At 57.4% G+C, this 461373-nt stretch carries 359 protein-coding genes, 8 tRNA genes and 3 pseudogenes (1 of these 370 running past the window's edge); 197 read left to right on the top strand and 173 right to left on the bottom strand.

Going from position 1 to position 461373, the window contains the following annotated elements:
• The 9 genes from pdxH to OQH67_RS02430 all read right to left on the bottom strand — a co-directional run.
• A protein-coding gene (gene pdxH, locus OQH67_RS02470) for a pyridoxamine 5'-phosphate oxidase (protein WP_215437496.1) crosses the window boundary here: on the bottom strand, positions 1 to 602 show its 5' portion. Its footprint begins 37 nt before the window's first position; only the first 602 of its 639 coding nucleotides appear in the window; its start codon is at positions 600 to 602; its stop codon lies beyond the left edge, outside the window.
• Positions 603 to 623: 21 nt separating this feature from the next.
• Positions 624 to 1487 carry a carboxylating nicotinate-nucleotide diphosphorylase gene (gene nadC / locus OQH67_RS02465; protein WP_067569727.1) on the bottom strand — a complete coding sequence of 288 codons (864 nt, stop codon included), beginning with the start codon at positions 1485 to 1487 and terminating at the stop codon, positions 624 to 626.
• A gap of 16 nt (positions 1488 to 1503) precedes the next feature.
• On the bottom strand, positions 1504 to 2397 hold the full coding sequence (locus OQH67_RS02460; protein ID WP_067569725.1) for a polyprenyl synthetase family protein: 894 nt from the start codon (positions 2395 to 2397) through the stop codon (positions 1504 to 1506).
• Positions 2398 to 2435: 38 nt separating this feature from the next.
• Positions 2436 to 3446, bottom strand: a complete 1011-nt coding sequence (locus OQH67_RS02455) for an aspartate-semialdehyde dehydrogenase (RefSeq protein WP_215437505.1) — start codon at positions 3444 to 3446, stop codon at positions 2436 to 2438.
• A 153-nt stretch (positions 3447 to 3599) separates the two neighbouring features.
• Positions 3600 to 4289, bottom strand: a complete 690-nt coding sequence (locus OQH67_RS02450; protein ID WP_067569721.1) for a hypothetical protein — start codon at positions 4287 to 4289, stop codon at positions 3600 to 3602.
• 102 nt (positions 4290 to 4391) lie between these two features.
• Positions 4392 to 5771: an L-serine ammonia-lyase gene (locus OQH67_RS02445; protein ID WP_215437507.1), complete on the bottom strand. Its 1380-nt coding sequence runs from the start codon at positions 5769 to 5771 to the stop codon at positions 4392 to 4394.
• Between the two features lie 73 nt (positions 5772 to 5844).
• A complete protein-coding gene (trxB, locus tag OQH67_RS02440; protein ID WP_215437508.1) occupies positions 5845 to 6774 on the bottom strand; it encodes a thioredoxin-disulfide reductase in 930 nt (309 codons plus the stop codon).
• 83 nt (positions 6775 to 6857) lie between these two features.
• Positions 6858 to 7682, bottom strand: coding sequence for an SGNH/GDSL hydrolase family protein (locus OQH67_RS02435; protein WP_215437510.1), 825 nt, complete (start codon positions 7680 to 7682; stop codon positions 6858 to 6860).
• Between the two features lie 39 nt (positions 7683 to 7721).
• A complete protein-coding gene (locus OQH67_RS02430) occupies positions 7722 to 8606 on the bottom strand; it encodes a hypothetical protein (protein WP_215437512.1) in 885 nt (294 codons plus the stop codon).
• 380 nt (positions 8607 to 8986) lie between these two features.
• On the opposite strand from OQH67_RS02430, the gene OQH67_RS02425 reads away from it, so the two are divergent.
• Entirely contained in the window at positions 8987 to 9559 is a 573-nt protein-coding gene (locus tag OQH67_RS02425; RefSeq protein WP_215437514.1) for a GNAT family N-acetyltransferase, read from the top strand.
• Here OQH67_RS02425 and OQH67_RS02420 read toward each other — a convergent pair.
• The 5 genes from OQH67_RS02420 to OQH67_RS02400 form a co-directional block, all read right to left on the bottom strand.
• Complete coding sequence (locus OQH67_RS02420) at positions 9540 to 10376, bottom strand: hypothetical protein (protein ID WP_215437516.1); 837 nt, start codon at positions 10374 to 10376, stop codon at positions 9540 to 9542. The two genes, OQH67_RS02425 and OQH67_RS02420, sit on opposite strands and share 20 nt — an antisense overlap.
• A gap of 105 nt (positions 10377 to 10481) precedes the next feature.
• Positions 10482 to 11153: a TatD family hydrolase gene (locus OQH67_RS02415; RefSeq protein ID WP_215437518.1), complete on the bottom strand. Its 672-nt coding sequence runs from the start codon at positions 11151 to 11153 to the stop codon at positions 10482 to 10484.
• A 4-nt stretch (positions 11154 to 11157) separates the two neighbouring features.
• Positions 11158 to 12888, bottom strand: a complete 1731-nt coding sequence (locus tag OQH67_RS02410) for a cation:proton antiporter (RefSeq protein WP_215711603.1) — start codon at positions 12886 to 12888, stop codon at positions 11158 to 11160.
• A 19-nt stretch (positions 12889 to 12907) separates the two neighbouring features.
• A complete protein-coding gene (gene yaeI / locus OQH67_RS02405) occupies positions 12908 to 13762 on the bottom strand; it encodes a phosphodiesterase YaeI (RefSeq protein ID WP_215437524.1) in 855 nt (284 codons plus the stop codon).
• Positions 13759 to 14868, bottom strand: a complete 1110-nt coding sequence (locus tag OQH67_RS02400; protein ID WP_215437526.1) for an aminopeptidase — start codon at positions 14866 to 14868, stop codon at positions 13759 to 13761. The genes yaeI and OQH67_RS02400 overlap by 4 nt, the downstream gene beginning before the upstream one ends.
• Before the next feature lie 81 nt (positions 14869 to 14949).
• On the opposite strand from OQH67_RS02400, the gene purN reads away from it, so the two are divergent.
• The 7 genes from purN (at position 14950) to OQH67_RS02365 (ending at position 33481) form a co-directional block, all read left to right on the top strand.
• Complete coding sequence (gene purN, locus OQH67_RS02395; protein WP_067569704.1) at positions 14950 to 15537, top strand: phosphoribosylglycinamide formyltransferase; 588 nt, start codon at positions 14950 to 14952, stop codon at positions 15535 to 15537.
• A gap of 123 nt (positions 15538 to 15660) precedes the next feature.
• A complete protein-coding gene (locus OQH67_RS02390) occupies positions 15661 to 16488 on the top strand; it encodes an FKBP-type peptidyl-prolyl cis-trans isomerase N-terminal domain-containing protein (protein ID WP_215437528.1) in 828 nt (275 codons plus the stop codon).
• 555 nt (positions 16489 to 17043) lie between these two features.
• Complete coding sequence (locus tag OQH67_RS02385) at positions 17044 to 25836, top strand: autotransporter-associated beta strand repeat-containing protein (RefSeq protein WP_215719854.1); 8793 nt, start codon at positions 17044 to 17046, stop codon at positions 25834 to 25836.
• A 439-nt stretch (positions 25837 to 26275) separates the two neighbouring features.
• Positions 26276 to 28834, top strand: a complete 2559-nt coding sequence (gyrB, locus tag OQH67_RS02380; protein WP_215437268.1) for a DNA topoisomerase (ATP-hydrolyzing) subunit B — start codon at positions 26276 to 26278, stop codon at positions 28832 to 28834.
• 23 nt (positions 28835 to 28857) lie between these two features.
• Positions 28858 to 31494, top strand: coding sequence for a DNA gyrase subunit A (gene gyrA / locus OQH67_RS02375; protein ID WP_251828269.1), 2637 nt, complete (start codon positions 28858 to 28860; stop codon positions 31492 to 31494).
• A gap of 59 nt (positions 31495 to 31553) precedes the next feature.
• The gene (locus OQH67_RS02370; protein ID WP_215437271.1) at positions 31554 to 32186 is read left to right on the top strand and encodes a lactate utilization protein; all 633 of its coding nucleotides are present in this window, start codon (positions 31554 to 31556) and stop codon (positions 32184 to 32186) included.
• 11 nt (positions 32187 to 32197) lie between these two features.
• Positions 32198 to 33481: a peptidase U32 family protein gene (locus OQH67_RS02365; protein ID WP_215437274.1), complete on the top strand. Its 1284-nt coding sequence runs from the start codon at positions 32198 to 32200 to the stop codon at positions 33479 to 33481.
• Between the two features lie 416 nt (positions 33482 to 33897).
• On the opposite strand, the gene OQH67_RS02360 is transcribed toward OQH67_RS02365, so the two are convergent.
• A complete protein-coding gene (locus OQH67_RS02360; RefSeq protein WP_215437277.1) occupies positions 33898 to 34713 on the bottom strand; it encodes a LamG-like jellyroll fold domain-containing protein in 816 nt (271 codons plus the stop codon).
• A gap of 214 nt (positions 34714 to 34927) precedes the next feature.
• Here OQH67_RS02360 and OQH67_RS02355 point away from each other — a divergent pair, with 214 nt between their 5' ends.
• From OQH67_RS02355 to OQH67_RS02345, 3 genes are read left to right on the top strand one after another with little or no spacing between them, the layout of a single operon-like run.
• Complete coding sequence (locus OQH67_RS02355; protein WP_215437291.1) at positions 34928 to 38473, top strand: SUMF1/EgtB/PvdO family nonheme iron enzyme; 3546 nt, start codon at positions 34928 to 34930, stop codon at positions 38471 to 38473.
• A gap of 24 nt (positions 38474 to 38497) precedes the next feature.
• The gene (locus tag OQH67_RS02350; RefSeq protein ID WP_215458999.1) at positions 38498 to 40345 is read left to right on the top strand and encodes a hypothetical protein; all 1848 of its coding nucleotides are present in this window, start codon (positions 38498 to 38500) and stop codon (positions 40343 to 40345) included.
• 19 nt (positions 40346 to 40364) lie between these two features.
• A complete protein-coding gene (locus OQH67_RS02345; RefSeq protein ID WP_215437297.1) occupies positions 40365 to 41489 on the top strand; it encodes a Rid family hydrolase in 1125 nt (374 codons plus the stop codon).
• Between the two features lie 126 nt (positions 41490 to 41615).
• Here the strand turns inward: OQH67_RS02345 and OQH67_RS02340 are convergent, their stop codons facing one another.
• From OQH67_RS02340 to OQH67_RS02330, 3 genes are all read right to left on the bottom strand, one after another.
• On the bottom strand, positions 41616 to 42407 hold the full coding sequence (locus OQH67_RS02340; protein ID WP_215437299.1) for a hypothetical protein: 792 nt from the start codon (positions 42405 to 42407) through the stop codon (positions 41616 to 41618).
• A gap of 184 nt (positions 42408 to 42591) precedes the next feature.
• Entirely contained in the window at positions 42592 to 42849 is a 258-nt protein-coding gene (locus OQH67_RS02335) for a hypothetical protein (protein ID WP_215437301.1), read from the bottom strand.
• Between the two features lie 86 nt (positions 42850 to 42935).
• Positions 42936 to 43205, bottom strand: a complete 270-nt coding sequence (locus OQH67_RS02330) for a hypothetical protein (protein WP_215437303.1) — start codon at positions 43203 to 43205, stop codon at positions 42936 to 42938.
• A gap of 197 nt (positions 43206 to 43402) precedes the next feature.
• Here OQH67_RS02330 and OQH67_RS02325 point away from each other — a divergent pair, with 197 nt between their 5' ends.
• The 7 genes from OQH67_RS02325 (at position 43403) to OQH67_RS02295 (ending at position 52546) form a co-directional block, all read left to right on the top strand.
• A complete protein-coding gene (locus OQH67_RS02325) occupies positions 43403 to 43786 on the top strand; it encodes a hypothetical protein (protein ID WP_215437306.1) in 384 nt (127 codons plus the stop codon).
• Positions 43787 to 43997: 211 nt separating this feature from the next.
• Entirely contained in the window at positions 43998 to 45332 is a 1335-nt protein-coding gene (locus OQH67_RS02320) for a hypothetical protein (RefSeq protein ID WP_215437309.1), read from the top strand.
• Positions 45333 to 45641: 309 nt separating this feature from the next.
• Entirely contained in the window at positions 45642 to 48110 is a 2469-nt protein-coding gene (locus tag OQH67_RS02315) for a ligand-binding sensor domain-containing protein (RefSeq protein ID WP_215711601.1), read from the top strand.
• Positions 48107 to 49738, top strand: a complete 1632-nt coding sequence (locus tag OQH67_RS02310; RefSeq protein ID WP_215459000.1) for a hypothetical protein — start codon at positions 48107 to 48109, stop codon at positions 49736 to 49738. The genes OQH67_RS02315 and OQH67_RS02310 overlap by 4 nt, the downstream gene beginning before the upstream one ends.
• Positions 49739 to 51154 carry a hypothetical protein gene (locus tag OQH67_RS02305; protein ID WP_215711600.1) on the top strand — a complete coding sequence of 472 codons (1416 nt, stop codon included), beginning with the start codon at positions 49739 to 49741 and terminating at the stop codon, positions 51152 to 51154.
• 82 nt (positions 51155 to 51236) lie between these two features.
• The gene (locus tag OQH67_RS02300) at positions 51237 to 51965 is read left to right on the top strand and encodes a hypothetical protein (protein ID WP_215437318.1); all 729 of its coding nucleotides are present in this window, start codon (positions 51237 to 51239) and stop codon (positions 51963 to 51965) included.
• Positions 51941 to 52546: a hypothetical protein gene (locus OQH67_RS02295; RefSeq protein ID WP_215437321.1), complete on the top strand. Its 606-nt coding sequence runs from the start codon at positions 51941 to 51943 to the stop codon at positions 52544 to 52546. Before OQH67_RS02300 ends, OQH67_RS02295 begins: the two co-directional genes overlap by 25 nt.
• 435 nt (positions 52547 to 52981) lie before the next feature.
• Here the strand turns inward: OQH67_RS02295 and OQH67_RS02290 are convergent, their stop codons facing one another.
• The 6 genes from OQH67_RS02290 to OQH67_RS02265 form a co-directional block, all read right to left on the bottom strand.
• A complete protein-coding gene (locus OQH67_RS02290) occupies positions 52982 to 53659 on the bottom strand; it encodes a phosphate signaling complex PhoU family protein (protein ID WP_215437326.1) in 678 nt (225 codons plus the stop codon).
• 32 nt (positions 53660 to 53691) lie between these two features.
• On the bottom strand, positions 53692 to 54471 hold the full coding sequence (gene pstB, locus OQH67_RS02285; RefSeq protein ID WP_215437329.1) for a phosphate ABC transporter ATP-binding protein PstB: 780 nt from the start codon (positions 54469 to 54471) through the stop codon (positions 53692 to 53694).
• Between the two features lie 39 nt (positions 54472 to 54510).
• A complete protein-coding gene (pstA, locus tag OQH67_RS02280) occupies positions 54511 to 56265 on the bottom strand; it encodes a phosphate ABC transporter permease PstA (protein ID WP_215437337.1) in 1755 nt (584 codons plus the stop codon).
• Positions 56266 to 56300: 35 nt separating this feature from the next.
• Positions 56301 to 58655, bottom strand: a complete 2355-nt coding sequence (locus tag OQH67_RS02275; RefSeq protein ID WP_215437340.1) for an ABC transporter permease subunit — start codon at positions 58653 to 58655, stop codon at positions 56301 to 56303.
• 85 nt (positions 58656 to 58740) lie between these two features.
• Positions 58741 to 59703: a PstS family phosphate ABC transporter substrate-binding protein gene (locus OQH67_RS02270; protein WP_067569828.1), complete on the bottom strand. Its 963-nt coding sequence runs from the start codon at positions 59701 to 59703 to the stop codon at positions 58741 to 58743.
• A gap of 285 nt (positions 59704 to 59988) precedes the next feature.
• On the bottom strand, positions 59989 to 63888 hold the full coding sequence (locus tag OQH67_RS02265; RefSeq protein WP_215711599.1) for a hypothetical protein: 3900 nt from the start codon (positions 63886 to 63888) through the stop codon (positions 59989 to 59991).
• A 261-nt stretch (positions 63889 to 64149) separates the two neighbouring features.
• On the opposite strand from OQH67_RS02265, the gene pstB (OQH67_RS02260) reads away from it, so the two are divergent.
• The 4 genes from pstB (OQH67_RS02260) (at position 64150) to OQH67_RS02245 (ending at position 66818) form a co-directional block, all read left to right on the top strand.
• A complete protein-coding gene (pstB, locus tag OQH67_RS02260; RefSeq protein WP_412127175.1) occupies positions 64150 to 65001 on the top strand; it encodes a phosphate ABC transporter ATP-binding protein PstB in 852 nt (283 codons plus the stop codon).
• A 191-nt stretch (positions 65002 to 65192) separates the two neighbouring features.
• Positions 65193 to 65852, top strand: a complete 660-nt coding sequence (locus OQH67_RS02255) for a phosphate signaling complex PhoU family protein (RefSeq protein WP_067571064.1) — start codon at positions 65193 to 65195, stop codon at positions 65850 to 65852.
• Positions 65853 to 65919: 67 nt separating this feature from the next.
• Positions 65920 to 66516, top strand: coding sequence for a hypothetical protein (locus OQH67_RS02250; protein WP_067571066.1), 597 nt, complete (start codon positions 65920 to 65922; stop codon positions 66514 to 66516).
• Positions 66507 to 66818 (top strand): hypothetical protein, encoded by a 312-nt coding sequence (locus OQH67_RS02245; RefSeq protein WP_067571068.1) that lies wholly within the window; start codon positions 66507 to 66509, stop codon positions 66816 to 66818. Before OQH67_RS02250 ends, OQH67_RS02245 begins: the two co-directional genes overlap by 10 nt.
• 80 nt (positions 66819 to 66898) lie before the next feature.
• Here the strand turns inward: OQH67_RS02245 and OQH67_RS02240 are convergent, their stop codons facing one another.
• The 3 genes from OQH67_RS02240 to OQH67_RS02230 form a co-directional block, all read right to left on the bottom strand.
• Positions 66899 to 67858 carry an aldose epimerase family protein gene (locus OQH67_RS02240; RefSeq protein WP_067571071.1) on the bottom strand — a complete coding sequence of 320 codons (960 nt, stop codon included), beginning with the start codon at positions 67856 to 67858 and terminating at the stop codon, positions 66899 to 66901.
• Positions 67859 to 67891: 33 nt separating this feature from the next.
• On the bottom strand, positions 67892 to 68371 hold the full coding sequence (locus OQH67_RS02235) for an outer membrane lipoprotein (RefSeq protein WP_147549655.1): 480 nt from the start codon (positions 68369 to 68371) through the stop codon (positions 67892 to 67894).
• A gap of 145 nt (positions 68372 to 68516) precedes the next feature.
• The gene (locus OQH67_RS02230; protein WP_215436476.1) at positions 68517 to 68762 is read right to left on the bottom strand and encodes a hypothetical protein; all 246 of its coding nucleotides are present in this window, start codon (positions 68760 to 68762) and stop codon (positions 68517 to 68519) included.
• A 239-nt stretch (positions 68763 to 69001) separates the two neighbouring features.
• On the opposite strand from OQH67_RS02230, the gene OQH67_RS02225 reads away from it, so the two are divergent.
• Entirely contained in the window at positions 69002 to 71521 is a 2520-nt protein-coding gene (locus tag OQH67_RS02225; RefSeq protein ID WP_082770092.1) for a M16 family metallopeptidase, read from the top strand.
• A 188-nt stretch (positions 71522 to 71709) separates the two neighbouring features.
• Here OQH67_RS02225 and OQH67_RS02220 read toward each other — a convergent pair whose 3' ends face one another.
• From OQH67_RS02220 to OQH67_RS02205, 4 genes are all read right to left on the bottom strand, one after another.
• Positions 71710 to 72030, bottom strand: coding sequence for a bactofilin family protein (locus tag OQH67_RS02220; RefSeq protein WP_012420356.1), 321 nt, complete (start codon positions 72028 to 72030; stop codon positions 71710 to 71712).
• Positions 72031 to 72065: 35 nt separating this feature from the next.
• A complete protein-coding gene (gene frr, locus OQH67_RS02215) occupies positions 72066 to 72632 on the bottom strand; it encodes a ribosome recycling factor (protein WP_067571688.1) in 567 nt (188 codons plus the stop codon).
• Positions 72633 to 72688: 56 nt separating this feature from the next.
• Entirely contained in the window at positions 72689 to 73414 is a 726-nt protein-coding gene (pyrH, locus tag OQH67_RS02210) for a UMP kinase (protein ID WP_067571080.1), read from the bottom strand.
• 66 nt (positions 73415 to 73480) lie between these two features.
• On the bottom strand, positions 73481 to 74386 hold the full coding sequence (locus OQH67_RS02205) for a mechanosensitive ion channel family protein (RefSeq protein ID WP_067951967.1): 906 nt from the start codon (positions 74384 to 74386) through the stop codon (positions 73481 to 73483).
• Between the two features lie 245 nt (positions 74387 to 74631).
• Here OQH67_RS02205 and OQH67_RS02200 point away from each other — a divergent pair, with 245 nt between their 5' ends.
• Positions 74632 to 75117, top strand: a complete 486-nt coding sequence (locus OQH67_RS02200; RefSeq protein WP_067571082.1) for a hypothetical protein — start codon at positions 74632 to 74634, stop codon at positions 75115 to 75117.
• 98 nt (positions 75118 to 75215) lie between these two features.
• Here the strand turns inward: OQH67_RS02200 and OQH67_RS02195 are convergent, their stop codons facing one another.
• On the bottom strand, positions 75216 to 75842 hold the full coding sequence (locus OQH67_RS02195; RefSeq protein WP_161981439.1) for a peroxiredoxin: 627 nt from the start codon (positions 75840 to 75842) through the stop codon (positions 75216 to 75218).
• Positions 75843 to 75974: 132 nt separating this feature from the next.
• On the opposite strand from OQH67_RS02195, the gene OQH67_RS02190 reads away from it, so the two are divergent.
• The 5 genes from OQH67_RS02190 to OQH67_RS02170 all read left to right on the top strand — a co-directional run bounded on the left by OQH67_RS02190 (position 75975) and on the right by OQH67_RS02170 (position 82365).
• Entirely contained in the window at positions 75975 to 77684 is a 1710-nt protein-coding gene (locus tag OQH67_RS02190; RefSeq protein WP_067982006.1) for an SLC5/6 family protein, read from the top strand.
• 149 nt (positions 77685 to 77833) lie between these two features.
• Positions 77834 to 79387, top strand: coding sequence for a hypothetical protein (locus tag OQH67_RS02185; protein WP_067571087.1), 1554 nt, complete (start codon positions 77834 to 77836; stop codon positions 79385 to 79387).
• 13 nt (positions 79388 to 79400) lie between these two features.
• On the top strand, positions 79401 to 79625 hold the full coding sequence (locus tag OQH67_RS02180; protein ID WP_067982001.1) for a hypothetical protein: 225 nt from the start codon (positions 79401 to 79403) through the stop codon (positions 79623 to 79625).
• Between the two features lie 495 nt (positions 79626 to 80120).
• Entirely contained in the window at positions 80121 to 80687 is a 567-nt protein-coding gene (locus OQH67_RS02175) for a GNAT family N-acetyltransferase (protein WP_067571089.1), read from the top strand.
• A gap of 952 nt (positions 80688 to 81639) precedes the next feature.
• Positions 81640 to 82365 (top strand): PEP-CTERM sorting domain-containing protein, encoded by a 726-nt coding sequence (locus OQH67_RS02170; protein WP_215436473.1) that lies wholly within the window; start codon positions 81640 to 81642, stop codon positions 82363 to 82365.
• Positions 82366 to 82649: 284 nt separating this feature from the next.
• Here OQH67_RS02170 and OQH67_RS02165 read toward each other — a convergent pair whose 3' ends face one another.
• From OQH67_RS02165 to dinB, 7 genes are all read right to left on the bottom strand, one after another.
• Entirely contained in the window at positions 82650 to 83750 is a 1101-nt protein-coding gene (locus tag OQH67_RS02165; protein ID WP_067571094.1) for a DNA alkylation repair protein, read from the bottom strand.
• Between the two features lie 130 nt (positions 83751 to 83880).
• A complete protein-coding gene (recR, locus tag OQH67_RS02160; RefSeq protein WP_067571096.1) occupies positions 83881 to 84489 on the bottom strand; it encodes a recombination mediator RecR in 609 nt (202 codons plus the stop codon).
• Positions 84482 to 84925 (bottom strand): hypothetical protein, encoded by a 444-nt coding sequence (locus OQH67_RS02155; RefSeq protein ID WP_067571098.1) that lies wholly within the window; start codon positions 84923 to 84925, stop codon positions 84482 to 84484. The genes recR and OQH67_RS02155 overlap by 8 nt, the downstream gene beginning before the upstream one ends.
• A gap of 94 nt (positions 84926 to 85019) precedes the next feature.
• Positions 85020 to 86267, bottom strand: a complete 1248-nt coding sequence (gene fabF / locus OQH67_RS02150) for a beta-ketoacyl-ACP synthase II (RefSeq protein WP_067571100.1) — start codon at positions 86265 to 86267, stop codon at positions 85020 to 85022.
• Between the two features lie 117 nt (positions 86268 to 86384).
• Complete coding sequence (locus OQH67_RS02145; protein WP_067571102.1) at positions 86385 to 87416, bottom strand: DUF459 domain-containing protein; 1032 nt, start codon at positions 87414 to 87416, stop codon at positions 86385 to 86387.
• Between the two features lie 124 nt (positions 87417 to 87540).
• The gene (gene msrB / locus OQH67_RS02140; RefSeq protein ID WP_231863849.1) at positions 87541 to 88056 is read right to left on the bottom strand and encodes a peptide-methionine (R)-S-oxide reductase MsrB; all 516 of its coding nucleotides are present in this window, start codon (positions 88054 to 88056) and stop codon (positions 87541 to 87543) included.
• A gap of 111 nt (positions 88057 to 88167) precedes the next feature.
• Positions 88168 to 89247, bottom strand: a complete 1080-nt coding sequence (gene dinB / locus OQH67_RS02135) for a DNA polymerase IV (protein ID WP_215436465.1) — start codon at positions 89245 to 89247, stop codon at positions 88168 to 88170.
• A gap of 393 nt (positions 89248 to 89640) precedes the next feature.
• On the opposite strand from dinB, the gene OQH67_RS02130 reads away from it, so the two are divergent.
• The gene (locus OQH67_RS02130; protein WP_215436457.1) at positions 89641 to 90960 is read left to right on the top strand and encodes an NTP/NDP exchange transporter; all 1320 of its coding nucleotides are present in this window, start codon (positions 89641 to 89643) and stop codon (positions 90958 to 90960) included.
• A gap of 403 nt (positions 90961 to 91363) precedes the next feature.
• Positions 91364 to 93088 (top strand): tetratricopeptide repeat protein, encoded by a 1725-nt coding sequence (locus tag OQH67_RS02125; RefSeq protein ID WP_215458995.1) that lies wholly within the window; start codon positions 91364 to 91366, stop codon positions 93086 to 93088.
• Positions 93089 to 93205: 117 nt separating this feature from the next.
• On the opposite strand, the gene OQH67_RS02120 is transcribed toward OQH67_RS02125, so the two are convergent.
• Positions 93206 to 94159 (bottom strand): bifunctional helix-turn-helix transcriptional regulator/GNAT family N-acetyltransferase, encoded by a 954-nt coding sequence (locus tag OQH67_RS02120; RefSeq protein WP_215436451.1) that lies wholly within the window; start codon positions 94157 to 94159, stop codon positions 93206 to 93208.
• A 1593-nt stretch (positions 94160 to 95752) separates the two neighbouring features.
• Between OQH67_RS02120 and OQH67_RS02115 the strand changes: the two genes are divergently transcribed.
• Both OQH67_RS02115 and OQH67_RS02110 read left to right on the top strand, forming a co-directional pair.
• The gene (locus OQH67_RS02115; RefSeq protein WP_215436448.1) at positions 95753 to 99472 is read left to right on the top strand and encodes an autotransporter outer membrane beta-barrel domain-containing protein; all 3720 of its coding nucleotides are present in this window, start codon (positions 95753 to 95755) and stop codon (positions 99470 to 99472) included.
• Positions 99430 to 111726, top strand: coding sequence for an autotransporter outer membrane beta-barrel domain-containing protein (locus OQH67_RS02110; protein ID WP_215436444.1), 12297 nt, complete (start codon positions 99430 to 99432; stop codon positions 111724 to 111726). Before OQH67_RS02115 ends, OQH67_RS02110 begins: the two co-directional genes overlap by 43 nt.
• A gap of 127 nt (positions 111727 to 111853) precedes the next feature.
• Here the strand turns inward: OQH67_RS02110 and OQH67_RS02105 are convergent.
• The 5 genes from OQH67_RS02105 to OQH67_RS02085 form a co-directional block, all read right to left on the bottom strand.
• Positions 111854 to 111928: transfer RNA gene (locus OQH67_RS02105), tRNA-Arg, on the bottom strand.
• A gap of 174 nt (positions 111929 to 112102) precedes the next feature.
• Positions 112103 to 113215, bottom strand: a complete 1113-nt coding sequence (locus OQH67_RS02100; RefSeq protein WP_215436441.1) for an ABC transporter permease — start codon at positions 113213 to 113215, stop codon at positions 112103 to 112105.
• 4 nt (positions 113216 to 113219) lie between these two features.
• On the bottom strand, positions 113220 to 114326 hold the full coding sequence (locus tag OQH67_RS02095; protein ID WP_215436435.1) for an ABC transporter permease: 1107 nt from the start codon (positions 114324 to 114326) through the stop codon (positions 113220 to 113222).
• Complete coding sequence (locus tag OQH67_RS02090) at positions 114323 to 116086, bottom strand: ATP-binding cassette domain-containing protein (protein WP_215436432.1); 1764 nt, start codon at positions 116084 to 116086, stop codon at positions 114323 to 114325. Before OQH67_RS02090 ends, OQH67_RS02095 begins: the two co-directional genes overlap by 4 nt.
• Complete coding sequence (locus tag OQH67_RS02085) at positions 116083 to 117123, bottom strand: HlyD family secretion protein (RefSeq protein ID WP_215436429.1); 1041 nt, start codon at positions 117121 to 117123, stop codon at positions 116083 to 116085. Before OQH67_RS02085 ends, OQH67_RS02090 begins: the two co-directional genes overlap by 4 nt.
• A 114-nt stretch (positions 117124 to 117237) precedes the next feature.
• On the opposite strand from OQH67_RS02085, the gene alaS reads away from it, so the two are divergent.
• Together alaS and pssA are read left to right on the top strand one after the other, a co-directional pair.
• Complete coding sequence (gene alaS, locus OQH67_RS02080; RefSeq protein WP_215436426.1) at positions 117238 to 120066, top strand: alanine--tRNA ligase; 2829 nt, start codon at positions 117238 to 117240, stop codon at positions 120064 to 120066.
• A 34-nt stretch (positions 120067 to 120100) separates the two neighbouring features.
• Entirely contained in the window at positions 120101 to 120925 is an 825-nt protein-coding gene (pssA, locus tag OQH67_RS02075) for a CDP-diacylglycerol--serine O-phosphatidyltransferase (RefSeq protein WP_215436425.1), read from the top strand.
• Positions 120926 to 121022: 97 nt separating this feature from the next.
• Here pssA and OQH67_RS02070 read toward each other — a convergent pair whose 3' ends face one another.
• Positions 121023 to 121538 (bottom strand): hypothetical protein, encoded by a 516-nt coding sequence (locus OQH67_RS02070; RefSeq protein WP_067571134.1) that lies wholly within the window; start codon positions 121536 to 121538, stop codon positions 121023 to 121025.
• A 64-nt stretch (positions 121539 to 121602) separates the two neighbouring features.
• On the opposite strand from OQH67_RS02070, the gene folP reads away from it, so the two are divergent.
• The 6 genes from folP to OQH67_RS02040 all read left to right on the top strand — a co-directional run bounded on the left by folP (position 121603) and on the right by OQH67_RS02040 (position 129299).
• Entirely contained in the window at positions 121603 to 122442 is an 840-nt protein-coding gene (gene folP, locus OQH67_RS02065) for a dihydropteroate synthase (RefSeq protein ID WP_215436423.1), read from the top strand.
• Complete coding sequence (locus tag OQH67_RS02060; RefSeq protein WP_215436421.1) at positions 122378 to 125041, top strand: YfhO family protein; 2664 nt, start codon at positions 122378 to 122380, stop codon at positions 125039 to 125041. Before folP ends, OQH67_RS02060 begins: the two co-directional genes overlap by 65 nt.
• Before the next feature lie 110 nt (positions 125042 to 125151).
• Positions 125152 to 125673: a GbsR/MarR family transcriptional regulator gene (locus OQH67_RS02055; RefSeq protein ID WP_215436419.1), complete on the top strand. Its 522-nt coding sequence runs from the start codon at positions 125152 to 125154 to the stop codon at positions 125671 to 125673.
• A gap of 92 nt (positions 125674 to 125765) precedes the next feature.
• Positions 125766 to 126716, top strand: a complete 951-nt coding sequence (locus OQH67_RS02050; protein ID WP_215436415.1) for an SDR family oxidoreductase — start codon at positions 125766 to 125768, stop codon at positions 126714 to 126716.
• A 141-nt stretch (positions 126717 to 126857) separates the two neighbouring features.
• The gene (gene ispG / locus OQH67_RS02045) at positions 126858 to 128630 is read left to right on the top strand and encodes a (E)-4-hydroxy-3-methylbut-2-enyl-diphosphate synthase (protein WP_215436412.1); all 1773 of its coding nucleotides are present in this window, start codon (positions 126858 to 126860) and stop codon (positions 128628 to 128630) included.
• Between the two features lie 18 nt (positions 128631 to 128648).
• Positions 128649 to 129299, top strand: coding sequence for an SDR family NAD(P)-dependent oxidoreductase (locus OQH67_RS02040; RefSeq protein WP_215436409.1), 651 nt, complete (start codon positions 128649 to 128651; stop codon positions 129297 to 129299).
• On the opposite strand, the gene OQH67_RS02035 is transcribed toward OQH67_RS02040, so the two are convergent.
• Positions 129296 to 130633 carry an alpha/beta hydrolase family protein gene (locus tag OQH67_RS02035; protein ID WP_215436406.1) on the bottom strand — a complete coding sequence of 446 codons (1338 nt, stop codon included), beginning with the start codon at positions 130631 to 130633 and terminating at the stop codon, positions 129296 to 129298. The genes OQH67_RS02040 and OQH67_RS02035 overlap by 4 nt on opposite strands.
• Before the next feature lie 416 nt (positions 130634 to 131049).
• On the opposite strand from OQH67_RS02035, the gene OQH67_RS02030 reads away from it, so the two are divergent.
• The 14 genes from OQH67_RS02030 (at position 131050) to OQH67_RS01965 (ending at position 147636) form a co-directional block, all read left to right on the top strand.
• Positions 131050 to 132222 (top strand): beta-ketoacyl synthase N-terminal-like domain-containing protein, encoded by a 1173-nt coding sequence (locus tag OQH67_RS02030; RefSeq protein WP_215436403.1) that lies wholly within the window; start codon positions 131050 to 131052, stop codon positions 132220 to 132222.
• Between the two features lie 24 nt (positions 132223 to 132246).
• Positions 132247 to 133413, top strand: coding sequence for an aminotransferase class I/II-fold pyridoxal phosphate-dependent enzyme (locus OQH67_RS02025; RefSeq protein WP_215436401.1), 1167 nt, complete (start codon positions 132247 to 132249; stop codon positions 133411 to 133413).
• 17 nt (positions 133414 to 133430) lie between these two features.
• Positions 133431 to 133961, top strand: coding sequence for a hypothetical protein (locus tag OQH67_RS02020; RefSeq protein WP_215436399.1), 531 nt, complete (start codon positions 133431 to 133433; stop codon positions 133959 to 133961).
• Between the two features lie 184 nt (positions 133962 to 134145).
• Positions 134146 to 134604: an SUR7/PalI family protein gene (locus OQH67_RS02015; protein ID WP_215436391.1), complete on the top strand. Its 459-nt coding sequence runs from the start codon at positions 134146 to 134148 to the stop codon at positions 134602 to 134604.
• 35 nt (positions 134605 to 134639) lie between these two features.
• Positions 134640 to 135023, top strand: coding sequence for a DUF2752 domain-containing protein (locus tag OQH67_RS02010; protein ID WP_215711598.1), 384 nt, complete (start codon positions 134640 to 134642; stop codon positions 135021 to 135023).
• Positions 135024 to 135335: 312 nt separating this feature from the next.
• Complete coding sequence (locus OQH67_RS02005) at positions 135336 to 135896, top strand: DUF4190 domain-containing protein (protein WP_147549648.1); 561 nt, start codon at positions 135336 to 135338, stop codon at positions 135894 to 135896.
• 543 nt (positions 135897 to 136439) lie between these two features.
• Complete coding sequence (locus tag OQH67_RS02000; RefSeq protein ID WP_215436384.1) at positions 136440 to 137228, top strand: hypothetical protein; 789 nt, start codon at positions 136440 to 136442, stop codon at positions 137226 to 137228.
• Between the two features lie 94 nt (positions 137229 to 137322).
• A complete protein-coding gene (locus tag OQH67_RS01995) occupies positions 137323 to 137487 on the top strand; it encodes a hypothetical protein (protein WP_215436382.1) in 165 nt (54 codons plus the stop codon).
• Positions 137488 to 137529: 42 nt separating this feature from the next.
• Positions 137530 to 138798 carry a hypothetical protein gene (locus tag OQH67_RS01990; RefSeq protein WP_215436380.1) on the top strand — a complete coding sequence of 423 codons (1269 nt, stop codon included), beginning with the start codon at positions 137530 to 137532 and terminating at the stop codon, positions 138796 to 138798.
• Between the two features lie 15 nt (positions 138799 to 138813).
• A complete protein-coding gene (locus OQH67_RS01985; protein WP_215458923.1) occupies positions 138814 to 142896 on the top strand; it encodes an RHS repeat-associated core domain-containing protein in 4083 nt (1360 codons plus the stop codon).
• Entirely contained in the window at positions 142893 to 143894 is a 1002-nt protein-coding gene (locus tag OQH67_RS01980) for a hypothetical protein (RefSeq protein ID WP_215436376.1), read from the top strand. The genes OQH67_RS01985 and OQH67_RS01980 overlap by 4 nt, the downstream gene beginning before the upstream one ends.
• A gap of 1602 nt (positions 143895 to 145496) precedes the next feature.
• Positions 145497 to 146045: a SufE family protein gene (locus OQH67_RS01975; protein WP_215436374.1), complete on the top strand. Its 549-nt coding sequence runs from the start codon at positions 145497 to 145499 to the stop codon at positions 146043 to 146045.
• 45 nt (positions 146046 to 146090) lie between these two features.
• A complete protein-coding gene (locus OQH67_RS01970) occupies positions 146091 to 146840 on the top strand; it encodes a hypothetical protein (RefSeq protein WP_215436370.1) in 750 nt (249 codons plus the stop codon).
• A 37-nt stretch (positions 146841 to 146877) separates the two neighbouring features.
• Positions 146878 to 147636: an alpha-1,2-fucosyltransferase gene (locus OQH67_RS01965; protein WP_215436367.1), complete on the top strand. Its 759-nt coding sequence runs from the start codon at positions 146878 to 146880 to the stop codon at positions 147634 to 147636.
• Positions 147637 to 147886: 250 nt separating this feature from the next.
• Here the strand turns inward: OQH67_RS01965 and aspS are convergent, their stop codons facing one another.
• Positions 147887 to 149680, bottom strand: a complete 1794-nt coding sequence (gene aspS, locus OQH67_RS01960) for an aspartate--tRNA ligase (RefSeq protein WP_215435259.1) — start codon at positions 149678 to 149680, stop codon at positions 147887 to 147889.
• A 33-nt stretch (positions 149681 to 149713) separates the two neighbouring features.
• Positions 149714 to 150988 carry a histidine--tRNA ligase gene (hisS, locus tag OQH67_RS01955; RefSeq protein ID WP_215435260.1) on the bottom strand — a complete coding sequence of 425 codons (1275 nt, stop codon included), beginning with the start codon at positions 150986 to 150988 and terminating at the stop codon, positions 149714 to 149716.
• A gap of 15 nt (positions 150989 to 151003) precedes the next feature.
• Between hisS and OQH67_RS01950 the strand changes: the two genes are divergently transcribed.
• The 6 genes from OQH67_RS01950 to hypE all read left to right on the top strand — a co-directional run bounded on the left by OQH67_RS01950 (position 151004) and on the right by hypE (position 157646).
• The gene (locus OQH67_RS01950) at positions 151004 to 152083 is read left to right on the top strand and encodes a hypothetical protein (protein ID WP_215435261.1); all 1080 of its coding nucleotides are present in this window, start codon (positions 151004 to 151006) and stop codon (positions 152081 to 152083) included.
• A gap of 110 nt (positions 152084 to 152193) precedes the next feature.
• The gene (gene hypB, locus OQH67_RS01945) at positions 152194 to 152934 is read left to right on the top strand and encodes a hydrogenase nickel incorporation protein HypB (RefSeq protein WP_067571186.1); all 741 of its coding nucleotides are present in this window, start codon (positions 152194 to 152196) and stop codon (positions 152932 to 152934) included.
• A complete protein-coding gene (gene hypF / locus OQH67_RS01940) occupies positions 152915 to 155242 on the top strand; it encodes a carbamoyltransferase HypF (RefSeq protein ID WP_215435262.1) in 2328 nt (775 codons plus the stop codon). Before hypB ends, hypF begins: the two co-directional genes overlap by 20 nt.
• 3 nt (positions 155243 to 155245) lie before the next feature.
• Positions 155246 to 155488 carry a HypC/HybG/HupF family hydrogenase formation chaperone gene (locus OQH67_RS01935; RefSeq protein ID WP_067571190.1) on the top strand — a complete coding sequence of 81 codons (243 nt, stop codon included), beginning with the start codon at positions 155246 to 155248 and terminating at the stop codon, positions 155486 to 155488.
• A 28-nt stretch (positions 155489 to 155516) separates the two neighbouring features.
• On the top strand, positions 155517 to 156599 hold the full coding sequence (gene hypD, locus OQH67_RS01930; protein WP_251828161.1) for a hydrogenase formation protein HypD: 1083 nt from the start codon (positions 155517 to 155519) through the stop codon (positions 156597 to 156599).
• Between the two features lie 12 nt (positions 156600 to 156611).
• A complete protein-coding gene (gene hypE / locus OQH67_RS01925; protein WP_215435263.1) occupies positions 156612 to 157646 on the top strand; it encodes a hydrogenase expression/formation protein HypE in 1035 nt (344 codons plus the stop codon).
• 180 nt (positions 157647 to 157826) lie between these two features.
• Here hypE and OQH67_RS01920 read toward each other — a convergent pair whose 3' ends face one another.
• The gene (locus tag OQH67_RS01920) at positions 157827 to 158948 is read right to left on the bottom strand and encodes a tetratricopeptide repeat protein (protein WP_215435264.1); all 1122 of its coding nucleotides are present in this window, start codon (positions 158946 to 158948) and stop codon (positions 157827 to 157829) included.
• A gap of 432 nt (positions 158949 to 159380) precedes the next feature.
• Here OQH67_RS01920 and OQH67_RS01915 point away from each other — a divergent pair, with 432 nt between their 5' ends.
• The 5 genes from OQH67_RS01915 to OQH67_RS01895 all read left to right on the top strand — a co-directional run bounded on the left by OQH67_RS01915 (position 159381) and on the right by OQH67_RS01895 (position 168464).
• Entirely contained in the window at positions 159381 to 161375 is a 1995-nt protein-coding gene (locus OQH67_RS01915) for a glycosyltransferase (protein WP_215435265.1), read from the top strand.
• Between the two features lie 257 nt (positions 161376 to 161632).
• Positions 161633 to 163561, top strand: coding sequence for a molecular chaperone DnaK (gene dnaK, locus OQH67_RS01910; RefSeq protein ID WP_067951974.1), 1929 nt, complete (start codon positions 161633 to 161635; stop codon positions 163559 to 163561).
• A 90-nt stretch (positions 163562 to 163651) separates the two neighbouring features.
• Complete coding sequence (gene groES / locus OQH67_RS01905) at positions 163652 to 163942, top strand: co-chaperone GroES (RefSeq protein ID WP_067571201.1); 291 nt, start codon at positions 163652 to 163654, stop codon at positions 163940 to 163942.
• A 40-nt stretch (positions 163943 to 163982) separates the two neighbouring features.
• Positions 163983 to 165638 carry a chaperonin GroEL gene (gene groL / locus OQH67_RS01900; RefSeq protein WP_265145702.1) on the top strand — a complete coding sequence of 552 codons (1656 nt, stop codon included), beginning with the start codon at positions 163983 to 163985 and terminating at the stop codon, positions 165636 to 165638.
• Positions 165639 to 166232: 594 nt separating this feature from the next.
• A complete protein-coding gene (locus tag OQH67_RS01895; protein WP_215435266.1) occupies positions 166233 to 168464 on the top strand; it encodes an inorganic phosphate transporter in 2232 nt (743 codons plus the stop codon).
• 155 nt (positions 168465 to 168619) lie between these two features.
• On the opposite strand, the gene OQH67_RS01890 is transcribed toward OQH67_RS01895, so the two are convergent.
• Positions 168620 to 168693: transfer RNA gene (locus tag OQH67_RS01890), tRNA-Gly, on the bottom strand.
• 144 nt (positions 168694 to 168837) lie between these two features.
• Between OQH67_RS01890 and OQH67_RS01885 the strand changes: the two genes are divergently transcribed.
• The 10 genes from OQH67_RS01885 (at position 168838) to OQH67_RS01840 (ending at position 179386) form a co-directional block, all read left to right on the top strand.
• A tRNA-Gly gene (locus tag OQH67_RS01885) sits at positions 168838 to 168911 on the top strand.
• Between the two features lie 190 nt (positions 168912 to 169101).
• Positions 169102 to 169620: a hypothetical protein gene (locus tag OQH67_RS01880; protein WP_215435267.1), complete on the top strand. Its 519-nt coding sequence runs from the start codon at positions 169102 to 169104 to the stop codon at positions 169618 to 169620.
• Positions 169621 to 169652: 32 nt separating this feature from the next.
• Positions 169653 to 170861, top strand: a complete 1209-nt coding sequence (locus tag OQH67_RS01875) for an outer membrane beta-barrel protein (RefSeq protein WP_215435268.1) — start codon at positions 169653 to 169655, stop codon at positions 170859 to 170861.
• 91 nt (positions 170862 to 170952) lie between these two features.
• Positions 170953 to 173163, top strand: a complete 2211-nt coding sequence (locus OQH67_RS01870; protein WP_215435269.1) for a polysaccharide biosynthesis tyrosine autokinase — start codon at positions 170953 to 170955, stop codon at positions 173161 to 173163.
• A gap of 11 nt (positions 173164 to 173174) precedes the next feature.
• Entirely contained in the window at positions 173175 to 173780 is a 606-nt protein-coding gene (locus tag OQH67_RS01865) for a polysaccharide biosynthesis/export family protein (RefSeq protein ID WP_215435270.1), read from the top strand.
• A 581-nt stretch (positions 173781 to 174361) separates the two neighbouring features.
• Positions 174362 to 174895, top strand: a complete 534-nt coding sequence (locus OQH67_RS01860) for a MerR family transcriptional regulator (RefSeq protein ID WP_215435271.1) — start codon at positions 174362 to 174364, stop codon at positions 174893 to 174895.
• A gap of 65 nt (positions 174896 to 174960) precedes the next feature.
• Positions 174961 to 175554, top strand: a complete 594-nt coding sequence (gene ruvA, locus OQH67_RS01855; protein WP_215435272.1) for a Holliday junction branch migration protein RuvA — start codon at positions 174961 to 174963, stop codon at positions 175552 to 175554.
• A gap of 223 nt (positions 175555 to 175777) precedes the next feature.
• Positions 175778 to 176806: a type I glyceraldehyde-3-phosphate dehydrogenase gene (gap, locus tag OQH67_RS01850; protein ID WP_067571221.1), complete on the top strand. Its 1029-nt coding sequence runs from the start codon at positions 175778 to 175780 to the stop codon at positions 176804 to 176806.
• Between the two features lie 170 nt (positions 176807 to 176976).
• Positions 176977 to 178194, top strand: coding sequence for a phosphoglycerate kinase (locus tag OQH67_RS01845; RefSeq protein ID WP_215435273.1), 1218 nt, complete (start codon positions 176977 to 176979; stop codon positions 178192 to 178194).
• A 205-nt stretch (positions 178195 to 178399) separates the two neighbouring features.
• Positions 178400 to 179386, top strand: coding sequence for a TraB/GumN family protein (locus OQH67_RS01840; RefSeq protein WP_215435282.1), 987 nt, complete (start codon positions 178400 to 178402; stop codon positions 179384 to 179386).
• Here OQH67_RS01840 and mfd read toward each other — a convergent pair.
• From mfd to OQH67_RS01820, 4 genes are all read right to left on the bottom strand, one after another.
• Positions 179383 to 182559 carry a transcription-repair coupling factor gene (mfd, locus tag OQH67_RS01835; protein WP_215435283.1) on the bottom strand — a complete coding sequence of 1059 codons (3177 nt, stop codon included), beginning with the start codon at positions 182557 to 182559 and terminating at the stop codon, positions 179383 to 179385. The genes OQH67_RS01840 and mfd overlap by 4 nt on opposite strands.
• A gap of 123 nt (positions 182560 to 182682) precedes the next feature.
• Positions 182683 to 183864 (bottom strand): SHD1 domain-containing protein, encoded by a 1182-nt coding sequence (locus tag OQH67_RS01830; protein ID WP_215711597.1) that lies wholly within the window; start codon positions 183862 to 183864, stop codon positions 182683 to 182685.
• A 29-nt stretch (positions 183865 to 183893) separates the two neighbouring features.
• Entirely contained in the window at positions 183894 to 186446 is a 2553-nt protein-coding gene (locus OQH67_RS01825; protein ID WP_215435285.1) for an MFS transporter, read from the bottom strand.
• A gap of 27 nt (positions 186447 to 186473) precedes the next feature.
• Entirely contained in the window at positions 186474 to 187457 is a 984-nt protein-coding gene (locus OQH67_RS01820) for a hypothetical protein (protein WP_484460790.1), read from the bottom strand.
• A 128-nt stretch (positions 187458 to 187585) separates the two neighbouring features.
• Between OQH67_RS01820 and OQH67_RS01815 the strand changes: the two genes are divergently transcribed.
• The 3 genes from OQH67_RS01815 to OQH67_RS01805 all read left to right on the top strand — a co-directional run bounded on the left by OQH67_RS01815 (position 187586) and on the right by OQH67_RS01805 (position 191209).
• Positions 187586 to 188434 carry a hypothetical protein gene (locus OQH67_RS01815; protein WP_215435290.1) on the top strand — a complete coding sequence of 283 codons (849 nt, stop codon included), beginning with the start codon at positions 187586 to 187588 and terminating at the stop codon, positions 188432 to 188434.
• 400 nt (positions 188435 to 188834) lie between these two features.
• Positions 188835 to 190292, top strand: a complete 1458-nt coding sequence (locus OQH67_RS01810; protein ID WP_215435292.1) for an MBOAT family O-acyltransferase — start codon at positions 188835 to 188837, stop codon at positions 190290 to 190292.
• Between the two features lie 14 nt (positions 190293 to 190306).
• Positions 190307 to 191209 (top strand): hypothetical protein, encoded by a 903-nt coding sequence (locus OQH67_RS01805; RefSeq protein WP_215435293.1) that lies wholly within the window; start codon positions 190307 to 190309, stop codon positions 191207 to 191209.
• Here the strand turns inward: OQH67_RS01805 and OQH67_RS01800 are convergent.
• Positions 191186 to 192019, bottom strand: a complete 834-nt coding sequence (locus tag OQH67_RS01800; protein WP_251828162.1) for a histidinol-phosphatase — start codon at positions 192017 to 192019, stop codon at positions 191186 to 191188. The genes OQH67_RS01805 and OQH67_RS01800 overlap by 24 nt on opposite strands.
• A 121-nt stretch (positions 192020 to 192140) precedes the next feature.
• On the opposite strand from OQH67_RS01800, the gene OQH67_RS01795 reads away from it, so the two are divergent.
• Positions 192141 to 193232 (top strand): phosphate acyltransferase, encoded by a 1092-nt coding sequence (locus OQH67_RS01795; protein ID WP_215435294.1) that lies wholly within the window; start codon positions 192141 to 192143, stop codon positions 193230 to 193232.
• Here OQH67_RS01795 and tilS read toward each other — a convergent pair.
• Both tilS and OQH67_RS01785 read right to left on the bottom strand, forming a co-directional pair.
• Entirely contained in the window at positions 193186 to 194193 is a 1008-nt protein-coding gene (tilS, locus tag OQH67_RS01790) for a tRNA lysidine(34) synthetase TilS (protein ID WP_215435296.1), read from the bottom strand. The two genes, OQH67_RS01795 and tilS, sit on opposite strands and share 47 nt — an antisense overlap.
• 105 nt (positions 194194 to 194298) lie before the next feature.
• Positions 194299 to 194574, bottom strand: coding sequence for a type B 50S ribosomal protein L31 (locus tag OQH67_RS01785; RefSeq protein WP_067571247.1), 276 nt, complete (start codon positions 194572 to 194574; stop codon positions 194299 to 194301).
• Positions 194575 to 194722: 148 nt separating this feature from the next.
• Here OQH67_RS01785 and OQH67_RS01780 point away from each other — a divergent pair, with 148 nt between their 5' ends.
• From OQH67_RS01780 to OQH67_RS01765, 4 genes are all read left to right on the top strand, one after another.
• Complete coding sequence (locus OQH67_RS01780) at positions 194723 to 195601, top strand: hypothetical protein (protein WP_215711594.1); 879 nt, start codon at positions 194723 to 194725, stop codon at positions 195599 to 195601.
• A gap of 165 nt (positions 195602 to 195766) precedes the next feature.
• Positions 195767 to 195842 (top strand) — tRNA-Phe (locus tag OQH67_RS01775).
• A gap of 37 nt (positions 195843 to 195879) precedes the next feature.
• Positions 195880 to 195956: transfer RNA gene (locus OQH67_RS01770), tRNA-Pro, on the top strand.
• Positions 195957 to 196492: 536 nt separating this feature from the next.
• Entirely contained in the window at positions 196493 to 197473 is a 981-nt protein-coding gene (locus OQH67_RS01765; RefSeq protein ID WP_215435298.1) for an Amuc_1434 family mucin 2-degrading aspartic protease, read from the top strand.
• Between the two features lie 108 nt (positions 197474 to 197581).
• Here OQH67_RS01765 and OQH67_RS01760 read toward each other — a convergent pair whose 3' ends face one another.
• Entirely contained in the window at positions 197582 to 198904 is a 1323-nt protein-coding gene (locus tag OQH67_RS01760) for a UDP-glucose dehydrogenase family protein (RefSeq protein WP_265145584.1), read from the bottom strand.
• A gap of 185 nt (positions 198905 to 199089) precedes the next feature.
• Here OQH67_RS01760 and OQH67_RS01755 point away from each other — a divergent pair, with 185 nt between their 5' ends.
• The 5 genes from OQH67_RS01755 to OQH67_RS01735 all read left to right on the top strand — a co-directional run bounded on the left by OQH67_RS01755 (position 199090) and on the right by OQH67_RS01735 (position 207711).
• Positions 199090 to 200079 (top strand): malate dehydrogenase, encoded by a 990-nt coding sequence (locus OQH67_RS01755; RefSeq protein WP_067571257.1) that lies wholly within the window; start codon positions 199090 to 199092, stop codon positions 200077 to 200079.
• Positions 200080 to 200228: 149 nt separating this feature from the next.
• Positions 200229 to 202379, top strand: coding sequence for a hypothetical protein (locus OQH67_RS01750; protein WP_215435300.1), 2151 nt, complete (start codon positions 200229 to 200231; stop codon positions 202377 to 202379).
• A 16-nt stretch (positions 202380 to 202395) separates the two neighbouring features.
• Positions 202396 to 204300 carry an NPCBM/NEW2 domain-containing protein gene (locus OQH67_RS01745; protein ID WP_215435303.1) on the top strand — a complete coding sequence of 635 codons (1905 nt, stop codon included), beginning with the start codon at positions 202396 to 202398 and terminating at the stop codon, positions 204298 to 204300.
• A gap of 87 nt (positions 204301 to 204387) precedes the next feature.
• Positions 204388 to 206778, top strand: coding sequence for an LPS-assembly protein LptD (locus tag OQH67_RS01740; RefSeq protein ID WP_215435304.1), 2391 nt, complete (start codon positions 204388 to 204390; stop codon positions 206776 to 206778).
• 285 nt (positions 206779 to 207063) lie between these two features.
• Entirely contained in the window at positions 207064 to 207711 is a 648-nt protein-coding gene (locus tag OQH67_RS01735) for an NAD(P)H-dependent oxidoreductase (protein WP_215435306.1), read from the top strand.
• A gap of 11 nt (positions 207712 to 207722) precedes the next feature.
• Here the strand turns inward: OQH67_RS01735 and OQH67_RS01730 are convergent, their stop codons facing one another.
• On the bottom strand, positions 207723 to 208493 hold the full coding sequence (locus OQH67_RS01730; RefSeq protein WP_215435308.1) for an RluA family pseudouridine synthase: 771 nt from the start codon (positions 208491 to 208493) through the stop codon (positions 207723 to 207725).
• Positions 208494 to 208504: 11 nt separating this feature from the next.
• Complete coding sequence (locus tag OQH67_RS01725) at positions 208505 to 209197, bottom strand: pseudouridine synthase (RefSeq protein WP_215435310.1); 693 nt, start codon at positions 209195 to 209197, stop codon at positions 208505 to 208507.
• Between the two features lie 137 nt (positions 209198 to 209334).
• Here OQH67_RS01725 and OQH67_RS01720 point away from each other — a divergent pair, with 137 nt between their 5' ends.
• From OQH67_RS01720 to OQH67_RS01670, 11 genes are all read left to right on the top strand, one after another.
• Positions 209335 to 210717, top strand: a complete 1383-nt coding sequence (locus OQH67_RS01720; RefSeq protein WP_215435312.1) for a tetratricopeptide repeat protein — start codon at positions 209335 to 209337, stop codon at positions 210715 to 210717.
• Between the two features lie 184 nt (positions 210718 to 210901).
• Positions 210902 to 211759, top strand: a complete 858-nt coding sequence (locus OQH67_RS01715; protein WP_215435314.1) for a hypothetical protein — start codon at positions 210902 to 210904, stop codon at positions 211757 to 211759.
• A gap of 7 nt (positions 211760 to 211766) precedes the next feature.
• A complete protein-coding gene (locus OQH67_RS01710; RefSeq protein ID WP_215435316.1) occupies positions 211767 to 212678 on the top strand; it encodes a hypothetical protein in 912 nt (303 codons plus the stop codon).
• Positions 212679 to 213230: 552 nt separating this feature from the next.
• Positions 213231 to 213680, top strand: a complete 450-nt coding sequence (locus OQH67_RS01705) for a hypothetical protein (protein WP_215435318.1) — start codon at positions 213231 to 213233, stop codon at positions 213678 to 213680.
• Positions 213673 to 214593, top strand: coding sequence for a hypothetical protein (locus OQH67_RS01700; RefSeq protein ID WP_215435320.1), 921 nt, complete (start codon positions 213673 to 213675; stop codon positions 214591 to 214593). Before OQH67_RS01705 ends, OQH67_RS01700 begins: the two co-directional genes overlap by 8 nt.
• Positions 214594 to 215175: 582 nt before the next feature.
• The gene (locus tag OQH67_RS01695; protein WP_215435322.1) at positions 215176 to 215886 is read left to right on the top strand and encodes a hypothetical protein; all 711 of its coding nucleotides are present in this window, start codon (positions 215176 to 215178) and stop codon (positions 215884 to 215886) included.
• A gap of 55 nt (positions 215887 to 215941) precedes the next feature.
• Complete coding sequence (locus tag OQH67_RS01690; RefSeq protein WP_215435323.1) at positions 215942 to 216844, top strand: hypothetical protein; 903 nt, start codon at positions 215942 to 215944, stop codon at positions 216842 to 216844.
• 235 nt (positions 216845 to 217079) lie between these two features.
• Positions 217080 to 217850: a hypothetical protein gene (locus tag OQH67_RS01685; RefSeq protein ID WP_215435325.1), complete on the top strand. Its 771-nt coding sequence runs from the start codon at positions 217080 to 217082 to the stop codon at positions 217848 to 217850.
• A gap of 418 nt (positions 217851 to 218268) precedes the next feature.
• Positions 218269 to 218739, top strand: coding sequence for a hypothetical protein (locus tag OQH67_RS01680; RefSeq protein ID WP_215458865.1), 471 nt, complete (start codon positions 218269 to 218271; stop codon positions 218737 to 218739).
• 109 nt (positions 218740 to 218848) lie between these two features.
• A complete protein-coding gene (locus tag OQH67_RS01675; protein ID WP_215435335.1) occupies positions 218849 to 219688 on the top strand; it encodes a hypothetical protein in 840 nt (279 codons plus the stop codon).
• 1 nt (position 219689) lies between these two features.
• Positions 219690 to 220571 (top strand): hypothetical protein, encoded by an 882-nt coding sequence (locus tag OQH67_RS01670; protein ID WP_215435337.1) that lies wholly within the window; start codon positions 219690 to 219692, stop codon positions 220569 to 220571.
• 496 nt (positions 220572 to 221067) lie between these two features.
• Here OQH67_RS01670 and OQH67_RS01665 read toward each other — a convergent pair whose 3' ends face one another.
• Positions 221068 to 221346, bottom strand: coding sequence for a hypothetical protein (locus OQH67_RS01665; protein ID WP_215458866.1), 279 nt, complete (start codon positions 221344 to 221346; stop codon positions 221068 to 221070).
• A 608-nt stretch (positions 221347 to 221954) separates the two neighbouring features.
• Here OQH67_RS01665 and OQH67_RS01660 point away from each other — a divergent pair.
• The gene (locus OQH67_RS01660) at positions 221955 to 222536 is read left to right on the top strand and encodes a hypothetical protein (protein ID WP_215435339.1); all 582 of its coding nucleotides are present in this window, start codon (positions 221955 to 221957) and stop codon (positions 222534 to 222536) included.
• A 151-nt stretch (positions 222537 to 222687) separates the two neighbouring features.
• Here the strand turns inward: OQH67_RS01660 and OQH67_RS01655 are convergent, their stop codons facing one another.
• The 7 genes and pseudogenes from OQH67_RS01655 to OQH67_RS01630 form a co-directional block, all read right to left on the bottom strand.
• The gene (locus OQH67_RS01655) at positions 222688 to 223410 is read right to left on the bottom strand and encodes an amino acid ABC transporter ATP-binding protein (RefSeq protein WP_215435424.1); all 723 of its coding nucleotides are present in this window, start codon (positions 223408 to 223410) and stop codon (positions 222688 to 222690) included.
• A gap of 25 nt (positions 223411 to 223435) precedes the next feature.
• Positions 223436 to 224119: an amino acid ABC transporter permease gene (locus OQH67_RS13115; RefSeq protein WP_342778974.1), complete on the bottom strand. Its 684-nt coding sequence runs from the start codon at positions 224117 to 224119 to the stop codon at positions 223436 to 223438.
• Positions 224120 to 224203: 84 nt separating this feature from the next.
• Positions 224204 to 224821, bottom strand: a pseudogene (locus OQH67_RS13110) (transporter substrate-binding domain-containing protein); the annotation flags it as partial.
• A gap of 314 nt (positions 224822 to 225135) precedes the next feature.
• Positions 225136 to 225510 carry a fluoride efflux transporter CrcB gene (crcB, locus tag OQH67_RS01645; protein ID WP_215435343.1) on the bottom strand — a complete coding sequence of 125 codons (375 nt, stop codon included), beginning with the start codon at positions 225508 to 225510 and terminating at the stop codon, positions 225136 to 225138.
• A gap of 300 nt (positions 225511 to 225810) precedes the next feature.
• On the bottom strand, positions 225811 to 226722 hold the full coding sequence (locus OQH67_RS01640) for a tail fiber protein (RefSeq protein WP_265145583.1): 912 nt from the start codon (positions 226720 to 226722) through the stop codon (positions 225811 to 225813).
• A gap of 464 nt (positions 226723 to 227186) precedes the next feature.
• Entirely contained in the window at positions 227187 to 228662 is a 1476-nt protein-coding gene (locus tag OQH67_RS01635) for a phage upper tail fiber protein (RefSeq protein WP_215435346.1), read from the bottom strand.
• Positions 228663 to 229130: 468 nt separating this feature from the next.
• Positions 229131 to 229207, bottom strand: a tRNA-Pro gene (locus OQH67_RS01630).
• Between the two features lie 102 nt (positions 229208 to 229309).
• Between OQH67_RS01630 and argC the strand changes: the two genes are divergently transcribed.
• From argC to OQH67_RS01615, 3 genes are read left to right on the top strand one after another with little or no spacing between them, the layout of a single operon-like run.
• Positions 229310 to 230353, top strand: a complete 1044-nt coding sequence (gene argC / locus OQH67_RS01625) for an N-acetyl-gamma-glutamyl-phosphate reductase (protein ID WP_215435347.1) — start codon at positions 229310 to 229312, stop codon at positions 230351 to 230353.
• Between the two features lie 32 nt (positions 230354 to 230385).
• Complete coding sequence (argJ, locus tag OQH67_RS01620; protein ID WP_215435348.1) at positions 230386 to 231639, top strand: bifunctional glutamate N-acetyltransferase/amino-acid acetyltransferase ArgJ; 1254 nt, start codon at positions 230386 to 230388, stop codon at positions 231637 to 231639.
• Between the two features lie 11 nt (positions 231640 to 231650).
• Positions 231651 to 232151, top strand: coding sequence for a YkgJ family cysteine cluster protein (locus OQH67_RS01615; RefSeq protein ID WP_215435349.1), 501 nt, complete (start codon positions 231651 to 231653; stop codon positions 232149 to 232151).
• Between the two features lie 176 nt (positions 232152 to 232327).
• Here the strand turns inward: OQH67_RS01615 and OQH67_RS01610 are convergent, their stop codons facing one another.
• The 5 genes from OQH67_RS01610 to OQH67_RS01590 form a co-directional block, all read right to left on the bottom strand.
• On the bottom strand, positions 232328 to 233470 hold the full coding sequence (locus tag OQH67_RS01610; protein WP_215435350.1) for a tetratricopeptide repeat protein: 1143 nt from the start codon (positions 233468 to 233470) through the stop codon (positions 232328 to 232330).
• A gap of 129 nt (positions 233471 to 233599) precedes the next feature.
• Positions 233600 to 234589 carry a hypothetical protein gene (locus OQH67_RS01605; protein ID WP_215435352.1) on the bottom strand — a complete coding sequence of 330 codons (990 nt, stop codon included), beginning with the start codon at positions 234587 to 234589 and terminating at the stop codon, positions 233600 to 233602.
• Positions 234590 to 234707: 118 nt separating this feature from the next.
• On the bottom strand, positions 234708 to 237209 hold the full coding sequence (locus OQH67_RS01600) for an excinuclease ABC subunit UvrA (protein ID WP_215435357.1): 2502 nt from the start codon (positions 237207 to 237209) through the stop codon (positions 234708 to 234710).
• 1 nt (position 237210) lies between these two features.
• Positions 237211 to 237849, bottom strand: a complete 639-nt coding sequence (locus tag OQH67_RS01595) for a polymer-forming cytoskeletal protein (protein ID WP_215435359.1) — start codon at positions 237847 to 237849, stop codon at positions 237211 to 237213.
• A gap of 72 nt (positions 237850 to 237921) precedes the next feature.
• Positions 237922 to 238506 carry a bactofilin family protein gene (locus tag OQH67_RS01590; protein ID WP_238623766.1) on the bottom strand — a complete coding sequence of 195 codons (585 nt, stop codon included), beginning with the start codon at positions 238504 to 238506 and terminating at the stop codon, positions 237922 to 237924.
• Between the two features lie 205 nt (positions 238507 to 238711).
• On the opposite strand from OQH67_RS01590, the gene OQH67_RS01585 reads away from it, so the two are divergent.
• Positions 238712 to 239725, top strand: coding sequence for a hypothetical protein (locus tag OQH67_RS01585; RefSeq protein ID WP_215458868.1), 1014 nt, complete (start codon positions 238712 to 238714; stop codon positions 239723 to 239725).
• A 58-nt stretch (positions 239726 to 239783) separates the two neighbouring features.
• On the opposite strand, the gene OQH67_RS01580 is transcribed toward OQH67_RS01585, so the two are convergent.
• From OQH67_RS01580 to OQH67_RS01570, 3 genes are all read right to left on the bottom strand, one after another.
• Positions 239784 to 240176, bottom strand: a complete 393-nt coding sequence (locus tag OQH67_RS01580) for a hypothetical protein (RefSeq protein WP_215435363.1) — start codon at positions 240174 to 240176, stop codon at positions 239784 to 239786.
• 95 nt (positions 240177 to 240271) lie between these two features.
• On the bottom strand, positions 240272 to 240754 hold the full coding sequence (locus tag OQH67_RS01575; RefSeq protein ID WP_215435365.1) for a hypothetical protein: 483 nt from the start codon (positions 240752 to 240754) through the stop codon (positions 240272 to 240274).
• Between the two features lie 123 nt (positions 240755 to 240877).
• Positions 240878 to 241336, bottom strand: a complete 459-nt coding sequence (locus OQH67_RS01570) for a hypothetical protein (protein ID WP_215435366.1) — start codon at positions 241334 to 241336, stop codon at positions 240878 to 240880.
• Between the two features lie 138 nt (positions 241337 to 241474).
• On the opposite strand from OQH67_RS01570, the gene hisA reads away from it, so the two are divergent.
• From hisA to OQH67_RS01540, 6 genes are all read left to right on the top strand, one after another.
• Positions 241475 to 242260 (top strand): phosphoribosylformimino-5-aminoimidazole carboxamide ribotide isomerase, encoded by a 786-nt coding sequence (hisA, locus tag OQH67_RS01565; RefSeq protein WP_215435375.1) that lies wholly within the window; start codon positions 241475 to 241477, stop codon positions 242258 to 242260.
• Entirely contained in the window at positions 242257 to 242526 is a 270-nt protein-coding gene (locus OQH67_RS01560) for a DUF167 domain-containing protein (protein WP_215435377.1), read from the top strand. The genes hisA and OQH67_RS01560 overlap by 4 nt, the downstream gene beginning before the upstream one ends.
• Positions 242527 to 242682: 156 nt before the next feature.
• The gene (locus OQH67_RS01555) at positions 242683 to 243237 is read left to right on the top strand and encodes a nucleotide exchange factor GrpE (protein WP_215435379.1); all 555 of its coding nucleotides are present in this window, start codon (positions 242683 to 242685) and stop codon (positions 243235 to 243237) included.
• 23 nt (positions 243238 to 243260) lie between these two features.
• A complete protein-coding gene (gene dnaJ, locus OQH67_RS01550) occupies positions 243261 to 244418 on the top strand; it encodes a molecular chaperone DnaJ (RefSeq protein WP_067571328.1) in 1158 nt (385 codons plus the stop codon).
• A gap of 24 nt (positions 244419 to 244442) precedes the next feature.
• Entirely contained in the window at positions 244443 to 245180 is a 738-nt protein-coding gene (locus tag OQH67_RS01545; RefSeq protein WP_215435381.1) for a 16S rRNA (uracil(1498)-N(3))-methyltransferase, read from the top strand.
• A gap of 22 nt (positions 245181 to 245202) precedes the next feature.
• Positions 245203 to 246195, top strand: coding sequence for an HAD hydrolase-like protein (locus OQH67_RS01540; protein WP_215435383.1), 993 nt, complete (start codon positions 245203 to 245205; stop codon positions 246193 to 246195).
• Positions 246196 to 246452: 257 nt separating this feature from the next.
• On the opposite strand, the gene OQH67_RS01535 is transcribed toward OQH67_RS01540, so the two are convergent.
• From OQH67_RS01535 to OQH67_RS01520, 4 genes are read right to left on the bottom strand one after another with little or no spacing between them, the layout of a single operon-like run.
• Positions 246453 to 247373, bottom strand: a complete 921-nt coding sequence (locus OQH67_RS01535) for a phytoene/squalene synthase family protein (RefSeq protein WP_215435385.1) — start codon at positions 247371 to 247373, stop codon at positions 246453 to 246455.
• A gap of 41 nt (positions 247374 to 247414) precedes the next feature.
• Positions 247415 to 248698 carry a signal peptidase I gene (lepB, locus tag OQH67_RS01530; protein WP_215458869.1) on the bottom strand — a complete coding sequence of 428 codons (1284 nt, stop codon included), beginning with the start codon at positions 248696 to 248698 and terminating at the stop codon, positions 247415 to 247417.
• 55 nt (positions 248699 to 248753) lie between these two features.
• A complete protein-coding gene (locus tag OQH67_RS01525; RefSeq protein ID WP_215435387.1) occupies positions 248754 to 250130 on the bottom strand; it encodes an FAD-binding oxidoreductase in 1377 nt (458 codons plus the stop codon).
• 3 nt (positions 250131 to 250133) lie between these two features.
• The gene (locus OQH67_RS01520) at positions 250134 to 250718 is read right to left on the bottom strand and encodes a DOMON-like domain-containing protein (RefSeq protein ID WP_215435388.1); all 585 of its coding nucleotides are present in this window, start codon (positions 250716 to 250718) and stop codon (positions 250134 to 250136) included.
• Positions 250719 to 250828: 110 nt separating this feature from the next.
• Here OQH67_RS01520 and OQH67_RS01515 point away from each other — a divergent pair, with 110 nt between their 5' ends.
• A complete protein-coding gene (locus OQH67_RS01515; RefSeq protein WP_215435389.1) occupies positions 250829 to 251464 on the top strand; it encodes an alpha/beta hydrolase family protein in 636 nt (211 codons plus the stop codon).
• Between the two features lie 19 nt (positions 251465 to 251483).
• Here OQH67_RS01515 and OQH67_RS01510 read toward each other — a convergent pair whose 3' ends face one another.
• Positions 251484 to 252206 (bottom strand): exosortase-associated EpsI family protein, encoded by a 723-nt coding sequence (locus OQH67_RS01510; protein WP_215435390.1) that lies wholly within the window; start codon positions 252204 to 252206, stop codon positions 251484 to 251486.
• A 16-nt stretch (positions 252207 to 252222) separates the two neighbouring features.
• Positions 252223 to 253173, bottom strand: a complete 951-nt coding sequence (locus OQH67_RS01505; protein ID WP_215435391.1) for an exosortase/archaeosortase family protein — start codon at positions 253171 to 253173, stop codon at positions 252223 to 252225.
• Between the two features lie 82 nt (positions 253174 to 253255).
• On the opposite strand from OQH67_RS01505, the gene OQH67_RS01500 reads away from it, so the two are divergent.
• From OQH67_RS01500 to OQH67_RS01475, 6 genes are all read left to right on the top strand, one after another.
• Positions 253256 to 254185 (top strand): ribose-phosphate diphosphokinase, encoded by a 930-nt coding sequence (locus OQH67_RS01500; protein ID WP_067571348.1) that lies wholly within the window; start codon positions 253256 to 253258, stop codon positions 254183 to 254185.
• Positions 254186 to 254318: 133 nt separating this feature from the next.
• Positions 254319 to 254921 (top strand): 50S ribosomal protein L25, encoded by a 603-nt coding sequence (locus OQH67_RS01495; protein ID WP_215435392.1) that lies wholly within the window; start codon positions 254319 to 254321, stop codon positions 254919 to 254921.
• Positions 254922 to 255055: 134 nt separating this feature from the next.
• Positions 255056 to 256285, top strand: a complete 1230-nt coding sequence (locus OQH67_RS01490) for a hypothetical protein (RefSeq protein ID WP_215435393.1) — start codon at positions 255056 to 255058, stop codon at positions 256283 to 256285.
• A 160-nt stretch (positions 256286 to 256445) separates the two neighbouring features.
• Positions 256446 to 257036, top strand: coding sequence for an imidazoleglycerol-phosphate dehydratase HisB (hisB, locus tag OQH67_RS01485; protein ID WP_215435394.1), 591 nt, complete (start codon positions 256446 to 256448; stop codon positions 257034 to 257036).
• A gap of 3 nt (positions 257037 to 257039) precedes the next feature.
• Positions 257040 to 257648, top strand: a complete 609-nt coding sequence (gene hisH, locus OQH67_RS01480) for an imidazole glycerol phosphate synthase subunit HisH (RefSeq protein ID WP_215435395.1) — start codon at positions 257040 to 257042, stop codon at positions 257646 to 257648.
• 207 nt (positions 257649 to 257855) lie between these two features.
• Complete coding sequence (locus OQH67_RS01475) at positions 257856 to 259403, top strand: serine hydrolase (RefSeq protein WP_215435396.1); 1548 nt, start codon at positions 257856 to 257858, stop codon at positions 259401 to 259403.
• 115 nt (positions 259404 to 259518) lie between these two features.
• Here OQH67_RS01475 and rpsF read toward each other — a convergent pair whose 3' ends face one another.
• Positions 259519 to 259803 (bottom strand): 30S ribosomal protein S6, encoded by a 285-nt coding sequence (rpsF, locus tag OQH67_RS01470; RefSeq protein ID WP_067571358.1) that lies wholly within the window; start codon positions 259801 to 259803, stop codon positions 259519 to 259521.
• Between the two features lie 212 nt (positions 259804 to 260015).
• On the opposite strand from rpsF, the gene OQH67_RS01465 reads away from it, so the two are divergent.
• Together OQH67_RS01465 and OQH67_RS01460 are read left to right on the top strand one after the other, a co-directional pair.
• On the top strand, positions 260016 to 260990 hold the full coding sequence (locus OQH67_RS01465; RefSeq protein WP_215435397.1) for a hypothetical protein: 975 nt from the start codon (positions 260016 to 260018) through the stop codon (positions 260988 to 260990).
• A 32-nt stretch (positions 260991 to 261022) separates the two neighbouring features.
• Positions 261023 to 261988: a hypothetical protein gene (locus tag OQH67_RS01460; RefSeq protein ID WP_215435398.1), complete on the top strand. Its 966-nt coding sequence runs from the start codon at positions 261023 to 261025 to the stop codon at positions 261986 to 261988.
• Here the strand turns inward: OQH67_RS01460 and pdxA are convergent.
• From pdxA to OQH67_RS01445, 3 genes are all read right to left on the bottom strand, one after another.
• Complete coding sequence (pdxA, locus tag OQH67_RS01455) at positions 261985 to 262854, bottom strand: 4-hydroxythreonine-4-phosphate dehydrogenase PdxA (RefSeq protein WP_215435399.1); 870 nt, start codon at positions 262852 to 262854, stop codon at positions 261985 to 261987. The two genes, OQH67_RS01460 and pdxA, sit on opposite strands and share 4 nt — an antisense overlap.
• Positions 262855 to 262877: 23 nt before the next feature.
• Entirely contained in the window at positions 262878 to 263129 is a 252-nt protein-coding gene (locus tag OQH67_RS01450) for a hypothetical protein (protein ID WP_067571367.1), read from the bottom strand.
• 206 nt (positions 263130 to 263335) lie between these two features.
• Entirely contained in the window at positions 263336 to 263854 is a 519-nt protein-coding gene (locus OQH67_RS01445; RefSeq protein WP_215435400.1) for a thioredoxin domain-containing protein, read from the bottom strand.
• Between the two features lie 78 nt (positions 263855 to 263932).
• On the opposite strand from OQH67_RS01445, the gene OQH67_RS01440 reads away from it, so the two are divergent.
• On the top strand, positions 263933 to 264904 hold the full coding sequence (locus tag OQH67_RS01440; protein ID WP_215435401.1) for a D-alanyl-D-alanine carboxypeptidase family protein: 972 nt from the start codon (positions 263933 to 263935) through the stop codon (positions 264902 to 264904).
• Between the two features lie 44 nt (positions 264905 to 264948).
• Positions 264949 to 266028, top strand: coding sequence for a 6-phosphofructokinase (locus OQH67_RS01435; protein WP_067571373.1), 1080 nt, complete (start codon positions 264949 to 264951; stop codon positions 266026 to 266028).
• A gap of 49 nt (positions 266029 to 266077) precedes the next feature.
• On the opposite strand, the gene OQH67_RS01430 is transcribed toward OQH67_RS01435, so the two are convergent.
• The 5 genes from OQH67_RS01430 to OQH67_RS01410 form a co-directional block, all read right to left on the bottom strand.
• On the bottom strand, positions 266078 to 267175 hold the full coding sequence (locus OQH67_RS01430) for a DUF805 domain-containing protein (RefSeq protein ID WP_215435402.1): 1098 nt from the start codon (positions 267173 to 267175) through the stop codon (positions 266078 to 266080).
• A 97-nt stretch (positions 267176 to 267272) separates the two neighbouring features.
• Positions 267273 to 268085, bottom strand: a complete 813-nt coding sequence (gene zupT, locus OQH67_RS01425) for a zinc transporter ZupT (RefSeq protein ID WP_067571377.1) — start codon at positions 268083 to 268085, stop codon at positions 267273 to 267275.
• A gap of 52 nt (positions 268086 to 268137) precedes the next feature.
• A complete protein-coding gene (locus tag OQH67_RS01420; RefSeq protein ID WP_215435403.1) occupies positions 268138 to 269157 on the bottom strand; it encodes a thioredoxin family protein in 1020 nt (339 codons plus the stop codon).
• Positions 269158 to 269172: 15 nt separating this feature from the next.
• Positions 269173 to 270180: a hypothetical protein gene (locus tag OQH67_RS01415; RefSeq protein ID WP_215435404.1), complete on the bottom strand. Its 1008-nt coding sequence runs from the start codon at positions 270178 to 270180 to the stop codon at positions 269173 to 269175.
• Positions 270181 to 270200: 20 nt separating this feature from the next.
• Positions 270201 to 270662 carry a hypothetical protein gene (locus tag OQH67_RS01410; protein WP_067571383.1) on the bottom strand — a complete coding sequence of 154 codons (462 nt, stop codon included), beginning with the start codon at positions 270660 to 270662 and terminating at the stop codon, positions 270201 to 270203.
• 107 nt (positions 270663 to 270769) lie between these two features.
• Here OQH67_RS01410 and OQH67_RS01405 point away from each other — a divergent pair, with 107 nt between their 5' ends.
• From OQH67_RS01405 to gmk, 3 genes are read left to right on the top strand one after another with little or no spacing between them, the layout of a single operon-like run.
• On the top strand, positions 270770 to 272047 hold the full coding sequence (locus tag OQH67_RS01405; RefSeq protein ID WP_215435405.1) for a valine--pyruvate transaminase: 1278 nt from the start codon (positions 270770 to 270772) through the stop codon (positions 272045 to 272047).
• A 21-nt stretch (positions 272048 to 272068) separates the two neighbouring features.
• Positions 272069 to 272944 (top strand): YicC/YloC family endoribonuclease, encoded by an 876-nt coding sequence (locus tag OQH67_RS01400; RefSeq protein WP_215435406.1) that lies wholly within the window; start codon positions 272069 to 272071, stop codon positions 272942 to 272944.
• Positions 272945 to 272949: 5 nt separating this feature from the next.
• Complete coding sequence (gene gmk / locus OQH67_RS01395; protein ID WP_218957808.1) at positions 272950 to 273546, top strand: guanylate kinase; 597 nt, start codon at positions 272950 to 272952, stop codon at positions 273544 to 273546.
• 231 nt (positions 273547 to 273777) lie between these two features.
• Here the strand turns inward: gmk and OQH67_RS01390 are convergent, their stop codons facing one another.
• The gene (locus OQH67_RS01390; RefSeq protein ID WP_215435407.1) at positions 273778 to 275649 is read right to left on the bottom strand and encodes an SLC13 family permease; all 1872 of its coding nucleotides are present in this window, start codon (positions 275647 to 275649) and stop codon (positions 273778 to 273780) included.
• Between the two features lie 131 nt (positions 275650 to 275780).
• On the opposite strand from OQH67_RS01390, the gene gluQRS reads away from it, so the two are divergent.
• A complete protein-coding gene (gene gluQRS, locus OQH67_RS01385) occupies positions 275781 to 276629 on the top strand; it encodes a tRNA glutamyl-Q(34) synthetase GluQRS (RefSeq protein WP_215435408.1) in 849 nt (282 codons plus the stop codon).
• Positions 276630 to 276636: 7 nt separating this feature from the next.
• Here gluQRS and OQH67_RS01380 read toward each other — a convergent pair whose 3' ends face one another.
• The 7 genes from OQH67_RS01380 to OQH67_RS01350 form a co-directional block, all read right to left on the bottom strand.
• Positions 276637 to 277089, bottom strand: coding sequence for a hypothetical protein (locus tag OQH67_RS01380; RefSeq protein ID WP_215435409.1), 453 nt, complete (start codon positions 277087 to 277089; stop codon positions 276637 to 276639).
• 5 nt (positions 277090 to 277094) lie between these two features.
• The gene (locus OQH67_RS01375; protein ID WP_215435410.1) at positions 277095 to 277526 is read right to left on the bottom strand and encodes a hypothetical protein; all 432 of its coding nucleotides are present in this window, start codon (positions 277524 to 277526) and stop codon (positions 277095 to 277097) included.
• A 38-nt stretch (positions 277527 to 277564) separates the two neighbouring features.
• Complete coding sequence (gene menA, locus OQH67_RS01370) at positions 277565 to 278491, bottom strand: 1,4-dihydroxy-2-naphthoate octaprenyltransferase (protein ID WP_215435411.1); 927 nt, start codon at positions 278489 to 278491, stop codon at positions 277565 to 277567.
• Positions 278492 to 278518: 27 nt separating this feature from the next.
• On the bottom strand, positions 278519 to 279226 hold the full coding sequence (locus tag OQH67_RS01365) for a type I 3-dehydroquinate dehydratase (RefSeq protein WP_215435412.1): 708 nt from the start codon (positions 279224 to 279226) through the stop codon (positions 278519 to 278521).
• Positions 279227 to 279412: 186 nt separating this feature from the next.
• Positions 279413 to 280336: a ThuA domain-containing protein gene (locus OQH67_RS01360; protein ID WP_215435413.1), complete on the bottom strand. Its 924-nt coding sequence runs from the start codon at positions 280334 to 280336 to the stop codon at positions 279413 to 279415.
• A 129-nt stretch (positions 280337 to 280465) separates the two neighbouring features.
• Complete coding sequence (locus OQH67_RS01355) at positions 280466 to 281386, bottom strand: phage capsid protein (protein ID WP_215435414.1); 921 nt, start codon at positions 281384 to 281386, stop codon at positions 280466 to 280468.
• A gap of 227 nt (positions 281387 to 281613) precedes the next feature.
• Positions 281614 to 282306: a purine nucleoside phosphorylase YfiH/LACC1 family protein gene (locus tag OQH67_RS01350; protein ID WP_215435415.1), complete on the bottom strand. Its 693-nt coding sequence runs from the start codon at positions 282304 to 282306 to the stop codon at positions 281614 to 281616.
• A gap of 140 nt (positions 282307 to 282446) precedes the next feature.
• Here OQH67_RS01350 and OQH67_RS01345 point away from each other — a divergent pair, with 140 nt between their 5' ends.
• From OQH67_RS01345 to secD, 3 genes are all read left to right on the top strand, one after another.
• On the top strand, positions 282447 to 283175 hold the full coding sequence (locus tag OQH67_RS01345; protein WP_215435416.1) for an outer membrane lipoprotein-sorting protein: 729 nt from the start codon (positions 282447 to 282449) through the stop codon (positions 283173 to 283175).
• Positions 283176 to 283292: 117 nt separating this feature from the next.
• Positions 283293 to 284276 (top strand): polysaccharide deacetylase family protein, encoded by a 984-nt coding sequence (locus OQH67_RS01340; RefSeq protein WP_215435417.1) that lies wholly within the window; start codon positions 283293 to 283295, stop codon positions 284274 to 284276.
• Between the two features lie 193 nt (positions 284277 to 284469).
• On the top strand, positions 284470 to 286902 hold the full coding sequence (gene secD, locus OQH67_RS01335; RefSeq protein ID WP_215435418.1) for a protein translocase subunit SecD: 2433 nt from the start codon (positions 284470 to 284472) through the stop codon (positions 286900 to 286902).
• Positions 286903 to 287196: 294 nt separating this feature from the next.
• Here the strand turns inward: secD and OQH67_RS01330 are convergent, their stop codons facing one another.
• From OQH67_RS01330 to OQH67_RS01320, 3 genes are all read right to left on the bottom strand, one after another.
• Positions 287197 to 288249, bottom strand: a complete 1053-nt coding sequence (locus tag OQH67_RS01330) for an EF-hand domain-containing protein (RefSeq protein ID WP_215435419.1) — start codon at positions 288247 to 288249, stop codon at positions 287197 to 287199.
• Positions 288250 to 288533: 284 nt separating this feature from the next.
• Positions 288534 to 289649 carry a prepilin peptidase gene (locus OQH67_RS01325; RefSeq protein WP_215435420.1) on the bottom strand — a complete coding sequence of 372 codons (1116 nt, stop codon included), beginning with the start codon at positions 289647 to 289649 and terminating at the stop codon, positions 288534 to 288536.
• Positions 289642 to 290766 carry an LOG family protein gene (locus OQH67_RS01320; RefSeq protein WP_215435421.1) on the bottom strand — a complete coding sequence of 375 codons (1125 nt, stop codon included), beginning with the start codon at positions 290764 to 290766 and terminating at the stop codon, positions 289642 to 289644. The genes OQH67_RS01325 and OQH67_RS01320 overlap by 8 nt, the downstream gene beginning before the upstream one ends.
• Positions 290767 to 290978: 212 nt before the next feature.
• Between OQH67_RS01320 and OQH67_RS01315 the strand changes: the two genes are divergently transcribed.
• The 5 genes from OQH67_RS01315 to fabD all read left to right on the top strand — a co-directional run bounded on the left by OQH67_RS01315 (position 290979) and on the right by fabD (position 296098).
• Positions 290979 to 292103, top strand: coding sequence for a DNA-directed RNA polymerase subunit alpha (locus tag OQH67_RS01315; RefSeq protein ID WP_067571418.1), 1125 nt, complete (start codon positions 290979 to 290981; stop codon positions 292101 to 292103).
• A gap of 36 nt (positions 292104 to 292139) precedes the next feature.
• Positions 292140 to 292550 (top strand): 50S ribosomal protein L17, encoded by a 411-nt coding sequence (gene rplQ / locus OQH67_RS01310; RefSeq protein WP_067571420.1) that lies wholly within the window; start codon positions 292140 to 292142, stop codon positions 292548 to 292550.
• Positions 292551 to 292737: 187 nt separating this feature from the next.
• Positions 292738 to 292956 (top strand): hypothetical protein, encoded by a 219-nt coding sequence (locus tag OQH67_RS01305; RefSeq protein WP_265145582.1) that lies wholly within the window; start codon positions 292738 to 292740, stop codon positions 292954 to 292956.
• Between the two features lie 511 nt (positions 292957 to 293467).
• Positions 293468 to 295081 carry a hypothetical protein gene (locus tag OQH67_RS01300; RefSeq protein WP_265145581.1) on the top strand — a complete coding sequence of 538 codons (1614 nt, stop codon included), beginning with the start codon at positions 293468 to 293470 and terminating at the stop codon, positions 295079 to 295081.
• 90 nt (positions 295082 to 295171) lie between these two features.
• The gene (fabD, locus tag OQH67_RS01295) at positions 295172 to 296098 is read left to right on the top strand and encodes an ACP S-malonyltransferase (RefSeq protein ID WP_215437730.1); all 927 of its coding nucleotides are present in this window, start codon (positions 295172 to 295174) and stop codon (positions 296096 to 296098) included.
• A gap of 468 nt (positions 296099 to 296566) precedes the next feature.
• On the opposite strand, the gene OQH67_RS01290 is transcribed toward fabD, so the two are convergent.
• Complete coding sequence (locus tag OQH67_RS01290) at positions 296567 to 296998, bottom strand: DUF4339 domain-containing protein (RefSeq protein ID WP_215437732.1); 432 nt, start codon at positions 296996 to 296998, stop codon at positions 296567 to 296569.
• 137 nt (positions 296999 to 297135) lie between these two features.
• On the opposite strand from OQH67_RS01290, the gene OQH67_RS01285 reads away from it, so the two are divergent.
• Positions 297136 to 297627 carry a hypothetical protein gene (locus OQH67_RS01285; RefSeq protein WP_215437734.1) on the top strand — a complete coding sequence of 164 codons (492 nt, stop codon included), beginning with the start codon at positions 297136 to 297138 and terminating at the stop codon, positions 297625 to 297627.
• A 78-nt stretch (positions 297628 to 297705) separates the two neighbouring features.
• Here the strand turns inward: OQH67_RS01285 and OQH67_RS01280 are convergent, their stop codons facing one another.
• Together OQH67_RS01280 and OQH67_RS01275 are read right to left on the bottom strand one after the other, a co-directional pair.
• Positions 297706 to 298401 (bottom strand): HAD family hydrolase, encoded by a 696-nt coding sequence (locus OQH67_RS01280; RefSeq protein ID WP_215437737.1) that lies wholly within the window; start codon positions 298399 to 298401, stop codon positions 297706 to 297708.
• On the bottom strand, positions 298388 to 299779 hold the full coding sequence (locus OQH67_RS01275; RefSeq protein ID WP_067571430.1) for an LptF/LptG family permease: 1392 nt from the start codon (positions 299777 to 299779) through the stop codon (positions 298388 to 298390). Before OQH67_RS01275 ends, OQH67_RS01280 begins: the two co-directional genes overlap by 14 nt.
• A gap of 277 nt (positions 299780 to 300056) precedes the next feature.
• On the opposite strand from OQH67_RS01275, the gene OQH67_RS01270 reads away from it, so the two are divergent.
• From OQH67_RS01270 to OQH67_RS01250, 5 genes are all read left to right on the top strand, one after another.
• A complete protein-coding gene (locus OQH67_RS01270) occupies positions 300057 to 301169 on the top strand; it encodes an alpha/beta hydrolase family protein (protein ID WP_215437740.1) in 1113 nt (370 codons plus the stop codon).
• A gap of 46 nt (positions 301170 to 301215) precedes the next feature.
• Entirely contained in the window at positions 301216 to 302625 is a 1410-nt protein-coding gene (locus OQH67_RS01265; RefSeq protein WP_215437743.1) for an OmpA family protein, read from the top strand.
• A gap of 10 nt (positions 302626 to 302635) precedes the next feature.
• Positions 302636 to 303535 (top strand): HAD family hydrolase, encoded by a 900-nt coding sequence (locus OQH67_RS01260; protein WP_215711586.1) that lies wholly within the window; start codon positions 302636 to 302638, stop codon positions 303533 to 303535.
• A 116-nt stretch (positions 303536 to 303651) separates the two neighbouring features.
• Positions 303652 to 305592, top strand: coding sequence for a M60 family metallopeptidase (locus OQH67_RS01255; protein ID WP_215437760.1), 1941 nt, complete (start codon positions 303652 to 303654; stop codon positions 305590 to 305592).
• 92 nt (positions 305593 to 305684) lie between these two features.
• A complete protein-coding gene (locus tag OQH67_RS01250; RefSeq protein WP_215437763.1) occupies positions 305685 to 306935 on the top strand; it encodes an MFS transporter in 1251 nt (416 codons plus the stop codon).
• A gap of 21 nt (positions 306936 to 306956) precedes the next feature.
• Here the strand turns inward: OQH67_RS01250 and OQH67_RS01245 are convergent, their stop codons facing one another.
• Positions 306957 to 307319 carry a hypothetical protein gene (locus tag OQH67_RS01245; RefSeq protein ID WP_215458819.1) on the bottom strand — a complete coding sequence of 121 codons (363 nt, stop codon included), beginning with the start codon at positions 307317 to 307319 and terminating at the stop codon, positions 306957 to 306959.
• Between the two features lie 55 nt (positions 307320 to 307374).
• Between OQH67_RS01245 and OQH67_RS01240 the strand changes: the two genes are divergently transcribed.
• A complete protein-coding gene (locus tag OQH67_RS01240; protein ID WP_215458820.1) occupies positions 307375 to 308373 on the top strand; it encodes a WD40 repeat domain-containing protein in 999 nt (332 codons plus the stop codon).
• Here OQH67_RS01240 and OQH67_RS01235 read toward each other — a convergent pair.
• The gene (locus OQH67_RS01235) at positions 308370 to 310007 is read right to left on the bottom strand and encodes a SpoIIE family protein phosphatase (RefSeq protein WP_215437770.1); all 1638 of its coding nucleotides are present in this window, start codon (positions 310005 to 310007) and stop codon (positions 308370 to 308372) included. The two genes, OQH67_RS01240 and OQH67_RS01235, sit on opposite strands and share 4 nt — an antisense overlap.
• Positions 310008 to 310175: 168 nt before the next feature.
• A complete protein-coding gene (locus OQH67_RS01230; protein WP_067571446.1) occupies positions 310176 to 310862 on the bottom strand; it encodes an RNA polymerase sigma factor in 687 nt (228 codons plus the stop codon).
• A 120-nt stretch (positions 310863 to 310982) separates the two neighbouring features.
• On the opposite strand from OQH67_RS01230, the gene OQH67_RS01225 reads away from it, so the two are divergent.
• Both OQH67_RS01225 and OQH67_RS01220 read left to right on the top strand, forming a co-directional pair.
• A complete protein-coding gene (locus OQH67_RS01225; protein ID WP_215437786.1) occupies positions 310983 to 311996 on the top strand; it encodes an endonuclease/exonuclease/phosphatase family protein in 1014 nt (337 codons plus the stop codon).
• Between the two features lie 425 nt (positions 311997 to 312421).
• Positions 312422 to 314569 (top strand): AAA family ATPase, encoded by a 2148-nt coding sequence (locus tag OQH67_RS01220; protein ID WP_215437875.1) that lies wholly within the window; start codon positions 312422 to 312424, stop codon positions 314567 to 314569.
• Here the strand turns inward: OQH67_RS01220 and OQH67_RS01215 are convergent.
• A complete protein-coding gene (locus tag OQH67_RS01215) occupies positions 314555 to 315826 on the bottom strand; it encodes a PLP-dependent aminotransferase family protein (protein WP_215437877.1) in 1272 nt (423 codons plus the stop codon). The two genes, OQH67_RS01220 and OQH67_RS01215, sit on opposite strands and share 15 nt — an antisense overlap.
• 37 nt (positions 315827 to 315863) lie before the next feature.
• Complete coding sequence (locus OQH67_RS01210) at positions 315864 to 316823, bottom strand: tyrosine-type recombinase/integrase (RefSeq protein WP_215437393.1); 960 nt, start codon at positions 316821 to 316823, stop codon at positions 315864 to 315866.
• 727 nt (positions 316824 to 317550) lie between these two features.
• Here OQH67_RS01210 and OQH67_RS01205 point away from each other — a divergent pair.
• The 14 genes from OQH67_RS01205 (at position 317551) to OQH67_RS01140 (ending at position 342289) form a co-directional block, all read left to right on the top strand.
• On the top strand, positions 317551 to 318303 hold the full coding sequence (locus OQH67_RS01205; RefSeq protein WP_306511716.1) for a prepilin-type N-terminal cleavage/methylation domain-containing protein: 753 nt from the start codon (positions 317551 to 317553) through the stop codon (positions 318301 to 318303).
• 20 nt (positions 318304 to 318323) lie between these two features.
• Positions 318324 to 319127 carry a prepilin-type N-terminal cleavage/methylation domain-containing protein gene (locus tag OQH67_RS01200; protein ID WP_130082961.1) on the top strand — a complete coding sequence of 268 codons (804 nt, stop codon included), beginning with the start codon at positions 318324 to 318326 and terminating at the stop codon, positions 319125 to 319127.
• A 27-nt stretch (positions 319128 to 319154) separates the two neighbouring features.
• Complete coding sequence (locus OQH67_RS01195) at positions 319155 to 320225, top strand: PulJ/GspJ family protein (protein ID WP_215437396.1); 1071 nt, start codon at positions 319155 to 319157, stop codon at positions 320223 to 320225.
• Between the two features lie 98 nt (positions 320226 to 320323).
• Positions 320324 to 321061 (top strand): lipoyl protein ligase domain-containing protein, encoded by a 738-nt coding sequence (locus tag OQH67_RS01190; protein ID WP_215437399.1) that lies wholly within the window; start codon positions 320324 to 320326, stop codon positions 321059 to 321061.
• Between the two features lie 24 nt (positions 321062 to 321085).
• On the top strand, positions 321086 to 322072 hold the full coding sequence (locus OQH67_RS01185) for an aldo/keto reductase (RefSeq protein WP_215437402.1): 987 nt from the start codon (positions 321086 to 321088) through the stop codon (positions 322070 to 322072).
• A 414-nt stretch (positions 322073 to 322486) separates the two neighbouring features.
• The gene (locus OQH67_RS01180) at positions 322487 to 324715 is read left to right on the top strand and encodes a sodium-translocating pyrophosphatase (protein WP_149876186.1); all 2229 of its coding nucleotides are present in this window, start codon (positions 322487 to 322489) and stop codon (positions 324713 to 324715) included.
• A 146-nt stretch (positions 324716 to 324861) separates the two neighbouring features.
• Positions 324862 to 325266, top strand: a complete 405-nt coding sequence (locus OQH67_RS01175; protein WP_215437404.1) for a hypothetical protein — start codon at positions 324862 to 324864, stop codon at positions 325264 to 325266.
• 406 nt (positions 325267 to 325672) lie between these two features.
• Complete coding sequence (locus OQH67_RS01170) at positions 325673 to 327079, top strand: anthranilate synthase component I family protein (RefSeq protein ID WP_218957807.1); 1407 nt, start codon at positions 325673 to 325675, stop codon at positions 327077 to 327079.
• Positions 327063 to 328655: an anthranilate phosphoribosyltransferase gene (trpD, locus tag OQH67_RS01165; RefSeq protein WP_215437407.1), complete on the top strand. Its 1593-nt coding sequence runs from the start codon at positions 327063 to 327065 to the stop codon at positions 328653 to 328655. Before OQH67_RS01170 ends, trpD begins: the two co-directional genes overlap by 17 nt.
• A complete protein-coding gene (locus OQH67_RS01160) occupies positions 328645 to 329430 on the top strand; it encodes an indole-3-glycerol phosphate synthase TrpC (protein ID WP_215437410.1) in 786 nt (261 codons plus the stop codon). Before trpD ends, OQH67_RS01160 begins: the two co-directional genes overlap by 11 nt.
• Complete coding sequence (locus OQH67_RS01155; RefSeq protein ID WP_130082953.1) at positions 329427 to 330074, top strand: phosphoribosylanthranilate isomerase; 648 nt, start codon at positions 329427 to 329429, stop codon at positions 330072 to 330074. Before OQH67_RS01160 ends, OQH67_RS01155 begins: the two co-directional genes overlap by 4 nt.
• The gene (trpB, locus tag OQH67_RS01150; protein ID WP_215437412.1) at positions 330071 to 331246 is read left to right on the top strand and encodes a tryptophan synthase subunit beta; all 1176 of its coding nucleotides are present in this window, start codon (positions 330071 to 330073) and stop codon (positions 331244 to 331246) included. The genes OQH67_RS01155 and trpB overlap by 4 nt, the downstream gene beginning before the upstream one ends.
• A gap of 13 nt (positions 331247 to 331259) precedes the next feature.
• Complete coding sequence (trpA, locus tag OQH67_RS01145) at positions 331260 to 332063, top strand: tryptophan synthase subunit alpha (RefSeq protein WP_215437415.1); 804 nt, start codon at positions 331260 to 331262, stop codon at positions 332061 to 332063.
• A 770-nt stretch (positions 332064 to 332833) separates the two neighbouring features.
• Complete coding sequence (locus OQH67_RS01140) at positions 332834 to 342289, top strand: hypothetical protein (RefSeq protein WP_215437417.1); 9456 nt, start codon at positions 332834 to 332836, stop codon at positions 342287 to 342289.
• Between the two features lie 139 nt (positions 342290 to 342428).
• Here the strand turns inward: OQH67_RS01140 and OQH67_RS01135 are convergent, their stop codons facing one another.
• From OQH67_RS01135 to OQH67_RS01120, 4 genes are all read right to left on the bottom strand, one after another.
• Positions 342429 to 342842, bottom strand: a complete 414-nt coding sequence (locus OQH67_RS01135) for an OsmC family protein (RefSeq protein WP_067571486.1) — start codon at positions 342840 to 342842, stop codon at positions 342429 to 342431.
• 405 nt (positions 342843 to 343247) lie between these two features.
• Positions 343248 to 344387, bottom strand: a complete 1140-nt coding sequence (locus OQH67_RS01130; RefSeq protein ID WP_215437425.1) for a homoserine O-acetyltransferase family protein — start codon at positions 344385 to 344387, stop codon at positions 343248 to 343250.
• A gap of 86 nt (positions 344388 to 344473) precedes the next feature.
• A complete protein-coding gene (gene ykgO / locus OQH67_RS01125) occupies positions 344474 to 344638 on the bottom strand; it encodes a type B 50S ribosomal protein L36 (RefSeq protein ID WP_065529996.1) in 165 nt (54 codons plus the stop codon).
• Positions 344639 to 344842: 204 nt separating this feature from the next.
• The gene (locus tag OQH67_RS01120; protein WP_215437428.1) at positions 344843 to 346306 is read right to left on the bottom strand and encodes a hypothetical protein; all 1464 of its coding nucleotides are present in this window, start codon (positions 346304 to 346306) and stop codon (positions 344843 to 344845) included.
• Positions 346307 to 346316: 10 nt separating this feature from the next.
• On the opposite strand from OQH67_RS01120, the gene OQH67_RS01115 reads away from it, so the two are divergent.
• From OQH67_RS01115 to OQH67_RS01105, 3 genes are all read left to right on the top strand, one after another.
• Complete coding sequence (locus OQH67_RS01115) at positions 346317 to 346511, top strand: hypothetical protein (protein WP_215458822.1); 195 nt, start codon at positions 346317 to 346319, stop codon at positions 346509 to 346511.
• Positions 346512 to 347188: 677 nt separating this feature from the next.
• Positions 347189 to 349117, top strand: coding sequence for an LpxL/LpxP family acyltransferase (locus tag OQH67_RS01110; protein WP_215434910.1), 1929 nt, complete (start codon positions 347189 to 347191; stop codon positions 349115 to 349117).
• 75 nt (positions 349118 to 349192) lie between these two features.
• On the top strand, positions 349193 to 349492 hold the full coding sequence (locus OQH67_RS01105) for a hypothetical protein (protein ID WP_215434911.1): 300 nt from the start codon (positions 349193 to 349195) through the stop codon (positions 349490 to 349492).
• A gap of 19 nt (positions 349493 to 349511) precedes the next feature.
• On the opposite strand, the gene pflA is transcribed toward OQH67_RS01105, so the two are convergent.
• The 5 genes and pseudogenes from pflA to OQH67_RS13155 form a co-directional block, all read right to left on the bottom strand.
• The gene (pflA, locus tag OQH67_RS01100; RefSeq protein ID WP_215434912.1) at positions 349512 to 350300 is read right to left on the bottom strand and encodes a pyruvate formate-lyase-activating protein; all 789 of its coding nucleotides are present in this window, start codon (positions 350298 to 350300) and stop codon (positions 349512 to 349514) included.
• Between the two features lie 13 nt (positions 350301 to 350313).
• Positions 350314 to 352581 carry a formate C-acetyltransferase gene (gene pflB / locus OQH67_RS01095; RefSeq protein ID WP_215434913.1) on the bottom strand — a complete coding sequence of 756 codons (2268 nt, stop codon included), beginning with the start codon at positions 352579 to 352581 and terminating at the stop codon, positions 350314 to 350316.
• 160 nt (positions 352582 to 352741) lie between these two features.
• Positions 352742 to 352873, bottom strand: a pseudogene (locus OQH67_RS13160) (hypothetical protein); the annotation flags it as partial.
• Between the two features lie 259 nt (positions 352874 to 353132).
• A complete protein-coding gene (locus OQH67_RS01090) occupies positions 353133 to 353519 on the bottom strand; it encodes a hypothetical protein (RefSeq protein ID WP_215434915.1) in 387 nt (128 codons plus the stop codon).
• Between the two features lie 64 nt (positions 353520 to 353583).
• Positions 353584 to 353856 (bottom strand): annotated as a pseudogene (locus tag OQH67_RS13155) (glycosyl hydrolase 115 family protein); the annotation flags it as partial.
• A gap of 932 nt (positions 353857 to 354788) precedes the next feature.
• Here OQH67_RS13155 and OQH67_RS01085 point away from each other — a divergent pair.
• Both OQH67_RS01085 and OQH67_RS01080 read left to right on the top strand, forming a co-directional pair.
• Positions 354789 to 355568 (top strand): GDSL-type esterase/lipase family protein, encoded by a 780-nt coding sequence (locus OQH67_RS01085; protein ID WP_215434916.1) that lies wholly within the window; start codon positions 354789 to 354791, stop codon positions 355566 to 355568.
• Between the two features lie 97 nt (positions 355569 to 355665).
• A complete protein-coding gene (locus tag OQH67_RS01080; protein ID WP_215434917.1) occupies positions 355666 to 357453 on the top strand; it encodes a sialidase family protein in 1788 nt (595 codons plus the stop codon).
• 209 nt (positions 357454 to 357662) lie between these two features.
• Here the strand turns inward: OQH67_RS01080 and OQH67_RS01075 are convergent, their stop codons facing one another.
• A complete protein-coding gene (locus OQH67_RS01075; protein WP_215434918.1) occupies positions 357663 to 359015 on the bottom strand; it encodes an ankyrin repeat domain-containing protein in 1353 nt (450 codons plus the stop codon).
• A 147-nt stretch (positions 359016 to 359162) separates the two neighbouring features.
• On the opposite strand from OQH67_RS01075, the gene OQH67_RS01070 reads away from it, so the two are divergent.
• The 5 genes from OQH67_RS01070 (at position 359163) to OQH67_RS01050 (ending at position 362634) form a co-directional block, all read left to right on the top strand.
• The gene (locus OQH67_RS01070) at positions 359163 to 359471 is read left to right on the top strand and encodes an RsfS/YbeB/iojap family protein (protein ID WP_215434919.1); all 309 of its coding nucleotides are present in this window, start codon (positions 359163 to 359165) and stop codon (positions 359469 to 359471) included.
• A gap of 123 nt (positions 359472 to 359594) precedes the next feature.
• Positions 359595 to 360395: a Cof-type HAD-IIB family hydrolase gene (locus OQH67_RS01065; protein WP_215434920.1), complete on the top strand. Its 801-nt coding sequence runs from the start codon at positions 359595 to 359597 to the stop codon at positions 360393 to 360395.
• Positions 360396 to 360477: 82 nt separating this feature from the next.
• Positions 360478 to 360666, top strand: a complete 189-nt coding sequence (locus tag OQH67_RS01060) for a hypothetical protein (RefSeq protein ID WP_215434921.1) — start codon at positions 360478 to 360480, stop codon at positions 360664 to 360666.
• A gap of 193 nt (positions 360667 to 360859) precedes the next feature.
• Positions 360860 to 361240, top strand: a complete 381-nt coding sequence (locus tag OQH67_RS01055; RefSeq protein WP_215434922.1) for an NADH-quinone oxidoreductase subunit A — start codon at positions 360860 to 360862, stop codon at positions 361238 to 361240.
• A 233-nt stretch (positions 361241 to 361473) separates the two neighbouring features.
• Positions 361474 to 362634 carry an MFS transporter gene (locus tag OQH67_RS01050; protein ID WP_215434923.1) on the top strand — a complete coding sequence of 387 codons (1161 nt, stop codon included), beginning with the start codon at positions 361474 to 361476 and terminating at the stop codon, positions 362632 to 362634.
• Positions 362635 to 362982: 348 nt separating this feature from the next.
• Here OQH67_RS01050 and OQH67_RS01045 read toward each other — a convergent pair whose 3' ends face one another.
• The 4 genes from OQH67_RS01045 to OQH67_RS01030 form a co-directional block, all read right to left on the bottom strand.
• Positions 362983 to 363297, bottom strand: a complete 315-nt coding sequence (locus tag OQH67_RS01045; RefSeq protein ID WP_215434924.1) for a hypothetical protein — start codon at positions 363295 to 363297, stop codon at positions 362983 to 362985.
• 987 nt (positions 363298 to 364284) lie between these two features.
• Entirely contained in the window at positions 364285 to 364731 is a 447-nt protein-coding gene (locus tag OQH67_RS01040) for a hypothetical protein (RefSeq protein ID WP_215434925.1), read from the bottom strand.
• 558 nt (positions 364732 to 365289) lie between these two features.
• A complete protein-coding gene (locus tag OQH67_RS01035; protein ID WP_215434926.1) occupies positions 365290 to 365583 on the bottom strand; it encodes a hypothetical protein in 294 nt (97 codons plus the stop codon).
• Between the two features lie 393 nt (positions 365584 to 365976).
• A tRNA-Leu gene (locus OQH67_RS01030) sits at positions 365977 to 366061 on the bottom strand.
• Positions 366062 to 366165: 104 nt separating this feature from the next.
• Here OQH67_RS01030 and OQH67_RS01025 point away from each other — a divergent pair.
• Positions 366166 to 366621, top strand: a complete 456-nt coding sequence (locus OQH67_RS01025; RefSeq protein WP_215434927.1) for a hypothetical protein — start codon at positions 366166 to 366168, stop codon at positions 366619 to 366621.
• 31 nt (positions 366622 to 366652) lie between these two features.
• Here OQH67_RS01025 and OQH67_RS01020 read toward each other — a convergent pair whose 3' ends face one another.
• Positions 366653 to 367033, bottom strand: coding sequence for a hypothetical protein (locus tag OQH67_RS01020; RefSeq protein WP_215434928.1), 381 nt, complete (start codon positions 367031 to 367033; stop codon positions 366653 to 366655).
• Between the two features lie 86 nt (positions 367034 to 367119).
• Between OQH67_RS01020 and OQH67_RS01015 the strand changes: the two genes are divergently transcribed.
• The 12 genes from OQH67_RS01015 (at position 367120) to OQH67_RS00960 (ending at position 384305) form a co-directional block, all read left to right on the top strand.
• Positions 367120 to 369252: an excinuclease ABC subunit UvrB gene (locus OQH67_RS01015; RefSeq protein ID WP_215434929.1), complete on the top strand. Its 2133-nt coding sequence runs from the start codon at positions 367120 to 367122 to the stop codon at positions 369250 to 369252.
• A 106-nt stretch (positions 369253 to 369358) separates the two neighbouring features.
• A complete protein-coding gene (locus OQH67_RS01010; protein ID WP_215434930.1) occupies positions 369359 to 370906 on the top strand; it encodes an MGH1-like glycoside hydrolase domain-containing protein in 1548 nt (515 codons plus the stop codon).
• A 99-nt stretch (positions 370907 to 371005) separates the two neighbouring features.
• The gene (gene rpmI, locus OQH67_RS01005; RefSeq protein WP_012420592.1) at positions 371006 to 371215 is read left to right on the top strand and encodes a 50S ribosomal protein L35; all 210 of its coding nucleotides are present in this window, start codon (positions 371006 to 371008) and stop codon (positions 371213 to 371215) included.
• A gap of 151 nt (positions 371216 to 371366) precedes the next feature.
• Positions 371367 to 371750 carry a 50S ribosomal protein L20 gene (gene rplT / locus OQH67_RS01000; protein WP_067571526.1) on the top strand — a complete coding sequence of 128 codons (384 nt, stop codon included), beginning with the start codon at positions 371367 to 371369 and terminating at the stop codon, positions 371748 to 371750.
• Positions 371751 to 372071: 321 nt separating this feature from the next.
• Positions 372072 to 372515, top strand: coding sequence for a hypothetical protein (locus OQH67_RS00995; protein WP_215458823.1), 444 nt, complete (start codon positions 372072 to 372074; stop codon positions 372513 to 372515).
• A gap of 713 nt (positions 372516 to 373228) precedes the next feature.
• Positions 373229 to 374548, top strand: a complete 1320-nt coding sequence (locus OQH67_RS00990) for a hypothetical protein (protein ID WP_215458824.1) — start codon at positions 373229 to 373231, stop codon at positions 374546 to 374548.
• Between the two features lie 159 nt (positions 374549 to 374707).
• Positions 374708 to 376426: a hypothetical protein gene (locus OQH67_RS00985; RefSeq protein WP_215458825.1), complete on the top strand. Its 1719-nt coding sequence runs from the start codon at positions 374708 to 374710 to the stop codon at positions 376424 to 376426.
• Between the two features lie 639 nt (positions 376427 to 377065).
• Positions 377066 to 378274 (top strand): hypothetical protein, encoded by a 1209-nt coding sequence (locus OQH67_RS00980; RefSeq protein WP_215434935.1) that lies wholly within the window; start codon positions 377066 to 377068, stop codon positions 378272 to 378274.
• A gap of 454 nt (positions 378275 to 378728) precedes the next feature.
• Entirely contained in the window at positions 378729 to 380183 is a 1455-nt protein-coding gene (locus OQH67_RS00975) for a hypothetical protein (protein WP_215719845.1), read from the top strand.
• 97 nt (positions 380184 to 380280) lie between these two features.
• Positions 380281 to 381726, top strand: a complete 1446-nt coding sequence (gene rseP / locus OQH67_RS00970; protein ID WP_215434937.1) for an RIP metalloprotease RseP — start codon at positions 380281 to 380283, stop codon at positions 381724 to 381726.
• A 40-nt stretch (positions 381727 to 381766) separates the two neighbouring features.
• The gene (locus OQH67_RS00965; protein ID WP_215434938.1) at positions 381767 to 383200 is read left to right on the top strand and encodes a DUF6056 family protein; all 1434 of its coding nucleotides are present in this window, start codon (positions 381767 to 381769) and stop codon (positions 383198 to 383200) included.
• A 214-nt stretch (positions 383201 to 383414) separates the two neighbouring features.
• Positions 383415 to 384305, top strand: a complete 891-nt coding sequence (locus OQH67_RS00960; RefSeq protein ID WP_215434939.1) for a hypothetical protein — start codon at positions 383415 to 383417, stop codon at positions 384303 to 384305.
• A gap of 63 nt (positions 384306 to 384368) precedes the next feature.
• On the opposite strand, the gene OQH67_RS00955 is transcribed toward OQH67_RS00960, so the two are convergent.
• Together OQH67_RS00955 and OQH67_RS00950 are read right to left on the bottom strand one after the other, a co-directional pair.
• Entirely contained in the window at positions 384369 to 387521 is a 3153-nt protein-coding gene (locus tag OQH67_RS00955) for a UvrD-helicase domain-containing protein (protein ID WP_215434940.1), read from the bottom strand.
• 1 nt (position 387522) lies between these two features.
• Positions 387523 to 390402 carry a PD-(D/E)XK nuclease family protein gene (locus tag OQH67_RS00950; protein WP_215434941.1) on the bottom strand — a complete coding sequence of 960 codons (2880 nt, stop codon included), beginning with the start codon at positions 390400 to 390402 and terminating at the stop codon, positions 387523 to 387525.
• Positions 390403 to 390759: 357 nt separating this feature from the next.
• Between OQH67_RS00950 and OQH67_RS00945 the strand changes: the two genes are divergently transcribed.
• Complete coding sequence (locus OQH67_RS00945) at positions 390760 to 391353, top strand: glycosyltransferase family 25 protein (RefSeq protein WP_215434942.1); 594 nt, start codon at positions 390760 to 390762, stop codon at positions 391351 to 391353.
• 123 nt (positions 391354 to 391476) lie between these two features.
• Here the strand turns inward: OQH67_RS00945 and OQH67_RS00940 are convergent, their stop codons facing one another.
• The 4 genes from OQH67_RS00940 to OQH67_RS00925 all read right to left on the bottom strand — a co-directional run bounded on the left by OQH67_RS00940 (position 391477) and on the right by OQH67_RS00925 (position 402100).
• Entirely contained in the window at positions 391477 to 392391 is a 915-nt protein-coding gene (locus OQH67_RS00940) for a DMT family transporter (RefSeq protein WP_215434943.1), read from the bottom strand.
• A gap of 148 nt (positions 392392 to 392539) precedes the next feature.
• Positions 392540 to 398875: an alpha-2-macroglobulin family protein gene (locus OQH67_RS00935; RefSeq protein WP_215434944.1), complete on the bottom strand. Its 6336-nt coding sequence runs from the start codon at positions 398873 to 398875 to the stop codon at positions 392540 to 392542.
• 315 nt (positions 398876 to 399190) lie between these two features.
• Positions 399191 to 400375 carry an iron-containing alcohol dehydrogenase gene (locus OQH67_RS00930; RefSeq protein WP_215434945.1) on the bottom strand — a complete coding sequence of 395 codons (1185 nt, stop codon included), beginning with the start codon at positions 400373 to 400375 and terminating at the stop codon, positions 399191 to 399193.
• Between the two features lie 51 nt (positions 400376 to 400426).
• Complete coding sequence (locus OQH67_RS00925; RefSeq protein ID WP_215434946.1) at positions 400427 to 402100, bottom strand: hypothetical protein; 1674 nt, start codon at positions 402098 to 402100, stop codon at positions 400427 to 400429.
• A gap of 114 nt (positions 402101 to 402214) precedes the next feature.
• Between OQH67_RS00925 and OQH67_RS00920 the strand changes: the two genes are divergently transcribed.
• From OQH67_RS00920 to OQH67_RS00900, 5 genes are all read left to right on the top strand, one after another.
• A tRNA-Arg gene (locus tag OQH67_RS00920) sits at positions 402215 to 402289 on the top strand.
• A gap of 1462 nt (positions 402290 to 403751) precedes the next feature.
• Positions 403752 to 404018: a hypothetical protein gene (locus OQH67_RS00915; RefSeq protein ID WP_215458826.1), complete on the top strand. Its 267-nt coding sequence runs from the start codon at positions 403752 to 403754 to the stop codon at positions 404016 to 404018.
• Positions 404019 to 404864: 846 nt separating this feature from the next.
• A complete protein-coding gene (locus OQH67_RS00910) occupies positions 404865 to 405362 on the top strand; it encodes a hypothetical protein (RefSeq protein ID WP_215434948.1) in 498 nt (165 codons plus the stop codon).
• Positions 405363 to 405839: 477 nt separating this feature from the next.
• Positions 405840 to 406616, top strand: a complete 777-nt coding sequence (locus OQH67_RS00905; RefSeq protein ID WP_215458827.1) for a hypothetical protein — start codon at positions 405840 to 405842, stop codon at positions 406614 to 406616.
• Between the two features lie 17 nt (positions 406617 to 406633).
• The gene (locus OQH67_RS00900) at positions 406634 to 407557 is read left to right on the top strand and encodes a hypothetical protein (protein ID WP_215434950.1); all 924 of its coding nucleotides are present in this window, start codon (positions 406634 to 406636) and stop codon (positions 407555 to 407557) included.
• A 27-nt stretch (positions 407558 to 407584) separates the two neighbouring features.
• Here the strand turns inward: OQH67_RS00900 and OQH67_RS00895 are convergent, their stop codons facing one another.
• The 3 genes from OQH67_RS00895 to OQH67_RS00885 form a co-directional block, all read right to left on the bottom strand.
• Entirely contained in the window at positions 407585 to 408028 is a 444-nt protein-coding gene (locus OQH67_RS00895; protein ID WP_215434951.1) for a hypothetical protein, read from the bottom strand.
• Between the two features lie 116 nt (positions 408029 to 408144).
• A complete protein-coding gene (locus tag OQH67_RS00890; protein ID WP_215434952.1) occupies positions 408145 to 408666 on the bottom strand; it encodes a hypothetical protein in 522 nt (173 codons plus the stop codon).
• Between the two features lie 80 nt (positions 408667 to 408746).
• The gene (locus tag OQH67_RS00885) at positions 408747 to 409655 is read right to left on the bottom strand and encodes a hypothetical protein (RefSeq protein ID WP_215434953.1); all 909 of its coding nucleotides are present in this window, start codon (positions 409653 to 409655) and stop codon (positions 408747 to 408749) included.
• Between the two features lie 125 nt (positions 409656 to 409780).
• On the opposite strand from OQH67_RS00885, the gene tsaB reads away from it, so the two are divergent.
• The 3 genes from tsaB to OQH67_RS00870 all read left to right on the top strand — a co-directional run bounded on the left by tsaB (position 409781) and on the right by OQH67_RS00870 (position 412387).
• Entirely contained in the window at positions 409781 to 410449 is a 669-nt protein-coding gene (gene tsaB / locus OQH67_RS00880; RefSeq protein WP_215434954.1) for a tRNA (adenosine(37)-N6)-threonylcarbamoyltransferase complex dimerization subunit type 1 TsaB, read from the top strand.
• Between the two features lie 74 nt (positions 410450 to 410523).
• A complete protein-coding gene (locus tag OQH67_RS00875) occupies positions 410524 to 411666 on the top strand; it encodes a citrate/2-methylcitrate synthase (protein ID WP_067571573.1) in 1143 nt (380 codons plus the stop codon).
• 73 nt (positions 411667 to 411739) lie between these two features.
• Positions 411740 to 412387 carry a DUF2238 domain-containing protein gene (locus tag OQH67_RS00870; RefSeq protein ID WP_215434955.1) on the top strand — a complete coding sequence of 216 codons (648 nt, stop codon included), beginning with the start codon at positions 411740 to 411742 and terminating at the stop codon, positions 412385 to 412387.
• 19 nt (positions 412388 to 412406) lie between these two features.
• Here the strand turns inward: OQH67_RS00870 and OQH67_RS00865 are convergent, their stop codons facing one another.
• Complete coding sequence (locus tag OQH67_RS00865) at positions 412407 to 412883, bottom strand: tRNA (cytidine(34)-2'-O)-methyltransferase (RefSeq protein ID WP_215435020.1); 477 nt, start codon at positions 412881 to 412883, stop codon at positions 412407 to 412409.
• 80 nt (positions 412884 to 412963) lie between these two features.
• On the opposite strand from OQH67_RS00865, the gene OQH67_RS00860 reads away from it, so the two are divergent.
• Together OQH67_RS00860 and OQH67_RS00855 are read left to right on the top strand one after the other, a co-directional pair.
• Positions 412964 to 413527: a ribonuclease H-like domain-containing protein gene (locus OQH67_RS00860; RefSeq protein ID WP_215434956.1), complete on the top strand. Its 564-nt coding sequence runs from the start codon at positions 412964 to 412966 to the stop codon at positions 413525 to 413527.
• A gap of 20 nt (positions 413528 to 413547) precedes the next feature.
• Positions 413548 to 413850 carry a hypothetical protein gene (locus OQH67_RS00855; RefSeq protein WP_215434957.1) on the top strand — a complete coding sequence of 101 codons (303 nt, stop codon included), beginning with the start codon at positions 413548 to 413550 and terminating at the stop codon, positions 413848 to 413850.
• A 60-nt stretch (positions 413851 to 413910) separates the two neighbouring features.
• On the opposite strand, the gene smpB is transcribed toward OQH67_RS00855, so the two are convergent.
• From smpB to OQH67_RS00840, 3 genes are all read right to left on the bottom strand, one after another.
• On the bottom strand, positions 413911 to 414369 hold the full coding sequence (smpB, locus tag OQH67_RS00850) for an SsrA-binding protein SmpB (RefSeq protein ID WP_067571582.1): 459 nt from the start codon (positions 414367 to 414369) through the stop codon (positions 413911 to 413913).
• Between the two features lie 93 nt (positions 414370 to 414462).
• Positions 414463 to 414684, bottom strand: coding sequence for a DNA-directed RNA polymerase subunit omega (locus OQH67_RS00845; protein WP_067571584.1), 222 nt, complete (start codon positions 414682 to 414684; stop codon positions 414463 to 414465).
• Between the two features lie 72 nt (positions 414685 to 414756).
• Positions 414757 to 415323, bottom strand: coding sequence for a pseudouridine synthase (locus OQH67_RS00840; protein WP_215434958.1), 567 nt, complete (start codon positions 415321 to 415323; stop codon positions 414757 to 414759).
• A gap of 93 nt (positions 415324 to 415416) precedes the next feature.
• Here OQH67_RS00840 and OQH67_RS00835 point away from each other — a divergent pair, with 93 nt between their 5' ends.
• Entirely contained in the window at positions 415417 to 416199 is a 783-nt protein-coding gene (locus OQH67_RS00835; protein WP_215434959.1) for a hypothetical protein, read from the top strand.
• A gap of 103 nt (positions 416200 to 416302) precedes the next feature.
• A complete protein-coding gene (locus OQH67_RS00830) occupies positions 416303 to 416758 on the top strand; it encodes a nucleoside-diphosphate kinase (protein ID WP_067571588.1) in 456 nt (151 codons plus the stop codon).
• 138 nt (positions 416759 to 416896) lie between these two features.
• On the opposite strand, the gene OQH67_RS00825 is transcribed toward OQH67_RS00830, so the two are convergent.
• The 7 genes from OQH67_RS00825 to dusB all read right to left on the bottom strand — a co-directional run bounded on the left by OQH67_RS00825 (position 416897) and on the right by dusB (position 425380).
• A complete protein-coding gene (locus tag OQH67_RS00825) occupies positions 416897 to 417718 on the bottom strand; it encodes a glycosyltransferase family 2 protein (RefSeq protein ID WP_215434960.1) in 822 nt (273 codons plus the stop codon).
• 24 nt (positions 417719 to 417742) lie between these two features.
• On the bottom strand, positions 417743 to 418672 hold the full coding sequence (locus tag OQH67_RS00820; protein WP_215434961.1) for a glycosyltransferase family 2 protein: 930 nt from the start codon (positions 418670 to 418672) through the stop codon (positions 417743 to 417745).
• A 131-nt stretch (positions 418673 to 418803) separates the two neighbouring features.
• Entirely contained in the window at positions 418804 to 419469 is a 666-nt protein-coding gene (locus tag OQH67_RS00815) for a prepilin-type N-terminal cleavage/methylation domain-containing protein (protein ID WP_215434962.1), read from the bottom strand.
• 20 nt (positions 419470 to 419489) lie between these two features.
• Positions 419490 to 420758 carry a type II secretion system F family protein gene (locus OQH67_RS00810; protein WP_215434963.1) on the bottom strand — a complete coding sequence of 423 codons (1269 nt, stop codon included), beginning with the start codon at positions 420756 to 420758 and terminating at the stop codon, positions 419490 to 419492.
• Positions 420759 to 420824: 66 nt separating this feature from the next.
• Positions 420825 to 422483: a GspE/PulE family protein gene (locus OQH67_RS00805; RefSeq protein ID WP_067571597.1), complete on the bottom strand. Its 1659-nt coding sequence runs from the start codon at positions 422481 to 422483 to the stop codon at positions 420825 to 420827.
• A gap of 28 nt (positions 422484 to 422511) precedes the next feature.
• Positions 422512 to 424158: a GspE/PulE family protein gene (locus OQH67_RS00800; protein ID WP_215434964.1), complete on the bottom strand. Its 1647-nt coding sequence runs from the start codon at positions 424156 to 424158 to the stop codon at positions 422512 to 422514.
• 220 nt (positions 424159 to 424378) lie between these two features.
• Complete coding sequence (dusB, locus tag OQH67_RS00795; protein ID WP_067571601.1) at positions 424379 to 425380, bottom strand: tRNA dihydrouridine synthase DusB; 1002 nt, start codon at positions 425378 to 425380, stop codon at positions 424379 to 424381.
• A gap of 128 nt (positions 425381 to 425508) precedes the next feature.
• Between dusB and OQH67_RS00790 the strand changes: the two genes are divergently transcribed.
• The gene (locus tag OQH67_RS00790) at positions 425509 to 426150 is read left to right on the top strand and encodes an ankyrin repeat domain-containing protein (RefSeq protein WP_265145558.1); all 642 of its coding nucleotides are present in this window, start codon (positions 425509 to 425511) and stop codon (positions 426148 to 426150) included.
• A 130-nt stretch (positions 426151 to 426280) separates the two neighbouring features.
• Here the strand turns inward: OQH67_RS00790 and OQH67_RS00785 are convergent, their stop codons facing one another.
• From OQH67_RS00785 to larC, 11 genes are all read right to left on the bottom strand, one after another.
• A complete protein-coding gene (locus OQH67_RS00785; RefSeq protein WP_067571605.1) occupies positions 426281 to 426796 on the bottom strand; it encodes a YlbF/YmcA family competence regulator in 516 nt (171 codons plus the stop codon).
• A 69-nt stretch (positions 426797 to 426865) separates the two neighbouring features.
• Positions 426866 to 427714 (bottom strand): hypothetical protein, encoded by an 849-nt coding sequence (locus OQH67_RS00780; protein WP_215434966.1) that lies wholly within the window; start codon positions 427712 to 427714, stop codon positions 426866 to 426868.
• 20 nt (positions 427715 to 427734) lie between these two features.
• Positions 427735 to 428718, bottom strand: a complete 984-nt coding sequence (locus OQH67_RS00775; protein WP_215434967.1) for a hypothetical protein — start codon at positions 428716 to 428718, stop codon at positions 427735 to 427737.
• Positions 428719 to 428917: 199 nt separating this feature from the next.
• Positions 428918 to 430084 carry a pyridoxal phosphate-dependent aminotransferase gene (locus OQH67_RS00770; RefSeq protein WP_215434968.1) on the bottom strand — a complete coding sequence of 389 codons (1167 nt, stop codon included), beginning with the start codon at positions 430082 to 430084 and terminating at the stop codon, positions 428918 to 428920.
• Between the two features lie 170 nt (positions 430085 to 430254).
• On the bottom strand, positions 430255 to 431820 hold the full coding sequence (gene murJ, locus OQH67_RS00765; protein WP_215434969.1) for a murein biosynthesis integral membrane protein MurJ: 1566 nt from the start codon (positions 431818 to 431820) through the stop codon (positions 430255 to 430257).
• A 9-nt stretch (positions 431821 to 431829) separates the two neighbouring features.
• A complete protein-coding gene (locus tag OQH67_RS00760) occupies positions 431830 to 432921 on the bottom strand; it encodes an adenylyltransferase/cytidyltransferase family protein (RefSeq protein WP_215434970.1) in 1092 nt (363 codons plus the stop codon).
• 149 nt (positions 432922 to 433070) lie between these two features.
• Complete coding sequence (locus tag OQH67_RS00755) at positions 433071 to 433715, bottom strand: superoxide dismutase (RefSeq protein WP_215434971.1); 645 nt, start codon at positions 433713 to 433715, stop codon at positions 433071 to 433073.
• 218 nt (positions 433716 to 433933) lie between these two features.
• Positions 433934 to 435424, bottom strand: a complete 1491-nt coding sequence (locus tag OQH67_RS00750; RefSeq protein WP_251828141.1) for a glycoside hydrolase family 10-like protein — start codon at positions 435422 to 435424, stop codon at positions 433934 to 433936.
• A gap of 75 nt (positions 435425 to 435499) precedes the next feature.
• Positions 435500 to 436255 (bottom strand): nickel pincer cofactor biosynthesis protein LarB, encoded by a 756-nt coding sequence (larB, locus tag OQH67_RS00745; protein WP_215434973.1) that lies wholly within the window; start codon positions 436253 to 436255, stop codon positions 435500 to 435502.
• Positions 436252 to 437067 carry an ATP-dependent sacrificial sulfur transferase LarE gene (gene larE / locus OQH67_RS00740; RefSeq protein ID WP_215434974.1) on the bottom strand — a complete coding sequence of 272 codons (816 nt, stop codon included), beginning with the start codon at positions 437065 to 437067 and terminating at the stop codon, positions 436252 to 436254. Before larE ends, larB begins: the two co-directional genes overlap by 4 nt.
• On the bottom strand, positions 437039 to 438259 hold the full coding sequence (larC, locus tag OQH67_RS00735; RefSeq protein ID WP_215434975.1) for a nickel pincer cofactor biosynthesis protein LarC: 1221 nt from the start codon (positions 438257 to 438259) through the stop codon (positions 437039 to 437041). Before larC ends, larE begins: the two co-directional genes overlap by 29 nt.
• Positions 438260 to 438460: 201 nt before the next feature.
• On the opposite strand from larC, the gene OQH67_RS00730 reads away from it, so the two are divergent.
• Positions 438461 to 439471 (top strand): polyprenyl synthetase family protein, encoded by a 1011-nt coding sequence (locus tag OQH67_RS00730; RefSeq protein WP_067571620.1) that lies wholly within the window; start codon positions 438461 to 438463, stop codon positions 439469 to 439471.
• A 428-nt stretch (positions 439472 to 439899) separates the two neighbouring features.
• Here OQH67_RS00730 and OQH67_RS00725 read toward each other — a convergent pair whose 3' ends face one another.
• Entirely contained in the window at positions 439900 to 441264 is a 1365-nt protein-coding gene (locus OQH67_RS00725) for a POT-type proton-dependent oligopeptide transporter (protein WP_215434976.1), read from the bottom strand.
• Between the two features lie 155 nt (positions 441265 to 441419).
• Entirely contained in the window at positions 441420 to 443195 is a 1776-nt protein-coding gene (locus OQH67_RS00720; RefSeq protein WP_215434977.1) for a peptidylprolyl isomerase, read from the bottom strand.
• A gap of 317 nt (positions 443196 to 443512) precedes the next feature.
• Between OQH67_RS00720 and sufT the strand changes: the two genes are divergently transcribed.
• Both sufT and OQH67_RS00710 read left to right on the top strand, forming a co-directional pair.
• Positions 443513 to 444058 (top strand): putative Fe-S cluster assembly protein SufT, encoded by a 546-nt coding sequence (gene sufT, locus OQH67_RS00715; RefSeq protein ID WP_215434978.1) that lies wholly within the window; start codon positions 443513 to 443515, stop codon positions 444056 to 444058.
• Positions 444059 to 444062: 4 nt separating this feature from the next.
• Complete coding sequence (locus OQH67_RS00710; RefSeq protein WP_215434979.1) at positions 444063 to 444536, top strand: hypothetical protein; 474 nt, start codon at positions 444063 to 444065, stop codon at positions 444534 to 444536.
• 153 nt (positions 444537 to 444689) lie between these two features.
• Here the strand turns inward: OQH67_RS00710 and OQH67_RS00705 are convergent, their stop codons facing one another.
• The 14 genes from OQH67_RS00705 to OQH67_RS00640 all read right to left on the bottom strand — a co-directional run bounded on the left by OQH67_RS00705 (position 444690) and on the right by OQH67_RS00640 (position 461172).
• On the bottom strand, positions 444690 to 444842 hold the full coding sequence (locus OQH67_RS00705) for a hypothetical protein (protein WP_156469846.1): 153 nt from the start codon (positions 444840 to 444842) through the stop codon (positions 444690 to 444692).
• Positions 444843 to 444844: 2 nt separating this feature from the next.
• Positions 444845 to 445732, bottom strand: coding sequence for a DUF3472 domain-containing protein (locus tag OQH67_RS00700; RefSeq protein ID WP_215434980.1), 888 nt, complete (start codon positions 445730 to 445732; stop codon positions 444845 to 444847).
• A 348-nt stretch (positions 445733 to 446080) separates the two neighbouring features.
• Positions 446081 to 447463, bottom strand: a complete 1383-nt coding sequence (locus tag OQH67_RS00695) for an NADH-quinone oxidoreductase subunit N (protein WP_215434981.1) — start codon at positions 447461 to 447463, stop codon at positions 446081 to 446083.
• A gap of 46 nt (positions 447464 to 447509) precedes the next feature.
• Positions 447510 to 448934, bottom strand: a complete 1425-nt coding sequence (locus tag OQH67_RS00690; RefSeq protein ID WP_067571633.1) for a complex I subunit 4 family protein — start codon at positions 448932 to 448934, stop codon at positions 447510 to 447512.
• A 21-nt stretch (positions 448935 to 448955) separates the two neighbouring features.
• Positions 448956 to 450788 (bottom strand): NADH-quinone oxidoreductase subunit L, encoded by a 1833-nt coding sequence (gene nuoL, locus OQH67_RS00685; protein WP_215434982.1) that lies wholly within the window; start codon positions 450786 to 450788, stop codon positions 448956 to 448958.
• A 24-nt stretch (positions 450789 to 450812) separates the two neighbouring features.
• Positions 450813 to 451130, bottom strand: a complete 318-nt coding sequence (gene nuoK, locus OQH67_RS00680; protein WP_067571636.1) for an NADH-quinone oxidoreductase subunit NuoK — start codon at positions 451128 to 451130, stop codon at positions 450813 to 450815.
• 27 nt (positions 451131 to 451157) lie between these two features.
• Complete coding sequence (locus OQH67_RS00675) at positions 451158 to 452072, bottom strand: NADH-quinone oxidoreductase subunit J family protein (protein ID WP_215434983.1); 915 nt, start codon at positions 452070 to 452072, stop codon at positions 451158 to 451160.
• Positions 452073 to 452108: 36 nt separating this feature from the next.
• Entirely contained in the window at positions 452109 to 452672 is a 564-nt protein-coding gene (locus tag OQH67_RS00670) for a NuoI/complex I 23 kDa subunit family protein (protein ID WP_215434984.1), read from the bottom strand.
• 30 nt (positions 452673 to 452702) lie between these two features.
• Entirely contained in the window at positions 452703 to 453971 is a 1269-nt protein-coding gene (locus tag OQH67_RS00665) for a complex I subunit 1/NuoH family protein (RefSeq protein ID WP_215434985.1), read from the bottom strand.
• A 35-nt stretch (positions 453972 to 454006) separates the two neighbouring features.
• Complete coding sequence (locus OQH67_RS00660) at positions 454007 to 455743, bottom strand: NADH-quinone oxidoreductase subunit G (RefSeq protein ID WP_218957806.1); 1737 nt, start codon at positions 455741 to 455743, stop codon at positions 454007 to 454009.
• 48 nt (positions 455744 to 455791) lie between these two features.
• A complete protein-coding gene (nuoF, locus tag OQH67_RS00655) occupies positions 455792 to 457192 on the bottom strand; it encodes an NADH-quinone oxidoreductase subunit NuoF (RefSeq protein WP_067571645.1) in 1401 nt (466 codons plus the stop codon).
• Between the two features lie 30 nt (positions 457193 to 457222).
• A complete protein-coding gene (locus OQH67_RS00650; protein WP_130083410.1) occupies positions 457223 to 457804 on the bottom strand; it encodes an NADH-quinone oxidoreductase subunit NuoE family protein in 582 nt (193 codons plus the stop codon).
• A 48-nt stretch (positions 457805 to 457852) separates the two neighbouring features.
• A complete protein-coding gene (gene nuoD / locus OQH67_RS00645) occupies positions 457853 to 459097 on the bottom strand; it encodes an NADH dehydrogenase (quinone) subunit D (protein WP_215434986.1) in 1245 nt (414 codons plus the stop codon).
• 653 nt (positions 459098 to 459750) lie between these two features.
• Positions 459751 to 461172, bottom strand: coding sequence for a polysaccharide deacetylase family protein (locus OQH67_RS00640; protein WP_215434987.1), 1422 nt, complete (start codon positions 461170 to 461172; stop codon positions 459751 to 459753).
• Positions 461173 to 461373 lie beyond the last annotated feature (201 nt).

Genomic DNA, 461373 nt, shown 5'->3' with positions numbered 1-461373 from the left:
TCCTGCCGCATGTACATGAAGCGGTCGTGAACGCGGCCGGGGCCGCCCTGCCAGAATTCGAATGCTTCCGGAATGATTCTGAAGCCGCCCCAGAAGGAGGGCAGGGGAATTTCTCCCTTGGAGAATTTGTTTTTCAGTTCCATGAGCTTCATTTCCAGCAGTTTTCTTCCGGAAATGACGGAGCTTTGCTGGGAAACCCATGCTCCCAGCTGTGAATCCTTGGGGCGGGAAAGGAAGTATTTCAGGGATTCCGTGCGGGAAACCTTGACGGCTTTTCCGTAAATGATGACCTGACGTTCCAGCATGACCCAGGGGAGCATCATGCAGACCTGGGGGTTTTCCTCAATATCGCGGGCCTTGTGGCTGCCGTAGTTGGTGAAGAACACGAAACCGGTTTCGTCAAAATACTTGAGCAGCACCGTACGCAGGGAAGGGCGCGCCTGGGCGTTGGCCGTGGCCAGGGAAAAGGCGTTGGGTTCAGGAATGCCCGCTTTCAGAGCCTGGTCAAACCAGGTTTGGAATTGTTCAAAGGGATTGGCCGCCAGATCCTTCCTGTGCAGCTGGCCCTTGAGGTATTCTTCTCTGAAATTGGACAGGTCCATGATATGGGAAAAGTGATGGTTTTATTCCACGCTGAAATCCAGCCCCAGGTCCAGGGACGGAGCGGAGTGGGTGACATAGCCCACGGAGACGAAATCCACGCCGGATTCCGCAATGGCCGCCACCGTGTCCAGGTTGACGCCGCCGCTGGCTTCCAGCAGGGGGGTGGAGCGGTCCCCGCGCAGGGCGACGGCTTTCCTGAGCGTTTCCGGCGTCATGTTGTCCAGTAGAATGTGGTCCACGCCTTCCAGCTTGAGGAAGGATTCCACCTGTTCCAGGGTATCCGCCTCCAGTTGGATTTCCACGCCGGGCTTTTCCGCGCGGAGGGTGTTGATGCACTTTTGGAGATGTTCCGTATTGCCGTCCGTCATCAGGTGGTTGTCCTTCACCATGGCGCGGTCGTAAAGTCCCATGCGGTGGTTGGTGCCCCCGCCGTGGGCCACGGCGGCCTTTTCCAGAAGGCGGTAGCCGGGAGTGGTCTTGCGGGTGTCCAGAATGCGGGCGCTGGTGTGGGAAACGGCCTTTACGTACTTCCGGGTGAGGGAAGCCACGCCGGAAAGGCGCTGGATGAAGTTCAGGGCCGTGCGTTCCGCACCCAGAATGGAGCGGGCGGACCCTTCGATGAGCATGACCACGGCGCCGGGCGCCACGGCCTCCCCGTCGTGCAGGTACACTTCCACCTTCAGACCGGGGTCCACCTTGCGGAATACTTCCGCCGCCACGTTGACACCGGACAGAACGCCCTTCTTGCGGGGCGTCAGGATGGCCCTGGCCGTCAGGTGTTCGGGTACGAAATAGGTGGAAGTCACGTCGCCGGGGCCGAAGTCTTCGGCCAGCGCCATGTCAATTAGCGCGGCGACGTTGTCGGATACGTTTTCTGCGGGCATGAACGGGAAAAGTGGCTTAATATTCGCGGTTGAGCAGGTAATTGGCTATTTCCACCAGGCGCGTGCGGCGTTCTTCCGGGAAGATCATCAGGGCGTCCAGAGCGGCCTGGGTGCGGCACTTGGCTTCGGAACGGGCTCCTTCCAGGCCTATCAGGGCGGGGCAGGTGGATTTCTGGGAATTCACGTCCTTGCCCGCGGTTTTGCCGAGCTTTTCCGTGGAGGCGGTCAGGTCCAGAATGTCGTCGATCACCTGGAAAGCCAGGCCCAGGTTGTAGCCGAAGTCCGTGACGGCTTCCAGCTGGGCTTCCGTGGCATCGGCGGACATGGCGCCGAAGCGGAGGGCGGTGGTCACCAGGGCCGCCGTCTTGCCTTCATATACGGCGCGCACTTCCGGCTCGGAAAGCTTCTTGTGCTCTCCTTCCAGGTCCAGTACCTGGCCGCCGATGAGCATCTTGCTGCCGCCGGTGGCCGCCAGTTCCGCCACGTAGTCCCGGACGGTGTAGCGCTCCGTATCGTCCACCTGGGCGATGACGGCAAAGGCTTCCGTCAGCAGGGCGTCTCCGGCCAGGATGGCGATGCCTTCCCCGAAGGCCTTATGGCTGGTGGGCTTGCCCCGGCGCAGGTCGTCGTTGTCCATGGCGGGCAGGTCGTCGTGAATGAGGGAATACGTGTGCATCATTTCCACCGCGCAGGCGGGGATCAGAGCGTTGACGGCCAGGCCGCCGCAGGCTTCCGCCGCGGCCAGGCAAAGCACGGGGCGCATTCTCTTGCCGCCCGCAAACATGCTGTAGCGCATGGCCTTGTGGATAGTTTCGGGGCTTTCGTCCTCGGCGGGAAGGAGCCTGTCCAGCGCCGCGTCGATCAGGGCGCACTGCTCGGTAATGTAATCTTTCAGCGATTGTTCACACATGGCGTATAAAATGGGTGCGGGGTGGGATTTGTCTTGATTCAGCGGTTGATTAAAAGTTCTGCGATCTGCACGGCATTCAGGGCCGCGCCTTTGCGCACCTGGTCGCCTACAACCCACAGGGTCAAGGCGTTGTCGACGGCCATGTCCCGGCGCATGCGGCCCACATAGCAAGTGTCGCCGTTGGTGCTGTCCAGAGGAGTGGGCCACAGGCCTTCCACGGGATTGTCCATCAGGGCCACGCCAGGCTTGCCTTCGTAGGCCTGGCGGGCCTTTTCCAGGTCCACAGGCTGTTCAAACTGGGCGGTGACGGAGATGGAATGGGAACGATACACGGGAACGCGGACGCAGGTGCAGGTTACCTTGAGTTCCGGCAGGGAAAGGATTTTGCGGCCTTCATTGAGCATTTTCAGCTCTTCCTTGGTATAGCCGCTGTCCGTGAAGGAGTCGATCTGCGGCAACAGATTGAAGGCGATCTGGTGCGGATAAACATTCTTGACCACGGGGTGGCCGTCCACCACGGCGCGCACCTGGGATTCCAGTTCCGTGATGCCGTGCTGGCCGCTGCCGGAAACCGCCTGGTAGCTGGAGGCGATGACGGTTTTCAGCCCGAACTGCTGGTGCAGGGGGAACAAGGCCATCAGCGTGATGATGGTGGTGCAGTTCGGATTGGCGATGATGTTGCGCGGATGGTTGAACGCGGCTTCCGGATTGATTTCCGGTACGACAAGGGGAACGTCCGGGTCCTGGCGGAACGCGGAAGAATTGTCGATAACCACGCAGCCTGCCGCCGCCGCAATGGGGGCGAACTTCAGGGAAATGCCGCCGCCCGCGCTGAACAGGGCGATGTCCACTCCTTCAAAGGATTTCTCCGTCAATTCTTCCACAGTCAGCATTTCCCCGCGGAAAGCTACCTGTTTACCCGCGGAGCGGGCGGAGGCCAGAAGCTTCAGGGAGCCGACGGGAAAATTGCGGGTTTCCAGGCAGGACAGGATCTCGACGCCCACCGCTCCGGTGGCGCCAACGATGGCAACATGGGGTGCTTGGTTCATGATTGTGTCAGAAAATGGCGGAATCCGTTCCGCATGCGGGCTATTGTAAGGGTTTTGGGAAGGGAAAGCAATACGGGATCAGGTGGCAGGAAGCTCCATCCGGAACCGTAAAATTAAAAAATCCTGTTAACTATTAACTGTTAATTATTAACTCTACTTAACCCACTTGCCCGCGCCTTCCGGCAGGCGTCCGTTGGAAACGGGGGCGTAGCGGGTGGACTCCATATTGCCCCAGAGAGGAACGCCTACGAGACGCTTCCACCAGCCGGACATGCTGGCCCCCGTGTAGCAGCCGAAACTGCGACAGTCGGACTGCGGGGAGAAAATATCCCGGCGGATGCGGTTCAAGTCCGTTTCATGAATCCATTCCGTGGAAACGGCCATGATGTTGTTGCCGTAATCCAGCATCCAGGCAAAGCAGTTGGAGTGGCCGAAGTAGTAAAAGGACTCCACCTTGTCTCCTTGGAAGCGGGGGGAGGAATTCAGGGCGCGGATGGCTTGGTCCGCGGTATTCACCCAGACAAGTTTGGTTTTGTATTTGGCGGCCAGGTCGGAAATCCACTTCGTGTAGGGTTTTCCGTCCTCCTTGCCGCGCGTCACATAACCCGGACGGTACACGATCCACGTGATTCTGGCCCCGGGGTCCGCCTGTTGAATCTGGGAGATGCGGACGGTGGACGCCCGGACGAAGTTGGCCCACCAGTTGTCGTGCCTGTCCGGCTGTATTCTCAGTCCTTCCCATTGTTTCAGGGCCGGACCGCCGCACATGACAACGTGGACGGCGCGGGACATTCCCGTACCGCCCAACACCAGCGCCAGGGCAAGAAGAAGGCGTGAAAACATGTCCGCAACCCTACATTCGCTCTTCTTGCCTGTCAACCCGGAGGAACGTTTTTTCAGGGAACAGACACATATGGGTTCCCGTGGGATGATTTCCGCTTCCCTTTAACAATTCACCACATTCACGGCCAGGCCGCCCTGGGCCGTCTCCTTATATTTGGACTGCATGTCCCGTCCCGTGTCCAGCATGGTGCGGATGACCTTGTCCAATGGAACAAAGTGCGCGCCGGTGCCTCCCATGGCGATGCGGGCGGCGTTGATGGCCTTGATGGCCGCAATGGCGTTGCGCTCAATGCAGGGAATCTGAACGAGTCCCGCAATCGGGTCGCAGGTAAGGCCCAGGTTGTGTTCCATGCCTATTTCCGCGGCGTTTTCCACTTGATGAGGCGTGCCGCCCAGGTATTCCGCCAGTGCGGCCGCAGCCATGGAGCAGGCCACGCCCACTTCCCCCTGGCAGCCTACGTCCGCGCCGGAAATGGAGGCGTTTTTCTTGTAAAGGATGGCGATTCCCCCTGCGGTGAGCAGAAAGCGGTGAATGGCGTCCGGATACGGGGAAACACAGAATTTGGTGGCGTAATTGAGCACGGCGGGGACGATGCCCGCCGCCCCGTTGGTGGGAGCGGTGACGATGCGCCCGCCCGCGGCGTTTTCCTCGCTCACGGCAATGGCGTACAGATTGATCCAGTCCATGATGGAAAGGGGGTCTTTCAGGGCCGACTCCCCGTGGACGAGCAGGGACTTGCGCAGCGTCTTGGCGCGGCGCGGCACTTGCAGTACGCCGGGCAGGTTGCCGCGCGCGCTCATGCCGCTGGCGATGGACTGCTTCATCGTCGTCCAGATCAGGTCCAGCCGTTCGCGCACGTCGCTCTCCGGAAGAAGGGCGCATTCATTGGCCATCACGATGGAGGAAAGGGGGCAGTGGCGTTCGTCCGCCATGCGCAGCAATTCCTCCGCGGATTCGTAGGGGAGGGGAAACGGTTCCCGGTCCGGTTCTGCCGGATGCAGCAGTTCCTGCTCGGAGGCGACAAAGCCGCCGCCCGTGGAATAAAACACGGCGTCTTCCACCGGGGCGCCATCTTTGCCGACGGCTGTGAAAAGCATCCCGTTTGGGTGGAGCTTCAGGGGCTGGTAATGGGAAAGGTCCAGGTCGCGGGAGGGGGAAAAGCGGACGGTCTTGTCTTCCGTAACGGACAGGGTTTCCTGCTGGTGCAGGCGCGCTATCATTCCGGGAATATCGCGCGGCACGACGGTCTGGGGTTCTTCCCCCAGCAGGCCCAGCATGATGGCGGTGTCCGTTCCGTGGCCGTGCCCGGTGGCGGCCAGGGAGCCGTAGCATTCGCAGCGGATGCCCTCTATTTCCGGCAGATGGGGGGAGGAGCGCAGTTGTTCCAGAAAGCGGTGCGCCGCCCGCATGGGGCCTACCGTGTGGGAGGAGGAGGGGCCTATCCCGATGCTGAAAAGCTCAAAAATGCTGTAGTGGTGCATGTCCGTTTCTTCCCGTGACGGAGAAGGGCCGGAATTCCCGCGGGAACCCGGCCCTTTCCGGAAGATTATTCCCTTACACGCCCAGCAGGTAGCGTTCCGCCTCAATGGCGGCGGCGCAGCCCATGCCGGCGGAGGAAATGGCCTGGCGGTAGTGGGGGTCCGCCACGTCGCCCGCGGCGAAAAGACCCGGCGTCTTGGTGGTCATGAGGCCGGGTTCCCGGACGATGTAGCCGGACTGGTCCCGGTCCACCAGATCACCCAGGAAAGAGGTGTTCGGAGTGTGGCCGATGGCCATGAACACGCATTTGACGGCCAGTTCCGTTTCCTCCCCGGTGACGAGGTTCTTCAGCATCACGGCTTCCAGTTCTCCCTTGTCGTCCGTCTTGTAGGCCGCGATGGTGGAATTCCAGACCGGGAAAATCTTCTCGTTCGCCAGCGTGCGTTCCGCCATGATTTTGGAGGCCCGGAGGGTATCGCGGCGGTGGATCAGGTAAACCCTGGAGGCGAAGCGGGTCAGGAACGCGGCCTCTTCGCACGCGCTGTCTCCTCCGCCTACCACGCAGACGGGAACGTCCCGGTAAAAGGCGCCGTCGCAGGTGGCGCAGGCCGTCAGCCCGTGGCCTATCAGCCCTTCTTCCCCCGGGATGCCCAGATAGCGGGCGGATGCCCCGGTAGCGACGATGATGCTGCGTGCCTCGTAATTCTGGCCGCTGGTCTTGACGGTGAATAGTCCGGTGGCTTCATCCCTGATGACGCTCTTCACGTCTTCATAGGCAAAGCGGGTACCGAACTTTTCCGCCTGCTGCTGCATCAGGAACATGAGGTCCGGCCCCATGATGCCGTCCGGAAAGCCGGGGAAATTCTCCACTTCCGTGGTGGTTGTCAACTGCCCTCCTATCTGGGAGCCCGTAATCAGGAGGGGGGAGAGATTGGCTCTGGCGGTGTAGATGGCCGCGGTATAGCCCGCGCAGCCCGCGCCGATGATAATGACTTGTTCGCTCATGGTGTGTGCAAGTGTTCGCCATGATGATAGGGACCGGCGGCCCGTTTTGCGAGTAGATTTTGCGCTATGCCGCACCAGGGGATTTATCGGCGGCCTTCCGGCTTTTTCCCGGCGCCGGCCGGTGTGGTAAAAAGCCGTTTGCAGGTCTCCAGGGCAATCGTTTGCAGTGTTTTGGCCTTGGCCTGCGGAATATTGCACAGACGGACCCCTTTCAGCGTCAGTTTGCCCGGCAACCCCACCGGGGACTTGCCGAACAGGGTGCAGTACATCACGCATGCCGTCAGGTAGCTTCCCTGTTCGGAAGGGTGCTGTCCGTCCTCCAGATAAAGCTTGATGTCCGGATGGAGTTTGGCGCAATTCTCCCAGGCGATGCCCACGGGGGCCAGGGCGGCCTTCTCCTGCCGGGCGAGCTTCAGATAAGTATCCCGCAGGGCCTCCTGTTCCCCCTTGTCGGGAGCGTTGGAAGAGCCTTTCCTTCCCCATGTCAGGAACAGTACGGGAATGCCGTTTCCGGACCGGACCAGCGAGCACAGCTTTTTTCCGAACTCCAGGGTCCGTTCCGGCGCAATGACGGGCGTGGCACTCTGATCCTGAAGGACGACGAAATCCCAGGAATTCCCCGTTAATTTCTTTCCGGCTTCTTCATCGTTCCAATGGGAACTGAAGGAAGCCGCCGGAGCCGCATGGATATGCACGTCCGCCTGGAGCCCTCTGATGTCAGCCATGGCCATGACCATGGCGGGCATCCGGTTGAAAAAGGTGTAACTGTTGCCTATGAAAAGGATTCTGGCTCCCTTGCGCGCCGGGGTGCATGCGGGCCACGCTTCTTCAGGAACGGGAAGATTCTGCGCCTGAACGCAGAAGGTACAGCTGATCCACAGTCCGAGGAGGAAGAGAAAGGTTTTCATGAAACTTTTATGTGGTTGAATGCCATACTGGATACAAGGCTAATCCCGTCGTTTTGGCAAGCTTCGGTAAAGGTACTCGGCTTGGGGCACTCTACCCACGGTTCTGTCCAGCAGGGCCGGAATCTCCCTGTCTTCGTACCCGGCCATGTGCAAATATTTTTTCACTTCTACAGCTTTGGCCGGGAAACATTTCATCAGTTCCCTGATGAATCCTGAATCCTGATTTTTAATGATGGATTGGATATCGTAGTTTCTTGAGCTTTGAGCACTTGTTTTGTTGAAAAGATCCGTGGCCTTGTCGGTGGATAATCCGGAAGCGTGGTCGATGATCATGTAGGTACAGATTTGCGTAGCTTCAAAAGCGTAGTCCATCTGGCTGTGGAATTGCTTGAGGACCATGGCCGTGGCGGTTAGGTAAAAGCGAAGTGCTTCTTCCTTGCCCGGAAGTTTGACATTTTTGTCCGTTAGCGCTGCAAACGGAATGCTTCGGGACATGAATTCCTTCACTTTGTGATCAATGTTGTTGTAATTGGCAAGCCATTCGACGTTGCTGCTTTTATTGAGGTCGATGAATGGGGCCGTGGTAATCAGGTGGCACAGAAAAAGCCCGTCAGCCAGTTCTCTGGGAGTAACGTTTTTTTTATGGTAGCGCCTCGCTTCTTTCAGCATTTTGTCGGCGGCCTGATAAAATGGAATGATGTCTCCGTCGTCGAGCAGTTTTTTGAGCTGGAGAAGCTCCGGACTTTGTTTATCCGTATTCCTGATGGCTGCGGGAAGGGATAGTTGGCTGTTTGGAGATGCGGAGCATGGGAGGAGGATGACCGGAGATAGAAAAAAGAGAGGGAAAAGAAGATATACAGTTTTCATGATGCTGAAATTGAGGCAATTATTGCTTTGATTTTGAATTGAAATGTTTTGCTTCATCTGCTGTGCTGCGCGTTACCGTGCAGCCGAACTTGGTAATGGCTACTTTGATGTTCTTTAATCCCTTGGTGGGTGCATGCAAGGAATTGGTATCTGCATTCTTAATTTCTTCCACATGAAGGCATGCATTCATGCAGCACAGAAAAATGGGAAATCGGATGGTAAAGGAAAGGGTATTGCAACAAGATTTAAGGGAACAGGGTCATGTAATATAAATAAATGTATTTTTATATTTAATGTCAAATTTTTATGAAATATGTTGGGAGAAGGGATCAGAGTATGGAAAAAAAGCAGGTTAAATCGGAAAATACGGCGGCATGACTCGGTGATTCGTTTCGGGAGGCTTGCCGGGATTTGCCGGATATGCTTGGATGCAGGGCATGAAGCCTGAAACTTTGACCAAGCGCCGTGTGACGGGAGCGGATGATCCCCTGTTTGTGAAATCTCTGGATATCTACCGGACAAGTTTTCCGCTTCATGAGCAGCGGCGGGTTCAGGATTTTCCGCTGGCGTTTGAAGATCCGGGTTTTTATTACGAAGTGTTTTTGGATGAAGCGGGCCGGGTAGCCGCCATTCTGGTGACCTGGCGGCGGCAGGAATTCGTGTATCTGGAATATTTCGCCGTGAGTGCCTCCCTGCGCGGTCAGGGGGCGGGGCAGAGGATTCTGGAGGAGCTGCGGGACGCCTTTCCGCACAAGGTCATTCTGGAAATTGACCCTCCGGAGGACGAAATTTCACGGCGCCGGCTGGGATTCTACCGGCGGCACGGTTTTGTGCCCAACCCCCAGTTCGACTACATCCATCCGCCTTATACGGCGGAAGGGGAATCATATCCGCTGCTGTTGATGACGCATGAGAAAACGCTGGATCCGGACGTTTACCAAGCCTTCGTCCATTTCCACCATGAATGGGTGGTACGGAGATTCTACGACATCAGCTCCAGGCCAGAGTGACGGTTTCCCGGTCTTCTGGCGCGAGTTTTTGGGCGAGCCGTTCCTTCATGCGGAGCCCGTATTCCGGGATGCTCCAGGAATGAAGCGGCTGGACGGCGGAATTCGTGAATTGCCAGGACGGAACGGGAATGATTACGTCCATCACTTCGCCGGCCCTGCCGGGCATGGCTGCCAGCACGCGGGCCACCGTGGAGGAAAGTTCCGCATGCTCGTCCAGAATGTCCAGCAGCCAGTTGCAGCCCAGTTCAGTCGGAATGGCCTCCGTCCCTTCCAGAAGTTCCGCAAGGCGGTCCGGAGAAAGTTTTTTGGAAATGGATGCCAGATAAGGGGCGAACCGCAGATCCCCCAGACTCATCAGGGCGTCCAGCGCCGGGGACATGCCGGCCTGCCCCGGAAGGGGGGCGGCGCAAATGATATCCGCCAGTCCGGCGATTCCTGGGAAGCGTTCTTCACGTTCCGGAGCCGCAAGCGTATAAATCAGGAAGGCTGCCTGGCGGCGGATGTCCGCCAGTTCGTCCGTCATCGCAAAGGGAAGCAGGGCGCGCCATCCGTCACCCTTGCGCTGGCGGATGAAGGCCGCAAGCTGGAGGGCGCACTTCTTTCTGGCGTCTGGGGCGCAGCAGGACTGGAAGGTGCGGTAAATTTCAATGCCTTCCGCCTGCCTGTTCTTTTCATTGCAGGTGACCAGGCCGTAGGCGATCATGGCCAGGGGCCACTGGTCCGGGCCTATTTCGTCCCTGCGGGAGGGATCCATGACGAGTGCGGCGAGCCGCTTGATTTCCGACAAAGAACTGGTTTGATCCTGAAAAAGGCCCATGCCCGCATGATAGCCTCCGGCGTGGGGCTGCCAAGGAAAAAAGCCGCCGCGCCGCCATGGAGTATGCCAGCGGAACAGTTCGTCCTCCCCGCTTCGTGAAAACCGTTATGGAGGGGAGATTCTTGACAGGTTGTCCGTGACGATTCCGGCCAGTCGGCATTCCTCCATCCGGAGCGCTTGCGCCGCAATCCGGTAAAGGTCCGGCAGGACCTCCGGATGTTCGTCCGATTCCAGCGCCAGACGGTGCAGGGGAACGGATGTAAAAATATCCGCACGTTCCATTTCCCGGGGGCCGATGGACAGCAGCCAGTCCTCGGAAGGCAGATCGGACGCCGGATTCAGCGCTCCGGTCCAGCCGTGCAGGATGGCCTTCAGGCGGGGATATTCCCTCAGCATTTCGGCCAGGGAGCCCCAGGCGCGGCAGCAATGCAGGGCAACAGGGCGGTTCATCCGCGCGGCCATATCCAGATGGCGGCGCAGCGCGTCTTTTTGCATCTTCATGCCCGGAATACCGCGGCGGCATTTGTCCAGGCCGGTTTCCCCCACTCCCGCCTTTGGAAAGCGGGTCAGGAATTCTTCCAGAAGGCGCATGTCCCGGCGCCATGCGGCCGGATCAAGAAACCACGGATGAATGCCGAAAAATGGAGTGACGTTTCCGTCTCGTTCAGCCAGGAGTGCCACTTGCTCCCAGTCCGCCGGAGACGTTCCGCAGACGAAGCGGAGGCCGGTGCCGGAAGCGGCCGGAGCGGGATGGGTATGTGCGTCCGGCAGATTCATGATATCAGTGGGACAGCGGGGCTCCGTTCCCGGTTTCGATAATGTCAAAGCTCAGCTTGGCCAGCCGCACGGCGGCGGCGCCAGTTTCCTCTTCGTCGTGAATGACGTTGACGACTCCGGCGTGATGCAGGGAAGCCACTTCCGAGCGGAATTTGGCGCGGGCAATCACAGTGATGTCCGGATTGGCATTCTTGATCTGCATGTAGGTGGACAGGGCCGGATTAGGGTCCGGGAAAGTGAAGGCGATCAGGCGCGCCGTCCGGATGCTCGCCAGCTCCATGGTGATCTGGTGCTGGATGTCCCCCAGAAAAGCCAGATGGCCGCCGTTGAGCAGGGATTTGACGGTATCCGCGTTCAAGTCGATGATGATGCAGGGAATGCCGTACCGCCCCAGGCTTTCGTGCATTCTTCTGCCCACGGGGCCGTAGCCGCAGATGACGGCGTGGTCCTTGATGCCGGATACGCGCGTAATCAGGTTTTCGACGCTCATGCGTTCATTCTTCATCTTCAGGCCGGGAATGCGCACCAGCAGCGGGGTAAGGCGGCGCGCCGCCTTCATCAGCAGGGGCGTCATGCCCATGGAGACGGCGGCAATGGCGTACACGTTGGCCGTCACCAGGGCGGGAATGGGGGTGATCTCCTGCATGAAAGGAATCAGCACCAGGGAGAATTCCCCCACGTTGGTCAGGGCCGTGGAAGCCATGATGCCCATGCGCCCCGGAATTTTCAGGAAATGCGCCGCTACAAGGCAGGCCACGAATTTGACGGCGAGAACGAAGGTGGCGAAAACGACTACGTTGCCGATGTGTTCCCACAGGTCGTTAATATCGATCAGCAGTCCCGCGGAAACGAAGAAAATGGTGAGGAAAAGGTCCTTGAACGGAAGCACTTCGCTGAGAACCCGGTGGCTGTAATAGGAGCCGCTGACGAAAAGCCCGGCGGTGAACGCTCCCAGCTCTATGCTCAATCCCAGCAGGCTGGCGAGCATGGCGATGCCGGAGCAGATGGCGAACACCATCAGGGTGAACAGCTCCCGGCTTTTTGTGCGGGCCACGGCCAGCATGATGCGTGGAAGCAGATAGCGGCCGATCAGCCATGCGGCGGCCAGGAAGATCACGCCTCTCAGCACGGCGGCTCCTATGTTGAACGCCGTTTCCCAGGAATCGCGGGAGGTTCCGAATATCTGGGGCATGATGGCCACGAGCATGATGGCTGCAATATCCTGGAACAGCGCGATTCCCAGCGCCATCCTGGCTCCGGAAGTGCCGCTCAGCCCGAATTCCTGGAATGATTTCAGGGCTACCGCCGTGGAGGACAGCCCCATGATGGCCCCTACCGTCAGGGAATGGCTGATGTCCATGCCCGTCACGTAATGCAGGCCCAGCCCGAAGACCGCCGTACAGAGGAACATCTGAAGGCCGCCGCCCAGCAGCGCCGTTTTCCGCAGGTGCTTGAGTTCGTCCAGGGAAAATTCCAGTCCCAGCGTGAACATGAGCAGGATGATGCCTACTTCCGAGAGAGCCTGGATGCTGACGTCGGAATTGGGAATGTGGTCCAGAATGCCGCAGTTGGCCAGAATGACGCCGCAGATGAAGTAGCCCGCCATCAGGGACTGCCGGAAATGGGCCAGAACCAGGGCGATCGCGATGATTCCCATGAACACGACGGTCAGCAGCGTGAAAAAGGGTGGGGCGGCATTCGGTTCCGCGGAAGCCAGCACAGAAAGGAACATCATGGGCGGACGGAAAAAGGGCTCAAGGAATGGTGATCAGGTTGACTTCCGGCGGGCAGTTGAAGCGCCCCGGCCCTATGTACCCTATGCCGGGAGTGACAAAAACGGATTTCTCCCCGTAAGGGTAAAACCCGGAAGCCATGGTTTCCCCTTCCACCATCAGCAGGGGTGAGGAAAAGAAGGGGAGCCTGATCTGCCCCCCGTGCGTATGGCCGGAAAGCATCAGGTCCCAGTGGTAGCGGTCCAGCAGTTCCCTACCCTTGGGGTTGTGGCACAGGACGATAGTCGGCATGGGGGAATTCTCCGCCAGGTCTGCTAGAGCCATGCATTTATCGGGAAAGCAGTCCCCCTCCCGCACGTCACCCAGCCCGGCCAGCTTGAATTCGGCATTCCCCAGCCTGGGGACGGTGATGAAGGAAGCGGAATTCCTCAGCAGCGTGAAGCCTCCCTCCTTCAGGATGCGTTCCACATTGCCGGCCAGGGCCATGTCATGGTTGCCCAGGCACGCGTAGGACGGAGCGATGGAGGAAAGCTTCTGGAATTGTCTGATGTAGTCTCCTGCATGGGTGGCCCGCTGGTAATCCGTGTAAAGGTCTCCCAGGAACACGATCATGTCCGGTTTGGCCTGCTCCGCCATGTGCACCGCCTCTTCCAGCATGGGGAGGCCCGTGTGCACGTCCGACAGGACCAGGATGCGCAGGCCGGAAAGGCCGGGCAGGCATCCGGCCGGGGCCTGCGTTTCACGGAATCTCAGAGTGTTGGCCTCCCACTGCATGTAGGAAAGGAGCAGGGACCCCAGAAGAACGGCTGCGGCAGCCAGGTAAAGGAACTTGCGGAGCAGGGAACGTTTTTTGGAGGGAGAGGGAGCGGCAGTCATGAATGAATGGGATTGAGTATAGCCAGTTCCGGGGAAGTGAAAAGTCCGTTATGGCGTACGAGTTCGTTGTCCAGGTAAATGTCTCCGCCTCCGGCCTCTTCCGTCTGGATGCAGACCATGTCCCAGTGGATTCGGGACTGGTTGCCGTTGTCCGCCACATGGTAGGCCTGTCCCGGCGTCAGGTGGAAGGAGCCGGATATCTTTTCGTCAAAAAGAATGTTCCGCATCGGTTTGGTAATGGCCGGATTGACCCCGAAGGCGAATTCCCCCAGCCGGCGCGCGCCGGGGTCCGTGTCCAGAATGGCGTTGAGCTGCGGGGTCTTGTCCCCGGCTTCCGCGTGAACAATCAGGCCGTCTTCCAATGTCAGGCGGATGGAATCGAACGGAATGCCCTGGAACAGGGAGGGAACGTTGAAGGAAATGTGCCCGTTGGCGCTGTCGATGACGGGGGCCGTAAACACTTCCCCGTCCGGCAGGTTGCACTCCCCGGCGCAGGGGATGGCGTTCAGCCCCTTGATGGAAAAGGCAATGTTCGTGCCCGGCCCCGTGATACGGACCTTGTCGGCGGCTTCCATCATCTCCGCCAGCCGTTTCATGGCGGGGCGCAGGGTTCCGTAATCCATCAGGCAGGTGCGGAAATAAAAATCCTCAAACTCTTCCGTACTCATGGCCGCCTGCTGGGCCATGCCTTCCGACGGCCAGCGCAGCCCGCACCAGCGCGTGTGGCGGATGCGTCTTTGGGCCACGGGATTCAGAGCCTTCATGGCTGTGGCCATGTTCTCCTGGGGAACGGAGGAAAATTCAAAGGCGTTTCCGCCTCCACGAATTTCTATATAGGCGTCCATGTCCTCCATTTCCGCCATGCGGTGCCGGGCGATGGCTTCATACTGCTCTTCCACGGCTCCGGAAAGCATTTCCCGGTTCAGCCGCGTCTGGTTCAGGCGCAGAAAGGGAAGGGCTCCTGCGGCGCGTACTTCCCGGATGAGGGCCACTCCCATTTCTTCCGGAATATCCGTTAATTCCAGAAGAACCCGGTCGCCCGGGCGCAGGGCGGTGGAGTATCCCGCGAGCTGGGCGGCCAACTCCTGAAAACGAGTGTCTCTCATGCCTTTATTAGGCGAATATGCCGGGCTTTTTGTCAAGCCGGAGGCTTGCCACGGGCAAAAAACTGTGGTTTCATCCCCCGGATGTCCAGATTGCCCAAATTAGGAATACTCGGCTCCGGATCCGGCTCCAATTGCCAGTCCATTCATGACGCCATCCGGTCCGGCGCCCTCAAGGCGGAAATAGCCGTGGTGATGTCCGACAACCCGGATGCCTACATTCTGGAACGCGCCCGTTCCTGGGGCGTTCCGGCGGAAGTGATCGACTGTGCGGGCTTCAAGACCAAATTCCCGGAGGAATCCCAGGAGGCCGTTGCCGCGCGCCTGAAGGAATACGGCGTGGACTGCGTGTGCCTGGCCGGCTTCATGCGGCTGGTAAAATCCCCCTTGCTGCAGGCGTTCCCTTCCCGCATCGTCAACATCCATCCCTCTCTCCTGCCCGCGTTTCCCGGCTTGCACGCCTGGGAACAGGCCGTCCATGCGGGCGCGGAAGAAAGCGGCTGCACCGTGCATTATGTGGACGGAGGCATGGACACGGGCCCCATCCTCGGGCAGGCCCGCGTGCCCGTATTGCCCGGAGATACGCCGGAAAGCCTGCATGCCCGTATCCAGGTGGAGGAGCACAGGCTTTATCCCGCCATGATTGCCCGCGTGCTGGAAACTCTGGAGTAATGCGGTTGCGGAAGAACACGCTTTTCCGGGACTGATGACAGGATGACTTATTCTCTTGTCTTGTTCTGTGAACGGAATCCGTTAAAAAGGAGTCCTCTTTTCAAGCAAAGGATAAAAACAACCATGAAGATGAACCCTTCCATCGCCCTGTTTGCCGCTTCCGCCCTTCTGGCGGGTGTGGCCGGCGCACAAGACAAGGCTGCTGAAGCTCCGGCGGCCGATCAACCCAAACAAGAGAAAGAAATTACTGTGTCTCCTGAACAGATGAAAAAGGACCTGGGCTATTTCCTGGGCTTCCAAAGCGGCCAGCAGCTTGGCTCCGTTCCCACCCTCACCTTTGACGATCTGGACCAGGAATCCTTCCTGCAGGGTATCAAGGACGGCATGGTTCGCAAGCCCGCCAAGGACCAGGAACAATTGAAGCCTGCTCTGGACGCGTTCCAGAAGCAGATTGACGAACGCATTGCCGCCAAGGCCAAGTCCAATCTGGAAGCCAGCAAGAAATTCATGGAGGAAAACGGCAAGAAGGAAGGCGTGGTAACCACGAAATCCGGCCTCCAGTACAAGGTGGAAAAGAAGGGCGGCGACGAAAAATTTGACGAGAAGAAGTTCAAGAACCCCATGTTCAAGGTGAAGTACAAGGGCACGCTGCTGGACGGTACCGTGTTTGACGACACCAAGGGACAATCTGTGGAACTTCCCCTCCAAGTCATTCCCGGCTTTGCGGAAGCCCTGACCACGATGCCCGTCGGTTCCAAGTGGATTGTTTACATCCCGTCGGAGCTGGCTTATGGTGAAAACACGCCCGGTGCACCGATTGAGCCCAATTCCCCCCTCATCTTTGAACTGGAACTGGATGGCATCTCGGAAGCCCCGGCTCCCCAGGGCGGTCCCATGAGCATTTCTCCCGAACAGCTTCAGGAAATGCTCAAGCAGAACGGAGCTCAATAATAAAAAATATTCCGATTTTTCAGGCCGTTCCTTCGGGGGCGGCCTTTTTTTGTGTCTGCAGCAGATGATTCAAGTATTTCTACTTTCTCCGGATTGTGAATTCCCCTTGTTTTATTTATTATTATAAGTATATCATATTCAATTTTTTATATCATTTAAAAATATTATATGTAATATTTTAAAATGATTTGATTAATTTTCTATATTTCCATGAAGTATTCATGGAGAGTCTTTAAGGAAAATAGTCTTGCCAACGGATTCACAATCCGGTTATTAGTGGGGACAACATTACATTATTGTGATATGAGACTTCATCTTCCTCCCCCTCTGCGTTCCGCTCTTATTGCCTCTTTGGTTTCTTTTGCCGGATTTTCTTCATTTTCTGCACAGGCGGCTACTTCCGCTGATTTTTGGCAGGCGCCTGCCTTTGGCGGGACGGAATTCACATGGACGGGCGGCGGTGATGATAACGCCGTGGGTACGGCAGGCAATTGGGAAGGTGGCGCCGCTCCATCCCGGCCGGGTGATACGGGGCCTCATCTTATTTTCAACGACGTGAACGTAACTGTTACGGGTACTCCCCCCTCCACTTCCGACCAAGGGGGTATTTCCGTGACGGGGAACAGCAATGTAACGGTAGGCATGGGACCCTATGCGGGAAGCATTTTTGTGGGCAGCGGTTCAACCCTTTCCACATCGTTTGGAACACAAATCAAAAATAGTGAGGCTGAGGGCCATGCCAATGTATATGTGGACGGCACGTTGAACCTGACGACGCCGAGCGGCAACCTCAATCTTGACAACGGTCCCGGTGCGGGCAACCATTACTGGCACATCGGCCTCAACGGCCTCGTCAATCTGGCGAATACGTCCACGGTTACCAAAAACGGGAAGACATGGAATGTGGAAGTAGTGGTTGAAAACGGGAAGGAGGATACTTCCTTAACCAATAGAACGCTGAACTCTGAGGCGTTGCTGACCCGCAAATTCATGTCAACGGGGGATAATCTGGAGGGTTTTCTGGATGAACTCCGCATTTGGAAGAAGACCGGAGACGATTCATACGACTCCTTGGCGCAAGTGAATTCCGCCGATCAGTTGGGGGCCGATAATTTTCTGCTTGTTTCCACGGGCAGCGGCTTATACTTGCAGTACAAGGGAACTGGCTATGATGCCGAAACCCTGGTATGGAATTCCGACTCCGGCATATGGAATGATAAGGGAACAGGCTGGTACAAGAAAGGAGACACGCAAAAAACGGACACTTCCTTCCTGAATGGAGACTCCGTAATCTTCACGGCCGCCGAAGGTGTCAAGACAGTGACGTTTTCAGGAAATATTGATGTCAACTCCATGACGTTTGAAGACAATTATACTCTTCTTCCTGGAGAAAACGCTTCTCTCGGTGTTCGTAATACGGTGTTGGGGGATAATGTTTCCGTAGTATGGGGTGATGCCGATCACAGGATTTCCGGATTTCAAAGCCTCGTAGAGGGGGGAGAAGGTGCATCCATGACGTTTTATATGCCGACGGCTACAGGGTCGGCCGGCATGATCAAGCTGGAAGACGGATCTACCCTGAGTGACCTGTACGTTTATGGGGCGCTGGCAATGAATGCCTCCTCCCAAACGGCCGACTGGAAATTTGGAGGAGCCAACTTGCATATGGCTAACGGATCATCCCTTGTTTTTGTGGCGGGGGCGGGTTCTTCCATTGGAGAAGGGCAGGCCGTGATTGCGGAAGGTAATCTGACCCTGAATACCTCCGGCCTTTCCAATGGAAACGTTTATAAATGGAATCTGGTCAGCAGTGAGGCTGTAACATCTTCCAATACGCTGACGATTAATGGTAATGGTACGCCTACATTCGGCGGTGACATTAATTATACCGGGAATATTGTTGTTAGTTCCCCTACCGGGGTAGCCATCAATTTTACAGGGGATATTCAGGCCGGATCATTCAAGGTGGCCCATTATTATGGAGATCTTTACATGGTGGGAAATACTGTGAATGTAGGGTCTCTGTTTGCCGGGGCTGGAGGAGCCTACGACAACAACCTTATGGGCACTATTTCCCTGGAAGACGGCAATGTGACGAATGCGGAGCAGGTGCGTCTGGCTGAACTTGGACATGGCGTTCTCAATGTCAAGCAGGGAGCCGTTCTGAACGTCACGGGTAATAACAACCAGCATGCAACGGCGGCCAGTTTCCTGCTGGGCCATTGGGCATATTCGGGGGACCTTAATCTTTCCGGAGGTACGCTGAATGCACTTCAGGCAAGCATGCATCTCTCCTGGGATGGTACAGGCAATTTCAAGGCTACTTCCGGTACTGCCAATTTGTTTGGAATGGATTTCTGGGCTAGTGGGAATAGTGATTTCAAGGGCAGCTTTACACTGGGGGCTGCAACTACCGGAAGTGCTCGTGTCAACATTTCCTCCGCCATCACCAATGTGGCTGGTTCTGCCAACATCCAACTGGGGGAAGGAACGCTGGGCGCGCTCGGCAACTGGAACATGAGCTATAATACGACGTATGCCCCTGCCTATGTAAGCTTGGTCGGTACGCTCAACGGGACGATCATCGACACTTTGGATGTCAATGACGGAACAACGGCCCGTACCGTCACTTTCCAGAATGGCTTCACTGGCGATGGCAAGCTTGTGAAAGTGGGAGCAGGCACGCTTGTACTCAACGGATCAGCCAAAGTGCCGGTTCCCGCTGAGGGGAATACGGACGCCGTTCCCGGTTTTACTGGAACGGTGGAACTGCGGGAAGGTGATCTGACCGTAAAAGATTCCAGCGTCATCGGGCAGGGAACCCTGCTCATTGGGGGCGGCCTTTCCGTTGCCGTGACTTCCGAGAATGGATATTCCCTGGATGCCGGTTCTACGTTGGGCACGACCAACATTGCGGGAGGTACGGCTACGTTGGGTGCGGCCCTGACATTGAACGGAGGTGTCTTGAGCTTTGATTCCCTGAGCACGGATACGGCTGCTTTGACGGTTAATTCCGTGAGCGGCAATTCGGCTACGGATGTTCAGGTGGCTTTGTTTTCCCTCACTACCAATACGAATTACGCCCTGCTGCATGGCACGGGGCTGGCGGACAAATCCATCTTCACTCTTTCCGGAGCGGCGGCTGAATTGTACAACGGCTCGTTTGACGTGATCGACAATACCTTGTATATTTCCTTTACAGACAAGGAAGGCCTCCTGCGCTGGAAGAGCGGCAACTGGAGCACCTCCGGAACGGATCTTTCCTGGGACCTTGACGGAACTCCATCCGCCTATACGGATGGTCAGACCGTTTATTTCTCCAACGGAGACGGCGTAAACAAAAATGTAACGATTGTCGGCGATGTGGCGCCGGGTAAAATCAATGTTGTGGGAACGGACTTCGTCTTCGCCGGGGATGGTTCCATTACCGGGGAAACGACGCTGAACCTTCTGGATGGTGCGTCCCTGACCCTCAACAATACCAACTCCTACAGCGGAGACACGGTGCTTTATGACGGCAGCAAGCTTACTGTCGTCGGGAATGCCCTGGGCTCCAGTACGGTGTTTTTGCGGGGTAACTCCGTGTTGGAAATAACGACAGGCACCTGGAACGGACTGGGTACGCGCCTTAGCGCCGACTCAACTGGCACGCTGAAACTGTCGGGGAGCGCCTCCGGTACGACGACGGATGTCTTGTCCAAGGTAAGCTATGAGATTGGTGCCGGTACGCGCCTGACCCTTTCTGCGGGTACGTATGGCAATACAATCACGGGCGCCGGGAACCTGTGGTCCGCTTCCGGTACCACGGTGTTGAAGGGGAAAGTTGACATTGGCGGGGAATACAGGTTGATAGGGGTGAGGGACACGGCTTCCAACTGGACGCTGGATTCCAATGCAACCCTGACGGCAGGCAGCTTTATCGGCCGTTATGAATTCAACGGCACGACGACGCTCAACATTAATGAGGGCGCCGTCATGAACATTACCGGCACCTTGCAAGCGGCCCGAGACGGGAAATCCGTCATGAACATTGCCCGGGATGCCATGGTTCTGGCTCAGACCCTGAATCTGGGACAAAATTGGGACGGCAGCGAAAAGGGAGTTACCATTAATTTGAATGGGGGGAGTCTCATGCTCGGCGCCGGTGGCATTGTGGCCACGGGCAATGCAAATACGATCAATCTGAACATGAATTCCGGAACGCTGGGTACGACCGCGGCGGAAGGCTGGTCCGCCGCCCAGAACATGACTCTTGGCGGTGAACTGACGGTTGATACGCGTCAATATGATGCGGCGACCAAATCTTATAACGACCAGCCCGGCACCACGATTACGCTTGGCGGCGTTCTCTCCGGAACGGGCAGCCTTGTCAAAAACGGTTCCGGCACCCTGACCCTGTCCGCGCAGAATACCTACACGGGACGGACGACGGTAAACGGCGGCACGCTGGCATTCACAAACACGAACGCCATGACATTGGGCAGCATCTCCATGGGCGCGGGCGCCAGAATGACCACTGCTTCCAGCCTGACGCTGAACAGCGGCGCCACGCTGACCTTTGACATGACGGGGCTGGTGGCCGGTCAGCCTATCATCAATATTCAGTCCGGCGCGCTGGCTCTGACGGATGCCAATTGCACGCTTACCTTGAACAACTACGGAGACCTGGAAGCTTCCGACTACATCCTCGCCCAATGGACGACCGCCGGAAGCCTGACCAGCGAATCCTTCACGTGGACACCGGACATCCAGAAGGAAGGCTTTGAATACTCCGTGGTGGTGGAAGGCAACCGCCTGGTGCTGAAAGTGAAGGATGTCAGCGGAGACACCGGCTTTGTCTGGAACGGCGGGACGGACCGCAAGTGGCTGAATTCCAGTACTGACGGCTGGACTACCAAGCTGGAAGACGTAACGACGCTGGACGATCAGGAAATCTACTTCACCTCCGCTGAGGCGGGTGAAGTAAAAGTCTCCGGCAATGTGACGCCCAAGAGCGTTATCATCAACAGCGGCACCTACACCTTTGTCAGTGATCCCGACAATGCGGGGGCTATTGCGGATTCCACGGATCCCACGACGCTGACCGTAAATGGCAATTCCAATGTCAGCATGAATCTGGCCAATACCTACACGGGGGGAACCATTCTGAATGGAGGCACCCTGACCATTGGTGCAGTCAACGCGCTGGGGACGGATGGCGCCATTACCTTTAACGGTGGCACGCTGGCCTATGCCGATTCCGCCAATGGAACGGACGTGACGGGTTACGACATTTCCGGCCGCATCGCGATGGGAGACGGAGGTGCCCTGAATGTTTCCGTGATGGGTGCGGGTGATACTGTCACCTGGTCGGGACTGACGGACGGCGTCATGAATACGGCGGCTACCACCTTGACCAAGACGGGCGCCGGTACGCTGGCCCTGGCCTATGCGGATGCGTCCCTGGCTCATCTGACGGTGCAGGAAGGCACGCTTGCCTTCACATCGGGAGCCACGCTGGGCGTCAATCCCAATAACGCCACGATCATCCGCGTGAATGAAGGTGCCACGCTGGCCCTGGCCGGCGGTACGGTCAACCTGCACGCCCAGCTCAATGGCGCGGGCACCATCACGATAGGAACGGCGGACAGCGCCGAACAGGTGAGTGTCACCAATACCGGCAATAACAACTTCACTGGCAGGCTGGAACTGCTCGGCAACGGTGAAAACATGAACACCAACGGCAACCGTGTGGCTTTCGGTACCGGAGGGTCTCTCGGTGCAGGCACGGTCTTCATTGACGGCAAGGGCTTCCATTTCTCAGCGGGAACGACGGCGGCCAACATGGAAATCGGCGCCCGGCACGGCACGGTGCAGGACGGTTCCTCCGGGGGCAGCTACACCTTCTCGGGAGCTATTTCCGGTTCCGGATACTGGGGGCTGGTCCAGAACGTCAAGCTTACCAACATTCTTACCGGTCCGCTCAAGGACTTCCGGGGAACCCTGTCCACAAACGCTACGAATAATAACGGCGGCTACCAGGGCTGGAACTTCGGCAATGGAGGTGCATGCACGACGGGGACCGGAAACGCGATCTTCGGAAACGGCGCTGTTCTGGACGGCAATGCGGGATCCGCGGACACATCTCTGGCCGCGCGTTATACGGTCAATTACAATAATGCGGAGCTGCTCCTCAACGCCACCGTGCAGGGCAATGCCAGCCTGACGCAGGCTGGAACGGGTACGTTGATTCTGGACAAAACCAATACCGCCACGGGTGACCTGGGCATCACGAATGCCGCGGGTATCGTGCAGTTGGGCACGGCTGGCCAGGCGGCCCAATGGTCCGGAACGACGCTCTCCGGTGCTGGTACCCTGAAAATAGTCAACGGAAATCTGACCTCCGCCATGACCCGTGCGGAGGGTTCCACGGCGGGTATCGTCGTGGACTCGGCGGCCGTCATTAACCTGGGTGGAACGAACGGGGACATGCTCACGGGCATCACCCTGGTCTCCGGCGGCAAACTGGCTGGCGTTTCCGGAGACATCACGATTGGAGAGGGCGCCACCGGCACACTGAATCTGACGCTTGGGACAGCCAACGTCGGTGAAGGCGCTGCCGGAACGGCGATGATTGACCAGGGCAACGGTAATTTGATCATCAACGACTCGGCACGCGTGGACCTGGACGTGGACGCGATCGTGGACACGCTCATAGCGCACAAGAATGCAGGAACGGAAAGCTGGCTGACGCTGACGACGGGAACGCTCCAGTGCGATGACCTGGCAAACATCCAGTTCAGTGCGATTCTGTCCAACTACGGTATCCGTGTGAAGGATGCGAACGGAGGAAGCCTGGTGCTGAGCGGTCAGGTCAGCGGACTGTACATGGTGGATGACACCGCTACGTCTGATCCTGATACGGTAACGCACTACGGCACGCTGGGCATGTACTCCGGCGTAGTGATCGGCCAGAACAAGACGCTGACCGTACAGCTCGCCGGAGCGCCTGGCGCCGAAGACGGAAACGGAGCGGTCATCAACAACCTGCTTGGCGGTACGGGAAGCACGCTGAAAGTGGAAAACACGAATGCGGACGGCGGCAACGCCGTCGTGATCCTGAACAATGAGCGCCTGGAAACGGGACTGCCCGCGCCGAACGACTACGCCGGGGCGGACACAATCATGGGCGGCAGCATCGTTGGAGAAAACGGTGTTACCTTCGTGAAGCAGAACACCGGCAACCTGAAGGTCAATGGTTCCTTTGTGACGGATACCCTGCGCGTTGAAGGAGGCACGCTGACGCTTGACGGCACGGGCAATGACTTTGATCATGTAGTGCTTGCGGGAACGGGTGCCGCTTCTTCCATGGTTGTCGGCAAGGATGCCGTGATGGGTGACCTGACGGACGAGGGCGAAGGCGGAACGCTGTCTCTCGGTTCCGGTGCGAATGTAACCATTAATGGTGCAAGTTCCCTTGACCACAGCACGATTGGGGGAAATGGAGCACTCGTTCTCAATGACAAGCTCACGCTTTCCGGCACAGCCGGCCTCCGCGGCGGCAACGTGGTGGAACTGGTGAAAAACGATACCGCTTCCGGTACCCTTGACATAGGCTCCACCACGGGCAATGCCGTCTCCGGCCTTGGCGGGGCGGGAACCCTGAAGGGCAATGGAGGGGATCTTTCCGTCAATAGCGGAGATACCGGTTCCGGCCATGTCTTCAGCGGAACGCTGGAAGGAAAAGGAACGCTCTCCATCACGGGCAAGGCCGGCCAGGTGTTGAACAATGTGGTGACGGCATCCGGCAGCAGTTGGGCTCTGAACAACAGCGGACGCCTGGATATCCGGATGGGCGGCACGGTAGATGACCCGAAGGCCAACACGGCACTCACCCTGAGCAGTCTGACGCTTGGCAGCGGTTCCACGACCAACCTCACGTTCAACACGGACTATGCCGGCCCTATCATCAATGTAACGGGGAACATCAGCATTAGCCAGGGCGCGGACATCGTACTCAGCTCCACGGGCAAAAATGAACTTGTGCTGGGTGCGGACGGGAGCTACACGCTCATGCAGGGCGCGGGAGACATTGACCTCGACGGCAGCGACAAGCTCGCGATCACGCTGGACTCTTCCGCGGCATTCAAGAAATTTGAAAGCGGCGCGTACCTGACCATTGACGGAGGAAATCTGGTCCTGGTGGCCACGGCTTCCAGGGACAACAAATATGCCCGTGTTGCACACTCCTTTAACTCAAGGGCCGGGGCGGAACTGCTCTGGAACCTGCCCGGAGGCATTCCCGGAGACTCCCTGCTCAAGCAGGTGGACGACGCCATCGGTTCTCTGACGGCATCCAATCCGGGAGAGGCGGCACGCGCCATGGCCGCCGTAGCCGGTTCCACGGTCAACGCGCTGGGTACGGCCCAGCGCGACGCCCTGCGAGAACAAATGGGATGGATACGCAACCGCACCAACCAAATGGGCGTCAACCCCGCCTACATCAACGAAGACCTTCCCTACTTCCACATGTGGATGGAAGGCACGGGCTCCTACGCCCAGCTGGACACTAAGGGAGATGAAAGCGGCTACAAGCTCACCACCTGGGGAGGCACCTTCGGGGTGGACGTGGACCTCAGCGACTCCTTCACGATGGGGGCGGCCTTTACGGCCAACTACGGCGACCTGACGGCCAGCGCGGCGGACACGGCCGATGGCCACCTGGACAGCTACTACGCCAACCTCTTCGGGCGCTACCAGAGCAAGAGATGGGCCCACACGCTCATCCTGACGGGCGGGTGGAACGACGCCAAACTCAACCGGACGGTGGACTACGGAGCGGGCAGCTACAGAACGGAAGGCAGCACCAACGGCTGGGGCCTTGGAGCGATGTATGAACTCACCTACGACATCTACCTCAACGAAAACAGGAGCAGCATCCTGCAGCCCCTGTTCAACGCCTCGGTGGTGACCACGCGCATGGACGGCTACCGTGAAATGGGAGCGGGCAACGCGGGTCTGAGCGTGGACAAGCAGGAATGGACGACGGGCACGCTTGCGCTTGGCGGCCGGTGGATGGGTCTTGTAGGCAGCAACCTCTTCGGGAGGGAAGCGCTGGCGGAACTGCGTGTCAACGCGGCCCAGGACCTGGGAGACGACCGTGGAGAAACGGCAGTGGGCTTCCTGGCCAACCCCGGCTACATGCAGCAAGTGCGTGGAGCGAAAGTAGGGAGGACGGCGTTGCAGATAGGAGCGGGTCTGAGCGTGCCGGTAGGGACGCAGGGAACGATCTTTGTCAACGGCAACGCGGACATCCGCAACGGAGCCAGCTCTCTCAACGGAAGCATAGGCTACCGCTACGACTTCTAAAGAAGGTTAAGGTGCCGGAGGAGCGGCGGAAACGCCGCTTCTGCTGGAAAAACAGAGGCCGTTCCGGGTAACCCGGGGCGGCCTTGTTGTTGTTGGTAGGGAGATGGACTCAATGGACTTAGTGGACTTAGTGGACTTAGTGGACTTAGTAGGCAAGAAGTGTTTTTCTCCGTTTGATCCATTCCGTCCATAGTGTCCATTTAGTCCATTTCCCCCTAACTCCCCCAATCAGCATTTTTCCTTCCTCTCTGCAAAAGACGGCCCAAATTGTCTTTTATTACTTTTCCGCTACTGAGAGACTAAAAAAGCCGGAGAGCTTGCTTTAGACCCCTTTTTACGCGATTATGACGGGTTTTTGCAGGGGTACGCCCTACGCGCGCGCACGCGTTTCTTAGATTAGTCTTGCAAAAAATTAAGATCGGCGTAGTATATTTCAGTTATGTCCGAAGATACCAACGAGGTTGTTGAAACCGCCGTTTCCACGACGGCGCAGCATGAATACGGCGCCGCGCAGATTGATAAATTGGAAGGCCTGGAGGCTGTGCGGAAGAGGCCCGGCATGTACATTGGGGACCCTGATGAGCGCGGCTTGCACCATTGTGTATTTGAAGTTCTGGATAACTCCATTGACGAGCACCTGGCCGGCTACTGCAGCAAGATTGACATTGTAATCCACGTGGACGGTTCCATTTCCATTGTGGACAACGGGCGCGGCATTCCGGTGGATATGCACCCCAAATTCGGCATTCCCGCTGTGGAACTGGTGCTGACCAACCTGCATGCGGGAGGCAAGTTCGGCCAGGGGGCCTACAAATATTCCGGCGGTCTCCACGGGGTGGGCGCCAAATGCGTGAATGCCCTGTCGGACTGGTTCAAGGCGGAAGTCCGCCGCGACGGCCAGCGCTACCAAATCAAGTTTGAACGCGGCAAGACGACGGAACCACTGCGCGTGGTGGGCGGCTGCTCCTGTGAAATAACGGGAACCACCATCACCTTCTTCCCGGACGCCACCATTTTCACGGATACTACGGAATTCAAGTTCGACCGCCTGACGACCCGCCTGCGCGAGCTTGCCTTCCTGAACCCCGGGCTGGTCATTGAGCTCATCGACGAACGGGAGGCTCCCGTCCGCCGTGAGTCGTTTTACTACAAGGAAGGCATCGTGGAGTTCGTCCGCCAGCTCGGAATGAACAAGGATGTCATCAATGAAGAGCCTATTGCCATTTCCGGCGTCCGCAAGGTGGAAGTGGAATACGACGGCAAGAGGATGGACGACGATGTTCTGGTGGACGTGGTCTTCCAGTACAACAGCACGTATGAAACCAACATCCTCTGCTTTGCCAACTCCATCTACAACGGCGATGGCGGTACGCATCTTTCCGGCTTCCGGAGCGCCCTCACGCGCGTGATCAACGGCTATGCCAAATCCAACGGGCTGCTGAAGGAAAAAGACCCCTCCCTGAGCGGGGAGGACGTCCGGGAAGGCCTCGTGGCGGTCATCTCCGTCAAGATGCCCAATCCCCGCTTCTCCTCCCAGACGAAGGACAAGCTGGTGAACACGGAAATCGAAGGCGTGGTGAGCAACGTCGTGTACGAAGAGATCAAGACGTACTTCGAGGAAAATCCGGCGATGGCCAAGAAGATCATCGAAAAGAGCATCACGGCCGCCCGCGCGCGGGAAGCCGCCCGCAAGGCCCGTGAAACGGTGCGTAAAAGCGCCCTTTCTATCGGTGGCCTGCCCGGCAAGCTGGCGGACTGCTCCGACCGGGACCCCGCCAAGTGCGAACTCTTCATTGTGGAAGGCGACTCCGCCGGCGGTTCCGCCAAAATGGGCCGCGACCGCCGCACGCAGGCCATCCTGCCTTTGCGCGGCAAGGTGCTCAACGTGGAAAAGGCCCGGCTGGACAAAGCCCTGGGAAGCAAGGAAATCCAGAACATGATCACGGCTATCGGCGCCGGGATCGGGGAAGGGGATGACGAAGCCTCCTTCAAGCTGGACCGCGTGCGCTACCACAAAATCATCATCATGACTGACGCCGACGTGGACGGCGCCCACATCCGGACGCTGCTTCTCACCTTCTTCTGCCGCCACATGCCGCAATTGGTGCGCGCTGGGTATCTCTACATTGCCCAGGCTCCCCTCTACCGCATTATCCGCAAGAAAAAGGAGGAATACGTGCAGGATGACGTCGCCCTGAACCGCAAGCTCATTGAGCTGGCCGTCAACGACGTGACGCTGCGCATGGCGGACGGTTCCCGGACGTTCACTTCTGAGGAACTCTCCACCATCCTGGAAACGCTGGTCAACCTCCAGCGCTACACGGAATCCGTACAGACGCAGGGCGGTTCCTTCGGGGACCTGCTTACTCACCGCGAGCAGCACGGGGAATTCCCCGAATTCCTCGTCAAAATCCGCTGCGGGAATGAAGAAGAAATATGCTACTTCCATGATGTGGAAGCCCTGACGGCTTTCTCCGACGAGAACAGGGACCTTTTCATCTTCGGGATGCCTTCGGAAGAAGAGCTCCTTGCCAATCCCGTTCCGGACCGGGAAGGCCCCAGCCGCCGTTCCATCACGCACGAACTGCATGAGGCCAAAGCCATCACCCGCACGCTGGTGCGGCTGGCGGAACTGGGCATACCGTCCAACATGCTCGTTTCCCTGGACAAGCCCCTGTTTGAACTGGTGGAAGGTGAAGGGGAAAAGGAACGGATCACCCCCCTCTTCTCCGTCATGGACATCCTGGAAACCGTCATCGGCATCGGCAAGCGCGGCGTGGAAATCACGCGATTCAAGGGTCTCGGTGAAATGGATGCCAAGGACCTGTTCAAGACGACGATGGACCCGGAAAAGCGCGAGCTGCTCCGCGTCATCCTGAATGACGACAACGCCGTGAGGGCTGATGAAATGTTCACCATCCTGATGGGGGACGTCGTGGAACCCCGCAAAAACTACATTGTGGACCACGCCCTCAATGTCCGCAACCTTGACATCTAATCCCCATCCTTTTTCTCAGCACCATGGAAAACAATAGAATCAAACCGGTGGACGTAGCCAACGAGCTGTCCACCTCCTTCCTGGACTACTCCATGTCCGTCATCATCTCCCGCGCCCTGCCGGACGTGAGAGACGGCCTCAAGCCTTCCCAGCGGCGCATTCTCTACGCCATGAAGGAACTGAACCTCAGCCCGGGCGGGAAGACCCGCAAATGCTCCAAGATCGTGGGGGACACGATGGGTAACTACCACCCGCACGGAGATGCCGCCATTTACGGCACGCTGGTGAATATGGCGCAGGACTGGTCCATGCGCGACATCCTGGTCATCGGCCAGGGTAACTTCGGTACTCCGGACGGTGACCCGCCCGCCGCCGCCCGATACACGGAAGCTAAGCTCTCCGGCATGGGGGTCGCCCTGATGGCGGACCTGGACAAGGATACGGTGGACTTCGTTCCCACGTACGACAACGAGCATACGGAACCCACCGTCTTCCCTTCCGCCTTCCCCAACCTGCTGGTGAACGGCGGCACCGGGATTGCGGTGGGGATGGCCACCAACATGCCTCCGCACAACCTGGGGGAAGTGGTGGACGGCATCTGCGCCGTAATCGACTCCCCGCACATGACGGTGGATGAACTGCGCCAGTTCATCAAGGGGCCGGACTTCCCCACCGGGGGCGACATTCTGGGCTTCTCCGGCATTGACAACTACTTCCGCACCGGACGCGGTTCCGTGCGCATCCGCGGCAAGATCGACATTGAGCAGACGGATTCCGGCAAGGACCTGCTCATCATCCGGGAAGTTCCCTACGGCGTAAACCGCGCCGCCCTTCAGGAACGCATCGCGGAACTGTACAAGGACAAGATACTGACGGACATCTCCGGCATCCGCGACCTTTCCGACGAAAAAACCTGCATTGAAATCGAGCTCAAGCGGGACGCCCGTCCGCAGGTGGTCATGAACCAGCTCTACAAGCTCACGTCCATGGAGACCTCCTTCTCCGTGAACATGCTGGCGATTCACGACAACCGGCCCAAGACGCTCGCCATGCTGGACGCCATCAACTTCTACATTGAGCACCGGCGCGAGGTGGTCGTGCGCCGCACGCGCTACCTGCTGGGCGACGCCGAGAAGGACGCCGAACGGCTGGAAGCCTTCCTGCTGGCCCTGGGCCACATGGACGACTTCATCCGCATCATCCGCGACTCCAAAAACAGGGAGGAAGCCCGTGAACGCCTCCAGGCATATACCTTCACCACGCAGACGGCGGAAAGCCTCGGCATCCTGATCCGTTCCCAGCCCTCCGTGCAGGAGGACCGCTACATCTTCACGGAACGCCAGGTAAACTCCATCCTGGACCTGCGCCTGTACCAGTTGACGGCCCTGGAAAACGACAAAATCTCCGCGGACTACATGGAGCTCCTCGTCCGGATCAAGGACTATCTGGACATTCTGGCCAACGAATCCCGCGTGCTGGGCATCGTGAAGGACGAGCTGATGACCATCAAGGACAAATATGCCACGCCGCGCGTCACCCGTATCATCCCGTTCGCCGGGGACATGGCCATTGAAGACCTGATCCCGAACGACACGATGATTGTCACCATCACGCACAGCGGCTACATCAAACGCACCAACTCCGCGGAATACCGCGTGCAGGCGCGCGGCGGCAAGGGCGTGAAAGCCGCTACCACGAAGGGGGCGAAAAAGGATACGGAAGCGGACTTCATCGAGCACCTGTTCGCCGCCCAGAACCACGACTACCTGATGTTCTTCACGAACACCGGGCGCGTGTACGTGGACCGTGTGTACGAAATTGACGAAGCCGCCCGCAGCGCACAGGGCCGCAACATCAAAAACCTGCTGGACCTCCAGCCGGAAGAAGCCATTGCCGCCATTCTGCGTCTGGAACGCCGGGTGGATGAAAAGGGCAATGACATCACCTTCGCGGAGGACAGCGGCAACGTCGTCTTCGCCACAAAGGACGGCACGGTCAAAAAAACCAGCCTGAACGACTTTGTCAACTACCGCAAGGCGGGCATCATCGCCATCAACCTGGAAGAAGGCAACAGCCTGGTGAATGCGGAACTGACCACCGGGGAAAACGAAATTGTGCTCGTCACCCACGACGGCATGAGCATCCGCTTCCCGGAAAGCGACCTGCGCACGCAGGGCCGCAACACCATCGGCGTCCGCGGCATCCGTCCCCGTTCCGGGGACTATGTGGTGGCCCTCGCCATCGTGGATCCGCAGAAAACCCTGCTGGTGGCCTCTGAAAACGGGCTCGGCAAGCGCACCTCCTTTGACGAATACCGCACACAGGGCCGCGGCGGTACCGGCATCAAGACCATGAACTGCACGGACAAGACCGGTAAGGTGGTATCCGCCACAGTCGTCTCCGATGAGGATGAACTCATGCTGATGACCACGGCGGGGCAGTCCGTCCGCATCAAGGTGGCGACCGTTCGTGAAACGGGCCGTGCCACTCAGGGCGTGAAGCTGATGACTCTGAATGACGGAGAGGCCATCCAGGACATTTCCATCGTCATTCCGGACGATGATGATGAAGAGATGGAAGGGGCCGAAGCCGGGGAGAATGCCGCCGACTCCGCGGAAGAAGAACCCGCCGCTGAAGCGGAAGCTCCCGGAGAAGAATAAAACTCACAGGAACCCCGCTCCGGAATGCGCCGGAGCGGGGTTCTTCATCCATCCTTTTTATGGAAGAACCTCTTTCCCTGCAAAAATGCGCCGAACGTCTGGAACGGCGCGGATTCAGAAGCTTTGTGGTTTCTGGCCTGAAAGAAGCCGCAGACCTGATGCGCGGCCTGGTGCGGGAACTCAGCCCGGCGTCCGCCTCCTATGGGGATTCCATGACCTTGAAGGCCACAGGAATTCTTGATGAACTGAATGCCAGCCCGGATATTCAATTCTACGACGGTTTCGTTCCGGGCATGGACCGGGAGGAAAAATGGGAAATCCGCCGCCGCGGCATGACGGCGGACCTTTTCCTGACCGGCATCAACGCTGTCAGCATGAAGGGAACCCTGCACTGGGTGGACATGGTGGGTAACCGGGTGGCTCCCGTCGCCTTCGGCCCCCGGAACGTCATCCTGCTGGCGGGCGCCAACAAGCTGGTGGCTACGCCGGAAGAGGCGCGTGAACGCATCCGCCGCATTGCCCCGCTGAACGCAAGGCGCCATGAGGACTTCAAAACTCCCTGCATGTACACGGGAACCTGTGCGGACTGCAACTCTCCGGACCGCCTGTGCAACATCCACATGTCCATCGTTAAATGTTTCCCCAAGGGAAGGATTGCCGTCATCCTGATGGAGGAATCCGGGGGGCTTTGAACCGTTCTGCCATGTCCCCTCAATCCCGGATAGAAATCATGGCTCCGGCGGGTTCGTTCGAATCCCTGGCCGCCGCACTTCAGGGCGGTGCGGACTCCGTGTACTTCGGCATAGGGAAGCTGAACATGCGTTCCCGCGCCACGGCAAACTTTGCGGAGGAAGACCTGCCGGAAATCGTGGCCCGCTGCCATGAGACGGGGGCAAAAGCCTACCTGACGCTGAACATCATCGTGTATGATGAGGAACTGGAGACGGTGCGGAATCTGTGTGCCGCCGCAAAAGCCGCCGGAGTGGACGCCGTCATCGCTTCCGATCTGGCGGTAATCACCCACGCGCATTCCATCGGGCTGGAGGTGCACATGTCCGTTCAGGCGAATGTCTGCAACATGGCTTCTGTCAGGTTTTACGCACAATATGCGGATGTGGTTGTCCTTGCCCGTGAACTGACGCTGGGGCAAATCAGGCGTATCATTGACGGCATCCGGGATGAAGGAATCCGCGGGCCTTCCGGTGATCTTATCCGGGTGGAAATCTTTGCGCACGGCGCCTTGTGCGTGGCCGTGTCCGGCAAATGCCACATGAGCCTGGCAGCCTATAACTCTTCCGCCAACCGCGGAGCCTGTTTCCAGAACTGCCGCCGCGCCTACCGCGTGACGGATGAGGAAACGGGCAACGAACTGGTGATTGACAACAAATACGTGATGTCTCCCCGGGACCTGTGCACCGTCCAGGTTCTGGACCAGATTCTGGACGCCGGAGTCTCCGTCCTGAAGCTGGAAGGCCGGGGCCGTTCCTCCGACTACGTGCGGACGGTGACCTCCGTGTACCGGGAAGCGGCCCGCGCGTGCCTGGAGGGAGCCTTCTCTCCCGCCAGGGCGAATGCGTGGATGGAGCGGCTGGAATCCGTCTTCAACCGGGGATTCTGGAAAGGCGGCTACTATCTGGGCGTAACATGGGGGGAATGGAGCGGCTCTGCGAACAGTCGCGCCGCCCTGCTGAAAATCCACATTGCCAAGGTCGGCAACTTCTACCGGAAAAATGGGGTGGCGGAAATCTGCCTGGAAGCGGGTGCGCTCTCCACAGGACAGACCATTCTCATTGCCGGTCCTACGACGGGAGCTGTCCGGGTGGAGGTAAAGGCCATGCGGAAGGAAACGGAAGAGGGCATGGTTCCCGTGGAATCCGCAGGAAAAGGGGAAACCGTGTACATCGTGGTCCCCGAGCAGGTCCGCCGCCGGGACAAGGTCTATCTGCTCCGTCCCCGGAGGCTGGAAGACGCGGCCGGGAATAATTGACGGATTATCTTTGTTCCCTTTGCAGGTGGCATATATATGATTCACCTTGTTTTTTTGTTTTATTTATGAATCATGTTCCAATGGATTCTGTGACGAGGAATGACTATTTTTAATAATAGATGGTAAAGAATTCCATTCGCCGCATACCCCGTCCGGCAGTGCATTGATCCCGGTAGTAAAACAACTGGAAAAATGGGCGGATGAATTCCGCCCGGCCATGAAAGGAATGTAGGGAATGGAGGATTGAGGAAAAGCTGTTCCTGGGGTCCAAAGCAGGTGTGAATTCCTGTAATCATGGGTGCCCGGTCTGTTCTCTCTTCATGAAGACGGAATGGATGCTGTTCCCGGCTCGGCCACAAAAAACGGATATCCCGGTAACAGGATATCCGTTGTGAAAATAAAGTTCGGAAAGCAATTCACTCCTGCCGCCTTCTGCGGCGGAGCGCCAGAAAAGCCAGTCCCGCCAGTCCAAGGGTGGCGGTAGCCGGTTCCGGGACGCTGAGCGCGGCGATTTGTTCTGGGCTCAGAACGCCCTGATAGAGCTGGACATTGGAAAAATCGGCTGTCTGATTGTTGTTTCCGTTAAGGGGGCGCCCGCCCAGGGAAAAAGTGTCCAGCTTTTCGTTTGTTCTGTTATTAGAAGCCAGCATAGCAGTGGCGATTGCCTGTCCGTTCAGGTACAGGGTCAGGGCGGCGGTGCCCGTCTGGGTAACGCCGTCATTGGCGCCGGCGTCCACGGTGATGATGAAGGTTTGTTCCAAACCCTGAACGACGGTGCCCGGCGTGGAAGTCATTTCACTCAGCAAATAGCCTTCCGGCGCAAATCCCCAGCCGGCGTTGTCGCCTTTAGTGTAGTTGACCTTCAAATTCCAGCTGCTGGATTCCCCCAGACCGAACAGGACGGGCCAGTTGGTAGTGCCTTCCCCGTTCAGGCTAGCTTTGACGACAAAGCTGAAACTATTGTTCAAGGAAAGGGGGGAGGAATTATCCGTAAAGGTCAGGCGGGAACCGCCGGAATTGTAAATGCCGTCCGTAACGGAACCGCCGCCGAAGGACGGCGTGATGCCGGAATAGGAAGCCCCGTTGCTGTCCGTTACCACGATATTGTCCGCGTTCGGTGAGCTGGAAGTCCCGGTAAAGGACATATCCCATATCAATGTCCCTGCAGCCTGGGCCGTGTGCAAGGTGCCAAGCATGGCTGTGCAGGAGAAAAGAAGCAGTGTCTTTTTCATGAATTTAAAATTGAAAATGTGGTTAAACGTGTGAACCCAGGCAAATTCAAAGAGAGGATATGGATATCCCCCGTTATCCGGATTGATAATCCGCGGTATTTGCTTGTTTGCCCTTATTGACCCGGGTTAGAGGCAAAACGGCGTCCGCGGGAGAAATATCATTCCAGGTGAAGGAAAAAGGATGTGCTGTGCGTAGTATGTAAAACTGTGTGCCATGTTTGACTATTATTCCCTTCTCCGCCTTTCCTTCCTGGGCTGTGCCGTAATGTTCTCCAGCGTGCTCCAGGCTGCCGCCTTGCAGCCGTGGCTGCGGGATTTGTCCGGAATTCCTCTTCCAGCATCTGGGAAAGACGGGAATGAGTGGATGAAAAAATTGTGGACCCGGACGGCGGATTATGTAGCGTCTGTTCCCGAGCTGGAAGCCGCCGATGACTGCGGGGATGCCATGGTGATGCTGGCTCCAGTGTTCCGGGCGTGGCCGGATGCGGAAGCGGCGGGGGCAAGACTGGCTGAAATTCTTTCCCTGCCCGTGGAGCAGGCGGGTCCCGTCTCTTCATGGAATGACCTGATGAAGCATGAAGACGCCATTCTGAAGCAAATCCGCTTCATCAGATTGAAAAAGCTGGCTTCCTGTTATGATGCAGGGGCCATCCGCCGTGCCGTCGCCCGCAACCGGGAAAAATATGGAGAACGGTATCCGGATGCCGACAAATTCCTGGAGCGGCTTGATGCCTGGGAAAAAAAGCTGGGGCCTATCCAGCCGTGGATTGAAAAGGCCGGACCGGACCAAGAAGATATCCTGAGGGAACTGGTGGAATTACGCAAAAAGGCTCTGATCGACTCCCTGCCGGAGCAGGATTCCGTTAGGGAATGGGTGGCGGTGCGGCGGTTCAACCCGTCCGGCGGAAGCTCCTTCAACCATGACCGCCCGGCCAACTGGCAGGGCATCAGCAGCATGCCGGGGCCCGGGCGCGTGTACCGCAGCGGCATCATGAAATTCAGCGGCACGTCTTCCTCTTCCCCGGCGGGCCGCCTTTTGGAGGACGACCGCTGGATGGGGCATCTGGAACTGGATTTTTCCGGGGAACGGCTCATGTTTACGGGCAACCGCTTCGGAAAAAAGGAACAGCGGCCCTGGGACGTTTTTGAACTGGACCTGAAAACCGGGAAAAAGGAATCCCTTACCGCCCACATGCCGGCGGACACGGACAGCTACAACTCCTGCTACCTGCCGGACGGCCGCATCATCTTCATTAATACCTCCGGCATGCAGGGCGTGCCCTGCGTCACCGGAGTGGATTACGTGGGGAACATCCACCTTTACGACCGCGAGAAGAAGACGACCCGGCGGCTCACCTTTGACCAGGACAACAACTGGTTCCCCACCATGCTTCCGGACGGCCGCGTGATGTTCCTGCGCTGGGAGTACACGGAAAGCGCCCACTACTTCAGCCGCGTGCTGATGCACATGAACCCCGACGGCAGCGATCAGAAGGAATATTACGGCTCCAACTCCTATTGGCCCAACAGTCTGTTTAACGCCCGCCCCCTTCCCGGCAGGCCGGGTATGTTTGCGGGCATTGTCAGCGGACACCATGGAGTCAAGCGGCTGGGGGAACTGGTCATCTTTGATGTGAACCGGGGGCGCACCGCCACGGAGGGCGCGGTGCAGAAAATTCCCGGATATGGAAAACCCGTGGAAAACGTGACCAGGGACCAGTTGGTGGAGGGATTGAAGACTCCCTATTTTGCAGAACCGTACCCGTTGAGCGCGGAAACCTTCCTGGCCGTCTCCTCCCCTTCCGGCACGGGAGGAGTGACCAACGTGGTCTGGTGCGACGTGTACGACAACATCGTCCCCCTGACGGCTTCCTCCTACTTCATTTATGCCGATCCTACACCCTTGAGGCCGCGGAAAAAGCCCCCCGTGCTGCATGACCGCGTGAAGCCGGACGACAAAACGGCCACGGTATATGTTTCCGACGTGTACCGCGGCCGGGCCATGGAGGGCGTGCCCAGGGGGGAAGCCAGGTCTTTGCGCGTATTCATGTCGGAATACAGCCCGCGGGACACGGGCAGCCATTATGCCATGGGCATGGAAAGCAACTGGGATTTGAAGGTGCTGTACGGAACGGTGCCCGTGAATCCGGACGGGTCCGCCATCTTCACCGCCCCCGCCAACCAGCCTTTGACCCTTCAGGTGCTGGACGGGCAGGGCCGCGCGCTGGCCCTGATGCGGAGCTGGTTCACGGCCATGCCGGGAGAGACTTTAAGCTGCATCGGCTGCCATGAGCACCAGAACGCCGCGCCTCCCGCCAGGCCGGTGATGGCTTCCAGGCAAAAGCCTGCTGACATTGTCCCGTGGTATGGGCCGGCCCGTACGTTTTCCTTCGTCAATGAGGTGCAGCCGGTGCTGGACCGCCATTGCATCCGCTGCCATTCCGCGGAGAACAAAAGCAGGCAGGGGGTGCCGGATTTCATGACTCTGGAGGCCGTCAAGGGTGCTCCGGCGCCGGGTTCCGTGGCTTATTGGAATCTGCATCCGTATGTGCGCCGCAACGGACCGGAAGGAAACTATCTGGGATTGGCTCCCACGGAATTTGCTGTAGATACGTCCGAACTCTACCAGTTGCTCAAAAAAGGGCATCATCATGTGGACATGCCGGAGGAAGACTGGCACCGTCTGGTGACCTGGATGGACATGAACGCCCCCTATCTGGGCGAATGGCTCGGAGAGCGCAATGAAAATCTGCTGAAGCGCCGCTATGACCTGCACAAGATGTTTTCCGGCGTGGAACGGAACTACGTGACCATGAAGGATTCCCGTTTCCGCAGGGATGCCGGGGCGAACGTGTCCCATAGCGGATGCTCCGTTCCTTCGCCCCGCCGGGAAAACATAACCGTTCCGTCCCCTCAGAATGAAACGCTGACGCTGGATTTGGGGAACGGCGTAAACATGGCGTTCCGCCGCATCCCGTCGGGAGAATTCACGATGGGAAGCGAGCTGGAAACTCCCGCGGAAAAGCCCGTTGCCAAAGTGCGGATGGAAAAGCCGTTCTGGATGGGAGAGGCGGAAGTCACCCTGGAACAATACCGCCAATTTGATCCGGAATACCTCAACGGCTGGTACGACATGCACTACAAGGACCAGGTCAGGCCCGGGTACGACATGGATGCCAATCCGCGGTTTCCGGTTATCCGTGTGCCGTGGACGAAGGCCATGGAATTCTGCCGCTGGCTTTCCGCAAAAACAGGTAAAAAGGTAACTCTGCCCACGGAGGCGCAGTGGGAATATGCCGCGCGGGGCGGAGTGGAGACGGACTTCTTTTTCGGCGGCCGCGATTCCGATTTTTCCGCCTATGCCAATCTGGGAGACGTGACGCTGAAGGAACTGGCCGTCTCCGGCGTGGATCCCAAGCCGATCAGGAATCCCAACCGTTTCTGGGACTTCGTGCCCAGGGATGAAAAATTCAATGACGGAACGCTGCACCTGGCTCCCGTGAAAAGCTACAGGCCGAACGGCTACGGACTGTACGACATGATCGGAAATGCCGCGGAATGGACCCGTTCGGAATACAGACCCTATCCGTGGAACGGGAAGGACGGCCGCAACGAGACCCTGGATTCCCGCGTTCCCCGCACGGTGCGCGGCGGCTCCTGGTATGACCGCCCCAGACGGGCCACGTCCTCCTGGCGCTGGGGATATCCCGGCTGGCGTCCCGTGTACAACGTGGGCTTCCGTGTGATTATTGAAGACTGATTGACTGCCATGAAGATGAAACATATGCTTCCTTCTTTTCTTGCCGCAGCCTGCTGCCTGCTGGCCCTTGTCTCATGCAGGCAGGAACCGGACTCCGGGGCCGGTCCCGTGGCTCCGGTGGATGTCAAGGTTTATGGAAAACTGGCAGCCGTTCTGGGGCATGGGAGGAAAAAGCTGGAACTGGTGGATCCCGGTTCCGGGAAAGTGGTGAAAAGCATCCGCCTGTCCGGGAAGCCCAACGGCATGGCAATTGACGGAAATACCGCCTATGTGGCGGAAGGCGGCCCCGGAGGCGTGGTGGAAGTGGTCGCTCTGGACACGGGAACCGTGAAGGGAGCCTTCCCGGCAGGGCATACGCCCATGTCTCCGGTGGTGCGCAATGGTAAATTGTATGTGGCCGCCAGATTCGATTCCAAGATTGTGGAAATGGACGCTTCTTCTGGAAAAGTGCTGAATTCCTGGCCTGCCTCCCGTGAACCGGTGGCCCTGGCCGTCTCCCCGGACGGAAAGAAAATATGGGCGGCCAACCATTTGCCCGCAGGCGCGGCGAACGGGGACTTCACTGCGGCGGCGCTGACCCTGGTTGAGAACGGGAAGGCGGTTCATTTCCCCCTGGCCAACGGAACGCAGGGCGTGCGGGGCATGGCCGTCAGCCCGGACGGCCGCTACCTGGCCGTGGCGCACGTGCTGAGCCGCTACCAGATGCCGACGACGCAGCTGGACCGGGGCTGGATGAACACGAATGCCGTGACCATCATGGACACGGCATGTCCGGACAGGCCGCATCCCGTCCTGCTGGACGATCCGGACGCGGGGGCCGCCAATCCGTGGGGCGTGCTCTTTTCCCCGGACGGAAGCCGCCTGCTCGTCACGCATGCCGGCACGCATGAACTCTCCATTATTGATTTTCCCGCGTTGCTGGCGCGCATGAAGAAGGAGGACCGGGCGGGGAACCCCGTATCCGAAAGGCTGGGATTCCTGCACGACATCCGCACCCGCGTCCGCCTGCCCTTGAACGGTCCCCGCGCCCTGGCTTCCGACGGGGAAAACGTTTATGTAACGGGATATTTCTCTGATACGCTGGCGCAGGTGCCGCTCAAGGCGGACGCCGTCCCCCGGAACATTCCCTTGAACGCGGAATACCGTCCTTCCAGGGAACGGCTGGGTGAACAGTACTTCAACGACGCCTCCCATTGCTTCCAGGGGTGGCAGAGCTGCGCCACCTGCCACCCGGACGCCCGCGTGGACGGCCTGAACTGGGACCTGCTGAACGACGGCATGGGCAATCCGAAAAACACGCGCACCATGTTCCTCTCCCACCGGACAAGTCCCGTGATGAGTCTCGGCGTGCGTGCGTCTGCGGAAGTGGCCGTTACCGCGGGTTTTGTGCACATCCAGTTCATGGAGCCGGACGGAGACCTGGCCGCGTGCGTCAACGAGTACCTGAAAAACATGAAGGAGGTGCCCAGCCCGTTTTTGATGGCCGGCCATCCTTCCCGCCCTCAGACGAAGGAAACCGGGTGCGCCCAGTGCCACGCGCCCGGCGTGGAGCGCGGGTCCCTTACGGAATCCGCGCGCCGGGGCAGGGAAATCTTCAAGACGGCCGGATGCGTTCAATGCCATCCCCATCCGTATTTCACAACCAAGGAGCTGGTGGCCACAGGAACGGCGAAAGGACTGGATGAAGGCAGGAAAATCCTGGTTCCTTCCCTGGTGGAAGTCTGGCGCACCGCCCCCTATCTGCATGATGGCCGCGCGAAAACCCTTCGGGAAGCTGTCACGGTGCACAACCGGGGAGATATCCGCGGAAAAACGAGCAGTCTGAACGACAGGGAACTGGAAGACCTGGTCAACTACGTACAATCCCTTTAAAGGGGGAGAAAGGAAAGGCATGGCTGGAAAACTACGGGAAATATCCGTATGGGATGATGGAACCGGAACAGGGGAACGTTTCTTCTGCATGACTGCGGAACCGGGCGGAAGCTTTGAGGAAGAGTTGCATTCCCTGATGGACAGGTACCGTGAATCGGGTGGAGACGGAGGAGACGAGTTCCTGCTGCGCTTCCATGTCAGCGATCCTGCCCGGCAGTCGGAACTGCTGAGCCGTGTGGTGAAAGGGCGTCGTTCCTATGTTTCCATCGTAGGACAGCCCCCGGCAAACGGTTCCCGCGTGGCGTTGGAGGCATGGCATCTGGGCGGCATGCTGGGAAAAAGCAAGGAGGAAACGGAAGAAGGAACGGTACTGGTGGCGCGGAGGAAGCATTACCGCCTGTTTCTGGCAGGCAGGCGCACGGCTGCCGTGTGCGGCAGCCACGACCAGATGCAGGAGGAATTCCGCTGGCTGGACCGTGTGGCCGCCGCGCAGGGAGGAACTGTCCCGGCTCTGGTTCACCGCACCTGGATTTACTGCCGGGACATTGACAACAACTATCGGGGGCTGGTGGAAGGCCGCAATGAGAGCTTTGACCGTTACGGACTGAGTCCGGAGAACCATTACATCGCCAGCACCGGCATTGAAGGCTGTACGGAAACGCCGGGGCGCCTGCTGCACATGGACAGCCTGGGCATTGCCGGGCTGAAGCAGGGGCAGGTCAGGTACATGGAAGCTCCGGACTACCTTTCTCCCACGCACCTGTACCGGGTGGCTTTTGAACGCGGCGCCCGCATCGTGTACGGCGACCGCTCCCATTACTTCATCTCCGGCACGGCCAGCATTGATGCGGCGGGGAACATCGTTCATCCCGGGAATGTGAAGCGCCAGACCGTGCGCACCCTGGAAAACATGCGTGCGCTGATGGAACGGAGCGGTGGAAGCCTTTCCCACCTGAAGCAGGCCGTCGTGTATTTGCGGGACTGGGCGGACCGGGATGTGGTCGAGTGTGCGCTGATGGATTCTCCGCTGGCGCACGTGCCGCACCTGCTGTTGAAAGCTCCGGTGTGCCGTCCGGGCTGGCTGGTGGAAATAGACGGCATCGCCGTCAATGGAGCGGGAGATTCTTCTTTTGCTCCCTTGTGAACGGCAGCCGTTTCCCGCCCCTGCGGAAATTCGGGGCTGTCCCGTTCTCTTGGAAAAATCGGTTTCCGGCATGCGCGCTGCCGGGCATTCAATCGGATCGTCGGGGGGCTGAATACCCCCACCCTGTCAAGGGCGCATTTTTTTCTTTCTGCCTGCTCCCTTGTACAGGAATTTCGTTTTGGGCTCACGTCCAACGGTACGGTCGATGAGGTCGGGAATCTCCTTGTCGGAATATCCGGCCAGTTTGATATATTTCCTTACCAGGGCCGCATTTCCCGGAAAATATTCTACCAGTAAATTTAAAAATGTTTTTTCCAGGGAATCCGTGCGCATTTTGGCGGCATTGTTGCGCAAATCCTCAGTGTTGATTTTATTGTGAATCAGAATGGATCTGAGATTAGCCTGGTTGATGTCGATTTTCCGGTCATGGTAAAGCAGCCTTTTCTTTTCTTCCTCTTCCTCTTCCTGGAGCTGCCGTTTCTGTTTTTCTCCCAGATCCGGATCATAATTTTGTTTGATGTCGTGAAGAATTTTAGCGGCATAAAGGGCGTACAGACCAGCAATTTTCTCACGCGAGACGGACAGCACGGCAGCAAGCCTGTCTATATCCTGAGTGGCTATATACCGGGCCGCGCTTGTCTTGACGTCGTAATCCAGTGTCTTGTCCTCTCTCCAGGAATCGGGAATTTCCGGAGATGCGTCCATTTGGAAAAGGGGCGCCGCCGCAATGTAATAAAAAGTCCACAAGTCGTTTTGAACTTGCTCCGTGTTTTTGTCCTGAATCCTGCCATTCTCTTTCAATAGTTTTTTTGACCTTTTGTAAAACTCTTCCAGCCTGCCCTGGTCCAAAAGGTCCTTGAGTCCGGAGGCGGTATATTCCGAATGTTTAACAAAATCGGGATAAGGCGGTTTTTCCACGTTTGGATTCAAGACTGCCGGAGCGCCCTGAATGAAAGAAAGGGGCGACAGGCCGCAGAATAAACAGGCAAGGAGGCTTTTCATAAGAATTTGGTCAGGGTTTCCGGTTTTCTCTTTGGAGTATAATATTGCGTTTTGATAGCTGTGCGTTGAACGCCGCGTCCAAATTTGGTGATTTTGATGGTTACTCCTTCTTCATTGGGGGCTGGGCTGACCATGTAAACAGGAAACGCTGGTTTCCATTCATCGTGCCCCTTTTCCCCGGTCTTGGATTTTTGGCGTGGTGGGCGATGACTTTTTGATGGTCATGGGTATCGGTTTCAGGAACAGCGACTGTAAATTCTTTTTCTTTAACCGTATTGTATTCGGTCGTAGCCCAAACGTCCACTTTTCTTCCGTGAATGGAATAAGGATTGATCTTGATTTTGGCAGGGTTACCCATTTCTTTATCCGGCTCTCCCAGATTTTCTCCTTTCAGAATGGTCCATTTGATCTTTTGAGCATTCCCGATGAGGGAATCTTTTCCTGTTAAAAGAAGATCGACAGATTCTCCAATGCCCAGCCTGGTCCGCTTTCTGTCTCCGCTTCACTTTTCGGAACTTCTTTTCCCTCTTCTCTTGCAAGATGAATATCGGCTGATAATTCATCCGTCGCTGAGTCAATTTGAAAGACTCCCGTGTCTTCTTCCTCTGCCTGGATGGGCGGCAGCACAGCTAATCCAATCAGATACACGGTCCATTTGATGAGAAGGAACGAACTGGTCATGGGATGGAAAAGAAGCTCTCTAATAAATTCCATGGAAGAGTTTTTTTCTCCATTGTCCACAAATAATTTTTATAAAATATAGATTAATTTGCAATCTAACAATTATTTGAGGTAATTAAAAAATTGATGATAAATATTATAAATAGCTGTTCCTGCCGGAAGTGGCTGAATAAAAGGAAATGGCCGATTTCGCTTGTTATCTCTCAGAAGGACGACTACCGTATCTTTGCATGACGTACCGCCTCAATACAGACCGCCTGGTACTTTTTTCCGTGCTGTTGTGGGGTCTACTCCCTCCGGGACTTTTTGCATGGGGGAGCAATCCGCCTACTCCCGATAATGTGAGGTGGCTGGACCAGTTCTGTTCCAGTTATGTGGAATTCCTGACCATGGGAGGAATTCTCGGAATCATCATCGGTTTTGTGTGTGCCGTTCTGATCTGGCTGGTGCACCGGCTCACTTGGGCGCGGAGTGTCAAGATAGCCGTCCTGTTCCTGCTGTCCGCCGTGATCCTGATCCTGTACGGCGGCTCCCTGTCCTTTGCGCTGTTTTATTTGCCCCTCGCCCTGATCAACCCTGCCGTGTACTGTTTCAGCGTGAGCAAGGCGGAATGACCGGGAAGAAGGGGCGCATTGGCTGCCCGTATTTTTCGGCATGCCTGCCGCCGGAAGAATAAGGTGGAATTAATTTTAGTTGACAGTCAATGAAATAGATTGTTATTCCGTAAAGGATAACTTGCTATTTCCTATGAACAGGCTCTTTTCCGGCATTGCCGGCAGATTCATTTCCTTTTCTTCATTCCGTCATGGATGGCCATGTGTTGTTATGGCTGCATTGCTGCTCTCGGCAGGCTGGGCGCAGGGGGAAACGTGCATGCAGCTCACGCCGTCGGGCTGGAAGGAGAGGGAAGATAGAAAGGAAGATTACTTGTTGACGGGGCTGAAGGAAAAAATAGGAATCTTGCCATTGCTGAACGGAGGAATATGGAAGCCGGAGGACATCGTTCCTCCGGAAGGGAACGTGGCATGCGGAGACAAATTTCTTCTGCCTGAGTCGAAGGGGGGGCGGGAACGCTGGATATTGATGGACCGGGAAGGGAATGAATGTGCTCATTTGGATGTGTATTTATTTGAGTCGGAAAGGATGGCGAGAAAGGAATTTATTCTTGAGCGTGAATCGTTCTCCCAGCTGGGAGATCTTGTTGTCTGGGGGAAGGATGTGGCCGGAGAACGAGGAACCTGGTGCATGTACCGTTTATCCGGAAAGAGCGTGGATTGCCCCGAGTTTGCTGTGCGGGGAAATCTGGGAATCGATTTCTGGACGGGCGGCCGGGATTTTTCCATTTCCCTGCCGGAAGTGGAACAATTGTTTGATTTGTTTCTGGACAGGAAAAATCATATTGCCGCCGGAGAGGAGCTAAACCGGGCGTTGGAAAAAAAACGGAAAAGGAGGGCGGAATATGATAGAGAAAAGAAGGAACAATACCTCATGGATGAAAAAATAGGTCCGGAGGAACGACGCCGGATGGACCCCTGGTACGGGATGCCTGAATTATGCCGGACGATTGCCGGATTTGGCAGGGAACAGGTCCCCGTGGATTTGCTGAGGCATGAGGAGGTTTTGAGTGAAGAACTTCAAATTCCCAATGTTCATGAGGGCTGCATGCACTTTGCCCTGTTTCACGGAGGGATCGAACATGGACTCTATCTTGGCATGTTTCAAGAGTTGCGCCATGGCGCCCATGCCGTGCTGAATCCTGTCACCCCCTGGGATGATACGCTCACCAGGTCGGATTTTATAGAAATCCTGGTAGCTCACGCGCGCAGCCGGAAGGAGGCGATGGAGCTGTTGCTCAAGATGCGTTTCTACGATCCGTTGGGACGGAAAAGGGATGTACGTGCCGTTGCGGCGGAAACCGATATGGGGAACTCCAAAAAAACGGGACTGGTGGGAGATTTCGATATGTTTGCCGGTTCCGTTTGCGCTCCGGGTGAAAACAGAAGTGGAGCGAAAATAGCGTCTTCCGTATATTTCCTGCGGAGGAATACGGCGGTGATGCTGGTATCCTCTGATCCAAGGTATTCCGTGTTGTCTCTTGCCCGAATTCTGGATGACAGGTTATTGAAATACGAAAAGAGGTTGAAGACGGAGCAGAAGTGACAAGGACTGGAAATACAGATTGACGGATGTTCCGTATTGTCTGCCGTTCTGACGCTGAATCGGAGATTGGCGAAGAGGAAAAAACGGAAACGTGGCTGGCGGTCCTGCCTGGTTGACGGGGCGTTTTTCTCTTAAGGCATCCTTTCCATATATTCTTGTTGTGTTCTTGGAAAAATAACGTAACATATCATTTGATATCATATTTTTTATTTAACGTTGATTTTTTTTGTTATGGATGGCTAATAATTACCGTGCATGGTTTTCTTTTTTAAATTGTTCAGGAATTGTTTTGCTTTGGCTTGCCTGTTGTTGGCGTGGACAAATGGAGGTTTTATCCTGGCTTCCGGGAATGCGGGAAGCGGAAATGCGGCGGCTCCGGCGAACCGGCTTCCTGCCTGTCCCGTCTCCTTCCTGATGGACGCGGTAGCGGATGCACGAGGAAATGTATGGGTGGCGGCGGAGGCTGGGGGCGTCTGGAAGCTGGAAGCCGGAACTTGGCGCGCCATGCATCGGGAGCCGGGATTTCCCCCCACCATGAATTGCTATGCCATTGCCGAGGACTTGCAGGGCCGGATCTGGGTGGGGACGGACAACCAGGGAGTGGCTGTCTGGAACGGCGAGACATGGAAGACTTACGATCAGCTTTCCGGATTATTGGGAGAACGCGTGTTTGCCATCCGGATAAGTCCCGTGACGGGTTTGGTAGCGTTGGCAACCTCCGGCGGTCTGTCCCTATACGATCCTGCCGGAAAAACGTGGAGAGGCATCACCCGGGCGGAAGGATTGCTGGAGGACCAGATTGAGGCGCTGGCCTTTACTCCCGGGGAAGACTTGCACGTGGCCTATCAATGCGGAGGTGTCAGTTCCGCTTCTCGCCGGGACGGCTACGGGAAATGGCGCCATTCCCAGGCCAGATGGTACTGGGACAGGGGGCAGAGGATGAGACAGCCCGCCGAACGCTGCGGAACCTTCCTGCCCTCCAATTTGTGCAACGCCATTGCCGTTCAGGAGGAGCGCGTGGTTTGGATAGGCACCAACGCGGGGCTGGTGAGGGGTATCAACGGAAAATACCTGTTCACGAGGGGAAGGGATTTCCAGGAGAAGAACAAGGGATTGTTCGGCGGAATGCCGAAGGATTACCGTCCTGTGGAATCCATGGTTATTGATCCCGTGCCCGATCTTCTGCCGGAAGACTACGTCACGGCTCTGTTTCCTACCCCGGACGGGATATGGGTGGGGTTCCGGCAGCAGGGCGCGGCATTGGTGGACGCCCGTACCATGAAGATGAAAAAAAGGGCGCTTCATACCCATTCCAACGTGCGCGCCAGATGGGTCCGCGCGTTTGTGGCGCTGCCCGGCGGCAGGCTGTGCGCGGCTACCAATGGCGGGGGCTTGCTACCGGTGGGTGAGAGCGGGGAAAAGCGTCATGCCGGAAAAGCGGTTGCAACCATGGCGAAGGAGCATCCCGTTCCCATGCCGTACGCAGACGGTGAGGAATGCCGTCGGCTGGAGCAATTGTTCCGTCAGCCGGACTCTTCCGCCCCCGCTCCCGTGACGTATTTTCATGAAGACTGGAGCACGCAGGGAGACTGGTGCGAACGTTATGGCATCAATTACGCCATGCTGTGCGCCATGAATGCGCCGATCAATAATGTAACATACAATTTTTCATGGGGATTTAAATTTTCCGTAGGAGGATGGATGGGGCCGCACCGGAAGAAAAATGACGATTTGCGCCACTGGGTGCATTGGGTCAACAAGCCGGACAACAGGAACGTGCTGTTCTGCCCCACCAGCGGCATGCGGACGGAGGCGGAATGGGACGATCACGGAGAAGTTTATTCCTATTCCTTTGACGGGCCGGATGTGTGGGCGCTGGTTCGGGTGCCGGAGGGAAGGCATTTGGTGTCCCTGTATTTTTACAATCCCAACGGCAGGGAGAAGCTGAACGGTCACCGGGATTTCGTGGTGGAAGCCCGGAAAATTCTTCGTTCCTCTGTTCCTCCCAAGATTCTGACCAGAGACATACCGATCAGGGAATTGAAACTTCCGCCGGACTGTATGATTGAGGAATTGGAACGTCAACTGGCGTCCCCCGTGCTGGCTCGGTGCCGGGTGAAGGATTTTTCCGGGAGCGGCGTGTATAAAACGTTCCTGATGAACGGAGGTGGGTGCTACGGTTTTCGTGTGGTCAGAAACAACTCCATGAACACGATTCTAAACGGCGTGTTTCTGACGGGACTGGCTTCTTCGGCACGGAAAAACAGGCTGATGCGGGCAGCTTATGGGCCCGTCCGTCCGCAGCCTCCGTCGGTTGCCCACTTGCCTCTGAAAGATATTCCACGGGAAGCGCTTTCTCTTTGGTCCGCCTGCCAGAGCTGGGACCAGGGAGGGAACAGGTGGATCTACCAGTGGAAACGTTGTGCGTTCCGTGCTTATACGGCGTTATTGCGTTATCCGGACAGACTGGATGATTTAATGTCTGCCTGGCGGTGGCAGTTGGGGTACTGGACTCCGCAGGATCGGGTGCACTCCGCCAAAATGCTGGAAGATACATGGGCCTCCAACCAGGAAGACTTTGTGCCATACCGCTCCAGAAATTGGACGCCGTATAGCCCGAACGTAGTTTCCTTCACCGTTGAAGAATGTGGAAACATGCTCTACACCGGATTGGATTGGAAGGAATTCAGGAATATGGAGCCGGATCACCCCAAGGTATTGGAAGCCAAAAAGGTGATTCGGGAATATATCAGAAACAAGGAAAAACAGAAAAAATGAAGGCATTGGTTTACTGCATAGCATGGTTGATGGTGGCCAGCTGCCATGTTGTGACCGCAGAAGCTTCTTCCGAATTTGTAAATGGAAGCACGATCAAGGTGATGACTGCGGAAAATCGCGCCATGGACGGCAATGAGGAAATGGTAATATTCCGCAAAGGCACCGCAGAGGGAAAGCCGGAAGCTGAAAAGGTTAAATTGAAAATTACCAACGAATTCAAACCTAAACCCCGTGACGAGTACAAGTTGAGCGGACCCATTTACAAATGGGATGGTAAGGAAGGAGCCTTGAGCTATGATGAAAAAGGCAAGGAGGAAATGGAATTTACAACCACGGAAAAATCCTGGGGTAAGGAATTCAAGATCAAGGGTTCCATTGAGTACAAGGACATTCCCCTTGATCCCAAAAACAAGGAAGAACTTGCTAATCAGGAAGGTCCGGCCAAGGCGGATATCAAGGCCGTTTCTCCGGTGGTCAAGGTCAAATCCGTAACGTTCCGGCACGGCAAGGAAAATTCCTCTCTTCCGGTAGCGGAGGATGCCGAAGGAAAGCTGGTTCCTACGCCGGAATATCAGGCGGACGCCGGGGACAAGGAAACCGCCATCCTGTATGCGGCGGAAAGCACGCCGGTAATCCAGGTGTGCTTTGACGTCAAGCCGGCCGGTCTTAAGATGAAAGATGTGGAAATCAAGGGGGAAGTCGGAAAGGGAAAGGAAAGCATCCTGAAGGCGTTGACCATGGAGGAAGCGGACAATCAGAATTTTGATGCTAATAGTAAAATTCCATTCAAGGCTGCCAAGCTGGACAAGAAAGTGGCTTTGGGTGGGGTTTCCCACGAGTTCGAGATCACGTATAAAGATGTGCAGTTGATTAATAAACCAGATTATTCGGTGGAGAAAGCGTACGTGGTGTTAAAAAAACCGGTGGGAAGTTGGACGAAGAAGACTCCTTGGAAAAAGGTATTGCAATTTTTTATTGAGGAATGCAATACGAAAGGCATTGATAAAGATCATGATATCATTTGTAAAGTAAAGTGGAAAGTCGGATCTAATAAGTATAATGAAGTCGGAGTAGTATATGTTAATGTTGGATATAATAAATATGATATTAATCTTTCAAATTTCTTAGAAGATACAAATCAAAAAACAAATTGTTCTGATGTCGCGACTTTAACTGGTTTATGTTCGAATTTTCATGGAATAGATTTGAAAGTTCGTAAATGTATGCCTTTTCTTAATTGGGAATATCATGCTTATAATAAGCTTGGAGATAAAATTTATGATGCAAGATTTCCTCCAGGTGACGGAACGAAGAATGAAGAACAATTTTATAATCAAGTGGGAATTGATGAAAAAAGCAAAGGAGAAAAAGGCCATTATGTTCAATTGAGAGAAGTTGATATAAATAATAATTTTATTGGGGAGGCATTTTTTTGGGAAGTTCCATTCAGTTATATTAAAAAACAAACTCCGGCTTCAGCAATGAAAGTGATCAAAGAAGATATACCAAAATACGAAGGAAGAAGAATTAGGGTTGTAGGTACAAAAATAAGAGATGGAGTGGAGGTTCCGGCTAAAGCTAAATTCCTTCTGGAGGATATAAAGATAGAAAATTTGGAAATTAAATAGATGAAAACTGTTGCGATAATATTTCTTTCAGTTATAGGCGTGTTTGTTACATGTGGGCATGAAGCCTTGATAGAATTAACCCCAGGAGCTAAAAAAGAGACAGTTCCCTCGTTTGGCGAGCAGATTGAATGGCTGCTTGATTACGAATACCATTGGAAGGAACTGGAATCCGTTAGGGAATCATTTCGTTTCAAAACGCCTGAAGGAGCGTCTGTGGAACGGAAAAATATTGTCGCTTTGAAAGAACCTCTGATGCTCAATGGAAAAATAATGATGAGCCGTTTGAATGGGGAAAGCGATCTTTCCTGGAGCTTGATCGATGAAGAAGGCAATGACTGTGGTGGCGTAGCTCTTTTCTGGACTTCTTCCAGGATTCATCTCCAGCGTCTTCTAATCATCCTGGCCGATTTCTGCCCTCCTGATTCCACAGGTTCTCTAAACGGGTTTCATGAAAAATTGGAAGAGAAAGGTTTATGGTGTTTATATCGTTTTGATAGAGAGAAAAAGCTTCAATTTAAATGTTCCATGCAAGGGAATCTCGGGTTGGTTTTCTATTGGAATGAAAATGATGAAAGCAGGAAAAAATTTGATGAAAAAGATGCGCGGGAACTATTCCGTTTGTTGAGAGGCGAAGGTGAATTCAAGTCGCCGGGAGACAGGTTGCAGGTAGCTTTAACCAAGCGGAATCAGAGGTTAAAAAAACTTGCTATTGAGTTAGAAGAAAAACGGAAAGTTCAGCGTAAAGAAAAGGAAGAAAAGGATAAGAAAGAACACGAAGCGAAGGAACTGGAAAAGTGGAAAAAGGATCCCTGTTACCAGATGCCTCCACTTTGTGAGGAGGTGATGGCCTATGATTCTTCCCGGGCTCCCGTGGAACTGTTGAAGCATGACGAGGTGATGAATGGGGAATTGGTGATTCCCAACGCACATGAAGGCGGAATCACGCTGGATATGGTGAAGAAGTGGGGAGGGAGATCATTTCGAGTGGAAGGCGTGGGGCACTTGCGCAATGGCATGCATGCGGTTTTGACGCCCAGCGGTTCTATAGCTAAAACCATGGAGCAGGGGGCCTGTGTAGAAATTCTGGTGGCGCATGCTCGCAGCCGGAAGGAGGCAATGGAACTATTATTGAAACTGCGTTTCTATGATCCGCGGAACACGGAGAGAGACCCGAAGGATGTAGCGGCGTCCACGGTAATAAAGCCGGGGAAGGTGGGGGACTTCGACCTGGGATGCGGTCCCGTGCTGGGGCCGGACGGGGCGTTGGTGAAAGGGAGCGAGCAATCTGCGGTGTATTTCCTGAGAGGGAATACGGCCGTCATGGTTTTGTCCATAGATCCCGGGTATTCTGTACTGGGAATGGCCCGGAAATTGGACGCTGCTCTGCTCTCCTGCATTGGAGCATCAGCCAGTTAGGTATTCTAGTGGAAGTTTTTTAAATGCAAAGAGGATAAAAACTGTGATTCATTGCAGCATTTCTTTTTTCATACATTTGGCCATGATTTTTGCATGTCTCTATTCCTGCCTGGCTTCAGGGGAGGACGTCTTCTGTATTAGTCCGAACGGGGTAGCAGCTGAAAAAATGGAGCTTGATATTTGTGGCGACATGGACGGAGACAAAGGATTTGATGAAAATTTGCCGGTGAAACGGAAAACATGGTCCAAGACGGATATTGTTATTCCTCAAACCAACTTGAAATGTGGGGAATATTTGTTTCTTAGAGGTGGGCAGAAAGATTTTCACTGGTGGAGGTTGATGGACAAGGAAGGGAATATGCTTGGTTATGTGCATATATACTTATTTAAAACGGAACGTGAAGCCAGGAAGATGTTGAAAAATAGGAAGTTGAGTGTAATCTCTTTAAAAGTGAAAGACGTATGGGGCAGGGATGGAACTTGCGGCGTATTTGAGGATATGGAGACATTCCCGGCAATGCTTTTATATGCAATAAGGGGGAATCTGGGAATTGCAATAGGAGGTCCGCGTGAACGGGATGTCTGGGATGTAAAGCTTGCCGAATCAATTTTTGATTTCTTTTTGGATAGGACATCGTGGATTCCCATGGACGAGAAAGATCTGGCGGTAGCTTTGAAAAAAGAAGGGAGAGACAGCTTGAAGTTGAACGGCAGAAGGAAGCGCTATATAGGAAAGAGCAAGAAGCAAGGAAACTGGAAGAGTGGAAAAAAGATCCCTGCTATGAGATGCCTTCCCTTTGTGACAAGGTGATGGCTTATGACAAAACCCTGGCTCCGGTGGAGATGTTGAAGCATGCAGAGGCATTGAGTGAAGAACTGGTGATTCCCAATGTTCACGAAGGCAGAGTTACCCTGGAAATACTGAAGAAATGGGGCGGGAAGTCGTTCCGGGTGGAGGGAGTGGGCCACCTGCGCAATGGCATACATGCGAAGTTGAAGCCCTCCGGGAAATTGGAGGAAACGATGGAACGGGGTTCTTGCGTGGAGATACTGGTGGCGCATGCGCGCAGCCGGAAGGAAGCGATGGAGCTGCTGTTGAGGCTGCGTTTCTATGACCCGAGGAATACGAAGAGAGACCCACGCGATATAGCGGCATCCACGATAATAAAGCCGGGAAAGGTGGGGGATTTCGACCTCGGTTGCGGCTCTGCATTGGGACCGGATGGGGCGCTGGTGAAGAACAGCGGTGAGTCGGCGATGTATTTCCTGCGGGGGAATACGGCCGTCATGGTCTTGTCCACAGATCCCGGGTATTCTGTACTGGGAATGGCCCGGAAACTGGATGCTGCGCTGGAAGGCAAAGGCGCCGCTCCCGTTTCCCAATCCGACTGACCGTTTTTTATTTGTATGACACCATGCCATCATGAACGAAAAAATCGTGGGCCCGCTGTTTGTATTTTGCGGGCACCATATCCGTTTTATGGGCCGCCTTCCGTTGTGTTCGATGCGGAAATTCAGCTTGAAGTTCTTTTCCGGTGATATGCGGAGATGGGAGAAGGCGGTCATCCATCCGTTTTATTCCGTCGCAAGGCGGAAGTTCAGGGTTGAGGTACATGATTTATCAGGGGAGGGGGATGCCGGACCCCGGATTGTTCAGAATAGGGTGCTTTGGTGAAGTGCCAGGTGTCCGGAGAAGGCATGGGAATGCGATTTAATTTCCGTAGGGCCACCCTGCCTGATGATGCCATTGCGGCAGGCGGTTGCTGCTGGGAAAAGCGCGGGATGGCCTTCTGGGGGAATTCGTTTTCCGTTTTCTTTTCCGTGAGGTCATTTATCCCTGCCGTGGCGGATGTCCGTGGCTTCCTTCAGGAAGACGACGGCGGCGGCGATGGTTTTGGCGATGTCTCCGATGCGCTCGATGGAGCGGATGATGAAGAGCAGGTTGACGTTGAGGGATTGTTGTTCCTCTGCCTCCGGAGTGACGAGGCCGCCCAGGGCTTTGCGGTGGGCCTTGTCCAGCTTCTTGTCGCGCAGTCGCACTTCCCGCGCCGTTTCCATGTCCTGCGTTTTCAGGCTTTCCACGGCGTCCCGGAATTCGGAGACGGCCATGTTCAGCAGGGGGAGGACGATGTCCGGGGCAAGGGATTCCTGCCGCTTGATGGAAGCTTTGGCATGCCGGGCGATGTCGGCGACTTCCTCCGCGCATTCGCGGAGCTTGTCCGTACAGCGGGAGAGGGAGAGAACCAGGCGCAGGTCGGAGCCGAGGGGGTGGAACTGGATGAGGACGGCGGAGCAGAGGGAAAGAATCTGGCGCGTTTCTTCATCCAGCAGTTCATCGTCCGCAATGATGCCGTTGGCTCCGTTCATGTCCGCATCCGAGATGACATGTTCCAGTACGGCCATGTGGTCCAGCAGGCTTTCGCAGACGCAGTTGACGCGTGTCTGGATGTTGTTCAGGGCCAGATCGTAGTGGGGGAGGATGTGGTTGCCGGGATGTGGTGTCATGATGGTGGAAGAAGGAGTGATGGTTGCCGGGATCAGCTGAAACGGCCCGTGATGTAGGCTTCCGTTTCCTTTTCCCCGGGATTGGTGAAGATTTGGGACGTTTGCCCGTATTCGACGAGGCGGCCCATGTACATGAAGGCGGTGTTGTCCGCGATGCGGGTGGCCTGCTGCATGTTGTGGGTGACGATGACGATGGTGAGGTCTTTTTTCAGGTCTTCCATCAGGTCTTCGATTTTCAGCGTAGCGATGGGGTCCAGGGCGGCACAGGGTTCGTCCATCAGCAGGATCTGCGGACGGTTGGCAATGGCGCGCGCGATGCACAGGCGCTGTTGCTGGCCGCCGGAAAGGCCGTAGGCGCTTTCATGCAGCTTGTCCTTCACTTCGTCCCACAGGGCGGCTCCTTTCAGGCTGCGCTCCACTGTTTCATCCAGTTCCGCGCGGCTGTTGCGGCCCGCCACGCGGAGGGGGAAGACGATGTTTTCATAAATGCTTTTGGGGAACGGGTTGTATTTCTGGAAGACCATGCCCACCCGCTTGCGCAGGGAGATGACTTCCACGCGCGGGTCGTACAGGCTGGCGCCGTCTATGCGGATGTCCCCTTCATGGCGCACTTCCGGGATCAGGTCGTTCATGCGGTTGATGTTGCGGAGCAGGGTGGATTTCCCGCAGCCGGAGGGGCCGATAAGGGCCGTCACCTTGTTGGATTCAAAGGTCATGCCTATGTTGAAGAGAACCTGCTTGTCTCCGTAATGGAAGCAGAAGTCCTCTACCTCGATGATGGGATCGTCGTCTGCGGCGGATGGTTCAGTCATGGGATGTGGAAATAAGGGGCGGAATGCGGCGTTTCCGCGTCAGAAACTGGACGCCGCGTATTTCTTGCGGAGGCGGTTGCGGATGAGGATGGCCGTGAGGTTCATGACCACCACGAGCAGGATGAGCAGCAGGGTGGTGGCGAAAACCATGGGCTGTGCGGCGTCCGAGTCCGGGGACTGGAAGCCCACGTCGTAGATATGGAAGCCCAGGTGCATGAATTTGCGTTCCAGATGGATGAAGGGCCCTTCTCCGTCAATGGGCAGGGACGGGGCCAGCTTGACCACGCCCGTGACCATCAGGGGGGCCACTTCCCCCGCGCCGCGGGCCATCGCCAGGATCAGCCCGGTCATGACGCCCGGCAGGGCGCTGGGAAGAATGATGCGCTTGATCATCTGCCATTTGGAGGCTCCGCAGGCCAGAGCTGCCTCCCGCAGGCCGCGCGGCACGGCGGAAAGCGCTTCCTCCGTGGACACGATCACGACGGGCAGCGTCATCAGGGCCAGCGTGAGGGAGGCCCACAGGATGCCGGAGGTGCCGAAGGTGGGCGTGTTGTCCACGGCCAGTTTTTTCCAGTAGAAGAGTTCATCAATCGTGCCGCCCAGGTAGTACACGAAAAAGCCCAGGCCGAAGACGCCGAAGACGATGGAGGGCACGCCCGCCAGATTGTTCACGCAAATGCGGACGGCCTGCACCAGAGTCCCTTGTTTGGCGTATTCCCGCAGGTAGGTGGCGCCGATGACGCCCACCGGGGTGACCAGGGCGCTCATGAGCAGGGTCATGATGAAGGTGCCGAAGATGGCGGGGAAAATGCCGCCTTCCGTGTTGGCCTCCCGCGGATCATCCACAATGAAGTGGTACAGGTTGTGGAGGAAGACGCCGCATTTGCCGAAGAAGCCCAGGTCGTTCGGAAGATAGCCGTACACGGCCTTGTCCAGGCTGATCTCCTTCCTTTCCCCGTCTCCCAGGGAATAGACGAGCGTGTCGCGGCCCTGCTGCGCCCGGAGTTTGCTCGCTTCCGCCGTGTATTGTTCGTATTCGGCATTGAGCCGGGCTACTTTTTCATTGAGTTTGGCCAGTTCTTCCACAGGGTGGTCCACATCTCTGACGACGGGATTCTGTTTGAGCGCGGCGGTCCTGGTTCCGTTTTCCTCCCGGATGTCATAGGAGCGTTCAATGGCCTTGATGTCCAGCCGCGCATCCGCCAGCCTGGTGTTGACGGTTCCTATTTTTCCGGTATCTATGGCCTTTATTTCCTCCCTCAGTTCCGTTTCATGGTCCAGCGCGCGGCGGAAGGCTTGCATGAATTCGGGGGATGAGGCCGGAATGGTTTCTCCGGAGGCCAGCTGGAGTTCCAGCGGCTTCACCAGGGCCTTCCCCCCTTCCATGCGTTCCAGGCAGAGAAGCCCCTGGGGCGTGGAGGAGGCGGAGATGTTGTGCACGTCCACATAACGGTAGGATTGCCCGTAGGTTTCCTTGCTGCCGGTGAAGAGCTGGTATTCCCGGATATCCCTCGCCGTGGAGCCGGGCTGCGTGGGGTCCGCCGGAACGTGGCGCGTCTGGTCCTTGGTGATGCTGGCGTACAGGGTGTACGGTTTTTCCCCCTCTGCGGCGGGGGATAGGGTCAGTTCATGGATTGTCTTGGGCCAGAAAGCCTCCATGCCGTTGACAAGGATGATGCCCAGCAGGCCGAAGATCATGATGAGGCCCACAGAGATGCCTATGGAGGTGATCCAGATGTTGGCTTCTCCCAGGGGGCGTCCGGGAGCGGGAGGGAGAGTGAAATCCGGTTTCATGGAAAAGAAAGGATAGAGAGAGAAGGAGGGCAGGGTCAGACGACATTGAAGCGTTTGCGGAGGCGCTGGCGCACGATTTCCGCCAGCGTGTTCAGGATGAACGTCATGGAGAACAGGATGAGGCCGCCGAGGAAAAGGACGCGGTAGTGGGTGGAGTCCTGAGCCGCCTCCGGCAGTTCCGTGGCGATATTGGCGGAGAGGGTGCGCATGCCGTTGAAAATGTTCCAGTCCATGATGGGGGTGTTGCCTGTGGCCATCAGAACGATCATGGTTTCCCCCACGGCGCGCCCCAGCCCGATCATCAGGGCGGAAAAGATGCCTGCGGAGGCTACGGGGAGCACCACCGTCCGGACGATTTGCCAGCGGCTGGCGCCCAGCGCTTCGGACGCGGCGATGAGGGAGGGGGGAACGTTGCTCAGGGCGTCCTCGGAAATGGTGAAGATGACGGGAATCACCGCAAAGCCCATCACGAACCCGACGACGAGGGAGTTGCGCTGTTCATAGGGCATGCCGAATCCGTTGCGCCACAGGTCCGCAAAGCTGGCCGCCTGGAAGTCTCCCGCCCCCCACAGGCTCATGATGCCGCGGGTGAGGCTGATGAAGGGCTGTTCCAGCCAGTAGCCCAGGTATTCCCAGCAGAACCAGGCGCAGAGAAGAATGACGGGCGTCATGACGATATATTCCAGGCCGTTGCTGAATTTGTTCCTCCATGCTGCCGGACGCGTGGTCCAGAACCAGGCGATGAGGGCGGCCAGGGACGGAATGAGGATAACCATGCAGACCAGCGCCGGCACCTTGTCCTCCATTCTGGGAGCCAGGTAAAGCGCTCCGAAGAAGCCCAGCACCACGGATGGCAGGGAGGCCATGATTTCCATCACGGGCTTCACCACCCTTTTGACGGAGGGCGGCATGAAGTGGGCCGTGTAAACGGCTGCCATGACCGCCACGGGTACGGCGAAGACGAGGGCGTACAGAGTGCCTTTCAGCGTGCCGAAGACCAGGGGCATCAGGGAGAGCTTGGATTCATAGTCGTCCGTGCCTCCTACGGATTGCCACAGCCATTTGGGAGAATCATACCCTTCGTACCAGATTTTGCCGACCAGCGCTTTGGAACCGGCTTCCGGATGCCTGTCCTTGATGGAAAAGAAATGGATGCGGCCTTGTCCGTCCGTGGCCAGCATGGAGTTGAATTCCGCGTTGGCCGCCAGTTGAACCGGGGAAAAATCCAGTCGGTCGCTTTCCCAGCGGATGTCCGCCGTGGTGCCGTAGCACAGGCGCACGGCGTGCGGCGAGGAGACGAGGAAGGAGCGGTTGATGCCGGAGGCGGCGTAATGCTGCACGGGGCCGTTCAAGGGGGGAAACTTCTTGGTTTCGCCAAAGAGCCGCAGGGCGGCGCCGTCTGCCTGCGGGTGGGGGTACAGGCTGAAGATTTTCAGGCTCCCCCTGTCGCCGCCCAGCACCAGGGACATGTCCCCGAAGAGCCAGTTGACGGTGGTCATCCTTTCTCCGTCGCCCAGGGGAGAAGGGATGGTCTGGCGCTTTTCCCAGGTTTCCGAGTTTTCGTTGTAGGCGAAGTAAAGCAGCTTGTCCGTATCCGTGGCGACGATGAGGCTGTCTCCCGAGTTGCCTGGGAGCATGGCGACGGGTTTGCCGTCCAGACGGTCCGTCAGGTCATGGAATCCGGAGGGGATAAATTCCCCTTCATGGAGAAGGGAACGGGATTCTTCCAGTGTCATCAGCAGGAGGCGCGGCCCCTGGTCCGTTTCATTGATTGTGGAAAATATTTTGCGTTCTCCCGCGTCTGCATAAGCCACGCCGGATATTCTGCCCGGAACGTCGCCGTTTTCCGTCATGGGGTGGAGTGGGCTGGTTTCCGTTCCGGCCTTGGTGGGGCCGTGGGCGTTCACCTGGCCGTGGATATTGAGACCGGAATGAACGGAAATGACGCCCACCTTGCCGGATTCCGTGGCGATAGGGTAGGCTGACAGGAAGGAATTGTAGGAGTGGGCGCAGACGGTTTCATTGTCCGGCAGGGCCACAGGTACGGGTTTCAGATTGCCGGAGGCCTTGTCCAGAAAGAAAATGTCCTTGCCGTTGCTGTAAACGAAAGGCTGCGTGCCGGAGGGGTCCAGCCCCCACGTTCCCGCGGCCTGGGCGGCGGGAGCGAGGCTCTGCCCTTCCTTCACCTCTGCACCTTGAAAGAGGGGAATGGTAACGGCCAAAAGGAAAAAGAGGATGCCGAAAACGGCAACGATGACGGTAAAACCTCCGCCGATGATGGTCTTGGTCATGATGCGGTCAAACCACAGCGTAGTTTTCGCCACCTGAAAGCGTTCGGGAACGGGTTTGGGCTTTCTGGAAGGGGACGGAGAAGGGGAAGATGGGCTCATGACGGTAGGCGAACGGAGAGAGTGGAGCAGGACCCGGCTCGGCGGCCCGCAGCCCTGCTCCGGCATGCGTTTTCAGGGAGATTGTTTATTCAAGGCTCTTGAGGACATCCGCGCTGACTTTGGCGGGGATGGGATAGTATCCGTCCTTGGTCACGATTTCCTGTCCGTCCTTGGAGACGATGAACTTGATGAACTCCTTGGTCAGGGTGTCCAGGGGCTCGCCGGGCTTCTTGTTGACGTAAATCAGCAGGTAGCGGGAGAGCGGGTATTTGCCGTTGATGCAGTTGTCGTAAGACGGCTGAACCGCTACCTGGCCGCCCTTTTCAGCGATGGAAAGAGTCTTGACGCCGGAGGTGACGTATCCGATGCCGGAGTAGCCGATGCCCTGCACGTCGGAACTGATGCCCTGCACCACGGCGGAGGAACCGGGCTGTTCCTTCACGGAGTTTTTGTAGTCTCCCTTCTTGAGGGCGATTTCCTTTACGAATCCGTTCGTGCCGGAGGCGCTGTTACGGCCATAGATGGAAATAGCCTTTCCTTTCATGGAGGGAACGCCCGCATCGCCCCAGTCGGTAATGTTGGAGCCGCCGCGCTTGAAAGTGGAGGAGAAGATGGAGTCGACCTGCGTCAGGGAAAGGGCTTGAATGGGATTGTTCTTGTTGACGAAGAAAGCCACGGCGTCCAGGGCTACCTTGATTTCCGTTGGCTTGTAGCCATACTTGGCTTCAAAGGCCGCGATTTCTTCCCGCTTCATGGCGCGGCTCATGGGGGCCAGCTGTGCGGTGCCTGCCGTCAGGGCGGGCGGAGCCGTGGAGGAACCTTTTCCTTCAACGCCGATTTTGACGCTGGGGTACTTTTTGCTGAATCCTTCCGCCCAAAGGGTCATCAGGTTGTTCAGTGTATCGGAACCGACGGCGCTCAGGTTGCCGGAAACGCCGCTGATGGGCACATACGGCTTGATGCTGCTGTCAACGGTTACTTGATCTGCTGCCATGCTCAGAGAGTTGAGTACGGCTGCGATTGTCAGGATTTTGGCGACAAATTTCATGGCGTCTTTTCTGTTGTGTTGCGTCTCCCTCCGGGGCGGTGTTCAGTACCGCTGGCGGCGGGCGACGTGGATGTGATATCCTTTCCACCCCCCTGTGAGGAAGTGAATCCTGGTTAAGAAATCGTCACAATCTGCGGTGTTCCCCCGCATACAAAAAACCGCCGACTTCCGCGGGAGGGAAGGCGGCGGCTGTCAATGATTGCCGAATGCTGAAAGGGCAGAGGCCGGTATAAAAGGGGAAGAAAGGAAGCTCCTGGACTGAAAGTTCTTCAAGCCATGTTTAAATCATACTTCTTCAGGGGAGAGCCAGCGGAAGGAAACAATGTTGAACCGGCGGCCAAACGCCTTGTTCACCGCACTCAAATCCGTACCTTCCAGCGCTCCGGTCTTCATGTTCACCTTCGTCGCCGCCGTCTCCGGACTGTTCACCGGGTCCACGTAGTTGATCCCACGCTGCACCACCGCCTCGCACCACGCACGGGAAAGCACCACTCCCTCCCGGCTCGTCACTTCCCCGTAGGCGCGGATTGTAAACGTGTCGTCGCGCGTGGTGAGAATGTTGCCCAGCACCGCAAGCACGTCCGACTGGATCAGGTAGCCGGGTGCCGCCGTAAAGACTGAGCCCTTGGCCGCATCCGCGTTCGGGTAGCCAACCTTGGGCGTGATGACCATGTCCGTGAGTTCGTCAAAGGTCCTGTTGATCGAGCTTTCGTCGATGGCCGCCTGGAGCGCCCCCTTCACCCCCATCTCTCCGCTCTGCAGGCGGCGGTTGATGAAGTCGGACATGTTCAGGAAGGGGCCCCTCTTCTTGACTTCCTTGACCATGTTGTCGGCAAGTGCGCGGATTTGCGTGTCGCTGAGCGTGCGCAGGTCAGACCAGGCCATGGCGTCTCCGTCCGGGATGCCGTTGGTGATGCCAATAGAGCCGTAGTCGTCCACGTGGGACTTGTTGCTGCTGGCTACCCCGAAGCGGGAGAAATTGGCCTGGTTGCTATTCAGCACGGAGGGCCTGCCGTTGGAAGAGTAGAGGAGCTTGCGGTTCTTGAGGCCCATGAGCATGGCCTCCCAGGCTCTCCGGGAGGTGGAGTTGACGTTGAAGCCTCCGGCGATGGGCAGGTACTTGGCGGAGAGCTTGTAGCCCTCGTCGGTTTTGGCCAGTTCGTCGATGACCGCTTCGGCGGGCTTGCCCTGGAGGTCCGGGGAGAGGCGCCTGTTGGCAATGCCTGCGGCCTTGTTGGAGGAAGTGTCCGTGGAGAATGCTTCCTTGAGCACGGACTTGAGGTCCTCTTTGGCGGAGCCGCCGATGCTGCGGGGCCGTGCGGCCAGGGAGGAGGTGAACCAGGAGTCCCAGAGGGCGTCGTTGATCATCAGGCCGTGGTCCCAGAAGTCGCCCAGGGAGGCGTCGCCCATGATTTCATTGTGTGAGAAAACCTTGTCTGGAGGCAGCATTGGGTCGGCAAAGGAGTTTCCGATGCCCACGCCTGGAACGCCTGACTGGTAGGCGAAGCGTTTGGCGATGGCGGCTTTGGAGTCGGTCTTGTACCAACCAGGGGTGAGCCTGAATCCTGCGAATCCGGCGAGGCTGGAAGGCTGCTGGAATGGGAGTTCGGCGGCCACAATCTTGTTGACCTGTTCGGCGCCGGGTCCGCCGAATGGGGAGAGCCGGGTGCCGTCGTTGGAGAGGATGTTGGAGATGGTGATGGGGAAGAAGTCGCTGTTGGCGTTCTTGACTTCAAACTGGTAGGGGCTGTAGGATCGTCCGAGTTCGGATGCGGTGGGCATCTGGCTGCCCCAGAAGAGGGGGCTGGAGTGCTGCCAGGTCTTGGCGCGGTAGTCCTTGCCTTCCGGGTAGGCGCCGATGACGGGAGGCTTGCCCCATTTCACCGATACTCCATAGTACGCTACAAAGGTAGATTCCTGCGTAGGCGTGCCGTATTGGCCTGCCTTTTTTTCTTCCTCACTGCCCTGGTCGTTGTTTTCCCACATTTCCGCCGGGAGTTTGATTTGGTCAATCAGCGGTTTTTCCCAGGCGCCCCAGTTCAGGTTGAGGATGGCTGGCATGGTTTTGGCGAAAATGTCGATTTCCGCGGTGTTTTTCCCGTTTAGAGAGGATGAGCTGTTCATCTTCCCGGGATCCATCAGTCCGGCGCCCATAATGAAAGTGCCCAGGGCTTTGGATGCCCCCTTTTCCCCATATTTGATGGCCAGGACGTGGTCGTCCGGCGTGCCGTTGAGCTGGCTGGTATTTTCCGCGAAGATGATGGAAGCCTTGGCAATACCCTGCTGGTTGTATCCGCTACCGTCCAGCAGTTCGTAGCGAACGCCGTCCGTCAGGTTGACGGCATAGGAACTGACCTGTCCCGCTTCCTGGGACCAGCCTTCCTTGAGAGGGAATCTGTCCGGTTTGAAGTCACCGCTGTTGGGTTTTGTTTTATAGACTTCGTTACCGTTGGCTATATTGGAAACGACCGGCTGGGCGAAAAGGACGATTTCCCCGGCTTTCAGCGTAGATGGGTCGCCCTTGATCGTGGAACCGTCTGAACTGAGTTTGGACGTGGTGCGGAAAGAAGCCCCAAAGTCGGCTACCTGGCGGTTGTTGTAAGATGCGTTTAGATAGGGGATCAAACAGGATTCCCCGTAGCTGGTCAATTGGTTTTCGTCAAGCTGGTTCCATGCGAATTTGACATTATGGGAAAGCAGTAGAGGCATGAAGCGGTGTTCCCCGAAATAGCCTCCCCATACTCCCCCGTCGGCTCCTGTCAGCTTCATGTCCACATTGTACGGGTTCCACCAGACATAAACCGGGATGACGGCGATTCGGAAGTCGATCCATCCTCCCCGGTTAGGGTGCTTGTTGCCGTGTTTGACATAGTTGAGTCCGACAAATGAATAAAACCGCAGGAGGATGGGATGGCGCATGTAGGTGTAGCGATTGTCCATCATTTCCATGTTGGCGGAGGCGTCCGCGGCTACCAGCGTGCTGGGCGTCTGCCCATTCCATTGCAGTGTGGCGGAGGCATCCTGGCCGTCCCTTTTGGTTGAAGAGTCCCACACATTGGCCCACAGGTGGAGCTGGTTCCAGGAGCTTATCGGGCGGTTCTGTTCTGTCGGAGTTCCGTCCTCCGTGGCGTAGGGACGCAGACCGATGTCCGCCGTGTCTCCCCGGAACTCTTCAGGCAGTTTTTCCTGGGACAGCATAATATTCAAGTCCTTCTTCAAGCCACCGAATTTGGAATCCGTCTGGAGGCTGGAAGAAACCAGGGTGATGTCATGGTAAAGCTCTCCCAGGTCTTTCAGGCGGCCGTTTTTGCTGTTGGCAAGAAGCGTGTCACGGGAGATCAGCTTCCTGACTTCCGACATGTCGCCACCGGACCCCGACGGCATCAATGAAGTCATATTGAGGGTGTCCAGATCCGGGCCGGGGGTGTCCCAGGTGGAACGCAGCACGGTCAGCGGGTCGGTGCTTTCCTGGGAAGCATGAGGCATCAGATTGATGCGCGCCTTCTGGTTTTCCGGCGTAATCCACCAGGCAATGTACTTGCGCGTGTTGGCATTCTTTTTCAGCCCCGTATTCTTTGAAGAATCATCCACGCGTACAAGGCGGACATGGATTTCCTTTTTATCCTGGTTCCGGGCCCCCGCCGGGGTTCCTACGGTGCCGGGGCCCAGCAGGCAGACGCTGCGGAAACTGCGGTTGGAAGCAGACTTTTGCCCCAGAAGGTTTTTTCCGGCTTCCAGGGTGCTGAGCCTGCGCAGGTCGGGGTCGGAAATCAGCCAGCGGCGGAACATGGAGCTTCTGCCCGTATCGTAGGTGGAAGCGATGTCCATGCCTGAGGAATTATTCCTGTTGAGCCAGGTGTCCCAGCTGTTCCAGGCGCCCAGAATATAGGGGGAACTTCCTTCGCTGGTGCCGGAAGAAAGAATGCCGGAGTTGGCGGAAACGCGCTGGTCGGGTCCCAGCTCGCACTGGAGCTGTCCCAGGGAAACTTCCAGGGAGAATCTGGCCAGGGACTTGGCCTCAGCAGCGAAGAGCTGTTTCTCAGAGATGCGCACCTGTGATGATGCGATGGTAAGAAGGCCGACGCTCAGGAGGGCCAGGAGCATCATCAAGGTGATGGTGGCAATGAGTGCGAATCCCTTGCTGACGTGTCGGACAGAGCGTTTCGTAGAAGGTTTTGTGTTCATGGATATTGGTGGAAGATTGGAAAATCCTCGGGAAAAAATGCCATGCACGGCTTCTGGCAACTCCCCTGTTTTTACCAGTCTAGGGCTGCCATATAGGGAAACAAGGAATAACCCTATCTCTGTTGAAAAGACCAAATAATTTATTTTTAGTCTGTTGTATTAATTTACTCTGTTGATTGAAAACCAACGGATTCCAAATCCGGTGAACGTTGCGGGAAATGGGCCAAGAAGGCCAGGTTAAGAAATCGTCACAATCCCTGGATGGTCATTGCGGGGGGAATTTGCGATACCATGCGGGCAGCGGTGATGAGCCGCGCCATGGTCAGAGATATGAGCCTACCGCCTGCAATACCCGATCAAACCGCCGTGGAGGTGGATTCCCTGGATTTCTGTTACGGCAGCAAACAGTCGCTTTTTAACGTCAACATATTGATTCCGAAAAACCGTGTCACGGCGTTTATCGGGCCGTCCGGCTGCGGAAAATCCACACTGTTGCGCTGCATCAACCGGATGAATGACCGCATTCCGGAGGCCCGCGTCACGGGGGGGGCCATCCGCATTGACGGGGTGGACGTGACTTCCCCCACCCTGGACCCGATCCGCCTGCGCCGGGAAGTGGGCATGGTTTTCCAGAAGTCCAATCCCTTCCCCATGAGCATTTACGAGAATGTTTCCTACGGCTTGAAGCTGGCGGGAGTAAGGGACAGGGCCGTTCTGGATGAAGCCGTGGAGGAGAGCCTGAGCCATGCCGCCCTGTGGGACGAAGTGAAGGACAGGCTCCACACTTCCGCCAACGGACTTTCCGGCGGCCAGCAGCAGCGCCTCTGCATCGCCCGTTCCATCGCCGTCAAGCCGCGTATTTTACTGATGGATGAACCTTGTTCCGCCCTGGACCCCATCGCCACGGTGCGCGTGGAGGAATTGATGCACCGCCTCAAGGAGAAATTCACCATCGTCGTGGTGACGCACAACATGCAGCAGGCCACCCGCGTTTCCGACCTGACGGGGTTTTTCATGCTGGGAAGGCTGGTGGAGTTTGATTCCACGGAGAAGATTTTTTCCCATCCGTCCATGAAGGAGACGGAAGATTATATTACGGGAAGATTCAGTTAACAATAGAAGACGATTTATGATTCCATCAATATGTTCAGGCAGGGCCGGTTCCCGCCGCTTTTCCGGAGTCTCCTGTTCCGCTCGGCGTTTTGCCGCTTCCGCGAGGAAGACCGGCGGCCTGCGCAGGCTGCATATTTTTTACCATGCCGCCAGGGCGGCTTCCTCCGACAATCGAACCAACATTTCCGACCATGAACCACGACGCCCACACCCTGCGGGAATTTGATGCCGCCCTCACTTCCCTGAACACGTATTTGCTGCAAATGGCTTACAAGGCGCAGAGCGCCCTTGATCTGGCCGTTGCCGGTCTGCTCCAGCAGGACGAGGATCCCGCCAACCAGGCCATTGCCGATGACGAGGAACTGGACGAACTGGAAATGGCCGTGGACCGGGAAGGGATGCATCTCCTGGCGTTTTTCAGCCCGGTGGCATCTGACTTGAGGGTGGTGCTGGCTTCCATCCGCCTGTCCGCCATTTATGAACGCATGGGGGATGAGTCCGTCACCATCGCCAAGAGGGCCAACAAGCTGAATAAAAGGCCCCGCCTCCGGGAAGCCGGATTGGTGGAACCCGTGTACCGGGAGCTGGCCGAACAGTTCAGGGCCGTCAACAAGGCCGTCTCTTCATGGGATGCCCCGGCCCTGGCTTCCCTGGCGCCGGGACTGGCGTCCCTGGCGGAGAAAACCGGGACCTTGACGGAAACATTCGCCCGTCTGCCGGAACATTACCGGGACAATCTCGCCTCCGTGGCGGATTTGATATTCATCGGCCGTTCGCTGGAACGCGTCGCGGAAGGATTGCAGAAAGTGGCTGCGGAAGCTCTTTACGGAGTCGGGCCCCGGCAATCCTGAACGGAGGGACCGCCGGCGTTCGGACAAATGCTTGCCTGTTCCGTGATTTTTATATAAGACATGGAACATGAAAGGACAACAGAAGGATACCTTTTGCAATCTGGCCGGATGGTCCTGGGGGCTCCTGCTGGTGATGGCCGCTTGCGCCCTGCCTGATTTATGGAAGGTTATCCGCGTTTACCGGGGATTGGAAGAGATAGGGTGGGAGAACCTGCTGTGGGCGGCATTCTTCCTGCTGGCAGGCGTTCTTTGCTTTTTCTCCATGCGGCAATTCCAGGTGAAGGTTGGCGAGGACGGGATAACCGTTACCCGCTTTTTACGGCCTCCCCTGTTCATGGATTGGCGCTGCATCAAGAGCGCCTCCTGCGGCAGTATGGGGGCGAACGAATGGCTGGTGTTGAAATCGAATGATAACATGGTGAAGATCGGAAGGGTGGAATTGGGGAAAGGCAGGTATGATTTATTGTGCGGGATGGTGAAGGAAAAATTGCGGCAGGTCCATCAGGAAGCCCTGCGTGAAGACGGGGAGTTTCTGCCTCTGGACAAGCGGAAATTAATGTACAGGAATATCTTGTATATAATTCCCGTTGCTCTTTGGGCAGTTGGATCGGGGGGGGCCGCTCCTCCGGCACGGATGCGCCCGGACGCGAGGATATGGGGCTGATCCTGTACTGCGGCATCCGGCATGAACGGAATGTGGAAAAAGCCCGCGATTATCTGGATGGGGACACCATTGAATTTCTGGAACGGGCATTAAAACATCCGGATCTGGTCAAACCGTATGGCCGCATTCTTTACGGGGATTCCTCCCGTTATCTGGAACGGTATGGCCGGGAAGTCTATCTGGTGGGCTGCCTGAAGGCGGGCGGCCTGCTGAAAGACGTTCCCGGAACGGCTGAAGACTGGCTGAAGAAGGTAGAATTTTACCGCCCGGCCCATGTTATTCTGCGGCGGCTGGAACGCTAACCGCCATGGCTCCCCCCCATGTACGGCAGGTATTATTGTGCACGGTGGGGTGACGGTGGGCCGGATGATGGAATCCGCCTTTACCTGATTGTCCAGGAAATGCTGCGCGTGACGGATTGACCGGGGCGCAGGAGAACACTGGGGAAGTGGGGCACGTTGACGGCATTCGGGAAGCCCTGGGCTTCCAGAGCAATCCCCTGGCGCGCCTTGGGAAGGTATTCTCCCGTGTAAACCTGGAGCCCGGGGGCGTCCGTCGCCACGATCAGGCGGTGGCCTGAAGAGGGATCAAGGAGGATGGCCGCGATCTTGTCGCCTGGTTCGGAATCCAGCACGTAGTTGTGGTCCAGTCCGGCGGCGGTGTCCGGGTGGGCGGCGGAGTTGCGTTCCCCAAGAAGGGCCGCCCTGCGCAGGTCAAAGTCCGTGCCTTCCACGGGCAGGATACGCCCGTCCGGGATGTTGGTTTCATCCACGGGGGTGTAGGCGGAGGCCCGGACTTCCAGCGTCATGGAATTGATGTCGGGCTTTCCGGAAAGGTTCCAGTAGGCGTGGTTGGTGAGGTTGACGATGGTGGCCGCGTCCGAGTACGCTTCCATGCGCAGGTGGAGGGTCTCCTCCATGAGTGTGTAGGTAGCCACCACTTCAAGATTGCCGGGGTAGTTTTCCTCCCCGTCCGGAGAATGGAGCGTCAGCACCAGCGTGTTGCGCGCGGCTTCCTGAACCTGCCATATTTTGCTGTCAAAACCCTGGAGGCCGCCGTGCAGGTGGTTGGGGCCGTTGTTAACAGCTACGGAGTGGGCGTCCCCGTCAATGGAAAACCTGCCTTTGGCGATGCGATTTGCGACCCGGCCGCAAATCGCACCGCAGTAACAGGTGTCTTTCAGCATGTCTTCAAAGCTCTTGGGCCCTACGATCATGTCCATGCCGTCCTTGACGACGGAGATGATGCGCCCCCCGTAGTTGCTGATCCGCACTGTCATCCTGTCGGAGGACAATTCAAAGATTTCAACAGGAGCGCCGCCGGGTAAGGTGCCGAAAATCATGCCGGAGATATGGCTGGATAGCTGAATGGCTTCTTAGTAGGCCAGAACGCGGGAACCGGTGTTGCCGATGATGACGCGAACCTGCTGTCCGACATAGATGGGGTTGTTTTTGCCGACGGGCTGGACGACGGTGTAGTTCCGGGTGCCGTTTCTCGTCTGGTTCAGGCGCACGGTGATGCGCTGGCCGGTCGTGTTGTTCACGGCCTTGTCAATCTGGTTGCCGGCGATGGCTCCAATGATGGCTCCGCCTGCCGCCGTAGCGTACTTGGCGTTGCCGCCGCCGAACATGGCTCCGGTAAGACCGCCCGCCACGGCGCCCACGCCGGTGCCGGCATTGGCGTTATTGGCCTGGATCTTGACGGTTTCCACGCTGGTGACCGTACCGTAATAGGTTTCCTGAACACCGCCGATTTCATTCATGTTGTAAGTGTTCGGGGAGCCGAAGTTGGTGCAGGATGTAACGGAGAGCGCGATGGCTGCGCAGCCGATGGTGAGGATGGAGGTGGCTTTCATGATTTTCTTATAAAATGGGTTGAAGGTTGAAATCAAGTATTTTAATGGTCACCGGGAAGAGTCTGTTCACTCCGTCCGGCGGAGAAAACCCCTGCCGGAAACGTTCCGGCAAGGGTTCATATGCATGGGAGTGGCTTCCGTGGGATCAGGCCTTGGGAGCTTCCGCCTTTTTGGAGCAGTCGCAGGGCTTTTCTCCCTTGCTGCAGGGCTTGTCGCATTTCTGGGCGCACTTGCCGTCCTTGTCGCACGGAGCATCCTTGCTGCATTTCTTGTCGTTGCAGCAGGATTTCTGGGCGGCGGGGGCGGAGGAGTCCGCCGGGGCGGCTTCCTGGGCGTAGCCATTGATGCTGAATGCGAATGCGAAAGCTGCTACAGCGAGTATCTTCTTCATATGGTTTATTTCTTTATGGTTGGTTTATTTAATGAGGACAGCGCGTTAACTGTCGTTCTACGACAGCATAGAGTTGCGGACTTTAAGATTTGTTCAAAAAAAGATGGCTGGAACATGTTTTTTACAGGGTGTTTTTGTATTCATTTGTGCCCGCGCAGGACATAAGAAGTCTGACAGTGCCGGAGTGCGGACAGAGCGGCGGCTTGCACCGTCCTCCGTCTTGAGGCACGGTAAGAGATATGAGTTCAGTTAAGGAACCTGTGATGCACCGTTTTGGGAACGGTTTGACGGTTTTGATCAAGGAGGACAAGTCCCATCCCGTGGTATCTCTTCAATATTGGGTGGGGACGGGCTCCATGAATGAGGGGCATTTGCAGGGCAGCGGGATTTCCCATTTGCTGGAGCATCTGGTATTCAAGGGAACGGAGAATTACTCCGGGCAGGATCTGGCCCGCAAGGTGCAGGAGCGGGGAGGCCATTGGAATGCCTATACGAGCGTCAACCGCACCGTTTTCTATATAGACGGTCCGGCGGAGTCCTGGCAGGTTTTCCTGAATCTGCTGACGGAACTGGTGTTTTCCCCCACCTTCCCGGAAGGAGAGCTGGAGCGGGAGAAGGAAGTGGTGCGCCGGGAAATGGCCATGTACGCGGATGAACCGGATTCCGTGGCTTACCAGCTTTTAATGCAGACGCTGTATCTCAAACACCCCCGCCGTTGGCCCGTACTGGGCCAACCGGCGGTGTTCGATACCCTGACCAGGGAGGACGTGCTGGAGTATCACGCCTCCCGCTATGTTCCCAACAATGTGGTGCTTTCAATCGCCGGGGATGTGGATGCCAGGGAGGTGCTGTCCCACCTGGAACTGCTGGTGGAGGATTTGAAGGCGCGACCTCTGAACCGGGAACCGCTGCCGCACGAGCCCCATCAGTTCGGTTCCCGGACGGTGCGGAAGGAGTTTGCGGTGCCTTATTCCAAATTGAGCCTGGCGTGGCGTCTGCCCTGTTCCGCGCATCCGGATACTCCGGCGCTGTCCGCCCTGGCCAGCATTTTGGGCGGCGGCCGTTCCGCGCGGTTTTATGAGAAATTCCATGACCGGCTGGGGCTGGTGTACAGCATTGAGGTGCATTCCAACCAGTCCGAGTCCGATGAAGGAGCGTTCACCATCACCATGGATGTGGACCGCGCCCAGCGGGACAAGGTGCGGGACCTCGTTCTTCAGGAACTCCGGGACCTGGAACGGGAAGATTTTACGGAAGACCTCAAGAGAGTCTGCAAGCAGACAAGAGTTAGCCGTTTGAGCCGAAAAAGCTCGGCTTCCGGCATGGCCTCGGAAATGGGTGCTGACTGGTTCGGCGCGCGCAACTTGAACTTGTCCTCCGAATGGCAGGAGGCCATTGAACGCGTGACCTCGGAAGACCTGCACCGGGTGTGCGCCGGGTGGCTGTCCTCCCCGAATGTGACGGAAGTCAGCCTGGACCCGCTGGGCAGCAATGCGGAGGAGGTTCCCTCCGGCAGTGAGAAGACGGATACCGTCCTGAGCGAGCTTGTGCTTTCCAACGGATTGAAAGTTGTTGTCCGGGAAGACCACCGGCTGCCGCTGGCGCATGTCTGCCTGGTGTTCAAAGCCGGATGCCCTGCGGAAAATGAACAGAATGCGGGTGTGACGGATTTGATGTCGGAATGCCTGCTTAAGGGGACTTCCACGCGGTCCGCGTCGGACATTGCCCGGTTTCTGGAAGACATCGGCGGTGCGATCAATACCTCTACGGGCAACAATTCCCTGAGCGTGGGCTGCCAGACGCTGGCGGAAGACCTGGATTCCGCCCTGGAACTGATGGCGGACGTCGTGATGAATCCTTCCTTCCCGGAGGACGCCTTCCTGAAGGAAAAGGAAACCTTTGTGGCGGATGCGGAGGAAGACATGGAAGACCCCCTTTCCGTGGCGTTCAGACAGGAGCGGCACGTGGCCTACGGCAACGTTTCCTACGGCAATTCCCCGGCGGGAACGGCGCAGAGCCTTTCCTCCCTGACGGTGGAGGACATCCGGAAGCAGTACGGGCGCATCGTCTGCGCGTCCAATGCCGTGTTGTGCATTTCCGGGGATGTGACGAAGGATGAAGTGCTTCCCCTGCTGGAAAAACATCTGGGCGCCATGAGAAAAGGTAGTCCGCCCGCTCTTGCCCCTACCCCCGCGCTGAAGCCGGGAAGGGAAGTGACCGTGCTGGACAAGCAGCAGGCCGTTCTGGTGGTGGGCGTGCCGGGAGTGGACGTGGTTTCCCCCGACATGGCGATGGCCCTGATATTCCAAGCCTGGTGCGGAGACATGGCGGGCCCTGTGTTCACGAACATCCGGGAAGAAGCGGGCCTGGCCTATTATGCCAGTTCCTCCCTGTTCATCGGCATGGATGCCGGAGGCATCTGCTTTTACCTGGGGACGTCTCCGGAACAGCTGGAGGAAGCCGAAAGGCGTCTGGGGGAAACGCTGTCCATGATCTATGAACAAGGCATGACGGAAGAGGAACTGGAGCGTACGAAGGCTTCTGCCCTCTCCTCCCGCCTGCTGGCCATGCAGTCCAACGGCACGCTGTGCCAGATGCTGGCTCTGGATATCCTGTTCGGGCTGCCTCTGGACGCCTTTGAAAAACAGACCCGGGCCATCAAAAACATGACTGTGGAGCAGGTGAATGGCTTTATCAAAAAGATTCTGGACCCGTCCCAGCCCCGTTCCTGGTCCATCGTGCGTCCGGAGAATCCGTAAATGGACGCCCGGAAGGCTGCGTTTGCCGTAGTTCCGCGGCACCGGTTTCCGGAAACGGAAGCGTTCCTTCTTTTACGGCTGAAGCTTTTCCCGAATGCGGCGGAAGGAAATATCCGCTCCGGTTCCGGCCATGAAAAAAGCCGTCCCTCCTTCCGGGGGAACGGCTTGAAGATGGGGTTTTCCGGGCCTTAACCGATTTCCGTGCGGCCCAGCAGATGGGCGCCTTCTTCCATGGCCAGGCTGCGGGTCTTCATGTCTCCGACGACGCGGGCCTGCTGCTTGAGTTCGCAGCGGTCGGAAGTGACCTTGCCTTCCACGTTGCCGTAGATGCGCACGTCTCCGGCGGTGATGTCGCCCTTGATCTGGGCCGTTTCACCGATGGTGACTTTCCCCTTGTCGGAAATGATTTCGCCTTCAATTTTTCCGTCGATGTGCATGTCGTTCTGGAAACGGATGGTTCCCTTGATTTCGATGCCGGAGGCGAGGAAGTTCGTTACATTGTCTGTCATTGTCGTGAAGTGGTTGGGTGGTGAAGGGTGCTGGCTCAGATGGTCATGATGTCCTTTTCCTTGGCGGCTACCAGATCGTCAATCTCCTTGACGTACTTGTCCGTGAGCTTCTGGATCTGCGTTTCCAGGTCCCGCTGGCCGTCTTCCGTGACGATGTTGTCCGTCTTGAGCTTTTTGGCGGAGTCCATGCCATTCTTGCGGGCGCCGCGCACGCGCACGCGGGCTTCCTCCGCCTGGGATTTGACGAGCTTCACCAGGTCCTTGCGGCGTTCTTCCGTCAAGGCGGGGATGGGCAGGCGGATGGAGCGTCCTTCCACGATCGGATTGAGGTTCAGCTTGCTTTCGTTGATGGCGCGGCCGATGTCGTGGGCCGTGCTGGGGTCGAAGGGCTGGATGAGGATGAGGCGGGGTTCCGGCGTGCTGATGACGGCCAAGCCCTTCAGCTTCATGACGGAGCCGTAGCTGGATACGTGCACGTCCAGGTTTTCCACAAGGCCGGGAGAGGCTTTGCCCGTGCGTACGCCGGAGAATTCCTGCCTGGCGAAGTCCACGGCCTTGAGCATGGCTTCCTCCGTCTCCAATAGTAATGTTTCTGCGTCCATATGATGGTTGATGCTAAGTGTTTTTTTTGTATGGTTGAAAGGTTTTTTCGCCGGGTTCAGCAAATCGTGGTGCCGATAGGCTCCCCGAGCAGGGCGCGGGTGATGTTGCCCGGAGTGTGCATGTCGAATACGATGATGGGCTTTTTGTTGTCCATGCAGAGGGTGAAGGCCGTGGAGTCCATGACCTTGAGCTGGCGTTCCAGGCATTCCTGGTAGGAGATGGAGTCAAAGCGCTTGGCCCCGGAAACTTTCTTGGGGTCCGCATCATACACGCCGTCCACGGAGGTGGCTTTCATCACGACTTCCGCGTTGATCTCGCTGGCGCGCAAGGCGGCCGTGGTGTCCGTGGAGAAGAAGGGGTTGCCCGTGCCGGCGCCGAAGATGACGATTTTGTCGTTGTCCAGGTAGGAGCGGGCTTTCAGGCGGATGAAGGATTCCGCCACGTTTTTCATTTCAATGGCGGACTGGACCACGCAGGGCACTCCGGCGCGTTCCAGGGCGCTTTGCAGGGCCAGGGCGTTCATGACTGTGGCGAGCATGCCCACGTAGTCCGCCGTGGCGCGGTCCATGCCGCGCACGCTGGCCTTGGCGCCGCGCCAGAAGTTGCCGCCGCCCACTACCAGCCCGATCTGGACGCCCGCGCGGTGCGCCTGTGCGATTTCTTCAGCGATGCGGGCGACGATTTCCGGAGAGATATTGTCCATGCTTCCGGGGCTTCGCAGGGCTTCTCCGCTGAGTTTCAGAAGTATTCTTTTAAAAACAGGTGCTGGTGTGTCAGACATAAATGCGGCTTTTACGCAGACAAGATTGAAATTTCACGGGGGAAAAAGAAAGCAAAAAGAACAGCTTTACTGATTTTTCTCTGGCGTGCCGGTGATTTCCACTCTGATGGGGGTTCTGCTCTCCACGCTGCGGGTGGGGAAGGGGAAGGAAATGCCCTCCGCCGCAAAACGGTGCTTGATATCGTGCGCCAGGGTTTTCTGACAGTCCAGGAAGTTGTCCTTCAGGCACCAGGCCCCTACCGTGAAACCCAGGGAAGAGTCCTGAAAACCTGAAAACATGATGAGTGGCGCCGGGTCGTCCAGGCAGAGCTTGTTTTCCTTGACTACTTCTTGAAGGACGCTTACGACGTGCTCAATATCGCAGTTATAATCCACGCCCAAAGTCAAATCGCAGCGGCGCGTGGAAAAACGGGTGATGTTGCTGACCGGATTCTTGATGATCATTTCATTGGGAATGCGCACCATGGTATTGTTCGGCAGCCGGAGCTGGACGGACATGAGGTTGATGGAGTCCACGTTGCCGGTAATTCCGTCCACTTCAATCATGTCTCCCAGGTTGATCTGCTTTTCCCCTACCAGGAAAAGGCCGCTGATGATGTTGGACAGGGAGGTCTGGGAGGCGAAGCCCACGGCCACGCCGATGATGCTGGCCGCACCCAGCAGAGTGAGGATGTCAAACCCCATCAGGGCGAAGGCCTCCACGCCGATGATGATATAACCCGCGTTTTTGACGATTTTCACCGTCAGGCGGGACGCCTGCGGAGACATTTTCATGGAGGTGATTTTGCGGAGCACCTGGCAAAACAGTTTCAAAAGAATCCAGCTGATGACCAGCCAGATGATCACATGCACGATTTTTGCCCCGGCGGACTGCACCATCTCCAGCTTGAGCCAGTCCGGCATGTTCAGAAAGTCCATGGTTTTTGTCCATATGTCTTCCGTGGGGCCTGCTGCCATGAAATCCGCATTCATGCCAAGTGTGTAGCAAAGGCGTTCATGCGGCTCAAGGGGCGTGCGCGTATTCTCCCCGTTTTATGACGGGAACATTTTCCTGGAAAAGATGCGGAAATGTACTTGAAAATAGACAAAAATGCGGGTATGAGCCGTTTCCCTGGTGGAAAATGTGTTGGATCAACATGAATAAAAACTACCTTGTTATTGGATGTGCTGGATTTACTGTTCTTGCCGTTTCGGCTGGCGCCGGACCTTCACGCTCTTTGGAAACCGGACGTGCCGCCGGTTATTATACCCATTCCGGGGACGGCTCCAGAAGCGCCAAGGCCCGGTTTGAACGCTTCAAGGAGCGTCATTCCCCCTCCGGAAGCACGGCTTCCGTTTCCGTGACGGGTGAGGACGGGAAAAAGTACGAGGTGGATATTGAAGACCCCGAAGCGAAGGCCAGGGCCGCGCGCAAGGCCTGGGAGAAAAGGCAGGGGGCCAAGGCCAGAACCTTTGTCAACCAGGCGGAGCAGGATGCGCGCGCCAAGATTTCTTCACGGGAAGTGGAGCAAAAGGCTCTGCTGGGAGCCATGCAGAAACTGAAACTGGCCGTGGAAGCTAAAAAGGTGGACGATATTCTCGCCGGAAAGCTGGTGGAGGTACTGTCCCGGCGGGTGAAACAGGGGACCATGAGCAGGATGCAGGCGGCGGAGGCCATCAAGTATTTGATTGCCAACAACAAGGTAAACGTAACTCTGGAATAGGGGCGACGGCGTTGTCGCGATTCTTCCCGCGTGCGTGGAAAATCAAAAAGGCCGCTCCGCAACATGCGGAACGGCCTTGAAATTGCTTAAAACGCGGTTTACTTGCTGAGGTAGCTGGCCACGCCTTCGTGAGACGGAGTCATGGCGGCTTCACCCTTGTGCCAGCCGAGCGGGCAGACTTCTCCGTACAGCTCGAAGTGCTGGAGGGCGTCCACGACGCGGATGGCTTCTTCAATGGAGCGGCCCAGCGGGAAGTCATTGATGAGCTGGTGGCGGACGATGCCGTCCTTGTCAATCAGGAAAAGGCCGCGGTAGGCGATCATTTCCCCGGAGACTTCGATGTTGCCGTCTTCGTCGATTTCCTCGTTGCCGGCCAAAACGCCGTAGTCGGAGGAAATGGTCTTGTTGATGTCGGCCACGATGGGGTAGCTGACGCCCTGGATGCCGCCCTGTTCGCGGGGGGTGTTCACCCACGCCCAGTGGGAGAATTCGCTGTCCGTGGAGCAGCCGACGACGGCTACGTCACGCTTGTCGAATTCGCCGAGCGCCTCCTGGAACCCGATCAGTTCCGTGGGGCACACGAATGTGAAGTCCTTCGGATAGAAGAAAAGGATCACATATTTTTTACCCTTGAACTGGTCAAGGCTGAAGTCCGGGACGATGGTACCGTTGACGACTGCGTTTGCACTGAAATGAGGTGCTGGTTTTCCGATGAGGAGCATGATATGTTTTTTGGTTTGGTTCTAAAAGAATGATTCCAAAAAACGAGAGGAAGTCAAGTGGCAATGACGTTCCGCAAGTGGCAAAAGGGCCTGTTTTCTCTTGAAAACGAGACTTGTTTTGTCAGTATTGCCTGCATGTCATCCCTGAAGGCGCAGCAGGACCAATGGTCTGGAAAGATAGGAGTGATTCTTGCCGTGGCCGGAAGCGCCGTGGGGCTGGGCAATTTTTTGCGTTTTCCCGGCCTGGCCGCCCAGTACGGCGGCGGGGCGTTCATGGTGGCTTACGGCATGATGCTGGTTCTGGTGGGCGTGCCCGTGGCGTGGGCGGAATGGTCCATCGGGCGCAGAGGCGGCCAGCAGGGCGCCCATTGCGCCCCCGGCGTATTCTGGTACCTGACGAAAGGGTCCAGGCTGTGGAAGTTCCTGGGCGTGCTGGCGGTGCTGGGGCCGTCTTCCGTGGCTTTTTATTATATGGTGGTGGAGGCGTGGTGCTTTGGCTACTTCTGGAAAATGCTGACGCAGCCGGAGCTGTTTGTTACGGCGGAGAGCACGGCGCAGACGTTCTTCAGCTTCACTGGCATGGCCGGAGACGGAAGCGCCCTGTTGTCGGACAACGGAATGCTCTGGATCGTGGGCGGCGTTATTCTGATCAATCTGGGCATTATCTACCGGGGCATCAGCAAGGGGATTGAGATGTTTTCCCGCTGGTTCATGCCCGTGCTGCTTCTGGTCTCCGTGATATTGCTGGTGCGCATCCTCTGCATCGGCACCCCTGATCCGAATTATCCCGACCGCAGCATTGAACAGGGGCTGGGGTATATGTGGAATCCCAGCAAGGTTTTGGTGGAGGAAAAAACGCCGGAAAGCGGGGAGTGGAAAACGGTTTCCATGGTTTCCGCCTCCAGGCCGGGAGCGATGGAGGAGGCCGGACGCCAGGTGGAGATGTCCAACGGAACGCTGAGGCTCACGAAGGTGACGCTTTGGGATGGACTGCGGAATATCGAATTGTGGGTGGCCGCCGCCGGGCAGGTGTTTTTAAGCCTTTCCGTGGGGACGGGGCTGATTCTGACGTATGCCAGCTACGTGCGGAAGAAGGAGGACATCGCCCTCAGCGCCTTGTCGGCCTCCGCCTCCAACGAGGTGTGCGAGGTAGGGCTGGCCGGCATGATGACCGTGCCGGCGGCCGTGGCGTTTCTGGGAGTGGCCGGGGCGGCCGGGCAGGGCACCTTTGCGCTGGGGTTCATGGTTCTTCCCCAGGCTTTTGCCAAGATGGGGTCAAGCGTGGTATTCGGCAGCCTGTTTTTCCTGCTGCTTTCCGTGGCGGCGGTGACCAGCTCCATTTCCATGATGCAGGTGGGGCTGGCGTTTATTGAGGAGTTCATGGGGTTGAAGCGCAAGCTGGCCGTGGTGGTGCAGGGGTTTTTCGCTTCTACGGGAACACTGGTCGTGGCGTGGTTCAGCAAGGACCTGCTGGCGATGGATACGTATGACTTTTTCCTCGGCACCCTCTGCTTTTTCATGAGCGGCATGGTGATGATGATTCTGTTTTCCTGGAAACTGGGGGTAGATTCCGGCCTGAGGGACCTGGAGGACGGTTCCGCCATCCGGATTCCCAGGATTTACCGTTTCATCATGAAGTATGTGACGCCTACCCTGCTGCTGGTTATTTTCCTGGTCTGGCTGGCGGAAAACATCTGGGTGAAGCAGGCGGCGCCCGTAGCCGCCCTGGGACGCGGGGAGCATGGCGCCGTGATCCCGATGGGGTTCCTGGCGGCCTACGTGCTGTTCCTGGTTTTCATCACCATGGCTTCCGGCAGGCACAAGATCTACCATGGTCCCCAGTAGGCGGCGGGGAACGGGCGTGCGGCTTCTGGACGCAGGCGGCCATGTACGGGGAGAAGCTTCCGTTTTATCTGCACGCCGCAAGGGTTTGGGGCTTCTTCCGGGGGAATTCGCAGGCTTGACCGTGCGCGGATTTGCTATAGTCTGATACCATGCCCAGAACGAGGAGGATACGCAGAAAAAAGGCCCGGACCGGAGGACTTTGGAAGAAGTTGCTGCTGTGGGGCGTTCTTGGTGCGGCCGTTCTGGCGGTTGCGGGGGTGACGGGGTCCTATCTGTACGTGAGGTCCTACCTGAAAAGCGACTCTTTCCTGTCCATGCTGCGCCAGTCGGCCATTGACGACATGAATGTGGATGACGCCCGGATCGAACCCCTGGAGTGGGACGGCTCCGGAATACGGTGCGGCGGGGTGACCATGCAGGGGCACGAATTCCTGACCAGCCTCCAGGCCAGGTCCATTGAAACGGAGTTCAGCCGCTGGGACCTGCTGAAACGCGCTTTTGTCATTAATTCCGCCAGTATTGCGGAGCTGAAGCTTCAGTTGTCTCCCGTACCCTTCCGCTTCAAGGAGAAGGAGGACGAACCCAAAAGCTGGGTGGAAGAAAATATTCTGCCGGATACGTTCCGGCTGGAAAAGGGAAGCATCAATTCCTTTTCCGTTTCCTACGGAACTCCGGGCCATCTGTATACCCTGGACGGGACGGGTGTGGAGTGCACGCATGACGCCGGCTCCAGCCAGTACAGGTTTGACTTGCGCGGCGGAAAACTGATGGTTCCCTTCAAGCTTTGTCCGGAATTTTCCCTCATGTCCGGGACGGTGCAGTTCAACCACTCCAGCGGACGGCTGAACATTCCCACCTGCCGCCTGACGACCGGGGCGGGCGGGTACCTGGACATCAAAGGCGACTGGGACAAAATGTCCTCGTCCTGGACTGCCAACGTCGTGATCAACAGCATTCCCGCTTCTTCCATATTGGCTGACGACTGGAAGAAGCACGTCCAGGGAGAAGTGAGCGGCGGAGTGGATTTGCGCGGGGAACAGGGCAGGCTGACTCATGTGGCCGGCCTGGTCCGCCTGCAGAACGGCATGCTGTCCGGGCTGCCCGTTCTGGACAGGCTGGCCCTGTTCTGCGATTCCTCCAGATTCCGCCAATTGGCTCTGCACAAGGCTTCCGCCCAGTTCCGCTATATCAAAGGCGTTTGGCATGTGTCCGATGTAGTGATAGAGAGCGAGAACCTGATGCGGGTGGAAGGCTGGCTGGAAATAGGGGATGACGGCTCTTTGAAGGGGCGTTTTCAGGTTGGCTTGCGGGCCGATGGCATGTGGAATTCCCTTCCGGGATTTTCCGACGTGTTTTCCGCTTCCCGCCAGGGCGGGGGGGGCGGACTCGTCTGGGCGAATGTGAATATTGGCGGCACATGGGACAATCCTTCGGAGGATCTGTCCGCGCGTCTGCTCAAGGCGGCCGGAGAACGTTTGAAGGAAATCGGCATGGAGAAAGTGGCGGAGGCGGCGGACGTAGCCTCGCGCCTGTTTAACAAGGCGGCGGGGAACGGCAGGGACAAGGATGGGAAGAGGGAGGACGGATTCAGGATTCCTGCCGCGGACAAGGTTCCTGTTCCGGTGATGCCCAATCTGCGGGATGCCGTGGAAGAAGGACTCAAGACCGGAAGCGGTTTGATGGACGGCTTGATGAATCTCTAGACGGAGCTTGCTGATGAAACCTTATCCTTTCCATACGGTGCAGACGGTGGCTGTTATTATGGAACGCATTGCCGATACAGCATTCCGCGCCACTCTGCCTAATGGCAAGACGACTGTGGCTTTCGTGGAGAAGAAGAATGCCTCGTTAAGGGATGTTCTCCGACCGGGCGACCGGGTGAACGTAACTATTTGTCCGGCGGATTTTGACCGGGCCCGCGTGGACGGACTCGCGGATTGACGGATTTGCCGGTCAAATTTTCCTGATGCGGAGAACAAACCCCGTCCGGCCCGTACGTACGTTCATCCTTTCCGCACATAGCTATAGATGAAACGCTGAATGAAGTGGGAAGGGAGTGACTCATGCCCTTCGTCGTGATGGCAATAATGATTGCCCATCAGAAAGGATGTGCAGGTGGGAAAAATCCGCAGTCAACACAGATATTTGAATTAGAATAAAAAATAGTAAATATCAGGCGGCGATAAAGTCCTTTTTCCAGTCGGAAAAGCCCGGAAATCAGTATTGCTGCTATATGCAATGCAATCCTGCAAAGAGTAAAAGGACGCCCAAGCGAACAAACAGGGTTATAAGCAGCAGCGGAAAGTAATGAAACGAAATGGGCTGTTTGACATTTCCATGCGCTGATATTAAAATAAGGAAAGTGGGTTATGTGTTTTCTCCTTAGACGGATAAGGCACAGAACGACAAATCGAAAATTGTGAAGGAAGAATATTTATGGTTGTTGTTCGTGATGCGACAATGGAAGATGCGGAGCGTATCTTGGAAATATACGACTACTATGTAAGGAACACGGCAATAACCTTTGAATACGATACGCCGTCCCTTGACGAATTTAAGAGACGGATGAAAAAGACCATGCAACGTTATCCGTATCTGGTCATTTTGAAAGATGGCCGTATTGAAGGATACGCATATGCAGGTGTTTTTATCGGCAGAGCTGCCTATGACTGGTCCTGCGAAATGACAATTTATCTTGACCATAACGCACGGAAATGCGGAATGGGGGGGGCTATTTATGAGGCGTTGGAAAAGGCTCTGCGTGATATGGGTATTCTCAACCTATACGCTTGTATCGGTTCTCCAGAATGTGATGATGAATACTTGACAGCTAACAGTGCCGATTTCCACGCGCATCTGGGTTTTGTAAAAGTTGGAGAGTTTCATCAATGCGGGTATAAATTTGGTCGTTGGTATAACATGATTTGGATGGAAAAGGTTATTGGGGGTCATGAAACGAAACAGTCCCTGATTATCCCCTATCCAGAATTGAAGCAAGGCTGACAAATTCCAGTTTATCAGGATGATTTAAGTATGTCTTATTGGTATGATGCGTTCTTCTTTTTTAGCCGTTCTTAATAATGGCAAGCAGTATTTCGTGGTGTACACGAAACGATTTTGCACTTTTTCACCTCCGCGAAAACCTGTAAAATTTGTTTGTTGAGCCGCTTCCAATCCCCCGGCAAGGTTCGTATCTAGAGGATTTCTCCACGATGTGGAGGTGGGGCTCTCTCCGTTATTCAGAAGGGGGAATGGAGCAGGCGAGGTCGTTTACACAGTGACATAGGTAGCGGGAGACGCTTTTTCACATTCAGTGGGACGATATTCATGGTTTGCTCTCCAATACATGAAGGAAGCCGCTGCCTTGTTCTCCATTCCGGCGACAGGGCGCGGCATGCTGTGCCACCCTGCCGAATGCCCCTTTGTTTTAGCTTTTTGGAAAATAATGTTTCCTTGAGAAGCCGTTCAAGCAAGAGAATGGCTGAACGTGGCGATTTGCGCGAAGAATGGTTGTCGTACCAGAGTGGCCGCAGGAAAAGGGTCGAACTTTTCAGGCAATTGGCGGGAGCGGGCTGCACAGTGGTTAAGACTGGAGAAAATTGATGAATTTGATCGACACTGGGAGAATGCAAACATCCCAAAACACTTAATGGCATTGTTTTTCGTCATTATAATTATGTCTGGTTTGGAACCTATCCACGGATTAGGAATTCGGAGTCAATGGAAAAAGTTGGAAATAGAGTATTTTAACGCTATCCGGCCTGATCGCTCTTGAAGAAAAATAGCTTTTACTTTTTCTTGAACATTTTTATAATCGATTAATATATAATTTTTTATATATTTCTGAATGAAAAAAACACATTCCGAATTCCTAATCCGTTATTCGTAGCGTGTTACCATCCATGGGGAATTGGTGCAAAAAAACACTATTTAACACAGTTAACTATACTTGAAGATGAAGCCTTCCTTATTTTTTGCCACCTCGCTCATCGCGCTTGCAGGCACGGCCCAGGCAGCGATTATCTTTGATTACCAAGCCAATCCCGGAACGACGGCCGCCCTGTACAACCCTTCCGTCAGTGACGGAGTTTCTATCACAGGCCAAACGGTTACCAATGCTTCCGGCGGTGCGCTGGGACAGAAAACGGGTACCAATTATGTTAATTCCTTTTTGAGTCCCAACGTGAATGTGGGGACTGGAGGTACATGGACCCTGACTTTGTCCTTCACCGTAACGGAAGATGTAACCATTGATTCAATAGCTCTGAATCTTTTTACGTTTAACGGTTCCAATCAGATTCAGAACAGCAACCGCAAAGGTGCGTATATGTTTAATTTGAAATTGGGAGATACGGTTCTGGCCAGTTGTGCTGATTCCTCCCTGACTTATGCGGGAACGGGGGATGTCACTCCTTCCGGTGCACAGAAGGCCAGCGTGGAGACGCTGGGGCAACGGGGCGGTTCTTCCGGAGTAAGGGAAGAGTCTTCTCTGGACAAGGCCGTTACCTTGACGGCGGGAGAGACTTATTCCATGGAACTTTCCCTGTCCCGGGGGGCGGAGACCAATGGATATTTTGTCGGGCTGGGGGCCATTGAGTTGAATACTGTTCCCGAACCGGCAACGGCTTCCCTGGGATTGGCTGGACTCGCCGTGTTGCTGCTGAGACGCCGCAAAAGATGATATTTCCCGCAGGGTACTTGTTTCTTCAAGCCGCTCCTGCAAGTAAAGGGAGCGGCTTTTTCATTGTCTGAACAGGTGAATTGGCGGTGATGAAGAGGCAGATGATTTCCAGGCAGCCTTCCGCAAAGCCGCATGGAATAGGCGTTTTCTCATTTAAAAAGGGGATGCGGATGAAAGGTGCATGATGCGGGCAGTGGGGACATCAATCGACTCGGTTCGCACGGGAATATCGTAAAGACCGGGACACCAGGGAAGATGGCTTGGATGTCCTGCTATAAAGCGGGCTATGTGTCAAATACCTCAAAATCCAGTGTTCCACGTTCAGTGCCGTTTACAATAAGCGTAAGCGAATGGGTGCCGGGGTAATGCTTCTGTGTGCTTGCATTCGCAAAGGAATGGGTTTTTGTGTAAGACCTTTTCCCGTTTTCCTTTAAAGAGAGCTCGGATATCTGGAATATCTTACGGTTTCTTTTGCCGTTCGCCTTGACGTAATCAATGCCATATTCCAGCCGTACCCTGGCCGCTTTTTTTGCCTCAATGTTGAAGGAAAAGGCCATTTCCTTCCCAATGGAAGCGGACGCGGCGCCCAGCGCAAAGCCGTCCACATCCACACAACCGGCATCCGCGAATCCAAGGATGTCCAGCACATCCCTGTTGCCCTTTTTAAGAAGTGTCCTGCACCCGTGTTTTACAATCCAGTCCGTATGGCTGTTTTTTCCGTACCAATCCCTTGCAATTTTTGCAACGAGGTCCGGATGTGTTTTGGAAATATCGTTCAGGCTGTTGGCCACGCTTTTACGGACATACGGGGACGGGTCGGCTTTAAGCTGTTCTAAAATACCGAGAACCGGCGACGGGTCTTTTTTGAAGCTGCCCAACACCTGTCCCCACGGCAGTTGAGGGCGGCAGCCCTCGCTGGCAAGCCGCCGGACATGCTCGTTGCCATGCCGGGCCCAGGCGGCCATCTGCCGCATCATGCGTTCTTCATGGTTGATGATAAAGGGCCTTACGGCAAATTCGGAAGACGAGGACGAGGTATACCTTTCCAACGCGGCCATGGACAAATTCCAATGGCGCTCCTCCTGCCCATAGACTTCCACAAAATCCGGGAAGCACATTAACGTAAAGTCATTAAATCCTTCGGGATAACCCGCAACAATCTTGTCGATGACGCCAAGCGCCTGTTCATAATCGTCCGGCAAATATCTTCCCAGATTGATGGTAATTTGCCGCATGCGGGCTTTCAGCTCCAATCCGTCCCAGGTTTCGTCCATGATGCCGTTGACAAAATCGTCAACCTGAAACGGAGGATATACGGTGTTAATACTCAGAGCCAGCGCGCGGAGAGATTCGTCATTGTATCTGTTTTTTAGTAGTTCCGGCATATGCTTCCTCTGGAGATTTGGGGTGCGCGGCTTGGTAGGATATGTTTCAGACGGCAGAAAAAACTCTCCGGCCGGTTTCCTTCAGAGTGTCCGTATTTCCGGAAATACGTGGATTGCCGGAAGGGAGCGGTTAAAGCACGGTTCTGCCTTCCAGCGCTTTCATCAGGGTCAGCGTGTCCGCGTGGCTGAGGCCGGACCCGGCGGGCAGACCCTGGGCGGGGCGGGAGATTTTGCAGTCCAGGGCTTTCAACAAGTGGTGCAGGTAGGTGGCCGTGGCTTCCCCTTCCACATCGGACCCCGTTGCGAGAATGACTTCGCACCCCGGCTGGCCGGCCACCCGTTCCACCAGGGAGCGGATGTTCAGGTCTTCCGGCTCCACGTCGTCCAGCGGCGAGAGTTTGCCCCCCAGGCAATGGTACAATCCGCGGTAGGCGCTGCTGCGTTCAATGGGGATGACGTCCGTGGCCTGTTCCACCACGCAGATGGTCCGGGCGTCCCTTTCCTCGTCCCGGCAGGCTTCGCAGGGGGCTTCCGCCGTGCTGAAAAAGCCGCAGACCGGGCAGGGCGTGACGCTGTCCGCCGCCTGGCCGATGGTCCGGGCGATGGATTCCGCCTCTCCCATGTGCCCCTGGAGCATCCACAGGGCCATGCGTTCCGCGCCGCGCGTGCCGATGCCCGGCAATTGCTTGAGGGCGGCGACCAGTTCAAGCACAGGCAGGGGATAATCCAGATTATTCATGAGATGGAGATGGTTCCTGTTCCCGCTCCGCCGGGAGGGGCCACAGGATGGCCAGCAGGCCCGCAGTTCCGGCGGAAAGCAGGCAGGGCACGAAGTTGAAGAAAACGCCCCAGAGGCCCAGAGCCGGAGTGAAGCAGGCCAGCAGGAGCAGGAAGGCGGCGAGAACGGCCGATTTCCGGAGAAGCCCGCGCATCAGCAGCAGATTGCAGGCCACGGCGAGGGTGAGCAGTATGCACAGCAGGAATCCGGCGCCGGGGGACAGGGCGGGCGCGTCCGGAGGCAGCAAGAACGGAGCCTGGGTCATGGCTTCTCTCAGGGCAAATGCCCAGGAAGGCGTTACCCCCACCGAGTAGAGCACCACGATGAGGACGATCCCCGTTACGGAAAACAGGGCCCAGCGCATGAGCAGAATGTCCTGATGTGTTTTGGCGGCCATGGTTGTAAAAAATGCAGAAGGCGGAAGCGCGATGATTGCGGTGAAACACAAGCATCGGCACTTCCGCCGGGAAGATTCCGGGTTCCGGAAGGAATCAGGCGAATTTCTTCACGATGACGGAAGAGTTGTGGCCGCCGAACCCGAAGGAGTTGCTCAGTGCGGCGTCCACCCTGGCTTCACGCGCCTTGTTGGGCACGCAGTCCAGGTCGCATTCCGGGTCCTGGTTGTCCACGTTGATGGTGGGCGGAATAATGCCGTCCTGCATGGCCATGAGGCAGGCCGCCAGTTCCACGCCGCCTGCGGCGCCGAGAAGGTGCCCGGTCATGGATTTGGTGGAGCTGATCAGCAGGCCATTTTTGGCGTGGTCGCCGAAGACGGCCTTGATGGCCTTCGTTTCGCAGATGTCGCCCAGCGGCGTGGAGGTGCCGTGCGTGTTGATGTAGTCGATGTCTTCCGGCTTCATGCCCGCGTGGTCCAGGGCCATCTGCATGCAACGTGCGGCTCCGCGGCCTTCGGGGTCCGGAGCGGTGAGGTGGTAGGCGTCTGCGGAGATGCCGTAGCCGACGAGTTCCGCATAGATTTTGGCGCCGCGTTTTTGGGCGTGTTCCAGCGTTTCCAGAATGACGACGCCCGCGCCTTCACCCATCACGAAGCCGTCGCGGTCCACATCATACGGGCGGGAAGCGCGCTGGGGTTCGTCGTTGCGTGAGCTGAGGGCCTTCATGTTGCTGAAGCCCGCTACGCCCGTAGGCAGGATGGTGGCTTCCGCCCCGCCGCAGACCATGACGTCCGCATCGCCGAATTTCATGATGCGCCATGCTTCCCCGATGTTGTGGTTGGAGGTGGCGCAGGCCGTAACGATGGACATGTTGGGACCGCCGAAACCGTATTCCATGGAAATGAGGCCGGAGGCGATGTTGCTGATCATGTACGGGATCATGAAGGGGGACACGCGGGCCGGTCCCTTGGAAATAAGAGTGGCGTGCTGGCTTTCCAGCGTGCCCAGGCCGCCGATGCCGCTCCCGACCATGACGCCGATGCGCGTCTTGTCCACGGCTTCCAAATCCATGCCGGAGTCCTTCAGAGCCATTCCGGCCGCACCCATGGCAAAGTGCGTGAAGCGGTCCACGCGGCGGGCGTCCTTCGGAGTCTTGAAGTAGGGGGTGGGGTCGAAATCCTTGACTTCACCGGCGATCTTCGTGGAATAATCGGAGACGTCCATGGATTTGATGGTGTCAATCCCACTGCGTCCGGCCTTCATGGCTTCCCAGGTGCTTGCAAGATCATTGCCCAGGGGGCTGATCACTCCGATGCCGGTGATAACAATTCTGCGGTCGGTCATAATAAGTGTGAGTGGTTGCAAATAATGCTCGAACCAAAGTAAACGACATTCCGGTAAAGGTCAAGCTAATCCCCCTGCGGTCCTGAAGGCCGGAAGCATGGTCTGAAAGAGGTTCTTTCAAGAAGCCTTTTCCGGTCCCGTGCGTGCGGGCTCCTTGTTCTCCCGGAGCATGGAAGCGCCCGTTTTCCGGAGGGCATCCAGGATGAAGTCCACGACGGGGACCGTATTTTTCAGGTTGCGGGAGTGAGGGTCCGCCCCGGGTTCTGGGGCTGTCTTGGTCCAGACATCTTCCGCGATGCGGGGCAGTTCGGCGATGGGGACGCCGGCGGGAATACCGGGACGCTTATGGCCCGTTTCCGACAGCCAGGCCAGTTTGAAGAGGTTGTGCCGTTCCAGGATTTTGTTGAAGGCATCTCCTTCCGCGAAACGGACGTTCGGGGAAAGATTCAGGAAAGAAGCTATTGCGGGCCAGACGGACCGGGCAATCATCAAATGGCCTTCCGGGCCGGGATGGACGCCGTCCGGGGCATACATGAATCGGGGGTTCTTTTCTTTGGCCGCCCTGATTTGGCGGGAAAGTCCGGGACGCATGTCCGCTACCAGCCAGCCTTTCTTTTTCTGCCCGTTCAGCCATTCGGCATAAATGTCCAGAACCGCGTTGTAGCGGGCGGAATCTTTTTCCGGCGTGTCCGCCATGTAAAGGGGTGGCGTCACGGCGATGAACCGGGCTCCGGCGGACTCCGTCTTCGCTTTCAGCCGTTCCATGCCTTGCTGGTAGGCTTGAAAGTTGGCCTCGGAAAAAGGCTGCATCATGCCGTCGTTCATGCCGTAGCAGGCGATGACCAGGGTAGGTTTGTACCGGGAAAGGATGGCGTCCAGCCGGTCGTGGATGCAGGGGCGGGGAAAGGCTCCTGCCGCATGGCCCGGCTCGGAAAGTCCGGAGGCCGTTTCACTGGGGAGGGAAAAGTTGACGATTTCCGCGTTTCTATAGGCGGAATTCCGCCGCAGGCCGGATTCCAGGAGAGCCGGCCAGTAGCCGGCGTAAGGGATGCTGTCCCCCAGAATGGCGATTCTGGGAACTGCCGCCGGCAATGGGGCAGGGAAGAGCGCCAGCAGGACCGGAATGATGCGTATGATGGACATTCCCATGATACGTCATTACGCGGGAGGGAGAATAGATGTTTCAGCGAAACGCCTGCCCGGAAACCGGAATGCGGCAGGAGTACCCTGACGGCACTCCCGGCGTGCGTCCCGGCCGCTCCTTTTCCCGTTCTCAGGACATGTGCCCGGCGATGACCGGTTGCGGCGCGGGCTGGAAATCCAGGGAAAGGGAATTGACGCAATAGCGCATGTTTTTCGGAGTCATCCGTTCGCCGCTGAAGAGGTGCCCCAGGTGGCCGCCGCAGTGGGCGCAGGTGATTTCCGTGCGCTGTCCGGAGTTCTGGCGGATGCTCCGGACGGCGTCCGGCAGGGAGTCGTCAAAGCAGGGCCATCCGCAGCCGGCATCGAATTTGTCTTCTGACCGGAACAGGGGTTCCCCGCATTTGCGGCAGACATAGGTGCCCTGCTCGAAAAAGCTGACGAATCTCCCGGAAAAGGGAGGTTCCGTTCCCTGATGCTCAATGATGCGCTTTTCCGTTTCAGTCAGCGGATGCCGCCTGCGGGAGGGGCCGGGGTCAGGCACGCTCTGGGAGGCGGGAACTCCCCCTTCCACGGCCATGACGCCCGCCACGCCTTCCGCGATCGTCGCCATCCATGATATCCAGTGTTTCCGTTCTTCCGTATTCATACGGGGGTAAGACCGGAGCAGATGCGGTTTCGCTCATTCATGGCACGATATCTTGTGTATAAGGTTCTTTTTTAGGGAAGAAACCAGAAAATATGGGAGTCTGTGGAGGTATTAGTATTCCAAATCCAGCCAAAGCTGTTCCCAGACGCCCGGAGGATGTTCTTCCAAAGGGTTGGAGACGGACAGGCCCAGAAGGCGGAAGGTGCTGTCTCCGGAATCCAGTTCTTCCATCATCGTGCGCGCCAGGGGCAGGATGTCTTCCATGTCCGTCAGGCAGTCCGGAACGGTGATGCTCCGGGATTTCTGGACGAAGTCCGGGAATTTGATTTTCAGGGTCAGGGTATTGCCCCGGAATCCGGAGCGCGCCAGGCGCCCCGCCAGTTCTTCCGCCAGAATGGGGAGGCTGTTTTCCAGGGCCTGGGTCTTGGTGACGTCTTCACGGTAGGTTTGCTCGCAGCCCACGGATTTGCGGATGCGGGATGATTCCACGGGGCGCTCGTCAATGCCGCGGGCGAAGTTGTAGAACAGGATGCCGATTTTTCCAAAGTGGCGGACCAGGAATTCCTGGTCCCGTTCCCTGAGCTGGGCTCCGTTGGTGATGGACAGGGAGTGCATGCGTGCGGCGGTGGCCTGCCCCACGCCCCAGAAGGATTCGATGGGCAGGCGGGCGATGAATTCCGCGGCGCGGGAGGGATGAATGGTGAACAGGCCGTCCGGCTTGCGGTAGTCGGAAGCGATTTTGGCCAGGAATTTGTTGTAGGATACCCCCGCGGAGGCGGTCAAGCGCAGTTCCTGCCGAATTTCCTTTTTGATGCGCCGGGCGATTTCCACGGCCAGCGGGATTCCCGGCTTGTTTTCCGTGACGTCCAGAAAGGCTTCGTCCAGGGAAAGAGGCTCCACCAGGTCCGTGTAGCGGTGGAAAATCTCGTGGATTTGGGCGGAGACGGCTTTATACACGTCCATGCGGTTGCGGGTGAAGATAAGCTTGGGGCAAAGTTTGATCGCCTTCATGGAAGGCATGGCGGATCGGACCCCGAAGCGGCGCGCTTCATAACTGGCTGCCGCCACCACTCCGCGCATTTCCGCACGCCCTACGGCAATGGGCTTGCCGCGGTATTCCGGATGGTCCCGCTGTTCGATGGATGCGTAAAAGGCATCCATGTCCACATGGATGATTTTTCTCTGTTTCATGGGGAATGTCCGTGTTCCGGCCAGGGACGGATGGGTGGACGGAGAAGACGGCCCACGATACCACGGTTTCCCTTTCCAGTCCAGTTGGACGGGGAAAAAGGGGATGTTGCTGGAATTTATGTTTCCAGTGGGAAATGGATGCTTCAAAAGGAGGAATCATGCATGCAACACAGAAGAAAACCAGGAACCGGGAATCCGGGCAAAGGGAGGTGCTGTTCACTATTCCGGAAGGTGCGGTTTTCATCCGTCTTTAAGGGAATGTGCGGATTCCTTTTTTATGGTCGTCCTCCGTCTTCCGGTTTGAACCGGGAATGTCGGTAAACGGAGAAGGAAATTCAGGGGAGCGGATTAATTGGGATTAGGCGTTTGTACGGTATATGGTACATTGCGGGCATGTCCAACTGGAAGAGGGGAAGCCTGGGGCGCCTGCTGCGAAGAGCCTTGAATGTGGATGAGGCCGAGCTGCCTGCCGCTGCCGGAGGCATTCTGCTTTTTTTTCTACTGTTCCTGGCGTATTCCATGCTGCGCCCGGTCCGGGAAATGATGGGCATTGCGGGCGGAGTCCGGAATTTGCAGTGGCTGTTTACGGCTACGTTTGGGGCGTCCCTCCTGTTCCAGATGTTGTTCGGGTGGATTGCCTGCCGCGTGCCGAGAAGGTCCATCCTTCCGTGGACGTACGGATTCTTCATCCTCAATCTGGGAGTATTTGCCGCGCTGATGCTGGCGTGTCCGGACAGTGCCTGGACGGCACGGGCGTTTTACGTGTGGCTGTCCGTTTTCAACCTGCTGGCCGTATCCGTGGCATGGAGCGTGCTGGCGGATGTGATGAGGGGCGGCCAGGTAAAACGCCTGTTCGCGCTGGTGGCCAGCGGCAGCAGCCTGGGAGCCGTGCTGGGGCCTGCCGTGACGGCAACTCTGGCCGGAGCAGTGGAGAGCATGTGGCTATTTGCCGCGGCGGCCGTTCTTCTGGGGCTGGCGGTTCTGGCGGGAATGTATCTGCACCGCTGGCGGGACGGGAATCCGGCCAGCGGAGGGAAAGCAGGCGCGCCTTTTCCGGAGGATTGCCGGGCGCGTCCCCTTGGCGGCAACCCGTTTACCGGGGCTTCCGCCGTGTTCCGTTCCCCCTTTCTGATGGGGATCGGGCTGTTCATCATTCTTCTGGCCAGTACCAACACCTTCCTGTACTTTGAACTGATGCGGGCTGTGGCTTCCGCCTTTCCCGATCCTGTCCGGCAGACCCGGGTGTTCGGAATCATTGATGTCATTGTTCAGGGGAGTACCATGCTGCTGCAGGTGTTTTTTGCCGGGCGCATTGTCCGGAGGTTTGGACTATCCGCACTGCTGGTGGCGGTTCCGGTCCTCATTTCCTTGGGATTTGTCTGGATGGCTTTTTCTCCGGTCTTTGCCGTGGCAGCCGTCGTGACGGTAGCACGGCGCATTGGAGAATACGGCCTGGTGCGGCCTGGACGCGAAATGCTGAATTCCGTGCTGTCTCCGGAGGAAAAGTACAAGGCCAAAAGCTTTATAGATACGGTGCTTTACCGCGGCGGGGACGCCGCGAGCGCATGGCTGAAACGTTCACTTGACGTTCTGGGCGGCCATTCCCCGCTTGCCATGCTGGGCGGGGCCGCTATTTCCGCCCTGTGGGCGGCCACCGGATTTTTTCTGGCCCGCAGGCACCGCGAGATGGCCGGAAGACAGGATGAGGACTGAAGCATTGTTCCGGAAGAGGAAAATGAAAGGGGAAACGGAGGCCGGATATTCGGACGGGGAGGAAAAATGCGGAAGGTATGCTCTTGATTTCTCCTGTTTTTGTGGGTATTGGTACATAACCTGTTCTTTGCGGAATGATTATATGTCTGTCCAGCATATGGTCGAACTCCGTCTTCAGTTAAAAAGCCCGGTAGTTCCTATGATGTCTGGTTGTTTCAATTCATGTTGCAGGCGCGTTTTTGCTTTGGCGTCCGGCGGCCGGAGGCGGCGGTTATCCCGGTTTACCGTCAAGTTTACGGCTGCGTTGATGCTGCTTGTTCCTTCGGTGCCTGCTTCCGGGACGCTTCCCTCCCTTCCTCCCGTTGAAGAGGGGAAGGGACCGTCTTTCTTTCTTTTCCGCAGCATGGCGGATTCCGTCATGGCATCAGCCCGGCAGGGGAATGCCAGGGCACAGTTCCTGACCGGAGTTTGTTATTATACCGGGGAAGGGGTGGGGAAAGATCTGAAAGAAGCGTTTCAATGGTTTTCCCGTGCCGCGCAGCAGGGAGATCCGGAAAGCCAGTTTTATCTTGGGGTGATGCATGAATGCGGAGAAGGTGTGGAACAGGATGCAAAAAAGGCTTTTGAATGGTACCTGCTGGCAGCCGGGCAGGAATATGCGCCGGCCCAGCACAATGTGGGGAATTTCTATTATAAGGGAGTGGGGACGGAGAAGGATTTAAAGAAGGCGGTCAAATGGCTGACTCTGGCGGCTATGCGCGGAATACCCCAGTCGCAGAACCTGCTTGGCCTCTGTTGTACGGAAGGGCTGGGCATGGAACAGGATTTCAAGGAGGCTTCCAGGTGGTATACTTTGTCCGCCCAGCAGGGACTTGCCGATGCCCAGAACAATCTGGGGATTCTTTATGAGCGGGGGCTCGGGGTTCCTCAGGATTTCAAGGAAGCCTTCAAATGGTTTTCCGCCGCTGCCCGTCAGGGATATTTTGCTGCTCAAAATAATCTGGGAACCCTGTATGACCGGGGTCTCGGAGTCCGGCAGGATTGGAAGAAGGCGTTTGAATTATATTCCCTGGCTGCGGCGCAGGGATATGGGATGGCCCAGAGCAACCTCGGAAAGATGTATGAGACGGGAAGAGGAGTTCGGCAGGATTCAAAAAAAGCATTCGATCTGTATTTGTCCGCCGCGCAGCAGGGAGAGGCCGACGGCCAAAACAACGTGGGAGTCATGTATGAGAGAGGAATGGGAATCCCGCAGAATTTGAAAGAAGCGTTCAAGTGGTTTTCCGCCGCCGCCCGGCAGGAAAACGCATGGGCGCAAAACAATCTCGGAGCCATGTATTATTACGGTCGTGGCGTTCCGCAGGATCCAAAGGAGGCGTTCCAATGGTTTTCTCTTTCCGCCGCGCAAGGCAATTCTTCCGCTCAGAAAAATCTGGGACTCCTGTATGAATATGGACAGGGTGCGGAAAAGGATCTGAAAGAAGCGTTCCAATGGTTTTCCCTGGCTGCCGTCCAGGGAGAGAATGATGCCCGGTACCGGTTGGGGCTTTTGTATGAGAATGGCAAGGGTGTTGATAAGGATGTAAAGGAAGCGTGCAAATGGTATGCCCTTGCGGCGGAACAGGGGCATCCCGCGGCTCAAAACAATCTGGGGACCATGTATGAGGCGGGGGACGGGGTGCAGAAGGATTTGAAGGAAGCGTGCAAATGGTACGCCCTTGCGGCGGAACAGGGATATGCCGCGGCTCAAGACAATCTCGGGACCATGTATGAAGGGGGGCAGGGAGTGGAGAAGGATTTGAAAGAGGCCTTCAAATGGTATCTGGCGTCCGCCCGGCAGGGAAATTCAAACGCCCAGTATCATTTGGCGCGGATGTACCTGAAAGGTGCAGGCGTGGAGCAGGATTACCGTGAAGCTGTGAAATGGTACGGGAAAGCGGCGGAACAGAACGTTCCGGCTGCCCAGTTTGGGCTGGGGCTGCTTTACCTGACAGGGAACGGAACTGAGCAGGATGAGGCAAAAGGCAGAAAATGGATTGCCAAGGCGGCGGAACAAGGCCTGGAGGAAGCCCGGGATATGCTCAAACTGCTTGATGACCTGTTTCCGAAACAGAACGGAGAAGATTGATTCTGGCCAGTACAGGCTCAAAAGGGGCTGCTTCATTTCTGTCAAATCCCGGAGGAAGGGAGGAGATTCGCCAAGGGTACATGGATCACGGATAGCCGCAGAAGTTGCGGCAAATGGTCAGTCTATCACCAGTTCCATTTGAATATCGACCCTTTCGTAGGCCGGATGGCTTTTCGGAATTTCCTTGAACCCCAGTTTTCTGTAGAGCCGTATGGCCGGGCGCAGAAGCGTGTTGCTTTCCAGAAAGATTTTTTTGCATCCCAGTTCTTTTGCCTTGCCGATGACGGTCCGGCATAGCAATACACCGATTCCTTTTCCCTGAACCCCGGGACTGACTGCGAGCTTGGCCAGTTCATATTCATGTTCCGGATCGTCTTTTTTGCACAGAGCGCATACGCCGACAGGTTCATCCCTGTACAGGGCAATGAAAATGTGGCCTCCCTTGTCCAGAATGTATTCCTGCGGGTGGTCCAGCGCCTTGTGGTCGGGTTCTTCCATTTCCCAGTAGGCGGTGATCCATTCTTCATTGAGAGCCTTGAAAGCGGATTGGTAGCGGGGCTCATAGGGAATGATGGCGATGTCTTTTCCCTCCCTCTCCTTTTTGGCTTCTTTTACCCGTTCGAATAATGTTTTTTCCGACAGCAGGTCTTCCCATTCTTCAATGGCCCGCCACAGGTCGTTCCTGGCCTGCCGGGCGATTTGTTCCACGGCGGACTCAACGTCGGGATAGCATTCGGCCATGATTCCGGCCATTTTTTTTCCCTTGGAAGACAACGTGACCATGTTTCTTCTTCCGTCCGATTTGTCCCTCGTTTCTTTCACCAGCCCCCTTGCGCCCATTTCTTTTACGATGTTGCTGACGGACGGATGCGAATGTCCTATTTCCCTGGCGATCGCGGTGATGGTCTTCGCTCCGCCGCGGGACAGCACAAAGAAGACGGAAAACCATTTCGGGCGGATGTCCACGCCGTACATGCCGTAAATCAGTTCGGCGTCATTTGTTATCTTGTCCGTCAGCATGCGCAGTCTGCTTCCAATGGCCATTTTGCCCGTCTGGTTGAAAAAATCCATATGCGTTTTTTTGTGTTGTTAAAAACGTAATTGGTTACGCAATTAGTTACGGAATGATCTTATAGATGTCAAAGATTTTTTTATCATGTTGGGAAATACCGTTCATTTCGCCCGTGTTTCCAAGATGGCGGCCCCGGTATTCTTGTCCCATAGCACCCGGCGTTCAGATTTTTCGACGATCGGACCGGAATGCCACGCCAGCTTTTTCAAAGCACGGTCATCCGAAAGAAGAGGAGGGGGAATCAGAAAATGAAAAACCCTTGCGGAAGCAGTGACTCTGCAAAGAAGCAGAAGGTTGAAAGTGGTAGGCCCGGTAGAGTTCAAATCCGCGACCAAAGAATTGTTGTTATTGTTTGCAGTTAATTTTCAATATGTTGTAATTTTCTAGTGCTGGAATAGTACAATTTTCTTCTGACATTGAGGAGGGAAAGGAGCAACAACTCATGCCAACGAACAAGAACATGCCGGAACGCAGAAGCAGAGAAAAAGTATCTGAAATGAGGGGGACGGCGGCATGGTCACAGGTAGTGCCGTTCAAGCCCAGTTTGGGAAAGACTCTTTCCCCGGCAAGGGGGGAAATACCATGCCTGGATACAAGAGAATGGAAAAGTAGGGGATAGCCATGATTTCGTGGCGTGTGTTATGCCAGATCCTGGCAAGAGGGAACAGGCCGTGGCACTGGAAACGTATTGCAGGAGTTTTGCCGGTGGCCATGAACGAATCTCAAGGACAGCGGTGTGACCTTTCATGAATTTGCGGGAAGAGTTTTAAGACGCCGGAGTTGTTGCGGGCGCTGGCGCTTTTCAGGGGAGAGGGGGGGAGGCCGGAGAAAAAGGCTGTTTCTTGTTAGGGATTATATCCCTGCTTGGGTTATTCTGATCTTGAAATAAAGGAGTTAACGGAAATATGCCATGTCCAGTTTTGTTTTTTCCAGATGGCGGAGCAACCAAATTGTAAAAAAGCCCAAAAGTGTATTTGTTTCCGGTTTGCCGCCTTGATTCATTGTCTGACATGGTTCGTTCAAAGAATGTTTCCATCTGAACAAACAGGGTCGGTTTCGGTCAGCACAGATATGGGAATACTGCCATTCATCTGCGTGCATGGTTCCTGGCAGGCTATGTCCGTGCCGGGAGGCTACAGCGTGCATCCGGACCTGGGGTTTCCTCCTTTTTCTTATGCTTCCGGAGGGAAAGGATGGCTTCCTCCGCTTTTCCCGCGAGGACGCGTGTGGTGTCCCACTTTTCCATTAGAGAAAGTTTTTTTTGTCCTGCTGCCGATTTTCCTCCATCGGCTTTTTTCGGTTGTGCTCCTTCCTCCCGGCACAAGGTTTGTTATGTCCGGTAGAACAATTCTGACGTGGAGAAAGGCGCCCCGGCTCTTGTAAATGATAGAATAGCATTTATTCCTGCATCGGCGGATTCTTGAATCCGGTTGCCCGTTCCAGGGCCTTTGACGTGAACGCATGCTGTTCTTCGGAACGTCCCGCATGCGCTCAAATCCGCGTACTGGCATTTGCTCCCGGTGCAGGCCGTTTGCCCCCACTCCTTTTAATAATCCCCTATCCCATTTTTAAACACATACCCCATTCCCCTTATGAAATTGAGATTGCCGCTTTTTCTTGCCTCATTGCTGCTGGCCGCCATGGCCGTAGCTTCCCGTGCCGATGAATTCACCTGGACCTCCACTTCCTCCAGCGCTTCGTGGAGGGAGGCTTCCAACTGGAATCCTGCCGAAGCGCCGGGGCTGAATTACGCCCGGTATGATACCGTTATTTTCAACAATGCGCTTTTGTCCGCCGCTACCACCATCACGCTCAGCGGCAACGTTTACCTGAACCAGCTGATCAGCACGGCGGACGACCAGAAGACGCTGACGCTGACGGGGAGCGGCGCAAGAATTTACTTCGGCAAGGAAAATCCCGGCATGTCCCTGAACGGCAACATGACGCTGAACTTGAATGTCCCCGTTTCCACCGACCAGGATTTCACCATCATCTCCAAACGCTCCAACGTCATTTTCAACGGCACGTACACCAATCTTTACCATAACCTGAACGTGGATGCGGACGCCGGAACCCGCGTGGAATTGCGCGGAGAAGCCTCCTATATCAATACGCTGACCAAGGACGGCATGGGAACCCTGGTGCTGGCCGCGGACAACCGCTATATCCAGCACGTCCATCTCCATGAAGGCGCCCTTCATCTGGGAAGCGACAAGTCCCTGGGCGGGGCCGTACTGGTTCTGGGCAATAACGATCTCCGTAACCAGGTCGTTTCCCTTCAGGCGCTTACGAAAGACCTGGTCCTGACCAACGATTTTTCCTGGCTGAACACCAATTTGAATATCACCGGGCAGCATGCCATTACGCTGGCGCCCCGCAACCAGGTGACCATTGATTTGAACGGCGACAGGAGCATTGATACCGAGCTGAATACCAGCCTCATATTCGGCAGCACCGTAGCCACGGCCGGAACGGGCGGATTCACCAAGTCCGGGTTGGGACGTTTTGAAATTCAGGGGACCAGCCATGCGTTCGGTTCCTTTTCCGTCCGGGACGGCGTCGCGGCCGTTACCGCCAGGGGGGCGGATTATGTGCTGGGCGGTCCTGCGGAGAACGGGGAAGCCCTGCCGCTGGGAACCGGAACCCTTTCCATCATTGGAGAGAATAGCAGGCTGGAACTTTCACCGGATACCGGGCGTGACGTGTATGTCAGGGGAAGAATCAGCCTGGACCGCGGCGGCGTTTTTGAGCTGATGAACCGCGCCTCCGTGCACCTGGAAGAAGGCGCGGAACTGGACGGCGGAACTGACGGAACCACTCCCACCCTGTTCATCCTGCGGGGAGACGTGCATATGGACGGGGGGATTGCCTCCCATCTTCCGAACGTCCAGTTCGGTTCCTCCGCCACCCTGTACGGTTCCGGCCTGCAAGGCTCGTTTGGCGAGCTAACGTTCGGCTTTCAAGAGCTTTCCGGAGACTCCGTCACGCTGGATTCTTCCCTGGGCGGCCTGGTTGCCGCGAAAGCCTCCGTTTCCGACCATTCCACATTGATGCTGGGCGCGGATGGACAGCTGGGGGGAGAACCGTCCCTTTCCCTGGGGAAAACCTCCACACTGGACACGCGGGGATTTTCCGCTTCCTTTTCCGATTTGTCCTGGACTTCCAGCACCGTCTGGGCGGACAGGTCCACCATCGTGCTGAGCAACGGAACGGGTTCGGGCGGCGGCATTCTGCACTTTACCGGCAACAGCCTTTCCGGAGGCGCCGGACACCTGGCGCTGGAAGGCTGGCAGGACGGGCACGACCAGCTTCTTTTCAACCATGACGTCAGCGGGGAATCCTGGTTTTCCCGGGTCCACTTCCTGGGCTACAATGATGAAATGGGGCTTGAGGTTGCCGCGCGGGGAGATGCGTATGAACTGCGCCCCGCCTCCGTGAATACGGGGGGAGTTTATACGTGGACCGGCCAGGCCTACCTGGGCGAAGGCATCAGCAAGTCCACTAATACGAATGCCCTTTTCGGCGGGAACTGGGACGCCAACCGCGCGCCTGCCGGAGCGGGGGCGGAGATGGTGTTTGCCAATCTTGATCCCCATTTGCGGGGCAAGGGAATTAAGTTGAACTCCCCGTCGGGACAATTCGTAGTCGGCAAGATGACCATTGCGGACGACGTGGCCGGATCCTTTTCCCTCAGCGGGAACGACGTTCTGGTTTTTGACAACGGCGGCGCCCAGGCGGAATTGTACATGGGAACTCAAAATAATAACTACAGCATTTCCAACAATATCCTGATCGGGGAAAACGGCCTGAAGTTCATCGGCAAGAACGGCAAAATGCAGCTATTCGGCGCCCTGCAGGGGGACGGAGACCTGGTGATTACAGGGGAATCCGGCATTTTGGAAATCCGGAAGAAGGGTAACACGGAATACCGCGGGAACGTCATTCTGGAGTCCGGAACCCTGATGCTGACCGATAACGGCGTGCTGGGCACCGGTTCCCTGGTCATCAAGGGCGGAGCTCTGGGCCGCAACGGCAATTCCGCGGAACTCCGCAACCGGCTTGTCATCCAGAATGATTTTCGTCTTGCCCAGGGCATGGTAGCGTTCACCGCTTCCGGTAACTCCGTCAAGGATGTGGTCCATCTCGACCGCGTGTTTACCATTTCAGGCGCCGGCAGCCTGTATTTCCGGGAAGGCCGCGACCTTCAGGGCGCAGGAGGACTGGTGCTGGGGCCGCCCACGGGAGGAGTGGTGAGCATTTACAATTTTTCCAGCAACAACAGTTTCAGCGGCGGCTTGACCCTGAACGGCAATACGCTGTACGCGGCGGACGCCACCGGCACGGACGGCGGGGAATTGAATTACATGGTGTTCGGGGAACGTGAGCAGAATGCCAATTACGCCGGCACGGGCGACATCACCTTTGCGGGCAGCGGCAATTTTTACATCCGGGGCGGTGAACAGACGATTGTTGATTTCCGGAACGGCGTCAACATTTCCGGAAACGGCGGCACCCTGTGGCTGCAAGGGAAGTCGCAGGAGGTCCGGCTGACCGACGTCAATTTCGGAGGCTCCGTGACCATCAATTCCTACGGCAGGCAGGTCTTGAAGATAGGGCAGGTTGACTTTCTCAACAGCGGGTCCTCCTCCCTGATCCTGAGCATGGATCGCCATGATTCGGGTTCCGTGGAAGGGGACGTCTCCGTCCGCTCCCTGAACGGCGGCGAAGCCAGTTTGGACGGTCTTTTAAGGTTGATGATCAACGGTACAGGGTACACCTCCACGTTGGAGGAAACGATCAGCCATGTCGCTGTCTCCAATGTAAGGCTTTCCAGCGGACGGCTCGCCCTGACGCGGGACAACCAGATTCAGGGCCTCCGTGCAGGGGAATACGCCACTCTGGATTTGTACGGGGGCTCCATCATCAGCTCCCAGGGAGTCAGCAATACGTTCGGCACGCTGACCATCAACGGCGCCGCGACCATGGAGCTGGGTTCAGGCGGGGAATTGACCTTCAGCAAAGTCAGCAACTGGGGAACTAACGGCGGACTGCCCTACCTGGTCAACATAGAAAACGCCTCCGGCATCTGGAATACGCCGGACAGTCCGGACGTTTCCTCGGAACACATCTGGTTGTTGACGGCAAACGCCCTGACGGCGGACCAGCTCAACCAGGTGGCTTTTACCGGGTACACCCGCGGGGCGGAGCTTTATTACCATGAAGACTTGAAGAAATGGGAATTGCTTCCGAACGGGGACGCCGCTTTTGAATGGACCGGAGGCGGGGGGCGGACAGCCGGTCCTGGTCGCTAACCGCCAACTGGTTCGGGGGCAAGGTGCCGGTCACCCGCGGCAACATCGCCATTTTCCGGGACCAGGATGCGGGCCTGGACCAGAAGACGATTTTGCTGACGGAGGACATCACCCTTTCCCAGATCAATTTTGAAGGCGCCAAATCCACCAGTTTTTGCATTGATTCCTCTTCCGACGGTCAACGGGGGGTGCTGACGTGGGAAGGCCAGGGGGACGCTCCCGCCAAGATTTTCATGGCCGGGGCCATGTCTCCCGACATCCGGGCTGACATGGTCATCTCCCCCGGCGGGCTGCTGGTCAGCCACAGCGCCTACAACCAGACGCTTGTGTTGAGCGGCCGCATCGGCAACGCGGCCGACGGCTCTTCCGGCGCCTTGATTCTGGAGGGAAGCGCTTCCAAGGGGACCTTGAACACCATCAGCCTCCAGGGGGACAACACGTTTACCGGAGGCGTCATCCAGAGGGGCGGAAGGCTGGAGATCACGCATGACCATGCGCTGGGGGCGGGTTCCTATACCGTGGACGGAGAAGGCCGCTTCGGAGGCAAGGATCTCACCGGCTATACCATCCGGACGGTAGGAAACGACCTTCATCTGAAGGCCACGAACGGCGATGACGGCAAGTCCTGGATTCTCACCAGCAGCATCACGTTCAACGATGCCGACGCTTCCGATGTGGACGGCTTCCTGTATGGCCCGCGCCAGACGGTTTCCACCGATGCCGGGGCCACGCTGACTTTCGGGGAGAATTACACGGTTGCGGACGCGGACGGGAACGTCCCCTCCATGCTGGAGTTTAAAACTACGTCCACTACTTCTCTTACGGGCGTTTTCCTGGGACAGAACACTTTTTCCGGAGGCTTGACCGCGACGGGAATCGGGACGATTACGCTCAAGGTAGGTTCCAGCAGCATCCTGAATGATCCGGCCCATCCGGAAGCGGGCATCAAGTCCGGCCCCCTGGGCACGGGAACCATCTTTTTCGGCAACGGGCGGTCCCAGAGCCTGGGCGTTTATTCGCCTGAAACCAATACCGCCGTCCATTACGTCCTTCACAACAATATTGAACTGGGGACCTCGGAGGAGTTGAGATTCATGGGCGGCAAGGGCTCCCTGACGCTGGATTCCGTCAACTCCCTGGATTTCGGCACCACGGACAGGACCCTGTACACGGGGCAGTATTACGCCGGGGGTCAGTACCCCACCATGCTGGTGATCAATTCCCGCGTGGACGCCTCCCAGGCGGCCGTCGCGGTGCGGGGGACCGAGTTCGTCCGCTTCTCCAATCCGGACAACGTGTTCAAGGAATTCAACATCGGAGTAAAGGAATACGATTACAATAACCTGGAGGGGCGCGTATCCGTCGGAGCCGACAACGCGCTGGGAGACCAGGCCATAGGCGTTTACGCGTGGACCAGCGCCACGGCGGCTTCGCAGTCCTACCTTCAGGCTTATTCGGGGGAAACGGGCCGGTCGGTGCGCACGCTGAGCAACCTGTTCCGTTTCCATGCGGGACTTATCTTCTCCTCCCTGGTGGAGGAAGGAGGCATTGCCGGAGCAGAACAGCCGGGAGGAACAGTCACCCTGAACCTGAACGGCACGGGGGCCTCCGACCTGAACGCCGGGCTTTCCTACAACCAGCGGAAATTCACGATCAACAGTACGGAAACCGCCTGGAACAGCAAGATTTACAACAGCGTGATCGTTTCCTTCGCGGAAACGCATGACCTGACCAACGGCGGCATTCTGGCGGACGGCAATTCCACCAATTACAAGGCATGGCTGGCCGGCCAGGGAGGAGAACTGGAACTGTTGGGCACCAAGACTTTTTCCGGTAATACAGATGACGGCCACGGCAGCCGCTTCCTCGGCACGGGCTATGATCCGGACAGCAGCCATTACGCGCTGGTCATCGGCAATTACGGCCTGGTCACTACCACGCTGGGGGACAAGGACATGGTCATCGGCGCCACGGCGGACGACAACCGCGTCACGCCCTTCGGCCAGGGAGAGATTCTGCTGGACGGCCTCAACGGGCTTCTGCTGGTGCGCACGGGCGGCCAGAAGAAGAACGTCTATCTGGAAGACGGCCTTTTTGAAATGGCGCGCGGCACGTTTGAAGTCACCGGCGGCGGCAGCCTCCTGCTGGGCCGCAAGGGAGACGGAACGGCTTTTGACCAGACCCTGGCAGGCAAGGGCGGACAAGCCGGGCAGGGCATGATTTCCGCAAGCGGCGGCAGCCGGATCGTTGTCGACGCCGGAGACAGGAATGTCACGCTCAGGGCCTACATGGGCGGGGACGTCACGCTGCTTTCAGGCACGCTGAACCTGGCCCTGGAAAAGGCGCTGGGGTCCGTGACGGACATGACGTTCAACGGTGGAACGCTGGCCTTGAACAGGATGAGCCAGTCCCTGGGAGCGGGGAGCACCCTGTCTCTGGGCAGTTCCTCCCTGTCCACGCTGGACTTCGGCGGCACGGCCGCCTCCGGCAACGTGGTGATGGAGGCGGGGCGCCTGGGCGCCTGGGATGAAAACGGCACGCTCATCATCAAGGGCTGGAAGGGCAACATCGCCGGCGGCGGGAGAAGCCAGTTCCTGCTGACCGGCTACGGCGCGGCCAGCCCCAAGTACATCGGCAACATTTCCTTTGAAGGATACAGCACCGGGGCCCGGATTGTCTGGGTGGACGGCCATTACGAGATCCTGCCTTACGCCGCCACCTACGTTTGGACGGGCGCCCGGGGCAGCTCCTGGGACGACCAGGGAGACTGGAAGGACGGCCAGGTGCCGAACATCATCAACGCTTCCGTCACGTTCGGCAATGAAGCGCTTGATTCCAGCACCGTCGCCGTGCTGACGGCGGACCGGACCGTGGGCGACCTGAAATTCAGCGGCACGCGGAACCAGCAGTTTGAAATTAGGGGCGCCGCAGGCGGCATCACTCTGGTGCTGGCCCAGACGCCGGAATCCGGATTTGACGCCGGGATTGAAATGACGGGCAATTCAGACGCCCTTATTTCCACGAATGTCCGCCTGGACAGCCATTTGAAGATTTCCAACGAAGAGGGGGCGGACCTGGAGATCAACGGGACCGTTTTCCACGACAGTGATTCCACCTACAGGATCAGCAAGAACGGAGCCGGCGTCCTGACACTGAGCGGCAACAGCACCTTCAGCGGGGGATTCCTCCTGAATGAGGGCACGCTGCGGATCAACCAGGACGAACGCCTGACCAACCAGAGCGTTTCTTCCGGAGCCGTAGGCACGGGCGTTCTGACGCTCCGCGGCGGCGCGCTGGAAGCCTGGCGGCAGGACCGGACGCTCAGCAATGAAATCGCCATGAGCGGAAACGTCGCCATCGAGGGCTCCCATTCGCTTTTGCTGGACCACCGTGGCGGCCATTCCAGCCGCATTGACGGAGACGTGGTGATCACGGTAGCTTCTTCAGCCTCGCTCATCATCGGCGACGGCCATCATTTCTCCTGTGACGGCAATATAACTAAGGGAGGGTTGGGACTCCTGGAATGGCGTAGCACACTGGACAATACGCTGTCCCGGGGAGTCCGCCTGAACAGCGGGACCTTGGTGCTGTCGGCAGACAACAACTACTCCGGGGGAACGGAAATGGCAGGAGGAATACTGGCCATTTCCCGGAATTCCTCCCTGGGTAATGCCGACAGCGCCATTGAGGTCCTGGGGGATTCCACCCTGCGGATTGACCGCAGCCTGACCGGAGTGCTGAACAATTTTTCCCTGTCCGCCGGAACGGCATTGACCGTCCAGACGGCGGACGGCGGTTCTTCCGCCACGGATGCCGTGCTGGCCGGCGTCATGTCCGGAGAGGGCAGGCTGGTCAAGACCGGAGGAGGCTCCCTGATCCTGACCGGACGGAACAGCTTTACCGGAGGGGCGGAAGTGAGAGAAGGCGTTCTGCAGCTGGGCAACGGCGGAACAGGAGCCGGTTTCGCGGCAGGCGCCAGCCTGGCGGAAGGAACGCAGTTCGTGTTCAATCACAGTGACCGCATGGATTATGCCGGAAGCGTCAGCGGGCAGGGAACCCTCGTCAAGCGGGGAACGGGCCGGCTTGTCCTGTCCGGGAGCAGCGCTTTTACGGGAGGGAGCATCCTGGAAGAAGGAACGCTCACCGTGGCCCACGGCCAGGCCCTGGGAGACGGAGCCCTGGCGATGAATGACGGCACTGTTCTGGACTACGGCCAGGGCATTGAGCTGGGGAATGACGTCTCTATCAACGGCAGCGGCCTGCTGAACGTGGATGAAGGAAAGGCGGCCGTCCAGCAGGGAATCATCAGCGGCGGCGATATGGAAAAAACGGGAACAGGCACGCTGGTCCTTACCGGAGAGAATACCTACCGCGGCGCAACTTCCGTCCGGGAAGGGACGCTTCAGGTGGGGGACGGGGGCCGGACCGGCTCCATCCTCTCCATGGCTGATTCCTCCCTTTCCCTCACCGTGGCTTCGGGAGCGGCCCTGGCCTTCAACCGCAGCGACGACATTCATTACCAGGGAACGGCGGCAGGGGAAGGCAGGCTCATCCAGCGGGGCGCCGGAACATTGCTGGTGACTGGCGCGCAGGAGTATACCGGCGGCAGCGTCGTGGAAAACGGCACCCTTAAAATCACCGGAGAGGGGGCGCTGAACGGTTCCGTCCGCATCCACGGAGGCGCCATGTTCTACATCGGCAGCCAGGACGCCCCCTATACTCTGGCGAACGACATCCTGGGAGAAGGCACGCTGGTCATCGACCTTTCGGAAGACCGCCTCCCGGAAGATGGCAGTCCGCTGCAATTCTCCTTCGGCAGCCGTGCCGCAGATCTGGGAAAAGGATTCACCGGAACCGTGGAAATGCGGAGTACGGCCTATGTGGTTGACGAACAAATGGAATGGTTCATGAATGGGGACAGCGTCTCCCATCTGAAGACGGCTGCCGGGAGCGTGGGGTCCCTTCAGGCCGTAGCCCAGGCGGACCCGGCCCTGCGCGCCAGAACGCTGGAGGGGACCGTGAATTTTGCCGGAGGGGAAATGAACTGGACCCTGGATGCGGACAACGAAGCGTCCGCCTGGCTGCAGGCCGGCTCCATCACCCTGACAGGGAATACGGATTTTAACCTGAATCTCAGCGAACATGCCGTTTACGACGGAGGGAGGCTGTCCTTCTTTGACGGACCGGGCACCGTACTGCTTGCCGAAAGCGGAACTGCCGTCAGCGGAGCCGGGTTGTGGACCCTGTCCGGCGTGCGCCTGGGCGGGAAAACCCAGGCGGATCTCCAGGCGGTACGGCAGGGAATCGTGCAGGGCGGCGCGGAAATCGCCCGCGGCGTCACTGCATGGTCGGCGGGAACGGAGGACGGAACGCGCCTGGTGGCCTACCGGGAACTTTCCCGGGTGGAAATTTATGATGGACGCACCCTGTCGGTTGTGCTGGATGCGGACGACTCTTCGCGTGAACTGAGCGTTGCGTTGACGGATTATACCCTGGAATCCCTGCTGGCGGACGGGAATGACCCCGCCGGGGCGGACAGGGCGGGGTCCGGCCATGTCAGTTTCAAGGATGCCGCCGGAGGTCGCGGCATCCTGCTGAGCGGGGCCAACAGCTATACGGGAACGACGACGATCGAGGCCGGAACCAGGCTGGTTCTGGGCGGCGATTCCGCCCTGGGCGGCGCCGGACGCCACACTTCCCTGCTCATCGCGGATTCCGTGAATGCCGTGCTTGACCTGAACGGCCATGCGGCTTACACGGGAGGCGTCAGCATCGGCCACGGGGGCGGCATTTTCCTGGGAACTGCAAACGGCGGGGAAGGCGCTCTGACCATCGGCGCCAATGCGGAGGACGGCACGCCGTCCGTTGCCGGGGGCGGCAGCATCGCCGGGGACGGCGCGCTTGCCGGAGCCGGGACGCTTCATCTGAACCTGGGCACGCTGACCATTTCCGGGGCCAATGACTCCGTGCAGGCGGAGACGGCGGTAGGCCGGGATGCCACCCTCCTGCTGACCCATGCAAATGCCCTGGGCAAGGGGGATTCCGCCGGCGCCATTGCCGTGGAAGGGCTGCTGCAAGTCAATGCGGCCGGAACCCTGGACAACGTGGTGGCCGGGTCCGCTGCCGGAACGTGGGAAAAGCTGGGAACGGGAAGGCTCGTCTCGGAACGTGACCACACGTTCGCGGGAACCGTTTCCGTTGCGGACGGAACGCTGGCGCTGCTGGGCGGCAACCATTTCTTCCGGCAGGTCAACCTGCATGACGGGGCCGTTCTGGAGCTGGGGCAGGACGCCTCCGCCGGGAACGCCCTGATCAACATGGAAGGTCGTTCCGGGACCATCCGCGCGTTGAACGACCTCCAGTGGTCCAACGCCATTTCCCTGGGACGGGAGCGGGGCGTTCTGGACACGAACGGCCGCACCGTTACGGCGGGCGGAACCATCAGCGGCCAGGGACTTCTGGCCGTCACCGGAGGAGGCACGCTGAACATCCGCCGGGAAAATACGTATGCGGGCGGTACCGTGATCACGGGTAGCGGGGCATTGCGCCGCGCTTCCGGTACCAGAGTGGTGCTTGGGGAGGGCGGGGAGCGCGGCCTGGGCGCCGGACTGGTGACCCTGCAGGGCGGAAGCCTGCTGGAACTGGCCTTTTCCGACAAAACCTTTTTCAACCGCCTGGCCGGAACCGCTGCGGAAACGGTCCTGGTCAGCGGCCGCGGGGTAACGCTGGACGCGGACAACAGCGCGTTTGCGGGCACCTGGGAAATTACGGGCGGGGCCCTCGCCGCCGGCACGCTCCGGGACGCGGCTTCTCCGGACCATGTTCTCAACAATCTCGGCACGGGCAGTTCCATTTTCCTGAACGGAGGGGAGCTGACCCTCTCCGGAACGAATGCGGAAGACGCGGACCTGCTGTTTGCCAACAAGCTGTCCGGCAACGGCATTCTTCATGCCGTGCTGGGCACGCAGGACAGCCGGTTCTTCTTTGACGCGGACCGTGCGCCGGCGGCGGGGAATTCCTTTACGGGAACACTGGACATGAAGAACGGGACGTACGTCTTTTCCACGGCGGACGCTTCCGGCCGGGGAGTCCTTCAGCGCGGAACGCTGGAACTTTCCGCCTCCGGTTCGGGCCGGGGTTCCACCGTCATCGACGGTGATTACAGGATAGGCGGGTTGACCATGAACGGAGGCGTTCTGAAGGTGGGCACGGACGCCAAGGGCGCCCCGGCAGGCATGCTGACCGTGGACGACCTGAATGTGGACGGCGGCGGAACGGTCGCCATGCGCATTCCCCAGTCCATCCATATCACGGACGCCAAAGGCACCCTCTTTGACGATAACCACGACGCGGAGGCCTACCAGCATCAAGTGGTGCGGGCCGAAGGCACGGCCTTGCCCGTCCACGGCGCCCAGCTTTCCTTCACCAATGAGGACGGCACCGTCACCGGGAATCCGGGCATCAGGCAATACGTGCAGCTGACCGACTCCGGCAGCCGGGAAGTGGCCGAAGCCGTGTATGACTACATCATGACGGTGAAGACGGACGCCGCCCCGAATTCCGGAGAAAACGGCATCTATCTGGGCTACGGCCTGAGCCGCATCAATTCCTACACGGCCGGCACGCTCTACCAGCTTGCCAACACCGCGGAAAGCAGCAACGTGATGGGCGCCCAGCTCACCAGCACTGCCAGGGGAGAGGAAGCTGGAGCCCCCTCCGTGGGGGGAGGCTTTGAATTCCGCGCCTTTGACGACGGGGAGCACGGCATCGTCATCGCCAACGCCGCCAACAACTACACGGGCAAAACCCTGGTGAGCAGCGGAAAAGTCACCTACGGCGCCGACAACGCCTTCGGCAACACCAGCGAGCTGGAACTGGCCGCCGGAACGAAGGTGGACATGAACGGCAAGACCCAGACCGGAGACAGCCACTTTATCGGCGGCCTGACCATGACCGGAGCCGGGGCGGAACTTCTGATAAACGGGGGGCAGCTGGAAGTGCGCGGCTCCGCCGCCCTCTCCGGCAGTACGGTGGACCTGGGAAATGCTTCCGGCAGGCTCGTTCTCACGGGAGCCGCCGCTCTGGACAATGACGCCCTGATGAATCTTCAAGGCGGCCAGGCCGCGCTGGGCGGAACGGCGGCCGTGGACCACGGCAGCAGCATTCTGCTGGAAGGAGGCGCTCTGACCGTCTCTGGAAAAATGACTGTCGCCAACGGAAGTTTCCTCCACCTGGGCGGAACGGCCGGAGGCTCCCTCACCCTGCTGGGCGGAGGTTCCCTGGAAGGGGGGAATGTGCTGGCGGGCCGGGGAAGCATCACTCTGGGCGGCGACGGAACGACGACGGTTGTCCGCGGAGCCAACGGCCAGTTGAATGCCGCCGTGGACATTCAGGCGGGAAACGCCGCCCGGCTGACGGACTTCAAGGGACTGGGAACAGGCGCGATCCGGCTGGACGGGGAACTGTCCATCACGGGTGCCGCCTCCGGCGACCTGTCCAATACGGTCACCTTCGGTTCCGAGCCCGGCGGCGTCCTGGACCTGGTCAACAGCCGTGGCGCGCAGAGCGGAACGCTGCAAGGGGAAAGCGCGGCCATTCGTCTGACGAATTCGGAATGGACGCTGGCCGGAAACAACTCCCGGCTGGGGGCCGGTTCTTCTTTCACGATTGACGCGTCCTCCCGCCTCACGGCTGCCGGCTCCGGTACGCTGGGACAGGCCGCCGTAAGCATCGGCGGCGTTCTGGAACTGGACGCCTCGGAAGGCACGGAATGGAACCTTTCCAACCGGTTGTCAGACGATGGAACGGACGCCGGGGAACTCGTCAAGAAGGGAGAAGGAATGGTGGTCCTGAATGCGGAAAACAGCCGCACGGGCTCTACTTCCATCGAAGCCGGAGAAATCAGGCTGGAACACGTGCTGGGGCTGGGAACCGGGCACATTGCCGTGGAAACGGCCTCCGGCGTCCTGACACTGGGGGAAAAGGCCACGGGAGAATTCGTCAACCGGATTGCCAACGGCGGAACGGTAAACGTGTCGGGTTCTTCCCTCATTCTTTCCGGCGATATCAGCGGAACCGGCAGGGTGAATGTGCTCTCCGGAGCGGACGTGCTCCTTTCCGGGGACAATTCCGGATTTGACGGGGAAAACGGAGCCTTGTGGAACGTGGAGGCGGGAGCCGCCGTTTCCATCACCCGGGCGGCCAATCTGGGCGAGAGCGCGGACGTGCTGTTGAACGGAGCCCTGACCCTTCGCAGCGCCGTTCCGGCGGAAGGAAACGTTTATGTCTGGCGCAATGCGCTGGCGGGCTCCGGGAACCTGGTGGTCAATCTTTCCTCTGAAGCGGAGGAATTCGCCTTCGGGGAACCTCATGCCTCCGACACGGGCCGGAACTTCACGGGCACCGTCACGCTGGGGACGGCCACGTTCAGGCTGGACGGGCCGGGTAGCGGCAACGTGCGGGCCCTTGCCCAAGCCACGCTGGAACTGGCGGACGGCAGTCACGCCGTCGTGGAGCGGGGGAGCGGTCAAAACGCCCTGGGTGGGCTGACCCTCCGCGGGGGCGAGCTTGACTTCTCCTGCGTTCAGCACACGGGGGCCCATCCGGGGCTATCCGCGGACCACGTTTCCCTGGTGGCCTCCAACGGCACGCTGACGGTGGCGGGCGGAACGGTAAAGGTGAATGCGGGCCTGCTGACCGGCATTGACACGACGGTGGACGCGACGGCCAACCTGCTGACTCATGAAGACCCCTCCATGACCTTTGACCCGGACGGCAGGGAGCTGGCTCCCGTCAAGCTGGTGCAAACCGCCGCGGGACAGGCGCAGGGGGGCACCGCTTCCCTGGAAGTGGTGGACAGCGATTCCGGCGCCGTGATGCCGATGGACGCCACCGAACAGACGGTTTCCCTGCGGCATGGCGACGAAGTCGTCGCGACGGGGCATTACAACTACGGCGTCAGCCTGGGCGCGGAGAGGGACGGCCTGTATGTGGGGTACATCCTGACGCAGGTGGACATCCGGGACGGCAAAACCCTGGTGCTGGACAATGAAGACGCCACCGGCGCGGCGGCGGACCTCTCCGCGCACCTTGCCGGAACCGGCCATTTGACCGTTCACGCGTCCGGAAACATTAACAAGGTGATCTCCCTTTCCCACAGCGGCAATACCTTCACCGGCATCACCACCGTCACGGACGGAACCACGCTGAGGGCGGAGACCGCCACGGACCACATCATCGGGGAAAGCAGGCAGCTTGTTCTGGGCAGCGGATCGACGTTCGACATGAACGGCACCAACCAGAACGTCAACAGCCTCACGGGCGCCGGGCAGGTGCTCTTCAACGGAGAAGGCACCCTCCGGCTCCGCAATGCGGCGGATGCGGACAGCACCTACCGCGGAGATATGCTGGGGGCCGGAACCATGGTGAAAACGGGCGCCGGGGAACTGACCCTCCAGGGCGGCCGCATCCTGCACGAGCAGGGGACTACGGTGGAAGAAGGCGTGCTGACCATGAACGGCGCTTCCGCCCACGCCAACAAGCCGCTCGTCACGATCAAGGGGGATTCCCGCGTCAACATGGACGGCGGCAACATCGGCAGCAGCGGAGACACCCTTTTTGCTGCGGAGGATGCCACTGGAGAACTCCATGTCCGGAATATGGCCGGTTACACGGTGGGCCATGACGGCCAGCGCCTGCTGGACGCCAGGGGCAGCGGCTCCTTGAACGCCGTGTTCAGCAACGTGAAGGACGTGCGGGGCGACGTGCATGCCGCCCCGGAATCCGCGGTGAGCATGCGCCTGGCGGACGGCACCACCCTGACGGGCATGATTGACCCGGCCTCCCTGGCCGTGGACGGCACCAGCACCTGGAACATGACGGCTGATTCCACCCTGACGAACCTGCGGAACAGCGGCGTCATCGACTTCATGGACAGCGGCGCGGACGGCTTCAAGACGCTGACCGTTACCGGAAACATGGACAACGACGGCGACATTCCCGGCTCCTTCCGGATGAACGTCAGCCTGGCCGCCATGAAAACGGACATGATCAAGGTGGGCGGTTCCGTTTCCGGCTCCTACCACATCATCATCAAGCGCGATGCGCTGACCGACCTGACGGACGCCCGGACCTTCTCCCTGAAGCTGGTGGACGTGGACGGAACGAACGCCGGGAACGCGGACGGAGAAACCTCCTTCCACGGGAGCACGGACGTGCGCATGAGAAAGGCGGTGGTCCAGGCAGGGGACGCGGAAGGCAACCACAAGGAAGACTGGTTCCTGGTCTACGACTCTTCCAAGGACCCGTCCGGCGACGTCAACGACACCGGCAAGAGCATCCTGGGCATCTCGGACATCAGCCTGCTCTGGTTCACCCAGACGGATACGCTGACCCGGAGAATGGGTGAATTGCGCATGAACGGTCCCCTGAGCGGCAACTGGGTGGACAACTTCTGGATCCGCAGCTACGGCAGCCGGTACAACGTCGGTTCCGGAGCCACCGGCTCCAGCTACCGCGACTACGTTTACGGTTCCGACATCGGGGTGGACCGGGGCTGGCAGCTGGACCCGCACAACCGCTTGTACACGGGGCTCTTTGCCGGGTACGGCGGCGCGCGCAAGGACTTCCGGGCGCCGGGAGCCAAGGGAGACACGGACAGCTTCTACTTCGGCGGCTACGGCACCTGGATCAACCGGCACGGCTACTACGTGGACCTGGTCATCAAGGCGCAGCACTTTTACCATGACTTCAGGGCCTACGATGAAAGCTTCAACCGCACCAGCGGGGACTACACCCAGTGGGCGGTAGGCTCCTCCGTAGAAGCGGGCAAAATGTTCAAATTCAGGAATGACTGGTTCATTGAACCGCAGCTCCAGCTCAATTACTTCCACGGGGAAGGGGCAGGCTACTGCACCACGGGGGCCAATCCCTTCCAGACGCAACTGGGCGGCACGGATGTCCTGAACTTCCGCTACGGAGTCAACCTGGGTCGCACCTTCAACGTCGGAGAACACGGCATGCTGCAGCCCTACGTGACGGCGGAGGGCATCCACCAGACCAGCAGCGGGGGCCGCGTCAATGCCGGGGACGGCCAATGGCGGCCCAACATGGACGGCTCCGTCTTCCGGTGCGGTGCCGGCGTCATCTGGCAGATGGACGCGCGCAACCAGCTCCACTTCAGCTACGACGCCGCCTTCGGCAAAAAATACACCATGCCCTGGGGAATCAATCTGGGTTACCGTTACCAGTTCTGACGGCCCCGTGTCCCGTTTGCGCCGGCGGGGGCCTTCTTTCAGAAGGGGCCTGCTGCCGGTGGTTGTCAGACAGCCTGTCCCGGCAAAGGAAAATCCATGCAAGTTTTTAACTTGCATGGATTTGTTTTGGTAGGCCCGGTAGGAATCGAACCTACATCGTCGGTACCGGAAACCGATGTCCTATCCATTGAACGACGAGCCCATGTTCCAATCAGAACGAGAGAGATAGAATAGAAAAAACGGGCCGGATGCAAGTATTTTTATGCGGGTGACGGGATTGGGAAAAGGGAGGGTGCCCAGATGAAGGGCTGGCCGTCAGAGTTGCCCGGGGCAAGGGCCATTCAGGGATGGGCGGCGGGAGCAGCCTGGGTTTCCGTCAGGAGATTTTGCGGTGGAAGGAGAAGATGGCGGCCGCGGCGGTTCCGATGGTAACGAGCGTGATGGCCCCGAAGAGGGGCCAGAGGTCCATGAATCCTGCGCCTTCCAGGAAGATGCGCTGGATGAGTTCCAGGCCGTACCGCATGGGGTTGAGCAGGGTGAGGTCCTGGAAGAATTCCGGCATGCTGGAGATGGGCGTGGCGAAGCCGGAGAGCATGACCGTGGGGACGACGAGCAGGAAGGTTCCCACAATGGCCTGCTGCAGGGATTGGGAGAAGGAGGAGATGCACAGGCCGATGGCCGCTCCCGTAATGATGAAGAGAAGAATGGCGCCGGAGAGCAACCAGATGGAGCCCTGGAAGGGGATGCGGAACCAGAACATGGCCACCAGCACGATGAAGAAGGTCTGCATGATGGAGGTGATCACGGTGGATATTCCCTTGCCCAGCAGGATTTCCCGGGGAGTGTAGGGAGCCACCAGGAGCTGGTCGAAGGTGCCTTCCTCCCGTTCCCGGGCGATGGAGAGGGCCCCGGACAGCACGGACCCGATGAGGGCAAGCACGGCGATCAGGCCGGGAACGATGAACCAGCGGGTGATGAGGTTGGGGTTGAACCAGGCGCGGGATTCTATTTCAACCGGGGGGGCGGCTGCGTTTTTGGCGAGGAGTTCCGCCCCGAAGTTGGAGGCGATTTGCTGGGCGTAGCTGAGGGCGATGGCCGCGGTGTTCGTGTTTCGGCCGTCTCCAATGAGCTGGAGCGAGGCGGGCCGCCCCGTTTGCAGATTGCGGGAGAAGTCCGGCGGAATGGTCAGGCCCAGGACGATGTCCCGGCTGTCGATCAGGCTGTCGATGTCTTTTTCCGTGGCCGCCGTGGCCTGCCTCCGGAAGATGCCCGTTCCCTCCAGGTCCGCGATGTATTGGGCGGCCAGTTCTCCTCCGTCCTTGTCCAGCACGGCGTAGGGGACGCGGGTGACGTTCATGGTGGCTGCGTAGCCGAAGATGCAGATTTGGAGGACGGGAGGGATGATGAGGGCCAGCCGGCTTTTTTTGTCCCTGAGCACGGCCAGCAGTTCCTTTTTGATGAGGGAGGTTAACCGGATGAAGAAGTCCATGGCGTTATTCAAGGGATTTGGGGGCTTTCAGGCGCGCGATGCTCATCAGGACCACGGCAAAGACGCCCAGTGTGATGCAGCACGGAATGATGACGGAGGGGATGTCCCCGGCCAGAAACAGGGTCTGGAGCAGGGTGACGTAGTAGCGCGCGGGGATGAGGTAGGTGACGGCCCGGACGGCGGGAGGCATGTTGAGGATGTCGTACAGGAAGCCGGAGAGCATCAGGGCGGGCATGAAGGTGCCCATGATGGCGAACTGGCAGGCCAGGAACTGGTTTTTCGTGGCCGTGGAGATGACCAGCCCCAGACCCAGCGCCACGATGAGGAACAGAGCGGAGACGGCCAGCAGCAGGAGGAGGGAGCCGCGGATGGGGATGTCAAAGACGAAGGCGGCGAAGACCATGGAGATGGCCAGGCTGACCATGCCCAGCAGGAAGTTGGTGGCCGCCTTGGCGGTGAGGATTTCCCCGCTGCCCACGGGCGTGACGAAGAGGCTTTCCAGCGTGCCCCGTTCATATTCCCGCGCCATGACCAGGGAGGTGAGCAGCGCGCCGATCATGGTCATGATGGTGACGATGACCCCGGGCACCAGGTAGTAGTGGCTGTCGTTGGCTTCGTTGAAGCGGGTGCGCGCCTGCACGTCCAGGGCGGAGGCGGTTTGCCCGGCCAGTTCTGCGGCCCAGGAGCCGACGACCGCCTGAAGGTAGCTGCGGATGAGGGTGGCCTGGTTGGCATTGACGCCGTTGACGACGATCTGGATTTTGGTGATGCCGCCGTTGAGGGTGTCCGGGGCGTTGCTTTGCAGGGCGATGAAGGCGTCCACTTCATGGGTGCGCAGCAGTTCTTCCGCCTCATGGGAGGAAAAGACGCGCCGGGTCTGGAAGTATTTGGAGAGGGTGAGCCGCGTTTCCAGGCTGGTGGACTGGCCGGAAGCCGGCACCGCGAGGTACGCGATGCGCACGTTTTTGATGTCCATGCTCATGCCGTAGCCGAAGAGGAGCAGGAGCACGGCGGGAAGGATGACGGCGATCCCCACGTTACCGGGGTCCCGGACTACCTGGTGGAGTTCCTTGACGATGAGGGCGCCGATGCGTTTGAGGGAGGCGATCATGAGTTTTCCCCTCCCTTCTTCATGTATTGTTCCGTGATGGCCAGGAAGGCGTCTTCCAGGGAGGCGGGCGCGCCGTCCTCCCGGGGCGGCGCGTGTTTGCGTATTTCATCCGGGGAGCCTTCCGCCAGCGTGGTGCCGTCCATCATGATGAGCATGTTGTCGCAGAATTCCGCCTCTCCCAGGAAGTGGGTGGTGATGATGATGGTGACGCCTTTTTCCGCCAGCGAGTTGATGCGCAGCCAGAAGTCGCGCCGCGCCAGCGGGTCCGCGCCGGAGGTGGGCTCGTCCAGAAAGAGGATGTCCGGGGAGTGGAGCAGCCCGCACGCCATGCTGAGGCGCTGCTTGTAGCCGCCGGGCAGGTGGGCGGCGGGAGAGTCCATGTAGGGGGTGAGGCGGAATTCCTCTTCCATGGCCTGGATGGCGTCCTTCCGCTCCTTCCCGGCCATGCCGTACGCCCCGGCGAAGAATTCCAGGTTCTGCCGCGTGGTAAGCATGCCGTACATGGAGAATTTCTGGGCTACGTACCCTACTTTCCTCCGTGCCCGGGCCGCGGCTGTCCGCAGGTCCGCCCCGGCTACGTTGAGCGTGCCGCTGGTGGCAGGCAGCAGCCCGCAGAGCATGCGGAAGGTGGTGCTTTTCCCCGCTCCGTTCGGCCCCAGCAGGCCGAAGACCTGCCCTTTCCGGACGGAGAAGCTGACGTGGTTGACGGCGGTGAAATTGCCGAATCGGCGTACGAGGTCCGTGACCCGGATGACGACGTCCCCTTCCGCCGCCTGTTCCGGGAGCGGTTTTCCTTCCGGAACGGGAACGTCTTCGGGCGCCGGGTCCGTTTGTTCCGCCAGCAGGGTCATGAAGCCGTCGGAGAAGTCCGGACTGCCCGGCTGCGGATGGTATTCCTCCAGTTTTTGCCGCGTGGGGTGGTCCGGCGGCAGGATGATGCGGACCGTTCCTCCCTGGGGCGTGGCGTTGATGATGCCGGGCATGGCGGACAGCCTGCTCTGGAACTGGCGGGTGTTGATTTTTTCCGGGGTTTGTACCGTGACGCACATGCCTTCCGCGCGCGCGATGACGTCCGCGGGCGGCGCGTCCACGAGCAACCGCCCCTGATACATGATGAGGGTTCTGTTGCAGTAGGCGGATTCATCCATGTATGAGGTGCTGACGAGTACCCCCACGCCTTCCTCATGGGAGAATTGCCCGAGGATGTTCCACAGTTCCCGGCGGGAGAGGGGGTCCACGCCCACCGTAGGTTCGTCCAGCAGGATGAGGGGCGGGGAGGAGATCAGCGAGCAGCACAGCCCCAGCTTTTGCTTCATGCCGCCGGAGAGTTTGCCCGCCAGGCGTCCGGTGAAGCGTTCCAGGCTGGTCATGGAGAGGAGGCTGCGGAAGCGTTTTTCCCGGTCCTGGCCGGAGACGCCGTGCATGCGGGCGTAAAGCTCCATGTTTTCCCGGACGGTGAGGTCCTCGTACAGGCCGAATTTCTGCGGCATGTAGCCGATGGAGGATTGAATGGCCCGGCTTTTTTTCACGGAGTCCAGATTCAGGACGAAGATGGAGCCCTCATGCGGTTTCATCAGCCCCGTAATCAGGCGGATGAGAGTGGTTTTTCCCGCGCCGTCCGGCCCCAGCAGCCCCACGATTTCCCCGGAGGAGAGGCGGAAGGAGACGGCGTCCACCGCCGCAAAGGGGACGCCTGCCGGGTCCGGAAACATTTTGCGGACGTTCCGGCAGTCGATCAGGAGGCGGGAGTCTGCATTCATGGCCTGGAGTGTTCCGGAGCGGGCCGGCCGCTTTCCTGGTCCAGGGGGATGGTGACCGTGGCCGGGGCTCCCAGGCGCAGCCGGTTGTCCGGATCGTCCACGATGATGCGCACTTCATAGACCAGGGCCGTTCTGAGGTCCGGCGTTTCCACGTTTTTAGGCGTGAATTCCGCAACGGAGGAGATGAATCCCACCGTTCCCTTGAAGTCCGTGCCGGGGAAGCTGTCGTTATGGACGGTGGCGGAGAAGCCGGGCTTGACTTTCCCCAGCTGGGATTCCGTGAGGTACGCTCTCACCCATTTGGTGTGGGTCAGGGAGAGGTTGTAAACGGGTTTCTGGGGGGAGGCCATGTCCCCCTTTTCCAGAATGCGGTTGCGCACCACGGCGTCGCTCGGAGCGTAGAGAACGGCGTCTTTCAGGTTTTGCTCCCTGATAGTTAGGTTGGCCTTGGCCTGGTTGTACTGGGCGAGGGCCTGGGCTATGTCTTCCACGCGGGAGCCGGCCAGCAGCAGTTCCAGCTGTTTCTGCGCTACGTCCAGATTGGCGGAGGCCACCTGCTGGGAGGCTACGGCGTCGTCCGCTTCCTGCCGGGAGATGGATTTGCTTTCCGCCAGCGCCACGAGCCTTTTGCTGCGCAGGGCGGCGTTGTTCAGCGTGGCCTGGGCGGATTCCACATTCGCCCGCGCCTGGGCTATTTCCTCCCGGCGGGGGCCGTTTTTCACGCGCAGGTAGTTCTGGCGGGCGGCTTCCGCCGTCTGGCGCGCCTCATCCGCGGCCTGCTCCAGGCGCACCGTTTCCAGCGTGGCGAGTTTCTGCCCGGCGGTGACGGTGTCTCCTTCGTCCACCAGCACGGAGTCGATCCGCTCGGAGATCAGGAAGGCCAGGTCCACCTGCCGCAGGTCCACGTTGCCGTAGAGCACGGCTTCCTGTTCGGGGCCGGCGGGAACCTCCCGGTAAATGAACCAGGCCGCCGCGCCTGCGGCACACAGCAGGATCAGGATGACCACCAGCTTTTTCATGTCTATGTTTATACGCATGTATAATATTTCTTTGCAAACAAAAACGCAGTCATCATGACGGGGAAGGAATTAGCGGTTTACTAAGGGGGGGAGAACGGGCATAATCCGGCGACTTTTACTTTTCCAATCGATATGATGACCGCCACCGAGATCCGCCAAAGCTTTCTGGACTTTTTCCGCGAGAAACAGCACACGGTCGTGCCTTCTGCCTCTTTGATGCCACAAAGCCCCGGACTGTTGTTCACGAATGCCGGCATGAACCAGTTTGTTCCGTATTTCCTGGGCGTATGGACGCCGCCGTGGAAGCCCGCCCGCGCCACGGACACCCAGAAGTGCATCCGCGCCGGGGGAAAGCACAACGACCTGGAGGATGTGGGCTACGATTCCTACCACCACACGTTTTTCGAGATGCTGGGCAACTGGTCCTTCGGCGATTATTTCAAGAAGGAAGCCATTCACTGGGCCTGGGAGCTGGTCGTGGAACGCTGGGGTTTTCCGGCGGAACGGCTGTATGCCACGGTGTACGCTCCGGACAAGAGCAAGGGAGATCCCGGCGAGTTTGACCAGGAGGCCTGGAATTACTGGGCGGAACTGTTCCGTTCCCATGGGCTGGACCCGGACGTTCACATCGTGCACGGCAACGTGAAGGACAATTTCTGGATGATGGGAGAGACCGGTCCCTGCGGCCCCTGTTCCGAACTGCATGTGGACCTGACGCCGAACGGTGATACGCACGGCAGGTTGGTGAACAAGGATTCCGATTTGTGCATCGAGATTTGGAACTTGGTGTTCATCCAGTACAATGCGGAGAGCGACGGCTCCATGCGCAACCTGCCCGCCTGCCATGTGGATACGGGCATGGGCTTTGAACGCGCCTGCTCCATCATGCAGTGCACGGACGGGTTCAAGGATTTTTCCCGCAAGCCTTCCAATTACGCCACGGACGTGTTCCGCCCCCTGTTTGACAGGCTGGAAGCCCTGAGCGGCCGGAAGTACACGGACGTTTATCCCGCTCCCGGCTCCAAGCTGGTGGCCGCCGGGGACGACGTTCTCCAGGAGGCGATCGCCTTCCGCGTGATTGCCGACCACCTGCGCACCCTGAGTTTTTCCATTGCGGACGGAATTCTGCCGGGCAATAACGGCCGCAATTACGTGCTGCGCCGCATTTTGCGCCGCGCCGTGCGCTATGGACGCCGCCTGGGGTTCTCCCAGCCGTTCCTGGCCCAATTGGTGGATACGCTGATGGCCTCCTTCGGCCAGGTGTTCCCGGAACTGGCTTCCCGCGCCGATACGGTGAAGGAGGTGCTGACCCGTGAAGAGGCCAGCTTCAATGAAACGCTGGACCGCGGCCTGGAATTGTTTGATGCGGAAACGGCTTCCGCCGGGAAGGTGACCGGCGAGTTTGCCTTCAAGCTTTACGATACCTACGGATTCCCGGTGGACCTGACGGCCCTGCTTGCGGAGGAACGCGGGCTGGACATCGACATGGAACGCTTCAACCGCCTGATGGAGGAACAGCGCGACCGGGCCCGCGCGGCACGGAAGAGCGAGGTGGTGCGCGCCCTGGATTTGAAGACGGACGCCGTAACGGATTTCACGGGCTACGATGTGGACGAGTGCGCCGCCACCGTGCTGGAAGTGAGCCGCCAGGGGGACTCCCTGTTTATTATTACGGACAAGACGCCGTTTTACGCGGAGATGGGCGGCCAGGTGTCCGATGCCGGACTGATCGAGATCGGCGGGGACAGCTACCACGTGGCGGCCGTCCAGCAGATCGGCGGAGCGCGCGCCCATGTGGTGGAGTATCAGGAAGGGCTGAACGTGAAGCCCGGGGACCGCGTGCATTTGAGCATTGACGCGGAACGCCGCCGCCGGGTGGAGGCCCACCATACCGCCACCCACCTCCTGCACTGCGCCCTGCACCAGGTGGTGAGCCCGGATGCGGCCCAGCAGGGGTCCTTCGTCTCGGAAGACCGACTGCGCTTTGATTTCAACAGCGGAGCCGTTACGCCGGACCAGCTGCGGAAGATTGAAGAGAAGGTAAACGGCTGGATTGACGCCGGACTGCCGGTGTATTGCACGGAACGCGCCTATGCGGAGGTGAAGGGGAATTCCGCCATCGCCCAGTTTTTTGGAGACAAGTACGGGGATTTGGTGCGCGTCGTCCAGGTGGGCGGCTGCGAGAACGCTTTGGACGGCGTTTCCATGGAGTTCTGCGGGGGTACCCACATCGCGAATACGAAGGATATCGGCCTGTTCAAGATCAAAAGCGAAGGGGCCATCGCCTCCGGCGTGCGCCGCATTGAGGCCATGACAGGGGATGCCGCCCTGGAGATGATCCGCCAGCACGTCGTTGCCAAGAGCCTGGAGATTGCCAAGGCGGTGGAAAAGATCAAGGAGGTGAATTATGCCCTGGAGGACATGGGGATGGAGCAGGTTCCGGTTCCCACGATTGAGGGCAAGCCCGGCCTGTCCGCCATCGGCGCTTCCGACATCCGCACGGTGAATGAATCCCTGGAACGGTTTGACGCCAGCGTGGAACATTTCAAGCAGACGGCCCTGGATGCGGAGAAGAAGCTGAAGAAGGCCCGCGCCGGCCAGTCTGCCGCCAGGGCTGACGCCCTGCTGAACGAATGGCTTTCCGGTGATCCCGCTTCCCTGATTCAGGTGGCGGAAGGGTCGGGAGAGCTTCTCCAGGAACTGCTCAACGGCCTGAAAAAACGCCAGTATGCGGGTGCGGCCTTCCTGCTGTGCGTGGATAGTTCTTCCTTGCTCCTGGGAGCGTATTGTGGCAAAGATGCCATTGCGGACGGCCTGTCCGCCGGGGACCTGGTCCGCGAGGTGTCGTCCCTGGCCGGCGGCAAGGGCGGCGGCCGTGCCGACCAGGCCCGCGGTTCCGCCCCGCAGGATGCAGACCCCCAGACGCTGGCCGCCGCGGCGCGCAAGATTATCAACGGATAGGCCTTGAGGGGCCGCTCCAGTAAAGAAGCCGATCATGGACAAGAAGATTTTTCCGGACGAACCCGAGATTCCCATTTTGCCGAACCTGTTCACGGCAGGGAACCTGGTGTGCGGATTTTTCGCCATTCTGACGATTTTTGAGGGGATCAACCAGGCGGACAGCGACGCCGTGGCGGCCTTTGCCTATTATCAAAATGCCACGTTCCTGATTTTCGCGGCGTGCCTGTTCGACTTGTTTGACGGCCGGATTGCGCGCATGCGCGGGCAGGACGGCCCGTTCGGCAGGGAGTTCGATTCCCTGGCGGACATCGTCTCCTTCGGCATCGCTCCGGCCCTGCTGGTGGCCAAGGCGGTGTTGTTCCAGCTTTCCCCGCCGGAAGTGGGCTGGGGCATCGGCATCCTGTACCTGCTGTGCGCCGCCTTGCGGCTGGCGCGCTTCAACTGCATGGCTTCGGCCCCCCGCAAGGAGGGGCAGAGCAGCGATTTTGTAGGGCTTCCCGTTCCGATGGCGGCCGGAGCCGTGGTTTCCACCATGTACCTGGTGATGTATCTGGCGGGAAGGGCTCCAGACGGGTCCATGGACCTGGGAGCGTTCAAGTACGTGATCGCCCTGGCGATGGCGGGCGTTTCCGTGCTGATGATGAGCCGGGTGATTTATCCCAGCTTCAAGCATATCAACATGCGCACCCGCGGCACGATGTACGCGATCGTGTTCATTGTTCTGACGGTGATCTGCATTTTCAAGTTTCCGTGGGTGATGCCCGCGGTGATTTTCTCCATTTACCTGCTGTACGGGCTTGTCCGCCCCTGGATAGACCGCCGCTGGCGGCGCAGGCTGGAAGCCAATGACGAGGAGTAAAGGCAGGAATTTCCCGTGAAAAGAAAACCGGCCGCGCATCGTGAAGACGGGCGGCCGGAGTGAGGGGGAAATGTTTTCCCGCTGATGGAAATCCGGGTTATCTGTTCCGCGGCTTGAAATCGTCGGCAAAGGGGTCTTTTTCCGGAGCGGAAGGGCCACTGTGGATTTCAAGGTTCTTGTTCTTGACCAGCGTGATGCAGATGGGTTTGCTTCGGTTTCCCTGGGCGTCGTACCTGTACAGGAAGCGGCGGACGAGTTCCTTGGTCTTGGAGTCGAACATGCGTTCTTCCACCAGCTCGGCGTATTGGTTGTAGCCGTAGCTTACGTTGAACAGTTCATTTTTCTTGCCGTCATAGATCAGGCAGGACGTGAGTTGTCCGAATTTCCCGCGGGAATAGTAGGTGACGGAGACAAGGACGTTGTTGACGTTGTAGGTGCGCTTCCGCATGCCCTGGCCGTTGGAGGTTCTTTCAAAATAGCTGCGCGAACCGTCCTCATGCTTGACCAGGCGGGAGGAAGAGGGTTCCCGTATCTTGAATTCGTCCGGCGCGGCCTGAAGGACGGAAGCCGCCAGGGCCAGCGGGACGATGAAAAGCAGGGGCGATGTTTTCATGATGAAAAAAGTGTTTCTGACTTATTAAAGTGATGTATAGTGCCTTTGACAAGAACGTAATTAAATGAATTGGCTCGTAAGGCGACATGAGTTGAACGTAGAGCGCGGCGGCGTGCTGATGGGGATTGTGAATGTTACTCCGGATTCCTTTTCCGACGGAGGCCGTTTTTATGCGCTGGAAGAGGCCCTTGGCCATGCGGAGGAGCTGGAACGGCAGGGCGCCGTTATTCTGGACATAGGGGGCGAGTCCACCCGTCCGGGAGCGGCGGAGGTTTCCGCGGATGAGGAGCTGGCCCGCGTGCTGCCCGTGGTACGGGAGCTCCGGAAGCGGTCGGAGGCCGTGATTTCCGTGGATACGCGCCATGCCGCCGTGGCGGCCGCGGTGCTGGAGGCGGGGGCGGACGTGATCAATGATATTTCCGGCCTGTCGGACCCCGGCATGGCGGAGTTGTGCGCGCAGGCGCGCTGCGGCGTGGTGGTGATGCACATGCAGGGGCGCCCGGAGACGATGCAGGACGCGCCCGCGTACGGGGATGTTCTGGAGGAGGTGCATCGCTATTTTGAGGAACGGTATGATTTTCTGCTGGGAAAGGGGCTTTTGCCGGAACAGGTCTGCTGGGACCCCGGCATCGGCTTCGGCAAGACGCTGAACCATAACCTGACTCTTCTTTCCAATATGGACCAGCTACATGTGGCGGGACGTCCGGTGTTGCTGGGCCTTTCCCGCAAGCGCATGCTGGGCGCCATTCTGGGAGGAACGGATGCGGGGCGTGAGCCGCTGAGTACGGCGGTGATGACGGTATGGGGGCATTTGCACGGCGCGCAAATCCACCGCGTTCATGATGTGGAAGAGAGCTCCCGCGCGCTGCGGCTGGTCCAGGCCGCCGAACCGTTTGTACGCTGAACATTCCATGGTTTCCGCCTCTTCACGTCCGGTATTGACGTCGCTGGCGTCCGCAGGGTTTGCCCTTCTGGCGGCGTGCCTGTTTCTGGCCCTCAGGGGCGTCTGGCCGTTCGGAGGCCATTTTCTGGAGTACATGGACAACGGGCAGATGGTGTATCCGGCCCTGAAGTATTATGCCTCCGCTCTGATGTCCGGAGCGTGTGACGGCTCTTTTTTTTATGATATCAATGCGGGGTGCGGCATCCGGGTGAGCCCCTCCCTGCCTCATCAGCTTTTGGTCCCCTCCTCCTGGATTGCCGTGGCGATGGGGGATTCCTTCCTGCTGAGGGACATGGTCTGGGTGATGCTGGCGGACGTGGTCTGCATTTGCCTGACGGCTTCCTGGTTCCTGAGGCGCGTGTTTCCATCCCTGTCCGTGGGGTGGACCGTGCTTTTGACCGCCGGGTACGCCTTGGGGGGATTTTTCCAGACCAAGTACGGCTTCATGCAGTTTCTGGACCATGCCGCCATGTTTCCGCTGTTTGCGCTGGGGCTGTACCGCCTGGTGAACGGCGGCCGGGGCTGGCTGTATGCCGTGGGGCTGTTCCTGCTGGCTACCTCCCTGTACAGCGCTTTCATGGCCGTGGTGGTCGGGTGGCTGTTTGCGTGGGCCTATACGCTGCCGTTGAAGGGGACGGAAGAGCGGCGCATGATTCTGGCCCGCGTTTTCTGGTACACGGCGGCGGTGACGCTGGTTACCAGTTATTACTGGCTGCCGATGATGGAGATGAGCCGGGATTCCATGAGGTCCCTGTTCATGACGGCTCCCTTGTTTTCCGAGCTGCTGTGGCCGTTTGATCCTCCCAAGTTCCTGGAACGCCTGTATTCCTGCCTGCCGGGGATGGCTCCGGCCGCCCTGGCAGTCCTGTTCCTGGTGCGGAGACGAAGGGAGTCCGCGCCTCCGGACAGGTGCGTGCGCCTGTTTGCCCTTCTTTTGGCGGCTTCCATTCTTCCGGCGTTCGTGGAGCCTTTCCACCGCGCCGCCCATTTGTGGAGCTACGTGGATTTTCCCGTCCGGTTCGGCTTTATTCCCGGACTGGTGGTGGCGGCGTTCTGCGCCTGGATTCTGGCAGGAGATCGGCTGCCCGTGCCGCAGGGCCGGAGATTCGGATGGCCGCTTTGTCTGGGATTGCCCGCCGCGGCGTTTGCCGTTTCCACGGTTGTTCTGCACGTGGCGGAGATGGATGTTGCCGTCCGCCTGCTTCTGCTGCTGTTTTTCCTGTGCGCCTGGTTGATCTGGAAGCATGCGGAAGGCAGGAGGCTGATGGGCGGCATTGCCGCCGTGCTGCTGCTAGGGCTGCCCGTGGGAGCTGCCGCTTTCTGGAAGAAGGGGGATGAGGAAAAGGCCGCCGTGCAGTGCCTGAATGCGGAGTGGCTGGCGCGGCAGATGCACGGGTATCAGGGGCTTTTGCGCGTGAAGGACCGGGACAGGGTGATGGTGGACAATTCCGCCTGCCTGGGGAACATTCCCTCCATCAGCAATTTCCGGCACACGACGAGCATCGCCCATTTCCGTTTTCTGAAGAACCTGGGATACCGGGACGAGTTTACGCGCACTTATGGACAGGGGGGAACCCTGTTTTCCGACCTTTTGCTGGGGCACGGGTTCGTGCTGGCGTCCCGTCCCGTGGAAGGCATGGAAGATGTCCTGTCCCGCGACGGCATGTATTTGTACCGCCTGCCGGGCGCGCAATGGGGGCGGGTGGTGCCTGAAAGCGCCCTGGGACTGGAGCTTGACGACAAGGCTTCCGTTTTCGAGAATCTCAATGTATTGTACGCGCGGCTGTTCCCTTCCGGCAAGAGTCCGCTGTACGTTCCTGCGGAGGCGCGGACGGAAGTATGCGGGAATGCCTACAGCATGAGGATTCCGGAGCGAGACGGGGACGTGTACGGCTTTCCCCTGACGGATACGGATGAATTGAAGGTGGACGGGCGGGAGGTCCCCGTGATGGCGGAAGCGCAGAAGAAGCCCGGCTGGAAAGGGAGGACTTACAACGGAACTCTGGAATTGAAATCCGCCGTAACCGGCGGGGAAACCCTGGTAACCGGGGTGATGCGGCGGCTGGTGGAGTGCCCCATGATCGTGGCCGCCGCACAGCAGGGGGAATGGGATTTGCCCGCATTTCCGGAAGGTTCCTCCCCCCGCAGGATGGAGGAACGGGGGAGAGGCGGCCACGTGGAGGTGGGCCTTGCCGCCGGGGCAGGGGAGGCCCTGATGATTCCGGTGGTATATGACAGGGGATGGAGCGCCGTCCGCAACGGGGTTTCCGTGCCTGTGGAGAAGGTTGGGGAGTTGATGGCGGTGCGTTTGGAACCTGGACGGAACCGGGTGGTGTTTGATTATTTTCCCCCTTTGCTGAAGGAAACATTGGTGGTGTCCGCTGTGGCGGCCCTGTTCCTTTTGCTGTATGCCGGGTGGGCGCGTCGGCATCCGGAAGCGCCGTTGAGAAGGGCCGTGCTGGCTTGCGGTTACCGCCTGTTCCTGTTTTGCTGCGCTTGTCTGATGCTGGCCGTTTATGTCGGGTCCGTCGTTTTGTTCGCCGTGCAGTCCCTGCTGTGACGGTGCAGGCGTGCGGTGGTTTCCGGGAGTTTTTTCCAAAAGGGGAGGTAGGAAAATGAGAAGGGATTTTTTTGTCTTGCGTATTTTCTGAAATTACAGAAAATAGAGTCATGGTTTTGGACGACGTGCAGAGAGCTTTTGTGGAGCAATGGGGGGAGATGGGCGCCAGATGGGGCGTCAGCCGGTCCGTAGCGGCGGTTCATGCGTTTTTGTATTTGAGCGAGGAGGCCCTGAGCGCCGATGATTTGTGCGAGGCTTTGTCCATGGCGCGTTCCAATGTTTCCACAGCGCTGAAAGAGCTGGAAGGATGGGAGCTGGTGTTCCGGGAAAGCAGGATGGGAGACAGGAAGTCCTATTACCGTGTGCAGGCCGATGTGTGGGAGATGGCCAGGGCCATCATGAAGGAGCGCAAGAAGAGGGAGGCCGAGGGCGCCTTGAGAACGGTCGGCGAATGTCTGGAAAAAGCCCGGAAGGCACGGAACGAGTTTCAGGAAGGCAGGCTGGAGGCCATGCAGGAGATATTGCAGTTGGGCTGTTCTTTTGCGGACAAGGCCGCTTCATGCCCGCCTTCCCTGATTAAGAAAGCGCTGAAGATGGGAGGAAAGGTGCTGGACTGGGTAGCCAGGAAGTAAAGGAAGAGCCGCCCGGAGATATGGTTGAAGAAAGAGTGAAAGGCATGATGGTGTTCTGAAGTTTCTGTAATCATGGAAAATAGAGAAATAAAATGAAAACGAATGTGTGTGAATGTCCGGACAGGGTTGCCGTGACCGGCGTCCTGGGGTACAGCGGGCGTTATATGGCCCGGAAGCTTGTGAACCGGGGCGTGGGGATTGTCGGGCTGACCAATTCCGTGGGGAAGCCCAATCCGGATGGATGGCGGCTGTCTCCCCTGTGCTGGGATGATCCCGTCGCCTTGGCGGAGAGCATGAGGGGATGCCGCGCCCTGATCAATACGTACTGGGTGCGGTTTAATTCCCGGTGGTTTTCCCATGCGGAGGCTGTGGAGCATACAAGAGTGTTGTTCGAGGCCGCCGCCAAGGCCGGAGTGGAAAGGATCGTGCATATCAGCATCACCCATCCCGACAGGGACAGCAGCCTGAGCTATTTCCGAGGGAAGGCGGAGTTGGAACGCATGCTGGAAAGTCAGGATATTCCGTATTCCGTCTTGCGTCCGGCCGTCTTGTTCGGCGAACGGCCGGGGGAAGATATCCTGATTAATAATATGGCCTGGGTTCTGAGGAATTTTCCGGTAGTGGGCATTCCGGAGAATGGGGAGTACCGTCTTCAACCGATCCACGTGGAGGATTTGGCGGCTCTGGCCGTCCGGGAGGCGATGGCGGAAGGCGGGGAAAACAGGGTTATTGAGGCGGTAGGGCCGGAGGCCTATACGTTCCGCGGCCTGTTTGCCATGCTGGGGGAAGCGATAGGCGTCAAAAGGCCGGTTTTGTCCGTTCCCCCCTGGTGCGCCTTTGCCGCCGCCAGGGTGATGGGGGCGTTCCATCGCGATGTGATGCTGACAAGGGACGAGATACGTGGATTGATGGAGGACAGGCTGTATGTTGAAGGAGCCGTTCCGGCCGGTTTTTCCCGGCTTTCCTCCTGGGCCCGGAGACATGCGCAGGAGTTGGGGAGGTCTTATGCCTGTGAAATGGCCAGGAGGAGGGTTGAACGGTAGTTTTTTCAGGAAACGGGGCGTGCCGCGCCGGGCGGGACAGGCGCAGGACGTCGCGGTGTCCTGCCCTGCCGCGTGGCGTGAAAAGGCTTTGCGCTTTTGAAGGATGGTTGACAGCGGAGCGTGGCCGGGTAGAGTGGCGTTATGCAGTCTTCCTATTGTCCGAGTCCCTATCGATACACGCGCCGCGTGACCCGCGAGGTCATGGTGGGCAATGTGGGGGTTGGCGGCGCCAATCCCATCCGCGTCCAGTCCATGCTGACGTCCGACACGCGGGATACGGATGCCTGCGTGAAGGAGGCCCTGGAGCTGGCCGCCGCCGGCTGCGAGATTATCCGGCTGACCGCCCAGACGAAGGCGTATGCGGCCAATCTGGAGAATATTTCCCGCGAATTGCGCGCTGCAGGCTGCCATGTGCCGCTGGTGGCGGATATTCATTTCAAGCCGGACGCCGCGATGGAGGCCGCCAAATGGGTGGAGAAGATCCGCATTAATCCCGGCAATTTCATCGACAAGAAGAAGTTCGAGGTGCGCGAGTACACGGATGCCGAGTACCAAGAGGAACTGGACCGTGTGCGGGAGGAGTTTACGCCCCTGGTGCTGTTCTGCAAGGAACATGGCCGCGCCATGCGCATCGGTTCCAACCACGGTTCCCTGTCCGACCGCATTTTGAACCGTTTTGGCGATACGCCGGAGGGAATGGTGGAGAGCGCCATTGAGTTTGCGCAGATTGCCCGCGACCTGGATTACCATTCCCTGGTGTTTTCCATGAAGGCGTCCAGTGTGAAGGTGATGATCGCCGCGTACCGCCTGCTGGTGGAGCGCATGAACGCGCTGGGTCCGGACTGGAATTATCCCATCCATCTGGGGGTGACCGAGGCGGGAGGCGGGGAAGACGGCCGCATCAAGAGTGCGGTGGGCATCGGGTCCCTGCTGATGGACGGTATTGGCGATACCCTGCGCGTGTCCCTGACGGAAGACGCCGTGCGCGAGGTGCCCGTGGCCTACCGGCTTTCCAATCCGTTCCAGCCGTCCGAAAGGCCGGACGATCCCCTCTCCGCGTTTCCGGAGCCGGAGTTGTGTTATGATCCCCTGAAGTTTTCCAAGCGGCAGGGCGGCCTGGCCATGTGCTACGGCATTCGCCTGGGCTGGGAACAGCCCGTGCGCGTGGTGGTTCCCGATGCCGGTTTTTACGCCCTGCAGGATGAGCGCGGCGCCATGGGCGACATGATGCCGGAGCTGGCTCTGGGCCAGTTGGACGCCATTGAAGTGGACCCCCGCAGCAATGCCGACCTGGAGCCGCTGAAAGAGTTGGCGGAGCCGTCCATTGTGACTGTAAAGAACGGGCTGGACATGGAGCCGGTGCACGCGTTCCGTCTTCTGGCTTCCCGCATTGAGGACAGGCATTTGATTTTGCTGAAGGATACGCTGGCGCCCGGTTCCGTTTCCGGAGAAGACGTGCCGCTGGTGGCCGCCCGGAATGTGGGCTCCCTGCTGTGCGACGGGATTGGGGACGCTCTGCTGGTGCAGGGAGAGTCCGATCCGCGGCTGGCTTCCTTCCTGGCCTTTAATATCCTGCAGGCCACCGGGATGCGGTTGACGCGCGCGGATTACGTTTCCTGCCCGTCCTGCGGGCGCACCCTGTACAATATTCAGGAGGCGACGGACCGCATCCGCAAGGCCACGGAACATTTGAAGGGGGTGAGGATTGCCGTGATGGGGTGCATCGTGAACGGGCCGGGAGAGATGGCGGACGCCGACTTCGGGTATGTGGGGGGGGCTCCGAACAAGATCAACCTGTATGTGAAGCATACCCCCGTCAAGTTCAATATTCCCGAGGAAGAGGCGGTGGAGAGGCTGGTGGACCTCATCAAGGAGTACGGACGCTGGGTGGAGCCGAAACGGGAGAGTTTTTAATACGGAAGACCGCACGGCATGGGAAGGGTGTTTATCAGCGGCGGAAAAGGGGGACTGGCCCGCGCCGTGGCGGCGCGTTTTTCCGCCGCCGGATGGGCAGTGGACGCCCCTTCCCGTGCGGAGCTGGACGTGGGGGACTGTTCCGCCGTGGAAGAGTGGTTTGCGGGGCGGCCTGCGTATGATCTGGCGGTGTGCGCCGCCGGAGTGACGAAGGACCGCCCTTTTTTGAAACAGACGGAGGATGAATGGGACGCCGTGATGGGCGTGAATGCCAGGGGGGCCGCCTGGTGCGCCCGCTGCGCTGCGGCCGGCATGCTGCGGGAGGGCAGAGAGGGGCAGGTCGTGATGATCGGTTCCTATGCCGCGTACAGGCCCGCGCCGTCCCAGGCGGCGTATGCCGCTTCCAAGTCAGCTCTGGAAGGCCTTGTCAAGAGTCTGGCCCGGGAGTGGGGGAAGAAGGGAATCCGTGTGAATCTGGTTTTGCCGGGGTTCCTGCTTACGGATATGACGGAGGGATTGCGCGAGAGCGTGAAGGAGGCGGCTTTGTCCCGGCACGTTTTGGGCAGGTTCAATACGCCGGAGCAGACGGCGGCGTTTCTCCTGTTTCTGCAGGAGGTGCTGACGGCCGCCTCCGGGCAGGTTTTTGATCTGGACAGCCGGATTCTTTAGGGGGTGGCCGGGGATTCCGCGGCTGCCGCCGGTTGTTGTGAATCTGCGGGGCGTTCAGCGGTTTGTTCAGCGTCCAGGAGGCTTTTGATCCACGGGATGACGGCGTCTTTTTTGAAGAAGTGGTTGCGCGGATCGACGTTGGCCAGGCGGAAGAATTCGGTCCTGTCCAGTCCGGAGGGGAGGCGTTCCCCCTGCCAGCGTTTGGCGGGGTCCGCAAAGCGCGGCTGGTGCAGGAAGCGGAAGGCGTCTTCCCTGCCCGCCATGCGGTAGGCCTGCGCGATGAGGCCGAAGTCCCGGTCCAGCCCCCCTTCCGTACAGATGACGGGGCGCGGAGCCAGGGAGGCGACGATGTCCGGGAAGTCGAATTGCTGCCAGAAGCCGGGTATCAGGTGGCGGATGGAGTTGGGCGCAGGGCGGGAGCCGTTGGCGGACGGTTTGGTCATGGTTTGCGCCCGTTCCAGCGTACGGCACAGAAAGTCGTTGTACACGAAGGCGTAGATGTCCGGGTTGAGGACTCCCAGAACCATCATGGGTTCCGTGCCCAGGGAGAAGCCGCTGAGGATGATATGGTTTTTTTGTATGAAGGGGAGTTTTTTCACCCAGTTCAGAATGCATTGGTCCGTGTAGGATGTGTAGCCCAGCCAGCTCCAGTCCATTTCCAGCAGGAGGCGCGCCAGGTTGTCGTAGTCGTGGGAGGCGCGTCCGGCCGCACGTTCCGCGTCCCCCTGTTCTCCGGCGCCCGCGTTGTCCACCACGACGGCCACCCAGCCTTCCCGGACATAGTGCCAGGCCATGGCGTTGGGACCCGGCCGGGGAAGGGAGGCGTTTTCCAGTTCCGCGGATGTCTCCGCCGCCAGTTCCTCCTTGGTCTGGTCCGACCCGGGAATGCAGAAGAGGACGGGGGCGGGGCGCTGCGGTGTGGCGGAGTCCGGTACGAGTACCAGAAACGGTACGGCGGCGTTCGGGAAAGGATAGCTTTCCCATTTTTCCACCCTGTATCCCTGCCGTGGAACGGTTTTGACGAGCCTGGGGGGATGTATTTCCTGCAGGGCCGGGAATTTCATCAGCTTTTTCATGGCCTGGCGCACCTGTTCCCGCCATGAAGGGAAGTTTTCAGGGGGCATGCCGGGCTGAAAGGCGCATGCCGGACGCACTTGTTCCAGCATGGTTTGGACAATGCCGCGGGAGGAGGTGTGGCGACGGTCCGCGCGCGACGATTGGAGGGCAGCCCATTCGGAAGGCTGGAAGGCCGCCGGGGAAGGGGAGGCCGTCCATGCCGGCAGGCAGCAGGCGAGAAGAAGAAGGGTGCTGCGGAAGAGTGTTTGCAAGGGCATGGAGAAGAGTTTGCCACGTTTTTCCGGTTTTTCAAGAAGGCGGGGCTGGTCTGTTTTTCATCCGCTGTGAATGGGAAAGCGGCGGAAGCTGATGCTTTCCGTGAAATGTTTCCCGCATTGGGGGAAGAATGCCTTCCTCTCTGTGTTTTCCGTTTTTTGCGGCTGATTATTCTTCCCCTGTCCTGTGGAGGGGAGTCAAGAGAAGTAACGAAGAGGGAGAAGTAAGGCTTTTCAGCCCAAATGATTATGCCGGAAGGGAGGTGTTCCGCAAGAGCAGGTAGATGCCGCCGTAAAGTTTCCGTAGTGTCCATAAGTTCGGCTTTTCGCCTTACTGCAGATATTTATGGGATTGCCTTTTATTCCCGACGTATTCGGGGCTTGTTTCCGGGGTGGCGGCGGGGTACTTTTTCCGGGTCATGATTTCGGAGGGGAACAGCTGTGCGGAACCGCGGGTTTGCGGGCTTGGCCTGGCTTCCGCATTCGGGCTGGGCGCGGAGGCTCATATCAGCGGCGTCCGGCAGGGACTCCAGGTGTTGAAGCCGTTGAAGGAGTTGTGGGGTGCGGGGCATCCCTGGGGTGATGTCCGTAGCGGCTGGATTCCGGAGCGGGGCATGTTGTGCAGCCGCCGGAACGGCCCGGCGTCCCAGTTGGCTCTTCTTCTGGCCCGCCAGGCCGTGGAGGAAGCCGGATGGGGGCCGCACGAGCTGGAGGACGCCGCGCTGGTTGTAGGCAGTTCCCGCGGGAATGCCTCCGGCTGGCTGAGTCCGTGGCCCGGCAGGCGCCCCATGAAGATTCTGGCCGTGCCCAATTCCCTGCACAGCGAATTGGCCTCCTGCGTGAGCATTGAGCTGGGCATTCACGGTCCCTACCATGTGCTGGCAAGCGGCTGCGCCGCCGGGCTGGATGCCGTGGGGATGGCGGGCATGCTGATGCGGCAGGGCGTCGTGAAGCGGGCCCTGGCTGTGGGGCTGGACCTTCCCCTGTGCCGGGAGCTGCTGGGGACGTACTGGGCTTCCGGCATGCTGTCCCGGAATGGCGTGAATGATCCCTACGGTTCCGGTGCGGACGGGATGTGCATTTCCGAGGGAGGGGCGGCCGTGGCTCTGGAGATGTCCGCGGAGCCGGGCATTCATTTGAGGGATTATGTGGTGAATTCCGACGCGTTCAGTCCGCTGGGCATGCCGCCCGACGGGAAGCGCCTTGCGGAGCTGCTTGAAAGGGTTCTGAAGGGATGGGATGGAAGGGTGCCCCTGACCGTGTGTCCCCATGCCAGCGGTACGGCGGGGAATGCCCTGTCCGAACGGAATGCCCTGGAGCTTGTTTTTGGCCGGGACAGCCTGCCGGACCTGAGGATGATGAAGCCGTGGACGGGCCATGCGATCGGCGGCAGCGGCATTCTGGAGTTGGCGCTGATGCTGGCTTTTGTGCGTGAAGGGAGCCTGCCGCCCAATCCCGGCTGGGTGAGCTCCCCGTGCGGAGGGGCCGTCCCGGCGGCGGAAACGGCTCTGGAAGGAGAGCGCCTGCTGGTCAAGTCCGCCGCGTCCATGGGCGGCCATAACGTGGTGCTGAGTTTGTCCGTGAATGCCTGATTGCTGTATCCGATATGCCCGAGTATGAAAATTCCTGAACAGTTTTTATCCGAGTTGAAGTCCGCCGGGCTGCTGCGTTCCCTGCGGAATGTGGAGTGTCTGCCCGGCGGGATGGCCCGCATGGAAGACGGCCGTGAAGTGGTGAATCTGGCCAGCAACGATTATCTGGGGCTGGCGCATCATCCGGCGTTGGTGGAAGCTTTTGCCAGAGGCGCGCGCGACGGGGGGGCTGGCGCGATGGCCTCCCGCCTGGTAACGGGGACGCGCCGGGTCCATTCCGGACTGGAGGAGGCCCTGGCGGAGCTGAAGGGAACGGAGGCCGCCGTGAGTTTTTCCTCCGGTTATGCCACGTCCGTGGGGGTGATCGCCTCCATTGCGGACGGGAATGATACGGTGGTGATGGACAAGCTGTCCCACGCCAGCCTGATTGACGGAGCGCGGCTTTCCGGGGCGCGGCTGGCCACGTTCCTTCATAACGACATGGATTCCCTGCGGAGGAAGCTGGAGCATGCCCGGCGCGTCAACCCTGCCGGGGGGATTCTGGTGGTGACGGAGTCCGTGTTCAGCATGGACGGAGACAGGGCCCCCCTCCGGGAGCTTGTGCGCCTGAAGGATGAGTTCGGTGCCCTGCTGCTGGTGGACGAGGCCCACGGATTCGGCGTACTGGGCGAACATGGCGCCGGGCTGGCGGAAGAGCTGGGGGTTTCCTCCGGAGTGGATTTCCAGATGGGTACGCTGAGCAAGGCGGCCGGACTGAGCGGGGGATATGTGGCCTGTTCCCGGGCGTGGGCTGACGTGATGATCAATTCCGCCCGCTCCCTGATTTATTCCACGGCTCCGCCTCCCGCGCTGGCCGCCGCCGCGCTGGCTGCGGTACGGATTATCAGCGGAGAGGAGGGGAAGGCGTTGCGCCGGCATGTTTCCGCTTTGGCGGAAGCCCTTTCCGCAGCGTTGGGGACGCCGGGAAGGCCCGTTTCTTCCATTTTTCCGGTCGTGATCGGTGAGAACGAGGCGGCCCTTTCCGCAGCGCAGAGACTGCTGGAACAGGGTTTTCTGGCCCCCGCCATACGCTATCCCACCGTGCCGCGCGGAACGGCCCGGCTGCGCATCACGGTGACGGCGGCCCACCAGCCCGAGCAGATAGAAGCGCTGGGGAAAAGACTGGCGGATTTGCCGCGGAGCGCGTATTAAAGTTTTCATTATCCCTTATGAACGTTTTTTCCAGCCGTTCCCTGCATTTGGTGCTGAGCCTGTTTTTTCTTCCCATGGTGGTGGTGTATGCCGTCACCGGCCTGCTTTATCTGGCCGGTACGGATGAGAATTTTACCTCCACCGTGACGGTGCATGAACTGGACGGCACCGACCGTCCTCCGTACGAGGCTTCCCTTCGGGAACTGGAACGGCGGGGAGCCACGCTGCCGGAGGGGAAAGTGCGCCCGTTCAAGGGGAATTACGTGCTGGGTCCGTTGACGAATGACCATGTGCTGTTTATCAGGAAGGGGGACGCGCTCCGCGCGAAGGTGGTGTCTCCGGGCATGTATCCCAAGTTGCTGCTGGTGCATAAGGGGAAGGCCGGATGGTGGTTTGCTTTCCTGGGATGGGGCGCCGCCTTTTCCCTGCTGGCGGCTTATGTGACGGGCATTGCCCTGATGTGGAAAAGCCCCGGCAGGCGCAGATTGATGCTGTTCACCGCCGCACTGGGCGTTGGCGCCGTTGTGGTGGGCTATCTGCTGCTTTGAGCGGTGTCATGGGGACATCCGGTCGGGAAGGCGATACGTTCGCATGGATGTTTTGCGGGTTTTTTTTCAAGTCAGGAGCGCCGGGATGCCAGAGCTTGCATCTTGACAGGAGATGGATATTCCAGTAGGACGGACACAACGATTCCAAGAAGGAATTTCAACAACCCCATATAGGAATAATACGATGATGAACGATCCCGCTTTCCCCCAAAATCCGTCCTGCTGCAGTGGTTCCCCTTCCTGCACGGCCGCCCTGGTCCTCGGCATTATTGCCCTGGTTCTTGCATTGATAGGCTTTTTCCCGTGCCTGGGCTGGGTAGCCCTGATCCCCGCCGGTCTTCTTGCCATTATCGCGTTGATCATGAGCATTGTGGCCGTGAGCAAGGGGTCTCCCAAGGGCGCGCTTGTCGTTTCCATTATTGCCATCGTGCTGACGTTGGCGGCCTGCGGAGCCCAGGTATGGATGTTCAGCTCCGCTTCCGCCTTCGCGGAAGAACACAGGATGGAAATTCAGAAGTGTGTGGATGACGGGGCCAAGGAAATGCCGAAGAGAGGGGAATCCCGCCGGATGCGGCAGGTTCACGCCCCCGCCGCTCCCGCTGCGCCTGCCGCCGAAAGGGAAGAAACGTACGATACTCTTTAAAGGCCGGGAAGGAGGTTTTTCCCCGGATCATTTATATGTTACATGGCGGGGATGTCAGGCATTCCCGCCATGATTTGTTCGGCATGATCAGGAAAGTATGGCTCCCCGTGTGGGCGGGATTGTCCCTTATGCTGCTGATCCCTTCCGTCATGGCTTTGCTGATTAGTCCGGGAGGGATGAATTCCATAGCCGCTGCCGTTGCCGTCCCCCATCAGGAATGTCCCCTGTGCGGCATGACCCGCGGTTATGCAGAAATGGCGAACGGCCATGTACGCGAGGCGTGGGAATGGAACAAGGGAGCCCCGTTCTGGTTCTCCATCGGCCTGCTCAACGGCGGAGCCGCCGTGATTTACGTGTTGTGGGTGTTGATGAAGAGGCGCAGAGGAAAGGATATGGATTCCGGCCTGCGGGAACGGTGAATGGGTGCCATTTCAGGGATTTTCCTTGTTTGCCGGGCTGTGACGTCATGTTCTTTCATTTAATTCCCGTCATGAAGAGAGGGAGTTCATAAGGCAGGAAAATCTGATTTCCAACATTTCTTAAATTTCAATAATTGTTTTTGTTTCCCGGTGTTGCGGTATCATCCGGCGGAGGCGTGCGGGGGACCTGATGTCCCTGGAAGCAACCATGGCGTTTTATGCGTAACGGAAAGGCACCTTGACAGTTTTTGTCCGAATTCTTTACTTTCAAGAACGTTTCCCGAATGGGAAATGCCAATGAAAAAATGAATTATGGACAAGTCAAATGATTCGGACGGAATTCGTCCTGTTCGCGAGCCTGTTTCGCCGATTGCGGCGCTGGTGTTAGGTATTATCGGATTGGTACTCGCCCTTCTCGCCTTTCTTCCGTGTCTGGGTTGGGTGGCAGTTATTCCCGGGCTGCTTTGTGCCATTTTGTCCGTGGTTCTGGGAGTCGTCGCGGTGAGGCGGAATGACAATAGAACCTACTGCATGGCCAAAGGGGCGTTGACTTGCGGATGTATTGCCCTGGTAGTCATCATCGGTGCGGTTATTTACCAGGGAATGATTCTGGCCCCGGTCATGAAGCAGGCGGATGTGCATACGCACGAATTCCAGCGTACTGCCCTTCGTGCCGTGAATGAGGCCAAAAAGGAGATGTGCCCGGATTCTTGTGAAGCGGTGGATCGTGTCGTCTCCGTCGTGATCAAACCGGACGATTCGTCGGAAACCGTGACTGAAACATTTCTGGAGGTGGCTCCGCCTCCGGAACGGGGAGCTACCGCCGAGCTGGAAGGCCCCGGTCCGGAACATTCCAACGAGCAGGATAAGTGATTTTCCGGGAAGAGAGAAGGCGGCCCCTTTTCCCGTTTTTGAGTGCGTCCGTTCCGGATTCCCGGTATTACGGCGCATGGCAGTCGTATATGTTCCGGGGAGCAGGCGGGGTTTGTTCTGCGGCTGTGTCCCCTGAGCGCGAGTGTTTTTTATGAACCATGGAGAAAGGGCTCGCCGAAGGGCTGGCGAATGAATTGAAGTGATGGAGCAGGCAATTCCTGAAATGTTCATTCTGTCCGACGGGGGATGGAGTAGTTGGAGGGAATACTTAAGCAGGGTTGATGATTGAAAACGTGAAGGGCGTTGAGAGGGAGATATGAGAAGATTCCTGCTCGGTTGGGATGCGGATGGAGTAGTCATGCCGCGCCGTGTTCCGGTTTTGTGGGGGGAAGAGCCTGCCACGGAGGGCTCATGCCACTTGATGATTGTTTCAATAGTTTTGGAATCAACGGGCTAGGCCCTGAGGAACAAGGTGCGTTTTCAACAGATGATGGGAGAAATGGAGCCGATGCGAGGCATCATTTCAATTGAACCATCATCCATATGAATCAGTCCATATCAGAATCTGCGCAGGGTATGCCTGCGGAACAGCCGGGAATGACGTTTTTCATTCCCTGTAAAGCGAATAATGCCCCTCTGCTGGTGGAGGCGGTCCAATGCATCCGCTGGAGCACTCCGGAAGCGGGCATTGTCGTTCTGGACGACGAGCGGGCTCCGTGCCCCCAGACCGTGAAGGAAGTACTGCGGCCCCTGTCCGTGGGATGGAAGCTTTTGAAAGAAACGCACACGTCTTCAGACCATGCGGTCTCCATCCTTTCCCTGATGGCCCAGTCCATACGGCATCCGGAGGATGTGCTGGTGCGCACCAAACCGGACAATCTGGTCCTGTGCGCCGATTTCCTGAGGAATTTTGGACGCTCCGGCTCCGGACTCTGCGGTACCTGCCTGCGCTCCGGTTTGCTGAGCAATGAACTGTATGCTTTGAAACCCACGGTTTTGCAAGCCATCCTCCAGCATTTGGAACAGTCTTCCTCCACGATGAAGTGTCCGGAAGGCGCGGTGGTGCTGGGGGCGTTTACCGCCTTGTTCCCGGATGGAGCGCCGCTGCTCGCCAAGGCATGGACGCGCGGCTCCGGAGGGCCCCTGTGGGGACATTACAACTGGATGACTTTCCCGTCTGCGGAATCCCTGGCGGACATGGATGTGGTTTCCATGAGCCGGCGCTACCAGGACAAGGTGGCGCGCTCTGCACGGATTTCCGTCATGAGGTGCCTGCGCCGCACGCTTGGTGTTCCCCGCACTTCCGATAATTCCGAGGCCGCCGCTGAATAACAATAACCGTATTCTCCGGGAATGGGTTCAGGGAAAGGCCCGGCGGCGTTTTTCCACTTTTCCCGGCGGATGCAAACATTCAACGAAAAGCAAGATGAACAAAAACGATAATTACCTGCCAGTTCCGGAACAGTCCGGAGACCTTCAACATTATCCTGCGGCCATGGCCTCTGATGATGATTTTTCCCCCATGCCGTGGCCCAACACCTGGTACCCCGTCAGCCCCGTGGGGCCGGAAACGGAATATCCGTGCCCTTGAGGAGAAGGCGATTCGGGAACGGCCAGTACGGATAACAATAGCGTGGATTTTTCCATTGAATTCGGACGGTTTGCCAAATGGTCCGAATTGAGCGGAGGACGTCTGATGCTGAACTTGAATATGATGGATGCCAGCTTGTGCTGGGGCAGGGCGTTCCAGTACCAGCATGTTTCCCAGCGGCGGTTGGAAGTGGTGGAGGCTCCAAATGTCTCCGGCGGCAGTCCGGAGCCGGACGATGTTTCCCAGGCAGTGGTAAAGACGGAACGAGGTTTTCCCCGTTATTACGACTTTGCCTCGGCAAGTCTCTCCGGGGGTGCAGCCGTGCCGTACGGGAGTTCCGGGCAGTTTAACGACAGGATGCGGCGCGTCACGGTGGATGGCACGGCCTATCTGGAGGAAGTGCTGGGAGACGGGACCATCATCCGGTTCCGTCCCAATTTCCCTTTGTTACAACATATCATCACACCGCTGGGCGTGAAAATTACCGCTGCGGAACTGGCTGAGGAATTACAGGTTGTCTGGTCGGAAAATGACTCAAGGCCTTCTTCCGAAGTTGAATCCTTCAACTCTCTTTCCTGGTACAGCCTAAAACAGGTCTGGAATAAAACGGACGGCCTGCTGGACCTGAGAGACGTCCAGCGCATCAACTGGTATGCTCCGGAGGATGTGACGGGGCGCCGCAACGACGGTATCTACACCGTCCGCAATAACGCCGTTCCCATCAAGACATGGAAGCTTTCCTGGTCTTTCCTGGAAGAGGATACTCTGGTGGCCCGCGGTGTTGATGAAGACCATCCGGAAGTGGCCCAGAGGATGCTGCAGACGTTCCGCATTGAAGAACCGGGCGGCTTCGCCAGCGAGTGGCGTGCCGGGCTTTATCCGGACGACCTTACGCTGATCAAGGGGGAAGGGGATGATGCCATCAGCATTGTGACCCAGTGCCGCCCGGCCCCGGGAAGTGAATATGTGGTGGCCAAGGAACCCAACGGGCAGGCCATGGTGGCCGGCGGCTATTACACGGACACGCAGGAAAAATTCAAGTACGTTTACACCGGCGTGGCCGGAACGGATAATGCCGTGCTGTGCTCCGCGGAAAAAGAGGTGTACCAGCGCCGTATGTATGGGGATGTGCTTGTCTCCCGGACGGAAGGGTACGGAACACCGCTGGAAAGGACGTGGACGTATGAATACGGCAGTGACGCTTCTTCCTCCAATTATGGCAAACGTGTCAGGGAAACGCGCCCGGACGGCTCCGTGGTGGAGATGGAGTATGATTCCAGCGGAAATGTGATTCAGCGAACGGAACCGTAGTGTGGAGGTATCCAGATGAGAACTTCCTATTCATATGCAGATGAATTATTCAGTGATAGAAGGCTGACGTTCAAAACCGTGAGTTTGGTAAACGGAACGAAGGTAGAGAAAATACATGATATCTCGTATACTTATACAAATTCCACGGGTATTTATTCTAAGATAGCCGTGCAAACTTGTGCAGGGCCATTTGCTGATCCTAATCCAACCAAAACAGAATGGTATGTAGATCATCCATCCTGCATTTATGCAAAAGGAAGACTTAAAAGGCAAGTAAACATGGATGGTTCTGAGCGGCGTTATGAATATGCCCTGTGTTCTGAATATGGCTCATCATGGAAATGTACGGAAACATTGGGCGCCGAACATGTAATAGTGTCCGGCAACTCCACAAGAACTGTTCATTACTATGCGGAAAACGGGGATGAAATTGCTACGGATCATCTGATCCACGTATCTTCCGATTTCGTGTCTGTTGATTTTCAACAGATGACTTATGATCATTCCCACCGGGTAATTCGGACGGATTACGCCAATGGTCTGCATTCCTCGGCGGAATGGAGTTGTACCGGTCCTCGGTGGGAAACGGATGTACGAGGCTTGCAGACTCGTTATATTTATGACGGAGCCAAACGTTTGGTATGTATAGAACGGGATTCCGCTGTCCCGGTGGAAAATTGGAACGGGATGGAAATGACATCCACCTGTCCGGACTCCATTACGGAAATGACCTATGATGGGGCAGGCAATACTCTGTCCGTAAAAAATTCTACGGGAGATAAAGCAACCGCTGTCTTTACGACTTATGATCTATTAGGACGTATTGTATCACGTACGGATGAATTGGGAAGGATAACCTTGTATTCTTATTCTCCGGATGGCTTGACGACAACGGAAACCTTGCCTACGGGGGCTACGCTGGTTACCAGGCTTTTACCGTCAGGCCTGGTAGCTGAAGAATCCGGTACGGGACGTGAGGCGCGTTATTATGAGTATGAAGGAAGCCTTACCTCAGCAATTAGAAAGTATATTTATTTGGATTCTTCCCATCGGAGGCAAATAGGAAGTATTATATATGATGGAATGGGGCGTCTTATTATGGATGAAAAAACAGTTTCCTCAACCGACCCTTACACCAGTACAAGGCTTCTTCTTGTTCGCAATGCAAGGGGATTGATAGAAAGCGGGACTATGCAGGATGGGATCGAGTTCAGGTGTCAATATGATCAATTGGGAAATCTGAGAGGCAGAAAAAAAGGTTTTTTTGTGGATGACCCTTCTCTGTATGTGGGTCGCTATTTTAGTACGTGCTTCAGGAAGTTGCCTATGGTTCCTTCCGGAATTCCTCAGGAAACTGCGCAATTGGTTTTTAAGGAACACTGTGAGATACTTGAAAGACCGGGGATGGTAGATTGGACGGAGTGTACCTACGAACTCGTTTCTCGGAAGGAGGCTGTTTTGTCTTCCCTTGATTCACTGACACTTTATAGGGATAAATATGGTCGCTGGTCTTGGGAAAAAGTTTATAACGAAAACGGCAACATCCGTGTTTTACGCGGAAAAGATGGTTGTGAGAGTGAGGAAGAAGAGGTGATTTTAAACAACGATCTTATACGTTCAACGGATATGAATGGAGCCGTGACCAAATACAGCCGTATTTACAGTACTGTGGGAGATACGCTAACGGTTCGGGATGCGCGCGGAAAAGATGCAGTCATTGCCAGTGATATTGGAGGGAGGGAAATACATAGGAAGGACGAAGATGGGAAAATAACCACGACTGTGTATGATTTCGCAACGGGATTGCCGGAGTGTGTTACAGCGCCGGATGGAAAACAAACATGGTCCTCTTATGATCTGCGGGGCCGGTTGACTTGCCGGTACGGTACGGCTGTTTATCCCATGAAATGGGAATATGATGACAGAGACCATATTATAGCCTTGCATACATACCGTTCCCCCAGTGCCACACTTGATACGATTCCTTCTTCCACTGCGGATGTAACGCGTTGGAATTATGATTCAATCTCGGACATATTGTTGAATAAAACGTATGCCGATGGATCCTTTACTTCCTATACTTATGATGAGTGGGGACGAGTGGTGACCCGGAGGCAGTCCCGAGGGGTAGTGTCTACATATGAGTACGATAACATAACAGGAAAGTTGAGTTCCGTTACGCATAGCGATGGAACGCCTTCCGTATTTATCACCTATGATAGAAGGGAGCGTATTTCTACTATTCAGGATGCTTCCGGTTCCCGGAGTGTGGAATATGCCGGATTTGAAGAAGTGGCGTCGGAGGTAACTTCCGGTTTAACGGAAAGCGTGCTTGCCTATCAGCGTGATTCCTTGGGGCGTTTATCCGGGTATACACTTTCTCTCCATGGTACAATGGTGCAACAGGTCCTAATGGGGTACGATTCTGCAGACCGTCTTTCTGCCGTGTCGTTCAATGGTTCATCCTTTACTTATGAGTATGATGAGGTCACGGGCTGGCTCAATAGTTTGACCTATCCGAACGGCTTGGTCAGGAACACGGCGTATCATGCCAATCTTCCACTACCGATCTCCATGGCCTATGTGAAAGGTGCCCCTGCCACACCTGCACTCAAGCATGCCTATACCTGGAACAATATGAGGCGTCCCTCTGTACGGGAGGATTATGTGGGTTCCACGGTCATTGCACGCCGTCATTCGTACGCCTATAACGGTCGTGGCGAATTAATAGGAGACACGATGAATGCGGGCGGCTCCTTCAGTTATGCCTATGACAACATCGGCAATCGTCGGACTGCGGCGGAACAGGGGATTTCCAGCTCCTACCAGAGCAATAACCTGAACCAATATACTTCCATGACACGTTCCGGAACGCCCTTCACGCCTGAGTATGACGCCGATGGCAACCAGACCGGCGTGAACACTTCCACGGGAACCTGGTCTGTCCAGTATAACGCGGATAATCGGCCGGTTGTCTTTACGCAGGGAAGCAAAAGAGTGGAATGCGTGTACGACTACCTTGGGCGCCGTGTGGAAAAAGTGGAATACAATGGAAATACCTTGACCAAGCGCACAAGGTTTGCCTATATGGGATATCTGATGATAGCGAGCATGGACTGTACGCAAAACACGACTAATCCGCCCTTGCTGGGCACGTGGTTCTGGGATCCGTCAGAACCGGTGGCGACGCGCGTGCTGGCCATGTGTACGCACAACGCGGACAAGAGTGTAGCGGGGACGCGCTATGCGGCGCACGACCTGCTCAAGAGTGTGAGCGCCCTGTACGACGCGTCGGGAACCCGGCAGGCGAGGTTTGAGTACACGCCCTACGGAGAAACCTTGACAGAGGAAGGTGCCTGGGCCTCATCAATGCCGTTCCGTTATTCCAGCGAATACCGAGATGATGACCTGGGGCTGATCTACTACAATTACCGCCATTACAATCCGCAGGATGGAAGATGGATTTCCAGGGACCTGATTGGTGAAGAAGGTGGTGAATTTCTATATGGATTTGTTAACAATAAAATTAATTCATGTATAGATGTTCTTGGACTTGCTTCGCAATTGTATGATGATCTTGAAGATGCCATTCTTGCTGGAATGGAAGTTGTGCAGCAGGCTTCTGATTCATTTTATAATCAGCAATTAAAGGAATACCAGGATTATAAAAATAGAAATAATACTGGTGAGCCGCGCATGTCTGCTCCCACTACGCGTGAGTTTGGATTAAGAGTTTGTTGTGATTCCAAATCAGGAAAATTTTATCTAGCCAAAGTATCCTCACCAGGAAACCATGACAATATGGCAATGCAGACAGCACCACCTTGTAAGAAAGAAGATAAAATGGTAGCGGGAGTTCATTGCCATGTGAATGGTAATCCTAGAGTAAGTGATGCAGACAAGCAGGTGGCTATATTAGGGTTTCCTCCTCCACATCTTAAAATAAAAATGCATCCAGATTATAAAATTCCTCCTGGTATTGACTATGCTGTTATTTCAAGAAATAGTAAGGGGATAATAACAAGAAGTGTTTTTGATCATAAAACAAGGAAGACAAGAGAAATATTTGTAAACGGAGAAAAAAGAAAAAGCGAATGAAATCCAGTGTAGTATATATACTCTTCTGCGGCCTTTTTCTTTTCGGTACTTTTCTCTCTCATGGAGAAGAAAACGTATCAGGAAAGAAGGAGGAGAATGTAGTAGAGCAAAACAAGGAGATCGTATTAGCAATAGCCAGGAGTCAGGCTATATTCAAATTCTTGTTGGTAGATATGCTTCCTAAAACGGAATCTCACCCCCTCTATCTGGAGGGTTCCGAATATTCTGTTTCTGGTGATGTGGGTCAATTTAATGCACGGGACAGTATTGGCATTGTGCATTGCAACCCGAAGAGTGAGAATACAACCTATATTGGAGTCAGAAAGGATAAGGCATATCTGATTATTGTGGAATATCCGGGCGAGTATTTCAGTTACTTTGACCGAAAGCACACCAATTGGTCTGTAGGTTCTATTTTGGAAGGCCAGTTGGAAGATATGATTGAACATTCCATTTCTCGAACATCCGGCGGAGTTTCCTGTAACGATAAGTTGTCTGTTGATTGGTGGAAACGTGGGGTGGATGCTTCCATTCTCAAAAGCCCTGAACAGTTTTCTACGCTTGTAGCAAAATATTTGTTATTTCTGAAAGAGCGTGAGTGTACTCCATTTCAAAGAAGGGTGGAATGTGATTTATCTCCCAAGTTATATGAAACCCTGATCCGGCTATTTGAAACGTTGAGGATCCGGGAGAACAATAATCCTAAAATTCCCGATGTAGGAAGTGACGTATTTTTAGAGAATATGAAGTTATTAGAGGGTGTGTACAGGGAGATGGAATTTTATGAACTCACCAGGAATGGCAAGAGTTTTTGTTTTACATTGGGATATCGTGATTATGATGAAAATTCCCTGCCTTTTTATATAGATATGCTATGCAATTCTTTGAGTATTTATATTAGATATAGTAATAATGGTGTGATAAAGTGCACAGCAGAATGTTGTATGTTCTGTATTACTAGAGAAATACATGAAATTCTTAAAAATCGTATTTATTAAAATAGCTATTCCCAAAGATAAGAATTAGATATTAAAGCCGGGACTTTTTGAGAGCTCCCGGCTTTTTTATGAGAGTCGTGATTTTTACGAAAAGAAATAAAAGGGGAATAGGAAGAACCCTCCTTGACGAAACATACTCGAAATATTAATGATCATCAATTCGTGGTCGGATAAATATCCCTCCTGCAAGGGACTCTTTTTGCAAGTGAGATGAAGCATCCTGGAAGAGATGTTTTAGTTATGGAATGGCTACGATTAGCTAGTTATAGTTTGAACCGATGATGAGGGAACCGGAAAGCTTTTTTTAGAGTTGATTTTAATGATAGCTTTTTCATCCCATTATGAGGCTGTTTTGCGATTGGTTGTTTTTTCGTGACGGTTTAATCAGCCAGAAGTTTTTCATTTTAAGTCGATTTTCCTATGAAGGAAGCATTTGGGATTCCACTTGCTTGTGAGAAGAGGGGATGGATTTTCTGATACTCATAAAAGGACAATGACAATTTGAAGTGGCTCCCTCCTTCTCCTCTAATATTGTGAATTTTCATATATTTAGGAACTATTGTTGCAGGAAGCCATGAATATTTGAGCAAAGGCTTAGGCTGTGAGATTCCGTTTGGATGCAAGGTGTTTGCAAGGGAGTTTTACAGGATTCTGGACGTAATGCCTTCGCTCCTTTCAGGATAGAAGTTTCAATGAAGCAGGAATTCTGGTGGGCAGAGAGGTTCCGAGTAGATGAAAGGAACGGTTTTACGTTCCGGAAATGTTGAGTCTGAAACCTGATTTTTTGCCGGGAATGATAGCTTTTTGATTGGGAAGACGAGGTCTTGTTTTCCCATGTCATCATTTTTTTGATTTTTTGGAATTTGAAATTTTTTAATATACGTTCGTTTTATTTGCGTTGTGTGTTGTTTCTAACATTTTTTGCTAGGCCCACTTGATTTTATATATATAGTTTTTGGATATTGTATGAATATTTGAATGTCCATCTCTAGATCAATCGAATTAAGAAAGAATACATCAGGAAGTTACAAGGTTAGACTGACCATTGACCGGGGAAACAAATATTGTGGAGCCAGAAAGTCTCTCGGCCTGGGAACTCACCACGAAGAGTGTGCGTTAAGACGCGCTTATCTGATACGGTGTCTACTTTTCCATATGGGATGGTTTCCCGGAGGAAAGATTGCCGTAAAGAGACAGTCCGGCAAAGATGGCAAGAGGATTTTCTGGTCGGGAGTAGAGCTTTCCCAGGATCATGAGATTCTGAGGATAGGAGGGAGGAAGGGCCGCTTGGATGAGGGCGGGACCATGATGATTTGGTATCAGGTTAACGGTCATGGAGAGATTCGATGTCATCGGCTGCGCATTTCCGGCTGGAAGACGGATGACCAGGAAGGCGATTTGAAGGTTCTAACCCATGGATTGCAGCATTGCGCGACGGAACAGCGGCAGCATCCATGCCGGATTTTGAGTATTCAGATTGCTTCGGATCCGGATGTTACGGAAAAGGAGGGGCCTCTGATGAAGTTAACTAAGGGATGTAGAACAGAGTAGCATTGGAGATAGGTATTTGGTTTCCTGGTACGCAGTTCAGCCATAACGGAAATGACCGCGGATTTTAAAGGTTCTTTTGAGCAAAGAGGGCGTGTTCTGCTTCAGGAACTGGAGAACCTGCCGGGGGAGGGAGCCTTGTATGGTTTTCTAATCCGGCAGGGGAATGTTCTGGTTCCGTTGGCTGAGGAATGGAAGACTGATGTCCAGTTGCTGCAGGGATGTCAGTACCGGGTCTGGCTTCATCTGGAGTTGAAGGACGGCGTCGTCCAGATTCATGCCGATAGTGATTCTCTCATCAGCCGCGGGTTGATGGCCTTGTGGATCCGGTTGTTTTCCGGGTTGACTCCAGGGGAGGTGATGGCAGCAGATGAGAGTTTGCTTCATCGAAGCGTTTTAAGTGCCTGGCTGGTTCCATCCCGTTCAAATGCCTTGGAGAATATGGCGTCCAGAATCAAGCTGGGGGTATTGAAGTTGAGGAAAGGGGCATGGGGAGGGAAGGGAGGTGAGGTATTTCCTGAGAGGAAGGGGTCATTGGTTTTCGGCAAGGAGGAGGCAAGGCCCGGGGAAAGGGGTGGCCTTTTTCCGGCGGACCGCACATGATGCCGGAGGTCCTATGCAGAAGGAGAAAGTAAAAGGATTTTTATTATGAATGAGGAATTGAAGATTTACGTTCATTTGTTCGTGTATGCGGGAGATGCGGATCTTGTCAGGGAGAATTTGCTGTGCGTCCGTCATGCACTGCCGGAAGCGGGGCTGGTGGTGGTTGACGACGGGAGGCATCCATGCCCGGATGGAGTCCGACTCCAGGCGGAGGAACTTGGCGCTGAATGGCGTGTGTCCACCTGGGAGCGCGGCGGTAATCTGAGAGGGAAGGAATGCATTGAGGGAATGCTTGACGAAATGATCCGGAGTGCGTGCCATGAAGAGGATTCTTTGGTGAAGATTGATGCGGATACCGTGATAATGTCCGGAGACGAGCTGCGGTGTTTTGCGGGCCGGAAGGATTTGATTTTCTGGGGTAGCGGTTCCGTGGAGCAGCGTATTTACGGGTGCCTGTACGGCATGAAGGCGCATGCCGCCAAACGGGTGCGGGAGTATGTACGGGGTCTGGAGCTGTTGCCGGATGCCCCGGAAGATATCGTGATCGGCACCAGCGCTTTTAATTTGTATCCTGGGGAGGAGAGGCATCTGGTTACCCCTCCCTATGGGCCGGAGGCTCCGGATAGCGGATGGACGGCCTATTATTGGGGACGTTATCCGGACGTGAAGGGATACCAGCGTTTTACGATGGTAACGACGGGGAATCCTCCCCCTGCACCTCTGGGCAAGCGCCACCGCCTGCCCGTGATGAAAGAGCTGCGCCGGATTGCAGATCTCCGCCGCCGACTGGCATGAGGAAGCGGATGGTGGTTTCTTTTGCAGGAAGAGGGCTATGAAGAGTGATTTTATTGCCGCTTGCTTTTTTCACGGCTGCCGGACGGGGAATCAGCTTTTCCAGATAGCCGCAGCTTATGGGCATGCCCTCAGGCATGGTCTGGAATGCCGGGTTCCCTGGCGTTTCAATTCGGATACCCTTGCGTTAAGGAGATGGCTGGGCGAAGAAGCCGCCTGTGTAACGGATGGCGGATACGGTGCTCCCTGGGTGTACGAGGAACCGTGTTTTTCATATCGAAATATACCGAAAACAGTACGGGGAGGGGCACTGAGCGGATATTTTCAAAGCGAACGGTATTTTACCGGGTTTGACGAGGAGGCGCGTTTCCTGTTCCGCAGGTTGACGGCTCCGGTACGACCAGGACGTGCCGGAATACATGTCCGCATGGGGGATTACCTGCAGCATACCGATTTGTATCATGTTCCCGATGTCCCGTTTCTCCATGAAGCTCTTAGCCGGCTTTCCCCCGGTATCAAGGAGGTGGTAATTTTTTCCGATTCCCCGGCTCAGGCCCTGCGGCTGGTGACTTCCGTCCCGGAGGCTGCACGGTTCCATTTATCCCTCGATAATCACGGCGCTTTCGAAGCGCTCCGGGAACTTTCCACCTGTCAGGAATTAGTTCTTTCCTGTTCTTCTTTTTCCTGGTGGGGCGCCTATTTGGGCGATCAAAAGAAGGTTTTTATTCAAAAGAGGTGGTTTGCTGGAAAGATTAAGGATGACCAGGATGTGTTCCGCCCGCATTGGGTGCGGTTGTAGGATGAGAGCGGCCGCGTTTAGCGTGGAATAGGGGTGATAGGGGTGATAGGGGTGATAGGGGTGATAGGGGTGATAGGGGTGATAGGGGTGATAGGGGTGATAGGGGTGATAGGGGTGATAGGGGTGATAGGGGTAGGGCGCTGGAAATGGATGGCAGGTTTGACTGTTTTATTTTTTGTTCTGGTTTATGGAAAGGCCCCGGAGGAAATAGAGGTTTCCGTCCGGGGCCTGAAGAGGGGGATAAGGTATGTTATTTTTTAGCGGGGAGTTTCACCTGAATGTGAATGTCGCGCAGTTGGCGCTCTTCCGCCGGAGCGGGGGAGTCGCTCATGAGGTCCGCGCCGCGGTTGTTTTTCGGGAAGGCGATGACTTCACGAATGGATTCCGCATCACAGATCATCATGACCAGACGGTCCAGGCCCAGAGCCAGGCCGCCGTGTGGGGGTGCTCCGAAGCTGAAGGCGTCCAGGATGTGCCCGAATTGTTCGCGAGCCTGTTCTTCCGTGATGCCGAGGGCCTTGAACATGGCGGATTGCAGGTCGCGTTCATGGATTCGGATAGAGCCGCCGCCGAGTTCCGTGCCGTTGAGTACCACGTCGTAAGCTTGGGCGCGGAGGTCGGCGGAGAGTTCTCCCTTGAGCAGTTTTTCTTCGTCTTCCTTGACGGGACGGGTGAACGGATGATGGATGGCCGCCCAGCGCTGTTCTTCCTCATCCCAGCCGAGCAGGGGGAATTCAATGACCCACAGGAAGTCGCGCTCCTTGTTGTCCTTGAGGAGTTCCATGAATTCGGCGCATTGCAGGCGCACGCGGCCCAGGATGTCGCAGGAGGGTTCCCACGGACCGGCGGCAAAGAGAACGAGGTCTCCGGTTTCAATGTCCAGGGTTTCCGTGAGTTTCTGCTTTTCTTCTTCAGAAAGGAATTTGGAGATGGGGCTTCTCCAGTCGTCTTCACGCACTTTGATGTAGGCTAGACCCTTGGCTCCGGCTTCCACGGCGGTTTTCGTGAGGGTGTCTATCTGACCGACGGAGGCGGTTCCGAAGCCCTTGGCGTTGATGGCCTTGACCACGCCGCCATTTTGCACGGCGGAGGCGAATACCTTGAAGCCGCTGTTTTCAAAGATGGAGGAGACGTCCGTGAGTTTCATGCCGAAGCGGCGTTCCGGCTTGTCGGAGCCGTACTGGTCCATGGCTTCCTTCCAGGTCATGCGCGGGAAGGGGGTGGGGATGTCTACGTCCAGGGCTTCCTTGTATACGCGCTTGAGCAGTCCTTCCACCAGGTTGTAGATGTCTTCCGGCGTGATGAAGGAGGCTTCAATGTCCACCTGCGTGAATTCCGGCTGGCGGTCCGCGCGCAGGTCTTCGTCACGGAAACAGCGGGCAATCTGGAAGTAGCGTTCCATGCCCGCCACCATGAGAAGCTGTTTGTACTGCTGGGGCGCCTGGGGCAGGGCATAGAATTTGCCGGGGGCCAGACGGGAGGGGACCAGGAAGTCGCGCGCGCCTTCCGGCGTGGATTTGGAGAGGATGGGGGTTTCAATTTCCAGGAAGCCGTGTTCATCCAGATAGTCCCGCGTGGTTTTGGTTACGCGGTGGCGGATCTGCATGTTGCGGGCCATGGAGGGACGGCGCAGGTCCAGAAAACGGTATTTGAGGCGCAGGTCTTCGTTGGAGAGGGCCCGGTCCAGCTGGAAGGGGAGCACATCCGCCTTGTTGATGACGTTGAGGGCATTGGCGGAGACTTCGATTTCTCCGGTGGGGAGGTCCGCATTGGTGGTGTCCACCGTGTCCGTTTTCAAGCGGGCTTCCACCGTGCCGGAGATTTGGATCATGTCCTCGGAACGGAGCTGCTGGGACGCCCTGGCCACATCCTGGCTGACTTCCGGGTGGAAGACTGCCTGGGTGATGCCGGTGCGGTCGCGCAAGTCGATAAATATGACGCCGCCGTGGTCGCGGACGGAGTCTACCCAGCCGATGAGGGTGGTCGGCTTGCCAATGTCCGCAGCGCGCAATTCGCTGCAGGTATGAGTGCGGTATGAGTTCATCTTTGTTTGAAATGGATGGTGGTGAATGCTGGATCAGGCAAGGTTCGCCGCGGTTGCAATGGAGTCGAACAGGTCTTCCATGACTATTTGGGCGGAGGTGCGTGCCGTCAGGTCGCGCAGTTCCAGGGTGGGGAATTCATCGCCGACCACCAGGGCCAGACGTGCCCCGGATTTGACGGCTTTCTGCATCTGTCCGTTGAATTTGGTGAAGGTCAGGGGGATGTCCACGCTGTAGCCCTGGTCACGAAGGGCCGAGGCGATGGAGAGTACTTCCGCACGGCGGTTTTCGGACGCTTGTATGATGAAGACGTCACATCCCGCGGCCGCCAGCGCCGCTTCTTTCAGTGCCCTGGCGCGGGGCGTCTGGTCGATGAGATGGCCGATGACGGCGTCTCCCATGGCGAAACCTGTTGCGGGCATGTCCACCGCATTGCCGGAGAGGGCGGCCACGAGGGTGTCGTACCGGCCTCCGCCGGCTACGGCGCGCAGACTTCTTTGCGTGTCAAAGATTTCAAAGACCAGGCCGGTGTAGTACGCCAGGCCGCGGACCACGGAGAGGTCCAGCTTTACGTAGGTTTCCAGGCCGCGGGCCGTCAGGTCTTTCAGCAGGGTTTCGTAGCGTTCGGAGGCTCCGGCAGGCGGGTTTTCAATGAAGTCCACGAGATCGTTGCGGCTGATGCTGAAGGCATCCAGCTTGCGCTGGCATTCTTCCGGACGGTCGCGTTCGAATTTGTCCACGATACCAAGGAAAACAGGGATGTCCTGTTCCTGCACGCCGTGTTCCGCAGCGAACCTGATCCAGGCTTCACGGTCGGAGACGCGGACGATGAAGTCATTCTGCGTGAAGCCCAGTTCCCTCATGCAGTCGATAGCCAGGGCAATGAGTTCGGAGTCCGCCCAGGCGGAGCTTTCCCCCAGAATGTCCGCGTTGAACTGGTAAAATTCGCGCAGGCGCCCTTTTTGCGGTTTTTCGTAACGGAAGCAGGAGCCAATTTCAAACCACTTGAGCGGCTTGGTGTATTCCCGCTGGTACGCGGCGGCGATGCGTCCCAGGGAAGCCGTCAGTTCCGGGCGGATGGTGATGTCCCGTTCCCCCTGGTCCATGAAGCGGAAGAGCTGGGTGGGCAGTTCGCCTCCGCTTTTTTTCAGGTACAGTTCCGTGGCTTCCACCGTGGGGCCTTCCCATTCCAGGAATCCGTAGCGGTGCGCCACCCTTTTCCATGCGTCAAAGAGGTAGTTGCGTACGGCGCAGTCCGCCGGGGAGAAGTCGCGGAATCCGGGAAGTGGTTGAAAGCGAGCGTCTGGCATAACCTGAGTAAAGGAATGTTAACTGAGGACGAAATAGTTTACAGGATTTTAATGCCTTGGCAAGCCCACATACTTATGATGAAGGAATTTCAAAGGAAAAGGCATGGGCGGCCATGGCCGGAGCAGGTGATGAAGAAAGATGCTGATGCAGAAGGGGAACAGCGTGAATTTGAGTTGTGTTTCATGGCAATAAGATTATTCTTTGGAAATAATTGCCTTATTCCAATGATGGTACGTGTTTTTCCCATTGCCTGTGTTCTGGTTGCCGCCTGCATGCCTGAGGCTGTACTGGGCAGGGAGATGGGCCCCGATCCTTTGAAGAGCTTGCAGTATGATTTGAAGGAGGGCAACAAGATTGTCGAGAAGGCGATTTACTTACTGAAAAGTGTGAGAGAAAGGCCGCGTCTGGATTCCGATGTACGGGATGAGTTTGATAAAGCTACTGTAACGGTTCTTAAAATAGATGCCCGTAATGTCATGATGGTTACAGGCAGGACAAGGTATTCTCCCGAATTATTGCGTTCCCGGGAGGCTGTGGAAGCAAAGGAATTTGCATGTGTCCAAAGAGGAATTCTGGATGAAGCTGTGGACAGCTTTTTTCGGGACGGATTAATGGATGATGTGATTTGTAACGGAATCATGGATGTGTACCAAATCATGGAAAGATGTTTTTGGGGAAAGACCGTTTTTCATGAGGATGGACGGAAGGGTGCCTTTTCCCTCTTGCCTCCCTGCCTCTTTGAGTATTTGGCCGTGAGCGTTTCCAGGCATGTGGAGGAGGTTAGGTCTATTCTGAAGAAGGCCGGGGCAGGGGAAGGAGACCAGGAGGTTGTGAAGGAGTTGTGGAAAAAGGATTTTTCCTTATGGGATATTCAGAATTTGGCTGTATTGGCAAAAGATATGGTTATACAGGAAGATATAGGGATACCGTGGGCGCATGAGATAAGAATGGCGGCCGGAAGGCTTGACGCCGCCGTGAAGGAGTTGGAGGAAGGCGGGTATATGACGGAGCGCCTTGCCCGGGCCGTCGATTTGGTGTACATGCGGCTGGCCCTTCCCCGGCAGAGATGTGCCGGAGCGGGAAATTCCCAATAAGGCCCTTTTGTTTATTGGAAAACGCGGCGTTTTTATTTGACCGGGAGAAGGTATGACATAGGATAAGTGAGAAAGATTCACTTTTTCTGAATCAAATATCAGTATTGATTATGTGTAAAGATTGCGGATGCGGAGGTGAACACACCCATGAAGGACACGCCCACGGCATGGACGTCCATGTTCCCGTGCTGGATGCCAATGACCGTTTGGCGGAACGCAACAGAGGTTTTTTTGAAGCAAAGAAGCTGCTGGTCATCAATGTATTTTCCTCTCCCGGCTCCGGCAAGACATCCCTGCTGCAGAAGACGGCGGAGATGTTGAGGAACCGTGTCAGAATGGGGGTGATTGTTGGAGACCTGGCTACGGATCATGACGCCGAACGCCTGAGCCGTGCGGATATTCCCGTAGTGCAGATTACCACCGGTACAATGTGCCATCTGGATGCCCGCATGATTGCGGAGGCGATGAAGCGGATGCCGCTTGATGACCTGGATGTGCTGGTGATTGAGAATGTGGGGAACCTGGTGTGTCCCGCTTCCTATGATTTGGGGGAAGGGATGCGCGTGGTCCTGCTTTCCGTCACGGAAGGGGAGGACAAGCCTTTGAAGTATCCCCCCATGTTCCATTCCGCAGACGTGGCCCTGGTGACTAAGTCGGATTTGGCGGATGCCGTGGATTTTGACCGGGATGCCGCGCTGGCGGCTCTGAACAAGGTGGCCCATCACGCGCGCGTGATTGAGTTGTCTTCCAAGACAGGGGAAGGAATGGATATTTGGTGCGGGGAGATTGAGGAACGGGTGCGCCGCATTCGTTCAGGAAGAGTTCAGGAGCATGTCCACCATCACCATTGAACAGGCTGTTTCAGCCTTGAAGATCGACATTACCGGCATGGTTCAGGGGGTCGGCTTCCGGCCCCACGTGTATCGGCTGGCCTCGCGTTTCGGCCTGAAAGGCTTCGTGCGCAATACGGAGTCCGGCGTGGAGATCCGCGTGGAGGGAGATGCGGGGGATGCCGAACGTTTTTTTGCGGAATTGATGGAAAGCCTGCCGGAACATGCCCGCGTTTACGGAACGGAACAGACCGTTTGCGAGCCTGCCGGGTATGAAGAGTTCCTGATTTTGGAGAGCGATCCCGCTTCCGGCGGCGTGCCGATCATGCTGCCGGACTTGGCTCCGTGCCCGGAATGCCTCCGGGAGATGCGCGACCCGTCTTCCCGGCGCTATCATTATCCTTTTACCAACTGTACCCATTGCGGTCCCCGTTATTCCATTATTGAGTCCATGCCTTATGACCGCTCCGGAACCAGCATGAAGGGGTTCCGGATGTGTCCGGAATGCATGAAGGAGTACCAGGACATGGGGGACCGGCGTTTCCATGCCCAGCCCATCGCCTGCCCGGAATGCGGGCCTTCCATGAAGGTGTTGTTTTCAGATGGTTCCGAGCTGGGCTTCGGCCACGGTTTTGATACCCCTGCGGCTCAGGTGGCCTGGGTGCTGGCGGACGGCCTGATTGTGGCTCTCATGGGGGTGGGCGGTTTCCAGTTGCTGGCAGATGCCGCGTCCGAAGGAGCCGTCAGACGGCTGAGGAAGCTGAAGGGGAGGGATGCCAAGCCGTTTGCCGTGATGGTGCCGGACATGGCTGCGGCGGAGGCTCTGTGTCATTTGACGGAGGAGGAGAAACGGCTGCTGGCGTCTCCCGAGGCGCCCATCGTACTGGCGGTCAAGAGGAAGAATGTGGATTTAGCGCCTTCCGTATGCATGTTCAGCCGTTTTGCCGGTATTATGCTGCCGTCTTCCCCGGTGCATGCGCTGCTGATGGATATGTGGAGAAAGCCTCTCGTGGTGACCAGCGGCAATTTGAGCGGGGAGCCTTTGTGCATTTCCGTGGAAGAGGCGTTGCAGAAGCTGGAGAACGCGGCGGACGTGTTTTTCGTGCACGACCGGCCGATCGTGCGTCCGGTGGATGATTCCGTGGTGCGCGTGGCGGGTGGCAGAACCATGATGGTGCGCCGGGCCCGCGGTTATGCGCCCCGGCCTGTATGGCGCACCGCGCCGGAGGCGCCTAAGGTGCTGGCTCTCGGCTCCGGGTTGAAAAATACCGTTTGCTGGCTGAAGGATGGCGTGGCCGTGATGAGCCAGCATCTGGGGGATTTGGACAGCGCCGCCGCCCTGCACGCTTTTGAGCGGACGGTGGAAGTTTTGGGAAGTACCTTGAAGGCCGTGCCGGATGTGATTGCCGTGGACGCCCATCCGGATAACCCGACGGCAACCCTCGCCCGGCGTTTGGCCAGGGAATGGGGTGTTTCCGTTTTTCCCGTACAGCATCATCAGGCGCATGTGCTTGCCTGCGCCGCAGAGAATGGAACTCCTTTCCCCGCCCTGGGCGTAGCCTGGGACGGAACGGGGTTCGGCACGGATGGAACGGTGTGGGGTGGTGAGTTTTTTATCATGGAGGAGCAGGGTGCTCCCAAACGGGTGGCGCGGATCAGGCCGTTTCTGCTGCCCGGTGGGGATGAAGCGGTGAAGGAGCCCGCCCGCTGCGCCTGCGCCCTGGCCCGGCAAATGGCTGAGTGGCGGCCGGATGGACTGCTCCGGCGTCTGGAGCACGGAATTCCTCCCCGGAAGCGGCAGGCTCTGGAAACGATGATGGAGCGGCATGTTCATTGCCCGGCAACGTCTTCCATGGGGAGGCTGTTTGATGCGGTGGCGTTCTGGTGCGGTTTTGACGGTGCGGCGGGATGCGAAGGCCATGCCGCCATGGTGCTGGAGTCTTGGGCCGCCTCCCTTCCCGAAGACGGCCCGGAGGGCGATTCGTACGAATGGGTGATGCATGAGGAAGGCGGCCTGCTGGAGCTGGACTGGAGACCCGTTCTGAAGGCCTTGAATGATGATTTGCTGGCCGGTGTTTCCCGTTGCCGGATAGCCCGGAAGTTTCATGAAAGCCTCGTGAACCTGGTGTTTGATGTGGCGGAGCGTTTTTCCCAGGACAGGCTGGTGCTGGGAGGCGGCTGCTTTCAAAATGCGTTTTTGCTTGAAGGCCTGATGGGCATGGCGCAGTCTAGGGCGTGCGTTTTGTCGCTGCCGCAGCGCGTCCCCTGCAATGACGGAGGGATTTCCCTGGGGCAGGCGGCGGCTGCCGTTCGTCAATGGAAAGGATAAAGTATGTGTTTGGCCGTTCCCGGAAAAATCGTAAGCGTTCATGAAAAAGATCCCCTGTTCCGCCTGGGCGTGGTGGATTTCGGCGGAGTGACGCGGGAAGTGAATCTGGCCTGCGTGCCGGAAGCGGAGGTGGGGAGTTACGTTATTGTGCATGTGGGAATGGCCCTGAGCGTGCTGGATGAGGAAACCGCCCTTGAGACGCGGAGGGAGATGCGCGAGATCGTGGAGAATTCCGAACCCGTGTGAGGGCCGTTTATCCGGCTGACAGGAAGATTTGCTCGCCGAGTTTATGCAGGAGGAAGTTTATCAACTGCTTGATGATCTGCATCACACCGTTACGCGCCCGTGGGCGGTGATGGAGGTGTGCGGCGGCCAGACTCATGCGATCGCTTCCCTGGGGCTGGAGGAACTGCTTCCGCCGGGGCTGCGCCTGATTCACGGGCCCGGCTGCCCTGTCTGTGTCACTTCCGTGGATTTGATTGACAGGGCCGTGGAGCTGAGTCTCAGGCCGGGTGTGGTTTTGTGCAGTTACGGTGACATGATGAGGGTGCCGGGCTCCCGCGGGGATTTACTGTCCGCCAAAGCGCGCGGCGGGGATGTCCGGCTAATGTATTCTCCTCTGGAGGCCGTTGCGCTGGCGGGAGACAATCCCGGTCTGGACGTGGTGTTTTTTGCCGTGGGTTTTGAGACTACCGCTCCGGCCACGGCGCTGGCCATGCAGCAGGCGCGTGCCCTGGGACATGCCAATTTTTCCGTGCTTTGCGCCCATGTGCAGGTTCCTCCCGCCTTGGAATGGCTGATGGACCAGCAGGAAGGAAGGCCGGACGGCTTTCTGGCTCCCGGCCATGTGTGCGCCGTGACGGGGGAGGGGGATTACAGGCGTCTTGCCGAACGCTACCGGGTGCCGATGACGGTTACCGGATTTGAAGGAACGGACCTGCTCTGCGGTATTCTGATGTGTGTCCGCCAGCTTGAGGCCGGGGAGCATGGCGTCCGGAACGCCTATCCGCGTTACGTTAAGCCGGAAGGGAACGCAGCCGCCAGGAAGCGGATGGAAGAGGTTTTTGAAACGGAGGACCGTCATTGGCGCGGGCTGGGGCTGATACCGGGCGGCGGCATGAAGGTGCGACTGGAATGGCGGGATATGGATGCTTCCGTCCGTTTTGACTGCCGCGCCTGTGACGGCACGGCGGATGAGGCTTCCGGCTGCATGGCCGGGCAGGTGCTGCGCGGTTTGCTGAGGCCGGTGGAATGCCCGCATTTCGGTTCTTCCTGTACGCCGCTGACTCCATTGGGGGCTCCCATGGTGTCCGGGGAAGGGGCCTGTGCGGCCTATTACCGCTATAAAAGAAGCTGATTTTTATTTCTTATGTTTGAGTGTCCCGTTCCAGAATCCGTTTCCGACCGCATCCAGATGGCTCACGGCGGCGGTGGCCGCCTGATGAATGACCTGATCCGCTCCGTGTTTCTGGAAGCCTTCGGTTCTCCGTCCGGCAGCGTGCAGAATGATTCCGCCGTTCTGTCTTCTCCTGCAGGGCGCCTGGCGGTGACGACGGACAGCTTTGTGGTTCAGCCCCTGGAGTTTCCGGGCGGCAATATCGGTTCCCTGGCCGTTCACGGCACGGTGAATGATCTGGCCATGAGCGGAGCGGAACCGCTGTACCTGACGGCGGGGTTCATTTTGGAGGAGGGGCTTCCGCTGGACGTCCTGAACAGAGTGGTACACTCCATGGCTGAGGCTGCCCGTCTGGCGGGCGTGCGCATCGTCACAGGGGATACGAAGGTAGTGGAACGGGGAAAAGGCGATGGTATTTATATCAATACCGCCGGGGTGGGAGCAGTGCCGCATGATTTGGAGATCAGCCCTTCTTCCGTGCGTCCGGGGGATTCCATCCTGCTCAGCGGGGATTTGGGCAGGCATGGCATGACGATCATGAGCCTGAGGGCGGGATTGTCCTTTGGTGAAGCTTTGTGCAGTGATTCGGCTCCCCTTCATGAGTCCGTGGCTGCGTTGATTCGGGCCGGGATTCCCGTGCATTGCCTGCGTGACGTGACCCGTGGCGGTTTGACGGCCACTCTTTCAGAGATTGCGGAGGCTTCCGGGCTGACAGTGAGGCTGGATGAGATGTCCATTCCAGTCCGGGATGACGTGAGGGCCGCGTGCGGTTTGCTGGGGCTGGACCCGCTGCAAGTAGCGTGCGAAGGGCGTTATCTCGCGATTTTGCCCGGAGAATATGAAGATGAGGCATTGCGCCTGATGCGCGGTTGCGGCGTTTCCTCCGGGGCCTGTCTGGTTGGCCGGGTGGAAGAGTTCAGGACGGCTCCCCTGCTGATGAAGGGCAGACTGGGCGTGGAGCGGGTACTTGGCATGCCGTCCGGCATGCAGCTGCCGAGGATCTGCTGAGAGCGGGATGGTGGAAAACGCCGTCCCTGGCGGCAATTTCCCATTCCGGACTTTGGCAGGGAAGCGGATAACCCGCTTCCCTGCCAGTTCCGTGGTTTTCATAGGGAATTGCCGGAGCGACTGCATAAGCCGTTAATGAGGTGGCAGCCGGCTTTTCTGGGTGTGTTTGTTGGGAAAGGGTTAGATTAATAATGGTTCTCCTGCCGGAGCTTCCGGAAGTTTTTTCAATGCCGCCTGTGCCTGAACATGGCCCTGGTCCGCCGCTTTCTGCAGCCATTCCCTTGCCGTGTCCAGGTTGCGTTCCACGCCAAATCCGTGCTGGTACATGATTCCCATGTTGTATTGCTCGGAGGCATAGCCGGCTCTGGCGGCCCGTTTGTTCCGGTTGATCCATTCCGTGGCTTCCGCTTCATTGAAGTCGAGTGCCTTGCAGGCTTTTTCCCACGTGTTTCCATATTTCATGGCGGCACGGGCAAATCCTGCCAGGGCAGCTTTTCTCGTGTATTCTTCGGCCAGCTGCGTATTTTTTTCCACTCCGTCCGTCCCCAACCGGTAAAGATGGGCCAGTCCCCAGTAACCGTTGGGACTGCCGAGGTCGGCAGCTTTCTGGAAATGCTGCAGGGCTTCCGGATGCTTTTTGTGGGACATGGCGAAGACGGCATTGGAGAGGAATCTCTCGGCTTTCGCGAATTCGTAGAATTCCGGAATGGCTGCCCATTCGGATTTCAGCTTGTCCCGGTCCTTTTTGGATTTGGGCGGCATGCCGGAGGGCGGGGAAAAGCGGAAGATGGGCATGTAGCCGGAGGCTCCCGCGTTTGCCAGGCCGGACATCAGGAAACAGCCCGGCTGGATGCGCCACATGTGCATGTACATGACCCGATCCGCCGGGAGGGAATCCTTTTCAATCCAGTCCGGCATGTTCATGGGCGGTCCGTAAAGCCCCGTCAGTCCGTTCAGCATGCGCTTATACAGGGATTTTAGGCGCGTATCGTATTCATCCTTGCTCACTTTTGAGTTGGAATAGAAGGAAACGGATCTCAGTGCCCCCTCTTTGTCGTAGTCAAAGTGAAGGGAAAAGTAGAGTCCGCCGATGGGCTTTTTCGTCTTGAAGGCTCCGTTGAGTCCGGTCCGGCTCAAGTAGGCGTCCGTGCCGGGGCCTTCAAGGGATTTGCAAGATTTCAGAGAACTCAGCAATTGGGATTCCTGCATTCCTGTTTCCAAAGGGCCGTAAAGCGGCGAGGCATGGCAGCAGAAGGCTGTGCACAATGCGGTTGCATAGCTGTAATAGGCTATAGGTTTCATTGGGATGTGTTGAGGTTGGGGTTGTTGGTTATTTCAATAACGAATTAGGAATCCGGCGTCAATACTAGTTTTTCATATCAAATGCCTTTCTCCAATTCAATCCATTATTATCCCGGAGGAAGATCAAATAGAAAATATCTGTTAGATGATAACATAATTTCTTGAACATAATCGTGATTCGACTTATTTTATCTATGTTGTTCATTTCAACCGGATTCCTAATGCGCGGTCCCAACAGACAATTGTTTATGTGGCTTGTTGTCAGTTATTAGCATGGCTGAGGGTAACTGAATGTGTGTGGAAATGGGGGAAGGCGGCTGTCATCAGGTGGTTTTTCAGTCCGGCGGCCACGCCGGCTAACGATGGCCGGTGACAATTTTGTTGCGCTGCCCGGCTTGTTTGACCAGATGCTCCGGTTCATGGTACCGGGGCATGAGAATTGATTTAGTGACGGATACCTATGCGCCGGACGTGAATGGCGTGGCCATGACTCTTGGCCGTCTGGTGCAGGGACTTAAGGCCCGGGGCCATTTGGTGCATGTTTTGAGGGCATCCGAACGTGGGGGCGTATGCGTGCCGGGCGAAACAGCCATGCCGTCCCTGTCTCTTCCCATTTACCATGAAGTGAAGATAGGGCTGCCTTCCGTGGACAGGTTCCGTTCCCGGTGGATGAGGAAGAGGCCGGACGTGGTGTACATCGCTACGGAAAGCCCCATGGGCGCATCTGCGGCCAAGGCGGCGCGGGCGCTGGAGATTCCCGTGGTGATGGGGTTCCACACCAATTTCCACCAGTATATGAAGAATTACAATTTTTCAGGGCTGGAGAATGCCGCCGTGAATTATTTGCGCAAATTGCACAATCAGGCCAGATTGACCGTAGTACCTACGGAAGAAATGTTCATTTCCCTGAGCGAGCTTGGTTTTGAGAGGCTGGCCGTCATGGGGCGCGGTGTGGATGTCGTTTTGTTTGATCCCGGAAAAAGGGATGTTTCCCTGCGTCAGTCCTGGGGCGTCTGGCGGGATGAAGTCGTATTTGGAGTGGTGGGGCGCCTGGCCCGGGAAAAGAACCTGATTACGGTTCTGAGCCTTTATACCCGTCTGCAGCGGGAGTTCCCGGATTGCGGCATGAAAATGGTTGTGGTGGGTGACGGGCCCATGATGAGCGGCTTGCGCAGCGAGTTTCCGGACGCCGTGTTTTGCGGCGCCCGCAGCGGGGAGGACTTGGCACGTCATTATGCGGGAATGGATGTGCTATTGTTCGCCAGTGAGACGGAAACCTTCGGCAACGTGCTTCTGGAAGGGATGGCCAGCGGGCTGGCAACGGTGAGCTACCGTTATGCCGCGTCCGCAGACGTGGTGCTCAACGGTGTGAACGGCCTGCAGGCGGAGAAGGGGGATATAGAGGGCTTTTATGCGGCCATGTGCCGGCTGCTTCAGGATGCGGAGCTGGTCCGCAGGCTGGGAGAACAGGGGCGGCAGACCGTCCGTTTCAGAACCTGGGACGCCGTCTGCGACCGGTTTGAGGAAATTCTTGCTTCCGTAGCCTGTGAGGAGAACGGCGCGGGATGCGCGCGTTCCCCATGCGGTGCGGTGCTGGAGTGCCGTACGGTGTTTCTTTCCGATATTCACCTGGGGACCAAGGATTCCAAGGCGGACGAATGCCGCAGGTTCCTGAAGCATATCCGGGCGGAAAAGATCGTGCTGGTGGGGGACATTGTGGATGCTTGGGCTCTTTCCCGCGGCAGCCGCTGGCGCAGGCGGCATACGCGTTTTATCCGCACTCTGTTGAAGAAGATGGAACAGGAGGACGTGGAAGTACTGTACCTGCGCGGGAATCACGACGACGTTCTGGAGCGGTTTCTTCCCTTCGCCCTGGGGCGGCTGCACATCGCCAAGGAATATGTTCACGGGGCGGCGGACGGCCGCCGTTACCTGTGCGTGCACGGCGACGGGTTTGACGCCATTTCCACCAATCACCGGTGGCTGGCGGTGCTCGGCTCCCTGGGCTACGACGTGCTGCTGATGGTCAACCGTCTGTACAACAGGTACCGTGTCTGGTGCGGCAAGGAGTATTATTCCGTTTCCCGCGCCATCAAGGGAAAGGTGAAATCCGCCGTCAATTTCATCGGCAAGTATGAGGAACAGCTTCAGAATCTGGCGGTCAAAAGACAGTGCGAAGGGATCATCGCCGGGCATGTGCACCATCCGGCGGACGCCATGGTGGGGGATATACGCTATCTGAATTGCGGAGACTGGGTGGAAACCATGAGTGCGGTGGTGGAATATGCCGACGGCCGGATGGAAACGCTGCTTTACAAGGATTTCATGAAACGCCTGGCCTATGGGGAGTGCTGCGGTTCCGGGACCACTGGAAAAAACGCGGAGCCGGAAGCCGCCGCACGTGTCCCGGCAGATGGGACAAAGTGACCAGGTGAGACATTTTGTCACTATTTTGGTGTGACAAAATGTCTCTTTTGGATGCGCCAGGAAAATTAGTGGAGAAGTTGTAAAATCCATTCATTTTTGATATACAGAGGATTATTATGTTTATGCCCTATTTGAACGGGGCTGGCATGGCATTTGCACCAAGTAGGGCATGAACATGAGTTTGCCTGTATGACACTTCAGGTCATAGGGAGATCAAATCTCAACGGAATCCATTCAAAACAATCTAACATAACGATATGGCTAAAATATTAGGAATTGACTTGGGCACGACCAACTCGTGCATGGCTGTGATGGAAGGCGGTCAGGCGACCGTTCTTGAAAACAGCGAAGGTGCGCGCACCACTCCCTCCATTGTGGCCTTCACCAAAAGCGGTGAACGTCTCGTGGGGCAGGCCGCCAAACGCCAGGCGGTGACCAATCCGAAGAACACCGTGTTTTCCTCCAAGCGCCTGATCGGCCGCAAGTACAGCGAGCTGACGGACGAGGATAAAAAGGTTCCTTATGAAATCGTGGAAGCTCCCAACGGGGACGCTTACATCCGCGTGGAAGTGGGCGGTGAAAAGAAGACTTTCTCACCCCAGGAAATCGCTTCCATGGTGCTGGCCAAGCTGAAATCCGACGCTGAATCGAAACTGGGCGAAACCATCACGGAAGCCGTGATTACCGTTCCCGCCTATTTCAACGACGCCCAGCGCAACGCGACCAAGGCCGCCGGTGAAATCGCCGGCCTGAAAGTGCGCCGCATCATCAACGAACCGACCGCTGCGGCCCTGGCCTACGGCCTGGACAAGAAGTCCAATGAAAACATCGCCGTTTATGACCTTGGCGGCGGCACCTTCGATATTTCCGTGCTGGAAATCGGCGACGGCGTCTTCGAAGTAAAAGCTTCCGACGGCGACACCCACCTGGGCGGCGACGACTGGGACAACGCGATCATTTCCTGGATCATGGATGAGTTCAAGAAGGATTCCGGCATGGACCTTTCCAATCAGCCGGACGCCATCCAGCGCATCAAGGAAGAAGCCGAAAAGGCCAAGATTGCCCTTTCCTCCACACAGAGTTACGATATCAGCCTGCCGTTCATCACGGCGGACGCTTCCGGCCCCAAGCATATTCAGCTGACGCTGAGCCGTCCCAAGCTGGAACAGCTTACGGAAGACCTGCTGGACCGCACCCGCAAGCCCGTGTTGGACTGCATTTCCGCCTCCGGCCTGAAAACCGGCGACATTGACGAACTGGTGCTGGTGGGCGGCATGACCCGCATGCCTGCCGTTCAGGAAATGGCCCATACGCTGGCCGGCAAGGAACCCCACAAGGGCGTGAACCCGGACGAAGTAGTGGCCGTGGGCGCCGCTATTCAGGGCGGCGTGCTTCAGGGCGACGTGAACGACGTTCTGCTGCTGGACGTGACTCCCCTGACGCTGTCCATTGAAACGATGGGCGGCATCGCCACTCCGATGATCGACCGCAATACGACCATCCCCGTGCGCAAGAGCCAAGTGTTCTCCACCGCCGCGGACAACCAGCCCGCCGTGGATATCCGCGTGTGCCAGGGCGAACGCAAGATGTTTGAGGACAACAAGCTTCTCGGCAACTTCAAGCTGGACGGCATTTCCCCGGCTCCCCGCGGCGTGCCTCAGATTGAAGTCACCTTCGACATTGACGCCAACGGCATTCTGCACGTTTCCGCCAAGGATAAGGGTACCGGCAAGGAACAGAAGATTTCCATTCAGGGTTCCAGCGGCCTGTCCAAGGATGAAATCGAACGCGCCAAGCGCGATGCGGAAGCCCATGCGGAAGAAGACAAGAAGCGCGCCGAAGAGATTGACACCGTCAACCAGGCCGACTCCCTCTGCTTCTCCGTGGAACGCCAGCTCAAGGACATGGGCGACAAGCTGCCCGCGGACCTCAAGAGCGACATCGAAGGCAAGGTGGCCAAGTTGAAGGAAGCCATTTCCAGGAAGGACTATGAGGCTATCAAGTCCGGCAAGAGCGACCTGGAAGCCAAACTGGAAGCCCTTTACAAGGCAGCGGAAGCCGCCCAGCAGTCCGCCGGTGCGTCCGGCCCCATGCCGGGAGCCGCTCCTGAGGAAGAAGCTTCCGACGGCCCCCGCAAGGCGAAAGGCCGCGTGGTGGACGCCGAAATCGTCGACGACGACAAATAAACCTTTTCCGGAGGGCGGGGGAAACCTTCCTCCTCCCTCCGGAACATTACATCCATATATTCATCTACAATAAAACAAACACAACATACTATGGCTAACATCAAACCCCTCGGACAACGTGTGCTGGTCAAGCGCATTGAAGCTGAAACCAAAACCGCCGGCGGCCTGTTCCTGCCGGACACCGCCAAGGAAAAACCGCAGGAAGCGGAAGTGATCTCCGTAGGCACCGGAGGCCGCGACGACAAGGGTGCCCTGATCGAATTCACCGTCAAGCCCGGCGACCGGGTTCTCATTTCCAAGTACGGCGGTACGGAAATCAAGCTGGACGGAGAAGATTATCTGATCCTGTCTGAAAACGACATTCTGGCCATCATCGGCTAAACCAACCTTATTTATTCACACACATCTTTAAAAACCTGATATTATGGCTAAACAAATCCAATTTGATGAAACCGCTCGCCAGGCGCTGCTCCGCGGCGTGGAACAGATCGCCAAGGCTGTTAAAAGCACGCTGGGTCCTGCCGGCCGCAACGTGGTGATCGACAAGAAATTCGGCTCCCCCCTCATCACCAAGGACGGTGTGACCGTGGCCAAGGAAATCGAACTGGAAGACCCGTTTGAAAACATGGGCGCCCAGCTTGTCCGCGAAGTCTCCTCCAAGACCAACGACGTGGCCGGCGACGGCACCACCACCGCCACCGTACTGGCTGAAAGCATTTACCGCGAAGGCCTGCGCAACGTCACAGCCGGCGCCAACCCGATCTCCCTGCAGAGGGGCATCATGAAAGCCTCCGACGCCGTGGTGGAAGAACTCAAGAAGATCAGCAAGCCCGTTGACTCCAGCAAGGAAGTGGCCCAGGTCGCTACCGTTTCCGCCAACTGGGACGACGAAATCGGCAACATCATTGCCGAAGCCATGGACAAGGTGGGCAAGGACGGCACCATCACCGTGGAAGAAGCCAAGGGCATCGAAACCACGCTGGATGTGGTGGAAGGCATGCAGTTTGACAAGGGCTACCTGTCCCCCTACTTCGTGACCAACGCGGAAACGATGGAAGCGGTGCTGGAAAACCCCTACATCCTGATTCACGAGAAGAAGATCAACAACCTGAAGGATTTCCTTCCGCTGCTTGAAAAAGTGGCCAAGAGCGGCCGTCCCTTCCTGGTCATCGCTGAAGACATTGAAGGCGAAGCCCTCGCCACCCTCGTGGTCAACCGCCTGCGCGGCGTGCTGAACATCTGCGCCGTGAAAGCCCCCGGCTTTGGCGACCGCCGCAAGGCCATGATGGAAGACATTGCCATCCTGACGGGCGGCAAATGCATCACGGAAGACCTCGGCATCAAGCTGGAAAACGTGGGTATTGAAGACCTCGGCCAGGCCAAGCGCGTCACCGTCTCCAAGGATGAAACCGTCATCGTGGAAGGCGCCGGGAAGTCCGCGGACATTGAAGCCCGCATTTCCCAGATCCGCCACCAGATCAAGGACACCACGTCCGACTACGACCGTGAAAAACTCCAGGAACGCCTGGCCAAGCTGGCCGGCGGCGTGGCCGTCATCCATGTGGGTGCCGCTACGGAAACGGAAATGAAGGAAAAGAAGGCCCGTGTGGACGACGCCCTGCATGCGACCCGTGCGGCCGTGGAAGAAGGCATCGTGCCCGGCGGCGGCGTGGCCCTGATCCGCGCCCAGAAGGCCATTGACAGCCTGAAGCTGGAAGGAGACGAACACACCGGCGCGGAAATCGTGTACCGTGCGGTGGAAGCTCCGCTCCGCCAGCTTGCCTGCAATGCCGGCCGCGAAGACGCCCTCATCGTCGCCAAGGTGAAAGGCATGAAGAAGGCTGCCGAAGGCTACAATGTGGCCACGGACAAGTACGAAGACCTGCTTTCCGCCGGTGTGGTGGACCCGACGAAGGTGACCCGTTCCGCCCTGCAGAACGCGGCTTCCATCGCCGGCCTCCTGCTTACCACGGAATGTGTCATTGCCGACAAGCCCGAGAAGAAGGGCTGCGGATGTGGCAGCGGCGCTCCCGACATGGGCGGCATGGGAGGAATGGGCGGCATGGGCATGATGTAAGCCCTCCCCGTTTCTTCGGGACAATGCGACGAATCATTCAGGCTCTCCGGTTTTTCCGGAGAGCCTTTTTATTTGGAAAAGAAATGGTCTTCCGGGCTGGCGCGGCGACCGCCTCTTTCCAGTTGACCGGAAGAGACTGCTGTTTTCCGGACCTTCCGCTGTTTGCCGACTCATGCCGGATGAAGATCAGGAGGAGACGGACATCGGAACTATTCCCAACAGGAAGGGAGAGGAAGCAGGACGGCAACGCTTTTTTCCTTTACATGAAAAAAATATACCTCCATGACGTTCCACCGCAGGCTGACGATTTGAAGAAGGAAATGGTTGATGACTGTGAGGTCCGGGGGGCTGCGTAGAGTGCTGCCCCATGTGGGGGACAAGCTCCCACGTATCGGCATCAATTTCTCCCGGCAGAGGGAGAAAAAGCCCCCAGGACAGCAGAAAAGGAGGGCAAGATTTCATCAGGGGAGGGAACGAACCCGTTCACGTTGCACGGCCATGAGGCGGCTTTACGGCAAATGTGACGAATTCTTCACGCTTTAAAACGGGAGTACCGGAAAGGGTTCAGGTAATAGAAGGCCGTTTATTACACATATGGACCCTATCTATTACTTCATCATAGGCTTGCTGCTGGTACTCTCCTGCTTTGACCTCGTGGTTGGCGTCTCGAATGACGCCGCCAACTTCCTGAACTCCGCTGTCGGTTCCAAGGCTGCTCCTCGCCGGACTATTATTCTGGTGGCCGCTCTGGGTATTATCATTGGCTCCCTGTTTTCCAGCGGCATGATGGAAATTGCCAGGAGCGGGGTATTCATGCCAGCCCAATTCACCTTCCATGACATCATGCTGATCTTTTTGGCGGTGATGTTGACGGACGTGATCCTTTTGGATGTGTTCAACACTTTCGGCCTTCCCACGTCCACGACGGTTTCCATTGTATTTGAATTGCTGGGGGGCGCGGTGGCCGTGGCGCTGTTCAAAATCTGGTCCGGAGAACCCGGCGTGGCGCAGGACCTGGCCAGCTATATCAACTCCTCCAAAGCTTTGGCGATCATTTCCGGCATCTTCTCCTCCGTCTTTGTGGCGTTCATCTGCGGTATATCGGTCATGTGGATTTCCCGCCTCATCTTCTCCTTCAACTACAGGAAATCCTTCAAGTATCTGGGCGCCGTCTGGTGCGGCGTAGCCCTGACGGCCATCACCTACTTTGCCGTATTCAAGGGGCTGAAAGGCAGCACGCTGGTCACGAAGGACATGATCCGCCACCTGGACGCGCACATCTGGCTGTACGTATGCTACAGCTTTGTTTTCTGGACCGTTCTGATGGCCGTACTCCAGAATGTTTGCAAAGTCAATATCCTGAAGATAGCGGTGCTTGCCGGTACAATGGCCCTGGCCCTCTCCTTTGCCGGGAATGACCTCGTTAACTTCATTGGCGTCTTCATGGCTGGGCAGTCCTCCATGGAAATCGCTTCAGCCGCCGTGGCGCAGGGCATGGACCTTTCCACACTGACCATGGGCGGCCTGACGGCTCCCGTGACGGCGGACTGGCGTTACCTGCTGGGTGCTGGCCTCATCATGGTGCTGGCCCTGATGTTCTCCAAAAAGGCGCGGACCGTGACGGATACGGAAGTCAACCTGGCCCGGCAGGGCGGGGGAGTGGAAAGATTCGGTTCCGTTCCTCCGGCGCGGATGATGGTTCGCTATGCGTTGAACGCTTCCCGCGTGGTGGAAAAAATCATGCCCGCAAGCGTGGGCAGATTTATTGAAAAACGGTTCCAGCCCGTTTCGGAAGGGCCGGACAACGGAGCCTCCTTTGACCTGATCCGTGCGTCCGTGAACCTGACCGTGGCCGCCCTTCTGATCTCCCTGGCCACCTCGCTCAAGCTTCCCCTCTCCACCACATATGTCACCTTCATGGTGGCCATGGGTTCCTCCCTGGCGGACAAGGCCTGGGGGAGGGATAGCGCCGTGTACCGCATCACCGGGGTGATCACGGTTATTTCCGGCTGGTTCTTTACGGCGTTTGCCGCATTTGCCATGTGCTGCATGGTGGCGGCCTGTATTGTGTACGGCGGCGTCTTCGGAATCATCACCATGTGCGTTCTAGCGGCATACCTGCTGCTGAAAAGCGCCCGCCTGCACAGAAAGCGCACGCAGGCGGCGGAATTGGTGAAAGGCAGGAATTATGCAGACGCTTCCTCCCTGAGCCGTTATAACGAGGAAATCATTGAGCTGATGAAGCGCATGGCGGAAATCTATGAGATGAATCTGGAAGCCCTGAACGTGGAAGACCGGAAACGGTTGAAAAAACTCCGCAAGGAATCTCGCGGGATCCGTCGTTCCCTGGGCGACAAGATGGCGATGGAAGTCATGCCCGTGGTCCAGGAATTGCGGGACGGGGAGGCGGACCGCGGCAAGCGCCATGTGCAGATGGTGGAATACGCCACCTCCGTCTTTGAATCCCTCTCCAACATCACTACGGCCAGCCATGCCTACATTGACAATAACCATGAGGGACTGGACATGGAATACATAGAAGACTTGCGGAAAATGAATAACCGGGTTTCCTCCCTGTATCCCCGCTTCCGGGACATGATGGAGACCAATGATTACAGCGGTTTGGACGAATGCCTGGACGGCATTGATGCCCTGGACGAAGAATTCGCGGAAGCGGTCAAACGGCAGATCATACTGCGTACGGAGAATGTTTCCGACATGAGAAGAACCCTGCTGTATCTCAATCTTCTCAATGAAACCCGCACCATGATCCGCAAGGTGCTCCTTCTTGCGAAGGTTCAGAAGAAGTTCGTACTGGGTTGCTGACGGCCTCTCCGCATGCCATTCCGGCGGTGGTTTTCCATCCCAGAACGGTATGCGGATTTTTCTGCCGTTCCGCTTGTAAATTCCCTCTGTTCCGCGCTTTCAAGAAAACAAAAGCCGCAAGCAATGATGGACAAAAACTTGCGGCATGAAAAGTTTGGTACGGGCGATGGGAATCGAACCCACGTCTCAAGCTTGGGAAGCTCGCGTCCTACCATTGAACGACGCCCGCACAATATGCGCGGCGTTTATTTACCGGGTGAAGCGGGGAATGTCAAGGCAACAGAATAAACTGCGTCTTATTTTTTTAAATTTGATTCCTCAATGAAAAAAAACTTGTCTTATCTCCGACTCCTGAACATAATGCGGGCGTTGTGCGGGTATAGCTTAATGGTAAAGCTCCAGCCTTCCAAGCTGATCATACGGGTTCGATTCCCGTTACCCGCTCCATTTTTTAACCACCTGCTACAATATTCTTCCAATGAAGGCCAGGTCCATTACGAAGACGGCACTTTCCGTGCTGGTACTTGCATTTGCGGGCACACTTTCCGGTGTGGCTCAGCAAGCTGCTTCTCCGTCAGCCGCTCCGGCTGTTGATCATGTTAAGGCCTCTGCGGCTGAAAAGGTTTTTATCCAGAAGATGGCTGCTACCGTTGAAGCGGGTCGCAGGTCCGGAGCCCTGGATATGAAGGCTGTATCCGCCGTGCTGGACAGCGCTGTCAAGGCAGGTGTGTCCGACGCAGTCATGGCACAGATGGTTTCCATGGCAGCCGGAGCTTTTCCGGTTAATGCCCCCCAGGTGGCTTCCGCTGCCGTCAGGAGCTATGGAACCAAGGTTACGGAAGCCAATGTGCGCAATATCGTATCTGCCGCCGTTTCCGTGCAGCCCAAGCCTTACGCTTCCGTTTCTCCGATTTGTGCAGCGGTGACTAGGGCTCTCGGTCATTCCCCCGTGGCGATGACGGTGCCTTCCATAGCTGTAGAAGTGGCCGCCAAGACTCCCGACAATCCCTTGCAGGGTTTAACTACGCAGACGCACGGACTTATTGTGAATCCCGGTGAAGACGCCTCCGCCGGCGCTCTTGTCATGCCCGGCGGTATTCCCGTGGGCGGCACGCCTACGAGTCCTGCCCCCGTATCCAATCCTTCCGGCAACTAAATAACTCCTATACCTAAAACGGATTAAAATTTATGAAGAGTCTTTTTATCTCTCTGCTCGCTTCCGGCCTGGTTGGAGCTCACGCTTACGGGCAGTCCCTGTACACGCTTGCCGGTCCTGTAGGGCTGGAAGAATCCCTTCCCCTGAAATGGACGTTCAACGTAGCCGGCGGCTATGATGATAACGTGAATGCTACCAACTCCAATCAGCAGGAAAGCGCATTCATCAGCACGGACATTGGCGCCTCCCTCGCCAATTATGATGCCGTTACCCAGTATGCCTTCTCTGCCAAGCTCGGCGGCATTTTCTACTTGAAAGACCTGGAAGGCGATACGAATGAATCTCTTTCCAACTCCACGCTGAACGCCAGCCTTTCCCACAGTTTTGACCAGACGTTGCGTTACAACGGCAGCCTTTCCTTTGCCTGGCAGCCGGAACCCAACTACTCAAACGGCATCGCCAACTCCCGGCGTGACGGCGACTACATTTACGTGTATGTTTCCAGTTCCCTGAGCAAAGCATGGACCACCCGTTATTCCACGACGGTAGGCGCCAGCTACTCCATGATCGATTATCAGGAAGATTCCGCCAAAACTGATAACCGTCAGTACTTCAACCTGAATCTGAATAATCGGTACAAATGGACGGAACGCCTGGCTTTGTCCATTAACTGGAATGGTTCCTACTGTGACCGCGAATACGGCAATAACGAATTCTCCAACTTCGTCATGGCCGGCGCCGAATATGCCGTAGCTCAGAACACTTCCGCCACGCTGCGTGTCGGTCCCCAGTTCAAGCACGTGGACAATTACGGCACCAAGACCTACCCGTCAGCGGAATTTGGCCTGAACCATCGCATGAGTGACCGTTTCTCTTTGGGCATGTTCGTTCGCTACTCCAACGAAGCAACGAACACCTACGTTCCCCAAACGGGCGCCAGCTACTACTCCAACGAGACGTGGCGCGTTGGTCTGACCAGCACGATGAAGGTGACGCACCGGGTCAGCCTGAATGCCGGCGTGAACCTGATCTCCAGCGATTATTCCCGCCCGAGTTCCTCGAGTACTGATACGAAAACGCTGACGTTCAACGCGACGGCCGGTGTCAAGATGATGCTGACCAACGTGCTGGCCCTTACGGCCCAGTATTCCTATACGAATGGCTCCTACAGCGGATATAACTTCCCCATGCCGAGCTATAACCGGAATGTGTTTTCCTTCGGAATGAATTACAGCTTCTAAGCTTGATTGACAATTAATGTTTCTACTCCTCTAATTGCGAATGTTCATTCACAATTAGAGGAGTTTTATCTTACTACCGCACCGTCTCTTCATGAATGCCCCAGATCAGCAGAATGGCGATCCTATCGTACGCAATATTGATTATATACAAGTTCTGAAAAACCGCTGGAAAGAAGTCTTTCTTGTTTTCATGCTGGTTCTGGTCATTTCCCTGGTGGTGACGCTTCTGATGCCTCCTTCGTTCCGTGCGACGAGCAAGTTTCAGATCAAGCGTCCCAGGCCAGTGATGGGGATCGGTACGGGAGAGGATGTCGTGGCATCGTCCAATATCACGGACAACTACATCCCCATGCAGTATTCGGTGCTGACTTCGTCCGAAGTGCTGAAAGTGGTATCCAAAAAACTGAATCTGGCTGCGGAATGGGGCATGACGGATGATTTGGCTGCTACCAACCTGGCTGGAATGATCAAGGTATCCCCCCTCCGTGCAACGGACTTGGTGGATGTCATTGTCTCCGGGCCTGACCCCAAACTGGTTCAGAACATTGCCAAGGCAGTCCCGGAGGCGTACAAGCAGGACCGTGAAATGCGTGAAAACCGGTTGGTGGAAACGGCTATCAAGAGCCTTCAGGACGTTCTCCGGGAACAGGAGGACATTGTCAATGACAAGATGATGGCTCTCAAGAAGTTGATTGCGGAAAACGATTATTTGCCCTCCACCATGTACAGGAGTGGGGATAACCGCTCCGTGATGACCGGAGCCATGGAAGACGAGGATTTCCGGAATTCCAAGGCACAGCTCATGAAATTTGAGAAGGATGAGCAGGAACTGGCCGCCTATGTTGCGGAAGTCCAGCGTCTTCCGGACGACAAGCTGATGGATTATGTCACCAACTCCGATCTTTTGAATGCGGAAATTCTGGCGGCGGACTCCCTGCGCAAAACCTATCAGGAGTACATGGAGAAGGATAAGGAGAGGGAAAATCTCAAGGCCCAGAACCTGGGCCCCAAGCATCCCAAGATGGTGGCTCTCCAGGAAACGGCGAACATCTTGAAGGAAAAGCTGAACAAGGAACTTGTGGGCCTGCGCTCCTCTTTGAGAAGCAAGCTGGAAATGGTTACGGCAAGCCGTGTGAAGTGGGCGAAGATTGTAGCTCAAAAGGAAGAGGATCTCCGGAGACATGTGATGAAGATGCCCGTTTATGAACAGACCAGCCGCGAGTATGATACGGCCCTGGATCAGCTCAAAACCCTGGATGCACGCTACAAGGATGAAATCGCCCGTCTGCGTGTTCCCCGTGAATCGATTGAGATGTATGATAATCCCCTGTTGCCTACGGCTCCCTACAAGCCGGATGTAACGCTGAACCTGGCGGTGGGCGCCGTTGCCGGTTTGCTGCTGGGCATGGGCCTGGCTCTTCTGCTGGAATTCATGGATACTTCCGTCAAGACCATGGAGGATGTGGAACGGGCTCTGCAAGTGCCTGTTCTGGGTATCATTCCCAAAAACGTTCCCATCCTGCATTCCGCCGGTTCTCTGGGGCCGGATGCGGAAGCCTACCGTATTTTGCGGACGAATATAGAATTCAACAAGAAGGGGCTTGAGGAAATTTCCCTGACCTTTGTTTCCGGCAGTGCCGGGGAAGGCAAGACCACGACGTTGTGCAACCTGGCCTACATCTGCGCCCAGGGGGGGTATGCCACCTTGATGATTGATGCGGACCTTCGCCGCTCCAAGTTGCACAGATACTATGAACTGGACAATGAAGCAGGGCTGACGTCCTATCTGCTGGAAGACTATCCGCTGGAGGAAGTGATCTTCCAGACGCCTGTGGAAAACCTGTACGTCATGCCCGCGGGGCCGGTTCCTTTTGACCCCTCGGGCGCCTTGAACTCACGCAAGTTCAGCGAACTGCTCCAGGAGGTGAAGCAGCGCTTCGATATCGTGCTGGTGGACTCCCCGCCCATCCTCGGCGTCAGTGACTCGGCCGTGATTGTGAGCGAGGTGGACATGACCCTGATGGTTGTCCAGCCGCGCAAGCTTCCGTTGAAGGCCCTGCTGAGGCAGAAGCAGGTCATTGAATCCGTCGGCGGCAATCTGGCGGGCGTGGTGATGAATAATGTGGACATTACTTCCGATCACCAGTATCAATATTACACAACCTACTACTCCTATTATTCTGCGGAAAGCGGCGCTTCCGGCGGGAACGCCGACGCTTCTTCCCTGAAGAAGGCCGAGCGTTCCGGCAAAGCCAAGGAATTGGCGGCTACGCAGTCCAATGATAATGAGGATCTGTATTAAGAGATAGTGCCATGAAAAAGTATCTGTATTCCATTGTTTGCCTCATCCTGGCTGCGGGAGGGCTTGCGTTCTCGCAGTCCCCGGATGCCGTGCCCGCGCACGGAACCATTGAAATTCAGGTACGCGGCATCCCTGCCGACGACGCTGCCGCCATCTCCGGACAATATTTGCTGGATGGCAATGGAACCATCCGCATGCCCCAGCTTCCCGCCGGGCAGGATGTGCTGCGGGTAGTTGGCCGGACGGCGCGGCAGATTGAGGACATGCTTGCCGCTGCCTACAAGAAGGCGGAACTGTACACTTCTCCCACCTTTTTAGTGAAAGTACAGAGTTCCGACGTGCAGCTCACCCAGCATATCGTTCTGGTGAGCGGAAACGTAGCCATGAAAAAGAACGTTCCATGGCGGCGCGGCATGACGCTGCTGGAAGCGATCGTCGGAGCCGGGGACGTGACGGAATGGGGATCCCGGTATGTCCAGGTGACGCGCGGCGGGAAGACCGTTACGTATGATTATTATTCCACCAGGGACAGGGCCATACCCATCCAGCCCAATGACCGTGTTTTTGTTCCGCAGCGCGGCATGTTTGAAACGCGGCCTTCCAAGCTTCTTCCCTGAAGAGTGGAACATGATTTTTCCTACCCGGCTTTCCGTGGGAAGCCGGGTTTCTTATTGTTCGTTCCGGGTACAAATGGGCTGTTAGTTATTGTCCGGTTTTTTACTTGGGCTCTTTTCCGTAAAAGAGTTTTGAGCCTGTAATGTTGGAGCCGTCCGCCGGCGACTTCCGGTTTCCCTGTTTTGAGGTAAGGGGCTTGTTGAACCCGGAAAATACGGAGGTTTGAAGAATTGAGGAAGGCTTTTCCTCTTCCGGTAGTTGAATGGAATATTTTCTCTTATTCATGTAATTGATCATGAGTTATTTGTAATAAGGGGAAAGAGCCCGGGGGCAATTCGCGCATCCAACAGATTTTTTGATGATCTAATTGTTGATGTTAGGCCCTTTTGAAGTAATTGTATAATGTAGGAACAGGCATATATTGCGATGAAATGAGTTCAGTATAAGGACGAACAACAGAAAAACAAAGAAATTTGTTGATTGTTTTTGGGCTCAGTGCATTTTTGGTATTTTCAAAAATGTTATAGTTTCATGCAGAACGCCTGTATGAAATCCTGTGTTATCAAAGTGAATTCACATTGCCATGATTTATCGTTTCAAAAAGACATTCATCGGAGTAGGAGGGCGGGAATATATCAATAATCCCAAACTGAGTTTTCCTGAACATGTAAAAATCCGCCGCAAGGGAACGGATCCCAAATCCGGGCAGCCTTATGCCAGCGCGTCCGGCGCGTTCATGGAAACATCTTCCATAGCGGCGCGGCTGCGCTGCAGTCCTTCCGCCGCCCGGCAATATCTGCACCGTCATGGAGTACGCTTCCGCGTAGTCCGCAAAAGTACGGGTTCTCTCACACTCTGCTGGCGCCGTCTGGACGTGGAGCGGCTCCTGACCGCGCGGGAGCCGGTCTGCCGCCGTGCTCCGCTGCATTATGTGAATATGGAAGAGGCCGTCCGCTATCTGGGCGTGGTCAGAAGCTACGTTTACAGGCTGGTTAAAAAAGGGCTGCTGCGCGAATACAGGTGCCGCATCAAGACGGCCCGCGGATTCCGCGTACGGTGTTTCTACCACCGGGAAGATCTGGAGCATATCAAGCTTCACGTTCTCCACAAGAGATAGCGGACCGTACCCGGAAGGATGCGTTTTTGACTTGTCCGCCGCCGGGATTGTGTCACGTTATAGGCATGATAGCTTTTTTGCGCGGTACGGTAGCGGAGTCATACCCCCAGCGGCTGATTCTGGATGTTCACGGCGTGGGGTACGAGGTGATCGTGCCCCTCTCCACGTTTGACAGGCTGAATCCCCTGCCGGGCAGGGAGCTGACGCTGAAAACCTACCTGCACGTACGGGAAAACATGCAGGTGCTGTACGGGTTTGCCACCGATGCGGAACGGGACATCTTCCTGCTGCTGATCGACCGGGTTTCCGGAATCGGCCCCGCTACGGCCATTGCCATTCTGGGGTCCTTGTCCGTGGAACAGTTCAAGCAGGCCGTGGTGAGCGGAGACGTATCCGGCATCGCCAGGGCCAAGGGAGTGGGCAAAAAAACGGCGGAACGCATTGTCCTTGAACTGAAGGACAAGGTGGGGCTAGCCGCCACCTGGGAGGCCCAGGCCCAGGGCTCCACCTCCCAGGCGGCGGGGGATGCGGAACTGGCGCTGATTGCGCTGGGCTTCAAGCAGGTGGAATCACGCAAGGCCATTGCCGCCCACTTGAAAGAGAATCCGGACGCCGACGCGGACGAGTTGATCCGCGCCGCCCTGCGCTCCATGAACTGACCATTCCGCTGTGAGGGTGGAGACCGTGCAAGTTTTTGACAGCCATGCAGGAGCATGGCTGTTGCATTGGTGCCTTCCTGCGGGGCGGAGGGCCGGGGCATACTGCCATGATGGGGGAACAATAGTGTTGACGCCCGGCGGAATCGTTTCTAAACTTGCCCCGTCCATGGTACTTGAATAGGTCCGGGACTTGTAATTAATCAAATCTGAAGCCCTCAATCTTATGGCCAAATATGCTATTAACGGTTTTGGACGTATTGGTCGCAACGTGTTGCGCGCCATGTCCAAGGAAGAACGCAACAAGGTTGTTGCCATCAACGACCTGACCCCCATCGAAATGATCGCCCACCTGCTCAAGTATGACTCCACGCAGGGCAAGTTTGACGGCGAAGTTTCCATCGACGGCGAGTATCTGGTCATCGACGGTCACAAGATCCTCATCACGGTGGAACGCGATCCCGCCAACCTTCCCTGGAAGGACCTGGGCGTGGACGTCGTTCTGGAATCTACCGGCCTGTTCACCAAGCGTGACGCCGCCCAGAAGCACATTGACGCTGGCGCCAAGAAGGTGCTCATTTCCGCTCCCGCCACGGATCCGGACCTGACTTTCTGCCTGGGCATCAACGACAGCGAATACGATCCCGCCAAGCACAACATCGTTTCCAACGCTTCCTGCACCACCAACTGCCTTTCCCCGATGGTGAAGGTGCTGAACGACAAGTTCGGCATTGAAAAGGGCATGATGAGCACCATTCACTCCTACACGAATGACCAGCGCATTCTGGACCTGCCGCACAAGGATCCCCGCCGCGCCCGCGCCGCCGCGATCAACATCATCCCGACGACCACTGGCGCTGCCAAGGCCATCGGAGAAGTGATTCCCGAACTCAAGGGAGCCCTGAACGGCGCTTCCTTCCGCGTACCCACCCCGACCGGTTCCCTGACCGACTTTGTGGCCATCCTCAAGAAGAATGTGACCGTGGAAGAAGTGAACGCCGCCATGAAGGAAGCCGCTGAAGGTCCGCTGAAAGGCATTCTGGCTTACTCCGAAGAAGACCTGGTGCTTCAGGACATCGTTTCCGACCCCCACTCCTGCATCTTTGACTCCGGCTTTACCTACGTGGTCGGCGGCAACCTGGTGAAGGTCTGCGGCTGGTACGACAACGAATGGGGCTACTCCAACCGCGCCGCCGAAGCCATGAAGAAGCTGGGCGACAGCGTGAGCTCCTGCGGCTGCAGCTGCGGCAAGTAAGTTCATTCCTGAACAACGCTTGCTCTTCAGTAGTCACAAGACATTCTTTCCAGCCGCCTGAAACAGATTTCCGGTTCATGAACCGGGTTGGTGCGGGCGGCCGGGATTTTCCGGGAGGGCAGAAATGCCCTCCCTTTTTTATTCCATTGAACCAAACAACATAAACTGATATGGCTAAACTCACTGTTCGTGATCTTGACGTCAAGGGCAAGGAAGTCCTGATGCGCGTTGACTTCAACGTACCCCTCAAGGATGGGGAAATTACCAACGACGCCCGCATTGTGGCCGCCCTTCCCACCATCAAGTTCCTGCTTGACGGCGGCGCCCGTCTCGTCCTCTGCTCCCACCTGGGCCGTCCCAAGAATGAACCCGATCCCGCTTTTTCCCTGAAGCCCGTGGCCGTTCGCCTTTCCGAACTGCTCGGCAAGGAAGTGAAATTCGTTCCCGCCGCCATCGGCCCGGAAGCTGAAGCCGCCCGCGCCTCCATGAAGGACGGCGACGTGGTCCTGCTGGAAAACGTCCGCTTCTATCCCGGTGAAAAAAGAAACGACCCGGAATTCGCCAAGGCTCTGCTGGGCAACGCCACTCTGTTCGTGAACGACGCGTTCGGCACCGCCCACCGCGCCCATGCTTCCACGGAAGGCGTTACCCATTTTGCGGAAAAGAGCGCCATGGGCTTCCTGATCGAGCGCGAGCTGGAATACCTGGAAGGCAAGCTGGAAAACCCGGAAAAACCCTTTGTGGTGATCATGGGCGGCGCCAAGGTGTCCGACAAGATCGAAGTACTTTCCAAGCTGATGGAAAAGGCTGACACGTTCCTGATCGGCGGAGCCATGGCCAACACGTTCCTGGCTGCCGAAGGTTATGACCTGGGCGCTTCCAAGATCGAAGGCGACAAGCTGGACCTGGCCCGCGAAATCCTGGCGAACGCCAAGGCCAAGGGTGTCAAGTTCGTGCTTCCGGCCGACGTTCGCGTGACCATGAAGTTTGAGGACGGTGCGGAAACGTTCTGCACGGCTCCCTTCGCGGAAGGCGGCAAGGTGCCGGAAGGCGGCATGGCCATCGACATCGGCGACAAGGCCATTGAAGAATTCTCCGCCATCATCAAGGATGCCAAGACTGTTCTGTGGAACGGCCCGATGGGCGTCTTTGAAATGGACTGTTTTGCCAAGGGCACCAAGGAAATTGCGGAAGCCCTGGCCGATTCCTCCGCCATCTCCATCGTGGGCGGCGGTGACTCCGTAACGGCAGCCAAGAAATTCAAGGTTCAGGACAAGCTTTCCTTCTGCTCCACAGGCGGCGGCGCCTCCCTGGAACTCCTGGAAGGCAAGGTGCTGCCCGGCGTGGGCGCCCTGTCCGACAAATGCTGCTGCTGCAAACAGAAGTAAACCGTCATGTGACGGCCGGCTTCCGGGGCGTCAGCCCTGGGCGGCTTGATTCTTCATCCTCCGTTCCCTTGCGGGAGCGGGGGATTTTTTGTGGCCTCCCGGTGTTCCGCAGTGCCTGTCCTGGCGGGATGGGGAGATGCCAAGGTGTTTGAGGAAGTTCTTTTTTGGCTTGCTCTGCGGATAATGGCCGCTAGGCTGGTGACGTATGAACATATTGCGCGGTATTTTGTCTGCCTTCATGCTGTGCTCTTCCGCACTTGCTGCCGTAGCCGACTCCGGCAGGAATGCGGAAGAATACGGCGGGTACCCGGCTACGTTCCTGAGGCTGGAGGCGGATTCCCCTGAACGGCAGGATTTGGCAACGCCCGTGGCTTCCTATGTGAATGACGGCGGACAGGAGGTGAGGCTGATCGGGGCGATGCATGTGGCTGAACCGGAGTATTACGAGCGTTTGAACAAACTGTTCGGGCAATGTGATTTGCTGCTGTTTGAAATGATCGGCGGGGAAGGGCTCCAGCGGCAGGAGGAATTGCGGAGCAGGATTGACCGGAGCAAGCCGCTGGGCGGCTTGACGAAGGAAGAAGCCCGCGAATGGAACCGGCTGGAGGCATGGGAAAAGGAACAGAGGGAGGAAGAGTCTTCCTTCCTGCTGAACTGGCTGGGGGAAGCCTATAAAAGATTCAGCAAAGCCTTGAATTTGCAGGCCCAGATGGATGGAATCGATTACTCTCCGTCCCACTTCGTCCATGCGGACATGACCCTGGGGGAATTCAGGAAGGCCCAGGAAGAAAAGAAAGAGAGTTTTATGGGACTGATGGCGAAGGAGATCATGTCTTCCCTGAAGGAAGAGTATTGCGGCTATCAGCCGAATCAAATCAAGATGGCGATGGATCTGATTACGGGAAATGTTTCCGGACTGAAGAATGAATTGATGCGTATGCTGGCCTATACCAGCCCTGATTCTCTGGAGGATACGGTGATTCTGAAAGGCAGGAATGCCAAATGCATGGAGATATTCGACCAGTGGAAAGGCAAGGGTGCGCGCAAGATTGGCATCTTCTACGGGGCGGCGCATCTGCCCGGTCTGCATGCGGAGCTGCTGAAGCGCGGCTACCGCCTCAGGGAAGTCCGGTGGCTGACTGCCTGGAATACCCGGGAGCAGGCTGACGGCAGGGATGCGGACCAGGATTAGATCTTTTTAAGCATTTCCAGGGTTTCCTGAAGCTTTTCCGCCGGGGTGATTCCCGCCAGGCGCGGAAATTTGTTGGACAGGAGGATGAAATCCCCGTTCCGGGTAAGCATCAGGCGCTGGCCGCTGACTTCCACCATGGATATATTGGCCATGGTGGCCAGTATCTTGATTTTGTGCGCGGCAAGCAGATGATGCACCGTTTCCGGTGCAGGTCCGAATCGGTCTTCCCAGGTGCGGAGCAGGGCGTCCGTCTCCTTGATGGTGCGGGCTCCCGCCAAATCCTTGTAGGCGGCGATGCGCAGCGGGGCGTCGCTGATATAGTCCCGCGGAATGAAGGCGCCCAGGTACTCCTTGCGGGATTTGGCCGCAAACTGCGTTTCACTGTTCACGATGAAATCCGCCCGGAGGGCGGCGTCCGCCCTGGGTGCGGAATGTTTGCCCTGCATGTGGGAGATGGACTGCTGGAGAAGCTGGCAGTACAGGTCAAAGCCGATGGCGGCGATGTGGCCGCTCTGCTGGGTGCCGAGCAGGTTGCCCGCTCCGCGGATTTCCAGGTCGCGCATGGCTATTTTGAATCCAGAACCCAGTTCCGTGTACTGTTTGATGGCGGAGACGCGCTTGCGGGCGTCTTCCGTAGTGGAGGAGGTCCTGGGCAGCATGAGGTAGGCGTACGCGCGGTGCCCTGAGCGGCCCACGCGGCCGCGGAGCTGGTACAAGTCCGCCAGGCCGAAGCGGTCCGCCCTGTCAATAATGATGGTGTTGGCGTTGGGAATGTCTATGCCCGATTCAATGATGGTGGTGGCCAGCAGAATGTCCGCCTCTCCCCGCACGAAGGAGCTCATGACCTTTTCCAGCTCGTCCTTGGGCATTTGTCCGTGGCCGATGACGATGCGCGCCTTGGGGACCAGGGCCTGTATCCTGTCCCGGAACAGCTCGATGGTCTTGACGCGGTTGTGCAGCAGGAATATCTGGCCCCCGCGCTCCAATTCGCGCTCCATGGCCTTTTTCATGATGCGTTCGTCATAGGGGCAGACGCTGGTCTGCACCGGCTGCCTGTTGACGGGCGGCGTATCGATGGAACTCATGTCCCTGGCGCCCATCAGGGCAATGTACAGCGTGCGGGGAATGGGGGTGGCCGACAGGGTGAGCACGTCTATTCCCTTGAAGCGCTCCTTGAATTTTTCCTTGTGCTTGACGCCGAAGCGTTGTTCCTCGTCAATGACCACCAGGCCCAGGTTCTTGATGGAAACGTCTTCGGAAATGAGGCGGTGGGTACCGATGACGATGTCCACGGAGCCGTTTTTCAACCCTTCCAGCGTGGATTTGACTTCCGCCGCGCTGTTGAGGCGGCTCAGCATTTCAATACGCACGGGATATTCGCTCATGCGTGACTTGAAGGTGCGGAAGTGCTGCTCCGCCAGTACGGTAGTGGGCACCAGCACGGCCGCCTGGCGGCCGCCGGTCACGCATTTGAATGCGGCGCGGATGGCTACCTCCGTCTTGCCGAAGCCCACGTCTCCGCAGATCAGGCGGTCCATGGGCCGGGAGGATTCCATGTCCGCCTTCGTCTGGGCGATGGCACGGAGCTGGTCGGGCGTTTCACGGAACGGGAAGGAGCTTTCAAACTCCCACATCCATTTGCTGTCCGGCGGGTGGCTGTAGCCTTTGCCCGTCTGGCGTTCCGCCTGCACGTTCAAGAGCTGGGCGGCGTAGTCCGCCACGGAGCGTTCCGCGGATTTTTTGGCGCGCTGCCATTTGGAATCCCCCAGTTTGTTGAGTTCCGGCGTCCTGCTGCCCAGGCCGATGTAGCGGGAAACCAGGTGCGCCTGGCTGAGGGGGACGTGCAGGATGGTGTTGTCCCGGTAGAGGATGTTCATTTCCTCGTCTCCGGAATCCGGAGAGGTGGAGATGTTGATGAACTTCCCGATGCCGTAGCTGGTGTGGACCACCAGGTCCCCCGGATTGATGTCTTTCAGGGAGGCTTGGGCGCGTGCCTTGCGCGCCTTGTCTTCCCGGCTGGCGCGCCGCCGCGCCGTGGCGGACTGGTACCTGCCGAACAGCTCGGAGGAGGAGAGGACTGCCGTCTTCGCTTCGGGAATGCTGAAACCGCCGGGCAGGTCCCCCCGCAGGCAGGTGATGGAGAGCAGGGCCGGGGTGCCGGCGCAAATGTCCTTGAACCGCTCTTCTTCCGCCTGGTTCGGGAAAAACATGCTGACGTTCCATTTCCGGTCCAGCCATTCCCGTATCTGGCGTTCGGCCAGTTCGCGGCGCATTTCCTGCATCACGAAGTCGCCCGCGTCAAAGCTGCCCAGGGGATTGTCATGGATGGCCAGGGAAAAATCCTCCTCTCCCTCCGCATCTTCCGGAGGGGCGGCCAGGATGCACACGTGCCCGCGTTCCTTGCAGAAGGGGGTGGTGATGACCAGGTCTCCCGGCCTGATCCAGTCGCGCAGGGTTTCCACGGATGCCGCCTCCTGCAGGACGAGGTTGACGTGCTCCACCTTCCGGAAGGAGACCTGGGTATCCACGTCGAATTCCCGGATGGATTCGATTTCATCGTCAAAGAATTCCAGACGTACGGGATTGGCGGATTGCAGGGGGAAAACGTCCAGAATGCCGCCGCGGCGGGACCACTGCCCGCGGGAAATGACCTGAGGAACGCCCTCGAATCCGGCTTCCGTGAACAACTTTTCCAGTTCGTCCGGCGGCCGCGTTTCCCCCGCCTTCAGGATCATGCCCTGGTTCTTCATGCCCCTGGTGGAGGGAACCTCGTCATTCAGGGAATTTTCCGTCAGAACGACGGTCAGCCTGCCTATCTGTCCGGAGGCAATGCGGTGCAGCACGTTCAGCCGTTCCGCGGTGAGTTCCGGGTCTCCCACTTCTTCGCCCAGCGCCACTTCCTTTTCCGGGACGAACAGGATGTTGTGCACGCCCCATGTCTCCAGCTGGGAGGCTACGGATTCCTGGGCTCGCAGATGGGGAGTCACCACCCAGGTGCGGCACGTTTCCGGAACGCTGTTGATGCACAGGGCCGCCACAAACGGTACGCCGGGCAACGCGGTGTGGTCGAAAACGGCCTGTTCCTCCGTGCCCAGCTTCGCCAGTTCCCTGCGGAAGGGGGCGGTGCGGGCCACCCGGTCCAGCAGGGAGGATATGGAAGCGTCTTCTGCCATACGTGTCTGAAAGCCCCTGTTGAGGGGAGTTTGCCGCCTTTCCCCGCCATGTCAACGGTTTTTCAGGGCACATGTGTCCTCCGTTCCCGGCAGGGAACAGGAAGATTGCAGAAAAGAAAGTGATCAGGAAGAGGCACGGAAGCGGATCTTGACGCCAGCCTTGCGCCATTTCTGCTCGATCTCCTTGGCCAGTTCCTCATAGGTCCTGCCGTCCAGAAGGAGCTTTTGCGCTTCCTTTTCACTGGTGCCGGACTGAATGGCCTTCATGTAATTCTTGATGCGCTGGGCATCCCCTTTTCCGTCCATGTGGTAGAAGTAGTAGGCCATCAGCGCGGCCAGGCCGTAGTGAAGATTGGCGTTTTCATTCGTGAACTGGGTGTAGGGCATGTTCATGAAGGCCTCCAGGCCGGGAGCCTCAAAATCGTCCCCCAGGGCGCGGCCCCCCGTGTTTTTCTTGCCGTACTCCGTAACGCGGGAAACGATGTGGGAGCGGTTGGAGCCGAAGTTGAAGCGGCCCCCGGCATAAGGAGTCATGGCCACGTATTCCGCGGAGCCCTCGCAGAACCAGCTGGCTTGCTTGGCCTGCGGGGACATGAGCTGGTGCGTCAGTTCGTGAATGAGGGTGGTGGCATCCTTGTCCCGGTCAATGATGTACGTGCTCCCCATGGACTTGACGCCCAGCGACTGGAAAGGCACCAGAATTCTGCCCCGGTCCCCGGGCCGCGTGGTTCCCAGGAAAATGCCCGCCGTTCCTTCCAGTCCCCCGTTTTCCTGGTAGGTGCTGAACTTTTCATACAGGTAGGCCGGGAATTTGGCGGAATCGTCATGGGGCGGAATGTTGCCGATGGGCAATGTCTTGTTAGCCAGATGGGTGGCTTCAAACAGGAGGCCCAGGCGCTTGATCATGCCGGCGCCCAGCTTGGCGTCGCAAATAAAGCGGAAATGGGGCGTCTCGTAAATGTATTCCCCCTTTTCCTCCTTGATGGTTTCCACCTTGAAATTGTCCGGGCATTTGACGGTTCTGGGCCAGGGCTGCTTGTAATTGTCCGCCGGGTTGGCGGGAGCCGCTGCCGTTCCCTGTCCTGCAATGAAATCCTGGTCCGCCTTGGAAAGCTGGTTCAGGGGAATGGTGACCGTCTGACCTCCGGCGCGGGTCAGCACCGCTTTTTGGCCGTCCAGTTTGACGAATTCGGCCTCCAGGGTTTTTCCCTGGGTGTTGGTCCAGGTGCGGCCCTCTGCCGGAGAAAGCAGGGACAGGAAGCACAGGGCTCCCGCGGCCAGGTGGTTGCGTGCAGGTATCTTCATGGAGTAAGTTAGTTGATGAGTTTGAGGTATCAGTGCCGGGGCCTCGGCAGCATCAGGAGCAGAAGCCCGCAGAACAGCATGAGGCATCCAGCAGCGGCCAGCGTGGTGGTCAGGGGAATGCCCTGGTCCTTGAACCAGCCGCCGAAGAAGGAGATGAGCGCGCCCACCCCGGCGGAGGTGAGGTTAAGCAGACCGTAGCCGGTGGCGGAGTAACGCTCGTCAATATGGGAGCGTAGCACAGGCATGAGGGTGGCGTCCAGCGATCCTTGCGCCAGTCCCTGCGTGGCCACCAGTCCGAGCATGAGCACCAGCGGAACCGCAATGTCCCAGCCGAAGATGCCGGGCAGCAGCGCCAGGACGACCAGCGGGCCGGATACGCTGAAGGCGATACCCGGTACCAGCGCGCGGGCGCGGGTGTTGCGCTTGTACCACATGTCCGCCAGGATCGCGCCCCCCAGCACCGCGATGTATTTGGCAATGGAGCTCCACAGTGTGGCGGCGGGGCCGGCCTCCGCGGAGGAAAGGTGGTACTGGTCATGCAGCAGGGTGGGGTACCACGTCAGCAGGAACCAGTTGCCTGCGCCCGCAAAAGCCACCACGCAAAGCAGCATCCACATGGGGCGGCCGCTCAGCAGGCTGGAAAGGACGGCCCCTGTGGAAAGCTTGGCCGCGGGAACCTTAACAGCCTGTTCGTCGTTGTCCACGTTGATCAGCACGGTTTCTTCCCCCGGCTTGTCCTTCTTCCGGGCAAGGGCCGTGTCTGCGGGGGCCTTTCCGGGATCTTTCAGGAACAGGATCAGGACGATGGCGTAAGCTACGCCGATCAAACCGAACAGGGCGAAGGTCATGCGCCAGCCCGTCCAGGAAGCCATGGTGGCGCCGAACCCGGCGATGGCCATGCCCACGTAGATCCCGCTCATGTGCAGGCCCGTGGCGATGGAGCGCGTACTGCCCCGGTGGTAGTCCGTGATCAGGGCCAGGGCGGCGGGAATGTAGAAGGCTTCGCTGATGCCCATGGCCCCGCGGGCGATGAGCAGGGAGGTGTAATCCTCCGCGTGCCCGGTCCACCAGGTGACCACGGACCAGACGACCAGGGAGCAGAGAATCATCAGGCGGCGGCTGTAGCGGTCCGCCAGGAAGCCCCCCACCGGGCTGAGCAGCGCGTAAATCAGCAGGAAGACGGAGGTAACCATGCCGAACTGGGCTTCCGTCTGGGGGATGTCCCGCACGATGGGCTCATGCAGGGCGGAAAGAAGCTGGCGGTCAAAATAGTTCAGCATCACGACGAACCACAGCACGATGACGGCCACCCAAGCCCACAGGCCGGGCCTGGTGTTCGGGTCCGTAACGGCGGAGACGTTCCTGACGCCGTTGCGCACGGCGGAAATGATGATGATGGCCAGCACGATGATCGTGAGGATGAGAACGGCATAGTCCACCGTGCTCATTTCAAAATGGTATCCCGCCGTTGCGGAGGCGTTCACGGGGGTGCGCTCCCCGGGAGCGGTTTCTCCGCTAATGGTGACGATCTCATTGCCCCTGGTGACGGCAGGCGCCGTGGCGATGCCTGCGGGCCATTCTCCCAGGCGACTCCATTCATCCTTCACGATGTCGTAGGCCAGGATGTCCCTGGACTGCACGACGGGGCTGGAGGGGGCCGGCGAATTGCCGCGCTTGTCGCCTCCAATCAGGATGATGGTGTTTTCCTTGACGGGGGCGGGGCCTGCCGCTGCCGCCACGGGAGTTCCGGGGCCGGTGCGCTCCTTCTTCGTCTTTCCCCACTCGGCGGGGTTCGTAGAGCCCAGGTCGTAGTCGATCAGGTCGGAAAGGTAGGTTCTTTGCGTTTCCCCTGCGGCATTTTTGGAAAGGGAACATCCTCCCACCAGGAAAAGGGTGCTGTCGGAAAAGGCGGCGGTGGCAAGAATGCGCCCCGGACCTTGGAATGGGGGCAGGGTCTTCCATTCCATGCTGGCCGTTTCAGGAGATGTGTCCAGCACGTACACGGTATTCAGGGCCGTTTCCGGTTCGTCCCGGTCCCGTCCCCCGATAACGTAGAGCTTGTCTCCCGAACCGACGAAGGCGGCTTCCGTCACGGGCCGGGGAAGGGGTGGGAGCTTTTCCACGGACCCGTCCGCCCTGATCAGCAGGGTGTCCTGCCGAATGCCCTCTTCATTGTGGCCTCCGGCCAGCACCACGCCCTTGCCGACACTGGCGCATGCCGCGTAGCCCAGCGGAACGGGCAGATTGCCGACTTTATTCCATTGCCCGTTAGAGAGTTTAAAAATGTCCCGGTGGTACGCCTTCGGGCCGCGTTCCTCCGGGGTGGCGGCCCCGGGGGCGGCATGGGGAAAATTGGCCCCTCCCGCGGCGATAATGGACTGGGAGCCGTCTTTTTCCGCCACGGTTCCGGCAATCATTCCAGCGCGTCCCGCGGGATCGGGCAGGTCCGGAATGCTGCCGGAGGGATGGACGTCCACGGAAAAGGATGCGTGGGCGGCCGGGACCGCCATCAGCATCATGCCGGCGAGGGCAGCGCACCATGTTTTGGTGAACCGGTTCAGGTAATGTAAGAAGTGCGTCATATGATTTGTTGGTCGAGGCTGGAAGAATCAGGGAAGAGAAATGCTCCAGACTTCAGGGGAGCGTCTGCCGGGTTTGAGTTCGCCGTTGACCGCAATGAAGCGGCCTTCCCAGGCGCAGCAGGGAAGCACCGCCCGCAGCGCTCCGATGGGACCGCCGTCGTGCCATTCCGCCGTTGCCGTGTCCAGGCACAGCGATTGGTTGTTGAAGCCGGGATTGGTCTGCGGCGTGTATTTCCTGCCGGAGCCGTCGTCGCCGCCCAGCAGGTAGATGACTCCGCTCCGGGAAACGGGCGCCGGAGTGGGTGCGGCGGCGATGGCATAAGGCATGTCCGGCTGCCGCATCCATCCGCCGGACGGGGTGAAGCTCCATGCCTCCGTCAGAAGTTCCCGTACCTGCCTCCCGTCCTCTTCTTTCAGGCCGATGCCGCCCAGGACGTACAGAACGCCGTTAACCGCAGCCATCTGATGCAGGAAGCGGCCTCTCCCGGGTAGTGGAGGAAGCTCCTGCCAGCTCTGGCCGGGATTCCGGGAATCCAGCATGAACATCCGGCTGGTACAATCCTGCTCTCCCGGGTGTTCACAGCCGCCCGTGAGGTACACCTTGCCGTCCAGCACGGCTGCCGCCGTGTAGGCCAGCGGGACCGGAAGGGAGGGAAAGGCGGAGATATTCAGGGTTCCGCCGCAAACTCCCAGCAGGTAAACGTCGCTGCGGTGGCTTTTACTGTCGCATCCTCCGATGCACAGCAGGCCGTTTTCCAGGCTGGCGGAGGCTCCATAGGCATAAGGGGCGGGCAGTACGCCCGCTTCCCGCCACGCGGGGCTTTCCGGCGCCAGGGTGAACACACGGTCCGTCCAGGTCTTGACGCCCCCTTCCAGCATGGGCCTGCCGGGGAAATTCGTTCCGCCTGCGCAAATAAGAATATTTCCGTGGGTTCCCGCATACATGCCGGCAAACCCTTCCGGATCGGGAAGTGGGGGTAAATGACTCCAGGATGACGAGTGTGAATTCATAAACGTGTAAATGCTTCACAAAACTTTAACGAAAAGGGAACCGCCGTGCCAGTAATAACATCTGGTCATCTTTTTTTGAATAAATTTCTTTTCCGGAGCCTCTTATCTAGGTAGAACCGTTGAATCGTATGAAACCTGGAGCCTGTCTATTAATTTTGTGCGCCCTGCTGCCCGCCTCCCTGGCGGAGGATATGGCCTTGCGTTCCGGCAGGGTTCTGAAAGATGCCAGCGTGGTATCTTCCGGGGATGACTTCGTCAGCGTCCAGTACACGGACGGCGTGGCGAAAGTCTCCTACAAGGAGCTGACGGACGAACAGCAGAAGGCTTACAAAATGACGCCGGATGAGGTGGCCGCGCGGCTGGAAAAGCGACGGAGCGAGGAAGCTGTCCGCAGGCAAAGGGCGGAAGCGGTCAAAAAAGCGGCTGAGGAAGAGGCCAGGAAAATCCGTGAATCCCTCTCGGAAGCGGAACGCCATCCACGCTACCTGGAGGGGGAGGACGTTGTCCGCATGTTCCTGTTGATGGGGGATCTTTCCCGTGTGGAGGCTGAAGTCATCGCCCTTCAGTGGAACGCGCAGGAAGCGGACCGGGTGGGGCTGCCGCAGGATGCCAAAGTATTCCGCACCAGGGCTAGGACCTACCAGGACCAGATCAGTTCCATTCGTAAAAAAAGGGAAGATGCCGAGCTGTATTGGAAGGACCTGGAAAAGAAATACCTGGCCCTGAAAGACGGCACCCAGAAAAAAATCACGGACTTAAACAAGCAGGTCAACCAGTTGCAGGGTGAAATCCGTGAGGTAGCCAGTCAGCCAAAAACGGAGCGCGTCGTGGTCACACCCATCGTCAGGCCCTGGAACTATCCGCCGCCGCCCGTCATTATCCGGCCCAATCCTCCTTCCCCACCGCCCAGGCCCCAGCCCGTTCCTCCTCCCGTGCGCCCGATACAGTCGCCTTACGGGACCACGATTGGAAGATGACGGGAAACCGTTCAGGCGGGAAAGTGCAGTCTTGCTTTCTCCGGAGTCAATTCAGGGGATGCAGTTGCATGTTCCCTGAATCGAAAGAGGCGAGTTGCTTGAATCCGGCCTGACGAGTTAGTTCTGCGTCTCGCTTAAAATTTCTTTAGGCATGTTTGGAATCAAATATGAAAAATGAGTGGATTAATTCCCTTTTTGAGTGGAAGGGATGACTGTTCTCGTGTAGAGATTTTTTATTTTTTCTGAAAATGGAGCAGATGGATGCGGGTGGGGCTTTGGCAGGGGAAAGATGAAATAAGGGGGTACCTGGACAATTTTCTTTTCCACTGCTGAGCAGATATTGGCGTTTCGGAATTTGCCGTTGACTTCACATTTTCAAGTTCATAAAATCTAAAGAGAAATGTTGTTCATCTCTCTCGAATTTGTTTATTTTTTAATCATTGTTTTCCTCTTATATTATATTCCCGTTCCTGGCAGATGGGGAAAAGCGTACCAGGTGACTTTGCTGTTGATAGCCAGTGCCGTGTTTTACGGGTGGGAAGACGTGCGCCTTTTAAGCATCCTTCTGGTTTCCTGCATTGGGAATACGGTTTGCAGCCTGTTTATTTTGCGCCACAGAGAAAGGGGAGATGATGCCAAAATTCGGGGATGGGTGCGGAATGCCGTGATTTTGAATCTTCTTCTTTTGGGATCATTCAAATATGCCGGGTTCTTTGCTGATATCATTCCGGGGCTGCCGTTTTCATGGACGGAATGGCTGAAATCCATTCCATTGCCTATAGGTATCTCTTTTTACACATTTCATGGCATTAGCATGATTATTGATGTGTCCAAAGGAAATGTGCGTTCCGTGGATTCCCGTGAAATTCAGATCAATTCCACTCCTCTCGGTTTTGTCAAGGCAACCAGGGATGTAGGATTTTACATGCTGTTTTTCCCTCAGTTGATTGCAGGGCCTATTGTGCGTGCCCGTCAATTCTGGCCTCAGATAGAATCCAAAAAGTTTAGGGATATTCAGTGGGGCACTGCCTTTAAATTCTTGACGCTTGGGTATTTCCTGAAAATGGTAGTAGCGGACAATTTGGCTGAATATACGCCTTATCTGAAAAGTCTTGAATTGGTGGGAAGCATGGGAGGCAAAGAATTGCTGACGCTCATGTTTGGCTATTCATTCCAGATCTTTTCTGACTTTGGAGGTTATTCCATGATCGCCATCGGATTGGCGGTTTTGTTCGGCTACCGCCTGCCGGACAACTTCAATTTCCCTTATATCAGCACCAGCATCACGGAGTTTTGGCAAAGATGGAACATGACGCTTTCCCACTGGTTGCGAGACTATCTCTACATACCTTTGGGCGGTAACCGGAAAGGACAGGTAAGAACTTATATCAATCTTTTCATTGTCATGTTTCTTGGTGGTTTGTGGCACGGAGCGGAATGGAAATTCGCGTTGTGGGGGACTTGCCACGGCTGTTTTCTGGCGCTGGAACGTTTTCTATGGAGGGGGCGCAGCTCCACCCACTCTTTTGTCAAATGTCTTGGGGGAGTCTATTGTTTTCTTACAGTAAGTTTTTTATGGATGACTTTTTTAATGCCCGACATGGAAACTCTCTCGCTGTTTTTCCAAAGGCTTGCGGTGTGGGATAAACCTGTGTCCAATATCGTTGCTTATGCAGTGATATTATATGGTATCCCCGTCATCCTGTTCCACCTGGCTGGATGGATCAGGGAGCATCGGATTTCTTGGAATGCCCGGTGGCATGGGGGCGTGCTGGAAGGGGCCCTGTATGGCTTGATGATCTTTATGATTTTTAATAACTCTGGTCCTGCGGAAGGATTTATCTATTTCCAATTTTAATTGTATCTCCCATCATGGATTACAAGCTTGTTGTTGAACGCAAGGAACTTTCACGCTCCTTTCTGGTTTCCGTTTTTGTGACGTTCCTGCTGTGCATGGTCGCAGTTGCTGTATGGAAATACAGCCTGGATAAGCGGGGGATTCAATGGAAATCCCATTCCAGCTATTATAGTTCCAAAGGTAGAATATTTGCTGCGAACGAATCGAAAAACCGCATAGATACGGTATTTTTGGGGTCATCCATTACGGGCAGAATTCCGGGAGTGGAATCGGGGAATGCAGGCTGGGCGAATTTGGGCATTGATGCTTCTTCTGCCCGGGAAGGATTGGAGCTAATGTTAAAAGGGCTGCTTCCGCCTGCAGAATATGTGGTTGTGGAGATGGATAGGGTGTTTGCTGATCAAATGTTCGTTTATAAAAATCCGGAACATGATTTGAGGCAGAATGGGTCCTGGTGCCCTCTATTCAATCCCTTGTTCCGTGCTTCAACATTGCTGTACACGGAATTGAGAAATGAGCATTTTAATGTACAGAATACGGAGGGATGGGCTCTTCTGCCAATGCCTCCCGTTATTTCGCCTTTGGAAACGAAATGGTCTGAGAAGGATGCAGCTCTTCTTCAACAACTGAAGGCCGTGCAGGAAAAATTCGGATCCCGCCTGGTATTGGTCTTGTTCCCGGTGAAGAGCCGTATTTCTCCCGCTGCCATGCGGTGGAAAGTAGCGCGTTTTGCCAAGGAATTAAATGTGCCCTGGCTTGACTTCAATGCGCAGATTCCTCCGGAGGAGGAAATTCGCTTTTCTGATGCGGTGCATATGCAGAGCAACTTTGCCATGCGGGCGGCCGCAACAATCCGCCGGGAGGCCGAACGTTTATACCGTGAAAAAAACTACTCAAATTCCGGTCAGGGGGAATAACCGCATTTTTCCGGCAGTAAAGGAGGCCAACTGCCTGAACCCGGCCCGGCTCGCCAGTTCTGCGGCCCGGTCAAAATCCCGGCCGACGTTTTCCGGAGCGTGGGCATCCGAACTGATGGTCAGGGGAATATCCATCTCTGCGGCCAGCCGCAGGAAAAGTTCGTCCGGGTACTGTTCTGCGCACTTGTTGTACCATCCGGCAGTATTGATCTCCAGACAGGCCCCGGACCGGCTTATGGCTTCCAGGGCCGGTTCATAATAGCGGCGCAGATCCCCGCCGGGCCGGAAGCCGAACTTCTTGATCAGGTCCGCATGGCCCAAGATGTGGAATAGGCCGGAGGCGGCCATGTCCCGGAAGCGTTTCCAGTATTGTTCCCAGGCGTCCTCCACGTCCGTCGTGTTCCAGAAATCCATTTTGTAGGGGTTGTCAAATTCCTCCTTTTCCCCCAGGTAGTGGACGGAACCGATCAGATAATCCCATTCATACAGGCCCCGAAGGTGGTCCGTCCAGGGTTCAATACCCGGAAACCAGTCGCATTCCAGTCCGGCCTTTACCGTCAGTCCGTGCGGAGCGGCAAGTTCCGTGGCCTCTCTGATCCAGTCCAGGTAGGCTCCCATGTCCGCCTGCTTCATGCGCCAGTCGTCAAACGGCTCCTCCTGCATGGGAGCGTGGTCGGAAATGCCGTATTCCCGCAGTCCGGCGCGAACGGCTGACTGCACATATTCCTGTGGCGTACCGGAGGCATGCAGGCACAGGGGCGTATGTGTATGGTAATCGCAATACATGAAGAGGGAGCCCCATGCTAGCATGGCGGCATGCCCGGTTCAATCCGAAGAACGGTTTTTCCCGATTATTTGCGGTCTTTGACTTTATGAGTTGCTTTTATGGACGCGTTTTTTTAGAGTCCCATTGAATAGGACACGTGACATTATGAGTGATTGGCAAGGTTTTTCTCCGTTGAATGACTTCACTGGGCCGCTGCTGGACAACCTGAAGCGGCACCCCAAGCGCATCGTTTTCCCGGAAGGGGAGGATGTGCGCGTGTTGCGCGTTTCCGAACGTTTTGTGAGCGAACAGGCCGGCGTTCCCATTCTGCTGGGCCGGAAGGAAATCATCCGGCGCATGGCGGAAATGAATGGCATTTCCCTGAAATTCGTGCGCATCATTGAACCGGAAAAAAGCTCTGACCTTCAAATGTTCTGCGACCGTTATGAACGGGCGGAACAGATGTTCGGGAACGGCCTGCCGATGAACACCCGTGAAATCGTTTCCGAACCGGTGCACTTTGCCGCCATGATGGTGCTTTACGGCCAGGCGGACGCCATTGTGGCCGGGAACATGAAAAGGGTGGCTTCCGTATTCCGCGCCGTGAACAAATATCGGCAGGACCCCGTGCCCACGAAGCCCCTGTTTGCCATCTCCATCGTCATGGTTCCGGAATTTGCCAAAAAATTCGGAGGCCGCGGCATCTACTTCCTGGCGGATACGGGCGTGACCGCCGATCCCACAGTGGAGAACATGGCCTACTTTGCCGTGGAAACGGCCAAAATGGCCCGGCACATGCTGGGCAAAAGCGTCCGCGTGGCCATGCTCAGCGCCTCCACGGACGGTTCCGTTCCGGAACTGGCTGCGGACCGTACCCGCGCCGCCACGGCCCTGGCCCGGAGCGTCGTGGAAAAGGAATGCCTGGACAACGAAATCACCGTGGAAGGTGAAATCCAGATTGACGCGGCCCTGTCCCCGGACTCCTACAGCGTGCGCGTGCACCGCACCTCCCTGCTCCAGCCCAGTGATGTATGGGTGTTCCCCACGCTGGATGCGGCGGATATCTCCAAAAAACTGATTTGCATGATGCCCTCCGTATGCAACTATGGCCTGATTCTGGGGGGGCTTCTTTTCCCGATCGCCCAGCTTCCGCGCTTGACGGATGAGGACAGGATGTTCGGCACCGCGCTGGTGGTAGGCAATGAAGCCATCAAATTCCACCTGCTGTATCCGCAGGGCGTGGCTCCCCTTTATTGATCTGTGGCGGAGCGTCTTTGACAAACAGCCGCTTTTCCTTGCGCACGGCCATCTTTCCGCCGGGCAGGGACGTGCGGGAAGGGCCGTCGGCATCCAGAATCTTCATGACCCGGAGCACGGCGGCTTCCGTCAGGTCCGGCACGGACTGCTGCCGGAGGTAATGGTGCACGGCGCATTGTTTCAACTCCTGCGGGAGCCGGTTGACGCCTGGAAGGTACAACCGCCCCTGGGGGTCGGTCAGGTCCATGGCTTCCAGAGCCTGGGCCAGGGCGGTGCGGATTTGGTTCTCAATCCGGCAGGCGCGTGAAAAGGAAAGGCTGGTGTCCCTGCGGAATATTTCGTTAAGTCGGGGAACGACGTGGTGGCGCAGGGCGTTTCTCGTGTATTCGGTGGACTGGTTGCTGGCGTCTTCCCTCCACGGAATGTTTTTCTCCTCCAGATAGGCGGTGATTTCCTTTCTGGAAAAATTCAGCAGGGGGCGTACGACAGTCAGCCCGTTTGCCCAGATGGATACGGGGGACATGCCGTGAATGCCGGATGCCCCGCGGCACAAATGGAGCAGGGCCGTTTCCTGCTGGTCGTTGCGGTGATGCGCCAGGGCTACGAGCGCCCCGGGATATTCCGCGGCCCATTCCAGAAACAGGTTCTGCCGTGTTTTCCGGGCCGCTTCCTCCGTGGAAATGCCCTGGACGTGGGCCATGCCGGCCACGTCCGCCCGCCTCCAAACGCATGGAACACCCGCGGATGCGGCATACTCCCGGACGAACTGCGCTTCTTCATCCGCCTCCGGGCGCAGGCCGTGGTGCACATGGCAGGCAATGACGCGGCACCCTTCCATTCCGGAAAGCAGGGAAAGCAGGGCCATGGAATCCCGGCCGCCGCTGATGCCGGCCAGCACGGGCCGGCCGGAACGGAGGAGTTCCGCAGGCTGGCTGTCAAAATGGTCCGGGGTCAGCGACATGATAAGTCCAATGAAGCAGAAAAGCGGGGCAATGAGAAGCCTGCAAATGAAAAACCCCGTTTTCCGGGAAGAAAACGGGGCGGGAAAATGGAAATGAAGCGGCTCTTACTTGTTGAGCTTGGGCTTGCCGCCGCTGCGGCGGACGGAGCCGAAACGCTTCTGGAACTTGTCGATGCGGCCTTCGGTGTCCACAAACTGGTTCTTGCCGGTGAAGAACGGGTGGGAATCGGAGGTGATACCGCAGGAAATCACGAAATGCTCAACCCCGTCGATAACTTCCGTCTTTGCGGAACGGGTGGTGGAACGGGTCACGAAACGGCGGCCGGTGGAGATGTCGACAAAGACAACCGGATTGTACTGGGGATGGATATCTTTCTTCATGATCATGTATTGCGTTTCCGACGCAAGGGAGCACAAGTATAGGGACCTTAACCTCCATGTCAAGCGTGCCTTTGAAAAAAACGGAACTTTGGCGATGACGGTGCCGGAGCTTGATACGAGCCTTGTTATCGGGATGATGTTGCAAAAAATGGAACAATTCTTGAAGAGGCCTCCCTGGTGGGCGTGGTTTTCCCTGATGGGGCTGGAAATCCCTTGTGCCGCAATGGCCTGGGCTTTTGCCGTCAGCCAGTCCCATCTGGTGGTTGTTTCTTCTCCCTGGCTGTACCAGTTCCTGTTCGTGGCCGTCTGGTGCGTCAACATGCTGGACAGGGTGCTTAAAGTCTTCCGCGGTGATCCCGCCGTCCACACGGATGAATGCCTGATGTTCGCCAGAAGGCACTGCTTCGTCATCTGCCTGCTGATTGCGGTGGCCGCCGTGACGGGATTGTGGATCATGTTCTTCCAGCTGGGTGTCGTGATCTTTGAATTTGCCCTGCTTCCAGGCGTATTCAGCATTCTTTTCCTGTTTTTTTCCACCAATCCCTACCGGAAGGGGGGAATATCCACGGGATTCGGACTGGGGGCTTTCTTTGCCTCCGTAGCCTTTGCCACCGGAGCCGGCATCCCGGCCTATTTTTACGGCAATCTGGGCGGCGGCTGGGGCTCCCAGCTCTCTACGTCCACTTGGTATCTCGTGGCTTTGGTGGTGCTGGGCATGTTCAGCCGGGAAAGATGGAACGAGGAAGAGCGGGAAAAAGAGGGGGAGGATTCCGTTGCCCGGGACATGGTGTCCCTTGTCTGGATGGGCGTTATTGTGATCTACGTTGTTTTCTGTCTGGCTGCCGCGGCGCAGGAATACACGGCGGATGCCTGGATTTATTACGGCCTGGCCATGGCCGGCGCCTTCATGTTCGTCCTGGACAGGCTGAAAAAAAACATGCCTCCCCTGATGCTGCACACCTTGTCCTGGGTGGCGCTGATCTTTCCGATGGTGCTGAGCGGTCTGCTGGCGCAGGCTTCCTCCTGACGGGCCCAGCGTGGATATAAAAAGGCGAGAGAGATTGGAAAAGATTTTTCTAGTCCCGTGTCGGGCATGGGTCCGGGAAAATGAAAAAATGGTATTTTGTTGTTGCAATCCTGAAAAGGCGGTGATAGATTGCGCCCCGCAAGCACGTTCCTCGTGCAAGCAAGTGGCTCGGTAGCTCAGTCGGTAGAGCAGGGGATTGAAAATCCCCGTGTCGGCGGTTCGATCCCGTCCCGAGCCACCATTTTTATCCCAATCCTTTTTAATCCCCTTTTTTTATTCGGGAAGTAGCTCAGCCTGGTGGAGCGCCTGCTTTGGGAGCAGGATGTCGCAGGTTCGAATCCTGTCTTCCCGACCACTCTTTAACTGCAGGTTTCATGGCTTGCATTTTTTGTCCTGTTTTCGGGGTGGTTTTCCGCCCAGTTTCCAGCTTGGAATGGCGGCTGTGATGGTACGGAGCGGAAGAAACTGTTTTGATGATGGCTTTACGATTGTCTGAATGGGGGCTGGAAATACTTTGGCCTTGCGGTTTTTGAGGGAGCCGTTCACAGTAAGGGCATGCATGGATTCCGGCGGAGAATTGCGTCGTTTCCCTGGTTTGCGGGGTTAAGATGGTCGTTTGTCGGGTATGTGGCGGGGACGCTGCTGGCCGCGGGCGCGGCGGGAATGCCCTTGCTGGCGGGGATTATTCTTTTGCTGGCGGCGGCGTGTTTTGTGTTTTCCGTGGTTTGTGCGGTTCTGTCTGCCCGGAGAAGCAGGATAGCCCTTTTGTATCTGTTTCTTGCTGCGCTCATGATCGCCGTTGCCCTGCTGTTCGGGAATGGGGGATCAATTAATTAGTCATTTGTATATCTTTTGATTGACCGCTTGCACGCGCGCATATATTTTCCCGTCATGTCCATTCGATTTTTGTCGAGTCTCTCTCTTGTGGCCGGCATGTCCCTTGCAGCCCAGGCTGAAACTCTCCCCTACCCGGATTCCGATTCTTCCGACGGTTATGATTCCGCCTATTATGCCGAGGCTTATTCCGGAAGCTATCACAGTACTCCGGCCCCGAAGTCGGAATCTTCTTCCAAGTCCATTTTCCCCACCCAGTCTTATTTCGAGTTGCTGGGGCCCATGGATTCCAGAAACGGTCACGGCCATGTGAATATCCAGAACTGGGTAACGGACGTAAACCTGTGCCGCATGTCCAGCGGCTCCTGGAACTTCTCCGCGATAACGGGCCTGCGCATGACCTGGTTCAATGGGCAGGGGGCGGATGAAATGGACGTGGACCGCCTGTACACGATCTGGCTGAACATGAACGCCTCCTGTGTCATTTCAGGAAAAACGCGCCTGGTGTTTGGCTTCACACCGGAGATTTCCACGGATTTTGATACCTGGACGCATAACAATATCTTTTTCGGCGGGCATGCCATGATTACCGGTCCTCTGAATGACCGGTTCAGCTACGGCATCGGGATCGGCTATTACCCCCAGCTTGGAGAAGCTCCCTTGCTCCCCGTATTGCAGTTCAAATGGAAGACGGGCAATAACTGGAGCCTCCAGCTTGAAGGCGCGCGCCTTTCCTACACCAAGAAGGTGGGCGAAGGATTGACGTGGGGGCCTTTCGTTTCCATCGTGTCCGGTACGTGGACAATCCATCATGACCGCCGCGTGCGGCAGTTCGAGTGGATTTCCGGCGTTGCCGGGGTAGGGGCCAATATCGGGCTGGGACGCTGGGGGAGTGTCCGTCCCCGGCTGATGACGGACGTAGGCTTTTCTTTTGGAAATTCCGGCACGCTCAAGACCAGCAATGGGAATCATGAACTGGAGAAACGCCACTATGATCCCGGGTTTTATTTGCGCGCGGGTATTCAGTTTGAGTTTTAAAGGATTAGCAGGATAGCGCATTAATGATGGAAGGCCCCGGAGCGTTGAACAGCTCCGGGGCCTTTTTTCAAATTGCTTGTACAGGCGCGGGCGCCTGTTGCGGCGGAATCAGGCTTCTTCGATGAAAGGACGGCCCACGGAGTGGTATTCAAATCCCACGGCCCGTATGTTGGCGGGGGACAGGATGTTCCTCCCGTCAAAAATGATGCGGTTGCGCATGATTTCCGCCAGTTTTTGCAGGTCCGCATTGGCGTAGTCGCTCCATTCCGTGGCGATGATCAGCACTTCCGCGTCCCGCGCGCATTCGTACATGTCCTCCACCGGAGTGACGCCCAGCTCCTCCAGCCTGGAACGTGCCGTGCCGATGGCCTTGGGGTCCGTCGCGGTGACGATGGCCCCTTCTTTGCGGAGTTTTTCACACAGCTTGAGGGAGATGGATTCGCGTATGTCGTCCGTATTCTGTTTGAAGGCCAGGCCCCATACGGCTATTTTCTTGTCCTTGAGCACCCAGAGGCGGTCCCTGATTTGATCCAGGAAGTGCGTGTGCTGGGAGTCGTTGATGCGTTCCACTTCCTCCAGCAGGGTGAAGGGAATGCCCAGCGTACGGCTGATGTTGATGAAGGCTTTCACGTCCTTCGGGAAGCAGGAGCCGCCGTAGCCCAGTCCCGCGTTGAGGAAGTGGCGGGAGATGCGCTTGTCCATCCCGATGCCTTCCGCCACGAGCTCCACGTCCGCCCCGGTTTTTTCACATACCTTGGCCACGGCGTTGATGTAGGAGATTTTCAGGGCCAGGAAGGAGTTGGCCGCATACTTGATGAGTTCCGCGGAGTTGACGTCCGTTTCCAGAATGGGGGCATGAATGGGCTGGTAAACGCGCTTGATGACATTCATGGCCCGTTCGGAGTTGGCCCCGATGACGATGCGGTCCGGGTGGAGAAGGTCGTCCACGGTGCAGCCTTCCCGCAGGAATTCCGGATTGGAAACGATGTCGAATTGAACGTCCGGCCCCGCATAGCGCTTGATGGTCTGTCTGACTTTTTCTCCTGTTTTGACGGGTACCGTGGATTTGTCCACAATGACCTTGTAGCCCATTTCCGGCTTTAGGACTTCGGCGATTTCCCGCGCCACTTTTTCAATGTAGGTCAGGTCCACGGAGCCGTCCGTGTTGGGCGGCGTGGGCACGGCGATGAAGATGACGTCGCTTTGCGGAATGGATGAAGCGATGTCCGGGGAGAATTCCAGCCGCCCCACGGCCACGTTTTTCCTGATGAGGTCTTCCAGTTTGGGCTCGTAAATGGGAATGGACCCGGATTGCAGCGTCCGGATTTTTTCCCTGTTGTTGTCTACGCAGATGACATGGTGGCCCATTTCCGCGAAGCAGGTCCCCGTAGTCAGTCCAACATATCCGCTCCCGATAATGGTTAAATTCATGATGAAGGTAAAAAATTAGTAAAAAAAGAATAAATGCGGGCAGGGGCATATTCAAGCATAATGAGGAATGATAATGGGGAATGCTTTTTTTCTGCCAGCATAAAAAGTTACTGATTGAGCCCCTCCTCCGGTTGTGTTATACCTGCGGTCAGACAGAGCAAATCTGTCCATTTTTAGTTTAAGTTATGAAAACACCTATCACCGTTACCGTTACAGGAGCCGCCGGACAAATTGCCTACTCTCTGCTGTTCCGCATTGCCTCCGGCAGCATGCTGGGACCGGATCAGCCCATCAATCTGCGCCTGCTGGAAATTCCGCCGGCCATGAATGCCCTGGAAGGCGTTGTGATGGAATTGCGTGATGCCGCGTTCCCGCTTCTCAACGAGATCGTCCCCACCAGTGATCCGGATGAAGCGTTTGCAGGCGCCAACTGGTGCCTTCTGGTCGGTTCCGTTCCCCGCAAGGCCGGTATGGAACGCAAGGACCTGCTGGACATCAACGGCAAGGTGTTCATCGGCCAGGGCCAGGCCATCGCCCGCAGCGCCGCCAAGGATGTGCGCGTGCTGGTCGTCGGCAACCCGTGCAATACGAACGCCCTGATCGCCATGCATAATGCCAGCGGCGTTCCCTCCGACCGTTTCTTCGCGATGACCCGCCTGGATGAAAACCGCGCCAAGAGCCAGCTGGCTGAAAAGGCCGGGGTTCATGTGACGGAAGTGACCAACGTGGCCATCTGGGGCAACCACTCCTCCACCCAGTATCCGGATTTCACGAATGCCAAGATCGGCGGCAAGCCGGTTACGGAAGTCATCAAGGATACGGAATGGCTCAAGGGCGACTTCATCACCACCGTCCAGCAGCGCGGCGCCGCCATCATCAAGGCTCGTGGAGCTTCCTCCGCCGCTTCCGCCGCTTCCGCCGCCGTGGATACCGTGCGCAGCCTGGCTACCCAGACGCCCGAAGGCGACTGGTATTCCGTGGCCGTCTGCTCCGATGGTTCCTATGGCATTGAAAAGGGCCTCATTTGCTCCTTCCCGATCCGCACCACCAAGGACGGCGGCTGGGAAATCGTGCAGGGCCTTCCGATCGACGTGTTCTCCCAGGAAAAGATTGACGTCACCGTCAATGAACTGAAGGAGGAACGCGACGCCGTTACTTCTCTGTTGCAGCACTAAACGTTGATTTGTGTTTTGTAAGCCGGGTTCCTCTGCGGGGGAGCCCGGTTTTTTATTGTCCGCATCGTTCCATAAGCCTCATTTTCGGCGGGACAGGAATTGATTTTCATGTTATAGGCAGGGTAATAGACTCGAATGCCGTTTCATTTATGGACCAGGACCGCATATTATACAGGGGAGAAGCGTTTACGCTGACCGGAAGCCGCTTGATCCAGGATGACTCCCATTGGGCGGAAGTGGAAAAGGACGGCCGGGTGAGGACCATGAAGAACGGCCGGTATTCCGAATGGCGCATTGTGCCGGAGACGGAATACGGCCCGCGCTATCACAGCGGATTTGAAGTCTTGAACAAGGCGTACTGCCTGGCCTTGAACGAGGCGGGAGCCCTGATCAATGAGGAAGGCACCTTCCGTACCGGAGCCAACTGGCCCACGGTGTGGACCAGGGACATTGCGTACGCCACCCATCTGGGGCTGGGAATGTGGAACGTCCAGGCCTGCATGAAAAGTTTGCAGGCCCGTGTGCGGAAGGGGGAGGTAGAGCAGGATACCGGAACGGGCGGTTCCTGGCCCATTTCCTCGGACCGGGTGGTGTGGAGCGTTGCTGCGTGGGAGGCGTATTGCCTGACGGGGGACGGGGACTGGCTGCTCCGGGCGTCCCGCGTGCTGGAAAAGACCTGCCTGAAGGATGAAAAGGTGCTGACCGCAACAGGCGGCCTGATGAGAGGGGAGTCTTCCTTCCTGGATTGGCGGGAACAGAGCTATCCGGCCTGGATGACTTCGGCGGACATCGGCGATTCTTCCAGCCTTTCCACCATGATTCTGCATGCCGCAGCCCGGAAAATGCTGGCCCGGATGTTCCGGGAGCTGGGGATGGAAGGAAAGGCGCGGGAATGGGACGGAAAGGGGGAGGCCCTTTCCGGAGTGATTGAAAAGTTTTTCCGCATTCCGGGCAGCGATCTGTACGGACAGTATCTGTATGGCCGGGGGTACCCCGTGCTGTCGGAAAAGGTGGACAGCCTGGGGAACATGCTTTGCGTGCTGCTGGGCCATGCGCATGGCGCCCATGCGGCGCGCATGGTGGCCGCGCTGCCCCATTGTGTTTACGGCATTCCCTGTTTTCATCCCCAGATGCCGGAAGACGTGGCTCCGTATCACAACCGGGCCACCTGGCCGTTCCTGGAGGGGTATTACGCGCAGGCCGCCGCGGCCACAGGGAATGAATGCGGGCTGGCGCTGGCGCTGGCCTGCATGGTGCGGGCCGCGCTCCTGTGCGGCACCAACAAGGAGAACCTTCTTCTGGAAACGGGTCTGGACGAGGGACTCCTGCTCAGTTCCGACAGCCAGCTCTGGAGCATTGCCGGCATGCTGGGAGGTTTTTACAAGGGATTGTTCGGACTCCGCGTTTCCCCAGATTCCCTGGAGTTCCGCCCGTGCATTCCGGATTCCTTCGCGGGCGTGCATGAACTGTCCGGACTGCAATACCGCGGCATGACGGTTGATGCCAGGGTGAGCGGGCAGGGCAGGCGGATTGTCCGGTGCCGGATCAACGGGCAGGATGCGGACCCGGTGCTGCCCGCGGGGGGAAAGGGAAGGATAGGGGTGGAACTGGAACTGGCGTCAGATGGTGAAAACGCCGGGCAGGTGAATTTGTCGCATGTAAAACGGAGCCTGGCGTCCCCCGAATGGAAGGCCGGCCGCCACGGCATCGCCTGGGCCGCCGTGGACGGAGCGGATTATTACCGTGTATTCCGGAACGGCATTCCTGTATCCCAGACGGAATATTGCTACTACATTGCCGCCCCTGCGGAAGGGGAAGTGCATTACCAGGTGATGGCGGTTGCGCTGGATGGGCGGGAATCCTTCCTGAATGAGCCCAATGAGTATCCTTCCGCGGATTCGCGCCTGGAGACGCGCCCCTGCGGCCTGGCCGGGGACGAGGTCTGGTCCTCCCGCGTCACGAAGTCTCCGGACGCGCTGTTTTACAACGTGAACATCGACCGTCCGGGCGTGTACCGGGTGGATGCGTTTTTTGCCAACGGCACCTATGACGTTTCCGACGGGAATACCTGCGCCATGCGCAGCCTGTACCTGAACGGGCGGCGTGCGGGCACGCTGGCCTTCCCCCATACGTCCCGGTCGGGCAACTGGGACTACTTCATTTATTCCACTGCCGTGGAGGTCGTGCTGAAGCCGGGGCCGTGCCGCGTGGAGCTGGCGTATGATTCATTTTCCGTAAACATGAACCGCCTGGTGAATGATGCGGTGATAAAACATCTCCGTTTCACGCGTATATCCTGACGACTTCATGGATTTTATGTCTAAACGCTTTTTTGTACTCCTGCTGGCCCTGGGGATGGGGAACTGGAATGCCTTCGGCATGGACGGAGATGCCTCCACTGCCGTTCCCGTTCAGCCTGCTGCGCCCGCAGAAGGAGCGGAGTTTACCCGCCTGCCCGTGAGCTGGAAGGCGAATCCCCGGGATGTCGCCACCGCAAAAGCGGCCTGGAAGACATTGAGCGCCTATCATCAGGGAAAACCCGTGTCCGGCAGAAAGCTGCATGTGGTTTACGTAACGTTCAAGGACAGACCGGCCCTGGACAAGTACCGGGAACGGTATGACCATTTGCTGAAAAATATCCAGGCCTATTATGCGGACCAGATGCAGGCCAACGGCTTTCCTCCCCTGACGTTCAAGCTGGACCTGGACGACCGGGGCCGCCTGATTGTGCATGACGCCTATGTGGACAAGCCCATGAGCGGAATGAACGTGCAGAATTCCGGTCCCGTTTCCCGTGAGGCCGCCAGGAAGGTGCTGGCTTCCAAGGGAATCGACATTGAAAAGGAGCATGTGCTGATCATCTGCCAGCTTCCGGATGGCGTGGGGCCCTATTACGGCGGCGGCTTCAGCCACCAGGGCACCGGCTGGACCTGTGACCAGGAAGGGCTGGACCCCGCCAATTTCCTGGACACATCCATGATGGAGGGAGGACGCTTCAAAGTCACCAAAGGCAGGAATGCCTCCATTTACATAGGAGGAACGGCTCATGAACTGGGGCACTCCTTCGGTCTGCCCCACACGGGGACGGGATGGGATTATCCCGATGCCGGAGAATCTCTGATGGGTTCCGGCAATTATACATACGGCAATGAATTGCGCAAGGAGGGCAAGGGCTCGTTCCTGTCGCCCACGGATGCCTTGAAGCTGGCCAGCGTGCCTCTCTTCAACGGCGTGGAAACGTCCCTTCCTCCGGACGCCTCTTTCGGCCGCATGATCGGCAAGTACGTGCCGGGTTCCTTTGAACGGCTGGAGGCCGTTCCCGTCAAGAACGGCCTGCGCCTGAAGGGGAAGGCCAGGCTGGACCGCCCCGCCTACGGGGTTGTGGTCCATCTGGACCCGCCCGGCGGTTCCGACTATGATTCCAATGCCGTGGGCGCCGCGCTGAATGACGAGGGAGAGTTTGACCTGACCATTTGCAGGCCGGGCTTCAAGGGAGGCTTCATCGAGATGCGCGTGGCCGTCCTGAACTGCGACAGCACGCGCTGCATGACCACGCTGCCCGTGTGGCTGGACGGGAAGGGGGCCAGGGTGCCTTCGCTGGCTCAGTCCGTTTACTTCGGCGATGTGCAGAACCTGTGGATACGCGGCCGCATGAATGAAGCGAAAAAGGCGCTGGAGGAAGTGGAACGCAGGCATGGCGCCAGGCCGGAGGTGCAGGAATGGCTTCCTGTCTGGAAGCGCGCCCTGGAGCGCAGGGACGCCTCCCAGGAATTCACGCCCGCCGGAGTTCCCGCCGATCTTGCCAGCATCAGCCTGAATGACTGCAAGCCTTCCGTGGCCCAGGTGGGTTGGGCGGTTCCCCTGTGGGATGTCCTTTTCCCGTCGGATCTGGGGCCCGTTCCGTTCTTCAAGACCATAGGCCGTCCGGAACGTTTCATTCTGGCGCATGCCCCGGCGGTTTTCGCCTATGACCTGAATGGCGCCTGGAAGGAATTCCGGGCGGATGTGGGTCTTCCGTTCGGCTCCCGCGGCAGCGTCAGGTTCGGCGTTTATCTGGACGGGAAAAAGCTCTTTGAATCCCCCGTGCTGAAAGACGGCTCTTCCGTACCCGTCCAGGTGGCGGTGGAGGGCGGCAAAAAGCTGGAAATCCGCGTGGATGACGCCGGAGACGGGAATACGGCGGACTGGGGTATCATTGCCAATGGCGTTCTTGCCCGGTAAAATTTGGCGGCCACTGGCGGAGAAATGTGACATTAGGCTTGTCTTTTGTCCTTTCTCATAGTGTTCTGTGGACTAGCCATGATAGGGATGAACGCAAAGCTATGGGGCGCGGCGGCGCTGATCGCCTTGAGTGTGCCCCTGATTGCGGAAACGGCTGTGGAAGACGCTCCTGGCGGACCGCCTGCCGGAGACGGGGAGAAGGAAGACCGGACGGAACGCGCCGGAAACCTGTTTTCCGGTTCCATGATGCCGGAGATGCCCTCCTATCTGGAAATCTCCAACGACGGCCCTTTCCACTATATCCACGATCGCAAGACGTTCATCTTTGAAGGCGCTCCGCAGGTCCGCATCGTTACGGACACCGGGCTGGAAGTGTTTGCCGACCGGGCGGAGGTGGATGCCGCCGCCGACAAGGTTTTTTTCAAGGGCAACCTGTCCATTTACCAGCATGACAGCCGGACGAACACCAGCAGCCTGACGCGCGCCGGCAGTGCGGAATATGACCGGAAAAGCGACTTGTTCACGTCCGATGCGTTGCGGACGAAGGTGGACGGGATGATTCTGCGTAGCGGCAACTTCGAGTACAGGACGGACGAGAAGGGGGAACCCTATCTGGAGGCATTTAATGCTTCCGTAACGGCGGAGGACGTCAGCGACCCCCTCACGTGGATTTCCGCGGACAGGATACGCGTTTACCCGGAAGACAGGTTTTCCTTCAAGAATTTGACGCTCCATTACGGCGGCGTTCCCTTCTTTTATTTCCCCTACCTCAGCCATTCCCTGAATCCGGAGGTGGGGTACCTGCCCATGCCCGGCGTCAGATCCATCTGGGGGCCTTACCTGCTGAACGAGTACGGTTTTCTGCTGGGGAACAGGAGGGTGGAAAACCACATGCCCTCCGCCGATTACCTGGGCACCCTGCATCTGGACTACCGCACCCGGCGCGGTTTTGCGTACGGCCTGGACATCCGGGACGTGCCGCTGGAGGAGAGATGCCCGGACATGACGGGCTTGTCCGTGTACATGACCCGTGACCGAGGGGCGAAGATTTCCGCGGGCGACGACGAGTACCGTGAACATCTGGATCCCGACAGGTGGCGCCTGGCGCTCCAGCAGATGTGGTCCCTCCGGGAAAACGCCCTGACGGAATGGCGTCTGAAGGCCAACGTCAACATGCTGAGCGACGAGTACATGCTGCGTGACTTCTATCCGGAAATTTACCAGCGCAACTCTTCTCCGGACAACACGGTGCTTCTTTCCCGCACGGACGATACCCATGATTTTTCCCTTCTGCACCGTTTCGTGCCCAACAATTTCTACATAGCGGACCAGCGGACGGAATTGAGCTACGAACGCGTCAAGTCTCCCATCTTCCGTTCCCCCGTCATGTATGAAAGCCGCACCAGCTTCGCCTTCCTGAAGCAGTATGTGCCTTCCTTCATGCGGACGGATTTACGGGACCTGGTGGACCGCCTGGACCCGGGAAGCCCTGCCTACGACTACTGGGCCCGCATGCTCATGACGGACGGATACAGCAGGTTCCACACATTCCACGAATTTTCCGCTTCCCATAAAATCATGGGATTCCTGAACCTCACCCCCAAGCTGGGCGGCGGCTACACGGGATATTACGATACGGGAGACAACAAGCCGCTCAACCAGGGCATTTTTTACGCGGGGGCGGACGCGGACTTCAAATTTTCCCGCCGCTATTCTTCGGTGTACAGTGATTCGCTGGGGCTCAACGGCATGAACCACATTGTCCAGCCGCACTTCACGCTGGCGTACGTGAAGACCAACACGCTGCATGAACTTTACCCCCAGATTGACGGGGAAACGCCTACTACCAATCCCCTTTCCCTGAGCATGGGAAGGTACACGGAAATCGATTCCCTTTCTACCGGACTGGTTTTCCGCTACGGGCTCCGCAACATGCTGATGACCAGCCGGGATGCCAATTCCCACCGCTGGTTTTCCTGGGACGTGTTCATGGATGCCTACCTGTATGATCCCGTTGACCAGCGGGACTTCTCCAACCTGTTCTCCTTCATGCGCTGGAATCCCGTGCCGTGGATGGAGTTCCGGTCGGAAATGCAGGCTCCCCTTCTGGGCAAGGACAAGGTTTCCGGCTGCCGTGAGTATAACAACTCCCTGCGCTTCATGCCCTGGCGGTCCACGGAAATTTCCGTGGGGCACCGTTATTTGAACCAGCACGCCCTGCTGGAGGACAACAGCCAGCTTGACCTGCGCATTCTCCAGCGTTTTTCGGAGGCCTGGGCTTTCAGCGGCAAATGGCGTTTCTCCCTGCTGGATGGCAAGCTGGATATCCAGGAATACAACGTGTACCACAATATGGGTTCATGGTACCTGGGGGTGGGGGCCTTCGTCCGCAAAAACGGCGGCAGGAATGAATTCGGCCTGGGCATCAGCTTCACAATCCAGGAAACCGGGGACCATATGCCGGTCAAATTCCTGTAGTCTTGCATTTGGAGACGGCAAAATTCCGTGGGAACGGTGGAGATAGCCTTTTCCGCGCATTCCGCCGTTCCGTTTACGGCAGGGGGGCCTCCTGTCCTGTTTGCCGCCGTTTCTTCCGGATGACGGCCGGGGCGTTCTGGTGCCATGACGCCTGTTTGCCGGAACCTTGGCTTGCATTCCGGCAGAGAAAAAGGATGATAGGGCATACAGGGCGGAAGCGGATGGCATGAAAAGTGCGTTGGGGCGCCATGCATCCGCGGGAAGCTCCGAACCATTGGTCTTATCATGAATATGAATGCTCAGGAATTGATTAAAACGCTGGAATGGCGCTACGCCACCAAAATATTCAACCCGGACCGCCGCATTCCGGAGGCGGACTGGAACGCCCTGCTGGAATCCCTGCATTTGAGCCCTTCCTCCCTGGGGTTGCAGATGTGGAAGTTCATTGACGTGCAGGATCCGTCCGTGCGTGCGGAGCTCCGCTCCGTTTCCTGGGACCAGCCGCAGGTGACGGATTCCTCCCGTCTGGTGGTGTTCTGCGCGCGCAGGGGCTTTTCCCCGGAAGACGTGCAGCGCTATCTGGAACGCATTGTGGAAGTGCGCGGCGTGACGATGGAATCCCTGAATCTTTACCGGGACCGCATTGTTGAGCTGGCGGGTTCCAAATCCCCGGACGTGCTCAAGGCATGGCTGGAACGCCAGGTATATATCGCGCTGGGATTCATGATGAGCTGCGCCGCGGACCTGCGGATAGACACGTGCGCGCTGGAAGGCATGGACCCGGAGGCATACGACCGTATCCTGAAGCTGGAGGATTCCCCGTATTATACGCTTTGCGCCCTGGCCTTGGGCTACCGGGATGAGGAAGCGGACAAGTATGCCCGGCTGGCCAAAGTCCGGTTTGACCGCGGCGACGTCATCCAGGTGATTTGAGGCTTGTCTTCCTAAAGGTCCAGTAGCCTTTTCATATCCTCCGGCAAGGGGGATTCCGCGGTGAAGGTTTCTTCATCAAAGGGAAACTCCAGCCGGCAGGCGTGCAGGGCATGGCGGTGCAGGATCAGCTGCTTCTCCAGTTCCCGGTTCCAGCCGTGCTGGATGTATTCCAGGTAGCAATCCTCGGAGGGGCCGTAAATCTTGTCTCCCGCGATGGAATGGCCCAGATGCGCCAGATGCACGCGTATCTGGTGCATGCGGCCTGTTTCCGGAATGCACCGGACCAGGGCCAGAGGGCCGCTGGCCGATTCCAGGGTGCGCTCTACACGGAATGCCGTGATGCATTCCTTTCCGGCGGGATGTACTGTTTGTTTTACCCAGATGCGGCTTTCCCCTACTTCCCCCTGCCGCAGGATGGGGGCCGTGCAGACCGTTTCCTTCCATTCTGGCCATCCCCTGACGATGGCCAGGTATTCCTTGTGCATCAGCCGCCGTTGGATGGCGCGCCCCAGCTGGCGGGCGGCGCTTCTGTTTTTCGCAATCAGGGTCAGGCCGCTGGTTTCCCTGTCCAGCCGGTTGACAAGGGAAAGGGCGGCTCCGTTGACCAGTTCGTAACGCAGCAGCTCCTCCACGCCTTCCAGCAGGTTGGGTTCCCGCTTCCCGTTGGACGGATGGACGATCAGCGGGGCTCCCTTGCTCACCACAATCCAGTCTTCCGACTCCGCCGCCACATCAAAATGAGGGAAACAGGAAATAGGCTCGTCGGAGATGGGAATCCACATGGAAGGAGGGATTAAATCATGTCCGGGCGGATGGGCGTCCAGGCTCCGGGTTCCAGGTTCAGGTCTTCAAGCTTCAGCCTGCCGATGGAAACGCGGCGCAGGGAGGCCACGGGAGCGCCCACGGCGGCCAGCATGCGGCGCACCTGGTGGTACTTTCCTTCCGTCAGCGTCAGCAGTGCGCGGCGCGGTTCCAGGATTTCCAGGCGGGCGGGGGCGCAGGGGTGCCTTTCTCCCTCCAGCGTCAGCGTGCCGGCGGCGAACAGTTCCACGGCCTCCGCCGGGATGTCCTGTTCCGTGGCAGCCTCGTACACTTTGGCAACGTGGTGCCTGGGGGAAGTCATGCGGTGGATGAACTTGCCGTCGTCCGTGATCAGGAGCAATCCGGACGTTTCCTTGTCCAGCCGTCCGACGGAGGAAACGGCGGGATTCCGGTGTCTCCACTGGAAGGGCAGGAGGTCGTAAATCACGTCCCCTTCCTCTTCGTCGTGGCTGCATGTGTAGCCGGCTGGCTTGTGGAGGGCCGCATACAGCCCTTCCGGGAATTCCACCGGTTCTCCGTCTATCAGGACGTCTTCCGCCTGAACTTTGTCCGCGGGGTTGGCGCATGCGCTCCCCCCGGACGTAATGGAGTGGCGTTTGATCCATCCCGGCGCTTCCCGCCTGGAACAGTACCCGTAGCGGGATAAAAGAGCGTCCAGTCTCATGCGGCGTATTTTTTCCTAACGGGAACAAAAAACAAGATTGAAATACGCCCCCCTGATTGATAGTATTAAACTATTACATGCGGGAACTCCCTGTTTGGGGTTTTCTCGATGCTTATCATTTACACTCATAAAGTTCCATGATTGATACGATTACAGAAGACCAGCTGACCCCCCAGCAGGCCGAATTTTGGGTGCGCGCCCGCCAGGCGGTGGATATGAACAACTTTCCCTATGCTGTCAGCCTTCTCAAGGCGCTGGTAAAGCAGCTGCCGGGCTTTCTGGAAGGCCGGCAGGCCCTGCGCGCCTGTGAAATCAAGCTGAATCCGGAGCCCAAGAAGGGCGGCCTGTTCAGCGGCATGAAAATCAGCACCAGCAAGCTCACCTCATCCAAAAAGGATGCGGCCACCCAGCTCTCCTCCCTGGAGGACGAACTGGAAAACGATCCTTACAGCATTCCGGTGAATGAGGCGCTGTACGCAGCCGCCATGGAGGTGGACTTTCCGGACCTGGCCGCCTTTGCGCTGGAAACCATCCGCCAGGGGCATCCCGCCAACAAGAAAATGCTCCATATGCTGGCTTCCCACTATGTCTCCAGAGATCTTCCGGCCAAGGCCGCGGAAGTGTTCCACGACATCGTGAAGCTGGACCCCACGGACAGCGTGGCGGTGAAAAGCGAGAAGGACTGCATGGCCCGCGCCACGATGCAGCAACAGAAGTGGGAGGAGGCCAAGAGCTTCAAGGACGTGATGAAGGATTCTTCCGAAACGAACGCCCTGGACAAGAGCGACAAGAAAGGCCTTACCCGTGCGGAACTGGAAGAACGCCTGGGCCTTCTTTCCGCCCGCTATGCCCAGAACCAGCAGGATCAGGCCGTGGTGCGGGACATCGCCAACGTTTACGAACAGATGGAGGACTGGGCCAACGCCTACTCCTTCTATAGCTACGCCTTCAGTCTCAGCAACAACGACATCTCCCTGGAAAACAAGGCCGGGGAAATGAACGAGCGCCTGCGCAAGGCCCAGGTGGAGGAAATCCGCAAGCGCGCCGCCGCGGACCCGGACAACAAGGAGCTTCAGGAGCAGCTGGCCCAGTTCAGCCGGGAAGCCGCCGAACAGCAGGTAGCCCTGTGCCGCCAGCGCGTGGAAAACAATCCCACGGATCCGCAGACGCGTTTTGAACTCGGGCAGGCCCTCTTTGACTGCGGCAACTATACGGAGGCCATCCCGGAACTCCAGCGCGCCCGCAACAACCCCCATATCCGCATCCGCGCCATGCTGCTGCTCGGCAAATGTTATGACGCCAAGAACATGCACGACATGGCCCTTCGCCAATTGGAAGAGGCCAACAAGGAATTGATTGAAATGAATGACACCAAGAAGGAAATCCTCTACATGATCGGCCTGCTTTATGAAAAGCTCGGCAAGAAGGAGGAATCCCTGGCGGCATTCCAGCAGATTTACGATGCCGAATACGGTTACCGGGATGTGGCCCGGCGCGTAGAATCCTCTTATGGCAGTTAACGGCTGCCTGCCGCAGTTCAGATGGAAACGGGATATCCCTTTGACGGGGTATCCCGTTTTTTATGGAGGCAGGGGGTGAATGCCGCAGGAAACGGCGAAAAAAAGGTCCGGCAGTTTTCAATGCCTCCGGAATGCTGATTTTTTCTCTTGCCCCTTGAACGGGAAATGTTAGCGTTAATCATTCATGAAAAATTGTTTTGTGAAGTTCCTGACTGTATGCGCCTTGTGTCCGTTGGCCGTCCACCTTTCCCGGAGCGGGGATGTCCCGGAGAAGGAAACTCTTTCCGCATCTCTGTGTTCAGCCTATGCCAGAACATGGTGGCAGCCCGGTGTCAAAAATCCGGAAAAGACGTTTCATGTGGATTTGAAAATCATGAAGCCCGCCTTGTGGAGGATGGTGTACTGCAATGAGAAAGATGCCCGTCTGGCTGTGCATGATTCCACGGGCGGCCGTTTCGGCGTCCTTTGTTGCGAAGAATCCCTGTTCATGGAGGACCTGGAACATCCGGTACTGGAAATGGAATGCAGGGACTGGCTTCCTGCAGCTGGGGCGGCATGGGTGGAACTGAAAGGGAAAATTCCGTGCATTATCGGAAAGGAGGAGGCCTTGTCCGAAGGCCTTTCCTTCACCGTGGGGCAGAAAGACCAGAAGAAGCCTTTGCTTCTGAAAGGAGCCGTTCTTGAGGAGGCCGGAAGCGAAAAGGATGGACGGGGCTCCCTGGAGATGTCATTTGTCCGGGACAGGGATTCAGGGGGGCTCAGGATGGAGATGAAGTTGAAATCTTCCCGGTATATGGGGATTCTGCGCCTGGAGCTGACGACGCCGGAAGGCGCTCCTTTTCCGGCGAAAGAAGATTTATTCAGCCGTAGCAGCTCATCCGGGGAATATTCATGGTTCTGGTCTTATTTATTGAATCCGGATGAGAAAGGGAAAGTTCATGTTGCCGTGAATTACATGACCGGGCTGGAATGGGTGGATATGCCTGTGGAAATTAAATTCGGCATGTCCGGACTGGTGCAGGATTCTCAAAAGGGCGAATGATATGAAGATGATGCAGTCCATAGGACACGGCGCGGGAATCTTTCTTCTGTTTTCCGGAGCGGCATTCTCCAGCGAGGGTGGAAAGGATGTTCCCTCAGAAGTGGGGGTGTCATTTACGCAAGTAGGACTGGAACGTGACATGTGGTTTGACGGAGAGAAGAGCCCATTGGAATGGAGGTGCCGTGCCGTTCTTTTTATCCCTGACCGCTGGGGATTCTGGAATCCTTCGAATGCGGAGCGGCAATTCATGGAGGCCGTGGATTCCACAGGCCGGGAATTGTCTCCGGTGAGGTTTGACTTGGGAAGGATGGATCAAAGCCGTGACAGGGGAATCTCTTATATGGAGATTGAAGGCTTTGCTCCATCTCTTCCTTCTCCCGGGGCGGAGTGGGTGCGGTTGAAGGGATTGCTGAGGGTCCCCGTGGCGCTCATCATGGATAGCCCTGTTTATGTACTCCCCCTGCGGAAGGGGGCGTCCGTCCTTATTCCCTTGCCGGGGAATGAAAAAGGGAATACGGGGAAGTTGGAGGATGTGGTGGCGTCCGACGACAGGCCGATGGGGATGCTTTATTTCAAGGATTTTACGTGGACGAGGAAGGATGGGAAAAAGACCTTTTCCGTAACGGTTTGCCTGGACGTGGATACTCCCTTTTATCTGGATGAATTCCAGTTGCTTGACGAAAAAGGCAAATTGCTGTCCGCCGGCATGGACAGTTATTCTTCATCCGGAAATGATAATTCAATAATATGGGAAACCGCGTTGGAATTTTCTGTTGCCAAAGAGATGGAGAACATTGGGATACGGTTGCGTTACAGAGGAGAGCCGGAACATGTATCCGTCCCTGTGGACGTCAAGCTGGGCATGGGCGGGGAAATCCGGAAGGAACCGGAGAAGCGAGAGGAAAGGCGGAATGGATAGGAACTCCGCATGAGGGGAATGATCTGGATTTTTGGAAGCCGGAACTGCGTTTTGACCTTGTTTCCGGGAGGGGGGCTGGTATGGTGAAAATTCCCTCGTACCCTTCCTGTTATGTTGTACCGTTTTTTATTCCTTGCCGCCTTCGCCTGCGGCCTGATAACACCGTGTTTTTCTTCTGGAAAAGAATCCGTTCCGGAACCGTCCGTTGACGTCTCCCTTTATCAATGGTCCACGAACACGTCTTTTCGGCAGACGCCTCCTGTGGAGAGCAGGGAATTCCAGCTGGAAATGAAGGTCGCCGGAAATTCTCCCTGGAAGGTAATCTATTGTGAAGATAAAGAACATGAATTGAGCCTGAAGGATTCCACCGGATCCTCCTGTTCCGGGATGGAATGCAGGTATTACGCTTCCCATGAGCCGGAAAGGGACAGGAGAGATGGCATTGTTTACGTAACTGCGGATTCCTGGCTTCCTTCCCCGGATGCTGTGTGGACGGAAGTGAAAGGCGACATTCCCTGCGTGGTGTCTTGTGCCACGGCTGATTCGGAAAGCGTGAAAATCAAGCTGGAGAAGGGATTTTCCATTCCTGTGGTGCTAAAGAACGCCGGAATGGAACAGGAAGGAGGGAAAGGCGGCAATGATGTGGAAGCTGTGCTGGAGGTGGAAAATTATCAGGCCGGGAAAGAGGAAAACTCCGGCAGTTGGCTGGTACTCCAGCTGACTTCATCTGAAAAGATAGGTTTTCTGGATTTTGAATTGAAGGCGGCTGATGGTACTGTGTTATCGGTTAGAACCTCCGGGAGAGGATTTGGAACGGCTGAAGACAAGTATGAATGGAATCGATATTTGTCTGTGGAGGGAATAGAAGGCAATGAACTGTCCGTAACTGTCAGGCATGCGGTGAATTTGAAGAGGATCATGGCTTCGGTTGATATCAGAAGCGGCCTGTTCGGGCAGATGGAGAAGATGGAAATGAAGAAAGAGGGAAATGGCCATGAATAGGAAAAGTGCGGTAAACATGCTGCTTGTTCTGGGCGCTGCCGTTGCCATGGGCACGGAGGCATGGGGGGAAGAGGCGGCGGAGAAACCCGTAAAGGCCAGATTTATCTCCGTGAAGGTGGGAAGCGAGGAATCATGGATGAACGGGCAGTTGGAGGAAGGTCCCTTGCAACTGGTTTTTGAGATAAGGCTGGATATCAAGCCCCATTTGTCTTTCCAAAGGAATTTCGATTCCATTCAATATCTGGAAATGACGGATTCCTCCGGAAGAAAGCTGGCCCCTGTGGAATTCAATCTGGGCTATCTGTATCAGCAGGGTGATGATGGAGAAGCATATGCATGCGTGTTCGGGAAAGTTGGGGAATTGCCTCTTCCGGATGTGGCATGGCTCCGGCTGAAGGGAATGCTGAAGGTTCCCGTCGCTCGGCTGGTGACGGGGCCTGTTTATGAACTCGTTCCAAAAAGGGGAACGGAAATGCATGTTCCGCTGCCCAGGGAGACGGATGATAAAACTGCCGCTCCCGAAGATATCGTAGTGGCAGGAGATCCCTCTACGGGAAGGCTTTTTCTTGATGAATATGAGGTGGTTGAAAAGAAGGGCAAGAAAACGGTTACGGCAGAGATCGGGCTGAAGACGGATTCTCCTTTTGAGCTGGAAGGATTCCAGGTTCTGGATGCCAAAGATGCCGTTTTGAAAACCGACTTGAGGGGCAGTTCTTCCGGAAGGTCGGGAGATTCAAGGAAGTGGACAAGATCTCTCCGGTTTGAGGCTCCGAAAGACTTCTCGAAAATGAGAATAAGAATGGTGTACAGGGTTCCTGTGGAATCCGTGGCCGTTCCCGTGGATGCCAAAATAGGCATGAGGGGTGAGATACCGGAGGAGCCGGAAAAAGGAAAGGGCGGGGGGCGCCGGTAATGCGTGTTTGGGAGTGAAGATACGGCAATTTTGGGAAGTTGCTGGGATGGGCATTGGTATAGGGACATGGATTCGCGGGTGGTTATGTCCTTCCGCAGTCTTTTCATGACCTGACATTTCCCATTTCCGTCCGGATGTGTGTTGCAGGATGGCCTTTGTTGTTCCATCGTTGAAAAACCGGCTTCCGGAAAGTCTGCCGTATCCGTTTCGTGGTACGGTTGTATGCAGCGCGAAACTGCCGGGAATTCGCGAAAGTGCGGAATCCGTCTTCTTTCCGGGAATGTCGTGGAAGCATTTTCCCGTTGCCGCCGGGCATGATTCTCGTCTTTGGCGGGATGTTTACGTTTTCCCGGCAAAGGTGTATTTTAAAAGTTGATTCAGAAAATAAAAATGTTACTTGTGTGAAATAACAAACTACCTGTGAATGAGATGATACAGTATTTTCATCTGCCCCGGGTGGCAGCCGTTTGCTGTTTTTTGCTTGCTTTCCCTTCCTATGGGGAGAAAGGAACCGAAAATCCGGCTTTTTCCGCTTCGCTGTACAAATGGTCGACAAGGCCTGCCGAATCCGGGGATTTTCCCTTGAAGCGGGAACTTCAAATAGGCCTGAAGATCAAGGAGGAATCCGATTGGAAAATCGCCTATTTCCGGGAAGGAGGGACCGGTGTGACTGTGGTGGATTCAAGGGGTTCCTCCTGCTCCGGCATGAAGAGCGATTATTCCGTTTTTTTCTCTTCCGGATGCCGCATCAGGAATGAAAGAATCCTTCTGTCAACGGAGTCGTGGCTGCCGTCGGCGGAAGCGAAGTGGATGGAGGTAAAGGGAAACTTGCCTTGTGTCGTTTCCCGTGATTCTTCCTTGTCGGAAGATGTTGTGCTGAAGCTGGTCAATGATTTTTCAGCACCCCTGGTACTCAAGGGCGCCGCCCTGGATGGTGGGGATGTGAATGTTGTGCTGAAAGTGGGTTTCAATACACCGAGTCCCTCTAGAAAGGGCATTCGCGGGTTCTCCATCAGCATGAGCTCCGAAATGCCGGTGGGATTTCTGGATTTTAAGGTGCAAAGAGCGGACGGGACAGCGATTCTGGGAAAGTTCGGCGGGGAAAAAGAAAGAAATTCCGGACGGAAATATTCGTGGTACCAGTTTCTGGCTCTGGACGGCAGGCTGGATGAAGAAGTGATTGTGGCCGTCAAATATCTGGTCAGCTTGAAGGAAGCCGTGATCCCCGTGCAGGGGCGCAGCGGCTTGTTCGGCACGGTGGCGAAGGAAAAGGTTCAACCGGGAAGGAATTGAGATGAAGGAGCATGAGATGATGAGGAGTGGCCGGATTTTTCTGTGTACCGTTTCCATGGCATGGGGTGCCTTGATGAATGGCGGCAATGCCGCGGAGGAAAATCCCGTGAAAGTTGGAGTGGGCCATGTCGGTTGGGAGCCCCATCTGATGTGGTACAGCAGCGGTGAAGAAGATCTGGGGGATTTTAAAGAAACGGATTCGGAGTTGATAATATCACTCATGCTGAGTGTCAGGGAACCGTTGTGCTTTCCGGAAAATGCCAATGGCGGAAAACAGGTTTTAGATCTCCTTGATTCCTCCGGCAGGAAGGTGGCTCCGGTTACGTTCGATGTGGAACAATTATTTCAACAACAGAAAAAAGGAATTACTTATACGTCCATTACCGGAACTTTGAAGGAGGGCCCGGAGCCGGATATCTCCTGGCTGCGTTTGAAAGGGGAATTGAAGATACCCCTGGCGCGGCTTCAGGAAAGTCCGGTTTATGAACTGGCCTTTCAGCCGGGGGCGCAGATGGATGTTCTGCTGCCTCGCGGGAATACGGAGGAAGAGGCGGGAAATGGCGACATTGTCGTAGGTGAAGATGATTCTGCGGGAAAGCTTTCCCTCCATGAGTGCGAGACTTTTGAAAAGGAGGGGAAAAAGATGGCTCAGGTGAAAATTTCGTTGGATTTGGAGTCTCTTTTTGAACTGGCTGAGTTCCAGATATTAAATGACAGGAATGAAGTTCTGGAAACTACGTGCCGATGGTGGGAAGGCTGGGCAGGAGGCTTTTTTCTCTCTTCCTATTCGAAGAGAGTGCTTGAATTTGAAGCACCGGAATATATCCGGAAGCTCAGGATCAGGCTGCTTTACAGAGTGCGGCAGAAGACGGTCACCGTTCCGGTGGATATTAAATTTGGCATGAGGGGGGAAATCCGGGAGGAACCGGAAAAAGGGAAGGGCGCCCTCCTCCGTTGATTGTTGCACCGCACCCGGTACTGATTTTTTGGGAAATTATTCATGTTGATGATTGTGAGTAAATAATATATTTATTGGAATGAGACTAACGTTTAACTATTTTATGTTTTGCCGTTTTTTATTCTGCCCGGCTGTTTGGGGGATGGCCCTTTGCTCTTCCTCTTTTGCCGGGGAAATACCTGAAGAACCTGTCATCACCGTTTCCCCTTACAACTGGTCCACACAATCTGTACGGATGGGAGATCCTTCAAAGAAGCGGCAGCTTGATCTTGAGTTGAAAGTCACGATGAAGGCCGCAGAAGAGTCCGGTTGGAAAATTGCCTGCTGCGGAGTCGGTGAAGGAGGATTAAAGCTGGCGGACTCGGAAGGTTCTTCCTGCCCCGGCATGGAGTGTTGTTATGATGACTCACCCTCGTTGCTGGAGGGGCTGGAAAAGGGGAAGACGATTACTTTGTCCACGGAGTCCTGGCTGCCGTCGGCAGACGCGAAATGGATGGAGGTGAGTGGAAAGATACCCTTTTTCATCTGCCGGGCTTCTTTCATGTCGGAAAGCGTTTCCCTGAAAATGGAGGAGGGGAGTTCTGTTCCCCTGGTGCTCCGGAACGCCGGTTCGGATGGTGGGGATGTGGATGCCGTATTGGAGGTGGTTCCCTATAAGGTCATCGGGAGCCAAGGGTTTGTATCGCTTCGCCTGTTCGCACCGTCAAAGATAGGTTTTTTGGGAGCTAACGTGGAATCCGAAGATGGAGCCGTGCTGCCCGTGGATGGACCGTCGGAATATGTTCCCGGGGAAGTGGACCATCCCGGCAGGAAATACTGCTGGATCATGAACTTCCGGGAGGAGGACATCAAAGAGGGGGAATGGAAGGTAGCCGTCAAATATGCGGACGAATTGAAAGAAATCATGGTTCCGGTACAGGCTCGGTTCGGCCTGTTCGGAGTCATGGAAAACCGGAATATTCAACAGGAAGAGAATGGAGATGAGAAAGCACGGCATGATAAATAACTGGCTTGTCCTGGCGGCGGTGGCCGTCTCATGGGTGGCGGTTCAGACAGGAAGCGGAGCGGCGGTGGAAAATGGAGTGGGCGTTGGAATGGACAATGTTGGGTGGGGTAGCGATCGGACGTGCCGGAACGGCGTTTGGGAAGAAAGCGCTCTCAAGTTGAAATTCTCCATAGTTTTGAGTGTCAGTGAACTACGATGTTTTGGGCAATATGCCGACACCGGGTTGCAGTATCTGGATGTAACGGACTCTTCCGGACGAAAACTGGCACCGGCGGAAATCCGTTTGTCAGCACCGATTCAGAATGCGGTGGATGGCATGGTGTATTTACGCATTTCCGGGACTGCCGGAGAAGCGCCCGGCCCGGATGCCTCCTGGCTGCGTTTGAAAGGAACGCTGCGGGTGCCTCTTGCCCGGCTGGTGAAGGGAGACGTTTATGAACTGCCTGCGGAGAAAGGAACGGAAGTTTACATTGACGTACCCGGCAGCAACGGCGGGGAAGGGGAGGCAAGTGAAGATGTGGTGACAGCCCGGACGGCTTCTTCCTCAAGAATTGTTCTGAAAGAATATAAAAAAATTGAGTATGAGGGCAAAAAAATGGTCAAAGCGGAGATTGGCCTGGAGGCAGACGCTCCCATTGAGCTTTCTGCATTTCAAATCTTGAATGACAAGAATGAAGTCCTGGAAACCATGACTGGGGGAATGTCCTATTCTCCAGTGGAATCTTCCTGTAGAGCGGATGCCACGTACTTTTTTAAGGACCCTGGAGACGGGAAAAAACTCAGGATCCGGCCGGTTTACAGGGCCTTCCGGAAACTAGTAAAAATTCCGGTAGATATCAAATTTGGCATGAGGGGAGAAATACGGGATGAGCCGGGAAAGAAGAAATAATATCCGCACCGGAAACGGCTCTCCGGTCATTGGAAAAATCTCTTCCGTTTTGAGATCATCGTTGGTAATGTAATGATTACTACAAGAAATCCTGTTTGTTCCCCTACCCATGCTCTACCGAATCATACCCTGGCCGTCCGTGTTTTGCTGCATGGCCGTTTGTTGTTCCGCACCTGCGGAGGAAGCTCCCGCGGAATCAGCCATATCCCTCTCCCTGGACAGATGGGAAATTACTGCGGATCCGGAGAGGATTGACCTGGAACTGTCATTCCTGGAGGAAACTGACTGGAAGGCAGCCTATTTTGATGAAAGCAACGCCAGTCTGAAATTGGTGGATTCCAAGGGAGATGCCGGTTCCAAAGGCGAGTGCCGGTATATTTCCCGCAATGACTTTGCTTTTAACGAAAAAACCGGTGAGATTTCCCTGTCCTGGGAGGACTGGCTGCCCGCGGAAGATACGGAATGGGTGGAACTGAAGGGGGAAATTCCCTTTTTCATGTACCGGACTGCCATACTGTCGGAGAAAGTGAAGGTCAAGCTGGTCAACGGATTTTCCGTGCCGCTGACGCTCAAGGGAGCCGGCATGGACGGTGGAGACGTGAAGGTTCAATTATCGGTGGGCAGGTTGGGTGCCTGGTGCGGACAGGAAGAGAGTTCTCAGGTCATGTTCTCCCTGGTTTCCCCCGTCAGGGTGGGACTGCTGGACCTGGAAACGCAAACGAAAGACGGTACTCCGCTGCCGGTGGCGGATTACGGGGGAAGCGGCATTGATCCCGGCGGAAAGCATGGATGGTGCCGCTATCTGGAGCTGGGCGACAGGAAGGAGGAGGAACTTGATATTTCCGTCAGGTACGCAACCGGGATGAAAAAGATCGTGGTTCCGGTGGATATCCGCTTCGGCTTGTTCGGCATGGGGGAAAAACAGGAAGGTTCAACGAAAGAAAATTAATATGAAGAGATATGGCATTCCGGGCATCTGCCTGATTCTGGGAGCTTCCCTGGGGGCCGCCGCTCCGGAGAAGGATGGGAAGGAAGAAAAGCAGCCGGTAAGAATTGAATTTGTTTCCGTAGGATTATCCAAGAGGGCGCGCAAGGAAAAAATCCCGTTGGAGTTGAACGTAGAAGCAATATTAAGTGTTAAAGAGCCTTTGTCCTTTGCGGTGTGGGAGCATTCCGGTGTCCAGTATCTGGAGGCCGTGGATTCCGCGGGGAGGAAGCTGGCTCCCGTGGAGTTTGACATAAGCCCGTTTCAATCCTCCCGGAAAGGATGGCGCCAAACCGGGATGAGAGGTACGGCGGGGGAGATTCCGCTCCCGGGAGTTTCCTGGATACGGCTGCAGGGGGTATGGCGCATTTCCCTGGCCCGGACATTGAAAAGCCGCGTTTATGAGCTGCCTCTGTCAAAAGGGGCGGAAATGGATGTGCCGTTGCCCGGAAACAGTGAAGAAGGGGAGGACGGCGTCGATGTTGTATCTGTTCAGGGGCCTTCGGCGGGAAAGCTCGTGCTGGAGGATTACAGCACGTATGAAAATCAGGATGGGAAAATGGCCAGAGTGATGATCGGTCTGAAGGCTGACTCCGCTTTCCGTCTGGACTCCTTCGAGATACTGAATGAAAAGGATGAATCATTGAAGGCGTTCCCTTCTGGTACCAACTATTCTTCTGATGGAGACGATTCTTCCGCCTACTGGGCAAAATGTTTTGTCTTTAAAGAACCGGAAAAGCTGGAAAAACTCAGGTTCCGCATCCTTTACCAAATTCCCCATGAAACGGTAGTTGTTCCTGTGGATGTCAAACTGGGAATGAGGGGGGAAATCAGGAAAGGAAAGTGAATCATGGCTGCCAGGTATGGAAAGAACCGGAGTAATGCATAATGTGCATCCGGTGTGCTTCCTGGCCGTAGGGAGGAAATGAAGTTTTTCGCCGCCGGAGGACGGCGGGCAGGGACGGGAAGGACTTGTCCGGGGACCGAACAGGAAAAACGATGCGGAAGCCGCTTGTATTCATTCATATGTAAGTTATACTGAATGGAGAATCTCTCTTTGACGTGATGTTCCGTACCTTGTTTTCATCCGTACTGGCGTGCGTGCCGGTGTTGCTTCATGCGCAGCCGGTTTCCGAACCTGCCGTGAAGGCGGTTATCCACTCCGTGAATATATGGAGCGGCGAAGGCCGGTTCCGTGGGGAAGACACTGTCCCGCATCTGACCATGCACATGCTGTTCCAGTGTACGGCTCCCTGGAAAATCGCTTCTGTGCATTTGGGGAAAACGCGGCTGGATTTATGTGATTCCCTCGGAAGCCGCCCTGCCGGTGTGCAGTTGTTCCATCAGGCTTCCGTGACAGAACGGTGGATGGTAAGCCCTCTCCGGCCATGGCTTTCCGTGGAGGGAAGGGATTGGACGCCTGGGCGGGATGCCCGCTGGGTGGAAGTTCGGGGAACTGCCGCCGTCACGGTTTCAAGCATGGACAGGGATTCGGAAGTGGTGTCGGTCCCGTTGGAAAAGGGGGTCGGGGTTCCCGTGGTGCTGGAAAAAGCCGCACTGAACCACGGGAAGGAAGAGGATGTACACACGGAGCTGACCGTGACAAACTGGGGTTTTTCCATTCCCGGCCAGAAAGATAGTGTATGGGTGGAGTTGAGTTTGGTTCTTCCGGATGGAAGCGGAGCCCGCGAATTGGAATTAGTGGATCAGGACAATCCGGAGGAAAAGAACAATCAATCTCTGCTGCCGGGAAATTTCCGGAACGGGAAATCCGCATGGGCGGCATTCTTTGTTCTGCAAAGACCGGAAGACAATCGGTTGAATTTCAGGATCCGGTATGCGTCGGGATTGAAGGAAGCGGAAGTTCCCGTTTCATTCAGGATTGGCATGGCGGGAATGGTTCTCCCGGCGGGGAGGCCGGGGAAAACTGTGAAATAAACGGGAACGGGAAATGATGATGAAGAAAAGTTGCGGAATATTCTGGATGACAGGCTTGGCGACGTTTGCCGGAGCGCAGGATGAGGGCGGCTTGAAAAGTTCCGATGTAAAAGTGGAGTTCCCGGTAGTCCAAATAGGGTTGATGGATAAAAAGGGAGAGAGCCTCCCGGTTCCGAAATTGATATTTGGAGCCATGCTGAGCGTTCCTTCCCCCTTGAATTTTGAATCTGGCGACAAGGTGCAGGAGCAGGTTCTGACGGCGGAGGACTCCACGGGAAAAAAGCTGGGCGTCGTGACATTTAATCTTGGTTTTCTTGGGGATCCGTCCAGGGAGAGCGTGAACAAGGTTGTGGTTTACGGCGAGTGCCTCCGCCTGCCGGCTGCGGACGCGGCATGGGTGCGTTTGCGAGGAACGCTCCGTGTTCCTGTAGCGCGTGAGCGGGAGACGCCTCTTTATGAATTTCCGCTGGAGGAAAAGGAAGTCAAAAAGGATGTGCCTTTGTCGCCGTATGCTGAAAGAGAGCAGAAGGGAGACATCATCGTTGCAGAGGAGGAACCCGCCTGTGAATGGACGGTAAGTCTGGCGGAAAGGAAAGGAGAGGAGTTCGCCGTACGTGTGTCACTGGGCAGCGAGCACCGTTTCATGATTGATGAATGGCAGTTGTTTGATGGAAAGGGAAGGAAAATTGATTCTTCGGTGTTATCCTTTTTCGGGAGTGTTTCGGAGAATTTTCAGGAGGATGGCTATGTCCTGCAATTCCCTTATCAGGGAGAGTTGCCGGTGTTGAAAGTCAAGCTGCTGTACAAGCAGCACGTTGATATCGTCACCGTGCCTGTGGATGTCAGAATAGGATTGGGAGGCCAAAGAAAGTAATGGAGGCCTCCAGGAGCAGAAACTCCATGGCCTCTTGTGGCGGTTTCTCCGGCTGGGGCGGAGGAATGGTTCCGGAAGCATTTTTTGTGTGAATCCATGTTCCGGATGGGCAGGGACGCGGTTTTTCCCTGATTCCGGGCTGTCCTTCCGTTTAAAGTACCTTGGAGAAGAATTCCTTCAGCCTGGGATGTGACGGGTGGTCGATGACCTGGGAAGGGGAGCCTTCCTCCACAATTTTTCCCCTGTCCATGAATATAATACGGGTGGCTACTTCCCGGGCGAATCCTATTTCATGGGTGACGACCACCATCGTCAGGCCGCCTTTAGCCAGCTCTTTCATCAGGGAAAGGACTTCCCCCACCATTTCCGGGTCCAGAGCGGAAGTCGGTTCGTCAAACAGGATGACGTCCGGATTCATGACCAGGGAACGCACGATGGCAATGCGCTGCTTCTGGCCGCCGGAGAGCTGGAGGGGATAGGCATGCCGCTTGTCGTACAGGCCGATGCGCTGGAGCAGGGCTTCCGCCTGGGCCGTGGCTTCCTTTCTGGTGGCGCGGCCCGTCTTCACGGGGGCGATCGTGATGTTTTCCAGAATGGTCAGATGAGGGAAAAGGTTGAAATGCTGGAAGACCATGCCTACGTGCTGCCGGAATTTGTTTACATCCGCATGGGACGCGTTGATAAGTTCCCCCTTGAACCGGATTTCCCCGGAGGTGGGCTCTTCAAGCAGGTTCAGGCAGCGCAGGAGAGTGCTCTTTCCGGAGCCGGAGGGGCCTACGATGAACACCACCTCCCCCTGGCTGATCTGCGTGGTGACGTCGTGCACCGCATGGACGGCATTGAACTCCTTCACCAGATGGCTGATTTCGAACATGGGCATGGGCGTATGTTGGGGCGGCTCATTCATTGTTTTTCAGTCTCCTTTCCAGTTTGCCCAGCAGCCAGCTGAACAGCATGACCATGGCCAGGTAAATCAGGGCCACGGCCATCAGGGGCATGAAGGCGGTGTAGGTCTGGCTGCGGATGATGTCGCCGCCCTTGGTCAGGTCCTGAAGGGCGATGTAGCCGGAGACGCTGGTTTCCTTCAGGAGCACGATGAATTCGTTCCCCAGGGAGGGCAGCACGTTTTTAAATGCTTGCGGAAGAATGATGTAAATCATGGTCTGCGCATACCCCAGGCCCAGGCTGCGGCCTGCTTCGAACTGCCCCTTGTCAATGGCCATGATGCCGCCGCGGATGATTTCCGCCACGTAGGCGCCGGAGTTGAAGCCGAAGGCGACCACAGCCACCAGCACCTTGCTGATATCCACGGAACCGAAGATGATGAAGTAGATGATCAACAGCTGCACGACGACGGGAGTGCCCCGGATGACCGTAAGGTACAGCTTGCAGAGAGCGTTCAGGAAACGGAGCTTTCCCGTCTTGTCATGGGTGGCGCGGATGACGGCCACCACGAAACCCATCAGAACGCCCAGAAGTACGGAAAAGAAGGAAATCTCCACGGTAACCAGAAAACCGTTGGCCAGGTACTTCCAGCGTCCTTCCTGAATGAAATTGACCTCAAACGACTCTTTCAGGTCCAGCCACTTGCCTTCCAGCCAGCCGGTGCCTGCGGCATGGGCGCCGGATGAACCGGGGGGCCTGACCTGCATGGCGGCGTATTTGGTCCGTATCTCTTCCAGCTTCCCGGACGCCTGCATGTCGGCAATGACCTTGTTGACGTGCTGGAGAAGTTCCGTGTTTCCCTTGCGTATGGCAATGGCGTACGTTTCCGAGGTCAGGGGCTCCGGCAGTATTTCCAGCTCATCATGGTTGGCCAGGTACATCCTTGCCGGGTCCCGGTCAATAACCACCAGGTCCACCTTGCCTGCCGCCAGCGCGGCCACGGCCAGCGCCCCGTTGGGAAAGCGTTCCGGCTGCTGGATGTTGCGGGTGACGTAAATGTCCCCCGTAGCGCCGTGCTGGACGCCGATTTTCCGGCCACGGATGTCGTCCCTGCTGCGGATGGAGGAACCTTTGGGAACGATGATCACCTGGGCGGCTTCCACGTAGGGAATGGAAAAATCCACTTGTTTCCGGCGTTCCGGCGTCACCGTGATTCCGGAGGCCGCCACATCCGCCTTGCCGGAAACCACGGCTGTAATCACGGAATCGAAGCTCATGTCTTCAATCACCAGCTCCTTCCCGGCGCGCCTGGCTACTTCCCTCATGATCTCCGGATCAATGCCCATGATGGCGTTTTCCTCCCGGAATTCATAGGGAGGGAACGTGGCCTCCGTCACCATCAGGATTCTGCCGTTATCCGCCGCTGAGGCTCCGGAACACAGCAGGCACCAGCTTGTCAACAGGACTCCGAGGCGTTTCAGAAGATGGATCAGCGGCATGGCAGGGTGAATGGCCGCACGATGGCGGTTGAACCGCTGGGATATATGACTTACCAGCCAGGAAGGCAATATAAAATTGACGCAAGCCTCTATTCCGGCTGCATGGAAAACGTGAGATGCCCATCCCGTGCCGCAGTTGATTCAGCCGTCCGCCGGATGATGTGGCAAGGCGCATCCTTTCAATCCGTTCCCGGACAGTTGCGGGATTATCCGAATCACGCGGCTTTGAGCAGCGTATAGCCCAGCCAGAGGGTCAGAAAGCCGCCTCCCAGGCTCAGCACGGCATAGAGAAGCAGCGTGAAGAATTGCGCGCCCTGCGCCATCAGGAAATTTTCATTCATGAAGGTGGAAAAGGTGGTAAAGCCTCCGCACAGCCCGATGGTGAGAAAAATGCGCAGTTCCTGATTGATCAATGCACCGCGGTCAAAAAAGCCGTACAAAACGCCGAGGAGAAAACATCCGGCCAGATTGACGGCCAGAGTGCCGAGGGGAAACCCTTTCACGACGGAATCATTCAGGCAGCAGGAAAGAAGGTGCCGGAGAACTCCGCCGATGAAGCTTCCCAAGCCGATCAGGAGGATGCTTTTCACGGCGGAAATATAAGCAATGCCCGTCAGCGTGTACAGACCTTTGATGCGTTCCCGGAATGGAAAATGAATGAGACAGGGTCCGCTACCGCGCAAAAGGTAATCGTTCCTGTCATTGTTTCGTTATAAAACGGAGGTAAAAATGCCGGGTAAAAACCGCTGCAAGCCTTGTCAGCCTGCAGCGGTGGAAATGATTTGGAATAAGAGATCGGATTGGAAGCTGTTGCTTCCTTGCCTGTGTTCGCTTGTCCCCATATCAGATCATGGAGTGGCAGCATCAGGCATCTTCATTTGCCGTTTTTATCAATATTTGATAAGAGGCATCAATGCAATATTAACAGGACGGTTTTCTTCTGCAGTTGGAACGGCCGCCGACGTATCAAAAGTGATTTCCGATGTGGCTGTATAGGTATTAAGTGTCAGTTTTTTCATCGGATAACTAATACCTGCATTGGTTTTATAACCAAAAGGCCCGGACAGAGTTTTTGACCATGTAGAATAATCAAGGTCGCTCATCTGTCCAAAACTACCCTTGATTTGCCGCATGGCATCACCCTGCACAGTTCCTGTTTGCCTGCTTGCAGTAGCGGCACGGATAAACAGGCCTGCATCATTGTTTGTCAAATCGGGAAGGGCAAAGGTAGTCGTGCCGTTTCCTCCGTAAGTAGTGCCGATGGCTGCATGGAGGGCCGGGTACTGGCTGATCTGCAACAGGGCTCCGTTGCATTCCAGCCAGCCGTCCGGCGGTGTGGAGCCGCAAAACCACATGAAGCAGCCCGGAGCAATTCCAGACCCGCCCGGACCCTCCGGACCGGCGGGGCCGGGATCGCCCTTGTCGCCCTTCGGACCTTGTGCCCCGGCAGGTCCCGGCGTTCCCGGTTCCCCTTTGAGGCCTTGCGGTCCCTGGGGGCCTGGGGCTCCGGGATCGCCTTTGTCCCCTTTCTCTCCCTTGGGGCCCTGGCCTCCGATGTTCCATTTTTCCTTTTCCTCCGCGGTGACGTGGATGGCCGTATTTTTGGCATGCCCGAAAAATTCATCCTGCATTACCATTGGAATTCCGTTAATAGTCGTGGTTTCACTCATGATGGTTCTTTTTTGGTTGTGAAGTGATGGAAAATTCCGTTGCCGCCCATAGGAAACAGGGATATTCGTGATGTATCCACTTGCCCGGAGGCGTTTTTCTTTTGCCGGATAAGCGGGAACAGCTGATAACACTTCAATGGGAATGTGCCCTCATTCCGGGAAAAGATCATCCCGTACGAAACGTTAAGAGTCCCAAAAATGTTCTTTCCCTGTAAAATGAAACCTGGGATGATGGCGGCGCATGCATCCTCCTTAGAAGGGCAGGGAGCTCATCCGCTGTTAAAGTGCCGATTGCTTCCGTACTAGGCTGTCGGCCTTCAAATTGCAGAAATACCTTCTATTAACTTGCCATCCGCTCCCGCTCCTGCGTTGCTGATCCGATCAGCATTCTCATTCTGGATGGAAGAGGCAAGCGCGAGATAGACGGGTGCCTGATCATATGTAACTATTTAAGAATAATGGAATTGATTTAGCTTTGTCCTTCAGGCTTGTCTTTGATAAACAGACGGTGTCCTGTTGCGAATCGAATTTGGCTCCTGTTTCTTTCGAGGAATTGTAATAATGTGTATTAATATGGTTTATTGTATTCGCCCAGCTTAGTTAAGAGCATGTGATCCAATGTAAACTTTGCCCCCGTCGGAAGTAATGTAAATAGTAGTCGCATCCTTTTCTGTCAAAGCTGCATATTGGGCGTTCGTCAGGTCTGTTCGCACCTTGGCCCATCGGGTATCTCCTTCCGCCAGATTTGGTACATCCGTAGAGTTAAGGGGCTCTTTCTGGCTTTGCTTGATAATTCGAGCCGGTTCTCCATCGGTACGGCCAACGTTCAAATTGACGCCCATAGCGTAATGATCATCTCCACATAGTTCAAATACACCGCTTGATCTGTTCTGCCATACGGCTGTACCCATCTGTACGGAAAACAAGCTGTATTCCTCACTATAAACGGCACAGCGGTACATGGTTGATAGTCCTTTAACGTTAAGCGTCTGATTCATTGTGACACCAGAATTGAACGAGGCTGTATCAAAAGCCTGAAATTCTCCAAACGTCGCAAAAATGCAATTGACACGGAATATACCAGTATTATCAGCATTCGGGCCTCCCACATACATCATACCGTTCACCGAAAATATACCGGTTCCCACTTCCCCTGACGATTCTAAGAACATGATTCCATTTGCAGCCCCGGAACCGGGTTTAATAGTTACTTTGGAATATTCCGGCGCATCGGTAAGGAGAGAATAACGGGCGTCGGCTTCTTTTCGATTAAGTACGGAGTTATCATTTAGAGAGCCGGGTTTGGCATTATCCTTGACTAGATTTGCGTATATGACATTGTTTTGGTCTCCAATTTGGACGGTTAGTTCACCAGTCCCAGATGCCCCCCCACCCGTCAAATACAGATGATCGTACGGGTGCTGGATCCATCCTCCTTCCCGACTGTCCATGCCTGGAAATATGGTTGCTCCTACGCGAAATTCTCCGCCTATTTCCGCGTACGAAGTAACTTTCAGTGTCTGACTCATCGTGACGCCGGATGTAAATGAGGCTGGCCCTTCTGCCGTAAAATTCTTTTGGACGGTTAAGTTTTCCAGTTGCGTGCGGCTGTACCAGTCAAATAATAACACAGATCCGCAATTACCGGCTTGATCTCGTAGCCATAGCCCACCATCTCGCACCTCAACATCTATGGCCGAATTATTATCGGAACACCACAATTCCGCGACTTTAGGTTGGGTGGGGGTTGAGTGGAGAGACCAATAATTAGTACCCGCATCATTGATTTGGGTAGTAATTCCACCATCTATCGTGACACTGCCAGAAAACGTTTGTGTACCATCCCATGTATTGTTTCCTTCGACCATGCCATATCGCTTGTCTGTAATATCCAGGGAGGCAGACTCACCAGGATCGCCTTTGTCTCCTTTCTCTCCCTTGGGGCCCTGACCTCCGGCGTTCCATTTTTCCTTTTCCTCCGCGGTGACGTGGATGGTTGTGTCTTCGGTATGCCTGAAAAAGTCGTCCTGCATTACCATCGGGATTCCGTTGATAGTCGTGATTTTATTCATGATTATTTTTTTGAGTTGTGAAGTATGAGAAATCTCCGTTGTATCACATGAAGAACAGGGATATTTGGAATATATCCATTTGCCTTGAGGTGTTGTTCTTTTACAGGATAGGCGGGAGCGACTGATACCACTTCAATGGGTATCTGTCCTCATTCCGGGGAAAGATCATCCCGCATGAAACGTTATAAGAGGACCGAAGATGTTCCACCCCTGGAAAGTGTAACCTGTGGTGATGGCGGCTGATGTTTTCTGCCGTAGAATGATAGGAGGGTAGCGGAGAACAGGTGAAGGCTACCCTGAAGTGCGTATTGATCCGGCCCGGAGAGCATATCTGCCTGTGACCTGTCTTTCAGCGGGAAACAGAAGGACGCTGTCTCACGCTGGCATATTTCCCGCGGTAGTCGGCATGTCTTGAGAAACAGGAAAATAAAAACCGCCTTAAGTGTTTAAACTTAAAGCGGTTAAAATTGGTCGGGTTGACAGGATTCGAACCTGCGACCCCCTGCACCCCATGCAGGTGCGCTACCAGACTGCGCTACAACCCGATAAAACCGGACCGACCGGGGCCGTGTCTTGCGACGGCGAGGTGTATATAGGAAAACTTTAGTGTTGGCAAGAGTCTTTTTTCAATGCATACCTTTTTTGTCATGAAGCAAGTTCAAGTAGCAGTTGTCGGGGCCAGTGGCTATACCGGGCAGGAGTTGTTGCGCATTCTACTGAATCACCGCGGAGTCAGGCTGGTATGCGCTACGTCCCGCCAATATGCCGGACAGCCGCTGTGGGAGGTGTTTCCCCGTTTCCGGCAGGTGCCGGGTTCCGATTTGAGGTTTACGGATTCCGATGTGGAAGCCATTGCCGCCACCGGGGCGGAAGTGGCGTTTCTTGCCCTGCCGCATGGCGTGGCCGCCTCCTATGCGCGCGGGCTGGTGGACCGTGGCGTGCGCGTGATTGATTTGAGTGCGGATTTCCGCCTGAATTGCCCGGATGTGTATGAAGAGTATTACGGAAATGCCCATCCGGATACCGCCCTGATGCAGGAGGCCGTGTACGGACTGCCGGAATGGCGTCCGGCGGAGATCGCCCGGGCGCGCATCGTGGCGTCTCCCGGTTGTTATCCCACCAGCATCCTGCTGCCGCTCATCCCTTTGTTCAAGGCCGGGATTCTGGAACCGGAAGACGTGGTGGTGTGTTCCGGCAGCGGCGTAAGCGGCGCGGGGCGCAAGGCGAGCATTCCCCTGCTGTTCTGCGAATGCAACGAAAGCTTCCATGCCTACGGCGTGCCGAAGCACCGCCATTTGAGCGAGATTGAACAGGAGCTTTCCTGGGCTGCCGGGGAAACTGTGGTGATGTCCTTCACCCCCCATCTGATCCCCGTGAATACCGGCATTTGCTCCACCATTACGGCCAGAGTGAAGGAGGGGGCGGATCCCGATTCCATCGGCCGCCTGCTGGAAGAAGCATATGCCGGGGCTCCGTTCGTGCGTTTGCTGGGCCGCAACCAGCCGGCGGATACCAAGAATGTGACCCGCACGAATTGCGTGGACATCGGCTGGGCCTACGATCCGCGCACGAAACGCGTGATTCTGATGAGCGCCGAGGATAATGTGGTGAAGGGAGCGGGCGGGCAGGCCGTCCAGTCCTTCAACATCATGTGCGGGTTTGATGAGACGGAAGGCTTGTGGGTATTGTAGTTTTTTGTTATGCTGAAAGGTACTTCAAGACGATGAATGATTCATCCTATATTCCGGTTGACGGGGGCGTTTGCGCGCCTCAGGGCTTTCTGGGCAGCGCGGTGAGCTGCGGCATCAAGAAGCCTGAGGCCACGCGCCTGGACCTGGCCCTGATTTATTCCACGGAACCCTGCGTGTCTGCGGGCACGTTTACGACAAACCGCGTTCAGGCGGCCTGCGTGAAAGTGAGCCGGGAGCATCTCCGCAAGGGGGATATCCGCGCCATTGTGGCGAACAGCGGCAACGCGAACGCCTGCACCGGAGCCCGGGGGGTGGAAGACGCCAGGGGGGAATGCACGCGCATTGCGGGGATTCTGGGGCTGAAGCCCTGCGAAGTGGCTGTCTGTTCCACCGGGGTGATCGGCCTGCCGATGCCCATGATGCGTATCTATCCGAAGTTCCCGGAACTGGCGGAAGGCCTTTCCCGCGACAAGGGGCATGAAGTGGCGCAGGCCGTGATGACGAGCGACACGAAGGAGAAGATTATCGCCATTGAATTCATGGTGCAGGGCAGGCCCGTACGCATCGGCGCCTGCTGCAAGGGGGCCGGCATGATCAACCCCTGCATGGCTACCATGCTGTGTTTTATCACGACGGATGCGGGCATTTCCCGCGACGTGCTGGAATTGTGCGTTCAGTCCGGAGTGAAAAGTTCTTTCAACTGCATCACGATTGACGGCGACATGAGCACGAACGATACGGTGCTGGTGATGGCGAACGGAGCATCCGGCGTGACGCTGGAATCCCCGGAAGACATTTACGCATTTCAGCAGGCCCTGGCATACGTGATGCTGGAGCTGGCCAAGCACATCGTGCAGGACGGGGAACGCGTGACGAAGTTCGTGACCGTCCGTGTGACCGGAGGCCGTACGGAGGATGAGGCGAAGAAGGCGGCGGAAGCCGTGGCCAAGTCCTCCCTGGTGAAGAGCTCCTGGAACGGGAATGACCCCAACTGGGGGCGCATCATCCATGCCGTCGGCTATTGCGGCGCGAAGGTGGATGAAGAGAAGATCGACATTGATATTGCCGGGCTTCCCGCCTGCCGGGGCGGCGTGCAGGCCGATACTCCGTCCGACGATTTGCGGCAGGCCGTGCAGGTTCCGGAGTTCCAGGTGGACATTAATCTGAACCGCGGCGAGTTTTCCCACACGGTGTACACGACGGATTTGTCTCCGGAATACGTGGATTTCAACCGTTCCGAATACGCATACTGGAACCAGGCGAAGGCCGACGGCCTGACCCGGTAGTGCTATCGATCATGGCCTCAGGCAGATGCCGTCATGGAAGGGCGGAGGGGAATGCCCCCTCCGCCGATGTTTTAGCGGCGGTGCGCCGGCTGCTGGAGGAAGGCGCCCGGCGTGTTTCCCGCGCGCAGCGTTTTTGTATGGGTACGGCGGATTGCTGCCGCTTCCGTCTGACGGGAGAGACGCCGCACGTTACCTTGGGCGAGGCATGGCTGGCCTGGAAGGCATGGCGCGCGTCCGGGCGCACCCGCGTGGAGTTGCCGGATGACGGAAGCTGCCCTTTTCTGAGCGGAGAGGGCAGATGCATGATTTATGAGGGAAGGCCGCTGGCCTGCCGCACCCATTTTTGCGTTTCCGCAGGCGGAGCCCTCCCGCGCCGGGATGTGATCGACTTGATTCATGGCCTGGAAGACATGGACGCTGCACTGGGCGGCGACGGCGCCTGCCGCCTACCTGAAGCTGTCGAGCGGCTGTCCAGGAAAAGCGCCGGGAGAGGGAGAAAAACCGGCCGTTAGCGGGATTTGAATTGCGCGCCGTTCAGGGTATGGCCTTTAAAGGGTACGTCCCCATGAAGCGGGTGATCACCGCTGTGTGCCGGAATGATTCCCGCTGCACGGCAGGGCACATGTGAAGGGGAATGCCGTCCGGTTATTTGCCGGCGGTATGAGCCCGTGCAGGGTGAATAAACTGTTCAGGCCTGGGAACCGGATTCCTGGTTTTTCTCCTGCTTTGAATGGAGGTGGCGCAGGGCGCTTGCCGCCTTTTTATTGCCGTTGGCAATGGCTTTCCGGTACCAGGCTTCTGCCTCTTCATCATTTTCTTCAATGCCGTAGCCGTGTGCATAGCAGTTGCCTACGTTGAACATGGCTGTAGCGTTGCCCTGTTCGGCTGCTTTCAGGTACCATTTCAAGGCCTCCGCATGATTGACAGGGGTGCCTTTGCCGTTCAGGTGGCACCATCCCAGATTGAGCTGGGCCGTATTGTGTCCCTGTTCGGCTGCCTTGGTGTACCAGTAGACGGCCTTGTTCATGTCCACTTCCACTCCGCGGCCGTTGCCGTAGCACCACCCCAGGGTATATTGGGCTGTGATTTGCCCCTGCAGGGCTGATTTGTGGTACCAGACCAGGGCTTTGTCCAGGTTGGGCTGGACGCCGAATCCGTTTTCATAACACCATCCCAGGTTGTACTGGGCCGTGGCATGGTTCTGCTGGGCGGCTTCCTCATACCAGTAGGCGGCTTTTTCCGGGTTTTTGGGCGTACCGCTCCCGTTGCCGTAGCACCATGCCAGGTTGTATTGGGCGCGGGGATCTCCCTGTTCCGCCGCCTGCCTGTACCAGTATACGGCCTGTTCCCAGTTCTGCTGGGTGCTGCTGTTTGCATAAATCCAGCCCAGATTGAGCTGTGCGACGGCATGCCCCTGTTCCGCCGCTTTCGTGTACCAGCTGATGGCCTGGTGTTCGTCCTTTTCCACTCCCAGACCGTTGATGTAGCAGAATCCCAGGTCGAACTGGGCGGTGGGGTGGCCCTGCCGGGCCGCCTTTTGATACCAGTAGAATGCCTTGTCGTTGTCCTGCGGGACGCCGATTCCATTGGAATAGGCCCATCCCAGATTGAGCTGTGCGGTGACATGGCCCAGTTCCGCCGCCTGATGGTAGCAGTAAAAGGCTTCCTGATGGTTTTCCGCCACGCCGCGGCCCTGCTCATAATTGATAGCCAGTTGGAACAATGCCTGGGGATCTCCCGCCAGGGCCGCCTGCTGGAGGGTTTCTATATCGACGGAATAGGTAGAGAGTGTGTTTTCCTGGTCGCCGTGATTGTCGGAAGCGTCGTTCATTTCACAAATGCGCACTGGAGAACATTGAAACAATTGGTGCTCTCCTGAGTTGTGCGTTTGCCTATTCTGCACATTTGCCCAGTAAGAATCAAGGCCCGTTTTTGAAAGAGCAGGGGAGTGGAAGCTCGTTTAATGGAGGACGCGTCTGCGGCGGGGCAGGAAAAGGAAGACGCCGCACAGGGAGAGAATTCCGACAGACGGTTCCGGAACCCTGAGATCGCCCAGAGGTGCTGTAAAACTCTGCATTTCACCAAGCATGGTGCCGGTCAGCTGTGCTTCATCGTAAGTATAGCCGTATACGTTTTCTTCTCCTTCCAGGCTGGTCAGATAAATGTCGCAGTGGAGAAACTCATACTCATCCTTGTAGTTGTTGATAATAACCTTTTGACGGAACATCCCCAACTTGTAATCGTCGGAGTCCGTCAGATACACAATCAGGCTACCGTCCACATCCATATCATATCCCCACATGGTGATAGCGTGGCCTCTTCCATCCTCCCCAATTGTCAGCGTAGTTCCCCAATTGTTGTTAATGCTTTCCATCAACATTTGGTAAACTTCGTTTTTGGTATTCCCAGAGTGGAATCCATATCCAGTAAATAAAGGATTATCTACGGCGCCTCCAGTGATGGATGGCGGAACCGTCAGTCCAAGCTCCTGCCAGTATCCTCCCGGAGCGGATGTCGTGGATCCGGTTGGGTAAGCGGTGGTGGACAGCATGCCTCCGTTGAACCACCAGTTGTAGGCCTGTTCCACGGAACCGCCCGCATTAGACCAGTTTTTTGAGATCGTCTGGTAAATGGCCAATTGGGAAACTTCCGGCATGGCGTCGCAAGTGGCGGATTTTCCATTGGGCGTAGTGGGTTTCAGATCGCTTCTGGTGTCCTGCCACCATTGAAGGACGTTGGAAGCTGCCGCCGCCCAGCAGAGCTGTGAATCAACTGGCAGTGAGCTATATTCCGGGGGACGGACGGGAACTTGTATACTCGGATCGATGCTACCCGGCTTGCTGCCCCAGTCCCATTTGGCTTTCTTGTTGCAGTCGTACCATCCTCCGGATTCCGAGACGTTTTCCAGGAATACGGGAGTGGCGCATGACGGTTCAGGCAGAAGGCTCAATGCAAGAAAGGCCACTGGCAGGAGACGAGAAAATAAAGTAAACATAGGTATGAGAACAGAATTCTCCTAGTCCTAGGGAAAATCCTGTTCAGCGTCAAGATAATAATTAAACCAGTTTTTAAGCAGGATTCAGCCAGCGGGACGTGGGCGCCTCCGGAATGGCCGCCACGGCGGAGGGTGCCCCTTCCGCGACGATGTTTCCGCCGTGCCTTCCGGCGCCCGGTCCCATGTCGATGAGATGGTCCGCCGCATTCAACAGGTCCCGGTGGTGCTCCACGCACAGGACGGTGTGTCCGGCGTCCCTCAGCCGGAAAAGGGCCTTCAGGAGAAGTTCCACTTCATTAAAGTGCAGCCCCCCCGTGGGTTCGTCCAGAATGAACAGGGCGCACTTGTCATCTTCCGCCAGTTTCCAGGCCGGCGCCTTGGCGAGCTCCGAGGCTATTTTGATGCGTTGGGATTCCCCGCCGGAAAGGGTGTCCGCCCGGCGGTCGAGGTTGAGGTAGCCCAGCCCCACGTCTTTCATGCTTTTCAGAATGGCTGCGGCCTTGGGCAGCGTGGCGAAGAATTCCGCCGCTTCATCCACGGTAAGGGCCAGCGCCTGGGCGATGGATTTTCCCTTCCATGTTACTTCCAGTGTTTCGCGGTTGTAGCATTGGCCCTGGCAGGCGTCGCAGGGCATCGTTACGTTGCCCAGAAAATTCATGTCCACTTCTATCATGCCGGTTCCCAGGCACCGTTCGCAGCGGCCGCCGCGGACATTGGTGGAGAAGCGCGCCGCCGTGTAGCCCCGCTGCTTGGAGAGGGGCAGTTGGGCGTAAAGGGGCCGCAATATATTGAGCAGTCCCGTGGCGGTGGCCGGCGTGGAGCGCGGGGATTTGCCGATGGGAGACTGGTCGATGACGACCAGGCGGCTGAGACGTTCCGATCCCTGTACGAGGCGGGGGACTCCCTTTTTCCCGCTTAAATCCTTTTTAAGCGCGGGAATGAGGCAGTCCCGCACCAGGGTGGATTTGCCGGACCCGGACGGCCCGGAAATGCAGGTGAGGGTGCCCAGCGGAAGACGCAGAGTGATATTGTTCAGGTTGTGCCTGTTCGCATGTGTCAAAACGAGCTGGCCGCTGGGGGCTGCCCTGCGTGGTGGTGCTGGCATTTGCCGCGTTCCGGAAAACCATGTCCCGGTGGGGCTCTCGGCGTTTGCCATGATGTCCTGAAGGGAACCCTGCGCCAGGATATGGCCGCCTCTGGCTCCGGAGCCCGGGCCCATGTCCACCAGGTGGTCCGCCGCGCGCAGAATTTGTTCGTCGTGCTCCACGGCAAGCACCGTATTGCCCAGGTTGCGCAGCGTTTGGAGCGCCCGCAGCAGGCGGTCCGTGTCGGAAGGGTGCAGCCCCGTCGTGGGTTCGTCCAGGATGTACAGGACGCCGGAGAGGCCGCCCCCCAATTGGGAAGCCAGCCGTGCGCGCTGCAATTCTCCTCCGGAGAGCGTGTTTGCCTGGCGGTCCAGGGAAAGGTAGGACAGCCCCAATTCATTCAGGAAGTGGGTGCGCTTGTTGATTTCCTCCATCACGGGATTCAAGGCGGGGGCCAGGGCTGCGGGAATTTCCAGCCGTTTGGTCTCTCCGACCATGTCCTCCAGCGGGAGCGCCGTGAGTTCCGCCAGATTGTAGGCGTGGTCTGGCGTGTGCATGGTAACGGCCAGAGCCAGCGGGGAGAGCCTTTGTCCGCGGCATTCCGGGCATGGACCGTTTTCCTGTTTGTTGAGCCCGGTGCCGTGGCAGGCGGGGCAGGCGCCCAGAGGGGAGTTGAAGGAAAAATGGCGCGGCGTGAGCTGGGGAAGCAGGTATCCCGTTTCCGGATTGCGGTAGCGGGTGTGGAAGGCCTGGACGGCGGGTTCCTCTTCCGGCCTGGTGATGACGGCCCTTACTTCGTCCGGATTGATGCGGAGTGCGGTTTGCAGGGAGTCCGCCAGGCGGGAAGAGGAGCTTTCCCCCCGGATAATGATGCGGTCAATGACCAGGGCCGCGTCCGGCGCCGGAGCGTCCGGAACCCCCAGTTCCTCGATATCCCGCACTTCCCCGTTCCAGTAGATGCGCAGAAAGCCCTGTCTCTGGAAGTCGCCCAGCGTGGCGGCGGGGTCCTGGGCCAGCAGGGCTTCCGCGGGGGCCGTCAGTACCAGGCGCGTTTGTTCGGGGAGGGAGGCCAGGGCGTCCGCAATCTGGTCCGGGGTTTGCCGGACCAGTTCCTTTCCCGTCTCCGGGTCGTGGGGGCGCCCGGCCGCCGCGTACAGGATGCGCAGGTAATCCAGGATTTCCGTGATGCTTCCCAGCAGGGTCCGGGGATGCTGGTGCCGGGCGGACTGCTCCAGGGAAAGAGCGGGGGGAAGTCCCGTGATACTGTCCACGTCCGGCTTGTCCGGCTGTTCGATTCCCTGTCTGGCCCTGGCGGACAGGCAGTCCAGAAAGCGTCTGCGGGATTCGGCAAAAAGCGTGTCGAACGCCAGGGAGGACTTGCCGGAGCCGGAAGGACCGCTGAAGGCGATCAGCTTGCCGGAAGGCAGGTCCAGGTTCAGATTCTGCAGGTTGTGCTGGCGGGCGCCGCGGATGGAAATGGGAAGATTCATGTCAGGACAGTCTGGTGAGGGAGCCCTGGTGGATTCCCCCTTCTTCAATGACAAGGCGGCGCGCCGTAATGTCACCAAGAAATTTGGCATGCCGGTGGATGGTGACAGTACCTTCCGCCGTGAGGGCGCCTTCCAGGGTCCCCTGTATCCAGGCGTTTTCCACATGCACGCCGCCCGTGACCAGTACGGCCGTCTTTTTTTCCACGGTTAGCCTGCGGGCGCGCAAGGTCCCGGAAATATGCTGGTCCGCCTTGATTTTGCAGACGCCGCTGCACAGCAGGTCCCCGGAGGCTTTTCCATTCAGGATCAAATCCCGGCATTCAATATGCAGCCCTTTCAGGTCGGCATTCGCCTGCACGGTCACGCAGCCGCAGGTCTGTACCTTGGTCCGGTGCGTCCTGCTGTGCAGGGTAATGTCGTCCAGCTTGATATAGGCGGAGCAGTGGCTGCACCTGGCGGAGACGGCGGTAACGGGAACGGCGGTACGCCGTCGGCAGGCAAAACATTCCACGTTCCGGGAAGGAGCGTGGCTGCTGCCCGTTGCCGCCGGGAGCGTCCAGGGCGGGGCGGGGCTTGGCTGGCGGATTTTTCCGGAGGGCCGGGGGCAGATCCGGGGCACGGGGTGGAAAGGAGTGTTCATGGGACAAGGAGGGGCGGCAAAAGAACCTTGCGTTCCTTTGCCGCCCCTGAAAATGGCTGATGGGTGGAATGTTTATTCCGCATCAATGTCCAGCGTACTCTGGCTGGCCGGAGCGGCGGCTTCCGGTTCCGGAGAGAAAGAGGAAACGGGCAGCGGCTTCTGCGCGGTAGCGCCTACGGTAGGGGCGCCTACGGTGGAATGGCCGATGAAGATGGCTCCCGCTTCAATCGCCAGGGAGGCGGCCTGAATGTCGCCCACAAGTTCCGCCGTGCTTTTCAGTTCCACGCGGTCCGTAACGGTGACGTTGCCGATGACCTTGCCGTGGATGATGACGGACTTGGTATTGATTTCCGCGCGAATGACGGCGTTCTGGCCGACGGAAAGGACGCCTTCAGAAGAAATGTCGCCTTCCACCGTACCGTCAATCAGCAGGTCGTCGGAGAAGCGCAGGGAGCCGACGACTTCCACGTCGGAATTCAGCACGTTGCGTGTCAATTGCTGGACGCGGGTGGTGGGAGCGTATGATTCGGGAGCGGAAACGGGGGGCGCGGCCGGTTCCGGAGCGTCCTGCCCTTTGGCGATGTCCATCCAGCTGGGGGAAGGTTCCGCGTTCTTGTTGCCCTTGGGGGCGGGGACGGTAGTGAATGATCCAAACATGGTGTTAAGAGGGGGGTAAAGGTTAGGTAGGAGCTCTTGAAACTCGTCGCATCCAATGTACATCACCGCCACGGAGAAGTGAAACAATTTTCACCGGGAGGGATAAAAAAATGTGTCTGTTTTTTATCGTTGCGTTGCCCCCGCCGTTCCGGTAGTGTTTGGGCATTCTTCCGCAGGGGTTTCTTGCGGATATTCCCGGTTTGCAATGAGTGATTTATCTGAAAATACCCCGGTTACTCCCAGGATGAAGGAGGGGCGCGGTCGTCCAGGCGGAATGTCCGTGAGCCGCATTCTTTCCGTGATCTTTTTCCTGGCGGCGCTGGGCGTGTTTTTGGGAGGAGCCTTTTTCTGGCTCCGCAAGCATCAGGCGGCGAAGGATTCCTCTGAGGCGGCGCGGATTTGCGCCACGCCGGAAATGCTTTCCGGAAAGGTGAATGTCGCGTTGAAGGACAAGGTGGATTACAGTTTCTGGCCGCCTCATTACGTTCCTCCCATGGAGCGGCAGGACTTGCTGCGCCAGTGCCTCCAGACGGCCCAGCAATACTTGAGCTCCGGCGACATGGTGCAGAAATCCTCTTTTGTGTGGAATTCCCTGGAAGCGCTGCCCCTCATGGTCAAACATTATGCCGTGACCAAGCCGGAAGTCATGCTGAGCCGTCCCGCAGGCCCTAAAAAATTTGCGCTGCTTGAAGTGGAGGGCCACCCCTGCGCCCAGCTTCTGATTGCCTTTACCGATTCCCCCGACATGGAATTCTGCTTTTTCAAGGATGAAAAGGACGGACTCTGGAAGCTGGACTGGCAGCAGTTCGCCCGCTACCAGCCGCAGAGCTGGGAGGACTTTGTCCGCGGCAAGGGGGAGGGCATCGGGGAATTCCGCGTCTGGATGATCCGGGACCGCATGTCGGAAAGCAGGGACGATTACGCGTACAGGCTGATCGCTCCCGGCATGAACGGCACGAATGACCGCAGCATTGCCCGCCCCATGGTGTACGTACCTAAGAAGTCGGACATGGGCAAGCGCCTGTTCATGCTGTTTAAAATGGACGAGGAAATGCTTCATTCACCGTACAAGGTGCTGAACGCAAACGATGACCGTGGCGCCCTCCGCGTCCGCGTCCTGCTTTCCCGCAGCAAGGAGCCCAACCGCAAGGGGGAATATTCCTTCACGCTGGTAAAACTGCTGGGGGAAGGGTGGTATGGCCTTTCCGCGGCAAAATAGACGGAAATGGAAGATCCGGGTGTCTGACAAATGGTGGCGCTTGTAAATGATCCCTCCTTCAGGGTATCAGGGTGAATTTGATGCTGTCGGAGTTGCTTTCTTTCGTCCCGTCCTTGAAGTATAGCGTCACCATGCAAATAACGTATCCCCCGGGCCAGGTTTCAGGGTCGTCCGGCATCTTGGCGCCGTTCAGGTCATGCATGGTGACACTGGCCACGGAACTGTTTTTGTCCGTTTTTTTATCGGTTACGGCTTCACCTACGATCACCCAGTGGTACTCGACTCTTTCCAGATTCTTGTGCCTGTTGGTTTCATCCAGAGTGTAGCTGGCCCTGTAATCATATTTTTCACCCCTGACAGGATACGACGGCCCGCTGAGGGTGACGGACCAGGCGAAAACATTGGCGCTGCAGAGGGCGGACAGGAGGATGAAAATAGAGAGGGATTTCATAAGCATGATAAGTTTATTATTTTATAAAGTGACTGATTGTCAAATGTTTTTTACTTTTTCTCAACATGGCGGGTTTTGTCGTGGAAAAACCGTTGTCATTCCCAACTTTCTGAAGTTAAAGACGCGATGTATTCCTTAACTTCCTCTCTTGTTTTTTTGTCGCTGGAATGAAGAAGTTCATTGAGTATGTTGGTAATGTCAAATGATAAAATCAGCATTTTGTCGTCTTCGTTGAAAGTGGCGCAAATGAGGATGTATTTACCGTTTTCCTTGATCAGTCCGCTCCCCCTGTGTGTTTGGCCCTCATGATTCTTCGTGATATAATCATTGATTAAATTTTTCATTTCCTCACAGGTTTTAACGTTCCTGTAATCCAGCGAGATTGGATTTTCCATATTCTTGACAGACTCCTTCAATTCTTCTGTCACCGAGTGAGTGTCGGAGGCTGGAGTCTGGTCTGAATAAGATAAATTCATGAGGCTGCAGGAAATGCATGCCGTGATCAGTGTTTTTATGTGGAATCTTTTCATGGGTCTATTGTTTTTTGTTTTTCTTCTCTGAATTTTTATAACGTTCATGTTTTCATTGCTTTACGGAATGGATGGGCCGGAAAATGGATTGTTGATCATGCGCTCATGAAAACAGTGGTGCGGATGCCGGGAAGCGGGGGAATGCCGTTGAGGATTTTTTAAGGAGAAACATTACCGGAGCCTGTGGAAACGGGACGGATGTACGATGGGGCGGGGCCTGGGGCTGCGGGAACGGTAGCGGGGCCCCGGAGGAGGAAGCGGTCTTGCATGCCTGCGGGGCGCCGGCGGAAAGTACTCGCGGCGCACGTCCACGGGCCAGGAGTGGCCGCGGTAGTGCGGGCGGGGATTCCATGCCGGGACGAGGCACCCGCTGTGAATGCCGCTGATGAGGAAGATGGGCTTTCCTCCGGGAGAATAGGCGTAAATGGGGCGTCCGCACGGGCTGTAGCCCCAGATGGGAAATCCCGCGGAGTCGTACCGGATGAATATTCTGTCTCCGGCGGGAGTGCGCAGGACCTCTCCGGCATGGACTCCCGCGGCGGCCTGTCCGGCGGAAAAAGCGGCGAGGGCCAGCAGGGCGCTTCCGGCACAATAGGAGAGGATATGGCTTTTGGCTGATTTGTTTTTCATAAGACGTACAGGGTAGGAGCTTTTAATGGAAAGCGGATGAATCCGCCGTTTTTGTTTAAAATATGTTGGAGAAGGGTTTTCACAAGCGGCGGGAATCCCTTCTTGACCTGCCGGGGTGTGCCGGGGCAAAGTGGCCGCGTGACCAGATTCAGACCATGCATTGACCTCCACGACGGCAGGGTGAAGCAGATTGTAGGCGGTTCCCTGACACGGGATGAAGCGGGTTTGCGTACCAATTTTGTTTCCGACCGGGATGCGGCGTGGTATGCGGATCTCTACCGCCGGGACGGCCTGACGGGAGGCCATGTGATCAAACTGGGCCCCGGCAATGAGGAAACCGCCCTCTCCGCCCTGGCCGCGTGGCCGGGGGGGCTCCAGGTGGGGGGCGGCATTGTTCCGGAAAATGCGGAACAGTGGATTGAAGTGGGAGCCAGCCACGTCATCGTCACGTCCTGCCTGTTTGACGCGGAAGGAAAATTTTTGCAGCAAAGGCTAAAGGACCTTGTTTCCGCCGTCGGCGCGGAACGGCTGGTGCTGGATTTGAGCTGCCGCAGGGTTTCCGGCGGCTGGACCGTAGCCATGAACAAATGGCAGACCCTGACGGAACTCCGGGTGACGGAAGCCACGCTGGACATGCTGGCGGAACATTGCGCGGAATTTCTCGTGCATGCCGCGGACGTGGAAGGGCTGTGTTCCGGAATCGACCGGGAACTGGTGGAATTGCTCGGCGCATGGCGGCGCATTCCCATGACTTATGCGGGCGGAATCAGCCGGATACAGGACTTTGAAGAAATAGACGCCTTGAGCGGAGGCGCTCTGGACGCCACCGTGGGGAGCGCCCTGGATTTGTTCGGAGGCCGTTTGATCAGGTATGCGGACCTGGTGGAAAGGCAGCGGGGGGAAACGGGAGCGGAAAAGGCATGAAACTGGCCCTGAAAGTCATCCCCAACGCCAAAAAGAGCGAGGCCGCGGGCTGGGAGGAAGACCCGCGGACGGGCCGCACCCTGAAATTGCGCATTGCCGCTCCCCCCGTGGAAGGGAAGGCAAACAAGGCCGTCATTCTTTTTCTGGCCTCCTGGCTGGGCATTCCCAAATCTTCCGTCATCCTGCTGCGCGGAGAAACGGGGCGGCTGAAGGTGGTGGAACTGCCGGAGGAATGCGCGGAAAAGCTTTCCCGGCTGGCGCCCTGAACTCGCCTTCCGGCCATGCGGGCAGCCCGTTCGGGGGAAATGTGTTCCCGTTTCTGCATAGAGGAGTTGCATTGCATGCGCATCATCACGTGTCAAACGTCAGACATGTCTTAGCAGGCCGTTGACGCAAACCGTAAAAATATTTAGAGTACCCGCATGAGCGACGAAGAACAGAATCAGAACGCGGATGCCGGGGAAAAGGAAATCCTGGAACAGGCGCAAGGAGCGGCCGCAGAGGAACAGGAAGCTGTGTCTTCACTGGAAGAGGAACTGTTGAAATGGCGGGATTCCGCCATGCGCACCGCAGCGGAATACGACAACTACCGCAAGCGCATGGTGAAGGAAAAGGAAGAGTGCGCCAAGTTCGCCAACCAGCGTCTGCTGGAGGAACTCCTGCCCGTCATCGACAATTTTGAAATGGGCATGGCCGCCGCCAGCGCGGATGCCTCCTCCATGATCTACGTGGGCATGAGCATGGTGAAAAAGCAGCTGGACGAATTCCTCGCCTCCAACGGCGTGCAGGCTTTGGACCCGGTTGTGGGCAGCATGTTTGACCACGCCACGGAAGAAGCCATCCAGCGCGAGCCTTCCGACCAGCCGGAGGGAACCGTCCTGCGTGTTATCCGCAAAGGTTACACGTTGAAAGACAGGCTTCTGCGCCCGGCAAACGTCGTGGTGGCCCATGCGCCGGAACCCGAGCCCGAAGTTTGACCGTTTTCCAACATTCACGCCACATGGCTAAAAAAGATTATTACGAAATCCTGGGCGTTTCCAAAAGCGCCACAGATGACGAGATTAAAAAGGCCTACCGCAAGCTGGCCCTGAAATACCACCCTGACCGCAACCCGGACGACCCCTCCGCGGAGGAAAAGTTCAAGGAGCTGGGGGAGGCCTATGAAGTGCTTTCCGATGCGGACAAGAGAGCTGCCTACGACCGCTTCGGCCACGCCGCCTTTGAACAGGGCGGAACCGGGGGCGGCGGCTATGCCGGAGGCGGCGGGTTCCAGGACCCGATGGATATCTTCGCCCAGATGTTCTCCGGAATGGGAGGCTTTGCGGACATGTTCGGGGGCGGCGCCCGCGGCGGCCAGAAGCGTTCCAGCAAAAGGCCCGGTTCCGACCTGCGTTATGATTTGGATATCACGCTGGAGGAAGCGGCCCGCGGTTGCACCAAGCAGCTGGAAATCGAACGCCTGGTAACCTGCAAGACCTGCCACGGCTCCGGAGCCAGGGAAGGCAAGGAAGCGTTCAAGACCTGTCCGACCTGCCAGGGGCGCGGCATCATCACCCAGCAGAGCGGGTTTTTTGTCCAGCAATCCACCTGCCCCACGTGCCACGGCACCGGGGAAATCATTTCCGACCCCTGTCCCGTCTGCCACGGAGAGGGCCGCGTGAGGGAGGACTCCCATATCACCATCCGCATTCCGGCGGGCGTTACTACGGGCAGCCAGCTCCGCATTGCCGGGGAAGGGGACGCCGGCGTCCACGGAGGCCCCACGGGGGACCTGCACGTATTCATCGACGTGAAGCCGCACGACATCTTTCAGCGCGAGGGCAACGACCTGAGCTGCACCGTTCCGGTGCCTCTGGCTCTTGCCGTCACCGGCGGCAAGCTGAAAGTCCCCACTCTGGACGGGGCCGCTACCATCAAGCTGCCGGAAGGCACGCAGAACGGCATGATCTTCCGCCTGCGCGGCAAGGGCGTCAAGGCCCTGCGCAGTTCTGAAGTCGGAGACATGCTGGTGGAGGTGGAAGTGGAAATCCCCACCCAGCTCAGCAAGGACCAGACGGACAAGCTGAACGCCTTTGCGTCCACCCTGGATGAAAAGCGCAACCAGCCCGCCTGCGTGGCGTTTGCCGACAAGGCCGCCCGTTACCTCAAGAACAAATAAAGGCCGGAACAACTTTCCTCGCACATGGCGCGCTTCTTTCTCCCCCCATCGAAATGGTCCGCTCCCGTCTGGGAGCTCCGCGGGGATGAAGCGCACCATGCGGCCAAGGTGCTCCGCCTGAGACAGGGAGACGCCTGCGTGGTCTTTGACGGCCGGGGCCGGGCCGCCCATGCCGTGGTGGCGGAAGCCCCGCGCAGTTCCGGTGTGCTTCTGACGCCCGGGGAAGAGTGTCCCCCCGCTCCGTTCCTGGCTTCCGTGACGCTTTGCCAGGCAATCCCCAAGGGCGCCAACATGGACCTCATCATCCAGAAGGCGGTGGAACTCGGCGTTTCCGCCATCGTCCCCCTCATCACGGACCGGACCATCGTGCGCCTGAACGCCCGGGAAGCGGAGGCCAAAAGGCAGAAATGGCAGCGCATCGCCCTGGAGGCCTGCAAGCAGTGCGGGCAGAACACGCTCCCAGCCGTGGAGCTTCCCGTGCCGTTTGCGGAATGGCTGGGCCGCGGCGTGCCGGACGGCCTGAATGTGATTGCCTCCCTGGTGCCCGGTGTGCGTCCCGTGCGGGACGTTTTGGAAGAAGCGCGCGGCCGTTCCGTAAAAAAAGCCTCCCTGCTGGTAGGGCCGGAAGGGGATTTCACGGAGCAGGAAACCGCGGCGGCCCTGGAGGCGGGGTTCGTTCCCGTGACACTCGGCCCCATCGTCCTGCGGGTGGAAACGGCCGCCTTTTTCGGGGTGGCCGCCATGCGGTACGCGCTGGATTGAGTTTTCCCCTACACATACTCCCATGTTCAAGAATCTGATTTTCGATTGGTCCGGCACGCTGGTGGACGATCTGGCGCTGACGCTGGACGCCTCCAACTACGTCTTTTCCCAGTACGGCAAGCCCTGCATGAACAGGGACGAATTCCGGGCGGAATTCCAGCTCCCCTATCCGGACTATTACGCGCGCGTCCTGCCCCAGGCGGACCTGAACGAACTGGAAGACCATTTCCGTTACGCATTCCGCGTTTCCACCGCCACGGTGGAGGTGCTCCCCCACGCGCGGGAATTCCTGGAATTCTGCCGCGCGCGCGGCGTACGCTGCTTCATCCTGACGAGCGTGGACGCCAAGGAATTCGACATCCAGTGCCGGGAACTGGGAATGATGGAATACTTTGAGGCCATTCATGCGGGCATTCGCCACAAGGACACCCACATCCACACCCTTCTGGGTCAGCATGGCCTTCATGCTCATGAAACCGCCTTCATCGGGGATATGCAGCACGACGTGGAGACTGCCCACCATGCCGGAATCACGTCCATTGCCGTTCTGACCGGCTACAATGACGCCGCCCAGCTTTCCCGCGTAAAGCCGGACATCATCGTTCCGGACCTGCTCGTCCTGCGCACCCTGATGCGCCGCTACGCCCTGCCGTCGGACACGCAGGACTCCATCAACATCCACGGCCTGGAACTGGACACCTTCATCGGCGTGCCGGATGAGGAACGCGCCTCCATGCAGACGCTGAAGGCGGACATTGCCTTTTACCCGGATGAAGCCCTGTCCGGATTGAACGATGATTTTTCAAAGACCGTCTGTTACGACTCCATCGCCCAGGCCCTGAGGGCGGAAGCCCTGGCGCATCCCCGCAAGCTGGTGGAGACGCTGGCGGAGGATCTCGGCAACGTCTGCCTGGAACAATTCGGCGCGCGGCATGTGGTTGTCACGCTGCACAAATTCATCCTGCCGCGCACGGACAGCGTTTCCGTGACGGTGCATGCTTCCCGGCACCGTTAGGCAGGGTATTCCCCTCTTTGGGGCATAAAAACCGTGCAAAATTGTTGAGCCTGACCTGCATCAGGGCTGGATAAAACGGAATTCTTTTCCGTATCGCGTACGGAGACTCACCTCCTTTTCCGGCTGCGGCCTGCCGTCTTGCACAGCCCCGTACAGGCATTTACCAGAGGCGGATGCTGGACGCAGGCGCCGGAAAATGCGGTCTCATATCTGAACGGGGATATGTCCGGAAAAAAGTCCGTGAAAAACGGGCGCGCTTACTTTTCATCCTTTTTCATCGGCCGGGACAGAAAGCCCACCAGCTTGTCGTAATAAGCCTTGGACTTGTCGTAGTAGGACTGCGGGTCAATGTCCAGCTTGGTGCGGAATAGGAGCCAGAGCTTGTGGAAGGTATTGACGCGGTAGCGGATGTCGAAGATGCGGAAGCCGCCCGCCTTCATCTTGTCCAGAATGGTGTGGTAGATGAGCGACATGGCCTGAGCGGGGACGAGGGCCGCCTTGTCTTCCGGGCTGAGGCGGTTGTATTCCTCTTCCGCATCCCGGAAGAACTGTTCCGCCAGGTCCGCCTCATATTGCAGCAACTCCTTTAATTGCGGAGAATACACGCCGTTGCGCAGATCCTCCAGGGTATAGCCGAAGCGCTCCATGTCCTCTTTGGGAAGGTAAATGCGGTTGGATCTGTTGCAGTCTTCCGCCACGTCCCGGATGATGTTCACCATCTGGAGCGCGTGCCCCAGGGCAATCGCATACGGGTAGGACTCCTCGCCTGCCCCCATGATGCGGGCGGATGTCAGGCCTACGCAGCACGCCACGCAGTACGTATAGTCCAGAAGTTCGTCACGGGTGAGGGGCTGCTGCTGGCTGATGTCGGAACGGCAGCCTTCGATCAGGTGGAGCATGGGTGTGGTGTCCAGATCCAGGTCCTGGATCAGGGCCACGATGTCCTCTTCAAGTTCCGACAGTTCCAGCCCCTGTTCCCCGTTGATGACCTTGATCCAGCGGTTGAGGGCGTTGTGGCGTTCCTGGGGCGTCATTCCGGGCTCGTCCACAATGTCGTCCACGGTGCGGCAGAAGGCGTAGAATTCCGCCATGTGGCGGCGTTCCTCTTCCGGAAGGTCAATGAGAGCGAAGGCCAGGTTGGATTTGGCCTTGCTGGTGATGGTCTGGGCTTGGGTCATGTCTTGACGGGAAAAAACTGCCTGGCGGCGCATGGCGGGGATCAGGGAATGAGTCCCCAGTGGGAGGTAAAGGGCCACAGGCAGAAACTGGCGGGGCCTACGATGTTGTATTGATGCACGGGCCCCCAGTAGCGGGAGTCGAAGGAATTTTCACGGGTGGAATTGTCCCCCAGCGCCACGTATTCCCGCAGATAGGGGCGGTTCTTGTCCTTGGACAGGTGCACGGTGGTTCCTTCCGTAATATAGGCCCTGCCGTCCAGCAGGCTCAGCGGGGCGGGGAGCGCCACGTAGCCGCAGGGCTGGTAGGGAGGCTTGCCGGAGGCCACCCGCTGAATGGTCCATTCCTTGGCGGGTTCTCCGTTCACGATCAATTGGGAGTCCTTGATGCTCAGGGAATCTCCCGGAACGCCGCACAGACGCTTCACGTAATGGGTGCCTCCTTCCTGTCCGGTGCTGCTGCCCTTGTTGGCGATGCCCTCAATGCCGCGCGTGTCGAACACGAAGACCTCTCCGCGCTCCGGCTTGCGGAAATGGTAGGCCATCTTGTTCACCAGAATCAGGTCTCCGGCGTCAAACCGGGCGTTGACGATGGTGTCTCCCGGCAGGTAGGTTCTGAAGGGGGTGTTGCGTTCGGCCTCGAACCGGGGCTCCTGGTTGAGGAAGTAGCGGCGCGTTTCCGCCTCCGCCGCCGGGATTTCCAGCGTGGAGCCGTCGTCGAACTGCACGTTGGTGACGGTCAGCAAAAGATACTTGGTGCCGGGCACGAAGCGGACAATCTTCTTTTCCTTCTGGGCCGTTTCATGGACATAGGAGCCGCCGTAAAGAACCATGTCCCCTATTTTCTTCATCAGGGAGGGGATACCCTCCTGAGGAATGGCGCGGATGCCGTTCAGGGAAGGCTGCATGGAGCCGGTCGGAATGCGGAAGGGCTGGACCACATAGCAGCGCAGACCCAGGAAAATGGCCAGAATCACGAACAGGACTTCCACGTTCTCCGCCAAGCCGGAGGGCAGCGCGCCGGGAATGGACTCCAAGGTGGATTCCAGTTTGGCGGTGACGGACTCCGTTTGCGCCCTGTCTCCGCGCAACAGGGCGGTTTTCAGCAAATCCCGGTTTTCCTGGAATTCCGCCAGGCGTTCGGGCGGCAGGATGTCGCGGTTGTAATTGATGTAGCGGCGCACCGCTTTCAGGGCCATGCGGCCCTTCCTGCGCCACTTGGGCGTGAACCAGGCCAGGGGATGGTCCAGCATGAATACCAAGATGGCATCCGCTGCCGGAAAGTGATCGAAAAGGTAGGCTAGTATGGACTTGTGCGGACTGTTCATGAAGTGCTGGGGCCATGATGCCCCGTCCGGGGCCGTCATGGAAGAATAATTTACGCTACGGAAGTCCCATTTTTCCCGGATTGAGCAAATTTCCCGGGTCCAGGGCGGTTTTGACGAGTTCGTGCAGGTGGAAGGCGCCTTCCCCCACGGCTTCCCGGAACCATTTGGCTTTCGCCAGGCCGATGCCGTGTTCTCCGGTGATGGAGCCTCCGCAGGCCAGCACCCAGTGGAACAGCCTGTCCACGCAGGCGTCCGCCAAGGCCTTTTTTTCCGGGTCCGCGTAATCGTCCACCATGATATTGGTATGGATATTGCCGTCCCCGGAATGGCCGAAACAGGCGATGTCCAGCCCCGTTTCCCGGTGCATGGCCTCGCAGAACTCCACCAGCTCCACCAGGCGGGACCTGGGAATGACGATATCCTCGTTGAGCTTGGTCATGCCGGTGGCTTTCAGGCTGTAGGAAAACTCCCTGCGGAGCTGCCAGACGGCTTCCGCCTCCTCTTCCGTATCGGCCCTCAGAATATCCGTGGCGCCGCATTCTTCCAGCAGGGCGCACAGGGAATCCAGTTCTTCCTTCACGGCGGCCCGCCTGCCGTCCACTTCCACGATCAGGTGCCCGCGGCTGCCGGAGGGGAGGGAACTCTCCCCCAGATAGGCCCGCGCGGCCTGGAGGGTGAAGCTGTCCGTGATCTCCAGCGCGGAAGGGAGATGGCCGCCGGCCAGTATCCGCTGTACGGCGGCGGCGGCCAGCGGAAATTCGGGAAAGCTGACGCTCAGCGCGCTGAAGGCTTCCGGATGGGGAATGATTCTCAGGACGGCACGGGTGATGATGCCCAGCATCCCTTCCGAGCCGATGAAAAGGTCGCCGAGGTCGAAGCCCGTCTTGTTCTTATGGGTGCGTCCCCCGCATTCCACCACTTCTCCGCTGGCAAGCACCACGGTGAGCCCCAGCACGTAGGCTTTGGTGACTCCGTATTTCAGGCACCGGGGGCCTCCCGCGTTGGTGGCTATGTTGCCGCCGATGCTGCATTCCTTTCTGGAAGCCGGGTCCGGCGGGTAAAACCAGCCCAGGGCGCGGACTTCGCGCTGGAGGTCCGCCGTGATCACGCCGGGCTCCACCACGGCCACGCCGTCTTCCGGAGCTATTTCCAGAATGCGGTTCATCCGTTCCAGCGACAGGCTGATGCCGCCGCGCACGGGCACGCACCCGCCCACGTAGCCCACGCCCCCGCCGCGCGCCGTGACCGGAATGTTCATGGAGGAGGCATAGCGCATCAGCAGGGAGACGTCTTCCGTGCTTTCCGGGAAAACGACCAGTTCCGGCAGCACGGACGCGTACCATTTGTCCCCGGCGTGAAGAGCCAGGACTTCCGGGTCCGCGGAGGTTTTTCCGCGGCCCAGAATGCGGGAAATGTCCTCTTCCAAAGACATGGACTATTTCAGAATGGGCGTGGAGAAGCAGTCCGGGCGGTGGAAATCAGGTTCTCCGGAAAGATCGTCTGCGGTGGTCAGGAAAATCTGGTCCGGGGTCTCCAGAATGAACGTAGCCGCCAGCTTGCAGTCCCGGATGTCCACGCCCCGCAATTCATTCAGCGGAATTCTCGCCATGGCGCACCAGCCTTCGTCCGTCAGAATGCATTCGGTATCCACGGCCAGCGGGGCGGGAATATCTTCATTCGCGCGGCGCACATCGGTAAAGGCGCAGGCCCACCACGCGCCGTTGGGGGCGAGGTTGAATTCCCAGTAATTGGTCCCCTCGCCGGAGGCAAGGAACCATTCGGCCAGGTCATACCGCCACAATTCCGGCTGAAACTGGCCGGGCCGGGCGTCCGGATGCACGGTGGCTTCCCTGTTGCGGGCGGCCAGAAACCAGAGGTACTGGCCGTCCGTGGCAAAGGCGAATTCCGCGCTTGGCTCCACATCGTAGCCGAACCAGTCATTGACGAGTTCCTGCCGGGGCAGGGAGGCGAGCTGGTCAAAGCTCCCGTTGAAAGCCCATTGATGAATGATTGCTTGCATATCATCACCTTTGGACAGTTTGGCCATTTTATCAAGCCAGATCGTCTTATGGGCTTGGATATTGACGCGAATTCTTCATGATGGGGGCCGTCATGCATTTCCAAAGGACCTTGAACTTGGGTTCCGGCGGCCGGACGCCGGATTACCTGGCCGTATTCATCGGGGGATTCGGGGACGTGATGCTGGGCTGCCTGAGCCGGCTGGAGGCGGCCTTCCCTGGTTTTCTGCCCGGTGCGGCTCATGCCACGGCCTATTACCACTGGGACGGCGGCGGGTTGGGCGTATTTCGGGACAGGTGCGACCGGATTGCGGAAGACCTGGAACGGATGCGCCGGGAACTGCCGGACGTGCCCATGGTGCTGATAGGCCACAGTTACGGCGGCTCCTGCGCCGTGGAAGTCGCCAGGCGGCAGGCGCCGTGTCCCGCCCCTCTCTGCCTGCTGACCATTGACGCCGTAGCGCGGCGGCAGAAAAACAGCCGTCCGGAATCCGTGGACTGGTGGGGCAACTCCTATCTGGGTGAAGGCGGAGGCTTCATGGATGCCGTTCCCAGAATGGGAGGACGGTGGGGCCATTGCAGCGGGGCGGACGTGAATCTTTCCTTTTCAGGCTTTCGCGAGGATCGTGCAGGCCATCCCTACTGCCACCGCAGGCCGGGCCCCATGCTGTACGAATCCCCGTCCGAAGAGGAGCGCAGCCTGTATGAAGAAGCCGCCTTCTGGCTGAGAGGCGCGCTGGGCCGCTGACCTTCCGGAACGCGGGTTTCTACCGGCCCAGTTCGTCCCACTGCACCAGTTTGGAAAGAAGCTGGCTGATCAGGCGTTCCGTCTGTTTCCGGGCATCCTCTTCCGGCAGGTTGACCAGGTCGCCGTAAGCGGTGGACACCTGGAAATAGGACCAGCGCTGGTCCATGCCATAAAGCACCCTGTCTTTCATGTCTGTCATGGTGCGTTTCAGGTGGTCTTCCGTCATGTGCCCGTGGCCGATGAAAACGTAATAATGCATGCTGTCCAGGATGGTGGGCTTCGCCTGGCCCGGCGTCATGTTCTGCTGGGACTTGAGCTTGGTCATGGCGATCATGCCGCGGCCTTCCACGGGAACTTGCACCGTGCTTCCCGTCAGGTTGAAATGTCCCTGCGCCGGAAGGCAGCGTTCCGGGCGGTGGATGGAATTGTTCAGGTCATGCCCGGACTTGACGATGGAAACCCGGCACAGGGCCGGAGCCTTTTCCGGAGCCGCGACGCTGATGGGCAGCTGCTGGAGGTAGTCCGCCTTGGAAAACTCCGTATCCGCGGCAAGGATACTGCGCTCCTCTTCCGACTCCTGGCGGCGCGTGCCGTGCCAGCCGTCCGGATTCAGTCCCGTGGGCAGTTCCATGCTGATGGAGGAGTCGAAAACCTCCCCCTTCCGGGGCATCAGGTAAATGCCGGCGAGCATGGCGGCCAGCAGAAAGGGAAGAAGCAGGATGTTGAGCGTTTGGTATTTCATGACGCGGGGAAAACGCTTATTGGGCCTTGTTCATTTTGACGACTACCTTTTTACGGCGGAATGGGTTCCAGATCATTTCCCCGGCCAGCAGGGAATGGACGCAGGCCAGCCCCAGCAGGCAGATGGGGAAAAAGAAAAGCAGGCCCGACCAGTCGTGCCAGGTTTTGGCCGCAAACCGGGCGTCTCCGTATTCCGCCATCACCACGATGCTGGCGATGCGCACGCCGTTGCCGATCACCGCCAGAGGAATAGCGCTGAGAAAAAGCACGCACTTTTTCCAGAACTTCAAGTCTGAAAGATAGGCCCATGCGGCGGAAAGCATGATCAGGGCCATCAGGGAGCGCATGCCGCTGCATCCGCCGGCTATGTTGAACGCGTCCCAGTGCCCTTCCGTGGAACGGATGTTGGTGCCCTGGAGGTAGGTGTCCACCCCGAAAAGGCTGCCGCCCAGGTGGCCGAACTGCGTAGCGATGATTTGCAGCTCTACCGTGGCTTGCTGGAAGGAAGGCAGCGGAATGCACAGCCAGAAAAAGAGCAACGGGAAGGCGCATATCCTGGCCGTCTGGGGTCCGGCTAGGTACCAGGCGCCTCCCAGCAGGATCAGGGGCAGGGCGCCCATGGCCACGCGGGGCTGGCCTACGCGGAAGGAAAGCATCAGCAGGATGCAGGCCGGGACAAACAGCAGCAGCCCGCGCCAGTCGATGCGTTTGGGCGCGCGGATGATGCAGTGCCTGGCATGGTACAGCATGAAGGCGATGATGGGGATCACCAGCCAGCCGTGTTCATAATCCGTCTCCGGGTTCCATGCGGAAAAAAGCCACTGGAAGCCGTTCTGGCTGCCGCCGGGGCCGAATTCGGCAATGGCCAGGTAGGGCCACGCGAGGAGCAGGCCGCCCGAAACAAGGGCGGCGAGCATGGGGGCGGTCAGAAATTTCTCATGCGCGGCGGGGTTGGAGGAATCCATCATGCAGAAAAATCAAATTGTGAGAATTAAGTATTGCGATTATCCGGTCCTGTGTTCAGAATGCGTCCGCTTTTCAGTTTCCGGTATGAAGATTATCAGCGGTACAGCACACAGAGAACTTGCGGAGCGCATTGCGCAAAGCGTAGGCATTCAGTTGACGGACGTCACGGTGAACACTTTCCCCGATGGAGAAAGTTTTGTAAAGATAAATGAAAACATTCGCGGCAGGGATGTTTTCCTCATTCAGCCCACCTGCCCACCTACCAACCATAATATCATGGAATTGTGCGTGATGGTGGATGCCGCCCGCCGCGCCAGCGCCGGACGCATCACGGCCGTGATCCCCTTCTTCGGGTATGCCCGCCAGGACCGCAAGGACCAGCCCCGCGTTCCCATCACCGCCAAGCTGGTGGCCAACCTGCTGACCGCCGCCGGAGTGGACCGCGTGCTGACCATGGACCTGCATGCGGCCCAGATCCAGGGCTTCTTCGACATTCCCGTGGACCATCTGTATGCCGCCCCCGTGCTGATCCGCCACTTGCGCGAACACTATGTAAAGGACCTCAACAATCTCGTCGTCGTTTCCCCGGACGTTGGCGGCGTGAAAATGGCCCGCGCGTATTCCGACGCCCTGGGCGCGGAACTGGCCATCGTCGCCAAGCACCGCTTCAACGCCACGCATGTGGAAGCCATGAACGTGATCGGCGAGGTGGAAGGGCGGGACGTCGTCCTGATTGACGACATGACGGAAACGGCAGGCACCCTGTGCGCCGCTGCCAACATCCTGAAGGAGCGCGGAGCCCAGCGCGTGTTTGCCTGCGTATCCCATGGCGTTCTGGGGGATATGGCCCGCGACCGCATTTCCGGCTCCTCCATCGAACGCGTGCTCACCTCCGACACCGTTCCCATGGCCCACGGCCCCAAGGTGGACTGCGTGAGCGTGGGCGATCTGCTGGGCCACGCCGTGCAACGCATTCATGACGGAGAATCCGTATCATCATTGTTTGACATTTAGCAAATTTTAGTGCAGAGTCCTGCGCCCTGACCTGAGTATCGGTTTACACGGGTTCAGAAATCCCGGCGGGGCCTCTGCCTGAACCCGATTAGGAAACATCATCAATCAACACTCAATATTGCCTCTATAAGACATGGCTACATCCCATTCCCTCAAGGCCGAAGCGAGAGCCTGCGGCTCCGGTAATCTGAAGCAACTTCGCAGCCAGGGACTCGTTCCCGGCGTGGTGTACGGTCCCGGTTTTGACAATGTCAATATCCAGGTTGACGCCCGCGAATTTTCCCGCATGCTGGCTTCCGCCGTTTCCGAACATATTCTGGTCGCTCTGGACATCGACGGCAAGGTCGTGAAGGTTCTCCTCAAGGAAATCCAGCACAACCCCATCACGAATGCCTGCCTGCATGTTGACTTCCAGGCTGTGAAGGACTCCACCGTCATCCACTCCATCGTTCCCGTGATTCTGGAAGGCGACCCTGCCGGCGTAGCCCTGGGCGGCGTGCTTGACCAGACCATTCATGAACTGTCTGTCACCTGCCAGGTCAAGGACCTGCCGGAATCCATCAAGGCTGACGTTTCCGGCCTGAAGATCGGGGAAAGCCTGAGCATCGCGGACCTCAAGCTGCCTGCCGGCGTGAACACGGAACTGGCCGGCGACGTGATCGTGGCCATCGTGGAAGCTCCGCGCGTTTCTTCTGAAGAAGCCGCTCCCGCCGCCGCGGAAGCCGCTGCTGAATAAGCGGTCATCAATCCCATTTCCGAGCCCGGAACCGTTTTTACGGCTCCGGGCTTTTTTTTGTCGCAAACACGGCGTCTTCTGGTAAAGTGCAAGATAAGTATCCGTTAAATCAATTTGAAAAAATCCTCAGATTTATGAACAAGTCTCTTTTACTGGTATTGTCGGCACTGGTTCCGTTGTCCGTGGCGGATGAAGTAAAGCTCAAAGATGGAACCGTTTACAAGGATTGTACAGTAGAGGTGGAAACTCCGGAATCCATCAGCGTCATGGTAGTGGTGTCCGGTGGCATCAAGGAATCCAAGACCATCAAGAGGGAGCTGATTGAAACCATCACAAAGGCGTCCCCGGCTGAACTGGCCGCAGCCAAGATCGACAAGAACTATGCCAAGCCGGAAACCATGAACACCAAGGAGTTGGAGGCAGCCTTGGAAGAACTGGACGCCGTGATCAAGAAAAATCCCCAGGGAGAGGTCCACGACGCCGCCGTGAAGGCCCGGGCCACGATCGTGGTCCTGCTGGAGGAGAAAAAACTGGTGGAAGGAGCCAAGGCGGCCCAGGAAGCCAAGGAAGCGGCGGAAGTCACGGTCCGCACCAAATACGATCATGAGGCCGGCAAGCTCCTGAAACGGTTCAAGGCGCTGAATACCGCACGCAAGCCCTACCAGGCCATGGCCGTTTATGACCGCCTGCGGCAAAACTATCCGGGTTCCGCCGCTCTGGCGGAGGCCTACCCGGACGCCGTGAGAATTTCCGCGCAGGTCAACCGGACGCTGGATGTGCTGATTGCCGCCAAGGAAAAATCCCTGGAAAGGGAACGCCAGGTGCTGAGCCAGGAGGAGGAAAAGCGCCGTGGGAATGCCAAGCTCACGCAGGAGCAGCGCACCGCCCTGCTGGATGCCTTCCAGAAAAAGCAGGTTGCCCTCAGGGAACGCGAAAACCAGTTGACGGAAGTGCACCGCGCCCATCGCAAAAAGGTCAGGGAACGGGGGGACAGATGGTTTGAACCCACCGCCGGTTCCCTGGAAGCCATGCGCGACATCAAGCTGGTGGCCTCTACGGATGCGGAACGCCTGAAAAATCAGGAAAAGGAAACCGGAGCAGGCTCCGCCGCCCTGAAAAAAGCCTGGGAATTGTGCGACGAGAAAAAATTTGGCGAGGCCGAAGAAATTTTGGCGGACATCCGTTCCGCCCAGGTTCCCAGGGAATATTATGAGGAACTGCGGGAAACGGTGCGCGTGGGGCTCCAGGAACAGCGGGCCCGTGAACGCGCGGAACGCGCGGAAGCCGCGAGAAAGATCCGTGAAGACCGGGACAAGAAGCGCCAGCAGGAGCGGGAAGCCGCCAAGGCCAAAAAGAAAAAATAATACGCCGCTTGCGGGAAATGCCCGCGGGCCTGTGAATGTGACGCCGCATGGTCTCCTCGCCGGGACCGTGCGGCTTTTTGCCGGAGGGGCAGGGCACAAATCTTTACGCATGCGGTATTTCCTGCTTTCTTCCGCCGCTTCTTCAGTATAGAAGAGGCACATGAGGAATGCTTCTTGCAAACGAGTCACGGGTGAAACGGACATCAGCATGGAACTGAATCTGGATGGCACGGGGTGCGCCGCCGTTGCCACGGGCCACGCGTTTTTTGACCACATGCTGGATTTGCTGGCACGCCATTCCCTGATGGACCTGACCCTGCAGGCGAGGGGAGACCTGGAGGTGGACGCCCATCACACGGTGGAGGACGTAGGCATCGTTTTGGGAGAATGCATCAAGAATGCCCTGGGGGACAAGAAGGGCATCGTGCGCTATGGCTGTTCCCATCTTCCCATGGACGAGACCCTCACGCGCGTGGTCATGGACCTGAGCAACCGTCCGTACGTGGTATTCCGCCTTCCGGAAGGCGGCCTTCCGGACGCGCCCAACTTTCCGCTGACCCTGTGCGAGGAATTCTGCCGCGCCTTGGCGAACAACCTGCGCTGCAACCTGCACGTGGAAGTGCTTTACGGCAGGGACGGCCACCACATTGCGGAATCGGTCTTCAAGGGAATCGCCCATGCTCTGCGGCAGGCCGCCGCCATTAATCCCAGGGCCGCCGGAACCCTTCCGTCAACCAAGGGCATGCTGTAAGCCATGAAACTCGGTGTGATTGATTACGGGGCGGGCAATCTCCGCAGTGTGCTGAATACGTTTGAAGCCGCCGGAGTGCACGGCCATCTGGTCCGCACGCCGGAGGATGCGGAGGGCGTTACCCATCTGGTGCTGCCGGGCGTGGGTGCGTTCGGAGACTGCGCTGAAAAGCTCCGCGGCCAGGGGCTGGCCCCCTTGATCCGGGAATGGATTGAGGCGGACAGGCCTTTCCTGGGCATTTGCGTGGGTTACCAGGTTCTCTTTGAGAGCGGGGAGGAAGATGAAGGCGTGCCCGGACTGGGCCTCTTCAAGGGCCGCGTAGTGCGTTTCCCGGAATCCGAGCTCAAGGTGCCCCACATGGGGTGGAACCGCCTTTCCCTGTCCCATCCGGCGGACCCCGTCTGGCAGGGCATGGGGGAAGACCCCTATTTCTACTTTGTGCATTCCTACTATCCCGTTCCGGAGGACAGTTCCCTGGTTGCCGCTTCCTGTACCTACGGAGTGCGTTTTGCCGCCGCCATCAGGCGCGGAAACCTGGTAGCCACGCAATTCCACCCGGAAAAAAGCCAGAAACTGGGAGTGCAGCTGCTGAAAAACTTTGTTTCCCTGTAGGCCGTTTTTCCCGCCTTGGCGGGTGAAAATCCGTCCGTTGTGGGGGATATTCCCGCGGGGCCGCCGTTCCCGGATGAACGTAATGGAAGGAATTTGGTCTTATATGGAGGCGCCATGAATAATACTTCCTGTTTTGGATGGGGGCTCCTTGCCTGCGCGTGCATGGCAATGGGATACCCGGCCCTTGCGAATAACAATCCTGCGAATATGTCCCAAGATGATTCCGTTGCCGTGCAGCTCCCCTCCCGGGGACGCGGAAATTCCCGTGTGGCCTACCTGAACCGCTCCATTGACCAGTTGATCTACGATTTCATGGAGGAGGAGAAAATCCCCGGCATGACGCTCGCCATTGTCCAGGCTCCCTACATTCCCCGCGTGGTGGGTTACGGCCTGTCCGACGCGGAAACCGGACTGCTGGCCTCCACAAACACCCTGTGGCCCGCTGCGGAGATATCCCAGGCGTACGCCGCCATTGCCGCCTTCCAGCTGGTGGAGCAGGGCAGTATGGAAATCACGGACAAGGTATCCCGTTTTGTCAAGGACCTTCCGGAAGCATGGAAAAACGTCACGGTTCTCCAGCTTTTGCAGCATACCTCCGGAATTCCGGATTACAGGAAGTCCCCCCAGTATGATGCGGCGCGGGATTATGATCCGGCGGAGCTTCTGTCCCTGGTCAGGCTGGGGGACCTGGAATTCCCCTCCGGAACGGACGTGCGGCAGAGCGCCACCAATTTTCTTCTTCTTTCCATGGTTGTGGACGCTGTGGCCGGAATGCCCTATGAGGAGTTCGTCAGGCAGCGCCAGTTCCAGCCCCTGGGGTTGAACCATACCATGTTCGGCAAGGACCTGGGAGCCGTGGAGCAGGACAACGTGCGCGAACACGCCAACAGGCATACCCTGTTCAAATCGCGCGAAGCCTACGTAAACCCCGCGGAAACGGCCTCCGGATATGCCGTGAAGGACGGGAAGATCACGCCGGTTCCCGCGGCTGCCCGTTCCTCCCTGCGCGGTTTTGCGGACATCTGGTCCACGCCGGAGGAAATCAGCTTCTGGGATGTCTGCCTGGCAGGCTCCATCCTGGTGAAGGATGAGAAGCACCGGGACATGATTTACAAGCCCGTGCGCCTGGACAATGGAAAAATAGTCCAGGCCATGGCCGGCTGGCAGTTCCCGCACCACAAGGGGCTGATGGACATCAAGGGCGGAATTCCGGGATTTTCCTCCTACATCTGCCGATTCACGGACCCGGCGGAGCTGGTGTGCGTGACACTGACCGCCAACAGGGAAGGAGTGGACATGACCAATCTGGCGCGCCGCATTGCCGGCGCCCTGGACCCCGAGCTCGGTTCCGGCCATCTGGATGACGACTCCCTGTATCTTTACGAAAGCACATTCGGAGTGGATGAGACGATGGACCGCATTGAAAAGATACTGTCCGCCCGGTCCATTCCCGTTTTTGCCAGGATTGACCACGGAAAAAATGCACGGGAAGCGGGGCTGGAAATGCCGCCCTCCCGGGTGGTCGTCTTCGGCTCCCCCAAGGTAGGGACCAACCTGATGCTGAGAAATCCCGGCATTGCCACGGAACTGCCTCTGCGCATCGCCGTATGGGAGGACGGCAGGGGAAGCACATGGATCAGCTTCCCCCATATGGAGAAAATAGCCAGGGCATACGGCGTGGAAGACATGCCCGCCATTGCCGCCATTCGCAAGCTGCTCCGGGACATTGCCTCCCAGGCGGCCAATGTTTATTGAGAATCCGTCTTCCTTTCGTGAAGACAGCCATAAGAAAAGAACCGCCTCCTTTCGTGGAGGCGGTTCTTTTTGGAAAAAAAGCAAGGAGCGGATGCTTCGTCCGCATGGACCGGATTTAGCCGATCAGCTTGTAGTACTGAAGGTGAATCTGGGGATTCAGGCGAAGACGTTCGCGGATGGTCTTGATGGCGGAAGGTTCCGCCGTGAAGGTGTAGGTCACGTACTGGCCGGCGGCGAGATGGTGGGATTCATAGGCGAATTCACGGCGGCCTACGTTTTCGGTGGCGGTGATGTCGGCGCCTTCTTCCTTCATCGTGGCGGCTACGGAATTGATTAGTTCTTCAACTGTAGTTTCCGTACCCTTCATGTTGAATACGATAAGAGCTTCGTAATTTCTCATGGTCTTGTGATAATTAGAAATGTGTCGTGCGAACGGTACGCACCTTGCGGGCAAATAAGGTGCAATGATTGCCTTCAGAAAGCAAGCCTATTTTTTACCTTGTCTTCTGGAACAGGCCGTTTTCTGCATTTTGCCCCTGCGGGATGAAATGCCGCGGAGGCGCGCGGAAAGAGGAAATTGACTTTTCCCGCATGGCCAGACATGATTGTTTCATGATGAAATGGTTTCACATTCTTTTCCTGGGCGGCGCCTTTTGCTGGGGGAGTGCGAACGCAGGCGTCCGGATGGCGGACGTTCTGACGGATGACCGGCCTGAGCGTCTTATGGAAATGGCGGCCGCGGAGATCGAGGATTCCGCCTCATGCAGAAAAGCCGCGGAACAGTTGAATGCGGAGGCCGGGCGACAGGAAAAATTGTGGAGGGAAGCTCTGATGTCCGGAAGTCCGACTCCGCAGGAATGGGTTCAAATATCGGAAGCGGAAGCGCGGAAATTCAAAAAAATGATGCTGGCCAAAAAGGCGGAACTCTGGAAATTGCCCCTGTGGCTGGATGCTTTGGAGGAGAACGGCAGCATTTCCCACGAAGACTCGGCCCTGGCACGCTCCGCCCTAGATAAACTGTTTTTGGCTCCCCAAACGGCTTTAAATTCGCTGGAAAGCTTCATGGACCGGGCGGCTCTGCCGCTGCCGCCGTCTCCGGACGGGGATTCCCATGAAAAATTGCTGGCCTGGAAGGTATCTCCGGAAAATTCCCTGTTTCATGCGATGAACACCGATCTCGTGGTTAACAGGAGCCTAGAGGATATGCTGAAAAGCTGCTGGGGAGACGGAGCCATGGAAATGCTGGAGGAGGTCTTGTACCGGACCGAAGAGGAAAGAATCAATCAATTGATCCGACTTCATGCGGACCGCAAGGTGGAGGAGGCGCGGAGGCTCTCCAGGCTTCCGTCCCTGACGCCGGAACAATGGTGCTGGTTCTGGAAACAGGAGCAAAGTCATGAGATTCTGGCATCTTTTGACATGGACGTTTCCCTGATCATGTGCCTGTGCCCCAGGGAAAAGGTGGGGGGAGAAGACGGGGACTACCCTTTTTCCGAGGGCAGGGAAGCCGCTTTCCGGTACTGGCTGTCTGTTCCGGATAGAATCACCCGGGTATGGAAGGAAGCTGCGGCAGGAAAAAAGAATTGATGCCGCCGGCGGTTCCATTATTCTGTGCCGCCATGAATTTTTTACGGATTATTTTTCTGTGCTGGGCAGTATGTGGAATTCATGCGGCGGCAGGTGTCCGGACGGTGGACGTGGTGACAAGCGACGCATTTTCCAAAGCCCTGGAGATGGTCGGCACCCGGGTCAAGGATGCCGCATCTTGCAGGGAAGTCACGGAAGAGTTGAACAAGGAGGCTGACAAACAGGAAAAGCTGTGGAGGGAGGCTATCATGTCCGGCGCGCCGACACCGCACGAATGGTACCAAATGGCTGAATTTGAAATGAAGAGTTTTAAAAAGGAGTTGACGGACAAGGGAAAGAATGGACAGGATAAGCTTGTTTCTCTGTTCAGACTGGAAGAAGAAGGGGTTATTTCCCATCACGAAGCGGAAAAGGCAATGGCTGCGCTACGCAGGCTGTTGCTGGCATCCAAAGCGGCTGTGGATTCCCTGGATGACTTCATCGCCGGGGCTTCGCTGCCCCTGCCTTCTTCTCCGGACGGAGATTCCTATGAAAAGCTGGTGGCCTGGAAATTGGATCCCGGGAATTCCCTCTTCTACAATATGGATCATGATCCCATCTGCAACGGCTGTGTGGAAAAGGCGCTGGAATATTGCCTGAACGGCCGGGTCATGGAATTGCTGTACGGAACATTGACCCGTGCCTGCCGGGAGAGACGTGTTCAATTAATCCGGGAACATGCGGACAAGAGAGTGGAGGAAGCGGAACGATTATCCAGGTTGCCTTCCCTGACACCGGAGCAATGGGCCTGGATCGTGAAGCAGGAGCACGGGCACGAGTTTCTGGAACATACCATGGCGGATATGATTGTCGCAGCCCTCTTCATGATGGACGAAAGAAGGGAGGAAGAGGACGGAACTCCCATTATCGATGAAACGAGCCGGTATTACTGGATAGAGACTCCGGAGAAAATCGCGCGGCTGTGGAGGGAAAAGGCGCTCCGGGAAAGCGGTCGTTAGCGCGCCGAGGCCATCCGGACAGCCAGCTGGAAGGCGTGGATGGTGCTGGACGGGCTGGCCTTTCCGGTGCCAGCCAGGTTGAAGGCGGTGCCGTGGTCCGGGCTCAGGCGGGGGCGCGGAAGGCCCAGCGTGACGTTGACGGCGGTGTGGAAGTCCACCAGCTTCAGGGGAATCAGTCCTTGGTCGTGGTAGGGGGCCAGCACGGCGTCATAAAGCCCTTCCGCCGCCTCCCGGTACACGCAGTCGGGAACGGAAGGGCCTTCAAACAGGGCTTCCGGGCATAATTCCTTCAGCCGCTCCACGGCCGGTAAGATGATGGATTCATCCTCGTTGCCGAAGGCGCCGTGCTCCCCCGCATGGGGGTTCAGTGCCGCCAGGGCGATGCGCGGCCTGGAAATGCCTTTGCGGCGGCAGAAATCTTTCAGCAGCATTCCGATGCGGACCAGCTCCTCCGTATTCAGCAGGGAGGGGACGCTTTGCAGGGAGATGTGGATGGTCGCCAGGCCCACCGTCAACTTTTTCCCGGTCAGGCACATGGCGTAATTCTTCGTTTCCAGGCGTTCTGCGAAAAATTCCGTCTGCCCCGGCCAGCGGAATCCCGCGCCGTGCAGCGTTTCCTTGCATACGGGAGCGGTCACGACGGCGTCGATGACTCCTTCCCGGAGCGCCTGAGCCGCCTGTTCCAGATGTTCAAAGGCATGGCGGGCGGATTCCGGATTCGGCCTGCCCATGCGGACGTTCTCCCGGCGTCCGATGAGCCGGTATTCCGCTTCCGCCGGAAGTTCTCCGGAGGACAAGGCGGCGGCGACCACTTCCGGGCCTATGCCCGCCTGGTCGCCCAGGGTATATCCGATGACCGGTTTCATGGGAGAATGGGGGGAGGAAAAAATTATTCGGGCACGGGAACCGCGTCCGGAATGAACTCATCCTCCGCCGGAGGAACGGACGGGGCCGGAGCGGCAGCCGGCTGGAGGACTGCGGCGCGTTTTCCCATGTTGATCACCTGGGTGGTCTTTTCCGGTTCGTCCGGATGGCGGAGTTCGAATTCCAGATGGGAGTTGGTGGACCAGTGATAGTAGATCGTGGCGCCCAGGGCGGCCAGGACCAGAATCAGAAGAATGGAACCGAAGAAGGAACGCATGGCATTACTGTGTGATGTGTGCAGGGGAAATTCAAGAAATTATCGAGACCGCGCATACGGGCTGGAAAAAGCCGCAGGCCGCTGCGCCCGGTGCCGTCGCAGGCCATGATTCCAGGGGGGCTTGCCGCCGCAGCGCATGGAAGCCTGAGACCCGGAGCATGGGCCGCCGGGAAGGCGGCCCATGCCGCGTTTATAGGAGCGCGGTGTTAGGAAAGGATTTTCACCGCCGTGAACAGGATGATGAGCAGAATGACGAAACCGATGATTTTTCCGGCCAGGCTGCCGGGCGTTTTTCCGTTTTCGCACCCGGGACATCCTTCCGCTCCGTGGCATCCGCCGCATTCCATGCCGCAGGAATCGCAAGAGCCGCAGGGAGAATTTCCGTCTTCGTCCAGATGATCGGCAAGGAGCAGTTCCAGTTCACGGACGGTGGGTTCCACGCCGGAGACGACGATGCGGCCGTTGACGGCAAGAGCGGGCAGCGGCCCGCCGTCATGTTCCGGCCCGGCTTCCACCTGTTCCACCGGGATGTTCCGGTCCAGATTTTCCAAAGCCCGGAGGATATTGGCGTGCAGGGTGTTTCCCGGACAGTCCCGGCTGTGGAATAATTGAATGCTGGTCATGGTTTCTGGGGCGGTGGTGGAGGAAAGCCTTTTTTTGAGGGAAGCGGCTTCCTCCAACAAATAGGATAGCCGTTGAAAGGTCAATGCGTTTTTCCGTGTCATGACATATAAGTGATGGACGGAAAATATTTTAGACTTTTCAAACGGGGGGAGAACGGGCACTATCCCGCCGGTCCTGCCATGAAAAAGTTATCTGCATTTCTTCTGACGCTGGCCTGCGCGTTCCAGTTTTCCGCCCAGGCGCAGGAAAAGCCCAGCTACATCGCCATTGAAGCCAATTCCGGCAAGCTTCTTTTCAGTTCCAACGCGGAAGCCAGAAGGCCCGTGGCCAGCCTCTCCCAGGTGGCTACCGCCATGGTGACCCTGGACTGGGTGACCCGCACGCGCCTTCCCCTGGATACGTTCATTACCGTTCCCCAGGAGGCGTTCGGCCTCCGCGCCGGGAACCCCATGGACCTTCAGCCCGGCGACCGCCTGACGCTGCGGGATGCCCTGTATTCCACCCTGCTGGGGTCGGACAATGTCTCCGCCCTGACGATCGCCTCCTTTGTGGGCCGTGACCTGGTGTCCCGCCGGGGCAGCGGCACTCCCATTGCCGCCTTTGTGTCGGAAATGAACAATTTGGCCCGTTCCCTCAGAATGACCAAGACGCGCTTCACCGCTCCCCACGGCCTGGACGCCGGCAATGCCGTTTCCACATCCTGCGCCCTGGACATGGCCCTGCTGGGCATGTACAGCATGCAGAATCCCGCTTTTTGCTACATCGTCTCCCAGGCCAGCCGCCGCATCGGCGTCCAGTCCCAGACCAAGGGGACGACGATGTATGATATTTCCAACAACAACAAGATGATGAGCACTCCCGGCGTGGACGGCATCAAGGCGGGCTCCTCCCGCGCCGCCGGACAATGCCTGCTGCTCAGCGCCACGCGGAACGCCATCGCCCGTCGCAGTCCCCAGACCGGGACGGAAGTGATTTATCCCCAGCGCATGATCATCGCGGTGCTCGGTACCGGAGAACGCTATTCCCTGGCACGCCAGATGCTGAATACCGGCTGGCGCGTGTGGGAAAACTGGCAGGCCTCCGGGATGGACATGAAGGATCCCAAGGAGTTCGTCCAGCTTCCTGTGAAATCTGGGACAGAAAAGCGATAGGAAGTGGACGCCTCCGGAATTTTCTGCTATAAGGGGCACCGCATATGAATATTGGTGTTTTGAATAGCGGCGGGGACTGTCCCGGCCTGAACGCAGTCATTGAAGGCGTTGTCGGCGCGGCATCCCGCCGTGGATGGAACGTCGTGGGTTTTTACGATGGGTTTGAAGGACTTCTCTCCGAAGAAGGAGATGACCGTTTTGAATGGCTGACCCCTGCCGGGTGCCGCGGTCTGCGCGCCAAGGGCGGTACCATTCTGGGGACCGTGAACAAGGGGAACTTCGCCATCAAGGTGGGCGTGGGCCAGAAGGGGGAAATCGAACCGGCCGTTCTGGAAAAGACGAAGGCCACCGTCAAGCGCCTGGGGCTGGACGCCCTGATCGTGGTAGGCGGTGACGGCTCCCAGTCCACAGCCCTTCTTCTCGCTGAAATCGGCCTGCCCGTCGTAGGCGTGCCGAAAACCATTGACAACGATCTGGGCGCCACGGACGTGACCTTCGGCTTCAACAGTGCCGTGGCTATCGTATCCGAATCCCTGGACCGTCTGGAAACCACCGCCAACGCGCACCAGCGCATGATGGTGGTGGAAGTGATGGGTCGCCATGCCGGATGGATTGCCCTGGAAGGGGGCATCGCGGGCAGCGCGGATGTCATTCTTTTGCCGGAAATCCCGTTCTCCCTGGAAAATGTGGTGGAATGCATCAAGGCCCGCAAGGCCGCGGGGCAGCGCGAAATTCTTGTGGTAGTTTCCGAAGGCGCTCGCCTGGCGGACGAACTGGTGCTCCTGAACGAGAAAACCCAGGGGGAAGTTCGTCTGGGAGGCATTGGCAAGGTGATCTCCAAGAAACTGGAGGAAGCCACGGGCATTGAAACCCGCTCCTGTGTTCTGGGCCACATCCAGCGCGGCGGCTCTCCGTGCGCTTACGACCGCATTCTGGGCGTGCGCTTCGGCAGTTACGCCGTGGAGCTGGTGGAACGCAAAAAGTTCAGCTACATGGTTGCCCTCAGGGGAACCCAGATGGTTGCCGTTCCCATTGAAGAGGCCGTGAAGACCCTCAAGCTGGTGGACCCGGACTGCCAGATGGTGCGTACGGCCCGCGACCTGGGCGTCTGCTTCGGCGATTGACGCCGCATCTCCATGGCCGTTTTTTCATTCTTCAGCCGTATCCTGGATTTCAGGATACGGTTATTTTTTGCGGAAGGATGCCGTACCTGTTCGGTCCGGGTGTTCCCTTGATCAGCATCATGGCCAGGAACAGGATGGAAAGCTGGTCCATCAGGTCGGTGCACAGCGTCACGTAGGGCAGGTACGGGGCCATGTCCCCCGGAATCACGCGCAGCAGGATAATGAGCAGAACGGAAATGATGAAAATGCAGAAGGGGATGAGGATGAATTGGCCGCTCAGGTTGCCGTCGTGCAGGCGGCGCGTGGCCGCCGCGGCGTTGAACAGTATGTTGAATCCCGCCACGCCGATCAGCAGTTCCAGGGAAAGTGTGCTGAGGTCACCGGACTGGTAAAAGAAGTAAAAAGTGGGGTTGAAGCAGGCATGGGCCAGCAGGATCAGGGCGTCCTGCGGCTGGGTGATGTAAAGCAGGATTTCACGGGAAGGGGAAAAATACGGATGCAGGACTGTGCTGTCGTAGTCCACCATGTTGTACCCCAGCGGCAGGAACAGGAAGAGGGAGAGAAGAAAGAAGGACCAGAATTCCGCTCTGGAGGCCCGCCCCTCCGTCGTCGTCAGCTTCCGCAGGCTGATGAGCCAGTAAAGGTAAAAGGGCGTGAACGGCTGGGCGGCCTGTTCCTGTTCCGGCGGCGCGGATGCCTGTACGGGAGTGTTCCCGCGGTATTTGTTGTTTTCCGTTTTGCTTTCGCTCAAAGTCAGATAGAAAAAGAACAGGCGGCCGAGGCCGAAGGGAAGCAGGAGGACGAGGGCCCAGAATCCGCTTCTGCCCGTATCGTGCAGGCGTCTGAACGTGACGGCCAGGCAGGGAAGCACCAGCGCCGCCCACAGGAGGATGGTCAGGGCGTCTCCGTAAACGCTTACCCTCCTGTCCGGGATATGCAGCCAGTCCGTAATGATGTAGCCAGCCAGGGCCGGAACCAGGGCCAGAAGGGGGAGTGCCATGAACCACCAGAATTCCGGACGGGAGGCGCAGCCCCGGAATTCTGCGTAATGAAGGAATCCCTTTTTCCAGTATTCAAGGGGGGAGGCCGAAGCCTGCGCAGGGAGGGGTGCGGGTGTGGCGGTGGTGGAGATGGGGACGTCCGGCATGAATGACAGGGGGTACTGCCGTTTTTGACCGCCGGAAGCTCCTGAACGCTCAATGCCGGACTTGCCAAGACACGGAAAGGGAGGAAAGCGCGCCGGATCAGACCAGGACGACGGCCATCAGCAGCATGCCGGCGATGATGCCTATGATGGACATGTGGTGGTGGCCCCAGCGTTCCGCCATGGGCAGCAGTTCGTCAAAGGAAATAAAGACCATGATTCCGGCCACGGAGGCAAACAGGACGGAGAGCACCGTGGGCGTCAGGAAGTGGAACAGGAAGATCATCGCGATCGCCGCGCCGACGGGTTCCGCCAGGCCTGACAGAAAGGAGTAGAATACGGCTTTTTTCCGGCTTCCCGTGCCGTAGTAAAGAGGAACGGCCACGGCGATTCCTTCCGGGATGTTGTGCACGGCCACGGCCAGGGCGATGGAGGTGCCCAGCGTCAGAGAGTCCAGACCCGCGGCAAAGGTGGCGATGCCTTCCGGAAAGTTGTGGATGCCGATGGCCAGGGCGAACAGGACGCCGGACCTTTTGATCTTGGCGGAGGAGAATTCTCCATTGCCGTTGCCGTGGATGTCTTCCGGTCCGCGCGCTTCGTGCGGGTTTTCGTCTTCCGGCACCAGGTAGTCGATCAGCGCCGCCACGGCGATTCCTCCGAAAAAGGCGGCGATCGCGATCCAGGAACCTGCGGTGTGGCCTTTGAACTCGATCAGGCGGTGTTGGGCCTCTCCCAGCAGTTCCACCAGGGAAATGTACACCATCACGCCGCCGGAGAAGCCCAGGGAGAAGGTGAGCGCCTTCGTGTCCGTCTTTTTCATGAAGAAGGCGATAAAACCTCCTATGCCGGTGGCAAGCCCTGCTAGCGTCGTCAGCAGAAAGACGGTGAGAATGTGGTTGGCGGAAAGGTCCATGGAAGGAACTGCGGGAACGGAGGAACGGTCCGGCGCTCCCGCAGCGGGAATATTACTTCTTGGCGGCAGGCGGAACGATGCATTTGGCGGCCGGAATGGCTCCGGGCGGCAGGGGCGGCTGTTCTCCCGGCTTCAGGTTCTCGCGCTCCTTCCTGATGTTGGGGAGGTCGGCCAGAAGCCTGCTGCAAGCGCGGCCTTCGTCGCTGTCCGGAAGAAGGGCGATGGCGCTTTTCAGGATTTCTTCCACTTCATTCACCTCGTTCCGCTGGATGAGAAGGCGTACCTTGGTCAGCAGAAGGGACTGCCTGATTTCCGGAAGAAGGCCCTCCTTTTTCAGGGAATTGTCCAGAATGGCGATGGCTTTGTCGGGCTCTTTGGCAGCCAATGCGTAAAAGTTGTTTTCCCTGAGGTTTTGCACCATTTCCGCGGACTGGGTTTTGAGCAGCTCTTTCCGTTCCAGGGCGGCGCGGATGCCGGTGGTATCCTGCGGGTCCAGCGCGGCCAGTTCTTCGAAGGCCGGTTTGTAGAAAGTCCGGATGCTGGACTGCGGCACCGTATTTAAAAGCCGGGCAAGCGTGTCCCTGCGTTCCTGGTCGGAGAGCTTCCTTTCCAGTTTGTCTGTCAGCTCCTGCTGGGCTTTAAGGGCCTTTTCCGCCTGGGCCGTGTCGTTCATGACCTGTTCCGGGTTGCCGTACCCCACGACGGTGTGGACGGGCCTGCCCTGCGCGTCCGTGAAGATCAGGGACGGAAAGCCGGTGATATCGTAGGATTTTTTGTAGGAGTTAAAGGTTGCCCTGGTCTGTTCATCCTGCTGTTTTTTACGCGGAAAGTCCAGTTCCACGGGAATAAAGGAACGGCCGATGGCCTCCTGCACTTTCGGAAGGGAAAAAGCCTGTGTCTTCTGGGAAATGCAGGCGCCGCACCAGTCCGATCCGGTGAATTCCAGCATGACTCCCTTCTTTTGGGCGGCGGCCTGCTGCATGGCTTCCGCAGGGTTGGTGCTCCACGTTCCGGAAGCTACGGCCGCACCGGCAATGAGTGCGGCTGCAATGGGCAAGGCGAATGTATTCATGATGTTGAAAGAGCGTTACATGGGGGGCAGCGGAGAATGGGCCGGAGGCACCCAGATGGCGCCGGAGGAGGGTGTGTCGGATGTTCCCGTGTTGGTGGGCGTTTCAATCCGGGGAGGGCCCGCGGGAGGGTCCAGGTCCTTCACCACCACTTTCTTTTTCTCCGGAGCGGACGCGGGGACGGGGGGAGCGGGAGAGGGAGAGGCATCCCTGCGGATGATGGGATTCTGGAGGGCGGCGTCCGACTGGTTCATGGCCGTGATGTTCAGCGGGTCTCCATAGGCCAGCAGTTCTCGGATGTCGTCGGGAAGGTCCCCGGCGGCGATGGACGTGGTGCCCTGTTCATGCAGGATGCGTACGAATTCGTTTTCCACCCGCGTAATTTCCACGTTCAGATAGGTTTTTCCGGAGTGAGTGGTTTTCAGGATGTCGAATTTGCGTCCGCGTGCCTTGGCCCTGGCCGCCTGGCGGTAGCGGTCGTAATAGGAGCGGATTTCTCCGCGGATGCCGGCAACGCGCATTTTTTCCTTCTCGATGGACTTCAGGGTTTCTTCCAGATCGGTCGCGGTCTTTTCGGAAATATCCAGCAGGCTGAGAAGCTGTTCCTTGGGAGCGGTCTTGTTCCGTATATCCTTGAGCTGTTCCTGTTTTTTCAGGAGCAGGGCGTGGCTGGCCTCCAGCTCTTCCCGCGTATCCTTCACCGGATCCGGAAGATGGGAAAATTTTTCATAAACAATGTAACCCGCGCCGATGACGATCAGGGCAAAGAGACCCAGGCACAGGTTCCAGAACAGGGCGTCGCTCTTGGCCTTTTTGATCTCCTCTTCCTGCTGGGCCGTGTCTTCCTCCGCGGCGTGTTCGGAAACGACGTCCAGCGGGGTCTTCAAACGTTTTTTCGGAGTGCGGGGCGCATCCTTTTCCCTGGTTGTTTCATCCCGTTCCGGCTTGGGGGCGAAGCGGGCTTCGTCTTCCTGCGTGGCGGAAGGATCGGGGGAGGAAGGGGCGTGAGAGGAGGAATCGGTCATGGGGAGCGTAGGGGCTGGGGTTAATCCACCGGGTGGGATTGCTTGAAGTCGGCGAGTTTGGCGGCGTAGGCGTTATACTGGTATTGCAGGGCGTGGAATTCCTGCTTACGCTGCGCCAGGGTATTGCGCAGGTCTTCAATGTCGAAGCACAGGTGCTCGAAGTCGCGGCGCTTGGAAGGCAGAATGTCCATATCCTTCACCGTGAAGGGAGTCCGGATTTTTCCGGGATTGGAAAGCCGCTTCTGAAGATCGTAATTCACGCGTGCGTCGTGGGATTCCGCCTGCCTGATTTCCTGGTCCGTCTGGGCCAGGGCTTCCTTCATCTGCTGGAGTTGTGCGTGGAGCTGCTGGTGTTCCGTTGTGGATCCTCCCGTAATCAGGGAGGTCAGGGCCGTGTTCGTGCTGTTGTCGCACGCGGAGAGGGCCAGTACAAGCGCCAGTGCCGGAAAGGCTGGCCTGGTGAATCGCACGATATTGAACATGCCGGGGATTATGCCCTTGATCGGGGGGAAAAGTCAAACTGTTCATGCGCCTGCAAAACAATGATTTTGCTCGCATAAAACGCGCGTGCGGCTACAATGCCCCCGGCATGATGCAATTATCGGAGATAGGAGGCCATCTGACGGCCAGGACCGGGATTGACGATTTGATGGAGGATTTGTTCAAGGCCCTCCATTCCGGAGATCCCGGCCTGTGCCAGTTGAACGGGGGGAGCCCCGCCGTGATTCCGGAAGTGACGGAATTGTGGCGGCGCAGCATGACGGAACTGGTCCGGGACGGGCGGTTTGACGTGCTTGTGGGCCATTACGCCCATCCGGGCGGCGACCCCGCCTTTATCCGCGCCCTGGCCGGCTTCCTCAATGACCGCTGCGGCTGGAACCTGAAGCCGGAGAACATCGCCATCACCCAGGGCGGCCAGATGGCCTGTTTCACGCTTTTCAACATGCTCGCCGGTCCCTGTGCGGAAGGCGGCATCCGTGAAATTCTCTTTCCTCTTTGCCCCGATTATGTGGGCTACCAGTCCCAGTCTTTATGCGGCGGCGTGATGTTCCGCGGCCTTCGCCCCGGAATCCGCATGCTGGACGAACATTTGTTCAAGTACGTGATTGACTTCGACCGCCTGGACATCCGCCCGGAAACGGCCGCCGTCTGCATGTCCCGCCCCACGAATCCGACGGGCAACGTGGTGACGGACGAGGAGCTGGACCGCCTGCGGGCGTTGACTTCCCGCGCCGGAGTGCCGCTGATGATCGACAACGCGTACGGCGCGCCGCTGCCCAACATCTGTTTTGTTCCGGTCAAGCCCGTTTGGGACGAGAACATGATTTTGACCATGAGCCTTTCCAAGATTGGACTGCCCGGCACGCGCACCGGGATCGTGATCGCCCGGCCGGACATCATCCGCGCCGTGGTCAGCATGGTTACGACTTCCTCCCTGTGCCCCAACAATCTGGGGCAGGCGCTGGTGACTCCCTACCTGGAGGATGGCACGCTGGAGCGCGTTTGCCGTGAGACCCTGACGCCGTTTTACCGGAGCAGGGCGGAATGGGCCCTGTCCCTGCTGCCGGAACTTTTCGGGGAAGAGATTCCCTGGCGCGTGCACAAGAGCGAAGGGGCCATGTTCCTGTGGCTGTGGTTCGAGGGGCTCCCCATCACCTGCCAGGAACTGTATGAACGTTGCAAGGCCCGCGGCTGCTTCGTGAATCCGGGCCATCATTTCTTCTTTGCCCTGCCGGAGGGCGGGGAACCGTGGCCCCACAGGCATGAGTGCATACGCATCAGCTTCACCCAGACGGAGGAACTGCTGCGCAAGGGACTTTCCATCGTGGCTGACGAAGTGAAGCGCGCCTATACCCATTCTTCTTAACCCAATCCGAAATCGCAATCCATGAACAGCATGACCGGCTTCGGCAGAGCCGTTGCCCAGACAGACCGTTACAACATTCCGGTTGAAATATCCGGAGTCAACCGCAAGCAGACGGAAATAGCCGTCAACGTGCCGCGCAACTGCGCGGAATGGGACGCCCCCGTGCGCTCCATCGTGCAGGGGAGCGTTTCCCGCGGCCGCGTGGGCGTTTCCGTCTCCCTGGAACGGACGGAGGAAGCGGGCGGCTCCCTCCAATTGGACGAAAGGAAGCTGGCCTCCCTGGTGGGGCTGCTGAACCGCGCCTCCGATCTGGCGGCCCGGCCCATGACGTTGCAGGCGTCCGACCTGCTGAGGCTGGACATCATCGCCTCCGAGGCGGAAGCCGCGCTTTCCCCGGAGGAAGCATGGCCTGCGGTGGAAGAGGCCCTCAGGGCGGCCCTGAAAGATTTCCTCGCCATGCGCGCGGCGGAGGGCGCCAACCTGAAGGCGGATGTGCTCGGCAAGCTGGAAACCCTGGAAAAGTACCGGAACAGGATCGCGGAACACGCTCCTTCCGTTCCCGTCAGGCTGCGGGAAGCCATGCTCAAGCGCCTGGCGGAAGCGGACCTTTCCGTCTCCGCGGATGACGAGCGCATCATCCGGGAAGTGGCCCTGTTTGCGGACAAGTGCGACATTTCCGAGGAGATCACGCGCCTTTCCTCCCACTTTGACCAATTCCGCACCCTGTGCGATTCTTCCGCCCCCGCCGGAAGGCCGTTGGACTTCCTTTGCCAGGAGATTTTCCGGGAATTCAACACCATCGGTTCCAAGGCGAACGACTCCACGCTGTCCCATCTGGTAGTGGCCGCCAAGACGGAACTGGAAAAAATCAGGGAACAGGTTCAGAACATCGAATAACAGCCATGAAACAGCATTTGGGAACTTTGCTGGTGGTTTCCGGTCCCTCCGGTTCCGGGAAGACGACTTTATGCCGCCGGGCGACGGAAAACGGACTGTGCGTGTACAGCATTTCCTGCACGACCCGCCAGCCCAGGCCGGGAGAGGTGAACGGCGTGGACTACCACTTCCTGACACCCTCCGAATTCGCCGCCAGGGTGGAGAAGGGGGATTTCCTGGAATATGCGGAGGTGCACGGCAATCGCTACGGCACGCTGAAGGCGGACATTCTGGACCTTCTGGAACAGGGGAAGACCGTGGTGATGGATATCGACGTGCAGGGGGCGGCCCAGGTCCGCGCGTGCCGGGAGGGCATTCTTCCCCTCTGCTATGCGGATGTTTATATTTACGTGCCGCAAGAGGAGCTGAAAAACCGCCTCTGCGGGAGGCAGACGGATGGTGATGAAACCATCTCCCTGCGTCTGCGGAATGCCGCGCAGGAAGACGCCTGCCTGCCGCAGTACCAGTACTGCCTGGTTTCCTCCGACCGGGAGGCGGATTACGCCGCCTTTTCCGCCCTGATCAAGTGCCAGTCCATGCGCGTGGGACTGATGCGGGAGTAAACCCTCCGTTAAGGAAAGCTGGCGGAAACGGGCGGCTTTTTAGATCCAAAAGCCGGCATGATGCAAACGCATATCATATCCTTTTCTGGAAGGGGGCGCGGGTGCATGGAGCGTGTTTTTCCGTGACTTTGACCTTTCCTCGGCATGGACCCTGAGGAAGGCGTCTGAAAAAATAAAAGCCTTCAACGGATTGAAGGCTTGGATGCTTTTTTTACCGGAATGGCCTTTTTTCTATTTAAGCGGGTACAGCCAGCCGATAGAGCAGGTGAAGATGATCCAGAGCAGGAGGTTGAGAGGGAGGCCGACTTTCACGAAGTCTTTGAATTTATAGCCGCCCGCGTTGTACACGTACGTGTTGGTCTGGTAGCCGATGGGGGTGGAGAAACTGGCGCTGGCGCCGAACATGACGGCCAGAATGAAGGGGAGGGGGTTGGCGTCGAATTGCAGGGCCATTTCATAGGACAGCGGTCCCATGACGGCGGCCACGGCGTTGTTGGAGATCATTTCCGTCAGGATGGAGCACAGCAGGTACAGGCCGGAGATGGCGAACAGGCAGCCCATCGGACCCATGGTGTCCACCACGCCGAAGGCGATGGCCTTGGCAAGTCCCGTCTTGCTCATGGCTTCCCCCACGCAGAGCATCCCCAGGATCAGGAAGATGATGCCCCAGTCCACGGACTGGTAGGCTTCCTTCGGCTTGATGCAGCCGGAGATGACGACGATCAGGGCGCCGATGAAGGCCAGGTAGAAGGGATTGAAGCGTGCGAAGAATTTGAAGAATTCCCCGTACTGCTCAAAGGAGCCGAGCAGGCCGATGAAGATGAAGATGCCCATGGCCAGAATGGCCCAGCCCTGCTTGCTGCGGTTGTGGGCGTCCGCCGAACGCTGGCTGAGGGGAATGATGCGCTGCTTGGTGAGGATGCGGTTCATGCCTTCCTGCGGGCCTTCCAGCAGCAGGGTGTCCCCGGCAATCAGCTTGGTGTCCGACCCCATGTCCGTGATGTTCCTGCCCTGCCTGTGGATGGCGAGCACGAAGATGTTGAACCGCTGGCGCAGTTTGAGTTCCGCCAGGGACTGCCCGGCGAATTCGGAGTTGTTGGCGATCATGCCTTCCACGATTTGCACGTCGCGCTGTTCCATGGCTTCCAGCCCGCGGCTGTCGTCCCAGCCCAGGTCCACGCCTTTGGCCTCCCGGACCTGGTTGACTTTTCTGGCGTTGCACAGGAACAGGACGCGGTCGCCTTCTTCCAACGTGATGTGCTGCAGTTCCTCCTGCATGGAGAAGCCCCTGCGGCGCACTTCCACGATTTTCGTCCCCAGCAGTTCGGACTGCATCAGGTCCACGGCGGTGGTTCCGATGTGGGAGGAGCCGGCGGGAATCCGGACCTGGAGCAGGAAGTCGCGCTGGATGCCGCCGGGAAGCATGGTGGAGAGGGTGGGGCGGGAAGGCAGCCACTTGCGGCCTATCGTCCACAGGTAAAGCAGCCCAGCCGCCGCATAGATGAGGCCCATGGGAGCCACGGTGAACATCTGGATGCCTTCAAAACCCAGCTTTTGAACCTGCCCCAGCACGACCACGTTCGTGGACGTGCCCACGACGGAGCAGGTGCCCCCCAGGATGGTGGCGTAGGAGAGGGGGATGAGCAGCTTGGAAGCGGCGATGTTGTGGTCGCGGCAGAAGGCCAGGACGATGGGCATCAGGATGACGACCACCGGCGTGTTGTTGACGAAGGGGGATACCGCGAACGCGCCCAGCGTGATGACCAGCAGGGCGGCGAATTCCCTGCCTTTGGCCACTTTGTTGAATAGCTTGGAGAGGTCGCCGATAAGGCCCGTGCGTTCCAGGGAGGCGCTCAGGATGAACATGCATACGACCGTCAGGGGGCCGCTGTTGGCAAAGCTGGACAGCACGTCTCCCGTCGTCAGGATTCCCGTGAGCATCAGGACGGCGGTTCCGGCCAGGGCCGTGATTTCCACCGGGAGCCATTCCCTGATGAAGCTGATGAACAGGAGGATGAGAAGGATGCCTACAATCCATTGCTGGGTGGCGGCGGAGTCCAGCCAGCCTGTGATGGAGGCGAGGTCGATGTTGGAAAACGGCATGTCGTGACGGGTGGTTTGACGGATAGGGAGCGCAACTCTCCTACTTTCACGGGGCCGTTCTGTCAAGCCGCAATAATTTTCCGGAAAGGGTTTGAAATGGGCCCTGTCCTTCCTTATGGTGAGTGCGCCGCATGGATTCTCCCATAGTCACAAGGTTTGCTCCCAGCCCTACCGGATTCCTGCATTTGGGGCATGCGCTGGCCGCATGGGAGGCCCGTTCCCTGGCGGACCGCTTTTCCGGCAGGTGCGTGTTGAGGATGGAGGACATCGACCAGACCCGCAGCCGTCCGGAGTTTGTCCAGGCTATTCTGGAGGACCTGGATTGGCTGGGAATCCGTTTTGACGGGCCGATGATGGTCCAGTCCTCGCGTTTCGGCTCCTATGAACACGCATTGCAAGTGCTGAAGGACCGCGGGGTGCTGTACCCGTGCTTTTGCACGCGCAGGGAGATTGCCGAAGAGGTGGCCGCCATGGGCGCCGCTCCGCAGGAGGGCGGGACCGTGGATGTTTATCCCGGCACTTGCCTCAAACTGGACAAGGTGCGGAGAAAGGAACTGATGAAGTCCGGCAAGCCGTTTTCATGGCGGCTGGACTGCCGCGCCGCGGCCCGGATCACCGGTCCGCTTGTCTGGCGGGACATGCGGTTCGGAGAGCAGGTGTGCCGCCCGGAGGAGCTCGGCGACGTGATTCTGGGACGCAAGGATTGCCCAGCAAGCTACCATGTTGCCGTGGTGGTGGATGACGCGGCCCAGGGCGTGACCCATGTGAGCCGCGGGGAGGATTTGCTGCCCGTAACCGGAATTCACCGCACGCTCCAGGCGCTGCTGGGTCTTCCCGTGCCGCAGTGGTACCACCACCGGCTGGTGAGGGACGCTTCCGGCAGGAGGCTGGCCAAGAGGGACCGGAGCATGAGCCTGCGGGAGATGCGCGCCGCAGGCATGCGCCCGGAAGATATTTTCCGCATGATGCGGGAGAGGTAGGAACGTTTCAGGCGTTTTTCCCGCGTTTTCCCAAGCAGAGCATGCAGGAATAAGCCGCCGCCAGAGTCAGCAGGGCCAGGGAGGCCAGATGGACCAGCAGATTTCCCTGGATCAGGGGGACGAGGAAAGTGTGCGGAAGTTTTCCCATGGCCGCCAGCGCCTCGGGAAGGAAGATGAAAAGATTCTGGGAGGCCAGGCAAATGGCCGTGAAGGCCAGGGCCGCCCCCAGCGTGAAGCGGATGGGCGGAAGGAGGGGCTCCAGCATGCCGCGTGCGGAGCGTTTGCAGAACGGTGCGGCGCATGCCAGCAGTCCGATGACGGCCAGGGGCGCGAGCAGGGCGGCGGAGGGAAGAGTCTGCCATTTCATCCATGCCGCGAGGGGCGACACGGAGATGAGCATGCCCGCACTTTTCGTAAAAAGAGCGGGGAGGGCGGCGGAGGATGAAGGAGCGGGGTGCATGTCCGTCAGTCCGGCCAGACGTTGCCGGGAGTGCTGCCCTGGGTGATGACCACTTCCTGGCCGATTTTCAGCGTGAAATTGGGCGTGACTTCCTGCTGGACTTCCACCAGTTCATTCGTGTCCTTCAGCTTTACGCGCACGCGGATCATTTTGGTGGCTTCCACCCGGCCGTCCACGATGGAACCGGTGGCGGAGGCCAGCTTGGAGGTGCCCATGCCGATGATGCCGGGCGTGACGGCTTCCGCCGCGGTTCCCGCCATGTTGGCGAAGGTGCCGTCATCCGTGGAGGTAAGCACGTTGATTTCCTTGATGCGGACGACGTTGCCCAGCTTGATCGTCGTCACCTTTCCGGTGGCGATTTCCAGGGTGCTTTTTTGCGTGCAGGAGAAGAGTACGGGAAGAATGAGGAGAACGGGAGCGAGTTTGAGAGGATTCATGATACGTCTTTTACTACGTTGGGGCGGAGCGGCGTTTTTCAGAGTCCGGGTAAAATTGTGTAAGTGGCCAGGTACAGGATCAGATGGACGGAGGAGAGGGCCAGGAGCCTGTTCATGCTCTTGTCCGCCGGCGTTTTGCGGATGAGCAGCATCAGGTAGCCTCCCAGCAGGATGGCGGGAATCCACATCCACCACAGGCGGGACAGGTCCAGATGCAGGGCCCGGCAGGAAGTGGGCAGCGTGATGTAGGCAGCCACGATGAACGCCTGGGCCATGGCGCGCGCCTTTCTTTCCCCCAGGCGGACGGCCAGGGTGCGCTTTCCGGTGGTCTGGTCCTCCTTCCTGTCCCGGATGTTGTTGACGGAGATCATGACGGCGCAGAGCAGGCCGCACTGGATTCCCAGGACGATTCCGGCGTTGTACACCGCCAGGGAGTCCACCAGCGTGCCGGGGACTACAGGGGCCGTGCCTATCTGCACCAGAATGGTGCCCAGGACGGCCACCAGCCCGAAGAAGAGGATGACGAACGCTTCCCCCAGCCCCTTGTACGCCAGCGGCCACGGGCCGCCCGTATAGCCGTAGGAGAAATAGAGGGAGGGAATGCCGATGGCGATGATGGGCCACCCGCGCAGTTCAATGAGGGGAAGGGCCAGAAGGCATGCCGCCGCCAGGAACAAGCCGCCGAAGAGCATGACCGCCCGGTGGGACAGCGCCCCGCTGGCCGTCATGCGGACGGGGCCGGCGCGGCGTTCCGTGTCCGCGTGTTTCGCGTGGTCGATGGCGTCGTTGAAAAAATTGCAGGCTATCTGGATGCACAGGCAGGAAGCGAAGGTCAGCAGCGCCAGCCGCACGTCCCAGTGGCCTGTCAGCTTCTGCACGACCATGCAGCCCGCCCATACCGGAATCAGGGAGGCGGTGAGCGTTTTTGGGCGTGCCGCCAGAAAAGCGGAAGTAATGATGTTCATGAAAGAGCGGGAAAGGAGTCTCCGGAATTATCTGAGAATGGGACCGAGGTTGCGGAGGGTTTCCTTGATGAGGGAGACATGCCACTGGCCGGGGGCCGCCTCCCGGTCCCCCAGGTAGCCGTACACCAGGCAGGAGCCCAGCTGGGAGTAAAGCAGACGGGAGACGGGGCCCATCGGGCCCATGCCCATCACGGCAATGGGGCCTTTCGGCTTCTTGAAGAGCTGGACTCCGGTCTGAATGTCGCCCGCGACGCAGGGGGTGAAGGCGAATTTGACGATGTCCGCCCTGTAGGCGCGGGCCTTCTTTTCCTGTTCCCGCAGGTAGTCCACGCCCGGCGTGATTTGAAAGTCATGGGTGGAGCCGATGACGAGGATGCCGCGGTCGGCGGCTTCCATGACCAGTTCTCTGCCGTGGCGCATGGACTTGATTTCAATGTCGATGGCCGTGGCGTAAGGCATGTACGCGCGGAGCAGGGAGAAGCGCTCCTCTTCCGGCATGCGGCGCAGACCGCCTTCCTCATGGCAGCGGACGGTGACCAGCAGAGGCATGTCCGGCCTGAATTCCATGACCTGTTCCGGCGCGAGCTCCGCGGGCAGCGCATCCACGCGCAGTTCCACCCAGTCGCACTGGTCTTTCAAATCCTTACCTTTAAGCGTTTTCCAGACCTCCCAGGAGGTGATGGACGCCACTACGTTGGGCGGGTAGGTTTGATGTTCACGTAAAATCTGCTGCATGCTTCCTACTATCCCAACAAAGAAAGGAAGGTCAATCTTCTATTAGTGACATTCATCCATTTGAAGGGCCTGCCGGAAGCGTTGCCGGGAATGAGGGGAAACCCCTTCCGGACGGTGCGGCGGATTGTTGTTCTTATGGCCGGAATGAACGAGCCCGTCCGGAGGCGTTCCGGCTGGCGTCCGGATTCATGAAGCGGGGGCGGGTGATACGGCGGGAGATGTTCTCAGGGATGTCTTGTCCGGGGACGGGAAGTCCGCCGGAACAGTCCCATCCACCGGCTTTCCGGCCAGCCAGTCCAGGGCGCGGAAAAGCAGGGTCTGAAATCCGGCGCACTGCACGCCTTTAAGAGCGGGGTCTCCGGGCCAGACGTGCCCCAGCGTGGAGGTGTACACCCTTCCCTTGCCGTACCGTACCGTCCATTCGATCGGGAAATTGAGCCCCGTGGCGGGTTCCCGCGCGTAGGAGAGCACCTGCACCTGTTCGGCGGGGCCGCGCGTGTATCGGTACACTTCTATGTCCGCCGCCCTCCATTGGCGCGGCAGGCCCGCGTGCATGGGGTGGTTGCCCAGGCGCGTTACCAGCGCGTCAATCCGCGCTCCGTGGGAGGTAGGGCCTCCTTCACCCGGCGGCAGACGGAGTACGGCGCCGTCATCGGTGACGATCAGGGAGGTTCCGTAATCCCGGGGCCGCCATCCCAGCCCGATCATGCGGTTGTATTCCGGCCATTGGGGAAAGGCGTTGTTGGCGGAGTGGAAGGCCAGCATTCCTCCGCCTTCCTTCAGATACTGCTCCAGAGATTTTTTGGCTGTTGCCCCCCATTCGGGGCCCTGTGTTCCTCCGTTCGTGTTTTGGATTACTACGTCGTAATTCCTGAATTCCGGATTCCATGCTTCGCGTTCTTCCTGAGGAGCGCCTGCGGGGAAAGTGCTGACGTCCACGGAATAGCCCCCGTGCCTTGCCAGCAGTTCGGTCAGGCAGGCCGTCGTGCGTTTCCAGTCGTGGTTGGAGAAGCCGTCCACGATCAGCACGCGCGTCTGCTCCCCTCCTGCCGCGGCAAAAGCCGTCAGGGCCGTCATGAGGATGATCAGGGGAAGAAGTTTCCATTTCATCCGGGCAATCTATCCCGCGTGCGGCAAAAGTCAAATTCGCTTTCCTGCAGGGAAAAAAATGCCCCGGACCTTTCGGGAAGGTCCGGGGCGTGGTCCGCAAATGCCGCGGAGGCGGCTTGCGGGGGTGGATCAGTTTACCCCTTCGTCGCAAAGAATTTTGACGAAGCCTTCTTCCTGGAGACGCGTGGCGCCGCAGGCGAATTTGGCGCGGATCTGGAGCGCCTCTTCCATGTCGTCGCGCACGGAAAGCTTTACCTTGAAGTCGTTCCAGATGCCGAACTGGGCCTTGCTCTTGACCCAGGCCAGACAGGAGCGGGTGCCGTTCTCCGCCTTCGGCAGGCGCTGCGTGCGGATGAACTTGAATCCCATGAAGGAGTCTATCTTGCCTTCCACCAGCGCCTTGACGTTGTTGAAGTCATAACTGCTGACCTCCGTTTCCCGCAACAGGCTCATGATTTGGGAGCTGGTCACCGCGATGACCAGCTGGTCGCCGAATTGCGGGGCGTCCTGGTTCCATGCCTCGTTTTCCTCAAAGAGCTGGAGCGCGGCGCGCAGCTTGGCTACGGTGAGGTTGCTGCTGGCCTTGGAGCCGCTGTCCACATGGTCCACGGGAATCTGCTGGCTTTCCTTGAAGGGAACGGCGGTCATGCCGTCCTCGCCCACATAGTTCGTGTCCAGGAAGCCGGAGATCATCACGTCGTCCATGCGGCGTCCCGCGGCGGCCTGGAGGCCCTCAATGGTCTTGCTGACCGGGAGGTCCATGTCGCCCAGGCGCGTGGCGTCGAATTCATCGTAGCCGATGGCCTTGGTAAAGGTGCGCGGACGCATGGAGCGGCGCGTGGTGGGAGCCTCGTTCAGGACGGTCTGGCCTACGCGGGTCGTCTTTTCCGTGAAGTCCAGAACGCCGAACTGGTCCAGAAAGACCACCTTGCCGCTCAAGTCGCGCATGACGCTGACGTATTTGTCCAGCCGGGAGGCGTGCTGCTGAAGCAGGGTGCCCCATTTTTTGGTGTACTTGACCTGATAATTGTCTGTGATTGTTACTGCCATATTCGTAAATGAAATGATGTTTGAGTGCGGGAGCGGCATCATGGATTGGCGTGTCCGGTATGAGCGGAGCGGTCCTGCCGCGGAGGGGCGCGGCCTTGTCCCCGTGCGGGGATTGCGCGGCCGGTCCCATCCTGCGAAAACGGATATGGCCCATGCAAAAAAACGGCGCACCACGGCGGAACCGTGATGCGCTGAAAAAGGAAGCGGGAGTTTTCCGCTCCCTGCGTTTACATGATGATCTGGTGGGGGCGCGTGGCGTGGTCCGGTCCGAACAGCGCCAGCATGCGGCCCGTCTGCCCCTTCTCCATGCGGTAGGAGTAGAAGCGCCTGGTGTCCGCGGCAGTATCCAGCCCGGAGTCATGGATCTGTTCTTCCAGCACTCCTTCATTGAGAAGCTGGGCCTTGATGGCCGTGGGAATGTCCTCCTCGTAATGCGGAGGCCGTATGCAGGGGGAAATGACGGCGATCAGGTTCGCGGGATCGACGCCCAGGAATTTTTTCATGGACTTGATCGTGTTGGAGATGATGTTGCCGGCGGTTCCCGCCTTGCCGGAGTGGATCAGGGCGCGGTGGCAGTTTTCCTTGTCGTACAGCCAGACGGCGGCGCAGTCCGCCACGTAGATGGCGAGCACGCAGTCGGAAACGCCGGAGCACAGGAGGCCGTCCACGCCTTCCACGGGATAGTTGGAGCCGATGTCTCCCACCAGCGCTACCCTGGTGCCGTGCACCTGCTCGGCGCGGCGCAGGTCCTTCCACCTCCATCCGAGAGCTTCCACCTCCGCTTTGTGGTACGGTTCCAGCCGTTCCAGGACGGTCTGGCGGTCTCCGGTGACATCCACCCCCGGTATTCTTTCAATAAACTGGACGATTTCTCCGGGGTAGGACTGGATGGGTTTGAGGAATGCGGGCGTTTCCATCATAGTGGTTGGTAAATGTCGTTGGGCACATCTTGTCTTTTTGTATAACCTAGTCGAGCAAAATCGGAGCAAAATGTCACGGAGGGCCTCCGGTGACTGAGAAAAGGTTTTTTTCCGCGTTTCCAGGATGGTATGAGCAATTCATGTTGAGAAAATACTCTTCACTTTCAGCTTTTTTTACGGGCATGGCCGTCATGGTGCTTTCCCTGGCGCCCGCGTGGGGGCAGGGGGCGGCTCCGGACGCCGGGCAACTTTTGAAAAGGGTCCGCCAGGCGGCCACCCTCCAGGAAAACAAGGACGTCAAGGGCCAGATCCGCAAGCGCAGCGTGAAGGTGCCTTTTTCCATGAGCCTGCGCGGCAATTTGATTGCCTTTCAGTACCAGCAGGGCGGAGTCGCGAACAGGTTCGACCTGAAATTCAGGGACCGCGGCCAGGAAATCCTTTCCTGGAAGAACGGCCGGGCGGCAGTTCTGCCGGTGGCCCAGTATTCCGTGCCCATCGCGGGAACGGACGTGACGTATGAAGACCTTTCCATGCGCTACCTGTACTGGCCTGCCGCCAAGGTCGTGAGGGACGACGCTGCCAGTACGGTGAAGGGCAGGGATTGCTGGATTGTCCAGATCCCGAATCCCAATCCCAAGGTGGGGCAGTACGCCTGGGTGCGCGTCTGGATTGACAAGGAAAACGGGGCCATGTGGCAGATGGACGGCATCGACGGCCGCGGAGAGCTGGCTAAAAGGTTCATGATTGATTCCGTGATGAAGCTCAAGGACGGTTCCTGGTTCTTCAAACGGATGAAGGTGGAAGTGCGCGATCCGTCCAATCCCAGGAAGACGGTTTCCGTCAGCTACATTGACATGGAGAATCCGTGACAGGCCGTCTGCGCCCTCTTTTCCCATTCGTTCTTTATTGGAGTTCATGCCGCATTCATGGATGATTTAGGACGTGACAAGAAGACCCGATCAGCGTACACCGTGCAAAAACCTGTTATGAAGAAACGTTTATTCCTTACATGCGCCGTGATTATCGGTCTTTCCGCCTGTTCCTCCCGTCAGGACCAGGATGGCCTGATGACCGGAAATTCCGCTTCCGCCGGAACGGCGCTGGCCCCCGTCACCGCTCCGGGAAAAAAGCCGGACCGCCCTGTGGTGAAACTGCCGGAAAAGTCCGTTCCCGTGCCGTCCGTGAGCCCGTCCTACAACGATGTTCCCCTGGCTCCGCGCATTCCGGGCGCCACAGTGAACCGCGTGGCCGTACCGGACAAGGTGGTTGCCCTCACTTTTGACGACGGTCCCCACGGAACGCTGACCCCCAAGGTGCTGGATATTCTGCGCAACAATAACGTAAAAGGTACTTTCTTCATGCAGGGCTGCAATGTGACGGCCCATCCCCAGGTGGTGCGCCGCATGGTCAATGAAGGCCATGAAGTGGGGAACCACACCTGGAACCATGCTTATCTGAGCAAGGTATCCCGTGAGAAGGCGGAAGACCAGCTTCAGCGGACCAATGAAGCCATCCGCAACGCCTGTGGCGTGATCCCCGTGGTCATGCGCCCCCCCGGCGGTTATACGAATGCGGGGGTGGCCTCCTGGGCGCGGCAGCGCTTCGGGTTTACCACCATCATGTGGGACGTGGATACGAACGACTGGCGCAAGCCCGGCTCCGCCGTGGTGGCCGCCCGTGCCGTGAACGGGGCCAAACCCGGCTCCATTATCCTCGTGCATGACATTCACGCTTCCACCGTAGCGGCTGTGGACGCCATCGTGAAGGGGCTGAAAAACCGCGGGTATGAGCTTGTGACCGTTTCCGAACTGCTGCGCCGCGGCCGCGCCGCTTCCCGCCAGGCTTCCCCGGTGCAGCCTCTGTCTCCTGCCGCTCCCGTTTCTCCTGTCGCACCGGGGATGGAGACCGTTCCCAATCCCGTTCCTGCCGCTCCGGCTTCCGTTCCGGTGGAGACGATGGCCGGCATGTAAGGCTTGCCTGCCGCTTCCCTTTTCAACCCGGTCCCCTGAGGGAGACCGGGTTTTTTATTGCGGCGGCGCCGCGCTTTCCGGCATTTGGCGGGCGGAACCGGATCATCCGGCGGTACACGCACAGAAGACTTGACCTGCCGGCGAAATTCTCCAAAATCCCTTGCCGTATTACTCACACCCAATCCGGATTGAAATGTCTATGAATCTCCTGGCATCTGCCGATACTCTCCCCGCGGCCGGCGGCATGTCCCCGCCTCTCGCGTTTATTTACGATCTCTTCAACAACCCTCTGTTCATTTTCGTAGGCGGTCTGGTTCTGCTGGGCGTGTTTTTCTGGTACCTGGGTTCCGACCAGGACAAGGTCAAGCGCAATGCCGGGACCTTCTTCATCATCGGCATCGCGTCCTTTTCTCTCTTTTCCCTTTTCCAGCAGGGACTGAAATACGGTATTGACATTGCCGGGGGCGTCTCCTTCACGCTGAGCGTGGAACCGAACATCGGGGACGACGGCAAGCCGATTCCACTGACCAACGAGGCTATGGAACAGGCGTGCGTCATTCTGACGGACCGCCTGAACAGCACCGGAGCCAACGACGTCATCATCCGCCCCAAGAAGAAGGATGACCTGAACCTGATTGAAGTTCAAATTCCCGCCGCGGATCCCGCCAAGCGCGAGGAAACCAAGTCCATCCTGACCAAGGTGGCCAAGCTCCAGATTCTGCCCGTCCACCCCCGCAACCATGAACTGGTGGCGGAAGGCCGCGTGCGCGTTCCCGGCTACAGGCTGTATGAATACACGTTCAAGAACGGGAAGGGAGAGGATGTTACGGAAAAGCTTTTCCTGGAGAAACGTGAATCCCTGACGGGCAGGGACATTGTCCATGCGGGCGTGGACCTCTCCCGACCCACGGAAGTGGCGGTCACCCTGAGCAACGACGGCGCGGACAAGATGTACAACCTGACTTCCCGCATGGAGCTCAACCGTGACCGCATGGCCGTCGTTCTGGATGACGTGGTCAAGAGCGCCCCCACCGTGGTTTCTGTTCTTTCCAAAAGCTTCGTGATTAACGGTCTGGACGGCCCCGGCGAGGCGGAAGCCCTGACGAAGGTCCTTTCCAACCCGCTGACCAACAAGCTCAACTTTGAATCCGCCAGTGAAATCTCCGCGTCCCTGGGCCATACAGCCCTGCTTCAGGGGGAATACGCCGGCATCACGGGCCTGATCCTGTGCTTCATCATGATGATCATCTACTACCGCTTTGCCGGTCTGGTGGCCATTGTGGGTCTGACGATCAACGCCCTGCTTCTGTTGGGCGCCATGTCCATCTTCGGCTTTGAACTGACGCTCCCGGGCATTGCGGGTATCGTGCTCACCCTGGGCGTAGCGGTGGACGCCAACGTGCTTATTTACGAACGCCTCCGGGAAGAAAAGGAAGCGGGCCGCCCCTTCCGCGTGGCTATCCGCAACTCCTTTGACAAGGCCTTTTCCGCCATTTTCGACTCCAACATTACCTCCCTGATTACAGCCGTCATCCTGTACTGGATGGCCACGGGCACCATCAAGGGGTTTGCCGTTACCCTGACGGTGGGCGTCATCACTTCCATGATCGGGGCCATTCTCGTCACTCGCGTCCTGTTCTACTGGGCGGATACGATCGGCATCATGAAAGATGTCAAGTTCCTGAACCTCTTCAAGCGCAAGAGCAACATCAACTTCATGGGCCAGCGCGGCTGGTCCTGCTCCATTTCCGCCATTCTGCTGGTCATCTGCATCGTGGTGGGCGCCATGAAGGGCAAGGACTGCCTGGGCATGGACTTCACCGGCGGTTCTTCCATCTCCTACCTGGTCAACAAGGGGGACGTTTCCGTCAAGGAGGCGGAAGATGTGGTCAACAAGCTGGCCCTGACCCAGAAGGCTACCGTGCAGGAAGTGGCGGAATCCACGGACAGCAGCAAAGTGAACATCCTGGTCAACTTTTCCGACAACGCCCAGGACAAGACGGAAATCACCTCCGCCCTGAAGAAATCCTTCCCGGTGCTGGACAACGCGCCGTTCAGTGAGGAAACCATCGGCCAGTCCATGGGGTACGACACGTTGATCACATCCGCGTGGGCTCTGTTCTTCGGTATTCTGGGCATCATGATCTACCTGACGGTGCGGTTTGAATGGACCTTCGCCATCGGGGCCGTGATCGCCCTGACGCACGACGTCCTGCTGGTGCTGGGCCTGGTGATCATCAGCGGCACGGAATTGAACGTGATCCACATCGGCGCCCTGCTGACGGTGGCGGGCTATTCCATCAACGACAAGATCATCGTGTTCGACCGCATCCGCGAATACATACGCTATGCGGACCCGAACGACAGTGCGGAGCAAATCATGAACGAGGCCATCAACCAGACGCTCTCCCGTACCTTGCTGACCTCTCTTTCCACGCTCGCCGTACTGGTTTGTCTGTACTTCTTTGGCGGCCCTTCCATGGAAGATTTTGCCTGGACGATTTCCGCCGGTATCCTGATCGGTACGTATTCCTCCATCTTCATCGCTTCTCCGGCGGCGCTCCTCTTCTCCAAAAAGCATGGGCTGCATGCGGAAGTCAAGCAGGCCATGAAGGCCGGAGCCTGATTCGGTATTCTGATCGGTTGAATTTAAGCCGGGGAAAGGCCGTGCCTTCCCCGGCTTTTTAGTGTCCCGGAAGGGAAGACCCGGCTTTCCATACTACAGCAGGGGAGAGATTGACAGCCTGGAAGGAAATGGGCGGAGGATTCTTCCGACAGTTTCCCTGGCTCTGGCATCCCTCCTTTTCAACGTCACGCGGCAGGGCGTTTCCCCGTGTTTTTTCGGCTAAAAGAAACCCCGCCTGCCGTGAGGCAGACGGGGCCGTATCTCTGTTTTCTCTCTTTTGCTGTGCGGGTAGATTTATTCGCCTTCTTCAGCCGGGGCCGGTGCGGGCGGAGGCGCGTTATTGCCGCGGGCTGCCTTTCTGGCTTCCCTGCGTGCGGCGCGGCGTGCTTCCAGAGCCTTGTCGGCGTCAGCCTTGAGCTGCGTCATTTCAGCTTCATTCAGCTTGCCGTCCTTGTCGGCATCGTACTTTTCTTCGATCAGCATCCAGCCGGCCATCATGATGGGGGCGCGGTTGGGATCAAGCTGGGGACGGGGACCGTCCGGGCGGTTGCCGCGGGGTCCGCGGTCACCGTCGCCGCGGCGTCCTTCACCTCCCTGGCGTCCTTCCGGACCCCTGGGGGGACGGGGAGCTTCCGAGCGGGGGCCACCCTGGCGGCGCGGGCCGTCCGCCATCGGGCCGCGGGGACCGCGTCCGCGGTCGCCGGCTTCAGGACCTCTGGGGCCTCTGGGGCCGCGGTCCTTCATGTCTCCCATGCGTTTGGCGGCTTCCGGGTGTTCCTTGGCCCATTCCTCCCGCATGGCTTTCTTTTCCTCGTCGGAAAGCTTGCCGTCGCCGTCCTTGTCGAACTTCTTCAGCATTTCCGCTTTACGGGCTTCCTGACGGGCCTTCATTTCCTCCATGCGCTTGGCGGCTTCCGGATTATCCTTGGCCCATTCCTCCCGCATGGCTTTTCTTTCCTCTGCGGAGAGCTTGCCGTCGCCATCCTTGTCAAATTTCTTCAGGATGGCGGCTTTCTTGGCTTCCTGGGCCTTTTGCAGATCGGCCTGCAGAACGGCTATTTCCTCATCGGAGAGCTTCCCGTCCTTGTCGGTGTCATACTTGGCCATGACAAGTTCTTCCCCGATGATCATCATGCCGGGGTTGATTTGTCTGAGCTGAAGTTCCCTCTGGTCGGAGCGGGGACCCTGGCGGCGGGGGCCGTCGCCCCTGTGGCGCGGGCCCTGCCTCATTTCCGGGGCCGGCTGGCCGTCCGGAGCTCCGGGCATATCCGGTGCGGGCGGGGGCGCATCCTGGGCGAATGCCGAACATGCGGCGAAGGCCGCAGCTAATATCATTTGTTTGGTCATAATTTTTGAGTGGTGAGGTTAATGCGTTTGGAGAGGGCGTCCTTTCCGCACATCTTGCGGCGGTTCGGAAATACCTCCCTTTGTTATGATGAACACCCGAGCCCGGATTTGGTTTCAAAATAAAAATATGGATGTTCCGCGGACGACGACGGAAACCCGGTGTGACGGACACCGTGCGCCAGTCGGGGAATGGGTATGAAAAATGACTGGCTGTAAAAGAAAAACGGCAAAAAAAGACCGCGCCGGCTGCGGGCGCGGTCCTGAATGTGTCATGAGGGGAAAATTTATTCTCCGGAAATGAACCTGATGTACAGGAACCACCACCGGTCGCCCCCCAGAAGCCAGATAAAGGCGGCGCTAAGCAGGGCTGGGCCGAAGGGGAGATTTTTACCGAAGCCCATGCGGGAGACGACCGCCTGGGCAATCCCCAGCAGAGAGCCGATGAAAAGGCAGAATACGGCCCCCTGCCAGCCTCCCACGCAGCCGGCCATCATCAATATCCAGGCGTCTCCGGAGCCCATGGCCTCCCGCCTTGCGTGAATGTCCGTGAGGGTTCCTTCCACGCTTTCCACGTCTTCCAGCGGAAAAACATCCCCGTTTTCCAGTTCTATCCTGTCCCGGTACAGGGTAACGTCGCCAGGGGGCTGCTCCTCTCCGTCAATAACGGCGGAGCCACCGGAGAGCACGGCCCTGTCCGCGGTCCGGTGGAAAAGCATGGACCAGTCGTGGAGCTGGCCGTTGATCACCAGCTGCAATTCCTCCCGGTCGGATTCCGGTTCTTTCAGGCTCCATGCGGCGGGGGTGTCGAAATGCTCCTTCCATGAACCGAAGAGCAGCTTGCCCAGTTCAATGACCAGCCTGATGATGGCATAGCCTGCGGCCCCGCCCAGAACGGCTCCCTGGAAGGCGTCCGTCCAGGTCATGATCTCCTTGTCCGGCAGCAGGAAGGGGAAGAAGCAGCAGGCTCCCACGCCCGCGGCGGCGGCGGCCAGCGCCTGGGAGCGGTAAACGATGAGATGTTCCGCGTCAATGAAGATGATGACGATGGCCAGGGCGCTCCACACGCAGAGCAGGACGGCGGCGCCCAGGGACGCGTCCGCGTATTTCCAGGCCATGGCCGCGAAGATCAGCGCCGTCAGCAGTTCCACCAGCCAGTAGCGGAAGCTGATGGGTGTCCGGCAGCATGCGGATTTCCCCCTCAGGAACAGCCAGCTGAAGACCGGAATGTTCAGGTACCAGGGAATGGGTTCATCACATTCCGGGCAGAAGGAGCGCGCCGGATCATTGATGGAAATGCCCAGCGGAACGCGGTAAATGACCACGTTCAGGAAGGAACCTATGCAGGCCCCGACCATCCCGAAGACCAGGGGAATGAGCCATGCCGGAAACAGTTCAGGCATGGGGGGCGGGGGTGTAGGTCCTGCTGGGGGCCTCGTTGATGCGGTCGATCAGCAGGCGCAGCCTGCCGTAATTGCCGCGCCGGACGGGGAAGGCAATGCGCGGCAGTTTGTCCAGATGGGGTTCGTCCGCTTCATCCGGCAGGGGGCCGGTCTGGACCATGCGGCCTCCGGGCAGGATCAGGTCCGCAAAGTCCCGTTCCAGATGTTCCACCCACTGGGCCGGAATGAGGGTGTTCAGGCGGATGGCGATCGTGTCCCCGATAAAGCGGTAGGAATGGAAAATGCGGTAGAACCGGTCGATGTGGTCGATGGCTTCCGCCGGATTCTTGGTGACGTGGATCAGGTGCAGGTCGTCTTCCGAAATCAGTCCCGAGTCCACCAGCTCCACGCGGATGAAGGCCAGCCAGTTCAGCCAGAAGGTCTTGCCGGGGGAGTCCAGCAGGACGATGGGGTAAATGGTGGCTTTCCCGGTCTGGATCAGCGTGAGGGTCTCAAACACTTCGTCCATGGTGCCGAAGCCGCCGGGGAACGCTACCATGGCGTCGCTTTCCGCCACGAAGTTCAGCTTTCTGACGAAGAAGTAGTAAAAGTTGATCAGCTTGTTGCTGTTGGCCACCACATGGTTGGAGGTCTGTTCATAGGGCAGCGTGATGTTCAGGCCGAAGGAGCGTTCCTCCCCGGCCCCTTCATTGGCCGCCTGCATGATGCCGGGACCGCCGCCCGTGATGACCATGTAGCCGTGTTCGTTGGCTTCCCGGGCGAATTCCCGCGCCGTTTCATAGGCCGGCTCATCGTGCCGGATGCGCGCGGAACCGAAGATGGATACCTTGCGGATGTGGCGGTACGGCGCGAACACGCAGTTGGCGCGGTACATCTCCCGCCCGGCGCGGATCAGGACGGTGAAATCGTGGTCGGAAGCGTCCGACTGCGCCATGTTGATGCCCGTTTTGATATATTCCTGCAAATAGCGGGGGTCATGCCGGGTGGAGGCGGCTTCCGAAAGTCTTTTTACGTCCCCTTCCAGGGCTTTGTAGCTGGTGTCCATGTGCAGGGTGGAGGGGCGCTTCTTGTCTTCCCCCGTGAAATCCCTGTTGTCCAGAAAATCAGGATGCTTCATTGGTTTGTGTGTGCGTTTGCCCCGTCACTATGCCAGATGACACGCGGTAAGTCACAGAAAAATTGCCGGCATGCGTGAAAAGAGTTGATTGTTGGAAGCAGATCGTTAAATTGCTCCCCGCACGAGCGTTCCCAAAACATGCCGTTGGTCCTTCAGGCGGGTCGCCCCGCCGTGTTCGTGTTGAGGGGAAACCCGGTACATTACATTATATTATGTCGGAAAACGAAACCACTACTGCAGAAGAAACGGCCGTTACCACGCTGGCCCGCTTTGAAGTCCCTAGCCGCCTGGAAAAGATTGAGGATCCGAACGATCCGAACCATCTGACCTTTGTGGCGGAACCGTTTGAAAACGGTTACGGACACACGCTTGGCAACTCCTTGCGCCGCGTTCTTCTGGGCTCCCTTGAAGGGGCTGCCATCACCTCCGTCCGCATCGCCGGCGCCCAGCATGAATTCTCCTCCCTTCCCGGGGTGGTGGAAGATGTCACGGAAATCGTGCTGAACCTGAAAAAGGTCAAGTTCAAGCACCATGGCAAGGAACCGCGCCTGCTTTCCCTGCGCGTGCACAAGCAGGGCGTCGTGACCGCCGCCGATATTGCCGACGATACCACTTACCAGGTCGTCAACCCCGACCAGATCATCTGCACCCTGGACCAGGACACCATGTTTGAATGCGAATTCCAGGTGCGCGTCGGCCGCGGCTTTGCCACCGGCGACGAAAACAAGGTGCCGGACATGCCCATCGGCGTGATTCCGATTGACTCCATTTTCTCCCCGGTCACCCGTGTGAAGTATTCCGTGCAGAATACCCGCGTAGGCCAGATGACCGACTACGACAAGCTGACCCTTGAAGTCTGGACGGACGGCCGCATCAGCCCGGCTGACGCCATGCTCCAGGCCTCCGCCATTCTGCGCCACCATCTGGACGTGTTCGTCAACTACGACGACAACCAGGTCAACTTCGAGGAGGCTCCCTCCGCCGTCCAGGACGAGGAAACGGCCCGCCTGCGCAAGCTGCTCAACATGAGCGTCAACGAAATCGAGCTTTCCGTACGCGCCGCCAACTGCCTCAACAACGCCAACATCACCACGGTTGGACAGCTTGCCATGAAGAGCGAAAGCGAAATGCTCAAGTACCGCAACTTCGGCAAGAAGTCCCTCAACGAGATCAAGGACAAGCTGCTGGAACTGGGTCTTTCCCTGGGCGTTCAGGTGGACCCCTCCCTGCTGACCGGCCCCGTGCCGCAGGCCAAGCCGCGCCTGGGCCTGGAAGAGGAAAGCCCCGTGGGCCTGGCGGACCTGATTGCCGCCAACATCGAAGACGACGACGACTAAATCTCACAAAACCAACACACATAGAAAAATATCATCATGAGACACGGTGTAAAAACCTCCAAGCTTCAGCGCAATGCCTCCCATCGCAGGGCTTTGCTCGCCAACCAGGCATGCAGCCTCATCCTCAATGGGCGGATCACCACCACCCTGGCCAAGGCCAAGGCTCTGCGCCCCTATGTGGAAAAGCTCATCACGCTTGCCAAGCGCGGTGACGTGCATTCCCGTCGCCAGGCCATCGCCACCATTCACAACACGACGGCCGTCAAGCGCCTGTTTGATGAAATCGCCCCCCTCTGCGCGGAACGCAAGGGCGGTTATACCCGCATCATCAAGCTTGGTCAGCGCATGACCGACTCCGCCCTCGTGGCCATGATCGAAATCATCGATCTGCCCCGCGAAACGGCTGAAACGGAAGAAGCTCCCGCAACGACGGAAGCCACTGCCTGAAGGTAGTTTTCTTGTTCCTCGTTTTAAAAAGCGTCATATCCGGGATTTGATATCCTGGTGATTCTTCCCCCCGCAAACTTCCATTTGCGGGGGGAAGCGCTTTCTTGGGAAGGAGTGTTTGCTTCCGTGATCCATTCCGGAATAGGGGAATTCCATGCAGGTGCGGGCTTTGGCTCTGACTTTGTGTGTGGCTTATTATCCCGCCGTTTCTGCTCTTTTCCTGGACTTTGGCCCGGTTGATAAAGTTGGCACCGTTTCCGGGATGGCGGGAGTTGCCGTGAAGGGAAAAGAGAGGGAAGAGAGGGAAGAGAGGGAAGAGAGGGAAGAGAGGGAAGAGAGGGAAGAGAGGGAAGAGAGGGAAGAGAGGGAAGAGAGGGAAACCGCCCCGTGCATTTTCCCGTCTTGAAGGGAGGAATGTCGGAGCAATGGACTGGGTTCCCAATGATGGGGTATTTTTCCGGTTTAGTTTCTACGAACATTGTTCAAGAGTACCCGGGAGCTCTTCCCATGTGGGTACTCATTCCCATGCTACCGGGAAAACCCATGGGCGCTACGGCTGGAAAAAGGGGCATGCGCGGTCGAATTCATTATCCGTTTGTGATGCCTTGATGGGAAATTTTATATGGAAACAAGATAGTGGAGAAGATGGAATATCTCTTTCATCTCTTTCCAGAAACCATTACTGACGGAATGTAGGAATTTTATGTTTCCCGGTAGAACATCCCTGCCAATGAAAAGGCTTGTTTTCCTACAGGTTCTTTCCCTTTAGAATGAATGCCTCCTGAAGAGTCAACCCTTGACTCCGGATTAGTAATACGGTTAATTGTCTGCATGGCGGTAAATTGCCAATTCGTTCCATTTGTCATAAGAAATCACCCTGGCTGGCAGCTTCCGTCTTACATGGACTGTTATTGCTTTTGGCCGTGGTTTTATTGCCCATAGGGTATGGAGTTTGTGATGATGTGATTATTGAATGGCTGATAGCCAATGATTTTTCAGGCTGGTGGTATACGGGGCAGCTTCATCCCTGTCTGTCCTTCGCATTGGGATGGGTTTGGGAGAAATTACCCGGAATTGCATGGTATTCCCTCTTTGCCTACGGGATGACGTATGTGTCTTGGATCATGATCTGCGGAGGGATGTTCCGGGCCATCAACTCTTATGGAAACAATTCTCCATCAAACGCCACATTGCTGTATGCTATTGCAGGCGGAGGAAGTCTGTTTTTTGCCTGTGATGCTTATCTTTACATGCAGTATACTCAGCTGGCATTAACGCTTCTTCTGGCAGGCGTGACGTGTTTGGTTTTTCCTTTCTCTCAAAGAGCTTGGCTGTCCTATATATGTGGTATTTTGTTCGTCCTGCTGGGGCTGGCGTGGAGAGAGAAGAGTATTTATATATTATATCCGTTTTTAACGTTTCAACTGATTCGTTTTTTATACAAATGTTATCGTCGGCAGTGCCCTTGGAGGAGTATTGGCAAATGGGTGACGGTCTTTGTTGTTGTTACCTTGGCTTTTGGAAGTCTGCACATGTTGCAGGATAAGATTCTCCAGGAAAATGGAATGTTAAAACGATCCTATGAGAATATTGATTTGCAAAGCGTCTATATGGATTATCCTGATTTTTCCAATATGGAGAAAGATTGGAAAAAGCTAAATTTGAGCGGGGAAGAAATCCGGTTAATGAAAGCCAATATGTGGTTTCTTCACTCAGTTCCTGCCGAGGTGAGACTGGAAAAAATGGCCCGGCTTCATCAGGAAGGCAATCATGCGATTCATGGAATAAAAGCATCGGCTGCTGTCAAGCTGCTACTGATCAGCAAATGGGCCGTTCCCGTCATTATGGCATTGGGCGTGATGCTGTTGACCACACGGAAATCAAATGTATGGAGTTCTCTGCTTCCCCTGGTATTGCTTCTTTTGTTATATGTTTACATAGGAAGGGTTGCCGGGCGTGTACTTTATGGAACATATCTGACGGCATTTGTTTTTTTGATTATTTCTCCGGAGAAGTGTTCTTTTATCCCTGCGTTGCACTCACGTAAAAAGTGGTTGTGGATTTTGACCGGCCTGCTGGTTTTGGAAACAGTGGCAGGTTGGTTTCTTGCGCAAAGGTGGAACCGGTATTTGAATTTGGAAACAAGTGCGGGAGAATATCACCAACTCCTGTCTAAAAAGGATCGGTTTTATATTTCCAACGATATTCCGTGCTTGTATCCAAGGAATCCCTTTTTACATACGAAAGAGGTGTTTAGTTTTAATAACAGTCTTTCTCCCATTTCATGGTTGGTTTATTTACCGGTTTATGAACAGTTCATGCTGGAACGGTTTGAGAAGGGGTGTTGGTTTGCGTTGTTGCATGATCCTTCCGTCTATTATCTTACGGAAAAGCGTGAGTCCAAACTATTTCCCATGCCGCATGTGCTGCAATACATAAGTAAGAAATATGCCGTTGATGTACAGGCTGTTTTGGCGGAAGAGACGGAAAGACATATGGTTTGGAAGCTGAAAACTGTTCCGGATGCGTGAATGGCGCATGGCCGGGATCCTGTAGCGGATAAGGCTTTTTTGATCGCTCTTGCTTCTTTTCGGGACGGGCGGTATACTGCCACCTCAACTATGGACGCAGTATTATTGTTTTCCGGACAGGGTGCCCAGAAAGTGGGCATGGGCAAAGATTTGTATGACAAGTATCCTACCGCCAAAGCCCTGATTGAGCAGGCCGACAAGGCTCTGGGGGAATCTCTCTCCTCCGTCATGTTTGAAGGCCCCGGCGAAGAACTCACCCGCACCTGCAATTGCCAGCCCGCCCTGTACGTGCATGGTTTGGCCTGCCTCGCCGTGCTGAAGGAATTGCTGCCTGCCCTGAATCCCGTGGCCGCCGCCGGCCTTTCCCTGGGGGAATTCACGGCCCATGCCGCCGCCGGTACCTACTCTTTTGAAGAAGGGCTACGCCTGGTTCAGAAACGCGGCGCCTTCATGGAGGAAGCCTGCAACGCCACCAAGGGCACCATGGCCGCCATGATCGGCGGTTCCGATGAGAACGTCATCAAGCTGGCGCAGGAATGCGATGTGGACGTAGCCAACTTCAACTGTCCCGGCCAGACCGTCGTTTCCGGTACGGAAGAAGGCGTGGACAAGGCCATTGCCGGAGCCAAGGGCGCCGGATGCAAGATCGCCAAAAAGCTCAACGTGGCGGGCGCCTATCACTCCCGCCTGATGCACAGCGCCATGGTGAAGCTGGCGGAAGAGCTCAAGAATGTTTCCTTCGGTACTCCGTCAATGCCCGTGTACTGCAATTATGAAGCGCGCGTGGTGGAGGGTCCCGACGATATCCGCAGCATGCTGGAACACCAGGTGTGCGGTTCCGTGCGTTGGACGGCCTCCATGCAGAAGCTTGTGGACCAGGGCCACCGCCTCTTCATTGAGCTGGGGCCGGGCAAGACCCTGGCCGGCATGATGGGCCGCATCTGCAAGGATGCCACTGTTATTTCCATTGAAGACGTGCCCAGTCTGGAAGCCGCCGTTGCGGAACTGGGCAAGTAATGACCGGATTGTTGTTTTTAAACCGCCGGAGCCGTTGGAGGTTCCGGCGGTTTTTCTGTTTCAGGTTCCCTTCCTATTTCCTGCAACGGGGAGGGCCGTTGCAGGAGAATGGGTTTTTGACGAGAGGCCGGGCCTGTTATTACTGTTTGCATGGAACATCCGGACGCCCGCATCAACTAGAAGACGGATGGAGGACGGGACGTTCTTCCCCTGAAAGGACTTGATTTTTATCCGGCTTTGCTGGATGGCGATGGAGGTATTCTCCGTGGGGAGCCCTCCTTGCGGTTATGGCTGTGAAAAACGGAATGCCGCAGGTCCTTCCGTGTCCAGGAACATATCCATGCGGACGGGTTGCGCTATTTCTCCATGGCCCGGTAACAGTTCAGTGATGCTCTACGGGGTAGGATATGCAACGCATTCTGTTTCAGCAGAAAAGAACGTGTGGGGTATGGAAATACCGCGGTGTTTTCAGCGGTCCGGGGTGTCTATGGGAATTTTTCTGATTCCCCCGGTGAGCAGGTGCATGTATGCCAGCATTTTGCCCATGAAAAACGCTATGGAAGGCAGGAACACCACTTCCATGTACTGGAAGTAGTTCTCCATCACGGAGTGAACAGTACCGCAGGCCATGCTGAACAGGGCAATGGCGTAGAACAGGAAACTGCTTTTCGGAGGACGGCAGGCCAGCAGGGCGGCCGACGTCCGGGGGCGGTCCAGGCGCTCCTGGCGGCGGAATTCCGCCGTGAGGGGCATCCATGTCTGGCAATGTTCTTCCCGGATCATGGTGTCCGGAGGAATTTTTTTGGAAGTGAGCAGAACATGAAGGTCGGCCAGGCTGACGGGGCCGACGACCTTGTCCTTGACGCGATAGTGATATAATGGGCAATGTTGGGAGGGCATTCTCCCTACATAAGGCATGAAAGGAATTCCGTCAAGAAACAAGAGCGAGAGAAATCCTGCGGGAAAGAGTTTTCATTTTTGAACGTCCCTGTTGACCGAACGGATATTTTCTGCATGATACGGAAAACTATCCTGTTATGAAATTGTTTTTCTGTTTGTGCGGCCTGCTTCTGGGAGTGCTTGTCTGTAGCCTTTCTGAGGCGGTTGATGGCGGGGACCGGAAGGCTGTTCCGCCCGAATGGGTGAAGATGCGTACGCAGGAACATGTTTTGGCGGAAATCAGCCAGGTAATGGGTGCGGGTATTCCCATGCGCATGTTCTTCCTGAAGTGTGATGCGGTGGGTCTGCCGGATATGAAGCCTTTCGTTCCGGGGAAAAAGATGAATGTCTGCTGTGTCATGTGGGGGCTGTTGGATGGCCGGTGGAGCAGGATTGCCTCTTTTTCCCTGATTTGCCCCCAGGAGGAGTTGTGTTACGAAGCCGCCTGTTTTGATGGAATCCTGCATATAAGCGCGGAGGGAGTCGGCTCGGAAAATGGCGGGGATATTGCAGTCTGGAAGACGAAAAGCGAATTCTGTTTGTTATTGCCCAATTATCTTCATGTGCTTCCGTCGGAAAAGGTGGAGTGATGTCCCGTTTGGTGTAGGGGGGCGAGCGGCCCCGACCACATTCCCAAACGTCAAGGTGTGCCGTACCCCGGCCCGCTGTTAAAGGAGTTCCTTCAGGGAACCTATTTTGACGCTTGCATGGGAAAAATCCGCCTGGACCGTCACTCGGTTCGGGATGGAAATGACGGGCATGCCCGCACGAAATGCCGCCGTAGTGCCGTTCTGGGAGTCTTCCAATACCAGGCACTGGGAGGGTTGTATCTCCAGATTTTCCGCCGCTCTGAGGAACAGGGCGGGATCCGGCTTGACGGGCAGATTGTCGTCCCGGCAGACGACGGTTTTGAAGTAGGGCATGATGTCCAGCTTGTTCAGCCAGCCGTCCACCCAGCGATGAGAGGAGCTGGAGGCCACGGCCATGGGAATTCCTTTTTCCGCCAGGCTGCGGATGAGTTCGCCGGCTCCGGGCAGCAGCCCGGCATGTTCCAGATCGCGTACGATTTCCTTCTGGCGGAGCGCATTGATTTCGTCCCAGTCGAATGTCCTCCCCGTCAGTTTTTCCAGATGGTCGCCGGGGTTCCAGTGCGTGTAGCCGCTGCCCAGGCACTGGTTGAAGAGGTCCAGGGGCAGGGGATGGCCGCAGGAGTCAAATACCCGCAGCCATGAAGCGTAAATGGCGTATTCCGTGTCCACCAGCAGGCCGTCGAAGTCGAAGATTACGGCGCTTGCCCGGCGCAGCAGGTTCCGCGCTTTTTCCACATTTGCACGGTCTTCAGGAATTGAGTCAGGGGTGGTCATGGGCGGGCGTTTTTTCCAGGCCTTTCAGCATTTCCAGGAAGCTTCTGTGCGCCAGCCTGGTCTGGAACAGTCGGATGGCAATGATGGTGTAAATGATGTTGGGCATCCAGGCGCCCAGCCAGGTAGGCAGGTACCCGGCGGATGCCAGGGTGGGGAAGAATTCATACAGGAACAGCATGGCCGCCGCCAGGAACAGAGCAATGCCTATGCCGGACATCGTGGAGCGCCTCTGGAACGTGATGGCGGAGGGAATGGCGATGAACGTCAGGATGATGCAGGAAAACATGCGCGCAATTCTTACGTGCCACTCCGTTTCCAGACTTCTGAGCTGCTTGGCATTGGTGGATCCGGCCTTGATGATTTCCTGCAGGGCCGGTGTTCCCTGGGTATCTACCCGGACATTGGGGGAGATGAGCTGCCACGGAGTTTCGGAATAAGGTTTTTTCCGCGTTTGATACCCGTCTCCGGAGAATAGGGGCACTTCGTTTGATTCCCGGGGCTGCTGCTGGGGATAAGCTCGTTCGATGGCATGGAGGAAGGTCCACGTTCTGGAATGAGGGTCCCAGGAGGCTTCGTCCGCGAAGAGTTCGTATTCCATTTTTCCCGGAGCGCCGAATTGTTCTACGCGCACCTGCCTGAAGGGTTCGCCCGGGGAGTCTATGCCGGGCGGATCGCCGATGTACCAGATTCGGGATTCGGCGTCATTCTTGTAAATAATGCTCCGGGAGTCGTCATTGTTGTTCTGGCTCAGGGAGGAGAACATGAGTCTTCGGTACAGCGTGGAATTCGGCGCCCAGTGAAATCCGAAGATGCCGAAGTAAACGGCAGCGAAGACGGCTCCGATGATGACCGGGGAGTTGATCCGGAGGAGGGACCTGCCGGATTGCAGCATTCCGGTGATTTCCGAGGAGGAGGAAAGCTTGGTGAGTGCCCACAGCGTGCCCAGCAGCAGCGTGTAGGGCAGGATGAGGTTCAGGATCATGGGGAGCTGGCTCAGATAAAAGCGGAAAGTCCCTTCCAGAGGGGATTCCAGATTCATCAGGTTCCCCACATTGTCCGAGAAGTCTCCGATGATGTAAATCAGGGTCAGGATGGCCGTGCACATCATGAATGCAGTGAACCAGGTGCGCGCCACATACCTGTCCATGATGCCGGAGCAGTTGTAGAGGAACATGCCCGCGGCGGGGAGAAAGCAGCCGAGGAGGATCAGCCAGGGGCGCAGAAGCTGTGCAAGAGGATATTCGGACGGCGTGCCTGGGATTTCCCATTGCATCTGGGACCATTCCCGCGGCATCAGGAACCAGGCCGCCACGCCTCCCAGCACAAGCAGGGCAAGGAAGGTGAACCATTGGCGGAGATGTTGTGCCGGGTTTGCCATGAAAAAAAGGTGTGTGCCAAGAATGCCAGATCACGGAAGGGAAATAAAGCGTTATTTCCCTTTCGGAAGTTGTGGAAAGCGGCTCAATCCCCTGTGGCGGCAGGAGAAGCGGTGGCTGCCGGTGCGTTCACGGGGCGGACGCACGCCTCCGGAAATGCCGGAGATGCCGCATTTTGCGGGTTCCCGGGAATCTCCCGATAGAAGTTGGTGGTTGTCAACGTAGTCTGGATGGGATAAAAGTTTTCCCGTCAACAATTTTCCGGGTGCTTCCTTTTCCATGTTCAAGCGTCTTGTTCAACTATTCTTCCTGCTCGTGCTTGTTGCGGTGGCCGGGCTGGTGTGGTTTTCCTGGTATGCCTCCACGCCGCTGCTGGTTCCGGTGGGGGCGGCGGAAAGTTCTGTTCCCGCTTCCGGAGAGTCCATGATTATGGAGCCTGTGGAGGCCGTTTCCGCCGACGGTACGGCGATTTCCGGCTATCTGGTGCGCCCCCGCCTGTCCGGCGCGCTGACGCCGCGCCAGAACCGAGTGAGGGACGCCCTGAAGCTGCGGGGCAACATGCCGCATCTGGATGAAAAGCCGGAACTGGTGGTGATCTGTACTTCCTGGGACAACGGCGTGCAGGGTTCCCTCCCCCTGGCGGAAGGCCTGACCGGAGCCGGATATTCCTGCCTGGTCTGGAATCCCCGCGGCAGGGACAATGCGCGGCCATACTGCACGTACGGATTGAAGGAGTATGCCGACGTTACCGCCCTGCTTGACACCGTGGGAGAGAAAACGGGAGGTTTGCCGCCCGTGGCCGCCGTGGGGCAGGGTTTCGGGGCGGCCGTGCTGTTGAAGGCCGCTTCCGAAGACCCCCGCATCCGCTGCATGGTGTCCATGGACTGCTTCCCCTCCTTGAAGACGGTGGCGATGCGGGAGATGGAGCAGGAGTGGGGGAAACCGTTGTGCTATCCCGCTTTCTGGCTCATGGATGCCGGGGTGGCGTGGCGCGCGGATTTCAGCACGTTTGACGTGGCTCCGGTGGATTATGCCCTGAAGCTGGATTATCCGGCCATGGTCGTCTGCACCAACCAGTATTTTTTTTCCACCCTGGAAGATTCCTTGAGCATTTACGATTCCCTGAAGGACGACAAGAAGCAGCTTTATGAATCCATCCGGGAAGGGGAGCCCTACGGAACGAAGGAGCGGACCTTCCTCCATGTCATTGAAGGAAAGAAGGGTGAGAAATTTGAGAAAAACTATAAAGTGAACGTGTATGATGGGGATGACGAGCTGCAGGCTGGCATTGCGGAGTGGATTCATGACAATACCCGCATGCCCATGCCCAGGGTGTTGATGAATGAATTCTACCGTTTTCCCGTGACGGCTGCGGCGCCGTCCGGCAGATGAGCCGTGCTCCCCGTTTTGTTTCATGGTGCAGCATAGTGAATATCCCGTGAGTGAATATCAGGACAACAGCGGAGAACTCCGCGAAAACCGCCGCAGGCGCAGCCGTTTCATTCTGCCTGCGCCGCGCCATTTGGCGGCTGTGGCCGTGGGTGGCGTTCTGGCGGCGCTGCTGGTGCATTATCTCGGATTTATTGTTCTGAGCTGGTTCGACCTGGGGATTCATGTCCACAAGACTGTCGCGGAGGAGCCGGCTTCAAAGCCGCTTCCTGAGAAAATCGTTCTGAAGGCGGACGACCGTCCGGCTCCGGACGTGACGGAAATTCCTGAAATGCCGGTGGTTGAGCAGATCAAGGAACTGCCCCCTCCGGAACTGCCCGATTTGGAGGACATGCTTCCGGAACAGGTGGTGATTGCACCGGGAGAAACCAGTTTTTCCGCTGATCCCGTCTCTCCGTCCCCTCCGGAATCCCTCTCCCCCCAAATGCCCCTGGTGGACATGAAATCCATTGCCCAGGGGCTTCCGGAGCTTTCCCCTCCGGAAGCGCTGAAGCCTTCCGCCAGTCCGGCGACCGTCAAGACGGCGGAGCCGGAGATGGTCAATCCGGATGAATGGTACAATAACAAGCTGAAGGGCGCAGGCGGCCAGGACGATTCCCATTTGCCGGACGGCAGCAAGTCCCTGGCCCAGCTGATGGCCCAGTCCAATCTGGGGAAGGACAGCGGGTACAGCAGGCTGGGGGCGGATCTCCTGTTTGAGTACAACAAGGCGGTGATGAAGAATTCCGCCCGTCTCAGCATGCTCCAGCTTGCGGGGCTGATGATGAAGAATCCGGACACGATTTTCATTGTGGAGGGGCACACGGACAGTTTCGGCTCCGAGGAATATAACGCCGTGCTTTCCCTCATGCGGGCGAACGCGGTGCGCCAGTGGCTGCTAGATAACGGCATTTCACTGACGCGGCCCAACGGGGAATGCAGGCTGTACATCAGGGCTTGCGGGGCTTCCCGCCCCGTGGTGTCCACCAAGGGGGACCAGAATGCGCAGGCCGCCAACCGGCGCGTGGAAATCCACATGCGCAAGCCGGGAGAGGAGATTCCTGCCGGCAGTCTTCCCGTCACTCATGCCGTGGACATGAACACGCCCATCGCCCGCCAGGTGCGTGCGGGCGTGGGGGCCAAAGCGAAGCTTCCCGCTGCGGCGGAAGGCAATCCCGCCGTTTCCTCTCCGCCCGCCCGTCCTGCTGCTCCTGCCGCTCCTGCCGTGAAGCCTCCGGCAAGCCCCCAGCCGCAGAAGGAACGGATTCCCGTGGCAGAGCCCGTGCCTGAAACCATCCCGTCCGCGGAACCGGTGGAGGAGGATATTCCCAATGCCGAACCGGTGGAAGACGACATTCCGCTGGCGGAACCCGTGGTGGAAGCGAGCGGCGCTGTGGGAATGAAGGGAGGACTGGCCTGAGATGGAATTGATGCGTTTTCTTCCGATCCGGGCACTTCCGCTGCCCGGAGAGTCCCGGTACCTTTTTTCGTTCGATTTTGACGATACTCTGTTCACCCTGGGCGGTCCTGCCGGGGAGCGCCGCAGTTTTTTCCGCCTCATGCGTGCGCTCCGGGCGCGCTATGGCGTGCTTTGGGGCATCAATACGGGACGTGACCCGGTTTATCTGAGGGAGGGCCTGATGGACATGTTTCAGGATGATCCGGAAGCGTTTGCCCCGGATTTTACCGTGACCATGGAACGCAACGTCCATCTGGCGGATGCGGAAGGCCGCCTGATGCCCGGCGTGTGCTGGAACGATGCATGTGCGGTTGCCCATGATTCCCTGTTCAGCCGGTATGGCCGCATGCTGGAGGAGTTGATGGAGCATCTGGAAAAGCAGTTTTCCGGGCTGGAGCTCCAGAGGCAGCAGCATGACGCCTTTTCCCTGGTGGTGAACGATGCGCGGGGGCTGGATGCCGTGTCCGGCGTGATTCATGGAACGGTGGCCCCTTACGAGGAAATCGTCACGCAGAGGGCGGGGCCTTACCTGCGTTTCAGCCACCGGGATTACAACAAGGGAACGGCTCTGGCTTTTGTAGCGTCCCGGTTCGGCATCCCTCATGCTCATGCGGCCATTTTCGGCGACGGGCACAATGACCTGGACGCCATGAGGAATTTGCCGGAAGCGTTCCGTTGCTGTCCGTCCAATGCGGCGGATGAAGTGAAGGCCATGGTCGCTTCCGGCCACGGCTACATCAGTCCAAAAGCGCGAACCATGGGAGTGCTGGACGGCCTGGTGAACGGAGCCCTTCCGCATTTCGGCATGCGGACGGATGTCTTGAAGGCAGCGGAACGGAAACGAGGTGCGGATGAACCGCTTGCCGAATGAGCTTCTTTGCCGGGGATTGGGAAGCGGCGCATTATATTGTGCAAGGGACGGAAAGAATCCTGTTGACAAGGTCCTTTTCCCATGCAGAAATAATGTAAATCTTTATTTCTAATTTCATGCATGTTTCTTCGTTGGCCCGCAAGGCAGGCAGGGGCTCTGCCGTAGGATGGTTCCTGGTGCTGCTGTTGATTTGCGGCGCCGGAGCCGGGTATTATCTGTATCAGGACAATCAGGAAAAGAAAAGGGTGGCGCAGGAGTTGACCGCTGAACGCCAGGCAAAGGAAAAAGCCATGAAGGCCGCCGCTGAAAAACAGAGAAAGCAGCGGGAAAAGGAAATAAGGGAACGCCGGGAGAAGGAGCGGGAAGCCGCCGAACTGGCCAGGGAGGAAGCGAGAAAGAAGAAGGAGGCCCTGGAACAGGAGGCGGCGCAAAAGCTTCAGGAGCAGGCCAAGCGGGAGGAAGCGGAAAAGAGGAGGAGGGAAGAGCTGGAACGCCGTGAGCGGGAGGAACAGGAGCGCCGGCAGGAAGAACCCGACGAGGAGGAAGAGCCGGAACCCGAGGGGCGCTTTCCGCAGCCCGTCAAGAATCCCATGCCGGATCTTTCCGTGTACGCCACCGTCTGCAAGGATGAAATACCGATGGATGCCGACAAGCCTCTGGAAACATGGTCATGGGACAAGGCTGAAAAATTGGCAGGCATGGAGGAATTCCCTTCCGGAAGTACACCGTGGAAAAGAGGGACGGATGACAAGCGCATGGATGACCTGCTGGAAAGGTGCCGTTCCTGGAAGGACGACAAGCCTTCCTCCCTGAAGGCCTGCTCGGCGGCAAAGGATTTTCCCGGAGCTCCGGAGGACGGCGCTTCGCTTGTGAGGCGCACGGTGGAGATAGATTCCAACATCACGGGCTGGCACAGCACGGGTCTGTATGCCCCGCCGGGAGCGGAAATTTCATGTTCCCTGTCCGGGGCGCCCAAGGAGAGTTCTCTCGGAATCCGCATCGGGTGCCATACGGACAGCCTGCACAAGCTGGATGCCTGGAGAAGGGTTCCGGAAATAACGGTACAGGTTCCGGCGGACCGGGGGCGCGTGAAGCTGGTGAATCCGATGGGCGGCCTGGTGTATGTGAACGTGGGCAAGCGTTCCAAGAGGGGACGGATCTTCAAGGTGCAGATTTCCGGAGCCACTCCGGCGCCTCTCTTTATTCTGGGGGTGACCACTCCGGAACAGTGGGCGGCTCAGTTGGAAAATTGCAAGGCCCCGTGGGGGGAAATCCGCATGCCGCGCCTGGTGATGACCATGCCGGTGGAGCAGTTGAAACGCTGCCCCGACGTTCAGAAGGTGGCGGAATTCCTGCAAAAGAACATGGCGCTCCAGGATTGGATCATGGGGTGGGATACCAAGCCGGACCGCCTTCATCATCCCATGCGCTTTGTCGTGGACAGGCAGATTTCCGCGGGGGCCGGGCACTCCGGCTATCCCGCCATGGCGACGACCGACTGGACGAATTCAATCGCCAGCGGCGCCATCGTCAATTCCGGAAGCTGGGGGCTTTGGCATGAACTGGGGCACAACCATCAGGCGCCTCCGTTCACGATGGAGGGGCAGACGGAAGTTTCCGTCAACATTTTCTCCATGCTCTGTGAAGTGATGGGGACGGGCAAGAGTTACGAGTCCTGCTGGGGAGGGGGCATGGGGCCGTACGGCATGAGCTCCGAACTGAAGAAATATTTTACCGGAAGCCAGACTTACAGGGACGCTCCCAACAAGGTGCAGCTCTTCTTCTGGGTGGAGCTGATGTACCATCTGGGGTTTGACGCCTTCCGGCAGGTGGCCCTGCAATACCATGACAAGCCTTACGACAATGGCAAGTTAAGCGATGAAAAGAAATGGGAATGGGTGATGTCCGCCTTTTCCAAGGTGACGGGAAAGAACATGGGACCCTTCTTTGAAATCTGGCGCATGCCCGTTTCCGAACACGCCAGGGCCAAAATGAAAAACCTGCCTGTCTGGCTGCCTTCCGGCGATTATCCCGCCTGTTATACGCGGGATGAATAGAAGAGGGGAAATGGCCTGGAAACGGGCTTCTCCCCGGTGCCATACTCGCGTCTGGACGGTTCCGGCGGCGCGGATTAGGATGCCGGGGTTGAATGAAATGGCTGAATGACTGGCTGGGCTTTTTCAAGCCCCTTCAGGTGAAGAACCTGCAAATTTTCTGGTCCGGGCAGGCGTGCGCCCTGATCGGAATGTGGCTGCAGGTTACAGCCATGGGGATTCTGGTTTACAGCATTTCCGGCGGTTCCGCCACGGCGGTGGGTTTACTGGCCGCCCTGAATGCGCTGCCCTTCTTTTTGGGAGGCATGCTGCTGGCCGGACTGGGCGACCGCTTTGACCGCCGCAAGCTGCTGATTGCCGTGCAATCCGTGCAATGGCTGGTGGCGGCGGTCCTGTTTCTTCTGACGTTTCTGGATGCCCTGCAATTGTGGCATTTGTATGCGGCGGGGCTGGTCATGGGCATCAACCAGACGGTGGGTTTTCCCACGCAGCAGGCGTTTGTGGGGGACCTGATCCCCCGGAAGCAGCTCCAGGAGGCGGTGGGGATGTATTCCCTGGTATTCAATACGTGCAGGGCGGTGGGCCCGGCTTTGGCAGGCTATATCATTGCGGAATGGGGGGCGGCCACCGCTTTCGGCGGCAATGTCCTGGCCAGTCTTCCGCTGATCGGCTGCCTGGTTTCCCTGAAAGGCCGCATTTCCGACACCGCCGCGCCGAAAAAGCAGCGCGGTTCCGGCAGAAAGGTTTCCGGTCTCAAGGCGGTATTGTCCACCCGCAGCCTGCTGTTCATCATGCTCAGCGCCCTGATCCAGAATATTTGCGGGCAGTCCCTCTACCAGATTGTTCCGGCCCTGATGCACGGGAATCCCCGCAATACCGGACTGATACTGGGAGCGGTGGGGGCCGGAGCCATGGTCAGCATCCTGCTGGTAATGCCCTTTGCGCGCAAAAGCGACAGGGTGGGGGCCAAGCTTTCTTCCGGCACCCTGTGGATGGGGAGCGCCCTTTGCGTAGCCGGCATTGTCAACGTGGTGGAGGTGCAGGCCCTGTGCTTCTTTTTTGCGGGCCTGGCTACCTCCACGCTGTTTGTTACCTCTTCTTCCGCCGTTCAGCTTCTGGCGCCTCCGGAAAGGAAATCCGCCATTCTGGGGCTTTTCAGCATCGTCACGATCGGAGTGCAGCCGTTGGCCGCCATGGGCTGGGGGGCCGTGGTGGATTCCCTGGGAGTCCAAGCGACGATTATCATGGCCGGAGGGCTGGAAGCCCTGTTCTCCATCTGGATGCTCAGCGTGCCTTTCTGGCGCAATTTCAGGTTTACCCCGGATGACTGCCCGGAAGGACCATGAAGGATTATGGGTTATCCATTGTTATTGAAAAATGAATTGCCAACATTTTTCCGTTTTGTTAGATGTTGATAATGAAAGCTTTTTTTTCATGAAGTTCCTTGCTGCCGGCATCGCCTGCTGCGGGCTGTCCGGTGCAGAGTTGCCCCTTCCGGAACCTGCGCCGCTGCAGGGACAGCAAGTGTGTTCCATTCCTGCGGGAAAACAGGGAGCGGGGAGTGCCATTTTTTCCCCTGATGGGAGCCGCCTGCTGGTTTGAGGAAAGGGCGTGCCTTCCCTGTGGGCCATTCCTTCGGGAAAGAAAGTCGCGGATTTGGTGCGCCCCCCTTTATGGGACGAGCCTTCCTTATGGAACAGTTTTTCTTTTTCCGGCGATGGATCACGCATTCTGGCGGAAACGGGCAGGGGGCAGAATGGTTATTTTTATACCGTGTGGGATGCCGTGGCGGGAACTCTTCTTGGAAAGACGCAGGGGCCTTATAAAAGGCAAGCGGTTTTCCAGGGTTTGCTGAGTCCGGATGGTTCCCTGCTTTTAGGGAGGAGAAGTGTAAAGGGCTGGACGGTACATGAAGTGACGGAGGAAGGCATCAGTCCGTCATTTCGTCCCGTATCGGAGAAGGGGAAGTTTTTCACGTATTCCCCGGACGGAGGCAAGGCAGCGTTTTTTGATCATAACGGGTATGTAGCCGTCTGGGATTTGTTGCTGGGAAAAGAACTCTGGAAGAAACCGGGAGGAAGAAAAGGCGCTTCCGTGGATGTCGTCCGGTTCAGTAAAGACGGTTCGGCAGTGTTTGTAGCAGACAGGGTGGGAGAATGTGCGGAAATATATGATCTGGAGTATCGTCGGATTCTGGAGAAAACCGGGGTGGCAGACCGGCAGACGATTTCTTCCTGGGGCTCCCTGTTCGGCATCGTCAAACCATTTTCCAGAATATGCTTTGATCCCGAAAACAAGGTAATGCGGAAGGTGGATTTGCCCGTTTCCACCATGCGCAGCCAATTGAAGGAAGCTTCAGGAAAATTGGAAAATCCTCTTAGTACGAAGAGGAATGCGGACTTTGAATTAAATAATCCGCCGGATATTTTTTATGTGACCCGGGACGGGCGTTATGCTGTGATGGCGCAGTTTTCCGGATGCTCCATGTATAATTACGAACCGGCAGTGTTGATCTGGGATATTGGGAAAAAGAGGGCCTCCGGGGATGTCGTGTACTGGTTTCCCTTCATTTTCTACATGGAGATTTCTCCGGGGGAAAAATATTTGCATTTCCATGGTGGAAACAAGGCGCCTGAAGGAGTTGTCTCTTTCGCCTCGGGGACGCCCATGAAAGCTCCGGGAAAAATCCTGGCTTTTTCCGCGGACGATTCCATGATCGCCTGGCTGGACGGCGAGAATGTGAGGGTTTGGAAAATATCCGGAAACGGAGAGTCCGGCAATTAATGCCCGGTTTCTTCCTCATGCTCGGAATAGCTGATGCCCAGCATGCAGATGTCGTCCGCCTGGTTGGTGCAGCCCGTGAATTTGGCTACGCAGGTAAGGGCCTGATGCACGAAATCCTTGGTAGTCTTGGCCGTGGAATTGTTGAAGTAATCAATCAGGCGTTCCACTCCCATCTCTTCGCCTTCCGCGTTGGCGGCTTCTGTCAGGCCGTCCGTGTACATCAGGATGCGTGAACCCGGAAGGAGGGGAAACTGGGCATTCTGGTAGGCGGCGTCATCCAGCAGGCCCATGGCGATGCCGCGGGGCAGGGGCATCTTGCGTGCGATTCCGTCCGGCCCCAGCACGATGGGATGCGGGTGGCCCGCCGTGGAGGCGGTCATGACGCCCGTTTCCAGGTCCAGGTAAATATAAACGGCGGAGGCGAACATGGTGGTGTTGGCCCTTTGCAGTATTTTGGAAAGCTGGTGGTTGAGGGAAGTGAGGAATGCGGCGGGATTGTCCGCCAGGTGGGAAAGCTGTTCCATCAGGCCCCGGAGCATGGAGGCGATCAGGGCGGCGCGGATGCCGTGCCCCATCACGTCGCAGACGATGGCCCCTACGCCGGAGTCGCCTACGGGGAAGGCGTCGAACCAGTCGCCCGCCACCCCTTCGGAAGGGGTGAAGATGTGGTGGAAGTCCGCCTTCCGGGTCACTCCGCGTTCCGTGCGGGAACGGGAGGGGAGCTCGTAGGGGAGCAGGGCGAACTGGATTTCACGGGCCAGGTCGATTTCCTTTTCCAGGGACTTGTTCCGTTCTTCCAGGATGCGGGCCGTTTCCCTCGCCTTGATCTCCGTCTTGACCAGTTTGGTGACGTCGCTGGAAATGCCCACGATTCCCTTGAGGTCCCCGTTGCGGCCATACCACGGGAATTTGCTGATCTGGCTCCAGGTATCGTCCCTGTGCAGCCATGTTTCATGATGGAGCCGGGCGCGGATGGGGCGGCCGGTCTTCATGATGTCCAGTTCCTCGTTCCGGGAAATGTCGGACATGGTTTTGTCAAAGAAATAGGCGTCCGTCCGTCCGGTCAGGTCCGCCGGAGTGGGGACGCCCAGCTTGTTGGCCGTGGCCGAGTTGGCCAGAACGAAGCGCGATTCCCGGTTCTTGAAATAAATGCTGTCCGGAATGTGTTCAATCAGGGTATGGAACAGGTCCCGGTCCTCCGCGGCGCGCAGTTCCGCCGTCTTGCGCCTGGTGATGTTGACCCAGACGCCTATGAGCATGACGGGGCGGCGCTGCTTGTCCCGGCGCGCGATGCCGTTGACCCGGACCCAGCTCCAGCTTTTGGAGTTGAGCTTTTTCATCCGGATTTCGATGCGCATGGGCATGTGGGAATGCCCGTCTAGGTACCGGCGCACCTCCTGGGAGAAAAAGGCCTGGTCCTCCTCATGGATGGTGAGTTCCGGCTGGGTGAAAATATTGGGGGCCTTTTCCTTGCGGCTGGCCCCCATCATGGTCAGGCAGCGGTCCGTGTAGTGGATGACGCCCGTCTTGATATTCCAGATGTAGAATCCCTCTTCCGCCGCCGACAGGGCCATCTTGATCTTGTCCCAGGTGAACACCTTCTGGGCGGAATGTCTGTTGCGTGAGGGCGGCATATGCAGTTGCCGCTAATCTAACGACAAAACAGCACCCTTGGCAAGAGACAAAATAAAGGAATCTCATCCCGGCCGGAGGGACGGCCCGGAAAAGACATGCCGAGAGGTTTCCGGACGGCTTTCCTGAAATCTTCCGGGACCGCAAAATGTTGAACGTTGCGGAAAATGCTATTTCCGGTGTTCTTCCTCCTGGGATTGGAGGAATTGCAGCTCCTTTTTCAGAACACTGCCCACGCGGTGCTTGGCAAGGTACACCTGGGCGATGGTGACGCCAAGCTGCCTGCGGACCTTGGCCGCATCCCATTCCCTCAGCACGTAGTAGTCGAAAATCTGGAACTGCTTGGGGGACACCTTGGCCTTGACGCGTTCCAGCGCGGCCTGCAGAAGGTTGTTCTGCCATTCCCGCTCCCATACCTGGTCGAAGTTGTTCTTGCCTTCGTCCGGAATCTTGTCGATAGGGTGTTCCTGGGATTCGCCGGCGTCAGGATTCATCAGCATGGCCGTGTCCTTTTTCCGTTTGCGGAATTGGTCGTTGATGCGCCAGCGGGTCATGTTCCAGAGCCAGAGCTTGAAAGAGCCCTGTTCCGGGTTGTAGATGTTCTTCTTGCTCTGCTTGGCGATGGAAAGAATGGTCTCCTGCACCACGTCCCAGGCTTCGTCCTCCCTTAATCCGGCCTTCAGCGCCACGGAGTAAATGAGCCGCCAGTACGTGCGGTAAAATTCATCCCAGGTGCGCTGGTCTTCCCAATTTTCCAGACGGGCAATCAGGCTTTTCCTGGTATGCTCCGCATACTGGGAAAGCGTATTCTCGTCAGGCTGGGACTCGTTCTTGGGTTGCAATGGAGGCACATTCATGTTTTATCATGAATTACGGATGAAAGTGAAGTGAAAGCCGAGTAATGGGAGCGGAATTTTCACGGCGGTGTTATTCATTCACTACGCTTTTGCGGTAAAAATTCTTTCAGGGAAACGGATATGGTCAGGAAAACGTCCAGGAGCAGGGGATCTTCGGTAATCGCGGCCCTGATTGTGCTGTGCGCGCTGATAGGCTACGGCCTGTCGGAATGGAAACTGCTTCCGGACACGATGGAAGCCGTACCCGCGTCCCGGCAGGCGGCGGAGCAGGGAATGGCGCCGGAAAAGATCACCCTTCCGGAGAAGGGGGAGCCCGTCAGGATGCTGACTATGAATGCGGGCAACTATTTTGTGCCGGAAGACCCGCGGAGAAGCAATTTTCAAGTGAAGTACAAGCCCGTGGAAGCGCGGGAGGCCATAGCGGAGCTCGTCAGGCAATCCGGCGCGGAAATCGTGGGCCTGTCCGAGATGGGCGGGGAAGCCGCCGTGAACGACCTGCAAATGCGGTTGAAAAGAAAGGGCGTGCAGTTGCCGCACAAGGTGCTGGTCATGCGGGACGGTGAAGACCGTGGACTCGCCCTGTTGTCGAAGTACCCCATTGTCAGCAACCGCTCCGTGACGGATATGCCCGTATCGGGAGAACCCAAGCGGCGTAAAACGATGCTCCGAGGTATTCTGGACGCCACCGTAAAAATGCCGGATTCCCGCCAGTTCCGTCTGATAGGCGTTCATTTGAAATCCCGGCTGAGCCGCGACGGCTCCGCGGAGGAGACCCGCAGAAGGGAAGCTTATGCCCTGCGCGACTACCTGAACGGCGTCATGGCCTCCCAGGACGGCATGCCCCTGTTGTTATACGGGGACTTCAATGACGGTCCTGCCGACAGTTCCGTGCAGGTCATCCAGGGTCCGGCGAAAACGGATTCCCGCCTGAACCGTCTGAAACCCCGGGATTCCCGCGGAGAAACGTGGACCATCTATTACGAAGACGGCGACACCTACCATTCCTTTGACCACATCTTTATCAACAACACCCTGAAAAAACGCCTCGGCCGCAAGCCCCCCATGGGTGTCATCGACACTCCCCCCTCCCGCCAGGCCAGCGACCACCGCGGCATATGGGTGGAGTTGAGATAGATATATTCCAGGATACTCATTCGCATAGAGTTATTCAGGATATTTCACAATATGTTAGATTGTGAATAATGTTGAATATGGGTAAATTATTGATATATTAGATTAATTGGAGGTAGACGGTTATACTACTTCGAACAATTGATAACTATTTATTATAGATTGTAGATATGCGCAACCAAACAAAAAAGACTCGCGCCCTCTGGCTGCACAGATTGGCTTGGTTTTACATATGCGGAGTGATCCCCGTCGTTACCATACTCGTAATATTAGGAGTTATACACACCGATTCTTGGAAACTCTTCGCCTCGGGGTTGGTTATATCGTTATCAATTCTAACTATATTTAAATATCCCGTCGTTTTGTCTTCAACAAAATGTTACTGCGACAATTTTTTTGTCGACCGTGAAAATGAACGCCGTACGCTTATGCAATTCATCAAAGATAGTAGCGAGCGACGCAGGATTTTTTATGTTACCGGCAAGAAAGGAATAGGAAAAACACTATTACTTCTTCGCCTTGCCAATGACTTGGCAAAGAAAAAAATATGCACAACAGTGTACTACGTGGAAATAGAAGGCAAAGATTCTTCTATATTACATAAGTGTCTTGAAATGATAGGGATCCCCCCCGATGAAAAAATTGGAACAGCTGCATCCCTGGCTGCATATCTTGATCAAGCATCTCGTTACCCCAAAATCGTATTTATCCTGGATGGCATTGATAGAAACAGGAAAAGAGATGCTGACAAGTTTGCTGAAATACTGACAAATTCATCCAAAAACATCTCTATCATTATTGGAATTACAATAGAATCACTAGTATACAGCCAAACTATCACGTTATATGGAAATTTGAAACCAGATATATTTGGGTGCCTCCATTTGCATGAGTTGGAAAAAGTTTACAACATTTCAATAACTGATCCTGAAAAGATTCTTCGTTTGTCAAGCGGCATTCCAACCTATGTACGCATATTAATAGATTTGGAACATCAAAATAGGGCTCTAAATCTTTCTAATATTGAAACTATTGATGAAATAATATGGCAGCAATACTCTTTTTTCAGTAATGAGTCAAAAAAGATCGTGATGTTAATGGCTTACTTAAAGCTTATGGGAGTTGACTCGCTTCCTGAACGGAAAATATACGATATTATCCCTGATAGCACACCTCACCATGTATGTGCAGTCCTCGATTCTTCATTGATATATCGAGAAAATGATACAAGAGATGGAAATATACGGATGAATGATTTGGTAGCAGAATCCTGTCGTAAATGCTGCAACAAAAATCAAGCTGTGGAAATGATTAAAAATTCGCATGAACATCTGGAAAATATTTTTGATGGTACGTTGAATGTTTCTTTATTGATGTTAAGCGACACTCATTTTTCAGAAGAAACTGGTCGCGAAATTCTAAAAAATCTTTTGGACGGCAAACAGTATTTATTTCTCGAACGTCTGTGGCAATATGAGCAAATCGGTTATCTCAATTCGTCACTTAAAGAAAGCCATTCGAATAATCAATATTTTAATTACTGTTATTTAAACTCCTTGTTGCAACTGGGACAATACCGAAGGGCATACTCGGAATTAGCTCGTTTGGAGGAAATAGATTCTGCTCTGCCAACTTTGAGACCCACAGAAAATATGAATGCAGAAGATTTTGATATGCTATTTCTCATTATCGATTTGCATCATCTAAGCAATCGGTTTTCTTTTGCCATAAGCGAAATCGACGCTTTTCTGCAACATCTCCCCAAGGTTTTCAAGAACCAAATACAAGAGGCCAAGCTTTTATATTTAAAGGCTCACATATTAAAGCATCAGGGAAGCGACTTGCTTTTGGCTGATAATATTCTTAGAGGCTTGGATAAGAACACTAATATACAAAATCTTGAGTTGCAAATGAAAATTCTCTACTCGCGTATCGCTATCTATCTATTCTGGGATACGTCATTCGATTACGAGGCATCATTTAACAGGATAGACACGCTTGCCAAAGAGATTGGAGAATCTCCCGTCATAATGCATGCGCAACGGCATCGGGCGATTTACACACTGAAGAAACTTCAAGACATAGAATCTGCTCTTACTATTGTAAATAATGCTTTGCGCAGTCTAGAAAAAACTCAGTACAGAATTATTTATGATTTATACTTTGAAAAAGCTGAACTTTTACGAATAAAATCTTATGCCGCAGAAAACCAGAATCGAAAAGTAAAAAATGAAATTCTTTCCCTTTATAATCAGGCTATTGCATTTGCTGATGAAAACGGTGATCTCAATCTGCGGACAATGTCCCAGCTAGGTAAAATTTTAACATTACACCAGTTCCATGACATCATCCAGAGTGAACAATTAAATGAAGTACAAAAAATAATGACTGATTTATCCGATGAAGCTCACAACCACGTACTATCAATAAACTATGCTTGTGCATGTTATGTCGAGAATCTGCTTCGAGGCGGGGAAATTGATCAAAATCAAACTAGATATTGGGAAAAAATGCAATATGCCGACTTGGCGCACGCCGCTCAACATGGAGGACCAGTTAAATTAACCGTCATGTAAGCAGTTGAAGACATCATGATACGTTTGCTCGGAAAAAGTATAATGGACATCTTTCTTTGAACGCAAGATATTAAGTTTTCTTTCTACTTCGTCATAGTTGTATGTATCCTGCGTGAGCTGATAAAAAACATCAGCAAGTTGCTCAAATTCATCTTCCTCCCAACCATGACGCGTAATTTGCTGAACTCCTATCCGTATTCCTGAATCGCGATAGAGCCTTTTATACCTTCCGTTTAAACTTATCCTATGTGATTGGCTTCTGTGAAGAAATCTTGTTATCTCATTTTCTTTCATGGATATAAATATTTGATGAGTGTCTGTATACAAATCATTGCGGGCTCGAATTACTTGCACTCCCAGTTTCTCAAGATAACGCCCTAGTTTGTTGGCATTGTTTATAATTTGCTTACTATATTGTTCACCAAACATTTCCATCTCGATAAGAACAAGAATGAGACTAAGAATCTGATGAAATTGCACATTTCGTAGATAATCTGGATTAATTTTTGTATCAATGAGATTCATCAGTTTCTGATTATTCGTCATGATTAATCCGCTAGTCGGCCCGGGAAGCGTTTTGTGAGTGGCTCCCATTAAAACAAATGGAACTTCATTGCTGAAAAAATGGAAGGGATTGGAATTGGATTTTCCAGATATTAAACCTAAAGTTTGAGTTGCATCGTAAATAATTATAAAATCTTCTGATACTTCCAGATTTTGCAAAGATGGTTGAAACAAAATGTCAGATGGACATATAAGCATACCGTCAATTTTTTCCTTTTTACGTAATGCTTTAATTTTTTCATAGTCAAAGTCCATTATCTCATAATCAAACGGCGCATATATAAATTTTATACCAAGCCGATGGCATATAAGAGGCATGGAACCATGACCTCCACTATCTTCCGATGATATAAGCAAAGTACTACCCGGTTGAAAGAGACTCATCAGGAGGATCATAACGGCATTGACACCTGATAATGTCCTTGCATCTGAATAATTACTTTGGAATAAGTCAAAACATTGTCGATTGAGGAGACTGTAGAACTTAAATAAATGTTCCGCTTCCATGAAATTATGTTCGGTCTCCAGCCTGATAATACCTCCCATAATGTATTTCTCCTGAATAAAGGAATCTAACGGAATTTTTCCGAACGGCGATATGGCGTTTTCCGCTGCACACAAAGGTAGAAGGCGCTTTTCTTCATACTGTAGTTCCTGACAAATTTTCTGAAACTCTTCTAAATTACCATTCATTTGTTAATTTCTCTGGATAATAAATAGTTATCACTCTTTAGGAGAAGATTCTTAACCTTCTCCTTGGATGAAAATTTTGAAGAATGACTTTTTGTTTGGCGGTGCTGACGTGGGTGTAGATTTGGGTGGTGGCGAGTGAGCTGTGGCCGAGAATGGTTTGGATGTATTTGATGTCTACACCTTCTTCCAAGAGGAGGGTGGCGAAGGTATGGCGGAATGTGTGGGGCGTTACGGGTTTGAGGATGCCGGATTTCAAGGCCAGTTTTTTGACCATGATTCTTACCGACTGGGAGGAGAGGTTATGGCCCCTTCGGTTGATGAAGAAGCATGTGTTTGGCCGCGATGAGGACAGACACAGGCGCTGGTATTCCCGGAGGGCTTCAAGAATAGCCTCCTGGCATATTTGAATGACACGCTCCTTGCCGCCTTTTCCATAGACTTTGATGAAGCCGTTAGCGAGGTTTACGGAGGAAAGGCGCAGGGCACATAGTTCCGATACCCGGATGCCGGTGCCGAATAAGAGTTCTACTACCGCAATGTTGCGGATGATTTCCTGATAGTGATGTCCCGTTTTGCCGGAACAGGCGTTTTTTTCCCGGTAAAGTGTCGTCAGGATGGACGTTACTTCCATGGAGTCCATCACGGGAGGGAGCAGGAAGGGGACCTTGATGTTGATTTTGAGCTTCCGCATGGGGTTGATGAAGTCGTCGTCTTCCATTTCAATGAAGTTCAGCATGGCTTTGAGCGTGGCCATTTTTCTTTTCATGGTTTTGGGCTGGAAGCATGACAGCGATTTGACGTATTGCTTCAAGTCTTCCGCGGAGATGGAAGGCAGGGAGTAAACCGATCTTTGATCAATCATGAAGCCGGCGAATTGCCGCAAGTCGGTTGCGTAGGCTTTCAGGGTCTTTTCGCTGAGGTTTTTTTCATATTGGGAATGGAACAGGAATCGTTCGATGGTTTTTTCCAATAGCGGCGAGTGTGATGTGTTTGGCATGACGGAACGGAATAGTGAGAGTGCCGTACGGGTGCAAGGCCCTTTTTGTGCCTGAATCAGGCAGGGAGGTTCGGGCCATGGGACAGGCGCAGTAAAAAAACGGGAAATAAAGGGAAAAGGGTGGCCTGAGAAGTCGGGGAGGAGCGGTTTTCATGAGTAGGACGAAAAAGAAAATGGCGGGCGGATTTTTACTTTTTCCCGCAAGCCGATTTTTCATGGAGCAAAGGAGGCATGAGGCCCTTGGTCCACATCCTGCTGAGTTTATTTTCCCTGTTCTGCGTTTTCCGATGGATGAAAGGCTGCCTTCTTGTCCGGAAGAGAGTTGGGTAAATTAACTTTTTTAAACTGTTGTTGCCGTAAGGGAAGACGTTGCTTCCATCCGATTGCAGGAAAGGAAAAAGGAAGTTTCAGGGAGGGTTCCCTCGGCACCGCTGAGTAAGTTTGTAATTTTTTCCGGCCTGATTTCCTTTATCCCGGTTTTTTACGGGAAGACAGTGGCATGAAAGGATAGGGGAACTTCCGGAGAGGCCGCATTAGGGGATATCGGAGAACTTTCCTTCCTATCCCCCTTGGATTGTGGGGATTGACCCAGCCGGAAATGTTGTTTTTCCGGACGGATGATGCCGGCAGGAGTTACCGGGTGATGAATACCCTGTGGAATTTTATTGGAGTGCGGACATTTTCGGCCTCCCCGTTTCTCAAAAAATGATTGCCGTGGCCGTGTGAAATGGGTAGCATGCCAAAAATCGTTGTTCAATCCTGCATGACCTGTATGAGAAATTTTTCCGCACATTCCAGAGCTGCACATTTTCGTTTTTCCGCAGGGGGAAAAGGGTTTACCCTGGTGGAATTGATCGTCGTCATTACCATCATGGTTGCCATGATGGCTCTTGCCGCCAGCATGCTGAGAGGCGGCGGCCGGGCGCAGGGGCTCCAGTCCGCTGTTGAAATGGTGGACGGCATGGTGCAGGAGGCCCGGCTGGATGCCATGGGCAAGGGAACCTGGAGCCGCCTGATTATTGTCAGCACCCCCGACGACGCGAGCCGGAACATGCGCACCCTGGGCGTGATGTCCAAGAATACGCGCACCGGCAAGTGGCACCTTGTCAACCGCCTGCAGACGCTTCCCGCCGGATTTTATATCAGCCCCACCTACAGCACCCTGCTGGAAGGTTCGGGCAAGTCCAGGGCCAAAAGCACGTACAAGAGCTTTTCCAGCCGGGACGGACAGGATACCGTCAATCTGCCCGGCAACGGCCTGACCGATATTTATTTCATCGAGTTTGACGAGGAGGGCCGCATGTCCCAGCCGAATGCTCCCACCCGCCTGGTAGTGGTTTCCGGTTCTGCCGGGGACGGCAAGGAAGAACGCCCCTCCCCCATGACGGACGGCAAGCCGGGGCTGGCCGGCGGCATCGTGATTTATCCCAAGGGCAATATAAGCCGCCTGAGGACGGATGAGCAGGTGATTCCCCAATAATTTTACAGGATTTTATTACCATGTTGACCAATCGTATGAAACAGGTTCGTTCCAAAGGGTTTACCCTGACAGAGGTGGTGCTTGCCATCGGCGTGGTCGGGGTGCTGATCGTGGTGTTTATGGCCATGTTCATCCCGGCCAGGAGAACGGTCCAGGCCGCCCTGACCATTCGTGAGGCGGACCGCATTGTCCATGCCCTGACGGCGGAGCTTGGAGAGCTCCGCAATTCGGAACGGGCGGCGGGCAATGCAAAGAAGTCTTCCCCCGGCAGGTATGTTTCCGCCTTTGACAAGGCTTTTTACTGGATGCAGTTTACGGCAAAGCCCGCCACCACCATTCTGGTGTACAATTACCGGGCGGATTTGTCCAAGCCCGTGCGCAAGGACGGCACGCCCCAGCCCTGGCTGGAGGACGGCGGCAGCATTCCCGGCAAGAATTCCGCCGTGGTTACGGGCGTATGCCTGGCGAACAACAAGGACCGCTGGAATGATTTCAAGGCCCTGGTAGGGCCCGTGTTCGCGGTGCGCATGACCCAGCTGGTGGTGGAGCGCATGGATTCCAACGCCTACGGCTACAAGCTGGCTCCCAAGTACGCCGTGATTTCCAACCCCTACAACCGCGGCCGGATCATTACGGACCCGTCCCAGTACGTGTACACGGCGGAGAAGGGGGGCGGCGGCCTGAATCTGCCCTGGGGTGCGGAAGTGCTGTACCAGGCGGAATTTTTCCAATTGCTGAATACGGACCCGGAACGTTTGCAGAATACAACGTGGGAGAATTTGAAGACGCCGGTGTTCACGCGCAATCTTGCTTTCCGCCGTTAACCGCATCATCAAGATACTGAAAGAATCATGAAGACATTTGCCAAAATCAAATCCGGTGCGTTTACTCTGATTGAGCTGCTGGCGGCCATGACGATCACGACGATTCTTGTGCTTGTGATCGTGGCGCTGACGTCCCGCGGTGTGGATATCTGGAGATGGGTGCTTCAGGACGTGCGGACGACGACGCTCGCCCGTACGGCGATGGATACCATGACCAAGGATTTTGAGAGCATGCAGTTCCGCCCCGGAAACCCCTTTGAATGGATGCTCGTGCAGAGGGACAGCGATCTTGCCGGCCGTGGCGCCCGGACCGCCTCTTCCTCCCAGGGCAGGGGCCGCAGGCCTTCCGCCGCAGAGTCCCGCGTCAATATGATGACCATGGGACCGGAAGGAGCCAAGATTACGAATGCCTCCCAGTTGATTTTCTTTACCACGCCCACGGACCGCAATCCGGCCAAGTCCAGCATGGACATGAGGAACGACCGCATCATCGGCGACGTGAATTGCGTGGGCTACAAGCTGCTTTACCGTGACCAGATTCTGGACCGGGACGCCACGTCCGAGTCGGACGGGTTTCCCGTATATGCCCTGTACCGCAATCTGGTGAGTGCGGAGGATACCGTGCGGGAGCTTCTGGGCAAGGAGGACCTCTGGGCCGCCTATTCCCGCTTCCAGCAGGATGAAACCATTCCCGCCAATTTCCTGGTGGAGAATGTGGTGGAAATGACCCTCATTTTTGAGGTAGATTACCAGAAGAAGATCGGCAGTTCCGGCAGCAACAAGTCCGACAAGGATGCGACGCAGAGGGCGTCCGTCCTGATTCCCGTCATGACGACAGGCGCCAACCGCCTGGGGTCCTGCTCCCAGATGGACGTGTACGGCAACCGGCTGGACGTGATCGGCAGCGGGATGAATATTGACGATTTGAAGTCGGGCCGCGTCACCGGAGTGACCATTTCCATGACGGTGGTGACGGATGAAGGCATGGCCCTGGTGGACCAGATACGCAAGGGGCGTCCCGCTCCCTCCCCGGAGGAGTTTTTCGAACGTTATACCCGATCCTTTACGCAGCGCGTTTCCCTTCCGCTGAGCCATTAGGCCCAAGTCCGGAACAGTCGGCGGCCGCCTGTTTTCACGGTGCCCCGCCTTTTCCGGAGCGGCATTCCCTACCTTGTTGTTAACCCTGTTTCCGATCTATGCCGGGATTTGCAGATGTTGTGGGCAATTTGCCTCCGCTGCCGGAGCTGATTCTTTGGCGCGATCCCGTGGCTAGAAGCGCAGCGGAAGCCATGGCTGTGGATGAGGCCCTGCTGGAGTGGGGGGAATTCCCCGTTCTGCGGATATACCGGTGGGGGGAGCCGGCCGTGACGTTCGGCTATTTTGACGAGGAGGGCACGGCCCGGAGGATTTTCCCCGGAGAGGAGTTGCATTTTGTCCGCCGCTGGACGGGCGGCGGCATTGTGGATCACCGGCAGGATATTCCCTTTACCCTGGCCATGCACCGCAGAGACGGGCAGGGGCGCCCTTCAAGCGCCACCTTGTACCGGTGGATTCACGGGGCGCTGGCCCGCGTGCTGAAGGATTGCGGCGTGGAGTGCGTGATGCTGGCCGGGGACGCGCCCGATGGAGGCCGCGCCTGTTTTTCCAGCCCCGTGACCAGTGACCTGGTATTGCCTTCCGGGGAAAAACTGGCGGGCGGGGGCCAGAGGCGCGTGCGCGACGGCGTCCTCCACCAGGGCAGCATCCAGAATTGCCGCCTGCCTGACGGCTGGGACGTGATGCTTGCCTCCCGTCTGGCGGATACGCATATGCTGCGTACGGATTCCTCCCTTTTCCCCGGCATGGCCGCCCGTGTGGCGGAACTGCTTTCATCCAAGTATTCCACTGAAGAGTGGAGAAACGGCGTTCGTCACGGCCGTTCCGCGCATTCCTGATTAATCCCATTGAATTGAAAGACCATGAGTTATTTGCCTGATCCGGAACGTTATGCCGGTACCGATTACCGCCGCTGCGGGCGGTCGGGATTGCTGCTGCCCCCCGTGTCGCTGGGGCTGTGGCACAATTTCGGCGCGGAGTCCGATTACGAGAACGCGCGCCGTCTTGTTCACGGCGCTTTTGATTCCGGCATTACCTATTTTGACCTGGCAAATAATTACGGGCCGCCCCCCGGTTCCGCGGAAGAGTGTTTCGGGCGTATTTTCATGCAGGATTTGTCCCGTTACCGCGACGAATTGGTGATTGCGACCAAGGCGGGGCATTTGATGTGGGAGGGACCGTACGGGGACTGGGGCTCCCGCAAGCACATGCTTGCCAGCCTGAATCAGTCCCTTTCCCGGATGAAGCTGGATTATGTGGATATTTTTTACGCGCACCGGCATGATCCGGAAACTCCGCTGGAAGAGACGGCGGGGGCTCTCGTGACGGCGGTCCAGTCCGGAAAGGCCCTGTATGCCGGCATTTCCAAATTTCCGGCGGAACAGACCAGGCAGATCTGCGCCATGCTCCGGGAAGCCCGCGTGCCATGCCTGGTGCACCAGCTCCGGTACAATATGTTCAACCGGGAGCCGGAGGCGGGAGTTTTCGCCGCCATCCGGGAGGAAGGGCTCGGCTGCGTGGCGTTTTCACCCTTGGCTCAGGGGATGCTGACGAACCGTTATCTGGAGGGAATTCCCGCAGATTCCCGCGCGGCGGGGGCTTCCGTCTTCCTGACGGAAGAACGCGTGCTGCATCATGGGGACAGAGTCCGCCGCCTGGCAGCCCTGGCGCAGGATCGCGGCCAGAGCCTGGCGCAGATGGCCCTGGCCTGGGTATTGAGGGAGCCGGCCGTGACCACCGCCCTTATCGGGGCCAGCCGCCCCGCCCAGATCAGGGATTGCCTGGGTGCGTTGAAGAATACGCGGTTTTCTCCGGAGGAACTGGCCGTCATTGACAGCACGGCTGATTGACGGACGGGGCTTCTCCTCCCGCGGTTTTGGGCTTTGCCTGCCGGGGGAGGGATGAACAGAATGCCTCAGTGGAGCGGAATGTTCCCGGAAAGCGGCTGGCAGGAATACCCTCCCTGCGCCCGGCAGGGAGGGATTTTGCCGCATCGCGGACGACATCGGAGGGTGGTGACATGCCCGGTTGCGCGTCCTGGGAGCAGAAGCGGCGGAAGCTTGGAAAAACAGTTTTTACGGAGGCAGGCCATGCTTTGGATTAATCCTCGCAGAACTTGCTTCTTCCTTGTTCCCTTCCGGTTTCGCATCCGTCCTGGTCTTTCCGCAGGAAGGTGAATTTTCCGTCCCGGACAGCGGTTTTTTCTTGGAGTAAAGCCGGGGGAGTGCTATTTTCCTACCACTTTAATTTAAAGTGTACTGACAATGATAACCATCCAGGATTTATTTTGGCTCATCCCATCGGCTTCCGTGCTGGCCCTCGTTTTCGCGGGCGTGTTTTTTTACCGCATGAAGGCCCAGGATGAGGGGAACGAGGTCATGAGAATGATCGCCAAGCATGTTCGCAGCGGTGCGATGGCCTACCTACGGCAGCAATACAAGATTGTTGCCATTTTTTTCGTGCTGATCACGGTCGTTTTCGCCTTTCTGGCCTACTGCCTGCACATTCAGAATCCCTGGGTGCCTTTCGCGTTTATTTCCGGCGGCTTTTTCTCCGGCCTTGCCGGGTATATCGGCATGAAGACGGCCACGTACGCTTCCGGCCGCGTGGCGAACGCCTGCCGCCATTCCCTGGACGCCGGCCTCCAGATTGCCTTCCGTTCCGGCGCCGTTCTCGGCCTGACCGTGGTGGGCCTCGCCATGCTGGACATCGGCGCCTGGTACTGGATTCTGGACTGGTTTTATGAGGACATGGAGCTTTCCACCCGCCTGGTGGTGATTACCACGACGATGCTGACCTTCGGCATGGGCGCCTCCCTCCAGGCCCTGTTCGCCCGCGTGGGCGGCGGTATTTTCACGAAGGCCGCGGACGTAGGCGCGGACCTGGTGGGCAAGGTGGAAGCGGGCATTCCTGAAGACGACCCCCGCAACCCAGCCACCATCGCGGATAACGTGGGCGACAATGTGGGCGACGTGGCCGGCATGGGCGCGGACCTTTACGAGTCCTACTGCGGTTCCATCCTGGCTTCCGCCGCCCTGGGCGCGGCGGCCTACATAGCCGTGCCGGACATGGCGATCAAGGCCGTTCTCACCCCCATGCTGATTGCCGCCCTCGGCACCATCCTTTCACTCCTGGGCGTGTATGCGGTGCGCGTGAAGCGCGGCGCCTCCCAGACGGAACTGATGGCCGCCCTGAACCGCGGCATCAACCTCAGCTCCTTCCTGATCGCCATTGCCTCCGCCTTCCTGCTCCAGCTCATCGGGCTGGACAACTGGGCCGGCATCTGGGGCGCGATCGTGACCGGCCTGGCGGTGGGCATCATCATCGGAAAGAGCACGGAGCATTACACCTCTCATGATTCCTACCCCTGCCGCAAGATCGCCCACAGCGCGAAGACCGGTCCCGCCACCGTCATTATTTCCGGCATCGGCATCGGCATGATTTCCACCTGCATTCCCGTGATTACGATCGTGGTGGGCACCGTCCTGGCCTACGGCATGGCCTCCGGGGACTGGCATTTTACCGGGGCCGAGATGAGCAAGGGCCTGTACGGCATCGGCATCGCCGCCGTGGGGATGCTTTCCACGCTGGGCCTGACGCTGGCGACGGATGCCTACGGTCCCATTTCCGACAACGCCGGGGGCAATGCGGAAATGAGCAAGCTGGACCCGGAAGTACGCCGCCGCACGGACGCCCTGGACGCCCTGGGCAACACGACGGCCGCCACGGGCAAGGGCTTTGCCATCGGCTCCGCCGCCTTGACCGCCCTGGCCCTGCTGGCTTCTTATATTGAAGAGCTGAAGATTTCCATCCTGCACTGGAGCGAGGCCACCGGAAATACCATGTACAAGATCAATGATGCCGTGAGCGTGGAGGTGTCCAAGATCACCACCTGCACCCTGTCCGAGTTCATGGGCTATTTCCAGGTGACCCTGATGAATCCGAAGGTGCTCATGGGCCTGTTCGTGGGCGCCATGATGTCCTTCCTGTTCTGCGGCCTGACCATGAACGCCGTGGGCCGTGCCGCTGAAAAGATGGTGAAGGAAGTGCGCCGCCAGTTCAAGGAAATCAAGGGCATTCTGACCGGGGAGGCGGAACCGGATTACGTGCGCTGCGTGGAGATTTCCACGGCGGGCGCCCAGCATGAGATGATTTGGCCGTCCGTGCTGGCGGTGATTACTCCCATTTGCATGGGGCTGGTGTTCGGCGTTCCCGGCGTGTTCGGCCTGCTGGCCGGCGGGCTGGCCTCCGGCTTTGTTCTGGCCGTGTTCATGGCGAATTCCGGCGGCGCGTGGGACAACGCCAAGAAGTACATTGAGCAGGGCCATGTGGGCGGCAAGGGCTCGGAAAGCCACAAGGCCGCCGTCATCGGCGACACGGTGGGCGACCCCTTCAAGGATACGTCCGGCCCCTCTCTGAATATCCTGATCAAGCTGATGAGCATGGTGGCCATTGTCACCGCCGGTGTCAACATCGCCGTGACTCTGTTCTAAGCAGGGAGCTTGCTGCATCATGATAACGGGAGTGCCGGGTAACCGCCGGCGCTCCCGTTTTTTATATGGGGGTAGTATCTGCCGTTCAGGGAAGAACGCTGTTTTTTCTTCTTGATTCGGTTTTCCTGCGGTGTACAAGGGGAGTCATGAGAACTACCCTGCTTTTATTGCTGACGGCATGCGTTGCTTCCGCCTCTCCGGGAGGGGAAACGATGAAATCACTCCTTCAGGAACGGGAACAAATCCTGGTCAGGATAGATGATCTGATGAAGGAGCGCTACAAGTCCGGATTGTGCCATTGGACGGAGACTGTTTCCGCCAGATTGCAGCTTCTGGAGTTCCGCCGCGACCATGCCGCTTCCCTCAAGGAGGGAATAGCCTTCCAAAAGGAAATTGTGGCTCTCCGTGAAGAGGAATACCGTGTGTTTCAGAAGTCACTGGAGGCGGATCCTTCCCTCCGGCTGGAAGCATACCGCTCCCAGGAGGCAGGGCTTGCCGCCAAATGCCGCCTTCTGGAAATGGAAAGCCGTGTGCGGGGAGAGAAACAGTAGCCGGTGCATCCGGGGCGGAAACAGGCGTTCGGAGACTGTGAAGATTCCGGCGGCCGGTTCTTCCGTTTTTTGACGTTCCTTTTTTCGCATGCTGTGTAAAGGGCTCTTTTTCGCCGGCTGGCAGGAAGGGCTGCCTGGATTTTTTTCTGCCATTGACGAAAAGTTTTTTTGACAAGGGCGGGGGAGAGGAGTAATAAACGCGCAGATGCCATTCAGCACAGTACAGCCCTTTTTTAGCAACACCCGTTATTACGGCAACGGGTATTGGTGGCGTGTACCCATGTCCGGACGGGGGAATCCCGATGTGCAGTAGTGGCGTTCAGCTATGATAATTTTTTAGAACTGCTTTGATTCCTCCGAGAGTCAAAGCAGTTTTTTTATTTTCCACTTACACAATGATCCATCCATGCAACCACCATCCATCATCACCCTCCAACAACACAGCCGGCGCCTGAGCGCCGACCTGGAGACGCCCATCAGCCTGTTCCTGAGCCTCACCCGGGACCAAACCCCCGGTCTTCTGCTGGAAAGCGCGGAGGTGGACGGCAAGTGGGGCCGCTACAGCGTCATCGCCTGCGATTACCTGATGACCGTTTCCTGTGCGGACGCCCGGCTTTCCCTGACCGTCAGCGACGAGCGGCTGGCCTCCTTGAAGGAGCTGGACGGCATGCCTTATCTAGACGGGCTGCGCGTCCTGATGCAGCGGCTGGAACTGGTGGGCGACGACAAGCGGCAGGCCCCCATCACGCGGGCTTTGTACGGCTACTTCGGGTATGAGACGGCCGCCCTTTTCCAGCCCAAGCTGGCGCAGACCATTCCCCCCTCTTCCGCGGAGTCCTGCCTGGTGCTGGCCGGCACCGTGATCGTGTTTGACCACCTGTACAACCGCCTTACCCAGATCAGCCTGGGCGAACACCGCGACCTTGCCCACACACCCCTGCACGAGACGGAGGAACCCTCCATCGGGGAGGTCACGCGCACGCCGGACCAGGCGGGCTACATGAAGGGCGTGGAGCATATCAAGGAGCTGCTGCACAACGGGGAGGCCATCCAGGTGGTGCTTTCCTCCCAGGCCTCCGCGGAGTTCCACGGAGACGCCTTCACGCTGTACCGCCGCATGCGCAGCATCAACCCTTCTCCGTACATGTTTTTCATGAGCCTGCCGGGCGTCACCCTGTTCGGTTCCTCCCCGGAGCTGATGGTGCGCTGCACGGACGGCAAGCTCCAGCTTTCTCCCATTGCCGGAACGCGCAAGCGCGGCAGGGACGACGAGGAAGACGCCGCCCTGGCCGCCGACCTGCTCAAGGACCCCAAGGAGTGTTCCGAACACGTGATGCTGGTGGACCTGGGCCGCAACGACCTGGGACGCGTCGCCAAACCCGGCTCCGTGAAGCTGGAAAGGCTGATGGAGATTGAACGTTTTTCCCACGTGATGCACATGACTTCCCGTGTGACCGCCCAGGTGAACGACGGTCTGGACGCCATCGACATTCTCGGCGCGGCCTTCCCCGCCGGAACGGTGAGCGGCGCACCCAAGGTGCGCGCCATGGAAATCCTGGCGGAGGAGGAGCCCCTGCCGCGCGGCCCGTATGCCGGGTGCATCGGCTGGCTGGGGCTGGACAAGAATGGCGTGCATATGGATTCCGGCATCACCATCCGCAGCATGTGGGTGAAGAATGGCCGCATCCACTGGCAGGCGGGCGCCGGCATCGTTTATGATTCCGATCCGGCCGCCGAATGGCAGGAGTGCATGAATAAAGGCAGGATTATTGACGTGATTTTGAAAGGAGAAGACCATGTTTCTGTTCATTGATAATTACGATTCCTTTTCGTGGAATCTGGTGCAGGCGTTTTATTCCCTGGGCCGCAAGCCCGTGGTGTACGCGAACGACGATCCGCGCATTCTGGACCTGGCAGCCAGCCCGGAACTGGAAGCCGTGTGCATTTCCCCGGGCCCCAGCCATCCGCGCAACGCAGGGCTGTGCCTGGAGTTCCTGAAGCGCCTTCCCGCCGCCGTTCCCGTGCTGGGCGTATGCCTGGGCCACCAGCTTCTGGGTTATTTTGCCGGGGCGGAGGTTTCCCGCGCTCCGTACGTGATGCACGGCAAGAGTTCGGACATTATCCACGACGGCGCCGGGCTGTTCACAGGACTTCCCAATCCCATGACCGTGGGCCGCTACCATTCCCTGGTGGTCCAGTCCAAGGAGGACGAACCAAATCCCCGGTTCACCGTCACTTCCCGCGGTCCGGAAGGGGAGGTTATGGCGCTGCGCTACAACGACCGCCCGTGGGTGGGCATCCAGTTCCATCCGGAATCCATCCTGACGCCGGACGGCCTCCAGCTTCTGGGCAATTTCCCGGACAATGTCGTTCCCGCCGGCCAGAAGGAGAAGCGGATCAACCGCATTCTGGATACGCTGGCCGCCGGGCAGGACCTGACGGCGGACATGGCCGCCGCCGGTTTTGCGGATATCATGGACGGACGCATGACGCCGGCCCAGGCGGGCTGCTTCCTGATGGGCCTGCGCATGAAGGGGGAAACCCCGCTGGAAATGGCCCACGCCGTGGGCATTGCCCTGGGCCGCGCCAACCGCGTGGAAGGGCTGGAAGGCGACTGCATCGACGTAGTCGGCACGGGCGGCGACGGCCGCAGCTCCTTCAATTGCTCCACCGCCACGTCCCTGACGCTGGCGGGCATGGGCTACAAGGTGGTGAAGCACGGCAACCGCGCGGTGTCCTCCTCCTGCGGGTCCGCGGATGCTCTGGAAGGGCTGGGTTTCCCGCTGGACGTGGCTCCGGAGGACGTGCAGCACCTGCTGGACGAACGGAATTTCGCCTTCTTGTTCGCGCCGAATTTTCATCCCGCCTTCCGCAACGTGGGGCCCATCCGCAGGGAACTGGGCATCCGCACCTTGTTCAACCTGCTGGGCCCTCTGATCAACCCGGCGCGCCCCACCCACATTCTGCTGGGCGTGGCCCGTCCGGAACTGGTGGAACTGCTGGCGGAAACCCTCAGCCAGTCCCATATCCGCAGGGCGGCCGTGGTGTACGGCGCCGGAGGGTATGACGAGGTGACGCCGCTGGGGCCCACCAAGATGATGATCGTCCACAACGGGAAGCTGACGCCCATGACGCTGGACCCAGCCGATTACGGCATCCAGCCCTGTGATCCCGGGGAGCTGGCCGTCCATTCCAAGGCGGAGGCGGTGGCCGTGCTGAAGGATATTCTGGCGGGCAGGGGCCCCCACGCCATGATGGACATGGTGATTCTGAATGTGGGCATGGCCATGTTCCTGCTGGAGGACCACATGGACCTGGCCGTCTGCATGGCGAAGGCCCGTGAGGCCGTGTGCGCCGGCGTAGGAAGGAGAACGCTCCATGTTGCTTGACCGGTTCAGGGAGGCCAAGGCGGAGGAAATCGCCCTGCTCACGGACCTGGCGTCCCGCCGGGAACTGCCGCGCCCCTGGAAGGGGCGCAGGCCGGATTTTCTGAAGGCGATTGCGGAGACACCCGCCGGGCAGCCCGTGGCCGTGATTGCGGAATTCAAGCAGGCGTCTCCGTCGCGCGGCGTCATTGCCCAGGGATTGAAGCCGGAAGATGTGGCGGAACAGTATGCCGCCGCCGGGGCCTCCTGCATTTCCGTGCTGACGGAGGAACGGTTTTTCGGCGGCCGCATCGGGTATCTGGAACGCATGCACCGCACCGGGGTTCCCATGCTCCGCAAGGATTTCATTTTCCACCAGCTTCAGGTGATGGAGACGGCTTCCACCCCGGCTTCCGCCCTGCTGCTCATCGTGCGCCTGACGCCGGATGCACGGGAACTCCGTGTTTTGCGGGAACAGGCGGAAGCCTACGGCATGCAGGCCGTGGTGGAGATTTTTGACGAGGGGGACCTGGCGCTTGCCCGGGAATCCGGCGCGCGCATCATCCAGGTGAACGCCCGTGACCTGGATACGCTGGAAACGGACAGGCAGGCCTGCCTAGACCTGGGGAAACTCCGCCGGGACGGGGAAGTGTGGATAGCCGCCAGCGCCATGAGCGCCGGGGAGCATCTCAGGGAAGCCGCGGAAGCGGGCTTCCAGGCCGTATTGATGGGCACAGCCCTGATGGACGGCGGAAAGCCGGGTGAAAAACTGGCTGCAATTTTAGAAGAAACAAGATGAAGAAACATTCATTCGCAATCAAGGTGTGCGGGATTACCCGCCAGAGTGACCTGTCAACCGCCATGGGAATGGGGGCCCACTTCTGCGGGTTCGTGTTCCACCCCAAAAGCCCGCGCTATATCGCGCCGGAACGCGCCGCCGCGCTGGATTCCGCGCTGATCCGCCGCGTGGGCGTGTTCGTGAACCAGGATGCGGAGCAGATCATGGACATCATGAAGACGGCCCGGCTGGAATTCGCCCAGCTCCACGGCAACCAGTCCCTGGACTGCGCGCGCCGGATCGGCGCGGGAAAAGTCATCCGGGTTCTGTGGCCGGACAGTTATGATTCCCTGGACGCCATGCAAAGGGAGATGGACCTCTGGGCGGACAGCTGTTCCTGGTTCCTGCTGGATGCCGGCAGGCAGGGCGGCGGCCACGGAACCGCGCTGGACTGGAAGGCGCTGGCTTCCCTGCAGGCCCCGCGCCCCTGGTTCCTGGCCGGCGGCCTTTCCTCCGCTTCCCTGAACAGGGCGCTGGAACAGTGCACCCCGAACGGCATTGACCTGAATTCCGGCGTGGAGGCCATTCCCGGCCAGAAAAGCCCGCAAAAGCTTCTGGCGGCGCTCAAGCCCCTCATTTCCTACACACCTTACCACATCGCATGAATAACAAAGAAGGATACTTCGGCAATTTCGGCGGCCGTTTCGTTCCGGAGGCATTGCGCCCCCCCCTGATGGAACTGGAACAGGCCATGGACACCATCATGCAGTCCCCGGCGTACCGGGATGCATTGCAGGATCTGCTGGTCAACTACGCGGGCAGGGAAACGCCCCTGACGTTCTGCCCCCACCTCTCGGAGAAACTGGGCTTCCGCCTGTGGCTGAAGCGTGAGGACCTGCTGCATACGGGCGCCCACAAGATCAACAACGCCCTGGGCCAGGCCCTCCTTGCCCGGATGATGGGGAAGACGCGCCTCATCGCGGAGACCGGGGCGGGCCAGCACGGTGTGGCCACGGCCACGGCGGCGGCGCGCCTGAAGATGGACTGCACCGTCTTCATGGGGGCAGAGGATGTGGAGCGCCAGTCCATGAATGTGATGCGCATGAAGCTGCTGGGTGCGGAGGTAGTTCCCGTGGACAGCGGTTCCCGCACGCTGAAGGACGCCATTAACGCGGCCCTGCGCTACTGGATTTCCCATCAGGCGGATACTCTGTACTGTTTTGGTACGGCGGCGGGGCCCCATCCGTTCCCCACGCTGGTCAGGCAGCTCCAGTCCGTCATCGGCCGGGAGGCGCGCGCGCAAATGCTGGAGCGCGCCGGAAGGCTGCCGGACGTGGTGGTGGCGTGCGTGGGAGGCGGCTCCAACGCCATCGGCATGCTCTACCCCTTTGTGGAGGATGAGGATGTGCGTCTCGTAGGCGTGGAGGCCGGCGGCACGGGCGAGCCCGGCTGCTACAATTCCGCCCCCATCAATCTGGGGAGTCCCGGCGTGCTGCATGGCCATGTGACCATGCTTTTACAGGACGAGGACGGCCAGATACAACCCTCCCACTCCATCTCCGCCGGGCTGGATTATCCCGGCGTGGGCCCGGAACATTCCCATCTGGCGGAAATCGGCCGCGTGCATTACGGAGTCGTTTGCGACGCTTCCGCCCTGAATGCCTTCCAGGCGCTCACGAGGGGGGAAGGTATCATTCCGGCGCTGGAATCTTCCCATGCCGTGGCGTGGGTGCTGGACCACGCGGAAGAATTGCCCAAAGGGGGCGACGTGTTGGTCAACCTCTCTGGCCGCGGAGACAAGGACCTGGGAATCGTTAAAAAATATCTGAACATTTAATTGCCGCCTTTTCATGAACAATACGCAGAAATCACCGTTGCAGGAAGCCGTGGAACAGGCCCATGCCAAGGGGCGCCGCGCCGTCATTCCATTCATCACCGCCGGTTTTCCGGACATGGATTCCTTCTGGATCCATCTGGAGCGCATTGACGGAGCCGGGGCGGACATCATCGAGATAGGCGTTCCATTCTCCGATCCGGTGGCGGACGGTCCCGTCATTGAAGACGCCTCCCGGGACGCGCTGGCCCGCGGTGTCAGCCTGAAATGGATATTGGACGGCCTGAAAGCCCGCAAGGGGCAGTTCTCCGCCAAGCTGGTATTGATGGGTTACGTGAACCCCTTTTATCAATACGGCCTGGACCGGCTCTCCCGGGATGCGGTGGAAGCGGGCGTCCACGGCTTCGTCGTGCCGGACATGCCGCTGGAAGAATCCGGCATGTTCAGGAAAGCTTTTGCCCCTTATGGCTTGACGCTCGTAACGCTGGTGGCTCCCAACACCTCCGTGGAACGCATGAAGGAGTACAAGCCCTGTACGGAAGGATTCGTTTACGTGGTGTCCGTCCTCGGCACTACGGGAGGGAAGGCGGATCTGGAGCAGAGCGTGGCGGAGACCATGCGCCGCGCCCGTTCCGTATTTGACGTTCCGCTGGCGCTGGGCTTCGGCCTCCAGACGCCGGACCAGCTGGAGGCCCTGCCGGAAGACGCCCGTCCGGATGCCGCCGTGCTGGGAAGCGCCCTGCTCAAGCACATTGCTGCAGGGGGAGATGCGGGAGAATTCCTGAAAAAATGGACGGAGAATGGGGATAAGCCTTCCTGATCCATTTTCAGTATATAAAGGGGCCGTTCCACCATGCAAGGGTGGGGCGGCCCCTTTTTGCTTCCGAAAGACGGAAGGGATACCTGAACCCGCGTTCGATCTTTTAAAAAACGGCTGATCCGGACTTTTTCAGAATGGCCGGTTGTATGGGGTGGGGAGTGATTTGTTCCAGAAAATCATTCCCGGATATTGACGGAGCTTCCGAGTAGTGCATGAGTGTTGATGGATTGGCATTCCCTTTCATTTTTAATCATCCTTCCAAATACTGCGGCACGCAGCGTTTTTTATTTACCTGTTTTTCCTGAAATTCATAAAAAATAGGAATATTCTCATGCTGTTTCCAGAGTTGTCTTTTCTACCTGCTTTTTCGGAAGCTGGAATGCCGTTATTCCCTGTAAAAACATGGATTGGGAGATAAAGAAACTTTCTTTAGGTTCAGAAAGAATTGATTAATAATGACTTATTGTACTTATTACTTTTTGGGTTTGCAGAACGGATTAGCAATCCGTCGTATTTCTTTCATCTTTTGCCGCAGAAGGAAACTAATCATATTTAATAGTTTATGAGATGTATTAAAGATTTCTTGCCATTAAAACCGGAGAAAAACACCTTCGACTGTTTTTTCTTTTTTATAGAAAACTCTTGTGATTGATACTTTTCCTTTGACGACGGATTGCTAATCCTGTATGGTCACCATGATCATATTTGCCTTACCAAGTTAAGAGGAAGTTTCTTCCTGTTTAAATAAAACATTAACTGTCAAAAGATACATGAAATTACACCTGCCGTTGAATTTGTTAGCCGCCCTGATGACCACCTTTTCCGGAGTAACACTTGGAACCGCCACTTTTGTAGGATTTTCCGGTATTTTGGCAACTATGTCGCTCTCCCATGCGGCGGATGTTACTTTCAATGGAACGCAGGTGAATGTGGCGGCAGGGGGGACTTCCACCTATGACGTCGGCACGGTTACGGCTTCCACCACCTTGAATTTTGCCGGCGCCGGCACAGCCACGATCACGAACCTGAATGGGGACGCCCCGGAAGCCGTGTTAACGGTAAACCGTGTCGCCAACGGAGGCGTTAACCTTTCCACCCTGAACCTGAATGGTCCAGGTACCTTTAATGGAGTTATTTCCCTCTTCTCCAACACAACGGCGGGAACGCAGAACAACTTCCTGAATCTCAACCATGCGCTTGCGGCCCAGTATGCCACGATCAGGTTGGGCGGTCATGGTTATGCCACCGGCGCCTCCGTGCTGAAAGCGGGCGTGAATACCTCCATCAGCAAGCTGGAGCATAACAATACCGCCGCCCTGATTACCGGGGAGGGGACCACGCTGACCATTACCGGGGACTCTTCCTCCTACGGCGGCAGCTTTGGTGGTACCGTGACGGTTGATTACACGGGTGGGGGCACGTTCACCCTGGGCAATTCCGACAAGACCGTGGCCCTGACTCCCGCCGCCTCCGCGGATGCCACCCTTAAAATCAGCAGCGGCACACTTTCCCTGTTTTCCGGCAATGTCAACTGGTCCCAAAAGCTGGTCATGGGGGACGGCACGACGCTGACCGTTCAGGATGGCCCGGCCGTCACCGGATACTATAATTATGATGCCGCTTCCATCAATGGGGACGGTTTTACTTTCTCCGGGACAACGACGTTCGGCACCGGAGTAAATCTGACCACCCAGTACGGCAAGAATATCAAATTCACGGGCGTGCTTACGGCAGTCTCCGGTTTTTCCATCAGTGGGGCTGATAGCGAATACACTTATTACACCCTGGCCGGCACGGAAAACCAGATCGGCGGGACGATCGCCATCACGCGCAATTCCACCTCCCTGGGCATCAATGCTTCCGGTTCCCTGGGCACCGCCGCCGTGACTACCTCCTCCGGCAACCAGTACCTTACGTATTATGGCACCGCAGGAGAGGCGGCGGACGTCATTGACAACTCCATCACCGGGGCTGGCAACTTCGTCGCCCAGTCAGGCTGGGTACACCTTTCCGAGAACGTGGCGCTTACGGGAACCTACACCGTCAACTCCGGCGCCGTGCTTTCCAAGGCCGGCGACATTAATGCCGTCCTTGCGGGGGGCAGGCTGGATGCGGGCGCCGGAACCATGAACGTGACTGGGCTGACGGGGAACGGAACTATCTCCGCCTCCGCAGGGACCATGAATTTCCAGAACGCCGTCATGGTGGGGGAAACGATGGGCATTCTCGCCAACGGCACGGGGACGATTACGGGCGATGTCACCGTGGACGGAGGCCGCCTGTACTACACCTCCATGGACAACGTGGGTACCGTACTTCAGAACGTGACGCTGACTTCCGGCCTGATTGATTTCTCCGGTTTCCAGGAATTCCAGGACCTGTTCGGTTCCGAAGCGCTGGTGAACACCTCTTACAACCTGGGCGTGGACCTGGGGACCGGCTTCACGCTGGCGGACATTGACGCCTCCCTGTACACCATCAGCACCGTGGACGGAAAAACGGTCATCACGTTTACGGGCTCCGGCGCGTACGACACCGTCTGGGACTCCGTCTGGGGCCTGGAAAACGCTCCCGCCTCCGCCGCCGGCACGCTGGCGGACCAGCAGACGCTGGCCTTGTACAACATCCGCGCCTCCTCCATGCAGGAAGGGTTCGGCTCCGTGAACGCCGTGACCGGAACGGGCGACCTGACGGGAGTGACTCTGGCAGGCGGTTATTACGATGCCGCGACCAACGCCACGGCCACGGCGATTACCACCGACATCTGGACGGATGTGCTGGGGGGCAACTATAGCCTGATTATTGGCGGCAGTTATGCCAACAACTGGAGCGGTTCCGGAAAATGGGACATCACGGGCGACGTCCATACCCAGATCCAGGGAGATACTTCCGTCAACTGGGTGGTAGGCGGCAATTACAAGGACGGCCAGGCGGCCGGAATCACGGGTGATGTGTACGTGTCCGTCGGCGGCAACGCCGTGATCAAGGGCAGTTTGATAGGCGGGGGCACGGCGGCCCACAACTCGACCAATAACATTGACGGCAGCACATACGTCGTGGTGCGCAGCATGCAGAGCGTCACGGATGAAACCGTCTCGCTTAATTCCGTGGTCAGGGGCTTCATCATAGGCGGCAGCGCTTATGAAACCAATAATACTTCCAGCGCCGCCATCACCGGCAGCACTAATGTGACGATTGACCTGGGGACGGCCTCCGGCAATTTTGTCAAGAGCATCGTGGGCGGTTCCTATTCGGGCGGTTCCGGAACCTATACAATTAACGGAGACTCCAGCGTCAGCATTACCGCCGCCAGCGCCGCCGTCTTCACCGGGGCTATTTACGGAGGCGGCTACGGCACCGCCGGAACTTCCTCCGTCAGGGGCAATTCCAGCCTGACGCTGGATGGCGGCGCCTACACGGGAGCCCTGTATGCTGGCGGCGGCGGAGCAAATTCCACCGTAAGCGGGAACGCCACCCTGACCGTCAAAAAAGCCGAGTTTCGTACGGGGAGCACGCTGGGGGTGACGGAAGGCGGCACGGTGGGAGGCTCCTCCTCCTTGCTGCTGGGCGGTTACGGCAGCACGGCTGACCAGGCCATCTCCTTCTCCAATACGGTCATTACCGGCTTCGACATCGTGACCATGTTCCAGAATTCCTTTTTTACGGGAAGCTTGAACGTGGACAGCGCCAGCACGCTGGCACTGGCTGGAGGAGCCGGAACGGGGATCAACGTGAACGGCGCCTTCTCCCTTTCCGCGGAAGGGGAACTGAACCTGGATCTCACCGGATTCGGAGCCTTGACAGACGGCATGTCCGTTCTTTCCACCACCAGGTTGACCAACATCTCCTCCATCAAGGCTACCTTTGCAGACGGCGTGGCGGGAACCATTGCCGTTTCCGCCAACGGCAGGGATCTGGTTTATACGGCGGAAACCCTTCTGTTATGGGCGGGCGGGGAAAACGGAGTCTGGAGCGCGGAAAACATTTGGACGAACGGCGGCGCTCCCGCCACGTATGCGGACGGTCTGGCGGTTTCCTTTGCAGACCAGGCCGGAGTGGCCGCCTCCGTGGTGCAACTTGATTCCGAAGTTTCCCCCGGCTCCATGCTGGTCCGTAACTCCACCACCCGTTACGAACTGACGGGAACCGGAGGAATCGCCAATACGGTCATTACCAAGGAAGGCGCCGGGACGCTGGTCCTCGGTTCCGCTTCCATACTCGGCACGGGAACCACCGTCGCCGTGTCGCAGGGCGTTCTGGCGTTCAGTTATGATACGGCCCTGCCTGCCACAGGTATTACCTGGGGGGCCGGTTCCTTCCTGGGAGCGGCCAACGGCGCGACGGTTACGGTGGATTTGGGCGCCGTGACCAACCCGGTGTTCTCTCTCTCACCGGACGCCAATTCTTTCATTACCCTGGCAACTCCGTCAGACATCGTTTTCGGCAATGCCATCACCGGAGCCGGGACCGTCCGGAAAACCGGTACGGGGCTCCTGAAACTGACGGGGTCCAATTCCGGCCACATTCTGGTGCAGGAAGGCAACCTTCAGGTGGGGGATAATACAGCTTCCATCAACTGGGGATCAGCCGGTTCCTCCGTCACGCTCCATGACGGGACAATGCTGAACATCAGCGGCAGAAGCAATTCCCACCATGTGATCGGCTCCGACCTGGTGTTGGGAACTTCCGCTTCGGATTCCGTCTCCCTGAGATGGAATGACGCTTCCCAGGCAAACGCCACCAATTATCAATACAATTTTACCGGAAACGTTACCGTCAACGGGAATGTGACAGTTACCGGCATAGCGAGCTGGGCCAAGGAAATGGGCTTCACCGGAACGCTCACCGGCGCCGGCAGTCTCACTTACAGCCGCGGAGCGGGCGACAACAAGTACAATTCCAACGGCAAGCTCATCATCGGCGGCGACGCCTCCGGATTTACCGGCATGATCACCATGAACGCCTCCAACGGGTACAGCACGGGGCTTGACATGCGCACCTCCATGGCGCAGGGCGGGGTGACCCTTACGTCCGGCACGGACACCACGGGATTCGCCTTCATGCGCGTGCTGGGGGATATTGAAATCGCCTCCCTGGACGGCACGGCCAACTCCCAGGTGGGCGCCGTGGGCGGCGCACGCACGCTGACGGTGGGTTCCGGCACGTACAACGGAACGATCACGGACCAGGGCGTTGCCATTGCCTACGGAGCCACCACCATCTCCTATGACACAACCGGAGTCCTGTCCCTGACCAAGGTCAGCGATGAAACGCTGACGCTGGGCGGTACGGTCAGTTATACCGGGCTCACGGACATCCGCGGAGGAGCGCTGGCCCTGACTTCCACCGGAGCCACCGCTCTGGGGAATATCACGATGGCCGCCAACACCCGCATGACTACCGCCGGCGCGCTGAATCTGGCGAACAGCTCCACCCTGACGATGGACATCAGTTCCTCCATGGGGGTGGGCGGAGCCTTCGGCGCCGGAACCTTCACCCTCACCCTGAACGGCCTTGAAGGGATTACGGAAGCCGGGGAATACACGCTCATCTCCGCGGCAAGCGGGCTTGATGCCGGAAGCGCCATCTTCAACTGGGCCGGATACACCGGAGACGAAACGCTGATTTACGAACTGGTCCAGACGGGCACCACCCTCAAGCTGGTGGTGACTTCCGCCGGGGACGTGTGGATCTGGCAGGGAACGGAAGGCATGACCTGGAGCGACACGAACACGGGCGCCCAGTGGGGCATTGACGGCTCTGCGGATACGGCCGCCGGGCAGAACCTGGTCTTCAACAGCTCCGGTGCCGGTACCGTTACCTTGTCCGGGGCGGTGAATCCGGCCTCCATCACGGTGAACAACGCCGCGGGCAGCGACTATGTCTTCGCCTCGGACGGCACCGGGAAAATTGCCCAGGGCACGCTGACCAAGCGCGGCGAAGGCAAGCTGACCCTGAATCTGGACAACACGGGCTGGGCGGGAGCCATCTCCATCCAGCAGGGCGAACTGGTGGCCCAGGTCGCCAATTCCCTGGGTTCCGGAGCCGTCACCGTTACGGGCGGCACGCTCACGCTGGCAACGGCGGACGTCCAGCCGGGCATGGGCATGATCAACCTGCAGGGCGGCAGCCTCAATCTGGCTTCCGGCGCCTTTGCCACGGCATTCACCGCGGATAACATGACGTGGACGGACGGCTCCCTCATCCTGGGTGAAAACGTGACGGCTACCGCCGCCAAGGCCCTGGCCAACGGAAAAACCGTGGAGCTGGCCTCCGGCTCCGTGCTGACGGTCAGCGGCGCCAATGACAACACGGCGCTCAACCTGAACGCCTCCGGGACCGGTACCATTTCCGTGGGGCTGGGAACCAACTACGGAGCCAATGTCCTGAACATGAGCACGGAATTCCAGGGAACCCTGTCCGTGACAGCCGGGTACTTCCAGTTGAACAACGTGACCATGGGAACGGACGGCACCGTGAACCTGGCGGACTCCAATGTCCGTACGGAGTGGAACGGGACGGCCGGGGGAACCTTTGCCAATGACATTGTCTTTACGGGCAACCAGATTTTTGCCACCAAGGACTTCACCCTCAGCGGCGATTTGAGCGGCACGGCGTTCTCCACCCAGGGCGCGGGCAACATCACCCTGACGGGCAGCGTCAACCTGGACGGCCAGCTCAAGGTGCACCGCGGCACGGTCACGGTGAACTCCGCCAATGTGACCAAGCTGGGGGACAGCATAGACATCCAGAACAACTCCACGCTGGCCTTTGCCCGTGACTTCTCCTATGGCGGCGTCATCAGCGGCACGGCCGGCGGCACGGTATCCGTGAACGCCGGAACGCTGGAACTCATGGGAGCGAACACCTTCCTGGGCACCCTCTCCATTGCAGGCGGCGCTACGGCGCGGCTGGGTGACGGAAGCTCCTGGGCGGGAGCCCTCTCCGGAGCCGGTGCCCTGGTCATTGACACCACCGGGAATATAACGCTGGCGGCTGGCAATACCGGATTTACCGGGTCCACCACCCTTTCCGGAACGGGCACCGTCACTCTGGCGGGGGCTGACTCCCTGGGGTCCGGGCGGGTCACCATCAACAACGGCGTTCTGGACCTGGCCTCCCAGAATGCAGCCAACGTCATCCTGATCACGAAGGGCAGCCTGGCAAACGCGGGCGCCAAAACCGCCGGAAACGTGGAAGTGGCGGCCTCCGCCGGAACGCAGGGCGCCTTGAACACCATCAATCTGGGCGGCTTGTCCGGCAGCCTCGTCAGTTCCATCGTCATGGAGGACTTCTCCCGGCTTACCGGAGTTTCCGGTCCTCTGGACATGACGGGCAAAACGGTAACGCTCAAGCTGGACAGCGGCAGCCTGACCGCGGGCGGAGCAACCGGGCAGGGCGTCATTGACGCGGACAGCCTGACGCTCTCCGCCGCCACCACGACCATCAACCTCAGCAACCAGGGCGTTCTGGACCTGCTTTCCGCCAACCGGGATTCCGCGGACGGCGTGGGACTGGTGCTGACCACGGGAACGCTGACGGTGGACAATTACAAGCAGATCAGCTTCTCCCCGCTGCTGGCCTCCCTGGGTTATGCGGTGACGGAAGTCCTGGGTGCGGACGGAACGCTGATGGTCAGCGGCAATACGGACCTAGTCTACCTGGTGGATACCACCCCCAATTCCGACAACCCCAACATCACCGACTACGCCGCCCTAGACCCCTACAAGGCCGTGGGCATCAACGGAACCACGCTTAATATAAGCCTGGACGGAGCCCCGGACGCCTCCCGGAACGGAGACGGCCTGAAAGTCAGCAACCTGATCGGCAGCAACGGCGCCCTGGTGGTGACGAATACGGCGGCGGATGCGGCGGCCAACCATGCCGTGGTGGACCTGATCCAGAACGTGGACGCCGGCAGCAACAGCTACGGCGGCACCATCAGCGGCGACCATGTGGACTTCATCAAGAAAGGTGCTGAAACCCTTACGGTGGAAGGCAGCTTCACGGGGAATGACTCCAAGCTGAGCTCCACGGAAGGGAACATTGTCCTGAACGGCACGGGCAACAGCCTCACCACGCTGGAACTCGCGGGCGGAGACATTACGCTGGGCGGCAGGAATGACGGCGCTTCCCGCGTGACGACGGTGGAAAACCTGGCCTCCGGCACGGGCGGCGGCACCCTGGATCTGGGTAAAGGCGCCCAGCTCGTGGTCACCGGACAGCAGGCCGGCAGCCATGTGACGGACGTGACCATCTCCGGGGACGGCACGCTGACCCTGGGCGGGGACGGAACGGACTCCTCCCTGACGCTGGGCAACGGCTCCTCCCTGGACGGCGTTCTGCTGGACATCCGGGAAGGTTCCGCGCTGTCCACCGCGGCCGGCTCCGTGAACACGGTTTCCGGCCTGACGGGCGGAGGCGCCCTGAAGCTGAGCGGTGCGGAAATGACGGTGGACTCCTCCACCTCCCATACCTTTACCGGTACGCTGGACGGGGCTTCCGGAACGCTCAACTTCAAATCCGGAAACGGCAGCGTACAAACCATCAAGGGCGCGGGCAACGCCGGCTACAACCTGAACGTGACCGACGGCGGCGCGCTGACCCTGGCCGGAGCGCCGACGGAAGGCGGCAATCCGGCGCAGGCGGCTTACAAGGGCATCACGGTGAACGGCGGCACGCTCAACATCGGCAGCGCGTCTGATCCCAAGACCCAGCTCACGCTGGGCACGGACGGCCTGAGCGTAACGGGGAACAGCACGGTGACCATCACCACCTCCTCCACAACGGTGGAAGGGCTGGGCAACCCGTTCGTCACGTCCAGCGGGAACATCACGCTGGGTGACGGAACGGGAGAAGTCACGCTGGTCATGAGCAACCTGGACACCCTGGTCACCGGGAATACGGAAACGCTGAACATGGAACTGTTCAAGACGACGGACGGTGCGCTGGTCTCTCTGGGAGACAACGTCACCCTTCAGGACATGATCCTCAGCTCCCTGTATGAGAACCTGCACCTGGCTACCAATGACAGCATGACGGCCATCATCCTCACCGGGACGGCGCGCACGGAAAACATCTTCCGTGATTCCTCCCTCACGCGGAATGCGTCCACCGGGGCTGACCTGCTCTGGAACTCCCGCTACCACATGGAGGAGGGAACCACCCTGCGCGACCTGTACACCTCCGTGCTGGTCTCCCAGAACAGCGGGGATTACTCCGGAGCGGCACGCAAGCTGGCCGCCGCCGCGGGCAGTACGGTCACCAGCCTGGGCATTGCCCAGCGGGACTCCCTGCGTGACCAGATGGGCTGGATACGCAACCGCGTGGCGCAGATGGGCGTGAATCCCGCGTACATTAATGAAGACATGCCGTACTTCCACATGTGGATGCAGGGCACCGGGTCTTACGCCAAGCTGGACGCCAAGGGGGACGAAAGCGGCTACAAGCTCTCTACCTGGGGCGGAACGGTGGGCATGGACGTGGATATCAACGACCACCTCACCGCGGGCGCGGCGTTCACGGCCAACTACGGAAGCCTGACCGCGAATGCGGCGGATACGGCGGACGGAGACCTGGACAGCTACTACGTCAACCTGTTCGCCCGCTACCAGTCCCGCAAGTGGTCCCACCTGCTGATTCTGACGGGCGGCTGGAATGACGCCAAACTCACGCGCACGGTGGACTACGGCACGGGCTCCTACCAGGCCCACGGCAGCACGACCGGGTCCGGCTTCGGCGCCATGTATGAACTGGCGTACGACATCGCCCTCAATGAAGACAAGAGCGTGATTCTCCAGCCCCTGTTCAACGCCTCCATCGTGACGACGCGCATGGACGGTTACAGTGAAAGCGGTTCCGCCGGAAACGCCGGTCTGAGGGTGGAAGAGCAGAAGCTGACTACGGCGGCTGTTGCGGTGGGCGCCAGGCTCTCCGGCCTCCTTGGCTCCAACCTCTTCGGGCGGGAAGCGCTGGGAGAAGTACGGGCGAATGTCTCCCAGGACATGGGCGACCGCCGCGGGCAGGCCAATGTGGGCTTCCTGGCGGACCCCTCCTACACGCGCCCGGTATACGGTGCCAAGGCGGGGGCTACGGCCTTCCAGGTTGGCGTGGGCCTGAGCATCCCGGTGGGCACGCAGAGCGTCATCTTTGCGGACGGGAATGCGGACATCCGCAGCGGCTCCAGCTCTATCAACGGAAGCATTGGCTACCGCTACAACTTCTAGGACGGTATTCAGAAAAGAAGAATCGGCAGAATTCTCCCATGGCTGGAAGGGCCGTCCCGGATCAACCGGGGCGGCCCTGACTATATCAGCGTATATCAAAGGGCAGGCTGTGCAGGCCTGCCTGGAGCAAGGGAAATCCCTATTTCCTCCATTCCCATTCGATGGGGGTTTCCAGATCCGGATGCAGCGCCCGGCGGACCGGACAGGTCATGGCGGCTTTTTCCAGCATGGAGCGCAGCGGATGGCTGCCGTCCAGGGGCATGACGGCTTTCAGTTCAATTTTTTCAATGCCTTTTTCAGATTCCACGGCATGGGCCAGGATGCGCATCCCCCTCAAGTCGACTTCTTTTCTGGCCGCAATTACGGAAAGCAGACTCATCATGCAGGAAGAGAGCGTAGCCCCCAGCAGCATGCCGGGAGTGGGGTACTTTTCCCTGCCTCCGTAACTGGCGGACAGGTCGGTAAACGTTTTTTCCTCAGAGCGGGCGTAGGTGGTTTCACAGCGGAATTGCCCCACGTTTTCCGTGCGGGAAGTATATTTATCATCAGTCATAATGGTATGACAGGAAATGCCGGGTGCGGACTCATCCGCAGTTTGTCAGTTTTGTCCCTGAATTATTAGGGAAGAAAACAGGGAAGGGGAGAAAATGCGGCCTGTTCCGGCGATTACGGTATCTCTCTGAGTCATGCTTCATGTTCCGGACGGCCATAGCTCCGTGCCGGAAGAATTGCGGACGGGAAGGGCGGCAGCCCTGCCGCACCCGGCGGGCGAGGTTGTAAAAGAACAGGGAAAACGCCGGTTTACCGCGGTTTATGTCTCCAGAGCCTGGGACTTGGTAGCGGAAGGTTCCCGCTTTTCGAGGCCCGGAATTGTTGCAGAGCGGAGGCCGGAGCGCAATATCGCTGAAAATCCGTAAGGCAGCGGAATCGGCATTGCCGGACTGCGACGTGCCGGGCCTTATCCCAGAATGCGGCGGATCGGTTCCGCGTAAAGTTCCGGTTCCAGCAGGAAGGAGTCATGCCCCTTGGTGGAAATGATGGTATGGAATTCCGCGGGAATGCCGGCTTTTTCCATTTGGTCCGCAAAGTCCTGCTGTTCCGCCGGACGGAAACAGCAGTCCGTATTAATGGAAAAGATGAGGGCGGGAATTGTTTCCCGGCGGAATCCTTCCAGCGCGGCGGAAAACGTACCTTCCGGCGCATGGTCGCGGATGTCGAATTCCGCCCACATGTCCGCAATGCGTAGGTAGGAGTTGGCGTCAAAGCGTTCCGCGAATTTGGTGCCCTGGTGCAGCATGTAGCTTTGCGTGCTGCGGGTGGGCCTCAGCCACGCAAGCATGCCGGACTGGCCGCCCACTTCCTTTCTGGCGCGCTGTTCCAGCCCTTCCTGGTAAACGAAGGATTTGTGGCCGATGATGCGGGCGAAGGCCAGCCCTTTTTTGGGGAAAGGGCCCTGGTAATAGTCTCCGTCCCGGAAATCCGGGTCCAGTTCAATGGCCAGGATTTGTTCAAACAGGGAGAGGCGGTGTTCGATGGAGGCCCTGTAGCCGGAACCGATGGAAATAAAGCTTTTGACGCGTTCCGGGAACTGGCAGGCAAGGCTCAGGGCAATCAGGCCGCCCACGGACGGACCGACCAGATGCACGCGTTCAATCCCCAGGCTGTCGAGCAGCAGCGCCTGCAAGCGGGCCTGGTCCGCCACTTCCACATGCGGGAAGCGGGAGCCGTAGGGCAGGCCGTCCGCGGGGCTGGGGCTGGCGGGGCCGGTCGTGCCGTAGCAGCCCCCCAGATAGTTGGCGCAGATGATGCAGAAGCGGTCCGTGTCCAGAGGTTTTCCGGGGCCGATGATGCTGTTCCACCAGCCTTCATGGTTTTCCGGTTTCCAGAGGGCGCCGATGCCCGGCACGTCCGGGTTATAGCCGTAGGCGTGCTGGCTGCCGGAAAGGGCATGGAACAGCAGGATGACGTTGTCCTTTTCCGGCGACGGGGTTCCGTACTGCTCATAGGCGATGCGCACTTTCTCCACCACGGCGCCGTTCCTCAGGGGGAAGGAGCCGGGAAGGTCCAGGAATCTGGTTTGGACGTAGGGAAGCTGCATGGGCATGTAGGAAGGAGTTCGGTCACCAAAAAAAGACCGGCACCCGGCGGGCGGCGGTCTTTTTTAAATCTGTGTTGGGCCAGGGTTTACTTGACGCCCTTCTTGGAAAGACGCGTACCTGCCGTGGCGCCCTGGCGGGCCTTGAATTTGGGATTGCTCTTGCAAATCACATACAGCGTGCCCTTGCGCTTCACGATTTGGCAGTCTGCGTGGCGGCGCTTCATAGAGGCTAAGGAAGAAAGAACTTTCATGGTGTATAACTCCGGTTTGGTGTTCGGTTCGGGAGACGGAATATACCGTTTGGTTAATAATTGTAAAGTCATTTCTTTACCGAAAGTGAAATCATGGCTCTGCGGCAGCCATTTTTACGGCAAATCTGAAGCAGGGGCCGTTTTACAGGCGGCCGTCATCGCCAGGCAATTCTCCAGTTACGGGATATTTCCTCCAGCTCCTTGTCACGGCTTTTCTCCGGAAACGGGCCCAGGCTTTTTTGTGGAAGGCTCCTCCGCAGCCGCGGCCCTCTTGGCACAGCCGATGGAATAAAGTATCAGAATGGGAAACAGCACCACCACAGGCAGCATGTACCTGATTTCATAGGTCGTAGCCGCAGCGCTGATCACCAGAGGAACTGAGCAAAACGGTACAAAGGGAATCAGGCAAGATTTTCTCTTCTGTATTCCATACACCAGGAAACCGAGAACGCAGCCGTAAAACAGCCAAAGTTGCGGCATTTTCCGGGTATTGGATGATGCGGGCAGATTCCATACCATCTGGCTGTTCAGGAGAAGAATCCTTGCCGCCTGCGCGGGATTGTCCGCCGCTACGGAAAAGAACAGTTTTCTGACTGCGTCCCCCCCCCTGTCGGACAAAGTCCAGGCAAACCCGTATTTCCTGCCGGTTTCCCAGGTTTCAAACAGGCCCGTATGAAGATACTTTTCCCCATGTCCGGCTGATACGGCAGGATGCATGGAATCCTTGTAGAGACCGTACTGTCTCATTATCACCTCCCTGGGCATGATTTCCTGCTCAATCAGCTCCATGTCCTCCGGACTCACCTTTCCTCCTTCCGCCACAATGTCACAAACTACATGGGCCATCTTGGCGTACCTTGTGCCGGAAGCCCCCCTCCCCGCTTTCATCAGGCAGGGCAGGGCGGCAAAGGCAAAGAGCCAGAAAAGAAGGGCTCCCGCAACGGGAATTGCCAGGCGCCGCCTTTCCTGCGGATGCCGGAACATATAAGCCAGAAGAACCCCTGTAGTCAGGAAAAACGGAACATAGCCGTCATAACGCAGGCAGCCTGTTCCGGCCAGGCCTAACCCGATCAGCCACAAGGAAGAAGTACGTTTTTCCAGCATGTAGGTGCACAGGCCGACGGTCAGGGCCATCATGGAAATGGCGTAGGGAACGTCCTTGATAATGGTGGTCGCCATGTCAAACTGAACCATGCACAGGAACACAGCGCCGAGGACAATCAAAACCCGCATTTTCTCTCTCGCACCCCATGAGAAAATCATGAAATAAACCAGCAGAAGCAACGCAAGCTGGACAAGGACAATAGCGTGAAAATGATGCCAGACGCTTAAAATCCCCTTGCACATCAGCGTGTGGGCCAGTGTGTGCATCAAATCGTACTGTCCGGAAAGCACCTGGGGATACTGGCGGTGGAGGAAATCAAAGGAGCACATGGTGCCCCAGTGCCGCCACAGTGCGACCGCAAGGAGAACCGTCACGGTCATGACACCCCATTTCTGCCACGTTTTCCATACGGTTTCGTGCCGGGCCTCATGCCATACAACGCAATTCAGAGCCTGCACGGACAGGCACAGTGCCGCCAGGAAAATTCCGTACTGAACCAGGACGGCCCCCGTACTTTCCCACCGTCCCGCGACCACACCGTCCGGACGGAAAACCAGTTCCATAGGAAAAAGAATGAGGCTGCAAATACTGGCGGCAAGGATTACTTTCTTCCATGAAAGCATCCGTCCGTTTGCACGCCACCGCCACAGAATTAAAAGAGATGCCAGAAATATGAAAAAGAAAAGAAATCCAAACATTATTTTTTTCTCCGTCAATGGTTTGAATACTGTCGTCAATATGCTGATGGAGAAACTAGCGGATTTATAATCCGTGATAAAACAACGCCGCAATGCAAAGATGCCTTTGGCAGGGAACATAAGGATCATAGGAATGACAGGGGAATTTTGAAGCGTCCTGTTATTCCTGTCATCCTTATATATCTTATTATCCCTAATCAACTTTTCTCCAGATTTTTCCGTTGACTTCCGGATTATAAAACCCGGTGAGGATCATAAAATTAAAGGAAATGAGGAGTCTCCTGGATTTTTTTCCTGATAGGAATACTGTTTCATTCCCGTTGCAGGAAGAAGCTTGCCTTTCAGGGGGGGCCACGGCTGTCCATCAGGTCCGTGCTAGGGATGGAAGCACTGAAAGAGGCCTCTTTACATCCCCGGCTGCTTCCGATTTCGCCGGATTGAACGCCGCAGGGACATCCGGAGAATAGGGCGAAGTGCTGTAGTTTCCCGAATCGTTAACCCCTCTCTTCTGTGGCGGTCTGGATAGTGCAGTTTCCGATGATTTGAGGAAGGGGAAAGTCATCCCTGTGGAATTTTTCCGGCAGGCGTTTCGGACACGCATGGCTGTAACGGCAACGCTGCCCTGCGCGAAAATCCAGTCTTCCGGTAGGTTTTTGACGCCGGGCGCGGAAATGAAGACCAGCAATGCGGCACATAAAGGGTTTGTGGACCGGCGCGGATTTGTATAACATTCACTCCGGTTTTCTTATGGCGAGCTCTCTTTCATCCGATTCTCCTCCTTCCTCCCGGAAGGCGTTTGTCCATTATGCGGGGATGAAGGGATTCCTGCTGATGGAGGGACTGTTGAAGCTTGTGGGCATGAAGACGCTGTTTCGCCTGGGGCGCATGGCCGGCGGCGCGGCATGGCATTTGCTGCCGAAGCGCCGGAAGATTGTGGAAAGGAATCTGCGTATCGTCCTGGACCCGGCCTTGCGCGGCAGGGAGCTGAAGAAGCTGGGCAAGGAGAATTTCCGGCGGACGATCGCCAATTTCCTGTGTTCCGCCAAGACGGCCATTCTGACGGATGACCAGTTGAAAAAGTGCGTGAAAATTACGGGGCACGAGGCGTTTGCCCGGCCCGTGCTGGAAGGGCGCGGACAGGTGTGCGCCATTGCCCATTCCGGAAATTGGGAGGCGCTGGCGAGAATATGCGTGTTTTATCCGGAGATTGAGCGTTACGGCTCCATGTACCGCCAGTTTGACAATCCTCTGATGGAGGAATACATGTACAGGCGCCGTACGGAGCGGGGCACGCAGATGTTTTCCAAGGAGGGCGGCATCAAGGCACCCATGAAGATGCTCAAGGAAGGGGGCGCGCTGGGCGTGCTGAGCGACCAGTTCGTCTGGGAAGGGGTGTATGTTCCCTTTTTCGGCAAGGTGACCGGAACGACGCCGCTGCCCGCCCTGCTGCGCAAGCGGGCCGGGGCGGACATGGTGGCGATTGCCGTGCGTACGGACAAGCCGGGCCACTGGATTGCGGATATGGGCAATGTGGTGGATTTTTCCGGTTCCGACGGTTCTCTGGCGGGAGATACCATGGAGGTGAACAGGCATTTGGAAGAGTTGATCGGCAAGTCCGTTCTGGACGTGTTCTGGATGCACCACCGCTGGAAGTCCATTGACCGTTTTGCTCCCAGGGATGAAAAGACGTTCAGGCTTCTGGAGAAGATGGAACTGAAGCCGTACCGCATTTTGGTGGCCGTTCCCAGGGCCCTGGATGAAGCCTTGCTGACCGTTCCATTGATCAGGGCGCTGAAGGGCGCCAGGCCGGACATGCAGGTGAGCGTCATCTGCCCGTCCGACCAGGCGGGCGTTTGGAAAACATTTGAGGAAGTGGCCCATGTCCTGCCGCACGATTCCCTGAAGCAGCTCCGGGAAGCATTAGCCGCGGATGAGTTTTACAATGAAGGCCCTCTGGACCTGGGCGTCATGCTGGACCAGGATATGGAAACTCTCAAGGCTCTGGCACCGTATGGCCCCATGATGTTTTCCGGCCTGGATACTCATCCCGGATGCCGGAAGTACAAGTTCCGGGTAAAGGCTTCCGTTCTGAAAGCGGCTCCTCCCGTTCACCGCGTCCGACCCTATTTGCACCTGGGGGATCTGCATGGTCTGGATATCTGGAACTCTTTCGTGTTTCCCGTGAAAAAGGCGCACGCCGGGGAGGGGGCTCCCGTTCTGATCGCTCCGTTTTCCACGCTGGGGCCAGCCAGCGAATGGGGGGAGGAGCAATGGGAGGAACTGGTACGCTCCCTTCCGGGCAGGCCGGTGCTGGTGGCGCTGGAGGAAGACCGCGCGCGGGCTTCCGCTCTGGCGGAGCGGCTACAGGTGGAGATGAAGGCCGGGGCGCCGGAAGACCTGTTCCCCGTCATGGATGCCGCCGCAGCGGCCATTGCCGTGGACGGTGTTATTCCCTCTCTCTGCTCCTGCTGCGGCCTTCCGACGGTGACTCTCTTTTCCACCAGGCTTCCGGACGTGTGCCGTCCGCTGGGGCAGTTTCATCGCTCCCTGTACAGCCACCAGTGCTGTTCCCCATGCTTCCTGAGGGAATGCGACCGTGGCACTCCCTGCAACCGCAGCATTTCCGTGCAGGAAGCGCTGGATGCCCTGCGGGAGATAAATGCCTTTTCCAGTTAAGGGGGTTTCCTTTTCAGAAATGAAGGTTTATTCATCCCGTTGCCATGGAGATATGCCGCCGATAAATATAAATTCATGATGTCCAGGGAAATTAATGTTAAAAAGTTGAGGAAGAAGACCCATTTAACCCTGGCTCGTCTTGCAGAACTATCCGGCTACGATATAACCTGTCTGGTTCGCCTGGAGCAGGGTGAAAAGGTTCCCTCGCGCGTGAGGGAATCCGTGATTGCCCTTCTTTTGCAAGCGCGCGAGGAAGGAGTGGGGCTGGATGTCAGGATATGGCGTGAGCGTGCTTTAAAAGCTGAAAATAAGGTGGATATCTTGCTGGGAATGATCAAGGGGGGAATGGATGCTTTGGACAGTTCCCGTGACTGAAGAAAATTTTTACAATTCCTCAATGTACTTCATACCTTGAAATTCCTTCCCGGCGGAAAATACTGCGGGCCTGTTCCGTCAGTTCCGCGGAGGGTTCGCGAACGTCCCGGAGCGTATAATCCAGGTCCAGTTCATCCCATTTGAAGCGGCCCATCTGGTGGAAGGGAAGTATGTCCACGCGTTCCACGTTTCCCAGGCGGCGGGCGCAGCGGGCAAGTTGCGCCATGTCTTCCATGTCGTCCGTAAGGCCGGGCACCAGCACGTAGCGGAGCCATACGGGCTTGCGGAGGGCAGCCAGGCGTTCCGCGAATTCCAGGGTGGGGCGCAGTTCTCCGCCCGTCAGGTTCCGGTAGCGTTCCGGATTCCATGCCTTGATGTCCAGCAGGACCAGGTCCGTGTGTTCCAGCAGTTCGCCGTCCGCATTCGCTCCCAGGTGGCCGGATGTGTCCAGGCAGGTGTGCAGGCCCATGGCTTTTCCTCCTTTCAACACGGCTTTAGCAAAGGCCGGCTGGAAGAGCGGGTCCCCGCCGGAGAGGGTAAGGCCGCCTCCGGCCGCTTGCAGGAAGTCCCGGTAGCGTGCAAGTTCCTCCAGAATGTCCGCGGCGCTTCTGGTTTGTCCCCGGCGAACATAGGAGGCGTCCGGGTTATGGCAGTACCGGCAGCGCAGGCTGCATCCGGACAGGAAGAGGACGAAGCGGATGCCGGGCCCGTCCACGGTGCCGCAGGATTCCACGGAATGGACCAGGCCCGTGACGGAGGCGGCAGAGTTTCCGCCGGAGTCCGGTTGATGGAAGGGCGCCTGCGGCATCCGCGGAGATGGGTTAGCGGATGTGGAAGGTGCGGTTGATGACTTCCTGCTGCTGTTCCCGGGTCAGCTTGATGAAGTTGACGGCGTAGCCGGAAACGCGGATGGTGAGCTGCGGATATTTTTCCGGGTGGTCCATGGCGTCCAGCAGGGTTTCCCGCTCCAGGACGTTCACGTTGATGTGGTGGCCGGTGGCGGCAAAGTAGGCGTCCAGCAGGGCGGAGAGCTTGGTGCGGCGTTCCCCTTCTTCCTTGCCCAGGGCCTGGGGCACGATGGAGAAGGTGTAGGAGATGCCGTCCAGGGAGTCGTCATAGGACAGTTTGGCCACGGAAAGCATGGAGGCCACGGCTCCGTTCCTGTCCCGTCCGTGCATGGGGTTGGCTCCGGGCGCGAACGGCTCTCCGGCGCGGCGGCCGTCCGGGGTGTTGCCCGTTTTTTTGCCGTACACCACGTTGGAGGTGATGGTCAGGATGGATTGGGTGGGGAGGGAGTTGCGGTAGGTGTGCAGTTTGCGCAGCTTCTGCATGAAGTTGCTCACCAGGCTGCACGCGATGTCGTCCACGCGCGGGTCGTTGTTTCCGTAGCAGGGGAATTCGCCTTCCGTTTTGAAGTCCACGATCAGGCCTTCTTCATTGCGGATAGCTTTTACGGTGGAGTATTTGATGGCGGAGAGAGAGTCCGCCGCCACGGACAGCCCGGCGATGCCCGTGGCCATCGTGCGCAGGATTTCCGGATCATGCAGCGCCATTTCAATGCGTTCATAGCAGTATTTGTCGTGCATGTAGTGGATGATGTTCAGGGCGTCGATGTAGGTTTTGGCAAGCCAGTCCTGCATGTTGTCGTACAGGGCCATGACCTCATCGTACTTGAGGATTTCCTCCGTGTAGCGCGGGGAGGGCGGGGCCACCTGCCTGCCCTTGAGTTCGTCCACGCCGCCGTTCAGGGCGTACAGCAGGCACTTGGCCAGGTTGGCACGGGCGCCGAAGAATTGCATTTGCTTGCCGATGCGCATGGCGGAGACGCAGCAGGCAATGCCGTAGTCGTCCCCCCAGTGCGGGCGCATCAGGTCGTCGTTTTCGTACTGGACGGAGGACGTTTCTATGGAGACCCTGGCGCAGAAGCTTTTGAAGGCTTCCGGCATATCCCCGGACCACAGGACCGTCAGGTTCGGTTCCGGAGCCGGTCCCAGATTGTAAAGGGTCTGGAGCATGCGGAAGGAGCTGCGGGTGACCAGTGTGCGCCCGTCTTCCCCCATGCCGCCGATGGATTCCGTCACCCAGGTGGGGTCTCCGGAGAACAGGTTGTTGTAGTCGGGCGTGCGGATGAAGCGGACGATGCGCAGCTTCATCACGAACTGGTCCATGATTTCCTGCACTTCCTTTTCCGTGATCCGTCCCTGTTCCAGGTCGCGGGTGAAGTAGATGTCGAAGAAGGTGGAGACGCGGCCCAGGGACATGGCGGCTCCATTTTGTTCTTTCACGGCGGCCAGGTAGCCCAGGTAGGCCCATTGCACGGCTTCGCGGGAATCGGCGGCGGGGCGGGTGAGGTCGCAGCCGTAGGAGGCGCCCAGCTGGGCGAGTTCCTCCAGCGCGCGGATTTGTTCACTCATTTCTTCGCGCAGGCGGATCACGTCGTCCGTGAGGGGCCTGTTTTCATAATTTTTCAGGTCCTTGCGGCGTTCGGCGGCCAGCCTGTCCGTGCCGTACAGGGCCACGCGACGGTAGTCCCCGATGATGCGGCCGCGGCCATAGGCATCCGGCAGCCCGGTGATGATTCCGGCGGAACGGGCCGCTCGGATATCGGAGGTGTAGGCGTCGAAAACGCCTTCATTGTGCGTCTTGCGTATCTTTTTGAAAATATCCGCTGTTTTCTCGCACATCTTGAATCCGTAGGATTCCAGGGCCTGCTGGGCCATGCGCAGGCCGCCGAAGGGCATTAGGGCGCGCTTCAGGGGAGCGTCCGTCTGGAGGCCCACGACCACTTCCAGTTCCTTGTCAATGTAGCCGGGCTTGTGGGATGTGATGGAGGATACCACTTCTTCATCCGCATCCAGCACGCCGCCGTTGTCTATTTCCTGTTTCAGCAGGACTTTCAGCTTATCCCATAAACGAAGCGTGCGTTGGGAGGGGCCGGAAAGAAACTCTTCATTGCCGGAATAGGGCGTGTAATTATGCTGGATGAAATCCCGTACGTCAATGGACTCCGTCCATGCTCCCGGCTTGAATCCCTGCCATTCCTGCGGCAGGGCGGGGGCTTCTTTCAAGTCTTTTATGATGCCGACCATAAACAAAAACCAATATAAAATGATGATGAAGGGAGGAAAGTGTGCCTATTATTTTTTTGTTGGCAAGCCCTTATTTTTAATAACAGGATTTTTGTTTATAATAGAATAAAATGGATTGTTGTAAAAGATGTAAGGAATAGCGTAGAAATTTCTATTTTTCTTAAATAGCAATCATGATTTGGTCCAAATATAAGTCTTCGTCAAGCGCGTAAATCCGTATGGCATGCTTCCCCGGTTTTTCAATAATATGCTGGCTTGAGGTTAAAGACTGGTTTCTCAGGACATTCAAGTTCCACTTTTTTGTATGGAATTCCGCCTATGTTGACACAATGACAGATGATTGATTGTCAATGATAACGGCATACCTTGGCTTTTTTCGTATTGCGGGTGGATAGGAATGCTTCCGACATATAAGTTGAATTGTCCTTTGCTGACGGAATAGAATTCGTAAAAATCATGTTTGTTTTTATGATCTTCGGAAGATTTAGGAAGGACTATGGAGCTTCCTCTATATCTTAGAGAATCAATAACTTTTGTTTTTAAATGATTGTTTATTTGTTGTGCTGCGGGGATGATATGTAAAATTGATTTTCGATAAATTGTTGAGGCATGTTTGTTTTTGCTGAAACGGCGGGACATATGAATTCATAATGTTCTCCATTGAGTTTTATTTTAATGGTATTCCGTCCGTCTTGCGTGGTGGAATCCGCATATACGGCTATTTGAACTTCCCCGCCAGGAAGAGGATTTGCCTGAATTTGAAATCCTTTTGGAATATCGACCGCTTCATAGACAATGTTGTCCTTGTCTCTCTGGTAAACTGTAACGGTTGACGGCCTCTCTCCCCCTTTTGTTAAAGTGGGTAAAGTGACTTGGCGTTTTTCTGAGGAGGATGGATTCCCATCGACCCAAAGCAACTCCTTGCATTCTGCCGTCATGCCGCCCTCGCATTCCGATCGTATAAATGTTCTCCTTTTGTCCTACTTTCAACAGGCGTTCTTTTCAGTAACGTATGACATTGTTTGAATTAGTGACAAAATTATAAGGTCCGTTCAATTGGTCGCTCCACTCTCCTGCACTATTCCTCGTCATGGGTTCGCAATGCGATGTGCCTATGATAATACCATATTTTTCAGTCGTTTCCCTGGCATCCTTGACAAAATGGAAAGGAACGGTGCATTCGTGCATGGCTGGCCATAGCGTATTGGCCCGGAGTCTCATCATTAACTCAAAGATTTTGGAATATGTTCTTATTCCGATTTCTCTCGCCCGGTTGGTCGGATCATAATTTTTTGTGCTCTATGGCATGAGTCCCAGTCTTCATCATTTAGGAATATGCTGCGGTATGGGACAGATGGGCCTTGCACGTGTTGAGGGGAGCGATTCCACAGAACAGAGTCTTTTTTTTCTGGAATGACATCAGCCCCCCAAATCCAGGGGGATATTCCCATGCTCCTTGATAGTTCCAATATTCCGTATGCTGCGCCTCGTGTATCCGATCCGGCTATCAGAAGTTTTTTCTTGTTATCATGGGAACGTATGGGATGTATGAGAAAGGTTTCCCATTTCCCTTTCAGTTCCTTGTATTTCGGGTAATGTTGTGAACATAATGTATCAAATGTTTTATCTTCTCCGATAACGCCTACCAATATATCCGCTGCCTTTTCGGAGTTCGTCAAAGAAATTCCTTTTTTTTCTACATACTTGTTGAGAATATTTTATGAGAATGTCAAGGGCTGTCTGGATAACTTTATTTTTCCCACTGTAATAGATGGATGCTCTATTTCCATTTTCTATGATAGGAAATGGAATTTTATCTTCTGCTTTTATCAGAGGGACGGTGCACAATATGCAGAATATGATTTTAAACATGGCGAATGATTTCATTGATGATAAAATTTTTCAAATTGCCTAGAAGTTACACTCCGGCTGCGTTATCGTTATCAGTACATTGATGTTTTTCAAAATATAGTGATTTTTTAATAAATCGGGGTGGAAAAATGATTAGTACCGACTTTCAATTCTCGTCGGCAAGCTGCTTTTATCTCTCTGACAGTTAAAAAGCCTCTGAGAAAAACAAGGTTTTTGCCTGCCAGGGGACCGTCATTGGGTAGTGGTCTTTTCCATCTGGAGAGGAGTGGAACCTCATGCGGTCTTGATATGCGGGAGGATTTGTTGAAACTATTGTTCAATTTCGCTGTTCCGCCATGAATTTTATGTTGTCCATATTCACCTTGCTGCTGGGCGCCTCCTGCCTGGCGTTTTCCTCCCTTTCCGCTCCCGCAGTTGCTCTGCCCGCCACACTGAAGCCGGAGCCCCATCAGCGGGACCCGTATGATTGGAATGCCCGGCATGAAGCCGTTAAAAGAAGAAACCGGGAGGTGAAGCCGGAGTATGTGATGATCGGTGACAGCATTACCCATCACTGGGGCGGCGAGCCTTCCGGAGACAGCGGGAAAAGAGGGGAGGATTCATGGAAGAAATTGTTCGGCCCCCACAGGGCGACCAACATGGGCTTCGGATTCGATTACGTGGATAATGCCTATTACCGCGTGCAGAACGGGGAACTGGACGGCATTTCCCCGCGGGTGGTTATTGTACTGCTGGGGACCAACAATCTGGGGCACCGCAGGGATACGCCGCAGGCGTGCGCGGATAACATGGCGGCCTTTATACGGCTGGTGCGCCGGAAGTGCCCTTCTTCCAGAGTTTTGTTGCTGGGCATCCTGCCGCGGAAGGAAAAGGATCTGGAACAACCCATTATTCAGACAAACAAGCTGCTGGCGAAGCTCCACGACGGAAAGGCGGTTTTCTTTGCCAATCCGGGGAAGGCCCTGTTGTCGGAAGACGGTGCTTCCCCGCGGCAGGATTTCATGAGGGACACGGTGCACCCGAATGGGAAGGGCTACGAGGTGCTGGGCAGGGAATTGGGTATATTGCTGAAAAGGATGGATTCCGCATACCGCGGCGGGCAGGATTCCCGGTGATGGTCTGCCTGTGGTCTTTTTTATCATGCGGGGATTCGGCTTGATGGCCGGGATGCTTGCCTATAAGAATACTCTGCCGTTGGGTGTTGATTGATTTATGAAAAGTTCTCTGTTTTTTCTTTTTGCCGCTTCATTGTGTTGCTGTTACGCCCAGCAGAAGGCTGAACCGGCCCCAGAACCCCGGATCGTCGCCACCCCGCCTTCCGATGCGGGGCGGGGCCTTGTTCGCGTGAATGCGCGGGAAATCCGCCATTATTCCGGCACCAGGAAGGAGCCGGATTACCTAGTGAGCATGGATAATGGAAAAACGTGGAAAATGAAGATGGCCCCGGCCAGTTATCCGCCCAATTATGGCGGTATTCCCAAGGAGTCACCCGCCATCACGCGCAATCCGCTGACGGGAGAATTCATCCGCGTGCAGCCCATTGGCGGATTCGTGTTCCTTTCCAAGGGAGGATTGGACGGAAAATGGCTTGCCGTCACCAACGACGGCAAGCTGGAGGAGGACTGGAAAGACCCTGAAAAGAGGAAAAATCTTAAGAAGCTGGGCGGCATCATGCGGTCCCCCATTTTTGTCGACAAGGGGAAGAGGGTGCTTATTCCGTTCCACAACATGGGCGGCGGGACCAAATTCCATATTTCCGACGACGGGGGCCTGACCTGGCGCGTGTCCAGGAGCGGCATTACTTCTCCCCGTCATGAAGCCAAGCCGCCCCACCAGGGTGTCAGATGGTTCAACAATGCCGTGGAAGCTACGGTTCTGGAAATGAAGGACGGCACCCTGTGGGCGCTCGCACGCACTTCCCAGGACCAGGCGTGGCAGGCTTTTTCAAAGGACCGTGGCGAGACATGGAGCAAGCCGGAACCGTCCCGCTTTTTCGGCACCCTGACTATGAACACGCTGGGCCGCCTGGATGACGGCACCATCGTTTCCCTGTGGACGAATACGATGGCCCTCCCCGAGAATGCCACGGCAGGCAACGGCACCTGGGAAGACGTGTTCACCAACCGTGATTCCCACCACATCGCCATGTCCGGCGATGAGGGAAAGAGCTGGTACGGGTTCCGGGAAATTATTTTGGACGAGCACCGCAACCATCCGGGGTACGCTACTCTTGACGGGCCGGAAGACCGCGGAAAGCACCAGAGCGAAATGGTGCAGTTGGATAAGAACCGCATTCTGGTTTCCCTGGGCCAGCACAAGAATCATCGCCGCCTGATGATCGTGGACCGCCGTTGGGTGGCCGCCAAGACGCGTTCCTCCCAGACGGGCAAGGATCTGGACTCCCAATGGACCATCCATACTTATATCCCGCAGAAGAAGGGGCATTGCAGCTACAATCGCAAGCCCTCCGCCGAATTGGTGCCGGACCCCGCGGGCGGTTCCAAAAAGGTTCTTCAGATCAAGCGTTTGAATGATCCGGAGCTGGTGAATGAAAAGTCCAATGTGGATTATCAGAACGGGGGCGCTACGTGGAATTTCCCGAACGGAACCACGGGACTGGTCAAGTTCCGCTTCCGTGTGGCGGACGGGGAACAGGCGGAGGATTCCGGCCTTCAGGTGTCCCTGACGGACCGTTTGTTCAACGCCTGCGATACCACGACGAAGGATTATGCCCTGTTCACGTTCCCCATCAAGCTGAAGCCTGCCCCCCATCTGCTGCTGGGCATGAAAAAGGTGCCTGTCACACCCGGGGCATGGCATGAGGTTTCCATTCTGTTCCAGGGGAGCCAGGCCGCCGTCTCTCTGGACGGCGTCAAGGCGGGAACGCTGAAGATGGCCAACCAGTCTCCCAACGGAGCCAGCTACATTCATTTCATCAGCACCGGGTCCAAGCCTGATTCCGGGGTGCTGCTGGATACGGTAAGCGCGCGCGTGAAGTGATCCGCCGACGCGCCGGGAAACCGCTGCGGGGAGGGCTCCGGGGCGGGGCGGCCCGTTTCCGCAGGGTGGGGGACTGCCAAGGATGCGGAAGAATGGCTTTTCTGCGGCGCTTGGGAAATGTCCGGCTGCGGATTCCGGAAGTTGTCGTAGAACGGAAGAACGGCGAAGGCAGGGGGAGAAGCGCCTTTCCATGTGGAATGGAAAGGTTTTTAATGGAGAACCTGGCGGGTAGAGGGGGAAGCGTTCAATTCCGGCAGGCTTTTCAGCACCATGTGGATGTGTTCGTTTTCCTGGCTGCCTATTTGCTGGAGGGCGGTGCGGCCATATCTGTCCCGCAGGAACGCCTTGGCGTTCCGGTCCAGCAGGAGTCTTGCTATTCCCAGTTTCACGGTGTCCAGGGTTCCGTCGCCCAGCAGCATGTCACGGCAGCAGAGCATCAGGGGTGTTTCCCCGACGGAGTTTTGATGGTTGACATCCGCTCCCTCATTAATCAGCAGATTGACCAGCTCCCGCATTTGGGGGAGCAGTTCTTCATCAATGGCGCCCAGCTGGCGGCACAGGTTCAGGAGGGCCGTGTCTCCTGCGGAATCCGGCGGCGCCGTGTCCACGGGCATGGCGGCGTTGACGTCCGCTCCGTACTGAATCAGTATTTGGGTGATCCGGAGAGCGGTGTCCGGAGCGTGCAGGTTCAGGCAGAGAAGAGGGGGACTCATTTCTCCGCGGAAATTGGGATCATACCCCGCTTCACACAGCTTGCGGACAACATTCGGGTAACTGGCCGCGACCGCCCAGGAAAGCAGGCTGGTTTTTTTCCCCCTCAGTTCCGGGCAAATGGAAATATCCGCTCCGTGCTTGAGCAGGAGAAGTGCCGTTTCCTCATAAGGGGCTCCCCCGATGCCCGCTACGCAGGACATGACAAGGGGCGGCCATCCTGCGGGGCCAATTTTGTCCACACTGGCTCCGTTCCGGATCAGCAGGGAAAGGCACGTCAGCCTGTTGCCCACGGGAAGAGGCGCGCCGTCGCCCAAGCCCGGGCAGCAGGCGTATGTCATGGGAGTGTCTCCCAGTTCCGAGCCGTTCAGGAGCTGTGCCGCCTGCGGAGACATGATGATCTGGAGGTTGGGGTCCGCGTTCATCTGGAGCAGGCGGTTCAAAAGCTGGACGTGCCCCAGCCCGGCAGCCAGGTGCAACAGGGATTCATGATGGGAGGAACGGCAGCGGCCATCTCCGTTTTCCGCTGTTTCCCGTATCATCTGGAGCCGTTCCCGGATTTCGTCCTTCATGTACTGGCTCATGGAAAATTCGGAAAACAGGTGCCAGTCAATATGACGGGAATTAGGTGAGAGGGACCTGAGAAGGAACCGTTCCGGACCGTGGCGCTCCATATAGTCCGCCACCATCAGGATTTGCTCTTTTTCCGTTTCCGACCACAGGGGGCTGAATTTCCATTCCCGTGGGGATGGTTCATTCCGCAGGAACCAGAAAATGGATGATCCGGCGACGAGGGCCGCAAACACACTTAGAGCACCAAGAAACCAGAGAGCCTTTTTTCCAAATGTCATGTGTATCATAAGCAGGGAACTGCAAAACATGATGATGCAGGAATACGGAACCGGGAGCAATGAAAAAATAGAACGGTTTTCATCTGCCTCTGGGTAGAGATATAAAAAATCCCGAAGAATGGGCCGCGGATTAGGAATCCGGGAAGAATGGGAAACCTTGCAGGAAAAGGACGGATGCAAGAAAATACAAGCTTTCCCGGAGACGGACGGAAAGATCGTGTCATGGTGTTTTCTGCTTCCATTCCGTCGCATTCATCAGAGCCGTTATTTGCATTTATTTTAAGTTCAAATATTTTCGATTATTCCGGATTCCTAATCCGGCATGTTATCTTATCCATTGAGCATGTGGCTGAAAGGTTAAAGAAGCGTGGTTTCGAACGTTCCGGGCAAGAGGGGAAATCCACCGTTCCCGCATCTGGTTTTGCGATGGATTTTTCAATGGGAAAGACGGCATGAAGCGAGAATATGCGGTTTGCGAATGGTTTTAGAGCGGACCTTGAGATTTCCGGTTTTCTGCTTCCGCACTGGCACAGCATGCGCTTGCCTTGAAGGAAGAGGTACCCGATGCTGTGGGCAGTTATGGATTCCGTCAGACTCATTGCATCCGACATGGACGGCACTCTGCTCAACAGACGGGGAGAACTGGAACCGGATTTTTTCACCATTTTCGAACAATTGGAGAAACACGGCATCCGTTTTGCGGCTGCCAGCGGGCGACAATATGACGGGCTGCGGAAAACTTTTTCCCCTGTGGCGGACAGGATGCTGTTCATCGCAGAAAACGGAGCCTATGTGGCCGATGGCCGGGATGAATGGCTGGTGGCGGACATGGAGAGGGAGACCGCCGCGCCGCTGATTGTGCAGATCCGGGACATTGAGGGGGCCTGCATCGTGCTGGCGGGCCGAGATTCCGCCTATATAGAGGATTCCCGACCCGAGTTTGTCCGGGAGGCCCGCAGGTACTACACCCGTTGCGAACAGGTGGATGACCTGCTTTCCGTCCAGGGTGACAGGCTGCTGAAGATAGCCGTGTACGATTTCCAGGGGGCCGTGAATAACAGCTATCCGCATTTGAGGCATCTGGCAGACCGTTTCCAGGTGGCCGTTTCCGGTGAACGGTGGATGGATATCAGCCGGAAGGGAGCCAACAAGGGAAATGCCCTGGAGCTGATTCAGCGGCGGCTGGGGATTTCTGCAGTGGAGACCATGGTTTTCGGCGACCAGATGAATGACGCCGAGATGATGAGGCAGGCCGGATTCAGCTATGCGGTAGCCAACGCCGTTCCGGAAATCCGGAAAATGGCTGCGTTTACGGCTCCGTCCAACGAGGACAACGGAGTGATTCACGTGCTCAGGAAGGTGCTGGCAGGCCGGAATTAGGGGCGTAGAACCGTTTTTGTGGGAATGGCCGTGGTTTTATTCTTGCCGGAGGCGGTCAGCCGATATACTGAATGCAGGAGCCATGTTGACGTCCGTGCTTGATTTCCTTTCCATGATCGCCGGCATGGTTATGGCCTGCGCAGCCGGGTTAGTGCTGGCCGGAGGCTTTGTGCTGCTGAAATTGCTGGGACTTCTTGTTTTCGTGCTGGTGGGGGGATGGTATTTGTGTTCCTGGCTATGGGACTGGGCGGCTGGCTGGATGGGAGCGTGACTTCGCCGTACGCCGGAGTCGCGACCGGATGGAGGAGGAAAGCGGAAGGGAAACGTGCGTGCGGGAAAAAGCCCCGTAAATGGCGTTCTTTCCGTATTTTCGGGAAAATAGGCGTCCATGTCAGCATGCTAACCGCGGCCCCTTTTTAGTTTTGCTTTTCCGGGATGGGTGTGGTACACCCGTGCCAGACGTCATGAATCAGGAATTTTTTTCAGTGCTTGTGCAGGTGGTGGCAGCCCTGGGGCTGGCCGGCATTATTTTGTTGCTCAGTATCTTGATGGGCAAGCGTTCTTCCGTTCGCAAGCCTGCGGACATTCCTTACGAATGCGGCATGATTCCCGTGGGTGAAGGGGCTCCCATGTTTTCCGTTAAGTTCTACATGGTGGCCATGCTTTTCGTGATTTTTGACCTGGAAGTGGTTTTCCTCTATCCCTGGGCCGTCAACTTCCGGGACTATGTGATGATGAATCCGGAATCGTTTACGGCCATGTGCATTTTCATCGGCATTCTGCTGGTAGCCTACCTCTATGCCCTGGGCAAGGGCGCCCTGAACTGGCACCGCGATCCGCGCTGAGAAATTCCCGTTTTGTTTGAAGAAACGCCGTCCTGTCTGTGAGGGCGGCGTTTTTTGTTTGCAGAGAGGAGTTTTTACGGTAAACAGTGCGAACCATGAATGGTCTGCCGGAAACGGCAGGCCCTTGCTCCTTTGCCGGTTCTGCATGGTCAAATCTTATTGTATAAGATATGATTTCTCTTGCCAGGGGCGGCAAATGAAGATAGCTTTTTGCGCGATCCGGAAAATCCAGAATGAATCTCTCTCTTCCCAAAACGACCCAGGGCGTTTACCGGTTGTCGGTTAGTACCTTCTATTTTCTTCAGGGCCTGGTGTTCGCCAGTTGGGCCTGCCGCATTCCCGACGTCAAGAGCGCCCTGGGGATGAACGATGCCGATCTGGGGTCCGTCCTCTTTGCCGTTCCCGTCGGGCAGATGTCCGCCATGGCCTTGTCCGGCTACCTGGTAGGCCGCTTCGGCAGCCGGAGGATACTCATGGCGTCTTCCGTTTTTTACCCCGCCGTACTCGTGTGCCTGGGGCTGGTTTCCTCCTTCTGGGAACTGGCCGGAGGGCTGTTTTTGTTCGGTGTGGCCGCCAATCTGACGAATATTTCCGTCAATACGCAGGGGGTGGGCGTGGAGCGGCTGTACCAGTGCAGCATCATGGCCCGCTTTCACGGCCTGTGGAGCCTGGCGGGGTTCTTCGGCGCGCTGCTGGGGGCCTTCATGGTGGACTGGAATGTGTCCACGGAAACGCATTTCATCGCCATTTTTCTGATATGCATGTTCATTCTGGCCGTTTTTTCCCGTTTCCTTTTGCCGCGGGACGCCCGGCATTCCAGTTCCCAGAGCGGTGGCATGTTCCGGAGCATGGACGCCTATGTACTGCTTATCGGATTGATTGCGTTCGGGAGCATGGTCAGCGAGGGGACCATGTTCGATTGGAGCGGCGTATATTTTGAAAGTGTGGTTCAGCCAGGCCCGGGCCTGGTGCAAACGGGATATGTAGCGTTCATGAGCACGATGGCCCTGGGACGTTTTACGGCGGACCGCATGGTGATGCGCTTCGGAGCCGTGCGCGTGCTGCGCGCGAGCGGCATTCTGATTGCCGCCGGGCTTCTGGTTGCCGTTCTGTTCCCGGTGCTGTGGTCCGCCACGCTGGGCTTCCTTCTGGTGGGGCTGGGCACCTCTTCCATTGTCCCTCTCTGCTACAGCATGGCCGGAAAGTCCAAAAAGATGATTCCCAGCGTGGCTCTGGCCTCCGTTTCCACGATCGGCTTTCTGGGCTTTCTGCTGGGACCTCCGGTCATCGGGCATATTGCCCATGCGTCTTCTCTCAGATGGTCGTTCTCCCTCATTGCCCTGGTCGGTCTGGGAACGGCGTTGATCGCCCCGTTCCTGAAGAAGTTCAGATGACGGAGGGAATGCCCGCTTTTCCGGGGGTACGGCATGCCGGAAGATTTCGTTCATCCCCGCTTTTCCGGAGGTTTGCCGGGCGAGATTTCCCGGCAAGGGGAGGGGCGGCCATGGCCTGTGAAATGTTTTTCTACCGCTGAGGCCTCATGATCTGGTTGGGAGAGACCTGCACTCGTCGTTTTTCAGGGGGGCGAAAAATTGTTGGGCGGCATTGCCTTTGAGCCATTATTCAGATGGCGGAGACGGTACCATTCCTCCGGCTCTGAATTTCAGATTCAGTGGGATCCGTACCGTGCGGGGATTGATGTAAATGATCAGCTCCGCCGTAATGTTCCGGTCCCCAGGTTCCTAATAAGGTTCATAAATGCGTGTCACTCTCTGCGGGTGAGTGTCATGAGCAACCAGTTCCGCCGGCGAATATTCCCGGTTGTTGGCGTCAATGAGCGTGAGGGAGTCGAAACAGGCGGAAGGAAGGGTGCTGCGGAGATGCAGGAGCAGGGAGCTCCGTGAGGATTCGGATTTCATGTCGGCGACGGTGAGCGCCGCCTTGGCGTCATCCGGCAATTTGATTCCTGGAATATCCTGAAGGGGGAGCGTGACCGTGCTTCCCATGACGGAGGGAAGCGGGAAGGATATGCGGCAGGCGCGACTGGCCATGATCATGTTTGCAGTTCCGGAGAGAGTCCATCAGGAAGAGGTTTCCGGCAGCAGATCCGGGATGTTCAGGCTCAGGATGGGATAGGGATTTCTTTTTCCCAGGGGGAGAAGCTCGTATGGCTGGAAGCGGCAGCAAAAACCGGGGGTGATATTTCATTGCCTCTCACGGTTAGTGGATTTTCCGGTGAAATGCTAATGGCCACAGGCCCGTTTTCCGGCGTTTCAGGCCGGAAATCAATTCTGGTGAAAGGTCCGTCGTAAACCAGGGAATGCCCGCTGGAGCCGGGGTCTTGGTTTTGATGGAAGTAATGCAGCCTAAACCGCACTTTTTCCTCCGGCAGACGCGGATCATGGACGAAAGGAACGGGGGACGGGGCAGGCAGGACGGTGAATTCCTGGCGGGAATGGCGGACAGGGGGGGCTTTTGCGCGCGAGGTCTATTTCCATATCCACCGGAACCGCGACGCGCCGCATCTCCTCCGGGTCGATGTAGAAAAGTTTTACCTGGAGAAGGTTCCAATCCTGTTTTGAGTAGTATTTCCGGTTAAAGATATATTCCTGATGCCCCTGATTGTTGAAATCAAAGGAGAACCGGGCGGGGGTGGCCTCCGCGGCCTTCCCCTTCTTGTCTACGAGGAGGAATTGTGCAAACTGGAACCGTGACGGATCGTACTTCAAGGTCATGTCCGCATATGGGGGAGATTTCGGTGTCAGGGGAGTGCTTATGTCATGCAAGGGATGGATGGAAGATGTTGTGGGAGAAACCAAATGTCTCCGGACATTTGATGTTTTCGTCTGCGTTTGTCTGATGACTTTTTATCAGTGAAGTTTGAACCGATAAGAGGGTAATCAACCTGTCATAAGCAATTTGGCCGCCGGAGTGAGGAGAGACAAGTCACAAAGGGAGTTCCTGCATAGTTCATTTCTCCATATAATTCAAGGGATGAGTGATTCCATGCATTTATTTCTCTTGGTAAAGAGATTATCCGGTACCTAATTTTTAATTCCCGGAATCGTAATATATTCGATATTAATGTGATGTTTTTTCAATTCATCAATTATACCTTCCAATTCGGATTGAGTTGATGCTTTCTTAACCGAAACGGCAAATTTAGTTTCAGGATAATTTTTTTTCAAGAAGTTATCAAAACAAACGATTTTCTTTTTTTGATATTCAAAAAGAAATCTTTCCGACAGTGGCGTTACATCAATTATTTTGGAATGCTTGTTTATATGATTTGGTCTCTTGCCAATATATAATGCAGGAACAATTCTAGATTCCGTTATCTCAATTGGAAGGGAGTTTAAATCGACATGTTTGATTGATTCCTTATATGGCGACAAGTCTATTTCCTCTCCATAATTTAAATTAGGAGAACACGAATTTATCATGGCTAATTCTATCGTTAATATGGATTTTATTATTCTAATTATTGTCATGAATTATAGAAATGCCGTAATTGATGATTTAGTTTCTTTTTTCTTACATGGACAACACATGTGAATTACTTCCAAAGACGCTTCCGCTCCTTTATAGATAGTATTGAAATATTTAACGATTAAGACAACAGGGACTGGAATATCGTTACTCTGTTTTTACTTCTTCCCAATTGCGTTTTATATGTTCCTGGATTGTTGCCGTCATTTGCACTACGTGATAAGAAGGAAAGCGTCGATGAGGTTTTTTCAGGATGTCCCGCTTCCATCTCTTTCGTGGAGGTGTTGGAAACATATAGAACATGTTTTTCTTTTAGAATTTATTTTTACAATCGGCAGTTCCTTTAACTTTCCTACACCCTCTTTTTGAAAATTCTTCTGGCAGAGGCCCGGTAAGATTTATTGCTGGATCAAATCCTTCATCTTTATCCATAGACTCAAAGGCACCGTTGCCTTTCCCATATCCTGTTTTCCGTTTCCGTAACGCCGCCGCATGGTTTCATCGGGATACTGTTGCGTGTAATGAGCAAGCTATTCAGGGGCTTGAAACAGTTTCGTCGTTCAGTTCTCAGGAAGTTTCTTGAATAAATTATCCAATGTCTGGAATTCAACATTATAGCCTCCATTTTTTACAGGGAGCCCGTTTCCGATAATTTCAATTTTGTATTCACAAAATAAACGTTCAATTGTTTGGTGCTCCTCATTTGTAAATTTTCCGCTAAATATCAATGAATTTTTCTTTGGTATTAACGATTTTATTTCATTCAATTCATATACATGTTTATCATCAGCAGTAGCACTTGTGATTAAAAATTTGTTTGATTTCTTATGATGATGAATTGAGAATACTGGCATTTTTCTATTTTGTGAACAGCTGCAAAAACAGAAACAGAGAAATCATATGACGGCAGACTTCATGATTTTTATTCTTACAGCAACACATTAAGGGAATCTTCCCTCCAAATACAGAGCGTTTTTCCAACCTCCTCATCTGATGACGGAGAGCATAAGGAATTGTAAATTAGCGCAATGTATTTATATAGTATCAATTATATATAAATTCAGAAATTTCCGTTTTACAAAGCAGCCAAATGGGCCGGTTAACAGAAATACCTTGTAAAATAAGGCTAAAAATGGCCTTAAAGCGTATATACCTTGTACCCAGATCGGGGCTTTTATGGAATTTGCGCCTATTCCAGCAAAAAAAAGAAACCCTACTCAAGTTGTTTACTTAAAGAGAGTTATTAATGGTGCGCCTGGCAGGACTCGAACCTGTACGCCTTGCGGCACCAGATCCTAAGTCTGGCGCGTCTACCAATTTCGCCACAGGCGCGACGAATGCGTGGGCGTACTCTGCCATGTCCCGTTCCGGCGTTCAAGGCTAAACAGGCGGCTTTTTCTTTGACATTGATTGGAAGCTTCTTATAGTGAAAGCCCATGAAAAAGTTAATTACCCTGTTGACCGTCTGCTCCCTGTTTGTCCTGTCCCAGGCGTGGGCGGACGTAAAATTACCGAAAGGCTCCTTTACCACAGACCGGCTGGAGGAAGCGCTGAAGACTGCCCGTGAGCAGAAGAAGCCTGTGGCGTATCTTTATACGAATACGGCTACCACCTGCCCTCTGGCTTCAGGCGCGTCCGAGGGGTTTCTTGAGGCCGTGGGCCGCCGCTGCGTGCTGGTTTACCTGCCGGTGAAGGATGGAAAAAAGTCCGGCGTAAGCGATGCCGTGAAGACGGCCCTGAAGCAGGGGAAGTATTATCCCAAGCTGGTGCTGACCGATGCGGACGGAGGCCGGGCGCAGTGCTTTACTTATGAGGCGTACAAGGCCGATTCCAAGAAAACGGGCCGCGAGATTAAAAGGCAGATTACCGCTCTGTCCAAAAAGCAGGGATAAGTCCGGAGTCCGTTTTTCCGGGGACCGGATGTCAGTTGATGATTCCCGCCGGGAACGGGAAGAGCTTCACCAGGAGGAAGTCCAGCATGCCCAGGCAGAGCGCCGCGCAAATCGCCTGCTTGGGCGCCAGGCGCGGCGTCATTTTCAGCCAGGCGATGATGCCGCCATGAACGGCCGCGGAGATGCCTACGGCCCACCAGAAGAAGGAGACGCCCATCATGGCGAAGAGGGCAGCCAGAGGATAGGAGAACGCCAGGAAGATTTTCATGATGGCCTCCCATTCGTGGCCGCGCACCATGTTCAGTTGTTCGGAGAGGAGGGAGAGATACAGGCAGGAGGGGACCACGACGCACAGGATGAGGGACAGGAGTCCTTTTTTAGCGTACCGTTCTTCCTGCGTGGGGATGTACATGCCGCATATACTGGGTCAGCCGGGGGGAATTGTCAAACATTGTCCTAGCCCGGAGCAGGGGGTGCATTATACTGGAGGCATCACGTATGTCGTCTTTTGAATTGAATTCCTCCTTCAAGCCGTCCGGGGACCAGGAGCAGGCTATCGGCAAGCTTCTCAAGTCTCTGGAGGCCGGCAACAAGCATCAGGCCCTGCTGGGTGTGACGGGGAGCGGCAAGACGTTTACGATGGCGAATCTGATCGCCCGGATGAACAGGCCCACGCTGGTGATTTCCCACAATAAGACGCTCGCGGCCCAGCTTCATTCGGAATTGAAGAGTTTTTTCCCGAATAACGCGGTGGATTATTACGTCTCCTACTTCGATTATTACCAGCCGGAGGCGTATATCGCCAGCACGGATACTTATATTGAGAAGGATTCCGCCATTAACGACGAGCTGGACCGCCTGAGTCTGAACGCGATGAATTCCCTGATGACCCGCAGGGACGTGATCGTGGTGGCGTCCGTCTCCTGCATTTACGGCTTGTCCACTCCGGAGGATTACCGAAACCTGACCCTGCGCATCCGGGAGGGGGATATCATGGACCGGGACGTGTTCCTGCGCCAGTTGGTGGAACGCCTGTTCGAACGGCAGGATTTTGATTTCCTCCGCGGCACGTTCCGTGTGCGCGGCGAGGTGGTGGAGGTTTTTCCCGCCTATTCCGAGGGGGAGGCTATCCGCGTGGAGTTTTTCGGCGACGAGGTGGAACGGGTTTCCCTGATAGATTCCGTGTCCGGCCGCGTGCGTGAACGGCTGGGGAGCTATACGTTTTTCCCGGCCAAGCAGTATGTGGCCGCTCCGGAGAAGCGGGCCGCGGCGTTGAAGGCCATCCGCCAGGAGCTGGCCGACCGCGTTACCTGGTTTGAGAAGGAGGGGCGCCTGCTAGAGGCGCAGCGGCTGAAGCTGCGCACGGATTACGATTTGGAATTGATCGAGGAGCTGGGGTTCTGCAAGGGGATTGAGAATTATTCCCGCCATTTGTCCGGACGCCTGCCGGGCAGCGCTCCTTCCACGCTGCTTGATTTCTTTCCCAAGGATTCCTTGACCCTGATTGACGAGAGCCACGCGGCCGTGCCCCAGATAGGCGGCATGTACGAGGGAGACCGCAGCCGCAAGAATATTCTGGTGGATCACGGTTTCCGCCTGCCCAGCGCCCTGGACAACAGGCCGTTGAAGTTCCATGAGTTCATGGAGAGGCAGAACCAGATCGTGTATGCTTCCGCCACGCCAGGACCGTTTGAGTTGATCAACTGCCGTGCGGATAACAAGACTTACATTCCCGTCAAGCGCGCCGCCCGCTCCGGGGAGAAGGCTCCGGAAGGCTTCAAGGGGATTTTGTTTTCCTCCCCCAAGGAGATACGAGTCAGTCCCAGCCCTTCCTCCCAGCCCGTGGAGCAGTTTGATCCCACCAAGCGCTCCACGCCGCTTATTGTGGAGCAGATTATCCGTCCCACGGGGCTGGTGGAGCCGAAGATTACCATACGCCCGCTGAAGGGGCAGATTGACGAGACGATCGCCCTGTGCAATGAACGCGTTTCCAAGCATGAGCGCGTTCTGGTGACGACGCTGACCAAGAAGACGGCGGAGGATTTGACGGATTACCTGAGGGGCGTGGGCCTGAAGGTTTCCTATATTCATGCGGATGTGGACGCCATTGAGCGTGTGGAAATCCTGCGCGCCCTGCGTGCCCAGAAGATAGACGTACTGGTGGGCATCAACCTGCTCCGGGAAGGCCTGGACCTGCCGGAAGTGTCTCTCGTCTGCATTCTGGATGCAGACAAGGAAGGGTTCCTGCGCAATGAAACGTCCCTGGTGCAGACGGCGGGCCGCGCGGCGCGCCATGTGCATGGGGAATGCGTGCTGTTTGCGGACGTGATGACGGATTCCATCAAGCGCCTGATTGAACTGACCGATTACCGCCGGGGAATTCAGGAAGAGTACAATCGCGAACACGGTATTGTTCCCCAGACCGTGAGCCGGTCGGAACAGGGCCAGTTGAAGCTGTATTCGGAAGAGGATGAAGAGTCTTTCCGCGTGGCGGAAAACGAGGCTCCTTATGGCCTGGAAGACCGTGTTGCCAAGTTGGAGGCGGAGATGAAAGAGGCCGCCTCCCATCTGGAGTTCGAACGCGCGGCCCTGATCCGGGATGAAATACGGCAGTTGAGGGAAGGCCGCTGAGGAAAGTGATTTTCAGGACGCATTCCGGACGGTTTTCTCTTCCGTTGAGCGCGGATGAAGGGAAAACGGATGAATGAATTCCTGTCCAGAGGACGTACAGTCTTATATGCGTGTCTTCCTTGTTTACGTCAATTTTTCCTGCCTGCTCGCGTTTGTGGCGGCGGGGACGATAGCTACGGCTCCCTTTTCCACGGCAGCTCCCCATGCGGATACGGTCGCGACGGCGTGGAGGGAGGAGATTCCTCTTCCCGTTTATCCGGATGCCGAATTGGTTGATTTGTATAAAAAAACGTGGGAGATAGCCGCAGAGAGGGTCAGAAAGGGCCCGGAGGGGCTGCCTGCCTCCCCCTATCTGGACGAGAATTGCTACGAAACGGATGTCTGGATTTGGGACACCTGTTTCATGGCCCTGTTTTCCAAGTATGCGCCCAAGTCCTTCCCCGGCAAGGAGAGCCTGGATAATTTTTATTTTCCCATGTACCGGGGCGTTTCTACGCCTCTGCGCATTCACATGAGGGACAATCCTCCCCTTTTTGCATGGCTGGAATGGGAGAATTACCGGTTTTCAGGAGACAAGGCCAGGGTGGAAGGAGTTCTTCTCCGGGAGCAGTTTCTCCAGCGGCATTTCCGCTGGTTCAATACGGCGCCCAAGGGGGAACGGGCGCCTTACAGCAGCAATCCCGTTTACCTCGGAGCGGCTGGGAAGGACGGGTTTACCTGGACGGGAAGAGCCAGCGGAATGGATAATACGCCGCGCGGGCGGGATTCCGGCGGCTACGACAGGATTCTCTGGGTGGACGCCATTTCCCAGCAAGCGCTGGCCGCCCGCTGTATCAGCAGTTTGTATTCCTCGCTGGGGAAGAAAGAGGAAGCCCGGGAATGGGAAGGGGAGTATAAGGCCCTGGTCCGGAAGATTAACGAGTTGTACTGGGATGAGGAGGACGGGTTTTATTATGATGTGGACGTCGTTACGAAGAAGCCGTGTCGCGTGAAGACGATTGCTTCCTTCTGGCCCCTGCTTGCGGGGGCCGCCTCTCCGGAACAGGCCGCCCGCATGGTGGAGCATGTGAAGAGGGCCGACGGGTTCGGAGGAGAGCTTCCCTGGCCTTCTTTAGCCCGGAGCGACAGGGATTTTGACGAAAAAACCGGTAATTACTGGCGCGGAGCCGTCTGGCTGCCTACGGCCTATATGGCGACCAAGGCTCTGGAAGGCTACGGATATGCCGATCTGGCGGACGAATTGGCGGAGAAGGTTCTTATGCAGCAACTGAGGACTTATCATGAGGTCGTTCCTCATACGATCTGGGAGTGCTACAGTCCTTCCGCCAACCGGCCTTCCGTGGAACATGGACGGCGCGTCAGGCAGGATTTCTGCGGCTGGTCCGCCCTGGGACCCATTTCCCTGTTTATTGAGAACGTGCTCGGCTTTCATGAAATCAGTGCCGAACAGCGGCAGGTGCGCTGGAGGCTGCGCCCGGAGAAGGGAAGGCATGGCATTCGCCGCCTGACTTTCGGTCCTGTGACAACGGATATTGTTTTTGACGGGAAGAAGAGCATTACGGTGCGGAGCAATGTCCCTTATACGCTTTATGTCAATGATGTTTCTTATTCTGTACCGGAAGGGGAAAGCGTTATTTCCCTGCCTTCCGCATGACCGGGAGTTGGTAGAGGAGGGAGGGCATTTGCCCGGAAAAAAGAGTCAGTGGCATTTTCCACTTGCCAAGGACGGATTGGCGCCTATACTCCTTCCACCATGACCCGCAAAGGTGGTATCAACAAAACCCGCAAGGCAGTCGCCAAGCGTTTCAAGGTTACCGGCACGGGCAAGGTACTGCGCCGCAAACAGGGCAAGCGCCACATCCTCCAGAAGAAGTCCAGCAAGCGCAAGCGTCAGCTTGGCAAGGTGGCTCTGGTGGACGAAACGCAAGTCTGGGCAGTCAAGCAGAACCTGCCTTTCGCCTGAACCGCGAAAACGCTCGACCAACGCCGAGCTTTCCTCCCGCTGAACGGGGGGCCTTCATGCAGCCTTCTTCCGAAGAGGAAGATAAAGAACAGGCGAGACTGCAGGGAGGTGAGGAAGAACAGTCTGTTCAAGATAGAAATAGAAATAAGCTATGCCACGTGCCACTAATGGACCGGCCTCCCGCAAGCGCCGTAAGCGCATTCTTTTGCGTGCCAAGGGTTTCCGCGGTTTCCGCAGCAAACTCTTCCGCTACGCCAAGGATGCTGTTTATAAAGCTTGGCAGTATGAATACCGTGACCGCAAGAGAAGGAAGGGGCAGTTCCGCCGTCTCTGGATCGCCCGTATTTCCGCTGCCGTGCGTGACCGCGGTCTGACCTATTCCCGCTTTATGGAAGGCCTGAAAGCCGCCGACATCGACCTGGACCGCAAGGTTCTTGCCGATTTGGCCGTCTCCGACGAAAAGGCTTTCGACGCCATCTTCGCGCAAGCCAAGAAGGCCATTGAAGCCAAGGACGGCGCCGCTCTCCGCGCTTAAGACGCAGCAGAGCCCGCAGTTCAACGAACATTAGCAGACCAGCCCCGGAGTTTATCTCCGGGGCTGTTTTTGTTTATATAACGGAGATGGCTGCGGCTGTTCATGGTGGAACCGGGCCGTGGTTCCGGATATTTGCCCGGCGGTGTCCGGTACATTCGTCTTTTTCTTCAGCTTTTCACCTGCCGGGAGAAGTATTGTGTCCGTTGGTGTTTGCCTGTACCGGGAAAGGGCAGGAGTTCGGATGTCTTGTGGGCCTGGGCCCCTGTTGGATGCCTTGTGCAGTCTGACGACCAGGGAAAAGGGCAGTCTGTTTAACGGAGATTGGCCATTTCCGGCTTGGTCCGTGCTGTACTTCATGGCGCCCGTGGACATTTCCGCATCCTTGCAGCCTGTGTTTTTTCCGGTGCATTCCCTGTTTTAGAGGCAGAGGCACAGGGTATCCTTCCCGGCTGGCGGATGATGGAGAATGAACGGTCATGTTTTTCATTTGCCGTCTGCTTCTGTTCCGCTTTCCTTCCTCTTTTCGCAATCCTCTTCCTTCCTCTGTTTTTCCTGCGTTTCTTACAGCAGGCTCATTTTCCAGTTTTCCTGAATTCAGACCGGAAGAGAGTACAAGATTTGAATCCGGCCATCGGAATGGCTGAAACGGAGAGCATGGGACAAGCCGTTCCGGGCTGTTATTGCCTCTTTTGTTATTGTCCGGAATCATCATCAATAGTTTTTCGATCAAAGTTGATTGAACAAAAGCATTATTCAATGTTATAAATGTTTCATATATAATATTTTATGATTGTTTTTCATATATTTTCCATTTGCAGCCGTTTTGATGGTGTTCCATGTCATGAGGACGTTTAATTTCATGGTTGCCCTCCGTGAGCTTTTTTATTTATTGGGGTGCTGAGGGCGGAAGATTTGCGTGCATTTTTTTCTTGTATGCACGGTACCCCTCTTTATGAAAAATGTTATTTCTTCTTGTGCATCAAAGTATTTGTGTTAACACTCCAACATATCCTATGATGAAGTTTCTCTCTCTGCTGTCATTGGCTGCCGTGGCCGGTGGATTCGGCTTGTGTTCTTCCGTGATGGGAGAAGATCTTTCTTTGCCTCCTTTACGGCTGGCGATAAGAACGCTGGAAATGAAAGAGAGTCCGCATATAGGGCTGGCAGTGAAGGGTTTCCGCAATAAGTGGGTGTTTTTTTCCCAGGATGAAGGATTGGGGAGAAAGTGGGAGATGATGCTGAGGTGGGAGGTGTTTGAAACACCGGGCTGGAGGATTGACTGGTGTGAAGATGGATCATCCCGGGTGGTCATGGAGGATTCTGCGGGAGGCAAGGTTTGGGACGCGTGTTCCCATTTCCGGTCTAACGTGCGGAAGAAGGTCTTGCTGGCGAGTCCCGGGGGGTGGCTTCCGGCGCCTGGCACGCAGTGGATAAGAGTGAAAGGAGAGATTCCGTTTGTCATATCCTGTCAGGAGGCTGTGACGAACCCCGTGACGGTGAAGTTTGAGAAGGGTGCTTCCGTTCCTGTGGTATTGAAAAGCGCTGGTATCGGGAAGGACGGCGGGGCAGAGGACGTGAAGGCAACTGTGACGGTGGAGGAAGTGACGGACCTCGGATCGAGCTGGAAAAGCGGGGTACAGAGTAAAAAGATGCTGGGTTTCAGGGTGGTGGCGACCGCGCCTGCAGGTATTCGCGGTGTTGAGCTGCAGACCGTGGACGGCATGCCCATAGGTGTGACGAATGAGTATGATATGGGAATGATGGACAGGATATGGGTGATAAATCCTGTAAAAGATGAAAAACTTCAGGTTTCAGTCAGGTATTCGCGGAATTTGCAGCGGTATAGTGCTGTGATTGACGACAAGGTGTCACTGGCCGGTTTTTTCAGCGGCGGGGACGGGTATGATTCCCATGACGGAGTGAAGCCCCGTGAAGCGGAGCATTCTGCCCGAGCTATTCCGGGGGGGCTTTCTCCCGGAGGCATTGTCCCGGCAATAAAGGGAGGGGAGTCCGTCATGGCGGAACTGGCCGGCATGAGTATCGAAAGCGGCGCTACGCCGTGGGACGGCCCCGGCCCTGCACGGATCAGGTTTAAGGCGAAGCTGGAAGTAAAAAGGCCTGCTGTTTTCGGGGAGAGTGCGGATATGAGGCAACAGAGCCTGGAAGTGACGGATTCCACGGGGCATGTTCTGGAACCGGCCGTGTTTGATTTGGCACGGATGAGTTCCCGGCGCACAGAGAAAGGAACGGATTTGGTTTTCATTAGAGGAGAGGGTCCGGAATCGGCCTTTTCCGGAGCAGAATGGCTGCATATCAAGGGTACTTTGCGCGTGCCTGTAGCTGTCGTTCAGGATAGCCCCGTCTATGAGTTGCCGTTGCGGAAAAAGGCTGAATTGCAGATTCCCGTGCCGGGAATGTCCGGCTCCGGAGGGGGAGGGCATGATGTAGCAGCGTCTGGAGACGTGCCCGTCTGTCGGTTGAAACTGGAAGGCGTGAAAGAACAGGGAAACGGGGATTTGCATGCGCAGGTTTCTCTGCAAGTGGAAGGCGTGCCGTTTGACCTGGAGTGTTTTGAAGTGGTGGATGACAAGGGATTTCCTTTGAAAAACGCCGTATCTGCCAGTGGCGGCGCCTCCATGGGGCCTTTGGGACAGGAGCGGTTCTGGCACCAAAGGTTCAAGTTTAAGGGAGGCGCGGACACGGAAAGGCTGCATGTGCGGCTGAAGTACAGGGCGGATGCGGAAACGGTGGCCGTGCCCGTGGATTGCACCATCGGCCCGGGAGGTCCGTTATTATAGAAAATATCTTATTTTTATCGGCTTATAATTTTTTACAATAAACTATCGTACGCTTTTACCATCATGAAGATACCTGCTCTCCTGCTGTCTGTTGCGACCGGTTTTTCCGGTTTGGGTTCCCTTTCTCCCGGGGAGGAAATTTCACCGCCTCCATTGCGCTTGGAGTTGAAGCAGATGGTTTTGAAGGGAAAACGCCGCCCGGCGGATCGTGAGAAAGGTTGGAACATACTGCTGGGATGGCTGGTGCCGCAGGCACCAGGTTGGGAGATTTATTGCTGCCATGATGAACCGGTCCGTGTGACCCTGAAGGATTCCGTGGGCCGGAAGGCTCCGGATGTGAAGAGCATGTTCTTAAATCTTGAGGACAGGATTTTCGGACGTATGGATGTTCCTGAATGGCTGCCGTCCGCTGGGGCGCAGTGGGTGGAAGCGAAGGGGGAGCTTCCGGTTGTCATTTCCTGCCGGGAGGCCGTGACGGAGCCCGTCAGGGTAAAGCTGGCGAAGGGGGCTTCCGTGCCTCTGGTGCTGGAAGATGCGGGAATGGGGAAGGATGGCCGGGCAGAGGATGTAAAGGCGGACATGGTGGTGGTGGATTACTATGGTGGGGAGCATTCCGGAAAGGAGAGGAAAAAAAAGAAGTTGATTCTGAAAGTAGTATCGGAGGCGCCGGTAGGCATTTGCGATATTGAGTTGCAGACAGTAGAAGGAATGCCGGTAATGACGGGAGAGAGTGACCTAAATATGATAAAAGTGCTGGGGCTTGGAGGAATTATTGATTTTTTGCTGGACTTTGATGTTGACCGCGACGAAACATTTCCGGAACAGCCGGAACCGATGGGCTGGCGTTCCAAAACAACGGTCCGGGCATGGGATATTGATCCTGTGGAGGAGGGTGAATTACAAGTGTCAGTCAGGCATTCGCAGGGCTTGAGGAGACACAGGATTTTGATTGACCACAAGGCATCTCTGTCCGGATTGTTTGAGGGGAAGGAGATCAAGGAGTTCGACGGCAAATGCGAGTCTTCCTCTAAAAGGCCGCCAGCTTCGGATGATGCCGCCAAGCCTTTTTCCGGCGTTGTTAAAACGGAGGGAGAAAAGGTTTCGGCCTGGCTGTCCCTTTTAAGTGTTGGAAGCCGGGATGTGTCGGCGTCCGGAGCCGATTCCATATGGATGGATCTTGATCTGGCAGTAAAACAGCCTGCTGTTTTCGGAGACCGTGCCGATGTGGAGAAACAAAGTTTGGAGGTGTCTGATTCCCTGGGGCATGTAGTGGGCCAGGCCGTATTTGACCTGACATGGCTGTCTTCCGGGGCCGGAGAGGAAGGGATGACATGGAGCAGACTTTCCGGCGAATGTTCAGGACTGGCTTCTCCAGGAGCGGAATGGCTGCGTGTCCAAGGAACCTTGCGCGTGCCTGTAGCCGTCGTGCGGGATGGTCCCGTGTATGAATTGCCGCTGCAGAAAGAGGCGGAATTGCAGATTCCCGTGCCAGGGAGGGCTGATGACGGTGAGAATGTCCATGATGTGGCGGCTGTGGGGGATACCGCTAATTGCCTGTTGAGCCTGGCAAACGTGGAGGAGAAGGAACATGGAGGCGTGCAGGTAACGGTTGCTGTGGAAGTGGAAGGCGTGCCGTTTGACCTGGAGTGTTTTGAATTGGTGGACGGCAACGATGTTCCCCTGAAAAACATTGAGTCTGTCGGAACCGGACGTTCATTCAGTCCCAAAGATCAAAAGAGTTCCTGGAACCAGGATTTTAAAATCGGGAGTATTGACGGCAGGGAAAAACTCCGGGTGCGCCTGAAGTACAAGGCCAACATGGAAACGGTGGATGTGCCCGTGGATTGCAAGATGGGACTTGGAGGCCTTCTGCCGTAAGGCAACCGTAATGGAGGAAGATTGAATGATTGCAGAGTCCTTCGCTTCGATGTCCCGGACTGCCTGAGATTCTGAAAAAACATGGTATCCTTCTTGATGAAGTATATTGTTGCTATTTGTGTTACGATTTTTTAATTTTTATACTCAACCTATCCTGTGATGAAAAATTCCACTCTGCTGTTATTGCTGTTTGTCGTGACCGGTTTTTCCGGTTTGTGTTCCCCTCCGGCTGATGAAGATGTTTCTCCGCCGGAAATTCTTTTGGAAGTGAAGGGACTGGAATTGCAAAAAGACAATCCGGATGAAGGGGGAGAATGGAATATATGTGTGAAAGGGATGGGGATTCGCGTTCCTGGCTGGAATATTGACTGGTGTGAGGAGGAGGAGGCTTGTATGACGGTGTCGGATTCTACGGGACGGAAGGCTCCGAAAGTACAGTTTGTATCCTGGGTGTTTGTCCAGCAGGAAAACCGTGTAAGAGTGTTTCTCCCCGAGTGGATGCCTTCCGCCAGGTCTCAATGGGTGGCGGTAAAAGGGGAAGTTCCCTTTGTCGTTTCCTGCCGGGAAGCCGTGACTCCTCCCGTTGTCGTGAAGCTTGCCGAGGGCGCTTCCGTTCCTCTTGTATTGAAGGAAGCGGCCATGGGCAAGGACGGTTCCCCGGTGGACGTGAATGCTACTCTCGTGGTGACAAAGTATAAAGATGTTGGGCCTGCTGGAGGAGAGTATAAGAAGGTGCTGGAACTTGCAATGCGGACGGAGTTTCCCGTGAGTCTCCGTAATATTGAATTAAAAACGACGGACGGGATGCCGGTGAAGCACAGCGAGTGGACTTGGGGAAGACTGAGTAGGTCCTGGGGAATGGAGAAGGTGGAGGAGGGGAAACTTCAGGTGTCCGTCAGGTATTCCCAGGGGTTAAGGAAGTGCAGGGCCGTGATTGACGGTAAGGCCTCACTGGCTGGTTTTTCCATGGGAAAGAACGGCTGGGGCGCTCATGGCGGCCGTAAGGCAGACGGTGCGCCCTTACCCGTTCGTATGAAAGCGGATGAGAAAACCGGCCTGTGCGTCGGGGCGGAGTTGATCGGCTTGAGCATTGAAAACGAAAGCAGGGAGAAAGAGGAGACTGATTCCCCACAAATGTTGTTTGATGTTGAATTGTCGGTAAATAGGACTGCTGTTTTTGGAAGCAGTGCCGATATGAAGAAACAGAGCCTGCCAGTGACAGACTCCACCGGAAGGACGTTGTCTCCGGCCATGTTTAATTTGACGTCTCTGACGTCAGAATACTGGAAGGAGGGATTGACGATTCTTCGGTGTCGGGGGAAGGTGGCTGAATTTGCTTCACCCGGAGCGGAATGGCTGCGTATCCAAGGAACGCTGCACGTGCCTGTGGCGACCATGCAGGAAAGCCCCGTCTATGAATTGCCGTTGCTGAACGGAGCGAAACGGCAAATTCCCATACCGGGAGCGACTTCAGCAGGCGGAGACGGCGTTGACGTGCTGGTAGCGGAAGATGCCCCCTCCTGCCAGTTGAGTTTGGAAAATGTGAAAGAGCAGGAACATGGAGGGGTGAGGGTAACGGTTGCTGTGGAAGTGGAAGGCGTGCCGTTTGACCTGGAGTGTTTTGAATTGGTGGACGGCAACGATGTTCCCCTGAAAAACATTGAGTCTGCCGGAACCGGACACTCATTCAGTCCCGAAGATCAAAAGAGTTCCTGGTATCAGAATTTTAAAATAGGGAGTATTGACGGCATGGAAAAACTCCGGGTGCGCCTGAAGTACAAGGCCAACATGGAAACGGTGGATGTGCCCGTAGATTGCAAGATCGGACTTGGAGGCCTTCTGCCGTAAGGCAACCGTAATGGAGGAAGATTGAATGATTGCAGAGTCCTTCGCTTCGATGTCCCGGGCTGCCTGAGATTCTGAAAAAAACACGATTTTCTTCTTGATGAAGTATATTGTTGCTATTTGTGTTACGACTTTTTAATTTTTATACTCAACCTATCCTGTGATGAAAAATTCCACTCTACTGTTATTGCTGTTTGTCGTGACCGGTTTTTCCGGTTTGTGTTCCCCTCCGGCTGATGAAGATGTTTCTCCGCCGTCTTTGCAATTGACATTGGAGACTTTGAGTGTGGCAAAGAATATTTGGGATAAAGATACGAAGAAAAATTGGAATATGATTCCGTGTTGGGCCGTATCCCATGCTCCCGGCTGGAAAATAGACTGGTGTGAGGACAAGTCAGTACGAGTGAGGATGGAGGATTCCAAAGGGAAGACGGCTCCGGATATGAAGGTTCCGGATATGAAGTGCCATTTTTTGACTTCTGACGACAAAAGCGTTTTGATTGTGGAGGCCCTGGGCTGGATGCCGTCTGCCGGAGCGCAATGGGTGAAGATGAACGGAGAAGTTTCGTTTGCCGTCTCCCGGGTGGAGGCCGAGGCCGACCCGGTAACGGTAAAACTGGTGGAGGGGGCTTCCTCTCCGCTTGTATTGAAGGGAGGTGGTTTGGGGAAGGACGGCAGCGCAGAGGACGTGGAGGCAAGGATTGTGGTGAGCGAGTACCGGGATGCCCTGCCTGCCGAAGCGGAATGGAGAAGAGGTAAAAAGTTGTTGAGGCTGGAAGTGGAAGCGGATGTTCCGCTGAGCATTCGCGGCATGGAGCTGCAGACAACGGACGGAATACCGCTTGCAGTATCAGAGGATTGGGAATGTGGAAGGTTGGGAGGAAGCTGGGATATCAATCCTGTGGAGGAAGGGGAATTGCGGGTGCTGGTCAGGCATTCACAGAATTTGCGGAGGTGCAAAGCACTGATGGACAGCAGGATGTCTCTGGCGGGCCTTGTTAGGGAGGGGAATGGAAAGGATCCCGTTGAAGAGAGACCGGAAAAGCCTCCGGTGACGAATGCCGCCTGTATTCGGGCGGCAAAGGGAGAAAGGCCTGCAACGGCGGAACTGGCAGGTTTCCTGCTGGGTAGTGATGAAATATTTGCCGATGCCGCTGATCAGAGACAAATGGTATTTTTTATTGAAGCGAAGACGAAGGCTCCTGCGGTTTTCGGCAGAAGGTGTGATTTGAAAGAGCAGAGTCTGGAAGTGACGGATTCCACCGGGCGTACGCTGGCTCCGGCCGTGTTTGACCTGTACCACCTAAGTCATTGGAGGGGCAGAGGGGGAAACGGGGTGATTGGAGTGGACGGCAAGTGTTTAAGCCTGGCTTCACCCGGAGCGGAATGGCTGCGTGTGAGGGGAACGCTGCGCTTGCCCGTAGCCGCCATGCAGGAAAGTCCTGTTTATGAATTACCCTTGATGGAAAGAGCGGAATTGCAGTTTCCGGTACCGGGAGCGGAGAATACCGGAGAAGGGGAGCGGGATGTAGCAGACGCGGGGGAGGCTCCTTTCTGCCGTTTGAAGCTGCAAGATGTGAAGGAGTTGAAAAAAGGGGTCATAGCGGTCTCCGTTTTCCTGGAAGTGGAAGGGGCTCCGTTTGACCTGGAGAGGTTTGAACTGGTGGATGGCAAAGGGAGGATTTGGGAAAACGCCGGACCTGAAAAGAGAGCGAATTTGATCACATGGGGGTCTCAGGAAAAGAAACAGAGCTGGTACCAGAACTTTGAGATCAGGAACGCGGAGGATGTGAAAAGCCTGCGGATACGGATGAAGTACAGGACAGGCGTGAAGATGGTGGACGTGCCGGTGGATGACATGATCGGACTGGGAGGTCCGGTTCCGCAGAAGACCGGCAGGAAAATGCCGTGAGGCGTCATGGCTGCCGGCCTTCCGCGTTTTTCCGTATGGCATGGTTGCCGCTTGAGCAAAATGGCAGCCGGGTATATTATTATTTGTACTTACTATCATGGATAGCGTTCTTTCTATTCTTACGACCGCCGCCATTATTTTTGGCGTGGTGATGTTGTTCAATTTCATGATTTTCGTTCATGAACTGGGGCATTTTTTTGCCGCGCGCTGGCGCGGCCTTTATGTGGACAGGTTCCAGATCTGGTTCGGCCGTCCCATTTGGAAGAAGACCATCAACGGCGTTCAGTGGGGGCTGGGATGGATTCCGGCGGGGGGCTTCGTGTCCCTGCCGCAGATGGCTCCCATGGAGGCCATTGAAGGGTCCGTGGAACTTCCCAAGGATTTGAAGCCCGTCAAGCCGCTGGACAAGATCATTGTGGCCGCTGCCGGCCCCGTCGCCTCCTTCCTGCTGGCCGTGCTTTTTGCCGTAGCTGTCTGGCTGGTGGGCAAGCCGGATTTTGAGATGGGCGTAACCACCGTCGGATTTGTGGCTCCGGACAGTCCCGCCGCCCAGGCCGGCATTCTGCCCGGCGACAAGATCGTGAAGGTGGACGGCCGCCCCGTGACCAAGTGGGCTGGCAACATGGAAGGCGTGCGCGAGCTGATCATGCTGGGAGAAAAGGACAAGGTGACGTTCACGATTCAAAGGCCCGGAACGCCGGGCGAGCTGGATATTGCCTGCGGGTTCAGGATTCCGGAAACGGAGTGGTGGCAGCGTTCCGGCATGCGCCAGGTGGGGCTGATGCAGGCCATTCCCTGCGTGGTGGGGGAAGTTCTGCCCAATTCCCCTGCGGCCCAGGCCGGCTTGAAGGTAGGGGATTCCATCACCGCCGTCAACGGCGTGCATGTCTGGAATCCGTCCGCGCTGGATGTCCCGTTGAAGAAGGGAGAGCCCCTGATGCTGGATGTGACGGGCAAAGATGGAGCCGTGCGCCAGGTGACCGTGCAGGGAAGGCTGCCTGAGAATTGGCATAACAGCCAGGACGGCTCCCTGCTGAAGGGCGCCCAGCCCATTCTGGGGGTGGTCTGGGATTTAAGCGCCGTGGGCCGCGATGTGACCGTGCATCCTACGCCGTGGGCCCAGATCAGGCAGAGCCTGAAATGGATGGGGGATACCCTGGCGAAAGTTGTTGCGCCCGGCAGCAACGTGGGCGTGGAGCATCTTTCCGGTCCCGTAGGAATCGCCAACCAGTTTTACAGGATGTTTTCCCTGGATGAAGGGTGGAAGCTGGCGCTGTGGTTTTCCGTGGTGCTGAACGTGAACCTGGCCATTCTGAATATCCTGCCCCTTCCCGTGGTGGACGGAGGCCACGTGGTGATGAATACGATTGAGCTGATTTTCCGGCGTCCCCTGAATGTGAAGGTGCTGGAGTTCGTCCAGTTCGGGTTCGTCTTCCTGCTGATGGGCTTTTTCCTGTTCGTGACGTTTAAGGATGTGGGAGAGTTTTTCGGCAAGAAGCCTTCCAAACTGCCTGATCCGGTGTTCAGGGCCGTGACGGATTAATTTCCCTCCGGCCGGGGGCTGCGGTTCCCGGCTTTCTGGTATGAAGGGTTCCTTTGCTGTGCGTGTCCTGTTCCGGTGCGTGGTGCTGGCGTTCCTGGTTTATGCCATGCTTCTGACCTGGTGGACTCCGTTTACCGGGGACAGTTTCATGCATTCCGTCTTTGGGGCGCAGCACCGCCTTTCCTTCTGGCCGGTGCTGGAACGCTGCTGGTGGTCCTACCTGAACTGGAATCCCAGGCTGGGGGAGTTTCTGGCTATTTTTACCGCGACGGCCGGAAAGTGGCTGTTTTGCCTGGTTAATCCGTTTGTGGTTCTTTCCCTGGCGCTGATGATGTTTTATCTGGCGCGGGGAAGGCGGGTACGGCCTGGGGACTGGCGGGACGTGCTGCTGTTTACTGTGGGGGGGCTGCTGCTTCTGACTTCTTCTTCCAGGCCGGGCATCACGATGTTCTGGCTGTCCGGAGGGACGAATTACGCGTGGGCGGCTACCGTATGGTTGGGATTTCTGTGCCTGTACCGCGGCTTGTGGGCGGGGAGTTCCCGGATTCAGGACAGGCCTTTTTCCTGGTTCTGGATTGGCGCGGCAGGGTTTGCCGCCGGAATGACCAATGAGAACCAGGTCCCGGCTTCCCTGGGCATGCTGTTTTTGTTCTGGCTGTATGCTCGCTGGAATGGGCGCAGCCTGCCCCGGTGGTTTTTTGCGGGATGGGCCGCCCATGCCATAGGAGGAGCCTGCCTTCTGCTGGCGCCCGGCAATACGGCCCGCCTGCATTCGGAGACTGCCGGCGGGGCGGCCGTTCTTCAGTCCTGGGGAGAACGCTTCGGTTCCATTCCTGAATTGTTGAATGCCTTTTATGAGTTCATGCGGTTGCCGAAGGTTCTGCTTGCCGTCGCCGCACTGGCCCTGGTCTTGCTCGCGTGGCGGCAGGGGCGGCGTGTATGGAGTGGGACGGAGGGGCGCCGTGTTTCCGCCAGCCTGCTGTTCATTCTAGTGGCCCATGCCATGGCCGTCAGCTTTTTCGTGCGCGTTGTTCCGGCATGGCATGCCATGTTTTCCGCCACTGTCCTGATGATGACGGGCGTGCTCGGATTGTACGGCGTGTGGATGGACCGGGTGCCCAGGCCCTGGGTTCCCGCCTGCATCCTGGCGGCGGCCGGAGGGCTGGCCCTGTGGGTATGTGCCGGGTATCTGGACGCCTTTCCGCGCATCCACCGCCAGTGCGAGGAGAGGAGAGCCTTCATCCGCCATGAGTTGGCACAGGGAAAAAGAAACATTGTGGTTCCTCCGTATGAATCGGTGTCTTTGGCGCCTTACGTTTCCGTCATGTGGCGGATGTGCAGCGGAGATCCGGATGAGTTCATCAACAGCTCGGTAGCGCGTTACCTGGGGATTGAGAGCATCCGTGTGGATGTATGCGGCGACCGGGTTCCCCAGTCGTGGCGTTGTTTTAAAGGTTCCGGGGAGCGGGATTGAGACCCGGAGAAATGGCTGCCTGACGCGTCCGGCGCATGTGGTTTTGCGTTAAACGTGGCAGGCGTGTTGACGCGGCGGCCATAAATTTGTTGGATGAGGTGGCTTTCCTGCCGCATTTCCATTTGTCCGCAAAACAATTGCCGTGCGCTCAGGGGGCTTCTTCCTGCCGGAATCCGGCACAGGAATGAGTTCATCAACTATCGTCCTTAGCAACATGATCAAATTGATACATTTCTCCTGGCAGGATACCTGCCGCATTGAGAAGAACCGCCTGTTCCGGTCTCGCGGACAGGATTCCGCCATTATTCTTGAATGGGAAGGCGGCATGCCTTCCCTGCTGTTCTGGCCCCGTTACCATTCCGTGGAACGCCTCGTTTACAATCCGGCAACGGATTCCTGTTTCGTGGTCAGCCGGGAAGGCTGCTTCAGGACGACGTGCTTTTCCGAGAGCGTTACGGGGCCGCATTTCACCCTGCATGAGGCTAGCCGGACTCTGTTCTACCTGATTCCCAAGAATGCCAATAGCACGCAGATGGGAACCGTCCTGCACGAGCTGGGATTCCATCCCAACCAGAGCAGCCCGTCCAAGGTGTGGGACGATGTGGCCCGGCGCCACCTGGTGTACCACCAGGATTATGATGAGACGGTGCACGGGGACTATAAGCACGTGGCGGTTTACCGGGATCCCCTGGACCGTTTCATCAACCTGGCGAATTACGCCTGGTGCATCGACCGTGGCCTTTTTCATCCCTATACCCGGGAGTGCAGCACGAAGAGCGCCCTGATTGATACGCTGCTCCTGCTCATTTCCATGAACCGGAGCAATCATCCCGGAGTTTTTGAGCAGCATCTTGAAGGGCAGGCCTGGTATTACCACCATGCTCCGCGCATTGACGTGGTCATACCCATTGAAAGGCTGAACGATTACATGCGGCAGGTCATGAAGGTGGAGCCGTTTTTCTGCAATGTGGATTCCCGCAGTGAGCTGACTGTCGGAGACATGAGTGCCGGACACATGGACATGCTGAGGGATGTGTGGAGCGAGGATTTCAACTTGAAGGAAGAGTACGGGCATCTGTTCTGGGAGGGAACGGAGAGGCCGTGAAGATGATGGAGGGAAAGGCTGAAGCTTCCTGCTGCCGGCGTTCTCTTCTTCCGTCTGACGTACCTATACCTGGATAACTGTTTTCAAGTGCGTTGAAATGATCATAAGCCTGATGCGGTCACAGGGGATGCGGGTGATTTTGGAGACGATGCGGGCATAGGCCTGGAGCTGGGCTTCGTGGCGTTCCCGGAGTTGTTCCGCCGTGTCCGCATGGTCCGTCTTGAAGTCCACGATGCAGGCGGAATTTCCGTCAATGACCAGTCTGTCAATCACACCGGAAATCCAGACATTCCCATCAATGGCTTCAATGCGCTGTTCCTTCATGACGATTGCCGTTTCCGCCGGCATGAAGAGTTCCCTGATGGCGGGTACATCCATGCATGCCGCCACGGTGCGTTCCGCCTCCGTGGCGGGGTGAAGGACCCAGTGCGGTTTGTCCTCCCCATTCCAGCGGGTGATCCGTTCAAAAACGGCATGGACGGCGGACCCGAATGCGGCCGATTCCCGCAGGGCGGCATCGTGCATGCTGCGGAAAAGGCCGTTTTCCCCGTTCAGTCCGGAGGGGGAGACGCGCTGCCTGAGAAGCGGCTTGTGAACGGGCCATTCGGGAGCGTTTTCCGGTTCGGTCCGGGTGTCCTTTTCGGGAAGTTCCGCATACCATTCCGGTTCCCCCCGCGAGTAGAGGCATTCCGCTCCAGATTCCGGAAGCGTGTCTTCCGTACCGCATGAAGCGGTCAAAGCGGCGGAACGGATGATTTTCCACATGGATTCCGTCCTGAGTTCTCCCTTGCCTTCCCTGCCGGGCAGAATGATATGGCAGGCGCGCCTGGCGCGGGTGAGCGCTACGTAGAGTTTGCAGAATCCGTCGAATTGCTGTGTCGCCTTCCATGATTCGTACAGCGCGTGGAATTGGGGGACGGCGGTATATACCTGCTTGGAAGGGGCCATGACGATACCCTCAACGAGGCCGTTCCCGTCCCTTTTCACAAAGTGGGTCAGGTGGCGGCTGTCCGCAAAGGGGGCGTCCTTGCCTATCTGGGGCAGGATGACCATGTCGAATCCGAGCCCTTTGGATTTATGAATGGTCATGATGCGGACAATTCCTCCGGAGGGATCCTCCCGGCGCGTCAGGTCTTCCATGCGGCGTATCCATTCGTCCAGGGATGCGCCGCGTTCGTCCACCTGTTCCGCTTCATTCATCCAGACGGAGAGGCGGTCCCGGTGGAAGTCAGTCAGCTCCACCCCAGCCAGGGCCATTCTTTTTTCCAGTTCCGTCATGACGGCGGCGTATCCCTCGCGCTCCAGCACCATGTGCCAGCCGTTCCAGTCCATGCCCGGCCTGCGGTCCGGACTGATGAGGGGATGGAGGGGGGAATGGGAGAGCAGTCCGGAGATAAAGGCGTCCCCCGGCGAAAGAAGCCACCGGAAGAAGGACAGCAGGGTTTTCCCCAGCGGGGAGTCCTGCCCCACGGGCACGTCGTCGCATACTTCCGCCGGCCAGCCGTGGGAAGTCAGCCATTCCCGGACGATCAGGGCTTGGTTTCTCGTGCTGACCAGAACGGCGACGCCCATGTCGCGCCGCAGGGCGTTTGACTGTTCCAGAATGTCGGCCATGGCCTGGCACACCAGGTCATTGGCGGAGGTTTCCTCCGCCCTGGGCGTCTGCCAGATCCGGGCGCATCCCGTGCGGGAGGCCAGGGAGGGAGCGCAGACGTGGGGAGGGTAGTCTCCCCATTGTTCCAGCGCCGCCTGTCCGCAGTCCGCTGCCGTCTGGGCGTAGTCGCAGATGTCGTTGACCATGTCCAGCACGGGCTGCACGGAGCGGTAGGAGGTGGCCATGCCGCGCTCCTCCAGATGGAGCTGTCCGGCGACGGAGCGGAAAAGCGCCGGATCTCCCCCGCGCCATTGGTAAACGCTTTGCTTGAGGTCCCCCACCACGAAGATGCTGCCTTCCTGCTCCTCCCGGGTGTCTGTCAGGTCGTCCAGGAACGGCTTGATCACGCGCCACTGGGACTGGGAGGTGTCCTGGAATTCGTCCAGCATCCAGTGGTCGTAGCGGCAGTACATGCGGTACTGCAGGTCTCTTTTCAGTTCCGGAGTGACGGCTCCGTTCCCCAGCATGCGCGTGACGTCGTGGAACAGGAATCTGCCCTTGTTGCGGATCAGGGCGGAGTATTTGTCCTCAAAGATGCGCATCAGGCCGTGCGTGGAGCGGGTACGGTGCAGTGTCTGGAGGGTTTCCATCCGCAGCCAGCTTTGAATGAGTTCATCCAGGGGGGGAGACCAGAAGTCCCGGAATTTCTCCCGCGCCTCTTCCATGGTGAGTTTTTTTTCCGTATCATGGAATTTCAACCGTCCCAGCTTGACGTATGTCGAGAATCCGTTCAGAAAGCGCAGGAACATTTCTTTGTTTTTTGCTCCGTTCCTGCCTTCCGGCGCAGGCATGTCCCGCGCCCGGTCCATCAGGACGTGCAGCGCGGCATTGAACCGTTCCAGCGGAACGGGAGGGAGCAGTTCTTCCGGCGTGAAGCCCAGTGTGGCTGGATTGCCCCATTTTCCGGCATCCGGCTCATCCAGGAAGAGTTCGTGGTAGGTGTTGAGCCTGCGGGCCATGGAGTCTTCCGCATCCGCGGCTTCAGCGTCGGAGTCCGCTCCGGAGAGGAAGGCGTCTTCAAAGCTTTGCTCCTGTTCCGGGTTCAGGGAACATTCCCGGTACAGGGTGAGCAGGGCTTCCCGGCGGGCAAGCTTTTCCGCGGTGGTGTCTATCATGCTGAAGCCGCTGACTCCCAGTTCAAAGGTGCTGGTCGCGGCAATTTGCGCGAACAGGCTGTCAATGGTGCAGAGGTTGAGGCGGGAGAGCTGCTGGACGAGCAGCCGGAGCATGTGCCGGAAACGTTCCTGGCAAAGGTGTTCTTTCTTCCAGGATTCCGCAGCTTGCGGCCAGAGCCCCGGTTCTTCCGGCGTTCCCTTGATGACGGCCCAGAGCCGGTCCCTGAGGCGGGCGGCCCCGGCGGAGTCCGTGGCGCCGGCCGCCAGGTCCGTCAGAATGCGGTCCTTGAATTCCCCGGCGGCTTTCCGGGTGAAGGTAACGGCGATGAGCCGTTCCGGGTGGCTTCCGCGGTTCAGTGCCAGCAGAGCCAGGAAGCGCAGGGAGAGCTGGTAGGTTTTTCCCGTGCCGGCCGAGGCGGAGATGAGGATGTTGGTCAGGGCGGACATGTCAGAACGGCAGGTGGGGTGTGATGTTCAGTCCCAGCAGGTCCTGAAGGGTTTCATGGCTGGAGGAGACGAGGTCCTTGAAGACGTCATAGGAAGGAGTGTCCCAGCCCAGTTCTTCCGCCGTGATGAGGCCGCGCCCTTCACGGATGAGGCGCATGAGTTCCAGAATCCAGGACCGGGCGCTTTCCAGGGCGCATATGTCGCATCCGGGCTGGGGGTCATGTAGCGTGTCCCATGCGGAGATGCCGATGTCCAGCGGATTGGCGGGGAGTGCGTAATAGGCGGCGGTGGGCCGGCCGCAGTATTCCTCCATGGCCCAGAGGACATAGAGAGGCAGTTGCAGGTCCTTCCAGCGGAAGTGGACCGCTTTTCCGTTTTTCTGCCGTCTGGTGTAAGGGTGCAGGGCCGGGGAGAGCAGGGGCAGGGCATCCGGGCGCTTCATGGTCCCCAGATGCTTTTTTTCACAGGAGTCCGTCTTGCCCGTCTTGTAGTCGATGACCCGCAGGGAGCCGTCCGCATGGCGGTCAATGCGGTCAATGCGGAACCTCAGGCTGAAGTCTCCCAGCCGCCAGTTTTCCACCGATTGTTCAAAGGCGATGCATGTCCATCCGTTCCGGAGGTCCTCCAAATGCTGTTCCGCGTACACGTTCAGCCGCTGTTCCATGGAGCGCTTCTGCAGAAGCAGGGGCATGAGCGGGCGGCTGCCGTACTGGCGCGTGAATGTTTCATCCAGTATTTCCCCGATTTCCCTTTGCAGGGAAGCCGTAGTCATTCCGTCCTCCAGGGAGGGGTGAAGGCGGCAGAATTGTTCCAGCACGTCGTGGAGCATGGTTCCCAGTTCGTTGGCGGCCATGTCTTCCTTGTCCGGCTGGAATTCGTCCTCATTCAGGTGCAGGGCCTCCCTCACCCAGAAGCGCATGGGGCAGGCCAGGAAGTTTTTCAGCGTGGTGGGGGAAAAGGCTTTTTCCCGCTCTTTCCACGGGTTCCGGTAGCCGGGCGCCATGGCGGTGATGTCCGTGGCCGTCTTCCAGCCTTCCGCGGGTTGGATGTGCCAGCCTCCGCGACGGTAGGGCAGGGGCGGTTCCGGCGCGGAGCATTCCCGGAAGAGCAGTTCCACGCGGCGCGGCAGTTCTTCATCCGCGCAGCGCATCAGCAGAGAGGAAGGGGTCAGGGGATCGTTTCTGCTGCTCGTGCGGGACAGGACGAAGAACAGGCTTCCCTCCCGTTCCCGGGAGTGGATCAGCGCCGTGAGCAGGAAGCTGTCCCGCGCCTTTTTCCGGGAAAAGGAGTCCATGCCCAGGGATTCTCGGAGCGGTTCCGGCATGAATTGGTCCGCCATGCCCCCTTCCGGGACGATACCCTCGTTCAGTCCGGTCACGATGAGGTTTTTTTCCGGGCGGAAATGGAGTTCCATCCATCCCAGGGCATCCAGCACCGCATGTTCCTTTCTGCCGTTCTTGACGCGGGCGGCGTGGAGGCACCGCATCAGCAGTTGAAGGGCCATAGCCGGAGCGGAAAAGAGGCCGCTTTTTTTCTGGAGGCGGGCCAGGCCGGAGATGCAGGAATGGAAGGTTTCCGCCGCTTCCGTGTCCGCTCCATAGGCGGCAGCCAGCGCCGGATACCACGCGAGCAAGCGTTCCCCCAACTGCCGCGGCTCTTTCATGCGGTCCCTCCATTCCAGAATTTTGCACACGGACGGGATGGCCCCCGGATGGTCGGTACGGAGCCGCTTGAGGAGGTATTCCTCCGTTTCCGGCAGGAATTTCTGCCGCACCCTGTCCAGGGAGGCGCAGCAGTATTGCTGGTCCCGGATGCCCAGGGAGGCGCAGAGCAGGGAGGAGCGCATGAGGTTGAATACGGGCCGCGCCTTTCCGTTTTCCTCCACGGCCAGCAGGAGGTGGCGCAGCAGGTCCATGATGCCCGTTCCGGCAAAAGGCCTGCCTTCCGGGTTGTACAGGCCCCAGCCGTATGACCTGAGCCGTGCGTCCAGAGCCACATTCATATCCGGGTCGCACACGCCCAGGGCGACGTCCGTTTTTCCGGATTCCGCCGTTTGCGCGATGATGCGGCACGTTTCCGCGGCCAGTCTGCCGGGGCCGGGCGTTACGCGGATTTGTTCCTCGCGCACGGGGATGGCGCGTTCAGCCCAGATTTCCGGTCTGGGGCAGCCCCAGTCGTCAAAGGTGTCCCGTTCCTCTTCCGGGGCGTGCACCCAGATTTGCACGGGGATGCCCTGTTCTTCCGCATGGCGGAGGGCATGTTTCAATGGCCGGGGGATATCGGGTACGCAGGCAACGATGATTTGACCGCCCGTTTCCAGCAGGGTGGACGCCAGGTGGGAAGGGGCGGCTGCGTGAAGCAGGGATTCCGTCCGGTTCCGGAGCTGCCATCCGTCCAGATGTCCGCCGCACCGGGAAAAGAGGCGGGACAGGTCCGGCCAGCGTTCGTCCATGCCGGAGCAGGCGTCCGCAGCCTGTCCGCAGGTGACGCCGTGGTTCAGCATGGAATGGCTGAGGGTCTGGAGGGCCGCCGCCATGTCCAGAAGGCTGGAGAAGTCATCCGGCATGCGCTTCGGGAACAGGCGCGGGTAGAGCCGGTGGGGAGCGTCTCCAAGGGATTGCATCCAGGCGGCCAGTTCTTCCAGGCGGGTGGCTTCGTCTTCCTCCTCTTCCGGCTGGATGAATTGGTCCGCCGGCAGCACGTGCGGGGGAAACACGGCTTTTTCCGGGCAGGAGGCCGTCAGGAATTCCCTGAGCTGCCTGCCCGATTCGCGGGTGGGGACCAGTACCGCGTGCTTGTAGAAGTCCATTTCCACGGCAAGCAGGCGTTCCGCCACGGCACAGCAGGCTGGTTTGTCCCAGGATAGAAAAAAACGGTGCATGGGAGGGAGAATGGATACCGTTTCCGGAGAGGGCGGGCAGGGCAGGGAAACGGTACGGAAATGTTAACTGAAAAAGCGTCCTTTTCCATTCTTTTTTACCGCTGCCGGCGTTGTTTTGTTCTGTGGCGTTTCCTACCGACCGGGGCATGTCTTTGCATGGGGATTAAATGTTTATCCGTATGTTTTTCCTAATCATGCTGGTAATCAAACAGTCATGGATTTCAGGCCTGGAAAGAACATGGGGTATCTTCCTCATTCCCTTTACGATTTGTTGACTTTCCATGTTCCGGACCATATTTCCGGGGAATGTACAAGATACTCGTAGTCAGTCTTCCAGGTTCTCCAAAACGCAAAACCATGGCACAGCGTCTCTCTGCGCAGGAGCTTGCCTGGGAATGGGTGGATGGCGTGCGCATCGCCACCATGGAAGACATTCCTCCGGAGGAACGGAATGATTTGGAAGCCTACGGCGTGGCCCGTCTCAAACAGGCTCCGGAGTACGTCTGCCGGGTGACCGGGTGCAAGCGGGCCATGCGCCGCGCCATTGAGCGGGCCTCCGCTTGCACGGAGGACTGGGTACTCATTCTGCAGGATGATGCGGAGCCGATGGATTCCCTGGATTTGAAACTGAAGGAATTGTTCCGCCGGATTCCTGATGGGGCCGCGTGCATAATGCTCCATCACGGGAAAAGAGGGATGGAGGAGAGGGATGGGTGGATGCGCGTCACGGGAGACGTTCGTAGCATGACTGCCTTTGCCTTGCGCCCTTCGTTCGCTCCGGTCATGTCTCAGGCCCTGCGGCACTGGGGAGGTGAGGCGGACCGCATCTGGGAGCGCCTGGTCCGGAATGGGGCGTTCATTCTTTCCGCGGAACCCATGCTCGTTTCATGCAGCCAGAAAGGGAGCGACATTATCGGCGGCATTCCCGAATTGAAGAAGTTCTGGGAATGAGCACCCCCATTCCAGGTTTGGAAGTTTGTTCCTCAAATAACGCGTGCGTAGGGGGCGTGTCTCCTCATATCAGCATGTTTCCGGCGCGTTTGCTGTCGGTTTTCCGGGTGGGGCGGATTGTTCCTATTGTTCCTGCATGGCTGCCGGCGCCTTGCCGCGCGTTACCAGGAAGACGCCCGTGAAGACCAGCAGGACGGAGAGCGTTTTCAGCCAGCCGAATTGGTCCATGCCCCACAGGACGGCCACGGAGGAAGCGATGACCGGCTGGCAGTAGTTGTACATGCTCACTGCGGTGGGCTTGAGACGCTGCTGTGCGAAGGAGAGGCAGATATAGCTGACGAAGGTGGCCAGCACGACCACATAGGCGATGCCCGTCCACGTTTGGAGGGGCAGGCTGGAGTAGGGAACGGAGGAGACTTCCCGGAAAGTGAAGGGCAGGCACGCGCATACGGCGTATGTGAACATCCATTTCATCAGCGTGACGGGGGAGTATTTGCCGATCAGTCTTTTGAAGAACACGAAGTAAACGGCCACGCTGCACTGGGATGCCAGGCAGAGGATGTCCCCCAGCAGGTTGTTGTCTCTTGGTGCGGCCGGAGTGTGGCTGCCCCCGGTAATCAGCAGGACGGCCCCGACGGCGCTGGCGCATACGCCCGCCGCCTTCCGGCCCGTGATCATTTCCCGGAGTACGAAGGCCGCCAGAATCATGGTCAGGATGGGGGTGATAGTCGTGATGATGGCGGCATCCGCCGGGGAGGTGAAACCCACGCCTACGGTAAAGGCCATCTGGTTGAAGATGATTCCGAACAGGGAGGCGTAAAACAGGTTCAGACGGTCGCGCGGGTCGATTTTTTCCCGGGGCACGAAGCAGGAAGCCAGCCAGAACAGCACGGCGGCGCCCAGCAGCCGGAACGTAGCCAGGGAGGCGGAGCTTACTTCTCCTCCCTGCATGACCAGCTTGCTGACCGGGGACATGAGCCCCCAGATGACGGCCGCCGCTCCCATGGCGGCGTGTCCCTTCAAGGTTCCGGGTTCCATCTTGGCGTCCCGCGTTTGCGGGGGCGGTATTGTCCGCCTCCGGGGAAGGAATGCAAGAGTTTTTACCGTATTCCCTGTGGTGCACTTGTGCCCTTCATGCAGTGCGGAGAACGCCGCAGCGGGATGCGGCGTTCCCTTGTTCCCGGAGTTACGGCTTCGGCATGGAAATGCTGATCTTGTGTTCCCGGCTGTTGCCGCGGAGTTCCGGAGCGTACATGGCTTCCAGAACGGCGGGGAGGGCGCTGAACCTGCCCGGGCGTTCGGCGCGGAGGCGGTGGCTGATCTGGTATTCGCCCATCGGCAGGGAGGAGAGGAAGACGCGTATTTCCTCGTCGCCTATTTCCTTGTAGCCGGAGACGGTGCCCATCCAGGCGTATCCGCTGACGATATCCTGGGATTCGCAGCCAGCCGGCTTCGGGTCACTCAGCATCAGGTATTCCACGTCGTTTTTCGTTTTTACGCTCATCACCACTTCAATGATGTCTCCGCTGGCAATGGTGTCTCCGTCTTTCAGCAGCGTGCGGCGGGTCTGGTCGCGCCCGCGGGAGACGAGTTCTCCGGCGTCCGTCTGCGTATCCTTTACGGAGTCTTCCTTTACCGTTTCTTTTTCAATGCGGTAGTAGGAACGTTCCACAGTGACGGCGTTTCCTGCGGCGGGGATGGGGTCTTCCAGGGAGAAATAGCTGAGCGTGGAGCCGGCATAGATGTTGCCGTTCCCCTTTTTCCTGCGGATGGTGATGCGGTGCTGGCCGTCCGTCAGGTCCTTGCCGCTCATGCTCCATTCGTTGTCGAAGGTGAAGAGGGTTTCCTTGGTACTGGAAATGGTTTTCACCGGAACGCCGTCATAGAGGATTTCCGCCTCCATGTCTTCCATGCCTTCCCGGGTCTGGAAGAGATAGGCCGACAGGGCTTCCAGGCAGTCTGCCGTATCCTTCGTGGAATCCCAGTAGGAGCCGTTGGCGCGGTTGTTGAGCAGCCATTTGGCAAGGCGGGACGTGACTGGGTTTTTGGGATCGCTCTTGGCCATCAGTTTCAGGTAAGCCGCCTGGGTGGCTACATTGCTGCCGTACCAGCGCCACCAGTAGCCCTGGTTGGGGAGGCGGAGCCATGCGGTTTGCAGGGAGTCGTCCTGCTGAAGGAACTGGGAGATGACGGGCATGACTTCCTTGAAGTCGTCCATGCGGTGGGCGTCCAGCAGGATTTCCGCAAGCTGGATCTGGCTGATGACCGGGAGTTCCAGCCTGTCGCGGAACAGGTAGCGTTCCATTTGGAGGTCCCGGACGCCGTTTTCCGCAAGCACGGAATAAATCAGCACGTCTGACGCGGAGGCCGTCAGGCGGTAGTCTCCAAGTTTGCGGATGGCCTTTTGTTTTGCCGGGCCGTCAGGCTGTTTTTCCAGTTTCCGGTAGGCGTCCCCCTTGACGAGCAGAGCCAGCTGCCTGTTCTGGTGGCCGGTCAGCCATGACACGGCGCGGAGCAGCATGTTTCCCGGTATCTTGGCCGTGCTTCCGGCAATCTTGAGGCCGTGGACGACGTGGGCGGTCATCACCGGGTCTCCCTGGTCCGCTCCGCCGAACCATCCCCAGGAACCGTTGGAAAGCTGTTTTTCCCGGAGGTCACGGATGCCCTTTTCCGCCATGGCCTTCAGTTTGCGTTCGCTGTATACGGGATTGCGTTCCAGACGTTTCATGACTTTGTCGTAGAACGCCTTGTCCCTGATGGTCTGCGGATCCAGGTTGCGGTGGCTTTCCAGCGCCTGGCCGGGGTCCAGGCCCAGCTGCTTGAGCGTGTCCGCCACGATGACGGCGGGCAGGAAGCGGTTGAGTGTCTGCTCCACACAGCCGTAGGGGTATTCCGCCAGATAGGGCAGCGCTTCCACCATGCTCAGGGCGATGCTGGGGGAGACCTTCACGACGAGCCTGCTTTCCTCCCTGCGCCTTTGCTGCGGAAGGTTGATGGTGAGCTGCCGTTCCCGATCCTCGGGCAGCAGGACAGTACTGTCCGCGTGCAGTTGCTTCATGCCATGCACCAGCACGGGGAAATCCATCTGCATGGCGTCCCCCAGGGAGCTTGCGGCCGCTTCCATGGCAACGGTTGCGGTTCCCTCCCTGCGGGCCGTGGTCCACCAGTTCACGGTCACCTGCCCCTGGGCGGGAACGGTTACTTCCCTTATGGCGGCGTTGTCCGTTCCGGCAGCCAATCCGTTCAGGGCGGGGGAATTGCCGGGCATCAGGCTCAGGCAGTCGTTTTTCAGGGTGATGGAAATGCGGGCCTGCACGTCCTTGTCCGTCCGGTTGCGGACGATGGCACTGAGCATGACGATGTCCTTTTCCACGAAGAAGCGGGGCGCCTGCATGCTGACCATGAAGTCCTTCGTCGTCAGGAATTCCGCGGAAGCCTGCCCTACCTGCAGGGCGGAGGTGACCACCCAGGCAGCCGCCTTCCACGTGGTCAGGTTGTCCGGCATGTCCACCGGAACGGCGACCATTCCTTCTTCGTCCGTTGCGAGCGTGCCGCACCACTTGATGCTGTCCGCAAAGTTGGTGCGCAGTTGAATCGCGGGGGAGGAATCCTGCTGTCCGGCTGCCGCCTCCTCTCCTCCAAAGGCATCCGCCATTCCTGCTTCACCCATTGCCGCCATGGCTGGCGCTGCAAGAGGAGATGATGCGGACTCTGCCAGCATTACCGATCGTTTGCTTATGGCAAAATCTCCCGATCTGTTTCCTCCGGTAACGAAGCCGGTGACACGGCCTCTAAATGGTGTGGGCAGATCCGGTCTGAGGAGAAATTGGAAGTAGGGCTGGTTCGGACCTTTCTGCGTTGCCGCCCTTCTGTTTTGCATGGCGCTGAGATTGACGAAACTGGTTTCATTCAACCTTCCCCACGTGGTTTTGGCGATGTCGGAGACGTTGGGCCGGGCAATGTATTCCAGCGCCTTGTCATAGACTGCCAGCGTGACAATGCCGTTTTTCACGGGGGTTTCATCCGGCCCCTTGACCTGTACGGTCACACGGCCCTTTTCGCCCGGCTGGTACCGGGGCTTGGACGGAGAGACGGCAGTCTCCAGCATCTGGCTGGCCGGCGGCAGGAGCAATTCCGCGGATGCCTGGTGCAGTTCCCCGTTCCGTACGGTGAAGGCGTTGACGCCCATGTTGGGCATGTCTTCCCTGGTCAGGGGGCATTCCACCAGGGCCGTCTGCCTGTCCAGCGCGACCAGGCGGCGGGATTCGTTTTTCCATGAGTTGCGCAGGAAGGTCCAGACATGGGCGTTCGGATAGTCGGACGCAATGAGGAGGCTGGCTGTTTCTCCGGGGGCATACTCGTTTTTGTCCGGAGTGATGGACAGGGGATTGATTTTAAAAGGATGCCGTTCACCCTTGCCGTAGGAGAGAAATTGGTGGGAGCCTTCCACCTTGCTGCCCTGGCTGTCCTCCAGCGTTGTTTGCAGGAGGTATAAGCCGGAATCTTCTGTCTGGAAAGTAAGGGAAGCCGTGCCTTCTTCATTGGTCGCCACGTTCCATTCCGCCAGGGGCTGGCGGCTGGAATCCTCATGGATACGGTACAATACCGACTTTCCCTTCGCTTTCCCTATCTTGACACCGTCCGCCGTGGCTGCCGTGATGGTGGCCCGGACCGGAACCCCCGCGGGGGCGTATCCCCGGTTCAGGGCGGTAAAGATGTTGAACGGGCGGCAAGTGGCGATCACCTGGCCGGAAGCGGAAACTTCCCTCAGGGAGGCGTCCGTGACGCTGACGGAAACACGGTAGGTTATGTCCTGGGAGGCGAAGTCCCTGGCATCCTGCTCTGTGGACAGTTCCACGGAGGCCTTGCCCTCCTTGTCCAGGGGAATGGTTTTTTCCAGAACCGTGAGGGGAGGATCGGGCGTGAAATAGATGTAATAGGGGCTGGACTCCCTGGAATACAGCCAGCTCCATTTCCAGTAGGGGGTCCAGACATCCGCTCCCAGGGTACGGGTGATGGTGATGGTGGCTTTTCCTTCGTTCACCGGGCCTCCCGCATAATAGTCCGCCTGGACGGAAACGGGGATGGGCTGTCCCAGCCTGAGGGGCTTGTCCGGGGCGTCCATTTTGACGGTGAATTCCGGCTTCTTGTATTCTTCCATCCGGAACAGGGGGGCGTACAGGGTACGGTCCGACTCTCTGAAATCCAGTGTTACCCTGTATTGGCCCAGAGGCGCTCCGTTGGGAATGAGCAGTTCCAGGTCAAAGCCGCCCGTGGCGTCCGTGGTGACTGTTTGTTTCGGGAAAATTCCCTTGTCCCCGGTGGGACCGAGGATCGTCAGCGTCAATTTTTTTCCGGCACAGTCTTTTGTACCGGGATTGGCGAAGTCCGGACGGAACAGGACCCCTCTGAACCGGGCCGTCTGGCCCGGCCGGTAAACGGGCTGGCTTTCCAGGAAGAAACAGCCATAGGAGTTGGAGGCCTTGTTGTTCAGGGACATTCGGGATTCACCGGAGTACCAAACATTCCTTTCTCCTGTTACTGTGTAGCTGTCTCCATGTGTGGCGATGCCCAGAAAATTATAGTAGGTGGAAGAATTGCTGTCGTTCGGAGGCAGTGTTTCTATCAGAACACCGTTTTTGTCCGTGGTGCCCTTCACTTGTTTTGTTTGAAGTGTTTTGTCCTTCCTGTAGCGCAGCAGGCTGATTTTGCCGCCTTCCACGGGAGCTCCTGTTTTGGCTTCCGCCAGGAACCAGAGATTGCCTTCCGGAATGGAACGGCGAATCAGCACCAGATCGGACAGGGAGAGGAGGCGGTGGAACTGATAGCCGTTGTTCAGCGTGACGGTCAGGAGGTACCAGCCCGGCTGGGTGGCGGGGATGGGTAGCTGGGCGATTCGGTTCAGGTGCTGGTTTCCGGGGTCCAGACTGATGCTTTTCCCCTTGATTTCCTTTCCCAGGTAACGGGCGGCTGATTTGTCCCTCAGAAGATTGGAAAGAAGGGTATTGAAATTGGAATATTTTTTTTCATATTTTTTCCCCAGTTTTTTTGAGGCAAGAAGAGTGTTCATGCGCTCCTCCTGCCACAGCCTGACATTGACGGGACGTGCCGTGATGGAGGCGCTGGCGGCGTTCCGGTAAATGAACGCCATGGAGACGGACTCTCCGGAAAGCAGCGTTCTTGCGTCCTCCTCAAATGCTCCGTTGGGTTCCGTAATGGAGGCAATTTCCGCTTGAAGAAAATCGGTAGCGTCATCCGTATATGTCACTGTAGTCTCCGCATTTTCCTCCGCCGGTTTGGCGTTGCCGCATTTGTGATGCGCCTGAAGCATGTCCTTGTAGATTTGCAGGGTCTTTTTCAGAACATCGGCGGCTGCCGGGCGCTGGTTGCGCGCCAGAAATTCTCCACTGATGAGTTTTGTGGCCTCCAGGTAGGGTTCTGCAGGGTAGGGTGAAGGAGTCACCCGGGATGCAATCCGGATGAAGTCGTAATCCGGAGGCAGCGTGATGAGCATGAATTTGCCCTTGTCCGTCCGGTCCGTTCTGACGACGGTCTGGTCCGTTTTCAAATCCGCGGGGTTGATGCCCTCCACCGAGCCTGCATTGCCCGGACCGTACACGAATTCCTGGTACGGCTCCGTATTCGCGTAGGAAAGCAGGTTACGGCACCAGGATGCCGTAAACAGATTGACCTCGTTTGCCAATTCCGGGTTCGCCCGGACGGCGGCGTCCAGCAGCCAGCGTACGCGTTCGCCGTCGTTCCCCGCCGTATCCCAGGATGAGGAGGCGTGGTAGAAAACGATTTCCGGTTTTCCCGTAGCCGGATCCACGGCAACGGGCAGCGTGGAAATGTTGCGTAGTTCGGAGGCTTCCTGGTTGGAAACGTAGCCCGGGAGTTTATCAAGTCCGGTCAGATTGGCCAGGGCCGCATAAGTCTGGAATGAGGGGGAAGAACGGTAATCATCATAGTTCTTCAGGAATGCCTTCGCCATCATGAACCGTGCGAGGCCGAGCAGTTTCATGTCCTTGTTCCGTTCCGCGATGTTCATTGCCTTCAAAAGGCAGCGCAGGGCTTCCACCTTGTCCCTCTTTTGTCCGGAATATTCGCCCTCCCAGGACCGGTTGACTCGGATGTACTTGCCGTCCGCCAGCTTGAACGTGTGGCTGGCCGTCTGATACAATTCGGCGGCGGCCATCAGGAACCACGGGTTTTCTCCATGGCGTTTCATTTGTTCCTGAAGAATGGTGTCCAGATTCGTGGAATCGTTCAGGGCGTTCAAATTTTGGAGGGCTCGGTAGTAAAGGGCCAGATCCTTCCCGCTGTATTGGTCATCGTATTCGTTAAGCTGTTTCAGGGCCTGTTCCGCGGCCTGCTTGAAGAGCCTTTTATCCAGAAGTTTGTCCATGTCCTTGATGGACTGCTCCCGTTGCTCCGGAGCGGAGGCAGGAACGGCTGCCGTACACGGCACTCCGGAAACCAGAAAAGCCGCCGCCAAAAGAAGAGCGGAAAAGATTTTGTTCATTCCACCACATTACCTGACAAAAAGAGTTTGGCAAGTTACAAGTAGGTTACAAAATGGGGAAAGATGACGCGGGACGGAGGGAGGACACATATTCATGAAAGGCTGACTGTCAACATGCAGCCCTGTTTCATTCCAGATGATTGATGGGTGACTGCATGCTCCGGACGGTATCTTCCCTGTCTTTCCTTTTTCCGGTCATGCTTCGGTTTCCGCACTGCCGGCGTGAGGTGCGCTGTGGCGGATGGGGCCGCAGGCTTTCCGGCGGAGCAGGGCCAGAGCCGCTTCCCTGTACCGTTCTTTTCGGGCGGCCGGCAATCAGTTCCCGCCATTGCGGCAGGCCAGCCGGTAGATGTTTCGGACGTCTTCCGCATCCAGCCTTTCCAGTCCTCCGACGGGGCCGCGTACGCTGATGGCCTGTTCCGCCATCAGCGGAAAATCTTCAGGCCGGATTCCCAGTTCCTCCATGGATGTGGGCAGCCCCAGTTCCCTGTAAAATCCTTCCAGTCTGGCGATGCCTTCCCGGATGATGGTTTCCGTCTCCCGGCAGGAGCCTTCCACGCGCATCACGTTGAGGGAAAATTGAAGGAACATGTCCCGGTGCCGGGGGGAAACGTACTTCATCCATGCGGGCGTGACGACGGCCAGGCCCGCTCCGTGGTCCACATGGTACAGGGCGCTGAGTTCGTGTTCCATGGCGTGGCAGGCCCAGTCCTGCTCCCGGCCCACGCCCAGCAGGTTGTTATGGGCGATGTTGCCGGAGAAGGCTATTTCCGCCCAGGCATCGTAATCATGCAGGTTGCCGTTTAGGATGCGGGCGTTTCTCATGATGGTGCGCAGGGTGGCCTCGCACAGGCCGTCGGAAAGGTCCGTATGGAGGGTCCGGGTGAAATAGCGCTCGAAAATGTGGCTCATCATGTCGCTTACGCCGTTGGCCATCTGGCGGTGGGGAAGGGTGAAGAACAGCTCCGGATTGATGATGCTGAACACGGGCCGCAGGGCGGGAGCCCCGTAGCCCAGCTTTCTCCTGGTTTCTTCATTCGTGATGACCGTGTTGGGGCTGCTTTCGCTGCCGGCGGCGGGGATGGTCAGCACCGTGGCGACGGGCAGCGGTTCAAAATCCGGCTGTTTTTTGGAAAGGTACAGGTCCCAGACGTCTCCGCCGTAAGGAACGCCCAGAGCGATTGCCTTGGAGGAATCAATCACGCTGCCTCCTCCCACGGCCAGCACCATGCCCAGGCCGTGTTCCCGGCACAGGCGGATGCCTTCGTACACCAGGGGCAGCGTGGGGTTGGGCTGAACGCCGCCAAGTTCCTCATATTCCACGCCTGCGGCTTTCAGGGATGCCGTAATGGAGTCATACAGGCCGGAGCGCCTGATGCTGCCGCCTCCGTAATGGAGCAGGATTTTTTTGCCGAACGGTTTCAGGAGCCTGCCTGCCTCATGCTGGGTTCCTTTTCCGAAAATGAGCGTCGTCTTGTTGTCATAAATGAAATTGAGCATGGCGGAACAGGGGGGATGATGAACCAACGCTACGTCTCTTCCATTCCCGGCTCAAGGCTTTTGTGCGCCCCGTTGCGTTGCGGGCGGGGCGTCCGCCTTCTTTGCCGGAAAATGTTTTCCCAAATACCGTTCCAGTTCCCTTCTGTCCTTCCGGAGTTGTTCCAGTTCTTCGGAACCTTCCTGAAAATAGTCCGTTCTTACCCATCTCCGGAACCGGTAAATATCCGTCAGAATGCCTGATATTCCGGGTGCAAGGGAATCAGGATCATCATCCGGTCCTTGTCCGGGACCTTCCTCCGGGTTTTCCTGAATCAGCCCCTCCTTCCCTAGATCCGTACGGAAAAGCATGTCCGGGAAGGTCTCCTGGAGTTTTTTCCCGCTCCTGGACCGGGCAAGCAGGCGGAGATAGGTTTTCAACTCCTTTTCCGCGGCAGGTTCCAGCTTCAAAAAGAAACGCTGGACCCTCATTCCCGTCCCGTCCCACCACAACTCATAAGGCGACATGGACGGGGGATTGTCCATCCGGCTGAAATCGTGCATACGGTAAAAGGGCAGTCCGAGCTCTGTGGTGGCTACATGCAAAAAGCCCTGGTGGATAAATGCGCCGCAGCATGGTCCTTCCGGATAAACGTGCATCCAGGCCGCGGCGTCCTCCGGAGTATTGGGAAACAGGTCTTTCCACACCGGATTCCTTGAGAGGGGAAGAGCCATGCATTCTTTAATGGTATCTTCCTTCAGGCTCTTGCCATGGCGCAAAGGGGGATTTTTCCCTTCCCATAACTCGTATCCATCGTCCGGAAAGGGAGGGAAAAAATTGGTCATCAACTCCGAAATGGATATTCCATGCGGCGGTGCTTTTTTCATTTCAGCAGCAGTGCTGCGGGCATCAGCACACAGCTTCATCAGCATGCGCTGCGTACCGGGCGTGAAATCATTCATGCTTGCCGCATCAAAAAGGATGCGGAAAATGTGGAACATCTGGCGTTTCAGAGGGAGCGTGCGGCGGGAAAACTGCAATTCCGTGGCCACCAGTCCTGGAGTTGCAGAATAATAGCACCATCCCTGGTCGCAGCTTTCAAAAGCTTCCACAGGCAGGTCAAGGACGGCAGTTTCCAGGCATTCCTTCCAGGTCGTTTTAAGTTCCTGCGCCAGAGCGGGCGGCAGGACGGCAACGCCGCGGAGGACGTAATTCCTGCTGTATTCCTGCTGGAGCCGACGTGCGATATCATCATACATCCTGGCTTCCACCAGATCGAGATATGGATGAAGCCAGGATGGGAAAGTTTCACTGGGGAAACAGGCCGGAAGATGGTCTCTGAGGATAGTGATCCACCTGCCTTTCCACAAGGGAGCGCTGTTGACATAATATGGAATGTTGGTTCCTTGAGCCGTCACAGCCCAGTAGAGTTTGTTTCCCCGGAGCGCAATGGAGGATTCCGGCTCCTGGAAGACGGAATAGGTGGCGGCCAGCTCATAATCTGAAGCGGCTTCCGGCAAAAGCGTGTGCAAAAAGGGAAGGGGGATGCGTTTGCTTTCCCAATAGAGGTGGTAGGGATAGTATTTGAAATTTTCCAGTTTTGCTCCCGTCTGGTCAGGGGTGAAGGGAGGATGGTAGGTGGCGCGTATGGCGGCGCGCGCATCGGGGAAAGTGGCATAGCCACAGGCACAGCATCCCGTGAAAGAGTACAGAAGAGACAGAAAACAGGCAGCGGAGAGAAACCTCATGAAAACCAAACTAGAAAAATAACCGTTCAAAATCAAGGTTCATGGCGCAATCGTGCCGCTTTTTGCTTGAGCCCCGGAATTTTCCCGTTTATTGTCCTGCACGGACAATGTCCGGTCCCCGTAGTTCAATGGATAGAACGGGTCTCTCCTAAAGACTAGATGTAGGTTCGATTCCTACCGGGGACGCCACTTATAAAGCTTATAAGTTAAGGTATTATATAGATTTTTTTGTTTTGCAGCCTTGTTTGAAAGGCGTTAAAAGCCTGGGAAAGCATGCTAGAGCGGGAGGAAAACGGCCCTACTTTAACACCACCATGTTTGTTGCAGTGGCGGAAACCGCAGGAGAAAAGGGTCATTACCAGAATTACGAATAGCTGGCAGAAGAGCTGGAAAGTATGAAGACTTCTCGTAATTCTTGTAGACTTCGTAGATCATTAGGTCGTACAACACACCTATGCAGAGGGTATGTGAAAGGTATAACACACCCGGCAGTGGCAAAGTTTTTTATACTCGCGATTCATCGGAAGAAGTCGTCGGAATTGCAGATGAGAGGATAGGCTTAAGGCTCCAAAAACCGAAATTAGGTCTATAAATCGCACAATTTTAATGTTTAAAGAAAATTGGGTGAAACAAACTACTGAGTCATCAAACATTCTTTTTCCATCGAATGGACTTTTTACGGGAACCTGACTAGTACAAACAAGAATTTTGCATTTATTGTAAATTTCCACCAAAAAATAGATAATATTTATATCGATAGTGGTAAGATGCTTAGTGTAAAAATTATATTCTTATTTTAATATAGAAAAAATTCACTATGTTTTGTAAATAAACAGAAATTTTCAAATAAATTTTATTGGTGCGGAATTTGATATAATGATATTGGGAAAACGATCATGGAAGATACCTACTTTTCGTTTCATTCATCAATTTTAACTCTTTAATGTCTTATGAATACTCCCATTAATTCTCCCAAAGGCAACCCAACCGGTGCAGTGGCCCAGCGAGATGAACGACGACCGCTATTATAATCCTACAGACGGCAGGTGGATCAACAGGGAGCCCATGCTGAAGAGGGGGATGGGATTTGTACGGGTTCGTGAGAAACAATTTAAATGTTGATAACCTCGGGTTATTATCCGATGATAGTAGCGGCACAGTCATTCCGACACAGAAACAGAAGGTAATTGTATTGGAATTGCATGTGGAACGACAAAACCATTGTCTCCCGATCCAGAAAAGATACCTAAAAATGTAGATTTAAACACATTTCTTGATGTCATTCGAGAAGTTCTTATGGGAGATTGTACTCGAATGGAGAAAAACAGTACACAAAATGAAACTCAATGCCAGGAATGTGAAAGAGAAATCATTTGCTTAGCATACTTTTATCACGAAGCAGAGCAAATTGGTATGGAAGTTCATTGCGTAGGACGTACAATTCCATTAGTAATTTCAAAAAAATACCTCCTTTTGAATCTAAATTAGGAGTAGATGGAAATCGTGTCACAGGTATAACCAACCAACGTCCAAAACCATATGATCAAGTATATTATTAAACCAGGGATGGATAAAATATACTTCCAAGATGGAAAAATGTCAGGACAATGGAGAACATATTATTGTAAAGAAAAAAAGGAGGAGTGACAAGATGAATACAATGATAATAATTTTAAGTTTATTGTGTATAGATTCTATTAAAGATAAGGGAGTTTCCAATAAAATGGGAAAATATATGAATACTGTAGAAAATTCTCAACATGATAAAATAGTAAAATCTTTGTCAATATTTATAAAATGTAATTTAGATAATAGATTATCAGTTAATATACAAGAGATTATTACTTTAAGGGATTTTTTAAAAGATAAAAATTTAGAAACCTTCGATTGGAAATCTATTTTACCGCCATTAAATTAACTATTAAAAGAAAAATAATTTCTATTCGAGTGGAATCCAAGAAAGTGTATTTGATAAGATTCCAAACTAAAGCGAGAGCAACTGGATGATTGATTAGCTTCACAACCGGGACGGAAGCATGGTGGTGGAATAATGCGGCTACGGCTACCAGGGACGAAGGCATATGAGAAAGTTACCATCAATGGGACAGTCACCAGCCATGAACACTATCTGTACCGCGGCTATTCGTAAATGACGGCATTGGATATGCTCAATAGCTGAAACGTGCTTCGGATACTTTTGTGGGATTCCTTGGAACCGGTAGCCACTCTCCCCCGGCCTTGAAGTAGGACAATGCCCTGTACTGCTACGGCATGGATTTCAACAAGAACGGGACGAAGTCTTTGACGCTCATGGAACGATCATAGCAGCTTATGACTACTCACCTTATGGGGCCGTGACCGGCACGGGAGAGCTTGCTCAGTCGGTGCAGGGGGCCAGAGCGATGAGCAATGAAGAACTGGCCCCCGTTTATTACATTATCGATACTCTAGTCCTGTAGACGGCAGACGGATCAACAAGGGGGCTATCTACGAACTGAGTGAATGGAATTCGTATGACTCTGTGAATAATAGAATTATATGGATAACCGCGATCGTAGGAATTCTAGTTCTAAAATTATCATTGTCGTTCCTGATTCAGGAGATAAGGTTGGCAAAGGATGTAGAAAGTGGAATTTATTCTTGTAACAACCTCTTATACAGTTATTATAGACTATGGTGAGCCTCAGTTCAGAACGTGCAAAACCAGGCGGGCAGAACGATTTGCTCTGAATAAGCCGTGAAATTTTAATATTATTGTTCCATTATGAAGTCATTTTTTATTTTATTTTTAGTTGTTTTTTTTGGCAGCATTACAAATGGTAAAATGCCAAATAAGGAGTATAGAGAATTTGACCTGTATACAGAGTCGTCATTTTATAAAGATGGGAAAAAATTTCAAGTTACAGAGTTATCTCTAAAGCAAAGTAATGAGCTGAGGGATATTTTGAGTAAATATAATTTGTTTGTGGAAGGAAAAACGGAAAGCACTTTTCCTTTTATAGGTACATTGGCTATATTCTACGTTACGATAGATAAAAAGCCCTATTTGTTGTGTATGATAAATAATACAAATCATATTTTTGCAGAAAAAGAAGTTGGGCGGCAGGAGTATCACAAAAAGTTATTTTGGATACAAGAAGTAGATGGAAATGACAATAATATGGAACAGCCGGAAATTAGGATATTTGAATCAGCAGCATTATATTTGGAGTTGGAGAAATTCTTGGAAAGGGCTGCATCTCCCGTCATGAAAAAAGACTGATGAGAGCCCTAACGTCGCCGCCTCCTGCACTCTGAACATAAAGCCAACGCCGTCTGACGCCCAAGGTATTGTTACCACAGGCAATATCTGTGGAAGTTGAGATGCGGACAAATGACTTGGCTGGGATAAGCCGGTGTGATGGCATGCAGCCATAGATAGTGCAAATACTGACTCCGCCTTGTCCAGTTTACAGGATATGAACACCTTTATGACTGAAATAAGAAACGAGAAGGAATGGCCATCCAGTGCGATACGGAAGAAAAGTTCATTTACGAAGATGATGAAGTTTTAATGAAGCATGCAATTTACAGAACGAACAGGAAAAGATTCTGGAAGTTTTATAGGATGTCATGGCTGCCGGGGACGCCTTTGCATGTTGGAAAGGGTTGATCTTTTTTCTTGCCTGTTTTTGGCTGTTTGTTAGATTGCGCCTCGTTCTCTCCCATGAAGGCGCTGTGTGCATGTATTTTTTCCTGCATGGCGGTGGAAGCCGGCTGTCCTGCTCCCACAGCGGCGCTGCTGGGCCATCCGCGCCTGGAGTTGTGCGGCATGGATGTGCGCCCTGCCTTGCGTTTTTCCCTGCGCCCACCCGTGATGATGCTGAGGCTGCTGTGCCGTTATGAAGACCAGCTTGGGGCTCCCGTTTATTACGAACAGAATACGGAAGACATCACCTGTACGGATTCCAGCGGAAACGTGCTGAAGATTTCCCATGTTTGTTCGGAGTCGGAAAAGAGCCAGCGGCCTTTTCATGGAGATCCCGTCAGGATTTGCATGCGTTCTCCGGCTCCGGATTCTTCTGCCGAGTGGGTGCGCCTGCGGGGAAGCCTGCTCTGCGCCTTTGGAGAAGAGACCGCGGAGCTGGACCCGGTGACGTTTTTCCTGGAGAAAGAGGAGGCGAGGGTACGGGTTCCGCTTCCGGATTCTTCTGGAAAAGAGGTGACTCTTTCCCTGAAGAAATATCCGGAGGCCTGGGGATTGAAGGTGGAAGGGGATATGGATTTCCATTTTAGTTCGTTCCTTGTCAGGGACGAGGAGGGGATGGTCCTTCCGGAGTATGCGTGGAGACAGGGAAGCAGCTTTTTTCCCGGTTCCGGGCAGGAAAGTGGAAAAAGCAGATTTTGGGAGACAGGGTACCTCGTACCGGAGAAGATCCGTTCCCTGAAGGTGACGGTGTCCTATTGGAACAAGGTTGCCTTGCGGCAGGTTCCCCTGGATTTAAGAATCGGAGCGGGAGGCATGATGGCTCCGTGACCCGTGTTGATGCTGAAATGAAATTACCGGGAATATTACTGGCCGTCTGCTGGAGTTCCGCGCTCCTGGCGGCTTCCGATGCCCTGCCGCAGATTGCCCCCGCCGGGGAAGATGAAGGCGAAAAGATTTACGTGGAGCTGGCTTCCCTGAGATTCCAGAAACGCAACAACAGGCACGGCGATGATTACCGGGTGTGCCAGATGCTGCTGCGCTGCGTATTTCCTGGGTCCGGGATGCTTGGGATGGAACGGGCGGATCAGGATTTAACGGTGACCGGTTCCGACGGAACGGAACTGGAGATTACGAGAACGGAGCTTTCCGGGTTTTCTGTCAAGGACAGGCCGCTGGTGGGCGTGGAGGTGATGCTGGAGGTCGTTCTGCCCGCCTCCGATACGCCCCGCTGGTTTGAGCTGAAGGGGAATTTTATTTTTCCCATCAGCGAGAAACTGGAGATTCTGGATTTCGGAATAGTTGAATTGAAAGAGTCCGGGAGTACTGTTTCCATGACTGATCCCGTTTCCGTAAGGGAGGGTATGGGCATTCTGGATGTCGTGGATGTTTCCAAGCTGGGCAAGGTGCTCATGAAGGTGACCAGGAATAAGGAAGATAAAGTTCCGCATCTGGACAAGGTTCCGGGCACGAACTGGAGGTTCATGGTGTATTCCAACAGCATTTTCCACCCGAGGGGTTTTTTGTTTCACGATTTGGATGGGAAAAGGATAACGCCCAGGCCTACGTTCCAGCACATGGACCATGGAGGTATAGGCAGGTCCTACCTGTTTGATTCTTCCGTCAAGTTTGTGAATGTGGAAGTCCTGTACCAGGGGACGGTTCGCTGGATGACGATTCCGGCGGATTTGCGGGTGGGTATAGGCGGCGTCATGCCGGATTTCCCTCCCGCTCCGGCGGACGTTGCGGAAGCGGGAAGGATTGCCCGCTGAGGTTTTTTGTCCTCAAGGGGCGGCAGCTTACCATTTAAGCAGGGAGTTGCCTCCTTGCGCGAAGCCGGAGAGCAGGGTGCCCGCTGCCGCCGTTTTCTGGGCCCTGGCATTGGAGCGGCCCATGTATTGTTCCATGTCCGCCCGGTTGTACAGGGCTTGCGCGTTTCTCATGGCTTGCGCCGCCTCATCCTGAATCTGGGTCTGGAGCCGCATAGCCAGGGCCTGTTCCCGTACCGGCACGGACCCTTCCCTGAGCAGGGAGGATTGTGCGGCGTCCAGCCGGGCTTCCCCCATTTGCCGTGCGGCGTCTTTCTGCATGCGCCTGACGTTTTCCAGACCCGTCTGTTTTTGGAGCTGCGCCTCGTTCCTCAGCGTGGCGGCATTCGCGTCCGCCGCTTTTTTAGTCGCTTCCGCGCTTTTTTTCTGTGCGGCGGCGGAAGCGGTTCCCGCCGCAACGGAGGTGGCTGCCATGGCTATCATTCCTAAAGATATCGGATCAAATCCCATGCCCGGATGCTGATGCGGAAAACGGTCCAGGCGCAACACGCCTGAACCGTTGACATGAATCAGGGTTTGGCACGGAAAGTTTATTTTTCAATCACGATGCTTTCAATGTTGAGCACGGGGCGTTCCGAGGTGGAATGGGGGTCAATGGTTCCGGTGATGATGACCGCGTCACGTTCCTTCAGTCCGTTGACGCCCTTGGCGGATTGCTTGATCGGGTTGCCCTGCTCGTCCACGAATTGGACGGTCATCGTGTTGTCCCTCCTGATTTCCACGGGGACGCTGTCGGCAGTCCATGTTCCGTGTTCCTGCATGTTGGCCAGAAGTTGGGCAGGGTCTCCAATGGTGAATGAGGCGATGTTTTCCGCAAAGACGGGTTCTTCACCCAGAACAGCCCCTTTCACGGTGACTTTTTCACCGGGGGCGGCTTTTCTGGCTTCCGAGACAACGAGCGCCCGCGGAAGGCCGACCATGTTTTCCGCAAATCTTACGGCCATTTCCTGGGTGACGTTCTGGTCGGAGGTCAGGGCCTTCACGGTTTCCTTGGGGTTGCAGGCCACCAGGGCGGCGGCCAGGGACAGGGCAATCAAGTGTGTGGTGTGCATGGGAACTCCTTTGTTCTGAATTATTGGATTCCTTTCCGGCTTCCGCCGTTCATCATTCCCCGCACGGGAAGAGGTGTTTTTTACAGGAACAGTCCCGCCGTAAACAGGGCCAGGTCCCTGGCCGTGTCCCACAGCCGTTCCGCATTATGAAGGCAGTCGGCCAGGAATCTGTTGATGCTTACCGCATTGAACAGGCGCAGGAGGCCCAGGAATAGAAGCAGGTTGGCAAAGTAAACGAGGATCAGGGAGAAGAAGGTTCCGTTGCCGGCCAGGTCCGGCTGGTCCTTGGGAATGATCCATGCCGTCCAGAACAGATGGAAGCACCACCAGAACCCCAGGCCGGAGTAGAGTAGGGCCTCGCAGGTGATGGTGGGCCAGAAGATATGAACGATTCCCCAGACCAAGCCCCACAACATGCCCCAAAGGGGCAGGAAATAGGGGGAAAGGGAGATAAACAGATTGTTTTTGTCCGTTTGAATGTAGCCGCCGTCCAGGGAGGCGTTGAATTTGCTGACGGAACCCCGGCTGCAATAGACCGCCAGCACGTGCGTCAGTTCATGGCCCAGCACGTACAGGTAGAGCAGGGAAGTGGTGAACAGCCTGCTGCAACCCAGCACGATCCAGACGGCCGCGCCCATCAGGGCGTACCAGACCGGAATGGAGAAAAGAATGTTGAGGCTGCCCGACGCGTGGGCGAGCTGGTCGCACAGGGACATGGCCGTGATGAGGGCCAGCGGCAGGAGCAGGAAGGTGGCCACCGCGTGCCTGACGAACCGGGTTTTCCGGGGCAGGTCCATGAAAGAGAAGTCTTCGTATTCATCCTCCCAGCAGTCGGACGTAACCTGGGCGCGGTGTGTCTTGTCCCAGGCGTCCCGGTTGCATTGCCTCATCATGCTGCGGAGGCTTGCCGCGGAGAGCGGCCGGCTGGCGGTTTCTGCATACCGGCGCCAGTCGCGGCGTTCCGGTGTGTATTTTGGTGCCTTGGGCATGCGGTGGAAAGGTGCGGGTTCAGGATAGCCGGATTTCCGGCGGAAGGCGAACCAAATTTGGTTCTTCGGAAAAGAGGGGCAAAAAATGTTTTATGAACGCTCCTCCCTGTTGTATGATTCGCCACATGCAAGAGGCGCTTCTGGTCCTGGAAACTTCCTGTGCGCGGCCTTCCGCCGCGGCATGGGCCGGAGGAGCCCTGTTGTACCGTGTGGAATGGGAGGCGGAACGCAATCATTCCTCAGCCATTTTTCAGGCCGTGCGCCAGGTTCTGGATTCCCTGGAAGGCCGCCGTCTGGCGGAAATCGTGGTGGGTTCCGGTCCCGGTTCCTACGGTGGAATCCGCGTGGCGCTGGCCGTGGCGGACGGCCTGTCCCTGGTGCATGGTTCGCGCGTGGCGGCGTTCAGTTCATGGAACGGCCTCGGCATCCATGCTCCGCTGGCCTGCGTGATGTCGGACGCCCGCCGCGGAGGCTGGGCATGGGCTCGCGTGACTGCCGGAGTGCTGGAGGGCGCCCCGGAAGTGCTGCCCGGTGAGCAGGCCGCAGCCCGGGTGAGGGAATGCCTGGAGACCGGAGTTCCCGTGTATTCCACGGAGGCCGCCGGAACCCTGGCCGCCAGGGGCATGGAGGGCGTCGTGCCCGTTTTGCCGCACGCGGAAGCGCTGGGTTCCGCTTGGATGGCTCTGGACACGGTGCGTCGGGAGGAACTTCTGGCGGCTCCGGCGGAACCGCTGTATGTCCGGGCTCCCCACATCACTTCCTCCAAACGCCCCGCCTGGGCCGTGAAGGCGTAATTAGGGTTTGACTTTCTGGAAGATTGTTAGACTTTTAATCGGTAATCTTCATCACTAGTAGTATTTTTTAAACCATGAGCAATGACACTTTTTCTGAACGACGCACATACCCCAAAGGATTAAAAGGCATCATCGCCAACGAATCCGCTTTGAGTGATGTGCGCGGTGAGGAAGGGCGCCTTTTGTATCTGGGATACGATATTGATGATCTTGTGGAAATGTGCTGTTTTGAGGAAGTCGTTTATTTGCTCCTCAACAAGCGTCTTCCCAACCGGGATGAATTGGAAGGCATCAAGAACCGCCTCCGTTCGGACCGCGATCTTCCCCAGCCCGTTCTCGACTTTTTCAAGACCGCTACCAAGTCCGCCCGTCCCATGTCCGCCCTCCGGACGGCGGTTTCCATGCTGGGCATGTACGACGACCGTACCAAGGACCCCGGCCAGTTGAAGGAGATAGGCCTCAGCCTGATTGCCAAGGTGCCCGTGATGGTGGCGTATTACTACCGCCTGTGCCAGGGGCTGGACCTGCCGCCCGTGCGGGAGGACCTGAGCGAATCCGAACATTTCCTGTGGTTGCTGAAGGGTGAGGAGCCCAATCCGGATGAAGCCCATATTCTGGACGTGGCCTATATTCTACACGCGGACCACGGCATGAACGCCTCCACCTTTGCCGCGCGCGTGTGCATCGCCACCCTTTCCGACATGTATTCCGCGATTACCGCGGCCATCGGCACCCTGAAAGGCCCGCTGCACGGGGGCGCCAATGAGGGCGTGATTGAGATGCTCAAGGAGATAGGTACGGAAGACGGAGTGGATTCCTATATTGAGGACAAGCTTTCCCGCAAGGAGAAGATCATGGGCATGGGGCACCGCGTTTACCGCGTTCTGGACCCCCGCGCGCCGCATCTGCGCCGCATGGCCATCCGCCTTTCCTCCAAAATAGGGGAACCCAAGTGGATCCGCATGTCGGAACGCATCGCCAAGCTTGTCCGTGAACGCAAGGGACTCAATGCGAACGTGGATTTTTATTCCGCCACGGTTTATTACAGCATCGGCATTCCCACCAGGCTGTTTACGGCCATTTTCTCCATCGCCCGCTGTTCCGGGTGGGTGGCCCAGGTTCTGGAACAGATGGAGGACAATACGCTTTACAGGCCCCTGACCCTGTACACGGGGCCCAAGGACCGCATTCCCGTTCCCACGATCGACATGCGGTAGGGCATTTTTCCATGGAGAGGACGCCGGAGATTGAATTCCGGCGTCTTTTTCGTATGATGACTGCCACTCTCTCATGAAGAAGTATCCCTGTTTTCTGTTGGCGGTTTTCCTCCTGTTGTTCCTTGTGATGGGCATATCCCCGGCCTCCCGGTCCGTCTGGGTGGCGGAGGTGATTCCCGTGGTTCTGGCGGCAGCGGTTCTGACAATATGGTCCCGGACCTTCCGTTTCAGCAACTGGTCCTACACGCTGATGTTTTTCTGGCTGGCGTGCCACACGGTAGGCGCCCATTACACGTTTGCGGAAGTTCCTTTCGAATGGTTCCGGGAACTGGTGGGCGCGCACAGGAACCCTTTTGACCGCATAGCTCACTTCACGGTGGGCTTTTATGCCTTCCCCGTGGCGGAATACCTGGTGCGCAAGCAGTACGCGGGCAAGATTCTGGCAGGGATTTTCGGCCTTTTCTTCGTGATGGCCGTGGCGGCGGCCTATGAAATTATCGAATGGCAGTATGCGGTCATTGTCGGAGGGAATGACGCCAACGATTTCCTCGGTTCCCAGGGCGATGTCTGGGATGCCCAGAAGGACATGTTCTGCGATACCTGCGGCGCCATTGCGTCTCTTGCGCTTTTTTATCTGGTGCGTCCCTGGAAAGGGCGGGGGAGGGAGAAAGACGGCGGCGCGCCCGGCCTGATGGACATGTGCGGCGGCAGGGATGCCTGATCGGCAGGACCGGAGGATGTCAAAGGCCGTTTTGTCCGCCCGTTTGCCGCAGCCCTTCATACAGGACGACGGCTACGGCCGTAGAGAGATTCAGGCTTCGGGAGCCTTCCCCCGGCATGGGTATGGTCAGGGCGGCGTCCGCATGCTCTTTCAGCATGCTTTCCGGCAATCCCCTGGATTCCTGGCCGAAGACCAGATAGTCCCCCCGGCGGAATTCCGCCTCCCAGTGCGTCCGCTTCGCCTTGGTGCTCAGGTACCAGAAGCGCGCTTCCGGACCGGCGTTCTGCTGTAATTCCTCCAGGTTTTCCCAGACGCGCAAGTCCACTTTTTCCCAGTAGTCCAGCCCCGTGCGCCTCACATGTTTTTCATCCAGGCTGAACCCCAGCGGCTTGACCAGGTGCAGCCTGGAGCCCGTAGCCAGCGCCAGACGCCCGGCGGCCCCGGTATTGTGGGGGATTTCCGGATGAAACATGACGATGTTGAAGCGCGGCGGCATGCGGCTGATCTCATCATAAACGGCCTTTCCTTTCAAGAGAGACTTGTTCCAGAGAAACAAATAATGTACCTTTCCCTCCGATGAGAGACATCGTGTATTTTGACTTGGAAACCCGCCACTCCGCTGCGGAGGTGGGAGGCTGGCACAACACGGCCGAGATGCGCATGTCCGTGGGCGTGACTTATTCCACCGCTTCCGGCAAATACGCGATTTATTCCGAGGAAATGGTGGACGATCTCATCACGCAGCTCCGCCAGGCGGACCTGGTGGTGGGCTACAACCACGAACACTTCGACTACGGCGTACTCCAGCGTTATACGATGTGGAACATGGCGGACATCACGAACAATCTGGACCTGTGCCGGGATATTGAGCAGCGCGGCGGGGTCCGCGTCAAGCTGGATTCCGTGGCCGCGGCCTCCATCGGCTCCTCCAAGACGGCGGTGGGCACCCAGGCTCTCAAGTGGTGGGCGGATTACGTAAAGACCGGGAATGTGGAACTGCTGATGGACATAGCGCGCTACTGCTGTTTTGACGTGAAGGTTACCCGCGACGTCCACTGGTACGGAGCGGAACACGGCTTCATTCGCTATGACGACAAGAAAGGGGGCACCGTGGAACTGCCCGTGGACTGGAAGCTGTAGCCCCTTTCCATCCGCATGGCATGAACGGGATGTGGAAATGGCTGGACCGTTACATGTGGCTGATCCCTCTGGGGCTTCCCGGCGTGGGTATTCTTGAGGGGGTAGGTTTCCATATCTTTGAACCGGCTGCGTTCAATGGCATGGTGATTGTTCTCTTCTCCGTGCTGCTGCTTTTCCACTGCCTTTTTGGGCTGCTGGCGTGCATTCTTCTGCTCCGGAAAGGTTTGTGGCTAATGGTTCTGGTATGCCTTCTGGTGTATGGAATGACTTCCCTTATTTATTTTTCCGTGCTGTGGGGACCGCTGAACGTTGTGCTGCGATAATGCTGAGAACGGTGATGCATCCCGCCTGAAAAGCAGGCTGAAGAAAAGGGGCGGCAATCCTTACCGCCTGTTGATGCGGGCCACCTCCCGCTGGGCTTCCCGCATTTCCACGCGGGCCTTGAGGTCGTAGCGCTGGTCGCGGTGGGTCTTGCCCTTGCCCAGCCCCAGGGCCAGCTTGACCTTGCCGTTTTTCCAGTACAGCTTGAGGGCTACGAGGGAACAGCCCTTCTGGGAGACCTGTTGTTCCAGCTTGAAGATTTCCCGCTTGTGGAGCAGCAGCCGTCGGGGGCGGCGCGCCTTGTGCTGGAAAAATTCCCCGGCCGTCTCCCACGGCTGGATGTCACAACCGTACAGGAGCATCTGGCCGTTTTCCACTCTGGCGAATGCATCGGAAATGTTCACCTTTCCGGCACGGATGGATTTGACTTCCGTGCCTTTGAGTTCCAGCCCGCATTCGCAGGTATCCAGGATTTCGTAGTCCCGGCGGGCTTTTTTGTTGGAGGATATGTCTGCGCTCATGTTCGGCGGGGATGAAAAAGCCCCGGGCCAGAAGAACCGGGGGCTTGATGAAGGGGATGGGTTCCGGATGGGAACGGGAGGGGGCAGCGGGAGTTACTGGGCGGCCTCCTGCAGGGTATCGGAGGGAACGTGATAGACAAGCTTGCCTTCAATGATCTCCGTCAGGGCGATGTTCGCGTTTCCCATATGGGGCGTGGTGGGAATCAGCGGAGCACGGCCGCTGTTGAGCTGGGCGACGCGGCGGGAAACCACGTTGATCAGCAGCTGGGGCTCGGGAATGATTTTGGAGGCTTGTTCGACAAGTTCGGCTTTCATGTAAAATAGATGTAGGATATCCTGATGCGGGAAAACATATAAATGTTTTTTTCGGGAAAAATCAACCCCATATTACGGCATGACGGCCTGCCGTTCACTCGGCGACAGCTCCTTCCATGTGCCCGGCTCCAGGCCGTCCAGCGGCAAATTCCCTATCCTGACACGCAGGAGTCTGAGCGTAGGAAAACCCATGGCGGCGGTCATGCGCCGCACCTGGCGGTTTTTGCCCTCCACCAGCGTGAGCTCCAGCCATGCAGTCGGAATATTGGCCCGGTAGCGGACGGGCGGTTCCCGCGGCGGGACGTCCGGTTCTCCGGGAATGATGCGTGCGCGGCACGGCAGGGTGCGGTAGTCCCGGATGAGGATGCCGCCGCGTTCCAGCGGGAGCAGGTCCCGCGGGGAAGGTCTGCCCTCCACCTGGCTCCAGTACGTTCTGGGATGCCTGTTCCGCGGATTCAGCAGGCGGTCCACCAGCTTTTTTTCATCGGAGAGCAGCAGGAGCCCTTCCGAATCCGAGTCCAGGCGGCCTACGGGATAGACGCCCGGCGGAAATCCGAATTCAGCCAGAGTCCTGTGGTGGGGCGCCTCCCGTGTGAATTGGGAAAGCACTCCGTAGGGTTTGTTGAAAGCCAGAATCATGCGGTGCGTGCGCAGTTTATCATGTTCCGGAAGCTTTGGCACGAGAAATGGAAGCGGCTTGACTTGCCTTCCCTCCGGCCTGAAAGTGTGCCCATGCAAGGAAGAATCCTGGGCTGCATATTGGCCTGTTGCCTCGTCGGATGGGTGCAGGCCGCTCCCGATGCGGCGGAAGTGAAAGGGAAGATAGCGCGGAAGATCTGGCAGAACGAGTGTTCCGGAACCGTCAGGGGGCTGGTGTCCTGGAACCGCGGAGAGGCTTTTCCATCCCTGGGCATAGGGCATTTTATTTGGTTCCCGGCCGGAGTCCGGGAGAAGTTTGAAGAGAGTTTCCCTCCATTTGTCGAGTTTTGCAGGAAAAGGGGGGCCCGCCTGCCTGAATGGTGTTACGGCTCCGCGCCGTGGAAAACCCGTGAGGAATTTATCAGGGCGGATGTCCGGGGAGGTCTTCCGGACCGCATGCGCCAGTGGCTGTCCAGTCCGGCGGCCCTCCAAATGCAGACGGATTTTATCATCAACCGTTCTCTGGCGGCCCTGGACCGCATCAGGAAACAGTCCCGCCGCCCCAGTGAAATGGCGGCCAGGTACAATGCCGTGGCGTCGGCGCCCAATGGCATGTATGCCTTGATCGACTACGTCAATTTCAAGGGGGAGGGCACGAATCCCGCGGAACAGTACCGCGGGCAAGGCTGGGGGCTCAGGCAGGTTCTGGAGGAAATGCGCCCGGCTTCCCCCGGCCAGCCGGCCGCGGTTGAATTTGCGGAAGCGGCCAAGAGGGTGCTTCAACGGCGGGTGGACAACAGCCCTCCCGGGCGGGGCGAGGCTCGCTGGCTGGCCGGATGGAAGAACCGCTGCGACACCTACAAGAAGGGTCTGTGACGGAATATCCCCGTTCCGATAACGTTCCGGGCGTGTAATTATCCTTGACCTGTCGCGGTTTAGGGTGTAATTCCCTCACTCATTCTAAGACTTCGCTGAATTTATGCCAAACACCAAAGAAGAAACTACGCTGATTTTATTGAAACCCGACTGCGTACGGAAAAATCTTTCCGGCACCATCCTGAAACGCTTGCTGTCTGAAGGGTTTCGCTTGCGCGGCATAAAGATGATTCAGCTTGATGAACCCATTCTCCGGGAACATTACGCCCATATCCTGGACCTTGTCGTCAATGGGGAGCCCCTGTTCCCCAAGCTGCTTGATTTCATGACTAGCTCTCCCGTCATCGCCATTGCGCTGAAAGGGCCGGGCGTCATCGTCCGCGTGCGGGAACTGCTGGGGCCCACCAATTCCCAGAAGGCCGACAAGGGCACTATCCGCGGCGATTACGGAACGGACAGCATGATGAACGTGTGTCATGCTTCCGACAGCTGCGAGTCAGCGGAAATAGAATTGAAGAGGTTTTTCAAGGAAGAGGAACTGTTCGACAGCCTCAATTAAAAAATTTCATCATCCGGTTATTCGGGGCCGCATCCGCTTTTGCCGGTGCGGCCCTGTTTTATAAAGGGAGTGCCTTGGCAGAAATGCCAGCCGTTTTCCTGGCGCCATGCGGCGACCGCCGGGAACAGGGCAGGGCGGCTATTTTTCCCAGGGGGTGGTCAGGTACAGGAACGCCTTTTTCAGGCGGTAGGCTTCGCGGAGAAAGCCGTCCATGATGTTGTTGTAACTTTGCCTGGAGAAGGAATAGCCGTAAACGCGCTTGATGGCGGCATCTTCTCCGTGCTGCCTTTGGCGTTTCAGTTCGGAATCCATGTCCCGGCGTTCCACGTTGGGCGCGCTCAGATTGTCCCCGTGCCAGCGGAAGTCCGCCAGCAATTTGTTGTAATGGGCAAATTTCTTGCCGGCCCGTCCCAGCCGCGCGTAATATTCCCCGTCCATGTCGTAATGGAAGCGCTCGTCCAGCAGGATTCCTTCGTCAATGGTTGTGGAACGGCGCAGGAACAGGGCTGTGGACGCCAGATAGGTGCCGTACCAGATATGCATGTTCAGGCTGTACGGCAGGGCTTTCATGGAACGCTGAATGCCGCCGTCCGGGCCGATGAAGTTCCAGGCGCCGTACACGACGTCCGCATCCGGGCGGGAATTGGCAAAAGACTTGATGGCGGCCAGGGCTCCCGGAAGAAGCCTGTCGTCCGTGTTCAGCCACATGACCCACTTGCCGCGGGCCTTGAGGAAGCCTTTGTTGATGCCTTCCGACATGCCGGAGTCCTTTTCCACATGCAGTTTCAAGTGGGGATATTCCCGCAGAATATCCAGTGTGCCGTCCGTGGAGCCCGCATCCTGGATGATGTGTTCAAAGGTAGCCCCTTTCTGGCTGAGGACGCTTTCAATGCATTCCCGGACGTAGGAGGCGTAGTTGAAACTGGGGGTGACGATGGAGAAATCCGGTTCCGTGTCCATGGGGGAAAATGGTGGTTCAGATGCTCAGGAACGTTCTCTGGCTATGTAAATGGGGCGTCTTTTCACTTCCGTATAAGTCTTGGCCAGGTATTGGCCCAGAATGCCCAGGCACAGCAGGATGATGCCGCCCATCAGGCAGAAGACGCAGACCATGGAGGTCCAGCCGTAGGCGGAATGGTGCCAGATGAGTTCCCGTACCATCAGGACGATGATGGAAAGGAAGGAGATGAAAGAGAGCATCACCCCGATGATGGACGCCAGCGCCAAAGGAACCGTGGAAAACGCGACAATTCCTTCAATGGAATACAGGAAGAGCTTGAAGAAGGACCATTTGGTTTTTCCCGCTACACGCTCCACATTTTCATATTCAAACCATTTGGTGCGGAATCCCACCCATTCGTACAGCCCTTTGGAAAAACGGTTGTATTCCTTGAGGGAGAGCAGGGCTTCCAGAACGGGGCGCGTCATCAGCTTGTAGTCCCGGGCTCCGTCCACGATATGCGTGTCTGAAATCCTGTTGATGGTTTTATAAAAGGCGCGGGCAAAGAAGGAGCGCAGCGCGGGTTCCCCTTCCCGGGTGGTCCGGCGCGTGCCGGCGCAGTCGTACCCTTCCGTCTCAATGGCCGCGAGCATGTCCGGGAGCAGGGAGGGCGGGTCCTGCAGGTCTACGTCCATCACGGCGGCATAATCGCCCGTAGCGGCTTCCAGTCCGGCGTAGATGGCCGCCTCCTTTCCGAAGTTGCGGGAAAAGGAGATGAATCTTATTTCCGGTGACTCCGCCGCCAGCTCCTTGATCGTTTGCAGGGTATGGTCCGTGGACCCGTCGTCCACGAAGATGAGTTCCCTCTCATAGCCGTTCAAGTGTTCGCTGAACACCCGGTCCACTTCTTTCTTGAATTCCGGAATGGCCTGTTCTTCATTCAGGCAGGGAATAATCAGGGAAATGCGCTTCATACCAATGCCCACAGCATACGCCTGGCCCCCTGCGGATTCCAGAAAATAAGTGTTCTGGACGCACAACAGCCTTTCCCCCGCCGGAAGGGAAAGGCTGCCGGAAACCGTTCGACCGGGAAAAAGACCGGATTTTAGAATTTGGGCAGGTTGCCGATGTCGTCCTGGTTTTCAGGTGCGCGCGGATCTCTCAGGTCGCTGTCCCCGTCCTTGCCGAAGCTCCAGAAGTCGTAATCCGGGTTTTGTCCCGTTCCCATCTTCAGGTTTTTGGCGCTGGCGGACTTGGTGGGGAGGGCCTGCTCACTGCCCAGGCGGTATCGGTAGGGGGAGCCCCACGGGTCCGTCAGGATGTACAGGGGCACCTGCTGCCCGGCCTTGGTCACGGTGATCTGCCGGACAAGCGGGTTGCTCTTGGGCTGGGTGCCGGGGTTCATCTCATCGTTGTAGATGGTGGCGTCCCTGGCGGGAGCGCCTTCATTCTTGTAGTCGCCGAACAGGGCCATGTAAACGACGTTGGAGCTGAATTCCTCGCCGTCCGCCACGGCTGCCCCGTGGTTGCGGAAGGGGGCTTCCGTTCCGTAGGGATAGCGGTCGTGGTCGTTATGGTAGCTGGACAGCCCCATTTCAATCTTGCGGACGATGGATTCCGCGGCCTGCTCGTTCTTCCTGGTTTCAAGCCATGTGTAGATGGAGATGGTCAATGTGGCAAGCACCACGATGATGACCATGACCACCAGGATTTCCATGAGGGTGAAGCCCCTTGCCGCCCGCAGGCGGCTGTATGAAGTGCGAATCTTCATCTGCGTTTTCCGTAAGGGGGTTAACCCATCTTTTCAATGACCTGGAGAAGGGGCAGGAACATGGCGAACACGATGCCGCCGACGACCACGGCCAGGAACACGATCATGATGGGTTCCAGCATGGAGGTCATGGCGCCCACGGCGTTGTCCACTTCGTCGTCGTACACGTCCGCAACCTTGAGGAGCATGTCCGGGAGCTGGCCGGTTTCTTCACCCACGTCCACCATGGAAATCACCATGGGCGGGAAGAGTTTGGAGGAAGACATGGGCGTGACCACGGATTCCCCTTCCTTCACGGAATCGTGAATGAGGCCGATGGCGTCGCCGACGATCATGTTGCCCGCCGTGTCCTTCGTGATGGTGAGCGCCTGAAGGATGGGCACGCCGGAAGTAACCAGGGTGCCGAAGGTCCGGGCGAACCGCGCGATGGCGCTCTTGCTCTGCACGTTGCCGATAACCGGCATGGTCAGCAGGGCGGAGTCTATCTTGCGGCGGCCGTTGGGCGTTTTGCTCATGGCCACGAAAATGGAGTACAGGATGGCGACAATGGCCGCCAGAATGACGGCATTCGGCACGAAGAAGGGAGCGGCCATGAACCAGTCGCTGATGCCGAATACAAATTCGGAAATGGCGGGCAGTTCCTGGTTCTGTTCCGCGAACATGGTCTTGAACTTCGGCACGATGACCAGCATCAGGAAGATCACGATGCCTACCGCAATGAACAGTACGATGGAGGGGTACACCATGGCGGAAATGACCTTGCTTTTCAGCTTCTGGGCCTTTTCCTGGTATTCCGCCAGACGGTTGAGCACGACTTCCAGCACACCGCCGAGTTCCCCGGCTTTCACCATGTTGACGAACAGGCGGTCGAAAATGCGGGGATGCTGCGCCAGAGCCTCGGAGAACGTGGAGCCGCCCTGCACGGAATCGCCCAGGGCTTCAATGGTCACGCGCAGGGTGGGGTTCGCTTCCTGCTTGGCCAGCACGTTCAAGCTCTGGAGCAGGGGGAGCCCCGCATCAATGAGGGTGGCGAGCTGGCGGGTGAAAATCATCAGGGCCTTGGCCTTGATTCTGCCGCCCAGCTTACCCTTCTTGCCCTTGGCTCCCTTGGCCTTCTTTTTGGAGGCGCCCGTTTCCTGGAGCTTGCCTTTTCCGGCTTCTACAATCTGGGTAGGGTACAGGCCGTGCGCCCGGATGGACTCCATGGCCTCCGCTTCCGAATTGGCCTCCAGGGTCCCCGTTTTCTGGTCGCCTTTATGGTCAAGTGCTGTATATTGATATTTAGGCATATATATTGTTTTTTAAGTGTTCGCTGCTTGATAGGTGAAATGGTGGTGTGGCTCTCCGCTGCTCCATTAAGTGTATTTCAGCACTTCTTCAATGGTGGTGTTTCCGTCGTAGATGTTCCTCAAGCCGTCTTCGCGCAGGGTGGACATGCCCATTTCAATGGCTTTCTGCTTCAGCACCACGGAAGGAGCGCGGTCCGTGATCATGTCCCGCAGGGTGTCGTTGATATCCAGGAGTTCGTAAATGCCCTTCCGGCCCTTGTAGCCGGAGTTGGAGCATTTGTCACAGCCTCGGCCCGTGTAGAAGTGCTTGTCTCCCAGTTCGTAGGGAGAAACCCCAAGCTGGGAGAGGATGCTGGAGGAGGGTTCGTACGGCGTGCGGCAGTCCGGGCAGATGGTGCGCACGAGGCGCTGGGCCAGCACCCCTTCCAGGGAGGCGGCCACCAGGAAGGGCTCGCAGCCCATGTCCACCAGACGCGTGATGGCCCCGGCGGAGTCGTTCGTATGCAGGGTGGAAAGCACCAGGTGGCCCGTCAGGGATGCCTGGATGGCGATCTGGGCCGTGGCCATGTCTCGCATTTCCCCCACCAGGATGCGGTCCGGGTCCTGTCGCAGGAAGGCGCGGAGCACCATCGGGAAATCCAGGCCGATGGCTTCATTGATCGGAATCTGGATGATGCCGTCAATGTCATATTCCACCGGGTCTTCCGCCGTCAGCACCTTGGAGTCGATCGTGTTGATTTCCCTCAGCGCCGCGTACAGCGTGGTGGTTTTCCCGGCGCCGGTGGGGCCGGTGACGATGAAGATGCCGTTGGGCTTGTGGACCGTGTCCAGAATGTATTCGTGGATGTGGGGAGGCAGGCCCAAGTTGTCCAGGTTCAGGTTCACGGAGGAGCGGTCCAGAACGCGGAGCACCACGGATTCCCCGTACTGGGTAGGCAGGGTGGAAACACGCATGTCCACGGACCGGTCGCCTATCTGCTTGACAATTCGGCCGTCCTGCGGCACGCGGCGTTCCGCGATGTTCATGTTGGACATGACCTTCACGCGGGAGATGACCGGGACGGACAGGTGGACGGGCGGCGGCTGCATTTCATAGAGGGCGCCGTCCACGCGGTAGCGGATTTTGAATTCCTTTTCAAAGGGTTCAAAGTGGATGTCGGAGGCTTTTTCCTTGATGGCCTGGGTGATGACCAGGTCCACGAAGCGGATCACGGGGGCAGCGGCGGAATCTTCCGTCTCATTGCTGACTTCCATGTTGTTGAGCTCCTGCATCAGGTCCTTCATGGCGGCGGATTCCCCGCCGTACAATTCGTTGATGCGGTCGGTAATCTGGTAGTCCGGCGCCACAAGGACGTGGATATCCTGACCGAGGGCGAAGCGCAGGTCTTCCACCGTCTGGGGGTTCAGGGGGTCCACCAGGCAGACGTACAGGCCCTCAGGCCCGTAGCGTACGGGCAGGGCGCCGTGCAGGCGCACGAGCGTGGCGGGCATCATGTTCTGCACGTTGGGGTCCGGCTGGAAATTGTCCAGCGTGATGAATTCCGTGCCCAGGTCGCTGGCGATCATCTGCCAGATGTCGTCCTTGTTGCCAATGATGCCGAAGTCCGCGAGCACTTCCGGCAGTTCCTTGCCGGAGGTCGCCATTTCCTCCTTGATGTCCTTGGCAAGGGACTTGTCGATCATTCCCCGGCCGATGAAAAGTTCCAGTGTGAGATTGGTGTCCATAATGTTCTGAGTGGATTGCGGGGAAAAATCAGTTGGCGTCTCCCATGGTGACGTTCAGCACTTCTTCCGGAGAGGTGAGGCCGGCCAGCACCTTGCGCACGCCATCTTCTCTCAGGGTTCTCATGCCCAGTTCCCGCGCGCGCTTGCGCAACTGGGGGGAGGTGAGGTTTTCATTGATCATGCGCCGCACTTCGTCGTCGATTTCAAAAATCTCGAATAGGCCCATGCGTCCCTTGAAGCCTCCGCCGCGGCAGAAATCGCAGCCGTGAGGCGCCTTGATCTGGCCCGGCGTGACGCGGGACATGTCGATGTTCAGCGTGTGGGCCTGCTTTTCCGTCAGGTTGCCGTCCACCTTGCAGCGGTCGCACAGTTTGCGGACGAGGCGCTGGGCCATGATGGCGCGGACGGAGGAGGCGATCAGGAAACGCTTGATGCCGATGTCCGCCAGACGGGCTACGGCGCTGGGGGCGTCATTGGTGTGCAGGGTGGAGAACACCAGGTGGCCCGTCAGGGAGGCGTTGATGGCGATACTGGCCGTTTCCATGTCTCGAATTTCCCCGATCATGATGATGTTGGGAGCCTGGCGCAGCATGGCGCGCAGAGCGGCAGCGAAGGTCATGCCGATGTCCGCCTTCACCATCACCTGGTTGATGCCGGAAAGTTCGTATTCCACGGGGTCTTCCACCGTGATGATCTTTTTGTCCGGACGGTTGATGTGGTTGAGGCACGCGTACAGCGTCGTCGTTTTACCGGAACCGGTGGGGCCGGTCACCAGGATGATGCCGTCGGGCAGGGTGATCAGGCGGTCGAACACGGCTTCGTCGTCGGAGAAGAAGCCCAGCTGCGGAAGGCCAAGCACCAGGGCGGACTTGTCCAGAATACGCATGACGATGCTTTCCCCGTGGTTGCTGGGAACGGAAGAGACACGGAGGTCGATCTGGCGGTCTCCGATGGTCATCTGGATTCGGCCGTCCTGTGGCATGCGTTTTTCCGCAATGCTCATCGTGGTGCTCATCACCTTCAGGCGGGCGATGATGGGGCTGAGAAGCTTCTTGGGGTGGGTGGCTACTTCCACCAGCTTGCCGTCCACGCGGTAGCGGATGCGGAGCCGGTTTTCCATGGGTTCAATGTGGATGTCGGAGGCGCGCAGCCTGAACGCGTCCACCAGCATCTGCTGTACCAGGCGGATGATGGGGGCGTCCCCGTCCTCTCCGTCGATGTCGCTGCCGGCGTCCGGAAGGGTCATGTCCCGGTAGAATTCCTTCAGGCGGCTTTCCACCGCACTGCGCGTGGCTACGCTGAAAATTACGTCGCGGCCCAGCAGCTGGGGCAGGCTGTCCATGGTTTCCAGGTTCAGCGGATCGTCAATGGCCACATTAACGGAAAAGCCGTCGTCGGAAATCGGAATGGCGCGGAAGCGCCGGGCCAGTTCCGGACTGATGATTTCCCTGACTTCCTGGGGTATGTGCATGGATCCCAGGTCCACTACGGGAAGCAGGGAATTGGAGGCGCTCACCTGCGCGATGACGTCTTCCGTGAGGTAATTGGATTGAATGAGAAAATCAATCAGGTCCTGGGTGGGAGATTTTTGGCTGCGTGCATATTGAAGAATCTCTTCATTCAAATACCCGGCCTGCGTAAGAAGTTCGATGAGATATGATTCGTTGGCGTACACGTCGATCTCTGGATTCTATTGTTGGAAATCTGCCGGAACGAATCGGCAGGATACTCCCCTATTTCTGACAGGTTCCGGGCGTAAAGTCAACTTAGCTTCCCTCAAAAGATCATTTTTTTTCAGGGATGACGGGGACGGGGTCCGGCCTTCTGCCCGCAGGGACGTTCCGGCTGCGTGCGGAAGGGTATGAAAGAAGGGCAACTTCCCGTTTCCGACACGTTTACCGGGGGAGACCGGAGAGCAGTTCCTCCAGTTCCCGCAGGCTGGAAACGCGCACCAGCCGGGAACGCATCTCCTTGGCTCCGGGAAACCCCTTCGTGTACGCCAGAATGCGGGACCTCATGTGGCGCATGGTGTGGAGTTCATCGCCGTAATGGCCGGAATCCAGGGCCATCCGCGTATGGCGCAGAATCAGGTCCGTTTTCTCCCGGGGCTGTCTGGCCGGCGGCAGGACGCCGTGCAGCAGGAAATACCTAGTATCCGCAAAGATCCACGGGTTCTCCATGGCCGCGCGGCCTATCATGACGCCGCTGACGGCGGTGTTCTCCTTCACATACGCTGCGGCCTGGGCCGTGGCAATGTCTCCGTTGCCGATGACCGGGACGGACATGGCACGCGCGCATTCGTCAATAATGTCCCAGTTGGCGGCGCCGGAATACTGCTGGGAGCGGGTGCGCCCGTGAATGGTGATCATGGAGATGCCCGCATCCTCCAGCAGGCGGCAGGCATCCATCGCGCACAGGTTCTGGAAATCCCAGCCGATGCGTATCTTCGCCGTGACCGGGATGCGGTCGCCCACCGCCTTCACGACTCCGGCCGCCACGGAAGCCAGCAGGGGCAGGTCTTTCAGCAGGGAGGACCCTCCATTCTTGCCGACCACTTTTGGAACCGGGCATCCGAAGTTGATGTCAATGAAATCCGGTTTTTCGTGGTCCAGAATGATTCTGGCGGCTTCCCCCATGTGGGCGCCGTCCGCACCGAAAAGCTGGATGCCTATGGGGCGGTGCGATTCTTCAATTTTAGTGTACCTCCTGTTCCTTTCCCACGCCTGGAGAATGCCTTCCGCGGAAACGAACTCCGTCACCATCACGTCCGCTCCCAGTTCCTTGCAGATGGTGCGGAAAATGGGGTCCGTCACCCCGGCCATGGGAGCCAGAAACAGCGGGAAATCCGTTTTGATGAACGGCAGGGGGAAGGGGGATGTGGGTCCGGGAAAAGTCATGGTTCCTTAGAATGACGCTAACATGGCTGCACAGCCTGTTCAAGCGTCTTGACTGTTCCGGCGGAAACACAAAAAAGTAACCGTTTTGTAACTTGCCGGATACATGCAGGGAATTATACAATAACAGAATGAAACTGATGAATATTTGTTGTGTTGCCCTGTTTCCTCTTGTTGCGTGGGGAGCCGGGGCGTCTTCCGGAAACGCCGTCCAGGCCGCGCCGGACGCCGTGAAACCCGCCACCTATGAAAAGGCTTGTCAGATAGTGGAGGAATGGATTGATCAAATAGCCGGGAAAGGCGCCTTGCCCTCCAACAAACTGTCCAACCTTCAACAGGCTTTGAAAGCATTGAGCCAGGGGGCGGATATTCACGGACGGGAGGGACGCAGGGCATTGATGGCCTCCGCGGCGCTGGGCAGGAAAGATATTTTTGACTTCCTGCTGGGCCGGGGAGCCGTTCCCGGAAAAGGGGAAAAATTGAATGCCCTGTTCCGGGAAGCTGTTTGCGGTAAAAATGCCGCGATTGCGGAATGGCTTTTCAAACAGGGAGCGGATGTCAACAGCGCCGGACAGATGGGAAGCACCCCTCTCATGCTGGCCGCCTGCCGGAATGACCGTGCCATGGTTGATTTGCTGCTCGGATGGAAGGCCGATCCCGACGCCGTCAACGAGCAGGGGGAAACCGCCGCTGATTATGCCCTCGGCAGCGGCTGCCGGGAACTGGGCCAATATCTCAAAAGCAACATGAAGGGGAAAGGGGCGGACAAATAACCTCATCACATGGAAAAAGGCCTTTGATTCGTCTTTTTCCTCCCTCTTCTGCCGGGGGCATAAAAAATCACCACCGGGCAAGCCTTGCCCAATGGTGAAAATTGGTGAAAATGATTGTCTGAAAAAATGATCAGTGATTGCCGCAACCGCAGCCGCCGTCCTTGTGGTCGTGATCGTGGTCGCAATTGCCGTCGCAGTCGCAGCTTTCCTTGTTGCAGTCGCCTCCGCAGGAGCAGGAGGACTGGGCGCTCATGGCACGCTGGCGGGCTTCCTCGATTTCTTCAGGAGTGGGGGCGCGGCCGAGGTCGATGGACATGCCCAGATAGTGATTGATGGTGTTCAGGATTTCGTCAATGGTCTGGCGAGCTTCCAGGAAGCCGCGTGCGGCGTCGTTCTTGACCACGTTTTCACGCAGGGTGTCGAACTTGGCGATTTCCTCTTCCGTCGGCGGCATGCCGGCCAGGTGCTTGTTGCGCAGTTCTTCGCCGTAGGCGTTCACTTCTTCAAAAAGCTTGGTGGCTTCCGGATTCTGGAAAAACAGGCCGATTTTGGCCTTGGAGGACACAACCTGGTCTTCCTTGGCAAGAAGGTTGCAAAGGGCTTCCGTGGCGGAACGCAGGTTGTCATTGAGAACGGGGGTATTCATATCTGGCAATTAAACCATGTCTCCCAGAAAGGCGCAATCCGGTTGCAAGGCATGGCGCGCATTTTCATGTCAACGCAAGTAATCCTTCCCGCCATGTTCATTCCTTTGCCGGGGCAGTCCCTTGTACAGGTAGGCGGCTTCCGGTACCCTGCCGACGGTTCTATCCAGCAGGGCCGGGATTTCCTTGTCTTCATATCCGGCCAGGTTGAGGTATTTTCTGACTTCCCGTGCCTTGGTCGGGAAGCAGGTCATCAATTCCCTGATGAATCCGCGTTCCTTGCTTTTGATGATGTACTGGGCGTTGTTGCTTCTCGCTCCGCGAGCGCTTGTAGTGTTGAACAGTCTGGTTTCCTGCTCGCCGGACATGTCGGAGGCGTAATCAATGAGCATGTCGGCGCAAATCTCCGTAGCTTTAAAAGCGTAGTCCACCTGGCTGTGGAATTGTTTAAGCACCAGCGCGGCGGCGCTTAAATAAAACCGCAGGGCTTCTTCCTTGTTCGGGAGCTTGCTATTTTTGTCCGTCAGGGCGATGAACGGGATGCTGTTGGACATGAATTCTTTTACGGTGTGATCCAGATCACTATACTCGGAAACCCATTCGACATTGTTGTAGTCGTTGAGGTCAAGGAACGGTGCCTTGGCAATCATGTAACACAGAAAGAGTCCGTCCGTCAGTTCCTGGGGCGTAACGTCCTTCTTCCTGTAGCGTTTGGCTTCTTTCCGCATTTTGTCGGCCCCCTGGTAAAACAGGATAAGCTGGCCGTTGTCCAGCAGTTTCTGAAGCCGGAGGAGTTCCGGATTCTGCTTGTCCGGATTCCTGATGACAGAGGGGAGGGGGAGCCGTTCCTGCCGTGGGGTTGCGGATCCGGAAAAGAACGGCAGGAAAAGGAAAAAGAAAAGAAGGTAACATTTGTTCATGAGGTTGCAAGGAGGGCTGATTAATGGGTGGCGGAGTTGTCATGCAACGCGTCGCCCGACGTGCTGCGGGTGACGGTGCATCTGAATTTGGTGATGCTTACCTTGATGTTTTTCAAGCCCCTGGTGGGGGATTCTTTTCCGGTTTCTATCCCGTCATACTTGAAACTGAAATCCTGGGAATACGTGTCATTGCCGATCTTGCAGCAATCCTTGCCGTCGGCGCGTACATACCATCCGCATGTCCATGAAAAGGAATCGGGAAGCTTCATGTTCTGCAAGTGCTGCAAACGAATATCCTGCTCTTTGTCCCATCTCCATCCAATGGTATCATGACGGTGAATGTTGAGGGCATTGGGCCTTATCAGCAGTTTTCCCGGGACATGCACGGGAGTGAATCCTTCCGGATCTTCCGCCCGTTCCATGATGGAAATATTGCTGAAGCTGACATTCAGGGGCAGAAAGGTGACAACAAGCTTGGAGGAAGCCCCCGGTCTGTCTTTTTCCTTGTCTTGGGGATGTTCCTTGTCCCGTTCCCCGGAATGCTCTGCGGTGATGTCGGAAGGAACAAGAATGGTGAAAATGGAGGGAGGTCTTTCCGGCAATTCTTCGTCAAGATTGGTTTTTACCCGGATCTTCAGCGTGGTGTTCTGAGTGAGGTCTTTATTGATCGTCAGCGTAGCCTGATTTTTTTCTTGGTCCGATTCCTCGATGGTGGCTACCTTCTCCGGCTCCAGGGACCATTCAATAGAGTCCATATCTATTTCCTTTAATCGCTTGCCGTTCAAGGTTAATATAACCACTTCTCCGATTCCGACTTCAGTACGTTTCTTGTCCTCATCCTGGTCTCCTTTGTCCATGAGACATTGAGGGGAGACTGCTTTAGTTTCCGATTCGATGTACAGGGAGCGGTCATCCGTGGCTGGAATATCTTCTGCATGAGTCAGCAAAATCAGGGCATACAGAAGAAGGCCGGAAAAGGAGATGCTGAAGGTGGTAGAGTTCATGTAGATGAAGGACTTAACGAAAAGGGTGTTTATGATAGGCTGTTATGCATTCAAATGTCAATGAATCCAAAAATATGTTAGATATGGTGTTTTAATTGCAAAGAAGTGGCATAGTATTTCCCGTTTGCAACAAAAAGAACCGCCCCATGAATGAGGCGGTCCTTGAAAAGTGGGAAAATAACTGTAACTGAGTTAGCGCTTAGTGCGCCTTGCAGAATTCCTCGAAGCGGTCCAGCGCTTCCTTCAGAATGTCCAGCGTAGTGCAGTAGCTGATACGGATGCCCTTGTCATTGCCGAAGGCGATGCCGGGAACGGCGGCCACCTTGTAGCGTTCCAGAAGCTTGTCGCACAGGTTCAGGGAGGTGAGGCCCAGTTTGCTGGTGTCCACAAAGAAGTAGAAGGCGCCCTGCGGTTCCACGACGCTGACGTTCGGGATGGCGCTGAGGCGGGAATAGACGTACTGGCGGCGCATGTCGTATTCGTCGCGCATGTCGCTGATGAAGCTCTGGTCTCCGGTAAGGGCCTCAATGCCGCCGTACTGGGCGAAGGTGCAGACGTTGGACGTGGTGTGGTCCTGGATCATCTGGATGGCCTTGGCGATGGGAGCCGGGGCGGCGGAGTAGCCCAGGCGCCAGCCGGTCATGGCGTAGCCCTTGGAAAAGCCGTTGATGGTGATGGTCAGGTCGTATAGTTCCGGACTGAGGGAGGCGATGCTGACGTGCTTGACGTCCCCGTACACGAGGTGTTCGTAAATTTCGTCCGCCAGGATGAGGATGTCCTCGCTCACGGCCACTTCGCCCAGAGCGCGCAGTTCCTCTTCGAAATAAACGGCTCCGGTCGGATTGTTCGGCGTGGTGAGAATGACCATCTTGGTGCGGGGGGTCATGGCTTCCTCAAATTGTTCGGCCGTCAGCTTCCAGCCGTTTTCCGGAGTGGTTTCCACGATGACGGGAACACCGCCGCACATGCGGACCATTTCCGGATAACTGACCCAGTAGGGAGCCGGGATGATGACTTCGTCCCCTTCGGAGACGGTGGCCATGATGGCGTTGAAGCAGGCGTGCTTGGCGCCCGCTCCCACCGTGATCTGGGAAGGATCGTATTCCAGGTTGTTTTCTCTCTTGAGCTTGTCGGCGATGGCCTGGCGCAGTGCGGGAAGGCCGGCGGAAGGGGTGTACTTGGTGGCGCCATTGTTCAGGGCGGTGATGGCTGCCTGCTTGATGTTGTCGGGGGTGTCCATTTCCGGTTCACCGCCCGCCAGACCGTAAACTTCTTCACCGGCGGCCTTCATGGCCTTGGCACGGTTAGTCACCTTGAGAGTCAGGGAAGGGGTTAATGCAGCAATGCTGGGGGAAATCATGTCCATTGTGGTGAGATCGTAGATTTTTGAATGCCGGCGCGGAAAACAGGCTATTTTCCGCTTAAGCGGGAAAACTTTACTCACTGAGCGCTGCTCTGGCAAGGAGAATGCTTGCAAGGGCCATTCTTTTTCCTCCGCCGGGGCATACGGACTTTTCCGGATGGGAAATGCCGGGGTCAGCGTTTCATGAGTTTGGCCCGTGCCGCATCAAGTTCCGGCGTTTTCAGCAGGAAGGCGGCCAGCAGGTAAATGATGCCGGCGCACCCGCAGACCAGGGAAATGCCCAACACCCTTGACGGGAAGGACCAGTCCAGGAAGCCCTGGAGGAACCACGTTTTTCCGGCCCAGCAGACCGCCCCCAGAAGGGCCGCCGCCGCCAGGATTTTCAGGAGGCCGGAAACCAGCGTCTTCCCGTCCATGCCGCCGAGCTGGCGGCGCAGGTAAAGGAAGTAGAAAAGGAAGTTGAAGGTGGTGACCACGGAGGTGGTGAATGCCAGCCACGCCGCATTTTTATGCAGCACGTACACGAAGTAGTAGTTGAGGCCGATGCTGATGGCCAGCGCCACGGCGGCGGCGATGAGGGGAACCCAGCGCTTTTCCAGGGCCAGGAAGACGGGCTGCACCACCTTGGTTCCGGCGTAGCCCAGCAGGCCGAGGGAGTAGGCACCCAGCACCTCTCCCGTGTAGCGCACGGCATCCTGGTTGAAGCGCCCCCACTGGTACACGGAGGAGACGAATTCCGTCCCCAGGATGTACAGGATCAGGAAGGCCGGAACGGCGAAGAACGCTACCAGCCGCAGTCCCTTGGCGATGTGGGCCGCCACTTCCTTCCTCCCATTCCCCACCATCATGCGGGAGACGGCCGGGAGCACGACCATTCCGGTAGCCACGCCGAAGAGGCCGACGGGGAGCTGCCAGAGCCGGAATGCCGTGGTCAGCGCGGTGACGGAACCTTTTTGCAGGTTCAGCGCAAAGCCCGTATTGATGAAAATGGTGAACTGCGTGACGCCGGAGGCCAGCACGGAGGGCAGCATCAGCCCCCAGATTTTTTTGATTTTAGGGTCGTTCCACTGGAAGTTGGGCTTCCAGCGGAAACCCGTTCTGCGGAGTTTGGGAAGCTGCACGGCAATCTGGGCCATGCCCCCGAGCGTCACCCCGCAGGCAAAGCCGTACAGGGCTTTGGGTCCGAAGGAGGGGTCAATGAACCAGCCGATCAGCAGGCCCAGCACGATGGACGTGACGTTGAAGGCGGCGGAGGCCAGCATGGGCAGTCCGAAGACGCCCACCATGTTCAGCGCGCCCATCACCAGGGCGGACAGGGAAGCGAAGCCGATGAAGGGCCACATGATGCGGCTCAGATCCGTGGCGAACAATTGGTCCGTCACGGAATGGTCCCCGCTGTAAAGGGCTTCCATGATGGGGCCGGCAAACAGGATGCCCAGCGTGACGATGGCGACCATCAGCGTGGAAAGCTGGGTGGCCACCTTGTTGGTCAGCTCCCAGGCGGCGGCGTCCCCCTCCGCCTCCCGGGTTTTGGAGGCCACGCTGGTGTAGGACTGGGAAAGGGCCCCTTCCGCGAACAGGTCCCTAAGCAGGTTGGGAATGCGGAAGGCCGTGTAAAAGGCGTCCAGCACGCCCGTGGCGCCGAACAGGGAGGTGTACACGATTTCCCTGGCCATGCCGGTCAGGCGGCATGCGAAGATGGCGCCGGAGGCGACCAGGCTGTTCCGCATCAGGGACATGACAAAAGCTTACTTGAACAGTTGGCGGCAATACGGTTCCACGCGCTTCATGTCCGGATGGTCCTTCACGGCCTGGTCCCGGTCGTCCCGGCAGGAGAACAGGTACAGGGCATAGCCGCCGTAGCCGCCGCCCAGGTATTTCTTCGCCAGGGCGTTGGGAATGTCCGGAAGGGGAATCATGCCCTCGTCAAGCTGGACGCTGTAATACAGGGCCACGCCTGCGGCCAGGGTGTGGATGTTGTGTTCCAGAGCGCCCGTGCGGGCGATCAGGGAAGACTGGGCGATGCGCACGTAATCCCGGCATTCGTCCGCCATTTTCGGCGTATCGTGTTCGGAACCCGTGTAAAGAATGGCCATCCTTCCCTCCAGAAAGTCTCCGGTGCCCTTCATGTCCAGCACGGGAGAGGCGCCGGACCTCCAGACGCACAAGCCCGTTTCCGCGATCACGGCGGGGTCCTGCCAGCCGACGCCCAGCGCCAGCTCGGAAGCCACGGGGTCCCGTCCTTCCAGCATGGCCCACGCGCCGCTGCCGCCCAGCCCGGAACGCTTTTCATAAGGCCACTCGCAGAGGGAAACCATCGGGGTGATGGCGCAGTTGACCACATAGGCGTCTTTTCTGGCGTAACGGGGGACGTCCAGCCATCCTCCGGCAAAGTCCACGCGGAGCGGCACGGAGGACGGAGCCTTGATCCGGTTGACCAGCATGGTGGTGGAAACGGGGGCGAATTTGGGCGGCGTCTTGGGAAGGACCACGTATTGAGCTCCTACGCGCGAGCACAGCTCCTTCTTGATGGGGCCGTACAGGTCGTCTTCCGTCACGGCCAGGATATCCGGTTTTTCCGCCAGGAATTCCTCCTCGAAGTCCAGCCCCTTCTTCATGCCCGTGCCCAGGATGACCTTGTCCACCATCCGCAGGCTTTCCAGAAGAACCTTCTTGTGTTCGTCCGGAATGGAGGGCTTGCGCTGCTTGTGGTGCCAGAGCACGGGTTCCGAGGCAAAGGAAACGATCAGGTAGTCCCCCAGGGCGCGGGCCTCTTCAAAAAACTGGATGTGTCCGGCATGGACGATATCATAGCAGCCTGAGACGAAAACTTTTTTCATGCAACGTGGGTGGTGTTAGATAATCAGCTCGCGGCAGTATGCCTCATCCCTTTTCAAGATGCAAGAGCCGGGAAACAGCATATAAAAAAACGGCACGGACCGTTAAACGTCCGTACCGTTGAGAAAAAGATCGGGATGTATGCGCCGGGTCAGGAGGCCATGGCGTCCTTGTAGCGTCCTTCCACGTCGTCCCAGTTGATGAGGCGGCAGAAGTCTTCAATATAGTTGGCCCTGGCGTTCTGGTGCTTCAGGTAATAGGCGTGTTCCCACACGTCGCAGACCAGGAGGGGCACCAGGCCGGGAATTTCCACGTTCTGGTGCTTTTCCGCCCCGCAGATCACCAGCGTTTTGCTCATGGGGTCCACGCCCAGAATGCCCCAGCCGGAGCCTTCCACGCCCAGTGCCGCAGCCTTGAATTCCTTCATCATGCCGTCCAGGGAGCCGAATTTTTCCTTGATGGCGTCCATCAGCGGGCCCTGGGGCTCCTTCTTGGGATCGGGGGTCATGTTGGTCCAGAAAATGGTATGGAGGACGTGGCCGGAAACGTTGAAGGAAAGGGAGCGCACCCAGTTGGTGGTGGCGGAGGCGTCCAGCTTGCCGTCTGCAATTTCCCGGAGTTTTTCTGCAGCGGCGTTCGCGCCGGCGACATAGGCCGCGTGGTGCTTGTCGTGATGAATGCGCACCGTTTTCTCATCCATCAGGGGTTCAAGGGCATCGTAGGCGTACGGAAGGGGGGGTAACACGTACTTGCCGTCGGCATAACCGACCGTGGAGGGATTTTGCTTCTTAGTCATCTTGTGCTGTTGTTGTATGAATGGCCCTGTTGCCCGGGCCTGGCTGATCGTTCCCAATGCCGCCAGTGAGGAAAGCGCGAGAAAGCGCCTTCTTTTCATGTCCGCACCATGGGAATTCATGGAAGTTTGGACATAGGTGGATTTGGAAGCGTTCAAAAAACTTCTTTGAAATTGTTTTTCCCGTTTTCTACGTAAGACTGGCGGAAAAGCCGCGGCGGCTATCTCCTGGCGGCGGCCGCGGGCCCCTGCGCTCCGTACGCGCTTACGCCCCGCACCGCGATGGAACCGGCATCTCCCAGAAAGGATTTGGGCAGCGTCACGCGGGTCTGGCCGCCGGGCAGCAGGATGCGGGTGGCCCACTGGCTGCCGTAGCGCGCCTGAACGGCCCATTTCCGCACGGGATTGCCGGAGGGCTGCCAGGAAAGGGTCACCGTGGAGCCGTTGTCCGCCACCGTGAAATTCTGCGGCTGTCCGGGCGTTCCGGCGCCGCACCACGGCATGGCCGGGGGAACGGCCATGGAGGGGTACAGTTTGTTCAGGTAGCGCTGGATGCCCCCGGCGTTCCTCATGATGGACTTGACGCTCCAGAAGCACTGCCCCGGCGCGTTGCGGGCCAGGGAGCGGGAGTAGTTGACCTGCGCGGCGATTTCCGAGGCGGGGCGGCCCGGGTCTTCGCTGCTCATGATGCGCGCCGTGGCGATGCCGGGCCAGACCGGGCGGCCCGTGTTCTGGGCGGCCCACCACTGCATCAGGGCCGGGAAACTCTGCTTGGCCGGGCTGCACCGCCAGTAAAGCTGCGGAGCCAGATAATCCACCCATCCTTTGGAAAGCCATTTGCGGGCGTCGCAGGCCAGGTGCTCGTAGGCATCCACTCCGGCCTCGATTCCGGCAGGCACGCCCGGGCGCCAGATGCCGAACGGGCTGATGCCCACGCGCACCCACGGCTTGGAGGATTTGACGGACTTGTACATGTCATGCACGAAGTCGTCAATGTAGGCCCGCCGCTGGGAGGGCGACTTGCCGTCGCCGAAGCTGCCGGGGGTCCAGCTTCTGCCCGGCGCGGGGTAGGGGTAGAAGTAGTCGTCGAGATGCACTCCGTCGATGTCGTAGCGGCGCACGACGTCCAGGATGACTTTCATGGCGTGGTCGCGGGAGGCGGAGGCGCTGGGGTTCATCAGCAGCACGGAGCCGCTGCGCTTCATCAGGTCCGGCCGCGTCAGGGAAATGTGGTTGCGGCCCACGGCGTGGTTCACGTTTGCCTTGGCGCGGAAGGGGTTGAACCACGCGTGCAGTTCAATGCCGCGGCGGTGGGCCTCCTGAATGGCGAAGGCCAGGGGATCGTAGCCCGGGTTGACGCCGGGGCCGGAAAGCCACTGGCTCCAGGGCTCCAGGAAGGAACGGTACAGGGCGTCCGCGTTCGGACGCACCTGGAGGAACACGGCGTTCAGCTTCAACTGGGCGCAGGTGTTCAGGATATTCAGCAGTTCCGAGCGCTGGGCGGCGCCGGAAAGGCCGGAACGGGAGGGCCAGTCGATGTTGTGGACGGTGGAAATCCATGCGGCGCGGAACTCCTGCGGGGCGGGAGGCACGGTTTCTCCGGAAGGCTGCCAGGCCAGGGCCTGGGCCGTCAGCGCAAGCAGGGAACAGGCCAGGCCGTGAAAAAAGGGGGATAAGGTCATGATCTGGTGGCGGGGATGCTGTGCGTCCATTTAACGCTCATCGGGCATGCCTGTCCATGACAGATACCGGCGGTTCCGTCATGGAACGCGCGGCGGCCTCTCCGGTCACCGCGAGCCGGAAGCGAGGCTGTTGATGAGGTGGGCGTTGAATCCGGCGCCGAAGCCGTTGTCTATATTGACCACGGAAACGCCGTTGGCGCAGGAATTCATCATGGCCAGCAACGTGGTCACGCCGCGGAAGTTGGCCCCGTACCCCACGCTGGTGGGCACCGCGATCATGGGAGCCTTCACCAGGCCCGCCAGCACGCTGGGGAGCGCCCCCTCCATGCCCGCCACGGCCACGAGGACGGTGGCCTCCCGGATGGAATCCAGATGGGACACCAGGCGGTGCAGCCCCGCCACGCCGCAATCCCGGTAGCGGCGCACCCGGCTTCCCAGGAATTCCGCCGTCAATGCGGCTTCTTCCGCCACCGCCTGGTCGGACGTGCCCGCACTGACGATGCCGACGAAGCCCGCCGCCTGCGGAGGGGGGGAGGAGATAATGCGCATGAGGCGCGCCTCCGGATGCATGTCCGCTTCCGGAAAGGCCCCGGAAAGATGGAGCAGGGCGTCTTCATTCAAGCGGGTAGCCAGCACGTTCTGCCCGGCGTCCAGCAGGTTGCGGGCTATTTCTTCAATCTGGACGGGCGTCTTGCCCGCTCCGTAGATTACCTCCGGGCATCCCGTGCGTTCCAGGCGGTCGTAGTCGATGTCCGTGTGGGAAAGTGCGGGGGACGCCGCAGCCCTGATCTTTTCCGCCGCCTCTTCCGTGGAAAGGCGGCCTTCCTCAAGCTGGCGCAGGATGGCGGTGATGTTGTTCATGACGGTTTGTTCATGCTTCCCCGGGAATACCCTTCCAGGTCCAGGGTGATGTGACGGAAGCCCAGGGCGCGGAGACGGCTTACGACGGCTTCCGACAGGCCGCCCTGGCGGAACAGACCGAGTTCCGGGCCGGGAAGCTCAATGCGGGCCAGGTCTTCTCCGTGTACCCGGACGCGGCAGCCCTTCAGCCCCAGAGAGCGCAGGAAAGTTTCCGCCTCGTCCACGCGCCGCAGCAGGCTTTCCGTGACGGGGCGGCCGTGTTCCAGGCGCGTCAGCAGGCACGCATAGGCCGGTTTTTCACTGATGTCTTCCGGCAGGTTCAGGGTGCGGGCCAGAAGGCGTATGTCCGCCTTGCCCATCCCCGCTTCCAGAAAGGGGCTGATAATGCCGAGTTCGTGAAGAGCCTTGCGTCCCGGCCGGTAGTCGCCCAGGTCGTCCGTGTTGGACCCGTCCGCCACCCGGGGAAAACCGAGCTCTGCGGCCCGCCCGGCCAGGGCGGAAAACAGGGCGTGCTTGCACAGGTAGCAGCGCAGGGGGGGATTCTCCGCAATCTCCGGAAGAATGGGAAAGACCAGTTTTTCCTGCCTGACGCCCAGGCGGCGGCACAGGGCGGCGCTGTCCCGGAGTTCCTCCCGCATGACGTAGGGTGTTTCCGCCGTCAGGGCCAGACAGCGGTCTGCGCCCAGAATATCGGCTGCGGCGACCAGCAGCACGCTGCTGTCCAGTCCTCCGGACAGGGCGACGGCGACGCGCTCCATGGGGAGCAGGACGGAGCGCAGCCGTTCAAAGGGAATCTTGGCGGGACTCGTCATGGTCGTCGTGGGGGAAAAGCCCCATCATCTGGCATTCTTCCAGCGGCAGCCCGGTCGCTTCCGCCAGGGCCTTGCAATCCTCGAACTCCGCCTTCCGGTGGTGGGGCCGTCCGTTCATGAAGGAGGTCTTTACGCCTACCGTGCCGTGGCGGGTCTGCACGGTGGAGCATTCCCGGCGCAGGATGTGGCGGCAGGCGTCATACTGGCGGATGCCCGGCGTGCTGCTGTTCCGGAAAAAGGCGGTTCTGACCCGGTCCGCATGTTCCGGCAGGCACAGCGCGCAGATCTTGAATGCCAGGCGTCCCTTCTTCATGCAGATGGATTCCTGCCATGCGTCCAGGGCGCCCGCCTCCATCAGCTTTTCCGCCAGGTAGGCGGTCTGTTCCGGTGTCATGTCGTCTATGTTGGCGCACAGTTCCGTCAGGCGTTCCGTGGCCGTATCCTGTTCCTCCGTCTCCACCAGCATCACCCGGAGGATGTTCGGGAGGGGCAGGCCCTCCCTGTGGCCGATGCCGTAGCCGGAGGCGGTGATGCGGCCGGAAAGCGGGGAAGGCGCGGGCTGTGCCACGGCGGCGATGTAGGCAGCTCCGGTGGGCGTGGTCGCCTCATGCGGCGTGCCGTTCAGGGTGGACTGGAAATGGCGCGCTAGCAGCGCGGTGGCGGGCGCCGGAACGGGCATCACGCCGTGCTGGCAGGTGACGCGGCCGCCGCCCAGCTCCACGGGGCCCGTAAAAACGGCATCCGCACGGAGCAGGTCCAGGCAGATGGCCGCGCCCACGATGTCGATGATGGAATCGACGGCGCCCACTTCGTGAAAATGCACCTGGTCCGGCGTAGTGCCGTGCACATGGGCCTCCGCTTCCGCCAGCAGGGAAAAAATGGAGAGAGCCGTCTTCTGTACGGCATCCGGAAGTCCGCTTTCCGTGATGATGCGCCTGATGTCCGCCATCGTCCGGTGGTGGTGTTCGTGGCTGTGGCCGGAATGGCCGTGTTCATGGGCCAGCACGTCAACCCGCATGCCGTGGATGCCGGCCTGCGCGGCACGGCGGCATTCCAGCTTCCACTCCCCATGAACGTTCAATTTGGACAATTCCCGTTCCAGAATATCCCGGTCCGCGCCCAGGTCGATCAGGGCGGCCAGATTCATGTCTCCGCTGATGCCTGCGCTGCAATCATAGACCAAGACTCTCATGACAAGGTAGTGTAAAAGGAAAATGCCCGTGCTCAAGGTCAAAATGAGCCTTATCGTTCATCGGTTTTCAGGGTTTCCGTGACGGCGTTTCGGAAAAATCCTGTCTGTTCATGCACGGATATTCCGTGAAATACGTTGCTAGAGAACTCTAAATATGCAACAATTCCCCAGCGCTGACCGCGCGTCCCTCGTTCCCATATCATGTCCATTCCGTTCTTTTCAAAATTACGATCCCAGAAGCATTATCTCCAGTTGATCAAGCCGGAGTTGAAGCAGGTCTCTGAATTTGTGGAAGCCCAGGCAGCATGTTTTGATCCCGAAGTCACCGACTACATGGAAACCGTCTGCCAGTCAAAGGGCAAGATGCTGCGGCCCGCGCTGACGCTGCTGGTGGGCGGGGCCACGGGAGGAATCAAGCCGGAGCACATCCGCCTGGGCGCGCTGCTGGAAATGGTGCATCTGGCCTCTCTGGTGCATGACGACGTGATTGACGAGGCCGACAAGCGCCGGGACGAAGCCACGGCTAACGCCCTGTGGGGCAACAGCTTGGCCGTGCTGCTGGGGGACGTTCTCTTCTCCCACGCCATGGTGCTGGGCACAGAATTCGGCAGTACGGAATTCTGCCGCAAGCTTGCGCAGACCGTCAGGAACGTCTGCCAGGGGGAAGTGGCGCAGTCCAGCCGGCTGTACGACCTGAGCATGACGCGTGAGGAATACTTTGAAATCATTCGCAAGAAGACCGCCTCCCTGTTCTCCGCCGCCACGGGCGGCGCGGGCTGGATATCCGGCGTTTCCCCGGAAGTAGAGGAATCCCTGTACCAGCTGGGCGATCTGCTGGGCGTGGCGTACCAGATCTACGACGACTGCCTGGACATGGTGGGTGATGAGGACGATGCCGGCAAGACCCTTCATACGGACGCCGGAAAGGGCAAGCTGACCCTCCCCATTTTCAATCTGCTGGAATGCGGCGACAGGAATGTGGAAGCTACCCTGCGCGACGCCATTGAAAACCGGGAAGCGGTGGATTATTCCGAATTCCATGACAACCCCGTCTTTGCGGAATCCCTGGACAAGGCGATCCAGGTGGCCCTGGAGAAAAACGAGGCCGCCCGTGAAATCCTGTGGCTCCTGCCGCAGACGGAATACCGGGAAGCCCTGGCGGAAATGACCTTCTACATGGACGAACTGCTCAACGATTGCAGAATATCCTGACGCCGCAACCGCGGCGGCCGGCCGTTGACGGAATGGCTTTCTTCCGCTGATCCTTGTTTTTTCCTCTTCCTGCCCGTTCCTGGCGCTCCGGGGACGGACGGATTTCTTTGACCTGTTTTTATCGGCCTGTAACCTTTTTGCCCCATTCCCTGCCTTAAAAAAATCGGGCGGAGGAATGAGACAAGGCGGTTTCCCTGTGCCTCGGGACTGGTTCCATGGTTCCCGGAGGTTTCCTGATGAAGGCAGGAGTAGGGGAACATGGCATGCAACCTGAACAGTAAAGCAGGCCGTTCGTTGCCGGAATCCGCAACGCACGGTTGACGGGTGCCGCAGGCAATGGGAACCCTGCCGCAGCGAGGGCAAGGCCCGGCTTGGCGGAGAGGGGGTCCGCAAAATCCTGTCTTCTGTCTCTAGGGAAACCGGATAGCTTATGCCGGGTCTGTTGTCCCGTACCGGCGCGCCCGGAAAAAGTAGGCTACAGCGACGATTCCGGCGAGGGCGGAGTACAGCAGGAAGCGGTCCGTGGAAATGGCGTTGGAAGCCTGGCCGTTGGAAAGGAAGAAGGTGATGGCCGCCACCAGCATGTTCCCCGCAAAGATGGTGAGGTTCCAGAAGCTGGTGATGACGCTTTTTAAATGGAGGGGAGCCTGCGTATAGGCAAATTCAAGGCCGGTGGTGCTGACCAGAATCTCGGAAATCGTCAGCACGCAGTAGGGAATGAGCTGCCAGGCAATGGACATGACGGCTCCCGACTCCAGCCTGTGCTGAAGCCACGCCACGATCAGGAAAGTGACGGAACTCAGGGCGATGCCCGTGCCGAGCCGGACAAGCGGTTTGGCGAGCCTCACCACGTTCGGATAAACGAAAACGGTGATGAGCGGGATGAAAATCATCACGAAAACGGGATTGGCTGCCTGTATCTCCTCCGGGCCGATGGACCATGTTCCGGAACCCGGCAGGGGAATGGAGATGGGAATCATGTTGTTGCCCTGGGCCACCCAGGAGGAAGCCGTCTGGTCAAAAATGGACCAGAACGGGATGACGAACGCGAAAATGGAAAGGATTTTCAGGATGTGCCGCGTGTCCGTAACGGCGTTTTCCCCGCAGAGCAGAGTTGCCTTGTTCCAGCCCCCGCGGAAAAGGACGGTAAAGAGCACCCGCCAGAAGCCGCCGCGGCTTGCACTCCGTGAGGGCGGTATTTTGTTGTATTCGCGGCGTCCCAGCCAGAAAACGAAGGTGGCGATCCCCATGAAGATGCCCGGCACGGCAAAGGCCCAGCTGTAGCCGTAATGCTGTTCCATGGCCGGGATCACCAGGAAGGAGAAAAAGGAACCGAGGTTGATGGCCCAGTAAAAGGCGTTGAACGCCTTGGTCATCAGCCGCGGGGACTTGTCCGGAATCTGGTCCCCCATGAAGGCGGAAACGCACGGCTTGATGCCGCCGGCCCCCAGGGCGATGATCAAGAGGCCCGCCATCAGGATGTAGCGGCGCGCCTCAATGGTTTGGAACAGGTCTGCGGTGGCCAGCACCCCGTGCCCCACGCAGTAAAGCAGGGAAATGTACAGGATGGTCTTGTACCGTCCCCATACCTTGTCCGCCAGCCACGCCCCCGCCACCGGCAGCAGGTACACCATGCCCACGAAGATGTGCAGCGTGGAAGTGGCCCAGTTCTCGCTCATCAGCAGGTGGCCGGTCATGTACAGCATCAGGATGGATTTCATGCCGTAGAAGCTGAAGCGTTCGCAGGCTTCCGTGCCGATGATGAACCTGGACTGGGAGGGAAGGGCGTTCATGGGGTGGAGGACGGTTGTCAGAAAGTTCCGGAAAGGGCAATAAAAATGATGGCCCCTGGAAGAGGGCCATCATGAAAACGGTGCCGGGATGCAATGCGCCGCGTGCAGACCAGGGCTGGATGCGAAACGGCGGCGGCAGTCATGACCGGGGAGGGTTAGCGCTGCTGGTTGGCGATGGGGGCTATTTCCACCTTGTACTTGGCGATGCAGGCTTTCAGCCAGTCCATCATCAGCATGGCCCTGGTCTGGGCGGAAAGAACGGGTGCATACTGCTGCGTGGCCTTGATCTGGAATTCGGGCGTATCTTCCAGTTCGCGCTTGACCAGCTGGACCAGCAGGATTCCGTCCCCCGTATCGATGGGCTGGGCCATTTTCCCGGGATTGACGAGAGCGCAGGCTCCGAAAACTTCCAGGGGAACGGGAAGCTCCTTGGGGGGAGCCAGGCGGGAGCTCATGGCCTGGTCCATGATGGCCTGGAATTCTTCCGGACTCTTCGCGTTCTGGCTGTAAATGCTGTTGAGAAGGATGTTCGGATTGATGAAGGGGCCGTAAGCGGCGGTTTTCGCCCCTGCCTTGGAGGCAATGGCATTGAATTGTTCAATGGCGTCCGGGGCCTTGTCCAGTTCCGTCCTGAGTTCGGAGGCCGCCTTGTTCAGGGATTCCTCGGTCATGGTTTCCAGCAGGTCCGCCCGCGCGCTGTTGCGCGCCATGTCGTAGGGCAGGGCCTTCACGGGAGTGATGCCTTCCAGCTTCACCAGAACCACCTGGCCGTCTTCCAGAACCTGCATGGTGCTGATCTGTTCGGCTCCGGACTTGGCGCGCGCCTCTTCAATGGCCTTGGCGTCTGCATCGGCATTCAGGGCCGGTGCGCCGGTCAGGGAAAAGACCACGTCCAGCAGGGTGGCGCTGCGTCCGTCGGAAGCGGACTGGTTAATGGGCTGGTTGATTTCTTCCGGCGCGTTCTTGCGGGTAACGGCCGCATAGGTTTTCTTCTCCATCTTGCACACGTTGGGCGTCTTGGCCAGGGCTTCGCCGATGGTCTGGTCCATGTTTCTTCCGTTGGTGGCGTTCAGGGGTTCCCAGATGTCGTTTTCCACCAAGTTCATGGTTTCCATGGTGGCGTTGGAAATATCGCCGGGCTTGGGAGCCTTGGCATCTCCTTCCGGAGTGAAGGTATATACGGTGAAGAAGCGGGCTTCCTCATTTCTGTAGTTCTCCTTGTGCTTGTCCCAGAACGTCTTGATTTCCTCTTCACCGGGGTCTGTCTTGGGGCGGAAGGCGCTCTTTTCCAGGAAGGCGGTGTTGACCGTGATCTGCTGGTTTTCAGATTCCGCCACGGCCTGGGCAAAATTGGGTTCCACGGCAGCGCCGCCGGCGATGACATCCTCAATGCGCACCAAGCTCATGGTGTCTCCCATCAGGCCGCGCAGGATTTCTTCCTGGAGCTTCTTGCCCTGGTTGCCGCGCATGGAAATGAAATCGTCGTACTTCTTGGGATCGAACACGCCCTTGTCATCCAGGAATTCCGGAATGTTGCAGATGGCTTCGTCAATCTCCGCATTGCTGGGGGTGAGGCCCAGGCGTTCCGCCTCCCGGCGGATGATGCCGCAGTAGGCCAGGAAGGCGGCGTTGGGATTATTGGTCTTCATCAGGTAGCAGATATTCCGCAAATCCTGTTCCGTGGCAAAGTGGTTCTGAAGCAGGGGAGCGAAGCTGGAAGAGAAGGAATAGGCCAGGTTGCGGCCCGTTTGACCCATATTCACGTAATCCTTCTCTCCGTAGGACTTCCCGTCCACGGTCACGAAAGTCTGCTTGAACATGCCGGACAGGGAACCGCCGCTTACGTCCCCGCCGATGAACATGAGGCCCACGAACACCAGGGCCATGGCCGCCATGATGACGATTGTATGTTTGCGTAAAAAATCTAACATGGAATATGATGTTGAATATGCGTGTGTCACCGGTCCCGGACTGACGGCAGTCTGGACAGCCCGGACCTTTTACACCTTTTCATACGGGTAGGCAAGTACGAAGCTTTCCGCTTCCGGCGGCTTTTCCAAAACATTGCGGCATGCGCTTTCCTGTCATGAAGAATGTTCCGGGCAGGGGCAGAACAGTATTTGACCTAGACGGTAGTGCAAATACGCCGTATGTTTTCCGTGCGCGGACGGAACCGGACGGCTGCGGCCGTCTTCCGCAGAGCGCTGCGCATGTCCGCAGCCGGACGGCCTTTTAAACGCAAGGATTTATGCTGAACCAGGTAGTAGAACTCAAAAGAGAAGTGACGGCGGTGCAGATCCCCAGCGGGGATGTGCTTACCCTGCCGGAAGGGGAGCGCGTGTACATCACCCAGATTCTGGGCGGCACCTATACCGTGGCTACGGACTACGGCCTGGCCCGCATTTCCAGGGAAGACGCGGACGCGCTGGGCGCCGAACCCGTGGAAAATTCCCCGGAAACGGTCGGACTGGACGAGAACGCCACGCTTGAGGAACGCGTCTGGGATACGCTCAAATGCATTTACGATCCAGAAATTCCCGTGGACATCGTGGACCTGGGCCTGATTTACGACGTAACCGTGACGGAACTGGAAAACGGCCTGCATCACGTGGCCGTGAAGATGACCCTCACCGCCCCCGGCTGCGGCATGGGGCCCCACCTGGTGATGGAGGCCAAGGACCGCATTGAAGCCCTGGAAGGTGTGGAGGCCGCGGATGTGGACATGGTCTGGGACCCTCCGTGGAACCAGGAAATGGTGAGCGAGGAAGGGAAAATGAAACTCGGACTGATTTGACCCCATGCCGGTTACTCTGAAATTATCCGACGAAGAGGCGCGGCATCTGGCGGAAATGCTTTCAACCGCCGCTGCCGTAGCTGCCGCCAACCAGCAGGACGGAGCGGAGGGAGGCCTGGTGGCGTGGGGAAAGCTCATCTCCCGCCTGATGAAGGACCTGTCGGAAACCCCCAGACTGAAAGGGCACATTGCCTATGCGGAGGATCTGGGAGCCTACGCCTTCACCCGGGAATATGAGGAAAACGCCTTTTACCAGGACTGCCTGGACGAATATCGGGACAACATCTTCTGGGCGGACCTGGTGACGCGCATGGCGGACAAGGCCATCAGCGAACACCTGGGGCCGGAATACTTTGAGAACATGTCGGAGGAAGAGCGCCGCCATACCGCGGAGGCCCTGGAAAAATCCCTGTGGCAGGAATGCGCCAGATACGGCATTGACCGCCTGGGCTTCATCCTCCCTCCTTCGGACGGGTAAAACGGCCTCTTTTTTCTCCTTCTCTCTTTGTCCTTCTCCCGTTGGAAGAAGAGGGCGCCTCACGGATGTGAGAAGCCCTCTTTTGCGAATCTCTGCGCATGGACGCCGAGCTTTTGGAAACTGCGTGTTCCTCGCTCTCCCGTATGGACTGGTTTACTGGTCCGGGTCTTCCGGCAGGGGCGGGGTGGGGCTGAGCAGGTGTTCCGTCTCCCGGGGAGTGGAAAGCACTTTATAATAGGCCCATACAGCGGCGGTCAGAACGCCGCTGATGGAAAAAATCATCGTAAGCCAGCCGGTAAGGGACATAATTATTTGGTGTGCTCCTGCACGAGCCGGGTAATGTCTTCACCGGGCGGTACAGGCTTTACATCCTGAGGCAGGGGTCGGCTTTCAAACAGCTTGAAATCCGTCATCACCGTTTCACCGCCCGTCTGGAGCAGGACGGAACCGTTCGGCTGGATTTCCGCCATGACGTTGGTGGAGGGGGTGGGGTCGCCCGTAAAGGTAACGCCGGTGCTGGGGAACCATTTGCCGTCCTTGTACGCAAAGCCGGGACCGAAGAACGCGCCGCGCGCTTTCTTGGCGGATTCAAAATTGCGCATGAAATCCTCCACAAACCCTACGGAGTAGGAAAGTTCTTTCTTGGAGGAATGGGTTTTCCACTTGGAAATGAGGTCCCAGGAGTTGGTCTTGTTGTTGAAGTAAAAGCCGCTGATTTCCTTGAACGGCCCCATTTTTTTGATGCAGACGAGAAAGCGCATGTTTTCCCCCACTTCCCAGGGATAATCCACAAAGCTCTGGCCGCCCGTCCCCTCGCCGCCGAAGCGTCCGGCCCTGGCGTTTTCTCCCAGCTTCAGCAGCTTGGTGCGTTCTTCTTCCGGGACGCTGTTGGGGTTGTCTCCGTGGGAAACCGGGTCCCAGATGGAAAAAATAATCACTTTCCTGCCGTTGGACTGTTCCTGGAAGCCGATGTAGCCGTCGTCAAAGTTCATGGCGCAGAAATAAGTGCCGGGAACGGAGGTGCGGGCCTTCACCTCGTTGTACAGGGCGGCCGCCTGGGCCGGATGGCCGTCCTGCCTGATATGCACGGAGCGGCACTGCCGCTTCGCCAGGACTTCCGGAGACTGGGCGTGGACGAATGATACTGCGGCAAGCAGGGAGGCGCAGACGACGGCTGTTGCGGAAAAAAGACGCATGGGAATGATTGGTGTTGACGGTTTGCTCCGGGCACGCCCCTTCGGGCGCTCCGCGGTGCATGGTTAGTACGGACTAATTACGTTTTCGTTTTATTCAATCTCTCACGTCTTTCCGTTTTTTCCAGGGTTTTTCCGGCATGGTGCGCCGTCTGAAGATGGAGAAGACGCGGGTTTTTCCGGCAATGAAAATTTTATGGCTGAAAGACCGTCAAACATTTCATTCGTTTCCGCTCCATTCCTTCCAGCCGCTTCAAAAGGCTGCGGCGTTCCCGGCGGAGGAGGAAAGGAAAGGCCGCCCCGCAGGATGCGGAAGCGGCCTTTACAGGATGATGAACGGAAGGAGGTTTTTTAACGGATCGGGTTGATGAACAGGGGCATCAGGCCGCCGATCACGATGAAGACGGAGAAGGCCGCCAGCATCACGCCGGAGATGACGGGCACCTGTACGGCTTCCATGCCTTCTTCCGGCTTGTCCCAGTACATGGAACGGATGACCTTGAAGTAATAATAGAAGCCTGCGGCGGCGCAGATGATCATGATGGGCAGCATCCAGTTCAGGTACAGGCCCGTGTTGATGACGTGGACGAAGGAGATCATTTTGGCGAAGAAGCCGGCCGTCAGCGGAACGCCTGCCAGGGAGGCGAACATGATCGTGATGGCGAGGGCCAGGCGGGGATTGGTTTTGCCCAGGCCGCGGAAGGCGGAGATTTCCTCGCTGCCGCGCTGGGTGCGGATCATGGCGAGGGCGAAGAAGGCCCCGAAGGTCATGACCAGATACACCGCCAGGTAGAAGGGCGCGTTGGGCGCCAGCTGCCCCTTCACCGTGCCGATGAAGAGGGGCAGGATGAAGCCGGCCTGCGCGATGGAGGAATACCCCATCAGGCGTTTCAGGTTGGTTTGAGGAATGGCTCCCAGGTTACCCACCAGCAGCGTGGCCGCGGCCATCAGGGCGATGACGAACTGGACGGCGGGAATGCCGGCGAAGGGCGCCAGGATGATGCTCAGCAGGGCGAAGCCCGCCACCTTGGACGCTACGGAGAGGAAGGCTGTCACCGGGGTGGGTGCGCCCTGGTACACGTCCGGAATCCACAGCTGCATGGGAACGGCGCCGATCTTGAAGGCGGTGCCGAGCAGGAGCAGGGCCAGGGCGAAGAACATGCCCGGTGCCGTCTGTCCGGAAAGGGCGGCCATGACGATGGCGTGGTTGTATTCAAAGGTGCCGGTCATGCCGAAGTACCATGCCAGGCCGAAGACGAGGAAGCCCGTGCTGACGGCTCCCAGGATCAGGTACTTGATGCCCGCTTCCGTGGAGCCGAGGTTCCGGCGGAAATAGCCCACCATGATGAAGGAGCTCAGTGTGAGCACTTCCAGGGAAACGAAGAGTTCCACCAGGTTGGCGGCCTTGCACAGGGAGGTGATCCCCACGCAGGCGAGCAGCGGCAGGATGTAGAATTCCCCGGTGCCGTCCTGCGTCTTGGAGTCGTTGGAAGACAGGTTGATGACGGCGCGGAAGTCCACGGAAAGGAGCAGGGTGATCGCCGTGGCGACCAGGGCCAGGATGATGTAGGTATTGGCGTAGAGGCTTTCCATGTAGAAGGGAAGCATCGCCAGGGCGCCCGCCGCCCCGATCAGGCCGAAGACGAATTTGGGAGCCTTCTTGAAGAAGGTTTCAGCCAGGAGCAGGATCATCGCCAGGCCGGCCAGGATGAATTCCGGAATGTACGCTTGCATGGGTAAAAGAAGATCAGGTTAAGCTTGGATTGTATTCAGGGGATGATCAGGAGAAGAATTGGAGAACCAGGTCCGGCAGGAAGCCGAAGACGACCAGGGTGATGACCAGGAAGTAGTTGGCCGCGCGTTCGGCGGGCAGCAGTTCCGTCGCGTAGGCGGCGGCCTTGGACAGGTCGCCCTGGAAGATGTTGCGGTAGGCCCTCAGCATGTACACGGCGCCGATGACCAGGCCCCACAGGCAGAGGATCGTGGCGATCTGCACGGGGCCGAAGCCGTTCTCGAACCCGGCGAAACCGGAGAAGAAGACCATGAACTCGCCCGGGAAGTTCGCCAGGCCGGGGAGGCCGATGGAGGCCATGCCCGCCAGGCCGAAGACGAAGGCCATGCGGGGCAGCCTGGTTCCCAGGCCGCCCAGGGAATTGATTTCCAGCGTGCCGGTCTGCTTTTCAATCTGGCCGCAGAGCATGAAGAGCAGGGCGATGGAAAGGCCGTGGGCCAGCATCAGCAGGGCCGCGCCTTTCACGGCCCAGGGGTTGGCTTCCGCGGAACCGGATACGATCAGGGCGGCGAAGGCCAGGAAGATGTAGCCCATGTGCATCACGGAGGAGTTGCCCAGCAGCAGGTCCAGCCGCTTCTGGTTCACCGTCACGTAGCCCACCCAGATCACGTTGCACACCAGCAGGACGAGCAGGATGTTCGTCCAGGGCAGGAAGCCCGCTTCCATCAGGGGCTGGAACATGAACAGGCCGTACAGGCCGAATTTTTTCAGAACGCCCGCGTGCATCATCGCCACCGGAGCGGGGGCGGAGGCATAGGCGGGGGCGGCCCAGGAATGGAACGGGAACAGGGAGATCAGGGTGCCGAATCCGGCGATCAGCAGGGCGCCGATCAGTTCCGCATTTTCCAGGGGCTGTCCGCTCTGGATGAAGTCCTGGAGGCCGGAGAAGGTGAACCCGGCCTGCGTTCCGATCATCAGCAGGGCCGCGAGCAGCACCATGGAGGCCAGCCCCAGGTACAGGGTGGCGCGCCAGGCGGTGGTGCGCTTGTCCCCCCTGCCGTATAGGCCGATCATCACGAAGGTGGGGATCAGCGCCAGTTCATGGAAGGCGAAGAAGGAAATAATGTTGTTGGACAGGAAGGCCCCGGTGGCGCCCGCGGAGATCAGCAGGGCGGAATTGTACCAGGAGGCTTCCCCTCCCTTGGGAGGATTGGTGCCCAGCACCGTGGCGAAAGTGACCAGGATGGTCAGCAGCAGCATCACCTTGGCCATGGCGGGGGCCAGGGTCAATTGAAGATCCAGCCCCTGGAAGCGGGACCAGCAGGAAGCGCAGTCGTCAAAGCTAACCAGGGCCCAGATGCCCAGGGCCAGCGTCAGCGTTGCGCTGAGCAGGGCCGTCGGGCGCGCGGGCGCCTTGCACAGACCGATGAGGGCTGAGGCAATCAGAGGAATGAGAACAAGCCAGATAAGCATGGTGTGTGATTGGTTGGGAGGTTAGCAGGAATAGAAGACGGTGAAGTAAATGACCAGAAGCAGGCCGACGCCGAACAGAACCGTGTAGGCGGCCATGTTGCCGGACTGCAGGCGGCGGAGCAGGGAGCCGACGGCGGCGGTCAGCCGGGCCAGGCCGCCCACGATGAGGCCGGAAATGATGAACTGGTCGATGAAGTCGATAATGGAGGCCAGAATGCCCTGCACGCCTTTAACGAGCACCTTGTCGTAGAACCAGTCGATGTAGAGCCGGTTGACGAGGGCGCGGGAGACGGCGTTGCCGGAGAGCTTGTCGGAGGCCGGAGAGCCCGCATAAAACACGGCCGCCAGCAGAATGCCCAGGACGAGGGCGCCCATGGATACGTAGAAGGGCATTCCCATGTGGAAGTCCGCTACTGCAAAGCCGTTGAAGGGAACCAGCCTGTCCGCGATAAAGCCGTAGCCGGAGATGACGGCGAGCACGGCCAGGATCAGCAGGGGAATGAGCATGACGCCGCCCACTTCCCGCGCGTGTTCCGCGCTGTGGCTGCGTTCCCTGCCGAAGAAGACCACGAAGATGACTCTCATCATGTAGAAGGTGGTCAGCAGGGCCACGCCGCCGCCGATCCAGAAGAACACCGGGTTTTTGTGCAGGGCGGCTTCCAGGATGGCTTCCTTGGAGAAGAAGCCGGACGTGAACGGAATGGCGATCAGGGCCATGGTGCCGATGATGAAGGTCAGGGAGGTCAGCTTCATGCGCTTCATGATGCCGCCCATCTTCCAGATGTCCTGCTCATGGTGGCAGGCGAAGATGATGGCGCCCGCGCCAAGGAAGAGCAGCGCCTTGAACCAGGCGTGGGTGAACAGGTGGAACATGGCCGCTTCCCCGGCCAGCAGGCCCAGGGCCATGACCATGTACCCGAGCTGGGACAGGGTGGAATAGGCCAGCACGCGCTTGATGTCGTTTTGCTGGGTTGCCATGAAGGCGGCGATGATGGCCGTGATAGCGCCGATGATGGCGATCACGTCGCAGGAGAGAGAGGGGAACGCTTCCACGCCGATGGAGAGCTGGACGCGCACCATCATGTACACCCCGGCGGCGACCATTGTGGCGGCATGGATCAGGGCGGAAACGGGGGTGGGGCCTTCCATGGCATCCGGCAGCCACACGTGCAGCGGGAACTGGGCGGACTTGCCCACCGCGCCGCAGAACAGGCACAGCACCGTGATGTTCAGCAGGGTTTCACTGATGCCGGCGGGCATTTCCATCAGGCTGAAATTGAGCGTATTGGTCAGCGCCCAGAGGGTCAGGATGCCGATCAGGAAGCCGAAGTCCCCCACGCGGTTGCAGATGAAGGCCTTCTTGGCGGCGTCCGCGGCGGCGGACCTGGTGTACCAGTGGCCGATGAGCAGGTAGGAGGAAAGGCCCACCAGCTCCCAGAAGATGAAGGTCATGGCGATGTTGCTGGCCAGGACGATGCCCGTCATGGAGAACATGAACAAACTCAGGCAGGCGAAGTAGCGGGCCTTGGCCTTGTCGTCCGCCATGTATCCCAGGGAGAAGATATGCACCAGCAGGCCGATGCCCGTGACCACCAGCATCATGCGCGTGGAGAGGGGGTCCAGCACGAAGCCGAGGTCAATGGAGAAGACGCTGGAAATGGAAAGCCAGGTGAAGGCATCCGTTCCGGTCTTGTCCAGCAGGGCCAGGGAAAGAACGAAGGTGACCAGGCAGGAGAAGGTGGAGGTGAGGGCCGCCACGTTCGCGCGCTTTGTCAGGAAAAACCAGTTGAAAGCCGCCACGACCAGGGGCAGAAAGAGCAGGAGCCAGGTATATTGGATGTCGATGTCTAACATGTTCGTGTGAGGTTCGGGTTGCTCTTAGTCTTTCAGCGTATGAAGGTCCTGGGTGCTGGCCGTGCGCCGCGCGCGGTACAGGGAAACGATCAGGGCCAGGCCGATGGCCACTTCCGCCGCGGCGATGGTCAGGACGAAGATGGACAGGGACTGGCCGTCATAGTTGGGCAGTCCCATGGAGCCCTGGGCCCGGGAGAAGGCCACCAGGGAAAGGTTGGCCGCGCTGAGCATCATTTCCAGGCACATGAAAATGACGATGATGTCGCGCCGGACGATCACCCCCACCAGGCCGATGGCAAACAGAATGCCGGAGAGGATCAGATAATGCGTAAGAGGTATCATGATGATTGGCTGTGTTGAGATGTTCGTTTATTTGCCGGAGGGTCGGCGGCTCAGGACCACGACGCCGATGGAAGACACCAGCAGGGCCAGCCCCGCGATGATCAGCGTGCGGTTGTACTTGTCAAACAGGGTGCGGCCCAGCAGGGCGGTGTCCGGGAATTCCCCGTTGTCGATCTCCGCCCGGATGGTCGTCCCTTCCGGATAAAGATGCGCGGAGCATTTGGGGGAAAGCGGAGGAAGGGTGATCCGGGGGGGCTGGATAGATAAACTCAATAAACGGTCAATGGAGTTTCCGGAAAAGGCATAGTTCCCTTGCTTCTGTCCGCAGATGGCGATTTTGTCGAGAGGAAGGCCGTTGACGCCGTGCTTGCCGGATGCGGTTGCTCCCGGAGCTTGGACGGATTCCGCGTTTCCTTGCTGCTGGCCGTTGCTGATCTGGCGATCGATTTCAGCATCTGTAAAAGCGGAAGTTGAAGCGCGCAATCCGCAAGCCACGCCGGCGTTGCCTTCCGTAGCGCCGTCCTGTCCGATCTTCAGATCGTTCCAGGCCTGTTCCGCGCTGGCCATCGGGCAGCGGCCGCAGTCTTTGGCGCCGGGCAGGGAGTAGATGATGCCGATGAGCTGGCCGAGGAACAGCCCTGCGATGATGACGCCCACGGCGACGGAAACGGGCCGCCGGAAGGGGGAGGTTTCCAGCTTTACGTTCAGCAGCATGATGATGAACGCGAAGAGAACCATGATAGCCCCGGCGTACACGAGGATTTGCAGAATGCCCAGGAAGTGGGCGCCCAGACCGATCATGACGGCGGCCGTCGCCCCGAAGGAGAGGGCCATCATCATGGCGGAGGAAACGGGGTTGCGCATGAAGACGACCATCAGGGACAGGATCACGGCCAGGGCCCCGAAGACGTAGAAGAGTATGTCACTGGCAAAAATGTTCATAACGTGCAGAATGTGGAGTGAAGAGTTCGGGGTGTGTTATTTGTATTGGTTCCACTTGTTGACCAGCCCCTTGCGGGTGCCGCCCAGTTCGTAGAGCCTGGCCTTGTTGTGGATGGACTGCGTCCGGTCCGTAGGGGTGAGCAGGTAGTCCTGGCTCATGAAGATGGCTTGTTCCGGGCAGGCTTCCTCGCACATGCCGCAGTAGATGCAGCGGAGCATGTCGATCTCGAATTCCTTGGGGGCTTTTTCCACCTTGTCCCAGTCGCCTTCCTTGACGGTGCCGGGCGTGATGGTGATGGCGCGGGCGGGGCAGATGAATTCGCAGAGCTGGCAGGAGACGCAGCGTTCGCGTCCGTCCTCGCCCTTCACCAGCACGGGATAGCCGCGGTAATAGGGAGGCAGGTGCTTGTCCCAGCGGAATTCCGGGTACTGCATGGTGACGCCGATTCCGGAGCCGGCCAGTTCCTTCTTGTTGCGGGACTTGCCCGCCAGAGCCAGGGCCAGGTGCTTGATGGTGATCCACAGACCGCCCAGGATGGATTGCAAGTAGAACCGCTCTCCGAGGGAAATCTTCGGGCGCTTGATCGTTTTGAAGGCCATAATATTTGTGTATCGGGATAAAGGGTTGGTTTACTTGACGAAGTACAGGATGGCGGCCGTGATGAAGATGTTGATGACGGCCAGTTCAAAGAAGACCATCCAGCCGAGCTTCATCACCTGGTCATAGCGGAAGCGGGGCAGCGTCCAGCGCACCCAGACGAAGAAGAAGGCGAAGAAGAGGAGCTTGAGCACGTAGGCGACCAGCTGGCAGAGCACCGCCACCCAGTTGGCGACGTGTTCGTTCAGCCAGCCGTCCAGGCCGAAGCCGATGGACCAGCCGCCTAGGAAGAGCGTGATGACCAGGGAGGAGCCCACCACCATGGCGGCGTATTCGCCCATGAAGAACTGCGCGAACTTCATGGAAGAGTATTCCGTGTGGTAGCCGCCCACGAGGTCCGTCTCGCATTCGGACATGTCGAAGGGGGTGCGGTTGGCTTCCGCGAAGATGGAAGTCAGGAAGATGAGGAAGCTGATGGCCACGGGCACCAGGAGAATCCAGCGCTGCCAGCTCAGGCCCTCTCCCCACACGGGAAGCAGCAGCCAGCCGTTGGCCGCCTGGTATTCCACGATGTTGGACAGGTCCAGCGTGCTGTAAATCATCAGAACGGGGATGATGGACAGCCCCATGCTGATTTCATAGGAGATCATCTGCGCGGAGGAGCGCACGCCGCCCAGGAACGGGAACTTGGAGTTGGAGGACCAGCCCGCCAGCACCAGACCGTACACGGAAAGTGAGGAGATGGCGAACACCCACAGCGGCCCCACGCTCAGGTTGGCCACGGCCATGTTCACATTGCCGTAGGAGGTGTGCAGGTCTCCGGCAAAGGGGATGACGGCGGCCGTCATCAGCGGCGGGGCAAGCACCAGCATCGGGGCGATCCAGAAATAGACGCGGCGCACGAAGGGCGGCGTGAAGTCCTGTTTCAGGAACAGCTTGCCGCCGTCCACCATGGGCTGGACGAGGCCGAAGATGGGAATGTCCCGGTCCAGGCGGAAGAAGCGGCACAGGTTGGCGATCTTGCCGTCGTGAGGCAGGCCGAAGTAGTCCAGCGTCTTCTTGAACGGCAGGTCGGACTTCATGCCGAAGCGGCGGAAGATGCTCAGCGGGATGCCGGCGCGGTTGGGGCCCACGCGGTCCTGGATCCAGGCGGCCACCCGGCGTTCAATGTACACGCAGATCGGAATGAACAGGATGGTGATGGCAAAGCAGATGACGATCTTGATCAGCAGGGTGATGACGTAGAACCAGATGGGGTTGCTGAGCACCTCGTCGCAGAAGGTTAGAATCGAATCAATCATGGCGGATTAACGGGTTGTATGCGTGTGAAGTGTTGTTAGCGGGACTGGTTCCTTTCGCGTTCCACCACGGGAATGGTGACGCCCGTTTCCAGAATGGGCCGGCCGCCGTCTCCGATGGAACCCCAGGTAAGGCCGTTCAGCTCCTCGTATTCGGTGCTCATGACCGTCAGGATATCCAGGGCGGAGGAGAAGTCCTTCAGGGCGGGATTGCCGCCCAGGGCCACGGTGATGTCCCTCAGTATCTGCCAGTCGTCGCGGGAATAGCCCACGGGCCGGATGGCGCGGTTCAGGCGCTGGATGCGGCCCGCCACATTGATCATGGTTCCGAATTTTTCGGCATAGGTGACGCCGGGGAGCACCAGGTCCGCATGGCGGCCCGTTTCATTGGCGCTGTGGGCGATCATGAAGAGGTAATCCAGCTTCTTGAGGTCTTCCGGCGTGAATCCGGCTTCCGGAGCGGTGAGGTCTTCCCCCAGAGCGAGGACGGCCTTGACGGAGCCGTTGCGCACCCCTTCCCGGATGGCGTCCAGTCTGGAACCGGGTTCGATGCCCAGAACCAGCTTCGCGCCGTTCGTGTTCGGGTTGCGGTCCGCGGAAATCAGCATTCCGTCGCTTTCCCCCGTGCGGGGTACGATGTCCATCTTGTCCGTGCCGATCTGGGCGGCCAGGTGGCGCACCATGTAAAGTTCTTCATTGGTCATCCGTCCGGAGGCGATGATCGCGATTTTGTCCGGGGAAATGCGCTTGAAGGCTTCTGCGGCGGAAGCCAGGGCCGGTTCCCAGGTGGCCGGGCGGTGGGGAGCTCCGGCGTCCGTGCGGATCACGGGCTGCGGGATGCGCTGGGGAGAATTGATGTATTTGTAATTCAGTCGGTGGGAGTCCGGCATCCAGCAGGAGTTCACGGCGTCGTTCGGGCGCGGGGTGATGCGGTACACCCGGTCTTCCCTGGTCCACAGGGTGATGTTGGTGCCGGTGCCGCAGTCCACGTCAATGGTCTTGGTCTCCTTCAGGAACCAAACGCGCATCTTGAAGCGGAAGTCCTTGGAGGTCAGGGCGCCCACCGGGCAAAGGTCCACGGTGTTCAGAGAATAGTTGCTGTCCAGTTCCCGGCCGGGATAGACCGTGATGGCGTTGTACGTGCCGCGCTGGGACATCGTGAGCACTTCGTCGTGCATGATGTCGCGCATGAAGCGCACGCAGCGGCCGCAGAGCACGCAGCGTTCCTGGTCCAGGTTGACGCGCGGGCCGATGCTGAGGTTCTTGCCCTTCTTGGTTTTCTTTTCCTCGTAGCGGCCTTCAATCTGGCCGTAGTCGTTGGAGTATTCCTGAAGCTTGCATTCTCCGGCCTGGTCGCAGATGGGGCAGTCCAGCGGATGGCTGGTGAGCAGGAATTCCAGCACGCCGCGGCGCGCTTCGGCCGCCAGCGGGCTGTCCGTGCGTACGCCCATGTTTTCCGCCACCGTGTTCGCGCAGGAGATGATGGGGCGGGGCATCCACTGGATGGGCTGGAAACCCTGTTCGTCGTAGGAGGGAGTCTGCCCCGGAGCCAGCCTGGGAGGCATGCCCTGTTCCACCAGGCACATGCGGCAGGAGCCGACGACGGCCAGCTTGGGATGGTAGCAGAAGCAGGGAATCGGCACGCCCACGGAACGGCAGGCGTCTGCAATCCTGGTGCCGCGCGGGAAACGGTACCACGTGCCGTTGATCTGGACGTTCACCTTGCCTTCCGCGGCAGCGGCGTCTTTGGGGAGTTTGTAAGCTTCTTCGCTCATGATGACGTGATGGGAGGGAATGGAATTGAAACTGGGGACGTGGTGAGGTTACCGGATGAAATAGCGGCGCTGCTCCCTGCCTTCCGCAGAATGGGGCAGGCAGGCGTTGAAAGGATCCGTCAGGGCCACGAATTCCTCCTTGAACTTGGAGACCATGGCCTGGGTGGGCCAGGAGGCGGCTTCCCCAAAGGCGCAGACCGTCTTGCCTTCAATCTGGTTGGCTACCTGGATGAGGAGGTCCACGTCCGAGGGGGCGCCCTTGCCTTCCAGAATGCGCGTGCTGAGCTTCATCATCCACGGGCATCCTTCGCGGCACGGGGTGCACTGGCCGCAGGATTCGTGGGCGTAAAAGCGGTTGATGTTGTTCAGCGCCCAGGGCATGGAGCGGGAGTCGTCCATGACGATGACCGCGCCGGAACCGGACATGGAGCCGTACTGGGCGATGCTGTCCAGGTCCAGCGGGATGTCGAAGAAGGAGATTTTGCCCGTGGTGCCGTCCGGATTCCGGGTCTTGTACTCCACGTCCGTGCGCATGACCTTGGAGGAGGAGCCGCCGGGAATGACAGCCTTGAATTCGCGGCCTTCACGGGGGCCGCCGCAGACGTCGTACAGCAGTTCGCCGAAGGTCATGGAACCGGAAACGATTTCATAATAGCCGGGGCGCCGCACGTCGCCGGAGACGCCGATGATGCGCGTGCCGGGGGAGCGTTTGGCGCCTTCCTGTCCGTAGGCTTCGCCGCCCATGGCGATGACGTGCTTTACCTGACACAGGGATTCCACGTTGTTCACGATGGTGGGGCAACCGTACAGGCCGATGGCGGCCGGAAAGTAGGGGGGCTTGATGCGGGGGTAGGGGCGCACGCCTTCCAGGGAGTTGAGCAGGGCCGTTTCCTCACCGCAGATGTAGGCGCCCGCGCCGCGGTGCAGGTGGATTTCCAGATCGTAGCCGGACCCCAGGATGTTCTTGCCCAGGAAGCCGCGTTCGCGCGCCTCCTGCAGGGCCTTGAGCATGGTTTCCGCGGCAATGGGGAATTCCTCGCGCATGTAGATGTACGCCAGGTGGGCGCCCACCGCGTAGCTGGAAATGACCATCCCCTCAATGAGCTGGTGGGGGTCCTGGTGGACGATGTAGCGGTCCTTGAAGGTGCCGGGTTCGGATTCGTCGCAGTTGCAGACCAGATAGACGGGCTTCGTGTTGTTCGGCGGGATGAAGGTCCACTTCACGCCGGTGGGGAATCCCGCGCCGCCGCGGCCGCGCAGGCCGGATTTCTTCACCTCGTCAATGACGGCCTTCGGCTCCATGCCGAGCGCCTTTTTCAACTCTTCATAGCCGCCGTCGGCCAGGTAGCAGTCAATGGACGTGTTCCACCCTTCGCGGTTGATGTTTTTAAGGATGCGGCGCGTTTCCCTGGGGTGGGGCTCTTTACCGGGAAGATAGGTAATGCTCATGGCGGGTGATCTGGTGCGTGGTGGGGAAAATTAGGCGTTCTGGTATTTGAGGATCACTTCCTCCAGCAGTTCCGGCGTGACTTTTTCATACAGGATGTCGTTGACCATCATGTTGGGGCCGAATCCGCAGTTGGCGAGGCATTCCACGCCCTCCACACTCCACAGGCCCGAGGGGCTGACGCCGATGGGGTGGTGGTGGTCGATGCTGCTCTTGTCGATTCCCAGGCGCGTGCAGATGGTGTTGAAGAGGCTGTCCGCCCCCGCCATGGCGCAGGAAAGCGTGCGGCAGACGCGGATGTGGTTCTTGCCGGGGCAGGTCTGGCGCAGGCCGGGATAGAAAGTGACCACGCCCAGCACGTGGGCAGGGGTGAGTCCCAGCTTTTCCGCCGTCCAGGTGATGGCGTCCGCGCTGATGTAGCCGAATTTCTTTTGAATCTCATGCAGAATGGGGAGAACGGCGGACTGCTGCTTGCCCTCCGGATAATGCGTGATGTATTCGCTTGCGGCGGCATCAAGTTCCGGCGTGGCTTCAAAGGCCGGGTAGAATTGTTCGCCGGGGCTGGGATGATGGGCGATGAGCGCGTCAATGGCGTTTTCAGCGTAATCGGACATGGGGATGGAAATATGTGTTAAGGTTGGCGGAAAAGGTGCGGGTTCGTGTTAGCGGTCGCATTCGCCCATCACGAAGTCAAAGGAGCCGAGAATGGCCGGAACGTCGGAAACCAGGTGCCCCGGCAGAAGCTCCGGCAGGATGGAAAGGTTGCAGAAGGAGGGGGAGCGCATGCGCAGGCGGTTGGGAAGACCGCCGCCCTTGGAATCCAGGAAGAAGCCCAGCTCTCCCTTCGGGTTTTCCGCGGCAAAGTAAACCTGGCCCGCAGGGGCGTTCACGCCCATGGTGGTGGTCATGAACTGGCGGATCAGGGATTCCATGTCCGTCAGCACTTTTTCCTTGGGCGGAAGCGTGCCTTTCTTGTCCACCACGTTGATGGGCCCCTCCGGCATGGTGGCGGCCACCTGGCGGATGATGCGCAAGGACTGGCGCATTTCCTCAATGCGGATGGTGAAACGGTCGTAGCAGTCTCCGTGTTCGCCGATCGGGACATCGAATTCGTACTGTTCGTAGCCCAGGTAGGGATTGGTCTTGCGCAGGTCGCGCTTGACGCCGCTGGCGCGCAGGTTGGCTCCGGTAAGGCCCCAGGAAAGGGCCTTTTCACGGGGAATGATGCCCACGCCCTGGAGGCGGTCGATGAAAATCTTGTTCTTGAGCAGCAGGGCTTCCGTTTCGTCAACGGTCTTTTCCGCCTGGTCGCAGAAGGCGAGCACTTCCTTCAGCATTTGCTGCGGCACGTCGCGCGTCTGGCCGCCGATGCGGGTGTAGGAGGACGTGAAGCGCGCGCCCGTAAGCTGTTCGTAAAAGTTGTGGATTTTTTCGCGTTCCTCATAGCAGTACAGGAACACGGTCATGGCGCCTACGTCCATGGCGTACACGCCCACTCCCAGAATGTGGGAGGAAAAACGGGAAAGCTCCAGGGCGAGCACGCGCAGGGCCTGGCCGCGGGGCGGAAGTTCCCAGCCCATCAGCTTTTCCACGGCGCAGGCGTAGGCGATGTTGTTGGAGAGGGGGGCCAGGTAGTCAAAACGGTCGGTGTAGGGGACGAACTGGTTGTACTGGATCGTCTCCCCGATCTTCTCCATGCCGCGGTGCAGGTGGCCCACTACGGGATCACAGCTGATGATTTCTTCGCCGTCAAGCTCCAGAACCAGGCGGAGCACGCCGTGGGTGGCGGGGTGGGAGGGGCCCACGTTCAGGGTCATCGTTTCTCCGAGCGGTTCGGATGTATTGGTGAGATAATCGGCGTTGGCGGCTGTATCTGCAACGGTGAAGGTTTTGGTGCTCGTGTTCATGGAATGTCCTGCCTGGCTGAACCTGATAATGGTGCCGGATGATTATGCCACTTCGCACCCTTCGGGCAAGCCAAATGTAAGATTTCTTGGTCTTTTCGTCATGCCTTTTTACCTAATATAGAATTAGTTTAAACTAACACAAGGGAAGGAGCAACGGGATGGCGCCGGGGAGCGGAAGAGTAATGGCCCGACAGGGAGGGGAGGATGGGAAATCAGGAATGTCCTTGCGGCATGGAGCGGTTCCTTTCCGGCGGGAAAGGGAGCAAGCCTCCGATGAATCGACAAATCCATCCCGTTTTTTACAAATCCGTTGCAAGGTCGCCGTTTTTCGGAAGGAAAGAGGTACTTCTTCCTTTGCAAGAAATTGAGCGTCAAAGGGAGAAAGATAAATTTTCTCTTTGCAGGTCCTTGCCAGTTTTGGGACCTGGAAAGGAGATGTCTTCCGTTTCCGGAAAGCCGGGATTTCTCCGGTAGGGCGGACCAAAAGCCGTGCGGGAGGGAGGCCTTGTCGGCAGTCGGGAACGGCTTTTCTTTTCCAGACTCTCTCCGTTGGCGTGAATCCGGAACGTTAATCGGCAAAGGAGGCGGCCTTCAACCTTTTCTCCGGCGGGGTAGCGTTGCCTTTCCGGCGGACACGCCGTGAGCGGAGTCTGTCATTTGACGAGGTTTCCGGGAATGAAATGCATTTCCTGCTCCGCAATCCCGAATTGCCAGGTGGCCGTTTGCCAGATGTTGCCGCCGGGAACCTTCCACCGTACCTGGACGGTGACCGGGCTGATGCGCAGGGGACGGGAGGGTGCCCATTTCAGGACTTTTTCCCTGGCGTCATACTTGGCATTTACCAGGCCGAAACCGGAGACGCGCATCTCCATGTCCTTGGGATTGAGCTGCGGTTCCCGTGCAAGGGAAATGGAAATGTCCGGATTCTGGTTGCGGACCACGGTGTTGGCTGCCGGGAAGACGGGCTGGGCGGGAGCCGGATAGGACCCCAGCCCCTGTTCATGGCCTGCGGGAGCGGGGGAGGGCGTCTCCGGCGCGCTGGGAGTATTGAAATTCACGGCTCTGGTGAACGTCTTGGGATCCTTGCCGAACACCATGTAACGGTGAATTCTCCAGCGGTCCGTATCCTTGGTCACTTTTCTGGGAATGACGGTAAACGCCGCCCGGAAGCCGGCTTCCTCCGCCTTGGTGATCATCTCCGGCAGGACGAAACCGCCCGGGTAGCAATAGGCTTCCACGTCGGAACCGGGGAATCTCTCCTGGAGAATTTTCCTGGATTCCCCTATTTCCTTGGCGGCCAGGTCCAGGACGGCCTGCGTGCCCTTTCTCTGGGCTGCGCGCCAGGACCTGGGGTACAGGTGGCTGACGGAATGGCTGCCCAGAGTGGCTCCGTTGTTCAGCATTTCCTGAATCTGCTCCCGGCTCATGGCGGACCCGCGGCCTGTGATGAACTTGGTGTAGGGGAAAACGGTGAAGGGAATTTTCATTTCCCGGAGAATGGGGTAGGCGTCCGTGTAAACGCTCTTCCAGCCGTCGTCAATGGTGATCAGGACGCACTTGGCGGGCAGTTGCTTGTCGCCCAGTTTCCAGTCCAGGAAATCTTTCATGGTGATGATGGGCACGCCTGCGGTTTTCAGCGCCTGCATCTGGGCCCGGAACGTGTCCGTATTCATGCGCATCTCCGTGGCGGGCAGCGTGCGGCTGAAATCATGGTAGCCCAGGATGGCCACCCGTGTTTCATGCTGAGGGACGGGAACGGGAGAAAAGGCGGAGGGCGGAATGGAAGGGGTGGCCTGGGATGGGAGCTGGAGGTGCGTCTCGCCGGGAATGGGTTCCGCATTCGGGATGGATTCGTCCGGCGCGGACGGAGCCGCCGTTTCTCCGGGGATGGGCTCGGCCATGGGAATATCTTCATCCCTGCGGTTGGCTTCAATCAGTTCCCGGACGGGCACGATGCCTGCTGCGGGGTCCCCCTTGATGGTGCCGCCCGTCACTGGTCCGGGTGCGAGCGGCAGGGGTGTCATGGGAGGCAGTTCGGGCGGAAGCTCCGCACAGGCGACACCGGCTGAGATCATGAGAACGGAAAGAAAACCAAGGGCGGAGCGCATATCTGCAACTACTATTTTTGAGAGTCCTGTTCAATCTTAAACTCCGGCAGGCATGACAGCCGTTCCTTTTCGTTTCACTGCCCGTTCTCTCTCTGCGGATTTTTCCGTTTTCCGTGCATGCTCTCCTTAAAAAGCGTGCAGACTCATTTTCCGCTCGCTCAAAAAAGT

Source organism: Akkermansia biwaensis (assembly GCF_026072915.1).
GTDB lineage: Bacteria > Verrucomicrobiota > Verrucomicrobiia > Verrucomicrobiales > Akkermansiaceae > Akkermansia > Akkermansia biwaensis.
The sequence above is the reverse complement of the archived record's forward strand: the minus strand, read 5'-3'. Positions and strand labels throughout refer to the sequence as shown.

Bases quoted from the DNA above. Each gene is read 5' to 3' on its own strand.
- hisH (WP_215435395.1), top strand. From the start codon at position 257,040: ATGAAACTCGGTGTGATTGATTACGGGGCGGGCAATCTCCGCAGTGTG.
- frr (WP_067571688.1), bottom strand. From the start codon at position 72,632: ATGGACGCAGAAACATTACTATTGGAGACGGAGGAAGCCATGCTCAAG.
- OQH67_RS01475 (WP_215435396.1), top strand. From the start codon at position 257,856: ATGTCCCAAGATGATTCCGTTGCCGTGCAGCTCCCCTCCCGGGGACGC.
- OQH67_RS02350 (WP_215458999.1), top strand. From the start codon at position 38,498: ATGCTTCCTTCTTTTCTTGCCGCAGCCTGCTGCCTGCTGGCCCTTGTC.
- OQH67_RS00820 (WP_215434961.1), bottom strand. From the start codon at position 418,672: ATGAAGCGCATTTCCCTGATTATTCCCTGCCTGAATGAAGAACAGGCC.
- OQH67_RS00805 (WP_067571597.1), bottom strand. From the start codon at position 422,483: ATGGACACCAATCTCACACTGGAACTTTTCATCGGCCGGGGAATGATC.
- OQH67_RS01050 (WP_215434923.1), top strand. From the start codon at position 361,474: ATGAATCTCTCTCTTCCCAAAACGACCCAGGGCGTTTACCGGTTGTCG.
- OQH67_RS02300 (WP_215437318.1), top strand. From the start codon at position 51,237: ATGATTTTTGCATGTCTCTATTCCTGCCTGGCTTCAGGGGAGGACGTC.
- OQH67_RS00945 (WP_215434942.1), top strand. From the start codon at position 390,760: ATGGCACAGCGTCTCTCTGCGCAGGAGCTTGCCTGGGAATGGGTGGAT.
- OQH67_RS01205 (WP_306511716.1), top strand. From the start codon at position 317,551: ATGGGTAGCATGCCAAAAATCGTTGTTCAATCCTGCATGACCTGTATG.
- OQH67_RS01405 (WP_215435405.1), top strand. From the start codon at position 270,770: ATGATGCAATTATCGGAGATAGGAGGCCATCTGACGGCCAGGACCGGG.
- OQH67_RS01870 (WP_215435269.1), top strand. From the start codon at position 170,953: ATGAATGCCCCAGATCAGCAGAATGGCGATCCTATCGTACGCAATATT.
- OQH67_RS01735 (WP_215435306.1), top strand. From the start codon at position 207,064: ATGAATATGAATGCTCAGGAATTGATTAAAACGCTGGAATGGCGCTAC.
- pstB (WP_215437329.1), bottom strand. From the start codon at position 54,471: ATGACTGAACCATCCGCCGCAGACGACGATCCCATCATCGAGGTAGAG.
- OQH67_RS01060 (WP_215434921.1), top strand. From the start codon at position 360,478: ATGTTGACGTCCGTGCTTGATTTCCTTTCCATGATCGCCGGCATGGTT.
- OQH67_RS02145 (WP_067571102.1), bottom strand. From the start codon at position 87,416: ATGGGAATGTCCATCATACGCATCATTCCGGTCCTGCTGGCGCTCTTC.
- OQH67_RS02100 (WP_215436441.1), bottom strand. From the start codon at position 113,215: ATGGACTTCTTCATCCGGTTAACCTCCCTCATCAAAAAGGAACTGCTG.
- OQH67_RS00860 (WP_215434956.1), top strand. From the start codon at position 412,964: ATGAGAGACATCGTGTATTTTGACTTGGAAACCCGCCACTCCGCTGCG.
- nuoD (WP_215434986.1), bottom strand. From the start codon at position 459,097: ATGAACACGAGCACCAAAACCTTCACCGTTGCAGATACAGCCGCCAAC.
- ruvA (WP_215435272.1), top strand. From the start codon at position 174,961: ATGATAGCTTTTTTGCGCGGTACGGTAGCGGAGTCATACCCCCAGCGG.
- OQH67_RS00775 (WP_215434967.1), bottom strand. From the start codon at position 428,718: ATGAACTCTACCACCTTCAGCATCTCCTTTTCCGGCCTTCTTCTGTAT.
- OQH67_RS01160 (WP_215437410.1), top strand. From the start codon at position 328,645: ATGTTGCTTGACCGGTTCAGGGAGGCCAAGGCGGAGGAAATCGCCCTG.
- OQH67_RS00790 (WP_265145558.1), top strand. From the start codon at position 425,509: ATGAAACTGATGAATATTTGTTGTGTTGCCCTGTTTCCTCTTGTTGCG.
- OQH67_RS00960 (WP_215434939.1), top strand. From the start codon at position 383,415: ATGATCAAATTGATACATTTCTCCTGGCAGGATACCTGCCGCATTGAG.
- OQH67_RS00950 (WP_215434941.1), bottom strand. From the start codon at position 390,402: ATGCACCGTTTTTTTCTATCCTGGGACAAACCAGCCTGCTGTGCCGTG.
- OQH67_RS01255 (WP_215437760.1), top strand. From the start codon at position 303,652: ATGCATGTTTCTTCGTTGGCCCGCAAGGCAGGCAGGGGCTCTGCCGTA.
- OQH67_RS01460 (WP_215435398.1), top strand. From the start codon at position 261,023: ATGAATTTTTTACGGATTATTTTTCTGTGCTGGGCAGTATGTGGAATT.
- argC (WP_215435347.1), top strand. From the start codon at position 229,310: ATGAAGCAAGTTCAAGTAGCAGTTGTCGGGGCCAGTGGCTATACCGGG.
- OQH67_RS01785 (WP_067571247.1), bottom strand. From the start codon at position 194,574: ATGAAGAAAGATATCCATCCCCAGTACAATCCGGTTGTCTTTGTCGAC.
- OQH67_RS00750 (WP_251828141.1), bottom strand. From the start codon at position 435,424: ATGGACGCACAGCATCCCCGCCACCAGATCATGACCTTATCCCCCTTT.
- OQH67_RS01915 (WP_215435265.1), top strand. From the start codon at position 159,381: ATGAGAATTGATTTAGTGACGGATACCTATGCGCCGGACGTGAATGGC.
- OQH67_RS01490 (WP_215435393.1), top strand. From the start codon at position 255,056: ATGAACAAGTCTCTTTTACTGGTATTGTCGGCACTGGTTCCGTTGTCC.
- OQH67_RS00835 (WP_215434959.1), top strand. From the start codon at position 415,417: ATGCAAGGAAGAATCCTGGGCTGCATATTGGCCTGTTGCCTCGTCGGA.
- OQH67_RS01085 (WP_215434916.1), top strand. From the start codon at position 354,789: ATGAATTTTATGTTGTCCATATTCACCTTGCTGCTGGGCGCCTCCTGC.
- OQH67_RS01580 (WP_215435363.1), bottom strand. From the start codon at position 240,176: ATGAAATCCCTCTCTATTTTCATCCTCCTGTCCGCCCTCTGCAGCGCC.
- OQH67_RS01805 (WP_215435293.1), top strand. From the start codon at position 190,307: ATGGATTACAAGCTTGTTGTTGAACGCAAGGAACTTTCACGCTCCTTT.
- OQH67_RS01120 (WP_215437428.1), bottom strand. From the start codon at position 346,306: ATGGAACTGGTTTTCCGTCCGGACGGTGTGGTCGCGGGACGGTGGGAA.
- OQH67_RS02410 (WP_215711603.1), bottom strand. From the start codon at position 12,888: ATGATGTTCCTTTCTGTGCTGGCTTCCGCGGAACCGAATGCCGCCCCA.
- OQH67_RS01720 (WP_215435312.1), top strand. From the start codon at position 209,335: ATGATTGATACGATTACAGAAGACCAGCTGACCCCCCAGCAGGCCGAA.
- OQH67_RS00665 (WP_215434985.1), bottom strand. From the start codon at position 453,971: ATGATTGATTCGATTCTAACCTTCTGCGACGAGGTGCTCAGCAACCCC.
- OQH67_RS01285 (WP_215437734.1), top strand. From the start codon at position 297,136: ATGAAATTGTTTTTCTGTTTGTGCGGCCTGCTTCTGGGAGTGCTTGTC.
- OQH67_RS01590 (WP_238623766.1), bottom strand. From the start codon at position 238,506: ATGTTTGGATCATTCACTACCGTCCCCGCCCCCAAGGGCAACAAGAAC.
- OQH67_RS01365 (WP_215435412.1), bottom strand. From the start codon at position 279,226: ATGCAGCAGATTTTACGTGAACATCAAACCTACCCGCCCAACGTAGTG.
- OQH67_RS01015 (WP_215434929.1), top strand. From the start codon at position 367,120: ATGTCGTCTTTTGAATTGAATTCCTCCTTCAAGCCGTCCGGGGACCAG.
- OQH67_RS02360 (WP_215437277.1), bottom strand. From the start codon at position 34,713: ATGAAAAAGACACTGCTTCTTTTCTCCTGCACAGCCATGCTTGGCACC.
- hisB (WP_215435394.1), top strand. From the start codon at position 256,446: ATGAGGAATGCTTCTTGCAAACGAGTCACGGGTGAAACGGACATCAGC.
- yaeI (WP_215437524.1), bottom strand. From the start codon at position 13,762: ATGACTGCCGCTCCCTCTCCCTCCAAAAAACGTTCCCTGCTCCGCAAG.
- OQH67_RS02370 (WP_215437271.1), top strand. From the start codon at position 31,554: ATGGAAGAACCTCTTTCCCTGCAAAAATGCGCCGAACGTCTGGAACGG.
- OQH67_RS02205 (WP_067951967.1), bottom strand. From the start codon at position 74,386: ATGAATGCGGATTTCATGGCAGCAGGCCCCACGGAAGACATATGGACA.
- OQH67_RS01895 (WP_215435266.1), top strand. From the start codon at position 166,233: ATGGACCCTATCTATTACTTCATCATAGGCTTGCTGCTGGTACTCTCC.
- OQH67_RS02435 (WP_215437510.1), bottom strand. From the start codon at position 7,682: ATGAAAACCTTTCTCTTCCTCCTCGGACTGTGGATCAGCTGTACCTTC.
- OQH67_RS02400 (WP_215437526.1), bottom strand. From the start codon at position 14,868: ATGAGAGACACTCGTTTTCAGGAGTTGGCCGCCCAGCTCGCGGGATAC.
- OQH67_RS02180 (WP_067982001.1), top strand. From the start codon at position 79,401: ATGAAACCTTATCCTTTCCATACGGTGCAGACGGTGGCTGTTATTATG.
- OQH67_RS01320 (WP_215435421.1), bottom strand. From the start codon at position 290,766: ATGAAGCATCCTGATTTTCTGGACAACAGGGATTTCACGGGGGAAGAC.
- OQH67_RS00940 (WP_215434943.1), bottom strand. From the start codon at position 392,391: ATGGAACCCGGAACCTTGAAGGGACACGCCGCCATGGGAGCGGCGGCC.
- secD (WP_215435418.1), top strand. From the start codon at position 284,470: ATGTCTATGAATCTCCTGGCATCTGCCGATACTCTCCCCGCGGCCGGC.
- OQH67_RS01390 (WP_215435407.1), bottom strand. From the start codon at position 275,649: ATGCCGTTTTCCAACATCGACCTCGCCTCCATCACAGGCTGGCTGGAC.
- OQH67_RS02305 (WP_215711600.1), top strand. From the start codon at position 49,739: ATGAAAACTGTTGCGATAATATTTCTTTCAGTTATAGGCGTGTTTGTT.
- folP (WP_215436423.1), top strand. From the start codon at position 121,603: ATGAATTGGCTCGTAAGGCGACATGAGTTGAACGTAGAGCGCGGCGGC.
- OQH67_RS01380 (WP_215435409.1), bottom strand. From the start codon at position 277,089: ATGCACCCCGCTCCTTCATCCTCCGCCGCCCTCCCCGCTCTTTTTACG.
- OQH67_RS02170 (WP_215436473.1), top strand. From the start codon at position 81,640: ATGAAGCCTTCCTTATTTTTTGCCACCTCGCTCATCGCGCTTGCAGGC.
- OQH67_RS01690 (WP_215435323.1), top strand. From the start codon at position 215,942: ATGGCATGGGGTGCCTTGATGAATGGCGGCAATGCCGCGGAGGAAAAT.
- OQH67_RS01180 (WP_149876186.1), top strand. From the start codon at position 322,487: ATGATAACCATCCAGGATTTATTTTGGCTCATCCCATCGGCTTCCGTG.
- OQH67_RS00885 (WP_215434953.1), bottom strand. From the start codon at position 409,655: ATGCCCAAGGCACCAAAATACACACCGGAACGCCGCGACTGGCGCCGG.
- OQH67_RS02025 (WP_215436401.1), top strand. From the start codon at position 132,247: ATGAAAATTCCTGAACAGTTTTTATCCGAGTTGAAGTCCGCCGGGCTG.
- rpsF (WP_067571358.1), bottom strand. From the start codon at position 259,803: ATGAGAAATTACGAAGCTCTTATCGTATTCAACATGAAGGGTACGGAA.
- OQH67_RS02175 (WP_067571089.1), top strand. From the start codon at position 80,121: ATGGTTGTTGTTCGTGATGCGACAATGGAAGATGCGGAGCGTATCTTG.
- pflA (WP_215434912.1), bottom strand. From the start codon at position 350,300: ATGCCGCAGGCGCCCTTCCATCAACCGGACTCCGGCGGAAACTCTGCC.
- OQH67_RS02345 (WP_215437297.1), top strand. From the start codon at position 40,365: ATGGCTGGAAAACTACGGGAAATATCCGTATGGGATGATGGAACCGGA.
- OQH67_RS00670 (WP_215434984.1), bottom strand. From the start codon at position 452,672: ATGGCCTTCAAAACGATCAAGCGCCCGAAGATTTCCCTCGGAGAGCGG.
- OQH67_RS02245 (WP_067571068.1), top strand. From the start codon at position 66,507: ATGGGGCTGATCCTGTACTGCGGCATCCGGCATGAACGGAATGTGGAA.
- OQH67_RS00855 (WP_215434957.1), top strand. From the start codon at position 413,548: ATGAACGGGATGTGGAAATGGCTGGACCGTTACATGTGGCTGATCCCT.
- OQH67_RS01815 (WP_215435290.1), top strand. From the start codon at position 187,586: ATGAAACCTGGAGCCTGTCTATTAATTTTGTGCGCCCTGCTGCCCGCC.
- OQH67_RS01760 (WP_265145584.1), bottom strand. From the start codon at position 198,904: ATGAATTTAACCATTATCGGGAGCGGATATGTTGGACTGACTACGGGG.
- OQH67_RS01520 (WP_215435388.1), bottom strand. From the start codon at position 250,718: ATGCAAGCAATCATTCATCAATGGGCTTTCAACGGGAGCTTTGACCAG.
- OQH67_RS01505 (WP_215435391.1), bottom strand. From the start codon at position 253,173: ATGATGGATTCCTCCAACCCCGCCGCGCATGAGAAATTTCTGACCGCC.
- OQH67_RS00825 (WP_215434960.1), bottom strand. From the start codon at position 417,718: ATGGACACGGAACCGGATTTCTCCATCGTCACCCCCAGTTTCAACTAC.
- trpD (WP_215437407.1), top strand. From the start codon at position 327,063: ATGTTTCTGTTCATTGATAATTACGATTCCTTTTCGTGGAATCTGGTG.
- OQH67_RS00875 (WP_067571573.1), top strand. From the start codon at position 410,524: ATGAGCAATGACACTTTTTCTGAACGACGCACATACCCCAAAGGATTA.
- OQH67_RS01875 (WP_215435268.1), top strand. From the start codon at position 169,653: ATGAAGAGTCTTTTTATCTCTCTGCTCGCTTCCGGCCTGGTTGGAGCT.
- OQH67_RS02155 (WP_067571098.1), bottom strand. From the start codon at position 84,925: ATGGCCGCCAAAACACATCAGGACATTCTGCTCATGCGCTGGGCCCTG.
- OQH67_RS01075 (WP_215434918.1), bottom strand. From the start codon at position 359,015: ATGACATTTGGAAAAAAGGCTCTCTGGTTTCTTGGTGCTCTAAGTGTG.
- pstA (WP_215437337.1), bottom strand. From the start codon at position 56,265: ATGAAACCGGATTTCACTCTCCCTCCCGCTCCCGGACGCCCCCTGGGA.
- OQH67_RS00760 (WP_215434970.1), bottom strand. From the start codon at position 432,921: ATGAAAAAAGTTTTCGTCTCAGGCTGCTATGATATCGTCCATGCCGGA.
- larC (WP_215434975.1), bottom strand. From the start codon at position 438,259: ATGAGAGTCTTGGTCTATGATTGCAGCGCAGGCATCAGCGGAGACATG.
- OQH67_RS00930 (WP_215434945.1), bottom strand. From the start codon at position 400,375: ATGCTCAATTTCATTTATGACAACAAGACGACGCTCATTTTCGGAAAA.
- OQH67_RS02225 (WP_082770092.1), top strand. From the start codon at position 69,002: ATGAGTTCAGTTAAGGAACCTGTGATGCACCGTTTTGGGAACGGTTTG.
- OQH67_RS02455 (WP_215437505.1), bottom strand. From the start codon at position 3,446: ATGAACCAAGCACCCCATGTTGCCATCGTTGGCGCCACCGGAGCGGTG.
- OQH67_RS01685 (WP_215435325.1), top strand. From the start codon at position 217,080: ATGGGAGATCCTTCAAAGAAGCGGCAGCTTGATCTTGAGTTGAAAGTC.
- OQH67_RS01340 (WP_215435417.1), top strand. From the start codon at position 283,293: ATGAAGAAACGTTTATTCCTTACATGCGCCGTGATTATCGGTCTTTCC.
- OQH67_RS01730 (WP_215435308.1), bottom strand. From the start codon at position 208,493: ATGTGGATTCCCATCTCCGACGAGCCTATTTCCTGTTTCCCTCATTTT.
- groES (WP_067571201.1), top strand. From the start codon at position 163,652: ATGGCTAACATCAAACCCCTCGGACAACGTGTGCTGGTCAAGCGCATT.
- OQH67_RS01540 (WP_215435383.1), top strand. From the start codon at position 245,203: ATGTTCAAGAATCTGATTTTCGATTGGTCCGGCACGCTGGTGGACGAT.
- OQH67_RS00895 (WP_215434951.1), bottom strand. From the start codon at position 408,028: ATGGCAGCCACCTCCGTTGCGGCGGGAACCGCTTCCGCCGCCGCACAG.
- OQH67_RS01715 (WP_215435314.1), top strand. From the start codon at position 210,902: ATGAAAAATTGTTTTGTGAAGTTCCTGACTGTATGCGCCTTGTGTCCG.
- OQH67_RS01420 (WP_215435403.1), bottom strand. From the start codon at position 269,157: ATGAATACATTCGCCTTGCCCATTGCAGCCGCACTCATTGCCGGTGCG.
- OQH67_RS02335 (WP_215437301.1), bottom strand. From the start codon at position 42,849: ATGGGTAACCCTGCCAAAATCAAGATCAATCCTTATTCCATTCACGGA.
- OQH67_RS02035 (WP_215436406.1), bottom strand. From the start codon at position 130,633: ATGCCCTTGCAAACACTCTTCCGCAGCACCCTTCTTCTTCTCGCCTGC.
- OQH67_RS02005 (WP_147549648.1), top strand. From the start codon at position 135,336: ATGGACAAGTCAAATGATTCGGACGGAATTCGTCCTGTTCGCGAGCCT.
- OQH67_RS00650 (WP_130083410.1), bottom strand. From the start codon at position 457,804: ATGTCCGATTACGCTGAAAACGCCATTGACGCGCTCATCGCCCATCAT.
- OQH67_RS02275 (WP_215437340.1), bottom strand. From the start codon at position 58,655: ATGAGCCCATCTTCCCCTTCTCCGTCCCCTTCCAGAAAGCCCAAACCC.
- OQH67_RS01450 (WP_067571367.1), bottom strand. From the start codon at position 263,129: ATGCGTTCCTTCTTCGGTTCCATTCTTCTGATTCTGGTCCTGGCCGCC.
- pstB (WP_412127175.1), top strand. From the start codon at position 64,150: ATGGTCATTGCGGGGGGAATTTGCGATACCATGCGGGCAGCGGTGATG.
- OQH67_RS02420 (WP_215437516.1), bottom strand. From the start codon at position 10,376: ATGGGCCTTTTTCAGGATCAAACCAGTTCTTTGTCGGAAATCAAGCGG.
- OQH67_RS01920 (WP_215435264.1), bottom strand. From the start codon at position 158,948: ATGAAACCTATAGCCTATTACAGCTATGCAACCGCATTGTGCACAGCC.
- rplT (WP_067571526.1), top strand. From the start codon at position 371,367: ATGCCACGTGCCACTAATGGACCGGCCTCCCGCAAGCGCCGTAAGCGC.
- OQH67_RS01880 (WP_215435267.1), top strand. From the start codon at position 169,102: ATGGCTGCTACCGTTGAAGCGGGTCGCAGGTCCGGAGCCCTGGATATG.
- OQH67_RS01065 (WP_215434920.1), top strand. From the start codon at position 359,595: ATGGATTCCGTCAGACTCATTGCATCCGACATGGACGGCACTCTGCTC.
- OQH67_RS01105 (WP_215434911.1), top strand. From the start codon at position 349,193: ATGATGTCCAGGGAAATTAATGTTAAAAAGTTGAGGAAGAAGACCCAT.
- OQH67_RS01965 (WP_215436367.1), top strand. From the start codon at position 146,878: ATGAAGAGTGATTTTATTGCCGCTTGCTTTTTTCACGGCTGCCGGACG.
- OQH67_RS01535 (WP_215435385.1), bottom strand. From the start codon at position 247,373: ATGACCCAAGCCCAGACCATCACCAGCAAGGCCAAATCCAACCTGGCC.
- OQH67_RS01355 (WP_215435414.1), bottom strand. From the start codon at position 281,386: ATGGCAGTAACAATCACAGACAATTATCAGGTCAAGTACACCAAAAAA.
- pssA (WP_215436425.1), top strand. From the start codon at position 120,101: ATGGACAAGAAGATTTTTCCGGACGAACCCGAGATTCCCATTTTGCCG.
- zupT (WP_067571377.1), bottom strand. From the start codon at position 268,085: ATGGACCTTTCCGCCAACCACATTCTCACCGTCTTTCTGCTGACGACG.
- OQH67_RS01275 (WP_067571430.1), bottom strand. From the start codon at position 299,779: ATGGCAAACCCGGCACAACATCTCCGCCAATGGTTCACCTTCCTTGCC.
- OQH67_RS01190 (WP_215437399.1), top strand. From the start codon at position 320,324: ATGCCGGGATTTGCAGATGTTGTGGGCAATTTGCCTCCGCTGCCGGAG.
- OQH67_RS01080 (WP_215434917.1), top strand. From the start codon at position 355,666: ATGAAAAGTTCTCTGTTTTTTCTTTTTGCCGCTTCATTGTGTTGCTGT.
- OQH67_RS02055 (WP_215436419.1), top strand. From the start codon at position 125,152: ATGGTTTTGGACGACGTGCAGAGAGCTTTTGTGGAGCAATGGGGGGAG.
- OQH67_RS01675 (WP_215435335.1), top strand. From the start codon at position 218,849: ATGCTCTACCGAATCATACCCTGGCCGTCCGTGTTTTGCTGCATGGCC.
- OQH67_RS00720 (WP_215434977.1), bottom strand. From the start codon at position 443,195: ATGTTAGATTTTTTACGCAAACATACAATCGTCATCATGGCGGCCATG.
- OQH67_RS01670 (WP_215435337.1), top strand. From the start codon at position 219,690: ATGAAGAGATATGGCATTCCGGGCATCTGCCTGATTCTGGGAGCTTCC.
- OQH67_RS02295 (WP_215437321.1), top strand. From the start codon at position 51,941: ATGCCTTCCCTTTGTGACAAGGTGATGGCTTATGACAAAACCCTGGCT.
- OQH67_RS00955 (WP_215434940.1), bottom strand. From the start codon at position 387,521: ATGTCCGCCCTGACCAACATCCTCATCTCCGCCTCGGCCGGCACGGGA.
- dnaK (WP_067951974.1), top strand. From the start codon at position 161,633: ATGGCTAAAATATTAGGAATTGACTTGGGCACGACCAACTCGTGCATG.
- OQH67_RS01545 (WP_215435381.1), top strand. From the start codon at position 244,443: ATGGCGCGCTTCTTTCTCCCCCCATCGAAATGGTCCGCTCCCGTCTGG.
- OQH67_RS02165 (WP_067571094.1), bottom strand. From the start codon at position 83,750: ATGCCGGAACTACTAAAAAACAGATACAATGACGAATCTCTCCGCGCG.
- OQH67_RS01600 (WP_215435357.1), bottom strand. From the start codon at position 237,209: ATGAATCTTCCCATTTCCATCCGCGGCGCCCGCCAGCACAACCTGCAG.
- OQH67_RS01665 (WP_215458866.1), bottom strand. From the start codon at position 221,346: ATGGAAAAACCCCAGTTTGTCACGGTCAGCTCCGTGTGTACATCCTCT.
- OQH67_RS01025 (WP_215434927.1), top strand. From the start codon at position 366,166: ATGAAAAAGTTAATTACCCTGTTGACCGTCTGCTCCCTGTTTGTCCTG.
- gyrB (WP_215437268.1), top strand. From the start codon at position 26,276: ATGTCCGAAGATACCAACGAGGTTGTTGAAACCGCCGTTTCCACGACG.
- OQH67_RS02330 (WP_215437303.1), bottom strand. From the start codon at position 43,205: ATGGAATTTATTAGAGAGCTTCTTTTCCATCCCATGACCAGTTCGTTC.
- OQH67_RS00965 (WP_215434938.1), top strand. From the start codon at position 381,767: ATGAAGGGTTCCTTTGCTGTGCGTGTCCTGTTCCGGTGCGTGGTGCTG.
- OQH67_RS02050 (WP_215436415.1), top strand. From the start codon at position 125,766: ATGAAAACGAATGTGTGTGAATGTCCGGACAGGGTTGCCGTGACCGGC.
- OQH67_RS01010 (WP_215434930.1), top strand. From the start codon at position 369,359: ATGCGTGTCTTCCTTGTTTACGTCAATTTTTCCTGCCTGCTCGCGTTT.
- OQH67_RS00910 (WP_215434948.1), top strand. From the start codon at position 404,865: ATGAAGTCATTTTTTATTTTATTTTTAGTTGTTTTTTTTGGCAGCATT.
- dnaJ (WP_067571328.1), top strand. From the start codon at position 243,261: ATGGCTAAAAAAGATTATTACGAAATCCTGGGCGTTTCCAAAAGCGCC.
- OQH67_RS01510 (WP_215435390.1), bottom strand. From the start codon at position 252,206: ATGAAATACCAAACGCTCAACATCCTGCTTCTTCCCTTTCTGCTGGCC.
- OQH67_RS02270 (WP_067569828.1), bottom strand. From the start codon at position 59,703: ATGAAATTTGTCGCCAAAATCCTGACAATCGCAGCCGTACTCAACTCT.
- OQH67_RS01070 (WP_215434919.1), top strand. From the start codon at position 359,163: ATGGGAAACCTTGCAGGAAAAGGACGGATGCAAGAAAATACAAGCTTT.
- OQH67_RS01755 (WP_067571257.1), top strand. From the start codon at position 199,090: ATGAAAACACCTATCACCGTTACCGTTACAGGAGCCGCCGGACAAATT.
- OQH67_RS01155 (WP_130082953.1), top strand. From the start codon at position 329,427: ATGAAGAAACATTCATTCGCAATCAAGGTGTGCGGGATTACCCGCCAG.
- OQH67_RS00710 (WP_215434979.1), top strand. From the start codon at position 444,063: ATGCCGGTTACTCTGAAATTATCCGACGAAGAGGCGCGGCATCTGGCG.
- OQH67_RS01570 (WP_215435366.1), bottom strand. From the start codon at position 241,336: ATGAAAAACAAATCAGCCAAAAGCCATATCCTCTCCTATTGTGCCGGA.
- OQH67_RS01985 (WP_215458923.1), top strand. From the start codon at position 138,814: ATGAGAACTTCCTATTCATATGCAGATGAATTATTCAGTGATAGAAGG.
- hypE (WP_215435263.1), top strand. From the start codon at position 156,612: ATGTTTGAGTGTCCCGTTCCAGAATCCGTTTCCGACCGCATCCAGATG.
- rpmI (WP_012420592.1), top strand. From the start codon at position 371,006: ATGACCCGCAAAGGTGGTATCAACAAAACCCGCAAGGCAGTCGCCAAG.
- OQH67_RS01585 (WP_215458868.1), top strand. From the start codon at position 238,712: ATGAGTGATTTATCTGAAAATACCCCGGTTACTCCCAGGATGAAGGAG.
- OQH67_RS00695 (WP_215434981.1), bottom strand. From the start codon at position 447,463: ATGCAAGCGTACATTCCGGAATTCATCCTGGCCGGCCTGGCGATGATC.
- larE (WP_215434974.1), bottom strand. From the start codon at position 437,067: ATGACGAGTCCCGCCAAGATTCCCTTTGAACGGCTGCGCTCCGTCCTG.
- OQH67_RS01445 (WP_215435400.1), bottom strand. From the start codon at position 263,854: ATGACACGGAAAAACGCATTGACCTTTCAACGGCTATCCTATTTGTTG.
- OQH67_RS01250 (WP_215437763.1), top strand. From the start codon at position 305,685: ATGAAATGGCTGAATGACTGGCTGGGCTTTTTCAAGCCCCTTCAGGTG.
- purN (WP_067569704.1), top strand. From the start codon at position 14,950: ATGTCCAGATTGCCCAAATTAGGAATACTCGGCTCCGGATCCGGCTCC.
- OQH67_RS02040 (WP_215436409.1), top strand. From the start codon at position 128,649: ATGGGAAGGGTGTTTATCAGCGGCGGAAAAGGGGGACTGGCCCGCGCC.
- OQH67_RS02020 (WP_215436399.1), top strand. From the start codon at position 133,431: ATGAACGTTTTTTCCAGCCGTTCCCTGCATTTGGTGCTGAGCCTGTTT.
- sufT (WP_215434978.1), top strand. From the start codon at position 443,513: ATGCTGAACCAGGTAGTAGAACTCAAAAGAGAAGTGACGGCGGTGCAG.
- larB (WP_215434973.1), bottom strand. From the start codon at position 436,255: ATGAACAACATCACCGCCATCCTGCGCCAGCTTGAGGAAGGCCGCCTT.
- OQH67_RS01200 (WP_130082961.1), top strand. From the start codon at position 318,324: ATGTTGACCAATCGTATGAAACAGGTTCGTTCCAAAGGGTTTACCCTG.
- dusB (WP_067571601.1), bottom strand. From the start codon at position 425,380: ATGACTTTTCCCGGACCCACATCCCCCTTCCCCCTGCCGTTCATCAAA.
- smpB (WP_067571582.1), bottom strand. From the start codon at position 414,369: ATGAGCGCAGACATATCCTCCAACAAAAAAGCCCGCCGGGACTACGAA.
- OQH67_RS01170 (WP_218957807.1), top strand. From the start codon at position 325,673: ATGCAACCACCATCCATCATCACCCTCCAACAACACAGCCGGCGCCTG.
- lepB (WP_215458869.1), bottom strand. From the start codon at position 248,698: ATGAACAGTCCGCACAAGTCCATACTAGCCTACCTTTTCGATCACTTT.
- OQH67_RS01950 (WP_215435261.1), top strand. From the start codon at position 151,004: ATGTTAACTGAGGACGAAATAGTTTACAGGATTTTAATGCCTTGGCAA.
- OQH67_RS01130 (WP_215437425.1), bottom strand. From the start codon at position 344,387: ATGCAGCTTCCCTACGTCCAAACCAGATTCCTGGACCTTCCCGGCTCC.
- OQH67_RS02060 (WP_215436421.1), top strand. From the start codon at position 122,378: ATGATGTGGAAGAGAGCTCCCGCGCGCTGCGGCTGGTCCAGGCCGCCG.
- OQH67_RS01710 (WP_215435316.1), top strand. From the start codon at position 211,767: ATGATGCAGTCCATAGGACACGGCGCGGGAATCTTTCTTCTGTTTTCC.
- OQH67_RS01110 (WP_215434910.1), top strand. From the start codon at position 347,189: ATGGCGAGCTCTCTTTCATCCGATTCTCCTCCTTCCTCCCGGAAGGCG.
- OQH67_RS01555 (WP_215435379.1), top strand. From the start codon at position 242,683: ATGAGCGACGAAGAACAGAATCAGAACGCGGATGCCGGGGAAAAGGAA.
- OQH67_RS00770 (WP_215434968.1), bottom strand. From the start codon at position 430,084: ATGGACATGATTTCCCCCAGCATTGCTGCATTAACCCCTTCCCTGACT.
- menA (WP_215435411.1), bottom strand. From the start codon at position 278,491: ATGAACATCATTACTTCCGCTTTTCTGGCGGCACGCCCAAAAACGCTC.
- OQH67_RS00890 (WP_215434952.1), bottom strand. From the start codon at position 408,666: ATGCACACCACACACTTGATTGCCCTGTCCCTGGCCGCCGCCCTGGTG.
- OQH67_RS01525 (WP_215435387.1), bottom strand. From the start codon at position 250,130: ATGTCTTTGGAAGAGGACATTTCCCGCATTCTGGGCCGCGGAAAAACC.
- OQH67_RS02110 (WP_215436444.1), top strand. From the start codon at position 99,430: ATGGACCGGAGGCGGGGGGCGGACAGCCGGTCCTGGTCGCTAACCGCC.
- OQH67_RS01975 (WP_215436374.1), top strand. From the start codon at position 145,497: ATGACCGCGGATTTTAAAGGTTCTTTTGAGCAAAGAGGGCGTGTTCTG.
- hisS (WP_215435260.1), bottom strand. From the start codon at position 150,988: ATGCCAGACGCTCGCTTTCAACCACTTCCCGGATTCCGCGACTTCTCC.
- OQH67_RS02230 (WP_215436476.1), bottom strand. From the start codon at position 68,762: ATGAAGAAGATACTCGCTGTAGCAGCTTTCGCATTCGCATTCAGCATC.
- OQH67_RS00935 (WP_215434944.1), bottom strand. From the start codon at position 398,875: ATGAACAAAATCTTTTCCGCTCTTCTTTTGGCGGCGGCTTTTCTGGTT.
- OQH67_RS00845 (WP_067571584.1), bottom strand. From the start codon at position 414,684: ATGAAAGCCGAACTTGTCGAACAAGCCTCCAAAATCATTCCCGAGCCC.
- OQH67_RS01260 (WP_215711586.1), top strand. From the start codon at position 302,636: ATGCGTTTTCTTCCGATCCGGGCACTTCCGCTGCCCGGAGAGTCCCGG.
- gmk (WP_218957808.1), top strand. From the start codon at position 272,950: ATGAAACAGCATTTGGGAACTTTGCTGGTGGTTTCCGGTCCCTCCGGT.
- OQH67_RS00705 (WP_156469846.1), bottom strand. From the start codon at position 444,842: ATGTCCCTTACCGGCTGGCTTACGATGATTTTTTCCATCAGCGGCGTT.
- OQH67_RS00690 (WP_067571633.1), bottom strand. From the start codon at position 448,934: ATGCTTATCTGGCTTGTTCTCATTCCTCTGATTGCCTCAGCCCTCATC.
- OQH67_RS01560 (WP_215435377.1), top strand. From the start codon at position 242,257: ATGAAACTGGCCCTGAAAGTCATCCCCAACGCCAAAAAGAGCGAGGCC.
- OQH67_RS01430 (WP_215435402.1), bottom strand. From the start codon at position 267,175: ATGCCGGACGTCCCCATCTCCACCACCGCCACACCCGCACCCCTCCCT.
- rseP (WP_215434937.1), top strand. From the start codon at position 380,281: ATGGATAGCGTTCTTTCTATTCTTACGACCGCCGCCATTATTTTTGGC.
- alaS (WP_215436426.1), top strand. From the start codon at position 117,238: ATGATGACCGCCACCGAGATCCGCCAAAGCTTTCTGGACTTTTTCCGC.
- OQH67_RS01215 (WP_215437877.1), bottom strand. From the start codon at position 315,826: ATGAATGGTAATTTAGAAGAGTTTCAGAAAATTTGTCAGGAACTACAG.
- OQH67_RS01995 (WP_215436382.1), top strand. From the start codon at position 137,323: ATGAACAAAAACGATAATTACCTGCCAGTTCCGGAACAGTCCGGAGAC.
- OQH67_RS01140 (WP_215437417.1), top strand. From the start codon at position 332,834: ATGAAATTACACCTGCCGTTGAATTTGTTAGCCGCCCTGATGACCACC.
- OQH67_RS00815 (WP_215434962.1), bottom strand. From the start codon at position 419,469: ATGAAGATTCGCACTTCATACAGCCGCCTGCGGGCGGCAAGGGGCTTC.
- OQH67_RS02090 (WP_215436432.1), bottom strand. From the start codon at position 116,086: ATGAATGCAGACTCCCGCCTCCTGATCGACTGCCGGAACGTCCGCAAA.
- OQH67_RS01500 (WP_067571348.1), top strand. From the start codon at position 253,256: ATGAAGATTATCAGCGGTACAGCACACAGAGAACTTGCGGAGCGCATT.
- OQH67_RS01595 (WP_215435359.1), bottom strand. From the start codon at position 237,849: ATGAACACTCCTTTCCACCCCGTGCCCCGGATCTGCCCCCGGCCCTCC.
- OQH67_RS02120 (WP_215436451.1), bottom strand. From the start codon at position 94,159: ATGGATTTTTTCAACCAGACGGGCAAAATGGCCATTGGAAGCAGACTG.
- nuoL (WP_215434982.1), bottom strand. From the start codon at position 450,788: ATGTTAGACATCGACATCCAATATACCTGGCTCCTGCTCTTTCTGCCC.
- OQH67_RS01360 (WP_215435413.1), bottom strand. From the start codon at position 280,336: ATGAAATGGAAACTTCTTCCCCTGATCATCCTCATGACGGCCCTGACG.
- OQH67_RS02365 (WP_215437274.1), top strand. From the start codon at position 32,198: ATGTCCCCTCAATCCCGGATAGAAATCATGGCTCCGGCGGGTTCGTTC.
- mfd (WP_215435283.1), bottom strand. From the start codon at position 182,559: ATGGCAGAAGACGCTTCCATATCCTCCCTGCTGGACCGGGTGGCCCGC.
- OQH67_RS01090 (WP_215434915.1), bottom strand. From the start codon at position 353,519: ATGACGGCAGAATGCAAGGAGTTGCTTTGGGTCGATGGGAATCCATCC.
- OQH67_RS02185 (WP_067571087.1), top strand. From the start codon at position 77,834: ATGCCCAGAACGAGGAGGATACGCAGAAAAAAGGCCCGGACCGGAGGA.
- OQH67_RS01210 (WP_215437393.1), bottom strand. From the start codon at position 316,823: ATGCCAAACACATCACACTCGCCGCTATTGGAAAAAACCATCGAACGA.
- OQH67_RS01745 (WP_215435303.1), top strand. From the start codon at position 202,396: ATGTCTAAACGCTTTTTTGTACTCCTGCTGGCCCTGGGGATGGGGAAC.
- OQH67_RS02310 (WP_215459000.1), top strand. From the start codon at position 48,107: ATGAAGGCATTGGTTTACTGCATAGCATGGTTGATGGTGGCCAGCTGC.
- OQH67_RS01280 (WP_215437737.1), bottom strand. From the start codon at position 298,401: ATGACCACCCCTGACTCAATTCCTGAAGACCGTGCAAATGTGGAAAAA.
- OQH67_RS01780 (WP_215711594.1), top strand. From the start codon at position 194,723: ATGGAACAATTCTTGAAGAGGCCTCCCTGGTGGGCGTGGTTTTCCCTG.
- OQH67_RS01175 (WP_215437404.1), top strand. From the start codon at position 324,862: ATGAGAACTACCCTGCTTTTATTGCTGACGGCATGCGTTGCTTCCGCC.
- hypF (WP_215435262.1), top strand. From the start codon at position 152,915: ATGTCCACCATCACCATTGAACAGGCTGTTTCAGCCTTGAAGATCGAC.
- OQH67_RS01325 (WP_215435420.1), bottom strand. From the start codon at position 289,649: ATGCCTGAACTGTTTCCGGCATGGCTCATTCCCCTGGTCTTCGGGATG.
- OQH67_RS01865 (WP_215435270.1), top strand. From the start codon at position 173,175: ATGAAAAAGTATCTGTATTCCATTGTTTGCCTCATCCTGGCTGCGGGA.
- gap (WP_067571221.1), top strand. From the start codon at position 175,778: ATGGCCAAATATGCTATTAACGGTTTTGGACGTATTGGTCGCAACGTG.
- trxB (WP_215437508.1), bottom strand. From the start codon at position 6,774: ATGAGCGAACAAGTCATTATCATCGGCGCGGGCTGCGCGGGCTATACC.
- OQH67_RS01035 (WP_215434926.1), bottom strand. From the start codon at position 365,583: ATGCCAGTATTCTCAATTCATCATCATAAGAAATCAAACAAATTTTTA.
- tsaB (WP_215434954.1), top strand. From the start codon at position 409,781: ATGCAAGAGGCGCTTCTGGTCCTGGAAACTTCCTGTGCGCGGCCTTCC.
- rplQ (WP_067571420.1), top strand. From the start codon at position 292,140: ATGAGACACGGTGTAAAAACCTCCAAGCTTCAGCGCAATGCCTCCCAT.
- OQH67_RS01400 (WP_215435406.1), top strand. From the start codon at position 272,069: ATGAACAGCATGACCGGCTTCGGCAGAGCCGTTGCCCAGACAGACCGT.
- OQH67_RS00640 (WP_215434987.1), bottom strand. From the start codon at position 461,172: ATGATCTCAGCCGGTGTCGCCTGTGCGGAGCTTCCGCCCGAACTGCCT.
- OQH67_RS02000 (WP_215436384.1), top strand. From the start codon at position 136,440: ATGAATCAGTCCATATCAGAATCTGCGCAGGGTATGCCTGCGGAACAG.
- tilS (WP_215435296.1), bottom strand. From the start codon at position 194,193: ATGTCGCTGACCCCGGACCATTTTGACAGCCAGCCTGCGGAACTCCTC.
- OQH67_RS01575 (WP_215435365.1), bottom strand. From the start codon at position 240,754: ATGAACGTTATAAAAATTCAGAGAAGAAAAACAAAAAACAATAGACCC.
- OQH67_RS02255 (WP_067571064.1), top strand. From the start codon at position 65,193: ATGAACCACGACGCCCACACCCTGCGGGAATTTGATGCCGCCCTCACT.
- gluQRS (WP_215435408.1), top strand. From the start codon at position 275,781: ATGGATTCTCCCATAGTCACAAGGTTTGCTCCCAGCCCTACCGGATTC.
- OQH67_RS02130 (WP_215436457.1), top strand. From the start codon at position 89,641: ATGTCCAACTGGAAGAGGGGAAGCCTGGGGCGCCTGCTGCGAAGAGCC.
- OQH67_RS02390 (WP_215437528.1), top strand. From the start codon at position 15,661: ATGAAGATGAACCCTTCCATCGCCCTGTTTGCCGCTTCCGCCCTTCTG.
- OQH67_RS01820 (WP_484460790.1), bottom strand. From the start codon at position 187,457: ATGAATTCACACTCGTCATCCTGGAGTCATTTACCCCCACTTCCCGAT.
- OQH67_RS01290 (WP_215437732.1), bottom strand. From the start codon at position 296,998: ATGCCCTCCCAACATTGCCCATTATATCACTATCGCGTCAAGGACAAG.
- OQH67_RS02325 (WP_215437306.1), top strand. From the start codon at position 43,403: ATGACGTACCGCCTCAATACAGACCGCCTGGTACTTTTTTCCGTGCTG.
- OQH67_RS01350 (WP_215435415.1), bottom strand. From the start codon at position 282,306: ATGATGGAAACGCCCGCATTCCTCAAACCCATCCAGTCCTACCCCGGA.
- OQH67_RS00675 (WP_215434983.1), bottom strand. From the start codon at position 452,072: ATGAACATTTTTGCCAGTGACATACTCTTCTACGTCTTCGGGGCCCTG.
- OQH67_RS00700 (WP_215434980.1), bottom strand. From the start codon at position 445,732: ATGCGTCTTTTTTCCGCAACAGCCGTCGTCTGCGCCTCCCTGCTTGCC.
- OQH67_RS02460 (WP_067569725.1), bottom strand. From the start codon at position 2,397: ATGTGTGAACAATCGCTGAAAGATTACATTACCGAGCAGTGCGCCCTG.
- OQH67_RS01185 (WP_215437402.1), top strand. From the start codon at position 321,086: ATGAGTTATTTGCCTGATCCGGAACGTTATGCCGGTACCGATTACCGC.
- OQH67_RS00660 (WP_218957806.1), bottom strand. From the start codon at position 455,743: ATGAGCGAAGAAGCTTACAAACTCCCCAAAGACGCCGCTGCCGCGGAA.
- OQH67_RS01115 (WP_215458822.1), top strand. From the start codon at position 346,317: ATGAGGCTGCAAATACTGGCGGCAAGGATTACTTTCTTCCATGAAAGC.
- OQH67_RS01195 (WP_215437396.1), top strand. From the start codon at position 319,155: ATGAAGACATTTGCCAAAATCAAATCCGGTGCGTTTACTCTGATTGAG.
- OQH67_RS01750 (WP_215435300.1), top strand. From the start codon at position 200,229: ATGGACCAGGACCGCATATTATACAGGGGAGAAGCGTTTACGCTGACC.
- OQH67_RS02430 (WP_215437512.1), bottom strand. From the start codon at position 8,606: ATGAAGCAAAACATTTCAATTCAAAATCAAAGCAATAATTGCCTCAAT.
- dinB (WP_215436465.1), bottom strand. From the start codon at position 89,247: ATGAAACAGAGAAAAATCATCCATGTGGACATGGATGCCTTTTACGCA.
- OQH67_RS00780 (WP_215434966.1), bottom strand. From the start codon at position 427,714: ATGAACAAATGTTACCTTCTTTTCTTTTTCCTTTTCCTGCCGTTCTTT.
- OQH67_RS01345 (WP_215435416.1), top strand. From the start codon at position 282,447: ATGTTGAGAAAATACTCTTCACTTTCAGCTTTTTTTACGGGCATGGCC.
- trpB (WP_215437412.1), top strand. From the start codon at position 330,071: ATGAATAACAAAGAAGGATACTTCGGCAATTTCGGCGGCCGTTTCGTT.
- hypB (WP_067571186.1), top strand. From the start codon at position 152,194: ATGTGTAAAGATTGCGGATGCGGAGGTGAACACACCCATGAAGGACAC.
- msrB (WP_231863849.1), bottom strand. From the start codon at position 88,056: ATGAATACGGAAGAACGGAAACACTGGATATCATGGATGGCGACGATC.
- OQH67_RS01375 (WP_215435410.1), bottom strand. From the start codon at position 277,526: ATGAATCCTCTCAAACTCGCTCCCGTTCTCCTCATTCTTCCCGTACTC.
- OQH67_RS00975 (WP_215719845.1), top strand. From the start codon at position 378,729: ATGAAGTGCCATTTTTTGACTTCTGACGACAAAAGCGTTTTGATTGTG.
- OQH67_RS02235 (WP_147549655.1), bottom strand. From the start codon at position 68,371: ATGAAAGCCACCTCCATCCTCACCATCGGCTGCGCAGCCATCGCGCTC.
- OQH67_RS00840 (WP_215434958.1), bottom strand. From the start codon at position 415,323: ATGATTCTGGCTTTCAACAAACCCTACGGAGTGCTTTCCCAATTCACA.
- OQH67_RS02445 (WP_215437507.1), bottom strand. From the start codon at position 5,771: ATGCACCACTACAGCATTTTTGAGCTTTTCAGCATCGGGATAGGCCCC.
- OQH67_RS01040 (WP_215434925.1), bottom strand. From the start codon at position 364,731: ATGACAATAATTAGAATAATAAAATCCATATTAACGATAGAATTAGCC.
- OQH67_RS00925 (WP_215434946.1), bottom strand. From the start codon at position 402,100: ATGAGGTTTCTCTCCGCTGCCTGTTTTCTGTCTCTTCTGTACTCTTTC.
- OQH67_RS01220 (WP_215437875.1), top strand. From the start codon at position 312,422: ATGCAATTCATCAAAGATAGTAGCGAGCGACGCAGGATTTTTTATGTT.
- OQH67_RS00870 (WP_215434955.1), top strand. From the start codon at position 411,740: ATGAAGAAGTATCCCTGTTTTCTGTTGGCGGTTTTCCTCCTGTTGTTC.
- gyrA (WP_251828269.1), top strand. From the start codon at position 28,858: ATGGAAAACAATAGAATCAAACCGGTGGACGTAGCCAACGAGCTGTCC.
- OQH67_RS01225 (WP_215437786.1), top strand. From the start codon at position 310,983: ATGGTCAGGAAAACGTCCAGGAGCAGGGGATCTTCGGTAATCGCGGCC.
- OQH67_RS01465 (WP_215435397.1), top strand. From the start codon at position 260,016: ATGATGAAATGGTTTCACATTCTTTTCCTGGGCGGCGCCTTTTGCTGG.
- OQH67_RS00980 (WP_215434935.1), top strand. From the start codon at position 377,066: ATGGGCAAGGACGGTTCCCCGGTGGACGTGAATGCTACTCTCGTGGTG.
- fabD (WP_215437730.1), top strand. From the start codon at position 295,172: ATGGACGCAGTATTATTGTTTTCCGGACAGGGTGCCCAGAAAGTGGGC.
- OQH67_RS02095 (WP_215436435.1), bottom strand. From the start codon at position 114,326: ATGATCGCCTCCCTCAAACGCATCGGCGCCCTCATCGTCAAGGAACTC.
- OQH67_RS01800 (WP_251828162.1), bottom strand. From the start codon at position 192,019: ATGCTAGCATGGGGCTCCCTCTTCATGTATTGCGATTACCATACACAT.
- OQH67_RS01435 (WP_067571373.1), top strand. From the start codon at position 264,949: ATGAATATTGGTGTTTTGAATAGCGGCGGGGACTGTCCCGGCCTGAAC.
- OQH67_RS01410 (WP_067571383.1), bottom strand. From the start codon at position 270,662: ATGTTCAATATCGTGCGATTCACCAGGCCAGCCTTTCCGGCACTGGCG.
- OQH67_RS01135 (WP_067571486.1), bottom strand. From the start codon at position 342,842: ATGACTGATGATAAATATACTTCCCGCACGGAAAACGTGGGGCAATTC.
- OQH67_RS02355 (WP_215437291.1), top strand. From the start codon at position 34,928: ATGTTTGACTATTATTCCCTTCTCCGCCTTTCCTTCCTGGGCTGTGCC.
- OQH67_RS01245 (WP_215458819.1), bottom strand. From the start codon at position 307,319: ATGCGTGATCCATCGCCGGAAAAAGAAAAACTGTTCCATAAGGAAGGC.
- pyrH (WP_067571080.1), bottom strand. From the start codon at position 73,414: ATGTCTGACACACCAGCACCTGTTTTTAAAAGAATACTTCTGAAACTC.
- OQH67_RS02250 (WP_067571066.1), top strand. From the start codon at position 65,920: ATGAAAGGACAACAGAAGGATACCTTTTGCAATCTGGCCGGATGGTCC.
- OQH67_RS01615 (WP_215435349.1), top strand. From the start codon at position 231,651: ATGGCCTCAGGCAGATGCCGTCATGGAAGGGCGGAGGGGAATGCCCCC.
- aspS (WP_215435259.1), bottom strand. From the start codon at position 149,680: ATGAACTCATACCGCACTCATACCTGCAGCGAATTGCGCGCTGCGGAC.
- OQH67_RS01740 (WP_215435304.1), top strand. From the start codon at position 204,388: ATGAACGCAAAGCTATGGGGCGCGGCGGCGCTGATCGCCTTGAGTGTG.
- pflB (WP_215434913.1), bottom strand. From the start codon at position 352,581: ATGGTCGGCATCATAAAAGACTTGAAAGAAGCCCCCGCCCTGCCGCAG.
- OQH67_RS00725 (WP_215434976.1), bottom strand. From the start codon at position 441,264: ATGAACGCCCTTCCCTCCCAGTCCAGGTTCATCATCGGCACGGAAGCC.
- OQH67_RS01970 (WP_215436370.1), top strand. From the start codon at position 146,091: ATGAATGAGGAATTGAAGATTTACGTTCATTTGTTCGTGTATGCGGGA.
- OQH67_RS00810 (WP_215434963.1), bottom strand. From the start codon at position 420,758: ATGCCTAAATATCAATATACAGCACTTGACCATAAAGGCGACCAGAAA.
- OQH67_RS01830 (WP_215711597.1), bottom strand. From the start codon at position 183,864: ATGAAGATACCTGCACGCAACCACCTGGCCGCGGGAGCCCTGTGCTTC.
- OQH67_RS00865 (WP_215435020.1), bottom strand. From the start codon at position 412,883: ATGCCGCCGCGCTTCAACATCGTCATGTTTCATCCGGAAATCCCCCAC.
- fabF (WP_067571100.1), bottom strand. From the start codon at position 86,267: ATGACCGACCGCAGAATTGTTATCACCGGCATCGGAGTGATCAGCCCC.
- OQH67_RS01935 (WP_067571190.1), top strand. From the start codon at position 155,246: ATGTGTTTGGCCGTTCCCGGAAAAATCGTAAGCGTTCATGAAAAAGAT.
- OQH67_RS01330 (WP_215435419.1), bottom strand. From the start codon at position 288,249: ATGACCAAACAAATGATATTAGCTGCGGCCTTCGCCGCATGTTCGGCA.
- recR (WP_067571096.1), bottom strand. From the start codon at position 84,489: ATGAATAATCTGGATTATCCCCTGCCTGTGCTTGAACTGGTCGCCGCC.
- OQH67_RS00830 (WP_067571588.1), top strand. From the start codon at position 416,303: ATGCCAAACACCAAAGAAGAAACTACGCTGATTTTATTGAAACCCGAC.
- ispG (WP_215436412.1), top strand. From the start codon at position 126,858: ATGCAGTCTTCCTATTGTCCGAGTCCCTATCGATACACGCGCCGCGTG.
- OQH67_RS02265 (WP_215711599.1), bottom strand. From the start codon at position 63,888: ATGAACACAAAACCTTCTACGAAACGCTCTGTCCGACACGTCAGCAAG.
- OQH67_RS02415 (WP_215437518.1), bottom strand. From the start codon at position 11,153: ATGAATCTGCCGGACGCACATACCCATCCCGCTCCGGCCGCTTCCGGC.
- OQH67_RS01840 (WP_215435282.1), top strand. From the start codon at position 178,400: ATGAACATATTGCGCGGTATTTTGTCTGCCTTCATGCTGTGCTCTTCC.
- nadC (WP_067569727.1), bottom strand. From the start codon at position 1,487: ATGCCCGCAGAAAACGTATCCGACAACGTCGCCGCGCTAATTGACATG.
- OQH67_RS01980 (WP_215436376.1), top strand. From the start codon at position 142,893: ATGAAATCCAGTGTAGTATATATACTCTTCTGCGGCCTTTTTCTTTTC.
- OQH67_RS00905 (WP_215458827.1), top strand. From the start codon at position 405,840: ATGGCGGTGGAAGCCGGCTGTCCTGCTCCCACAGCGGCGCTGCTGGGC.
- OQH67_RS02190 (WP_067982006.1), top strand. From the start codon at position 75,975: ATGTCATCCCTGAAGGCGCAGCAGGACCAATGGTCTGGAAAGATAGGA.
- OQH67_RS02425 (WP_215437514.1), top strand. From the start codon at position 8,987: ATGAAGCCTGAAACTTTGACCAAGCGCCGTGTGACGGGAGCGGATGAT.
- OQH67_RS02240 (WP_067571071.1), bottom strand. From the start codon at position 67,858: ATGATTTTCGGCACCTTACCCGGCGGCGCTCCTGTTGAAATCTTTGAA.
- OQH67_RS01810 (WP_215435292.1), top strand. From the start codon at position 188,835: ATGTTGTTCATCTCTCTCGAATTTGTTTATTTTTTAATCATTGTTTTC.
- OQH67_RS02290 (WP_215437326.1), bottom strand. From the start codon at position 53,659: ATGACACCACATCCCGGCAACCACATCCTCCCCCACTACGATCTGGCC.
- OQH67_RS01315 (WP_067571418.1), top strand. From the start codon at position 290,979: ATGTCGGAAAACGAAACCACTACTGCAGAAGAAACGGCCGTTACCACG.
- OQH67_RS01055 (WP_215434922.1), top strand. From the start codon at position 360,860: ATGAATCAGGAATTTTTTTCAGTGCTTGTGCAGGTGGTGGCAGCCCTG.
- OQH67_RS00755 (WP_215434971.1), bottom strand. From the start codon at position 433,715: ATGACTAAGAAGCAAAATCCCTCCACGGTCGGTTATGCCGACGGCAAG.
- nuoK (WP_067571636.1), bottom strand. From the start codon at position 451,130: ATGATACCTCTTACGCATTATCTGATCCTCTCCGGCATTCTGTTTGCC.
- OQH67_RS01845 (WP_215435273.1), top strand. From the start codon at position 176,977: ATGGCTAAACTCACTGTTCGTGATCTTGACGTCAAGGGCAAGGAAGTC.
- OQH67_RS01825 (WP_215435285.1), bottom strand. From the start codon at position 186,446: ATGACGCACTTCTTACATTACCTGAACCGGTTCACCAAAACATGGTGC.
- OQH67_RS01270 (WP_215437740.1), top strand. From the start codon at position 300,057: ATGTTCAAGCGTCTTGTTCAACTATTCTTCCTGCTCGTGCTTGTTGCG.
- nuoF (WP_067571645.1), bottom strand. From the start codon at position 457,192: ATGAGCATTACCTATCTTCCCGGTAAAGAGCCCCACCCCAGGGAAACG.
- OQH67_RS01045 (WP_215434924.1), bottom strand. From the start codon at position 363,297: ATGATCATGGCCAGTCGCGCCTGCCGCATATCCTTCCCGCTTCCCTCC.
- argJ (WP_215435348.1), top strand. From the start codon at position 230,386: ATGAATGATTCATCCTATATTCCGGTTGACGGGGGCGTTTGCGCGCCT.
- OQH67_RS00915 (WP_215458826.1), top strand. From the start codon at position 403,752: ATGAATACAATGATAATAATTTTAAGTTTATTGTGTATAGATTCTATT.
- OQH67_RS02125 (WP_215458995.1), top strand. From the start codon at position 91,364: ATGGCGGATTCCGTCATGGCATCAGCCCGGCAGGGGAATGCCAGGGCA.
- OQH67_RS01765 (WP_215435298.1), top strand. From the start codon at position 196,493: ATGTCCATTCGATTTTTGTCGAGTCTCTCTCTTGTGGCCGGCATGTCC.
- OQH67_RS01795 (WP_215435294.1), top strand. From the start codon at position 192,141: ATGAGTGATTGGCAAGGTTTTTCTCCGTTGAATGACTTCACTGGGCCG.
- OQH67_RS01230 (WP_067571446.1), bottom strand. From the start codon at position 310,862: ATGAATGTGCCTCCATTGCAACCCAAGAACGAGTCCCAGCCTGACGAG.
- murJ (WP_215434969.1), bottom strand. From the start codon at position 431,820: ATGTCCCTGATGCGGAACAGCCTGGTCGCCTCCGGCGCCATCTTCGCA.
- OQH67_RS01635 (WP_215435346.1), bottom strand. From the start codon at position 228,662: ATGAATAAAATCACGACTATCAACGGAATCCCGATGGTAATGCAGGAC.
- OQH67_RS02115 (WP_215436448.1), top strand. From the start codon at position 95,753: ATGAAATTGAGATTGCCGCTTTTTCTTGCCTCATTGCTGCTGGCCGCC.
- OQH67_RS01610 (WP_215435350.1), bottom strand. From the start codon at position 233,470: ATGAACGACGCTTCCGACAATCACGGCGACCAGGAAAACACACTCTCT.
- OQH67_RS02030 (WP_215436403.1), top strand. From the start codon at position 131,050: ATGATTTCGGAGGGGAACAGCTGTGCGGAACCGCGGGTTTGCGGGCTT.
- OQH67_RS01700 (WP_215435320.1), top strand. From the start codon at position 213,673: ATGAATAGGAAAAGTGCGGTAAACATGCTGCTTGTTCTGGGCGCTGCC.
- OQH67_RS01235 (WP_215437770.1), bottom strand. From the start codon at position 310,007: ATGCCGCCCTCACGCAACAGACATTCCGCCCAGAAGGTGTTCACCTGG.
- OQH67_RS02085 (WP_215436429.1), bottom strand. From the start codon at position 117,123: ATGCGTATAAACATAGACATGAAAAAGCTGGTGGTCATCCTGATCCTG.
- trpA (WP_215437415.1), top strand. From the start codon at position 331,260: ATGAACAATACGCAGAAATCACCGTTGCAGGAAGCCGTGGAACAGGCC.
- OQH67_RS01495 (WP_215435392.1), top strand. From the start codon at position 254,319: ATGGCTACATCCCATTCCCTCAAGGCCGAAGCGAGAGCCTGCGGCTCC.
- OQH67_RS01440 (WP_215435401.1), top strand. From the start codon at position 263,933: ATGAAAAAGTTATCTGCATTTCTTCTGACGCTGGCCTGCGCGTTCCAG.
- OQH67_RS02015 (WP_215436391.1), top strand. From the start codon at position 134,146: ATGATGAACGATCCCGCTTTCCCCCAAAATCCGTCCTGCTGCAGTGGT.
- ykgO (WP_065529996.1), bottom strand. From the start codon at position 344,638: ATGAAAGTTCTTTCTTCCTTAGCCTCTATGAAGCGCCGCCACGCAGAC.
- OQH67_RS01860 (WP_215435271.1), top strand. From the start codon at position 174,362: ATGATTTATCGTTTCAAAAAGACATTCATCGGAGTAGGAGGGCGGGAA.
- OQH67_RS01655 (WP_215435424.1), bottom strand. From the start codon at position 223,410: ATGTTCGAAATCAGCCATCTGGTGAAGGAGTTCAATGCCGTCCATGCG.
- OQH67_RS02320 (WP_215437309.1), top strand. From the start codon at position 43,998: ATGGCTGCATTGCTGCTCTCGGCAGGCTGGGCGCAGGGGGAAACGTGC.
- OQH67_RS02220 (WP_012420356.1), bottom strand. From the start codon at position 72,030: ATGACAGACAATGTAACGAACTTCCTCGCCTCCGGCATCGAAATCAAG.
- OQH67_RS01020 (WP_215434928.1), bottom strand. From the start codon at position 367,033: ATGTACATCCCCACGCAGGAAGAACGGTACGCTAAAAAAGGACTCCTG.
- OQH67_RS02010 (WP_215711598.1), top strand. From the start codon at position 134,640: ATGTTACATGGCGGGGATGTCAGGCATTCCCGCCATGATTTGTTCGGC.
- OQH67_RS00730 (WP_067571620.1), top strand. From the start codon at position 438,461: ATGTCCATTCCGTTCTTTTCAAAATTACGATCCCAGAAGCATTATCTC.
- OQH67_RS02450 (WP_067569721.1), bottom strand. From the start codon at position 4,289: ATGTTTTCACGCCTTCTTCTTGCCCTGGCGCTGGTGTTGGGCGGTACG.
- OQH67_RS01725 (WP_215435310.1), bottom strand. From the start codon at position 209,197: ATGAGACTGGACGCTCTTTTATCCCGCTACGGGTACTGTTCCAGGCGG.
- OQH67_RS00785 (WP_067571605.1), bottom strand. From the start codon at position 426,796: ATGAATACCCCCGTTCTCAATGACAACCTGCGTTCCGCCACGGAAGCC.
- OQH67_RS01415 (WP_215435404.1), bottom strand. From the start codon at position 270,180: ATGACCGATTCCTCCTCTCACGCCCCTTCCTCCCCCGATCCTTCCGCC.
- OQH67_RS02070 (WP_067571134.1), bottom strand. From the start codon at position 121,538: ATGAAAACATCGCCCCTGCTTTTCATCGTCCCGCTGGCCCTGGCGGCT.
- OQH67_RS00900 (WP_215434950.1), top strand. From the start codon at position 406,634: ATGAAATTACCGGGAATATTACTGGCCGTCTGCTGGAGTTCCGCGCTC.
- pdxA (WP_215435399.1), bottom strand. From the start codon at position 262,854: ATGAAACCGGTCATCGGATATACCCTGGGCGACCAGGCGGGCATAGGC.